A 461,373-nucleotide genomic window follows, 5' to 3' on the forward strand; every position below is an offset into this window, starting at 1 on the left:
CGACTGTCCACACCAGATATTGCTTCACCGTTGAGGAAGACGCCGATGGTGCGCCCGAAGCCATTGTCCCAGTCCTCCTCAGTCATCGGAGTGCCGTCGGTGTCTAGCCAAACAATGTCTGCCAATCGGGCACCACTTTTGAGGTCTTCGCGTTTGGGCGGCTTGCCATCGAAGAACCGCGAGCGCCGGAAGGTCGGATGATCGCGACGCAAAGCGCTCAAAGCGGCGGTAAATTCGATCAACGGCGCATCGGCAACATCCCAGTGCAGCCAGGTGAGTTCCTAATCTTGGCAGTACGCATTGTTATTGCCCTGTTGCGTCCGACCCAGTTCGTCGCCGTGCACCAAGATGGGCACGCCTTGCGAGAGCATCGCGGTGGCGATGAAATTGCGTTGTTGCCGGGCGCGCAAGGCTCGAATACCGGCGTCGTCGGTGGCGCCTTCTACGCCGCAGTTCCAGGAGCGGTTGTGAGATTCACCGTCTCGGTTTCCTTCACCGTTGGCCTCATTGTGTTTGTAGTTGTAGGAAACTAAGTCCGCAAGCGTGAAGCCATCATGGGCAGTGATGAAATTGATCGAGGCGACTGGCCTGCGTCCGGAGTGTTCGTAGAGATCTGAGGAACCAGTGAGCCGCGAGGCGAATTCACCCAGTGTGGATGGTTCGCCGCGCCAGAAATCTCGGACGGTGTCTCGGTATTTGCCGTTCCATTCGGTCCACTGCGGCGGAAAATTGCCTACTTGATACCCGCCTGGGCCAACGTCCCAGGGCTCAGCGATCAGTTTCACCTGCGAAACCACCGGATCTTGTTGGATCAATTCAAAGAAAGTAGAAAGCTTATCGACGTCGTAAAACTCGCGTGCCAGCGTGGAGGCCAAGTCAAAACGGAAGCCATCCACATGCATCTCCGTCACCCAGTAACGCAGCGAATCCATGAGCAGCTGTAGCGAATGCGGGTTACGGACGTTGAGTGAATTGCCGGTCCCGGTGTAGTCCATGTAGTACTGCTCGTCGTCGTCGACCAAGCGGTAGTACGCGGCATTGTCGATACCGCGGAAGCTCAGGGTTGGGCCCAGCTGGTTGCCTTCAGCGGTGTGGTTGTAAACGACGTCAAGAATTACCTCGATACCGGCCCGATGTAGCGCACGCACCATGGCTTTGAATTCCTGGATCTGCTGACCTTGGTCTCCTGTGGAGGAGTATTCGTTGTGTGGTGCAAAGAAGCCAATGGTGTTGTAGCCCCAATAATTGCGCAAGCCTTTGTCGAGCAAAGTGTTGTCTTGCACAAATTGATGCACTGGCATGAGCTCGATCGCCCTGACGCCGAGCTTTTTCAAATGTGCAATCACTGCGGGATACCCGACGCCGGCGTAGTTGCCTTTCTGCTCGTCTGGCACCTCGGGGTGCAGCTGCGTGAGGCCTTTGACGTGCGCCTCGTAGATGAAAGAGCGATGATATGGCGTGCGTGGCGGACGGTCGCCGTCCCAGTCGAAGAACGGATTGATGACGACACCCAGCATCATGTGCGGCAGCGAGTCTTCATCGTTGCGCTGATTAGGGTCCGCATGGTCGTAGGAGAACAAAGCGTTATCCCAATCAACCTGACCCGAAACAGCTTTGGCGTAGGGGTCAAGGAGTAACTTATTCGGATTACAGCGCTGACCATTTGCCGGGTCGTAAGGACCTTCGACTCGGTAACCGTACTTTTGCCCAGGCCGGATTTGCGGCAAATAGCAGTGCCAAACGTAGCCGTCGACTTCGGTGAGTGGGATTCGAGTCTCGACGCCGCCGTCGTCAATCAAGCAGAGGTGTACTGCGGTTGCCACTTCGCTGAAGATCGCAAAGTTGGTACCATTTCCGTCGAAACTGGCACCAAGCGGATAAGCCGAACCGGGCCATACTTCCATGCTGCGCTCCTTGGTGAACGACGTCAGAGAAATCGAGCTGCTGGCTCAAGGCTACCGGCTCGTTGATCTCCTCTGAGATGGGCAGCGTTATGCAGTGAAGGCGTCGCGATGCGCGGAGACAAACTCGGCAAACGACCGGGCGGGGCGTCCGGTGATGTCCAAGACCGTGGAGGTAACGCGGTTCTCCGCGCCGCGCCGGATGTCTTCGTCGAGACCGGCGAGCACGGCGGCGAACTCCTTGGGAATACCGGCGGTGATGAATCGATCGGCCATCTCCGTAGTGGTGACGGGTCGGTGCCGGACGGTCCGAGTGGTGGCCTCCGTGATGACAGCGGCGGCATCCGCGTAGCTGAGTGCCTCGGGGCCAGTAATAACGTGGTCGGTGTTGTGCGGCACGGTGTCCAACAGTACCTGCGTGGCCACCGCAGCGATGTAGGCAGCGTCGACGAACGCGACTCGACCCGTTCCGGTCGCGGTGACGATCTCGTTGCGGAGTCGGATGCCGTCGGCGACGGGGTGTTCGCGGAGAAAGTTCTGCATGAACCAGGATGGTCGCAGGACGGTCCATTCCGGCATTCGCACACGCACCAGTTGGTGCAGGGCACCCAGCCCGGGGTCGCCGTCGCCGATCGCGGATGAACTGAGCAGCACGACCCGTCGCACCCCGACGTGCAGTGCCTTGGTCAGGAACGGTTCGACCATCGGCATCGGGTCGGCCACACCGATCGGGGCAACCAGGTAGATTCGGTCCACCCCAGCCAATGCCGGTCCGTGTGTGGCCGGATCAACCCAGTCGAACCGCACCTGTTCAGGATTCCCGTCGATGGGCGTCCTGGTGGCGACTCGCACTGCGGCTGCCCGCTCACGCAACATGGCAGCAACCTTGCTGCCGGTGGTACCGGTCCCGCCGGTGACCAACACAGTTGCGTGCGCGTTCATGCGTTCGACTCCCCGCTGATCAAGGCAGCGCTGAATTCTTCGAGCCCGCCGAATGCCTCCGCCGCGGCCTGCGGGCTCCAATAGTCGCGGTAGCGAGTGATCTCGCTGTCACGTGCGGTGACGACCGCGATGTAGCGCATTTGGTAGGGCCGGCCAGTGCGCACCACCACGCCCGCTACCTCGAACTCGACGACTACCACGTCGGGGTCGGTCGTGTTATGTACAGTCTGGTCGTTGATCGTCTGCACGTCCGCAAGGTCGGGATAGTCACACAGGTAGTTCTCGATAGCATCACGTCCCTCCACCCGTTGTGGGTAGTTGGCCGTGGCGAACGGGAACTCGATGATCCCATCGCGAGACCACAGCCCGGCGAAGCCGACCATAGTTCTTGGCGAGCAGTAGACGCAGTGCCTCAGTAACGAGGTCGTGGACGGTACGGCGTGGTTCGGACATGAAGCAACTCCCAGAATGTTAAACGGACGATACGGACCCGTCCCGTCCATTAGTATAGGCAGAACGGTACCGTATCGTCCATACGTATACTGAAGACATGATCGAGCACACTCGCCGCCGCCCGACCGGCGCCGCCGTTCTCCAACGACAGATCACCTCAGCTATTACCAAGGCCGCGCTGGACGAACTGGCCAAGCACGGCTACGGTCGGCTGTCGATGGAGGCGGTAGCCAAACGCGCCGGAGTCGGCAAGAGCGCCCTGTACCGACGTTGGCCATCCAAACAAGACATGGTGATCGCCGCGCTGTCGGAGTTCAGCATCCCACTCGCCGAGATCACCGACACCGGATCATTCCACGGGGACCTCGTCGCTACCCTACGAGCGCTCCACGAATGGCTTACTCATCCCCGAATCGCCACGATCCTGCCCGATTTGACCGCCGAAGCCGGTCGCAACCCGGTGCTGGCAGAGGCAATCGCGACAACCATCGGCCAGCCCCGACGAGCGCTCGGTGCCGACACCCTGCGTCGCGCGATCGAGCGCGGGGAGCTATCCGACAAAGTGAATCTCGAACTCGCTCTCGATCTGATCGCCGCCCCGGTCTACTGGCGGCTGAGTGTCCGCCATGCAGTCGTCGAGCCTGGCTACCTCGAAGACCTCGCAGAGCACATCCTGCGCGCGCTTGACGCCAGGTCTGCGTCAAGCACCGCTCGCAAGCCATGCTCACCGGCAGTCTGATCGGCGGCCGGTGAGACCGCACGCTGCGCATTCAGTTTAAAACCTTTGTCGACGCCGAACACTGCCTAACCATTTCCCAGCACAAAAACGCCCGCCCAAAGTCGAAAGTGCATCCCAGGTGTGGAGCGGACAATTTATCGATTCGTAGATTTGTCCCGCGTCACCCTACCGTGTGAGAATGGTCACCAGATAATTAAACAGCCGATGATCCGCAGCGGGAGAGTCCTTCCGCCACCAACCAGGCAGAAAGCGCCGTAGGAGCAAACCCTCCCCGGGAATCTCTCAGGCACATGTACCGCTGCGGCAAGGCAACTCTGGAAAGTAGTGTCACCCCATCCGGGTAACACTCACCGACGGTGCAAGCGGAGACGTCTCCGCGGAAACTCTCAGGTCCAATACAGAGCGGGGAGGAACCCACCCGGTACATCCGTACCCTAATACTGGAGTTCCTCATGAGCCAAAATCTTTTTTCGGAAACAATCTTCGCAGACCGGCATATCGGTGCCCGCCGCGAACTCGACATCGCGCACATGCTCAAAACCATCGGCTACGACTCTGTCGATGGCCTGGTTGATACTGCTGTGTCGGAGAGCATTCGTCAACAAACCCCCTTGGTCCTACAGCCCGCGTTGAGCGAAGTCGATGCCCTCAAAAAGCTTCGCGAGCTTGCTTCCAAGAACAAGACCGCAGTCCAGCTCATCGGCCAGGGCTACTACGACACCGTGACTCCCCCGGTGATTCGCCGCAACATCCTCGAAGACCCGGCCTGGTACACCGCGTACACGCCCTACCAACCGGAAATCTCGCAAGGCCGCCTCGAAGCTCTGCTTAACTTCCAAACCATGGTTGAGGATCTCACCGCGTTGCCTATTGCTAACGCTTCGCTTCTGGACGAAGCCACCGCCGTCGCCGAAGCCGTTCTGCTGATGCGCCGCTCCAACAAGAAACTTGAATCCGGCGTCATTGTGCTCGACGCCGATGTGCTGCCGCAGACCATTTCGGTGGTCAAGGGTCGCGCTGAAGCGCTCGGCTTCGACGTCGTCGTCATTGATCTCAGCAAAGACGGCCTGCCCGACGGCGAAATCTGCGGCGTAGTGCTGCAGCAGCCCGGCGTCTCCGGCACCGTGCACGACCACGCTGCTTTGATCACAGAAGCCAAAGAACGCGGCGCGATGATCACGGTTGCCGCAGATTTGTTGGCGCTCACCTTGATCGTGCCGCCGGGCGAGCAGGGTGCAGACATCGCTGTCGGCTCCGCCCAGCGCTTTGGCGTTCCGCTGTTCTTCGGCGGCCCGCACGCCGCTTACATGGCAGTGCGCAACGGTCTTGAACGCTCGCTGCCGGGCCGTTTGGTTGGTGTGTCCAAGGACGACGCCGGCTCCCCCGCCTACCGCTTGGCGCTACAGACTCGTGAGCAGCACATTCGCCGGGAAAAGGCGACCTCGAATATCTGTACCGCACAGGCCCTGCTCGCCATTGTGGCCAGCATGTACGCCGTTTACCACGGCCCTGAGGGCTTGAAGTGGATTGCCCAACGCACCCAGCGTCACGCGGCAAGCTTGGCCGCCTCGCTCAAAGCGGCGGGCATCGAGGTGCCAACGCAGAACCACTTCGACACCATCACGGTTTCGGTTCCCGGACGTGCAGTTGAACTGCTCGCGGCTGCTGAAGCTAAGGGCCTCAACTTCCGCCCGGTAGACGCGGAAACTCTGGGCATCTCGTTCGATGAGACGACTACCAGCGAAACCGTTGCACTCGTCGCCAGCGTCTTTGGCGCAAACGTTATCGCCGGCGAAAACGCGCTGGCAGAAAACCTGCTGCGTAGCTCGGAATACCTGACACACCCGGTTTTCCACGCGCACCGCTCAGAAACTCAGATGCTGCGTTACCTACGCCGACTTTCTGATCGCGACCTGGCTTTGGACCGCACCATGATCCCGTTGGGCTCCTGTACCATGAAGCTCAATGCCACGGTGGAAATGGAATCCATTTCCTGGCCTGAGTTCGCTGGCATCCACCCCTTCGCGCCGGATTCGCAAACCGCCGGTTGGCGCGAGCTGATCGAAGACCTGGAAACCGAGCTGGCGACCATTACCGGTTACGACCAAGTCTCCATCCAGCCCAACGCCGGTTCGCAGGGTGAGCTTGCTGGATTGCTTGCTATTCGGGGTTACCACCTCTCCCGCGGCGATGTGCAGCGCACTGTCTGCCTGATTCCGGCCTCAGCCCATGGCACCAATGCGGCATCCGCTGTGCTGGCTGGTATGAAGGTCGTCGTGGTAGCCACCGCACCGGATGGCACCATTGATCACGCTGATCTGAACGCAAAGATCGAAGCTAACGCGGAGAATCTTGCCGCAATCATGATCACCTACCCATCCACGCACGGTGTGTTTGACGCCGACGTTCGCCAGGTCTGCGATGCGATCCACGCCGCCGGCGGCCAGGTCTACATCGACGGCGCAAACCTCAACGCACTGGTTGGTTTGGCTCAGCCTGGCCAATTCGGCGGCGATGTTTCACACCTGAACTTGCACAAGACCTTCTGCATCCCGCACGGCGGTGGCGGCCCCGGCGTCGGCCCAGTTGCAGCGAAGGCGCACCTGGCGCCGTTTATGCCCGGAAATGCCAACGCTGCTGATCACGAAGGTGCTGGCGTGCCGATCTCGGCTTCCAAGTACGGCTCTGCTGGCGTGCTGCCGATTTCCTGGGCCTATGTGAAGCTGATGGGCGGCGACGGTCTGACCGAAGCAACCCGTAGCGCACTGCTTGCCGCAAACTACGTCGCAGCAAGCCTCAACGAGTTCTTCCCGATCTTGTACACCGGTAACGGCGGCCTGGTTGCGCACGAGTGCATCTTGGATCTGCGCGAGCTGACCGCAAAGACCGGCGTCACCGCAGAAGACGTAGCGAAGCGTTTGATTGATTACGGGTTCCACGCCCCAACACTCGCGTTCCCCGTTGCCGGCACCTTGATGGTCGAGCCGACCGAGTCTGAAGATCTGGGTGAAATCGATCGCTTCATTGCCGCGATGATCTCGATCAAGGGCGAAATCGATGAGATTGCCGAAGGTAAGCTTGCCGTCGAAGATTCTGCCTTGCGGCTCTCGCCGCACACCGCAAACGCGGTAGTGAACGATTCCTGGGACCGCAAATACGGCCGCGAACAAGCAGCATTCCCGTTGCCCACGCTGCGGGTAGACAAGTACTTCCCACCGGTTGGTCGGATCGACGGAGCTAATGGTGACCGCAATTTGATCTGTTCCTGCCCGCCGCCCAGTGCATTCGAACACAGCGCCTTCGAGAACTAAGAAACAGGAGTCACCGATGACTTTGAAAGAAACTGCCCTGCAGGCTGAGCATGCCAAACTTGGCGCTAGCTTCACTGACTTCGGCGGCTGGGATATGCCGCTGAAGTACCAGAGTGAACTTGCCGAGCACCACGCTGTTCGGCAAGGTGCTGGCCTGTTTGACCTGTCCCATATGGGCGAGATCTGGGTTCGCGGCGCACAAGCTGCCGCATTCTTGGACTACGCTCTGGTAGGCAACCTCTCCGCGATCCAGGTCGGTAAAGCCAAATACTCGCTGATCTGCACGCCCGACGGCGGCATCATCGACGATCTGATTAGCTACCGCCGCGCTGAGGACGTCTACCTGGTGGTGCCGAACGCGGGCAATGCCGATGCAGTGTACGCCGAGTTCGTCAAGCGGGCTGAAGGCTTCGACGTTGAGCTGGATAACGTCTCGGCACAGACCTCACTGATTGCACTGCAGGGCCCGGAAGCTGAGCGGATTTTGCTCGGACTGGTTCCAGCTGAACAAGCGGAAGCCGTTCGGGAGCTGAAGTACTACGCAGCGACTGAGGTCACTGTTTCCGGACTGCCAATTTTGCTTGCCCGCACCGGATACACCGGTGAAGACGGCTTCGAGTTGTACATCGACAACTCGGAAGCAGCACAGCTGTGGAACTCGCTCCTGACCGCCGACGAAGTTGTCACCCCGTGTGGCTTAGCTAGCCGCGATTCGTTGCGTTTGGAAGCCGCGATGCCGTTGTACGGTAATGAGCTTGGTCTTGACGGTAACCCTTTCGAGGCAGGCCTCGGTCCGGTTGTTTCGCTCGCACCAGCAAAGACCGCCAAAGAGGGCGATTTTGTGGGCAAGGAAGCCTTGGCAAAGATCAAGGCCGAGCGGGCCCAAACACCAGAGGGCCAGTCCGTCACTGGCAAGCGTATTTTGGTCGGTTTACAAGGTCAAGGACGTCGTGCCGCACGCGGTCACTACCCGGTAGTTCTCAATGGTGAAACCGTTGGTGAAGTTACCTCCGGTCTGCCCAGCCCCACCCTCGGCTACCCGGTAGCCCTGGCCTACGTCAACGCGGAGCACTCCGAGGTTGGCACTGAGCTCCAGGTCGATCTACGCGGCAAAACCGAGCCGTTCACCGTCGTCGCCCTTCCCTTTTACAAACGAACCAAGTAAAGGCCATATCTCATGAGCAAAGTTGTTCCCGAACTGCGTTACTCCGCCGAACACGAATGGGTTGCCAATGACGGCGCCCTCAATAACGGTCCGGTGACTATCGGCGTAAGCGCCGTCGCTGCTGAGGCATTGGGCGATATCGTCTACCTGGATCTGCCGGAGGTTGGCAGCACGATCACCGCGGGCGAGAGCTGCGGCGAAATTGAGTCGACTAAGTCTGTCTCTGATTTGTACGCGCCCGTTAGCGGCGAAATCACTGAAATCAACGCTGATGCCGTTGCTGATCCGGCCGTAGTCAACCAGGACCCATATGGTGCTGGCTGGCTTTTCAAGGTTGCCGTCAGCGAAGAAGGCCCTTTGCTCAGTGCTGCTGAATACGCAGAGAAGAACGGAGCCGAGCTGTGAGCCAGACTCTGAATCACCTCAACGGAACCCTGGCTCAGATTGATCCAGAGATTGCGGCCAAGCTCGACGACGAACTCACTCGGCAGCGGAACGGCCTGGAAATGATCGCCTCGGAAAACCACACCTCGGTGGCGGTTATGCAGGCGCAAGGTTCAGTTCTGACCAATAAGTACGCCGAAGGCTACCCGGGCCGGCGTTACTACGGCGGCTGTGAGCACGTCGACGTCGTCGAGCAGCTCGCCATTGATCGGGTCAAGGTACTCTTTGGCGCTGACTTTGCCAATGTTCAGCCGCACTCCGGTGCTCAGGCAAACGCTTCGGTCATGCATGCACTGCTGACTCCTGGTGACACCATCATGGGCTTGAACTTGGCTCATGGCGGTCACTTGACGCACGGTATGCGGATCAACTTCTCCGGCAAGTTGTACAACGTGGTTCCGTACCAAGTCCGCGAAAGCGACCACCTGATCGACATGGCTGAAGTAGAGCGCTTGGCGCAGGAACACCAGCCAAAAATGATTGTGGCTGGTTGGTCTGCTTACGCTCGGCAGTTAGATTTTGCTGAGTTCCGAAGGATCGCTGATTCGGTCGGCGCATATTTGATGGTTGATATGGCGCACTTCGCTGGTCTGGTTGCTGCTGGCTTGCATCCGAGCCCGGCGCCGCACGCACACGTCACCACCTCAACCACGCACAAGACGCTTGCTGGCCCGCGCGGTGGCATCATTTTGACCAATGATGCGGACATCGCCAAGAAGATCAACTCCGCCGTTTTCCCTGGACAGCAAGGCGGGCCGCTGGAGCACGTCATCGCAGGCAAGGCAGTTGCGTTCAAGATCGCCGCCTCTGAGGAATTCAAAGAACGCCAACAACGCGTGTTGGAAGGCGCTCGAATTCTTGCCGAGCGTCTAGTCCAGGACGATGTTAAGGCGAAGGGCATTTCGGTAGTAACCGGTGGCACGGACGTGCACCTGGTGCTCGTTGACTTGCGTGATTCCGAGTTGGACGGCCAACAGGCCGAAGACCGTTTGGCCCAGATCGATGTCACCGTCAATCGCAACGCGGTTCCGTTCGATCCGAGGCCGCCAATGGTGACTTCGGGTCTGCGCATCGGCACCTCTGCGCTGGCTTCTCGTGGTTTCGAGACCGCTGGTTTTGTTGAGATCGCCGATATTATCGCGACGGCGCTTATCGCTGAAGCGGATGCCGATCTCACGCCGTTAGCGCAACGCGTTCAGGCTCTGGCCGAAGCGCACCCGCTTTACCCGGACGTAGCGCCGCTCGCCTAAAGCAACTCTCCGGATGCATTTTCGGCATAGGGATGCCGCTACGACCCTTCGGTTCGGCATCCTCAAGCCGAAAATGCATCCGAGAAACTTCCCCACCTCAACAAGACTAGGATCACACTGTGGCTATTGGTGTATTCGACCTATTCAAGGTCGGCATTGGACCGTCAAGCTCGCATACGGTCGGTCCGATGCGCGCTGCAGCGGTTTTCGTCGAAGAACTGCGCGCCCAAAACTGCCTCGACCAGGTGACAGAGATTCGGGTTGACCTTTATGGTTCGCTCGCGGCCACCGGGCGTGGGCACGGCACCATGACCGCGGTACTGCTCGGTTTAGAAGGCCATTACCCGGATCTGATCCTGCCGAACGAGGTTGAAGAGCGACTGGCTTCAATGGAGTCAACGGAGAAAATTCTGCTCGGAGGATCGTTCAGCCTGCCCTACGCGGCCAACGATATAATTTTGCACCCGTTGACGATCTTGGATCGACACACCAACGGGATGAAGTTTGAAGTGTCCAACGCGCAAGGCCAAGTACTGCATCAAGCGACGTTCTACTCAGTAGGCGGTGGCTTTATTGTCCGTGAAGGCGAAGAAGACGCTGCGCTAGCCGAGCTGGACGAAACCCATAAGGGCCTGCCCTTGCCTTTCCGAACCGCTGCTGAGCTGCTGGAACACTGTGGCAAACAAGGGCTTAAGATCTCCGACGTGATGCTGGTCAATGAAAAGGACAGCCGCAGCGAGGAAGAAATTCGTGACGGCCTGAAGCATATTTGGGAAGTCATGGAGGGCTGCGTCGAAGCCAGCCTGGTTCGTGAGGGCTTGCTGCCTGGCGGGCTCAAGGTTCGACGCCGAGCCCCAGACTGGTATGAGCGGTTGCTCAAAGAAGATAAAGACCGCGACCCGAAGTACTGGCAAGAATGGGTCAATCTGATTGCACTAGCGGTCAACGAAGAGAATGCCTCTGGCGGACGTGTGGTCACTGCGCCGACTAATGGCGCGGCCGGGATCATCCCAGCGGTGCTGTATTACGCACTCAATTACGCGCCCGGCATGGAAGACGCGACGCAAGAAGACAAAGACGACGTCGTAGTAAAGTTCCTGCTCGCCGCCGGTGCTGTGGGCGTGCTGTACAAAGAACAGGCTTCGATCTCCGGCGCTGAGGTTGGCTGCCAGGGTGAGGTTGGCTCGGCGTCGTCGATGGCAGCAGCGGGACTGGCTGAGGTGATGGGTGGCTCGCCCGCTCAGGTCGAAAACGCTGCCGAGATCGCGATGGAGCACAACCTGGGCCTGACCTGCGATCCTATCGGTGGGCTGGTGCAAGTTCCGTGCATCGAACGGAATGCCATTGCTGCTGCGAAAGCAATCAACGCGACAAAGATGGCGCTCTGGGGCGACGGCGAACACCGCGTCTCGCTGGACGAAGTCATCATCACGATGCGTGAAACTGGCAAAGATATGAGCACCAAATACAAGGAAACTGCGATGGGCGGCCTAGCCGTAAACGTCGTGGAGTGCTAACCCCTCCCTACCTCTACTTACAGACGCTGCACAACTTTTCGGCCTTAAAACCTATGTTTAAGGCCGAAAAGTGGTGCAGCGTTTTGCGTTGCGTGGAGTGTTAGCTGGGACTCACTTCGTTCAGACGACCCGTCGCGACGTCGAAGACGAAGCCGCGGATGGAGTCCTTCTTCGGAATGAACTGGCTGGCTTTGATTCGCGAAATCGATTGTTTGACGTCCAGCTCCACATCGGGAAACGCTTCAGCTGCCCAAGCCGGGCGAAGTCCAGTTTCAGTCTCAATCGACTTCTTGAAATCATCATCGGTGAAGGTGAGCATGCCGCAATTCGTGTGATGGATCAGAATGATTTCTCCGGCGCCAAGTAGCCGCTGACTAATAGCCAAGGAGCGGATTTCATCCTCGGTGACTACCCCGCCCGCATTCCGGATGACATGCGATTCGCCTTCGTTCAAACCGAGGACACGATAGACATCTAGGCGTGCATCCATGCAAGCGAGTACAGCAACATGTTTGCTGGGCGGCAACGGCAATGGACCGCTAAATTCAGCAGCATAGGCTTTGTTATTGCGGAGTAGTTCATCGGTAACGCTCATGGGTTTTCCTCACGATCCGCTGGAGGACTCAGAGAAGAGTCCGGTCTCAGTGTGCGCAGCCCCGAACAGATCCCCAAGCAGCATTACCGGAGAAAACTACTGATGACTCCGTTCGACCAAAAGCGTCCTCAGGTTGCGTCAAGTCAGCAGCTCAGCGAGCACTTTCGGCACTGCTTCGGCAACACGGCTTGCTGTCACCGGACCGCTGCTGGATGCCAACACGCCAGCTCTACCGTGCACGCTCGCGGCGAGCGCAGCAGCTAACGCTGGCCGCACACCACTCGCTAACAATGCACCGAGAATGCCAGCCAGAGTGTCCCCACTGCCCGCGGTCGCCAGCCAAGCCGTGCCATCTGATTGGCTGTACACCGGTTCGTCGGCCGAAACCACCAAAGTGGTAGATCCTTTGAGTAGCACGGTTGCCCCGGTGAGTTCAGCGGCAAGGCGCGCGTGCCGCAAAGGTTCGCGTTCGACGTCGGCCCGAACAGTCCCCTGGCCCCGCCGGCTGAGCAGCGCGGCAAGTTCGCCAGCGTGCGGGGTTACTACTAGTTGCGGCCCAATCTGGCCGGGCAATAGGGCTAGAGCTCCGGCGTCCACTACTGCTGGCAAGCCTGAAGATATCGCCTCGAAGCTGCGTTGTTCTTGGACCGGATCATCGGCAACTCCAGGTCCAACAAGCCAGGCCTGCACTCGATTCGCCGCAACCGTTGGGGCACCAGTAACAACTTCGGCCGGCATCTGGGCTGGGCCCAAATAGCGGAGCATGCCGACGCCGGCGGCAAGCGCACCGCCGACGGCAAGTTGGGCGGCACCGGGATATTTTGCCGACCCAGCGACCACACCTAGCACGCCACGGGAGTACTTGTGATCAGTGGCGCCAGGCTGTGGCCAGTAGGCTGCTAGGTCCGACTCCTCAAGCTGCAGTAATTCAGGCGCAGCCAGTTTCAAACCCAAATCTATACAGCTAATCTTGCCCACATAGTCGCTGCTGGGCGGCAGCAAGAGACCGGCCTTGATTCGGCCGAAGGTGACTGTCTCTTCCGCACGGAGTACTCGCCCATCGCTTTCTCCAGTATCCGCGTTGACTCCACTCGGTAAATCGCAGGCAACAATCCCTGGCCGACCGTTGAGAGAATGGGCAAGCCGCAGCACCTCGCCACGTAGCCCGCCTCGCGCCCCGGTGCCAAGAATCGCATCCACCAAGATATCGGCGTCAAGTCCAAAACTGCGCGCGTGGTCAAATTCCTTGGCCAAACTCATCGTCCGACCACCAGCGGCTTGAAATGCACTTAGCCCCGCTAAGTGTGCTTTCTCCGCACACAGAACTGCAGTTACGGCAGCGCCACGCCGGGCCAAAAATGCGCCCGCATACAAAGCGTCGCCGCCATTGTTCCCAGATCCAACTAAAAGCGTCACGGTGCTGCCGTAAACCCCGCTAAGTCGCTGCGCAACGACGTTTGCCAATCCGTAGGCAGCGCGCGCCATCAGATCTCCGCCAGCCCCGACGTCGAACAGCGCCTGTTCCGCTGCCCGGACGGCAGTTCCGGTGTATGCGGTAATCATGACTAGCTTTCGGCGATTACAAAGGCCGTAGAAATTCCGCCATCATGACTCATCGAAAGGTGCCAGCGCTTCACACCTTGAGCTTCAGCTACTGCGGCAACAGTGTTCTTTGTTTGAACTGTTGGGCCGTTCACATCGAGGCCAATCCAGCAGTCTTGCCAGTTCATGCCAGCCGGGGCACCTAACGCTTTAGCCACGGCTTCTTTGGCTGCGAAACGTGCCGCAAGCGAGCGCGTATTAAGGCTTCGTTCTGCGGGGACGAAAAGACGGTCTAAAAGGCCGGGGGTTCGTTCCAGCTGGCGCCTGAAACGCTCTACATCCACTACGTCGATTCCGATGCCGATAATCATGAAGCAAGTCTATCGAGACCATAAGACAAACTCGGCTTCGACATTATTCGCCCACGACCTGTGTGCAGTTAAGCCGAGTTCATCTCGGGCTAACCCTGCTTATCTGCACACCGGTCGTCGGTCAAGAACCCTCGTTAGCCTGGAGCGCCTCATTAGGACGAGATTTACGGGCAGTCGGTTCATCGTTGGATTGCGGACTTAGTACATAAGCCTTGCCGAGACTACCCCGGCAATAACTTGAAGATGCAGTTGATCAGGATCAACTTGAATCAACATTTGCGGAGCTGGGCCGTTCCGAAGGCATGTTCCGGTGAGCACATCAGCAGTCGAGATCTCAAATTGCCAAGCCTCGTTCAACAGAACGATCGTATAGTCGGGTACGTCCGGACCAGGAATAGTCCGAAGAATCCCCGGGCTTTCTAGCGAAGCCGCCATCAAACCTGCCAGAGCGAGTTCAAATTCGTCAAAGGTAGCATTCGGTCATCGACCCATCAGTTACCCCTCGGCGTCGTGCCAGCTCTGTAAAGTCTCCGCATGATTCGGCACAAAAATATCTTCGCTGACCGAACGGGTGACACAAAAATTCTCCAGGTCGCCGTGCGGGTAAAGAGTTTCGTTGGTATGCGCAATGATCTGATCCGCACTCAATACCGGTGAATCGACCGTAGTGTGCGCATCCTGTAGCAAGGTGACATCAAGGTCCCGCCCCACGGCAGCTCGCACAGCTGTATCTACGCAATACTCGCTCTGCATGCCGCAGATCGCCACGTGCGGCATTCCCCGCTCAACCAGGAATGGGCCCAAAACAGTGCGCGTAAACGCACTGTTGTTCGACTTGTCGATAGTCACTGAGCCAGCTGGCTGCCGCAGCGATTCGTGCACTTCGAAGCCTGGGCCCTCGCCACCAGCTACATCGCGATCTCGCACAAAGACGATCAACGCTCCGGCTTCAACCGCCTTGCTGATCGCCGTCGACCAGATCCTGCTGCGCATCGATAACTAAAAGTGCCTGCGACATTTACTCCACCGTCACAGACTTAGCCAGATTGCGTGGCTGGTCGACGTCGTAACCCTTAGCCTCTGCCAACTCGCAAGCGAAAATCTGCAATGGGACTGTGGCAAGCAGTGGCGCGAGCAAGGTCGGCGTCTTCGGAATGTAGAAGACGTGCTCGGCGTAAGCCTTGACCGCTTCATCGCCTTCTTCCGCGATCACGATGGTCTTAGCTCCGCGAGCGCGCACTTCCTGAATGTTCGAAACGATCTTGTCGTGCAGCGAATCTCGTCCCTCGGGCGAAGGTACCACCACAAAGACCGGCTGCCCTTCTTCGATCAGCGCAATCGGCCCATGTTTGAGTTCGCCAGCGGCAAACCCCTCGGCATGGATATAGGCCAATTCCTTGAGTTTCAAGGCGCCTTCCATCGCTACCGGGAAACCAACATGACGACCGAGGAACAAGATCGATTTGGCATCTTTCATGGAGACTGCAAGATCCTTGATCTGCTGCTCATGATCAAGGACGGTTTGGATCTTCTCTGGCGTAGCCGCCAATTCGTCTAAAATCACTTTGATTTCGTCACGGAATTTGTTGCCTCGCAATTGGGCAAGATACAAACCCAGCAAATACGAAGCTGTGATTTGGGCTAAGAATGCCTTAGTTGAGGCAACGGCAATCTCTGGTCCGGCGTGAGTGTATAAAACGGCATCTGATTCACGCGGAATGGTGGACCCATTGGTGTTACAGATCGCCAGTACCTTGGCGCCTTGTTCGCGAGCATGTCGCACCGCCATCAAGGTGTCCATGGTTTCGCCGGACTGCGAGATGGCCACTACCAGTGTCTTTTCGTTCACAATCGGGTCCCGGTAGCGGAACTCGTGTGAGAGCTCAACTTCGGTGGGGATTCGGCACCAGTGTTCAATTGCGTACTTGGCAACTTGACCAACATAGGCAGAAGTACCGCAGGCAATGACAATGATTTTGTCTACCGAGCGCAAAATGGTTTCGCTGATTCGCAGCTCATCCGGAATGAGTTTTCCACTGGGGTCAGTACGGCCCAGCAACGTGTCAGCAACAGCGCGTGGTTGTTCATGGATCTCTTTCGCCATGAACGATGGGTAGCCATCCTTTTCCGCAGCAGCGGCGTCCCAATCGACGTGGTATTCCTTACCGGAAGCTGGGTTGCCAAAGAAGTCAGTGATCACGACTTCATCCGGAGTGATCGTGACAATCTGATCCTGACCGAGTTCAACAGCGCGTCTTGTGTAATCGATGAACCCCGAGACATCTGAACCGAGAAAGTTCTCGCCCTCGCCAAGGCCGACGACGAGCGGTGAGTTCCGGCGTGCGGCGACCACAACGCCAGGCAACTCGGCGTGAACTGCTAATAACGTAAACGCACCCTCAAGCTTTTGGCAGGCTCGTTGCATAGCAACGGTGAGACGGATGGATTGCTCGACGTCTGAGGCAGCCTGGTATTCATCGGCCAGCAGCGCGGCGGCGACTTCGGTGTCGGTTTCCGAGAGGAAATTGACTCCCTTCGCCAGCAAATCTGCTTTCAACTCGGCAAAGTTTTCGATAATTCCGTTGTGGATCAATGCGAGCTTGCCATTATCCGCCAGATGCGGATGGGCATTGATATCGGTAGGGCCGCCGTGAGTAGCCCAACGGGTATGACCAATTCCGGTCAAAGAGTCCGGCAAAGGCTCGGCCTCAAGCTCAGCTAATAAATTGGCAAGTTTGCCTGCCTTTTTGGCCGAAGCAATTCCGCCGTCAGTCAATACCGCAACTCCAGCTGAGTCATATCCTCGGTATTCGAGACGACGAAGGCCTTCTAACACCACATCGAGAGCGCTATACTCTAGACCTCGATCAGCACGTCCGACGTATCCTACGATTCCACACATAGGCTCAATCTTACCGGGCTGTCTCGCTCTAGTCAGACAGCTGGCTATGCAATTGGACACCTTCGCCCTTCCCACCTTTTCACTTCAGTTCGCTCATTTCGAGCGCACAGGGCAGAATCACTTAGGTGAGTTCACAACGCACTGACGCCAATGAAGGCGCTTCACCATTCGTCGAGCTAGATCGGCACACCTGGTCAAGGCTTTCAGCGGAAATTGAGCAACCCCTCAATGAAGAGGACATTGTTCGCCTGCGGGGTTTGGAAGACCCACTCAATATGAATGAAGTGCGGGAGGTTTATCTACCCGTTTCCAGGTTGTTGAACCTTTATGTAGCCGCGGCCGGACAACTCCACTCCGCGACCACCACCTTTCTCGGTGAAAAGACTCAGCGCACCCCGTTTGTTATTGGCGTGGCTGGATCTGTCGCGGTAGGCAAATCGACAACTGCTCGTATTTTGCGTGAAATGCTACGGCGCTGGCCAGATACCCCGAACGTCGAGTTAATCACCACTGACGGCTTTTTGTACCCAAATGCCGAGCTAGAACGTCGTGGCATTATGCATCGAAAGGGATTCCCCGAATCCTATGACCGACGTGCGCTATTGCGCTTTGTCAGTGAGATAAAAGGCGGCGCAGAAGAAGTGCGCGCGCCCTGGTATTCACACCTGACATATGACATCGTGCCTGGAAAAGAAGTTGTGGTTCGCCGCCCGGACGTTTTGATCGTCGAAGGCTTGAATGTGTTGGCCCCTGCCCGTCCGCGCCAAGATGGCCGTTCGGGATTGGCAGTGAGCGATTTCTTCGACTTCTCCATTTATGTAGATGCGAAAACGCCATATATCGAACAGTGGTACATTGATCGATTCCTCTCCTTGCGTAGTTCAGCATTCGCCCAGCCGGAGTCATACTTTCGTCGCTACGCATCGCTTTCAGATGCCGAAGCGGTGGAAACGGCGCGTGGAATTTGGAAACGAATCAACGAGCCGAACCTCGAAGAAAACGTCTTGCCGACCAGAGGACGAGCACGGCTAGTGTTGACCAAAGATTCAGACCATTCGATTCGACGAATGCTCTTGCGGAAAACCTAAGATTAGCAAGGAAACCAGCCGTCGGGGCTTGCTCAACGCAGCGCTAGGTACCGCAGGCTTGCTAACGCTTGGGGCATGTTCAGTAGATGCTGACACTCAGCTTGAGCCAATGCAGGTTAAACCCGTCACGATCGAGACCGTGCCGACGCCCGAACAGAGGTCGCCTGCGATTATCTCGGCAACATCCCTAGATGATCCACATTCCTTGACCGTGATCGTCAACAAACAACGTCCGCTCAATCCGCAAAACTACCGACCAGATGATTTAGTAGTGCCCGCAGTGTGTTCTAGCGCTCCGGGTCAAGAATTGCTGCGAGCGTGTGCTGCTGAAGGGTTGGCAAAACTGGCCGCTGCTGCCGCAGCAAACGGAACGCCTCTCATCTTGCTCAGTCGGTTTCGTTCGTACGACACGCAAATTGCTACCTATAACTCCTGGGTTTCCACTTTAGGTAAAAGCAATGCGGACTCGGCATCAGCGCGGCCGGGATTCTCTGAACATCAAACCGGTTTGGCCGCAGATATTGGTGATTCCGCTGGTTGCAATTTGCAAAGCTGTTTTGCTGCCCAACCACTTGCACTATGGGTAAAAGACCATTGTCACGAGTTCGGATTCGTGGTGCGTTACCAGCCAGATCTACAGGGAACCACCGGTTTCTACGAAGAGCCGTGGCATTTACGCTACTTAGGCACCGAGCTTGCTACCGCGGTGGTCCGTTCCGGAGTAAGGACACTTGAGGAACATTTCGGTCTGCCAGCCGCGCCCGACTATCTATAAATTTCGCTGGTAATAGACATCAAATTTGCCTTGTGGTTTGTGGTTTTCGCGTGTCGAGCCTTCTAAATAGCGCTAATCAGGTCTAACTTTAGTGCCATGATAAAGGGATTCAGAGATTTTATATTGAAGGGTAACGTCGTCGACCTAGCCGTCGCTGTCGTCATTGGTGCAGCCTTCGGCACCGTCGTCACGACGCTTGTGAACAACATCATCATGCCTTTGATTGCAGGAATCGTAGGCAAGCCCAGCTTTAACGATGTTTGGGCATTCCAAATTGGCTCGGACCCAGCGAACAAGCTGCTTCTTGGCGCGTTCATTACCGTACTGTTGAACTTCGTCATCATCGCAGCAGCCATCTACTTCATGGTGGTAGTTCCGATGAACCACGTCATCGCTCGCCGTAATGCCAAGCTCGGCATCAAGGCAGGCGAAGAGACTCCTGACCCGCAGATCGTGCTACTTACCGAAATTCGCGACGCACTCAAATCGCGTAGCTAACTACAAAAATAAGCCTCAGAAAAAGCGGCTGGTATTCGTTTAAACGGCGAGTGCCAGCCGCTTTTCTATAACCTCAGCTAAATCCTCACAAATCCGAGTTGCCGTTGCCATATCGCCGGCCTCGACCATAACTCGCACCAATGCTTCGGTACCTGAGGGACGCAACAAAACTCGACCTGTTTGCCCCAGTTCTTGTTCGGCTCTGGCCACGGCCTCGCGGACGCCTTCATCTGTTTGAGCCCGAGTCTTATCTACGCCCTTGACGTTGATCATTAGCTGCGGAAGCTTTGTCATTGCGGTAGCCAGTTGCTGCAAGCTGCGTCTGGTTCGTGCCACCTGAGCCGCAAGCTGCAAGCCCGTTAGCACGCCATCGCCGGTAGTAGCATGATCAGCAAATATCACGTGACCGGACTGCTCTCCGCCAAGGTTAAACCCACCCTGGCGCATCGCTTCAAGGACGTAGCGATCCCCCACCGCAGTCTCTCGGATCGAAATACCGGCCTCGCGCAAGGCAATTTTCAAGCCAAGATTGCTCATCACGGTTGCGACCAGTACGTTGTCTTTCAGCTTGCCATCGGCCTTCAAAGCGAGCGCCAAAATCGCCATGATTTGATCGCCATCGATGACGTTGCCCTCATGGTCCACCGCCAGGCACCGATCGGCATCGCCGTCGTGCGCAATGCCAAGGTCAGCACCGTTGGCGACGACGGCCTCTTGCAAAGGTCCCAAATGAGTCGAGCCTACGCCGTCATTAATGTTCAAGCCATCCGGCTCAGCGCCGATCACGATGACCTTTGCACCGGCATCTTTGAACACCTGAGGTGAACAGCCGCTTGCTGCCCCGTGCGCGCAGTCGAGCACCACCGTCAGGCCGTCCAAGCGGTGCGGCAGCGTGGTGAGTAGATGCAGAATGTATCGGTCTTCCGCATCAGAGAAGCGCTGAATACGTCCGACGCCGACGCCGGTCGGGCGGTGGGGCTTAACTTTGAGCTGCGCTTCGATGGCATCTTCGGCATCGTCTGCAAGCTTTTGGCCACCGCGGGCAAAGAACTTAATCCCGTTATCAGCAGCCGGATTGTGTGAGGCAGAAATCATCACACCGAAATCCGCATCGAGCGAGGCGATCAAATAAGCGGCTGCCGGCGTCGGCAAGACTCCGGCGTCGTAAACGTCAACGCCGGCACTTGCCAACCCCGCTTCAACAGCAGCACCAATAAACTCGCCACTGGCACGCGGATCTCGAGCGATCACCGCTCGTGGGCGTTTACCTTCAGCAAGTTGGTCGTGACCAAGCACCACAGCGGCCGCTTGGGCCAGCGATAGAGCCAGCTCTGCAGTGAGCAAGCCATTGGCCAAGCCCCGGACACCGTCGGTTCCAAACAATCTAGACATCGCAGATAATTCTACCCGCTCCCGAGCAATTCTCTTGCTTCAAAGTGAGTTTTGCCAGGTGATGGATTATCAAGAGATTCCGCTTCGGATAGCAAGACGTCTTTGTGATAGCAAGAGACACCTACTTCTTGCTATCGCAAAGACGTCTTGCTATCCGAAGCGCTGAAGGGTACCTGAGGGCACGCGAAAGGCCCGCCAGCCGAAGTCGACGGGCCTTTGCAGGGCGCGATTTAGCGCTTCGAGTACTGCGGAGCCTTGCGAGCCTTCTTGAGACCAGCCTTCTTACGCTCGATGACGCGAGCGTCACGAGTCAGGAAGCCTGCCTTTTTCAGCGTGGCGCGGTTGTTGTCGACGTCGATCTCGTTGAGCGAGCGGGCAACACCCAAACGCAACGCGCCGGCCTGGCCGGAGGGGCCACCACCGGAGATACGAGCGGCAACGTCATAAGCACCATCAAGATCAAGAATCTTGAAGGGCTCGTTGACTTCTTGCTGGTGAAGCTTGTTCGGGAAGTAATCAGCCAATTCGCGGCCGTTGACAATCCATTTGCCGGTACCCGGGGTAACCCGGACGCGCGCAATAGCTTCTTTACGGCGGCCAACAGCTGCACCGGAAACGGTGAGTGCCGGGCGCTCTTTTTTCGGAGCGTCGTCCGCAGAAGCGGAGCTCTCCGAGGTGTAACTAGTTAGTACTTCTTCCTCGGCTACGTCGGGAGCGACGGCCTCGGTGTTCAGCTCTTCAGTATTCTGAGCCACAATTCTCCTTGAAAATAAGTTGGTTTGCGTAGGCGCAGAACTACTGGGCGACCTGGGTGATTTCAAACGTCTTCGGCTGCTGAGCGGCATGCGGGTGCTCAGCACCGCGGTATACCTTCAGCTTGGACAGCTGCTGAGCAGCAAGCGAAGTCTTGGGCAGCATGCCCTTGATTGCTTTCTCTACAGCGCGAACCGGGTTCTTTTCCAAGAGCTCGGCGTAGTTGACGCTGGAGAGGCCGCCCGGGTAACCCGAGTGGCGGTAAGCGCGCTTTTGCTCGAGCTTGGCGCCGGTCAAGGCAACCTTCTCGGCGTTGATGATGATGACGAAGTCGCCCATATCCATATGGGGAGCAAAGGTCGGCTTGTGCTTTCCGCGCAGCAGTGTTGCGGTCTGGCTGGCAAGACGACCCAGGACAACGTCGGTGGCGTCAATGACGTGCCACTGGCGATTGATATCGCCGGGCTTCGGGGTGTACGTACGCACAGTTTTTGCCTTCGTTTCGTGTTCATGGGTTATATCGTCCGCACTGGGCGCGGGCCGACATCACGTCTTCATGCGCTACCGGAAAAGAGGTGAGGGCTCCATACAACCAGTCATCCAAAGCGCCCGATCACACCCCGCGCATAGTGACTCTAGCAACTGAGCCTGCACATGAGCGCGTACTATCGAGCAAGGACACGCATAACGACTATCCATATTACCTTGCTTGTTGAACAGAACAAAACGAGACCTACACCCCGGTCATAAAGGGCTGAAAAAGACTTTTTCGAATCGATAGTCAATAAACCATTGCATTCCGGAAGCGTAAGGAGAATGATGCCAAAGATAGCTTCATTCACGCGGCGGAGGAAACAGTTGACGTTCGGCAGCCTGTTGTTCCGACGAGCACGTAACCGCCTCGGTCTTTTTCCCTTCTGGCCGCGATCGTGACGATGATTACCGCAGTATTGTGCGGCCAAATCGCGTACACGCAGGTTGCCGCGACGCGTAGTCTGCGTGACCTTGCCGGCTCAGCCGAGCAACCTCTGGGATATGCCAGGATCAGCACTTCTCTGATTAGCGACGGCGCTGACCAAAGCGCAAAGGCAAGCGCGCTTTTCAGCGGTAGCCAGTTGGTTGCCGGCACGGAAATTTACCGAACAATGCAGAGCTATCCGATCGCGGCACGACTCGCTGGCGAGACCAAAACGCCACTCAGTTTGATCTTTGATGCCTGGCCCGCAGCCCGTGATGGGGAGTCCGAGCCGACCGGGATCAGCCTTCTTGAAGGTCACCTCCCGCAGTCCAGCCAAGAAATTGCGATCTCTCGTGCGAAAGCTTCGCTCTTCAGGCTTGCGGTCGGTTCCGAAATTTCGCTAGCGCCGGATGCCAGGCAAAATGATGATGCAGCGCCGAGCAATCCCGAGAATTTCACCGTTGCAGGGATATTCAGCACCGATATGAAGGCGAGGCTCGCGCTTGCTACACTGCCGACGTCGTCCAACCAGAATCAGAGTGGCGAGACCCTGCTGGCACTGAGTACCCCAGACGCAGCCCAAAAGAACTCTGGGGGCTCGCCGCTCCGAGTGAGCTGGCTGATTCTGCCAAGTGCGGAAAGGATTGATTCGGCGGCACTCCAGGTGATCCCGTCCGTAATTTCTCGAGCCAAACAAGAATTTCTCGACGATCAGAGCCTAAGTAGTGGTGGCGCCACCCTGAGCGACACGTTGAGCTTGAATATACATAACGCTGCCAAGGCAACTGGATCAATACAAGGCATCACCCCCCCAGTGCTTTCATTCTGCTCTTCCTTTTAGGGTCAGTGACCCTAATCCAGGTCAGCCGGCTGCTGGTCTCGGCTAGGAACCGCGAAGAAGCACTGCTTCAAGCGCGTGGGTTGTCATTACGAAGCGCCGCCTCGCTCGTGCTGACTGAGGCTGCCGCAATATCACTGGTTGCCAGCGCAGTGGGCTTCGCTTTCGCCTTGCTACTTTGGCCCTTGTTAGGACATTGGTTGAGCGGCTCCGCCCAGGACTGGTTGCCAACGGTAATCCAAACCGCGCTTAGTGCTTGGCCTGTGCCGGTCTGGGTGGCTCTTGGCGTCTGCTTGATCCTGAGCAGCATCGGCATCCGTGCACTCAGGTCCAGTACTGAGTCCCAACGCAAATCGCTGTCCGGTCGGAAGCGGAAACTGGCCTCTTTCGGCGTTGTGGCGGCGATTTGCGCGGTGGCTGCGGTGAGCGGATGGCAATTCTTTTTGTACGGTTCTCCGCTGAGTGCTGATGGTCAGGTAAATCTTTTGGCGGTACCCGCGCCCGCAATTCTGATTATTGTTGGCGCCGCCTTGTTGGTGCTGCTGATTGCCTTGCTGGCACAGTGGCGCGAGAACCGACTCGCTGGTTCGGGGAGCGCTTTGGCAACCCTCGCGGCTCGGCAGACTGCCCGCAGAATCGGCGCACTTGCCGTACCGGTGATGTTGCTTTCGATCACAGCGGCAGCTACGACTCTTGCCGCTGGCTATTCACAGAGTTTTCAGCAGAGTCAGATCGTTGGTTCTCGGTTGACCAATGGAGCTGCCGTGCGAGTGGAATTGCCGCAAATTTCGGTCGTCGAACGCGCAGCCGATGTTCAGGATCTATCATCGGTGAATTTGCTTCCAGGGGTGACCGCGAGCAGCCGAGTCTATTCGGCTCTGCTCGATTCCAAGGATGAGAATGTCACCTTCACCGCGGTAGAAGGCGCTACGCTCACGAAGCTCCTGGACCCGAGTTACCCCGACACCGAAAAACTGCGCGCTGCGTTACAGCCAGAAAATCTTGATGAAGACTCGCCATTGATCCCTGCCGGTTCGAGGTCGCTTTCCGCAAGTTTCGCAGTGAGCAACGGCAATTCATCGTCGGACCGCAATTTCAGCGCAACGATTTGGTTGGAAGGCCACGATGGAATCGTTCCGTTCGCGGTGGAGTCACAACCATTGCCCCCAGGTCAGATGAACGTTGGACCGCTCAATATCTCCCTGACTTCGAGCTCAGAGCCTCGCCGCCTCATCGGCATCGACATCTCGATGGGGCTCGGATTCGGTTATCAAGCTGGCGAAATTGGCGCGGCGGTGACGTTACATTCCCTCTCTTTAAACGGCGATGCCTCAAAACCACTCTCCGTTGACAAGCTCCGCGGCATAACGGAGAAGTCGCCCAAATACACGATCGGTAATGATGGGCCATCAGTTCAAGCTTCGCCAACAGCCACTGGCAACATCTCAGTTCGTTTCACAACGGCAGCAGCGGCAAAGCAGACGCCGCTGGCGCTGGTAGCAAGTCAGGCATTCGCCAACAGCATCAATGCGAAGAGCGGAGACTCCTTGACGCTCAACCTACCTGGCGTCAGAATCGAATCCCGGATCGAGACAATTGTTCAGGCTTTGCCGGGTAGCTCAACGGCATTGGCTGTTATGAGCGATCTGCAACGTTTTCAACGGGCGGAGTGGCAGCGCTGGCAACCGGTACTCAACTCGAATCAATGGTGGATATCCAGTGCGCAACCGGAGCTTACGGCGCAGCAGGTGAAATCCCTCGCTCCTTCTGATTCAAAAATCAGCCTTCCCGGAAACAGCATCTCGGATCAATTTGCCGGGCCCGGTGTCGTGTCACTTTGGCTTGGCGCCGTCTGCGCACTGCTGCTATTCGCAGCCGCTTTGTTTGCCAACATCCTTGCAACCGCGAGAGTTCGAGATGGCGAGATAGCGGTCTTGCGCGCGTTAGGCGTTTCAGCCGCCGATCAAGCAAAGGGACGTCGTCAAGAGATAAGCCCCGCAGCTGTGCTAGCAATCGCACTGGGCACAGGCATAGGATTCGCGGTGTCCTTTGCGGTGCTGCCCGCACTGGTCAGAGCCACGCTCACCGGGACCAATGGCAACACGCCTTTGTTGCTGGAGTTCGCCTGGGTTCCGCTGGCAATAACGCTCGCCGTCGAACTAGCACTCGCCTTGCTCGTCAACTCCATATACAGCCTGATGATCATCAAACGCGCTAAGGCCTCGCCCACTGTGCAGGACCAACTATGAGCGGCTCAACTCGGCTCAGGTCGCTTTTGCAGACTGGGTTCAAAGCATCTCCCGGAGTTGCAACACTGACTGCCTGCGTAGTTTTGCTAGCAGTCTTCATGCTGACGTTGTGGCCACGAGCAGTCAGTAATCTCATTTCAGCTGACATCCAGCAACAAATCAAAAATAGCCCGGCGGCTTTGTTTTACCCCACTGCAGTGATCCCCGGGGTTCCTCTTCCCACTCGATTTCCTTCCGCACCAATCCCTGCATCTTCGTCGACTGATTTGAGCGCCGACGACGCTAAGAATTTTGCAGAAACCGACGCCCAGCTGGCTGCCTTCCGCGACAAACAACCGGAGCCGCTGCGTTCAGTGCTTGGACAGCCCCAGTACACCTTCACTCTGGGTAGCAGACCGCTTTCGTTACAAAAAGATGCGCAACCAACGACTCAAGAACTTCCCCGGCGCGTGACCGGCCTAAGTGCCACTCTTGCCTTCGATCCCCGGCTGAGTCCCAGAATCAAGATCATCGAGGGCCGCAGCCCAAATGCCCACACCACATCAACTCCAATCGAAGTCATGGCTTCCCAAGCCACCGCGGCGAGTATCGGTTGGAAAATTGATCGAGAAATTTCAACGCCGGCCGCCAATTCACCAGCACAACTGCGCTTCAAGCTTGTCGGTATATTTCAACCCACAGATTCGGAAGATCCCTACTGGGCGGTCAATCACGATGCAAAGTATCCCCTCGTCGATGATCGCCCCGACACCGGCATTAAGATCGGGATGCAGCTTTACCCAGCAACCTCCTTGATTTCAACGCTTTTCGACGCAACGTTGCCTGATGGAAGCAAGGCACGACCCTACTTCAAAGCACTACTGTGGTATCCGTTCCAGCCAGGAATTCTCAACGACGGCAATACAGCCCAAACCGTGCAACAACTCAGATCGTTTCTCAATCAGCAGTTGACACTTGGCGACTCACCCCCGCCTGAAACCTCCCAGCAATCTGGCGGCACTCGGTTCGTTTCGAACGCAATTGGCGTCCTTAACGACTCGTTACAAAGTGGGTCCTCAACTAATGCAATCCTCGCACTCTTAGCTTCGGCACCGCTTGGGCTTTGCCTCAGCGCGCTGGCGCTTTGCCTAGCTCTGATTGTCAGACGGGCCGAATCAACACTGCGGATCAGCTCCGCCCGGGGAGCCTCCACCTGGCAACTGCGAAAAGTTCTCGCTACCGAGGGCGCACTGATGGCGTTGCCTGCCGGTGCACTCGGGGCTGTCGGAGCGATCATCCTCTTTCCGGCACCAACTCGCTGGACTGATCTTGTGCTGCCACTAATTTTCAGCTGCGCTCCCGCAATGATCCTGGCCGCGCTTGTACCCGATAACCAGGTATCGCTCCGCGGTGAGACCAGACGTAGATCCGCAAGAAAATGGCGGCTTGCCGCCGAAGCCCTAGTCATCATCCTCGCCGGCGTTCTGACTGCACTTTTAGTCGGACGAGGGTACTCGGTGACCAGTAGTAGCGGCACAAGCAGTGATGGCGCAACGTCCGTGGCGAAACTTGATCCACTCATTGCGGCAACACCTTTGTTTATGTCGATTGCCGTTGCGATAATCCTGCTCAGATTGCTACCAATTCCCTTACGCGCACTGCATCACATGAGTGTGCGCCGGACGGGATTTGGAAACTGAATCGCCCCGGTGTGTCCGGAGACTTTCTTGTTTGAGAGGATCAGGACATGGCAGGGAAAACTACGACACGGTATCCGCAGGAGTTGAAGGATCGTGCGGTGCGCATGGTGGCGGAGATGGAGGGTGCGTCTTCGGCGTGGGCGGCGATGCAAAAAGTTGCCCAGCTTTTGGGTGTGGGTGTGCCGGAAACGGTGCGTAAATGGGTCCGGCAAGCCGAGATCGATGTTGGTACTAGAACTGGAACAACGAGCACGGAATCGGCCGAGCTGAAACGGTTACGGCGTGAGAACGCTGAGCTGAAACGGGCGAACGCGATCCTTCGGAGTGCTTCAGCTTTTTTCGCGGTCGAACTCGACCGCCACAACACTGATCGTGAAATACATCAAGGACCATGCCGGTCACCGCGAGAATAATGGATTGCGGTGGGGTGTCGAGTCGATCTGCCAGGTGCTTACTGGGACGGGGTGAAGACCACCCCGTCCCACGTACTACGAATGGGTGGATAAAACACGATCTCACCGAGAACAACGTGATGAGGTGCTCAAGCCCGTGATCCAGAAGGTGTATGCCGCTAATTACGGGGTTTACGGCACCAGGACAGTCTGGTTGGCGATGAACCGTGAAGGTGTGCCGGTGGCCAGGTGCACGGTAGAACGGCTCATGGGGTTACTTGGCATACAGGGTGCGGTCCGTGGCAAGGTCAAACGCACCACGATCAAAGACTCGAAGGCGGCCCGAGCGAAGGACTTGGTCCGCCGTGATTTCACACCAACGGCACCGGATCGGCTATGGGTAGCTGATTTCACCTATGTTTCGACCTGGTCCGGGTGGGTCTATGTTGCCTTCGTGATCGATGCTTACTCTCGGAGGATCCTGGGCTGGTCAGCGAGTGCTTCTATGAACACCGTGCTAGTGCTCAACGCAGTTAATCAGGCAATCTGGAGTCGTGAACGGGCCGGGGCTGAGATTTCCGGGGTGATTCATCATCACGATGCCGGGGCTCAATACGCCTCCTTGGCCTTCACCGAACGCCTGGCCCAGGCCGGTATCCGCCCCTCGATCGGTTCTGTGGGTGATAGTTACGACAACGTCTTGGCGGAAACCATCAACGGGCTTTATAAGACCGAGCTGATCAAACCCGGCAAGCCCTGGCGGACTCTAGAAGAAGTCGAAATCGGCACCGCTGAATGGGCCGATTGGTACAACCACCGAAGGCTCTACCAGTACTGCGGAGACATCCCACCAGTAGAGCTAGAAAACCACTACTACAATCACTACCAGAGCACGGCAGCCGCCGACAGGCTCATCGTCTGAGAAACCCTCCGGACACGCCGGGGCGATTCAGACTGTAGCTCTTCCTCTGCATGTTCGGCGATTCCTACTCTTTCGCTGACGGCCCGACGAGTCCCCCAAAGCCTCCCTCGGTGGGGGGGGGAGCATTCACGCTCCCCGGGTTACCCGCCAAGTCCCAAGCAGAAACTTAGCCGAACCTCATCGTCTGTGACTTAGGCCCCGCCCACTTCCCCGCGGCGCCAGCGAGACGACGGGGCGCTCAGAGCGGCTGGTGATCCGGTCATCTCGCCATCGTATCGGCTGCAGGGCAGGGCCGAGAAGGAGCCCTCCGTGCGCAACACGAACTTGCGACAAACGAGGCGTCGACAGAGGTGAGACAGAGAAGCAGAGCCGTGAAGTCGGTCTGAGCACCCAATCGTGACATGGCGAACGGTTCGGGCGAGTAGGCCCGCGATCGACTCGTTGATCAAGGGCCTTGAAATGACGCCGGGATTAATGGAGTCGACCCGGATGCGATCCCGACTTAGCTCCACAGTGCGGCGGTCCTAGTCAGCTCACGTAGCATCAATTTGCTGGCGACGTAGGGCGCGTAGAACTACGTGCCGATGTGATCTGTTGACGATCGCTCCCCCTCCGTTGCACCGCAGTGACGGGTTCACAGCATTGATGCCGAGGAACGTACCGGTGAGGTCAACCTCGAGAGTGCGGTCTCAGCACCGCGATCGACCCAAAATGGCGCTCGGTCTCGGTGACCGCTGCAGCCTAGGCCTCCTCATCAGTAACATCCAGCCGGGCGAACAAAGCTCGCTCGCCGAGTTCGGTGGCAAGTTCTTTGCCTGGCCCTTCGGACGTGCCTGCGATAAGGACATTCGCCCCTTCTTGGTAGTAAGCCCGGACGCGGCTGGCGCCTGGTCCGCCGGTGCAACCAGCAACCAGCAACCAGCAACCAGCAACCAGCAACCAGCAACCAAAATAGTCTGCTTGTCGAAGCGCCTCATAATGTGACCCTCTCGATGAAACATTGGTGAGTCGGGTGAATCGCCGTAGGTCTCATGGCGTGCACGCCGACGGAGTCTTCGACCTACCACCAGTGCGTTGCCGAGCAGAAGCGGGCTGCCATCAACGAAGTGGTCAACAGATTGTTTCTTGATGCCGGGTATGCCGGCACCTCACTCGCCAAGGTCTCCGAGGCGGCAGGGTATCGAAGGCGAACCTGTTCAAGCAGTTCTCCACCAAGGCGGCCCTGTTCGATGCGATCGTGACGGGGTCCTGGAAAGTCGAGGACGACGGTAAACTCCGGCCGCCGGCAGGAGATCTTCGGTCGGGACTCACGGTGATCGGTCGCAGGTGTGCGGCATTGCTTACCCGTCCCGGCATGGCAGCGCTCTTCCGTATTGTTATCGCTGAGCTGTCGTGCTTTTCGGAGTTGGGCGAGTATAACTTCGAGCATGGCAAGATGTATTATTTAGACTCAGTACGCCGCTATCTTGAACCCAAGAACGCTTTAGGAGCCGCCAAGCTCGACGACACGGAGGCGGCAGCGACCCACTTCCCTGCGATGATTTCCAACTACGTCTTCTGGCCCCGGATGCTGCTCATGAACTGGTCTCCCTTCGACGCATCGATGGCACACGCGGTCGACGATGACGTACTGATAAAGGAAGCCAGATATTGCATCGCAAGCAGCACCAACTGAAGTCGGAGACGTTGCGGATCCTACTGTGTGGCTTTTGCCCAAGCACTTGCCTCTGAAACCATTAGAAAGTGGAGCATAGGAGATTCGAACTCCTGACCTCTTCGATGCGAACGAAGCGCGCTACCAACTGCGCCAATGCCCCGCATGGACCCAAAGAATCCAAGCTAAGCCAGCCTACGCCACTGTCAGCATCCGGCCAAAATTGCGGGTTACACTGACCGCATGGGGTAACGCTTGACCTTTATTACCCTCGCCGTGGCGGACATCCCAGCGGCGAAAACGTTCTATCTCAACCGGCTGGGCTGGCAGGCCAGCTATCAAGATGAAACGGTTCTGATGATTCGCATCGCCTCTAGTGTGGTGCTTTCGTTTTGGGCCATCGAAGAATTCGTCGAAGAAGTTGGCCCGTCTCCACCGGCAATGCGCCCATTACCTTGGCCTATAACTGCCGCACGCCCGGCGACGTCGACATGGTGCTGCGCCAAGCCATGGCCTCCGGCGGCACTAGACTCCAGCCCGGCACCAAACGCGGTTGGGGTGGCTACTCTGGCTACTTCTTGGACCCAAATGGCTACCGCTGGGAAGTAGCCTGAAACCCTTCGGAAATGGGCGAAGATCTGCTCGATCAGGCCGGCGCTTAAGAGCGCGCCACGAGCCACTGCGCAAAGGTCTGCCCAGGCTCGGCAGCATCAAGGGCAAGATTTTTGCCCGAGCGAAGGAACCTGCCAAATTCGCCCGGCAACGGCATCCGGAGCCGCAGGCCTCGATTGCCTGCAGCCTTCCATTGGGCAGCCAGCTCGTCCATGCTCAGCAACTCCGGACCAGCAACTCGCGTCACCTTCGCAGCTGATCCGCCGGAGTCTGATTCAACTGAGCCTGCTTCAACGGCATCGAGAATCTTCACCGCGACGCTCTCAACAGAAACGGGCTGAAAAGAAGCGCCAGCGATGACCGGTATCACACCCGGAATCGAGGCAAATATACTGCCGACTAACTGATGAAATTGAGTCGCATAAACCACAGCACCAACATCGTCGGCCAAGTACAGCGAAGCCCGCTCAGCCTGCGTCTGGTAATAGGAATATGACGACTGATCCGAGCCAATAATAGACAAAAGCACCGCTCTTGGCACTGCTGCGGATCGGGCAGCTTCCAGCAACCGCGCCGATGCGCCGGGTAGTGATTTTTGCGCCTTGCCAAACTTTCCATCGAGCGTGTCTACTAGGGCGGCTGCACCAGATAGCGAGTCCGCCAGACCCTCACCTGAGAAGGCATCAACCACTGAATGTTCGACGCAGCTGGCAAGTTCCAGAGGACGGTGCCGTGAAAGTATCCGAACCTGGTGGCCACGTGCCAGTGCCTCTGCGACAACCGCTCGGCCCGCAGTGCCAGTTCCGCCAGCGACAGCTATTAGCACGATTTAGGCTCGTCGGCGCTGCAAAACATCGTCGAGGTTATTGAGCGCTGCCGAGTTCTTTGCAGCAGGCGCTACCGGCTGGTTGATACCGGCTTCAGACTTCTTGATCGACGTGCGAGCTGCCGCCTTTGGCTGCTCGGGCAGATCCAGTGGCGCAGGTGCTGGACGCCCCACTTTGGCCGCTTCTACGTAGCTCGGCTTAGGCACCGCTACTGGTTCCCACGTGCCGTCACTGTTCACCTTGGCGCCTTCAGCAACCGCTAAGGCCGCACGACGCAATTCGGTCGCCGTCAGCGGGGCCGGCTTCTCCGGAGCCTTACTTTGCTGCGCATCGAAGACCACAGCAGGTTTTGCCGGAGCAGCCACAGAGCTAGTCTGCGGCTTCTTCACCGAAGTGGCAGTACTAGACATAGCCGCCTGGAAGGCTGCTTCAACGCGTTGTTTGCTGTCACGAATTACCAAACCTCGCAGGGCAGCTAAGCAACCTGCGAAGACCAAAACGCCAACTACTGGAATCCAGATTGTCGCGACGCCAGCAATCCGAAGCACACCACCGATTAGTACAGCGAGCGCCGCAACCACACCAAGCAACGCAATTGCTGTGCGGTCATATTTGATCGCGAAGGGAAGCGATTCCTGTACCTTTTCAGCCACTTTTGCGGGGCCGGTTTTGTCAGTCATAACAGCCTCCTGCGGCCGGGGTGTTGCAGCGTCCATCAGCATCGTGGTCGACTCACGTTCCGGAATCGATTCATCCATTTCTGCAACTGCCACCGTTGAACTTTTGACGGTGCGCAGACGCAAAAAATATGGCACTACCCAAATCAGCCAGAGGGCCACAATAACGACCAAAGCGACTGAAGTATTGAGTGGTGCATTCACACTTCAACTTTAATTCGCTCTTGCGCCGCGGCCCGCATTAGCCGCGGTGTGTCGAGCCGAATCTACGGCCCGTTTCAACTCAGCGCTGCAGCCGCAACCTTGCGAGCAAACCAGCCGGGACTTCTTCCGCGGTCAGCGCGAAAGTCCGATGGTCTGCCCAGGCCCCGTTGATGTGCAAATACCGGGGTCGCAACCCTTCATCGCGGAAGCCTAGCTTTTCCACGACTCGAAGGCTCGGTGCATTTTCTGGCCTGATGTTGATTTCCATCCGATGCAAGCCAAGATTCTGAAAACAATGGTCTGTGGCCAGCGCAAGCGCAGCTGGCACCAAACCACGTCCGGCTCGAGCTTGATCGACCCAATATCCAGCGGTTGCCATCATCGCTGATCCCCAAATGATGCTGCTGACGGTGAGTTGCCCGGCAAATCGGGGCACGCCGTCGTCGTTATTTTCGGTGATCGCAAAAGGCAAGGCACTGCCAACCCGTGCTTGATTAGCTAACGACCGCACCATTTCAGAGAAGCTGGGCAATCGACCACTAGGGTCAGGATTGCTTGCCTCCCAAGGCGCCAACCATTGCTGATTACGCAGCCGGACTTCTTGCCAAGCCTTTTTATCCCGATTTCGCAGCGGACGTAAGGTCAGCGATCCGCAACTTAACGTGGTCGGCCAAGTCGCCGAACCCCACATGGTTCAGCGACCCAATCTCAACGGTCCAACGTGGTACTAAAGTCCTTCAACCAGGCACGCAGATCCGGTCCGAGCTCGGCATTCTCACAACCTAGAGTGACTACGGCCTGCAAGTAGCTCAGCTTGTCACCGGTGTCATATCGCCGGCCGGAAAAGACCACACCGTAAACTCCAGAGCCTTCACCTTCGGAAGTAGCTAGGGTCTGCAGCGCATCGGTGAGTTGAATTTCGCCGCCGCGGCCTGGCAGCGTATTTTCTAGCACCTCAAAAACTCGCGGATGCAGCACGTATCGGCCAATCACAGCCAAGTTCGACGGCGCATCCTCCACCGCGGGCTTCTCCACCAATTCATTGACACGGACGTAGTCCTTGCCGTCAATCGGAGTCATATCGACGCAGCCATAGGCGCTAATCCTTGCCGGTTCAACTTCGATCAAGGCGATAACCGATCCGCCGGTGCTCTCTTGAACTTCCAACATGGTTGAAAGGAGCTCATCGCGCTCATCAATCAAATCATCACCAAGCAGTACCGCAAATGGTTCATCGCCCACGTGGGTTTTAGCGCGAAGCACGGCATGGCCAAGACCCTTGGGGTCGCCCTGGCGAACGTAATGGATCTCGCCAAGATCAGTAGCGTGCTGGACGGCTTCTAGGCGCTCCGCGTCTCCCTTAGCCTCCAGGAGACGTTCGATGTTCGGCACCCGATCAAAATGATCTTCCAGTGCTCGTTTATTACGCCCAGTGATCATCAATACATCTTCAAGGCCCGCGTCAACGGCTTCTTGAACCACGTATTGGATGGCAGGTTTATCTACTACGGGGAGCATCTCTTTTGGCATAGCTTTTGTCGCTGGCAAAAATCGAGTGCCCAAACCTGCAGCTGGAATGACTGCTTTACGGATGCGTTGCGCTTTGGTCATTACCCTAGGCTAACCGACAATGATGACAGGAGGCATTTATGGTCGATACAAGCAAAGCTGCACAACGGGACGAGTTCCGATTGCGACGAGCTAATTTGGACAGCTCAGCTGTGCTGGACGCCGGCAGTGGATTACGAAATGTTGGCTTTCAGCTAATAGCCGAGCTCAGCTTGCCGTACGGACAGCAAAGCATCGCGGGATACTTACCAGTGCAAAATGAACCTTCAGTTCTCGAATTATTGACCGGGCTCCACAAAGCTGGCCACTCGGTAATCGTGCCAATCTGCGAAGCGGACTATCAACTCTCCTGGACGCACTGGCAGCCGGGGATCGCATTACAGCGCAGTACCAGGGCCTGGGTCAAGGAGCCAATTGGCGAACGCCTTGGCATCTCCGCACTGTCCGACGTCGGTTTGATTTTGGTACCAGCATTGGCCTTGGACGCTAGCGGCGCGCGGCTAGGCCAAGGCGGCGGCTATTACGATCGTTTCCTTGCCCAGTTGAGCGAAACTTCCTTTGTGCCAGTGCGCGCGGGCGTCGTTTATGCTGAAGAATTTCGCCAAGCAGGAGCTTTCGTTACCGAGGAATTCGACCAGCCAGTAGATTACGCGCTAACCCCGGAATTCTTCCGACAGCTGGAATGTTAGAATTATTAGTCGGGTAGAGGAGGTATTTGAACCGCAAGCCCGTGATTCAACCGGAGGATTCACCGTGCCAACCTATGCTTATGCCTGCAAGGACTGTGGGCACAATTTTGATATCCAGCAGTCGTTCAGCGACAGCTCGTTGACGGTCTGCCCCGAATGCGGCGGTAATCTCCGCAAGAAATTTAATTCTGTGGGGATCTCCTTCAAAGGATCTGGCTTCTACTCCACCGATTCCCGGTCCTCGAGTTCAGCCACTGCTCCGGCAGCTCCGTCGACTCCGTCAAGTTCGACGCCGGCCGCTTCGACCTCATCGGAAAGCAAAGCTGCCAGCCCAGCGGCTAAGTGACTGCTCCGCAACATCTAGGCTGACGCCAAACTTTCCACACATTTTTTCGCGATCGGCCTAGTTGAAGAACACAGCCGTCAGCAAAAACCTAGTCTTTTGGTATGCGCTCGCGATCAAAGGCACCCCAAGTCAAGCTCCTTCTCCGCTGGATATTCCGGCTGGTCAAACGTCGGCGACGATTGATCGCGGCGCTGCTTTTATGTTCGGCTGCTGCGATCGCGGTCAATCAGCTCACACCAGCCAACCAACCGGTGGAAACCGCACTAGCCGCAAGCAAGGATCTGCCCGCTGGTAGCACCATTTCGGCCAGCGATATGGTGCTATTGAAGGTACCGCTGGCTGCAATTCCTCAGGCGGCGTTGGCTCGGCCTTCGCAAGCAATTGGCCAGCAACTCGCGGGCGCTCTGCGTAAGGGACAGATTTTAACTGACACCTCATTGCTAGGGCAGAGCCTACTGACCGGAACACCAGCTGGAAGCGTCGCCGTTCCGCTCCGATTATCAGACGCCGGAACCGCAAAACTCGTAGCACCTGGTCAACTGGTTACCGTAGTGCTGACCAACGAAGACAGCACCGGGAGAGCCGAAAATGGCACGGTCCTGGCCGCTTCGATCCCCGTGCTTTGGAGCCAAACTGGCGCTCAAACTGCAAATGGGAACAGTTGGCTTCCCGGCAAAGAGGCAGACGGCTTAGTTGTGGTCGCGGCCTCAGCCGAGCAGTCTAAGACGCTGGCCGGAGCGAGTACGCGAGGCAAAATATCGCTGGTGTTAGTCAGCCGAAGCTGATGTTATTGCTGGCAATATGATCCCCAAATTATCCCCAATGCGGCGGCCTTTGCTCCCGCAGCCATTCATCGTGATCTTGATTTTCACGTTCTCCCCAAGATCGCGGTTCATCCTCGGCTGCGCGTTGCGGCAGCACCGGAGCGCCTTCCTTGCTTGGCTCGGACGGCTTAGGCAAGTTCATCGAAACATCCTGGTCAAGATTTGTTGGGGCAATTTTTGGTAGCGGTTGATCACCGAGCAGTGCGGCAAGATCTGCTGTGTTCAGTGCGCGATCCAAACCGAGATACCCACCAATTCGATCAGCGCACGCCGACGGATCGGTAAAGACCTCAATAGTCCATAACGGCATGTACCGCCAACCACGCTGCTCTAACAGTTGCGGCCGTAATCTGCTGCGTTCCCGTACGCTCATTGTTCGGTAACGTCGAGAGCCATCTGATTCAACTGCAACCGGAGTAGGAACTTCGGCATCAGAGACGCCCAGATATCTGACTGGATCTGCTGCCGCAACAATATCGATCAAGCCGTCATAGTTGTACCAAACTCTGGCATCCCGGGCACGCAGACGATCAGCCAGATCGGCAACAAGTGGGTCGTCTTCTAAAGCTCGATCAGACGGAGCAATCCGTGATGCATTGGTGGCAGAAATTTGTGTGCCGCCCAATTCGCGGGCCAATAACTGGTAAAAGTCACGAGCGCCGTAATTGAGTCGAGAAGTATCAAGATCTTCAGGCTTGAAGCAGCTCAGTACGCTCAAATGCTCCCGAGCCCTGGTCATAGCTAACGCAAACTTACCTCGACCGTCAGGGGCCGAAAGCGGGCCAAAGTTATGTAGTGCCCTACCATGCGGTGTTCTACCAAACCCGAGCGAGAAAATAATCCGGTCACGTACCAAGCCGGGAGCCCGGTCTAGGTGAACAATCCGGAACGGTTCATCGCCACCGGCGAAAAACTCTTGAAGGTCCGGGTGATTTGCCACGTTCAACCTGACAGCCTCTGCAACGCGAGCCGCATGCCTGGCGCTAGCGGTGATGACGGCAAGCGATGACCTTGGATGAACTCGAGCGCTTTCAAAAACAAGGTCTACAACCCGATTTACCTCAGCAGCAACAGATTCGACGCCTTCACCATCGCTACTGGGCAGCCCGGTGCCGTCTGCCAAATATTCCACCTGAACGGCCTGGTCCAACTCAGTAACGGCCTTGCCGTATGGCAAAAGCTGTAACCCATTGCCATAGAAATCCTGGCTCAACTGATTGCTGAGATTCTCGTCAAGACTGCGGTAGCTCCGACGAAGCTGAATTTTGGGCCGGACCCTGCTCAACGCGTCAAAAACGCTGATCAAAGGCCTACTCGCGCGCTTCGGCGCACCGGCAGTCACCGCAATGCTGAACGGCGCGGGGCTAAGCAGCTGATTGTCGCCAAAAGCAATCACTTGGCGGGCTCGCGACAGGCTCGGCAACGCCGACTGCACTGACATCGACTCTGCGTCTAGAAGCACCACCGCATCGAAACGCTTGCCCTGCGGCAAAACTGTTGGCGCAATGAACGGGCTAGCAGTCCACACCGGTACCAACTGGTCAATCAAAGCGCCAGCGTGTGCTTCAAGCAAGTCCAAATTGACTCGCCCGTCTTTGAGCACATTGCGCAAAAATTCAGTTTCTCGACCTCGCCCGGCCACAAGTTCTCGCCATTTGGCCGCTAAGCTCCAGCGCAATCTTGCCGGTCCGGAGACAATATGTGCTTGGTCAGCCAACCGATATTCGGCTTCCAAACGACGCAGGCTCTCGCCGTCGGACATTGCTAAGTAGTCATCGCCGCTGATCATCGCTTCAAGCGCAGACTGCCACCAAGCTAGCTCAAGCTCGGCTCGAGTCTGAGCGGGCTGAACCTCTCTAGCGGCAAGGTCGTCCAGCAACTCACCCAGGCCATGTTCGCGCATACTCTCTTCGAGCAATGTCCGCTCAGGCAAGTTTTCTAGGGTCGCTTTGTCATCTGCCAAAGCCTTCAACCGGCGCACCAGGGACTTGTGCTCGACTAATTCCAGGCTTCCGCCGGCGGCCGTTCGTTCCAGCGCAGCACCGAGCTTGAGTAGCTCCCCCGCAAGTTCGTGATAGCGGTTTCGCAATTCGACCAGCCCAGATGGCACCGCCGGATGACGCTGGCTAGTCGCGAAATCTGACCATTCTTGACGCTGGTCCTGGACCAACAGCAACGATTCGTGTAAATCGTCAATGTGCACACCCGGGCGAACGTATTCCCTGGCTACCCGGCGCAAACGGGATCGTTGCATCGACGGCATATCCAGATTTCGGTCGCGACGCCAGGTAACACTGGCAGTAGCGGAAATCAGATCCGTCACCGGACGATCAAAGATGTCCGGCATGAACTTATCTAAGCTTTCACGAACCGCAACCAAAAGCTCTAGCTGCTCACCCCAGCGAGCGAAGCTGTCGCCGTGGCGAATTTGCGCGTAATCAGCAACTTCGTCCATTTTTGCCGCGAATGCTGGCAGCTTTTCCAGCAACTCAACTGCCAAAGCATGGGCTTCTTCGGTTTCCTTGCGCGTGACCAATCGCGAGCCATACCAAGCACTACGGGTTGCGGAACGGCTAAAGCTGCCCAGCTCTGCCGCTCGGCGCAATCTTCCTCCGAGCTCCGCGCGGTCTTTAATTGCGTCTAAGACGCTACGTTTGAGTCTGACCGTGGTCGCTGGCGCCGGCTGAATGGACGTGAGCTCGGCTAAAGACTGCATCGCTTGATAGGGCGAGCCTCCCCACCGTGGCCGAACTCCGTGCAGGGAAGCCACATGATCAATCAATTGATGACGATGCGAGGCCAAGGTCGAATGCAAAGTGCCCAGCCGCGGCTCCGCAGCCTTTTCATTGCGAACAATCGCTCGAACCAGTTGCGATTTAAGCTGTTGCGGGCTGCTGTGCTCGCTTAATTGCAGAACTACGCTGTCCAAAGAAAGTGCCGCGAATCGCTGAGCCAGCTCATTAAGCGTGGAGCGCCGCTCGCCCAAAACCAGGACGTTTTTGCCATCAAATGCCAACGCCGCAATGGCGTTCAAAGCGGTTTGAGTTTGGCCAGTACCCGGTGGCGCCGAGATAACAAGCGACTCACCGGCTCGGATCGCATCAAGGGCAAGTTGCTGCTCTTGATCAGCATCCAAGATATGGAATTCGTCCGCTGGCGCTCGCTCATCCAGCGGGGTGAACCGCTTCGCCTCTATCGCTGCTGGCGCTTCCTGGAAGCCATCTTCTGCGGAGATCGCTTGCAATAATTCTGGCACCAATCCTTCGCCAGAGCGCAGCGCTGGATCGGCCAAATTGTCTTTCAAATCCGCGAAGCTACCAACCAAAAGATGGTGCTCGACGTTTACGCCTGGAATTGTTGCCGTCAAAATCCGCAAGTGTTCCAACACCGGACCCGGCTCAAATCGGGCGGTGTTGTAGGCAAGACGGGCAACCGCCTGTGGGTCGAAGCTGATGCCGTAGTGCTTTTGAAGTAACCGAACCAAAGCCGGATTGATCGTGGCTTGTGCAGTCAGCTGAAGTTCGTAGTCGTCCTGCCCTGCGCGGGCGCTGAGCGAAATCGAGATCAACATCACCGGCGCACTGACTTGGTGATGAACCCCGGTGCTCGAGGTGCCCCAACCAACCGTCCCAGCTGCCAAGTAGCCAACGTCCACACCGCGGTCAGAACCGAGTTCATGGATTTTTCCGCGCAATGCCCTGGCCGCGTGCAAAGCCGCGTTCAGCTGGCCAGGATCCCTAATCAGCGTGGAAAGCCTAGTTTTTCGACTTGCTAACAACTGCGCCAAACCCGATGGGTGCGCATGCGTCAGGTCAATACAACCGACACCTTTGGGGTCAAAGTCGAGCAAAGTGTCAGGGCCCTGGAACGGCTCCAGAGCATCGAGCCAGACGCGCAGCTGCTCAGAGCCTTCCGGCTGGCTGACAATATCTGACACGTGACCCTTCTTCTCCACCTTGTTGTTCTCTAACTTCTTCTCCGCTACCCGTTTGACGGACTTTGCCGCCTTTTTAGCTAGCCTGGCCTCTGTGACGGCGGGATCAACGGTTTGTTCACCTTCCGACGGCGCATCCAGTTCAGCCCCATCGACTACTTTCGACGAAGACTCCCCTCGCGCGGCGCGCTGCAACCTTGACCATACCGGCATGTTTCCGAGGCTAACCGGTTAGTTCACGATATCGGGTACGGCACACTGAAACGAGCGTAAATCGTTGGCTGTGATCTTGCTGAGGCACTTCACGTTCAGGGTTACTCCCACTCAATGGTTCCCGGCGGCTTGCTGGTGACATCCAACACTACGCGATTGACGCCGTCGACCTCGTTAGTAATTCGGTTGGAAATCCGGGCCAGCAAATCGTACGGAAGCCTGGACCAATCGGCCGTCATAGCGTCCTCACTGGAGACCGGTCGCAAGACAATCGGGTGGCCATAAGTCCGGCCATCACCCTGGACACCAACGCTGCGGACGTCGGCCAGCAGCACAACCGGCATTTGCCACACTTCGTTATCGAGACCTGCCGCCGTGAGCTCGGCGCGCGCAATTGCGTCCGCTTTACGGAGCAGTTCGAGCCGTTCCAAGGTAATCTCGCCAACGATCCGGATGCCTAAGCCAGGTCCGGGGAATGGCTGACGGCCAACGATTTCGGCAGGCAAGCCCAATTGGGCGCCAACCGAACGGACTTCATCTTTGAAAAGCGCACGAAGCGGTTCAACTAAATCGAACTGCAAGTCATCAGGCAGTCCACCCACATTGTGGTGGCTCTTGATGTTCGCAGCACCCTCGCCACCGCCGGACTCGACGACGTCGGGGTACAGCGTGCCTTGGACCAAGAACTTGATCTGCTCGCCGTCTTGACCAGCCTGGGCGACCAGCGCCCGCTCGGCTTCTTCGAAGGAACGAATGAATTCGCGACCAATAATCTTACGTTTTGTCTCCGGATCGCTCACACCAGCGAGCGCGTCCAGGAATCGATCGGCTTCACGAGCCACGTAGAGGTTGACTCCGGTTACTGCCACGAAATCACGTTCGACCTGCTCGGCCTCACCTTCACGAAGTAGGCCATGGTCAACGAAAACGCAGGTCAATTGATCTCCGACGGCGCGCTGCACCAAGGCTGCGGCAACCGCCGAATCCACGCCGCCAGAAAGCCCGCAGATAACTTTTCCGCTGCCGACCTGGGCGCGAATTCGCTCAACTTGCTCTTCAATAACGTTGCCGGTGGTCCAGTTAGGCTCAAGCTTCGCTTCGTTGAAGAGGAAGTTCTCCAAAACTTTCTGACCAAAATTAGAATGCTTCACTTCAGGGTGCCACTGCACACCGTAAAGGCATTTCTCTGGGTTTGAAAAAGCGGCTACCGGAGCACCAGAGGTACTGGCCAGAACTTCAAATCCAGCGGGCGCTTCCTGCACGGAGTCGCCGTGACTCATCCAAACATTTTGTTGATCCGGCGTTCCGGCCAAAATGGAGCGCGATGCACCAGCAGAAGTCACATCAGTGGCACCATATTCGCGCAACCCAGTCTGCGCAACTGTTCCGCCAAGCGCCAGGGCCATTGCTTGAAAGCCATAGCAAATACCGAAAACCGGCACGCCTGCTTCGAAAAGATCTGCTCCAACCGAAGGGGCTCCCTCGGCGTACACACTCGAGGGGCCTCCGGAAAGGATGATCGCGGCCGGATTCTTAGCCAACAACTGCTCGGTGCTGAAGGTATGCGGCACAATCACGGAATAGACGTTGGCCTCACGGACCCGACGTGCAATCAGCTGCGCGTACTGGGCGCCGTAGTCGACAACCAGAATCGGGCGATGGGAAGTCTGCGCTTGGGCGGGGATAGTCACCCTGCAATTCTAACGAAGAATCAGTAGCGTTTTGACGCCTGTGGGTTAGCACTGATTTCCGCGACGGTTTGAGCATGAATACGGCGCTCAACAAAGAAGGAAAGCAACGGTACTACGCCGCCTAAAGCGATCAAGATGAACTTGCTGAACTTCCAACGCATAAGCGACCAGATTCGGAAGTCAGCGATCAAATAAATCACGTACATCCAGCCGTGCACAATCAAAATCGTCGACGAAAGATTGAAGCCGCCTGTTACTGGCAACGCGTTATCTTCGCCAGCTGTGACGAAGCCAAAGCCGTGTGCCGCGCCGGTGACAGAATCCGTGCCGCCAGCAAGCAACACCAAGTTGAAGACATAACGCAGCACAACTTCAGCGGTCAGGAGCAATAGCATCGACCCGGTGAGATAGGCCAAGACCTTGTAAAAACCCAAGGCAGAGCGAATCTGCGCCGTGGTTCCGCCAAAACGACGCTTTGTGGGCCGTTGAGTACTCACTATTGCACTTCCTTGACTTGTTGCTCTGGCTTGACTTGTTCTTCAGGATCAATCGGTTCATCATCGTCGTCGAATTCAGGCTCGTTTTCACGGCGGTAGTCGTCGGCGACTAGCCGCCACCATAAGAACACCGAGAAGCCGGCAAAAACAATCCACTCAACCGCGTAGAAAACGTTGAGCCAGTTGAATTTTTGCTCAACGGGCTGCGGGCCCACCGAAATGCCTTTGAGATCGCTAGAAACGGCGTGCGCACTCACGTCGCCCGCTGCGCTTTGCTCCTTGAAGGAGACCACAAAACCTTGATAGCTGCTTACTTGCCAGACGTTAATCAGTTCCGCAGTGGAGAGCACCGCGAGCTGGCCTTGTGGCAGATTCTTGGCTACTACAGGCGCTTCGCTCGGCAGCAAGCGCCCGGTTAGCGTCAAAGTTCCCGACGGCGGCGGCCCCGCTTTGGCCGGATCCGCGATCCAACCCCTGGCGACCGGAATCACGGTATAGCTAGTCGCGCCTGCGCCCTTGAGCGTCGGAGCACCGTCCACTACGAACGCATCAACTACCCAATAGCCACTTTCGCCGTCGAGGAGTCGATCCTTGATCACCACTTGCTTATTTGCTTCGAAATGACCGCTCATACTCACCACATGATCGGCCACTGTGCCGAGCATCGACTCCCCCGGTTGGAAGACTGAAGTCAGCGGTTTGACCTCTTCAGTAGTCACCGAAGGCTGCTCTGCGGTCTGGGTGGATCGAGAGAATTGCCACTGACTAAGCAGCACAAAAACCGTCGACACCGCGAGCGCTAGAAGTAAGGCAGCGATCCAGCGGGGCTTAAGGGCGGTTTTCAACACCCCTTAAAGGTACTTCGTACCGCTGTAGAAAACCGAACTGCGGCACTTTTTCAGCACAGAATGTAGAAATTCCCCGCCAAACCGTGCCATTGTCGGCCCCCGAGACTAGGCTAGTTTCTTGTGCGTACCTACCCCTACCCCATCAAAGGAAAAGCGGATACCCGTACTCCAGTGCGTTATTTGCTTTGGCTAGGCAGTCTTCAGCTGCCGAGCTTAGCCGGTGGGGTGCTGTGCGGTTCCTTGTGGTTGCTTGCCCAAGCAATGATGCCTTTGGTCTTGGGGCAGTCGATTGATCATGGAATTTTGGCCAAGGATTGGGGCGCACTCTTAGTCGGTGCCCTGGCGATGCTTTTGCAGGGCATCCTCCAAGCGATCTTTGCGGTGTTGCGGCATCGAATTGCGGTTTCTAACTGGCTGCAGGCCGCATTCCGCTCGGTGCAATTGATTGGGCACAAGATTTCGCGCACTGGTGATGCCTTGCCCGCAGCAATCTCGACGGGTGAACTTGTCAACACGGCTGCCTCGGATGCAGTACGAATTGGCCAGATTTACGATCTGACGGCCAGACTTTCCGGCGCGATCTTGTCCTACCTACTGGTTTCATTTTTGATCTGGAACATCTCCTGGCAGCTTGGCCTGATTGTGCTGGTTGGCGTACCGGTATGTTGCGGCATGCTTATGTTCATCATCAGACCGTTGCAAGTTCGCCAACGCGAGCAGCGAGAAATGGCTGGGAAGATGACCGCGGTTGGCGCGGATACCGTCGCGGGTTTACGGGTTTACGGGTATTGCGTGGCATCGGCGGCGAGCACATTTTCGTGGCACGCTACCGTAGTCGCTCGCAAGAAACTCGATTTAGCGGCAATGACGTCGCTAAATCGGTAGCGACTCTCGACGGGACGCAGCTCTTAGTGACCGGTGCTTTTGCCGTGGTTTTCACTTGGTTGGGCGCTGCGATGGCGGTTCGGGGTGAAATCTCGGTGGGCGAACTCATTTCGCTCTATGGATTCTCGGTCTTCCTAGTCACTCCGGTCCGGATTCTCGCCGAAGGAGTCTCTGCGGCAATCCGCGGCTATGTCGGCGCACGGAAACTCAAAGCGGTTTGGGATACCCCGGCTGCGTATTCCGACGACGGCGTGGATGCCGCTCCGCCGGCTCATTCCCCGTTGCGGGACACGGCTTCTGGCGCGGTGCTCCAACCTGGGAGGCTCACCGCGGTAGTGAGTTCAGACCCAGCGGCTTCAACCGAGCTCGCTGAACGGCTAGGCAGGTTCAACGACGCAGTTTTGACGGAGCATCCGTTTTTTTGGGGCGAAACTGATTTGCGCTCAATTCCGATGTTGGACATCCGGGAACGGATAGTTTTCAGCGAAGCAGACCCACAGTTTTTCTCCGGAACGCTACGCGAACTGCTAGACCCGCAAGGCAGCAAAAGCGACGAGTCGATCATGTTGGCGCTGGAGGATACGAGTGCGTTGGACGTCCTTGATGGCCTAGAAAATGGCCTGGATCATCTTGTTACCGAACGCGGTCGCGGTTTTTCTGGTGGACAACGTCAACGCCTTGCCCTGTGCCGGGCGCTGCTCAACGATGCCGAGGTGCTTTTGCTAGCGGAGCCAACAAGTGCTGTTGACGCCCAGACGGAGGCCCGAATTGCTGCGCGCCTACCAGCTGCACGCTCTGGCAAAACAACCTTGATCGCTACGGCTAGTCCGCTCATGCTCGGGATGATGGACGAGGTGCTGTTCTTGATCGAAGGTCGAGTTTCTGCTCGGGGTACGCACCGAGAATTGCTCAATGTCCCGGAATGTCGCGCGGTGGTGATCAGAGGTGAGTGAAATCCCGGTGGGTGAAAATTTCGTTGACGAGTTAGCTGCAGAAACTGCACCTACTCAAGACTCGGCTACTTTGAATGATGGCAAGCTGCCTATTTCCAGCCAGGAACACGTCAAAAAAGAGGCTACGCGGCTGGTCAAGCAGCATCGTGGTGCGCTGACCAAGGTTGTTGGCTTGTTCGTTCTGGCAGCAATAGCTGGCCTCGCGGGCCCGGCGCTGCTGCGTATATTGATTGACGACATTAGCGCTGGCACCACCGTGGAGCACGTCTCTTTCTTCGGCATCTTGCTCATTCTGTTTGTGCTGCTGCAAGCAGTCTTGCAACGTTTTGCCGTGGCCTCCAGCATGATCCAAGGTGAAAAAGTCTTTGCTCAGCTACGCGAAGAGTTCATGGAAAAAGTCGCTTCGCTCCCGCTGTCAACGGTCGAGAAGGCCGGCACGGGAGACTTAGTCTCGCGGACCACGAACGACGTCGAAGCAGTATCCTATGCGGTCCGATTTGCCGTGCCACAAATTTTGGTAAGCGCCGTTACGCTGCTGCTCACCGTGGTTGCGGCCGTGATCGTTTCGCCAATTGTTACGGTGGCTTTGTTGGCTGGAGTTCCGTTGTTGATCCCGGCGACTCATTGGTATTTGAACCGCTCCTCGGCAGGCTACGCTGCCGAGCGCGAGGCTTATGCTGTGATCAATGGTGCGATCTCCGAAACAATTGAGGGCGCTCGCACCGTGGACGCCCTGAGTTTAGGAGCCCTGCGCCGGAAGAAAATCGACGCGGGCTTGGCACAAGCGTTTGGTGCGGAGCGCTACACGCTGTGGCTGCGAAGCTGGCTTTTCCCCTTGACCGAGTTTGCCTTCTGGCTCCCGGTAGCTGTTGTGCTGCTCTGGGGCGGCTGGCTCGCCGGGCAGAACATCGTCAGTGCAGGAGTAGTGGCCGCCGTCGCTCTTTATGCCGTCCAGCTGGTCGATCCGGTAAATACCTTGATCATGTGGCTCGACGAGCTGCAAGTTGGTGCTGCTTCGCTGGTCCGAATTACCGGCATCAAAGAGGTTCCGGCCGATCGTACCGCCGCCGATGCAGTGCCACAGAATGACGACATCGTGGTTTCGGGTGCCCGCTACGCCTACCGCGAGGGACACAATGTCTTGCACGGCATCGACCTGGTACTTCGTCGCGGTGAGCGATTGGCAGTCGTTGGACCATCCGGTGCTGGGAAGTCGACTTTAGGTAGATTGATTGCTGGCATTCATCCGCCGACTGAAGGCACCGTCACGGTGGGCGGCGTCCCGCTAGTTGATCGGCCGCTCGATGAACTACGTCGTGAGGTGGCGCTGGTCACCCAGGAGCACCACGTATTCGTTGGTTCAGTGGTGGACAATGTTCGGCTGGGTCGTGACGACGCTTCGGCTCTGGAAGTAGAAAAGGCGCTGGCCGACGTCGGCGCGTTGGCCTGGGCACAAGAGTTACCCGAGGGACTGGAAACCGAGGTTGGTTCTGGAGCTTTCGCGCTCACCCCCGCCCAGGCTCAAGAGATTGCGCTAGCCAGATTGGTCTTGGCAGATCCGCATACTTTAGTGCTGGATGAAGCTACCTCGCTGATTGATCCGCAGGCAGCTCGAGACTTGGAACGCTCGCTCAATGCCGTACTGGCTGGCAGAACAGTCGTCGCGATTGCGCACCGACTACACACTGCGCACGACGCTGATCGAGTGGCGGTTGTGGAGGGTGGATTGATCACCGAATTGGGTTCGCATGACGAACTCTTGGCGCTTGGCGGTTCCTACGCCGCACTTTGGAATTCTTGGCGGACGGAATAGGCCCTGCCCACCGGGCTTAGTGGTCGAAAAATACTAGAGATGAGTTGATCAGCTCGGCAATGACTTCCGCATCGTGGGCTCGGCGCAGCGACTCTCTAAAGTTCTCCTTGAACAGGGAACGCGCCAAGGTGGCCAGCACTTCGAGGTGCTGAGAGAACGAGCTAGCTGGCGTGCCGATCAACAGAATAACGTTCGCTGGCCCGTCCATTGCGCCGAAATCCAGGGCGTGACCAAACTTAGTGATGCCCACTGCGATGGTCGTTTCCGTCACGTAATCACTACGCGCATGCGGCAAGCCAATCCCGCCTGGTAGACCAGTAGCGAGTTGGTGCTCGCGCGAATTGACCTGCGCCAAGAAGCCGGCCAGATCAGAAATTCGACCGGCTTTAAACATTCGGCCAGCCAACTGAGCCGCCGCGTCTTCTCTGGAATCCGCGACCATTTCCAGAATCACTAACTCCGGAGTGGTTAGCTGGGCGTCATAACGTTCGAATGAATCTTCACTCATGGGGTGCGTAACTCAACTTCCACATTCAAGGTGCTTTAGGCGCATTATCTAAGCCCAAGCGGACGGCATCCGCCGAGGCATCGTCGGGTTGTTCTTGGCTCAACCGTTCTGCCTCTACCCGAGCCAGATACTGTTTTGCTTCGGCGTCTTGTTCGGCTTTTGACCAACCCAGGATCGGCGCCATCAGCTCAGCAACCACGGGCGCCGCAGCAACACCACGATCCCATGATTCAATCGAGATTCGAGTGCTTCGGGTCAATACATCATTGACGTGTAATGCGCCCTCGTGCGTTGTGGCATAAACAACCTCTGCCCGCAGATAATCATCAGCACCAGGCAGCGGCTCGGCCATCGTCGAATCGGCCTTGATGATCGCCAGAAGTTCCGAGGTCATCGAACCGTAACGACCTAAAAGATGTTCAATTCGAGCAACGTGCACCCCGGTCTCTTCGGCCGTTCTTTGACGACGATTCCACGCAGCCTTTTAGCCAACAGCGCCAAGCAGCGGAATGGTCTCGGTGAACTTTCCGGCACTCGCTCGTCAAGCGTTCGAGTTGCCTAATCGATGGCGTCCTTCGCCATTACGCGGTACGTGGTGTATTTGCCGCCAGCAACCACAACAAGTCCCGGTACCGGGTGCGCCACCACATGCTCTCGGGAAAGTTTCGCGGTGGAATCGTTCTCCCCCGCCAACAACGGCCGTAACCCAGCGTAAACACCTTCAACGTCCTCCCGGGTCAGGGGCCGCTTCAGTACTTTTTTTACGTGCTCCAGCACGTAATCAATATCCGCTGCCGACGCCGCTGGATGTGCCTTGTCTAATTTCCAATCAGTGTCGGTGGTGCCAATAATCCAATGTCTGCCCCACGGAATCACGAACAGAACCGACTTCTCCGTGCGCAGAATCAGACCGACCGTGGATTGGAAACGATCCCGAGGCACCACCAGGTGGATGCCTTTCGACGCACGAACTTTGAGTTGGCCGCGATCGGTCACCATGGCCTGAGTTTCGTCGGTCCAAACACCGGTGGCGTTGACCACTTGTTTAGCTCGAATATCGAATTCAGTGCCGTCGAGCTCATTGCGCACTCGTGCGCCCACTACCCGCTCACCTTCGCGCAAGAAGTTCACCACTCGCACGCCATTGGCGGCGTAAGCACCTTAAGAAACTGCCGTGCGCACAAGATCGTTGACCTAGTCGCGCATCATCAACTTGAGCGTCGTAGTAACGAATAGAGCCAATCATGGCATCGTCTTTAAGGCTCGGGGCGGCGCGCAAGGTGCCGCGCTTAGTCAAATGCTTGTGAAACGGTACCCCGCGCGAATTTCCGCTGGTTAGGCCCAAAGTGTCGTAGAGCAAAATTCCGACACCAACATAAGGGCGCTCAACAAATCGCTTGGTCAGCGGGTAGAGAAACGGCACCGGTCGGACCAAGTGTGGCGCAATGCGTTGAATCAAGAGACCACGTTCTTGCAATGCTTCCTGGACCAGGGCGAAGTCAAACATTTCCAAATAACGCAAGCCACCGTGGATTAGCTTCGAGGAACGGCTTGAGGTGCCGGAGGCCCAATCGTTCATCTCCACAATGCCTACATTGAGGCCACGCGTCACCGCATCCAGAGCTGAGCCAGCACCCACCACACCGCCGCCAACAATCAAAACATCCAGCTCTTGACCGGGATTGCTCGTGGCAGTCAAAGCCGCCAAGGAAGCCTGCCTAAATTCCGGGCTAAATTGACCGCCGGTGTTGCTCCCTGGCGTAGAAGTCTCGGGAGCCGTTGTTTTAGCGGTGGTGCTTCGATTACGTGGCGTTGGCACGGTTGCCTCCTCAGCTGTGGCGGATGAATCCAGACTAGTTCCCCCAACAGACAAAAGGCAGCCTACGGCGTCGTCAACTTACTCACGACACCGCTCAGTATGGCGAAACGACCACTTCAACCCGTTGGAATTCTTTGAGATCTGAGTAGCCAGTAGTGGCCATTGAACGACGTAATGCACCCATCAGGTTCGAGGTGCCATCAGCGTGATGCGCCGGTCCAAAAAGCACCTCCTGCAGCGGCCCAACGGTGTCCAGCTTGACCCGATCCCCGCGCGGCATTTCTGGGTGGTGCGATTCAGAACCCCAATGCCAACCTTGACCCGGAGCTTCTTCGGGCCGCGCGAGTGCGGTACCCAGCATTACGGCGTCGGCGCCCATCGCGATCGCCTTGACGATGTCACCCGAGGTGCCCATGCCGCCGTCGGCAATCACGTGAACATAACGACCGCCCGACTCGTCCATGTAGTCGCGACGTGCTGCCGCGACGTCCGAAATTGCGCTTGCCATTGGCGAGTGGATACCCAGCGCTCGTCGTGTGGTGGTACTTGCGCCGCCGCCAAAGCCAACCAAAACCCCGGCCGCTCCAGTGCGCATCAGGTGCAAGGCCGGCGTGTATCCGGCCGCGCCGCCGACGATCACTGGAACATCGAGTTCGTAGATGAACTGCTTCAAGTTCAGCGGCTCTTGGCTCTTGGACACGTGCTCGGCAGACACCGTGGTGCCACGGATCACGAAGATTTCCACCCCAGCGGCAAGCACCGTCTTGTAAAACTCTTGGGTCCGTTGCGGCGTCAGCGCGCCAGCGACAGTTACCCCAGCGGCGCGGATTTCAGCGAGCCTAGACGTGATGAGGTCCGCCTGAACCGGCGCCTGGTAGAGCGCTTGCAGCCGCCGCGTGGCAGCCGGGCTATTGGCCGTTCCTTCAAGTTCAGCAATCTCCGCAAGCACTGCTTCGGGATCTTCGTACCGGGTCCACAGGCCTTCCAAGTCCAAAACGCCAAGACCACCCAAGCCGCCCAAAGCAATTGCGGTAGCCGGTGACATCACCGAGTCCATCGGCGCAGCAATGACCGGAGTTTCAAACTGATAAGCGTCGATTTGCCAAGCAATCGAAACATCTTGAGGGTCCCGGGTTCGTCGCGAAGGCACAATCGCGATTTCGTCGAGGGAATAAGCCCTGCGTCCCCGTTTGCTGCGGCCAATCTCAATCTCGTAAGTCACCGGTCCAGCCTACCGCGCCGGGCACAAACCGGCCCAACGCACAAAATGCCACCGATTCTGGACCGAGCCGGATAAATTTCAGCGGCTCGTTCCAGAATCGGTGGCATCGTAATACGACTTATCGAGTGCCGTAGTTTGGCGCCTCAACCGTCATCTGAATATCGTGCGGATGCGATTCCTTCAAACCAGCTGCCGTGATTCTGACGAATTTACCCTTCGCCTTGAGCTCTGGAATAGTCCGCGCACCGGTGTAGAACATCGTCTGCCGCAGTCCGCCACTGAGCTGGTATGCCACCGAGGACAACGGCCCGCGGTAAGCCACCCGACCTTCGATGCCTTCTGGAATGAGCTTGTCGTCGCCAGAAACATCGGCCTGGAAATAGCGATCTTTGGAGTACGAGGTGTTCTTGCCACGGGTCTGCATCGCACCGAGCGAACCCATGCCGCGATAGGACTTGAACTGCTTGCCATTCACGAAAATCAGCTCACCGGGAGCTTCTTCAGTTCCAGCCAACAATGAACCGAGCATTACAGTGTCTGCACCGGCAACCAAGGCTTTGCCAATATCACCGGAATACTGCAGGCCGCCGTCGGCAATCAAGGGCACGCCAGCAGGACCAGCGGCCTTCGCGGATTCGTAGATCGCCGTGATTTGCGGGACGCCGACGCCGGCAACCACACGAGTGGTACAAATTGAGCCCGGGCCAACGCCAACTTTAATGCCATCCGCACCCGCGTCAATCAGTGCCTGCGCGCCCTCACGAGTCGCTGCCTGACCGCCAATAACATCTACGTGCGCAGCAACCGGATCAGATTTGAGCCGCCGAATCATTTCCAGCACACCCTGCGAGTGCCCGTTTGCCGTGTCAACGAACAGTGCGTCAACGCCAGCATCGATCAGGCGCATCGCGCGCTCCCAGCCATCACCAAAGAAGCCGATGGCCGCGCCAACACGCAGCCGCCCTTCGTCATCTTTGGTGGCCAAAGGATACTGCTCAGCCTTGGTGAAGTCCTTGACCGTGATCAAGCCACGAAGATGACCGGCGTCGTCAACCAAAGGAAGTTTTTCGATCTTGTTTTTTGCCAGCAGATCAGAGGCGTCTTCGCGGCTAATGCCGACCTTGCCGGTGATCAAAGGCATCTTGGTCATCACTTCGTGCACCAAGCGGGTGGGGAAATCAGGCTCCAGCACAAAGCGCGTATCGCGGTTAGTCACAATGCCGAGTAGCTTGCCAGCAGTGTCCACCACCGGAAGGCCAGAAACGCGGTATCGAGCGCACAGCTCATCAAGCTCGGCAAGTGTTGCTTCAGGGCCAATGGTCACCGGGTTGGTGATCATGCCGGACTCGCTGCGCTTGACGCGGTCGACTTGCTCGGCCTGATCGTCAATAGAAAGGTTCCGGTGCACTACGCCGAGCCCACCTTGGCGGGCCATCGCGATTGCCATCCGGGATTCGGTCACCGTATCCATCGCGGCTGAAAGCAACGGGGTCTCTACTGTGATTCGCTTAGATAGTCGCGAAGAGGTGTCTGCTTCGGAAGGAATGACGTCGGTGTGCCCAGGCAGCAACAGGACGTCGTCGTAGGTGAGCCCGATCAGGGCGAAGGGATCGTTAGGCAATTCGTTCTGGGTCACAAGGTCTCCTCAGGCGGGGGTACCGGGTGGGATTTGCAACCGATGGCCGACGCGTGATTACGAGTCTGACCTGTGCGCTTTTCCGGGGTTGGATACATCCTAAAACGAAACTTGGGACGTTCCTATTCCAGATGCTGCTCTGGCCTCTTCAGTGTGAGTGAATTCACCGATTCCCAGCTCAAGACAGTTAGAGTCGGTGGCATGACGCTTCAAGTGCGCATGGTCAGCCCAGCCGAACTAACCGAGCAAGTGATCACATTGGCGACGGCATAGCTGGGCATAGTAGAAGTGGCCACCTTTCCGGGCGCTTCAGTTATGCCCGCTGGCGATGTGGTGGTGTTGCAAGTGGTTCGCGAAGCCGCGGGCGAACTCATCGAAAACCTCGACCGGCTGGGTTTAGCGGAATCCGGATCCATCACGGTAGACACGCCGAAACTAGTACTTTCCGCGCGCGCCGAGGCCGCGGCTGAAGCTGCGCCCGGCGAAGGCGCAGACGCGGTGATCTTGGACGAGGTCGAGAAGAACACCAACGAGGACGCGAAACTCTCCTGGAGTTTTCTAGCCTTCCTCATCATTGCGACGCAATTGGCGGGCATCGGCATTGTCACGAATTCCACCATTGCGATTGTCGGTGCCATGGTGGTGGGGCCCGAGTTTGGTCCGCTGGCTGGCTTAGCACTGGCTATCGTGGACCGCCGTTGGGGTCTTGCCCGCCGGGCCGCGGCAGCCCTGTTAGTCGGATTCCCGATCGCAATGGCGATCTGTGCACTCGCGGTATGGGTGTCGCTACCGCTGGGCCTGATCGATCGAAATTCGATCAACCAGGGCGATTCGGCGGTGGAGTTCATTTACCACCCCGGACCTTTTTCATTCATCGTCGCCGTGCTAGCTGGGGCCGCGGGCATGATCTCGCTGATCGGGCGAAAATCAGCTGTCCTAGTAGGCGTCTTCATTTCGGTGACCACGGTGCCAGCCGCCGGTTTTGTCGCCGTCGCCTTGGTACTTGGTGAGCCGGAGAAGGCCGCAGGATCAGCGATTCAGCTAGTTCTCAACCTGTTGGGAATCGTGGTTTCCGCCGTCGCTGTTTTGATCTTTTACCGGATGGTCCTGGCGCATAGACCGCACCCAGAAGTGCTCAGCCACAACCCGTACCGTAGCTATAAACCACACGGATAACTATGGTGCCGGAGCCCAATCTGTAGCGGCAAAAAGGCGCTGGGTAAAGACCGGGCCCATCGTGGCCGAATAGTCTTTGGTCAGGTGGTTGTCGTCAATATAGACGAACATATTGCCCACTACGCCAGAGCATTTTTGCTCGCCGCAAATGTAGTCGGTCATATCCAACATGAACAATCCCGCGGGCGGATCCTGGAGAGCATCGAACGGGTTGGTGTCCGCTAGCAATGTATCCAAGGCCGGATTACATTGCGGCGCCTTGCTGCCGTTGCTGATCACGCACTCCGCCATGTTGAAGGAGAATCGCGGATTATCGCGGATTGCGATCACTTGGATGCCTTGAGCGATCAGGTTTCCGGTAGCTTGCGCAAATCCAGGTTGCAACACCTCATCTGGCGATGATGGCTTAGCTACAGTGCCGACCATTAGCACTGCATCTGGTTTGCGTTCAGTGACATACTCCGTGGCCTCTTGGTTGAAGTTGTTGCAATCGGCCGTGGCTTGCGCCACCGAGATGCTGTAGGGACATGCTGCCTTGATGATGGAAATAATTTCCCAGTTGTTTTCATCTGCTGCGTATTGCAAGGCTGGCATCCATTGCTCAGAATGCGAATCCCCCATACTCACAATCGATTTGCTCGGATTTTGCGTGGCAGAATGTGCCCGGCAAACCGTCTTGATATCCGGTACAGAACTGGACCACTCGCCAAGGCAAGAAGAATCAAGCACGGCAAACTGCTCAGAAATCTGAGCAGGCACTGGCTGGATGGGTGCTTGCGGATTCCCTTGCAGCTCGAAGCCAGGCGTCAAAGCCGCGGCACCCGGGTTGTCCGCTGAAGAGTTCTGCGATGCCTCGGTGACTTGGGCTTTGACAAAGCCTTGCCAGCTGAGCAGCGGCACTGCGGCAATCACTACGCAGACTAAAACCACCGGAACTGATCGATACCACGCCGCCTCAACCCATTTGATGCGTCGAGCTGGGCGTTCGATGAAACGAGTGCAAATAATAGCCAACAGCACCGAAACGATGATGATTGCCGATCCGACAATCCAGCCCACTGATTCACGCTCTTGCCAGCTGAGAAAAATCACCAGAATCGGCCAGTGCCAAAGATAGAGACCGTAGGAATTTCCGCCCATAAAGGTCAGTGGTTTGGAGCTGAGAAGCCGGTCCGCGCCCCAACGCGATTTGGTAGCACCGGCAACAATGACGGCGGCCGCAGCAAGCGTTGGCCAGAGCGCCATATAGCCGGGGAACTGCTGATCAACCTGCAAAACCAATCCGCAGGCAATCATTGCCGCGATGCCAAGCCAGCCCATGGCAATGCGCACCACTCTGGGTAGGTTCAGATAGGGCAGGGCCAAGGCAAGCAAAGATCCCAGCGCAAATTCCCAGAGTCTGGTGCGCAAGTTGAAATAAGCGAACGCTTGGTTTGTCTGAGTTTCCACTATCGAAAAAGTCAGAGATGCGATGAAGATCAAGCTAAAGACGATCAGCATGAGCTTCTTATGATTCCAGCCAAACTTTTTGCGCACGACGGCGATTGCCAAGAAAATCAGCGGCCAAAGAAGAAACACTTGGCCCTGGATCGAAAGCGACCAGAAATCTTGTAGCGGGCTGGCGGCCTCATGGTTGGCGTAGTAGTCAACGGCATTCGCAGCTAGCGACCAGTTCTCAAAGTAGAAAAGCGAAGCCCAACCCTCGGAGATAATCGAGGGCCAGCGATTGCCCGGTAGCAGCAGCCAGCTCATCACTACGGTGGCAGTGATAACCACCACGGCGATTGGCAACAGTCGTTTGAGCAGGTGTAGCCAATGCTTACCCAGGTTGATCCGCTCGCCGCGTTCGATCTTTCGGGTGAACTGCGATGTCATCAAAAACGAGGAGATCAGTAGAAAAACATCAACGCCGCCGGAGACCCGGCCTAGCCAGATGTGGTAGATGACGATCAGGAAAACCGCGAAGAAGCGCAATCCTTCGATCTCAGGTCGAAAGGTCCGTACGGGAGTTTTTGATGACTCAGCAAGGTCCCCATTCGCCTGCGCTTGATTCGCTAGCTTCACCTGCAGTACTTCCTTTACTCGCTCCTGGCCGCGTTAAACGCGGCCAGGAGTCGGCAGGCTCAGCTGGAAGCCAACTCAGTATCGGCTGTGAAGCACATCCACGCCCCAAGTACTCTTTTCATCCGCCGAGTGTCGACTTATGGCTGGAATTTGGTGCTTTTTCCGACCATAAGTCGACACTCGGCGGATGAAGAAGGGCCCGACTCCGGAAATGAGTCGGGCCCTTCTTTGTGGAGCTTGATCGAGCTTGGTCGAGCTAGTTAGTGCTGGTGACCTGCGTGTGAGTCTGACTCGTCTTCTTCTGGCTTCTCCACTACGAGTGCTTCGGTGGTCAACACCAGAGCAGCGATCGAAGCGGCGTTACGCAGTGCGGAACGAGTGACCTTTACCGGGTCAATAACACCCTGGGCAATCAGATCGCCATACTCGCCGGTCGCGGCATTGAAACCGTGACCATCGGGCAGTTCGGCAACCTTGCTGATGACCAAGTAGCCATCGTGCCCGGCGTTTTCAGCGATCCAGCGCAAAGGCTGAGCTACTGCGCGGCGAACCAAGTTGACTGCAGTTACTGCATCGCCTTCGAGCGCCTTGACTTCAGCATTCTCATCAAGTGCTTTAGCGGCCTGAACCAGCGCAGAACCGCCGCCGGCAACAATGCCCTCTTCGAGTGCTGCGCGGGTGGAAGAAACTGCATCTTCGATGCGGTGTTTCTTTTCCTTCAGCTCGACCTCGGTGGCTGCGCCAACCTTGATCACGCCAATGCCGCCAGCCAACTTGGCCAACCGCTCCTGCAGCTTCTCTTTGTCCCAATCCGAATCGGTGCGCTCTAGTTCAGCGCGCAACTGCGAAACGCGATCAGCGACGTCGGCATCAGTTCCAGCACCATCGACAATCGTGGTGTTGTCTTTGGTGACGGTGATCCGGCGCGCGGTACCCAAAACCTCAAGACCAACCTGATCAAGTGACAGACCAATCTCCGGAGAGACAACCTGTGCACCGGTCAGAATGGCAATGTCTTGCAGCATCGCCTTGCGACGATCGCCAAAGCCAGGAGCTTTCACTGCCACGACGTTGAGGTTTCCACGCAATCTATTCACGATCAACGTGGAAAGCGCTTCACCATCTACGTCTTCAGCGATGATGAACAGCGGCTTAGAAGCCTTGAGGGTCTTTTCCAAAAGCGGCAAGAATTCCTGAATCGAAGAGATCTTACCCTGGTTGATCAGGATAAGAGCATCTTCGAGCACGGCTTCTTGACGCTCGTGGTCGGTGACGAAATGCGGCGACAAGTAGCCCTTGTCAAACTGCATTCCCTCGGTGAGTACCAGCTCAGTCACCATCGAGGAGGATTCCTCAATGGTGATAACGCCGTCTTTGCCGACCTTGTCGAATGCCTCAGCCAGCAGTTCGCCAATTTCCGGGCTCTGCGCGGAAATTGCGGCTACCGAAGCAACCTGTCCGCCAGCAACTTCGCGAGTATTTTCCAGCAACCGGCCGGCGATAGCTTCTACTGAAACCTCGATGCCGTGCTTGAGCGCGCTCGGTGCAGCACCGGCAGCAACGTTGCGCAAGCCCTCTTTGACCAGAGCCTGTGCCAGCACAGTCGCCGTCGTGGTGCCGTCGCCGGCCACGTCGTTCGTCTTAGTGGCAACTTCCTTGGCCAACTGCGCGCCAAGGTTCTCATACGGATCATCAAGCTCGATCTCGCGCGCAATGGTTACGCCGTCATTAGTGATTGTGGGGGCGCCCCACTTTTTGTCCAAAACAACGTTGCGTCCGCGCGGGCCAAGGGTAACCTTGACCGCGTTAGCCAGACGGTCAACGCCGGCTTCAAGAGACTTGCGAGCCGCGTCGTTGAATTCAATCTGCTTAGCCATGAGTCATGTCCTTTCAGACCAAAACCCCGCTGATCACCCTTGTGGGGCGGTCGCGGGGCAAAGGTTGTTACTTGACGACGATGGCCAGAACGTCACGGGCCGAAAGAACCAGCAGCTCTTCGCCGCCAGTCTTGACCTCGGTGCCGCCGTACTTGGAGTAGAGCACGACGTCGCCCACGGCTACGTCGACAGGAACCCGGTTGCCGTTGTCATCAACGCGGCCTGGGCCGACGGCGACAACTTCGCCTTCCTGTGGCTTTTCTTTAGCGGAGTCCGGGATAACCAGACCGGAAGCGGTGGTCTGCTCAGCGTCAAGCTGGCGGACGACAATACGATCCTCAAGAGGCTTAATAGAGACCGACACTCGGACCTCTCCTTCTCAAAATTTGCGGTAATTGGATGACCGCGCCACAGGCGCCAACCGTCGTCGCGGTGCCGGTAAGTGCACCGTGGATGCAGTCAGATGATTAGCACCCTCAGTACGAGAGTGCTAACAAAGACTCTATTGACTCGGTTAGCACTCGGTCAAGGTGAGTGCCAATTTTGTTGCCGGTTTAGCTCTCAGAGTAGTCAGCGCAACAAGGCGTCACTCTCCCAAAGCCGCAAAGACATACACGCAAAGGAACCCCACGAAGAACAAAGCGGTCAGCACGGTGGTCTCTTTGTGCTCGTGTGCTTCAACTAATAACTCTTCCACCACTAAGTACAACAATGCCGCGGCACCGAAAGCCAGCACGGCTGCGAGTACCGCTTCTGGGGCACCGGCCAAAAGGAACAACGCGATCAACGCGCCGACGAAAGTAAAGAGTGAAAGCGCAAAAGTTACCAACGCTGCTTTGACCGGCGCAATGAATCGCCCCGGTGTGTCCGGAGGGTTTCTCAGACGATGAGCCTGTCGGCGGCTGCCGTGCTCTGGTAGTGATTGTAGTAGTGGTTTTCTAGCTCTACTGGTGGGATGTCTCCGCAGTACTGGTAGAGCCTTCGGTGGTTGTACCAATCGACCCATTCAGCGGTGCCGATTTCGACTTCTTCTAGAGTCCGCCAGGGCTTGCCGGGTTTGATCAGCTCGGTCTTATAAAGCCCGTTGATGGTTTCCGCCAAGGCGTTGTCGTAACTATCACCCACAGAACCGATCGAGGGGCGGATACCGGCCTGGGCCAGGCGTTCGGTGAAGGCCAAGGAGGCGTATTGAGCCCCGGCATCGTGATGATGAATCACCCCGGAAATCTCAGCCCCGGCCCGTTCACGACTCCAGATTGCCTGATTAACTGCGTTGAGCACTAGCACGGTGTTCATAGAAGCACTCGCTGACCAGCCCAGGATCCTCCGAGAGTAAGCATCGATCACGAAGGCAACATAGACCCACCCGGACCAGGTCGAAACATAGGTGAAATCATCTACCCATAGCCGATCCGGTGCCGTTGGTGTGAAATCACGGCGGACCAAGTCCTTCGCTCGGGCCGCCTTCGAGTCTTTGATCGTGGTGCGTTTGACCTTGCCACGGACCGCACCCTGTATGCCAAGTAACCCCATGAGCCGTTCTACCGTGCACCTGGCCACCGGCACACCTTCACGGTTCATCGCCAACCAGACTTTCCTGGTGCCGTAAACCCCGTAATTAGCGGCATACACCTTCTGGATCACGGGCTTGAGCACCTCATCACGTTGTTCTCGGTGAGATCGTGTTTTATCCACCCATTCGTAGTACGTGGACGGGGCGGTCTTCACCCCGTCCCAGTAAGCACCTGGCAGATCGACTCGACACCCCACCGCAATCCATTATTCTCGCGGTGACCGGCATGGTCCTTGATGTATTTCACGATCAGTGTTGTGGCGGTCGAGTTCGACCGCGAAAAAAGCTGAAGCACTCCGAAGGATCGCGTTCGCCCGTTTCAGCTCAGCGTTCTCACGCCGTAACCGTTTCAGCTCGGCCGATTCCGTGCTCGTTGTTCCAGTTCTAGTACCAACATCGATCTCGGCTTGCCGGACCCATTTACGCACCGTTTCCGGCACACCCACACCCAAAAGCTGGGCAACTTTTTGCATCGCCGCCCACTCCGAAGATGCACCCTCCATCTCCGCCACCATGCGCACCGTACGATCCTTCAACTCCTGCGGATACCGTGTCGTAGTTTTCCCTGCCATGTCCTGATCCTCTCAAACAAGAAAGTCTCCGGACACACCGGGGCGATTCAGTCCAGCCACAAAAGATCCGGTCAACAGAAAAAGCTAGGCGTCTACGGTCAACCGTTGACTGATCACAGTAGAAACACCGTCGCCGCGCATAGTGACGCCGTAAAGTGCGTCTGCAACTTCCATCGTGCGTTTCTGGTGCGTAATCACAATGAGCTGGCTGGATGCGCGCAGTTCTTCAAAGATCGTAATCAACCGGCCCAGATTGGTGTCATCCAAGGCAGCTTCCACCTCGTCCATGACGTAGAACGGTGACGGCCGTGCTTTGAAGATCGCTACGAGCAGTGCGACGGCGGTCAGTGAACGCTCACCGCCGGAAAGCAAGGAAAGGCGTTTGATCTTCTTGCCAGCCGGTCTCGCCTCAACTTCGATGCCGGTGGTCAACATATCTTCCGGATTGGTCAACACCAATCGACCTTCACCGCCAGGAAACAACCGGCCAAAGACCCGCTCAAATTGGGCCGCAGTATCAGCAAATGCCGCAGTAAACACTTGCTCAACCCGCTCATCGACTTCACGGATGATGTCTAACAGGTCCTTACGACTGGCTTTGAGATCCTCCAGCTGACTGGCCAAGAATTGATGCCGCTCTTCCAACGCCGCAAACTCCTCCAGTGCCAACGGATTCACCTTGCCCAAAGCACTAAGGTCTCGCTCAGCACGCTTGAGCCGCTTTTCTTGTTCCTCCCGCACAAAAGGAATGCCTTCGCGGATAGCTTGGCCGTCGTCGTCCACCTGCACTCGGAGCGCTGCCCACTTATCAGTGATTTCGCCTGGACCATGCGGAACCAAAGTGTCTGGCCCGTATTCAGTAATCAAATGCTCTGCCGTCAGTCCAAGCTCTTCAATAGCCCGATTCTCCAAAGCTTCAATGCGCAGGCGTTGTTGCGTCCGTGCCAGTTCGTCCTGATGCACTGAATCAGTCAGCTCCGCTAATTCGGTACTGTGCACCTCGTTACGAGCTCTGATTGATGCCAGCTCAGCATCCCGAACGGCGCGCAGCTCTTCGGCGGCGTCTCGCTCACGTGCGGCCAAATCGACCGAGACATCTGCATATTGCAAGACCAAACTAACGCCCTGCGCCACCGCCGCAGCCTTGCGCGCCTGAAATTGGCGAACCTTTGCCCGCGCCGCAGCTTGTTTCCGAGCCTGCCGCTCCGTCGCGGCAGCTCGCTCTAATGAAGCCGCTCGATTCGAAATGCTGGTGAGTTGCTCCTCACCACTGCGCAGGGCTAGTCGAGTTTCCATTTCGGTCGCCCGTGCAGCCACCGCGGCGGCGGCAAGTTCATCGCGTAATTCGGTGGAGGGCTCTTCGTCTAACGGCGCTTCCTGGGCAGCGTGCAGTCGCTCAGATATCTCACCGAGCGCGCCCTGTTCACGCTCAATACTGGCTTGTGCGGTCTCAATCGCTAGCGCGATGCGGTCGCTCTCCCCCACAGCGGAACGCAAAGTAGTCCCCAAATGTCCCAGGCGCTCGGCCACTGAAGCCATCCGAGCATCAGATTCGTGCAGCTTTTCCAATGCGGCATCGACCGCGACCTGCGCTTCCAGGCGCCGCGAGTTTGCACCGGAAAGTTCAAAAGTGCTGCGTTCCAGTTCCGCACTCAGCACAGTGATCCGCTGTGCGGCCTCCTCGACGGCGGCCAAAAGTTCCAATTGCGACGGCGCAGAAGCAGAGCCGCCGCGCGCACTAAAGGCAGTAAAAACCTCCCCCGCTTCGGTTACCGCGGTCAGGCTGGCATTTTTCTCAATGACTTCACGCGCCTGGCGCATATCGGGAACTACCACCACGTGCGCAAGGGCGTTGCCAATTGCTGCCGAAATTTGCGGCTCGGCCTTCACCAAATCCAAAGCAGCTTTGGCGCCTTCGACTTCTGCCGCTGCTGCTCTGGCCTCTTTCGCTCTGGCCGCTGCCACCAATTTCGGATCAGTGGAGGACTTTCCAGCGAGCAATAATTCTAGCCGACCGGCGTCGTCCGTTTTGGCCCATTGCAACGAATCCACCGCAACAGCAAGATCAGACACTGCTACGGCTTCGGCAAGTGCGCCTAACGCTGAGGCAATCGCGTTTTCGCTGCCTGGCGAAACGTCAAGTAGCGCCGAGACCGTACCAAGTACGCCTTTGCGGGCGGAGGCTAGAAGTTGCGCAGAACCATCTTTGCGCTCCAGCCCCACCTGCAACGCATCTCGGCGAGCAGTCAAGGATTCCCGTTCACGCTCAGCCTTTTGCCGGCGATCACTGAGCTGCGCAATGCTTTCAGTCAAAGCGTCCAACGCCTCGCTAGCGTCCTCGTAATCAGAATCGAGTGACTCTTCGCCTTCTTCAACGCCGGCAATCTGCGACTCTAATGCCGTGAATTCTTGCTGCGCAGACTGTCTACGCTGCTCCCCTGAAGTTTGGCTCGCACGTAACCTGCCCAGCTCAGCTTCAGCCGCCTCAACCCGCGATCGGGCGGCACCAACTTGACCCGCCAACCGGGCCAAACCTTCACGGCGGTCTGCCGTTGCGCGCAAGATCGCGGTAAGTCGCTGCTCTTCGGCTTTTGCGGCCTCTTCGGCTTGACCTCGACTGGAAATTGCCACCTCCAGCGCGCTACGCCGATCGGCCAATCCGCGCTCCAGCTCCGCTTGTTCCGCCCGGACCGAGGCAGCTTGCTGTTCTAAGCGTTCTGGATCGCGACCGGTATCGGCGATTGCGTCGGTGCTACCCAGCAGGCGACGCCGCTCCGAGGCAAGATTTCCTAGCGAACGCAGCCGTTCGCGATGTGCAGAAAGTTGATACCAGGTGTCTCTTGCCGCGTTCAGAAGCGGGGTTGCCTGGGCAGCCAACTGTTCCAGCTCCGCTTGGCGCAGCCGCCCAATTTCAAGCGCCGCCTCCACCTCAGCGCGCCGAGCTTTCAAAGCAGTCTCATCGGCAACTTCTTGTTCCAACGAACCTCGAAGCTCAACCAAATCATCAGCCAACAATCGGGCCCGGGCATCCCGAACCTCAAATTGCACGCTTTGTGCCCGTCGCGCTACCTCAGCTTGTTTACCCAGCGGCGTTAGTTGGCGCCGGATCTCGCTGGTCAAGTCACCAAGCCGGGTCAGATTCGCTTGCATCGCTTCAAGCTTGCGTAAAGTCTTCTCTTTGCGACGGCGATGTTTCAGAATTCCAGCCGCTTCTTCGATGAAGCCGCGCCGATCTTCCGGCGTCGCATGCAGTACTTTATCCAGCTGGCCCTGACCGACAATAACGTGCATCTCCCGGCCCAGTCCGGAATCCGAAAGCAACTCTTGAATATCCAGCAGTCGAGCACTCTCACCGTTGATTGCATATTCGCTGCCGCCGGTGCGAAAGAGCGTGCGTGAGATGGTGACTTCGCTGTAGTCAATGGGCAAAACGCCGTCGGCATTATCAATGGTCAGCGAGACCTGCGCCCTGCCCAGCGGCGGACGCCCCGAGGTACCCGCAAAGATGACATCTTCCATTTTGCCACCGCGCAGAGTTTTCGCGCCCTGTTCACCCATCACCCAAGCTAGCGCGTCAACAACGTTCGACTTACCTGAACCATTAGGCCCGACGACGGCGGTCACCCCGGGTTCAAAGTCGAACGTCGTCGCTGAAGCAAACGACTTGAAGCCCCGGAGCGTGAGGCTTTTCAGGTGCACAGGGCGGCTCTTTCTGGAGGGGTCGGTACCGACCGGGGGTATTACCTTGAGCCAAATCTACGCGCTCAGCGGCAGAATCTGCGGGATTTCACGGTTTGGGCTGGCACACCGGGCACAGATAAGAGGAGCGATTCATGAACGGTGCACGCCGGATCAAAGTCAAAAGACCATTATCTTGGCAGCGATAGCAGGGCTTATTCTCCCGGCCATAGACATTCAATGACCGTTCGAAGTAACCGGAAGCGCCATTGACGTTCACATAGAGCGAGTCAAAAGTTGTACCGCCCACGGCCAACGAAGCTTCCATGACCTTGCGTACATTGCGGATTAGCTCGTCAAGCTGCGTGAAGCTCAGCTGCCCAGCTGGCGTGGCATAGTGCAAAGAGCTTGCCCAGAGCGATTCATCCGCGTAGATATTTCCAACCCCGGAAATCCGGGCCTGATCGAGCAGCACCCGCTTGATGCCGATCTTGCTACCCTTGAGCAGATTTGCAAAGTCCGAAAGTGAAAAATTCGGGTCAAGCGGATCCTTCGCAATATGCGCAGCCTCCGCGGCGATCCAGGGCTGGTCATCACCTAAGCCGCCCGGCAACCCGTCAGCCGTCGGCACTAGTTCGGAGACAAACATGCCACCGAAGATCCGCTGATCCACAAAACGCAGTTCTTTAGCCAGATCGTCATCAGGGCCAAAATCTATCCGCACCTTGAGATGTTTTTCATCGGCATGCTCTGGGTCTTGCATGAGCATTTGCCCGCTCATGCCCAGATGGGTCACCAGCGCAGTCCCAGTAGCGTGCCCGTCTGCCGGATAAAAGAGCGACAGCCACAGGAACTTCCCGCGTCGGGAAACCGAACCGATGCGATTTCCAGCCAATTGGGCACGGAAGTCCTCGACCCCTAGCAGATGGCGGCGAATCGAGCGCGGATCGAGAACTTGAACGTTCTCGATAGTGCGGCCAACAACCAATTTCTGCAGCCCGCGACGAACAACCTCAACCTCGGGCAGTTCAGGCATCTGCGGATTTACGTTGCGGGGCCGCGTTTTTCGCAGAGTTTTGCGCGGTGCCTTGCGCTGAGTTCTGGGCGGTACCTTGTACCGGAGGACGGATTTCCCGCCAGCTATTGGCGGCAGCATCCTGTTCGGCTTCTTTTTTAGAGTGACCGCGTCCGCTTTGGTACGACGTGCCACCGATCCAAAGCAACGCCTGGTAGGTGCGCGCGTGGTCGGGGCCTTGCCCGGTAACCTCGTAACGCACCGGGCCTAGCTGCCTATTAGCAGCATGTTCTTGGATATTGGTTTTCCAGTCGGTTGCCGCACCAAAATTTCCGGCGTCGGCTAATAGCGGACCGACCAATCGCATCACCATTTGCCGTGCGGTCTCAATATCGTTGCAGATATACGCCGCACCAAAAAGCGCTTCCATGGTATCTGCCAAAATGGAGGCCTTGTTCTTGCCGTCCGTCAGCAACTCACCTTGGCCAAGCAAGATAAATTCGCCCACGCCTAATTCACGCGCGACTCCGGCCAACGCCCGGGTACTCACGACGGCGGATCGACGCTTGGCCAACTCCCCCTCGGCAAGGCCCGGATTATCCCGGTAAAGGGCATCGGTGACTGAAAGCCCCAAAACGGAGTCGCCAAGAAACTCCAGGCGCTCGTTGGTGGGAATGCCGCCGTTTTCATAAGCGAAGGACCGATGAGTCAGGGCAAGACGAAGCGTCCCGGCATCGATATCGACACCGAGACGCTTCAAAAGCTCTGCGCTATTAGGCACCATCTGACCCTTGCCTTGCAACGCTATATGGCAACATGTCTTTCGCGGACGCACTCATCTGAGGCGTGCCAGCTTAGACGTCTGCTACCTTGCGGCCCTTGTATTCCAGGAACAGCGCGGTGCCGGCGGAGTCAGTGACAACCTTGGCCTGGTGCGGCAAGGAGTAGGTGACCCGACCGTTTTCGACGGTCTTGGCCAAGTGGGGAGCAGTTGCTTTCCACTTGGCCCGGCGGGCACGGGTATTAGAACGGGACATCTTCCGCTTGGGAACAGCCACGGCTAACTCTTTTCTCTCTTCGCAACGCCCGGCAGAGCCAAACGCTGCAGTCTGTCGTTCTTAGGTCTCTTGCTGATCTTGGTCTTGTGTCAGTCCGCTCAATGCGGCCCAACGCGGGTCCAAAACCTCGTGGTGGTGGCCAGGCTCATCCAAAAGCCGCACTCCACATTCGGAGCACAAACCTTCGCAATTTTCCTGGCATACCGGCTGGAACGGCAATGCAGTTACTATCGCGTCCCGCAGCACCGGTTCGAGATCGAGATGATCGTGCTCGATAAGGCGCTGTTCGTCGTCGTCCTCAACGTCATCTTTGGAGCCCCGTTCCACAACGGGCTCTTCAAAAAAGAACATCTCTTGGATCTCCACATCGAGGCCGTACGCAAGGGGATCCAGGCATCGGCTGCATTCGCCCACAAGCTGGACGCGGGCAGTTCCCGATACAAAGATTCCTTCGTGTACGGCCTCCAAGCTCAAATCCAGATCGATATCCGATCCGTCCTGAACCCCGATCATCGGCGTGCCAAGTTGCCCCGGCGACGCCACTACATTTTGCCAAGAGTGCATACTGCCTGGGTTGCGACCAAAATCCTTGATCGCAATAAGCAATGGTGAACCCGGATGAGTCCGGTGGTTCGTGTTAATGACAACTCCTGGTGAAAACATATGACCGACGTACCATCTTAGCCTGAAACACCGCTCCGCCTCAAACTGCGCCACGCCAACTCTTTTAGTTAGTTTCTTTACCTTCGTGGAATCGGCGCAAAACCGCGCGCGGCACGTAGTCTGAGACGTCGCCGCCAAGGCCCTCAACTTCTTTGATCATTGTCGAGGAAAGATGAAGATAACGCGCCTCAGCCGGCAAGAAAACCGTCTCTACGCCAGTGAGCTGCCGGTTCATCGTCGCCATTGGAACTTCATAGTCGAAGTCTGACGAGGAACGAATTCCTTTGACAATCGCACTCGCCCCCCGTTGCCGACAATATTCAGCTAGTAATCCAGCGCCCATTGGTTCAATCACAATTCCACGCAGCGAGGCAAGCGTCTCGCTCGCCATTTCCAGGCGTTCCTCAAGGCTAAAGCGGTACTTTTTGGCGTAATTGGTTGACACCGCAACGATCACTTCATCAAAAAGCCCCGCGGCGCGCGCGATCACCTCTAAGTGTCCATTGTGAATCGGGTCCAATGATCCTGGGCATACCGCTCGGCGCATAGGCCAAACTTATCGCATTTGCTCCGCCATTTCGCGTCGAAGACTCAGCATGAATACGAGCGTGTCTTAGGGTGGTCCTATGACTTCTCCCTGGCAGCGCGCCGCCCAAGGCGCCAATTTGCTCGCCGATTACGGCAGCCTTGGCGTCACGATATTCGAGGAGATCAACTCACTCGCCGTTCGCACTGGAGCCTTGAATTTAGGCCAGGGATTCCCCGATCAAGACGGTCCCACAGAAATTAAGGAATTGGCCAGATCCGCGATCGAACTTGGCGCTAATCAATACGCGCCGGGCAAAGGCATCTTGGATCTTCGAAACGCAATTGCCGAACACCAGCAGCGCTTTTACGGACTAACCCTTGACTCCGAAAGCGAAGTACTCGTCACTACCGGTGCAACCGAAGCGATTGCTGCGAGCTTACTAGCTCTGGTCAGCCCGGGCGACGAGGTGCTGACGCTGGAACCGTTCTATGACTCCTATGGGGCGATGATTGCCTTGGCAGGCGGCAAGCATGTGACGGTGCCGCTGATCGCACCAGACTTCGAACTGGATGAGCAAGCGCTACGAACCGCATTTTCAGACCTGACCAAGATCGTACTGCTTAATTCACCGCATAACCCTTCAGGAGCAGTGCTGCCACGGGCGGCCCTCGAACTGATTGTAGAGCTGGCTCATAAATTTGATGCCATCATCATTGCCGATGAAGTGTACGAACATCTCACTTACGACGTAGCGCATATTCCCATCTCCACCCTGCCGGGTGCGGCTGAGCGCACCATCACCATTTCCTCCGGCGGTAAAACTTTTTCCTTCACTGGCTGGAAAATCGGCTGGGCTACCGGACCGGCTCAGCTGATCGCTGCGGTCCGTACGGTCAAGCAGTTTTTGAGCTATTCCTCTGGTACGCCATTCCAAGCCGCCATTGCTTGGGGTCTGCGTCAGCCCCAGAGCTACTTTACTGAGCTAGCAGCCGATCTAGCGGCCAAACGCGATCTGCTCGCCGCCGGGCTGCAGGCGGCTGGTCTTACCGTGCACTTGCCAAACGGCGGTTACTTCATCAACGCAGATGTGGCGCCGTTAGGCTTCACGGACGCCGTGGCGCTATCCCGTGAGCTTCCGGAGTTGATCGGAGTCGCTGCCATTCAGGTTGCGGTGTTCTGCCATCCTGACGGTGCCGAACGAAATAAGTCGTTGCTTCGATTCGCCTTTTGCAAACAACTCAGTGTGCTCGAAGCAGCCTCGGCGCGTCTGCTAACCCTCAAGGACAAGCTCTGAGTCCGCAACCAGATTCAGGATTCAACGGAGCGCCAGTAGCCAATCCACAACGGATGCTTAGCGGATTGGGTGCACATGCTGAGATTGTTGCAGACGATTTAGTCCCCGGTGCCTTTATTCTTGAGATCGCTGGCACAGCACAATCACATGTCAACCTCAGCGAGCCGGCTGAAGTTTTCTATGAGTACTTGCGCCGGATGGCCAACGTTCTCGATCTCTGCGCACCGGCCGATGAACCGAGCAAGGTATTACATCTTGGCGCTGGCGCACTGACCTTGGCTAGGTATCTAAGCGTGCGCAGACCCGGTTCTGAACAGATCGCCGTCGAGCTGGAGCGCGAGTTACTTGACTTCGTTCTGGAGCATTTGCCACTCCCCCAGAACACGGTGCTGAAAACGCTCATTGGCGATGCTCGGTGGGTATTGCCAGAGTTGGCGGAACTCGGGCCATTCACCGCAATTGTGCTGGACATTTTTTCGGGCCCACAGGCGCCTGAACATATTGCTAGCGCAGAATTCTACGCCGCGGCTGCGGCTCAGCTGGCGCCGAACGGCGTACTTCTAGTCAACGTTGGCGATGAGCCTGGGCTCAGCTTAGTCCGCAGCCAGACAGCCGCTTTACGCTCGATACTTCCCGAGACCGCGCTTTATGCCGAGTCGGGCATGTTCAGCGGTAGATATCCGGGCAATATGATTTTGATTGGCTATCGCGGCGAACAATGGCCAGAAGATTGGACCAGGCAGCTTTTGGCCGCTGGACCGCACCCGTGCGAGCTGCGCAGCGGCGTTGAGCTCGACGAATTTAGTCGCTGACTAAATGATCTTGCTCGCTAGGCTCAGCAAACCACAGCCGAGTTTCGCCATAGCTGCGCTCGGAGAAAAGTTCCATGGTTGCTGGCCAGAGTGGTTCCGGACTACGGGTAGCGCGTTCCACCACGACGACGGCGCCTTCAGAAAGTGCCGAGCCCAAAGCAAGCAACACTTCCGCCAGTTCGTCTTCGGTGAGCGGGTACGGCGGGTCTAAAAATACTAGATCCCAAGGCCCTTTGGCGCGTTGCAGGAATTGCTCTACCTTGGCCCGGTTGACCCGTACGGTGCCCGCAGCGGTGACTGAGTTGACTAGATCGGCATTTCGTTGGCAAACCGCAGCGGCGCGAGCATCAAGTTCTACCAAATCCACCTTGGCTGCCCCTCGACTCGCAGACTCAAGACCGAGCGCGCCGGAGCCCGCGTAGAGATCTAAAACTTTCGACTCTTTAAGTACTCCCATGGCTTCCAAGCGAGAGAAAAGTGCCTCTTTGACCCGATCTGTGGTGGGTCGGGTACCGGTCCCCGGGACCGATACCAAAGTCTGGCCACCGGCCGCCCCGGCAATGATCCGGCTCACTGGCCAAATACCAATCTGCGGGATGATTTAGCCACGTTCAAGGAACGCCTCTCTTTCCGGGTTGAGTGACGCTTCAATGGCGGCTTCAAGAGCACTGTGTTTACTCAACTCGGGGTCATCAGCAATGATCTTATTGGCGTCACTACGTGCCAGCTCGATCACTGACTCATGCTCCAAGACTCGCAAAAGTCGCAAAGTTGACCGACCGCCGGATTGGCTGGCACCCAGGATGTCGCCCTCACGACGCAACTTGAGGTCCTCTTGCGAAAGCGCAAAGCCATCTGTCGTCGCAGCAACTGCGTCAAGCCGACGTCTGCTCGGATGCTCCGGTGCCAGCTCCGTCACTAAGAGCGCCGTCCCGGGCAAGCCGCCACGTCCAACTCGCCCACGGAGCTGATGCAACTGTGAAATGCCAAAGCGATCCGCGTCCAAAATAATCATCAACGTCGCGTTATGCACATCAACGCCAACTTCGACTACCGTGGTGGAAACCAAAACCTGAACGCCACCGGCAGCAAAATCGGCCATAACCTGACTCTTTTGTGTTGGATCGAGGCGACCGTGCAAAGCTTCGATCCGGCATCCGGCGAGGGAGGGCTCTGATCGAAGCTCCTCGACAACTTCGAGAACCGAAGCCATTGCTTTAGCGTCGTCCTCCGACGGGAGCCGATCAGGCTCATCGCCGCTCGGCGGTTCTGCCCCCTCGGCTTCACCAATTCGAGGGCAGACCACGTACACCTGGTGGCCCGCATCAATTTCCTCCCGGCTGCGTTGCCATAGACGGCTGAACCAGGCCGGATTCTCCGCAAGTCCAACCACGAATGTGGAGATTGGCGCTCGGCCTGCAGGCAATTCGCGCAGTACGGAGGTTTCCAAATCACCGAATACCGTCATTGCGACAGTTCGAGGAATCGGCGTCGCCGTCATCACCAAAAGGTGCGGTGGATGGATCGCTTTGAGTCGTAACGCATCCCGCTGTTCAACGCCAAAGCGATGCTGTTCATCAACCACAATCAAACCCAAATCAAAAAACTGCACTTGATCTGAAAGTAATGCGTGCGTGCCAATAACTATCCCGGCCTGACCAGAGGCCGCGTCCAAGAGCGCCTTTTTCTTCACCGCCGCTGGCATGGTTCCGGTCAGCAGCGCCGCTTGAGTTCCACCATCGAATCCGCCCAGCATGCCGCCTTCTGCGAGCGGGCCGAGCGTGGCCCTAATCGACTGAAAATGCTGAGCCGCCAGAACTTCGGTGGGTGCCAGCAGCGCCGCTTGGCCGCCAGAATCGATGACTTGGAGCATTGCGCGCAAAGCCACCAAGGTCTTACCCGAACCGACTTCACCTTGCAATAACCGATGCATTGGGCTGTTTCCAGCCAACTCCGCCGAAAGTTCTTCGCCAATCTCGCGTTGACCATTTGTCAAAGTAAAAGGTAGGGAGGCGTCGAAGGAGGCTAACAATCCAGTGCTCGAGCCCGGACGAGATTGTGTCTGCTGCGCAGCAGACTGTGCTCGTCTGCGCGCTAAGGCAGTCTGTAAGACCAGCGCTTCTTGATATCTGAACCGGTCCCTAGCAAGTTTCCATTGAGTTGGCTCAGTTGGCCGGTGAATCATCCGATAAGCCTCAGGCAACGGCAGGAATTCTTCACGCTGTGCGGTCTCTTCGGGAACAGGGTCGTCAAAAGATGACAAATCGATCGCGTCCAAAAGCGCCGATATTGCATTAGCAATCTTCCAACTCGGCAATTTTGCTGTGGCCGGATATATCGGGATGGGCTGCCGGGCAAGCTCTTCGTCCGCACCATCTGCGTCGATCAAGACATAATCCGGATTCGTCAGCGTCAGGGCTCGGTTGAAGAAGCCCACCTTGCCGGAAAACATTGCTCTTGCACCGGGAAGCAGCTCGCGCTCAGCGCGCCAACCGTTGAAGAAACTGATTTTGAGCGATCCCGCACCAGTCGAAGTGTCGCCAGTGACTACGACGTCGGTAATGGTGCCCTTTCGTTGCCGCATTCGACGAGAGTTAGTGCTGACTACTCGAGCGATCAGCGTCACTTCTTCGTCAAAGGGCAGACTACTGATTTGAGTCAGCTCCCCCCGGTTCAGGTAGCGCCGTGGAAAGTAGTTGAGTAGATCTCCCACGGTCTGGAGCGAGAGGTTCTTCTCAATCGCGCCCGCGGAAGCCTTTCCTAGCAACCGATCCAGGGGCAGCTGGTCCTCAGCCGTCCGCATGATCGTGGGTTGCTGCACGCAAGTCAGAGACACTGATGTTTTCAGGAACCCCAACTAACTGAATGGCTTCCAGCGCCTTTTCAGATTCAGTGGTGTGAACATGCACGCGCCAACGGTAAGAATCAGGTTCGCCTTCTTGGACCATGGGGCTCATGACGACTGAGTCGCCCAACTCGTCCAACCGCATTCGGAGTGTGGCGGCATCCAGAGGAGAAAGCGTAATAGTACACATCACCTCAACGCCTTCTACCACGGCGATGCTCTGATGAATATGGTTATCATGCACGTCGTAGCCGGCTAGACCGTCAAGCAGATTTTCTTGTAGGTCTTGATGCAGAATCTCTGCCCGCAGACAATCGAGCACTAGGAGTAAGCCCACACCGCCTGCATCAACCACTTGAGCAGCTTGTAGCTCGCTCAGCTGTTCTTCAGTACGGATGACGGCGGCCAACGCGGCCTCCACCGCTGCGTCCAGAGCGAGCGAAAGCGCATGGTTGCTGTCATCGCCGTTCAACGAAGAGTCTGCCATCGCGGCGGCTTCAGCAGCTGACTCAAGGACGGAGAGCATGGTGCCCTGTAACGGATCGCTCAAAGCCGACCAGGACCGGATTTGGGCCCGTCGTAATGCCGAGGCAAGTAGCGGCGCGCTCAGTCGCGTGGCTCCGCGCATTGGCTCGGACATTGCCGCAAGCAGCACTGCCAGCAAAGTTCCAGAATTTCCGAGAGCATTCTCCATCGCTGCCTCAGCGGCCAAGTTGAGAACCTCGCCAAGGTCTGAACCCTCAGAACTTTGAATGGCCTGGTTTGCAGACCGCAGCGTCAAGTAGAGATTGGTTCCAGTATCCCCATCCGCTACCGGAAAAATATTGATCGCGTTCAGCCGGTCACTATGGTTGCCCAAAGTTTCCTCGCACCTACTCAGCCAGCGCCGTAATGCTGAAGCGTTGGCAGCAATCTTAGTCTGCAAAATGATCCCATCCCGCGGCACCGATAGGCTGGCCAGCCACTGTTACGCAGCTTTCCGAGCCCGGCCCGTCTTCCTTCGACAGTACCGAGCCTATCGCAGTGAACCCCTCAGGAAGCTGTGCGTCTGGGCCAAATGTGGATAACAATCCGTGGTCTTCGCCGCCGCTCAGCACCCAATTCAGCGCAGAAACGCCCAGTGCCTCGGCAGCGGGCAACAGCGCTGCGCAAAATTCGTTTAGTGCTTGCGGGTTAAGATCAAGCACCACGTCGCTGGCAGTTGCCAACCGAGCTGCATCTCGGAGCAATCCATCTGAAATATCTAACATCGCGGAGGCGCCAGCCAATGCAGCAACGGGGCCAGCGGCCAGTGGCGGCCGCGGGCAACGGAAGGCGTCGATAAGACCAAGTTGGGCGGCGTCCAAGTCCGAAAATGGTATTTGGCTTTCCAATAATGCCCAGCCAGCCCCGGCACGGCCAAGCACGCCAGCTACCGCCAGCACATCACCACGTTGCGCACCAGAACGCAGTATCGGCTGCCGATTCTGTAAGTCGCCAAGCACGGTAACCGTCACCGAGATCTCCCGCCCCGCAGACAAATCACCGCCAACAATCCCGCATTGGCTCGCGCCAAGCGACTCTATCGCTGCGCTCAACCCGTTGGCGAGTCCCTCCGCCCATGAAACCGGCGTCGACGGCGGCAATGTCAAACTCACCACCATGGCGGTGCCTACCGCGCCCATTGCGTTGATATCACTGAGGTTTTGCGCCGCAGCCTTCCAACCGACGTCGTACCCTGTGGAGGAATAGCCGTTGTTCCATGCCAAGCGGAAGTCTTGGTCTTGAACCTGGGTGTCCACCGAAATCACCGTGCGGCCATCCGGCGAACTGACTAATGCCGCGTCATCTCCAGGGCCCAAAAGTACCGAGGTAGAGCTTCGGAGCAACGGAAAAATGCGCGCCAAGAGTTGGCCTTCACTCAACTGGCTCACATTCAATTCATCCACCTCTCTACGGTAGCGGCAGCTACCGACAATCTGGTCGAGGCGACCCGGCGCGCACCGGAATACCACTACGCTTGAGGTATGCACCACGGTACATCTTCTAAGTTTTTACTCGTCTTTGCCGCTTTGGGCGCGGCTTTGACCTCGTGTACGCCAGCCGTTGATCTGGCACCAGCTCAGGATTCCGCAAACCCTGCTTGCGCTGCGATGATGATTGCCTTGCCAGACAAACTGGCAGACCAGCAATTGCGCGCAACCAGCTCGCAAGGAACCGCAGCCTGGGGCAATCCGTCCAAAGTGGTTTTGCGGTGCGGCGTAAATGCACCGCCGCCAACAAAAGATCCTTGCGTCGGCGTCAACGGCGTTGATTGGGTCAGTATACAAGACCCCGCAAAGCCGGATAATTGGACTTTCACAACTTACGGTCGTGAGCCTGCCACCGCCATCTTGTTCAATCAGAATGACGTCGCTTCCAGCACCGTATTGGCGCAGTTGGCAGCTGCCGCCGCTAAGATCCCGCAGACTCACAAATGTTTGGGTCCCGAAGACGCTCAGTTATTTCCAGCACAGCCCAGCAGCACTCCATAACGCTAATTAGCTCAGTTAACCCTCGGATTTCAGATCTCTAGCCAAAAGCCGCGGGCCGAGTTCGTCAACAGTAAGTTTTCCAGCGAGCACGGCAACGACGGCAGAGGTAATGGGCATGTCCACGCCCAGCTTTCCGGCTAAATCGTAAACTGCGCGACCAGACTTAATGCCCTCCGCGGTTTGTGTCATTGTGGCATTGACTTGATCCAAGCTGAGTCCTTGACCAAGCAACCGCCCGGCAGTGTGATTGCGGCTTAAGGGCGAGGAGCAAGTGGCTACTAGGTCCCCCAGCCCTGCAAGACCAGCCATCGTTTCCGCCTCGCCACCAAGTGCCAAAGCCAATCTGGTTGTCTCGGCCAATCCCCTGGTGATCACGGAGGCTTTAGTGTTGTCGCCCATTTCTTTGCCTTCGCAAATTCCGACGGCGAGCGCTATGACATTTTTTACGATGCCGCCGATTTCGACGCCGACGACGTCTGAATTCGTATAGGGCCGAAAATATGATGCCGTGCAAAGCGAGGCAACCCAGGCGGCTACGTCAACGTCCGTGCAAGCGATAACCGAGGCGGTGGGTTCCTGTCGAGCAATTTCCATCGCCAAATTCGGGCCGGAAACCACCGCGATCCGCTCTGTAGGCACGCCAAGCTCGGCGGCGATGACTTGGCTCATTTGAGCATCAGTGCCCAGCTCGAGCCCTTTCATGAGCGACACCACTACGACGTCGGATGCCAAGGCATCCCGCCAGGCCGGCAGTTGCGCCCGCAACGACTGAGCCGGTACAGCTAGCACGACAAGTGCCGAGCCGTTAAGGACCTTGGTGACATCAGTACTGGCGACTAGGTTGTGCGGAAAATCGATATTCGGTAGGTAAGTCTCGTTGCGATGCGTGGAGTTAATCTCTTCGACTACCGCTGTGCGCCTGCCCCAGAGCCGTATCTCAATACCAGGATTCGCATCGGCAAGTACCTTAGCGAATGTTGTGCCCCAGCTACCAGCGCCTAGAACAGCAATGCTTGTTGGCTCTGGTCTCATACCGATTCCTCCGGCCGCGCATCCTGTTCAAACTTACGTCCAGTTTTGGTTTGGTTGTGCTCGGAGGGATCCCAACGTTCTACCGGCGCTGGCTCGCCCCGCAAGCCGACTAATAATGCGGTGATATCGTCCAGAATTGCTTCAGTGGCCGCATGCAATACGTCTTTGTCCAAGGGCTTGCCATGAAAGGCGCTCAGGTCAACCGGATCGCCAATAATCATGGTAACTCGCTTGCGTGGGAAGGGATGCACCATCTTGGCATAACGAGGGAAGACTTCCTGCGCGCCCCAGTGTGCCACGGGGGTTACCGGCGCCCCGGTCTGCAACGCCAATCGAGCTGCCCCAGTATGCCCTTTCATCGGCCAAAGGTTTGGATCACGGGTCAAGGTGCCCTCTGGATAGATGATGATGGCACCGCCCTCATCAAGTACTTCTTGAGCCACGATGAGCGATCGACCGGCACTCGGACCGCTGCGGTCTACCGGGATTTGCTTCGAACCAGCTAAGATTTTTCCGGCGATTGGCAGTTTGAAAAGCGAGCCTTTGGCTAAGAAGTGCGGTGGGAATCCTTTGTTGTAAAGCATGTGTCCCACTAGCACCGGATCAATTTCCGAATAGTGGTTAGGGCAGACGATGAAACCAGAATTCTGCGGAAGTTTATCGGTCTGCAACCAAGTTTTAGCCAGTAGCAGATTCATCAGCGGGCGCAACGTATTGGCCAGAATCGAGAACATGGTCTTCATCGTTCTGGATTGCGGCTGGGACATTAGCGCTGCCCCAGCGAAACGTCTGCGCCTAGTCCGGTGAGCTTGTCTAGGAAGTGCTCATAGCCACGGTTAATAACATCAATTCCCGTGACTCTCGATGAACCGGTGGCTGCTAGCGCCGCGATCAGATGGCTGAAGCCACCGCGCAGGTCAGGAACGTGGATATCCGCGCCGCGTAATTGTGTGGATCCAGAGATAACGGCCGAGTGTAAGAAATTACGCTGGCCAAAGCGGCACGGTACACTGCCCAAGCATTCGCGGTGAACCTGAATGTTGGCGCCCATCCGAATAAGTGCGTCGGTAAAGCCAAACCGGTTCTCGTAAACCGTCTCGTGCACAATCGAAACGCCTTCGGCCTGGCTCAAGGCCACTACCAGCGGCTGCTGCCAATCGGTCATGAAACCAGGGTGCACGTCGGTTTCTAGGACAAGCGGATTGAGCTTGCCACCTGGGTGATAAAAACGGATGCCGCCGTCTTCAATATCCATGCCGCCGCCAACCTTGCGGAAGGTATTGATAAAGGTCATCATGTCTCGCTGCGAGGCGCCGTCGACATAAATATCGCCCTTAGTCACCAGCGCAGCTGAAGCCCAAGAAGCCGCTTCATTTCGGTCGGTCAGCGCGCGATGATCAAACCCGCCTAGATTCTTGACGCCTTCAACCCGAATGGTTCGATCGGCTTGGACGCTGATCAGCGCGCCCATTTTTTGCAGCACCGCGATCAGGTCAATAATCTCTGGCTCGGTGGCCGCCCCGATCAGTTCGGTGATGCCCTCAGCTCTCGTTGCAGAGAGTAAGACTTGTTCGGTGGCACCAACAGAGGGGTAGGGCAGCGAGATTTTCGCTCCGTGTAACCCCTTTGGCGCGGTGATTTTGATGCCGGTATCTAGCTTTTCCACCACAGCACCGAATTGGCGCAACACATTCAGGTGGTAATCAATGGGGCGATCGCCAATTTTGCAGCCTCCCAGATCTGGGATGAAGGCTTCACCGATCGAGTGAATTAGTGGCCCACAAAGCAGAATCGGAATGCGAGAATCACCGGCATGCGTTTCAATCAGCGAGGTGGCGGCAGTGGTTGCGGCAGTTGTTGCGGCAGCCGGGTCCAGGGTTAAATCACCTGTTACTGGGTCCTTGATAACGCTGACGCCGTGGATCTGCAAAAGTGAGGTAACCACTTCCACGTCTTTGATTTCTGGCACATTTCGCAGAATCGAAGGGGCCCCGCCCAAAAGTGCGGCGACCATCGCTTTGGGCACAAGGTTCTTCGCCCCGCGCACCTTCACTCGGCCGGACAATGGCACTCCGCCGTTTACCGTCAAGACGCTATTCATTACACCTGCTCAATCGTTCATGGGACTGCCCTCAGTCAACCCGCAACCTTTGGACAAGCATAGTTTCTCTGCCCGGCAGACTGAAATATCCAGCGGATGTAGTGATTCGAGCCCTGTTTGACTGGCCTAGAGCGAATTTTCCACTCGTGTGGGCAGCGTGCGCGGTTTGTAGCTTGGCCGGGTTGCTTCGAAGGCAGAAATATCCTCTTCGTGCTGCAAGGTGAGCGAAATATCATCAAGGCCCTCAAGTAGCCGCCAGCGAATGTAGTCGTCCACTTCAAATCGCGCCACAATGCTGCCGCAAGTGACCAGTTTGCTTTCGAGATCTACCGTAACTTCAGTTCCCGGCGCATTCTCTAACTCTTTCCAAATGAGTTCGACGTCGGCTTGATCCAGTTGCGCAGTCAGCAAGCCTTGCTTTCCCGAGTTGCCCCGAAAAATATCGCCAAATCGAGAGGCAAGGACCGCTTTGAATCCGTAATCTTTAAGCGCCCAAACCGCGTGTTCCCGTGAGGAGCCGGTGCCAAAGTCAGGTCCGGCGACCAAAACACTGCCCCGGTTAAAAGGCTCCTGGTTGAGAATGAAACCTTCTTTTTTCGCCAAGAAGCAAAGAGCGCATCATCGAATCCTGTTTTGGAGATTCGCTTAAGGTAAACCGCCGGAATGATCTGATCAGTATCCACATCGGACTGCCGTAAGGGAACGCCAATACCGGTGTGCTTGCTAAATTTTTCCACGTTATCTCTGCCTTTCAGGCCGCGTGTGCATCGGCCGGGGCGCTAGCATGCGCCGTCGCACGCACTGGCTCTAAGTCCGACGGCGAGCTCAGCTTGCCGCGCACCGCGGTAGCCGCCGCGACCACTGGTGACACTAAGTGCGTGCGGCCACCTTTGCCCTGCCGTCCTTCGAAGTTGCGGTTTGAGGTGGAGGCGCATCGCTCGCCGACTTGAAGCTGATCCGGATTCATACCAAGACACATTGAGCAGCCAGCAAAACGCCACTCGGCACCGAAATCTTTGAACACTTGGTCTAGGCCTTCGGCTTCAGCTTCCAAGCGAACTCGAGCTGAACCAGGAACTACCAGCATCCTGATTTCTGGATCTTTTTCCCGGCCCCGAATAACGTCCGCAGCCGCACGTAAATCTTCGATTCGCGAGTTGGTGCAAGAGCCCAGAAACACGGTATCTACCCGAATTTTTTTCATCGGCGTACCGGCTTCAAGGCCCATGTAGGTCAAGGCCCGTTCGCAGGCAGCTTTGGCATTCTCATCGGCAAAGTCCCCCGGCGAGGGCACCGCATCATTCAAAGACACGCCTTGCCCTGGGTTGGTCCTCCAGGTTACAAAGGGTTCTAAGGTGTTCGCCTCCAGATTCACTTCCGCATCGAAGACGGCGTCATCTTCGGTGGGCAGCGACTTCCAGTAGTCAACCGCTGCGTCCCAGTCTGCTCCTTGTGGCGTGTGCGGGCGATCCTGGAGGAAATCGAAAGTGGTTTGGTCCGGCGCGATCATGCCGGCGCGGGCGCCCGCTTCAATAGACATATTGCAAATGGTCATCCGAGCGTCCATGGACAGTGCGCGGATTGCCGAGCCACGGTACTCCAGCACATAGCCTTGGCCACCACCGGTGCCAATTTTCGCGATCACCGCCAAAATGATGTCTTTCGAGCTAACGCCAGGTCGCAGGACGCCTTCTACATTGATGGCCATGGTCTTGAACGGTTTTAACGGCAAGGTCTGCGTGGCCATAACGTGCTCCACCTCGGAGGTACCAATACCAAAAGCAAGCGCGCCAACGGCACCGTGTGTCGAAGTATGCGAATCACCACAAACCACGGTCATACCGGGCTGAGTCAGCCCAAGTTGTGGGCCGACGATGTGCACAATGCCCTGTTCAGCATCGCCGAGCGAGTGCAGGCGGACGCCGAATTCTGCGCAGTTCTTGCGTAACGTTTCGATTTGGATTCGACTGGTTGGATCAGCGATCGGTTTGTCGATGTCCAGGGTTGGCGTGTTGTGGTCTTCGGTCGCAATCGTGAGATCGACACGGCGTAGTGGCCGGCCAGCGAGTCGGAGACCTTCAAAAGCCTGCGGAGATGTCACTTCATGCACGAGGTGAAGATCGATGAAAAGCAAGTCTGGCTCGTTGCCTTGCCCCTTGCGAACAATATGGTCCGCCCAGACCTTGCCGGCCAAAGTTTTTGGTTTCGTTGTGCTGGTCGTCTGCTGTGTCGTCATGACCGTCTCCCATCGTGTCTATTCTACTGTGACAGCGCAGGTTAAGCGACGCCAGCAGTTGAACGTGCATCTCATATTCTGAGACGCTAGTATCAACCTATGGACAAGGAAATTGGCGAACACGGTTCAAGTGGCGTTGGTGTTATCGATAAGGCAGCCCAGGTACTCGACGCGCTTGAGGCTGGGCCAACGACACTCGCGCAATTGGTGGCCGCAACCGGGTTAGCACGTCCAACAGTGCACCGGCTGGCGCAAGCATTAGCGCACCACCGATTAGTTAGCCGGGACATTCATGGCCGCTTTGTACTTGGCGGCAGGTTAGTTGAACTAGCCTCGGCGGCTGGCGAAGATCGCCTCATTGCCGCAGCCGGGCCAGTACTCATTGGTCTCCGTGACGCCACCGGCGAGTCAGCCCAGATTTTCCGCCGCCAGGGCGAATGGCGTGTTTGCGTGGCATCAGCGGAACGGCCCATCGGTTTGCGCGATACCATCCCTGTGGGCACCAAGTTGTCCATGAAGGCCGGTTCCGCCGCGCAAGTCCTCTTGGCCTGGGAAGATCACGAGCGACTTTTCGACGGCCTGCAAAATGCGCGCTTCACCCCTACCGTGCTGGCCGGCGTCCGACGTCGTGGCTGGGCGCAGTCTCTCGGCGAACGCGAGATGGGTGTTGCTTCGGTTTCGGCACCGATTCGCGGGCCCTCCGGTCGGATCATTGCGGCAGTATCGATCTCTGGACCCATTGAACGATTGACTCGGCAGCCTGGCCGAATGCATGCTGAAGTAGTTTGTAATGCTGCACGTGTTTTGACGGAAGCACTAAAAAACGGCGAGGGTTAGCAGATGTCATTCTTCGAAGCTATTGCCAGCGGGTTTCGCAAATATGCCGAGTTCAGCGGGCGGGCAACTCGTCCCGAGTTTTGGTGGTTCATCCTCTTTTATTGCCCTAGGCGCTGGAATTCTCTCGTCGCTGAGTATTGCCTCCGGAGATGGCACACTGTTCCGCGGCTCGGCTTTGGAAACTGTATGGTCGTTGGCCACGTTGCTGCCGACGCTGGGCGTGTTGGTACGTCGCTTGCGAGACACCGGCAGAACCTGGCCACACGTCTTTTGGCTTTTAGTACCAATTGGCGGTTTAGTGGTGCTAGCAATTTTCTTGTCAGAACCCGGCACGCCCGCCGAACCAAGTCAAACGGGCGAGTCCGGTCAATCGGCAGGAGCCGCTTAGCTCCGCAGCACCTTGTAGCTCAGGTGCGTAACCAAAGAGTTTCCGTCAACCAAAATCGGCTCAAACTCAACTCCAGCTAGGCCGTCGAGTAGGCGCTCCCCCTGGCCAAGAATTGCTGGAGTGAGGTGTAACCTGAGCTCATCAATGAGGCCAGCGGCGAGGTACTGCCGAATGGTTGCCGCACCCCCAGCGATAGCGATGCTGCCATCACCAGCTGCTTCTTTGGCCTGGTCAAAGGCGCTTTTAAGGCCGTCTGTGACGAAGTAGAAGGTAGTCCCACTCATTTCCAGCGGTTCGCGCTCATCATGCGTGAGCACAAAAACTGGTGCGTGGTACAGCGGCTCGTCACCCCACCAACCGTGCCACTCTGGCGCAGAGTCCCAACCATCACCGACCGGGCCAAACATATTCCGCCCCATGATGTACGCGCTGTGTTGGCTCATTTTATCCAGCGCAGCTGCGTTCTTCTCAGGTTCTTCAAACATCCAACGGTGCAACCTGCCATCAACACCTTCACCCATCGGATTTTCTAAGGTTTGGTTCGGCCCAGCAGTTAAGCCATCGAGTGAGATAGCCATGTCAGCAGTACCGAGTCCCATTTCAGCCTCCGGGTTGATTGAATCCTTCTCAGTGCAGCTTAGCTACAGATAGGCTCTGGGCATGGAAAATTTCGCGGTCTTTCTCCGTGGCGTCAACGTTGGTGGCGTGACGATCAAATCTGCTGATTTGAAGGCGTGCTTAGCGGCACTTCCGGTAAGCGGGGTCAAGAAGCTTTTGGCCAGCGGGAATGTGGTCTTGCAAGCCTCGCTAACTGCCGGCGAGTTGAAGTATGCGGTTGAGACTGCGCTGCGTGAACGGTTCGGTTATGAGGCCTGGGTTGTGGTGCTTACTGGGAGCAGGATTGGCGAATTGATCCCGGCTTGCCCTTACCCTGCGGATTCCGCGGAGCTTCATACCTACCTGACTCTTTTTACCGACCATGCCGCTGCGGAGCGTCTCAGTAGCGAGCTTGCTGAGTTAGAGAATATTGAGTGGAAGTCATTAGGGCCAGAGGCGACGGCTTGGACGGTGGAAGTTGGCAGCACGTTAGATTCGCCGATTAGTAAGTTAACTGCCAAAGCTGTTTACAAGGCGTCGACGACTACCCGGAATCTGCGCACCATGATTAAGGTTCGGGATGCATTAGCCGGTTAAATAAATGTGCTCCTGGCCAGCGTTTCCGCAGTTCAGGAGCACATTTTGTGACCCCAGCGGGATTCGAACCCGCGTTACCGCCGTGAGAGGGCAGCGTACTAGGCCGCTATACGATGGGGCCAGTACTTACTGATTTGCAGCTTTCAAAGCACAAAACAAGCTCATCAAGTAAAACATGAATGATAGGCTGCGCGCCAATCTGCCGCTTTTCAGCGCTGGGATACCAGGACTCGAACCTAGAATGTCGGTACCAGAAACCGATGTGTTGCCAATTACACCATATCCCAATGGGCTTGTTTGGCCTTCGTAGATAGTCTGCAAGCCGCTCGAGCGCCGGGATATAACTTTACCTGAAAAGCGCGTTCCAGCCAAAACGGTGCCAATTATGGTTTTCCAAGCTGAGAATCCGGCGAAACACTCTGTGAATGCTTGACAGGAAGACCTTTACTTGCGGTAAGTTACCCCATAGTAACTTGATGCAACCCAGGTCACATCAAAATCAGTTTGTCCGAGGAAGTACTCCTTGAATCGCCCCGGTGTGTCCTGAGGGTTTCTCAGACGATGAGCCTGTCGGCGGCTGCCGTGCTCTGGTAGTGATTGTAGTAGTGGTTTTCTAGCTCTACTGGTGGGATGTCTCCGCAGTACTGGTAGAGCCTTCGGTGGTTGTACCAATCGGCCCATTCAGCGGTGCCGATTTCGACTTCTTCTAGAGTCCGCCAGGGCTTGCCGGGTTTGATCAGCTCGGTCTTATAAAGCCCGTTGATGGTTTCCGCCAAGACGTTGTCGTAACTATCACCCACAGAACCGATCGAGGGGCGGATACCGGTCTGGGCCAGGCGTTCGGTGAAGGCCAAGGAGGCGTATTGAGCCCCGGCATCGTGATGATGAATCACCCCGGAAATCTCAGCCCCGGCCCGTTCACGACTCCAGATTGCCTGATTAACTGCGTTGAGCACTAGCACGGTGTTCATAGAAGCACTCGCTGACCAGCCCAGGATCCTCCGAGAGTAGGCATCGATCACGAAGGCAACATAGACCCACCCGGACCAGGTCGAAACATAGGTGAAATCAGCTACCCATAGCCGATCCGGTGCCGTTGGTGTGAAATCACGGCGGACCAAGTCCTTCGCTCGGGCTGCCTTCGAGTCTTTGATCGTGGTGCGTTTGACCTTGCCACGGACCGCACCCTGTATGCCAAGTAACCCCATGAGCCGTTCTACCGTGCACCTGGCCACCGGCACACCTTCACGGTTCATCGCCAACCAGACTTTCCTGGTGCCGTGCACCCCGTAATTAGCGGCATACACCTTCTGGATCACGGGCTTGAGCACCTCATCACGTTGTTCTCGGTGAGATCGTGTTTTATCCACCCATTCGTAGTACGTGGACGGGGTGGTCTTCACCCCGTCCCAGTAAGCACCTGGCAGATCGACTCGACACCCCACCGCAATCCATTATTCTCGCGGTGACCGGCATGGTCCTTGATGTATTTCACGATCAGTGTTGTGGCGGTCGAGTTCGGCCGCGAAAAAAGCTGAAGCACTCCGAAGGATCGCGTTCGCCCGTTTCAGCTCAGCGTTCTCACGCCGTAACCGTTTCAGCTCGGCCGATTCCGTGCTCGTTGTTCCAGTTCTAGTACCAACATCGATCTCGGCTTGCCGGACCCATTTACGCACCGTTTCCGGCACACCCACACCCAAAAGCTGGGCAACTTTTTGCATCGCCGCCCACGCCGAAGACGCACCCTCCATCTCCGCAACCATGCGCACCGTACGATCCTTCAACTCCTGCGGATACCGTGTCGTAGTTTTCCCTGCCATGTCCTGATCCTCTCAAACAAGAAAGTCTCCGGACACACCGGGGCGATTCAGACAGACAGTTCAATCCGCCATCCAACGTGCTGGCCTATTGGATGCTAGATTTCGGTTCAGCTGGTCCAAGCGCAAAAAACACCGTCTATTTGGCCGCACATTCCTGGAATAACGGCTACGCCGCTTTCAATCGATTAATGGACCAGAAGTCTGGAACATCCACCGCAAAACCGGGGCAAAAAGTACTCGTGAGCACCCCTGAGGGTGCTTTCAGCTACTCGGTGACCGCCGTCGCCGATTATGCCAAATCGTCGATTTCCGCCGAGCCGGAGCTTTGGCAAGCGATTCCAGGACGATTGGTGTTGCTGACTTGCTTTCAGCTCAACGACGCCGGGGCCAATCGCAACCTGGTCATCTACGCTCAGATCGATTCCAACTCAGCTAGCCCAGCCAAATGACTGCCAGCGAAATGAGCACTGTCTACCGGACGCCTCCTACACAGCTAGTGGGCATGCTACTCAACGGACGTTATGAACTCACCGAGTTCATCCGCTACGAGGGCACAATTCAGGTTTACCGCGGTTGGGACAGCTCGCTGTTCCGCGTAGTGCAGCTGCGTGTTTTGCCACCCACAAATAGCACTGAGGTGGCCAGTTTTAGGTCCGCAATCAAAGCGGCCGCCGAGTTGATGTTCCAGCACACCGTGATGGTGTACGACGCCGGTGCCCAGAGCACCGCTGAAGGTCGATTCTGGTGGGCAGCCAGTGAATACTTCGAGGCCGATTTGCCGGCGAAACTTGGTGCTTCAGACGTACTGAATCTCGCCAGACAGCTGGCCAGCACAATGGCGCAAGCCCACGCTGCGAAGATCGTACACGGCAAGCTGAGCCCACATAATGTGCTGGTTGCCGCCGATTTGCAGCTCCGAATTGCCGGATTCGGCGAGGCTGAGTCCAAGTCATCAACGGCGGCAGACGTTCTGGGTTTCCAAACAGTACTGCGCCATTGGCTAGCTCGCTGCCCGGCACCCTCGCCATTACGACGTCGGTTGAGCCAAATTGCGGATCGCTGCGGTACCGGACTATTAGACTTCGAAGCAATTGTGCGCAGTCTTGACGTGCCGTTGCGTCGGCCACCACGCACCGCGCCGTTACCCGTGATTGCGGCACCGGCTGCTGGCACAAGAGCAACTGGCACGCTGCCGGCCTTGGCCAACGCACCAAAGAAGCGAGCGCAGCAACGCAATAGCGCGATTGCAGTGCCAGGATTCGCCATCGTGATTCTGCTCGGACTGATTGCCGCAGTCTGGGGTCTGAGCACCCTCAATAGTGAACCCGCCGCAGCGCTAAGGATTCCCAGCGTCTACGGCCTAAGTCCTGACGAAACAAAAACCAAGCTGAGCACCGCTGGTTTTGAATTAGGTGGCCAACGCAGTGAGCCGTCGATGAGCGTGCCAGCTGGTCAAATTTTGAGCACTGATCCGGCATCCGGCCAACATGCAGACAGCGGCAGCTTCGTGGTTCTGGTGCTTTCGGCAGGTAAGCCAAAAGTTACCGTGCCACCCGCCGTCGGCAACAGCGCCCAAAAATTCAGCGCAAAGTTGGTGGCACTTGGCCTGCGCGTCAACGTCGTCGAGAAGGACGGGGCTGGCACTGCTGGAACGGTGCTCGGCGTCTCCCCCGCCGCGGGAAGCAGCGTGGAGGCGGAGTCGATTATTCAGGTCAGTGCGGCGTCGGGCTACCAAGCCGCGCCATCTGGGCTGGTGGGCAAAGCAAGCAAAGATGCGGTGGCTGCGCTACACGCTGCCGGTTTCACCGCCCAGATCGCTAAAGCCCCGGGCTTTGGCGCCACACCAGGAACCGTTCTAGCAATAGCCCCGAGCACGCGCGCCGCGGTCAATCGTCACGATGAGTGTTGCCGGGGATCAATAAATACCAGGCACCGGCGGTGCGAATTATTTTAGCGCGTGCCCCAGTTGTAGAGCTGTTTGTGCAACTTGAGATACATGAACGTCTCGGTTGAAACCACTTGCGGGGCCGAACGAAACCGCGTGAGCACGTCAAGCAGATGATCGTCGTCCTCGCACACCACTTCAACCAACAAATCAAAATTGCCGGCCGTGATCACGATGTAGTCGACCTCTGGAAACTCTTCAAATCGTTCCGCGACAGTTTGTAGGTCCCCGGACACTCGAACGCCGATCATCGCTTGCCGAGCAAAGCCAACTTTGACCGGATCAGTGACCGCAACGATCTGTAAGAGCTTTGAATCGATGAGCCGCTTAACGCGTTGCCGAACCGCTGCCTCTGACAATCCCACCGAATCAGCAATCGCCGCATAAGGTTTGCGACCATCTGTTTGTAATTCTTCGATGATCCTTTTGGACACATTGTCCAAAATTAGTGCCGGCTCAGGAGTGTTCATGCTCCCTATTGTTCCTCGGCAGGCTCCGCATAGGAATCAGCAACCAATAAAGCTTCATCAATAATCGCTAGTCCACGTCGCAAATCTTCTTCAGAAATGATCAATGGCGGCGCTACATGCACCCGGTTAAAGTGCGTGAAGGGCCACAGCCCGGCGGCTTTGCAGGCGGCTGCGATCGCATTCATCGGAGCTGCTGCCTCGCCGGACGCGTTGAACGGGACCAAAGGCTCGCCAGAACTGCGATCACGAACCAACTCGATCGCCCAGAATAGTCCCAGTCCGCGAACCTCGCCAACACTCGGATGGACCTGGGCCCATCGCTCCAACTCCGGCCTGACTACCCGCTCACCCAGATCACGTACCCGCTCCGGAATCTGGTCACCAGCAAAAATATGCATGGTTTCGACGCCGACGGCACACGCTAGAGGATGCCCTGAGTAGGTCAGCCCGCCAGGGTAAGCGCGCTCGGCAAACGTCTCAGCGATGGCATCGGATATCAGCACCCCACCCAGCGGAACATAACCAGAGTTAATACCTTTGGCAAAGGTCAGCAAATCCGGCACGACGTCGAACGCGTCCACCGCGAACCACTCACCGATCCGGCCGAAGCCGACCATCACCTCATCGGCAATGTAAACCATCCCGTAGCGATCACAGATTTCGCGCACCCCTTGTAGGTACCCTGGCGGCGGGATAAATACGCCGTTAGTACCCACAACAGTTTCCAAAATGATGCCCGCAACCGTGCCGGGGCCCTCAAGTTGAATCACGGATTCCAAGTGTTCGAGCGCCCGTTGGGTCTCTTCTTCTAGTGAAGACGAGTGGAAGGCAGAGCGATACGGGTAGGGGCCAAAGAAGTGCACCACTGAAGCATCACCGGGATCATTCGCCCAACGCCGCGGCTCGCCCGTCAAGCTCATCGCCGTCGTCGTGCCGCCGTGATAGCTGCGGTAGGCCGCAAGGATCTTGCGCTTTCCGGTATGTTGCCGCGCCATTCGCACGGCATGCTCGTTGGCATCAGCGCCACCGTTAGTGAAAAATACCTGGTTCAGCGACCCGGGCGCCCGTTCGGCTAAAAGCCGGGCCAGTTCCCCGCGCACATCATTGGCGAAAGCCGGTTGAATTGTGACGAGTTTATCTGCCTGACGTTTGATCGCCTCGATCAGCCGTGGGTGCTGATGGCCAAGGTTGAGATTAACAAGTTGCGAGGAAAAATCTAGGTAATGCTTCCCGTCGTAATCCCAGAATGTTGCGCCAGAACCGCCGGCCACCGGCAGCGGATCAATCTTGGCTTGGGCAGACCAGGAGTGGAAGACGTGGTTGCGGTCGTCGGCCTTGACTTGAGCTTTTGCTAGCTGCTGATCTTCGGGCTTTTGCGTTGATGTGCTCACAGTTCGATCCTCTCAGTCATTGCTCGGAAAGCCTAGGTCAACACTCGAAGTGGCCGGATCTGGCCACCTGGTGGTAACCACTTTGGATCGAGTGTAAAAATGAATGCTCTCCGGCCCGTAAATATGAGAATCACCGAAGAGCGAGTCCTTCCAACCACCAAAGGAAAAGCTTCCAATCGGCACTGGAATCGGTACGTTGATCCCGACCATACCGGCTTCAATTTCGAACTCAAACTGCCGCGCGGCACCACCATCGCGGGTGAAAATCGCCACGCCGTTTCCATACTGATTCGCATTAACTAACTGCACCGCGTCTTCGAAGCTCTCCACCCGGACAACCGAAAGTACCGGCCCGAAAATCTCGTCCCGATAAGCCTTCATCTTGGGTGTCACGTGATCGAGCAAGCTAACTCCGAGGAAGAAGCCAGGTCCACTCGCCACTGGATCGGCCGTACCATCGACGACGACTACGGCGCCTTCAGCTGGTGCCCCGTGAACATAACTAGCCACTTTGTCCCGATGCTCGGCTGTGATGAGCGGGCCCATTTCCGAGCTAGTCTCGGTGCCCGGGCCAATAGTCAGCTTCGCGATTCGGTCCTGAATCGCAAGCACTAACGAGTCACCCACGCCACCGACTGCCACCAGAACACTCACGGCCATGCAGCGCTCGCCGGCTGATCCATAAGCGGCAGATACCGCAGCATCTGCCGCAGCAGCGATATCAGCATCCGGCAGCACCACCATGTGGTTCTTCGCACCGCCCAAAGCTTGCACTCGTTTGCCCTGCGCACTGGCGCGCTCATAAATCGACCGCGCGATCGGCGTCGATCCAACAAAGCTCACAGATCGCACCACCGGGCTAGCCAAAATGGCGTCCACTGCTTCTTTGTCGCCATTGACCACATTGAGTACGCCCGCTGGCAACCCCGCTTCAGTGAATAGCTCAGCCAGCAATAATGCCGCAGAAGGGTCCTTTTCGCTAGGTTTGAGCAGCACCGTATTTCCACAAGCAATCGCGTTGGAGACCATCCAGAGCGGAACCATGACCGGGAAGTTGAACGGCGTAACGCAGGCAACGACGCCCACCGGTTGTTTAACCGAGTGCACATCCACCCCGGTAGCTACTTGCTCGCTGTAGTCACCCTTGAGATGTTGAATGAGCCCGGCTGCAAACTCAATATTTTCTAACCCTCGGGCTACTTCCCCAGCCGCGTCCGAAAGCACTTTGCCATGTTCCGCTGTCACAAGAGCGGCAAGCTCATCCCGGCGCTGCGTCACCAAGTGCCGGAGTTTGAAGAACACATCTGCCCGTTTAGTCAGCGAGGTAGCCCGCCAACCCGGCAATGCCTGCACGGCAGATTCGATGGCTTGATTCACACGTGCCGCGGAAGCAAAGCTCAGCTCATGTTGCGCCGCGCCGGTGGCTGGGTTGAATACCACTCCGGTTCGTTGCTCCGGCTCTTGCTTGTCAACTCGGAGTCCGTTGATGTAGTGACCAATCAGCGCCATGTTTCTCCTTATTCGGCATCATTTTCAACCCAGAACAAATCTGGCAAGACATTTTGTATGATTCGGTGTTTACTATTTTCCCAGGGACATTTGTTCGTAAATAAGCAACATCTGTCGCTTTAGCGCCTGTTTTAGGACATTTTGTCTGCCTTTGAGGAAGGACCTTTATGTTGCCCAGCGTGCGCAACATCTTGGCATCGACCGAACTACAACGCGGTGCCCCGGAAGTATTAGCCGGTCGCGCCGCACTCGACCGGGAAGTTCGCTGGACCCACATTGTGGAAACCACCAATGTTGAACCGCTACTGCGTGGACACGAACTCGTACTGAGCGCCGGTGCAGCCTGGCCCACACAACCGCAAGCGCTCGAAGCACTCGCCTCAGCGTTGGCAAAAGTTGGCATCGCGGCGCTGGTCCTTGAACTCAGCGATCGGCTCCCGCATGCCCCGAGCGCCTTGGCTGACGCCTTTCGGCGACACGGGCTGCCGCTCATCGTTCTGCACTCAACCGTGCAATTCATTGCGGTGACTGAAAGCGTGCACAGCGCGATAGTTGCACAACAAATGGCCACCCTCCGTGCCCGAGAAGACCTCAACAGTCGTTTCGCTCAAATGATCGCGCGGGGAGCCTCTAGCACTTTCATCTTGCAGCAAAGTAGTGAATTACTGAGGCAACCAGTGCTGCTCGTTGATGCGGCGGCCCGGATTGTCGCGCTCAACACGGCTGGATTGGCAACGACCGACGTCGTCGCGTCCTGGCGGAAAAACCCGGCGAACTGGCTCAGCGCCGAAGTAACCGCACCTGGGCAGCACTGGGGCACAGTGTGGACCCAATCAGCAACTTCGCAGACAGCCCCGCATGCCGCAGGCAATGACTACTTACTCAGCCAAGCCGCGCTCGCGCTTGCCGTTGCTCGACTTGCCGACGGAAGCGAAAATTCGTGGCGAACGGCACGCGACGCGCAATTGATTTCTGCAATTCGCAGCGGAGACTACGCAACGGAGGCAGAGATTCTGGCTCAAGCAACGGCGGTGGGCTTCCCTCTCGACCAGAAGCTAATTATCGCGCTCGGGCTCTTGCTACCAACCGATGCCACCGACGTTCCGGCAGGTCGACTTGCCGAACTACTTGATGCTGCAGACTTGCGAGTTTGCCTCATGAAGGAAGCGCCAATGAGAAACAGACAACAATTCTCACTGCTCCTTTCTGGCGCTGAAACCGGCTCCTTAGCAGCCGCACTTCAGGCAGAATGGCCGGCGGCCCAAATCTCACTCGGTCAACAAACCCAGGCACCAGGTGAGCTCAAAGCCTCGCTACAGGAAGCCTCGGATCTCTTGGCCATGCCACCTAGTGCGCCACGGCAAACTAGCCAAGATTCGCTACTGCGGGCCGAGGCCCATCAACTGCGGCTACTCATTCACGGTCTCCGCTCGCAGTCCAGCTTGCCAACCTTTGTCCGCGCCACACTGGGGCCGATCCTCGATTGGGATGCAAAGCACGCCGGAGACCTTCTCGACGTGCTAAGAGCCTATTTACGTTATCCTGGAAATCGAACTGCCGCAGCTGCCGCGAGTCATCTTTCTCGATCGGTCTTTTGCCAACGGCTGGCGCTTCTTGAAGAGGTGCTCGCGGCGGACCTGAGTTCTGGGGAGACGATTTCAGCTCTCTTTTCCGCCGTATTAGCTCACGATTCGTTGAGCGAAGGAACTCGGTAGCCACCGCTCAATTAACAGGTTGCTATGAGCTCGCCGCGAAGCTGTACATCGTGCCGCCCACAATCGCATTTAAGATACTGCAACACGCCCTGGCTAGTACGGTGTTCTGAAGCCACCATCCACACATGCGGGCCGCCATCTACAATCCAGAAACAGTTCATGAATCTAAGCATCCTGTAATGGTCTTATACCGGTAAACCATTACATCTGATCTAATTGATTCCATGTTGATCAATCCCTACGGTGCGGATCCGCTCCGGCTGGCCATCCAATTGGTCAATGATCCGCCGAAGGCCCCAACAGAATTGGCGCAGATCTGTTTAGCCGCCGGCGTGGTCATTGAGCAGACTGTCAGCGAGGAAGACCTGGCGCAGACCGCCAAAATGCTTGGCGCCTGGCAACAGGTAGTTGATCAACCAGAGCCGGGGCTTCGGGCAACAATTCTGAACGCGCTGCTGGCAGAATCCGCAACTTTTCCGAGTCTGACCAACCACAATGGACAAGGTTGGCATCTGCACTATCGCGAGGCCAACCTGGCTTTATGGCAGATTCTGCGCACCATGGTCTATGTGGGCACGGCCCTACATTTTGCCACCCGAGGAATCAGTCGCTTGGGCCGATGCGCCGCCAGCGACTGCCTTCGCATTTATGCCGACTTCTCTCGGCCTGGCACGCAACGTTACTGCTCGCCGTCGTGCGCGAACCGAGACGCCGTCCGCCGTCACCGCCTCAGTAAAACCTGAGCTTCAGCGCTGCCGCACCGCGTGCTGCCAATTACCCCTAACTCTTCCGATTTCCGCAACCGCGCGGCCAGGATTTGCCATGGCACCCCGGTACGACGCAGGACGGTGGTTCAATTCTTAACGTCCTTTCTGCGCTTTCCAGGATTGGCTTGCCTCCCATAAGGCCGTACTCTGCAGCTAAATCGGACCCACGGCAAGTCGCCAAGCTGGCGCCGGACGGCATCAACACCGGCAGCTATGAGATCCTGGCGGACGAGCTTAGCCATCAAGTACAAGCTCAGCTCAGCGGCGGTATCAACAGTCTTCACGCACAGCTGCCTTAGTTGAGCTGCGCGAGGCCGCGCCAGGCTCTGGACTAGGCTGAGCAAAGAATCAGCCAATTTGAGGAGTACTTTGTGGAAATCCCCCAGCGGCTTGACGGAAAAGTAGCATTGGTCACTGGCGCAAGCCGCGGTATTGGCTTGGGAATTGCACATCGGCTGGTCGCCGAAGGCGCAAAGGTGGCGATCACCGCGCGCAAACCCGGGGGGTTGGCGCAAGCAGTGAAGACATTCCCCCGGGTTCGGTGCTAACTTTCGCTGGGAAGTCCGACGACGGCGCGCACCGAGCCGAGGTGCTTGAGGGGATTGCGAATCAGCTTGGCGGCTTGGACATCCTCGTCAACAATGCCGGCATCAACCCGGGGTTTGGCCCGCTGGCAGAAGTGGACTTGACTTCGGCCCGCAAGATCCTGGAAGTCAACGTGATCGGGACGCTGAGCTGGGTTCAAAAAGTCTTGGCCCATCCAGAACTAAAGTTTCGCGCGCGGGGTGGCAACATTGTCAACATCTCGTCTGTAGCTGGCCGCGTACCAAGTGCTGGCCTAGGAATCTATGGCGTTTCCAAAGCCGCTAACTCACATCTGGCCGCCACACTCGCCGTCGAACTAGGTCCAGAGATTCGAGTCAACGCCGTGGCGCCGGCGGTGGTGAAGACCGATTTTGCCAAGCCACTTTATCAAGGACGCGAAGCCCAGGTAGCAGCCCAACATCCGCTCAAAAGGTTGGGCACGCCCGAAGACGTTGCCGCGGCAGTCGCCTTTTTAGTCTCTGCTGACGCGTCGTGGCTGACCGGTCAGCTGCTCACGCTCGACGGCGGTCTGCTGACCGCGGGCGGCAAAGTCTAGCTAAGCCTTACTCGAGTCATCGCTTGAGCACCGCAAGCAGCTTGTTATTGGCGCCGGCCAGTTCTGCGAGCTTGGTGCAAATCTCGGTAACTTCACTTTCCATTGCGTCCATTCGCTGGCTCAAGAAGCGGTAAGAGCCAAATTCAGACTGCCCCTCCGCACACCATGACTCCGAAGCGGTCGTAACGTCTCCCCAACCACTCACATCAGGAAACAGCCGCATAGGCTGATGTAAATGCTCTACCGTGACGAGTGGCGAATGCGCAGACCGAAAGGAAAGCAGCAATGCCCCGGAGCGGACTAAAACACCCTCCTGAGCCTGGTGTGGCACTTCTCGACTCATTTCGACGCGCGCAAAACCCTCTTGCGGGATCCGGGTTAAGCCAACGCCGACGTGCAGCGATCGAAGTTTGTCTACCTGGGCCAGCTTCTCTAGCCAGAATAGTGACGACTCGCTTGGGTGCTGAATTGGGCCAAAGTATCCGCGCCGGTAGGGCTGAAATCCCTCTAGTAGCTGCAAAAAAGCGCCATCTACCAGATGGCTTTGGACCAATGGACTGGCGGCAAAATGTGCCTGTGACAGCGTTATCGGAAAGCCAATCCGAATCGGTTCAGTACGCGTTGGCTCCGGAAATTTCAGCGCAAGAAATGCATGTACTGCGCTGTTGAGCCCGTGCCGATGCTGTTGAAGCCAAATACCAAGATGAACTGCGAGATCCAGCGGCACCGGGCGTCGTTGCCGACCAATCAGCGCATAACTTTGCGGATCAGATCGTTTCAGGTCGAACCGCCACGGCTCCGATTGCACGTGCTCTAGCCATTTAGGCCGAAAGACTGCGCGCTGGTTTCGAGCTTCACGCAGCTTGAGAACTGCCGGCGTGAACTGCAATAACAAGTCAGCGTTCACGGCTTCCTTCTGGACTAGGCGATTGTGGCTTGAACCTATACTCCACCAGCTCGACTAGCCTGAACGTTGACTGATTGACCAGAAAATCTGTTGCTCAATAGAGATGACTCATGCTTTAGCCACGCACTTTGTTCACTATCAACGCTCAAATCCCGTAATAATGTGTCAGATTGATGCGAAAAGCTCTAGATCGGAAACGTTTCGCCCTGCGCCGCTAGCTATTGATCGCTTGGGCCATCCAAGCCTCTACACCCTTGGCCTCAATTGGCAGCGCCGCAGACAAAACTTCCGATCCAGTTTCAGTCAGCAAAACGTTGTCCTCAAGCCGCATGCCCATACCGCGAAGCTCTGGCGGCAACAGCAGGTCATGCTCATGAAAGTAGAGTCCTGGCTCTACCGCAATCACCATGCCTGCTTCCAGCTGGGCGCCTTGATATGCCTCATCGCTGGAGTGCGAGCAATCATGCACGTCTAGCCCCAGATGATGCCCCACGCCGCACGGCAGGAATCGGCGGTGGTGTTGGCCCTGCTCAGACAAAGCCTCATCAACTGATACTGGCAAAATACCCCAGTCAAAGAGTCCTTATGCGATGACCTGCATTGCGGCATGGTGGAAATCGCTGAAAAAATTCCCGGGCCGAACCTGGGCGAGGCCAGCTCGATGCGCTTTTTCGACTAGATCATGGACGCGCAGCTGAACTTCACTAAATGTGCCGGAAGCGGGCAAGGTTCTGGTCACATCGGCGGTGTAGAAGCTGTTTCCTTCCACGCCCATGTCCAAAAGCAATAGCTCTCGTTCTAGCACCGGACCGTCACAGCGAGTCCAGTGCAAGGTGGGCGCATGCTTACCGCTGCCCACAATCGTTCGGTACCCTGGCCCGTTGCCATAGCTGCGCGCGAAGCGATCAAAGGTGCCCTGCAACCATCGTTCACCCAGCTCGTTGATCGCCGTCGGGATCTCTTTTGCCACCGCAGTCAAGCCATCAACGGTGTGTGCCACGGCCGATCTCATTTGGCCAAGCTCCCAAGTGTCCTTGACCAGTCGCAGTTCAGAAAGCGTGCGCTGCAATTGCGCAGATATTGCCAAGCCACGGTTCCATTGCCGCTCCGGCCCCATGGTTCCGGCAACCAAGGTATTGGTACCGGCGTTTAGCTCAAGCTCAGCCACGTCTTTTACCGGGATGTCCAGGGCTTGAGTCCAATCCAAGAATCCGGGCGCGGCCCCAACCCAGAGCTCGCCGTGCGCTGAGTCTGAAAAGAACTTGGGGTGTCCTGGGTAGTACGGCTTAGGTACGTAAAGGATTGCTTCGTGACCACCCGGATACGGCGTGAGAACAATCACGGCATCTTCCACAGCGGCACCGGTCAACCAGTAAAAGTCCGAATTGGGCCGGAATTCGTAGTCATTGCGTACTGGGGCCACACCAGAGGCGATCACCAACAACTTGCCAGGAAATTGCGCACTGAGCCGATTTCGATGTGCCGCGGCAGCCTCTGCGGCGCCGGGGACAACCGGTGGCGTCCTCTATCCGGGGTGCCCCAACCAGTTGCCATATAAGCGTTGAAGGACTCAAGGTTCGCCAGCTTAGGTAGCCGCGGATCGACTGTCGTGTGTGGGCTGTTCTGCGACTGTGCGCTGGGGGTATTCACAGGTCTATTCCTCCGGTGTTGTTGATCATCTCGTTCAATCGTTCGAAGACGCCGTCGGCAGCTATGCCGTCGTGCTCAAACTCGTTCGTCACCCAGGTTTGGGAATTTGCTACCTTCGCGGCCGTTTCCAGCTGCAAGCCAGAGTCAACGTACATATCGTCAAAATAGACGACGGCGGCAAGCGGCACCTCGTTGCTCGCAAGCCGCTGCACATCATAGATCTCCGGATGCTGCGCACGATTGGCCAAAGCTTCAACCGCTGGCTGGAAGGGCACAAGCGCAGCAATCTCTTGGAACATCCAAGGAAATATCATTTCGCCGGTGAACAGGAGCGGCCGTTGATCTTCGGCGAAGTCCGGGTGCAATTCATGCTCGGTCTGAGCCGCCCAGCTACTGGGACCGTTAAGCCCATGCCCGTAAATGTTTTCCTGCAGTACAGCGAACAATGGATTGGACCGAAAGCTCGTTCGCACCTGCACTGCCTCAAGAAAGCTTTCCGACAGCTGCTTCCGGCTAGAGCCAAACGCATCATCCAATAACCAATGCAATCGCTCAAAGCCCGGTTTCATGCCAAAATCCAGACCCAAGCTCTGAAACCTACGCACGGTGAGCTGGTCGCCGTCCGGCAATCGGACTTCCTTGTCTTCTAAAAGATTCGCGATTTCAGCGATCAGCTCAAGGTCCTGCGGGTACCGCTGCTGGAATTGTGCATTTTTCGTCCGAGTCCGCGGATAGGTGCGCCGATACACTTCGGCGGCAGACGGTGTAAGTGAGGGTAGGCCGCCAGCAACAAGGCAAGCTTGCAGTGCCTCGGGCGCAAAACTCAAGTAGCTAAGCGTTAAAAAGCCGCCGTAGCTTTGACCTAACGTTGACCACTTACGGCCGTCAAAACATTGTTGGCGAAGATATTCAGCATCCCGAATAATCGAATCCGCGCCAAATTTACTGAGAAAATCCGCTGCCAATTCGCCGTCGCTAAACGCGGCCATTCTTACGCCATCAATCCGGTGGCTGCGTCCGGTGCCACGCTGATCTAAGCAGACGACGCGGTGCGTTTTCAGCGCCGACTGAAGCCAACCGGAAATCGTCGCCGGTCTAGGGCCTTGACCGCTCGGGCCGCCCTGCAGATAAAGCAGAATCGGTAAATCTAGCTTTGCTTGCGGTACTGAACAGAATTCGCTGGCAAATATTTCAATGGTTTCCGACTGCTGCGGAGCCGCCCAGTCTAACGGGACTGACACGCTGTGCTCGGTCACATAAGCCCCGTTCACGCGGTATGTCGACGCCAGCCTAAGCCTCCTTGTCGGCGAGCCAGTGGCTCTTACATTGTTATTGCTATGTGAAATGGTACATTGACGAAAATTTGAGAATCTACGGAAAATTACCAGGCAGCGCTTAGATTTTTCCAGTCTGATCCAGAGAACGAGTGTGCCGAATATGATGCTCCACCAGCTCCATCATGCCGGCTTTGTCTTGTGCCAAGGCAAGCTGAATCATTTGATCATGCTCGCCACTGGAACTAGCTAGCCTGCCTTCAGCCGCCAACCGTTCCAAACCGTACAGCCGGCTCATCGATCGCAGACTACGCACCACATCGACAAGTTTAGAATTCCCGCCCAAAGACAAGAACTTCACGTGGAATTCGGTGTCCGCTCGAAGATATCCGATCAAAGCGCCGCTTTCTGCGCATTCACGCAGCCGATCAGCCAATGGCTGTAATGCCTTGACTTCGTGAACCATTCTGCCCTGGCAGGCTTCGGCGACGGCGCCCATCGTCGGAACTTCGATCAGTAACCGAAGCTCAACCAGATTATCTAGTTCATGGTCAGAAACTTCAGTGACTTTGAATCCCGTATTTGGCATTACTTCAACCATGCCTTCACGGACCAAATCCAACATGGCTTCGCGCACTGGCGTCGCCGAGACACCAAATCGCTCGGCCAGAGCCGGCGCCGAATAAACCGAGCCTGGTTTCAGCTCTCCTGCGATCAGAGCAGCACGCAACGCCTCAGCAACTTTGGTCCGAATGTTGATCCGAGGACCCAAATCGCCGAGTGAGGTGCTGCTAGAGGCTAAGCTCATCTGTTTCTTCCTGCCTGGTATCCGACTATATTGCCAGCCGAACTCTTTTGGTTCATCCTACCCAGATCAGCTTTAAAGCTGCCGTTAATCCTTTGTGGAATTGCCGGTTGCACTTCATCGCGCAATTCTTCGGGCAATAATTGCGCCGGAAAGCCCTGGTAAGCGATGGGGCGCATAAAGCGCGCGATCGCTGCCGTGCCTACCGAGGTGCTCCCCACTGAGGTGGTCGCCGGGTATGGCCCACCGTGCTGTTGCGCATAGCTGACCGAAACTCCGGTTGGCCATTGATTCCATAAGACTCGACCAGCTTTGCGACTCAGCACGCTTAGCAACGGCGGGACGACTGAATCTGCCGGCTCCCCCATGATTGTTGCGGTCAGCTGACCTTCTAGGAGCTCCGCAAGCTAAATCAACTGCTCCTCGTGCTGATACCGAACCACTAATGCTGCCGGTCCAAAGACTTCAGCGGTGAGATCTTTGACGTTTGACAGCACCGTTTCTACCGAGGTGATGAGCAAACTGGGCGCTGGTGGCTCGGCATGCCGTTCAGTCGAGGCGTTCAGCCACTCGGCCGCTGAACTGACGTCCGCAAGCGAAGCCAAATAGCCCGTGTGAATTCGATCGTTAAGCAATCGGGCAGCTGGCGGCAACGTGCTTTGAGCCAATAATTCCGGGATGTCAGAAGAATCCGGTACCAAGAGAATTCCGGGTTTGGTGCAAAACTGCCCGGCCCCCAAAGTGAACGAAGCAATAAACTCAGCGACGATTTGTTCGGATCGGTTCTCAACTGCTGCCTGCGTGACAAATACCGGGTTTGAGCTACCAAGCTCGCCGTAAAACGGAATTGGCTCTGGCCTGGACTGCGCTAGATTAAAAAGTGCTCGCCCACCCTGAATCGAACCAGTGAACGAACCCGCCTTGATTCGCGAATCTGTGAGCACTGCGCGGCCCGATTCGGTACCAAAGATCGTTTGGAAGATTCCGCTCGGAGCACCGGCCCGGGCCAAAGCGTCCTGAACTAGACCGGATACTTTTGCTGACAGCGCTGGATGCCCAGAATGGGCTTTCACAATCACCGAACAACCGGCCGCGAGCGCCGAAGCAGTATCGCCACCGGCAACGGAGAAAGCAGAGGGGAAATTACTCGCGGCGAATACCAAGACCGGGCCAAGCGGTTGCAGAATTCGGCGCAAATCGGGTCGGGGTGCACCCATCGGCCAGTCCGAATCGGCATGATCAATTCGAACGTCAAGATACGAACCTTCGTGGAGCACCTCGGCAAACAGCCGCAGCTGAAAGCTAGTCCGCTTGAGCTCGGACCGGAGTCGAGCTTCCGTCAAGTTTGTCTCTTGCCCGGCAACCAAGACGAGCGCATCAGCATCGGCGTCGAGCGCATTTGCGATTGCCTCGAGCGCTGCTGCCCGGGTGTGCCGGTCGGTAGCTGCCCAAATTCTGCTCGCAGACTCGGACGATGAAGTAATTCGATCTAATTCAGATTCGTTAGTGGTCTCGATGGATTGGTTGCTGTTCATCCTGCTGAACTCTCCTTGACTGTTTCCTGGGCAAAATTAGTGCTGATTGGCTGGAGTTCGGCCAATTCCAGCCAGGCTCAGGGCAGCGGCGATGGGTCGCTTTTGAATCGGCGCTAGCTCGGCAATGCCGATCGGGCATCCGTGTGCCGTTGACGTCAATGCGGCAGTCGCAAATCCGCAGATCCGGCCCTGACACCAACCCATCCCGGCTCTTGTGCTGAGCTTGGCGGCACGTGGATCGGAAACTTCTTACCAAGAAAGCGCCCTAGCAACTTCCGCAAATTCAGTTTCTTCGCACCGACAGATAACCGTTTCTGGTTCAAGCCAGTTAGCCCAGCTCTGCGGCACCGGATATGCCTGATGCATCGCCTGTGCAAATTGTCCGGCTCGTTGGATCTGACGGCGCAGCCGCTTATCGATGCGCTTTGGCTCACTGAGCCCGGCAGAATCTCGTGCCACGGTGTTACCGGCGAGTTCACCCTCACGCAAGGCTTGGATTGACCCGCCGACGCCGGTCGCCTCGCCGGCGAGGTAAACACCCGGAACGCTGGAGCGCTGCCAAGGATCGACGACGGCGACCAGCGAACCATCAACGTTTACTTTAGTTTCGGCCCCCAAAGCAATAACGAGTTCAAGCGACGGGGTAAAGCCCCAACCGAGGGCAACCAGATCCGCGGCTACGCGACGATCTGTACCGGCAATTATTCGACCTTCAGCATCGACTCGGGCGAATGTCACCGCGGTCACTCGATCTTCACCATGAATCTTGCGGACTACGGTACGAATTCGATAGGGAATCCGATAGCGAGCCAGTGCGCTGGCGTATTCAATCGCTTCAAGCCCCTTTGACGTCTCTCGAAGCGCCGGGGCAATATGCGGTAACCATCGCATCGGACTATTCGCCTCGCAGATCGCCACCACCCGCGCGCCGGCCTGAGCCAGGCCGACTGCAACCGGCAACAGGAATGGTCCAGTACCCGCCACGAGCACTGATTTTCCCGGCACAAATTGGTTGGCTTTAATCATTGCTTGCACTCCGCCAGCGGCCATCACGCCCGGTAGATCCCAGCCGGGTACTGGTAGCTGCCGGTCAGCAGCACCCGGCACAAGAACTATCCGGTGGGCCAGTACCAAACTGCTCCGAGCTGGATCGATGCGGCTTGACGCTGGCGAGGCGTAACTTTCGGTGGTCCGCAAAGCAAATAAGGTGCCAGAAGTGAGCCGGGCTGCTGCCGACCCATTTTCGTCCGGTACATTTTCGTCTGGCACGCTTTCAATGGTCCAGACCTGTCGCTCAGTTTTGAATTCCAACTGACCGGTTCGGGCAAACGCCTGCATTTCAGCGCGGAGTCTGGCAAATTCGCGCCAATGGTGATGACCGGTAGATTCCTTCGCCGGGAAGGCGGAAGGTTTGTTCTCATCAGGATGCCGCCAAAACTGCCCACCGGCTTGTTTTCCGGCGTCAATCAAAGCGACAGAGAGCCCAGCCTGCGCGGCGGCAACGGCTGCGGAAAGCCCGGCCGGACCGGCGCCCACAACGGCAAGATCGAACACCTGAGGCGCGGTCATTTCATCAGTCCTGGGTCAGTGCTACTCAGCTCGGAATCTTCGCTAGCAGGCACCAGACAGGAGCGCTGATTGCGCTGATTGTCTACCGTCAGTAAGCAGTCATAGCAAGCGCAGATTCCGCAGAATACCCCGCGCGGCCGGCCAGACTTACGGGTGGTTCGCCACGAAATTATGCCCGCTCGCAGCAGAGCGGCCGCAACTGTCTCGCCGTCTTGAAATTCAATCTTCTGGCCATCGAAAGTGAAGTTCACGCTGCTACCCCAAAGCGCTCGGGCGCAAAAGGTGTTAGATCCAGATCCGGACGAGCGCCAGAGATCGCTTGCACCATCAGCTTGGCCGTGCCAACTGACAATCCAATTCCGGCCCCTTCGTGCCCGCAGGCATGCCACAGACCGGGCGCCCTGGAATCGTACCCAATCACCGGTACGTGGTCTGGGCAATACGGCCGGTAGCCCCAGTCGGTTCGAAGCGCCTTGGCTTGGGCAAGCACGGGAAACAAAGCAATCGCATCTCGCGCCAGAGCGGCCAAACCCGGCGTCGAAAGTTGATTGTCAAAGCCAGCCCGTTCCCGGCTCGCGCCAATCAGAATGGTGCCAGCCGGCGTGCCTTCCACTACCGGGGAGGTTTGCAAGCCAGCATCAGAACTAGCTACATCACCAACATATTCGGCGGCATAAACCTTGTGCCGCACCGTGAGGGGCAAAGGTTCAGTCACCAAGACAAATCCACGTCGGGGCAGCACTGGCACGTGCACGCCAGCAAGACTTGCGATTTCGCCACCCCACGTTCCGGCTGCATTGATGACATGCTCCGCGGCAATAGCGCCTCGATCAGTTTGCGCGCCGCACACTCGTGCACCTGAGCGCAAGAATCCGGTAACTTTTGTTCCGGCGCAGACTTTTGCACCAGCCTGGCGCGCTAGTCGGAGCAAATGAGTGGTGACTAAAATTGGCTGAACTTGCGCATCTTGAGCGTAAAACGCGGCACCGGCAATCTCTCGGCTCAGATATGGCTCTCGCTCGAAGGCTTCGCTGGGGCTGAGAATTTGAACCTCAACGCCGTGTTGTCGTTGCTGCTTCGCTAACGTCTTGAGCGAGGCAAAGCCACTCTCGCTGCGTGCCACTACCAAGCCGCCCTTAGGCTCAAACTCCCACAGCTCGGCATACTCAGCGAGTTCGTTTCGCCAAATGTCTTGCGAGTACTTGGCTAAGTCGAGTTCATGGCCAACCTCTTTGTCTGAAACAAGGAGATTACCTTCGCCTCTGCTTGAGGTACCAGAGGCAATTGCGCCCTGCTCCACTACCGTCACTGACAGCCCCGCCCGAGCAGCAAAATATGCGCAAGCAGCACCGACGATGCCGCCGCCGATCACCGATACTTCGCTGCGCATAAACTCACTGGGCATGTTGCTCCTTCCCCCACAGCATCAGAGCAAGAACCCGTGCGGAAACGGATCTTCGGGGTCTAGCCGGAACTCGGTGGTGCCGGTGAGCCAAGCTCTGCCAGTGATCGTTGGCACTACAGCCGGGAAATCTCCCACGGTAGTTTCTTCGACAAGACGGCCAATGAATCGGGTGCCCAAAAATGACTCATTGATAAATTCTTCGTTAAGGCCTAGCTCGCCTTTGGCATGCAACTGCGCCATTCGAGCACTAGTTCCCGTGCCACACGGCGATCGATCAAACCAGCCGGGGTGGATCGCCATCGCGTGCCGCGAAAGCTGCGCCGTTGATCCGGGGGCTTGAAGGTAAACGTGGTGACAGCCAGTGATATCCGAACGCAGCTGGTGCACTGGTTTGTGTTGTTCGTTAATCGCATCCATAATCGCCAAACCGGCCTGAAGCAATTCAGCTTTTGCCGAGCGCTCAAAAGGCAAGCCAATTTTCTCTAGCTCGACGACGGCGTAAAAGTTACCACCAAAAGCTAAGTCGTACCCCACCTGGCCCAGTCCCGGAACCGCAACTTGCTGATCGAGTGCCAGCGCAAAAGAGGGCACGTTCCGAATGGTCACGGAGCTGGCTTTGCCGTTCCGCACCGCAACTTCGGCAACCACCAGGCCGGCAGGAGTGTCCAGCCGAATGGTCGTCAACGGCTCCTGCACCTGGACCATACCGGTCTCTACGAGCACCGTAGCCACACCGATCGTGCCGTGGCCGCACATTGGCAAACAGCCAGACGCTTCGATGAACAGCACGCAAAAATCTGCATCTGGACGAGTGGGCGGCTGCAAAATCGCACCGCTCATTGCCGCGTGGCCCCTGGGTTTGTACATCAAGAAGGTACGCAAATCGTCGTGGTTTGCCAGGAACCATTCACGACGCTGAGCCATTGTCTGCCCTGGGAACGTACCCACGCCGTCGACCACGACTCGCGTGGGCATGCCTTCAGTGTGCGACTCGACGGTTTTGATCACCGCCGGATAGTTGGTCACTTATAACCCTTAGCAAGAACTGCTTCGGTGTCTGCGGTGATTTGCGCCCGGGTGGCTTCCGGTAAGGCAAGCCGTGGCGGCCGGGTGATACCACCTTTACGCCCAGCGATGTCTTGCGAGAGCTTGATAGCCTGCACGAATTCGGTTTTCGAATCCCAGCGCAGTAGCGGGTGCAAGTCGCGGTAAATGTCTAAGGCCTTTTTCCAGTCTTCAGCATTGCCTGAGGTTGCCAAGCGGTACAGCTCAATCGTGGATTCCGGGATCGCGTTGGTATAGCCAGCGATCCAGCCCACCGCACCGGCAATTCCCAGCTCAAGAACGACGTCGTCCGAGCCGATCAGCAGCTCCAGATCGGGGGCTTTCTCTTGGGCTTCGTAGGCACGACGCACATCGCCGGAGAATTCCTTGACCGAAGCGATAAGTCCCTCGCCGTGCAACCGAGCGAGCAATGCTGGGGTGAGATCGACCTTGGTATCAATGGGGTTGTTATAAGCCAGAATCGGCAGGCCCACTTTGGCAACGCGACGGTAATGATCGACGACGGAATCCGCATCGGCACGGTAGGAGTTAGGTGGTAACAACATCACGGCCGCCGCAGCATGTTCAGCAAACCGCACACTTTCCAAGGCACCATATGCAGCTACACCTGGGATGACGTTGAATCCCTCAGGCGCCGCAGCAACGGCAACCTCAACAACTCGACGCCGCTCGTCATCGGTCAACGTTTGGTATTCGCCCAAGGAACCGTTTGCCGCTACACCATCGGCACCGGCCTGCGCCAAAAACTTTACGTGCTCCGCGTAACCGTCAAAGTCCACCGAGAGGTCGTCGTTAAAGGCAAGGGTGGTGGCGACATTGACGCCGCGCCACGGGGTAAGTCCAGTCATCTGCATCTCTTTCAGATTGTGAAGGCTCTTACTAATAGCGCCAGAGCCGGTGGGTATCTGCTGCCCTGCACAAGCGATCCTAGATCGTTTCGACTCTCAGTGCGATTGTAATTGCATGAAAATTCAATGCCGAGTCGCAGCAACAATCCAAAAGATACAAAAATTTGTGAGAGTATCACCCAAAGAGTTCAAGGACTTTAGGTTTGGGAGCAATGGCGTGAACCCATCTGAAAACACCGCAAGATTCGCATCCTCGGGCGAAGAGTTCGACTTTGTTATTGTCGGAGCCGGTTCAGCTGGTGCCACGCTAGCAACTCGGCTAAGTGAAGACCCCGCCGTCTCGGGGCTGTTATTAGAAGCTGGCAAGGCCGGCCGAAAGCCCGAAGTCCATATTCCAGCAGCCTTTTCAGCGCTATTTCGCTCCGAACTCGATTGGGATTACAACACCGTTGCCCAGCCCAGTCTGGAGAACCGCTCCATCTACTGGCCTCGGGGCAAGATGCTTGGTGGGTCATCTTCGATCAACGCCATGATGTGGGTTCGTGGCTTTGCGTCCGATTACCAATCTTGGGGAGCGGCCGCGGGTTCAGCATGGTCCTGGCAAAGCCTCTTACCCTACTTCCGTCGGATCGAAAATATTGAGGACAGCACCAACCCTGACCACGGCTCAAGTGGGCCAATGATTGTGGAAGCACAACGCAGCCCGCGTTCGCATACCGAAACCTTTCTGGAAGCCGCACAAGAAATCGGCTTTAGCTTGGCACCACACAACACCGATGCCCCCGAAGGTTTCAATAAGACCATGGTAAACCAACACCACGGTTCCCGATTTAGCGTTGCAGATGCGTATCTCAAGCCCGCCAAAAATCGAGCCAACCTGAGTATCCGCACCCAATGCCACGCGACTAAAGTCATCATCGAAGGGCAGCGAGCGACCGGCGTGGAGTATTACGACGGCGGACTAAAGACCGTTAGAGCGCGTCGAGAAGTAATTCTCAGCGGCGGAACCATCAATGCCCCGCAGCTACTTATGCTCTCTGGTATTGGTCCAGCAGCAGAGCTCAAAACACACGGCATCGAATCGATTGTCGATGCCCCGGAAGTCGGCAAGAACCTTTACGACCACTTGCTATCTTGACTCATTAGCAGAGCAAAGAGTGACACGCTATATTCGGCAAAGACGCCGAAAAACATTGCGAACTACTTGTTTCGAAAAAGGGGCATGCTGACGTCAAATGTTGCCGAAGGATACGGTTTTATTAAAACAAACCCTGAATTAGAATTTGCAGATATTGAAATTATCTTTACCCCGGTGGCATTTATTGGTGAGGGACTACTGCAACCCCCAGAACATGGCCTAACAGTTGGCGCAATTCTGCTGCAACCACAGAGCTCTGGCACTATTTCTTTATCGTCAAAGGACCCGCTGAGCAAGGCTATGGTTGACCCACAATATTTAACCGACCCAGCGGGAAAAGACCGGGAAACCCTTATTGCCGGACTTACAGTCTGTGAGAAGTTATTCCGCACCGAAGCCTTCGCCCCACACCTAGCTGCGGGATATCTCATGCCAGAAAATGCGGATCACCTGGGCGTGGCTGAACTTATTGATCTAGCCATTAACCGTCACGCGCAAACCCTCTACCATCCCGTGGGAACCGCCAGGATGGGGCTAGATCAGCACTCAGTGGTCGATCCCGAACTGCGAGTACGTGGCGTAGCTGGCTTGCGGGTTGCCGACGCTTCAATTATGCCGAACATCATTCGCGGGCACACCAACGCAGCAAGCATTGTGATCGGCGAAAAGGCTGCAGAGTTATTACGAGCAGGCTGAGCCCGCTCTTCCGTAAAGTGTCCCAAGCCCAAATTCAAGATGTATTTGTAGCTAATTTACGGACTAATAAAATAAGAGAAAGTTTTTTACTTTTAGCTAAAAGCAATGGAAATGCCGCCTTGTGATGAAGATCTCATACGCGAATAATTTGCATTAAGTGAAATAGTCAATTATCCTAGATTTTTGTAGCACATAAGCTCACCTATATTATTCAACAAACTCCATAAATAGAATTCTGCGCGCGCAAAAACTTATGAAAATTTTACACCTGTTCATTTTACCTTTTACAAAGATTCATGTATCTGGGAGATTCAACTAATGCACGTATCAGTCGCCATCATCGGAGCTGGTCCGCGAGGACTCAGCGTTTTGGAAAGAATTTGCAGCTCGTTGGGTAACCCCTGGGACACCATGACCGTCCATCTTGTTGATCCAAATCCGCCAGGTGCGGGGACTCATCGCTTGGACCAGCCCAACTATCTGCTGATGAACACCATTTCCGGCCAAGTTTCGATGTTTCGAGCCGGTGATTCCGCCGCAGCTGGCGCCCCGATTAGCGGCCCCAGCTTGGCAGAATGGGCAGGTGTTAACGACCATGAATACCTGTCACGGAGCGTTCTTGGCCACTATCTCTCCTATTGCTATCGGAGATTCCTGAGCGAGGCACCCGAAACCATCACCATTCAGGAGCATCAAAGCACTGCCGAAGGAATCCAACGGCACGCAGATGAATCGTGGACCCTCCAGCTGGCAAATGGCGCAACCCTGGATGCAGATTTCGTCTTCCTCACCACCGGCCACAGCACCAATCAACCCACGGCCGACGACGATGCTCTAGAACAGTTCGCAATCGATAATTTCCGGGCGAACCGACGACTAAATTACTTCCGTAGCTGCTACCCATTGGAGCAGTTCGACGTCATCGCACCCGAGACCAGGGTTGCGGTGCGCGGCATGGGCCTTTCCGCAATTGACGCAGTAGCCAGTCTGACTATTGGTCGCGGTGGTCGGTTCGTAGCCAAGGCCGGCGGCGGACTCACTTATCGACCCAGTGGTGGTGAACCACAGATTTTTGTCTACTCGCGGAGCAATCGAATTTTCTGGGCCAGAGCGGTCAACCAGAAAGCACATGCTGAGTCCTATCAAGCTAATTTCCTGACTGGTGCGCAGATCCAGGCGCTACGTCAGCGCGATGGGCAGCTGGACTTTGAAGAGCAAGTACTCCCACTGCTGGTTGCAGATATGCAAGTTGCCGCGGGAGCCATCGGGGCAACTCCGAATGCCAACGACGTCGAAGCAATTTTGCAATTACCGGCGGACGCCAACCACCCCACTTTGACGCAGACGTCCTTGTCTGAGCACCAATCAGTGATGTCTCAGTTCCTCACGATGGATGCCGACCGGGCAGCCGAAGGGAATCAAACAAACCCGATCAAAACTGCCACCGACGCGGTTCGCGACTTACGCAACGAGCTGCGAATCGCCGTCGAACATCGCGGACTGACCCCGGCCTCACATCAGCGCTTCAACCAGCTTTACGCGCCAATGTTTAATGCCATTGCGGCAGGACCACCAGCCTCACGCTCACTTCAATGGCGAGCGCTGTTTGACAGCGGTGTGTTGCAACTTGCTGCCGGTCCCGGCGCTAAGGTCCGCTTGGACTCTGACTCCGCGCAGTTCGTGATTGAAAGCGAGCAGCAGTCCGAATCAGCCACAAGTTGCGATGTAGTCATCGGCGCAAGCTTGGATACCTTCATGCCGGAACGAGACACTTCAGCTTTGACTCAATCTCTGCTCAAGTCTGGCCTTGCCCGACCCTTCCAAAATGGCTGGTTCCGTCCTGGCGGCTTTGACATTGACAAGGTTGGTCGACTTATCGGCATTGACGGCGATTACACCGCCAACATTTGTGCCTTGGGGCACCTCACTGAGGGGCCAAACTATTTCACCAATATGCTGCCATCACCGGGGGTAGATTCCCGAGTGACCGCAGATGCTGCCGCAGCCGTCGCCGCGATGACAGAATATCTAGGCAAGGTTGGCACCCGACTCGTTTCCCTAGGAGGAGCCCTCTCATGAGTCATATCGCCCAGACGAAAAATTGGATTACGCCGTTTAGTAGCGCTGGCACTTCGGTGACGCTGGTTCCGCTACAAAGCGAGCACGAAGCTGCGCTCATCGATGCCGTGCGCGACGGCGAAGTGTGGAACAACTGGTTTGCTGCGGTGCCGCGCCCTGAGGGAATGGCCGAGGAAATCCAATGGCGGCTTTCGCTCGCGAATGAAGGGCGAATGGTGCCGTTCACGGTGATCAACGCCGAGGGCAAAATTGTGGGAATGACCAGTTACATGAACGTCGATTCGGCCAACTGTCGGCTGGAAATAGGCCACACCTGGTACGCCAAAAGCGTGCAACGTACCTCGCTCAACACCGAGGCGAAGCTGCTCTTGTTAACCACGGCTTTCGAAGAATATGACTGCATCTCCGTGGGATTCCGCACCGCATTTTTCAATCAAGCCAGCCGCCGGGCAATTGAACGGTTAGGCGCTAAATTAGAAGGAATTTGGCGCAATCACCTGATTCTTGCCGACGGTACGCTTCGAGACACCTGTTATTACAGCGTCATCAACGGCGAATGGCCCGCCGTTCGCCGGCACCTCAACTGGCTACTTGAGCGAGCATAGTGCGATTCACAGCTAAGGTTGTGGTCTTTTTATTGGGACTATGCGCACTACTAAATATTTACTCAACCCAGCCGTTGTTACCTGCGCTGGCACGGGATCTGAACGTTCCGCTCAATCTCACCACCTGGACGATTAGCGCCACGACTTTAGGTGTTGCTGTGATGGCACCTTTTGCTGGCTCCGTCTCTGATTATCTGGGCCGGAAACGGGTTATGGTTGCCGCCATTGTGGCAACTTCCGTGGTGACCTTAGCCTGCGCCGCGGCCTGGAACTTTGAAGCGCTTATGGTCTTCAGATTTGCGCAAGGCTTGCTGATTCCGTTTGTTTTCGCAGTTGCGGTTACCTATTTGGCTGAAGAGTATTCCGGGTCGACGGTGATCGCGGCCAACGCGCTGTACATCTCAGGTACCGCGTTTGGCGGCTTTTGTGGGCGATTCCTTTCCGGCGCGGTAACCACCGCATTTGGTTGGCGGTCTTCCTTCATCTTGCTTGGCCTTGTGCTCTTGCTCGTCTTGATCAGCACAGTCGCTTGGTTACCGCGCGAGTCCAACTTTCAACGGTCCACTTCGCTACTGGCGAGTTTGCGCGGCATCGGGCAGCACTTCCGCAATTGGCGGCTCTTGGCAACGTGCCTGATTGGCGCGTCCATTCTGTTCCTCCAGGTTGGTGCCTTTACCTACTCCGGACTGTATTTAGAGACCTTCGGATTAGGTGTCTTTGAAATTGGCGCAGTTTTTGCCGTGTTCTTGGTCGCGGTAGTGGTCACGCCAATTACTAGCCGCTTGATCAGCCGAATCGGTCGGCTAAAAACCTTCGCGGCGGCCAATGTGGTCTCACTCGCTGGCCTGGCCGTCACGATGATTCCGGCGGTCCCCGCAGTGATTACCGGCCTGGCAGGCTCATCAACTGGCGTCTTTTCCGCGCAGTCTTGCGCTACCGGATACGCCGCGGAGTCCGGCAAAGCGGCCCGGTCCAGCGCCGTCGGCCTGTATTTGACCTCCTACTATGCCGGCGGCAGCATCGGCGCAATCGTGCCGGCACCGTTTTATGCCGCTGGGGGTTGGCCGGCTTGCGCAGGACTACTGGCTGGCGTGACCGTTGTCAGTATGGTGATTGCGGTATTGGCCTGGTCAAAAAAATCTAAGGAATCCCATGCCTAATACCTTCGCACTTGAAAAGCGGGATATCTTTTTCTGGCTTTGCCAGTTGGATAAAGCGTCAACCGTGATGACCGTCGAGGAAGGCATCGCGCCGGAAAATATCGGCGCACAAACTGCGTCGGCGCTCCGAAAGATCATCGCTGAGGCCGATCTTCCCGGCGCGGAGCGGCCGACCGACTATTTACAGGTGGGCCCGCTGCTTCGGGCGATTGTTGGGCCAGATAGCTCACGAATTCACGCTGGGCGTAGTCGGCAGGACATTTTGGCAACTGTGCACCGACTCCTGCTACGGGATCGCCTCCTTCTGGTCCTGCACGGACTCTCTGAGCTACGTGCGGGCCTGCTTCGGTTGGCAGCGCAATACCGCACGGCGGTGCTGCCGGCTTATACGAACGGAGTTCAGGCACAACCGGTGAGCTTTGGACACCTGGCGTTGGGCTACGAGGCGACTCTACAACGTGCATCGCAGCGCCTCACGGAGGCCTTTCCGCGCGTAAACAGCTCGCCATTGGGCGGCGCTGCCTTGGCTACCTCTAGTTTCCCGGTGAATCGGACGCGGCTAGCCGAGCTGCTGGGCTTTGATCAGCCGGTGCAGAACTCCTTCGATGCAGTGCAGTTATCGCCAATTGATGTGGGCTTTGAAGTCGCGGCCGGTGCGATGGGACTTGCCCTCTCCGTGGGCACTTTTGTGCAAGATGTGCACGCCCAGTTCCACCACGCGAAGCCTTGGCTACTGCTCGATGACGACGCGTTGCTGGCTCCCAGCACATTGATGCCACAAAAGCGCAATCCGGTGGCGCTGAATCGAGCGCGACTGTTAGCTAGCGAAGTGGTGGGCGACGGCGTATCAACAGCATTTGCCGCACATAATGTGAGTTCTGGGCTCACCGATTACAAACGCGGCGAAGCAGCCCGCACGCTTGAAAGAACGGTAGCCATGTTGGCCGAAGTCAACGCAATCGTTGCCGCTTTGCGGGTAGATTCGGCGGCTGCGCTGGCCGAGGTTCGGGCCGATTATTCGACGACCTCAGAGCTAGCCAACATCTTGCAACGCGATGCCGATGTGCCCTTTCATACTGGGCACCAGTTCGCTTCAGAGTTGGTAACCTTTGGCCGGGGTGCTGGATTACTCGCTGATGAGATTCCGTTCAGCGAGGCACAACGCATTTATCGTGCGACCGCAGGGCAAGAGATCCCGCTTGATGAAACCCAGTTCCGTAGCGCACTAGATCCAGTGGCGATGGTGGCCGGGTTCCGGGGTCTTGGCGGGCCACAAGCTGCAGAGTTCGAGCGGATGCACGGTGACTCGGCAGCTATTCTGGCGAGCGATAACGATTGGCTGCTCGACGTCGAAAGTCGACTTAGCCTGACCGAAGCCAGGCTCGATACGCAACTGGACGCATTGGCCCAATCCGCGAATTAGTGCGCGGCGAGCATATTGCCTTTGAAGAACTCGGCGAGCTCACTCGTCGCGGTCAGCGGCAGCACCTGGGCTACATACTGGTCCGGCCGAACAACGACGACGCAGCCTGCCGAGCGATCAATCCCGCGCAAGGCGAAAATGTCATTTTCCGGATCTGCCGCATAGATCTTTTCGTAGTCGATGAGATCAAATGGTCCGGTGCGCGGCAAGAAAATCTGCGGCACTGCGGTGATATCCACGTCGATGTGTTGCTGTGGGAAGATCACTTTCACGTCGAAAACGCTGTCGATGCCAGCATCGCTTGGCGTGTACGCCGCTACGGGTGATTCCGGAGCGCTCTGCAACCATTGCGCCCATTCGGTTAGCGCGGCGCTGCCTTCTGCACCGTTCGCGCCAAAGGCATAGATCCGCCAGCGTCCGTCGGCACGGTGATGATGGCCTAGCTGCACCGGGTTGCCATCCGCCACTCTGGCTACCGGCGCAGATTTGAATCGCTTCCCGACCGGAAAGCCGGTTGCCAGTTCCTGATGCCGTGCTTCACCAATCAGCATCGAGGGCTGGTACTCCGTCATAAAGCCAGCCGGGAACTCGGCAGTACGAACGTAGAACTCGCCTAGCGCCTTGGGGTCTTCGAACTCTTCGGGCTTCTTCGCCATCAGGGTAGACCATTCTTTGTCAAAGTCGATCAGATTCTTGGCAATCACCTGACGCTCTGCGGAATAGGTATCCAGCAAGCTTTCCGGGCTTAGTCCGGTCAACACCTGCGCAAGTTTCCAACCGAGGTTAAACCCGTCCCGCATCGAAACATTCATACCTTGCCCAGCTTTTGCACTGTGCGTATGGCAAGCATCGCCGGTGATGAAAACTCGCGGTGATCGGCCGCTCTGGTCTGAGGCGTCGTCGAAATGGTCAGTGAGCCGATGCGCGACCTCGTAAACGCTGTACCAGGCAACGTCCTTCACCTCGAGCGTATAGGGATGCAAGATTTAATTTGCCTTGGCGATCGCTGTTTCGACCGTCGTCTTACGGACCGCGCCGTCATCGTCCGCGGCAACTTCACCCAGGTCAACATACATCCGGAAGAGGTAGCCGCCTTCCCGGGGAATGTGCAAAATGCTGCCAGCTTGAGATTGGATGGCGTACTTAGTCCGGATATCAGGGAAGTCGGTGACGGCGAGCGTGTCCATGACCGCCCAGGCATGAAATGCTTGATCGCCTAACAGCGTTCGGCCGATTGACTCCCGCACCGGGCTGCGAGCGCCGTCGCAACCGACAACATATTTTGCGCGCACCTGGCGCTGTTGACCGATTCGATCGCCAGCGGTATCGCGCAGCGTCACGGTTACCGGGAACTCACCATGCTCAGCTACTTCGAGATCAAGAAATTCCAAGCCAAAGTCTGGCGTCATCCGAGTTGGTGAGTTCTTCATGACCTCGGCAAAATAGTCCAATACGCGAGCTTGGTTGACGATCAGGTGCGGGAATTCGCTGATTCCCATCGCATCGTCAACAGCCCGATCCGTCCGAGTAATTTTGCTAGGGTCGCTTGCGTCGGGGCCCCAGAAACTCATCTCGGTGATTCGGTAAGCCTCGCTAATGATCCGTTCGGCAAAGCCAAAGGCTTGGAAAGTTTCCACGCTACGAGCCTGAATACCGTCAGCTTGGCCAATTGCGAGTCGGCCAGGTCGCCGCTCCACAATCCGCGTGTTAATACCGGGGAACTGCGATAACTGCGCGGCGAGGATCATGCCAGCTGGGCCGGCGCCAACAATCAGCACATCGACTTCGTCCGGAAGCTCTTCGGAACGGTTCAATCCCGTTCCGGCCGCTGGGCTTATTCGCGGGTCACCGGATACATAGCCATGGTGGTGAAACTGCATGGATTCCTCACAAGTCATCATCGAGTTGCTGTTGACGTCAGCGTCAAAGTAGATATTCTATTATCGAACAATGAATTCTACTATTGGAATAGATCGTAACCGAGCTGGTTTCGGTCCGCAATGAAAATGGTCTCGATGGCGAAAAATTCAAGCGGCGTGGGCAATGCGTCGGCGGCTTCGCAAACGCTCAGCCGAGGTATTCAGGTCTTAGAGATCTTGGCAGCAGCGCCACAGCCGTTATCTATTGACGAGCTCACCGATCAACTGTCGGTGCACCGATCCATTGCCTATCGCTTGATTCGCACCCTGGAGATGCATAACTTACTCACCCGCGACGTGGCAGGTCGAATCCAACTCGGCTCCGGCCTAGCCGCGCTAGCCGCCGGCGTCGCCCGGGACCTGCAAGCCGAGGCGATGCCGGAACTCACCACGGCAGCGAATGAACTGGGCATAACCTGTTTCCTCACCGTGCTGGAACGGGACGAATGCGTAACGCTGCTGAGCGTGGAACCACGGCACGCGATGGGCACTGTTGCACAACGACCCGGAACCCGCCATCCCATTACCTTGGGCGCGCCCGGCAAAGCGATACTCAGCCAGCTGCCAGCGGAAGCTTGGCCGCCAGGGGTCGGGGCAGCGTTAGTCCAGCAAATCCACCAAGCTGCCGAGCGTCAATGGGCTGAAAGCCAGGATGAAGTGATCCCCAGTTTGCACGCCGTCGCTGTGCCGTTGCCGTTACGTGGCAGGGCTCCGGCAGCAATCGCCGCCGTGTATCTACCCAGCGGTACAGTCAGTTGCTCACCGACTAGGACAATCTGCAGCGAACATCCGCGCTGCTCTGGGTGGTTGATCAGCTAGTCGCTGGCCGAGGTTAGTTAGCAGCTGATGCCACTAACGTGCCGAGTAGCGTCAACGCGTCAGCGCTGGCCGAGCCCGGTGCAGCGCGATACACGATCAGTTCCTGTCCCGGGACGGCTTTCACCGCGAAAGCGTTCATCTGCAGCGTCAGCTCGCCAACCGCTCGGTGCCGAAATCGTTTGCTTTCAAGGAGCTTGCCCTGCGCATCATGCCGAGCCCAGAGTTCGACGAAATCAGGACTCGAAGTCAGCAGGGTCTGAAGAACTTCAGCAATTCTGGGGTCCTCAGGGAACTCACCGTGCAAAACTCGGAAGCCAGCGACGCTGTTTGCTGCGACCTTGTGCCAATCGGAGTAGAAGGAACGACCCTCTGGCGCCAAGAAGATCTGCATCAACAGGTTGGGCCCAAAGCTAAACTCTTCGAATAGCGCGTAAGCGAGTTGATTGCCAGCAAGCACATCGTAGGCGCGGCCCAAGACCAGGGCCGGATTATTGGGCCACATATGCAATAGCGAGAGCAACTCCGGGCTAACACGTTCCACGCTGCCAGCAGGTTGAAACGTAGGAACTATCCGGGCCAAGCGAAAAAGATGTTGCTGCGCGTCAGATTCAAGGCGCAGCACCGAACTAAGTGCCGCGAGGACTTGCACGGAAGGATGCCGCTCGCGCCCCTGCTCCAGCCGAATGTAGTAATCAACGCTGACGCCAGCCAGGGTTGCGACCTCTTCGCGGCGCAGGCCAGGTACCCGTCGGCGACCGTGCGAGGGTAGACCGAGCGTTTCGGAACTGACCTGAGCGCGCCGTGCGCGCAGATACTCGCCCAATAGATTCTCAGCCATGGCTATCATTTTAGGGCGGCTACCCGGACCAAACCAGGGTGCGGCACTCCTAGGCAGAACCCAGCGAATCCCAGTCCAAATTTTCCGCGCAGGGCGTTGTCAGGGAAGGACGCGAGACAGTGCCTTGACGTCGCCCTGAACTTCAACGCCACGCGCTTCGGCAGCAGCGAGATCCAGGATCCCTTGAAAAAGTGCCACAAGGCTTGGTCCGGGGCCAGACACAATTGCTCGGATCTCTGCCTCGCGTGAACAAGGCGCCGTGCTGACCATACCGTCGGCGGCAGTAAGGTCAAATCCGTCCTCTATAGTGCCAAACCGGATGGTGCTTCCGGGTGCCTGCGGCCTATGATCCTGAAGCAAGTACTGAGCCGGCTGACTGAGCCAATGCATCTGGAAGGCGGCCTCCGGGGAAGCAGCCGGGACCATCGGGGCACCCCACTTGAGAAGTTCGCGGATGACGCCGTCGAGTGCTTCCCCGCGCTCCGTCAGTCGATAGACGGCCAAGCCCATAACTCCCGCCGTCTGCTCGCGCGCAACGACGTCGTGATCCTCCAGATAGCGCAACCGCTGCGTCAGCAGATTTGTTGCAATGCCAGCCAACCCACGCTGCAGCTCGCCAAACCGGAGTGAGCCTTGAATTAGCAACTCCCGCACCACCAGGAGCGTCCATCGATCACCAATAAGGTCGAGCGATTGCGCAACAGCGCACAGCTGGCCATAAGACTTCATGTGCAAAACCCCTTGACTTTATCAAGCTCTTACTTGAGATAATAAAGCACTATTGTCGATTCGGGAGGATTGCCATGCTCAATAAATTGTCATCCAACGCACCGGAGACGTTGAACAGCTACTACCGTATTCTGCAAGGCGGAGCCACCGATTACCAGGGCGGTTCGCGGATGCGCGAGCTCCTGACTGAGCAGCTGGACTTCACGGGTGCACTTGCCGGACACCTGCAAAATACCACCGAAGGATTTCTGCGCGGCGTCGCGGGATTCATCAGCACTGTGCAGCAACTGGAGATTATTCAGGACGTGCACGACGACGCCGGCTCAGCCGTACTCTATACCGCCACCATGCCAGGCGGGCCGATGATGTTCGCCGAGTTCTTCACCTTTGAGAACGAGCGCATTGCCACATTGCGCTTACATTACAACGGCCCGGAATACCTTGAGAAAGGCGGTCGATGAAAGCGCGGTAAGGCTTGCTCGAACAGGGTGCAGTACTCCTAGGCACAAGACGGCCTTCACCCGGCGTCGAGCGAACAGCAGAATCTTTGTCATGAACAATAAATTCAACGAAAAAGTCATGCTGGTCACCGGTGCGAGTAGCGGAATCGGCGAGGCGATCGCGCGCCGACTTGCCGCTGAAGGCCATCACATAGTGCTCACCGGCCGACGCCTGGATCGACTGAACACATATCGTCGCCGAACTCGTGAATGACGGACATTCTGCCGAAGCCTACCTGCTCGACGTCGCCGACCGAGCAGCATTCGCCACACTCATCACCGACGTCGTCGCAAGGCACGGACGCCTTGACGTTCTGGTGGGCAACGCCGGCCAGATGTTGCTCTCCCGGCGCGATTCGCTCTTAGGCGATGAATGGGACCGGATGTTCGAGGTCAATGTACGCGGGTTATACAACGGCATTGCTGCTGTGCTGCCGCATTTCCAGGAGGCTAAGTCCGGCCATTTCATCACCATTGCTTCGGTTGGTGCCCGCGAAGTCTCCCCCACGTCAGCGATCTACTCCGTCACGAAATTCGCGGCGTGGGCGCTGACCGAGGGGCTTCGCCAAGAGTCCGATCCGTCAATCCGGGTCACCACCGTCTCGCCCGGCGTGACCGAATCCGAACTTGCCCGGCACATCACCGATCCGCATGCTGCTGATTTGATGGTTGGCTACCGAGCTGCGCAGATCCCGGCGGACGCTATTGCCCGGGCGGTCAGTTTCGCCATTTCCCAGCCAGCCGACGTCGATGTCAACGAGCTCATTATTCGGCCCACTGGCCAACGTTAGCGAGTATCTGCGGCGCCAACTGCCCAAGCGGCCTCGATCATCCGAAAGATCTCAGCCACAGCAGGCTCGGGGCTATCCGCCTCACGAGCTAGTGAAATCGCATCGACGGCGAACCTTGCGATCATCCGGCAAGCCGTTGACACCTCGGCTAATCCCAAATGCGCGGCGAGAGCGTTGGCAAGAGCCACGGCATGCCGGGACCGCATTGACTCTTCATACCGGCGAAGGGCCGGAGTTTCGTCAATGAGCCGCCAAACTGGCGTGGCGTTTTCCGCCGCGCAGTGCTGTACGAGCGCCAGAACCTCACTGCGTAAGGCAGGCATGAACGGCTCTTGCGCTGTTCGTTCAGTTACCGCACCAACAAGACGTTGTTCAAAATCTTCATCCAGTTCAAACACCAAAGCTTCTTTCGAGGCGAAATGGGCGAAGAGCGTGGTGACTGCTACATCCGCTTCCGCGGCAACATCACGAATACCGACCTCGTCATAACCGCGCTCTAGAAAGAGCCGCAGCGCGGTATCAGCGATGTTCTGCCGAGTCGCAGCTTTTTTACGCTCACGTCGTCCAGGCGGCATAGTCATGAATTAAAGCTATCAGATTCGATACACTAACTGTTCTAAAACCATAACTGTTAGTGTTATGCTGCATCGTATGAAAATGATGAGTTTCGCCGAGTTCGGCGGTCCAGAAGTTCTGCAAATTATTGACGCTGAAGCGCCCGATGCCGGTCCTGGCCAAGTACGCATCGCGGTGCGTTCGGCGGGAGTAAACCCGGTCGATTGGCGGATACGCGAGGGGCAGTTCCTCGAAGCGCATCCGATTGAGCTGCCTTCAGGTGTTGGCATCGACGCAGCCGGCGTGGTTGACCAGATTGGTGAGGGCGTCGAGGGTTACAAAGTGGGCGACCACGTCTTTGGCGAAGGAACAAACACGTACGCCGAGTTCGCTGTGCTATCCGCTTGGGCTCCGATGCCGGAGGGCCTAGCTTTCGAGGAGGCTGCTGGCTACGCCTCGGTAGTGGAAACGGCGCTGCGAATTATCCGAGAAGTTGGTGTGCAAGCCGGGCAAACACTGCTGGTTAGTGGCGCGTCTGGCGGTGTGGGATCAGCGGTGCTACAGATTGCCCGCGATCGTGGCATCAAGGTAATCGGTACTGCTGGGGCGGCAAATCAAGATTATTTGCGTAGCTTAGGCGCTCTTGGCGCAACTTACGGTGCTGGTTGGGTTGAACGTGTACAGCAGCTTGGTCGAGTGGACGCCGCTCTCGACCTTGCCGGCTCGGGAGTTTTGCCGGAACTTGTCGAGCTAACCGGTGATCCTGCGCGGGTGGTATCGATTGCAGACCTCAGCGCGGCGGAATTCGGGGTTCGATTCTCTGGCGTGGCTGGAAGTGTGCCAGATGCGCTTATCGAAGCCAGCAACCTCATCTCACAAGGAAAGCTTCACATTCCGGTCGAGAAGATTTACCCGCTCGAATCCGCCGCGGAAGCGCAGCGAGACAGCCAGGCTGGGCACAGCCGCGGTCGGCGAGTGGTGGTGCCCTCAGCACCGGCGCAGCTTACGCAGTGAATCAGCTTACTCGGCGAATCAATTTACTTAGCGGCGACGTCGGCCCAACCATAAGCCGCGCAGTAGCGGCAACGCGGAGGCGATCATCAGCACGTTGCCCAGTACAGCGTCGTTTGCGCGAACCAGGGCGCCGGCGATCAGCAACGCAGCGAAGACCAAGGCAGAAGCAGCACGTTGCGCAATCCGGTTGAGCAAGACAACTTGGCGCTCAAGGCGTGGCGTGGACACCGAAAGCGAGCCATCTTCAATCTGGCCTAGGACGCCGTCCAGACGTTTTGGCAATGCTAACGCTATTCCGGCAATTTCCAGCCCTTGCTTGGCAAGGTCTTGAACTACGTTGACGCGCTCGTCGCGCAAAAACTGGGCAGCATAAGGCTCCACGGAGTCCCATAGATTGAACTTCGCATTCAACGAGCTACAGACCCCTGAGGTAAAGGACATCGCTCGGATGATCAGCAGAAAATTTTCCGGCAGCTGAAAGGGTAAGGAGCGAACTACGTCGCCAAATTCGGTGGCAAAATCCCGGAATTCACGCGGGTCAACCTCTCGAAGCTCAGCGAACCCCATACCCCCAAATCGGGCGAAGAGTTGTGTCATCGCCCGCTCCAGATCGACGGTGTTGGCTGATGGCACCAGCACGCCCAGATCGCTGATAGCGCCGACTAAGCCCTTACCGTCACGAGATGCTGCCGCAATGAGCAACTTTCGCAAACCGCTGCGCGTGCTAGTGCCAATCTCCCCCATCATGCCAAAGTCAATAAACGTCAGCTTCCATTGCTGCTCTGCTGATGAATCGTTAGTCGGCGTGACGAAGATATTTCCTGGAGGCGGATCCGCGTGGAAAAAACCGTTAGTGAACATCTGATCAAACATGATCGAGGCGAAAACTGGTGCAACTTCAGCGGGGTCAATACCCGCAGCGAGGAGGGCTTTTGCGTCGGTGATTTTGATTGCCGTGACATCTTCGAGCGTGAGCACCCGTCGGCTGGTTCGCTCCCAGACCACCTCGGGCACGGCAACGCGCGGATCTTCGGCAAAGTCCGCGGCAAAACTCGCTGAATTAGCGGCTTCCTGAAGATAGCCAGTCTCTTGGCGGCTCGTCTTCGCGAACTCTTCAACCAATGCCGGTATGTTGGCCCGATTGGATATGAATCGAACATGGCTAAGCCATCCGCATACTTTTCGCAGCGCTGCCAAATCAACGTCAACAATCGCCTCGATACCAGGTCTTTGCACTTTCAACACGACAGAACTGAGCCCGGTATCGGCGGCATCTGCTGGCAGAAGTTGCGCGCGGTGCGCTTGGCCAAGGGAAGCTGCAGCAATCGGAGTTTCCTCGACTGAGGCGAAGATTTTCGCCAGTGGCGCGCCCAGCTCAGACTCGGCCAGGGCACGAATCGCGTCGAAGGGAACGGGCGGCACCTCATCTTGCAGACCCTCAAGCTCCGCGGTAATTTCGGGCTGAAGGACATCAAGTCGTGAAGACAAGAACTGACCAACCTTGATCATGAGACCACTCAGGTCTACTGCGAGCAAATGGAACCGTTGCGCAAAGCGACGCATTCGTTTCGCGCGATTCCGCTCGGCGATCTTGGCTAGGCCCAAGCACGGCGACAACCTGAATCGCCCCGGTGTGTCCGGAGACTTTCTTGTTTGAGAGGATCAGGACATGGCAGGGAAAACTACGACACGGTATCCGCAGGAGTTGAAGGATCATACGGTGCGCATGGTTGCGGAGATGGAGGGTGCGTCTTCGGCGTGGGCGGCGATGCAAAAAGTTGCCCAGCTTTTGGGTGTGGGTGTGCCGGAAACGGTGCGTAAATGGGTCCGGCAAGCCGAGATCGATGTTGGTACTAGAACTGGAACAACGAGCACGGAATCGGCCGAGCTGAAACGGTTACGGCGTGAGAACGCTGAGCTGAAACGGGCGAACGCGATCCTTCGGAGTGCTTCAGCTTTTTTCGCGGCCGAACTCGACCGCCACAACACTGATCGTGAAATACATCAAGGACCATGCCGGTCACCGCGAGAATAATGGATTGCGGTGGGGTGTCGAGTCGATCTGCCAGGTGCTTACTGGGACGGGGTGAAGACCGCCCCGTCCACGTACTACGAATGGGTGGATAAAACACGATCTCACCGAGAACAACGTGATGAGGTGCTCAAGCCCGTGATCCAGAAGGTGTATGCCGCTAATTACGGGGTTTACGGCACCAGGAAAGTCTGGTTGGCGATGAACCGTGAAGGTGTGCCGGTGGCCAGGTGCACGGTAGAACGGCTCATGGGGTTACTTGGCATACAGGGTGCGGTCCGTGGCAAGGTCAAACGCACCACGATCAAAGACTCGAAGGCAGCCCGAGCGAAGGACTTGGTCCGCCGTGATTTCACACCAACGGCACCGGATCGGCTATGGGTAGCTGATTTCACCTATGTTTCGACCTGGTCCGGGTGGGTCTATGTTGCCTTCGTGATCGATGCTTACTCTCGGAGGATCCTGGGCTGGTCAGCGAGTGCTTCTATGAACACCGTGCTAGTGCTCAACGCAGTTAATCAGGCAATCTGGAGTCGTGAACGGGCCGGGGCTGAGATTTCCGGGGTGATTCATCATCACGATGCCGGGGCTCAATACGCCTCCTTGGCCTTCACCGAACGCCTGGCCCAGGCCGGTATCCGCCCCTCGATCGGTTCTGTGGGTGATAGTTACGACAACGCCTTGGCGGAAACCATCAACGGGCTTTATAAGACCGAGCTGATCAAACCCGGCAAGCCCTGGCGGACTCTAGAAGAAGTCGAAATCGGCACCGCTGAATGGGCCGATTGGTACAACCACCGAAGGCTCTACCAGTACTGCGGAGACATCCCACCAGTAGAGCTAGAAAACCACTACTACAATCACTACCAGAGCACGGCAGCCGCCGACAGGCTCATCGTCTGAGAAACCCTCCGGACACACCGGGGCGATTCACCGGGGCGCAGCAAACCCAGCACCTCAGACTTACTCGTCGCGCCACCTTCAAAGAAGCGGTAAGTTTTGCGCGCAAAAGTCAGTCGCCGCTGGGCCTCAGTTGCTTCAGCGCCCAGGAGCCGAACAATCGGATTGCCCGCCAGCTCGCCGTCTTGCCTTAGCCCTTGATTCGATAGCTGCGCCCGCACCTGGACCCGACCTTTTTTGGAAAGGTGATGCGAGCCATGATTGCCCTGGTCCATCAACGCGGCCTCACGAGGGTTGAGTTCCAGGCACGCGACCAAACTCTGGTGGCCAGTATCTGAATCTTCGCGAACTAGCACCGCAGCACTTTTGACCCAGTCGTGATTTTCAATAGCAAGCCGAACTTCGTCCAGCTCCACACGATAACCACGAAGTTTCACTTGGTTATCCATCCGACCCACAAACTGCACTGAGCCGTCTTCATTCCATTGAGCTAAATCTCCGGTACGGTATAGCCGGTCCGGCTGGCCATTGGAGCACACCGTAGCAGTAATGAACTTTTCCGCAGTCTGTTCCGGACGGTGCAAATATCCGCGTGCCAGCTGACGTCCGCCAATGAAAAGCTCGCCGGGAGTGCCAATCGGTACCGGTTGTAGTTGATGATCGAGCACGTAGAGACTCGTGTGCGCAACTGGTCGGCCAATCGGGATGACGTTTGGTCCATCCTTGACGGTATCTGGGTCAACAACGTAAGCCGTCGCATTGATGGTGCATTCGGTCGGACCATAAAGGTTGACCAACTTGGCACCGGGCTTTACCTCAAGGCATCTGATGGCAAGTTTCTTGGAGAGCGCTTCACCACCGCTGAAAATCTGCACCAGCGAATCAAAACGGGCAAAATCTTCGTTGTCCACGAGTGCTTGTAAGAGCGTCGGCACGCCCTGCAAAGTGGTGACGCCAAATTCCTGAATCGTCTCAATCAGACCGGCGGGGTCTCGGTAGATATCCGGCTTGCCCATAACTACACGCGAGCCGTAGGCAACGGCAAGAAGCTCCCATTGCGCGGCGTCGAAACTCATCGGAGTCTTTCGCAGGACTACCCGACGCTCGTCGAGGTCAAAGGCGCTTTTGAGCCACACCATTTGGTTGACGATGCTGCCGTGTTCAATGGCCACGCCTTTTGGCTTGCCCGTTGTACCCGAAGTGTAAATAACATAAGCCAGCGTCTCCGCAGCAAAATCCTCCTCCGCAGCCGGTGCTGCCAGGGCATCGGCTCGTTCAGCAAAAACCGTCGCCTCTTCCAGCGTGACAATTTTGACTCCCGGGACGGCAAGCTCAAGTGCTTTCGCCCGAAGATGCGCCTGCGTGAAGATTACGTTTAGTCCTGAATCCTCGATCATGTACCGCAAGCGTTCTTCGGGGTACTCCGGAGCCAACGGCACATATCCGCAACCGGCAAAGAGCACGCCCCACGTGCCCACCATAAGATCCAACGAAGATTCAACGAAAAGGCCGATCCGGTCATCAGTCGCCACCGGCAAACTACGCAAGTAGCGCTCCAGTTGGCTTGACCGCCTCACCAGTTCGCGGTAGCTCATCGTGCTCTGGCTACCGACCACAGCAACGCTGTCTGGCCTGCTGTCCGCCTGCTGGCGGAGCATCTGCGGCAGGTTTTGGTATTTAGTCGCCGTCTCGCTGTTCGTGGTTGCGGTGCTGTTGCTCTCTGGATAATTGCGGTTTTGGACTCTAGTGAGTCCGTTTTCGGCTGTCATTATGGGTCCTCAAATCTAAAAAGTCTGGTGAAAGATTCGGCTGTTTACGGTTCAGGTTCTCGCCGGTTCAGGGCATCCCAAGGCGAATTTTGGGTAGCAAGAACCGCACCAGCCCGGATAAGAACTGATTGGAGGTGCGCCGTTTGTTGCTGTTCGGTTGTGAGGTTCGCTCAGTGTTCGGAAAGCAGCGAGCCGAACCCGGCTACTCGATCATTGATGCCGTTGCTCCGGAGTGCGTGCCAGTACAGCACCGCGTTGTTCGAAATCACTGGCTTGCCAATCCGCTGCTCCGCAACCGGCGCGAATCCGGCCAACGCTACGTTGGTGCCTACCTGCACGATTGCTTCAACATCCGGGCTATCAACTTCGCGGATTGCCTCACGTAACTGCTCGCGAGAAACATGCGAGATTTTCGCTGGACTATGGCTGCCCAGCCCCAGGATGCGAACCACGTCGTAACCACTGTCGGTGAAAAATCGGCTTACTGAATCGTCACCAACAGGCAGGTATGGCGTGATAACGGCAATTTTCTTCAGATCGCCAAGTGCCAGCAATGCTTCCCGGATGGCATCCGGGCTTGTGGTGATCGGTAGTCCGCCGGCCTCGTCCTGAAGAGACTTCACAAAGCCCGCATGGCTGTCTGGGCCTTCCCAGTAGCTTTCCGGCGAAACACCGATGATCAGACAGTCCGGTTTGCAGCTGACGACGCTGCCAATTGCCGGAACAGTCGAATTCCGGATCATATGCATGACCTTGTTAAACCCGGGTTGTTCCACCATGGAATCGTCCTGGATGATCATTCGACCAATATGGTTAGTCACGCCCGCAGGACGAAGGTCGTCCATTTCCGGCTGAGCTGAAGTATTTGTTGAAGGTACCAGTACGCCTACTTTGAGGCGGTATCCGAGTGAATCTGTCATGGCTGTGCTCCTTTGGTGCGGCGAGTGAAGGTTTGGTATGGTCAGCTTTTGGCGACCAGCCACTCGATGATTGAGTTAGCTGGCGAAGTAGGAGGCAGCCATATCTTTGTCACCGTGACCGGCCTGCGAAGCTCGCTCGAAACGCGCTAAACCTGCGGCAACGGCATCGACCTTAACTCCAGTTTTTCGGCCGCTTCAAGCACCAACTTTGAGTCTTTAACCGCATTATCAACGGTAAAACTTGGGCTGAAGTCATCAGCCAAGATGGCTGCTGACTTCAGCTGGAAATAGACATTGTTCCTGGGCCCGCCGGAGACTACGTCAACCACCAACGCGGGGTACACGCCCAGGCCCTTAGCCAAGGCCCGGCTCTCGGCGACGCCGTGCGTTAGGGCGAAAACCCAGCTATTCAGAGCGAGTTTGAGCTTGCTGCTTGCACCCGGTTCTTCAGCAACCCACACAGTGCGCTTGCCGATGGAGCTAAACACCGTCTGAGCCTGTTCCCGATGGCTTAGCGGTCCAGAGGCAATGATCACCAATTGGCCATTTTCCGCTGGCTGCTTGGTGCCCTGCACTGGCGAATCAAAAAAGACAAATCCTTTTGCCTTTGCGAACTCAGCCAGTTCATCAATGGCGTCTAGGCCAACCGTGCTCAGCTGGATCCAGAGTGCTCCGGCAGGAAGCTCTGCCTCAGCGCTTCCAGTACCGCCGGGCCATCTTTGAGCACGGTCACGATGATGTCGGCGCCTTGAACTGCTTCCGCCACCGTGTCAAAAGCGGCAATACCCGAGCCAGCTGTCAACGCAGACGCTTTTGCTGCGCTGCGGTTCCATACCCGGACGGTGAAGCCATGTTTGTCGAGATTCTTCGCGACGGGGGCACCAATAGTTCCAGTACCAATAACGGCTACGGTACCAATCGACGAGTTGTTCGTTGGTTCAGTAGTCATGAGGGTTTTCTCCAGATTTTCGAAGTTTGTTAGCAAAACGCACTTTCACGGACCAGCGGCGCCCCCCATACGGACGCTGCTCCATGGCTATATTTTTTATGGAACGATTGTTACATAACAAGTCAAAGATATCCCCGGCCACTGAACGTCGCATTTAACGGAACAGTCGGTCGGGGAAATTTCAGAGAACGCTCATTGCGGTGTCTACAACACCGAGCAATCGTGCCCTCCGATCCGATTCCGCGCTACCTTTACCCAGAACCCGAATTCCCTGGATAGTGTTGACAATAAATTTAGCCAGGATCTTTGGGTCCTTGTCTGGCGCAACTTCGCCATCACGCTGAGCCCTACAGAGCGCGCCATCAAAAGCCCGCTCCATTCGGTCAAAATTCTCCGCGACCAAGGCGGCCACGATTGGATCGTGCCCAGCTAGCTCAAGCGAAGCATTCGCAACCATGCAACCGTTATGACTCTCGGAATCAAGCTCATCATCAACAATGCTCATCAGAATTCTCCGGATGAGCTCCTTGACTGGGTCAGCCTCGTTAAGCACATCTAGCGTGGCGCCGGACCAATCGTGATACCGGCGCAATGCAGATTCGTACAGCTCGTGCTTACTTCCGAAGAAGTTATAAATACTGCTCCGGCCAAGTCCCGTGCCGTCAACCAAATCTTGCACCGACGTCGAGGCATACCCGCGCTGCCAAAAAACGTTCATCGCGGCATCAGCGATGGCGTCGGGCTCGAACTCCTTCGGCCTCATCAGGTCCCCCTTTTGGAACAATCGGTTTTTAACGGCTACAGAGACGATTCAATACGAGTCTCCGGCCAAGGGCAACAGCTGCCGACATAGATCGACAATATTCGTAGTGTGAAGTTACTCACTTCATTTTCCGTCTTATTCGATTTCAGCACAATTATCGGTCAAAGTTCTGCAACCCAGGCCAGATCCCACGGATCCGTGGGTGAAACCACCGTCCGGTGCCCTGACTGTGCAACATAGAATTCAGCGCCACCCGGATCGGCGATGAGCGCGATTCGGCCGAAAAGGTGTCAACGGGCTTGCAAAGCACCTGCCCGCCCGCCTTGCGCGCCTCAGCAACGGTGGCGTCGACGTCGTCCGGGCCGAAACTTATCCACCAGCGCGAAGGCCTAGTCATCCCAGCTGCAGTCGCGTCCAAGATCGCCGCTCGAATAGTATTTCCGGTTTGAAAAGTTCCATACCGGATCGAGGTACTCATCAGCGGAAGTCGCGGCGTCCATTCCATCGCGGTGCAGTAGAACTCAAAAACTGCGTCAAACCGATAGGTATTTAGGGTGTGCCAAATGGGATACCCCGGTGCATCTGGGCAGTGAAATCCAGGAACGCTCTTCCGCTGCCAAGGCCCAAGAACGGCCTCACCTGGCCCCATCGCGACCGCCGTCTTGCCAAACTCGCCATGGTCCATCGTTGGCATTAGTACCGTGCCACCATGTCGAGACACCGAAGCCTGAGCGGCTTTAAGATCGTCTACGGAAAGGTACGTAGTCCAGGAATCGGAAAAAATTGAAGAGTTCATCCCTAGACCGCCGACTGGCGCGCCGTCTTTCGAGAAGATCGAGTAATCACCAAACCCGTCGTATTCAAGCTGAGTGCATTCCCAACCAAAAAGTTCCCCGTAGAAGTCTTTCGCCGCAGCCGGATCCGAACTCATCACATCCACCCAGCACGGGCCCTGTACCGAAAACGCGCTCACCATTCCCCTAAAAGTGCGCTTAAACGAAAGCGCCCACCCCGGTAACCGCCCTACCTACGATGAGTGAATTGATCTCGTAAGTACCTTCATAGCTATACAGAATCTCTGCGTCGCCAAACAATTTGGCCATTTCATAGTCGCTAGTAACTCCGTTGCCGCCCAGTAATGCACGCCCTTTAGCCACCGACTCGCGGGACAACCGCGTCGTAGTGGCCTTAACCATTGCCGCTTGCGGCATTTGCGCACTACCCTCTTCTTGCATCCGGGCGAATTGCAGCATCAAAGCCAAGGACGACGTCGCGTTGCCTAGAATTTCCGACAGGCTTAGTTGGATAAGCTGAAACTTAGCCAACGGCCTACCAAATTGGATTCTCGCTAGGGCGTAGTCACGACCGATATCAAAGGCGCCAAACTGGATCCCGGCGGCTTGCCAGCCCACCCAGGCTCGCGAGTCCCGCAACAGCTCGTTGGCCGCGGCGAAGTTCGTGGCCTCTGGCAGCAAGTTGGCTTCGGGAATTCGCACATTGTCCAAAACGATGTGCGCATTCTGCATGATCCGCAGGCCCATCTTGTGCTCAATTTTGCTGGCTTGGTATCCCGGACGGTCTGTCTCGACGATGAAACCTTTGATCTGCTGATCAGCCACATCACGCGCCCAGACCAAGGCAAAATCCGCAATCGTGCCGGATCCGATCCAACGTTTTGCGCCATTGATAACCCATTCGCCGTCGAGAAGTTCCGCGGTTGTTTCAAGGCCCCCGGCAATATCCGAACCGTGGTCCGGCTCGGTCAAGGCAAAGGCACCCAACTCGCGGAAATTACGAAGTCCAGGCAGCCAACGTTCTCGTTGCGCTTCGGAGCCTAAGCGATCAATCATGCCAACGATGAGTTCATTATGGATGCCCACCAGGGCAGAAAGTGAGACGTCAGCACGTGCCACTTCGAAGTACATCAGTCCCTTGAAGAGTTGGCTACTGCCGTCGAGCTGCAGTTCGCCCAGACCGTGTTCGGCCAATTCTGCCAGCAGGTCGAAGGGAAACTCTTCGCGGTTCCAATAACCGATGCTTTCGGGGCGAATTCTTCGCTGCAGAAACTCTCGAACTGCAGCGTACCTCAGCCGTTCAGCAGCCGGCAGCAAATCGATCATGCCCATCAAATCTGCATCCGGCAACGGCAAATCTACCGGATTTACCGTGCTCAAACGATCCTGCACGCTGGCTCTCTTTCTGCGCCGTTCCGGGCTCAAGTGCGTCGTAGACTCTTTCAAACCCTTGGAAGTCCTAGTATATTGCACAGTGAGAGAGATCACTAGACGTGCAAGGAACTGGCTGTGAACGCAACCCAGGAATTCCGAGCGGTTCGGGACCGGCTAATCGAGCTCCGCGAAGATTATGCCGCAGCCCGGTCCGAGTTCCGTTGGCCGCATTTTGACGAGTTCAACTTCGCCCTCGACTGGTTCGATTCGATCGCCGCTGATCCGAAAAAGGCTAATAATCCGGCTTTGGTGATCCTGGAACGAGACGGCGCGGCAACGCGACGAAGCTATGCCGAGCTTTCCCGCCGCTCCAATCAAGTGGCCAATTAGCTCCGAGCACAAGGTGTGCAGCGCGGCGAGCGAATGATCGTGATGCTGGGCAATCAGGTGGAGTTCTGGGAAGTCATGCTGGCTGGCATGAAGCTAGGCATTGTTCTTATCCCCACCACAACACAAATGGGGCCAGCAGATCTGCAAGATCGAGTCGAGCGGGGCGAGGCGCGCTGGGCGCTGGCGGACAGGGCCGACGTAGGTAAGTTCGACGGCGTGCAGGGTTACTACCAGCTGATCGAAGTGGGCAGCCTGATCGAAGTGGGCAGCGAGGCCGCATCGCCAGCTTTGAAATATGCAGACTCCGCTAGCGCGGCCGAAGACTTCATCGCAGATGCGCCAACTCGCGGCGACGAAACGCTGTTGCTCTACTTCACTTCCGGCACGACGTCGAAAGCTAAGTTGGTTGAACACACGCATACGTCATATCCAATCGGTCACCTATCGACCATGTACTGGATAGGTTTGGAACCAGGAGACGTGCACCTCAACGTAGCTTCACCCGGCTGGGCAAAACACGCTTGGTCCAATATCTTCACCCCATGGATTGCCGAGGCGTGCGTCTTCATCTATAACTACGAGCGCTTCGACGCTAAGGCTCTGATGGCGCAAATGGATGCCGAAGGCGTTACTAGTTTCTGCGCCCCACCCACGGTATGGCGATTGCTCATCCAGGCAGATCTCAGCGCGCTGAAGACCCCGCCACGCAAAGTAGTCTCGGCAGGTGAGCCACTCAATGCCGAGGTCATTGAACAGGTCAAACGCGCTTGGGGGCAGACCATTCGGGACGGTTTCGGCCAAACCGAATCGACGGTGCAAATTGCCAATACCCCTGGACAAGAAGTCAAGATCGGTGCAATGGGACGTCCATTGCCCGGTTACGACGCCGTACTGGTTGATCCTGCGACCGGGCTAGAGGGCGACGAGGGTGAGCTCTGCCTGCGGCTCGATGCCGTTTATGGCCGTCCCGTTGGACTCATGAAGGGCTATTACGGGGACGAAGAGAAGACTGACTTTGCCTTCCGCGATGGCTATTACCATACCGGCGATATGGTCGAGCGAGATGCCGACGGCGTGATCACCTATGTTGGCCGTGGCGACGACGTCTTCAAATCAAGCGACTACAAGCTCAGCCCCTTTGAGTTAGAGAGCGTGCTGATCGAACACCCTACTGTTGCGGAAGCCGCCGTCGTACCTTCGCCAGATCCGCTGAAACTTGCGGTGCCCAAAGCATTTGTTGTGCTGACACCAGGTTTTGAACCAACGGCGCAAACTGCCGAAGATATTTTGCGTTATTGTCGTAACCATTTAGCGCCGTTCAAACGGATTCGGCGGCTTGAATTCGCCGAGTTGCCCAAGACGATCTCCGGCAAGATTCGGCGAGTGGAGCTGCGGCGTAGTTGAAGAGCTGCGACATGAAGATTCAGCTCCGGTAGCTGGATTTGGTGTTGAATACTCAGATAGCGACTTTCCGGGACTCAAAGGATGAACCAGCCATTATCCAGAGACCCGATCGCTGAGGCACAGTGCAACTGGGAACGGCAAGGTTGGGACCAAGTTGCGGCGCCGATTGCTGCGATTACCGCGATCATGCGCACGCAACAAATCTTGTTACTTCGGATTGAAAACGTACTCAAACCATTCGGGCTCAAGTTCGCCCGCTACGAACTGCTCGCTTTACTCGGCTTTCCCCGGCTTGGGAAGCTGCCCATGAACAAAGCCAGCGCACTCCTCCAAGTGCATCCGACGTCGGTCACCAACGCCGTCGACCGCTTGGAAGTCTCCGGGTTAGTGAGGCGATCGGCTCATCCCACCGACGGACGCGCAACTCTGATTGAGCTGACTCCAGAGGGTCGATCCGTGGTGAAACAAGCTACTGCGGCACTCAACGAGAAAATTTTCGGCCAATCGGGATTCGCCCCGGACGACGTCCAGACGCTCATTGACGTCCTTGGCCGCTTCCGCTCCCACTCCGGCGATTTCTAAACCACAACTTCCACCCGTCGAGTGTCGAGTTGTGGTTGGTTTAAGGCGCTCAAACCGACCAGAACTAGACACTCGACGGAGGGTTAGCGGTTTTTGAATTCAGGGCTGCGCTTGTCCACAAACGCCGCCATGCCTTCTTTTTGATCCTCGGTTGCGAAAACCGAATGGAACAGTCTGCGTTCAAACAGCACACCCTGCGCTAAGCCAGTTTCGAAAGCCGCGTTAACCGCTTCCTTAGCGATCATCGCCACCGGCTTCGACTTCCCAGCAATGACTTCTGCTGCCTTCAAAGCTTCCGCAACAACATCTGCCGCGGGCACAATCCGCGAAACTAGCCCTGAACGCTCGGCTTCTTCGGCGTTCATCATTCGGCCGGTCAGAATCATATCCATTGCCTTGGCCCTGCCCACTGCACGGGTCAGCCGCTGCGAACCACCCATGCCGGGCAAAACGCCGAGGTTGATCTCCGGTTGGCCGAACTTGGCATTATCGCCAGCGATGATGAAGTCGCACATCATCGCCAATTCGCAACCGCCACCCAAAGCAAAACCGGAGACCGCGGCAATCATCGGGATCCGCAGCCGAGTCAGATTCTCCCAATTCCGGAACCAATCCGAGGAATACATCTCCATGTAATCCTTGGCTGCCATCTCTTTGATGTCTGCCCCAGCGGCGAAGGCCTTTGCCGAACCGGTAATCACGACGGCGCCCACGTTCGGGTCAGCGTCCGCTGCAGTTGCCTCCACCACCAGTTCGTTCATGGTTGCTTCGTTAAGCGCGTTGAGCGCCTGCGGCCGATTGAGCGTCAGCAGGCTCACTCGCCCACGCTGTTCAATAAGAATGTTCTCGGTCATAGCGTCCCTCGCCTCCTGAAAGTTATTTAGTGTGAATTCTCGCGAATGTCCGTGATGATGCCAGAAAAATCACGTCCGGCACCGTCACCAGCGGCAAAACGCTGGTAGATCGCCGCCGCCAGCGGACCTAGCTCCGCTGCTACTCCGGTGCTCTGCAGTGCATTCAACGCGAGGCCCAGGTCCTTAGACATCAGCGCGCCGGCAAATCCCGGCTGATAGTCGCGGTTCACCGGGCTCGCTGGCACCGGGCCGGGTACCGGGCAATTGGTGGTCACCGACCAACACTGACCCGACGCCGTCGAAATCACGTCGTACAAAGCCTGGTGTTCCAGGCCCAGCTTTTCGCCCAAAACAAACGCTTCGGCAGCACCGATCATCGAGATGCCCAGCAGCATGTTATTGCAAATCTTCGCAGCCTGGCCAGCGCCATTGGCCCCGCAGTGCACCGCGCGTTTGCCCATCACATTGAGGACCGGCTGCACAAAAGCGAACTCCTCTGCCGAGGCGCCAACCATAAAGGTCAAGCTGCCGGCCTCTGCGCCAACCACACCGCCAGAAACAGGCGCGTCCGCCGCACGGTGTCCCGCAGCAACAGCAAGTTCCGCGGCCGCACGGGCTTCGTCAACATTGATCGTAGAACAGTCCAAGAACAGCGGGCCTGCCGGAGCAGCCGCGAGCAGCCCCCCGTTATAGGCGTCAAGTAGATGCTTTCCACTGGGAAACATCGTGAGCACCACTTCAGCGTCGGGTACTGCTTCGACGGCGGACGCTGCCGTCGGCACGCCCTTCTCCACCGCAGCAGCCAACGCCGCTGGGAAAACGTCGAATCCCACTACGCTATGACCTGCCTTGACCAGGTTTACCGCCATCGGCAATCCCATATGTCCTAAACCAAGAAAAGCTATCTTCATGATGCGTCCTCCCTCTGCAAATCCAAACTCTGCAAACCCAGTTCTCGCTTACTCTCCGGCAGCGTGTTCAACGGCTCAAAATACTTCTCAACATCGGCCACGCTCACCTCGGCAAGTGTGGCCGGATTCCACTGCGGGTTGCGATCCTTGTCAATCACCTGCGCACGCACGCCTTCACGCATTTCGGTGCCGGTGACGAACCGGAGGCCCACTCGATATTCCTGGCTAAGCACCTCTTCCAAGGTCGCTAATTTTGCGGCGCGACGTAGCGATGCCAGCGTCACTTTGACCGCCGTCGGCGATTTCGCTTCGATCGTTACCACAAACTCGGAACCGATTTCGCGCAAATTGCGTACTATCTGTTCCGCATCATCCGATGCGTAAGCCGCATCGATCCAGTCTTGTTGCGCTGCCAGTTCTGAAGCCTGCGCCGGTTCCGAAAAACGACCGACGGCCTCTGCTGCAGCTTCGTTTTCCAGCGCGGCGGCGAGCGCGGGCAGATTTTCTGAGCGAACAAAATGATCGGCCAACCCTAAGAACAACGCGTCCGAGCCAGTCAGATGCGCACCGGTCAGCGCGGCGTGCGTACCAGTCTCGCCGGGCGCACGCGAGAGCAATAAGGTACCGCCGACGTCGGGCACGAAACCAATGGTGGTCTCCGGCATTCCGCAGCGAGTCCGTTCAGTGACCACTCGGACGTTCCCGTGCGCGGAAATACCAACGCCACCACCCAATACGAGACCGTCCATAAAGGGCACATACGGCTTGGGGTAATGCGAAATCAAGGCGTTCAGCTGATATTCGATTTGCCAGAAGTTAGCGGTTTCCGCACCACCGGCCGGAATGTCGTTGTAGATCGCAGTGATGTCACCACCAGCACAGAGTCCCCGGTCGCCGTTGCCGTAAACCAGCACTGTCTGCACGGCGTCGTCAACCGCCCATAGCTGCAATTGACCCAACATTGCCTCAGTCATTGCCACATTGAGCGCGTTGCCCGCTTTAGGCCGATTCAAAATCACGACGCCAAGATGACCTCGTCGTTCAAAAAGAATCTCGGCTTGCGGCTCAGCCACCGAATCTGACATTTAGCTGCCTTCCGGCATGATGAAACTTGAACCTTGCCTAATTCCGGACGGCCAGCGGGTGGTGACTGTTTTGGTCTTGGTGTAGAACCGGAACGCATCCGCGCCGTGTTGATTCAGATCGCCAAAGCCAGAAGCCTTCCAGCCGCCAAAGGTGTAATAAGCGATCGGAACCGGGATGGGCACGTTGATGCCCACCATGCCCACTTGGACTCGGCTGGCGAAGTCGCGGGCGGCGTCGCCGTCGCGCGTAAAGATTGCCACACCGTTGCCAAATTCGTGTTCGCTGGGCAACCGCAATGCTTCTTCGTAGTTATCCGCGCGAATAACACACAGCACCGGTCCGAAGATTTCTTCTTTATAGATCCGCATTGAGGTGGTCACATTGTCGAAAAGTGTTGGACCGACCCAGAAGCCGCCTTCATGACCTGCCACGGTCCAGCCGCGACCATCGGCCAATAGCGATGCACCTTCGTCAACGCCAACCTGGATGTAGTCTTCAATCCGGTCCTTTGCGGACTGCGCTACTACCGGGCCAAAGTCGGAGGACGGGTCCATGCTCGGACCGACCTTGAGGTCCTTGATTCGCTCTTGGAGTTTTGCCACCAGTGCATCGGCGTTCTCTTGGCCCACCGGAACCGCAACCGAAATGGCCATACAACGCTCACCAGCGGAGCCAAATGCTGATCCGATCAGGGCATCAACAACCATGTCCAGGTCTGCATCGGGCATGATCACCATGTGGTTCTTCGCGCCACCAAAGCACTGAGCGCGCTTGCCGTGTGCGGCAGCAGAGGCGTAGATGCTCTGCGCGATGGGTGTAGAACCTACGACGCCGACGGCGCGCACGCGATCGTCTTCAAGCAAGCCGTCTACTGCCTCTTTGTCGCCGTTGAGCACATTGAACACGCCGTCCGGCATTCCGGCCTCCGTGAAAAGTTCAGCCAAGCGAAGTGGTACAGAGGGGTCGCGCTCGGAGGGCTTCAAGATGAAGGCATTTCCCGCGGCAAGTGCTGGGCCAGCTTTCCAGAGCGGAATCATTGCCGGAAAGTTGAACGGGGTAATCCCAGCAACTACGCCAAGTGGTTGTCGCAGCGAGTGCACATCGATCCCGGTGCCAACACTGTCTGAGAACTCACCTTTGAGTAAGTGCGGGGCCGCTGCGCAGAACTCTACAACCTCAATACCACGCTGAATATCGCCCTTGGCGTCGGGGAAAGTCTTACCATGTTCGCTGGAAAGCAGCTCGGCGAGCTCGTCCATGTTTTGGTTGACTAGGTCGACGAATTTGAGCAAGATTCGCGCGCGGCGCTGCGGGTTGGTAGCCGCCCAACCGAGTTGAGCTTGCGCAGCGTTGTCGATGACCGACGTCGTCTCTGCTTTGCTCGCGAGCGGCAGTCGCGCCTGGACCTCACCAGTGCAGGGATTGAAAACATCGCTAAAACGGCCTGAAGTACCTGCGACGTGCTGGCCGCCGACGTAGTGTGAAAGTTCGCGCACCATGGCGTTGAGTCTCCTTGCGAATTGGCATCGTTGCCGGCATAGCTTGTGATCTAGCTCATGCCCTACCGCAAAATATACTCGGACTTCCTACTAAATCGCTACCCCTGCAAGCGAGTCACTACGCCTTAGCTCGAGGCTTCTTCACAAACAAAGTTTCGGCTTCCTCCAAAGACATGCCATTGGTCTCTGGAATCTTGAAGAACACAAAGACGAAGGACAGTGCCGCGAACGCCGCATAGAGCCCGTAAGTTACCGGCAGCGACATCGCAGCTAGCCCAGGGAAACTCACCGTGATCACGAAATTGGAGATCCACTGTGCCATCGCGGCCACACCAAGCGCTTTGGCTCGAATCCGGTTCGGGAAAATCTCACCCAACAAGACCCACACCAACGGGCCCCAGGACACGCCAAAAGCAATCACAAAGACGTTGGCAGCGACCAAAGCCACCGGACCCCACGCACCACTGAGTGCAACCTCACCGTTGACCGGCGACGACGTCGAAAAGGCCAGTGCCATGGTGCCCAGGCTGACCGCCATACCGATTGAACCCGCGAGTAAAATCGGCCGGCGGCCCAAGCGGTCCAAGCGGTCCACCAGCAGGATCGCGACCACCGTGACGACCACGTTAGTAATTGAGGTAACCACCGAGATGAACAAGGAGTCTGATTCTTGGAACCCAACCAATTTCCACAAAGTGGTCGAGTAGTAAAAGATCACGTTGATGCCCACGAACTGCTGGAACATCGACAACGCAATACCGATCCAGACAATGGGTAGCAAGCCGAACTTACCGCCGAAGAGCGTTGCTTTCTTCGCCTTGGCGTCTTCCGCTATTGCACTGTGAATGTCTCGCACGGCCTTTTCGACGTCGTCGGCCGGCCAGAGTGAAGAGAAGACTTTGTGCGCTTCGGCATCACGACCTTTTTGCATCAGGTAGCGCGGAGACTCTGGCAATCGAAGTGCCAAAATGCCATAAACCACTGCCGGAATCGCACCCGCGAGGAACATCCAGCGCCAGGCTTCCCAGCCGAACCAAAATGGCGTTGAGGCATTGCCTGCCGCATTGGCAAACACTGCGTAAGAAAGGAGCGCGGCAAAGATACCTAGCATGATTGCTAGTTGTTGCAATGATGCCAGCCGGCCGCGGATGAGCTTCGGTGAAATTTCCGCAATATAGGCCGGTGCAACCACCGAGGCGATGCCAATGCCCAAGCCACCGATAATCCGCAAAAGCAGCAGATCCAACACTGAGAACGCTCAGCCAGCTCCCAAGGCGGAGACTAGAAATAGTGCTGCACCAAGCAACATCGTCACGCGACGACCAAAACGATCCGCAATGTTGCCCGCCAAATATGCACCCGCCGCGGACCCCAACAAAGCAGAGGCAACGGCGAATCCGGTAACAAATTCGCTCAGGCCAAATTGGCCACGTACGGCGTCGACGGCGCCGTTGACCACCGAAGAGTCGAAGCCGAACAAGAACCCGCCTACCGCGGCAGAAATCGCTAGTCCGATGACCTTCAGCTGGAGTTTTGTATTAGTCGCTGGCATCGCTTTCATAACCTCTCTTTGCAACCCACCATGGAAAACCGGGCCTTTGCCACTATAGCCATGCGCGGCTGATCCGCGGCTGATGGTGACAGCCGGCAGAACCTAGGCAGAACCGTCCAAATCAAGCCCAGCGCCAGTAAATTGCGAAAAGTACGAGCCGGGAGTTTGCCCGGTGACTTTTCTGAACGCGGCAATAAAAGCGCTCGTCGAGGAGTAACCAACTCGCGCGGACGCCTGGCTTACCGAGCTGCCTTCAGCTAAGTGCGCCAAGGCTGCTCGGAGCCGCAAGGCGGTGCGCCATTGGCCAAAGCCCATTCCGGTCTCGAGGTGGAAAACTCGCGAAAGCGTGCGACTACTCGAGCCAACCGAACGCCCCCAAGTGGCCAGATCACGCTGATCCGAAGGATCCGCCAGCAGCGCCTTCGCCAGGTTTTGGCGCGCTGATCTGCCGGCATTGGCAAGTCAATCGAGAGGGTTTTCACCGGTTGTAGTAAATCCGGTATCAGAGCTTCAGCACGACGGCGCTGCCCCACGTTCAGATCAGAACACAAGTGGTCAATCAGCTCGCGCAGCAGGGTGGAGACGCTCACCACAGTTGGTTCATGCCAATCTCCCAAACCACCCCGCGCCTCTAGATAGATTCCTTGCATAGTGCCAGTTCGAATCGACGTCGTGGTGTGCCAGACTCCCGCAGGAATCCACAGAGCCAGGCTCGGCGGCAGCATCCAGTGCTTGTCGGCGACAGAAACCATCAAGACGCCCTCGCGCACCCAAGCAAGCTGTGCAACCTCGTGCACATGCTCGTCGAACCGATCCCCCGCGGCTAAGTCGAAAGCTTCGAGCGCAATAGCCGTTTGGCTGTTACTCAACTTGTTACCCGGCATCAGGCCCGGCGTCGTCGTGCGAATGCTCTGGCTTTTTCGCTTGATAGTGCCAAGACCAGCAGAATCTGCAGCGCGATGGTAAGCAAATTGGTGTTGAGTAGATCCGCACTCAGGGTAAGTTTTGATCCTTCTTGCGCGGCGGTTGCTACCGCGACGATAGTGCTCAGCGCAGTAACAGACATCAGCATGATCCGCGCCCAGTTCTGGCCAGACCAGACAAAATAGGCCAGCACTAATTGCAAGGCTGCGATGACCCCGAGGACAACTATCACCACGGTGGAAATGCTCTGGACAATCTGCGCCAGTTCCACCGGGTCGCCAATTTCGGTTTTCAGAATCTCAGTCGTGAGATCAACCTGTTTGAAAAGTACCGCCCAAATGATGGTGGTGACCGCGGAAAAGAGTCCAAAGAACGCGCCGAATATTGTGGGAAGCGGCCGTTCCAACGTTGGCACCGCTACTTCCGTGCCCGGAATCTCGGCTACTTCCAGGCCTGGACCAGCTGAACGTTTTTCCGCAGTGGGCACGGAACTCAAGTCAATAATCGGCAGATCGCCGTCGGTCTGAATCGCATCACCGCCACCATTACGGGAGTGGTATCCGGTGGAGAAATCTTTGATGACTTCAACCCGGATGCCCGGCGTCGTTTGCGCAAGTGAGTCGATGATGTGATCACGTTCTTGATCAATGTGTTCATCGATTTTGTGCGTGATTTGAAAGGTGAAAAGCGAAAGGCCAACGCTGCGGTCGAAGGTGCCAGCTGCCATCCAATCCGCGTGGTGCCCGCCGGGAAGTAGCCAGCCCTCTGGACAACGCCAGAATCGCACGTGATGCCGCTTTGCTGGGCTGTCTTCAACCTCCTGTTGATAGGCAAAGTCCTGTTGCCTGCCAAACAAGGTCAGAGTACTCACCGGAGCTTCGTGATAGCTCCGCCGGGTCAAAGTTGAGAGGATAATTCGCCAACTGCTGAGCAGCGTAATTTCGTCTGCTTTGGTCCAGCCAGCTGCGAGCATCGCTGATTCAAGCTGCGTTTGCGATCCACAAATTGCCAAGTTGATGGGGTCACCAAGCAGACCATCCGCGGTTCGAGAACGCCCCATAAAGTAATCCGGCACGTAAATGTTAGTAAGAATTCGGTGCAGTCGTGGAAGTGCAACATAGGCGAGCACTATCCAAAACGGCAGCACAAACCAAAGCCGGCTCCAACCGCCAAAGCTCTCACCCAGCACCAGTACCGCAAGCCACACCGCGGCGGCCCCACTGAAGACGAAGAACAGGTTGTCCACCAGCTGGTTAACCGACCAGCGCCTGTTTTTCAGCGCATCCATTTTCCCAGCCTAGCCTGCAGCCCCGAATACGCTGCGCACCCGTTTCAGATAGCCAGACGCATCTGCGTTAGCCAGAACGACAGTCTTCTTGCTAACGCGATGCTGTCTGGCTATCTGAAACGGCTAGAAAGTTTCGCCGGTGAGCTTCTCGTACGCCTCGACGTAGCGTGCGCGGGTGCGTTCGACGACGTCGGCCGGCAAAGCTGGCGGCGGCGCGTTAGTCGTGCGGTCCCAGCCCGACGCCGGTGAGGTCAACCAGTCGCGAACGTATTGTTTGTCGAAACTCGCCTGCGCCTGGCCCGGCGTCCAGAGTGCGGCATCCCAGAACCGGGAGGAATCAGGCGTCAACACCTCGTCGCCCAAAGTCACTACCCCGGCTTCGTCCAGGCCAAACTCGACTTTGGTATCTGCCAAGATAATTCCGCGTTCGCGAGCAATTTCTTCCGCACGACGATAAACGTCTAGGGTCAGCGAGCGCAAGGTTTCGGCGTGTTCCGCACCGACTGATTCAACGACCGCGGCGAAATCGATATTTTCGTCGTGCTTACCGACTTCTGCCTTAGCCGACGGGGTGAAGATGGCTTCTTCGAGCCGGGAGCCATCAAGCAGACCCGCGGGCAGCGGCAGCCCAGCCACGCTCTGCAGTTGACGGTACTCCGCTAGCACCGAGCCAGTGAGATATCCCCTGGCAATGCATTCCACCGGAAACATTTCCAGCCGACGGCAAATCATCGCTCGGCCGGCCACCAACTCAGGGACACCGTCCGCCACGGTGCTGGCCAAAACGTGGTTTGGCACCTCCAGCTGGTCAAACCACCACAAACTCAACCGGGTTAAGATTGCGCCCTTATCCGGAATTTCGGTGTCCAGAACGTAGTCGTAGGCGCTTATCCGGTCGCTAGCTACCACCAGCACTCGATCTTGAGCACCGTCCGCTGGCTCATATAGATCCCGCACTTTGCCGGAATACACGTGCTTCCAGCCGGGCAAGGCTACGACCGGAGCCAAGAAGCCGCTCATCGGGGAACCTGCGTAGCGCTTGCAGCAGCAGGAGCTAAGACTTGGCCGCGAGCTGCTTTTGCGGCGATGTCTCGTCGAAACTGCCCGCCGGGTAACTGAATGAGGTCAATTCCGTCGTAGGCCCGCTCCCGGGCTTCAACCAGGTCTTCGCCCAAAGCGACCACGGCCAAAACGCGGCCGCCAGAGCTAATGACTTTTCCGGCATCGTCGGTTGCGGTGCCTGCGTGCAGCACGTGCACCCCATCAAGAGCATTGGCTTTCTTCAGCCCACGAATCCGTTCCCCCGTGCGTGGCGTTCCAGGATAGTTTTCCGCAGCCAGCACTACGGCGACTGCGCTCTCCTCTGCCCAGCGCAGCGGTTCGACGTCGGCAAGCTGGCCTTTAGCGGCCGCTAATAGCAGCCCGCCCAAGGGTGTGCGCAGCCGCGCCAGCACAGCTTGCGTTTCCGGATCACCAAATCGAGCGTTGAATTCAATCACTCGAGTGCCCCGACTTGTCAGGGCCAAGCCGCAGTACAAAACACCAACAAACGGGGTACCTCGGTGCGCCATTTCGTCGATCGTTGGCTGCGCAACTCGTGCGATAACTTCGTCTACGAAGCCTTCCGGTACCCAATCCAAAGGCGTGTAGGCGCCCATGCCGCCCGTGTTTGGACCTTCGTCTTGATCGAAGATCCGCTTGAAATCCTGTGCGGGTGCCAACGGGACGACGTCCGCACCATCTGAAAGCACGAAAAGTGAGACTTCTGGGCCATCCAAAAATTCTTCAATCACCACGGTGCCACCGGCGTCGAAACAGGTTTGCGCGTGTGCCAGCGCTTCGTCTCGGTCACTAGTCACCACAACACCCTTGCCCGCGGCCAGACCATCGTCCTTGACCACATACGGGGCACCAAAGGTATCCAACGCTTCGAGGGCCTCAGCAGAGTCAGTAGCAACTCGCGCCATCGCCGTCGGCACAGAAGCGCTAGCCATCACCTGCTTGGCAAAGGCCTTGGAACCCTCAAGCTCTGCAGCGGCTTGGCTGGGCCCGAAGACCGGAATGCCCGCTTCGCGAAGAGCATCCGAGACTCCCGCCACGAGTGGCGCTTCCGGACCAATCACTACCAAATCGGCCTCTAGCTTTTGCGCCAGAGAGGTCACCGCAGCTGGATCGTTGCCGTCAATCGCGTGGGTGGGCACTAGCGCCGCAATCCCTGCGTTACCGGGAGCTACGTGCACCTCGTGCACATAAGGGTCAGAGAGTAACGAACGGACAATGGCGTGTTCGCGGCCGCCGGAGCCGATAACAAGAACTTTCACGGACCCAGCCTACCTAGCCGAAGGGAGCGGTACTATTCGGGGCGGGCCAGATTATTCTTTGAAAATCCGGGATACTTGTCTTCGTGGTCAATACCTTCCTGGCGCAAGACGCCGTAGAACTTGCCGTAGTCGAACGCAGCGGCTTTATCGAATCCCGGCACATCGGCTCGGTTGTCGTTACTGCCGCTGACGGTTCGGTGGTGACGAGCTTGGGAAATCCCACCGCTCCGATCTATCCCCGATCGACGTTGAAACCATTTCAAGCGCTGGCATCGATGCAGGCTGGCGCGCCATTACGCGGTGCTCAGGCTTCCATGGCGAGTGCGAGCCATGTGGGTTCGTTGGAACACATGGATCTGGTGAAGTCGATGTTGGACAAAGCCGAGCTCAGCGAAGAAGACCTGCAATGCCCTCCGGCCTGGCCGCAAGATTCCGAGGCTTACCAGTGGCTGCTCCGCACAGACCGAGGCAAATCACGGCTCGCGATGAATTGCTCCGGAAAACATTCCGCGTTCTTGTGGGCTTGCAAAGAAAACGGCTGGGATTTGCGTAGCTATTTGCAGCTAAACCACCCCTTACAACAACTAGTGATGACTTTGATCGAAGAATACTGCGGTGAAACTCCGGTGCACGTTGGAATCGATGGTTGTGGCGCTCCGGTAGCGGCAATCTCCTTACTTGGCCTTGCCCGCGGTTACGGCAAACTTGGCGGCTCCCCCTCAGACAAGCACGCAAACGCGCGAGCGGCGACCATCGCTACCGCGATGCTTGACTACCCGTGGACGGTGGAAGGCCGAGGTAAGCCCAACACCATCGTGATGGAAGACGTGGGCATTTTGGCCAAACTGGGTGCTGAGGGTGTGCTGGCGTTGGGCACTGAGACCGGCGTCGGCGTCGCGGTCAAAATGTTGGATGGCAATGGCCGAGCTGCGACCCTGGTGGGGCTAACCGCTTTAGCCGCAACCGGGGCGGTGGATGCATCTTCAGTGGCCGCGGTGCTGGGTAAGGTCGTCGAACCGATTCTTGGCGGTAGTGACGTGGTGGGCCAGCTCCGGTTGGGTGCAGCCGTTTCGGCATTGCTGGATTAATAATGACCGCCAAACGTCGAATTTCTGCAGCCGACGGTCAGGCGGCACTGGCCGCCTGGCGCGGTGGCGCTAAGGAACGCACGACGACGGCGACCTCCGTGCGGTTCAGCCTCGAAGAGCTCACCGCCCGTGCACCAGGGAATTCGGTGGAAGTTCGAGTGCCGCCATTTGGGGTGACCCAGTGCATTGAAGGCCCTCGGCATACCCGAGGTACGCCGCCAAATGTGGTGGAAACCGACGCCGTTACCTGGCTTGAATTGGCGCAGGGCTCCCTTGATTGGTCCACGGCATTAGCCTCCTCTCGGGTGCAGGCTTACGGGCTCCGAGCCGATTTATCCGCAGTGCTGCCGCTTTGGCATGGCACACAGAGCAGTGGCGACGAAAGTATCCTGGATAAATGACAGAACCGATTTCCTCCGACGCACCAGACGCCGCCAGCGGGCATGAAACCCGCCAGGTCACGGTTCGCCGAGCACCAAAATACGTTCCGTTCCTCATTGCTGGCGCAATACTTGGCGTTATCGCCGCGGGAATCGTTGCCGTAGTGCCACAAGACAATCAATACGATAAGAGCACGGTTTTTGGCTTTTTTGTGGTCTTGCTGATTATCGCTGGAACCGGATTTGGTGGCCTAGTCGCCCTGGTTATTGACTGGAGCGGGCGCCGAAAAGCTTCTGCCGCATTGGTTGAGGAAACTGACGAGGACGTCCAGGAGTAATAACCAGCCAAAGATGCCTTAGAATAGGTTAGTGGCACGCGGCGATGGCAAACTTTCCCACGATCTTCTCCCCGGCGAAAAAGGCCCCCAAGATGCATGTGGCGTCTTTGGCGTCTGGGCCCCTGGTGAAGAGGTAGCGAAACTGACCTACTACGGTCTGTACGCACTTCAGCACCGAGGCCAAGAATCGGCAGGCATAGCGACCTCCGATGGCGAGCGGATCAACGTTTATAAAGACATGGGCTTAGTCTCCCAAGTCTTCGATGAAACGACCCTCAATACGCTCAAAGGGCATATCGCCGTCGGGCATTGTCGGTACTCAACCACCGGATCCTCGACTTGGGCAAATGCCCAGCCCACCCTTGGTGCCACCAGAACCGGGACTGTCGCGCTGGCGCACAACGGAAATCTGACCAATACCGCCGAGTTGTTCGAGTTGGTCTTGGACCGGCACGGCCGGCCCAAGGTTGGTGAAATGGCGCAGGGCAACACCTCGGATACTGCGCTGGTGACCACGCTGCTGCAAGGCAGCGGCACGGACAGCCTGGAAACCACCGCGATGGACCTGCTGCCTCGAATCAACGGCGCATTTTGCTTTGTCTTCATGGACGAGGGAACCCTCTACGCAGCCCGTGACCCATATGGGGTACGACCGCTAGTTCTTGGTCGACTGGAACGTGGTTGGGTCGTCGCCTCTGAATCTGCCGCTTTAGCTACGGTTGGCGCTAGCTTTATCCGAGAAATCGAGCCGGGCGAATTCATCGCGATTGATCAGGACGGCGTGCGAAGCCAACGCTTTGCCGAAACCAAAGCGGCCGGTTGCGTTTTCGAATACGTCTACCTTGCCCGCCCTGACGCCACAATTTCCGGTCGCTCAGTCTACGAATCCCGCGTGGAAATGGGCCGTCAGCTGGCCCGCGAAAACCATTTCGACGCTGACATTGTCATCCCGGTTCCGGAGTCTGGTACCCCGGCAGCGGTGGGCTACGCTGAGGGATCCGGCATTCCCTTCGCCCATGGATTCGTCAAGAATGCTTACGTTGGCCGCACCTTTATTCAACCGTCGGAGACATTGCGGCAGTTGGGTATTCGGCTCAAACTCAACGCCTTAGAGTCAGTCATCCGTGGCAAGCGCCTCGTTGTGGTGGACGATTCAATTGTCCGCGGCAATACGCAACGCGCCGTGGTTCGGATGCTCCGAGAGGCTGGCGCTGCCGAGGTTCACGTCAAGATCTCCTCACCACCGGTGCGTTGGCCATGTTTCTACGGCATTGATTTTGCCTCGCGAGCAGAATTGATTGCCAATGGCGCGGCAATCGAAGAAATCTGCAAGTCGATCGGTGCAGATTCATTGGCTTACATCTCTGAAGATGGCATGATCGCGGCCACCGAACAGCCCCGCGAACGGCTTTGCACGGCTTGCTTCACCGGTAAATACCCGATTGAGTTGCCTACCGCGGACCGTTTGGGCAAGAACTTACTCGAACGCACTACCCCGCAAGCTGATGGTTCCCACGCCGGAGCCAATGGATGCGACCCCGGCCCGGGTTCCGAGCTGGAAAATCTGCTGCACGAATCTGACCCTCGGTTGGAAAAGCATAGGAAAGAAAAGGTATGAGCGAAGCGATCACCTACGCGAGCGCCGGAGTCGACGTCGAAGCTGGCGACAAGGCCGTAGAACTCATGAAGGAAGCAGTCAAAGCTACCCACGGACCCCAGGTCTTAGGCGGCGTCGGTGGATTTGCTGGCCTTTACGATGTCAGCAAGCTTCTGCAGTATCGGAAACCGCTTTTGGCCACCTCCACTGATGGCGTTGGCACCAAAGTGGCTATTGCGCAGGCCATGGATATCCACGACACGATTGGCTTTGACCTGGTGGGCATGGTCGTGGACGACATTGTCGTTGTCGGTGCCGAGCCGCTGTACGTGACTGACTACATCGCCTGCGGCAAGGTGGTGCCAGAACGCATTGCAGATATCGTTCGTGGCATCGCGGCAGCTTGCCAGCAAGCCGGCACGGCGTTGGTCGGTGGCGAAACCGCCGAGCATCCTGGGCTGCTCAGCCCGGACGAATACGACGTAGCGGGTGCCGCTACCGGCGTCGTCGAAGCTGATAAATTGCTCGGCCCAGAGCGAGTACGCGATGGCGATGTAGTGATCGCCATCGCCTCCTCGGGTCTGCACTCCAACGGCTATTCGTTGGTGCGCCGCGTAATTAACCGCGCAGGTTGGGCTTTAGACCGGCAAGTGAGTGAGCTTGGCCGGACCCTGGGCGAAGAACTCTTGGTACCCACTCGGGTTTATGCTGCAGATTGCTTAGATCTGGCCCGAACCTTTGATGTAGATGCTGAGCGCGCAGTGCATGGCTTCAGCCACGTCACCGGCGGCGGCTTAGCTGCCAACCTAGCGCGCGTATTGCCGCAGGGACTGACCGCAACGGTCGATCGCTCAACGTGGGAATTGCCAGCAATCTTCAAGTTAGTGTCCGAACTGGGTAATGTTCCGCTGCCCGATCTGGAACGTACTTTGAACTTGGGAGTCGGCATGGTCGCAATCGTCAGCGCGCAAGCCGCGGACGCCGCCGTCGCGCATTTGAACGAGCGCGGGTTGCCCTCGTGGGTCATGGGTGCCGTAGGCTCTTCGGATTCCGGCCCTCAAGATGGTCCAGACTATGTCCAAGGTGCCAAAGGCGTCGACGGCGGTGCCGTGCGAATGGCCGGCAGCTACGCCTAATTTTTTTCGCGAGTATGTCCCGTTGAATTGATCAATTCAACGGGACATACTTGTTCCTTCCCACTGAAATGCTCGACTCAGTGGGAAGAAATTTCGACGCCGCAGCACCGCACTACTCCTCCCCAGCCACGCCAAACGGCGGTTAGCCCCACAAGAGCTGCTTCGGGACAGTTATTGCCGGAATTTTCTTGCACGGTTGGGAGATGGCAGATCCAGTAAACGTGCTCAAAACAATGGGCGGCAGTAGCCGCTGGAAGACTCTTATGCGGGTTGGCGTATCTCAGAGCACCTTACGTAACGCGGTGAAATCTGGGGCTGTGGTCCGATACGGCTTCGGCATTTACGGACTTCCAGGCCTGCCGAAACTTAGAATTGCCATGCACCAAGCCGACGGCGTACCGGCTTGCCTCAGTGCGGCAGAAGAGTTGGGTTGGTGGGTGCTACACCAGCCCAAGATCCCGCACATTGCGGTCGATCACGGCCGTCAGGTGCCCTACTTCATCAAACATCGGGCCAGATTGCCGTTGTCCGCACTAGACGTCATCGTCCAGGTCTTAGACTGTGCGCCGGAGCTTGATGCGCTTGTGGTGTTGTGCTCAGCAATCCGGAAAAACAAGTCACTATCGAGGAAATTGCTGGCCGCCTTCGTGGCAGCAGGTCCCACAACGCCCGAAAAGTGCTCCTTAGACTTGATCCACACGCCGAGTCTGCGCTTGAAGTCGTCTCCCGATTTCACTGCGAAAATTCCGGACTCATTGTCAGCTCACAGGTCTTTTTAGCTGGAATGGGCCGAATGGATCAGCTCATTAATGGCGTGCTCGCCTTGGAGTTGATGGGCAAAGAGTCCCATCTTTCGGCCAAAGCCTTCGAAGAGGACCTTCGCCGTTTTAATCAATACACCACGGCTGGTGTGCCCGTGATGAGGGTTGGATATGCGTTGGTTGTCCATCGACCGGTCGAGTTTTTGGCATTAGTTCGGCGAGCTCTGGCAAAAATTTCCGCAGGTTCTTCCCACTGAATAGAGCCAGGCAGTGGGAAGAACCTAGTCTGTCCCAGCGGACTTGCAAATTGACTGGGACAAAATTCTTTCCGAATGCTGTCGATTGGTGCATAGTCGAATCGTCATGATGCTGAACCGGTCAAACGATTGGCGAACAGTCTCAACGATCGAACTCAGTAGATATTAAGACGAGGAGAAAAATCATGCGATACACACTTCTTTTGCACTATCCGGAAATGTCGCCGGAAGAACTTGGGCCCGAAGCCCTCAAAGCAGGCATGGACGGATTCCATGCTTATGCGTCGGCCCTTGAGGCAGCCGGGGTCCTGCTTTCAGCGGAGGTACTCCAACCGTCCACCGTGACTACAACGCTGCGATCGAGCGACGGCGAGCTACGTATCCAGGATGGGCCCTACGTAGAAACAAAAGAGCAAATAGGAGGCACTTTTGTGATCGAGGCGCCGAATCTCGATGTTGCGCTTAACTGGGCCAAACAGGCACCGTCAATTCAATGGGGCGACGTCGAAGTCCATCCCACTGCGACTCGCTGGTCCAGCGGACGATGGGTTGGCGGCCAAGAATCTAGCCAAAATTGACCAATGCTGCTGAGGCACGGGCCGCCGTCGAACGGGTTGCCCGTGCCTCTTACGGCAGGCTGCTAGCACTAGTCGCCTCGCGCACCGGAGACATTGCCCAGGCAGAGGACGCGCTGGCCGACGCCTTTGAGCGAGCCCTCAGCAGCTGGCCGCTAACCGGTCAGCCAACAAACCCGGAAGGCTGGTTACTTACCGTGGCGCGGAACAGACAACGTGATGATCTACGCAGCGCCGCTTATCGACTGGCATCGCCGCTAGACGAAGCATTGCTACCTGTACTGGATGCGCTCCCGGACGACTTGGCACTCAACAGTTTTCCCGACGAGCGACTCGCGCTGCTTTTCGCTTGCGCACACCCAGCAATTGATCCAGCTGTTCGTACTCCGCTGATTCTACAAACCGTCCTGGGTTTCCAGGCGAACCAGCTAGCACCGGCTTTTGCGATCCCCACCGCGACTTTGGCACAGCGACTAGTAAGAGCAAAGCGTCGAATCCGAGACGCCGTGATTCCGCTGACCGTTCCTGAACCCAACTTATTGCATGAGCGCTTGCCTGCGGTCCTTGAGGCTATCTACGGCTGCTACTCAATCTCCTGGCAAGGCTCTCAACAGGCTTCCGTGAAATCGGCATCTTCCGAAGCCCAGTACTTAGCTATCAGCGCTGCTGCTTTACTTAAAAACGAACCAGAGGCGTGGGCGATCGCCGCTCTCATCACACTTTCGATGGCCCGATCCTTAAGTAGAGATCAAGGACGTTACCTGCCGGTTGCCGATCAAGACCCTAGGCTGTGGAATGCTCGGCTAGTCGCCGAGGGCAATCAGTATTTGCGGCGGTCCGCAGTTACTCGGGCAGAGCATGCACACTTGCTTCCCATTGCGCGCTTTGAGCTAGAAGCAGCAATACAATCGATCCACTGCACCCGAATCGATGGTCTAGAGCCCAATGCCAATGACCTACTAACGCTGTACTCCGCGCTGATGCGCGCCGCGCCAACTTTAGGCGTGCTTATAGCCTTAGCCTTGGCCACGGCAAAAGTATCTGGCCCGATTACTGGCCTGCAAATACTCGACAATACCAACGACGCTCGGCTGACAAATTTCCAGCCGGCTTGGGCCGCACTCTTGAGTGAAGCTGGCGATGACGACGCTGCTAACAAAGCCTACTTACGAGCCGTGGAATTCGCTGACAGCGCAGAAACAGGAAGCTGGTTGCTTGCACGGATTACTTTTGACCAGCTCGCCGCCGAAGGCTTCACCGGGCATACAAAAGGCTAAGCTGTTGCTGAATTGCTCTTCAGCGCAGCACAAAGCATCACCGGATGCTTAAGCGGAAATTGATGTTCGAATCTAACCGATACGTCGGCTGTCTACATCGTCCTCATCGTCGTCAGACTAATCAGCGTATTTGTCTTCATACGCTGAATAGTCAGGCTCCGGAATCTCTTCCGTAAAGCGATTTGAGGCAGGGCTGGATGGATGCGATAGCTCGCGTTCCAGCGCATTGTAGTCAGTGCTCGGAGAGTAGTACTTCATATCCCGAGCCTGCTTGGTAGCTTTTGCCTTTTGACGGCCGCGCCCCATGGCGTGACCCCCTTTTGTACTTGTACCGGAGGTGGTCACCCTGGAATACAGAGGAGGCCCCGGAGTTTTCGGTCAATTTGTCGTATCTATAGATTACATGCTTTCAGCGTGCTCTGTGCGAACTTGAACGTCATCATCCAGATTTAGTCGCAACATGCGTAGCAAATAACCCTGCCAACAGGGTGAGAACTTCGGTAGAGTCACATGTCAAGGATGGATTTTGTGGTCTCATGAATGATTTAGGCTAAAAAATTGAATAAATCTGCTGACGCCAAGGTAGACCAGGAAGGTGCTAGGTTCCCATGAGCGAACAGGACAACAACACAAAAGGAGCCGGGCCCGAGCCGACTCCGAATCTGCCAGAACCGACCTTGGGCGAAGCCCAAATCAGTCCAGACGCGGCAAAAGAAGCGTCGCTAGACGAAGCCGCAGCTGAAGCAGCAAAAGTCGAAGCTGAGGCTGACGAGAACACCTCATCGCGAACTGAGCCCTCCTGGCTGGATAAAAGCGCTGCATCTAATGATTGGGATCACGCCTTCGTCTCATCTTCCAGTACTCCTGCTGCTGGCATTACTCCCACTGGCGCATCCGCTGCCCCCGAGGCAGAGAATCCGTCCTCCGCCGGCAAACCGGTTCCCGAAACAGCTCAACCAGACGTACCGTCGGCAGAAAATGACTGGGGCGCAGACGAATCGACAGTTCTGCGAACCAATTTCAATGAACCGCCTGTAGTCAGTAATCCCTGGAGTAAGGCCGACGAGCCCGCGAGCGAATCGCCAAAAACAGCAGAAGGTACTCAGCCTCCTGTTCCCAGCGAGCAAGCCGCTCAACCAGCTCCGGCAGAACCGGCCGCGCCTGCTGCTCCGGCCGAGCCTGCTTCCCAAGCCACGCAAGCGGCCCAGCCCACCCAATCGTGGTCTCGACCTGACGAAGCCCAACCATCCGCACCGCAATCTGCAACATTGGGCAGATCAGTCGAATCAACCCGGGCGAGCTCCCGCGCAACAAACGGGCCAACAATATGGCCAGCCGCTCGCCCCGCCATATGGTCAACCAGCGCAGGGCGCTCAGCCGACTGGCCAGGGAGCCCAAAGCGCTGGACCTAGCCAACCCAGCCAACGTTGGCAGAATGCGGCGAACACCGCCCCAACCAACCTGCCCGCGCCTTATAGCCAGCCAGCGGCATCCCCTTACGGAAACCCCGGTCAGAATGCACAACCGGGAGTGCCCGGAAATCCACCGTCAGCATGGAACCAACAACCTGGCGGACCACAAGGGCCCTACGGTCCCGGAGGTCCGCAAGGTCCCGGTGGCCCATTCGGGTCCGGCCAACCTCAGAAGAGCAATACCAAGCTCTGGATCTTTGTTGGAGCTGGCGTCGTGCTAATTGCCTTGATTGTTTTGGTAATTTGGCTGGTCAGCACGCTCATCGGCGCAAACAAGACCGCCGACTCTGATCGGTCACCAGCCGCATCAGCCTCATCCCAAACGTCCAAGAGCCCGACGTCGTCAAGCGCTCGTCCCAGCAGCTCGGATGGGTCGGCTTTGGTGCCGAACGCCTCGCCGTCGACCTGGCTTGTTGGCGACTGCATCCGGACTTATGTGGATATCAACACTAAAGCTGACGTCGTCAGTTGCAGCACCGGCCACTCGGGCCAGCTGATTGGCACTTTCTACTACAAGGACTCAGATGCCTTCCCGGGCGCTGACGCGCTAAAGGCCAAAGGTGATGCATACTGTGCTGTCATCTCGCTCACCTCGGATGCAAGTAATTACGACATCCGCCAACAATATGGATATCCAACTGAATCAACCTGGGCGAAGGGCGACGGCCGAATTGATTGCATCGCCTATACCAAGGGCGGGGACATCATCAAGGAAGACCTCATCAAAAAGTAGTCCGTAGGAACCTTAACAAAAAGGTGAGGGCCCGACGTCACAGCTAACTGCGACGCCGGGCCCTCACCTTTAAAAACGACTTTAACCCTTCCGCACCGTCAATCCAGATCCAGGAATTCCAGTCGATAATTCATCAACGTCGGCTGCTACATCAACCAAAACCGTATCGCCGTCTTCGATCTCGCCGGAAAGCAAGCCCTTAGCTAAGCGATCGCCAATTTCTCGCTGCAGCAACCTTCGTAGCGGCCTGGCCCCGTAGGCCGGGTCATAACCAGTCATGGCGAGCCAAGCCCTTGCCCCATCAGCAACCTCAAGCACCAAGCGTCGCTCTTGTAACCGGGCGGCAAGCAACTGCACCTGGAGGTCGACGATTACCGAAAGCTCTTCCACGCTCAACGCGTCGAACATGACGACCTCATCGAGCCGATTCAAGAACTCCGGCTTGAACGCGGAATTGACGATTGCCATCACCGAATCGCGCTTTTGCTTCTCGTCCAGCATTGGGTCAACCAGAAATTGCGAGCCGAGGTTCGACGTCAACACCAAGATCACATTTCGGAAGTCAACGGTGCGGCCTTGTCCGTCGGTTAGCCGACCGTCGTCGAGCACCTGCAAAAGGATGTCGAAGACCTCTGGGTGCGCCTTTTCCACCTCATCGAGCAAGATCACCGAATAAGGCCGACGGCGCACCGCCTCAGTGAGCTGACCGCCCTCTTCGTATCCGACATATCCGGGAGGCGCGCCGACCAAGCGAGATACCGAGTGCTTTTCCGAATATTCACTCATATCGATCCGCACCAAGGCGCGTTCGTCGTCGAACAAGAAATCAGCGAGCGCCTTGGCGAGCTCGGTTTTTCCCACACCAGTGGGTCCCAGGAAAAGAAACGAACCCGTCGGCCGATCCGGGTCCGAGATACCAGCCCGGGATCGTCGCACCGCATCAGAAACCACCGAAACTGCCTTAGTCTGCCCAATCAATCGTGCGCCAAGCGCACTTTCCATACTGAGAAGCTTTTGGCTTTCGCCTTGCAGCATCCGGCCGGCGGGAATTCCGGTCCAGGCAGAAATAACCTCGGCAATGTCATCAGCAGTTACTTCCTCGGCCACCATCAATTCGGGCTTTTCGCCCAGCGACTCTTCAGCTTGCTGCGCTTCGACTAAGGTCTGCTCTAGCCCCGGAATCTCGCCGTAGAGAATCCGTGACGCCTGCTCTAAATCGCCTTCACGTTGGGCCTTTTCAGCGATGGAACGCAGCTCGTCCAGCTTTGCCTTGAGCTCGCCGACCCGGTTAAGCCCCGCCTTTTCAGCTTCCCAACGTGCATTGAGTCCGGCCAGCTCTTCTTTCCGGTCAGCCATATCGGCTCGTAGCGCAGCCAATCGTTCAATTGAGGCAGCATCACTTTCGCCATCCAGGGCTAGCTCTTCCATAGTCAACCGATCGACGGCGCGGCGAAGTTGATCGATTTCCTCGGGTGCGGAATCAATCTCCATCCTGAGCCGTGAAGCTGCTTCATCGACGAGGTCGATCGCTTTATCCGGAAGCTGACGACCGCTGATATACCGATTAGACAACGACGCCGCCGCGACCAGGGCCGAATCAGCAATCGAGACCTTGTGGTGCGCCTCGTAGCGCTGTTTCAAGCCGCGCAGGATTCCGATGGTGTCGTCCACGCTTGGCTCGCCAACATAGACCTGCTGAAACCTTCGCTCAAGCGCTGGATCCTTCTCTACGTGTTCGCGATATTCATCCAACGTCGTGGCACCAATGAGGCTCAATTCGCCGCGCGCGAGCATTGGCTTTAGCATATTGCCAGCATCCATAGCACCTTCCGAAGCACCAGCGCCAACCACTGTGTGGATCTCGTCTATGAAGGTCACAATCTGGCCGTCCGAGTTCTTGATTTCCTCAAGAACCGCTTTGAGTCGCTCTTCAAACTCGCCGCGATACTTCGCGCCAGCAACCATCGCACCAAGGTCTAAGCTGATCAACGATTTTCCGCGCAGACTCTCCGGAACATCGCCGGCGACCATGCGTTGGGCCAAGCCTTCAACGACGGCAGTCTTGCCAACGCCTGGCTCACCAATAAGTACCGGATTATTTTTAGTCCGCCTGGAGAGTACTTGTACTACGCGCCGAATCTCGGAATCGCGGCCAATAACCGGGTCGAGCTTGCCGGAACGAGCAATTTCAGTGAGATCGGTACCGTACTTTTCGAGTGCCTGAAAAGTGTTTTCTGGATCGGCAGAGTTGACCTTGCGATCACCTCTAATTCCAGGCAAAGCCGCACGAAAAGCCTCTACTGAGGCTCCGGCGTCTTTGAGGATCTGCGCCGCTGGGTCGGAGCCGGCGGCAATACCAACAAGCAGGTGCTCGGTGGAAACGAAGCTGTCTCCCATTGACTCGGCTTCTTGCTGCGCCGCTTGGACTACCTGAAGCCCGGCTCGAGAAAATTGCGCTTGCGCCACGGTGCTACCCGAGCTGGTGGGCAACTCCTTGATGGCGGCTGAGGCTTTGACACTCACCGCATCAGGGGCGACGCCGGTGGCTTTCAAGAGCGCTACCGCGACTCCTTCGCGTTGATCCATCAACGCTTTGAGCATGTGCGCCGGTTCAACTTGCGGATTTCCAGCAGTTGAAGCGTTCATCGCTGCTGCCGAAAGAGCCTCCTGGCTCTTAGTGGTAAATTTTGCGTCCAATTGATCACCCTTTCATAGCTAGAAATTGACTACTGAAAATATAGGCACGATGTTGCGCACCTGTCTTCACTTGATAAAACCATCATTAATTAACTTGAGCCTACTACGCTCAAGTTCAAAAGAAAAGTTATCCACAAGCTACGACAACTCTGGATGACTATCCGAGAACAAGCTGATGAATCGCAGCTGGCAACTTACCGGGAATGATGAATTCGCTCTTGTGCCGCGACACGCTGTTGCGTAAATTCCAAAGCGGCCTGAAGGCCTACCTACCACTTAAGGAATCGGTACATGATGCGAAAACTCTGTCAGACCCTCCTCGTGCTCTGCGTTGCTGCAGTTACAATGTTCAGCGTCGCCAGCCCCGCCTCGGCAGCCACGAAACTCAGTCAATCCGAGGCAGCTTCACAGCTCAGTGCGGTTGGCGTTACCTGGTCCTCAAGCGGCAACTGCACCACACGGTCAAACTCAACCTGCACCTCCTTCGACCAGATCAATCAGTCCACCGTGACCGGCGTCGTCACTTTGAAAAAGGCCAGCGGCTGCGCATTGAACATCACCGGCGGCACCGAAGTTGGCCACGCATCCGGCACACAAAGCCACTACAACGGCTACAAAGTTGACATTGCCAAGGCCACTTGCATCAATGACTACGTGAAAAACAGCTTTACTAAGATCGCAGATCGTGGCGACGGCTACCCGCAGTGGCGTTCCTCCGCTGGCAACACTTACTGCGATGAAGGCAACCACTGGGGCATCACCTACATCTGAGTCATTGCGGACTAGCGGTGCTGAGCTACGAACGCCAAATACTGTTGGCGATTCAGCGGATTACCGTCGGTCCTAGGTCGGGCGGCGGCACTTTTACTACCGGTCGGTACCCAGCCGGGTGCGACGTCGAGGTGCCGTCGCCAGCGGTCAAATCTGCCAAGCCTTGCGTAACGCAAATAGCCGACGCTGCCGGAAGCACTGCCGTGATCTGGCATCGCTCGGCCGCAATCTCTGTCGAGGTTGTTTTAGCGCCCGCTCGGCCCAACATGCCAATTACCGCGCTGAAAGCACTCAGCGGAATCTCGAGCGAGATTTCGCTGAGCGGCTCACAGACCTCGGTTCCAGCGCGAGCCAAGGCTCGCATGAGCACCAGGGGCAACAACCGCCGGAAATCTCCCGCCGCACTCATCACTGAGTCGTAGGCGGTATGAGTAATAGTGACTAAGCAATCGGTGACCTGCCAGCCAGCCAATCCTTGGCTCAAGCAATCTCGTACGGCTTCTGCCAATGCCACGTGAAATGACAGCGGCAGGGCACCTAATTCGACTTCCAGAGCCACTCTTATTCCAGCGGATGAATCTTCAGGCTCAACCCGAAGACCTATCCCGGCATAAAATGGATTACTCGGACCAAAGTCTTCTATCGCAGCTCCCACTCCGCGAACTTTCTCGATATACACCACGCGCGGAAGACTAAAATTCGCCTCAATGCCGCACTCGCTCAGCAGTCTTTCTTAAATGACCTCCTGCTGTATTTGGCCATAAAGATTGACTACCGATTCACCTTCACCCGGATCTAGTCGCGCCCCAACCAGCGGATCTTCATCGGTCAGTTGCAAGAGCGCCTCATGTAGTCGCCGCTTTTGCGTCGCTAGGCCCGGTCGCACCACGGCCTCAAGGCCAGGCCGTTCAATCTGCGGCATCGTGATCTCTTCTGATCGGCTACCGAGCTGATCGCCAATCAACAAACCTGTTCGACTAGAAACTAAGGCAATTCGACCGGCGGCTGCTTTGCCATCTAAAAGTTCGGTGCCATGGTCAATAACCTGCACTCGCGAAAGCCGCTCTCGAAATGGTTCGCAATCTGCGGCATCAACCCGGCGAAATACCTCAACCGTGTCCTGTGCCTGGACGCTGCCAGCGTCCAGGCACAGGTAGGCGCTACGACGACCTGATTGATCACGGGCCACCTTGAATACCGTGCCATGCAGCGGCGCCGCTTGATTCGGCTCAGCAGCAGGTAGCAACCAAGTCAGCGCATCCATAAACTCGCCGACGCCGACTCCGGCCAGCGCTGAACCAAAAAAGACCGGATGGGCTAACCCACTTCGGCTGGCGCTACCTAGCCAAGTTTCCATCCGGTCAGTAGAACTCCGCTCAACGTTCTTCGGCCCGGCAAGATAGGCCTCCAGTGCCTGTTCGTCCGTCTCGGCAAGCTCAGCCAAGAGGTTTTCCGGCCCTTCTGAGTGCGCAGACCACGAGCAGATGCTCGCCCCTTTGGCAGACAACCCGCTCACGTAGTTCATCACCGGCAACACACCATCAACGCGGGCGCGCAGTTCCTCGATCAACTGAGCATCCCGAGCCCCTGACCGATCAATTTTGTTGATAAAAATCAAACAAGGGATTCGTCGCTCAGTCAGCACTGAGAGCAACACCCGGCTCTGAGCTTGTAGCCCCTCCACTGCCGAGAGAACTAAGACAGCAGCATCGAGTACCGAAACAGCTCGTTCAACTTCAGCCACGAAGTCGGCATGTCCGGGCGTATCTATCACATTTATACGAACGCCACGATGGATGAATGAGGCGATCGCGGAGCGAATCGTGATCCCCCGACGGCGCTCAATGTCGTCGTCATCAGTATGGGTGTCGCCGTTATCTACTCGGCCAAGATGGTCAGAGACACCGGCTTTGAAAAGCAGTTGCTCCGTCAGTGTGGTTTTACCAGCGTCTACGTGAGCGAGAATTCCTAAATTGAGGGTGGGCATGCACAAAGTCCTTTGCGGGAAGGTTCGGATGAATGCTCAAAACTCCGAACGCTTGGCGCATGTGCTTGCCCTCTCTTGCGCTGGTAATTCGGCGGCCAACGACCACCATCAGATTCAGCGTAACCCGTTGATTAGCGTTTTGTCGCCACGCTGGACTAACCGTCCTTGTCTTGCCCGACCTTTGGCAGTTTGTACTTTAGATACTGCCTCAAACCGAAGCCGGCTAAGGACAAAGCCAGAAAACCAAAACTCACCGTTCCCATGATCACCAAAACCGTTGGTACCCAGGGCAGATCGCCGGTAAAAGAACGGAGGAACATTGACGCAAGGTACAGCAACACAAAGCCCACCAACCCGATAGCGATCATGCGCTTTCCGGTCTTCAAATGTTTCTGCGGCACTTCATTTTCCATAAGCTTCAAATCGCTTGCTGTTGCTGATTGCGACGGATTACCTTTCGTAGAATGGGCGCTTTCCAGAAGGCAACCGTCCACCAAATCATGGCGGCGACGCCCCAGAAGACACCGATGCTTGAAGCCATAAGCCACAAGGTAGGAATTTGTTTGTCCAAGTTTTGTGAGCCGAAAAGCACCCCGATGGTTTTCGGTGAATAGAGGAAGATCGGGATCGAGGCCAACAAAAGCACCATTCCGGAAACACGCAGAGCTTTGCGCTCAATTGACAGGTCAAAAATGTTGCGAGCCAGCACCGGAATCAGCAAAGCAACCCAAACCCAGTGGTGCGACCAGCTAATCGGCGAAACCAAGAGCATGAGCAACGCGGTTACCGCGATCCCGGTCATCCGCTCGCCCCGCCGCTCAGCCTCGCGCACCACAAGAAATGCCGCCGCAGTAAGCAAGATTCCCAGCAAAAGCCACGGCGCGTTGACGGCGAAGTCAGGACCAAGGAAGTGCAGAATCGCGCCCTTGATCGAAAGATTATCGACGTATCCGGCACCACCAATACGTGAGGTATCCGGCAGCAGCTGAAACCAGTACGCAACTGACTCCTTTGGCAAAATAGCGAACCCAAGCGCGATTGTGCCGACGAAGCCCAGAACCATGTTCCGCAGGCCCCGCCAGTTGCGTGTTGCCACAAAATATAGACCGAAAACCAAAGGCGTGAGCTTGATACCAGCCGCGATACCGATCAGGAGCCCGGTAGGCCAGCGCTTCTTATTGATCAGAAAATCAGCCATGACCAGACCGAACAGCAAGATATTGATCTGACCAAAAGCCATCGTCTCGCGCCACGGGCCGAAGGCCATCACTAAGCCAATGCACACCAAAGCCGCCGGCCGCAGCCAAGGGTGCCTCAGCACGTCCTTGATGCTCTTCTGTCGGGCTAAGTAGCGGACGGCGAGCAAGCCAGTGAATACTGCAATCACTACAGAAATTGCGATGAATATTGCCAAGCCCACACCCTGACCGCACAAGGCAAGCACCGCAAAGAATAGGGCCGAAAACGGTGAATAAGTGAAAAGCAGGTTGTTATAAACCGCGCTGTAGAGCTCACCCTTACCTGCCAGCACGCTTTGGCCACCCGAAATGTAAACACCAAAATCGAGACCAAAAACCGGGGCTGCGGTAAATGCGCCAAAGATGAGCAGCCCGGCAATGAGCAGAGCGGCCAACGTTACAAGCGTCTTGGAAAGTGTGGTGCGAAGAGTCACGAAGATCTATTCTCCCTTATTCTGTGACAAAAAGTCTCCCTGACGTCCATCAAACAGCGAATCCTCAGCTCACCCCCTGAATTGCCAGCAGTCGGCGGCAGCCGGATTACACTGCCGTTATGCCCGTGTTTATTGACCCACCGATGTGGCCCGCGCACGGGACATTCTTCTCCCATCTGATTTCGAATACCTCGTTAGCTGAATTACACGAGTTTGCCGCTAGCGCCGGGATCCCGGTGAAAGCCTTCGACCGGGATCACTATGATGTGCCCCAGCGCAGATACCAAGATTTGATCGATCAGGGCGCACAAGCAGTCGACGGCGGTCGGCTAACCCGGGTGCTGCTGGCCAGTGGTCTTCGAGTACCGGCCAGAGCGCGGAATGAATCATTGGAAACTGCGTTGGGAGGCGACTGTTCCGGGGCACGCCAGCATTGGTCGCGAGCTGCTTACCCGATGGGCAGAACCGCAGCGGCACTATCATTCGCGTACGCATCTATTGGCGGTTTTGGAAGCAATCTCAGTCTTGGAGGCCACGCCGCCCCGCGCCGTCGTGCTTGCCGTCTGGTTTCACGACGCGGTGTATCAAGGGCTGCCTGGTCGTGACGAGGAGGATTCAGCTCGACTGGCTGAAACTGTGCTCGCTGGGGTGGTCCCCGTCGAAGAGATCCGGGAAACCGCCCGGTTAGTGCGGCTGACCATTGAGCACAACCCAGGTCCCAATGATTACAACGGCGCGCTACTCTGCGACAGCGACCTGTCCATCCTGGGCTCATCGGAGCCCGAATACGCCCACTATTTAGCGGCTGTTCGCCAGGATTACGCACACGTCTCAGATCACGATTTTGCCAAGGGTCGAGCCGCAGTAGTCCTTGAATTATTGGCGCTCGATCCGCTATTTAGATTGCCTCAGGCTCAGCAACTTTGGCTTGAGAAGGCGCAGCAGAATCTGCGGTCTGAACTACATTGAGTGTGGACTGCAGGCTTGCCACCTGTTGAAGCAGTTCGGTAATTTTCTGCTCACCAAGCGATGCCTTAATCTGGGCCGCCCACTGAGTTCGCCGCACCTCAACGACTTCCAGCGCCTGCCGGGCGGCCGATGTCAGTTCCAGCACCGGAGCTCGTCGATCAAGGGGATTCAGTGCCCGAAGCAGTAACCCTTTATTGGCTAGGCGATTGACGGTCTCCTGCACGCTTTGTCGACGCAGTCCACGCGCCCTAGCCAACTCGGCCGCCGTCGTGCGCTGGCCCGACCCCTCATTGTCGCTTGAGGTAACCCAGCACTTGCCACTGTGCCGCCGAAATTCCAGCGGGCTGGGCCAGCTGATCGCCGGCTTGGATGAGTGAGCCGTTGAGCCGGAAGACAGCGTCTACAAGCAGGGAAACCGAGTCGGAAGTGGAGTCAGGCATGCTCCATTCACGCTTTTGCGGCAGGCCCCTGTCAACTTCACCATATAGCTTGGACAGAGTGTCTTTGCCTGAGATCAAACGATAGCGCGCGTTGGGCGTGGCTGAAAGGCGCGCCAATTTCAGGGTTTTCCCGGATGTGGTTACTGCTGAGATCAGGCAGAATCGAAGTGTGAAAACGATTCTAAATGTCATTTGGCTGCTCTTCGGTGGAATCTGGTTGGCGCTGGGCTATGCACTAGCCGGCGTCATTTGCTGCGTCCTCATCATCACCATCCCTTGGGGCATCGCTTCGTTCCGGATTGCTGGTTACGCACTATGGCCGTTCGGCCGGATGGTGGTTGATAAGCCCGGCGGCAATGGAATCGCCGCAACTCTAGGTAACGTCATCTGGCTTTTGGTCGCCGGGATCTGGATCACCATTGGCCATGTATTGACCGCATTCGCAATGGCCATCACGATTATTGGGATTCCGCTAGCCATTGCGAATCTGAAGCTCATCCCGGTTTCTTTGATGCCATTGGGTAAGCAAATTGTGCCTACGAGCCAACCGTTCATCGCGGGCTATCGCTGATTCGAGGTTTCGGATAGCCAGGCGACTTTGCGTTAGCTAGAAAGAGGCCCTTCTGATTAACGCAAAGTCGCCTGGCTATCCGAAAAGAAATTCCGACGCAGGGGTTGTGCTGGAGCGCACTCCAGGTCATAGCCTGAGGGCATGTTTCCGCGGATCGCCCGTGGCGGTGATCGACGCCGAAAGTACACCGAGGGTGATATCGGCCGAATTATGCTCTTGGTCAAGCTCCGGCGAACCGGTATGTCCGTACACGATATGCAACGCTTCGTGACCCTCCTAGCGGGTGCGGAAGAAACGCATCAAGATCGAATGACGCTGCTCTTGGAGCACCGAATTAAGGTGCTGTCGCAACTAGATCAAGTTCAAGCAGACCTGGCCGCCCTGGATCACAAGATTGCGTACTACGAAGCCTCTCTTTCCACTGAAGACAACCCCAGCGAAGCCGGAGAAAAATGATTCACCTTGGCGATAATCTGCAAGTAAGCTCGCTTGGCTTTGGCGGGATGGCACTCACACCCGTTTACGGTCCGGCTGATCCGACAGAGTCGCTAGCCACGCTGCACCATGCGGTCGACGCCGGAGTGAGCTTTCTCGACACGGCAAATGTTTACGGAAATGGCGCCAACGAAGAGCTCATCGCCAATCTGTTGCGCAGCCGTCGCGACGAGGTGCACTTGGCAACCAAGTTCGGAATTTTGGGCAATCCAGCCGACGGCGGTGTCAGCACTCGTGGCGATGCCAGCTATGTGGCCCAAGCCGCAGAAGAGAGCCTGCACCGGCTGGGCATCGAAACGATCGACCTCTATTACATGCACCGCCGAGACACCTCGGCACCAATCGAGGAGACGGTCGGTGCGATGGCCAAGCTCGTGGCCGAAGGAAAAGTCCGCCACCTGGGCCTTTCTGAAGTTACCGCTGAGGAGCTTGACGCAGCACACAAAATCCATCCGATAGTCGCGGTGCAGAGCGAGTGGTCTATCTGGAGCCGCGATGTGGAAACCAACATCGTGCCCACCGCGGCCCGGCTTGGCGTGGGGTTTGTGCCCTATTCACCCTTGGGGCGAGGATTTTTGACCGGAACCGTGAACAATTCAGATTTGGCAGAAAATGATTTCCGCCGCAAAATTCCGCGATTCGCCAACGGTTCATTCGACGCCAACCATTCCGTGGTCACGGTGGTTCGCTCAATCGCTGCCCAACTCTCGAGCGACGAATCCCAGGTTAGCCCCGCCCAAGTTGCCTTAGCCTGGCTGTTCGCCCAAGGCCAGAAGCTTAGCTTGCCGGTAGTACCAATCCCCGGAACTCGCCGAGCGGCGCGAATCGACGAGAATCTTGGTTCGCTCGTTTTGAAACTCAGTGAGCAGCAACTTGCCGCGCTCGACCAGGCGGCGGGCGTTCTGCCGATCCCAACTGGGTTTCCCAAGGACGCGAGAACAGCTAAAGCTAGCGGCCTGAGGCCCTCCACTGCGCCTCTGCCCCGAACTTATTCGGGCAGAGGCGTTAGGCTATTGCCACCGGACGACGGCGAGCGCAAGACCTGCGGAGTGGAGAACCTATGACCATCGAGAGAATGCACCGACGGACCCTCCTTCGCGGCGGCATTGCGGTGCTTGGCGCAGCGGGCCTTGGCACGATGGGAATTGGCTCAGCTTTTGCCGGATCTGCTCGTCCGCAAGCGGCCACCGTACCGGGTTGGCTTCCAATGCCAGAGAAACCACAGAACCTCATCGCGAGTTTAACCGGACAAGATGTTGCCCCGGGCAGCGCGGTGGCAATAAGTAATTCCGGCGGCCGGTTTCTTTCACTCAACGGTTACTCGGATTTAGAAGCTCAAAAACCTTTGCAGATCAGTGATCGATTCGGCTTTCGTAGTGTGACCAAGAGCTTCGTTGGCACGGTAATACTTCAGCTCGTTGCTGAGGGTCGGCTCCGTTTAGATGAAGCAAGTTTCAACCACCTTCGTTTGGAACGACGAGTTGCTGCTCAAAGACTCGTTCGACGAACCCACTGTTTCAGAGCCTGGCACAACCTTTCAGTACATCAATACCAACCCGGTGGTACTGGGTGCAATCATCAAAAAGATCACCGGCAACCCCTGGGATGTTGAGGTTCACCGCCGGATTAGCATTCCCCTGGGCCTGGGATCGGTCACCAATCCTGCCGATGCAAATCATGTGGCGCCCGCTGCTAAGCCTTACGATCGCTGGGGACCGATCTCGGCCAGCGACATCTACAGCAATACGCTCTACAGTGCGGCAGGCGCATTGTTCGGCAACATTGCGGATCTGCACACCTGGGGTTGCGCATTGGGTTCAGGCCTACTCTTACCTCCGTACCTAAACGCTCAGCGCAGAGTCTTCGCGTCCAGCGGATTGGGTAGCGGAAGTATCGGTTACGCCTACAATTCCGACGGACTGGCCATCGGCAAGAACAACGGCTGGGTTGGCCATGTTGGCTTCGGCTTGGGCTATGAAGGCTCACCATGCACAACCCAAAAAATGCCGCCACAATTTCAATTCTGCTCAACAGTTACGGTTCAGGGCTTTTGCGAACTGTGTAACTTTTCCGGGAACTCATCAAAATCTGATTCCGTCCGGGCGGCTTACGGACTACTATTGCTCAGTTAGTAGACCAGAAGACACCCCGTCATCACCGTCGACGCTCCGGAGGCAGACCCATGGCACGCGTAGCCAACCCGTACTCGATTTGGCGGCGCAAGCCGATCGATGACATGGACGACGAGTCGCACCAAAGTGGACTTTTCAAGACCCTTGGCCTGTGGCAGCTCACCGCCATTGGCGTTGGCGGTATCGTGGGCGTTGGCATCTTCTCGCTGGCTGGCCTGGTAGCGGCTGGTGATCCGAAGAATCCAGCTGCTGGTCCAGCGGTCTTGATTTCGTTTTTGATCGCGGGGTTAGCCTCAGCCGCCGCCGCGCTTTCTTACGCCGAATTCGCCGGCATGGTGCCCCGGGCTGGCTCTGCCTACACTTACGGATACGTGGCACTTGGTGAGGTCACCGGCTGGTTCATTGGCTGGGATTTGCTACTGGAATACATCGCGATTGTGGCCGTTGTTGCCATCGGTATTTCCGGCTACTTTGATGCGTTCCTTTCCGGATTTGGCATTCATCTGCCCACTTGGATGACGCAGACTGCGGACTCACCGGGTGGTTTTATCAACCTGCCAGCAATTCTGATCTGTTTGCTGGTCACCTTCATTCTGAGCCGCGGCACCAAAGCGCTAGGTCGCTTTGAACTCGTCGCGGTAGCCGTGAAGATTTTGTTGATTCTCTTCATCGTGGGTCTGGGCTTGTTCTACATCAATACCAATAACTACTCGCCCTTCACCCCGTTCGGATTTGGCCCGGTTATTGCCGGTGCAGCCACGGTGTTCTTCGCGGTCTTTGGTTACGACGCCATGAGTACCGCGGCAGAAGAATCGGTTGACGGCAAAAAACACATGCCTAAGGCGATCATTTTGTCTCTGATCATCGCGATGGTGCTCTATGTCGCGGCAACCTTGGTACTCACCGGAATGCAAAACTTCAAAGATATTGATCCGAAGGCCGGCTTCGCTTTCGCGTTCCAAGGAGTTGGCCTACCGGTTATTGCGACCATCATTTCGGTCTTCGCGGTGGTTTCCATTCTCACCGTTATGCTGACCTTCTTGTTGGGCGTCACCCGCGTCTGGTTCTCGATGAGCCGCGATGGCTTGCTCCCGAAGTGGTTCTCCAAAGTGGACCGACGCGGTGTACCGCAACGGGTGACCTGGATTGCCGGCGTCGGCTCTGCGGTCTTGGCGGGAATCTTCCCGATCCGTGAGGTTGCTGATCTGACCAACATCGGCATTTTGGCCGCTTTTGTGGTGGTTTGCATCGCGGTTATTGTCTTCCGCTACACTAAGCCGAAAGCGGACCGCACTTTCCGGTTGCCATTTATGCCGGTCGTTCCCGCAATCGGTGTGTTGTTCTCGCTCTTCTTGATTCTGCAATTGCACTGGGAAACGTGGCTACGCTTTGTGGTCTGGCTAGTTATCGGCTTGGTTATTTACTTCTTCTATGGTCGGCGGAATTCATTGATGAACCCGGACAGCCCTCGGCACACGGTCATCAAGGACTAGTGCAGCACGGCTAGGCTAGGAGTATGCGCTCACGGATTGATTGGCTTGAGGTTGGCTTGCAAATTGCCGGCTTTGTGCTGATCTATCTGATTTTGGGCTTGGTGAGCTGGCCATTTTTGCTCAAACTGGTTTTAGCTTTGGTTTTAGCCTGGCTGTTGGGATTCGTCATGAGCCGAATTCGCAAGATCATTCGCCGCAGACGCGAAGGACCGAAACGAGTGCGCGTTATCAGCGTAGAAACGGTAGATGACTGATGCGAATTATTCGATACGCAGATCTCAAGTCCCAGCAGTGGCTCAATGGCGGCGGTGCGACTCGAGTGCTCGACGCGGATGTGCCCGGCGCAGATTTCGGCTGGCGAATCAGTATCGCTTCAGTAGATAAGGCCGGTCCCTTCTCGGCCCTCCCCGGCGTTGACAGGGTGATCACGCTGATCGACGGCGAATTCCTGTTACTGAATGTTGACGGCGCTGAACATGGCTTAGAGAAGCATCGCCCTTTCCGGTTCTCCGGCGACTCGCTGGTTTCTAGCGAACCAGTTGGCGTCAGCATGGATCTGAACGTGATGACTCGCCGCGGGGCTTTTCAAGGTTTTACCACCGTGCTTGAGTTGTCCAAGAAGCGCCCGCACCCAGTGTTTCCCGGTCAATGGGCAGTTCTGTTGCAGGGTGATGCCACAGTTTCCAGTACCGGAGATGACGGCGAAGCGCCAGTCACGCTGGGACGGTACGACGCCGTCGTCGGCCAAGGCGAAGCAGATGGCACAGGCACGCCAGAGCTCAGCGGCCGAGGATTCGTCGCAATTATTTCCATCGACGCGGACTAAGACCGATCCTTATTCAGCCCAACTGTATTAGTACCTGTTCTAGTACCGAGCTGAATGGTGCACTGGTATCAATTTCCAAGTCGCAGCCAACACGCAGTAGCGGCTCAACCTCGTCAATGTCGCGCAGAATTTTGACTCGCTCTTCGAGGCTCTTACCGAACTGATTATTGGTTCGAAGTGTCAGTCGATTCAAAATCACATCGACCGGCGCGCTCAACAAAATGACCAGATCGAAGCGGTCGTAAAAATCACCTTGATTCGGTATACAAGCGCTCACCGCAAGCGGCCCAGGCTCAGATAGTAAAACCGTCATCGGTTTCGTGCGCCAGCGCATTTCGCCGTCCTGAAGTTCTTCCCAGGCCGGATCGGAGTCAGTATCCACGGCTCGGATGCCGCGCTGCACTAACGCTTGAATCAGTGAAGACTTCCCATTCCCAGACATGCCAGTAAGCAAAATCCGGTTCATGCTTTGGCCCGTTTGGCCCATGGGTAATAAACCCCGGCCGCGACCACCAGTCCTACAAGCCAAGAAATATCAGTTCCGCCCAGCGCGGTGGCAATCGGCCCGGTATACAGAGATTGTGCCAAAAACGGGATCTGTACCAGCACTCCGATGGCGTAGCCGCACAGCGCGACAGTATTCCATTTCCAGTACCGGCCATCCGGCTTGTACAGCTCTGGGACATCAACCCGTTCTTTGGAAATCAGATAGTAATCCACCAAGTTAATGGCGCTCCACGGGATAAAGACCATGAGCAAAAGCAACACCAAGGATTTGAAATTACCCAAGAAATCAGCCGAAGCAAAAATCGCGATCAAGACGGAAGCCAAGAGAAAACCACAGATATAGAACACCCGTAGCCGTTGGCTGATCTTGGTTCGACCGGTAAAAGCAGAGACAGTGGTCAGCAAGGACATGAATCCGCCATAGGCATTAAGCGTGTTTACCGTCAGCTTGCCCATCAATACCACCAAGGCGATAAAGATGGCGAAGACTCCGGGGCCACCCAGCTGGCCGAGGAATCCCACCTGGTTGCCTAAAAACCCGTTCTTCGCAGCGATCGGCAATGCAGCCAACAAAGCACCCAGGCTCATCGACCACTGCGAGCCAATCACGCTAACGGCAAAAGTTGCCCAGAAGGTTTTCGCTGCTGGCGTTTTCGTCGGCAAATATCGCGAATAGTCCGCAACATAGGGGCCGTAGGTCAGCTGCCAACCCGCCGCAAGCGCCACTGCGGTCAGGAATGAGGCAGCAGTGAAGGGCTTCGCGCCGAGGAGGGTACCGACGTCGTACTTGGCAAAAAGCTGAATGGTCAGATACGTAAAGCCGAGCAAGCCGGCTACCGTCGCGATTCTGCCTAAGACGTGGATATAGCGGTAACCCAGGGTTGCCACCACCGCGGTGATCACGCCGAAGATGACGATGCCCAGGGCCGGATTGCTGATGCCAGTCACGACATTGACAGCTTGCCCAGCAAGCACGGCTCCGGTTGAAGCAAACCCTAGGTACATCAGTACCGCAAGCACTAGTGGAATGACCGCGCCGTAAACGCCAAACTGCGCTCGACTAGAAATCATCTGCGGCAGACCCAGCTTGGGTCCTTGGGCCGGATGCAGGGCCATTACGACGCCGCCAGCAATGTTGCCGATGAGCAATCCGAGAATTGCCCAGAGGGCGTCTGCACCAAAGACTACCGCGAGCGCGCCGTCGACGACTGCGGTGATCTGCATATTCGCGCCAAACCAGAGCGTGAATTGATTGAGCGGGTGACCATGCCGTTCAGACTCGGGCGCTACATCGATACTGTGCTTTTCCAACACACCTTTGCCACTCGCCGTGCCAGCCATGCCGCCGCCTCTCTCGCAAAACGCGTTGAGGGGTCGCATTCTGCCGCTTTGAATGCATCATAACGGCAGAATGCGACCCCTCAACGGAGACTTTCAGGAATTTTCAGTTAGCCTCGACGAGCGTTCGACGCCGGAGCGCCAGCGCGGCGCGGACCCGACGGGCGGCTGCGGCGTTGCGCGGGCGCGTGCTCGCTAGCGCCACCTTGGCTCGGTTTGCCGTGGCCAGAAGCGCTCCGGCCCGCACTGCCCCGCTGGGAACCATTGCTGGTTCCGGCTGCACGGGGCGAACTGGTGCGGGCCGAATCGGTCCGGCCATTGGAACGGGCGCCTGCACTCCCCGAGCGGGAGGCGTCCGATCCGAATCTAGGTGCCTGCGGTTGATCCCGACGGCGATCTTCGCGGTTCCCAGCAGCGGCAGGCCGTTGGCCACCACCCTGTGGGCCACCGCCACGTTGTTCTCCAGAACGCCTGCCTTGCGAACGTCCGCCGCGCTGAGGCCCGTCGGAGGAAGCACGCTGCGCACGTTCGCGCTCGGCGTTGGCGCCGGTTGAGCGTCCGCCACCTTGCTGAGGCACTTTGGCTGCGAGCAACGCGGCCCGAGTACGAGGATCAATCTTGTCCGCAACATCGCCAACCAGCTTTGCGACCAACGGAGAGTTGGCCGTTACTTTCTCGAAAGCGACGTCTACGCCGGCAGCGCGCATCAATTTCTTGACGTCTGATTGCTGCTCGGGCAATGAAATCGTGACTACGGTGCCATCAGAGCCTGCGCGGGCGGTACGGCCCGAACGGTGCAAATAAGCCTTGTGCGCTGTTGGCGGATCTACGTGGATGACCAGCTCGACGTCGTCAACGTGCACACCGCGGGCAGCAACGTCAGTCGCCACTAGCACTCGGACATCGCCGGAGGAGAACTCGGCAAGGTTCCGATCGCGCGCATTCTGGGAAAGGTTTCCGTGCAAATCGACAGCCGGGATACCCGCATCGGTCAGGGTCTTAGCCAGTTTGCGAGCGTGGTGCTTGGTGCGCATGAAGAGCACCCGACGACCAGTCCCAGCAGCCAACTCAACGATCAGCTGCTTTTTGACGTTCTGATCAGCAACTGCCAAAACGTGGTGTTCCATGGTGGAAACCGCTGCTTTGGGCTCGTCGACCGAGTGCGTGACCGGCTGGCTCAAGTAACGCTGCACAATCTTGTCCACTCCGTTGTCCAGCGTTGCGGAGAACAGCAACCGCTGGCCTTGAGTGGGCGTGGTGTCCAGCAATCGCTTCACAACCGGTAGGAAGCCAAGGTCTGCCATGTGGTCAGCTTCGTCCAAAACGGTGATCTCCACCGATTCGAGCGAAACGAGCTTCTGCCGCATGAGGTCTTCAAGGCGACCAGGGCAAGCAATCACGATGTCGACACCGGCCTTGAGCGCGCGCTCTTGGCGCTGCTGGGAGACGCCGCCATATATAACGGTGGTGTTCAGACCCATGGCCTTGGCAAGCGGCTCGATCGTTGCATTGATCTGAGTGGCAAGTTCACGGGTTGGCGCTAGTACCAGGCCCAGTGGGCGATTGGGCTTGCGCATATAAGCGGCTTCGCGCTCTGCAAGCCGAGCCACCAACGGCAAGCCGAAAGCGAGCGTTTTACCGGATCCGGTGCGGCCACGACCCAATACGTCACGGCCACCGAGTGAGTCCGGCAAGGTCTTTGCCTGGATCGGGAAAGGTGCATCAATGCCTTGGGCATCAAGCACGGAAACAAGTGCCTTGGGCACACCCAAGGAGGAAAAAGTCTGCATTTTGAGAAAAATCTTTCGGGCTGAGTCTTCCCAAGGAGAGCGTTGATTACACGCTAAAGGAAAGGCGTCGTCCCCCGCGGCCGGTTGGCACAGGGGTTCGCCGAAGAAAAGCTTGAGAGACATTACAGTCAACCGCAATCCATCGAGGGATTTCACACAGCAGGACCGAACGATCGCGTTCATCGACGCAGGATGAGAGCGCAAGGCGCACATCAAGTACCTTCATCTTAGCATTGAAACCACCTTCCTACCGATCTGGTGTTCGAGGTCACACCTACGGCGGTTCGCTGGCTTCAAGATAAACTAAGCGGCGATGGATGAAAACACGTACCGCAAACAACCCGTTTCCTTCGTTCGCCGAGGAAGCCGCCTTCAAGGACGCCGTCAGCAGGCTTTGGAAGAGCACAGCGAAAACTACCTCATCGAGGTGCCCCGGCTAGTCGCTGATACCTCAGTTGACCCCGAATATCGATTCGACGCTGCAGCGGTCTTCGGCCGCGAAGCTGAATTGGTAGTAGAAATTGGCGCCGGTCTGGGTGAAGCAATTGTGCATGCTGCCGCGGAGAATCCAGACCGAGACTTCCTCGCCGTAGAGGTTTATTTGCCGGGCCTAGCCCAAACCATTCAACGCGCCGCAGCCCGAGATTTGCGCAACGTCCGTGTGGTCCAAGCCAATGCACCAGAGGTGCTCTCCACGATGATCCCCTCGGGCACAGTTTCTGAGGTCTGGACGTTTTTCCCCGACCCCTGGCCCAAAGCCAAACACGAAAAAAGACGCTTAGTCACGCCAGACTTCGCAGAATTGGTCGCTGGCGCGCTCAAACCCCAGGGCATTTGGCGGCTAGCTACTGACTGGGAGCACTACGCAGAACAGATGTTAGAAATTGGCAATGCCTCATCTTTACGGAACCAAAATTCTGCTTGTGCCGAACGCTTCGAGGGCCGAACGCTCACCAGCTTTGAAAATAAAGCCCATCTGGCTGGCCGAGAAATCCATGACCTGACTTATCGCAAAGAGCTCTGAGATGCCCCAGGTGGTAGCCGAACGAATTATTGCGCTAGACCCGGAAACGGTCTTTGCTTTGTCGCAAACCACCGGAGAATTCAGATTGCGCTGGGACCCGTTCATCTACTCGCAACGCTTCGAAGCTGGTGCACGCACTGCGGCCAAAGGCGTGCGCACCCGAACGCGTTCCAGGCTCGGATTTCTGATGATCAGCGAATATGTTTCCTATTCACCACCAAAAAATGTTGGCATGACAATGGTCAAGGGCCCGTGGTTCTTCGAGAACTTCGGCGGCGGTTGGCGGTTTACCGAGCACGGTGACGCTGCCACAACGAAAGCAGTCTGGAAATATACCTTGATAGTTGCCGGCCAAGATTTTTACGGGCGATCGCAGAACCGATCGGACAATGGCTCCTAGGACGCGAAATCCAACGGCGCATTCAAGCATTTGCGCAAGCCTGCAAAAATCCCGAACTAGTGGCTAGTTATCGCCAGCTGCCGACGGAGACAACGTAATTCCGTCCACAATGCGTTTGACCAACGCCACATCAGGCTCCTGCGCCGGATCTGTCACTGGCCAAACTAGCGTCAGTCCAAAGAACGCGCCGGCGCTGAACCGAATCCCGACTAAAGCTGCGATTCGCAACACGCCAATTTCATCGCTGAATTTTACGGCCACGGCATAACTTTCTTTACCTTCGCCGTCGAGTCTGCCTTCGGTGCGAATCTCGCCGTTGAAATGGTCCGCGTAAAAACTGGCCAGTTTCTGCGTCCACTCAACGGTCTGCGCATAATCACGAACCGTGTCGTCATCGCGCACCATGGAAAATAAAATGTCCCCTGGCAGACTGATTTGTTCAGACCCAGTGCCCGCACTGGATTCGGGTACCACGAAGGAGCCTTCCGGCACGCTCGCGCTGAAACCCAGGAAAGAATCTATTTCTCTTGCCACGTTGCTACTACGTCCTCTCGAAGTTCAAGTCCATCTTCAGTCTGCGCTAGAGCGCAGCTGAATGCTACTGCGGAATGCCGGGTCAGGCGTTCGGGCGGACCAGCTGAATTTGAGTGTCATTTGCGGCTTTAAACCCGGTGGCGACGTTCGTGGTGTACTCCGAGGTGCCGCCAATCTTCAACGAGCCAATTCCTGCGTCTAGATCGACCAAATTGGATTCGCTCTTTGACACCGAATCAGCCTGCAAAGTCACCTTGCTTGCCACGTAGATTTTCTGCAGATCCGAAGCCATCCCAGAATTATCGCCAGTTGCCGCATGTGAAAGATAACTAGTGATGAGCGATTGATTTTCCGGAGTATTTCGAATGTCCATCTGCACGCTGCCCTGGCCGCCACCAGAGATCGTAGTACCGAAGTCCGCTTTCTGGCCCTCAGGCATGGGTCCGTGACTGCCTGTGACACCCATCGAGCCTTGGAAAGCTCCTTTGGCGTTAAGCGTCAACATTGTGATGTTGTGGTCTTTATCCATCGACACCTTCATGCCCAACTCGCCATTTTCGCTGAGCTTGAGCCCATCGCCGAGGTCAAGTTTCGCATCCGCTTTCAACGCCGCTGATGCGGTCGATTCGCCATTGCTCATGTTTTGCTCGTAAGCCATGTCGAGCTTGACCGAGGCTTTTACATCATCGTTGAGCTGGCCCGAAGCTCCGATCGAAACAGTACCTTTGAGCTTGTCGTCATGACCGGTGGTGTGATTGGCGTCCATCGCGCCGTTCATCTTGTCCAAGATGTAGTTACCGGGTTTGGTCAGTAAATCTTTAGCGTCACCAAATCCGTCCGGCGGCAGATCGTGCATCATTTGGTTCAAGCCCTTTTGCGCATCTTCTAGGCTATTGAACTTATAGGTCCGACTAGCCTACCCGGTCAGGCTCGCTTCGATTCCGGTCTTGCCAGAGCCACCTTTGGCACCTACGCCAATGTCGCCGGAAAGTTTAAGCGTCGCGCTGCCATCTGCGTTCTGCGTGATCTCCGAGGCTAGGTGTGCCCCACCGGTAACCCAGGCAACCTTGCCTTCAATACCGATGGATTCTTTGTCTTTATAGATCGGGATCGTTTTTTTGCCCTGTTCTAGCAGTTCATTTCGAATCCGAGCTAGATCGCCCTCTGGCAATTTATCGCGCAGCTTCATGAGCTGCTCAGCAAGCGGCATTGAATCGTCACCTTTGCCCTGCAACAGGTACTTTTTGTCTTCGTCGGAGAGGCTATTCCACCACTTCTCCACCTCTGCTTTGGAAGCATTCTGCATCGAATTCAGCTGCTTCTGCAGATCTGTCTGATGTTGTTTGATCTGTTCCGGAGTCAACGGGTGGGGGGATTACTCCGCCGCCCGGACCTCCATCGTTCGCCGATGAGGTTTTGTCCTGCTCATCAGCCTGTTTGATCAGATTTTTCGACGAATCGGATAAGAAGCTACCGGCGCCAGAAAGCTGCGGGCGCATTCTGCCGTTCCAGTCAGATCGGAACCGTGCAGCGTCACCACCGAACCATCGGCTGCCTTGCACGACAGGTTGAAGCTGGGTGACAGCGCGCTGAATTTGCTCCGAGGAATTGAGGAAAAGTTTGGCCAGCTCGCGCAATTGCGCGGTATTGGCGCCCAGCATCTGGTCGTTCATCGGTTTCCTCATGGTCGACGACGGCGGCCGACTCAAGATTGGCTGCTGATCGTAGTGTGCGAAATGGTCTCAGAACTACGCTACACAGCATCGACACAGCTTGCCATGGGGGGAACTCCCCGTCGGGAACAGTTAGTGATTCGCAGCGTCCCGCCAAACAATCCGACTGGATCGTTCAGCGGGACGCCAGAGCACTAGAACGAAGCGTTTTCAAGCTCCTCATCGTCAACGTCTTCGAACTCGACCGCAGCCAGGACCTTGCCTGTTTCGGGCTCCAGCATGAACGCTTCAGTCTCTTCTTCAACCATGACGAACGCACCGTGGTCCGTGCTGAAATGCCAGCCGAAAGTGGTGCCGCCGTCGTATTCGAAATCTGGCTGACCCATGGTGATGTCTTGCAGTTCATAACCAACGACGTCGCAAAGCTCCCTGATGATGAGTTCAAAATCAGGCATCTGAGCTTGTGCCTCAGCGGCAGCGGCAGCCTCGCGTTCGTCCCGATCCGGCAGCGCCGAACTGAGCTCGTCTACCCTGATCCCAATGCCGTCCGCGGGCAAAACCTCAACATCGAGCCCACGCAACCAGGTTCCGTTGAGTTCGGTCAGGTCTGCGTGCTCGTTCTGCGCCGCGATCTCTTCGTCAATATCGTCGAAGGGACCCTCTTCATCATCTTCGTCGTCATCATCTTCTTGGTCATCAACCGTGACGCCTTCCGGCTCAAGATCGTCGTCATAGTCGTCGTCTTCATCGTCGTCGTCGAAATCATCCAAGTCACCGTTGAGGTAGAACTGTTGCTCGTCTTCGCTCAATTCTGCGAAGACAGCCAGTGCCTTTTCCAACAGCGCTAGATGTTCGTTTGCCCCCATGGCATCAAGGCCTTCGCGGATGTATCCGAGCAAATCCTCGTCGAGATCCGAGGTAAAGATGAATTGCTCAAATCCTCCGTCGAATACCTGAGTTAGATAAAAGTCGACGTAGTAACTGCGCAACGCGTCCTTTGTGATTTCCGTATCGGTCAGATAACCGTCGAAGAGCGCGTTGACGGTAGAAACGTTAGAGTCGACGACGTCGTCGTTCTCTGCGGCAAGGCTCTCCTGGGACAAGATGGGCTTAATCTGGATGCTGGTCATGCTGAAACCTCACTCGGGTAGAAAATGCTGGCCTGGCTGACACTGTCGAAGCTACTCAGCGATCGGCTCTTCGGCCATGATTTGCGAGTGAGCGTTGGGCGAATCTCCGGAACACTTTCGGTGTTTTCCCGATATTTCATAAGATCCGACCTAGGTATGAGAGCGCCGCCAATTGGCGCTAAAACGGGTGTTAAAAGCGTGGTCGTGCGCACTGGTTACATTCTGTACAGTACCGGCACAGCTCACTCAGTCATCGTGAATTGATGGACACAGTAACCTTGCCCCGCCTCTACTTGGACGAGGACAACCACCCCCGGCCGAGCCAAACGTCGCAACGGCGGCGGTCGATTCGTCCAGTAAGCGCAGTACTCACGATCATTACTAGCTTGCCGCTGGCCGCATTCTTGTTTTGGCACCGGCAACTACCTGACGCGGGCGGCCTCACCATGGCGCTTGAAAGCTTCCTGCCTTGGCTTGGTCTGCTCAGCCTGCCGCTCCTGATTTCGGCGGTCCGATCACGCTCTGGCCTAGCCTGGCTGGCTTGGCTGACTCCAGTGGTCATTTGGTGTGTGCTGTTTATACCGGCTATGCTGCCCCGCACCCAAGCAGCACCCGCTACTGGGCAAAGCTTCACACTCTCCGTTGCCACCCAAAATGTGCAGGCGAGCACCGTCCCAATGGCATCTGGGAGTGCGTTGATGGCGCAAAGTGCCGACCTGGTTGCGCTCCAAGAGCTCTCCCCGGGCAAGATTCCTCAGAACGCTGAACAGATATACCCCTGCCAGGACGCCGGCGGAACAGTTGCGCTGCTGAGTAAATATCCGGTGCTCGAATCCAGCAGGTTAGAACTTGGTGGCGTGGCCTGGAGCCGGGCGTTGCACGCCACAGTGCAAACCCCCGGCGGCGAGCTGAGCATTTACGTTGTGCATGCCGCGTCAGTTCGACTCGGCGAACACGCTGACCGGGATGTAATGCTCAGCAATCTGGACCGAATCATTAGCCAAGACAAAAGCAGCAGAATCATGGTGCTCGGTGATTTCAATGCAGCTAGTACGGATCGTGCGTTGGCGGGATTCCAGGACAAATTCATTGAATCTTTGCCAGATAGCGGCGGGCTCGGTTTCACTTGGCCGTCAAGTTTCCCCGTCACCCGACCGGACCACATCTTCAGCAAGGGCCTAGAAACCAAAAGCTCAAAAGTCTTGGAACAGGCTGGTAGCGACCACCGGGGTTTGCAAAGCACTTTGACCTGGTGAGGCCCAATCGGCACGGTGCAAAACATATAGTTACCATTTTGTTCTTTACCGCGGGCGATCACTGAGTTGCCGGGGGGCAGAACGGGGTCGCTGATGCGTATTCTGGCAAATTGCGCCCAGATTTCGGCGCCTTGGCTGGCCGCGACGGCTTGCTTTAGCTAGGGTTGGCGGCAGACTACGAGCGAATATACGAGACCGAACTGCACCGACCGATACGTTGAGGAACTGAGAACCATGTGGGATTTCATTGCGAGCAGATTTCCCAAAATCGCCTTTTCCTCTTGGCAACATTTCAGTTTGGTCGTGCAGTCCGTGCTCATCGCAAGCATCATCGCTGTATTCCTGGCGGCCTTGGTTTACCAGAGCAAAATTTTCAGTTCGATGGCTAATTCGGCTTCCGCAATTGGCCTAACGATCCCCTCTTTTGCGCTCTTAGGCATCTTGATTGCACCGCTGGGCTTCGGCGTCCCACCTGCCGTAGCCGTGGTGATCTTTTTCGCGCTTCTGCCGGTGCTTCGCAACGCCGTAGTCGGCCTGAACTCGGTGGATCCCGCACTGGTCGAAGCGGCTCGAGGTATTGGCATGAGCCGAATCCGCACCCTATTGACCGTCGAGCTGCCTTTAGCCTGGCCGGTAATTCTGGCCGGGATCAGAGTATCCGCGCAGATGAGCATGGGCATCGCGGCAGTTTCTGCCTACGCCTTGGGCCCCGGCCTTGGCGGCTTTATTTTTTCTGGCCTCTCCCGGCTTGGTGGGGCAAACGCTTTAGAATCCGTCGTCGTTGGCGTGGTGGGTGTCATTATTTTGGCCCTCATTCTTGACCTGATCTTGGTAGGTCTTGGCCGACTCACAACCTCGCGAGGTATCCGTGTCTGAGAACTCATCCTCTTTGTCGACCGCCGATGAAAACCAGATCAGCGGCAAAAGCATTCTGATCGAGGCCGTCACTAAACGATTTCCCGGTCAAAAAGCGCCAGCAGTCGACGGCGTGACCTTGGAAATACCAGCAGGCAAAATCGTGATGTTGGTGGGGCCTTCAGGCTGCGGAAAAACCACCACGCTGAAGATGATCAACCGACTCATTGAGCCCTCCGAGGGACGAATCATGCTTGGCGACGAGGACGTCACCAAAATGGATGGCAATGAGCTTCGCCGTAGAATTGGTTACGTCATTCAAGCAGGTGGGCTATTCCCGCATATGACCGTAGCGCAAAACATCGCTCTGGTGCCAAAGATGCTTGGCTGGAAAAAGGATCGAATTCAGGCCAGAGTCCAAGAACTATTAGAACTGGTTTCTTTGGATCCCGAATTATACCTGAATCGGTATCCGCGTGAGCTTTCCGGCGGCCAACAACAACGCGTCGGGGTAGCTCGTGCACTTGCCGCAGACCCGCCAGTGCTGCTTATGGACGAGCCCTTCGGCGCCGTCGACCCAATCACTCGTCAACGGCTACAAGACGAACTACTGAAAATCCAAGACGAGCTACAAAAGACAATCATCTGCGTTACACACGATTTCGATGAAGCCGTAAAACTTGGCGATTGGATAGTGGTCTTTTCGGAAGGCGCACACATCGTCCAATACGACACTCCAGAGCGAATTCTGGCTGCGCCAGCTAATGAATTTGTTGAGGGTTTCATCGGCTCAGGTGCGGGTCTCAAACAGCTTTCGCTGGCGAAGGTAAATCAAGTCCAGCTAACCGAAGCAGCGACAGTAAGCATCGGTAGCGATGCAGCGGCTGCGCGGGCCGCACTGCGAAACGCCGGTCATGAGCACGCCGTGGTGCTAGATGATCGCAATCGTCCAGTGCAATGGCTTTCACTTAAACAGCTTGATCGGCTGAGCGTTATTGGCAAAAAGATCGACCCGCGGCTGCCCGTCGTCGGCAGCGGCGCCACGCTCAACGACGCGCTAGATACGATGCTCGTTTCCAGCGCGGGTGCCGCGATTGTCACCGGTCGACGCGGAGCGTTCTTGGGTGTGATCGACGTCGAAACGGTGATGGAAGCGATCGCCCAGGCCCGGGCGGATGCCACGAAAGAACACGATGACACTCCGGTCGGCACAAACACCGATTCGCTACCGCAGATCAGAACTGAGCACTCGTGAGTACCGCCGCTTCAGTCAACACCGATACCGCTGGTGGTGCCAGTACCTGGCGCGGCCTGCTAATCCAGCCAATCGCCATTGCTGTGGTGCTAATAGCCTTCATTATTTGGCTGACCACCGCCCAACTGAGCCCGGTCGAAGCAGCCACTCTGCCGCCGGGCCCGTTGTCTGTTTTGGTCATCGAGCACTTGAAACTGACTTTCGTCGCTGCCGCGATCGTCTTAGTTATTGCGATCCCGTTAGGGGTGCTGCTGACTCGCGGACCATTCCGAAGGTTTTCTGGCCCCGTAATCGCCGTGGCAAACATCGGCCAAGCGGCTCCGGCAATTGGTTTAGTAGTGCTGCTAGCTTTTTGGCTGGGGTTCGGCTTCTGGGCGGCGATTGTTGCACTTGTGCTTTATTCGGTGCTGCCGGTTTTGCGAAACACCATGATCGGCCTCGGCCAAGTCGACGGCCGACTGATTGAGGCTGCCCGCGGCATGGGGATGACGCCATTGTCGGTGCTATTGCGCATTGAACTACCGCTCGCTGTGCCGGTGATGTTGGCCGGTATCAGAACGGCTTTGGTGCTGCTTGTTGGCACGGCAACGCTTGCTGCTTTTGTCAACGGTGGCGGTCTAGGTTTGCTGATCACCACTGGCGTCAATTTGTACTTGCAGCGCGTGCTAATTTCTGGCGCATTGCTGGTCGCGTTATTGGCGTTAACTATCGACTGGCTTGCTCGCGTCGTCGAACAAGCAGTTACCCCGAAAGGACTTCGCTGATGTTCTCAGTTCAGGGGAAAAGGGTCTTTCGTTCGATTACCAGCGCCGCTTTGCTGCTCGGAGCATTCGCGCTCTCCGGCTGCGGCCTACAACCTGCGACCTCGTATGTACCCGAGGTGAAAGCAGGTTCAATCAAGAAATTAGATCTGCCTGCCGGGGCCGCTTTGACCGTCACCTCAAAAAATTTCACTGAGCAGATTGTGCTGGGCAAAATCGCGGTTTTGGCAACCAAGGCCGCCGGATTCGACGTTACTGATTTGACCAATGTTCCTGGCAGTGTGCCGTCCCGGCAGCTGATGCTCAATAAGGGCGCCGATATGGCGTGGGAATACACCGGCACCGCCTGGCTCACCTATCTTGGTAACACGAAGGGAATCCCGGACCAGCAACAACAATGGCAAGCAGTGCACGATGCGGACTTAGCCAATGGACTGACCTGGCTGGCCCCGGCGCCGCTAAATAACACCTACGCATTTGCCAAAGTTTCTGGAAACCCTCGGTTTTCCAACGTCACCAAGCTTTCTGATCTGGCCAATGTGCCGGTTGCGGATCGAACTTTCTGCGTAGAGTCGGAATTCAATTCCCGAGTTGACGGGTTCAATCCGATGTTGGCCCACTATGGGCTCAAGCGCGGTGCCGCTGATGGGGTTCCCGATAGCAATATTCGCATTTTGGATACCGGCGCGGTCTATACCGGCGTTGCCAACGGCAGCTGTAATTTTGGTGAGGTATTCACCACGGATGGCCGCATTCCGGCGCTAAATCTACAAGTTCTTGACGACGATAAAGGTTTCTTTCCGGGCTATAACGCCGCACCGGAATTCGCCACTAAGACATTAGAAAAATATCCGGAATTGAAAGAGCTCTTCAATTCAATCTCCGCAAAGCTAGATAATCCGACCATGCAAAGGCTCAATGCCGAGGTTGACGTAGCCGGAAAGGAACCAGTCGACGTCGCCTTTCAATGGTTGCTCGATCAAGGCTTCGTCAAGGCGTAACAACAGCCTTCATTCCACTCAACTGAAATCTAAATTTATTCCAAATTTCGGAGCTTTAACGGCGTTCTCCCAGGTTGCACTCAGCCCGCGCATAAAGGGTTATTGCAACCCTACACCGCATCGGAAAAAGTCGATCGAGGAGTAGGGCGACTAATCCCTATCGACACGAAGGAAGACAATGCGAAAGAGCGTCAAAGCAGCACTCTTTCGAATGGTTGCATTTGGACTGGTATTCACCGGTACCAGCGCAGCAACCGCCTCCGTAAGCACCCCTCCGAGCCCGCGGATTGTTGGCGGAACCACCGCCAGCATCAATGATTTCCCGTCCATCGTCGCCGTCAACCAGTCCAATGGATCGAACTGGTGCGGCGGCACTCTTATTGCCATCAACGCAGTGCTAACCGCCGCGCACTGCGTTGATGGCAAGTCAGCTAGTTTCTTCAAGGTCAACGGTGGCAGCGCAAATCGCACCGGTGGCCCGAACTCTTCAACGGTCAAAAGCGTTTGGATGAACCCGAGCTATGACGGTTCCACCTATGAGAACGACTTCGCGGTCCCGACGCTCAACACGAGCTTCTCCGGCCCAGTCGCCACCTTGGAAACGGACCCGTCCGTTTACGCCGCCGGCACCAACGCAACCGTTCTTGGTTGGGGAGATACCAGCAGCGGCGCGGGTAACTACCAGAGCAAACTGCGTAAGGTCACGGTGCCGATCGTCAGCGATTCTGCTTGCGCATCGTCCTACCCTCAGGGCAGCTCCAAAGGAACCTACTTCGAAGATTCCATGGTCTGCGCTGGACTGCCGCAAGGTGGCAAAGATTCCTGTCAGGCTGACTCCGGCGGCCCCTTGGTCATCGGCGGCAAGCTCGTCGACGCAATCAAGGGTCAGATCGCCAAGTAGTCGTTTCTCTAAACCACTGGAGGCTCCGTCGATTCATTCGACGGGGCCTCCAGCTTTATTCGGAAGAATGATGCCTACTTCAGGGCGTTTGGCGGATATTTTCAGACACAGCCCAGTCTTCCAGTGGAAGTTTGGAGCCTCCGCGTGATTAGCGCAGAGCTCTGGTCTTTGCCAAAAGACCCCAAACCTCAACATGAAGGATGACAATGCAAAAGAGCGTCAAAGCCGCCCTCTTGGGTATGGTCGAACTCGGTCTAGTATTCGCCGGCACCAGCACCGCGACCGCCTCAGCAAGCGCACCGCCAAGCCCTAGAATCGTCGGCGGAACTAGTGCAAGCATCAATGACTTCCTGTCCATCGTTGCCGTCAATAAGGCAAACAACGGCGGCCACTGCGGTGGCACCCTGATTGCGCCCAACAAAGTGCTCACCGCCGCGCACTGCGTTACTGCTGACGATGGATCACTGAATTCCACGAGCTTTTTCTCCATCAGTGGCGGCAGCGCCAACCGGACTACATCAGCGTGGAGAACGGTAACGACATTGCCATCTTGACCCTGGACACCAATTTTTCCGGCCCAGTAGCCACGCTAGAAACTGATCCATCTGCCTACGTAACTGGCGCCGACGTCACCACGTTGGGCTGGGCTAACACCCAAGTCGGCCCCAACCCGGATCCGGAGCAATTACGTAAAGTTACCGTGCCGCTAGTCAGCGACTCGGCCTGTTCCGGCAGCTATGGCAGCGATTACAAAAAGGGCACGATGGTCTGCGCCGGATTCGAAGATGGCGCTAAAGATTCCTGCGATTGCGACTCTGGCAGCCCGCTAGTAAAGAATGGCCGACTTGTTGGCGTTATTTCTTGGGGGCACGGTTGCGCCAAGCCAAAGGAATACGGCATCTACGCTCGCGTAACCAGCTTCATCGACCAGATCAACGCACAGCTTGGTAAGTAGACCTTCGCCGCACTCGTAGCGAAGCTCTCCCCGTCGGATGCATTTCCGGCTTAGGGATAGTCAATGCACCCTAGCAACGACTATCGCTATGTCGGAAATGCATCCGACACGGCTTTAAAGCGTTGCGAGCAGCGCATCTACGCCAGCGATGTAGCTGTCGGCATCCTTGTCTTGAGACATTGACCTTCGCACAACATAACCCTGACAAAGGCCGACGACGGCGGGAGCCAGTAGTTGCGCTTTTGCCTTAGCGTCGGCATCTTCGCAACCCTTTTTGCGGAGAAACCAGCGGTAAAGATACTCCGCCATCTGCCCGGTGAGCTCTCTAACCGCAGCTGCCGCGACCGCACGAATTGATTCCGTCTGCACCGCTTCGCCCCAGACTTGAAGGGCAAGCCCGGTCTTAGCGTGCTCTGGCATGCTGTGCAAAAACCTTACAATCGCCTCGCTGGGCGGCAGGATGTTATCGCCCTCAGCGAGCTCCAGCACCGCACCGATTCGCTCTTGAAGCATCCCGCGCGCTGCGTCCGCGGTTAGATCTTCCTTACCCCGGTAATAGACATAAATTGCGCCAGCAGAAAGCCCCGACTCGGTCAGAATATCCGCCATCGAGGTGGCAGAGAATCCGTTTCGCGCAAAACAGGCTAGTGCGGCGTCTTGAATCCGTTGGCGCATCTGTTCTCGGTGCGCATCAGTCACTTTGGGCATGGCTTCAGACTACCAAAACGAATGATCCTTTTTGACAAATTGTCGAATGAGTCAATAATAGTGAACGAACATTCGTTTTTAAACTGTGCGAAGCGCCCTCCGCAACTAAGGATACTCCATATGTCCGCCATCAACCCACACACCCCTTGGCCCGTCGTGGCCCGTACTGCACTGCTCGCGGCAGTGGCAGTCTGCGTCGTACTACTCGCCTTCGCCTGGCCCAGCGTCACCGCAAAAGTGCAGCAATTGCCGGTAGCTGTCATTGGCAGCACGGAACAGGTGGCTCAGCTGAGCCAAAAAGCACCCGAGGGCGCCTTGGATATCAAGACCGCACCTGACCGGGCGGATGCTGCGCACAAAATTGAACAACGCGAGATCTACGGCGCGATCATTCTGGGCAACCAACCAGAAATCCTCGTTTCCAGTGCCGCCAGTCCGCTTGCCGCCCAAATGCTGACTCAAATCGGCGGGCAGCTGCAATCGCAGATTCAACAACAAGCCATCGCTGGGTTGCAAAAAGCACTCACCCAAGGCCTCCCTGCGGGAGCAGCGGCTGGTGCTCCTGCCACCATCCCCACGGTCAAGATCACCGACGTCGTGCCGCTTTCTCCCGACGACGCACGCGGAACCGGGCTGGCAGTTGCTGGACTCCCGCTAGCCATGGGTGGAATTGTTGGCGGCGTCTTGATTTCGTTGCTGGTTACCGGGACCTGGCGACGGCTTGCCGCAGTGGGTGGGTACGCGGTTCTAGGCGGTCTAGGCCTGACGTCGATCATGCAGGGTTGGCTGCATATTCTGCAAGGAGATTTCTTACTGAATGCCTTGGCAATCTTCCTCGCGGTTGGCGCCACCGCGGCCGCGATCGTTGGCTTCAACGCGTTCATCGGCCGAGCTGGCATTGCCGTCGGATCGGTTCTGACAATGTTCATCGGGAACCCGCTCTCTTCGCTAACTCAGCCGAAGGAGTTCTTGCCGGGTCCGTGGGGCGAGATCGGTCAATGGTTTGTGCCGGGCTCCTCCGGCACGCTTCTTCGGGACCTTTCTTACTTCCCCGAGACGAACACCACGTTCCCCTGGCTGGTTCTGGCCGGCTGGTTGGTTGCTGGCGTGGTTTTGACCATGGTGGGTCACTTCAGGGATCAGTCTGGAATTCCGCAACACGAGAACGTCGTTGAAGAGCAAGTTGCCGAGCATCGCGGCGCACATATGGCGTCGGTATAACCAATCATTTTTACTGCACAAAAAAGTGGGGCCCTGGGAGTTCCAGAGCCCCACTTTTGAGATGTTTTTACGTTTTCTAGGTGTCTTTGTGATGCCGGTGCGGTCGCCACACAACTACCGCCTGGCTTCTGGCCTGTGGGCGTTGCCCCCGACTCAAACTCACCACATCGCCGGCCACGCCAGCCGCGAAAACTCTGGCGGCGTCCCCGCGAAGAGCAAGCTGTTCAGCGAGCTCTTTTACTTTGGACTGCAAAGCGGCAACTTGGTTTTCCAACTGCATAATCCGCTTGATGCCTTCCAAAGAGACTCCCGCTTGGGAGAGCCGCTGGATTTCGCGCAACATATCGACGTCGTGCTGTGAGTATCGGCGCGATCGCCCCGGTGCCCGGCTCGGCGAAACCAAGCCAAAACGGTCATACTGCCTCAGCGTCTGAGGGTGCATTTCTGCCAACTCGGCAGCAACTGAGATGACGTAAACCGGGGCGTAGTTTTCCACGGCCATGATTTACAACTTTGCCTTGGCAGCCAGCTCAGCACGCGGATCGCCGTCCGCGGTAGCCGCAGCGAAATCCTTTACCGCCTGCTCAGTTTCCTTACTCAGTTTCTGCGGCACCGCGACGTCGATCGTGACCAGCAGATCGCCGGTAGCTTTCGACGTCGTAATGCCTTTGCCTTTGACCCGCAAAGTTCGGCCGGAGGGCGTGCCTGCGGCCACCCGGACCTTGACTGTTTCGCCATCGAGCGTCGGCACCGAAATGTCCGCGCCCAAAGCTGCCTCAGGGAAGCTCACTGGGACGTGGATTCGAATGTTGTCACCGTCCCGGACGAAGAAGTCATGTGGTTTTACGTGTACCGCGACCATAAGATCGCCCGGACCCGCCGCGCCCGGCTGCCCCTTGCCGCGGACCCTGACTTTCTGGCCGTCCTTAATGCCAGCAGGGATGCGAACGTCAATCACATCCCCATCTGGTTCACGGAGGCCAATCGTGGTTCCGTTAATGGACCCGGCGAAGGAAATAGTGGTCTGCGCATTGCGATCCGCACCCTTGGTTGGGCGCGGTTGTTGGTAGCCCTGGTATGCGCCGCCGAAAATATCGGCAAATTCCGGTGGCAGGCCAGAACTGTCATACCCACGGGTCCTTGCACCGCCGCGCGAACCATTGAACAAGCCGCCGAACATGTCGTCAAAGCCTGCTCCGCTTTGCCCGCCGGCGCCACCAGCGCTAAACCTTGCGCCGGAGCCCATTGCCCGAATCGCGTCGTATTGCTCACGATCTTCAGCGTTGGATAGCACTGAATAGGCTTCAGAGATGTCTTTGAATTTCTTCTCTGCAGCAGCATCGCCTTGGTTCTGATCCGGGTGGAACTTCCGGGCCATCTTGCGATACGTCTTCTTAATGTCCGCGTCGCTGGCGTCCTTGGAGACACCGAGGATCGCGTAAAAGTCCTTATCGACCCAGTCTTGACTAGCCAAGGTATCTCCTTTCGTCACTCTCTATTCGTCGAGTGTCGAGATATGGCGGCTTTGATCGCCTAATAACGACCATATCTCGACACTCGGCGGGGTGGTTACTCCGGAACTGCAACGATCACGTGGGCGGCGCGCAGGACTCGATCGCCCTTGCGGTAGCCCGCGCGAAGGACCTGGCTGACTGAGTCAGCTTGGACCTCGGCGCTTGGCTGCTGGATGAGCGCCTCGTGCACGTTCGGATCAAATTCGACGCCGATCTGGTCAATGCGCTCCAGACCATAGGTCTTCAGTGCAGTTTCGAGCTTCGCGGCAATCGCGGCAAACGGTCCGTCGGTAAGGTCACCGTGCGTACGGGCCGCGTCGACGTCGTCGAGCACCGGAAGCAGCGAGTTCAATACACCGATGACGGCGCTCTCCCCCGCGACTGCCCGGTCCCGCTCAACGCGTTTGCGGTAGTTCACGTACTCAGCCTGCAGGCGCAGCAGATCGTTCTTGAGCTCTGCCGCATCTAGCTCGCTGTCGTCCGCCATTCCGGTGCCTTGGGCAACCGACTCATCGGCCGGAACCTCAGCGTTATTCAGGATGTCTTCAACCTGCGCCAACGGATCCTGGTCTTCGGCCGAGGAACCAGTCTGATTGGCCGGCTCCCCTGCCTCGCCCTTTTCGGGGTTCATGTCCTGATCAGACATGGCTACTTCTTCTCGTTCTTCGGTTCTTCGTCCACGATTTCTGCGTCAACGATGTCCTCCTCAGGCTTTGCCTCACCCGCCGGAGCACCAGCAGCGTCGCCAGCCGGAGCAGCACCTTCAGCCTGAGTGGAAGCGTAGATCGCTTCGCCAAGCTTGGTCTGCGAAGCCTGCAACTTCTCCGAAGCAGCCTTGACGGCGTACTCGTCGGTGCCGGCGAGCGCGGCCTTGAGGCTTTCGACGTCGGCCTTGACCTCAGTCTTGACCTCTTCCGGCAACTTGTCGTCGTTCTCGGAGAGAATCTTGTCTACCGAGTAGGCGAGCTGCTCAGCGCTGTTGCGCACATCGGCCTGTTCGCGACGAGTCTTGTCCTCGGCAGCGTGCGCCTCGGCGTCAGCAACCATCCGCTCGATGTCTTCCTTGGAAAGCGAGGAACCACCGGTGATGGTCATCGATTGTTCCTTGCCAGTGCCCTTGTCTTTAGCGGACACGTGCACAATGCCGTTGGCATCGATGTCGAAGGTGACCTCGACCTGCGGCACACCACGCTGAGCTGGCGCGATGCCGGTCAGCTCAAAGGTACCCAGCGGCTTGTTGTCGCGAGTGAATTCGCGCTCGCCCTGGAAAACCTGGATAGCAACCGAAGGCTGGTTGTCATCAGCGGTGGTGAAGGTTTCAGACCGCTTGGTCGGGATCGCGGTGTTGCGCTCGATCAGCTTGGTCATCACCCCACCCTTGGTTTCAATGCCCAGCGAAAGCGGAGTGACGTCAATGAGCAGCACGTCTTTACGCTCACCCTTGAGTACACCAGCCTGCAGGGCAGCGCCGACGGCGACTACCTCGTCCGGGTTGACGCCCTTGTTCGGGTCCTTGCCGCCAGCGAGCTGCTTGACCAGTTCGGTCACGGCAGGCATACGGGTGGAACCACCAACGAGCACAATGTGATCAATGTCAGAAACCTTGATGCCGGCTTCAGCGATAACGTCGTTGAACGGCTTCTTGGTGCGCTCGAGCAGATCCGAGGTCAGTTCCTGGAACTTGGCGCGGGTCAGCTGCTCATCCAAGTGCACCGGGCCATCAGGGGTGACGGAGAGGTACTGAAGTGAGATGTTGGTACTGGTTGCCGAGGAGAGTTCCTTCTTGGCTTGCTCAGCAGCTTCACGCAGACGCTGTAGCGCGATTTTGTCCTTGGACAGGTCGATGCCTTTGACCTTGAGCTGGTTCAGCAAGTAGTCAACGACGCGCTGATCCCAGTCGTCGCCGCCCAGGCGGTTGTCGCCGGAGGTAGCGCGAACCTGGATGGTGGAGAAGCCGTCGTCGTCCTTGCCAACTTCGAGCAACGAGACGTCGAAGGTGCCGCCGCCGAGGTCGAAGACCAAGATGAGTTCGTCTTCTTTACCCTTGTCCAAGCCGTATGCCAAAGCAGCCGCGGTGGGCTCGTTGACAATACGCAACACGTTCAAGCCAGCGATTTCACCGGCTTCTTTGGTGGCCTGACGCTCGGCGTCGTTGAAGTAGGCCGGCACGGTGATGACGGCGTCGGTGACCTTTTCGCCCAGGTAGGACTCGGCATCGTTCTTAAGCTTCATCAGAGTACGCGCGGAGATTTCCTGCGCGGTGTACTTCTTGTCATCGATGTCAATAGTCCAGTCAGTGCCCATGTGGCGCTTGACCGAAGCAATGGTGCGATCGATGTTGTTAACTGCCTGGCGCTTGGCGATTTCGCCGACCAGGACCTCGCCGCTCTTCGAAAAAGCGACAACAGAGGGAGTGGTGCGGCCGCCTTCAGCGTTCGCAATGACGGTGGGCTCGCCGCCTTCGAGGACTGAAACCACCGAGTTAGTGGTTCCGAGGTCGATGCCTACTGCGCGTGACATATTTTACCTTTCAGGGTTTCTTTCGAGATTGAGTGTTCTGAGCTCAAGTCTACAGTTGAGCGAAGTGTTGTCAAGTTAGAGTTGAGTCGATGACGCTCAACTCTCGGGTTGACCACGAAACGCCCCACGCGGACAACTCACGAAGAGCTGCGCAGCTCCTGCCTCAGCGCTTCAGTGATTCGCCCGAGCGAAGGACCGAACTGGCACTGAGCGGCCGGGCTCAGTAAATCCAGCACCAGTCGGCGAACCTGCGCAAGATGAGCGGGTGCACTAGCAGCAAGCTTTGCCTGACCAGCTTCAGTAAGTACCGCAAGCGTGTAGCGGCCATCTACTTCGTCCGGCTCCCGCGTCGCCCACCCCTCGCGCTCGCATCTAGTGACGGCCTGTGGAATGGGCGGGGATCTCTTATGACCAACGTCATTGCACGTGCGATGGATCGCGGTGAAATTGGACCCGGTTCAGTGGATGAGCGAGTCCTTCGGCTGCCGATTGACCTTTTTCGTTACGAGGTGCTGTGGACTATGCACGCCGTGCCGGAACAGACTATCGAGGAAATTCTCGATCTGGTCTTCCTGCCGTTAGTGACCCGGCAGGAAGACCAGATTTTACGGGTTCGCTGAACGGCGACCCTTGACCTTCGGAATGGCCCCGGTAGTCCAATCTTGCGAGGTATAGCCTTCGGGTAACTGGGTGGCCTCTGGGACGACCTGTAAGTCTTTGAGCAGCCGGCGACGTTCGCGACCACCTTCTACCAAGCGGTAAAGCGCCGGTACCAAGATCAGAGTCAGCACGGTGGAAGAAATGAGGCCACCAACCACCACGATCGCCAAGGGTTGCGAAATGAATCCTCCGCCGCCAGTCACACCAAGCGCCATCGGCGTCAACGCGAAGACAGTAGCTAGCGCAGTCATCAGAATAGGACGTAGACGGTGTCGAGCACCGTACTCGATGGCCTCGGCAACGTTCTTGCCGGCCTGACCGGGCGAAGATTTTCGGGACTGGTTAATCAAGTCGATGAGGACAATGGCGTTGGTCACCACAATGCCCACTAACATCAACATGCCGATCAAGGACGGCAAACCCACGGGGACCCGAGTAATCAAAAGCAAGCCAATTGCACCGGTTGCAGCAAACGGGATCGATACCAGCAAAATAAGCGGCTGGACCAGAGACTTAAAGGTCGCCACCATAATCACGTAGACAATGGCGATTGCGGCCAAAAGCGCCAGGCCCAATTGGCCAAATGACTCACGTTGCTGGGTTGTTGCACCACCGATCGTGGCGGTGGCTCCGGCCGGCAATTTAGCCTCGTCAAGCTTCTTCTGTACCACTGTGTTGAGCGAGCCAAGATCATTTCCGGTCGGCGTCAAAGAGATTTTGGCGCTACGTTGACCGTTACTCGAGGTGATGCTGCTCGGTACGTCGACCTGCTTGACGCTGGCAAGCGAAGACAAAGGCACCGGACCGGCTCCGGTTTGGATCGGAGCGTTTCCTAAAGCATCAATTGAGGTGAATTGCGTTCCCTTGCCGATCTGAACTTTATAGTCGGTAGTGTCGATGCGAACTGTCCCGGCGGGAATCGGGCTCACCGTCGCGGCAAGTACCGCAGCGACTTGTTGCTCGTTCAAACCGGCTGCAACCACTTTGGCCCGGTCCACACTGATCTGGACTACCGGGTTTGCCACCGAGAGGTTGCTGGTGATGTCCCGAGTGTCCGGAACGTCCTTGACCGCAGCTAGTACGGCGTCATTCGCTTTTTGCAGATCGGCGCTGTTGCTGGACTTGATGTTGATATCCACGGTGCTTGAGGTGCCCAAGCCTCCGCCAGATGAACCAAGTTTGATCGTACCGGCGTCTTTTATGCCATCTAGCGAGGAACGAACTGAGTTTCGCAGCTTCGCTTGGTCAACCTTTTCGTCGGTAACTACCTGGAAGCTAGCGGTTGTTGTTCCGGCGGCAAAGAACGACGATAGCCCGCCGGAGGAATTGCCAATTGTTACCTGGACATCTTCGACGCCACCAATGCCATGCAACGCATCTTCGACCTTCTTTGCGGCCTCGCTAGTGGCGTCAAGGCTAGTACCTGCGGGCAGCGTCTGAGTAATAGAAATCGAATTCTGCCCAGAGTCGCCTAGCAGATTTTGCGGTAGCAGCGGAGTCATCGCGAACGTGGCTGCGAGGATGACCACTCCGGCGGTCACCGTCCAAATCGGATGTTTCTGGGTGCCGCGAAGGATTGGCAAGTAACCGCGCTGCAGCCAGCCTTTGCGTTCTTTCTCCTCGATAGCAGCAATAGCTGTCGCTTTTTCTTCGGGAGTCTGCTGGGCAAGCCCCGCAGCAGTTTTCGGTGCTCGCAAGAACCAGTAAGCCAATACCGGCACAATAGTGAGCGAGACCAAGAGCGAAGCGATGAGCGCGATCGTCACGGTCAGGGCGAATGGCCGGAAGAGTTCGCCAGCAATGTTGCCAACAAAGGCAATCGGCGCAAACACCGCGACGGTAGTTAGTGTTGACGCGGTGACGGCGCCAGCTACCTCTTTGATAGCAGCGGTGATCGCAGTGAGTTTATCTTCGCCATAACTTTGATGACGTTTGATGTTTTCAATCACCACAATGGAATCGTCAACAACGCGTCCGATAGCGATAGTCAACGCGCCCAAGGTCAAGATGTTGAGCGAGTACTTGCTGGCCCAAAGTCCAATGAGGGTGATGAGCAGGGACAGCGGAATTGAAATTGCCGTAACGATCGTGGAGCGGATCGAAAGCAAGAAGATCAAGATGATAGCGACGGCGAAGCCCAAACCAAGAAGACCTTCGATGCCAAGATCTTTGATGGACTTTTCGATAAACGGCGCTTGGTCGAACACCATGGTGAAACTGACATTCGAGCCGAGATCTGATTTGAGTTCCGGCAGTAGGGCGTTGATTGCGTGCGAAACGGTGACGGTATCTGCTTCAGGCTTTTTAGTCACCGAAAGCGCAAGCGTCGGTTTGCCGTTCGTCCGGGTGATTGAAGTGGTCGGGTTGTCCTGCAGCGAAACGTCCGCGATCGAACCGATGGTCGACGGCGCAGCTCCAGCTTTTGCGCCACCGAGCGGCAAAGCCTTGACGGCGTCGAGCGAATCTACTGGGCTGCCAATTTGCATGGAGAGCGATTTGCCTTGGTCGGTGATGCTACCGGCCGGAATGAGTGCACCGTTATTTTTCAACGCATCGCTGATGGAGGTAATGGGAAGACCGGCGGCGGCCAGTTTAGCGACGTCTGGCATGATCTCAATGTGCTGACGATTTGCGCCGGTTACATCTGCGCCACGGACACCGTCTACCTTCAAGACCTTTGGCACGGCGATCCGTTGCAGGTCGCTGTTGAGCTCAGCGAGTGACTTATCTGAGGAGACCGCCATGTAAAGGATCGGGAAGTCACTGACGCTGCCGGCTATGGCCTGCGGCTGCACATCGGTTGGGAGTTGTTGCCGGGCATTGGCAATCGCACGATCAATCTGATTCCGGGCTCGGTCCAGATTGGTGCCGTAGGAGAAAGTCAGGCTGATCGTCGAAACTCCGCTGCGCGAAGTAGAACTTGACGAGTCTAAATTCTCGACGGCGTTGAGCGCGGTTTCTAGCGGCCGGCTGATCTGGGCATCCACAACCTCGGGCGAAGCGCCCGGCATCGCGGAGATGACGCTGATTTGGGGAAACTCAATGGACGGGATGAGCTCCTGTTTGAGCGAGCCGGCAGAAATCACCCCGAAGACCGCGGCAAAAATGGTGATAAGCGCTATTAGTGCGCGATTGCCCAAGGACAAAGTGGCCAAACGGAACATCGATTGTCTCCCAGAGGTTGCCCGGTGGTCTTAAGTTGTTTAGTCCAACTGCAAGGTGGCTGCAGTCCTGGCCATCGTGGCTGCGGCCAGTTCCGCATTGTCGTTGAGCTTGGTCCCCAATGTAGGAATCATATCTTTGAGTTGATCTTGCCACTGTAATTTGAATTCGCGGGGGAAGCATCGTTGCAAAAGCTCTAGCATGATGGGCACCGCGGTCGAGGCGCCCGGTGATGCTCCTAGTAAAGCGCCGATTGATCCGTCAGATGAGGTGATCACTTCAGTGCCGAACTGAAGAATACCGCCCTGTTTGCGGTCCTTCTTCATAATTTGTACACGCTGACCGGCAGTAATCAGTTCCCAATCGTTCCCGTCAGCTTGCGGGAAGTACTCCTGCATCGCGGTGACCTTAGACGAGCGAGTCTTAAGCACTTCCGAAACGAGGTACTTAGTCAAGCCAAGATTGTGCAATCCAGCGGCGGCCATCGGGTAAATATTCGATGGTCGAATCGAAAGCGGCAAGTCCCACAATGAGCCGGATTTGAGGAAGTTTGTCGAGAAGCCAGCGTAGGGGCCAAAGAGCAGCGATTTCTTGCCGCCGACGTATCGAGTGTCCAAGTGCGGAACCGACATTGGCGGCGCTCCCACCGAAGCCTGGCCATAAACTTTCGCGCTGTGCTGCGCGGCGATTTCCTCATTGGTGCAGCGGAAGAACTGTCCCGAGACCGGGAAACCACCATAGCCTTTACCCTGGGGAATTCCGCTGCGTTGCAACAGGTGTAAAGCGCCACCGCCACTACCGATGAAAACGAATCGCGCTTTGATCGCACCGTGCTCACCAGAGGCTTTGTGCTTGAGTTTCAGATGCCAGCGCTTATCCGTGCCGCGTTGAATGTCGGTGACGGTCGTTCCGTAATTGATCTCGGCGTCGTTATTGCCCAAATACCCCACGAGTTCCTTGGTAAGTTGACCAAAGTCGACGTCGGTCCCTTCAGCAGCTCGGGTGGCCGCCACCGGGCCGTTACCGGAACGGCCTTTCATTACTAGCGGAGCCCATTTTTCAATCTGACTCGGATCAGAACTGAATTCCATCGAGGAAAACAACGGGTTAGGCTTCAAGGCCTCGTAGCGGGTGCGAAGAAAATCGGTGTGGTCCTTGCCCATAACGAAGGACATATGCGGAACCGTGTTGATGAAGTTTTTTGGTGAACCGATGAATTGCTTATCAACCATATGGGACCAGAACTGGCGCGAAAGCTGGAATTGCTCATTGATGGCCAAGGCTTTGGATGCCTCGACGCTGCCGTCTTTCGCTGCGGGCGTGTAGTTCAGCTCGCAGAGTGCGGAGTGCCCGGTTCCAGCGTTATTCCAAGGTCCAGAAGACTCTTGGCCCAGCTCATTGAGCTGCTCGAATACGACTACTGACCAATCGGGCTGAATCTGGCGAATCATCGCGCCCAGGGTCGCGCTCATGATGCCGCCGCCGATAAAGACGACGTCGGCTTCTTTGGTCTGCGAAATGAAGGTCACGGTCCGTCTCCAAAAGCTACTGTGCTGGTTGAGAATCTAGTGCTTGACACGCGCGAATCCTTGTGTACTGCGTGCTTTAGAAGCGTATCGCGCGGCCAACGACTTCCCTAAATCGCGAGGCGTAGATAACTTTTTCCCAGGCGGTAACGCCGCTAGGAAGCAAGTTTGATTTTATTGAACACTTCGTTCAACACCGGGCTAACCGGGTAGCTGGTGACTTTTGCGGACAGGGCAAGCGCAGAAATGGGAAAGACAATGGGTAGCGCAGGCACGGACTGTGCAATGTCAGAGTTGATCGCTTGATAGGCGTCAATTCGATCGGAGCCGTCTGGAAGGGTTCGAGCACGGGCGATTTTGCTAGCCAGTTGAGAGTCGGCTGGCCCGAGCTCACCATTGGAAGCACCAAAAAGCGGGCCGACGAAATTATCCGGATCCGAGTAGGATCCTTGGCTACCGAGCAAGTCAAAAGCGTGGGTTCCGGCGGAACTGACCTTCGCTAAGTAGTTATCTGACCACTCGATCGGCACCGGCTTGATATTGAAGCCAACGGCGGTGAGCTGAGCTGAGATCTCGGCGTAGATTTTCTCAGGGCTCGGTAAGTAGGGCCTAGTGACATTCAGCGGGTAGTAAAACTCAAGCGGTTCATTCTTATAGCTCGACTCAGAAAGGGTCTTGCGCGCTTTGTCCGGGTCATAGCCGATGCCGGAAACTTGTTTGTTGAATCCGCTCAATTTCGGCGGAATGAATTGATTCGTGGGTGCGGAACCATCGATGAAGAAGCTCTTGACAATGGCATCTTTGTTGATCGCCATCGCAACAGCCTGCCTGGCCTTGAGGTCTGCCATCACCGGAAGCTGTTGATTCATCCCGATGTACATCACCGAAAATGGATCGCGTTGCAATACTTGCAGACCATGTTTGACTAGCGGATCGTAATTGTCCGTGGTGACTGAATCGTAGCCATCGATTTTTCCGGTGAGTAGCGCCTGAAGCCGTTCTTGGGACTGCCGGTAGGTCACAAAATTTACGGTTTGAATTTGCCCTTTATCGCCCCAATAATTTGGGTTTTGACTCAACGTGACGGTGTCGTCTTTCCAGGCCGAAAACTTAAATGGTCCGGTTCCTACCGGATTAAGTCCGAATTTGGATACTTTCGCGGAACCGACCTGCTGGTCTAGGACATCTGCCGTGCTGCTAGTGAGCGCAGCTGGCGAGGCGATGCCAAAAGCCGGTTGGCTCAACGCCTCAACAAAGTTTGTCACCGCAGAGTTCAACGCGATCTTGACCTTGGCGTCGCCTTCGGCTGTGCAGGATTTGAACACAGAGTTCACCGGGTCATTGCTAAAAGCTTTGAACATCTCGCGGAAAACGGCAGGAACTATCGTTGGGTTGTTTTGTGCCGGGTAGTTGAACCAGCGATTAAAATTGGTGCAGACTGCGGTGGCATTAAACGGCTGGCCGTCTTGGAATTTAACGTCGTCTCGAAGGTCAAATTCATAGCTGAAACCGTTGTCTGGGGTTTTCCAACTTGACGCCAAAGCTGGAACAGGCTTGCCGGTCGTTGCGTCGAGAGTGACCAAGCCCTCAAATATCTGCCGCGAAATTCGTTGTGAATCTACATCAGTCACCAAGGCAGGATCAAGACTGGCCGGGTCCGAGGATGCACCAAAGGTGAAAGTTACCGGCGTCGTAGTTGCTGAGCTGCTTGGAGTCGGGGCCGGTTCGGCGGTGCATGCTGCCAAACTGAGCGCCAGAACCGCGGCAGCAGTAACGGGCAGGATGGATCTTCGTCGCACTCGATTTCCGACTTTCTTCTGACTTCAAAAGGCGTGGGGTTCACACCAGTGTAATTCAGCATCCTTGCCAACTGCTGTGACGACCTGCCTAAAGCCAAAGATTCGGCTGCACAATGAACGGGTGAATCGCTCCGGTGTGTCCGGAGGGTTTCTCAGACGATGAGCCTGTCGGCGGCTGCCGTGCTCTGGTAGTGATTGTAGTAGTGGTTTTCTAGCTCTACTGGTGGGATGTCTCCGCAGTACTGGTAGAGCCTTCGGTGGTTGTACCAATCGGCCCATTCAGCGGTGCCGATTTCGACTTCTTCTAGAGTCCGCCAGGGCTTGCCGGGTTTGATCAGCTCGGTCTTATAAAGCCCGTTGATGGTTTCCGCCAAGGCGTTGTCGTAACTATCACCCACAGAACCGATCGAGGGGCGGATACCGGTCTGGGCCAGGCGTTCGGTGAAGGCCAAGGAGGCGTATTGAGCCCCGGCATCGTGATGATGAATCACCCCGGAAATCTCAGCCCCGGCCCGTTCACGACTCCAGATTGCCTGATTAACTGCGTTGAGCACTAGCACGGTGTTCATAGAAGCACTCGCTGACCAGCCCAGGATCCTCCGAGAGTAAGCATCGATCACGAAGGCAACATAGACCCACCCGGACCAGGTCGAAACATAGGTGAAATCAGCTACCCATAGCCGATCCGGTGCCGTTGGTGTGAAATCACGGCGGACCAAGTCCTTCGCTCGGGCTGCCTTCGAGTCTTTGATCGTGGTGCGTTTGACCTTGCCACGGACCGCACCCTGTATGCCAAGTAACCCCATGAGCCGTTCTACCGTGCACCTGGCCACCGGCACACCTTCACGGTTCATCGCCAACCAGACTTTCCTGGTGCCGTAAACCCCGTAATTAGCGGCATACACCTTCTGGATCACGGGCTTGAGCACCTCATCACGTTGTTCTCGGTGAGATCGTGTTTTATCCACCCATTCGTAGTACGTGGACGGGGTGGTCTTCACCCCGTCCCAGTAAGCACCTGGCAGATCGACTCGACACCCCACCGCAATCCATTATTCTCGCGGTGACCGGCATGGTCCTTGATGTATTTCACGATCAGTGTTGTGGCGGTCGAGTTCGACCGCGACAAAAGCTGAAGCACTCCGAAGGATCGCGTTCGCCCGTTTCAGCTCAGCGTTCTCACGCCGTAACCGTTTCAGCTCGGCCGATTCCGTGCTCGTTGTTCCAGTTCTAGTACCAACATCGATCTCGGCTTGCCGGACCCATTTACGCACCGTTTCCGGCACACCCACACCCAAAAGCTGGGCAACTTTTTGCATCGCCGCCCACTCCGAAGATGCACCCTCCATCTCCGCCACCATGCGCACCGTATGATCCTTCAACTCCTGCGGATACCGTGTCGTAGTTTTCCCTGCCATGTCCTGATCCTCTCAAACAAGAAAGTCTCCGGACACACCGGGGCGATTCAGGTTGTCGCCGCTGTAGTCCGACAGCACTGCCTTCAGGCCAGCGACACGCTCTTGAAGTTGACGCGTGGTTACGGTGCGCGGATCGAATCGTTCATGCGTCGGCGCGAGCACCACAAACCCGGCATCGACAAAGCCCTTGAGCAATCCTATGTACCGCCTTGGCTCGCCTCCCGCACCCGGTCCGAAGAGCACGATGCCACATGGTGCTTCTGGAGGCTCAAGGATAAACATACCCAGAAGCATATAGGCAGCCGAAGTCGCAGCGGTGTGCGCGGCACCCGAGCAGACGATGCCCGTAAGCCGGTCTCTCACCGGAGCGTGTGCAGAGGACTTCTGAAATTTTCACAACTGCGTCTTTCCGCAGGGATCAGGTTCCTGTATACCCTGCCGAGAAAAAGCCCGGTGATGGGGTGCTAACCGGGACACACTGCGGCTGGACGCAGCATGTCGACAAACAGTCATTTGTCGACATCCCGAACCTATCGGCGAAACGCTGCGGAAACCATGTCGGAAACACGTGCCGGAAATCAGCGTCGTAAAACCATGCAGCACCGGTATTATCGACACATGTTGATTGGATACGCGCGGGTCTCCACCGCCGACCAAAACCCTGACCACCAAACGGATGCCCTGGCCCGCGCCGGTGTCGACCCGGCAAACATCTACCTCGACCATGCCAGCGGTGCCAAGGCCAGCAGGCCCGAGCTCGACAAGGCCCTCGCCTCGGCCAACCGCGCCGGCGACCAGCTGGTCATCACCCGCCTGGACAGGCTCGGACGCTCGTTGCTCCACCTGGTTACCCTCGGTGCAGCCCTCCGGGAGCGTGGTGTGGGACTACGTGTCCTCGAGCAGGGCATCGACACCACGACCGCGGAAGTGACGTGCGATGTTTGGAATGCTCTCCGTCCTGGCCGAACTCCAACGAGAACTCATCGTCGCCAACACCCGCGACGGGCTCGCCGCCGCCCGCGCCCGCGGGCGAACAGGAGGAAGACGCCCGAAGCTCACCGCCGACCAGGCCCAACACGCCCAGCAGCTCTACGACGCGGGAACCCATACGGTCCAACGCATCGCCGACCTCCTCCAAGTCCCGCGCTCCACCATCTACGGGCACCTCAACAAGGCAAGCATCGGACGGCGCCCCGTCGCCAAAGCGACCCTGGAGGCTTAGCGCTCATTCCGTCCCCATTACTACCAAGACCCCGACTAGGCACGCTAGTGCCGATGGGAAGGGGCGCTGCGGCGCAGAAGTGACCTCGATCAGCGTGGTAAGTCATTGACTTGCTGGCAAACCGTTGGTTGTTGCGCTGTTTGAATCGGCACATCGGTGGGTAGCGGGGTATTGCCAAAGGTTAGGCCCGAACTAAAGTCCTGACCAATGACTATTTGCACGCCACCTAACGCCGGAGCAGAGACTAGATTGCTCGCCGGAATGCCGTACTTTGCCGCGATGTCTTGTGCTACGTCAGCGAAGTTAGAACCGTAAAGTATCTGCGTTGCGGGCTGTACAGCTACTGAGTTACTAATCAGGGACTTGGTATAACCGTCAGAAACTAAACTTTGCAGGATTTCTTGCGACCGTGTCACTAATCCGCTGGCATTACTCACGGTTATGGGCTGGTACGCCTTGTTATAGTTTGGCGTCACCGGGGCTACCGGCGGAGCGCTAGTAACCGGAGCAGACGGTGTTGGTGTTGCGGTCAGATCAGCATCGGAGCGAAGCGCAGAAAAGAGTTGGCTTGCTTCAGGTTGCTTGAGCGCCACTCGACCCGGATCCGGAATATAGCTTGCGGTAGGAACCGTGACGAAGGCAATTTTCGAAAGGTCTACGTCCTTCAACCTTCCAGCCATCGTCAGCAAGGAGGCTGGGCTGGCGAGCCCCGGATCGACGGTCAAATTGCTCGTGACAATGTCTGCGATCTGATAGAGCTTGGGTAGATTGGTCAGCGTGCCTTCGGCTTTGATTTTCCGTGACATTGAAGCCAAGAATGCCTGTTGCGCCTTAATCCGGGCTAAGTCACTGGCGTCACCAAACGCATGCCGAGTCCGCAAGAATGCTAGAGCTTGATCGCCGGCAATGCTCGAAGTTCCGGCCGGCAAGTTCAGGCCAGAGGCTGGATCAACCACTGGCAAGCTCACGCACACGTCCACTCCGCCAAGCGCGGTGGTGAGTTCTTTTACCGCGTTGAAGTCCGCCATCATGAAGTGATCGATAGTCAGGCGAGTAAATTTATTTATGGTCTCCACCGTGCAACCTGGCCCGGCCATGCTTAGCGCGGAATTGAGCTGAATCACCGGCTCCGCAGCAAAAACTTTACCGGTCTTCGGATCCTTGCAACCAGGAAATGGCACCATCAGATCGCGCGGGAAACTCACCATAGAAACGCGCTGGCGATCAGCTGAGATATTCATCAGCATCATGACATCTGAATTGCCGTACCCTGCGGAATCTTGCTCGCTGCCGTAGCTTGCATCCTTGCCGGAGCGGGTATCGGTGCCCATGATGAGCACCTGAATTGCGTCATGATTATCATCGGCAATCGGCGCCGTGGTTCCATCAAGGCCAGCATTAAGGTCTTGGACCTTCACATTGCCTTGCAGTTTGAGAAACAACACCGCACCAATGCCAATACCTGCCACCAAAACTACGCTCACGAGGGCCGCCGACAGCTTTAGCCAGAGCGGTGCTGACCGCCGAGAACGCAAGTGCCGAGGATTCAGATCTGGGTCTTCTCTGGCACGATCAGAGGGGCGCTTTATCGAGGGGCCATTGCCTCCGTCAGCTCGGCGACGACTCATACAGAACTCTATTCGTGGGGTACATGACCTAACTATTATACCCGAATCCAGCTAAATCAATAGCAAAATCCTGCTAATTCGCACTGAGAAATCGCTGTGCAAATGAGAGCAGTTATCACCGACACTGTGAACTTTCGTAGAGCTTAGAAACCCAGCTTGACCAACTGTTTGGGATCTCGCTGCCAATCTTTAGCTACTTTGACATGTAGGTCTAAGTAAACTCTGGTGCCCAGAAGCGCTTCGATGCCTAATCGGGCCTTAGTGCCCACGTCACGCAACCTAGCTCCCCCTTTGCCAATGATGATCGCCTTCTGAGAAGGACGTTCTACATAAAGATTTACCCGAACATCCAGCAGCGGGTTTTCTGCACTGCGTCCCTCTCGCGGAATGATTTCGTCAACCACGACGGCTAATGAGTGAGGCATCTCATCGCGGACACCTTCCAGGGCCGCTTCGCGGACCAGCTCGGCGACCATGATCGCCTCGGGCTCATCGGTAAGCTCACCATCGGGGTAAAGCGCCGGCGATACTGGTAAATGCGAAGCCAAAACTTTGGCCACAACATCAACTTGGTGATCTTTGACTGCTGAGACTGGTACGACGTCGGCAAAGCCCTTTTCGCCCAAAACCTGCTGACCCAGCTCGCTGACGGCCAGCAGTTGGTGCGCCAGCTGCTCCTTGCTGACCGTGTCAGTTTTGGTCACCAACGCGATAATCGGTTTACCGCGCAGATCGGCCAATTGCGCGGCGATGAATCGGTCCCCAGGCCCGATCTTTTCGTTGGCGGGAAGACAGAATCCGATGACATCGACCTCGGATAACGTGCCCGCTACCAAATCATTCAGGCGTTGCCCCAATAAGGTTCTGGGCCGGTGCAATCCTGGCGTATCAACCAGGATGAGCTGATACTCGTCGCGGTGCACGATGCCTCGAATAGTGTGCCGAGTCGTCTGTGGCTTCGCGGAGGTAATCGCGACCTTCTGGCCAACGAGGGCGTTAGTTAAAGTTGACTTGCCTGCGTTTGGGCGCCCGGCTAGAACCGCGAATCCTGCCCGGTAGTCTTGGTTGGCGTCCATAATTTTGCTCCCTGTTAATTTCATCTCATGGCAATCTTGGTGCTGCATGTCATTCATTCTCAGTCTGAACCGGTTCAGCCCGGCTGACAATCACATGGCTAACCCGATTTCTGCGGCCTTCAAGCCGATCAGCCAATAAATCAAGCCCATCAATCTCAATCCGGCTTCCCACAATAGGTACCCGACCGAGTCGTTTGGCCAGCAGACCGCCGACCGTATCTACCTCATCGTCATCAAGATCAATGCCGAACAATTCACCCAAATCTTCAATATTCATTTGGGCACTCACTCGATAGCTGTTCGGACCGATCTCTTCGACTTCAGAATCCTCAGCATCGTACTCGTCAACAATTTCGCCGACAATCTCTTCAATGAGATCTTCCAAAGTCACTAAGCCCGCGGTTCCACCATATTCATCGATCACAATTGCGACGTGCGTGGACTCTTTTTGTAGCTCCTTTAGTAGTTCGCCTACCTGTTTGGATTCAGGCACATACCGGACCTCACGGCTCAGCGATTCAACCCTGGGGCCTTGCTCGCCGTCAGCCAAACGCTGCTGAGTGGCAACAACATCTTTGAGGTACAGAACTCCCAGCACCTGGTCTGCATCATCGCCAATTACCGGCACCCGTGAATACCCAGACCTAATGAAGAGGGCTAGCGCTTGTTTGAGGCTGGACCCGCGCTCAATGCTGACAATATCGGTGCGCGGAACCATAACAGCACGAACCAAAGTTTCATCGAGATCGAAAACGCCCTGAATGAAATCGACTTCATCGTCTTCGATCATGTCTGATTCGCTAGCGCGGTCGACGAATTCGCGAAATTCCTCTTCACTGACGAAAGCATTTTCCTGGCGCGGTGCACCAGGAGCCACCGCACTGCCCAACGCGACAAGCCACCGCGGAATTAGGCCAAGGATCCAGCAAAGAAATCGCACCATCCAGGCTGTTGCCCGCAAAACCTCAACAGGATGAAGGCGACCAATTTGTCGCGGCGAGACGCCCACCAAGACTAATCCAATGCCAGCCATCACCACGGTAGCCAAAAGTCCGGCTAACCAGAGATTGTCGATCAAGTTCAAGAAAAGCATCGCAACCGCCACCGCTGCGGCAGTTTCAAACCAGATGCGCCAAAATCGAAGCGCATTTTGGTGATCTATCAACTTATCCAGAACCGAACGCAAGGCAGTCTGCCGTTGCCGTACCCCTGGATCTCTTTCGTCCTGAATCGAATCAGCAACGTTCCTTGGCAAGAAGCTCAAGGCAGCTTCCGCCATCGTAATAAAGCCAGCAATTGCAACAAAAACCAGCGCCATGACTAGCAGTACAGCTGTGATCACGCGGTAGTCTCCGCTGGGGCGTCACGCCCAAGGAATGACGTCAGCAATTCACGTTGCAGTCCGAACATTTCAGCTTTTTCTTCTGGATCTTCATGATCGTAACCAAGCAGGTGTAGTAAGCCGTGCGTCGTCAACAACAAAAGCTCGTCTTCTACGCTATGACCACCTGCCTGAGCTTGCTCCTGCGCAACTTGCGGGCAAATAACAATGTCTCCCAATAACCCAGCCGGAGCTGGTCGTGAGACCGTACCGGGCCTTAGCTCGTCCATAGGGAAGGATAAAACGTCGGTCGCGCCAGGTTCGTACATCCACTCAACATGCAGTTTTTCCATTGCTTCCCGGTCCGCAAGAATAATGGACAATTCCGTTTGCGGGTGCAGGTACAGCTTTTCGAAGACGAATCTCGACAGCCTTACTAGCTCAGCCTCGGGCAATTCGACGCCGGATTCGTTGTTGACTTCAACGCTCATGTTGTCCGCTCGCTTTCATATTGCCCGCATTTTTGGCGGCAGAACTGCTCTCTTGAGCATCAGTCCACGTCGCATAGGCCGAAACAATATCGGCCACCAAACGATGTCGAACCACGTCAGCTGCTTCTAGTCGAGAAAAGTGAATCCCGTCGATTCCCTCTAGAATTCCAGCGACAATTCGCAATCCGGACCGCACACCACCAGGCAGATCTACCTGGGTGATATCTCCGGTAACGACCATCTTGGAACCGAAGCCCAAACGAGTAAGAAACATCTTCATTTGCTCAGCGGTAGTGTTTTGCGCTTCATCCAAGATGATGAATGCATCGTTGAGCGTCCGTCCGCGCATATAGGCCAGCGGAGCCACTTCAATAGTTCCTGCAGCCATCAGCTTGGGGATGGTTTCAGGGTCAATCATGTCGTGCAGCGCATCGTAGAGCGGGCGCAGATAGGGATCAATTTTGTCGCTTAATGTACCGGGTAATGAAACCTAGACGTTCGCCAGCTTCTACCGCTGGGCGGGTCAGAATAATCCGGCTTACTTCCTTCTGCTGCAAGGCCTGAACTGCCTTAGCCATCGCAAGATAAGTCTTGCCGGTACCCGCCGGACCAATGCCAAAGACAATCGTGTTCGCGTCAATCGCGTCCACATAGCTTTTCTGATTCAAGGTTTTCGGTCGAATAGTGCGGCCGCGGCTGGTCAGAATGTTTTGCGTCAGCACATCAACAGGACTTGCCACCGACTGCGAATGCAGCATCGAAACTAGCTGCTCAATGACAGCCGGGGTAATCAATGATTGCCGGTTAACTAATGCCCTGATCTCATCGAAAAGTCGAACGATTCGGGGCACGTCCGCTTCGGGCCCTGAAATGGTCAGTTCGTTTCCACGGGCATGAAAATCAAATCCCGGGAAGGTTGATTCGATAGCACGCAAAGCCTGGTCCTGGCTGCCCAGGGAGGCAACCATTTGTCCAGGCGAATCAAAGGTAATAGTTTCCGTACGCACTCCCGCTATGGTGCGCGGGAAGGAATTAGCTTCACTCATGGTCTAGGCCAGCAGGCCTTCAATCTCGCTTCCAAATTGACAGTACCAACATCGATACACTTAGCGCGGTACCACAATCGATGCCAAACCAAGTATCTCTTATCTTAGGCTGTGAACCGGGTAACAACTTCCTTGAAGCTGTATCTCGGTCTGGTCTCAGCTTTATTTCGATCCGGTTGCAGTTGGCCTTAGCCCGAAAATTTTGTCGAAGCGCACTATGTGACTGTGCCAAGCTGTCATAAGTGCCTTCATCCAGGAGCAATCTCCGGCAGCTACATTGCCGAAGCAGGAGGGGCATTTTCTATTGGTTGAGGTGAGGAAGAAAGATTAGCAACGCTAGCCGGAACGTCGCGAAACATCGCGCTCGATGGGGGTGGCTTATTGCCATCGCTATTGTGCTGGGTGTCAGCGCTTGCTCAGGCGGTACGCAAACCACCCCGGCCAGTAATTTGCCGCTCAATTCCAATACCGATAACAGTGCCGTAGCAGCCGCGCCACTTGAAGCGTCGCAGTCGAGCGCTAAGGTGCCGGTCTACTGGCTCGGAAAAAATGCGGACAAGTCTTATCTTTACCGAGAGTTTCTGCCGCTCGACACCGGTGACGACCCCATCGAAACCGCCCTCGAACTGATGACCAAGTCCGCTCCGCTGGATTCGGACTATTCAACACCCTGGTCTAAGGCAAGCAAAATAAGCGCTTCGTTGTCAGGCGGAAAGACCATTACGGTGGATATTTCGGCTGATGCCTTCGCGAAAAAATTGGAAAACGCCACAGCGCAATTGGCTCTTCAACAGTTGGTTTATACCGCGACTGCTGCGGCAGCGAACTCGGGTTTGGTAGATTCGGGCCAGAGTATCCAAGTCACCGTGTTGGTGGACGGACATACTGATTTCAGCGCATTTGACCAGGTCAAGCTAGACCGTCCGCTCAGCAGGGACGCCAGTGTTCAAGCGCCAATTTGGATCATTGACCCGCAACAAAACACCGCTTTTAACGCGAGCCCAGTCAATGTAACCGGGCGCGGCCTCACCTCTGAAGGCACCTTGCGCTGGACATTAGCAACGATCGATGCAGATAAGCGTGAGACTCCTTATCAAAACGGGAGTACCCCTTTGACGGCAAACAGCCAGGCCGGAAATTTTGCCTTCACCTTGAATCCTCCGCCAGGGAACTACCGGCTAACCATCTTCTCAATCGATCCGAGTAAGCCTGATAAGCAACAATATTCGGACAGCAAGATTTTTACAGTCAAATAAATAGCCCGGGCGAAAGTTGCCTTAGCTTAGCGTCACTCGCCAGCGACCCAAGGCTTCGCTTAGCAGCACGACGGCGGCCGGACCTGCGGTAGATGATCGAAGCACATGTGGGCCTAGCCGTAGTTTTTCAGAGCCTGCTGAGCTGAAAAGTTCCAACTCTCGGTCGCTCATTCCGCCCTCGGGCCCAACGACAAGCAAGAGCTCCTCAACGTCCTTGTACTGATCAACTAGCTGCAATAAATCAGTTGTTGCCTCTTCATGCAAAACCAGCATTCTACTTTTTGGCAGCAAGGCAATGCGCTTTACCAGCCCCGGACTGTCCACTGGGTCTAAGAGCAGCGGAGTTCTTGCCCGGCGCGCTTGTTTTGTTGCGGCCTGGATTGTCTTGGCCCATTTAGCCATCGATTTCTCGACTCGCTCAGGCCGCCAACGAACGATAGAACGATCTGCCTGCCAAGGAATAACAGCATCCACGCCCAGCTCTGTAGCGGTTTCGATCGCAAGTTCGTCTCGTCCGTCTTTCGCTAGCGCTTGCACAAGCACCAACCGCGGTTGCGGAGCAGGCTCTGCTAAACGGGACTGGACACGGACCGTCAATGTGCCCGGCGCAGTTTGCAAAACGATGCAGTTCAAACGCAAACCAACACCATCCACGATGTCGAGGTGTTCATCGACCGCAATTCGCTTCACCGTTGCGGCATGATGACCTTCATCTCCCGCCAACTCAAAATCGTCACCGGGCTCTAAATCTGCGATTGAAGCCGCATCGGCAAAGAAGACCGGATTAGTCATTGCTGATCAGAGGTGGCCTAGTTTGTCGCGTAACTTCGCGAACATTCCGCCTGAGGACACCAGTTTCCCTTCGGTGAATTCCTCACCCCGAAGCGCAGCAAGCTGTTTAAGCAATTCTTCTTGAGCCGGATCAACTTTGGTAGGTGTTTCAACATTGAGTTGAATGCGCAGATCTCCACGACCTTGACCACGTAAATGCGTGACGCCCAGGCCTCGAAGGGTAAGGACCTCGCCCGATTGTGTTCCCGGCTTCACGTTCAACGGCTGAACGCCATCAAAGGTATCGACGCTCAGGTCAGTGCCCAACGCGGCCGCGGTCATCGGAACTGACACGATCGCGTGCAAATCGTCACCTTCGCGATCAAACTTAGCGTCGCGGTTGACTCGCATTTCGACGAATAAGTCGCCTGAGGGTCCACCAGCAGGGCCAGCTTCACCTTGTCCGCCTAATTGGATCCTGGTTCCGGTGTCCACACCGGCGGGTACTTTAATCGTCAGCGAGCGACGTGAGCGGACCCGACCCTCCCCCATACATTCATTGCACGGATCTGGAATGACGGTTCCATGACCCTGGCAGTTGCTACAGGTGGCCACGGTCATCACCTGGCCAAGGATCGAGCGAACTGGGCGCTGGACCTGTCCGTGTCCGGCACAGATATCGCACGTCTGCACAGAGGTGCCTTCGCGGCAACAGGAACCATTACAAGTGGGACAAATAACTGCGGTCTCAACTTCGATCTTCTTGTTGACGCCAAATACTGCATCACGCAGATCAATACGAACCGAAATCAATGCGTCTTGGCCGCGCCGGGTACGTGGAATCGGCCCTTGACCGCCACCTTGACCGCCAAAGAATGTTTCAAAAATGTCTTGAAAGGCGAACCCTGGTCCGGAAAAGCCTGAGCCGCCGCTTTGGGTACCATTTTCGTTTCCGGTGGTGTCATAAACTTGACGCTTTTGTGGGTCTGAGAGCACCTCATAAGCGTGCGAGACGTTTTTGAATTTCTCTTCAGCGTCATCACCGTCGTAAACGTCCGGGTGATATTGGCGGGCGAGTTTCCGGTAGGCCTTTTTGATCTCCTCGCCAGTCGCGTCGCGGGAGACTCCCAAAACCTCGTAATGGTTGCTCAACGTTGCTCTTTCTCTTTCGGTAATCTTTGGTCAGCTAGCCAAGGCGAAATACTTAGCCAGCAAGAATTCGTGATAAATAACGTGCGACGGCGTGCACCGACGACATAGTGTTCGGGTAGTCCATTCGGATTGGTCCGAGCACACCCAACTTCGCGGTGGCGTCAGGACCATAGCTAGTTGCCACCACAGAGGCTTCTGCCAACGAATCGTGCGGATTCTCTCGCCCAATGCTTACCGCCACGCCGCGAGCGTCTTGCGCCATTTCTGATAACAACCGGAGCATGACAACTTGTTCCTCCAGAGCATCAAGCACCGGGCCGATACTCAGCGGGAAGTCGACATTTGACCGGGAAAGATTCGCCGTGCCGGCCACCATAAAACGTTCCTCTTTCGCCGCAGCCGCCAAGGCCTTGAGTCCTCGCGATAAGGTTTGGCCGGAGCTCTCGAGCCCAAGAGGAACTTGATTCAAAGCGGCCTCGAGGGCTATGGGTAACTTGCTGACGGACGTACCAACTGCTGCTGGTAGGAACTGATTGCGCAAGGTGATCAGCTCTTCTGCACCAATCTGTTGCCCGACGTCGAAAACGCTCTGCTCTACTTTTCCATTGTCCAGAATTAGCACCACAAGCACCTGGTACGGCGCCAAGGCGACAAACTCCACATGACGGACCGTTGCACCCGAGGACGTCGGGTATTGAACGACGGCGACTTGGTTAGTCAGCTGCGCTAACGTCCGAACCGTGCGCTCTAAGACATCGTCAAGGTCGGTGGAACCTGTCAACACATTTTGAATAGCTCGCTCCTCAGCGGCGGAAAGCGGCTTGACCTCAGTAATCAGGTCGACAAATATCCGATAACCCTTATCAGTCGGAATCCGGCCAGCGGAGGTGTGCGGGGCCGTAATCAAACCCTCTTCTTCTAAAGCGGCCATGTCATTACGAATGGTGCACTAGAAACGCCAAGGTGGTGGCGGTCAACTAACGCCTTCGAACCGGCTGGTTCACGAGAGTGAACGTAATCTTCAACGATGGCCCGAAGCACTTCGAGCTTTCGAACATCGCTCATCGGACCCACCCGCCTTCCTTACGTCGCCTACTCTGGCTCATCCCGAGTGTCTGAAGAATCTAAGCCCCAGACTTAGCACTCGGCTTGCCCAAGTGCTAAGTCTAATACTTTCCTTCGGAGCCTGCGTCCAGGCGTGTCAGTCCGTACGCTCTCCGCGCAATAGGGCAAACTTGGCCAGTGACTTCTTCCTTCGATTATGCCCAATGGGGACCGCAAGACATGGCAGCAGGCGGCCGAAATCAGCGCCGAGAACTGCCTAAGGTTCAAGCGCAGCTGGGTTCGGTGTTCGAGGATGTCAGCTCCGGCTGGGTCGGCGCCGTGATTCGAGTAGAGAAGTCCGGCGGCATGCACATTATGGTGCTGGAGGATCGACGCGGTAAGTCAAAATCATTTCAGCTGGGTTCCGGTTTCCTCTTCGACGGCGCTCCGGTGGAAGCGATTGCTCCGGTCAAAGCTGAAGTAGTAGCCCCGCAGCGCACTGCTTCTGGTTCGGTAAAACTCACTGGCACTAAGGCTCGGGTGGCTCGTGCGAGCCGCATTTGGGTCGAAGGAAAACACGACGCCGAACTTGTTGAGAAGGTTTGGGGAGACGATCTACGGGTCGAAGGCATCGTCGTCGAACCGCTCGGTGGCATCGACGATCTAGCCGCAGCAGTTTCGGACTTTCAACCTGGCCCAGAGCGACGTTTAGGCGTTTTGGTGGACCATCTGGTTCCGCACTCCAAAGAATCCCGGATTGCCGCCCAGACACTCCAACTACCGGGGGCGCAGGGCAATGTTTTGATCGTTGGGCATCCCTATGTTGATGTTTGGCAAGCGATAAAGCCCCAGACTTTGGGCATTGAGGCTTGGCCAGTGATCTCCCGCTCGGTTGAATGGAAAGTGGGGATTTTGACTGCTTTTGGTTGGCCGCATGCTGACCACGTCGATATTGCCCGCGGTTGGCAAAAACTATTGGCGCAAGTCCATAGCTACGCCGATTTGGAGCCGACTTTATTAGCGCGAGTCGAAGAAGTCATAGATTTCCTGACAGCTGACGTATCCTGAGAGCAAGAGTAAATCGTTCTGGCTAATCCAGAACCAATCAGCGAACGAGGATAGGAACTGTGACTTTTCCGGGCGGGGACGACCAAAACTTTCCAAGACAGCCAGAGCGTCGGACTCAGCAGTTCCAGGCTGTTTCGCCTGATGCATTGCCCTTGACCGCAAGCGAGGAACGGCAGTTTGCCTTTCTGGCGCATTGCGGTGGAATTCTTGGGTTCATCCCGTCTCTTGTTATTTATTTGATTTTCCGAGACCGCGGTCCGTTCACTGCTCAAGAGTCAAAAGAGGCGCTTAACTTCACTTTGCCACCAACGATCTTGGCGGCTTTGGCCAATGTACTTGCGCTTATGCTTCCGGTAGCCGGGAGCGTATTCACGATCCTTGCCGTTCTAATCTGGGTCTTTTTAACGGTGTTCTCAGTTATCGCAGCCATTCACGTCAACCGGGAAAATCCTTATCGCTACCCGGTAAATTTACGGCTGATTCACTAGAAAACCGCTTCACTAGAAGACAGCACCATCACTGCTTAGTCAGGCAGAATCTCCCGCACCACGGCATCTGCCATAAACCGGCCCTGCAAGGTAAGTCTCAGCACACCGGCAAAGGCCGCCGCGGGTTCCACCCGCTCTCGCGCAATCAACCCCGCAACAGCTCGCCGTCCTGATTCAGCTAGTGACGATACTGAAACACCATCGGCCAGTCTGGTTGCCAACATAATGCGCTCTAGTTCTCGCGTGGAGCTATCCAAGATTTCGCGGCCGGCGGCCGGGGATACTTCGGTTTGCAGACGTTGTGCATAAGCAATCGGATGTTTCACATTCCACCAACGGACGCCGCCGATATGTGAATGTGCCCCTGGACCGATGCCCCACCAATCGTCGCCACGCCAATAAGCAAGATTATGTTGGCAGGCGTCTTCAGGAGTGCGGGCCCAGTTGCTGACTTCATACCAGTGCAGTCCTGCCGCAACCAGAAGCTCGTCAGCAAGCGCGTATTTGTCCGCGTGATCGTCATCATCAATCATTGGCACTTCACCGCGACGAATCTGGGCCGCCAGCTTGGTGCCGTCTTCAATAATGAGCGCATAAGCCGAAATGTGGTCGGGCTGATAACTCAGCGCGGCCTCCACGGAGCTGCGCCAATCTTCAAGCGACTCTCCCGGTGTGCCATAAATCAGATCGATGCTTACTTTCAAGCCGGCTTCGCGTGCCCAAGCAACAGCTTGCGAAACCCGCTCCGGACGATGCGTGCGATCCAGGACTTTCAGAACCTTCGGAACTGCCGACTGCATGCCAAAGGACACCCTAGTGAATCCTGCCTGGGCTAACTCCTGTAACGACTCCCGCGTGACCGAATCCGGATTAGCTTCTGTGGTTACTTCAGCTCCTGGCATCAGCCCCCAGCGCCCGACGGCGGCGCGAAGCATCGCGGCCAAATCAGCGGCCGGCAGTAGCGTTGGGGTACCGCCACCGAAAAAGACCGTGCTCAGTTTGCGTGCTGGCAACCCAGATTTATCCATTGCCCGAGCAGCAAACTCAATTTCACTAATTGCCGTGCCGGAATAGGCCGCTTGAGAGGCGCCGCCGCCAAGCTCGATCGCGGTGTAAGTATTGAAATCGCAATACCCGCAACGCACAGCGCAGAACGGTATGTGCGCATAGAGGCCAAAGCCCCGCTCCGCTACCCCGGCTAACACCTGCTCCGGGAGTAAACCGTCTTCCGGAGCAGGCTCGCCATCAGGAAGAGTGCTTGGCATGGCTCAGTTCGTCATTTCTTTGCTTTGTCTTTACTGGACTCGTCAGAAGATAACGCCGCAATGAAAGCTTCTTGCGGAACCTCAACCCGGCCCACCATCTTCATGCGCTTCTTGCCCTCTTTTTGCTTCTCCAGCAACTTCCGCTTACGGGTAATATCGCCGCCGTAACACTTTGCCAGCACGTCCTTGCGGATTGCCCGAATACTTTCGCGGGCAATGATCCGAGCACCGATCGCAGCTTGAATCGGTACCTCAAATTGTTGCCGAGGAATGAGCTCACGCAATTTCCCCGTCATCATCACACCGTAGGCATAAGCCTTATCTCGGTGTGTGATCGCGCTGAACGCATCCACTTGTTCGCCCTGGAGCAAAATATCGACCTTGACCAGATCCGAGACCTGATCGCCGTCGGCCTTCCAGTCCAGCGAGCCGTAGCCGCGAGTTTTGGATTTTAGAATGTCAAAGAAGTCGAAAACAATTTCGGCCAGTGGCAGCCGGTAACGGATTTCAACCCGATCTTCAGATAAGTAATCCATTCCGCCCATCACGCCCCGGCGGCTTTGGCAGAGTTCCATAATGGCGCCCACGAACTCATTCGGCGCCAAGATGGTGGCCGAAACCATCGGTTCATGCACCTCAGCGATCTTGCCAACCGGATACTCGCTCGGGTTGGTCACCTTTACCGTCTTCTTATCCTCGAGCGTCACTTCGTATTCAACGTTAGGCGCAGTGGAGATCAGATCAAGGTTGTATTCGCGCTCTAGACGCTCCCTGGTGATTTCTAGGTGCAGTAACCCCAGGAAGCCAACCCGGAATCCGAATCCCAGAGCAGCAGACGTCTCAGGCTCATAAACCAATGCTGCGTCGTTGAGCGTGAACTTGTCCAACGCGTCACGTAGCACCGGATAGTCAGCGCCATCCATCGGATACAAACCCGAAAAGACCATCGGTTTCGGATCCTCATAACCGCCTAATGACTCCGCGGCCGGCTTGGCCAGGTTGGTGACAGTGTCGCCAACCTTAGATTGACGAACGTCCTTCACCCCGGTGATGAGATAGCCGACCTCGCCAACGCCAAGCCCCTTCGACGGAGTTGGTTCGGGCGAGCTGACGCCGATCTCTAAGAGCTCGTGGCTCGCTCTAGTTGACATCATCTGGATCCGCTCGCGTGGGCTCAGAGTCCCGTCCACAACGCGAACATAGGTAACCACACCGCGGTAAGTGTCATAGACAGAATCAAAGATCATTGCACGGGCCGGCGCATTCGGATCGCCGACGGGTGGCGGAAGATCGCGAACGATCTTGTCCAGCAAAGCGTCAACGCCTGCGCCAGTTTTGCCCGAAACCAAGAGTACGTCTTTCGGGTCGCAGCCAATCAAACCTGCGAGCTCCGCGGCATACTTTTCCGGTTGCGCAGCGGGCAAATCAATTTTGTTGAGCACCGGGATGATGGTGAGGTTGTTTTCCATCGCCAGGTAGAGATTCGCCAATGTCTGGGCTTCAATGCCTTGTGCGGCATCTACCAGCAGAATCGCGCCCTCACAGGCGGCCAATGACCGGGAAACTTCATAAGTGAAGTCGACGTGGCCTGGGGTGTCGATCATGTTCAGGCAAAATGCCTCGCCATCAACTTCCCAGGGAATGCGCACGGCTTGCGACTTGATGGTGATGCCTCGTTCGCGCTCAATGTCCATCCGGTCCAGGTACTGGGCCTTCATATCGCGCTGTTCGACGACGCCGGTCAGCTGCAGCATCCGGTCCGCAAGAGTGGACTTCCCGTGGTCGATGTGAGCGATGATGCAGAAGTTCCTGATGATCGCCGGATCGGTCGCGGCGGGCACCGGGGCGGTGCGGGCCATGGGTGACACTGGATGGTTCCTCACTGTTGACGGGCATACCCGCGCGCGTGCTCTGCGCGGGAGGCAAATTCAATTCTCCCATGCCGAAGCCTTCCCGCGCGCATTGGCTGTTCAATGGTTCGGTCTCGGCCTAATCTGGTGGCATGGAAGACTACCGGGGTGACGGAGTTGTTGACTACGCACCAAAGCCCGATGGCAAACCAGACACCGGCGAAATCGTCTGGACCTGGGTCGCTTTTGAAGACGAGCCAGGCCAAGGCAAAGACCGGCCGGTGCTCTTGATCGGCCACGATGGACCTTGGCTGCTTGGGCTCATGCTGACCAGCAAGGACCATGTTCAGGGCAGTGCTGTTGAACCAGACTCCGGACGCGACTACGTAGACGTTGGCTCCGGAACGTGGGATGCCAAGCAACGACCCAGCGAGGCTAGAGTTGATCGCATCTTGCGAATTGATCCGGAAAAAATCAGACGTGAAGGCTCGGTTCTTTCGGCCCAGGAGTTTCAAGGCGTCGCCGAGGCATTACGACGTCGACACGGCTGGCGATGACTTTAGCGGCTAGCTGCGTACGGAAACCGGAAGTTCTGCTAAACTTGTTTGCTGTGTGTCCGCGCAGGTCGGCGGGCACGACGGACCAGCCTGACGTTCACCGAAATCGAGTTTCCCCACTCTGTCAACGGTTGGTCCAACGCCCTCTAGACCAATTCCGCTTTATACAGAGAGTTCACACGTGGCTAATATTAAGTCCCAAAAGAAGCGCATTCTTACCAACGAGAAGGCTCGCCTGCGTAACAACGCAGTCAAGTCCGAGTTGAAGACGGCCGTTCGCGCCGTCAACCAGGCTGTTGAAGCCGGGAACAAAGAGACTGCCGGCGAAGCTTTGGTCCACGCCAGCCGCAAGCTGGATAAGGCTGTCAGCAAGGGTGTCATCCACTCGAACCAGGCAGCAAACCGCAAGTCCGCGATTTCTAAGAAAGTCAGTGCGCTGAAAGGCTAATTGAATTTTTTTGCTGTGGCCGGTCCTTCGGGGCCGGCCACAGTTGTTTAACAATTGCTAACCCCTAGGTCACAAAGCTATTGCTGCGGTGGCCCTTCAGCTGAAATGTCTGATCTGTACACCAGGGTTCGCCGCATACTTCGGCCAATAAGGTAGACCGCCCCCTTGAGGAGCGCCGGATGAGACGAACGCGGCAAGCGCACCGGCAAACGACTGCCAGAGTTTCTCTGTGCGCCCATTTTGTTGCCCAAGCATCGGACTGCTTTGATAGCTAGAGAACGTTCCGAAGAGGAACGGAAGCTCACCACAATGTGTGGCACCAAGGTTGGCAACATCCGGTTCCGGAACAAAATCCCACTGGTAGATGAAGGTCTTTCTGCGGCTCTTTGAGGGGTGATCAGCAAGCGCCATCATGCCGTTTCGAAAATACAGCCCAGTTCCAACTTCGGCGAGAATCTGCAAAGGTGTTGCCGTTGCATGCTGCGCTTCGTAGCTTCGATAGGAATCTTGTGCACTCTCGCCAGCTCTGGTCGCCAACAGATTCAACACCATCTCTCGGTCGAGGGACTGAAGACGCTCATCGAAATTGAGAAAGGCGGTCATTTCATCCCGAGTGCAACCAATCAGTAACTCTTTGCCATCTAACAGACCTTCTTGCAGCGCTTTGTCCCGAGCCAAGGGCATACCCGGGCCACCAAACACTGGGTACATGGGCGGCGCAATTTGACCGGGCACGGCCCGATCCATTGCCAGCTTCGAATATGCGGACAACAACCTTTCAGCCGGAAGTTCGCGCAGCTCTTTGCCGAGGTTAGCGCCTCGCTCAACACCCAGAATTCTCAAGTAAGCGCTGGTGGTTTCAGCAGCGAGTATCGGATCTAGTGCATCTAGCCACCCAAGGATTACTCTGCGCGATTACCCGGCGGATCATGTGCGCGCTTTCCGGATTGAGCGCTAGCTGAAAGGCAGCGAACGCGCCAGCAGATTGTCCGCCAACGGTCACAGCTTGGCTATCGCCACCGAAAGCGGCGATATTTTCGCGCACCCAACGAAGCACAGCTATTTGGTCTTGCGTGCCAAGGTTCTCCGCACAAATCTCGGGGCACCAAAGGTTTCCTAGTGCACCGAGTCGGTAGTTTGCCGTGACCACGACAATATTTCCCAGTTCGGCCAGCCGAGCGCCGTCGTACCAGTCCCAGCCGCCGGAGCCGCTGCTGAATCCGCCGCCATGGAACCAAACGAGCACTGGTAGTGCTGATCGCTCGCCCGCGAAATCGCTGGGCGACCAGACATTTACCGTGAGTGATTCATCCTCATCCCAGCGCGCCGTGCGCGAGCCCATGACTAATTCTAGCCGTGAGGGCCCTTGAGGCACCGAGGGTCCGGCATGCACCGCTTCTCTTAGCTGGTTCCAACTGGTATGCGGTTGCGGTGGCGCAAACCGAAGGTCTCCCACCGGAGAGGCAGCATAAGGAATTCCACGAAAAGCGGCAACCGCACCTTGCACAACGCCTCGGACCGGACCGCTTGTGGTTGCAGCTATGGGTTGTTCCAAGGTCATTTTTCCGCTTTCGTCAAGCTCACACTTGAGGTTGGATTAGCGTCCTCTTGCTGCCGTCGCGATAATTGTGACGGCACGTTCGACTGCATAGATGGGATCTCGCGCGGCACCTTTGACTTGTGCGTCGGCCATCGCCAATGCTCGCACTGCTTCCGCTAAGCCTTCCGAACTCCAGCGTTCTGATTCACGTCTGGCCTGGTCTACCTGCCAAGGTGCCATGCCTAATTCCTTGGCCAGCCCAGCCGAGCTGCCTCGGAGTCCATGAACTTTTGCCACTGCCCGGACTTTCATCGCCAACGCCGCGACAAGTGGAACTGGATCGACACCGGTGCTCAACGCATGTCGCAAGCTTGACAAAGCGACGGCTCCGTTGCCGGCCACCGCAGCATCTGCAACTTTGAAAGCAGTAGCTTCGACCCGCCGACCGTAGTACTTATCAACTAGCTCAGCACTAATAGGACCATCGACATCGGAAAGTAGTTGCGAGCAAGCAGCCGCCAATTCAGAGAGCTGGGAACCAAGAGCACTCACCAGAGCCCGGACAGCTTCGGTAGCTATTCGTCGGCCCGCTGTCCGAAATTCAGCGTTGACGAAATCTGCCTTTTCAGCATCTTTCTTCAAGGGTTGGCATTCAACGACTGGCACACCCGCAGCTTTGAGTGCATCAAGCAGCTTTTTGCCTCGGGCTCCCCCACCATGATGCAAAACCAAAACACAGTCAGGTTCCGGAGCCGTCAGATAATCAAGCATGTCTGCCAAAAAATCATCATTCATCGAAGCTAGACCGCTGATCTCAAGCAGCTTCCACTCGCTAAACAACGATGGGCTCGTGGCCAACAACAATTCGCCCGGGGCATAATTGGCCGCGTCTAAGCGAGTCAGTTCCAAATCCGGGTGCACCTGACGCATATTTGTCCGAACCGCTTCGATAGCGCGGTGGGCGATGTATGCTTCCGGACCTTGGACCAGAATTATTGGCGCGGCGGGAATCTCTCGCCAACTGACAAGATTGGCTGCCTTCTTCGGAGCGCTACTTTTAGTTGCTGGCACAGCACAAGCTTGCCATGATGCACCGACAATACGAATTCAATCTCAAAGCGAAATTAGGCAGGCATACCAAATGCTGTCCTGAGCATCAGCCTTCCGATCACAAAGCCCAAAAATCCACCTGATCCAACACAGATTGGCCAAACGAATTGATGCCGCAGTCGAAGAAACCAATTGAGCGTCCGAAGATGAGCAATATTCTGGCCATCGGGATCGGGCAACTTCTCTCTTATTGAGCCGAGAAATAATAAGAACACGACACTGAGTGAAAAGGCAGCCATGGCAACCACGCCTCCCCATCCCGGTGGCCAAGGCAAAGCCGCTCCCGGAAGTTCCGAAAAAAATCTGGCGACAGTGGAAACCCAACCCGCCGTCAACCCGGCGACGATAAGCAGCACGCTGGCCAACCAGGGAACAAATATCACGGAGCAGAGCGCTAGCATGCCGAAAATCGTGCCTGCAGCAACCACTGGCGCGGCAAGGATATTCGCTGGCAACGTATAGCTAGCGAGTTGAGGCTGGAGCAGCACGATCGCTGGCGAGCAAAACAATTGCGCTGAAAGCGGCACCGAAATTGCAGAAGCTAACGAACCGGGCAAGATCGCCGCTAACCATCGCTGCGATGGCACACCAAGTGAGATTAGGCCTACCGTGGCTAAGACTGAAAGCAGAAAACTAAAGCTTCCGGCAAGCCAAGGATCTAACAACAGCAGCGCGATAACTGTCAGACTGAGCAATGGGCCGATGCTTTTCGGTCGACCGCTCAGTAGCGCAACGGCGCCAAGACCCCCCCCATCAGCGCCGCGCGCAAGACACTTGGATCTGGGCCGACCAATGCTACGAACGTCAGGAGCGCCAGCCCCGAGGCTGTGGCAGCAAGCCATCGCGGTGCGCGAAAGTTTCTGACGAGCAAAATAACTCTGACAAGAACTAATGGTGCAATTGGTCCCGCTCACTGCAGTGAGGTGAGTTAGCCCAGACGTCCTCATCGACTGCGCCAACTCCGGCGTGAGACCAGATCGATCGCCAAGCACCATACCGGGTAGCAGGGCACCGGCGTCGGGCCAGAAATCCTTCCATGGCGCGGCCGCAGAACTGTTGAATTGGAACCGAAGCCTAGTTAGCCAGGAAGTTACAGCTTGTTCATCGGGAAGGATTCGCGGCAAGGTCTTAGGGGTAAATCTCGCAATTACCGGTTCACCGGGATCAACCTTTCTGAGGTTTCCGGCCGCCACTACTGTTTGCCCGGGTCGAAGCTGAGCCCAAGCTCCAGCTGCTATTGCCGTCAGGTCAGCGTGGCTATCAAACTCCAGGCCATTAATTTTTACGTGCTTAAGCTTCAGCTTTATTGAGACACGGTCCGATTTCGTCAGCGGCTGCGGCGAATCAGATACCTCCAGTGTGGCAATGATTGAAGATCCCTGGTCAATCGGGTCAATGAGCGGTCCCGGTACGCGCTGCCAGCTAAGGAGCGCCGAAAACAGCAGAGCAGCAGCGCCGATACCGAGAGTCAAGAGCAACTGATGGCATACTTTCCTCAACCTCTGCGCCCTCCTCCTCCGCTGCGCAGAGATCAGCTGACTGCCGACAAGGACAATGCCCGCAGCCAAAAGAAAACTACCGAGCAAAGTTATAGCGGCAACCCAGATTTCTAGCCGAACACCAAGCAACGCCGCAAGCCAACTGACTAAGCTGGCCGGTACTAGGCGCAAATCATGCCAGTTAGATTCGGACCGATTCAGTCCGGGACTGCTCTCTCGACCCTGCCAACGACTTCTGACTGATGAGATTGCTTCTCTTGTAAACGCTAGAAAAATTGGTCTTTTGCTCGGCATTTAGTCCGCTACCAAACCTAGATCGTCACCAAAGCGCGAAGTGAGTCAAGCAGCTTGGGTCCAATGCCATCAATCGCGTCTAAGTCATCGATTGCGGAAAACTTGCCATGCTGCGCTCGCCACTGAACAATTTTCTGAGCCATCTTCGGCCCCACTTTAGGAAGTTCAGCGAGTTGGTCAACGCTGGCCGCATTAATGTTGACTTTGGCAGCTGGAAATTTACTACTGTTGCTTGCGTTTGGTGAAGCGGCGCCTGTTGTGGTTGCAGGAACTTGACCGGCCTCGATCTGAGCCTGAGTTGGCAGAAATATTTGTTCGCCATCCGCAAGTTGCGCGGCAAGATTGACCGCGCTGAGCACGGCTAAATCTGTGGCACCGCCGGCAGCGTCAATTGCCTGGAACAGCCTACTCCCGGAGGCAAGCCTAATAACTCCCGGCCGGGCGACCGCACCAATGACATGCACTACAAGCGCTGAGTCCGTAGTGCTGGCTGCCGTCCCTGATTGACCGGGAGCCGGTACGGAGATTCTGCTCGAGGCGATTGTTTGTAGCGCGGAAGGCGCATCGCTGCTTGTCCGAATGGCTGTTAGCCACCAAACTGTGCCGCCAATTAGCACCGCCAGAACGATTGAAACGACCACGGCCATGGTGCCAATATTTCGGGGCCAACGCCGTTTCGTTCTCGGTGTTGGAACGTCTTCGGACCGCCCGCCCGAAGGCTCAACAGCAGGACACTCCTGCTCTGAGTCTGCTACCAGCTGTTCTGTTGGGAAGAGCTGAGCGATTCGCTCCGCCATCGCAAGCTGCTTACTCCGTCTGGCCATAAAACAGAGGCTAATTCACGGCGATTGCCGCCACCCCAGAATTTCGGGCGACTACCGAAATCTGTACAGAAATCTCATCATTGCCTGTCTTGGGGAGGAAGGTTGCTGATCTCGGTTGCAGAACCCAGATCGGCAATGACCACGGCGAGTACCCCAAGCCCAACATGCGCTGCGAGCACCGCGGGTAGATCAGAGATAAAAATCTCTTCCGGTGGCTCGTTGATTTCAGCCAACTTTTCTAACATCAGCTTGCCTTGGGCCGGATTGCCAAAGTCGTGAATGGCGATGCTACTCAGATTTGTCCTACGTGCGAGTTCCGCTTTAGCAAGTTCCTCAACACGCGAAATAGCTTTACTCGCTGAACGCACTCGTTCCAGCGGAACCACTTGCCCGTCACAGACGCTCAAAATTGGCTTAATCGCTAGGACGGTGCCAAGCCAAGAAGCTGCCGCACCAATGCGACCGCCGCGACGTAACTGCTCCAATGACGGAACATAGAAAAAGACGGTACTTGATTCAAATGCCTTCTGAGCGGCCGCTGCCACCACTGGCAAATCTCCCCCGGCAGCGGCAGCCAGTAACGCAGCGCGAACGCCAAAGCCTTGCGCCATCGCAACCGTGCGCGAATCTACCACCTGTACTGGAATTGCCACTCGACTTGCCGCCAGCCGGGCCGCCTCCACGGTGCCAGAGAGTTCAGCTGAAATATGCACGGAGAATATTCCATCGAATCCCTGATCCGCCAGCGCCTGATACACCCGTTCAAACTGGCCTGGCGAGGGCCGCGAGGTTTTGATGGCTTTGCCTGCGGCCAACGCCAGGCTAAGCACCTCAATCAGCTCGGCGTCGCCCTCACTATAGATTTCGCCGTCAACCATCACCGGCATTGGCACCACACTCAGTTGGCCATTGCCAAACTCAGCGATCAAATCTGCGGGTAACGCTGCAGCAGAATCGGTAACCACCGCAATTCGTGGTTTCAGCTCAGTTTCAGAAACGGTTTTAACGCTACGAAGCTCGGATAGTCGCTTCCGCAGCCATCCGAGTCCGTTAGTAGCCGCACTCATGGTTTGGTCCCGGGTGCTGCTTCGATGCCTTAGGCAGGAACAATATTGACCAGCTTCGGTGCTCTAACAATCACGGTACGAATTCCCCGGCCGTCCAAAGTTTTTTGCACAATTTCTGAGGCTAAAGCCAATTCCCGCAACTGGTCTTCTGTGATGTCGGTGGGCACTTCCAATCTGTCCCGCACCTTTCCTTGGACCTGCACCACTGCGGTAATTGTTGATTGCACCAAAAGCGAATCATCTACTGTTGGCCAGGATGCCCGGGCTACGAAATCCTGATGACCCAATTCTGCCCAAATATCCTCGGCCGTATAGGGCGCAAACAAGCTTAAAATCACCGCTACTGCTTCGACGGCTTCACGTACCGCAGGATCTGCTGGACCGCAGCCAGAATCAATCGATTTCCGAGTGATGTTGACCAATTCCATGGTCTTTGCCACCACCACATTGAATTTGTGCGCGTCGATCAAGTCCGCTGCTTCTGACAACGTCCGATGAGTAACCGAACGCAAAGCCCGGTCCCCAGTAGCTGGATCCACACCGATTTCGGACGTGACATCTTGGGCCAACCGCCAAGCACGTGCCAGGAACTTGGCCGAACCCGATGGCGAAACGTCCGCCCAGTCGACGTCGTCCTCAGGCGGCGAGGCAAAGACCATGGTCAGGCGAACAGCGTCGACGCCAAATCGATCAAGCTGCTGCGAAAGGTCTACGCCATTACCTAATGACTTACTCATGGCTTTACCGCCGTTGAGAACCTGCCCTTGGTTGAGCAGAGCCTTGAACGGCTCCTTGGCCTCTAAAAGGCCCAGATCGTTAAGCACCTTGACAAAGAATCTGCTGTAAAGCAGATGCAAAATTGCGTGCTCAACGCCGCCCACATACTGATCGACGCCCATCCAGCGGGTTGCCGCCGCCGGATCAAATGGACCATCAGTGTATTCGGGCGAGGTGTAACGCAAGTAGTACCAAGAGGAGTCGACAAAGGTGTCTATCGTGTCGGTATCCCGAGTCGCCGCGCCGCCACATTTCGGGCAGTCTACATTGACCCAATCGGCAACCGAAGCCAACGGAGAGGTGCCCTTGGGCGCTAGTTGCTCGCCACGCAAATTTTCTGGCAGTCGAACCGGTAACTGGTCATCAGGCACCGGCACTTCGCCACATTCTGCGCAATGGATGATCGGAACGGGTGCACCCCAGAAACGTTGCCGACTCAGTAGCCAGTCACGTAGCCGGTAATTTGTTGTTGCCTCGCCGGTACCAATCTTGCTCAGCAGCGAGATTGCGGCCGGAATAGCCTCGGCTTTGGCCAAACCGTCCAATTCACCGGAGTTGACCAAAACGCCGTCGCCAATTGCCGCGGTGCCAGTTTCAGCAGGATTTTCCGCGCCGGTATCCAGTACTTGACGCACCGGCAAATCAAAGGCGCGAGCAAAATCTAGATCTCGCTGGTCGTGCGCGGGCACCGCCATAATTGCGCCGGTGCCATAGTCAGCCAGCACGTAATCTGCCGCCCAGATAGGCAACATCTCGCCATCGATCGGGTTGATGGCATACCGGCCAAGGAAAACTCCGGTCTTCTCGCGATCGCTTTCCTGCCGCTCAATATCCGAAAGATGCTTCACGCGCTCTTGATAAGCGCTCAGTTCTGCCCGTTGTTCCTCGGTTACCAGTTCGTCTGCCAAGGCAGCATCGACCGCAACAGCGAAGAACGTCGCGCCGTAGAGCGTGTCTGGTCTGGTGGTGAATACCGTGACCTTCTTGGCTTCGCCAGTTTCGGCATCGGACATGCCGTCAATGACAAAATCAACGTGCGCACCCTGTGACCGGCCAATCCAATTGCGCTGCATTGCCAGCACTCGCTCCGGCCAATGCCCTTCCAACTGCGCCATGTCATCGAGCAGCCGGTCCGCATAATCAGTGATCTTGAAATACCACTGGTTGAGGTTCTTTTTGGTTACCGGAGTACCACAGCGCTCACAGGCGCCATTAATGACCTGTTCATTGGCCAACACTGTCAAGTCTTTGGGACACCAATTAACCGGCGAGTTCTTCCGATAGGCCAAACCGCGCTCGTAAAAGCGCAGGAACAGCCACTGGGTCCAGCGATAGTACTCCGGATCTGAAGTCTGCAAACGGCGGGACCAGTCAACGCCAATTGCGTAACGCTTGAACGAGGCGGCTTGCGTTTCAATGTTCGCGTAAGTCCACTCGGCAGGATGCGCGTTGCGCTTGATCGCAGCGTTTTCCGCCGGCAGCCCGAAGGAGTCCCAGCCCACTGGGTGCAGCACGTCGAACCCTTTGAGCTTCCAATAACGGCCGACGACGTCGCCCATCACAAAAGCTTCAGCGTGCCCCATGTGCAGATCGCCAGAAGGGTAAGGGAACATATCGCAGACATAGCGCCGTTCCTTACTGCCATCGTCTAGCGGCGCAAAGATGTTCGCTTCTTCCCAACGCGGCAGCCATTTGGCTTCGATTGCCGCGATGTCATAGCGATTTTCGTCTGCGACGTCGACCGGAACATCAGCCGCTGGTTGGCTGGTGTGCTGACTCATGGTGTTGCCTTCCGTTCCATTCCTGACTGATGACAAAGAAAAACCCCTCGACTGAACCATGGCGCGGTGCCGAAGGCTAGAACAAGGGGAATGCCGTACGGGAGTCGCCGCGGGTGGGGCGCCGTCCGCACGGCTAACTAAGCAGCAGGAACATATGCATAATGACACTTTAGCTCATCGCTTTCGCGCGCACACGCACACGGGGTTATTCTGTACCTGGACGCCATCGTGCGTCCATGCCGAGGAGGAGTGCTCCCACGGCTGATCGGCCACCCGCCTCCCTTTGATTTCGGTCGTGGCCCGTCATTGATAGGTCAACGTAGACATGACTCAAACGTTTGCCCCCGCAAATCCCCGCCCGACCCAATTGGCCGACGATTCCGTCGCTTTGGTCCGAAAATGGTTAGCAACACCGCCATCAGAGGGTGCCAAAAAGGGTTCACAATCAGCAGCGCTGCTGGCTGAAGTTCTCAAGGACCAACGTGGCCTGGACTTCACCATTGGCTTCGTGGACCGCGTTGTGCGGCCCGAAAACTTGGGCGTCGCAGCCCGTAATTTGGCTTTGTTGGCTAAACAAGCTCCTACCTTCTTGCCTTGGTATATGAAGGCTGGCGTGCGTTTGGGTGGCATCTTCGCCCCGGTGCTGCCCGCCGTCGTGGTACCCATCGCCCGGGCGATTCTCCGTCAAATGGTCGCGCACCTGATCGTGGACGCTCGTCCGGCCCAGCTGGGAACTTCGATAGCGAAGCTCAAGCACGATCACACGCGGCTGAACATCAACTTGCTCGGCGAAGCAGTGCTGGGCGATAAAGAAGCTGATGCCCGGTTGGCTGGCACCAAAGAGCTGCTGGAACGTCCTGATGTTGACTACGTATCGATCAAAGTCTCATCGGTTGTTTCACAGCTGAACATGTGGGCCTTTGAGGAATCAGTGCAAAAGATCACTGAGCGCCTGGTGCCGCTGTACCTCAGTGCGGCTTCTGGAACCTCGGCCAAGTTCATTAACTTGGATATGGAGGAGCACCACGATCTAGACCTCACCGTGGCAGTCTTCAAGCGGATCTTAGACCGCCCTGAGTTAAAAGACTTCGAGGCCGGCATCGTGCTGCAGGCCTATCTGCCGGATGCACTGGGGGCGCTGCAAGACCTCACCGCGTGGACGCAAAAGCGCCAAGCCGACGGCGGTGCAAGCATCAAGGTCCGACTGGTCAAGGGCGCCAACCTCGCGATGGAACGCGTCGATGCTGCCCTGCACGGCTGGGCATTGGCAACCGTTGAGTCAAAGGAGGCCGCGGACACCAATTACAAGCGCTGCCTGGATTGGGCGCTGCAGCCTGAGAATGCTGCCGCTGTGCGGTTGGGCGTAGCTGGGCACAACCTTTTCGACATTGCCTTTGCGCACCTTTTGGCGCAGGCTCGTGGCGTCTCGGATCGTATCGAGTTCGAAATGCTGCTCGGCATGGCCGAGGATCAGGCCGAAGCGGTGCGTGCCGATGTCGGTTCGTTGCTGCTGTACACGCCGGTAGTGAAGCCGCAGCAGTTCGACGTCGCAATCAGCTATTTGATTCGCCGTCTGGAAGAAAACGCCAGCCCGGAAAACTTCATGTCGGCAGTGTTTGAGCTCACGGCTAATCCGGTGCTCTTCGATCGGGAGAAGCAGCGCTTCTTAGATTCGGTTGCTGCGCTCGACGCCGTGGTCCCACAGCCAAACCGTCGGCAGCTCACCGATCGGGCGCCACAGTCCGAGCCCGGTCTATTCACAAACGCTGATGACTCTGATTCTTCCTTGCCTAATATTCGTGCTTGGGGCCGCGAAGTATTAGCGCGCGTGCCAGCTTCAGAGTTGGGCTCAGCGTTGGTCGCGCAATCTGCGCACACGACGCCGGAAGCAGTCGAGGGTCTGATCTCCACGGCGCTGGCCGCTCAGACGGACTGGGCCGCTTTGGGTGGAGCTGGTCGTGCTCAGTTGCTACGGAAAGCCGCCATCGAGCTTGCCAAGAACCGCGGCGCGCTGATTGAAGTTGCCGCTAGCGAAACCGGAAAGACCTTAGCTGAAGGCGACGTCGAAATCAGCGAAGCCGTGGATTTCGCAAACTTCTACGCACTGGGCGCCGAACAGCTCGAAGCAGTTCAGGGCGCTCGATTCGTGCCATCGAAACTGACCGTCGTGACGCCGCCGTGGAACTTCCCGATTGCGATCACTGCGGGCTCAATTTTGGCTCCGCTCGCCGCGGGCAGCGCCGTCGTCGTCAAGCCTGCACCGCAGGCGAAGCGCTGCGCCGCCAGGGTGGTTGAGTCGCTGTGGAATGCGGGGATTCCGAAAGATATTTTGATCTTTGCTGATCTTGAAGAGGGCCCGATCGGCCAGAGTCTGATTGCGCACGCATCCGTTGACCGAGTGATTCTGACTGGCGCTTATGAGACGGCTAAATTGTTCCGGTCTTGGCGCAACGACCTGCCGTTGTTGGCCGAGACCAGCGGCAAAAACGCAATTATCGTGACGCCGAGTGCGGATCCGGATATTGCTGCTAAAGACGTCGTTCGTTCGGCCTTTGGCCACGCCGGGCAGAAGTGTTCAGCGGCTTCGTTGGTCATGCTGGTAGGTTCGGTCGCTGAATCTGATCGCTTCCGCAATCAACTCATTGATGCTGCGTCCTCGCTCAAGGTGGGCTTCCCTGACGATGCCGAGACCGAAATGGGGCCGATCATTGAACCGGCAGCCGGCAAGCTCAAAAGCGCGCTCACGACGCTTGGTGAAGGTGAGTCTTGGCTCGTTGAACCTCGGCAGTTAGATGCTGAGGGACGGCTGTTCTCCCCCGGCGTGCGTACCGGAGTTCGCCCCGGAAGCTACTACCACTTGACCGAGTTCTTTGGGCCTGTCTTAGGCATCATGACCGCCAAAACCCTGGACGAGGCCATCGAACTGCAGAACGCCTCGGCGTACGGTTTGACCGCCGGACTGCACACGATGGACGCCGCCGAGCTTTCGCTCTGGCTAGAGAAGGTGCAAGCGGGCAATCTCTACGTCAACCGCGGCATTACCGGTGCAATCGTGCAACGGCAGCCGTTTGGTGGCTGGAAACGCTCCTCGGTGGGGGCTGGTGCCAAAGCGGGCGGCCCGAACTACTTGATGCACCTTGGCTCCTGGGAACCGGCAACCTTGCCGGCAGATCTGGCCGAGGCAGAGGCTCGCCCGGCCATCGTGCAAGCAATCAATGCGGCATCAGCCGAGTTATCCGAAACTGACCTAGCGTCGCTTCGGCGTGCAGTGGCCGACGACCAGCGTCAGTGGCAAGCCGAATTTGGTATTGCCAAGGATGTTTCCGGTTTGGGTGTGGAGCGCAATGTTTTCCGTTACTTGCCGGTTCCGGTAGAAATCCGCCTTGCGGGAGACAACTCGGCCGATCTGATCCGTACGGCAGCCGCTGGTAATCGTGCTGGTGCCAAAGTGACTGTCTCGCTGGCTGAGGCACCGGCGTCCGCGGTCCGGAACGCGCTGATCCAGTTAGGCGTCACCGTCAAAATTGAAGCTGAAGCCGATTGGGCGCTTCGGCTGCATGGCACCGGTTCGATTCGGGTCCGCCTCATTGGCGACGCCGATCGCAAGGCAGAACGTGCCATTTTGGCGGCTACCGAAGGAAGCCCGGATGTAGCCATCTACGCTGGTCCGGTGACCGAGGCTGGCCGCGTTGAGTTGCTGCCGTTCTTGCATGAGCAAGCGATCGCCATCACGGCGCACCGCTTTGGCAACCCGGATCACATCTCGCACACCGTGTTCTAAAGCTCCGTGTTCTAAAGCTCCGCTCGCGAAACGCTGCACCACTTTTGGTCGTTATGGGACCCCTATAACGACCAAAAGTGGTGCAGCGTTTCGGGTTAACTGGAAAGTTTTTCCTGGTTGCTCACTTGCGCAGAGTCTGCAAAGATCGGTTTACTCCAACATCTAGCTAAAGAGAGCTGCATGAGTTCGCCGGAACTGCCAGAAAATTCGCATCAATCGTCGGCTCCACCGCCATGGAACCCTGAGCAACCGGAGTTGCGCCCCGAACTTGCCCAGCCGGAATCGGCTACCGCAACGCCTGCGGCGAAGCCAGACCAACGACGACGTCGGCAGCGAAGGACCGTCGTCGTCGGGCTGAGCATTACCGCTTTGGTGGCTGGATCAATCATTGCCATTGTGGCTAGCCGACAAGATGACCCCGAATATGCTCAAGTCTGTTTTGACGATCGGGGAAACCGGGTGGACGACGTCAAATGCGGCAGCGGACAAGGACGCGGCTCCGGAATTTACGCCTGGTACTTCTTCGCTCGCGGCGCAAGCATTCCTGCCGTCGGGCAGAATCGAAGCAATTTTCCGACCGGTACCACGTCTCGGCCCAGCAATGGCAAACCTAGCACTGGCTTCAGCGACAAAGGCGGCACCGTGAGCCGGGGCGGCTTCGGTGGCGGCGGTAGTGGAAGCTCGGGAGGCTGAACTCGGATGAAACGACATGAAGTAGCTCCGCGGCCGGATTGGAAACAAAAGATTGAAGAACAAGTTTTAGTGTTCTCAACCAGCTTCACCGCGGACGGACAACCGGTCGAATACTGGAATGAGCGCGCATATTACGAATTTGAATTAGCCGAGGTCGAACGGCTTGAAGAGACTGCCGAAGAACTTCACCGGATGTGCTTAGAGGCGGCAAAATTCCTGGCAACTGGTGCGTTGGGCGAAATCGGCATTGGTGCCGAGGCACTCGCCTTAGCCGCTAAATCCTTTGAACACCGAGACGCCGATATCTATGGACGTTTCGATGTCATTTACGACGGCCAGGGCGGCCCGGCAAAACTGCTTGAATATAACGCGGACACTCCTACCGGTCTGATTGAAGCATCAGTGTCCCAATGGTTTTGGCTTCAAGATGTCTTTCCGGAAAAGGATCAGTGGAATGGCATCCACGAGGCATTGATCAAACAGTGGAAAAAGCTGCAGTACCGCACCGGCATGAGCATGTTGCACGTGAGCCACTCTGAGCTGGAGGAGTCCGGCGAAGATTGGATGACTGCGGCCTACATGCGCGACGTCGCCTCGTCAGCGGGCTGGAACACGGTGGGAATCAACATGTCCGATATTGGCTGGAACCCGGATCTACGGCGATTCGTCGACTTGGATAATTTCGTGATCAACACGATCTTCAAGCTGTATCCCTGGGAAGTGATGCTCAAAGAACCGTTTGGTCAATACTTGCTCAACCGAGTACAAAGCCCGCGCTGGGTTGAGCCAGCCTGGAAAATGTTGCTCTCCACCAAAGCACTCCTACCCGCGCGGTGGCACCTCTACCCCGGCCACCCCAATTTGCTACCTGCCTATTTGGACGAGCCCCGAGATCTCGAGGCGTGGGCGGCTAAGCCTTTACACGGCCGCGAGGGTGACAATATTCGGATTCATGCACCCGGGATTGAGATTAACCAACCCGGAGAGTACGGCAAAGAAGGCTGGTGTTACCAGCAGTATCACCCCTTGCCGAGCTACGAAGGCAATCATCCGGTCCTGGGTCTGTGGGTGGTTGATGGTGAATCAGTTGGCTGCGGTATTCGGGAATCTGATGGACCGGTTACCGACTACTACTGCAGATTTGTGCCAAACACGATTAATGCACCGGCACCTTTGAATCCGCCTCCGGCAGCTAACCAAGGAATCCAGCTGTGACCACCACCTCGCAGGTAGCAAGCAAGGGCTTGCGCTCCGGAATTCTCGACTTAGGCGACTCGGTAATGCTGGGGTTAGCTTCTACCGCACCGGTATATTCGCTTGCCGCCACATTAGGTCTCATCGTCGCGGTCAATGGCAATTACACGCCGCTCATCTTGATCCTAGGCTTCATCCCCGTGCTCTTTATCGCCTTTGCCTTTCGTGAGCTCAATCGGGCGATGCCGGACTGTGGCACTACGTTCACTTGGGTGGGCCGAGCATTCGGTCCATGGGCGGGCTGGGTGGGTGGGCGCTCGCTTTGGCGGGCATCGTCGTACTGGCGAATTTAGCCCAAATCGCGGGCCAATATCTCTGGCTTTTGATTGGCGACGGTTCGCTAGCCACAAATCAATGGCTGGTTCGTGGCACAGCAGTGCTCTTTATTGGCCTTATGACCTACATCAATCACCGCGGCATCAGATTGGGCGAGCATGTTAAACGAGTGCTGACCTATGTGCAGTACCTCGCCTTAGGTGGTTTTGCCTTAGGTCTGATCATCCACATCGTGGCCAACAACTCCCCGCATGGGCAAAGCTTCAGTTTCGAATGGTTCAACCCCGTTGGTGCTTTTGCCGACTCTGGAGCCGTGGTTCATGGCGTATTGTTGGCGCTGTTTCTGTACTGGGGCTGGGACACATGTTTGGCGCTCAACGAAGAGACCGAGAACCCGTCCAAGACGCCCGGCCGCGGGGCAATAATCTCAACCACGCTGTTGGTCGCGATATATCTGTGCGTTGCCCTGTTGGTCATGATGTATGCCTCCGCTGGTAGCGAAGGCATTGGCCTTGCCAACGGAGCCAATTCCGCTGACGTATTCCTCGCCATGAAAGACGCCGTGCTGGGACCTTGGGGCTGGCTGATCGTGGTGGCTGTGCTGGCTTCGGTGCTGTCATCAACCCAGACAACTATTCTGCCCACCGCACGAGGCACCCTCTCCATGGGAATTGCCAAAGCGATTCCGGCCAAATTCGGCTCCGTCAACGCACGATGCCAAACACCTGGGTTTTCAACGGTTGTGATGGGCCTGGTAGCAATTGCCTACTACCTCTTGATGAGCCTTTTTAGCCAGAACCTGTTGAGCGATTCGATCAGTGCCATCAGCCTATTTATCGCTTTTATTACGCACTCACTGGATATGCCTGTGTTTGGTTTTTCCGCGGCAGTCTTCGTGAATCGAGTCGAAATCTCTGGCTACGAGGCATTCTTCCGTTACTCGGGGCACTGGTCCTTAGCGCAGCGTTCGTTATCTCGGCCGTCAAGATGTGGCAGCCCAGCTACGGAAACACACAAATCTTTGGTATCGGCGGGGCTTTTGTTGCCGGTATCTTTCTGCTGCTGCTCGGGGTGGTGCTCGCTGTCGTCTGTCGCTTCTCCCCTGAGACTAAGAGCTACTTCACCCGAACCTTGGCAAGGACTCCGGACTAAGAGTCTGCTGAACTCACAGCCGATCAGGTGAATCCTCTCATAGTAAATTGACGCAGCGTCCGTAAAATTCGACACAGTGTAGACTTTTCCCAAAGGGCGGAACTGCTCTTTCGGCAGCTATCTGGAGGACTCATGCAGAATTGGCTTATCACCGGCGTCAGCACTGGACTTGGCCGAGCTTTCGCCCAAGCAGCCTTAGACGCCGGGCACACCGTCGTCGGAACTGTTCGCTCGGCACAAGATATCCGCGCTTTTGAAGACCTCAAGCCTGGATGCGCACATGCTCGCATCCTCGATGTGACCGACGATGATGCCGTCTTCAAGGTCATGGCAGAAATCAAAGAAACCGCTGGTCCGCTCGATGTCGTGATCGCGAACGCCGGCTATGGCCTAGAAGGAACTTTTGAGGAAACCCCGTTGTCCCAGATGCGGCGACAGTTCGAAGTTAACGTCTTCGGTGCCGCCGCTACCTTACAAGCGGCGCTGCCGTTCATGCGCCAGCGTCGCCGGGGACACCTCATGGCGGTAACTTCTATGGGCGGGCTTATGGCCGTGCCAGGATTGTCTGCCTACTGTGGCAGAAAATTTGCGCTTGAAGGCATGCTTGAAGCCTTGGGCAAGGAAGTTTCTCAGTTCGGCATCCACGTTACGGCCATCGAGCCCGGCTCCTTCCGAACCGATTGGGCGGGGCGATCCATGGTGCGCACGGAGCAATCCATCGATGACTATGAGCAGCTTTTCGCGCCAATTCGGCAGAAACGCCAATCAGCCAGCGGCAACCAACTGGGCAATCCCGCGAAAGCTGGCGACGCCGTCGTGCACATCGCGTCGATAGCTCAGCCGCCAGCTCACCTCGTGCTGGGTTCGGATACACTGCGCCTTATCTCGGACGCTCGTGCTGCCGTGGACAATGAGATTGAACACTGGGATGCACTTTCCCGCACGACGGACTTTGGCGAGGGCGCACAACTCTGATGGCCGGCCAACGTCAGGTATCGAGCCGTCGCCCGGCTGAGCGCAAGGGTGATATCCGGGAGCGGACTATCTTGGACACCTGCGAGGCATTGCTTGCTGAAAAGGGCTACGAGGCGATGACAGTGGGAGATATTGCCCAAGGTGCAGAACTTAGCCGCGCCGCAATGTACTTCTACTTTGGTTCAAAGCAGGAAACCGTCACAGCCCTAGTAGCTCGGACGGTCGAGCAGCTCTGGGAACGGTCCAGGGTCACCAGTGAGACGGAGAATTCGGCCGAGGCAATCGCGATGGCCATGCAGCGCACGGTTGAGCTGTGGAGCAAGCATGGCTTAGTAATGCGCACGGCCATTGACCTTTCGCACACCGTGCCAGAAATTGGCGAGCTCTGGAATCGAACCGCAGATCTTTTCATTGCGGCGATTACCTCAGTGTTGGAAAGGGCTGGCGTCCCAGCTGGCGGTAAAACAACGCAAGCGACAGCCATGGCACAGGCTCTGTGTTGGATGATTGAGCGGACATTATATCACGCATCGCAAGGAACCCTCGCAGAATTGCAGTCGGCTTCCTCAACCTGTGCACACATCTGGCGCATCAGCGCCGGCCTCAAGCCTTAATCCCAAATGCTGCACCACTTTTCGGCCTTAAAGCATGGTTTAAGGCCGAAAAGTGGTGCAGCGTTTGTAGGTGGGTTAGTTAGCGGACGTCTTCGTCGACCCAGTCCATTGACTTGGTGACTGCCTTTTTCCAAAGGCGGAGCTGCCGAGCACGCTCGTCCTCTTCCATCGCGGGCTCCCAGCGCTTGTCCTCAGCCCAGTTTGAGGACAACTCGCCCAGATCGTTCCAGAAGCCGACGGCGAGCCCGGCCGCGTAAGCCGCGCCCAGCGCCGTCGTCTCGGTGACCTTTGGCCGGATGACCGGGACACCGAGAATATCGGCTTGGAACTGCATCAGTGCATCGTTGGCGACCATGCCGCCGTCGACCTTGAGTTCAGTCAGCGGAACGCCGGAGTCTGCGTTGACCGCATCGAGAACCTCGCGCGTTTGGAAAGCAGTAGCTTCCAGCGCGGCGCGGGCAATGTGGTTGCGATTCACGTAGCGGGTCATGCCGACAATCGCACCGCGCGCATCTGAACGCCAGTACGGTGCAAACAGACCGGAGAACGCCGGCACAATGTAGACACCGCCGTTGTCTTCGACCGAAGCAGCGAGCTCTTCAACCTCGGGCGCTGAGGAAATCATGCCCAAGGTATCGCGTAGCCACTGAATGAGCGAGCCGGCGACGGCGATTGAGCCTTCCAACGCATAGTGCGTCGGCGCATCCCCAAGTTTGTAACCAACGGTGGTCAGCAATCCGTTCTTCGAATGAACAATCTCTTCGCCCGTGTTGAAAATCAGGAAGCAACCGGTGCCATAAGTGTTCTTTGCTTCGCCGGTATTGAAGGCGGCTTGACCGAAGGTCGCGGCCTGCTGATCGCCCAGAATGCCCGCAACCGGAACCTCGCGCAACAGCTGCGAAGTGTGCACGGTGCCATAGACCTCGGAGGAAGACTTGATGGTTGGCAGCATCGAAGCCGGTACGCCAAATGCGTCCAGGATCTCTTGGTCCCAGCTCAAGGTCGCTAGGTCCATAAACATGGTGCGCGAGGCGTTGGTCACATCGGTAATGTGGACGCCGCCGTCAACGCCGCCAGTGAGGTTCCAGGTCACCCAGGAGTCGGTGTTGCCAAAGAGTAAATCTCCAGCCGCTGCCCGTTCGCGCGCGCCGTCAACGTTGTCTAGAATCCACTTGATTTTTGTACCCGAGAAATAGGTAGCAAGCGGCAAGCCGACCTTGTCTTTGAACCGCTCCACGCCGCCACCTACCGCCAATTCATCAACAATTGATTGCGTGCGCGTGTCTTGCCAAACAATCGCGTTGTAAACCGGCTCACCCGTGGTCTTATCCCAGACAACAGCGGTTTCGCGCTGATTCGTAATACCCACTGCGGCGATGTCGTGCCGTGTGAGGTTGGCCTTGGACAACGCGGTACCAATAACCTCGCGCGTGTTGTTCCAGATTTCGGTGGCGTTGTGTTCCACCCAACCAGCCTTAGGGAAAATTTGCTCGTGCTCAAGCTGTCCAGTGGAGACAATGTTTCCGTCGTGGTCGAAAATAATCGCCCGCGAGCTGGTGGTCCCCTGGTCTATCGCGATGACATACTGCGACATGGTCTAACTCCTTTGTCATTGCCAGTGATCGCTAATAGTTCTGCTGCAAATCGAGCGGTGCTACTTAACCCAGACTGCCACGATTGGTGCGATCACGGCGGCGAGAACGCCACCAATGATTGGCCCAACCACCGGAATCCACGAGTAGGACCAGTCGCTGGAACCTTTGCCCTTAATCGGCAAGAAGGCGTGCGCAATACGCGGGCCAAGGTCACGAGCTGGGTTGATTGCATAGCCGGTGGGGCCACCCAATGACGCACCAATGCCGACGACGAGTAAAGCCACCGCGAGCGGGCCAAGTTGAGATGGTTTACTGCCGAATAACACGACCACAAACACCAGCACAAAGGTGGCAATGATCTCGGTAACCAAGTTCCAAGCGTTGTTACGAATCGCTGGACCAGTAGAGAAGACGCCGAGCTTATTAGCAGCAACCGGCTCCGCATCGAAATGTTGCTTATAAGCCAACCAGCAAAGTACCGCGCCAATAATGGCACCAATGAGTTGCGCAACAATGTAGAGCGCGATCGTGCCAGCGTTGATGTCGACGCCTTTGACGAACTCGTGGTTGCCATTGATCGAATTGTTAATGGCTACGCCAATAGTTACTGCCGGGTTCAGGTGTGCGCCAGATTTAAAGGCGACGTAGACGCCAGCAAAGACGCCAAGGCCCCAACCGAAGTTCACCATGAGCGTGCCGCCGGCATTGCCCTTGGTACCCTTCAGCACCACATTGGCGACGACGCCGGTGCCGAGCAGGATCAAAATGGCAGTACCGAACAGCTCGGAGAGAAAAATCTCCATAAGATTCATCGTCATTGACTCCTCAATGTGTAGTTATTACCGGCCTCGAGTGATGGCCAGCTCTTGTTGCCCGGGTTCCCCAACCCGTTTAGGCGATCAAGTTTTGCACCTGCACCCGGTGAAACCGGTCCAGGATTTGCTCCGCATGGGAAATTTCTGATTGCACCCGCTCGGGGTCCCAACCGAGTGGTTCGCTGAGCGCTTGGGCAAGCTCAGCAAGTAGCTCGGCGCTCACCAGACCACGGAACGCCAGCGAAGTTCGGCGAATAATGACGTCCACCAAGTGCCCCACTTGTTCGTGCTCGGCAATGTAGGCCACCTCACGCGTGCTGAGTTCATGTGTTGAATGTAATACCGAGTCGGTGCCAGCCTCAAGGAATTCAATCACCTGAGCGGCGCGAGTTCCATAACGGGTCAGCAGAACGCTAGCCCGCTCGGCGTCGATCGTGGCCGTGATATGCGCTTGAATCCACTCTTCAACGGCGCTGCCAGTACTCGGGAAGTCCACCCCGCCACCGATGGCGAGCTTCGCGGTCGAAATCTTGCGCTCCTTGCCGAGCAGCGTCAACACTTCGTTAGACATGTGTTCACTCAAGACACGGAAGGTAGTCCATTTGCCGCCAACCAGGGACAAAACCGGAGTTGGCCGACCGGCAATGTTCTGCTGCGCTTGCTCGATTCGGTAATCCCGCGAGACAAACCCTGGCTGAGTTGCGTCGTGCTTAGGCAGCGGCCGAACACCAGAAAAGCTGTAAACGATCTGATCCCGGCTGATAGGGATCGTGGGAAAGACGTGGCTAACAAGGTCAAAGAAATAATCTATTTCCTCGTCAGTGCACAGGGCGTCTTCGCGCATATCGGCATCTAAGTCTGTAGTGCCGACCAAGACCCGATCCCCCATCGGGTAAATCAGCACAATTCGGCCATCAGTGTGCTCAAAAAAGATCTCGCGACCGGCGCAAGCAGCGAGGAGTTCCGGGTGGTCCAGCACAATGTGTGAGCCTTTTGTGCCGCCCATAAACGAAGTTGCGGCACCGATAGCTTGGTTAGTTTCATCCACCCAAGCGCCGGTGGTGTTAACCACGACGTCGGCGCTGAAGATAAAGCGCTCCCCCGTGAGCTGATCGGAAAGTTCAACGCCGGCCTCCGTCACTGCAGTGACGGCAAGATAGTTACTGGCGCGCGCGGTGTCCGTCTTGCCGCTACCCGCGGCGGCTTTTCCGGTAAGTTCGCCATCTCGGAGCACATCCAAGGTAAGCCGCTCCGGATTGTACACTGAAGCGTCAAAATAGGTGGCCGCATATTTGATGCCCGGGTTCAGTTTCGGCAGCGTTTGCAGCGCCTTTTTGCGTCCGGAAAATTCGTGTTTGGGCACGTTGCCACCATCACGAGAAAAAGAGTCATAAAGGCTGAGGCCCAGTTTGATCAGGAAAGCGCCACGTTCTTTGGGCTTGCCTTGCTGCTTGTGGGTGAGGAAGCGCAGTGGCGCGCTCAGCACGCCGGAAACGGTCGAAAAGATCGGAATCGTTGTTTGCAATGGTTTAACGTAATGCGGCGCGATTTTAAGCAACCCGTTGCGCTCCTCAACGGATTCCTTAACCAGTCGAAATTCGCCATTTTCTAAGTAACGAATTCCGCCGTGAATCATGTGCGAAGAAGCTCCGGAAGCTCCTTGGCAATAGTCGCCACGTTCCACCAAGACCACGTCGACGCCCTGAAGTGCCAAGTCCCGGAAGGTACCAACTCCGTTGATGCCGCCCCCGATGATCAGCACCTGCGAATGAGGTCGCTCGCGCAAGGCTAGAACGGCATTGCGCTGCTCTGCGTTGTTGGCTGCTTGGAATTGCGGGCTACTGCCGGACATGGTGAGCGACCTTTCAGTGCTGTGCGCAACTTTTTGACGAACTCTCAGCTGCTTTTAGCGACCTTATCCCCTATTCTTTGGGCGTAATGAAAATATAGTCAAGTTAGCTGCACAAACGTGCAGAAAGGTCAGTAGGGATGTCTCGTCAGCAGTCTTTCAACGATTCGGATGGAATCCGAGCTGCACAAATGTACTATTTGCAAGACCAAACTATGGACGCGATTGCGCGCGAGTTGCGCACCTCTCGATCAACTGTTTCCCGATTGCTTTCGGCGGCGAGACAAAGCGGATTGGTGCAAATCCAAATTCGCTCACCACAAGAACGCACCCCCGAGCTGGAGCGCGCGATTCGAAAGCGCTACGGCGTTGACGTCCACGTAGTTCCGGTACCGGACACGCTCAACGAAGGTGAAGTCTTAGAGCGCGTAGCTATGCAGGCGGCGCGCACGATTGGCCCGCTAGTTGATTCAAATGCGGTAATTGGCGTCGCTTGGGGCTCAACTCTCAGCGCGGTGAGCCGTCATCTGCAGCCGAAGCCAACGCACGATTGCACCATTGTCCAACTCAACGGAGCCGGAAATACGCGTACCAGCGGTATCGCCTACGCCTCCGAGATCTTACGACGTTTTGGCCAGGCTTATGGTGCGCGAGTGGTTCAGTTTCCCGTACCAGCTTTCTTTGATCGAGCGTCAACCAAGAAGGCCATGTGGGAGGAACGCAGCGTGCGACGGATCTTGGAGCTACAGCAAAAGATGACCATGGCAATTTTCAGCGTTGGTTCTATCGACGCCGACGTACCCAGCCATGTTTATACCGGCGGCTATCTTGATGAAGCAGAATTGGACCATCTGGAGGCTAGTCGAGTTGTTGGTGATGTTGCCACGGTGTTTTTTCGAGCAGACGGCAATGCTGACGGGATAGCGCTAAATCAACGTAGCTCGGGCCCGCCGCTGAGCCTGCTGGCAGGGGTTCGGCGCCGGATCTGCGTCGTTTCAGGCGCTTCCAAGATCGATGGACTCCGCGGTGCGCTCGAAGCGGGACTGGCGACCGAGCTCATCCTCGATGAGGCAACTGCTCGACGACTCGTCGACGTCGACCGCAGCTGGCCTGCTCAAGACCGGTAAAGTCAAGGTATGCCCCACCAAATTCCCACGACAGTCTCACTCAACTCTTCAGCAACCATGCCCTTACAAGGATTCGGTCTCTACAAAGTTCCAGCTGAGGAAGCCGAGCGCCTCACTAGGTTGGCTATTAAGGCTGGCTATCGACTTATTGATACCGCGGCCTTTTATGGCAACGAAGAAGCTGTGGGCGCGGGAATTCGAGCCGCCATTGCTGACGGTCTAGTCAGCCGAGAAGAGCTTTTCGTTACCTCAAAACTGTGGAACGATCAGCACGGCTACGACTCCGCATTACAAGGCTTTAGCGAGTCACTGCAGCGGCTGGGACTGGACTACCTGGACTTGTTTTTAATCCATTGGCCGAGCCCAGCACAGAACCGGTATCTCGAAACCTGGCGTGCATTTGAAACGATGGCACGCAATGGTCAGGCACGTTCCATCGGCGTCAGCAACTTTCTGCCAGAGCACCTGGAACGCCTCCTCGACTCAGCAGAGACCATCCCGGCCGTGAACCAAGTTGAACTGCACCCTTGGATGCAGCAAGGCCCGCTGCGAGCCTTTCATGCGCAACATGGCATTGTTACTCAGGCTTGGAGCCCGCTTGCGCGTGGTAAAGCTCTCAATGACGTTGCCCTGCTCAGCTTGGCCGAATCAGCGGGACTTACAGTAGCGCAGCTGATCCTCAGCTGGCTGCGTGATCTGAATATTAGCGCTATTCCGAAGGCCTCAAGCGCGGAACGAATCGCAGCCAACTTTGACCTTCCAGAACCACGCCTTAGCCCACAACTGCTGGCCAAAATGGCTCAATTAGATCGCTTTGAGCGCGTTGGCCCTGATCCCCGGACGGTCTCATGACACCGCCAGGTCAAAGTAACCGGTACTTGCCGCGACTGGCAGATCGCGTGGTTGAACGAACATTAACTCTCGATGGCATCGACGGGCACTACTGGGACTATGCACCGTTGACGAACGAGGCGCCGGAGGACCAGCGCACAATGTTGGTGGTACACGGATTTCGCGGCGATCATCACGGCTTAGAACGGGTTGTGGAGCAACTGCCGAATCTTCGAATCGTCATGCCAGACTTACCGGGATTCGGCGTCAGTAACGCTTTCATTGATCGTGAACACAGCGTAGATTCCTACGCCCGATTCGTCTCGACCTTCCTGGACGCCTTAGCTCTGGATGAACAGACCGTTTTACTGGGTCATTCGTTCGGATCGATCGTTGCAAGCCACTTTGCGGCTTCGCATCCCAACCGGGTGGCGCAATTGATCTTGATCAACCCGATTGCGGCACCAGCACTAGAGGGTCCCAAAGGCGTGCTGTCGAAGCTAGCTCAGTTTTACTATTGGGCTGCGGCTAAGCTGCCCGAAAAATTGGGGCAGGCAATCTTACGGAGCAAAGCAATTGTGCAGGTCATGAGCGTCACCATGGCCAAAGCTAAAGAGCCCGAACTCCTGAGCTTCATCCACAGTCAGCATCAGGCCTACTTCAGCGTATTTTCCGATCGCAGCATGCTTTTACAGGCCTTCAAAGCCTCCATTAGTGGCAATGTTCGGCAAGTGGCTTCTGCCTTGACGCTGCCAACGCTTTTAGTTGCCGGGGAAAAAGATGAAATTGCCACTTTGCCGGCCCAGCGAGTACTCCTAGGGCTGTTGCCAGATGGCAAGCTGTCGGTGATCGACGGGGTTGGGCATTTGATCCATTATGAGACCCCGGAACTCGCGGCAACAGCCATCGATTCTTTTCTTGCCGAACACCCCAAAGCGCAGCCGGAGACCAAATGAAAATTGTGATGGATGCTCGATTAACCCGGACCGACTACCATGACGGAATTAGCCGCTACGGCGCATCGCTCATTGCGGCAACCGCCAAAATTGCCGATGTCACCATGCTGATAAATGACGAACGTCAGTTAGCGCTCTTGCCTGATGTTCCTTGGATCAAGGTGAATAGCCCGCTGTCGCCGATGGAGTTGTTTGTTTCCCGCAAGGTCAACCCGCTCAAACCGGATGCAGTCTTCACGCCGTTGCAGACCATGGGATCTTGGCGAAGGCGCTACGGACTGATTTTGACCTTACAAGATCTGATTTACTACCAGCACCCAGAGCCACCGGGATTCTTACCGTTGCCGGTTCGAATTCTCTGGCGGCTTTATCACAAGGCGTATTGGCCACAACGGCTGCTACTCAATCGCGCAGATTTAGTGGCGACAATATCGCACACCTCGCAGGCGCTCATTGAACAATTCCGCTTGACGAGTCGTCCGATCAGAATCATCGGAAATGCCCCACAGCCGAGCAAAGCGCCACGTTCCGGAAGCGAAGATCCGGATAAGTCACTGGTCTACATGGGTTCGTTTATGCCCTATAAGAACGTGCAATCGTTAATTGTCGGGATGGAATTCCTGCCAGATTTTAGTTTGCATCTCTTGAGTAGAATCGCGCCGGAGCGCCGTACCGAGCTGGAGGCTATCACTCCGGCCGGTGCGAAAATCATCTACCACAATGGCGTTACCGACGATGAATATGATGCTCTGGTTTTACGTGCCACCGCCCTGGTGACATTATCGAAAGCCGAAGGTTATGGGCTGCCGCTTGTTGAATCGATGACATTGGGCACCCCCGTAGTGGTCGCTGATACGCCGATCTTCCGAGAAGTAGGCGGTGATGCCGCGCTTTATGCCGACGCCGATGATCCGCGAGAATTCGCGAAGCAAGTTCTTACCTTGGCAGAGCCGCAAGAATGGCAGCGACGTTCTGCTGCTTCCTTGCTGCAAGCAGGCCGCTATAGTTGGGAGTCATCGGCAGAGGCTCTGGTAACGATGGCCAAGGAAGCAGCGTCGATTCGGGCCAAGAGGTCTTAATCTCAACGTTGCAGCCCTTGGATCACAACAAGTCCAAGCCGTCGCAACGAATCTGAACCGGATCGGGTTGCCGTGCGGCAGACAACCTGGCCTTGACCGCTCGGACCTGATTGAGCACTGAACTAGCCAAGGCATAAGGTACAAAAATCAAGGTGCGGTACTGTTCATCAAATGCCGTCAATAATGCTGGGCCAACCAAACGAACGTCTGCCGGTAGATCTAGCCGGTTGCTAAACGCCTTCACCGAAGCAATTGCACCAGTAATCGCGATGAGTCTGACGGCTGGCGGCAAGCCAAGCTCTTGGCGCAAGGCAAGCTCACGCTCCGCGAAGCCCGCCGGGTCCCAGCGGACTAGTGCGGCAGCAGCTTCGCTCTGACTCGCGGTGATTACCACAATGCCGCCTTCCTTAGCCGGACGGACCAGCGCGGCCGCGCTGAACCAGCGGCGAGCTGATTCCTCCGCTGCACGCAGATTTTCTCTGCGCATCAAGGTATCCCCGTCAAGTAACAACGCTGCGGCATAACCGGCTTCGGCAACGGGCTCTGCTCCGATGGTGACCACCACTAGTGCGGGCTTATCTGGCACGGTTGCCTTGACATGATCGCCAGCGGAGGAAATTACCGATGCCTGTGGGAACGCCCGGCCCAGTTCCTCGGCCGTCCGACCCACCCCAGCGACAGATCGCCGCAGTCGCCGTCCGGCGCAGTTTGGGCAATGAAAGTCATTTTCCGGCGTGCCGCACCAATTGCAACGCACCGGACCATTGGCGGTAGCTTGCGCCAGCGGTCCAGCACAATGCTGACATCGAGCCGACTCTCGGCAGCGTTCGCAAGCCAATGCTGGCGAATAACCGCCCCGGGTAACCTGAACTAATACCGGTCCACGTTGTAATGCTTCCTGAGCGGTCAACCAGGCGCGATGCGGCAGTCTAGCCAGCGAAGCTAAGGGATCACGTTCCTGCTCAAAGCTGTCGCTGGTACTCAGCACACGCGGCGTGAGTAATCTAGCGATCTGCCGCTGCGGCGAAATTGATTGTGCCCAGCCGCTCGCCACCAATCGTTGCGCTTCAACACTTCGGCTATAGCCTCCGAGTAAAAGCGCGGTGCCCTGCTGCTCAGCTCGTAACAACAACACTTCCCGAGCGTGCTGATAGGGCGCCCTGCGCTCGATCAACAAGTCGTCGCCGTCGTCCCACAGGCAGAGCAAGCCGAGGTCTTGCACTGGCGCGAACGCTGCTGATCGGGTGCCCAGCGCGATTCTACGTTCGCCGGAAAGCAACTGTAAGAAGCCGCGGTAGCGCGGCGTCGGGCCTTCCTCAGCAGTGAGCCTGACAAAACTTTCCGAGCCCAATAGCGCTGAAACGGCGGCACACAACCGGTCAAGATCGCGTTGGTCAGGAACGACGGCGATCGTTCCCCTACCGCTCTGAGCCGCGACCGCGATCGCCTGCGCAAATTGGTGATGCCAAGAGTTGTTTGAATATCCTCGGAGCGCACTCAAAACTGCGCGAGGTGAACCTCCGGCCGCAAGATGCTCCAAAAAGGCACCAGCATGGTCGTAACCGGCAAAAATGGTTGGATCGACCGTGAAACTCACTGGCTCGGGCTCGCGGTTGGCTTCGAAGTCTTGCTCCATTTTCGCCATCCGCGCTGGCACCGCAACTCTTAGCACGTCAGAGACTGTTCCGGCATACCGGGCTGCAACGGTTCGAGTAAGTTCCAGAACGGTGTCGGTCAGTACCGGAACTGAGCTGACAATCTTCGTCAGAGCAGTCAGCTTGTGCTCAGAATGCGCCTGCGCCGTTCTTGCCGCGATGAACCCAGCAAGTTCTTGACCAGCAAACCGCACTTTGACGCGAACTCCCGGCTGCGCGGCAAGATCAAGATCATGTGGAACTCGGTAATCAAACAAGCGATCAAGATGCGGAAGGTTAGAATCGACGATCACTTGAGCAATCGGTAACTCCGGTTGCTCAGGGTCGATCGGCAGCGGCAACAACGCCTCGGTGCTCACCGTTGCCTCCTGACTATTGCATGGCGATTGACCTCAATAGTCAATCACGACAGACCGACAAGTTCGTTAGCGCGACAGCTCGCCCGGTCTTAAGCGCCAAAGTACGAACGCAATGCGTCCACGCGATTGGTCAGTTCCCAAGTAAATTCAGGCTCTTCGCGACCAAAATGGCCATGAGCAGCAGTCTTAGCGTAAATCGGACGCTTCAGGTCCAAATCATTAATGATCGCCTGCGGCCGCAAATCGAAAATTTCCAAAATAGCGTCGCTGATCTTCTGCGGATCGACAGTCTCGGTTCCAAACGTCTCAACGTAGGTACCAACCGGACGAGCCTGCCCAATAGCATAGGCAACCTGAATCTCAGCCCGGCGAGCTAATCCTGCAGCCACCACGTTCTTAGCCACCCAACGCATTGCGTAAGCGGCCGAACGATCAACTTTCGACGGGTCTTTGCCCGAAAAGGCGCCGCCGCCGTGTCTAGCCATGCCACCATAGGTATCGACGATGATCTTGCGACCGGTCAAACCCGCGTCGCCAACGGGGCCGCCAATCACAAATGCGCCTGCGGGATTCAAGATGTTCTTGGTCCGCTCAATATCCAATCCCGACGCGGACAGAACCGGATCGATGACCAGCTCGGCCAAATCCAAACGCAACTGATCTAACGAGGCGTTTTCAGCATGTTGGCTGGAGATGACCACAGTCTCCACGCTGACTGGACGGTCGCCATCGTAACCAATGGTTACCTGGGTCTTGCCGTCGGGCCTGAGATACGGCAACTGGCCGTTCTTACGGACCTCTGAAAGTCGCTCAGAAAGTCGATGAGCCAAAAAGATCGGCGTTGGCATGAAGGTCGCTGTCTCATCAGAGGCATAACCGAACATGATTCCTTGGTCGCCCGCACCTTGTAAATCGTAGGCATCCACGTTCGTGCCCTCGCGGGCTTCGAGTGAGTTGAACACGCCGTCGAAAATATCAGGTGATTGCTGGCCGATTGACACCGACACCCCACAACGAGCACCGTCGAAACCGTTCGCCGAGGAATCGTAGCCAATATTCAGAATCGTCTCACGGACAATCTGCGGGATTTCTACATAAGCATCGGTAGTCACCTCACCAGCGACATGCACCAAGCCCGTGGTAGCCAGTGTTTCCACCGCAACTCGCGAATTCGGATCTGCGGCCAAAAGCGCGTCCAAAATCGAATCACTGATTTGGTCACAAATCTTGTCAGGATGGCCTTCGGTCACCGATTCAGAGGTGAAAAGGCGAAGATTCTCGCGCTGGCCGTTAGCTGAAATCGCAGATGAAGTCACAGTTCACTCTACTTCCCAAACACCGGGCGACCTTGATTGCAAGCCGCACGTTGTCATAGATAGTCATGCAGAATCCGAGCAGTACGCGGACCCCGGGTTATTCGGACTCGGTCAGTTCTCCAGGCCGAGCTTGGCAGCGATTCGATCGATAACCGCATTGGCTACCTTTTGTTTCGAACCGTTCGCTGCTAGAGGTTCGGAGCCATCCCGATCGAGGATGAGTACCTGGTTGGAATCTTGACCAAAGGTGCGTTCATGACCGTCAGCATCTGCGCCCACTTGATTGACCACAAGAAAGTCGCACCCTTTGCGCGCAAGCTTCGCTTTGGCATAGTGCAAAACATCGCCTTGCTCGTCACCAGTCTCAGCGGCAAATCCAATAATCAATTGCGTTCGTGCTTCCGCATCTCGGCTAGCTACCAGGCCCGCCAAAATATCGGGATTCCGAACTAGATGAATCACCGGATCCGCGGCGTCATCGCGCTTTTTTATTTTGGCGCCTTCGGTGTGATCGGGTCGGAAATCCGCAACCGCCGCAGCCATAATGATCAAATCAGCATCGCTCGCAGCGTTCTCAGCGGAGGCTTGGAGTTCTAGCGCGGTATCAACTTGAATTACTCTGACGCCATCTGGCACCGCAACTTCAAGATGACCGACAATAAGAGTCACGTCTGCGCCGGCGTTTCTAGCTGCAATAGCCAGCGCCACACCTTGTTTTCCGGACGAACGATTGCCTAAGAAGCGCACCGGATCCAACGGTTCACGAGTGCCACCGGCAGTAATTACTGCTTTGAGACCTTGCAATTGGCCAACTGGAATAGTCAGCGTCGATTCGGATAGCAAAGCCATCGCAGCACTGAAAATAGCCTCTGGCTCCGGCAGTCGGCCCGGCCCCGAATCTGAACCGGTTAGCCTCCCCGTTGCCGGCTCCAGCACCTGAATTCCGCGCTCACGCAAAGTTTTCACATTCGCCCGGGTAGCCGGATTAGCCCACATCTCGGAATGCATCGCCGGTGCGAATAACACCGGACCGCGCGCCATCAGCAAAGTATTGGTCAGCAGATCATCTGCGTGTCCGCCAGCCGCTCTGGCCAACAGATCCGCAGTTGCAGGTGCAACGACGATCAGATCAGCCTCGTGGCCCAGCCTGACATGGTTGACCTTCTCCACCTGGTCAAAGACCGAGTTGCTCACGGTCTGCCCAGATAGCGCCTCCCACGTAGCAGCACCGACGAACTTGAGCGCTGACTCTGTTGGAATGACAGTGACGTGATGGCCAGACTCAGTGAACAACCGAAGTAACGATGCTGCCTTGTAAGCGGCGATTCCGCCGCCTACTCCGAGGATGATGCGCATTTATCCCCGACTTTTACTCGGCGCCGTCAACAACTGCAACGGGCTTGGCGACCAACATGCCCTCGTTGATTTCACGCAAGGCGATCGAAAGAGACTTCTCGTTCAGTTTGGTATCTACCAGCGGGCCAACATACTCAAACAACCCCTCGTGGAGTTGTGCATAGTAGGCGTTAATCTGGCGGGCGCGCTTGGCGCCGAAGATGACCAGACCGTACTTCGAATCGGCGGCTTCAAGCAGCGAATCGATCGGTGGGTTAATAATGCCTTCGGCAGGATTAGACACAAATACTCCAAAAATTACGTGTTCTGAGAATGACCGGTCGCGGGTGCGGCGGTAATGCCCATTAAGGAAACTAGCTCATCTGCCGCCCTCTGCACACTGTCATTAACGATGGTGTGATCGAACTCAGATTCGGCGGCGAGTTCTATTTTAGCGGTTTCTAGCCGACGTTGCTGCTCCTGCTCAGTTTCGGTGCCGCGTCCAATCAATCTGCGCACCAATTCGTCCCAACTTGGTGGCGCAAAAAAGACGAAACGAGCCTCAGGAACTGCTGCTTTAACTTGTCGAGCGCCTTGCAAATCGATCTCTAATAACACCGACCTTCCGGCTGCTACCGCGTCTTCAACGGTTGAACGTAGCGTTCCGTAGCGATTGCGACCGTGCACAACCGCCCATTCCAAGAAGGCACCGTCAGCTACTAACTGATCAAACTCATCGGCCGTTTTGAAAAAATAGTGCACGCCGTCAATTTCGCCCGGGCGCGGCGCACGAGTAGTTGCCGAGACTGAAAGCCAGACTTGCGGGAAATTGTCCCGGATGAAGGTGGAAACGGTTCCCTTGCCGACGGCGGTCGGCCCAGCCAGGACGGTAAGTCCTGCTGCATATGGTGATACTGACACAGGCTACTTTCCACTCTGGCTGGTGCTGGCACCGAGAAACTCAATAAGCGCTTTGCGTTGGTGCACACCCAAGCCCCGAACACGTCGTGTCCTGGCGATTTTGATTCGTTCCATAATTGCTCCCGCTCTCACTTGGCCCACGCCGGGAAGCGCCTCCAGCAATTCCGAAACTTTCAACCTACCCAATGCCTCTTCCTTATCGGCGGCCAGCAGAACCTGTTCCACGCTGGTAGCGCCAGTTTTAATTTTTTGCTTTACCTCAGCCCGGATCGTCCGAGCTCTGGCCGCTTTATCAAGGGCTGCAGCGCGCTCTTGCGCTGTCAAAGGACGCAAACTCACGGATACCCTCGCTCGGCCTCGCCCTCAGGCGTGATCATTGGACAAAAGACTTTCACTGAACTTATCCGTTTGAAGCAGGCAAAATCAATCTATCCGGCACAGTGGTCTTAGTTTGAGATTTCTGACCAGGAATAACTCAAGGAACATAATTGCCCGCGAGGAACCCTTCTAGATGAGAGACGGGCCCGGTAACCGACGCTTGACTCGCAAGCGCATGTCTACCCCAGATGCCTAAAAATAGCGTCCGCGGATCAGTTTCGACCACAGTTTCCGCTGCGCCCTCGCCAATCGACCAACTTGCTTCGCCCGCGACGAACCGCAATGGTGCCGGTTGCTCCACAAGTCCAGCGCGGATTCGCTGAGGAATGAGCACACTAAGAACTTCATCTACCCCGTCAAGCGCAAACCGGTCGGAAATTTTTGGCGCTGCCAAGCCCAAAGTTTGAGCTAGATCTTCAGCATGGATGAGGTGTTCGTGGTTTTGTCGTCGAAACCAAAAGGATGCGGTTCGTGGTGGAGGTCCAAAAGTCCACGCAGGGGTCTCTGGATCAATGCCCGCCAAGGCGGCCAGCATCTTCGGCGCACTGGCCGTAAAGAACTCAAAGGCGTCGCTATCCTGCTGCCACTCCTGCCGCGGCGCGAATCGCTCTGATGTTCCGGCGACGAGCAACGCGGAGGTAATCCAACGATGGACTGAACCAAGATGTCCATAAAGCTCAGGCAGGCCCCAGCCAGGACAGGCTGGCACCTGTCGAGCTGGTTGCGCCTGCGCCGCGGAGAGCGAGTCGGCGAAGAAGCGTATTGAGCTAGTCAACGATTCGAGGTGCGTTCGAGCTGACACAGTCTGCATCCAATGAGCCTATCCGGCACTGCATCTATAAATCCGAGCAGCTTGAACCAGATGTGTTGCTCGACTTTTTATAGCAATGTCCATTAGAGTTTGAGCATGGTCTCTTAACTTTTTCCTTCGACGCGCCATTTAGGTTTGACGTCGCAGCTGCGGATTCCGCTCTCTGAGCGATGTACCGCAAGAAAAATTATCCATTTTTCCATTGCTCACTTTTGTGGCAATTTTGTCGGATCTCAGGAATAGAGTCTGGCTAAAGACACTTGATATCGATACATTCGTAAGGGGAAATCCATGACTGAAACCATCCACAATCACCCGCCCAGTAGTAACCCTGCACGTAACAACGCCAAAAACATGCAGGTTATTTACTTGCTACTTACCGCAACTTTTGTCGTCTTCCTGAATGAGACGATCATGAATCTCGCCTTAGTTCCCCTGATGAATGATCTCCACATCGATGAGGCAACCGTCCAGTGGCTTTCCACTGCCTTTATGCTGACAATGGCTGTTGTCATTCCAACAACTGGTTATCTACTACAGCGACTCAGCACCAGACAAGTCTTCATTATCGCCATGACGTTGTTCAGCTTGGGAACCGCGCTAGCCATTGTCGCGCCGGGATTTGGTGTACTACTTATCGCCAGAATCATTCAAGCCTCCGGCACCGCGATCATGATGCCGCTCCTGATGACGACAATCTTGCAATTGGTACCTGCCAATTCTCGCGGCCGAACTATGGGCAACATCAGCATCGTTATTTCCGTTGCGCCCGCAATCGGCCCGACAATTGCTGGCATCATTTTGAGCTTGGGATCCTGGCGTTGGATGTTCGGGGTGGTACTGCCGATAGCGCTAGCCATGCTCGCAATCGGAGTGCGTTGGGTTCGTAATGTCAACGAACCAACTAGCGCGCCATTGGATATTCCGTCGGTCGTGCTTTCCGCGCTTGGCTTTAGCGGATTGGTCTATGGACTAAGCCAGTTGGGCCATACCGGCAGCAGCACGGGCCCCGCTGTACTCATCGGTTCCTTACTGATCGGTGCGGTTACCTTGTTGATCTTCGTTTTGCGGCAGTTGCGCTTGCAACGTCAAGACGATGCGCTCTTGGACCTTCGAACATTCCGCAGCCGTTCATTTACCGCGACCGTGATCATGATGGTCATTGCGATGATGGCCTTGTTCGGCACCATCATCTTGTTGCCGATATATCTACAGAGCGTGCTTCATATTGAGAACCTTTGGGTTGGCCTCATGCTGCTACCGGGTGGCCTGATCATGGGCCTATCCGCGCCAATCGTCGGCAGATTATTCGACAAATATGGGCCTCGGCCACTCATCGTGCCCGGCACGATCGTAGTAACCGCCTCGCTCTGGCTGCTCTCGATGGTCACCGCCAGCACGTCGCCTTATTACGTACTAGCGATGCATATGCTGCTCAGCCTTGGTTTGGGTTTTACTTTTACGCCGCTCTTTACCGCCGGCTTGGCCTCGCTCAAACCGAAGCTTTACTCACACGGCTCAGCCATGGTGGGAACGGTTCAGCAGGTCGCCGGTGCCGCCGGTACAGTGCTGTTTATTGCCGTGTTGAGTTCACAAAAGACCAGCCTGCTTGCTGGCGGTTCAACCCTCGAGGTTGCCACAGCTGGCGGAATCCGGCTCGCATTTATGATCGGCGCGATTCTGTTCACGTTAAATATTGTGATCGGATTCTTCATCACGAAACCTCCAGCTGAAGAGCCCGAACCAAGCGAACAGGAACCAGTTCACGCAAGCACGCCGTAATGCGCTCTGGCTTGATTTTGCCGGCTGGCTTGGGCTGGCAAGCCAAATCCAACTAAGCCCTTCAACGTGAGCAAGCCACTTATTCCTATTGCGCCGTGAGCTCTTCAAGGGTTGCGCGAGTAGCTGCCGCAATAGCATTTCGATCCGGTCCGGCCTCAGCGATCCCCCGGCTTGAGGTTGCCAAGACCTGCGGATAGGCACTATCAAACACCACTCGTAGGTCCGCGCCAGTAGCGCCTTGCGCACCAAGCCCCGGGGCCAGTATCGGTCCAGAAACACCGGCTAGGTCAAGACCTAGCTTGCGAACCGACTCCCCCACCGTCGCACCAATAACCAATCCGGTGCTGCCCAAAGTTTGCCCGTTCGTTTCGCCAGCTAAAGTTCTACCAGCTAACTCGCGATGGTTTTCTTCGCTAGCCGCACGAACAATCCGAGCTGCTACTGCGCCGTCGTTTTCTGAAGCGCCTACGTGCTGGACACTGGGACCTTCTGGATTTGACGTGAGGGCCAGCACAAAGACACCGCGTCCCTGATCTGTGGCCAGATCAAGTGCCGGGCGCAAAGATTCAAACCCTAGGTAGGGGCTGAGCGTCACAGCATCCGCTGCCAGTGTTGACTCGGAATCCAACCAAGCCAGCGCATAAGCAGCCATGGTGGAACCAATATCGCCACGTTTGGCATCGGCGATGCTCAGCACACCAGCATCCCGGCTAGCAGCCAGCAGCTCCTCGAGAACCAAGAATCCCGCCGAACCAAAACGCTCAAAGAGGGCAACTTGCGGCTTGATTGCAGGCACAAGACCCGCCACTGAGTCGAGTATCCGCAGCGCAAATTCCCGGGCGCCACTGGCTGTGTCTGGCAAGCCCCAATTACTCAAGAGCGCCGGGTGCGGATCGATTCCGACGCACAGCTGACCCCGCTCAGTCATCAGCTTTTGCAACCTTGCACCAAAGCGATGCGCACCGTCCAGCGGCAACTCAGACATTTGCCGCCGCTTCCAAGAGAGCCTCAGCGTGCTCTTGCAGGCTGGTGACGTTCCACTCGAAGCTGCGCATCGCTTCGATTGCCAGCACCGCAACGTTGAATTCAGCCACCGTGGTGATGCACGGGATGCCGATTGAGATAGCTGCGGCCCGGATCTCATAGCCGTCGCCGCGCGCTTCGCCACCAGAGGGAGTATTGAAGACCATATCGATCTCCCCCGCGATAATGAGATCAGTAATGGTTCCTTCGCCTTCGGCGCTGGTGCCTTCAGCGACTTTCCGGACCGTGCTGGACTGGATTCCGTTACGCCGAAGAACATCCGCCGTGCCACCCGTCGAAACGATTTCAAAGCCCAAATCTGCCAGCAACTTCACCGCCATAATGACCGCACGCTTATCCCGGTTGGCCACCGAAACGAATACTTTCCCTTCGGTCGGCAATGCGTTGTTCGCCGCTGCTTGGCTTTTCGCAAAAGCGGTATCAAAGTGCTTATCGATGCCCATTACTTCGCCAGTTGAGCGCATTTCAGGGCCAAGAAGCGAGTCGACTACAGCACCTTCTGGAGTGCGGAAGCGACTAAACGGAAGCACTGCTTCTTTGACGGCTACCGGCGCACCGACGGGCAGCGAACCGCCGTCGAACCCGCCAGGAGTACCCGGTAAGCTCGGGATCATCTTGTACGCAGTGCGCAACTGATTGATAGTCACCCCGGTACCTATCAGCGCCGCTGCCTTGGCTAGTTGAACACCAGTCGCTTTAGAGACGAACGGCACGGTGCGCGACGCCCGGGGGTTCGCCTCTAGTACGTAAAGCACGTCCGAGGCCAAAGCGAACTGGATATTGATCAGACCGCGTACCCCGACGCCTTCAGCAATCGCTTGCGTCGCATCACGCACACGGTCCACCACGCCCTGGCCAAGCGTTATTGGCGGCAAAACACAGGCTGAGTCGCCAGAGTGAATACCAGCCTCCTCAATGTGCTCCATCACGCCGCCTAGGTAGAGCTCTTTGCCGTCGTAAAGCGCATCCACGTCAATCTCGATGGCGTCTTCCAAAAATCGGTCGATGAGCACCGGATGGTCAGGAGTAATTTCGGTGGCATTCGTGATGTACCGCAACAGGTTCGGCTCATCATAGACAATCTCCATGCCACGACCGCCCAAGACATAAGACGGTCGAACCAAAACTGGGTAACCAATTTCATCCGCCACCCGTTTGGCGTCCTCGAAGGAGACTGCGGCGCCATTCTTGGGTGCAATAAGCCCGGCAATATCCAGCACACGCGCGAATTGGCCCCGGTGCTCCGCCAAATCGATAGCCTCCGGCGGCGTACCCAAAATTGGCACGCCCGCATCGGCCAGATCTTGTGCGAGCTTCAAGGGGGTTTGACCACCAAGCTGGACAAAGACACCCATCACACCACCGGTGCGCTCCTCCGCAGCAATCACTTCAAGCACGTCTTCAAGGGTCAGTGGCTCGAAGTACAACCTAGTGGAAACGTCGTAGTCAGTGGAAACAGTCTCGGGGTTGCAGTTGACCATCACCGTCTCGTAGCCGGCCTTGCGCAACGCCATTGACGCGTGCACGCAGGAATAGTCAAACTCAATTCCTTGACCGATTCGATTTGGTCCCGAGCCCAGAATGATCACTGAGGGCTTTTCGTGCAAAGCGATCTCGTCTTCCTGATCGTAGGAAGAATAGTGATACGGCGTATAGGCTGCGAATTCTGCAGCACACGTATCGACCGTCTTATAGACCGGCCGAATACCCAACGCTTGCCGAACGCCGCGGACGACGGCTTCTGCATTGTTGGTTAAGCCAGCAATCTGTTCATCGGAGAAACCGTGCCGTTTCGCCTTCCGCAACAAACTTTCATGAAGTTGAGGCGCTTGTTTCAGCTCAACGGCCACTTCATTGAGTAGCTGAAGTTGCTCAAGGAACCAGGGATCGATTCCGGTCGCAGCGTAGAGGTCCTCAACCGAAGCACCACCGGCAAGTGCGCGCTGCACCTGGCCCAGCCGATCCGTCGTCGGACGTTTTGCAGCTTCGATCAGCTCTGGCACGTCCAAGGCGTTGACGCTGCCAAAATCCAGCTGACTGCCTTTTTGCTCCAGCGAACGAAGTGCCTTCTGCAAGGCTTCAGTAAAGTTTCGGCCGATTGCCATCGCTTCGCCGACGCTCTTCATCGTCGTGGTCAGCGTGGGGTCAGCTGCCGGGAATTTTTCGAAGGCGAAGCGAGGTACTTTGACGACGACGTAGTCGAGCGTCGGCTCAAAGCTGGCCGGCGTCTTCTGCGTGATGTCGTTCGGAATTTCGTCGAGCGTGTAGCCCAACGAAAGCTTGGTAGCGATTTTTGCGATAGCGAACCCAGTGGCTTTGGAAGCTAGAGCCGAAGAACGCGAGACTCGAGGGTTCATTTCGATCACCACGACGCGACCGGTGTCTGGTTCGATGGCAAACTGAATATTGCAACCACCGGTGTCCACGCCAACTTCGCGGATGACCGCGATCGAAATATCGCGCAGATTTTGGTACTCGCGGTCAGTCAACGTCATCGCGGGCGCTACCGTGATTGAGTCGCCAGTATGCACACCAACTGGGTCAAAATTCTCGATTGAACACACGACCACGACGTTGTCGTTTTTGTCGCGCATCATTTCGAGCTCGTACTCTTTCCAGCCCAGAATGCTTTCCTCAAGCAGAACTTCGCTCGTCGGGCTGTATTGCAAACCTGCACCGGCAATTCGGTGCAGGTCCTTCTCGTTATAGGCAAGGCCGGAGCCAAGTCCACCCATAGTGAACGAAGGTCGGACTACCAACGGGTAACCTAGGTCTGCCGCTGCGACGAGTGCTTCATCCATGGCGTGCACAATGTGCGATCGTGCAGATTCCGCACCACAGCGTTCGACGACGCCTTTGAACTTCTCGCGATCCTCACCGAGCTCAATCGCGGCAATATTCGCGCCGATCAATTCGACGTTGTATTTGGCAAGCACTCCGTTTTTATCCAGAGCGATGGCTGTGTTGAGCGCGGTCTGACCACCAAGAGTTGGCAGTAAGGCATCCGGTCGCTCTTTGGCAATGATCTTTTCTACTACCTCGGGAGTGATTGGCTCCACATAGGTCGCATCAGCAAATTCCGGGTCAGTCATGATGGTCGCCGGGTTGGAGTTGACCAGGATGACGCGAAGCCCTTCCTCCTTCAACACACGCAACGCTTGTGTTCCAGAGTAGTCAAACTCAGCAGCCTGGCCGATCACAATCGGACCAGAGCCAATAACCAGCACGGATTTTAGATCTTCTCTCTTTGGCATTACTTTGCATCCTCGTTTGTGCTGAAATTGTTTGTGCTGGCGATCAAATCGATGAAGCGATCAAAAAGATACGCCGAATCATGTGGACCGGCTGCTGCTTCTGGGTGATATTGAACCGAGAAAGCGGGCAGATCCAAACAGCGCAGCCCTTCGACCACGTCGTCATTGAGACTCACATGGCTTACCTCGACTCGGCCGAAGCGAGACTCCGGCGCATCGCTGATCCGTTCCTTCGGCGCATCGACGGCAAAACCGTGGTTTTGCGAGGTGATTTCGACCTTGCCAGTGGCTCGGTCAAGCACAGGCTGGTTAATCCCCCGGTGCCCATAACGCAGCTTGTAGGTGCCGAATCCCAGCGCACGGCCAAGGATTTGGTTACCAAAGCAAATTCCAAAGAACGGCAATTTCGCTTCGAGTACTTTTCGGAGCAGCGCTACTTGGTCATCCGCGGTTGCCGGGTCACCGGGCCCGTTGGACATGAATACGCCGTCTGGTTTGAGCGCGACTACTTCTTCAAAGCTAGCGGTCGCGGGCAGCACGTGTACTCGAACGCCGCGCTCGGCGAAGCGCTGCGGCGTCATCGCTTTAATGCCCAGGTCCAAAGCGGCAATGGCAAACCGCGGCTCGCCTTGCCAACCGTGTTCGGACGGTTCGACGACGTAAGCCGCACTGACGCTTACCTCTTCGGCAAGTTTGGCTCCTTCCATCGGTGCGCTGGATCTCACTTGCGCGAGCAGTTCTTGGGCAGGTGCGGCAGCAGCCACGCCCGAAAAAATACCCGCGCGCATTGCGCCACGCTCGCGAAGGTGCCGGGTGATTGCCCGCGTATCAACGCCTTGGATCCCGACGATTCCTTGCGCTTCCAACTCTTGATCGAGGCTGCGCTGTGAGCGCCAATTCGATGGACGCCGCGCCGCATCCCGGACGATGTAACCGGCTACCCAAATCTTTCGCGACTCGGCGTCGTCGTCGTTTACTCCGGTGTTACCGATGTGTGGCGCAGTTTGAACTACCAGTTGCCGAGCATAAGAAGGGTCAGTGATCGTTTCCTGGTAACCGGTCATCCCAGTAGCAAAGACTGCCTCGCCGAGGGCTATGCCCTGAGAACCGTAGGAGGTGCCGTGGAAGGCTGTGCCATCTTCCAAGACCAGCACCGCGATCTCGGAAACTTCCGTGCGATGCCCAGATGTGTCAGAAGTCATCATTATCAGCCGTTCTTTTCGGTGTTTTCGGGTGTTGTCTGGGTGAATTTCTGCAAAGCTGCCAGAAGTGGCGTTCGATCTTCGGCACGACGAGTTCGGAATCCAGAATCCAGAAGAATCTCGCCCCATTGCCAAGTAAGCACGACCAAGCCGTCCTTTTCAACGAACTTTCCGGCCATGCCGCTTTCGGTGCGAACTTCCTGAATTTGTTCGCGGGCGAGGAAGAGATCGCCGGCGCCAGAACGGCTAATTAAGACCCCTTCCGGAAAGATCTCAATTTGCGCGGCTGACCGCACGCCCAGACCATGAACTGCTATCCGGTCAAGCCAATCACCAGCGCGCGTTGTGGAAACGTATTGGCCAGCTACGGCAAAATTTGGCTCAGAAAGTGTTGGAATCTCGGGCAAATCGGGGAAGCCTGCTTGATTTCGCTTGCGGTTTCGCCAGCCGATTGCCATCAACACGAAGATTGCCAGCACCAAGGCAACGGCAAAAAGTACGGGACCCAATTTATCCATTTGGCACCAACCCGGAAACCGCGCTGGCACCGACCGGCCTGGCCGAGTTCAATGCGCCGTTCAGTACCGTTGGATGGCCGGCAAAGAAGGTCGCCACCACCGAACCTGGCAGCTCAAGGCCAGCAAAGGGCGAATTCCGGCCCTTGGTAGCCATCACCGTTGGATCGACCGTCCAACGAGCAGCCGGATCGACCAGAACCACATTTGCCACCTCACCAACCCGCAAGCTGCCGCCTTGCCAGGGAAGCTGGCCAATTCGTGCCGGCGTCTGCGCGGTGATTCGGGCCACGTCCTGCCAACAAATCAAGCCAGTTTCTACCATGGTGTGTTGTACCACCGAGAGAGCAGTTTCCAAGCCGGTCATACCCATCGCGGCCTGCGCCCACTCGCATTCTTTTGCTTCCGAAGGGTGCGGAGCATGGTCAGTTCCGACGACGTCGATCGTGCCGTCCGCAAGCGCCTCGCGTAGCGCCTGCACATCTTCGCTGGTACGCAGCGGCGGGTTGACTTTGAAAACCGGATCATAGCTGCGCACCAGTTCATCAGTGAGGAGCAAATGATGCGGGGTCACCTCCGCAGTGACTTTGATTCCGCGCGCTTTCGCCCACCTAATAATTTCCACGCTACCCGCAGTAGATACATGGCAGACGTGCAGCCGGGAGTCAACATGCTGAGCAAGCAGCACATCGCGGGCAATAATGCTTTCTTCCGCTACCGCGGGCCAGCCTTGCAAACCAAGTACCGAGGAAACTGCGCCCTCGTTCATCTGAGCGCCCTCCGTGAGCCTAGGCTCCTGCGCGTGTTGAGCGATCACGCCGTCAAACGCTTTGACGTACTCGAGCGCTCTCCGCATCAAAACCGGGTCCCACACGCACAAGCCATCGTCAGAAAATACCCGGACTCTAGCATTGGAATCCGCCATGGCACCCAGCTCTGCAAGGCGCTGGCCGGCCAACCCCACCGTGACTGCACCCACTGGCCGAACTTCGGTCCAACCAGCTTCAACGCCCAAGCTAAAGACCTGTTCCACGACGCCCGCGGTGTCCGCGACCGGCGTCGAATTAGCCATTGCGTGCACTGCGGTAAAGCCGCCCTTGGCCGCTGCTTGAGAGCCAGTCAGGACGGTCTCTGCGTCTTCCCTGCCCGGTTCACGCAAATGGGTATGTAAATCGACCAGACCGGGAAGAGCTACCAAGCCGGAAGCGTCAATCTCAGTAGCCGTGCCCGCGGTCAACGAACCCGCCTCGACTATTACGCCGTCGCGCAGAAGTAGATCGGCCCGGTCTCCTCCGAGCAAACTTGCACCTTTGATCAAAAAAGTTTCGCTCATCGTTTGGTCTCCTGCCAGTTGCTGGTGTTCGTGACATTGCGCTGCGGATTGCTTTGATCGGGCTGTTGAAGGCCGCCACTCAGAAGCAAGTACAGTGCCGCCATTCGGACAGAAACGCCGTTGCGAACTTGGTCTAATACCGTAGAACGGGATGAATCGGCAGCTGCCGACGATATTTCTAAGCCACGGTTCATCGGCCCCGGGTGCATGATGATGGTTTCGTCCAAGCCAAGGGCATCTAATCTGGCCAGTCGTGCATCGTCAAAACCCCAGCGCCGGGAGTACTCACGCTCTGAGGGGAAGAAGGCTGCGTGCATACGCTCGCCCTGCACACGCAACATCATCACCGCATCCACCCCCGCGTCTAAGGTCTGATCCAAATCAAAGCTGACCGCACAAGGCCAGGTCTGCACACCTATCGGCAGCAAGGTGGGGGGTGCCACTAGTGTGACTTGGGCGCCCAGTGTATGCAGCAACCAAACATTGGATCTAGCTACCCGGGAATGCAGCACATCGCCGACAATTGCTACTCGCATGCCAGCTACATCGCTACCCACCGAGCTAACACCGAAAATTTTCGCCCAGTGTCTGCGCATTGTGAAGGCATCGAGCAGCGCCTGCGTCGGGTGTTCGTGAGTGCCATCACCAGCATTGATCACGGCAGCGTCAATCCAGCCAGAATCAGCAAGTCGTTGCGGCGCGCCAGAAGCACCGTGTCGAATAACGACGGCGTCTGCGCTCATCGCTTCAAGGGTCTGTGCCGTGTCTTTGAGCGACTCGCCCTTCGAAACTGAGGACCCCTTAGCCGCGAAATTGATCACATCAGCACTAAGACGCTTTGCCGCTGCTTCAAAAGAGATTCTCGTTCGAGTGGAATCCTCAAAAAACAAGTTCACCACGGTTCGCCCACGCAATGCGGGTAGCTTTTTGACTTCCCGCTCGGTCACTGAAGCCATTTCTTCGGCGGTATCTAGGATCTGGATTGCCGCCCCGCGGTGCAGGTCATGGGTTGAAAGCAGGTGCTTCATACTCCGGCCTCGCGCTCAGCCGCACCGACGATCCGGACCTGCTCCTCGCCGTCGTCGGTCTCAGCAAGCCGGACCCAAACGCGTTCGGTAGAAGAAGTCGGCAGATTCTTACCCACGTGATCTGCTCTGATCGGCAACTCACGGTGGCCGCGATCCACTAAAACTGCCAGCCGAACTGTCCGTGGGCGACCCAAGTCCACCAAAGCGTCCAGCGCAGCTCGAATGGTCCGACCAGAGAAGAGCACATCGTCGACTAAAACAACGACTTTGTCATCGATGCCCGACGCCGGCAGTTGAGTAGGTTGCGGTGCTCTAGTTGGCTGCCGCGAAAGATCGTCACGAAACATGGTGACGTCGAGTTGACCAAGGATATTTTTCACTTGAATCGAGGGTTCTGCGCTGGCGATCTTCTCAGCCAGCCTGCTTGCCAGTGGGAATCCGCGGCGTGGAATACCTAAAAGAACTAAATTCGCCGAACCTTTATTGGATTCCAAGATTTCATGCGCAATGCGCGTCAAAGCCCGGTCTATGTCAGCACTACCCAAAACTATTCGGCCAGATTCGTTGGCCGCAGTCTGCGTAAAGTTGTCCATTCCGATGCCCCCTTCCCCGCCTCACAGGACGGAATTAAAGTGGTTCGTTATGTGCACTAAAGTACCACGAATATTTTATCTGGCGATTAGGACAACATTGGTTTAGACCCCGGGCCAACGTAAAGTTAGCGCTATGACCACCCCGAACTGGCAGGACGCCAACGATCCCCGGTATCCCCAGCAACCGGGAGCCCAACCCGGCCAGCAACCCTATTACCCGCAGCAAGGGTATCTGCAGCAAGAATTTGCCCAGCAGCCGTACCCACAGCAGCCAAATTCGGCAGATCAGCAGGCCTACCAGCAGGCCTACGCGGAGCAGCCCTATCTGAAACCGGTAAATCCGGTTTGGCAGGGTCAAGTCGATCAAGCAAGCTATCAACCAGCGCCCAACTATGGCTATGGACAGCAGCCAATCCAGCCCGTTTGGACCATGCAGCAGGCCCGGCGCACCACGGCGTCGCTGAACATCATTTTGCTGCTCAGCATCACTTGCGCAGTGGCCGGTCTGCTGGGCGTGTTCTTGATCCTGCCAAATCTGTTTTACGCCGGCGGGCTTGCCGGTATGACCATCGGCTTCATTTTGTCGCTCTTCCCGCTCACTGCGGTATTGCTGACTGCCTATTTCATTGATCGCTGGGAACCCGAGCCCAAATGGATGCTGGGCTTTGCGCTACTTTGGGGCGCGCTTGGTTCAATTGGCACCACGTTGTTGATCCAGCCAGTGTGGGTAGCGGTGTTCCGGCCGCCGAATATGGGCAAAGAACAAGCGATGCAATGGCTGGCAACCTTTGAGGCTCCCCCGGTGGAAGAATTTTTCAAGGGACTGGGCATCCTTCTGATCGCGCTGTTCGCGCGGAAATATTTCGACGGCCCTCTCGATGGCGTTGTGTACGCCACCGTCATCGCAGCCGGTTTCGCCTTTACCGAGAACATCCAATATTTTGGTCAGGCTTTTAACGAATCCGGCGAAACCGGCGGCCTCAGTATTGGACTGAGCTTCTTGGCTCGGGGCGTATTCAGCCCCTTCGGCCACGCGCTCTATACCGCCTGTACCGCCTGTACCGGTCTGATCATCGGGTTCGCCGCCCGAAAAGGCAAAACCGGCCCAATCATAGGCGCGTTCTTCCTAGGATTAGTGCCGGCCATGTACCTGCATCTGGTCTGGAACAGTGCCCCACTGCTTGGTGATGCAAACGACGTCGCAAGCTATCTCAGCGCGATCTTCCTGCAAGCGATGGTCTATGAGTTCCCCTTGATTGTGCTTTGGGTGGTCGGTCTAGTTTTCCTGATGCGCAGTGAAGCGAAACTGACGCATCGCCGCCTGGCTGAATACGCTCAACAAGGCTGGTTCACTGCCGATGGAGTCCATATGGTTGCTACGCCAGTTGGCCGACGTACCGCTATGAGTTGGGCAAAAACCGCCGGGCGGACCGCCGTTATGAAGCGATTCATCCGCCGCGCAACTACCTTGGCGTACACCCGCCAACGGATTCTTACCGGCAAGAACCTGAAGCAAAACCAGAACGATGAGCAGCAATTGCTCAATGAGTTAACCGCCCTCCGACCAAGCGTGCTCGGCTAGCGCCGCATCGCCCTGCAAATTTATCCCCCGGAACCACCCCGCGGGCTGGGATAAAAAATTATGTCCCGCTGAATGTTGCTCCTCAGCGGGACATAATTTGGTTAAACCTAGTCTTAGGCGAGCAACGTTGGCTTAAGTTGCTGCAAACGACCTAACAATCCATTGATGAACTGTGGCGACTCATCCGTGGACAGTTGCTTTGCAAGTTCCACGGCTTCGCTCACCGCGACCGCATCCGGCACATCGTCATTGTAAAGAAGCTCCCATGCGCCGATTCGCAGAGCGATCAAATCGACGGCTGGCATCCGCTCCAGCGTCCAACCCTGAGCGTAGGTTTGCAAGAATTCATCAATTTCTTCCTGCTTTTGCCCCACCCCATCGATGATGTCCACCGAGTAGGGATTGATAATCTGATCGGTCCGCTCACGACGAAGTTTCAAGACCTCTGCGGCCGAAACGTCACGTTGTCCCGCTTCAAAAAGTATGTCGAGGGCACGGCGTCGAGCTTTACTCCGCGCACTAGTGCCTGCTGATTTTTCCGTCATAGTTAGTCGTTAACCCGGCCAAGATAGGAGCCGTCACGAGTATCAACTTTGACCTTGGTACCCTGCTCGACGAATAGCGGAACCTGGATCTCGTAGCCGGTTTCCAAGGTGGCCGGCTTTGTGCCTGCCGAGGAGCGGTCGCCCTGTAGGCCCGGCTCAGTGTAGGTAATAACCAGCATCACCGAGGCGGGCAGCTCCATGTACAGCGGGGTGCCCTCATGCAACGCAATGTTGACGTTGAGATTCTCCAGCATGAAGTTCACTGCGTTACCGACGACGGCGGCCGAGACGGTGATCTGATCAAAATCTTGGGTATCCATGAAAACGAAATCTTCGCCATCCTGGTACAAGTACTGGTAATCGCGGCGATCAACCGTAGCGGTTTCGATCTTCAGGCCAGCGTTGAACGTCTTGTCAACAACTTTGCCAGAAAGCACGTTACGGATCTTGGTGCGCACGAATGCGCCGCCCTTGCCCGGCTTGACGTGCTGGAATTCGATAACATTCCAGAGCTGGCCATCGAGGTTCAAGACCGTTCCGTTTTTGATGTCATTAGTTGTTACCATGGTGTGTCTCCTGCCTCGGCGATGCCCATTTGGCGCCTCAGCGCAGCCATGGTTCATCGTGCATGTTCAAAACGTCAAAAATCCAGCATTAATTCTATCGCGTTTTACGGACTACGGCATGATCAAGCCACAGAAGCCGATCTTTCTGACAGATCTCTAGCCCGCTGAAGGGCAACTGTTGACGAATATATCAACGATGCTGAATCACCAGCAGCGACGCGAAGATCTAAAGCAACGGCAAAACTGGCGGCGGCACGATATCTACCAGCCCGGAAAGTGGCTTTGACTAAATGCTGGAGCACCGCTGCCTCATCCGGCGTACCGCGATACTCTCTGGCCAGATGCTGCAAAAGCTTAATCGCTCGATCTAAATCGTGCGCTGCACCAGCGGCGTCTGCTTCAAGAATCTGCAATGACAATGAGTCGTGCTCTGCCATCCGCGCTTCGACGAGCAAATCAGCTGCCTCATTATGCCGGCGTCGTGCGAGCAGCACCAGAATCCGATCATTAACTTCGGTGCTAAGGGCCAAGGCCCGCTCGCAAAGCTCCTCATCGACCACCTCAGCCAGCAACGTCTCGGGATTGATCGCAAGTCCGGGGAAACCAGCGCGCGGCCAATCTCCATGTGCCCAATCAGAGTGATGCATTACCTCTCGTGTGGCATTCATCGGATTCCTCTCCTGCCGCCTACTCGGCAATTTCTTGATACGCGGCAAAAAGCAGCGAAGTGTCCGGAACATCGAGAATTCCGGGTTTACCGATGCTGTCCAAGACAACAAACCGCAAGAGGTCACCACGAGATTTCTTGTCTCGGCGCATTCCATCAAGCAATCCTTGCCACCGGTCTCGGCGATAGCTAGTGGGCAGTCCCAGACCTTCCAGGACGCTCCGATGCCGGTCGGCAGCTTCATCTGAGAGCCTGCCGACGCTGCGTGCAAGTTCAGCGGCAAACATCATCCCCACCGAAACCGCGGCACCGTGCCGCCAAGAATAGCGTTCAACCAATTCAATGGCATGACCGAGCGTATGCCCGTAATTCAAAAATTCGCGCTGACCAGATTCTTTGAGATCAGCAGAAACGACCACTGCTTTAACGGCAATAGCGCGCTCAATCAATTCGCGTAGCGCAGCGGAGTTCGGGTCTTTAACCGCATCTGGCTGATTTTCAATGATGTCTAGAATCACTGGATCAGCGATGAAACCGCATTTCACCACTTCGGCCATCCCCGAGATCAGTTCATTGACCGGCAACGTCGCTAGTGCATCCAGATCTGCAAGCACGGCAGCCGGCGGATGGAATGAACCGACTAAGTTTTTACCTTCTGCGGTGTTGATACCAGTCTTGCCGCCCACGGCAGCATCGACCATGCCCAAGAGGCTGGTGGGCAAATGGACAACCTTTACGCCACGAAGCCAGGTAGCCGCCACAAAACCGGCTAGGTCGCTGACCGCGCCACCACCAACCGACACAATGGCATCCGAGCGAGTGAAGTCATTTTGACCCAGAACTTGCCAGCAGAAAGCCGCCACCTGGATGTGTTTACCCTCTTCAGCATCCGGGATTTCTGCGGTTACCGCGGTTAAACCCGCGGCAGCCAGATCGCCACGAACCGAGTCTCCCGTCATTCGAAGCGCTCGAGGATGAACCACTAAGACCCGGCGTACCCGTTCGCCCAAGATCTCAGGTAGTTTTCCAAGCAGCCCACGACCGACAACGACGTCGTAGTTTTCGGCGGGCTGGGCACCGGTCACTTTGATAACGGTGTGCGTATCACTCACAGGGATTCCTCTGCTATCTGATCTTTTTGGTGAGGTTTTGCAACCGGCCAAATAAGTTCTTTCAACGTGCTCGCAAGCTCCTGCGGCGTGCCGTGACGAACATCGAGGGTCAAATCCGCGAGCTTGCGGTAGACAAGTTCTCGATCCGAAAATAGTTGCAACCATTTTTTCAAAGGATCGACGCCGGTGGCGTTCAGTAGCGGGCGGCTTGAACTACGGACAATTCGTTCGCGTACCGTCTCAAGGTCCGCTTCCAGAAACACCACGGTGGCCTTCGCCAACAGTTGTTGGGTCCCCGAGTCAAGAACCGCACCGCCACCTACCGAGAGCACCAAAGGTTTATCCCCGCCGATGAGTTCGGCAATAATGCGAGCTTCTTGCTGCCTAAACCACTGTTCGCCACGCGAGGCAAATACCTGCGAGATTTTGCCACTCTTAGCTTCGAACACTTGATCGGAATCAGCAAAGTCACGCCCAGTAAGCGCGGCAAGTTCAGTACCTATGGTCGTCTTTCCTACCGCCATCGGACCAATCAGCACAATCGTGCGCTCGGAGCTCGGTTCAATCACAGCGGCTGCGACCGCAGTGATTCCGGGATGGCGGCCAAATAGCTATTCAGGTTTCGATGCGTTTCTGCCAGCGAATCTCCGCCGAATTTTTCCGTGACAGCTTCCGCCAGCACCAGGGCTACCATCGCTTCCGCCACAACGCCCGCTGCGGGCACTGCACAGACATCCGAGCGTTGATGATGGGCCTTTGCTGCTTCACCGGTAGCTACGTCCACCGTTTTGAGCGCACGGGGAACTGTAGCGATCGGCTTCATAGCTGCGCGCACGCGTACCGGGTCTCCGATACTCATGCCGCCTTCAAGGCCGCCCGCACGGTTACTAGTGCGACGAATGCGTCCTGCGGCGTCTTTGACAATTTCGTCATGCGCTACCGAGCCACGTCGTTGCGCAGTGCGGAAGCCATCGCCAATTTCAACCACCTTGATGGCTTGAATACCCATCAACGCCCCGGCCAACCGGGAATCGAGTCGACGATCCCAATGCACATAACTGCCCAGTCCCGGCGGCAAACCATAAGCAATCACTTCAACAACGCCGCCCAGAGTCTCGCCCTCTTTATGCGCCAGGTCAACCTCTGCGACCATGGCCGCTGACGTTTCGGCGTCGAAACAGCGCAAAGGATCGCTATCTAGATTCGGTACGTCCGCAGCAGTGGGTAATCCAGCGTCATCAGGGCCGGTTACCGTGCCCACGGCAACGGTATGACTCACCAAAGTGATACCAAGCTGCGCTAGGAATTTGGCCGCGACTGCGCCAAGGGCAACTCGCATTGCTGTCTCCCGCGCACTGGCGCGTTCCAAGACCGGACGAGCTTCGTCAAAGCCATACTTCTGCATACCGGTGAAATCCGCGTGCCCAGGTCTGGGCCGGGTCAAAGGCGCGTTTCGCGCTTGCCCTTCGAGCTCAGCGGCGTCGACAGCATCCGCGGACATGATCTGTTCCCATTTGGACCACTCGGTGTTTCCTACCGTGATGGCCACCGGTCCGCCTTGAGTTCGTCCATGCCGGACCCCACCCAAGAGGTTTACCTCGTCCTGTTCGAATTTCATTCGAGCACCACGGCCGTAGCCTAAGCGACGACGCGCCAAAGCTAACCGCACTTCTTCAGTGCTAATTTCGATACCGGCCGGAAGTCCTTCGATGATCCCGGTCAGTGCCGGGCCATGGGATTCACCCGCGGTGAGCCAACGCAACATAGAGTCCATCCTGCCATTAACACAGCCCGCACTCAGCGTTGGTTACCTTCTCGGGAGGCCAATTGAGTCACACATCACATTGATGACATCGACTCGCCCGCGAAGATCTTGCCTGGTAAAAGCTGCAACCTGTTGCACAGCTTGATACATCAGCATCTCCAAGCCAGAAACAACCACGCCACCACGTTGCGTAAAGGCCTGGGCAAGTGAACTGGGCCATGGGTCATAAGCCACATCAAGAAGCATCGGCGCCGCATCAACGAGTAACGGGACCAATGAATCGGCAGCTTTCGGCGGCAAGGTACTGATCAAAAGTTCAGCTGGCTCAAAGCCATCTACTAACTCGTCAAAACTTCGAACCGCCAAGATAAGCCCCGCGGAGGCCGCGAATGCGTTCAGCTCAGTACTCTTAATTTTATCGCGCAGATAGACCGTGGCTGCCAAAGCCCCTATTTGCTTCAGAGCCGCCAGCGCTGCCAAGGCAGTTCCGCCACCGCCAAGTACGCTGCCGCGATGGAGCTGACTCAGTCCCGCCTGAGCCAAGGCATGGACGATGCCCGCAACATCGGTATTCATGGCGCGTAATTTGCCGCTCGGTTGGTCCACCACCACAGTATTGAGCACCCCGAGCGAGCGAACATTTTGATCGATCTCATCGACCAGCGCCAGCATTGCGGCCTTATGCGGCATCGTGACTGACACCCCAGCCCAGTCGCCTTCGGCGCGCACACGGTTTACGAATTCAGCTAATTTTCCCGGTGCTAGATCAACGAGCTGATAGCTAATATTCGCGCCTAGGAGCTCATAGGCTGCGCGATGTAACGCTGGTGATTTCGAGTGCGCGATCGGATGCCCGATCACGGCAGCTTTTAACTGCATTTGCCTTCATTCGCTTGACACCAGGCTTGATACTTTGCAACATTCAGATTGTGCTCGGCCAGCGTCGCAGCATAAAGCGTCTCCCCGGTGTCCAAATTGACGGTTACCCAGAAATAGTACGGATTTGACTGCGGATGGGCTGCGGCTTCAATTGCTTTGACCTTAGGCGAGCCAATTGGACCGACTGGAAGCCCTGCTTTGGCAAAGGTGTTATAGGGATTGCTCTTATCAAGTTTCTGTGCCGAAGTGATGTTGTAGGTCTTCACCCCAAGTCCGTAAGCGACAGTTGCATCCGATTCGAGCCGGCCACCAGTTTCTGCGCCAAGGTTCTTCAAGCGATTTTCAATTGCCCCAGAAATCATCGGATAGTTTTGCTCATTGCCTTCGGCCTCAATGATGCTGGCAATCGTCAATACTCTGAACTGATCAGCCGGATCGGTGATACCGGTTGCCTTTAGCTCATCTTTGGTGGTCTGGATCATCTTGGTCAATATCTGCAGCGCCGTGGCGTCAGTGGGGAACTTATATTCGCCAGGGGCCAAATAGCCCTCTAACGACGGCGCCTGGCTGGGTAGGCCGAACGCGACCGGGGTCTTAGCCAACTCGCTAAATTGAGTTACCGGGAGTTTGGTGGCCTTCGCCAGAGCAGCAAAGACTTGATCTTGGCGCAAGTTCTGCGCGATCGGCGCGTAATGCACTTTTTCTTGGCTTGGTGTGAGCAATACCTTGACTACATCGGTAGCCTTCATCTGTTTCTTGAACGGATAGCTTCCGGGCTGCAAGCTCGCCGCGCCGTTTGCCGCACTTAGCGCATCCAGGAAAGCGCCCTCGCTGCCTACAACATCCTGGCCCAACAGATCGCTCGCAACGGTTCGCGCCGTAGCACCTTCGGGCAAAGTGTAGATGACTTCACCTTGGCCTGGCCCTGGATAGTCCTTGGCTGGATCGAAATTCAGCGCCGGCTTGAGCGCTTGGAAGGCAACGATTCCGGCAACCGCGAAAACAGCAATGACCAAGATCATCACTACCGTGCGACGGCGGCGTCGAACTTTCCGAGAAGTTCTACGTTGCCGCCGAGAAGGCAAATATTCAGCCGTCTTTACCTTGTGTGCGGAGTCCTCAAGGTGCGACTGTTCACCGTGCTCGTCCGGAAATATCGGGTTCATCACCCAATTCCGGCCGCGTCGATGCAAATATCGATGATGCTTTCCTCACTGTCCATTGCAGCCAAACTGCGCTAAATTGCGCTGTTCGGCCCAGCTGCGACAGTCTCCCCCGCTGCGCAACCTCTGGACTTTTCCATCTCCAAAGCGTGCTGCAAGATGCCAGCAGCTGCTACTTGATCTATTACCTTACGTTGCTCACGGCCTGCCATGCCAGCCGACCGGAGCTGTTGGTGGGCACTCACCGAACTCAGACGTTCATCAATCAAACGGACTTCCGCCGCTGAATCGGATTGCACCAATAAATCGGCTAATTGCCCAGCAATTGCTCTAGCTAGCTCCGCTGAACCGCTCTCGGTGCCTCGCAAGGTTTGCGGCAGGCCCACATAAATCGTGATTGCATCACGTTCTAGCGCCTCTTTGACAATGATTCGCAGATCTGAATTCCGCTTGGCGTCGCGCTGCACCGCCCGTAACGGCGTTGCCAAAATTCCGTCTGGATCGCAGACCGCGACGCCGACGCGGACTGTGCCCACGTCGACGCCGAGTCGCACACCCCGTCGGAGTTGCGGCTGCTCGGTCAAAGTGCCGCCACAGCCTGGTTGATCGCAGCCAACGCCGCAGGAATCTGGCCGACATTGCTGCCGCCGCCTTGCGCGACGTCATCCTTGCCCCCACCGCCGCCGCCAAGAACACCCGCGGCCAGTTTCACTAAAGCGCCAGCCTTGACTCCCGCTGCACGAGCGGCCTCATTAGTGGCCACCAAGACCATGGGGCGATCGTTGGATTCACCGGTCAGGGCCACAACAGCGGCCTCAGAACCAAGGCGCTCACGAAGGTCAAGCGCAAGCGAACGCAATTCGTCCGCGCCGCCAATCTGACCGACGTCGTGGGTAAGCAAACGGGTTTTGCCAACTTGCTGCGCCTTGGTCGTCAATTCGCCAGCCGCCGCTGTGAGCTGAGCCTTACGTAACCGATCTAGCTCTTTCTCGGTAGCGCGCAATTTTGCCAAGGTGGCACCGATTCGGTCCGCTAATTGTGTTGACGGTACTTTCATGATCTCGGTGAGTTCAGAAACCAGCGCACGTTCAGCTGCCAAGTGTCGGAAGGCATCCATACCAACAAACGCTTCAACGCGTCGATTTCCATAACCGACTGATTGTTCGCCGAGTAACGTCAAGCTACCAATGCGCGAGGTGGTGTCGACGTGCGTACCACCGCACAGCTCCCGCGACCAGGCACCATCAATCTCCACAACCCGGACTCGACTGCCGTAGTTCTCGCCAAACAATGCCATTGCGCCCAGCGCTTTGGCCTCATCGATCGGCATCTCAGTGGTCTGCACCGAATAATTATTACGAATCGCAATATTGGCGACTTCTTCAATCTCCGAGCGGGTCGCAGTGCTGAGCCCCTCGCCCCAAGCAAAGTCGAAGCGCAAGTAGCCGGCTTTATTGAAGGAACCACGCTGCAAGGCCTCTGGGCCCAGGATTTGGTGCAAAGCGGCGTGCACGATGTGCGTACCGGTATGCGCCTGTTCGGCAGCGTGCCGGCGTTCCCGATCAACAGCAGCACGCACGGAGGCTCCGATTGCCACTTCGCCTTCACGCACGATGGCCTTATGCACGCTAAGGTCCTTGACCGGCCGCTGAACGTCCAAAACTTCAATCACGAAGCCGTCACCGCTAATCAGACCGGTATCAGCCGCCTGGCCACCAGCCTCGGCATAGAACGGGGTCTCAGCCAACACAAGTTCGATCTCTTGCCCTTGACTTGCTTTGGCAATCGGCTGGCCACCAGACAGTAAACCACGAATTGCAGACTCGCCGTCAAGCTCCGAGTAGCCGGTGAAAACGGTCTGACCTTGTGCCAAAAGTTCATTGAATGCACTCAGATCGGCGTGTCCACTCTTCTTCTCGCGTGAATCAGCCTGCGCGCGCTGACGCTGTTCCAGCATCAGCGCTCGGAATCCGGTCTCGTCAACGGCAAGGCCGGCCTCAGCAGCCATTTCTAGGGTCAGGTCAATGGGAAATCCATAAGTGTCGTGCAAAGCAAAAGCTTCTGCGCCAGAAAGCGGCTGGTTTTTTGCTTTCGACTCCGTTACGGCCTCGTCCAGACGCGCCGTGCCGGACGCAATGGTGCGCAAGAATGACTTCTCTTCGGCATACGCGATGCGACTGATGCGCTCGAAGTCTTCTTCAACCGCAGGATAAAAGCCCTTCATCGCCTCACGAGAGACGGGCAAGAGCGCTGGCAGACACGGCTTCTCAACGCCCATTAGCCGCATTGCCCGAACGGCACGTCGAATCAGTCGCCGAAGGACATATCCGCGACCTTCATTTGATGGCGCGACGCCATCAGCGATCAGCATCAAGGCTGAACGGATATGGTCGGCAACCACGCGCAACCGAACGTCGTCGGCATGATGTGGGTCCGCTGGATCAACCGTTGAAGTGTAGTCTTTCCCGGCGAGTTCCGCTGCGGCGTCGAGAACTGGACGAACCTGATCCGTTTCGTAGAGATTCTCTACGCCCTGCAGGATCATCGCTAGGCGCTCCAGGCCCAAGCCGGTATCAATATTTCGGTTTGGCAAATCACCGGCAATGTCAAAATCAGTTTTGCTGCGTACGGCAGAGAGCTGGTACTGCATGAAGACAAGATTCCAGATTTCGATGTACCGAGTCTCATCGACAATCGGGCCACCTTCTTGGCCATACTTGGCGCCCAGGTCGTAATAGATCTCTGAACAGGGCCCACCCGGCCCAGGCTGCCCGGTGCTCCAAAAGTTGTCAGCCTTACCAGTGCCCTGAATACGTTCTTCAGGGATGCCGATCTTGTCGCGCCAAATTGCGCGAGCTTCCTCATCTTTTTCTGTACCATCCACATAGACAGTGGCCCATAGACGGGATGGATCCAGGCCGTATCCACCGTCAGCAATCGAGCTCGTTAAAAGCTCCCAGGCGAAGGTGATCGCGCCTTCTTTGAAGTAGTCGCCGAAGGAGAAATTGCCACACATTTGGAAAAAGGTGCCGTGCCGGACGGTCTTGCCGACCTCATCGATATCAGCGGTTCGAATGCACTTTTGCACGCTAGTCGCACGGTCGTAGGGTGCCTTTTCCCGGCCGCTGAGGTACGGAACGAAGGGCACCATTCCGGCAATGTTGAAAAGGATCGACGGATCCGCTGAAATTAGGGACGCCGAGGGCACAACGGTATGTCCTTTGGCGGCGAAGAAGTCGAGCCAGCGCTGGGCGATGTCCTGCGTTTTCATATTGTGCTTAAATGCCCTTCTAGATTTCTTAGTTTTTCTCGTCCAAGCCCAATGCGGTGCGAAGTTCGCCCTCACGCTGGACCATGCCAAATCTGACCGTGTCTGCAAAATCATGCACGCTATCGCTCAACCGGCCTACCGCCCGATTCAAGCCTGCTGGCCCAATCGATTGTTGCGCTTGGCTTAGCTTCCGTACCGCAATGACACCAATAGTGACGCCAAGGCCAAGCCAGAAGATTTTTTTGATCATGGTTCCCGCTTCCTTGCCGAACGCCGCCCTAGCGGCGTCAGATCCGTCGGTTCAACGACTACGTTTGCCGTGGCTAGCGCCTCGAGTGCTGGAACTTTTACGCTCCGCGAACGCTTGCCTCACACCATAGGAAAAGGCTGCAACTTTGATCAGCGGCGAACCCACGGTAGCGGCGATTAGCGACGACAAAGCCGAGATGTTGGCTGTCGCATCGGAGACGTTTGAGGTCATTCCATCGACCTTTTTTAACTGCTCGTTCGTGGTGCTCACGGTAGCCGTGACCTCATCGATCAACGGCGTCGTACCTTCGCTGATCGATCGAATCGTGCCGGATAACTCGTCAAATACCTTGCCGAGCTTAAACACCGGAACAGCGATGATCGCTACCAGAATTGCGAACACTCCCGCCGCAATGAGTCCGGCGATGTCGCCACCTGACATGGTGCCTCCTCGAATTGTTGTACAAGTTTCCTGAGAAGTACCTTACCGACATATACCGGGCAAAGGTGAACCGGAGCTCACCCTGATCCACGCTGGAGTCGGGGTTATTGGACGGAGCCGCTGAAATTTTGGCGGCTCCGTCCAATAACCCCGACTCCAGCTGTTCAGCAACAAGAAACACAGAAGCCCGCGACAACTGTCGCGGGCTTCTGTGTTGAAACTGAAAGTATTACTTAGCGTGCGTAGAATTCCACCACGAGCTGCTCTTCGCAGGTCACGGGAACTTCAGTACGCTTCGGACGGCGAACCAAGCGAGCCTGGAGGCCTTCCAACTTCACGTCCAGGTAACCCGGAACAGCAGGCAGCACGTCCCGGTGCGCGCCAGCAGCGGCAACCTGAAGCGGAGCCATAACTTCGCTGCGCGGGTGCACGTGGATGAGCTGGCCCTCGCCAACTCGGAATGACGGACGATCGACGCGGGCGCCATCAACCATGATGTGACGGTGCACAACAAGCTGGCGAGCCTGGGCGATGGTACGAGCGAAGCCCGCACGCAAAACCAAAGCGTCCAAACGCATTTCCAACAGCTCAACCAAGTTCTCACCGGTCAGGCCCTTGGTGCGACGAGCTTCTTCGAAGACGCGAGTCATCTGAGCTTCGCGGATGCCATACTGAGCGCGCAAACGCTGCTTTTCGCGCAGACGAACGGCGTAGTCGGAGTCCTGCTTCTTACGGGCACGACCATGCTCGCCCGGGCCGTACGGACGGCGCTCGAGGTACTTGGCGGCCTTAGGAGTCAAAGCAATGCCGAGGGCGCGCGAGATGCGAACCGTCCGGCGGGCACGTGTGTTGTTAGCCACGGTGTCCTTCCAATTTTCAGCAGCAGAATAAGTTCTGGCCTCCATCGCGGAGAGTTTGGGCTGCTACGACCCACTGCTACAGCCACCGGGCATACTCGCATCGCCAAAATGATTTGGGAAATATTGCGAGGCTGGAGCCGGGGCTTGCCAGTTGCGCAACCGTCAGCAAACGAATCTGCAAACAGCGCAGCAACCATCTTAGCATTCGGCAGTAGCTAGCGAATAACTGGCGCTTTGGTTAACCGGACCCCGAATATTCGCGCCGCGAAATAACCTTCGAATAAGCAAAACATTAAAGATCTTGCCGTCCAGCGTATAAAACTCATAAATCTGCTTCCACGGAGCTCGAACCGGGTCCCTAATGAAGATATGACCCTTCAAATACCGGCCGGCATCTATCAATCCGCAGATCGGTCAGGTGAGCTGGAGACAGAATTAACCGCCAAGTGACTTCCTTGACTATGTCTCCTTGAGCGATGCCGGTTAGTTTACCTACCACGCTAATACTGAAACGCTATTGGCTTATTATGAATATCCTGCTGAGGCTGTCATCATCGTTGATCGCGGTGGTATGGCCCATAGCTTGGCCCTGGATGCTGATCGGGTCCTGGTTTTCGGTCGGCCACACGGACGCGTGGATTTCCCCTCGCTGCGTCAAGCTTGGCTTCGCGCGCAAAAACTACGGCCGCAATCCTACCCACTACATCGCTTGCCACCGGCAAGCACGCTTTCCTTACTCAACGGATTATTCGAAGCTCTGCAACTCGAGGCTAAACCAGCACGGTTTTCCTTGCCTTGGACCGTTCAATCAGTAGGCTCCGTGGCGCATCCTTTGAGTCTGGGCGCCGTCGATCGCTACCTCGCCGAGTTGGAAACCCTCGAACATGTTCTCGTCCAAGACCCTTTCGGGCATCGTTACAGCCCGGTGAGGCATCAAACCCATCGCTTCTTGGCTCCTGCCGCAGGATTCATTATGTTATGTAGAAGTGCCTAGTTGCCACGAATGATTGCCCGCAACCGCTCAAGCCGGACCGAGATGTCGCGCTCCATACCGTTGGCCGAGGGCTCATAATAATTCCGGCCCACCAAATCGTCCGGTGGATACTGTTGCGTCGCCACGCCGTGCGGCTCATCGTGCGAATAGATGTATCCCTTGCCATGGCCAAGCTGCTGAGAACCGGGGTAATGAGCATCGCGCAATGCCGGTGGAATGATGGTGCCTTTGCCAGCACGAATATCTGCAATTGCCGAGTTGATTCCCCTGTACGAAGCATTTGATTTTGGCGCGGTTGCCAAATGGACTACCGCTTCAGCCAAGATAATTCTTCCTTCTGGCATCCCGATCAATTGCACGGCTTGAGCGGCAGCTACCGCCGTTTGCAATGCAGTGGGATCTGCCATTCCCACATCCTCACTGGCTGAAATAATCAACCGACGCGAAATGAAACGCGGATCTTCACCTGCCTCAAGCATTCTGGCCAGATAGTGCAACGAGGCATCGACGTCCGAGCCCCTAATCGACTTTATGAACGCGCTAATCACGTCATAATGCTGATCCCCTGCCCGGTCATATCGCACTGCCGCAGCGTCAATGGCTCGTTCCGCATCGACTAGTTCCAACGTCGGCGTGCTCTGCTCGCCAGCGCCAGCTTTTTCCATCCGCTCAAGAGCAACGCCAGCGGCCGCCTCCAAAGTTGTCAGCGCCCGCCGTGCATCCCCTGAAGCCAACCGGACCAAATGGTCTAAAGCATCATCACTAAGTTCCAAAGAACCATCTAGACCGCGCGGATCAATGACCGCCCGCACAATCAGCGCGCGAATATCAGCGTCGGTCAGCGGTTGCAAAGTCAACAGCAGAGACCGCGAAAGCAACGGCGCAACTACGGAGAATGACGGATTTTCAGTAGTCGCTGCGACCAGAACCACCCAACGGTTCTCCACGCCAGGCAGCAGTGCATCTTGCTGTGCTTTGGTAAACCGATGAATTTCGTCAAGGAAAAGTACCGTCGTTCGGCCATGGAGGTCACTAGCTGTCAGCGCGTCGTCCATCACCTTTCGTACGTCCTTGACGCCGGCGGTGATTGCTGAAAGCTCAACAAATGACCGACCTGGGCCGCGCGCAATGACATGCGCCAACGTGGTCTTTCCAGTGCCTGGCGGGCCCCAAAGAATCAAAGATGTCGGACCAGCCGCCGAATCATTAGCCGCCGCGGAGAGCCGGCGCAGCGGCGACCCTTCACCAAGTAGATGCTGCTGGCCAAGAACCTCGTCAAGGTTGCGCGGGCGCATTCGCACCGCCAAAGGTGCCCTAGCTCGGGCTCGACCAGCTGGCTGCGCCCCAGCATCGTCGTCGTCAAAATCGAACAGATCACTCACCACACCAACCTACCCGGTAGCGTGGACAATATGAGCCCGACGAAATCGCCCGCTATCCGCACCGCTTGGGTGCCGGCCACTAGGTTGGTTGGCTGGGTGGAGAGATTTGGCCTTTCGCACGGCACGCCAGTTCTTACGGAGACTGATCCACTATCCGCGCTGCATATCACCACTCCGGACGGTACAAGCGCGCTGTTGACGCCGCCGTGGCCCGTTGACGGCAGACCTGGCCGCGGCGATGACGCCCTTTCAAGATTGACGTCGTTGGCCAGCCAGTCGCGAACCGTTGCGGTCTTGCTCATTCGTCGGGGCGGCTACGCCGTCGGCATTTGCCGCGATGGCAAAGTAATAGCGTCCAAAGTGGGCAGCCGTTATGTGCAATCACGAACCGCTGCTGGCGGCTGGTCCCAACAACGATTTGCTCGACGGCGTGCCAATCAAGCGGACGCCATGATCGAGGCGGTCGCCGGGCACGCCGCATTATTGCCCGCGGACGGCGTGGAATATGTACTGCTCGGCGGTGACCGGACCATGGCATCGCTATTGATCGACGAACCCGTTCTGCACCGATTAGCCAAACTCAATCAACTTGAGTTCATGGACGTGCCCGATCCCAAAGCCAAAACCCTCGCTGAAGTTGCCGAGCGCGTCCGTAGCATCCGAATTACCGTGACCGACTCAGTCACCTAGGTGCAGCTATCCGTATTGGATAGATAGGCTTGCGCCATGCTCAGTATCGAGATAGTAAGCGCTACCGACCTCGACGTCGACGACGTCCTCGCGCTCTATCATTCGGTTGACTGACACGCCTTTGACCACGCTCCCAACAAACTTGGTGAAGCTTTGGAAAATTCGACGCCCATCGTCCGGGCAATGGACGACGGCGAGTTAGTTGGCTTGGCCCGTGTCATTTCGGACAAAGTATCGATATGTTTCCTGCAAAGTCTTGCCGTGAATCCAGCCCATCAACGGCGCGGCATTGGCAAAGCGCTTGTCGAGGCAGTCTTTGAACCATTTCCGCTCATGGTTCGAGCGCTCATTACCGGCGTTTCTGCGAGTCAGCGGGCCTTTTATGAGTCGATGGGATTCATCGAACCCGCTAATACCTTGCCCGAGGCGTCGCAAGTCTTTCTCCGCTACTACTGAGTGCTGTCGCGGCTACACATTGCATCGAGACGCATATTGCCGCCTTTGACTCAAAACTTCACTGTCAAGGGCGGCAATATCTACGACCAAAAGTTAGATTCCGGGACCTAGGATTCCGCTGAGGCCGAATCGGCAGCTGGAGCCGTCACTTTAGCAACCGCGTCGATACCTGCTTCTTTGCGCTGCTGCGGGGTAATGGGCGCGGGCGCACCGGTCAGCGGGTCGAAGCCGCCGCCGGACTTCGGAAACGCAATTACGTCGCGGATCGATTCGACGCCGGCCAATAGCGCCACCGTACGGTCCCAGCCTAAGGCGATTCCTCCGTGTGGAGGCGCACCGTATTTGAAGCCCTCCAGCAGGAACCCGAAGGTCTCCTGCTGTTGTGTTTCATCCAGCCCCATCAAGGCAAAGACGCGTTCCTGAATGTCCTTGCGGTGAATACGAATGGATCCGCCACCAATTTCATTGCCGTTACACACAATGTCGTAAGCGTAGGCTAACGCGGCGGCCGGATCCTGATCGAAGTTCTCCATGAATTCGGCTTTGGGCGAGGTGAACGCGTGATGCAAAGCAGTCCAGTCACCAGCGCCCACCGTAGTGTCGCCAGATGCCTTAGCAGCGGCGGCCGATTCGAACATCGGTGCATCCACGATCCAGACGAAGGCAAATGCCTTCGGATCAATGAGTCCCGTTCGATGCCCGATCTCCACGCGGGTAGCACCAAGAATCGACCAGGCATCGTCGCGTTCGCCGGCACCAAAGAACACACAGTCGCCCGGTTTCGCACCGACTTTCTCAGCTAGACCAGCTTTTTCCGCCTCAGAGAGGTTTTTCGCTACCGGTCCGGTCAGCTCACCGTCCTCCTGAATAAGCACATAGGCCAGGCCCTTAGCGCCACGTTGTTTGGCCCACTCTTGCCAACCGTCCAAGGTGCGACGCGGTTGCGAGGCACCGCAGGGCATTACCACCGCGCCCACGTAGGCAGCCTGGAAGACGCGGAAGGTCGTGTCCTTGAAGTACTCGGTAAGGTCCGTTAGCTCCTGGCCAAAGCGCAGGTCCGGCTTATCTGAGCCAAAGCGCGCCATCGCCTCCCAATAGGGCATCCGTTGGATGGGCAACGGGATCTCAAAGTCAATCAGTTTCCAAAGTGCAGAAACAATTCGCTCGCCCAAGGCCAGAATGTCTTCTTCCTCGACAAAGCTAGCTTCAATATCGAGTTGGGTGAATTCTGGTTGCCGGTCAGCACGGAAGTCTTCATCGCGGTAGCAACGGGCAATCTGATAATACTTTTCGAAGCCACCTACTTGCAGCAGCTGCTTGAAGAGTTGAGGCGACTGCGCAAGGCCATACCCATTCCCCGGTGCCAATCGCGCTGGTACGACGAAGTCACGTGCGCCACCGGGCGTGGACAGCGTCATCGTTGGGGTTTCAATTTCCACGAAACCCTCATCGTGTAGCAAATTGCGAGCAACCCGGTTTACTTCAGAGCGAAGTTTCAAGTTGTGTGCCATTGGCGCGCGGCGCAGATCGAGATAGCGGTGCCGCAGGCGGGCTTCTTCACCAACATCGCCGTGCTCATCAATTTGGAATGGCAATGGTGCAGATTCGTTCAGCACCACGACTGTCTCAGCCACAACTTCAATTTCGCCAGTAGCCAGGGCGGGATTCTCGTTGCCTTCAGGACGGCGTTCCACGGACCCCGTCATTTGCAGCACAAATTCATTGCGAAGTGAGCCGAAGTCCTTTTCGTCACGCACCACGATCTGAGCGACGCCGGAAGCATCGCGCAAGTCTAGGAATGCCACTCCTCCGTGATCTCGACGGCGAGCAACCCAACCGGTTAAAGTCACGGTTTGGCCAATCAACTCGGCGTTCAAGCTGCCAAGGTCATGAGTGCGCAGCACATCGGTCCTTTCAATGGTTGAATGAAGAAATGCACGTCCGCCGCTGGCGTTCCGCATTACTCCCCGAGTTTACCGGTAGCTCATGCCCGCCGCGACCACCGGAAGATCCCGCTGGCTAGGCGTCCCGCGTGAGCTGTTCCGCTCGTTGGATTTGAACAGTCAAATCGGCGGACGGCGGCGACCAACTCAGCGGGTCAGCGGCTACTTGCTCACCGCTGCGAATGTCCTTGACCTCGTGGCTGCCGTCTTCACCGATAAACCAGACGAACGGAATCCCCCGACGGTCCGCAAACTTGATTTGCTTACCAAATTTCTCAGCGGCGACTGCAACCTCCGTGGCGATCCCCCGTGCGCGCAAACCTGCAGCCACTTCCTGCGCTGCCGACCAATCGTGATCCGAGTTCAACGCAATGTAGACCGCCGTCGGAACTGAGCGCGATGCGGTGACGAACTCTTGGCTGAGCAAGCGAGCGACTAAGCGGCTGACACCAATTGAAAGCCCGACGCCGGGGAAAGTGCGATTTCCTTTTCGGGCCAGCGCATCGTACCGACCGCCGGAACAAATTGAGCCCAAAGCCTCGTGCCCAACTAAAACAGTTTCGATCACGGTACCGGTGTAATAGTCCAGCCCGCGAGCAATAGACAGATCGGCAACCACGGTGCCCGGAGCCTGTTTCATCGCGGCAGTTAGCACTTCGGTGAGCTCTGTCAGCCCTTCTTCAAGAAGGTCATCTTGCACGCCAAGCGCACGCACTTTGTCCACAAAGCTCAAGTCCTCAGTGCGGATCTGGGCCAATTCCAGCGCAGCGCGAGCCTGTTCTTCAGTTGCACCAAGCTCGTCGCGGAGCAAAGTAGCCACCGCTTCGGCACCAATTTTTTCCAACTTATCAATGCTTCGTAGGACGCCAGTGGTGTCAGCCAGACCCAGGCCTCGATAAAAGCCTTCGGCGAGTTTGCGATTGTTGACTCGAAGTTTGAATTCCAGAATCGGCAAAGCAGATAGGGCTGCGGCCGCCACCAAAACAATTTCGACGTCGTAGCGGGAGGAGAGTTCGCCGTCGCCCACGACATCAAAGTCTGCCTGCAAAAATTCTCGCTGCCGACCCTCTTGAGGACGCTCGCCACGCCAGGCTTTTTGGATCTGATACCGGCGGAAAGGGAAGGCTAAATAGCCCGCGTTTTCTACCACGTAACGGGAAAACGGCACCGTCAGATCGAAGTGCAATGCCAAGCCAGAATCTTGCGCTCCATCCTCGGCCTGAAGTCTAGAGACCGCGTAAACCTCTTTGTCGATCTCACCCTTCCGCAAGAGCTGCGCCACGGTCTCGACAGCCCGTGTTTCAATCGAAGCGAAGCCGTGCAGCTCGAAAACTTTTCGTAAAGTGTCGCTCACGTGCTGCTCAATCATCCGCTCCTGAGGAAGTAGCTCAGGAAAACCGGATAAAGACGCTTTACGGGCCATCGGACTCTTACTCCTTCGCGACGCTTTTGTGCGCCACTGAATCGTTACGACATGCAGATTCATGGATATGAACCGGGAATCTACTAAGGTTCTCACAAGACAGCATGAACAAATGGTGAGATGAGTAAACTGTCTGCGGCTATCAGTTTATCCAGCTGGCGCTGACCGCAGAACCCAGGTTTGCCCAGTTCATCCCCCACAACGGCGAGGAGCAGCAGTTGGTTGCGAGCAAGAGGGACGCGCGCGAAAGTAAAAAGCGCGTCGCCCAGATGGAAGCCAAGCGCGTCTTGCGCGAAGCACAAGGCAAGCGCCGTTTGCGCGATAACGTGATCGGCGCCGTAGTTGCTGTGCTGTTGATTGCCTTGGCTGTAGTGCTGCAATTGACCGTTTTTTCGACTAACCCGACGCCAGCTCAATACGACGCTGCACAGGCTGGCCTGAAAGAGACGCCCAGTGCTAGCCCTTCGGCGAGTTCATCGCCCAGCGTTTCGCTTCCGCCGGCGCCAAACCCTTCGGTCGCGGCTGGCAAAACCTTTACCGGGACGCTAGATCTGAACAAGCAACCGTTGAGCGTCGAGCTTGATGGTACTAAGGCACCACAGGCAGCCGCAGTATTCAAGACTCTGGCTGATTCCGGCTTCTTTGCCAACAAGACCTGCCATCGTCTCACTACTGAGGGAATTTTTGTTCTGCAGTGCGGCTCGGCTGATGGAAAAGGCGGCGGCGTACCCACTTTCACCTGGGGACCAGTCGAAAATGCGCCGGCTGACAACATTTACCCCGCAGGCACCATCGCAGTGGCCCGCGCGGGAGATAACGCGAACAGCAACGGGACCCAATTCTTCATCACTTATAAAGATTCGACCATCCCTTCCGACAGTGCTGGCGGCTACGCCGTCGTCGGTAAGGTGACAAATGGGATCGATGTTGTGAACCAAATTGCTGCTGCCGGAGTGAGTGGCGGTAAGACCGACGGCCCACCAACGACGCCGGTCACGATAGACTCATTTACGCTCAACTGATGCCCGTCTGATGGAAAGAGTTCTAGCGGTGACCGAACGTCAAGAATCCGACGAAACAGCAAACCTCAATGAGACCAGCGAGGAAGTAGTAGAAAAGCCGGTAACGGCTACACCTACGCCCTCTCCGGCTCCGACACCAGCTGCCTTCGCCTCACGTCCCAAACCAGCACTGCCGGTAACCAACCCCGCAGCGCTGTCCCAGCCAACGCCGGTAGCGCCCCTGGTGCCCAGCACTCCGTTGAGTGAAGCTGTGAAATACGGCCAGGCAGAAGAAGACGGGCACGTCTTCTTGATCATTGGCGAGGAAGAAATTCCCGTTGGCCAATACCCTGGCGCGAGCAAAGACGAAGCGCTGTCCTACTTTGTGCGCAAGTTTGACGATATCCTGGCGCAGATCACGCTGCTGGAGCAGCGCGTTGAGGCCAAGGCCCCCAGCGCAGACATGAACAAGACCATTGGTCATGTGCGCGAACAGCTGGCCGAACGCAATGCGGTAGGCGATGTACTCACTGCACAGAGTCGCTTGGATGCGTTGGAGAAGGCGATCAAAGCCTTGCAGCAGTCCGAACGCGCCGAGCACGACGCCGCTCGAGCCGTCGAGCTTGCTGCACGCGAAGCGATAGTTGCAGAGGCTGAAGAGATCTCAGCCCAGGATCCAGCCACGATGCAGTGGAAGACTGGCAGCACGCGCATGAACGAGCTCTTTGAGAGCTGGAAAACCGCACAAAAAGACGGAATGCGTCTGGGTCGAGCCACGGAAGAAGCGCTCTGGAAGCGATTCCGTTCAGCTCGTACCGTCTTTGATCGGCACCGTCGCGCCTTCTTCTCGCAGTTGGACAGCACCAATGCGGCAGCTAAAGCAAGCAAAGAGAAGTTGATCGCGCAAGCTGAGGCGCTCGCGACCTCCACCGACTGGGGCATCACCGCTGGCGAATACCGGCACCTGATGGACGAGTGGAAAGCTGCCCCCCGCGCAAGCAAAAAGGAAGATGACGCTCTCTGGACGCGATTCCGTGCGGCACAAGACGCCTTCTTCTCTGCTCGACAAAAGGCCAATGAGGCAATCGATGAAGAGTACGGCGCTAATTTGGTGGTCAAGGAACAACTGATGATCGAAGCTAAGGCATTGCTTCCCATCTCTGATTTGGCTGCAGCCAAGAAGACTTTGCAGACAATTCGCGATCGCTGGGAAGACGCTGGCAAGGTGCCGCGGGCAGATATGCAACGCACCGAAGCGGCACTGCGTAGCGTCGAAGAGGCAATCCGTAAAGCAGAAGACGATCATTGGAAGCGCTCTGACCCTGAGGCCAAGGCTCGTACCAATAGCGCGCTGAGCCAGCTTGAAGCCTCCATTGCTGGCTTGCAACAAGATCTTGATGCTGCTCACACCAAGGGCGATGCTAAGGAGATCAAGTCCACGGAAGAGGCATTGGCTGCTCGCCAGGCTTGGCTCGATCAGATCAAGAAATCTGCTGATGACTTGAACTAGCACCAGCTGAGGCAGAAAGTCTCGAAATCCGAAGAAGGCCCGCTCGTCCGGTTATCCACATTCTGGCGGCGGGCCTTTTCGTTGCCCAAAACGCGCGGCAAGATGGAAGCATGACGCCGCCTGCTCTCTCCCCCTGGCCCCGGCGAGCACCTGAGGCGGTCGGTAGCCGAAATCAGGTTTCTTCGGTAGCTGGTCCAGCGGATCTGCTCGCGCCAGGCCAAATGTTTAGCAACGTTGAACTGCGCGCAATGGAAATCGACGGCGTCTTAGATCGAGTTTTCGGATCTGGCTACCTCCCGAAGGGCGCGAGGCAGCACGCCGAACACCGGGCAATTGCCATGTCATTAGAGATTCCAGCTAACTTGGTGCATAGGGTCATCCTGGGCCGTTTCAGCGCGGCCTGGGTCTATGGCTGCGGCGAACGTCCGTCACGAGTAACCGCACTGATCGATCACAAACGTCGCGCGGGTGCTCTACCGCCGTTTAGCTCCTTACAAGTACACGAAGTGACCTTGGGAAGATTTGATGTTGCGCAACTGGCCGGAATCCGAATTACCACGGTGTTACGGACCGCAGTTGACTTGGCTTTTCAACAGGCCTATACGGCACCAGGCTGGCCAGATCCAGTCGCCATTCTCTGGTTGATGACGCAGAAAGCTGAACTAGGCTGCCCACTCTCCCTGGTGCATCAAGCAATTGAAACGCTGCCGCGCGTACCGCATAAGCAACGTGCCTTGGCCCGTGTTAATAACCTGATTCAAAATGGCCACCCGGTCCAAAACCTAGCCAGTTGACCAACGTGCAGCTGGCTTAGCGTCGCTGGCTGCCGGTACTTCGGTAGACGTCAAAGACGCCGTCAATGCGCCGCACAGCGCTAAAAATGTGGTTGAGATACTTAGGATCTCCCATTTCGAACGCAAATTTGGAGATCGCCAATCGATCGCTTGAAGTATGTACCGATGCCGCGAGGATGTTCACGTGATTCTCAGAAAGTACTCTGGTCACATCTGAAAGCAGACTCTTGCGGTCTAAAGCTTCAACTTGAATCTCCACCAAGAAGACACTGGATTGAGTCGGCGCCCATTCCACTTCAACCATGCGATCCGGCTGGTCACGGAGTTGCTCAACATTCTGGCAATCAGCGCGGTGCACAGAAACCCCAGAACCTCGGGTGACAAATCCGACGATTGAGTCAGGCGGCACCGGTGTGCAACATCGGGCCAGCTTAACCAAAACATCGCCCAGGCCATGGACCATGACCCCAGAGTTCGAAAACCGAGGTCGTGCTTGATGTGCGGCTGGTAGCGCTGGTGCACCGATCTCGTCTTCAGTCGAGTCGTGCCCGCCCAACGAATCGACCAGTTTCTCCACTACGCTGGCTGCCGAAACGTGGCTGTCCCCCACGGCAGCATATAGTGCCGAGATATCTGGATAGCGAAGGTCCTCAGCAACGCCGAGTAATGCCTCGTGAGTCATCATGCGTTGCAGCGGAAGATTTTGCTTCCGCATAGCACGAGTTAGCAGGTCTTTACCTTTATCGATGGCTTCTTCGCGACGCTCTTTGCTAAACCATTGCCGAATTTTGTTGCGTGCCCGGGCGCTCTTGACGAAATTTTGCCAATCTTGGCTTGGCCCGGCGCCTTCAGCCTTCGAGGTAAATACTTCGACCCAATCACCGTGGTTGAGCTCACTGTTCAACGGAACGAGCTTGCCGTTGACTCTGGCCCCGATGGTGCGGTGCCCTACTTCGGTGTGTACCGCATAGGCGAAGTCCACCGGCGTAGAACCCGCAGGCAAAGCCATCACATCGCCCTTGGGGGTAAAAACAAAGACTTCTCGGGCGTTTATTTCAAAGCGAAGCGAATCGAGAAATTCGCTGGGGTCCTTAGTCTCTTGCTGCCAATCGACTAAGGTGCGTAACCAACCTAAATCACTGTCTTTATTGACCACTGGGCTGGCCCCGACAGCCGATTTTCCAGCTTGATTCTTATATTTCCAGTGCGCCGCAACACCGTACTCTGCACGTTGATGCATCTCGTGGGTACGAATCTGAATCTCGACCGGTTTGCCACCAGGTCCAATGACTGTGGTGTGCAATGACTGGTACATATTGAACTTCGGCATCGCAATATAGTCTTTAAATCGGCCCGGCAGCGGCGACCAACGTGCATGCATTGAACCTAGCGCCGCATAGCAATCTCGAACCGTATCAACTAAGACCCTAACGCCAATGAGGTCATTGATATCGTCAAAATCTTTGTCTCGCACGATCATCTTTTGGTAGATCGAGTAATAGTGCTTCGGACGGCCAGTAATTGCCGCCTTGATCTTCGCTGCGCGCAGATCATCGTTAATTTGCGAACGAACTACTGCGAGGCTCTTTTCGCGCTCCGGGGTGCGGTCTTCAACCATCCGCACGATCTCTTCATAGACCTTGGGATAAAGCGCGGCGAAGGAGAGATCTTCCAACTCCCATTTGATGGTATTCATACCAAGTCGGTGTGCCAAGGGAGCGAAAATCTCAAGCGTCTCGCGCGCCTTACGTGCTGAAGACTCAGGAGATACATAACGCCAGGTCCGCGCATTGTGAAGGCGGTCTGCCAGCTTGATAACCAGAACCCGAATGTCCTTGGCCATCGCCACAACCATTTTACGGACGGTTTCGGACTGCGCGGCGTCACCGAAGGTGACCTTGTCGAGCTTAGTGACGCCATCCACCAGCATGGCAACCTCTGGGCCGAAGTCCTTGGTCAGCGCTTCTAGTGTGTATGAGGTGTCCTCTACTGTGTCATGAAGCAACGCAGCAGCCAGCGTGGTTCCAGCCATGCCCAGTTCGGCCAAAATCGTGGCTACTGCCACCGGGTGGGTTATATAAGGATCGCCACTTTTGCGCTTCTGCCCTTCATGGCTGCGTTCCGCAGTGGCATAAGCGCGCTGAATCAGCTCAAAATCTTCGCGTGGGTTATTTGCTCTAACGGCGCGAAGAAGCGGTTCCAGGATCGGCGAATGGCTATTCTGGCCGCGTCCGGTAAGTCGTGCAAGCCGAGAACGAGTCCGCTCCCGCCGGCCGGGAAGTACCTGGCCTTGAACGGTGCTCTGATCTGGGCCCGCCACCTCGGCGCTTGGCCCCGCTGCTACTTGTCCGTTGCCGGAGGCGTGATCGGTCGAAGTCAGATGATCTTCCATTGACGCCTCCTCCCCGGCAGAAACTATATATGCGGTCCTACGATGAAAACCGATTGGCGCAACAGTCCAACATTGCGTCCGTCTAGTCTATGCCTGCCGCTGTCAGTGCAAAAACCGGCAGGAAGGCAAAAACTGAGTAGGGCTCGGGTCCGGCAGCTGCCGGACCCGAGCCCTACTCAGTTAGAGACAATAAATCAGTGCGAAATTCAGCAAGAATGCTCTGAAATCCGCTAGACGCTCGCGGTTGCGGCGCTTTCCTTGGTTGTTTCAGCGGCGATCCGAGCCTTGACTCGTTCAGCCTGCTTAGCCAACGCAGGTTCGTTTTGGCGAAGCATTGCGTACAACGGCGAAGCGATAAAGACCGTGGTCAATCCGCCCATGATGATGCCGATGAACAGTGACAGCGACAAATCACGAAGCGTTCCGGCGCCAAGCAAGAATGACCCGATGAAGAGAATCGAGGCAACCGGAAGAAGCGCAACCATCGAGGTGTTGATTGACCGGACCAACGTCTGGTTCACCGCAAGGTTCACTTCCGAGCTAAAGGTTCGACGCGTTGACGTACCAATATCCGATGTGTTTTCTCGAATCTTGTCGAAGACCACCACGATGTCATAGAGCGAATAGCTCAGAATCGTTAAGAAGCCGATGATCGCGGACGGCGTTACTTCGACGTTGGTAATCGAGTAAATTCCGGCCGTCGTCACCTGGACGAAGAGCATGCCGAATACAGCCGCCAGCGACATCTTCCATGTTCTGAAGTACAGCGCCATCAAGATGGTGGCTAAAACAACAAAGACGATCAAACCGATCAAAGCTTGTTTCGTCACGTCCGCGCCCCAAGTTGGGCCGACGAAACTTGAGGCAACGTCACTACTAGTCACGCCATAAGCCTTGACCAGTGAATCTTTGACCTTGATGGTCTCGTCATCGGAAAGTTTGTCCGTTTGGACTTGAATCCCATTTCCGGAGAGCACCGAGACCCGGGGTGACTGACCAGGAACCACGTCGGTAACAGCTTTGGTGCCGGTATCGACAGACAAATTTGTCACTTTCAAAACGGTGAATTCGCTACCACCGCGGAAGTCGATGCCCAGGTTGAAGCCACCCCGAAGGATCGGCGACAAAATCGAGATCAAGACCATTACCGCGGCAATGGTGAACCAGATCTTGCGCTTACCAACAATGTCGTACGAGCGTTTTCCGGTGTAAAGCTCGTTGCCGAAAGTTGAGAAATTCGTGAACTTGGCCATTAGTCCTGGTCCTTTGCTGCCTTCACGGAAACTTTGGCATCTGCCGCGGTTCCTTCCGTGGCTTGGTCCTGAGAAGCTTCAGTCGAGCCAGCCCGTTCGGCAAGCTTGCGCTCAGCGATTGTTTGACGTCGCTCAGCTTCGCCAACTGAGCCAATGTTCTTCTTTGCTACCGAAGGACGATCTTCCGGGCTACGGAAACGTCCAGCGCCGCGATATAGCGGCACCGCTCCCAGTCGATCTGGCGAAAGGCCAGAGAACCGGTGTCCTTCACTAAAGAACTTCCGTGTCGCCAAAAGCTGCAGCGTCGGGTGGGTGAACATAAAGACCACGATCAAGTCAGCAATTGCCGTTAGCCCGAGGGTGAACGCAAAGCCACGGACGTTACCAACCGCAACAAAGTAGAGCACGACTGCGGCCAACAAGTTGACGGCCTTCGAGGCCAACACGGTCCGTTTAGCGCGCTTCCAGCCATTTTCAACCGCCGCGACCAGACCTCTGCCTTCGCGAAGCTCATCACGTATTCGCTCGAAGTACACGATGAAGGAGTCCGCCGTTTGACCGATTGCCACAATCAGACCAGCCACACCCGCGAGCGACAGACGATAGTTTTGCGACCAGCCCAACACCGCGATCGCAAGGTAGGTCAAAACACCAGCAACCACCAGTGACGCGACTGTCACGAAGCCCAAAGCTCGGTATTGGAACAGCGAGTAGACAACAACCAGAGCCAGCCCGATGAGACCAGCAAGCAGACCCATTTCGAGCTGCTGGGTGCCGAGGGTGGCCGAAATCTGCTCTTCGCTTTGAATGTCAAAGCTAATCGGTAGTGCACCGAACTTAAGCTTGTCCGAAAGCGATTTTGCGCTAGTTTCCGTGAAGTTACCGGTGATCTGCGACTTTCCATCGGTGATGACCGCTTGTGAGCTGGGCGCCGATACGATCTTGCCGTCCAAAACAATCGCGAACTGCGCCTTGGGATCCTGTTGGTTAGCCAAGTAGAAGCCGTTCAAACGAGTAGTAACCTCTTTGAACTTGGTAGCGCCATCTTGGTTGAATGCTAGGTTGACGGCCCACTTGTTCGTTGTGGTGCCTTGTGCGCCCTGCTGCAATCCGTAGCTGGCATCAGTAATTTCTTTTCCGGCAACTTCTACCGGGCCCAGAATGTATTTGTAGCCAGTTCCAGGATCACAGGCCACCGAAGGCTTTGCTGGATCCTGCTGCGGATCCGGTTCGGTGATCGGCGTGACGCAGGAATAGCTTTCGAATTCCTTGTACAGCGCGGCATCAACCCAGTTCTGATCGCTACCGTTGGTCGGCGCGGCCGTCGGCTTAGGCAGCTGGTCCTCTGGAGTCAGCTTGTCCGGCGCCGTCGGCGTTCCTGGCGCAGCGGCAATAACTGAACGGAAGTTCATATTCGCCGAAGCTTTGATCAGATCCCGAGTTTCCGGTTTGACCTCACCCGGAAGCGCAACCACAACGTTTGAACCGCTAGTACTGATCTGCGCTTCGGAGACGCCGGTGTTGTCTACGCGCTGGCGAATAATCGAAATCGCCTGGTTGAGCTGATCGTCATTGATCGAAGCCCCACCGTCAACCTTGGGGGCCAGAATCATCTGGGTTCCACCTTCAAGGTCCAAAGCTAATTTGGGTGCCCAGCTGGCACCCCACCACAACGAACCGCCGGTAAGCAGCAACGCCATGACTACAGTCAATGCACCTAGCCACAAGATGACCTTGCGGGCTTCAGATGCGGGGCCTTTTCGTGCCATATGAGTTTCTCGGTTCCTTCTCTTGCTTGCTTCGGGCTCAGCCGAAGCTGACATAGTTGCTCCGCCCAGGCTTAGGCATGGGCGGCTGCACTAGTGAGGATATTACTGCTCCTTGCTGTTTTCTTTATTCAGCCGAGCGAGTGTCTCTTCCGCGGTTTCAGGCGAAGGGATGCTTTCGCTCTCCTTGACCTGCTCCTTCACCGGGCCGGTGATCGAAGAAGCATCGTCGGGTACGACGGGTGATTCTTCGTCAACGGCGGTGATGATCTTTGTCACTGCCTGGCGGTGCACGGTAGCAGTGTTCCCTTGTGAAAGCTCCAGAGTTACTTTGTTATCAGCCTCATCGACTGACAACACGGTGCCGAAGAGGCCGAAGCTGGTCATGACCTGAACACCCGGAGCCATCTTCGCTTGCTGTTCGCGCTGCGTCTTTTGCTGAGCACGGCTACGGCGGAACATGAAGAAGATAACCACGGCGAAAAGAGCCAGCAGAATCAACATTGACCAGTTGAAACCGCCGTCCGCGGCAGGCTGATTGTCGGCGGCCAGAATGCTTGAAAACACAGCGAGGATCCATTCTTAGAGCGATCAAGGGCACTTTCGGCACCGTAAATTGTGCCGAGCGTCATACCAGTCTAAGCCAGATTTGCTCGGAATTGGGTTGAATCCGGCTAATCAGCGATCAGTGAACCATTCATCAGTGGACTCAGGCAGGCTTCCGCCCAACTCAGCGGAATCAAACAGCGCCTCTTCAGCGAGCTACACCATCTCCGGTGGCCTGGGCACGCCAAGATGATCCCAAGCGGCAGGCATTGCAATTCGGCCACGCGGCGTTCGGCCAAGTAGACCTTCACGGACTAAGAACGGCTCGGCGACCGTCTCGACCGTTTCCATTTCTTCGCCCACGGCAATCGCCAGCGTTGAAAGGCCCACCGGACCACCATTGAATTTGCCAATAAGGGCCTGCAAAACTGCCCGGTCCAACCGGTCCAGGCCACGCGCGTCAACTTCATACATCTCTAATGCTGCCGAGGCCGTCCGTGCATCTATCTGCTGAACACCGTTGACCAAGGCCCAGTCGCGAACTCGACGGAGCAGCCGATTGGCTATCCGAGGTGTGCCGCGCGAACGGCCAGCGATTTCAGAAAAACCGGCGCTAGAAAGCTTCAAGTCCAAGAGTCCGGCCGAGCGCCTCAGTACTAGCTCGAGCTCAGGAACCGAGTAAAACTCCAAATGTCCGGTAAAGCCGAACCTATCGCGAAGCGGGCCAGGCAGTAAGCCGGCTCTAGTCGTGGCGCCTACCAAGGTGAACGGTGGAATCTCCAACGGAATTGCGGTTGCGCCAGCGCCTTTGCCAACGACAATGTCCACTCGGAAGTCTTCCATGGCCATATACAGCATCTCTTCAGCCGGCCTGGACATCCGATGGATCTCGTCTAAGAACAGCACTTCACCTTCGGTCAGCGAAGAAAGAATTGCGGCCAGATCCCCCGCGTGCTGGATGGCTGGTCCAGAACTTATCCGCAAGGGCGCGTTCATCTCTGCCGCAATAATCATCGCCAACGTTGTCTTACCTAGGCCAGGAGGGCCAGAAAGCAACACGTGATCAGCGCTACGACCGCGTATCCGAGATGCTTCCAGCACCAAGGACAGCTGGCCCCGCACACGCTTCTGCCCAACAAAGTCATCGAGATTTTTGGGCCGGAGCGCGGCTTCAATCATTCGCTCCTCTGGCTCGCCGTCGGAGGACACCAAAGCCCGTGAATCATCAGAGGTGTCAGCCACGTGCGGTCACCTGTCGACCAGCGCTTGTCCGGGCACCATCTTGGCCCAACCATCGCAAGGTGGTCCGCAAGATCTCCGCCACGTTGCCATCGGAAATCAACTCCGGCGAATCCGCCGTGGCCTTTTCAACGCTTGCCAACGCGTCCTTTTCGCTCCAACCTAAGCTGGTCATCGCTGCGACCACTTGAGGCTTCCACTGAGCAGACGGAGACGCCGGCGCACCGTTGACCGTGCCATGCGGTACTAATTTTCCGGCCAGCTCAAGCACTATTCGACCAGCTACCTTCGGCCCAATTCCAGGAACTTTAGTGAAGGTCTTGCCATCACCGGTGGAGGTTGCAACTCGAATAGTTTCTGGCTCAAGCACCGCCAGCACGGCTAACCCTAAACGCGGTCCAATGCCGCTGACGGTTAGCAGAATCTCAAACACCTCGCGCTCATCCGGATCAGCAAAACCGTAGAGCGTCATCGAGTCTTCGCGGACAATCATCGCCGTCGTCAAGGTGCTCTCTTGACCCAAGCGCAAGGTGCCGAGTGTTTTCGGCGTTGCCTGTACCAACATGCCGACGCCGCCAACGTCAATCACAGCGGCAGAAAGGCCGATGTGTGCCACCGGGCCGCGGAGAAAACTGATCATGCGCCTACCTCAATGCGATACGACTTTCGCCGTCAAACTATCCGAACATATCTACGAATAGCGTATCCGGTGAGTCTGACGATTCAAGAACGCCACGCAGAGCTACTCGCACACTAGCGCCGCTGCTTGGACGATTTCTCCACGTTTTTGCGTGCTTTAGCCTCGGCTTCTAACCAAAGCTTTCGGGCCGGCGTCAGCTCGCCCGCCGCGGCCGTTGAACCTGGACCACTGCGCCAAGCATGTGTGATTGCCAGCGCCAACGCATCAGCGGCATCAGCGGGCGTCGGCGCAACCTTGAGTTTGAGGATCCTCGTCACCATGGCAGTAACGGCAATCTTGTCCGCCCGGCCATTTCCCGTGACCGCAGCCTTCACCTCGCTGGGCGTGTGTAATGCCACGGCAATCCCCCGCTTAGCCGCGGCGGCAATCACAATCCCCGAGGCTTGGGCAACGCCCATCACGGTGGACAGGTTGGTCTGCGAGAAGACGCGTTCCACAGCCAGTACATCGGGTGAATGCGTATCAAGCCATTGATCGATCGACTCCGAGATCACCAATAGTCTTTGGGAAAGCGGCAGTTCAGAACTGCTACCGATCACGCCGACGGCGACCAGGCTAGCGCTGCGATTCGCCGCGACATCGACGACGCCGAAGCCGCATCGGGTCAGGCCTGGGTCAACTCCAAAGACACGCACAAAGGAACTGCTCAGTCTTCGTCGAGCTGCGCCATAACTTCGGCGCTCACGTCGGCATTCGAGTAGACGTTCTGCACATCGTCAAGATCTTCCAACGCATCGTAAAGCCGCATGAATTTCTTCGCGTTCTCGACGTCTAGTTCCACCTGCATCGACGGAACAAACCCCGCGTCGTCCGTATCGTATTCGATGCCGGCTTCCGTCAACGCAGACCGAATAGCAGGCAAATCTTGCGGCTCGGAAATTACTTCGAAGTTTTCACCTTCGGACTTGACCTCTTCGGCGCCGGCATCCAGCACGGCCATCAAAAGGTCGTCTTCGCTGAGCTCGTTTTGCGGTAGCGAGACAATGCCTTTCCGGGCAAAGAGGTAGGAGACCGAACCAGGGTCTGCCATATTCCCGCCGTTACGGCTAACTGCCAAACGAACTTCTGAAGCTGCGCGATTTTTGTTATCGGTCAAACACTCGATCAAGATTGCAGTACCTTGCGGGCCATAGCCTTCGTACATGATCGTTTGATAATCGATGGCTTCGCCGAGCTGACCGGAGCCACGCTTAATAGCGCGATCGATATTGTCATTGGGCACCGAGGTCTTTTTAGCCTTGGTCACCGCGAGTTCAAGCGCCGGGTTACCGGCCATATCCGGTCCGCCCACCCGAGCGGCAACTTCGATGTTTTTGATCAGCTTGGCAAACGATTTTGCTCGTCGACCGTCGATGACGGCCTTTTTATGCTTTGTCGTTGCCCATTTGGAGTGACCGGACATGCTTGATCTCTTCTTTCCTTGCCTATTTCCGTGATTCAGCTTGGTTAGCGTCTTGACTAAGTCGCGACGCCATCATGCTGACTAACAATTCGTGCACTCGAAGCTCCGAGGTTTCGCTTTCTTGAACTAACACTTCCGGATGAAACGAAGTAGCAAGCAAATTCCCAGAGCGGACTGCGACCGCACGGTCGATTCCTTCGATTCTAACCACGGCGAGCACTTCCACCTCGGAACCGGCCTGTTCGATCCATGGCGCGCGGATGAAAACCGCGTGTACCGGTCGTTCAGAATCCGATAACGAGTCGAACTTCAACTCAGTTTCAAACGAGTCGCGTTGCCGACCAAAAGCATTTCGGCGCACCGTGACGTCTAGGCCGCCCAGCGTGCGTTGTGGCGCCCCGTCCCGGTCAAGTGCTGGATCCGCGATTCGGTCGGCCAACAAAATCATGCCTGAACACGAGCCGTAAACCGGTTTGCCAGAGGCAATGAACGCTTTTAACGGCTCTGAAAGCTCAAAAGCGCGAATCAACCGATCAATCGCCGTTGACTCGCCGCCAGGCAGCACTAAGCCATCTAGATCGGCTAGTTCGCTTGCGCGCCGAATAGGCACAGCCTCAGCCCCGCAAGCTTCTAAGGCCGCTAGGTGCTCGCGGACATCACCTTGTAACGCAAGCACTCCTGCACGCAGCGTACGGCCGATTGTCATTGCGGAGTCCTTGAAATCACCACGTCATCATACCCGTGCTGATACCGAAGAGCATCCTGGCAGAGTGTCAGAACTGACACGGCCTCTCGGCACGTCAGGCGAGTACGACGGCGTCGAGCCAGTACGATTGAATCTGGACTTTCTCTGAGGTGAGGTAAACGCATGTGCGGTATTGCCGGGTATTACGGCTATGGCGAAGACGAGGCGATGCTCAAAGCGATGAGCGCGACTATTGCTCATCGCGGGCCTGATGGTGAGGGTTTTTACACCCAGGATTCGGTGGGCTTTGCGCACCGCCGACTCGCGATCATCGATGTAGCCCACGGCCAAGAGCCGATGATCAGCCAGGACGGCAAAACGGTGCTGGTCTACAACGGCGCGGTCTATAACTACCTAGATCTGCGTGCCGAGCTAGAAGCACTGGGTCGCACTTTTGTGACTAATTCAGATACTGAAGTTATCTTGCAGGCTTACGAAGAGTGGGGCGAAGAGTCTTTCGACCGGTTCAATGGCATGTTCGGCTTTGCCATCCATGATCAGGCGAAGCAGAAACTCATCTTGGCTCGCGATCACTTCGGTATCAAGCCGCTTTATTTTGCTAATACTGGCACTCCAGATGCCCCCGCACTGGTCTTTGGATCAGAAATCAAACCGCTGCTCGCTACCGGCAAGGTCGCCAAAAAGGTCGACGAGCGAATTCTTTACCGGTACTTGCAATTCCGAATTCACGATGAAGAACCAGCTACCTTCTTCGATGGCATTCTGAAACTGATGCCTGGCGAAAAGCTGGTTCTGGATACCAGCACCGGCGAGCACGCCATCAGCATGTTTACGCGGCTGCCTGAAGAGCTCAAAGAGCTCGCCAAAATCGACACTCCTTACTCGAAAGCCGTCATCGATGAGTACCGTGAGCGGTTCACCGAAAGCGTGCGACTGCGTTTGCGGTCTGAAGTCCCGGTGGGCACAGCACTATCCGGCGGACTGGACTCTTCCGCCGTCGTCGTGACGATCAATAAACTCATGCAGGAAAAAGCTGCCGCTACGGATTCGCTCGGCAGCACCCAGCAGACTTTCTCGGCGGTTTTCCCCAACTCGATCAACGACGAAGAAAAATATGCTGATGCGGTAATTGCGCGTTGCGAGGGAAACGTCACTAGTCACAAGATCAAGCCGAAATCTGCCGAGTTCGCTGAGGATCTAGAAGACTTCGTGCGGACGCAGGAAGAGCCGATCATTTCCTCTGGCCCTTATGCGCAGTACCAGGTGATGCGCAAGGCATCCCAACACGTTACGGTGCTTCTGGACGGCCAGGGTGCTGATGAAATGATGGCCGGTTACATTCCTTACTACTTTGCTTACCTTCGTCAGCTGAAGAAAAAGGGCCAGTACGCCAAACTAGCTAAAGAAATGCTCTCCAGCTCAGACATTTTGTTCCGGCTGGGTCGTTTCCGCCTGCAAGACGCAGTTACTGTGCGGAAACAGATCACTATTGGTCCGTTGCTGGCTAAATCCTTCACGGCGCAACATAAGAGTGAGCGTTTTAGCAATATTCCAGACAATATGAAGCTGCGTCTGATCGACGATCTTTTCCACAAATCGCTGCCCTCGGTGCTGCGCTATGAGGATAAGAACACGATGCGCTTCTCGATCGAGGGTCGCGTGCCGTTCCTGGACAAGGAAGTCGTCAAATTTCTCTTCAGCTTGAGTGATGAATCGATCATCAAGGGCGGCTGGAACAAACGGATTTTGCGCGATGCGACCCGTGGCTTGCTGCCGGAAATGATTAGCAACCGCCGGAACAAGATTGGCTTCACCACCCCTGAAGCCGAGTGGTTTGTGAACATGAAGGAAAAGCTCTACGAGATTTTCCTCTCTTCCTCCTTCGAGGCCCGTCCTTATTGGAATAGCGATGCCGTGCTCTATGCCTTTGAGGAATACCTCAGCGGCAAGTCCTCCGGCTCAACCATGGTGTTCTGGCGCCTACTCAACACCGAGCTCTGGTTGCGCGAATTCTTTGATGAGCCTGAGGTCAAAGTCGGCATCGAGGGCAAGAGCGACTACATTCCTAATGCGGATAAGCAGCTCGAGATCACGGTGCCAGCCGACGGTAAGACGTATCGTCGGTACCCCTTGCGGACCGAAATTTTCTACAAGGAGACCGACCTGGACCCGGCGACTCTGAGCTACGTGCAACGCTTTGTTGATGGCTTGCCAGCGGCCGGTGCCGAGCATAACGCAGCCACTGCTGATGCGCCGTGGTACCTCTTTGTCAGTGAAAAAATCGTCGCGATGACGCAAGGCCGATCAATTCCGGTCTGGGACATCAAAGTCAGCGCCGCAGCGCGGACCTTGAGCAAGTTTGTGGTGCGCAACCCCGGTGGTATTGGGTTAGCTAGCCCGTGGTCAATGCAATTGGCCATCGAAGAGGTTGGGCTCCCCCGAATTCTTTGGGCATCTTTCCGATCGGTGATCGGTAAGTTCCAGGGCAAGAAGGGCGTCTTTTACGACGTCGTCGGGCACAATATTAACGCCATTGATGGGGCCGCTGGTTACCAGGTGGGCACCTCGACGCACTCCGTAAAGTACGCTCCGATCGATCCCGACGGCGTGGCACGCAGGTTGAGCGGCAAAATCCGAGATCTGCTGCCTGCCGAGTTCGCGAAGAACTTTGCCGGAACCGCAATCATGGACGCAAACGATCTGGGTGTGGTGGCCTTGGGCCACGACACAGCGTTGTCGAAGGATGTTTTGGAAGGAATCTTCAAAGATAATCCGCAAGGTCAAAGCACCGAAACGACGCCCATGTCGATAGTTTTTCTGCAGAAGTAACAAAATAAGGCCGTGAACCACTACCTCGTGGTTCACGGCCTTATTTCTTGCTCGCTATTCGTCTTTCGGAACTTCGACGACCTGCGAATCGGCATTGCGACGGACTGAGTCGATACCGTTCAACGCGCTTTAATCTTTGTTTTATATCCCTGTGAAGTTGCAATGACCTCGCCATTGCCAGCCTTCAATCGGAAACGGAAACCGCCGGACTTATCTTCATAGAGCTCAAACTTGTCTGCCATGCCTGAACCTCTCGTTGTGCGGAGACCTTTCGGCAACCGCGAAATGGAATCCAACAGTCCCAGTGTAGGTGCGCATTCTTAAAATGAAAGGATATTTTTCCTCGCATTTCACTTAGATGCAGATTGCCCAAGGCAGCTGTGCGTGAAAGAGTCGACTCATGCCTATTTCTTCTGCGGATTCGCTGACGAATCCCCTGCTCCAATCCAGCACGTTGGCTTACGGCCTGCCCGATTTTGGCGTAATAGCGCCGGAGCACTTTTTGCCGGCGTTTACTGCTGGCTTTGAAGAACACCTTCTTGAGGTTGCCGCAATTCGAGACAATCCAGAACCAGCAGATTTTCAAAACACTGCCGTAGCAATGGAACGCTCGGGTACCTTACTGGGCCGCGTTGCGCGAGTCTTCTTTAATTTATCCTCCGCTGAAGCGAACGATCAGATCAAAAATATTGAAAAGACGATTGCACCGAAACTCAGCGAACACTCGGATGCAATCCAATTGGATTCAGCGCTTTATCAACGATTTGCCGCGATTGACGTTAGTGCGCTTTCGGGCGAAGATCTCCGGCTGGTCCAGGACTATCTCGACGACTTTCGACGGCGCGGCGCAGCACTAGCGGAATCGGCCAAAACCCGACTCCGCGAGCTGAATACCGAGCTTGCTAAGTTGAGCACGCAGTTTGGCCAGGACAGTGTGGCCAACCTGAACAGCGCAGCGGTTCTGGTTTCAGAACGAGCAGCACTTGATGGTTTGTCCGACGTCGAAATTGCAGCTGCTGCCGAAGCCGCCGAACAGGCCGGGCACCCGGGCGAGTTTCTTTTGACTTTGATCCTGCCAAGTGGCCAACCAGCTTTGGCTTCGCTGAACAATCGACAGCTTCGACAGAAGCTGCACACGGCTTCGGTTGGCCGCGGCTCGGATAGCAAGGGAATTGATACCCTTCAGACTGCGAAAAAGATGGCTATGTTACGCGCGGAGCGAGCCAAGGTAGTTGGCTTTGCCAACCACGCCGAGTACGAGACGTCTAATCAAACCGCGCCAACGCTTGCCGCTATTGCGGAAATGCTCGCAAAACTGGCGCCAGCTGCGGTCCGCAATGCTGAAACCGAGGCGACGGCTCTCGCAGAACAAGCTGGCCACGCGATCGAGGCCTGGGACTGGACGTATTACTCGGAAAAGGTTCGCACCGCCCGCTACGACATTGATATGTCTGGCCTCAAGCCGTATTTCGAACTTGATCGGGTGCTCCATGACGGCGTATTTTTCGCCGCGAACCGCTTGTACGGACTAGCCTTTGAGCTCCGCGAGGATCTCAAAGGCTACCACCCCGATGTTCGAGTCTGGGAAGTAAAAAATCGAGATGGCAGCGGCCTTGGCCTGTTCCTTGGTGACTATTTCACCAGAGACACCAAGAACGGTGGTGCCTGGATGAATCCGCTCGTCGAACAGTCTGAACTCTTCAACGAGCAGTCAGTGGTGGTAAACAATCTCAACATCTCCAAGCCGCCTGCGGGCGAACCCGTACTACTTAGCTTTGATGAAGTGGTTACCTGCTTCCACGAATTCGGTCACGCGCTACACGGGTTGTTTTCTCAGGTGAAGTACCCGCGATTCTCCGGCACAAGCGTGCCACGGGATTTCGTTGAATATCCCTCCCAAGTCAATGAGATGTGGATCCTCTGGCCCGAGGTCGTGGCCAATTACGCCCGGCATCATGTCAGCAATGAGGCACTACCCACCGAGGTTATCGACAAACTGCGTGCAGCCAGTCTGTGGGGCGAAGGTTTCGCGACTACTGAGTACTTAGGCTCCGCGCTTCTTGATCAAGCTTGGCATAATATTGCCGAGGGTACCGATCCCGGCGATCCGTTGGAATTTGAGCGCGCGGCCTTGCAGGCAGCTGGCGTCAACTTGCCTCAGCTGCCGCCAAGATACCGAACAGGCTATTTCAGCCACATCTTCGCCGGCGGCTATTCCGCTGGGTACTACGCCTACATTTGGTCCGAAGTTTTGGATGCTGACACGGTCGAGTGGTTCAAGGAAAATGGTGGTTTGACGGCGGAAAATGGCGATCATTTCCGGCGCGAGCTGCTTTCAAGTGGCAACAAAATCGACCCGCTACAAGCCTTCCGGAACTTCCGAGGCCAGGATGCAAACATTCAGCCGCTACTCACTCGGCGTGGGCTGAACTAAAAGTGACCGGGGTGCGAGTCCGCATCCGCGACTGCGAGCTGGTGCAAGCCGAATGGCTGCGTCAGTCCGCAGTCGCGGCGGGTGGAAAAATCTTTAGTACCCACAACATCAATTGGGCTTGGAACCCCAATGAACAAAGTCTCTACGGCTTGTTCCCGGCATCGGCTGAGGGCAGCGGACTGCGGCCAGCGCTTACCGAAGCCGTCCGTTTAGGCGTAAAAACGGTCGGTATCTGGGCGAATGCTGCAGTGCGCCTACCGCAAGCTTTGCAGCTTGGTTTTGAGGCCGGTTGGCAACCTTGGTGGATGGCGGCCTCAGTAGCCGAGATCCCGCTGGACGAAAGTCCCCTGACGACCCATCATGGTCTAGACCTTGCAAAGGGAGCGTGGCAAGCCCAAATAGATTTCGACGGCGAGTGGGCTGCCAGCGGGACACTGTTTGCTCCCCAGCTCGGTTTTAGCTCAGACGTGGTTCGCACCGGGCTTGGTGGCATCTTCGACATGTACGTCGCCCAGGAACACCAACGGCAAGGTCTTGGAACGCGAGTTTTGCGGGCATTGGCTGCCCGGGCAAAGCAGGAGGGCTTGGATGCCTTGGTCTTAAACTCAACGCCAGCTGGCGAGCGGTTATATCGATCAAACGGCTTCGAGCTAATTGGTCGCGGCCAGACGTACTGGCTACATTTGGGTTAACCGAACGTTGCAGCAGTCCAGACCGCAACCGAACAGGCGATCGACTTGCTGTGGTTCTACTTTGGCAATTCTAGATACCTCTCGCTCACAGAGGACGACGGACCTCAATCAGCCCGTCGATAATGCAGCGCGACCGCGCCGTTGCTGAGAGGTATTGCCGAGATCAGCTTGAGGCGTCGGGTACTGGGCAGGCCACTCTGGTAAAAGGTGGGGCCGTGGCCAGCAATCATAGGTTGGAGGAGCAACTTATACTCGTCGATCAGACCCAGTCGGTCCAGCTCGGTCGCAAGTTTGCCGCTGCCGACGAGGATTCCATGGGGAATCTGATCCTTGAGTTCCTGCACAGACGTGCGCAGATCTCCGGCGATATGGCGGCTGTTGGTCCATCGAAAGTCGTTGCGCGTCGACGATACAACGTACTTCGGCTTAGCTTCCAGTTTGAGGGCCAACTCACGCATCGCTGCCGGCGCATCGACGTCGCCGCAGGCTACCGCCGGCCAGTAGCTCTCCATCAGCTCATAGGTGATGCGCCCCCAGAGCATTGCGCCGCTCTCGTCCATCAGAAGAGTGAAGTGAGCGTGCGTCTCATCATCGGCGATGCCTTCCTGGTGGTCAACGCAGCCATCTAGGGTGACGTTGATGCCAAAGGTTAAAACTCCCATACGACGATTCCTCCTCTGCCGTCGGCTTTCGCCACGAAAACAATGGATTCTGCTGTATACATCAACAGTAAAGTCGTCATCAGTCAGACGTCAACGAGGTCATGAGGTGGAGACTGGGCTGGAGCTATGGCGTGCTGGCAAGGCCACACGCTGCGGTGCACTGTCAGATCCGGGCTGTTGGGGGCCAGGCGCTCTAAGCCCTCTGGACCCCGACCGGTGCGAACGTCTGTTGAGACTAAGCCAGCATGCAGCAGGAGTTTTGACCATCGCACTGACGAAGCCCCCAAGGCTTTAGCTTTGGGGGCTTCGGTACAAACAGCTTTCGAAGGAGGGCTGCCTATTCGATGTCCTGGAGGCCTTCCGATCATGCAGCCAGCCGGGGGGCGCAACGGAGCCAGAAAACCCTCGGCTATCTGGTTTACCAGCCGCGCTCGGCCAAACGGTGTGGTTCTGGAATTTCTTCGACATTGATGCCGACCATGGCTTCACCCAAGCCACGCGAAACCTGAGCAATCACGTCAGGGTCATCGTGGAAGGTCGTCGCTTTGACGATCGCAGCAGCCCGCTGGGCCGGGTTTCCGGACTTGAAGATGCCCGAGCCAACAAATACGCCGTCGGCGCCAAGCTGCATCATCATCGCAGCGTCAGACGGCGTAGCGATTCCGCCCGCGGTGAAAAGCACAACCGGTAGCGAGCCGCGCTCAGCTACTTCTTTCACCAAGTCATAAGGCGCTTGCAGTTCTTTGGCGGCAACATAAAGCTCGTCTTCAGCCATCGAGCTTAGGCGGCTGATCTGAGCACGAATCTGTCGCATGTGCGTTGTCGCATTGGAGACGTCGCCAGTACCAGCTTCACCCTTGGAGCGGATCATCGCCGCGCCTTCATTGATCCGGCGCAAAGCCTCACCAAGATTGGTCGCACCACAGACGAACGGCACCGTGAACTGCCACTTATCAATGTGGTTGGTGTAATCCGCGGGGGTCAAAACCTCTGACTCGTCAATGTAGTCAACGCCAAGCGACTGCAGCACCCGAGCCTCAACAAAATGGCCAATTCGAGCCTTTGCCATGACCGGGATTGACACCGAGGCGATGATCGAATCGATCATGTCCGGATCGCTCATTCGCGACACGCCACCTTGGGCGCGAATATCCGCAGGGACTCGTTCCAAAGCCATTACCGCAACTGCACCGGCGTCTTCGGCGATTCTCGCCTGCTCAGCGGTGACCACATCCATGATCACACCGCCCTTGAGCATTTCCGCCATACCGCGCTTGACCCGATTGCTGCCGGTAACCGACGTCGTCAACTCGCTCACGCTTTTCCTCTTTTTCGCTCAGATGAATTGGCCTGCCCGATCTGCAGGGCGTGCCTAGCGTCGATACTAGTCGGATCAAGGGAGCAAGAGGGCCAATTTTTGAGGAACTGCACGCTTTAAGGGCCACACGATTTTCCGTGGCCTGATTGGCAGTATTAGCTCGCTGTCCAAGCTTTTGCTTGCTCACGGACCGTCAATACACGTTGGAAAATGGTCACCACGCTGGCAATTGCGAGCACAATGAGCACCACCAGCAGCACCCAGGACGGTATGCCAAGGCCAACCAGTCCGGTCGCTACCAGCACAACCACAAGCCGCTCTGAGCGCTCAGCAATCCCGACATTGGCCGTCAGCCCTAGGCCCTCAGCTCGCGCCTTGCTGTAGGAGACTAATGAACTTAGCACCAAGCAGATCAGGGCCAGAATCGCGATCGTTGGATTGGCGCCGCCGAGAAAAAACCAGATTACGATGCCGGTAAAGACGCTGCTATCCCCCACCCGGTCCAGATACGAATCGAGAAAGGCGCCCCAAGGACCGGGTCTATCCAGTTGGCGAGCCATCAGCCCGTCAATAATGTCTGAAAAAACGAACACGGTGATGACCACGGTGCCCCAGAACAACTGGCCCATCGGATAGAAGATCAAGGCACCAGCCATCACACCAAGCGTGCCCACAACGGTGACGGCGTCAGGAGAAACTCCCCACCTAACCAACAGCCGGGCAATCGGCATGAAGATTGCGGCAAACAGACCTCGCGCGTATTTATTTAGCATCCGGAGTCAGGCCCCCGGCCAAGCAGCAGCAACTTACTCACGGACTTCGCTGAGTGTTTGGGTGATCGCCTTAGTCTGCGCGATGATCGGAAGAAAATTCCCATCCCCGTCCCAACGCGGCACCACATGTTGGTGCAGGTGTGCGGCCACACCAGCTCCACCGGTGACACCTTGGTTCATGCCCAGATTGAACCCAGACGGTTTTGCAACCTCACGAAGTACGCGCATGGCGGTCTGCGACAAGTCCGCGAACTCGGCCGTTTCCGGGACAGAGAGGTCCGTGTAATCGGGAACATGCTTATAGGGACAAACCAGTAAATGACCAGGGTTATACGGAAAAAGGTTCAGCACGACAAAGCAGGATTCGCCGCGGTGCACAATCAGTGAGTCTTCGTCCGACCGAGTGGGCGCAAGGCAAAAAGGACAATCATGCTCATCTTTGCTGAACTGATCTTGACCCCCTTTGATGTACGCCAACCGGTGCGGAGTCCATAACCTTTGGAAGGCATCCGGAACTCCGGCCAGCTCGAAATCATCTGTCCGCTCAACCATCCGCATACCTTCCACTTAGGGAAAATCTTCCCGGCTTGCCTTGGCTTCGCACCGTGTCTTCGGTTCCTGCTCCGAAGGCTATTCGGTGCTGATGCTCTCCTGGACGATCAGTTCGCTATCTTTGACCCGATCCTGAACCGCCCGGACAATTCGCTGCACAGCCTCGGCTACTGGTACGCCATTGTCTTGGCTCCCGTCGCGGAATCGGAATGAGACCGCGCCAGCCTCCACATCGTCACCGCCAGCAATCAGCACAAACGGAATCTTCTCTTTACTAGCGGTCCTGATTTTCTTCGGGAATCGATCGCTTGAGATATCAAGCTCCGCCAGCACGCCGGCCGAACGTAACTGCCCGACGACGTCGGCCATGTAGTCGTTGAAGGTCTCGGCCACCGGAATGCCGACCACCTGCACCGGCGCCAACCAAGCGGGGAAGGCACCTGCGTAGTGTTCGGTCAGCACAGCCATAAACCGCTCCACCGAACCGAAAAGTGCGCGGTGAATCATTACCGGGCGTTGCCGAGAACCATCTGCAGCTTGATACTCCAGTTCAAAGCGTTCAGGCAAATTGAAATCAAGCTGGATCGTGGACATCTGCCAGGTGCGGCCAATGGCATCGCGAGCTTGAACTGAAATCTTCGGACCGTAGAACGCTGCACCACCCGGATCTGGCACCAAGTCCAAACCTGATTCAGCGGCGACCTCGGCCAGAGTTCGAGTGGCTTCCTCCCAAACATCATCAGAGCCAACGTACTTTTCTGGATCTTTAGTGGACAGCTCCAAGTAGAAGTCTTCCAAGCCGTAATCCTTGAGCAAGCCCAGCACGAAGTTCAACGTGGAAGTGAGCTCGTCTTTCATTTGATCGCGCGTGCAATAGATGTGCGCATCGTCCTGGGTCATGCCCCGGACGCGGGTAAGGCCGTGGATAACACCCGATTTCTCGTACCGGTAAACGGAACCAAATTCGAACAACCGCAGCGGCAACTCGCGGTAAGAGCGGCCCCGCGAGCGGAAAATCAGGTTGTGCATTGGGCAGTTCATCGGTTTCAGGTAGTAATCCTGGCCAGGCTTACGAACTGTGCCGTCTTCGTTGAGCTCTTCGTCAACGTGCATCGGCGGGAACATGCCATCTCGGTACCAGTCCAGATGACCGGAGACCTCGTACAGGTTGGCCTTCGTAATGTGCGGGGTGTAAACAAACTCATAGCCAGCGGCAATATGCCGGGCGCGAGAGTAATCTTCCATCTCTTTGCGGATGATTCCGCCTTTAGGGTGGAAGACCGGCAATCCTGAACCGAGCTCATCAGGGAAAGAGAACAGATCTAGTTCGGTGCCCAGCTTGCGGTGATCACGGCGTTCCGCTTCCGCGATGCGTTCCTGGTACGCCTTGAGCGCGTCTTTGGTGGGCCAGGCGGTGCCGTAGATGCGTTGCAGCTGCTTATTGGCTTGATCTCCACGCCAGTAGGCCGCCGAGCTTCGAGTCAGCGCATAGGCATTGGAAATCAATTTGGTATTCGGCAGGTGTGGTCCGCGACAAAGATCTTGCCACACCACGTTTTCGTCCCGATCCAGGTTTGCATAGATGGTCAGCTCACCAGCGCCAACTTCTTGCGAAGCGCCCTCCGCAGCTTCCGCGCTGCCACCCTTGAGACCAATGAGCTCGAGCTTATACGGCTCATCCTTCATCGCTTCGATGGCTTCAGTTTCCGAAACCACGCGTCGTTGGAAGCGCTGGTTGGCGTTGACAATCTTAAGCATCATCTTTTCGAGTTGCTTGAGATCTTCTGGGGTAAACGGCTCGTCAACATCAAAATCAAAGTAGAAACCATCGGTGATGTAAGGCCCAATGCCCAGCTTGGCATCCTGACTCAATTGCTGAACAGCTTGAGCCATCACATGCGCTGCCGAGTGCCGCAGCACGTCAAGGCCATCTGCTGAATCGATGGTCACTGCATCAACCTGCGCGTTGGCGGGCAGCGGCTGGTCAAGATCTTTTAACTCACCATTAACGCGGACGACGACGACCTCACGGCGTTCGCGATAAACTTCCGCGCCAGTAGTCCCCTCCGTCAGATCTGTGGGGTTTCCATCAAGAGTAATGCTGATGGTCGAAGCTGACGGATCGGACAAAGCTGCCTCCTGGGCTGATTCAGGCTTTTGGCCGAAGCATACGGGGACCACGGCCAGCCTCCATGATGCTATCCGTTCGATGCATCTGCGGCCAACACCGCGTCGTTCTCCGCGGTCAGAGTTATCCGCATTTCCTCCGCAGCCAAAAGCACGATATTGCGCATCAGCTCTTCGGCTTCAGTGCCAGCGCCGCGCTGAATGGCATCGGCCACGCCAAGGTGCCAATGTCGCGCCTTTGATTGCGGACGTTCCGGCATCAAACCGTGCGCTGTCCTGCCACTGAGCACTTCGCCAACTGCTTCGTGCAAATGGGCGAACATTTCATTGCAAGAAGCACGCAAAATCAGGGCGTGAAACTCGATATCTGCTGCGAGAAATGTTTCCAGATCCCCCGCATTGCCTGCGGCGAGTAATTCACCGGCAAGAACCATGAGGCGTTGGCCCTCCAGCAATGAAATTCGCTCGGCCGCAAACTTTGCTGCTAGCGGTTCGATACCTAATCTGAGCTCGGTAATCGAAAGTAGCTGCTGTCCACGATCAGCTCCGGCCAGCCGCCAATGGATCACCCGGCGGTCGAAAACATTCCACGCTTGAGAAGGCTCAATCACCACGCCGACGTTTCTACGCGATGAGACCATGCCAAGCGCCTGCAGAACACGGGTGCCCTCACGGGCGACCGATCGGGTACACCCGTAGCGTGTTTGCAAGTCCTCCGTTCGAAGAACCTGCCCCGCGGAAAGCTTTCGGTCAACTACGTCTTGGCCGAACTCATCAACAAAGTCGAGATGCCCGCGTCGAAGTTTGGTCATAGTCCCAGCTTAGATCAGTCTTTCTTAGGTCAAAGATTGAATAAAGCATACTTTCTAGATAACCTGGCAGCCGAATATCCAACCAGCCAGGACAACGAGGTTCCATGCTTCCCCTGAATGCATCGGCAGCACTTCCTGCTGCCGTCACCCAACCATGGAATGACCACGACACGCTCTTGGTCGTCGTCGCAGTTATCGCAATTGCCTTAATCGTGGTGTTGATCGCCAAATTCAAAATGCATCCGTTCCTGGCCTTAACACTCGGTGCTGCCGCAGCCGGGCTTGGCTCAGGGGTGGAATTGGGCAAGGTCATCACCAATTACGAGGCCGGGGTAGGTTCCGTGCTTCAAGAAGTAGGTTTGCTGATTAGCCTGGGCGCCATGCTAGGCAAATTGATGGCCGACTCCGGCGGCGCTAACAAGGTAGTCGACACCCTATTAGCCAAGGTCTCTGGAGCTAAGGTTCCCTGGATGATGGCGCTTGTCGCTGTCATCATCGGATTGCCGATGTTCTTTGAAATTGGGCTTGTTTTGCTCCTGCCGGTAATCGTCTTGGTAGCACAACGCTCCGGCAGCAAGCTGATGCGAATTGCGATTCCAGCGCTTGCTGGCCTGTCCGTCTTGCATGGTTTAGTCCCACCGCATCCCAGACCGCTGATCGCGATTCAAGCAGTCGGTGCACCGTTAGGGCTGACCTTAATCTTCGGAATCATCGTCGCCATTCCAACCGTGATTCTTTGCGGGCCCTTGTTCTCGCAGCTAGCCGCTCGTTGGGTTCCAGCGAGCGCGCCGGCAAAAGCCGGCGGGATTGACACTAGCGCCCGAGCCGGCGTTGATCCTGAGGTGAAACGGTCGCCAAGCTTCGCCGTCACCGTGTTGACGATAGTTTTCCCCGTGGTCTTAATGCTGCTCAAAGCGATAGTGGATATTCTCAGCCCGGATGCCGGGAATCCCAGTACTATTCGAACTGTCTTTGACTTCATCGGCGAGCCGTTAGTGGCAATGACGCTCGCTGTCCTGCTGGCTATGGTGACCTTTGGCTACGCCGTCGGACTTTCTGGTGCGGCACTCGGAAAGAAAATCGGCCAAAGTTTGGCACCAATAGCTGCTGTGATTTTAATCGTGGGTGCGGGCGGCGGCTTCAAGCAGCCGCTGATCGGTGCCGGCGTTGGTGATTCAGTGGCCAAATGCGCTCAATCAGCAAAGCTTTCAGTCCTCGTCTTAGGCTTCCTCATCGCAGTGGCCCTGCGATTAGCCACCGGTTCAGCGACGGTGGCCACGATTACCTCGGCTGGGATTGTCGCCCCACTTGCTACGGCGCTCTCGCCCGGTCAGGCGGCTCTGCTCGCGCTAGCTATCGGTGCCGGATCGCTGTTCTTGTCCCATGTGAACGACGCCGGCTTCTGGCTAGTCAAGGAGCTTTTCGGCTTAACAGTGGGACAAACTTTCAAGACTTTGTCAGTCATGGAGACGCTGATTTCCGTAGTGGGATTCGGCTTCGTGATGTTAACTTCTACGGTGGTGACATGAGCGCGCAGCCAATTGTTGTGGTGATGGGGGTATCTGGCTCCGGTAAATCAACGGTTGCCGCGTTGTTAGCTGGCCGACTGGGCTGGGACTACTTGGAAGGCGACGATCTTCATCCAGCGGAGAACGTCGCCAAGATGTCAGCTGGCATTGCGCTCCAAGATGAAGATCGCTTGCCCTGGCTAGAGAAAATAGCGCTTTGGATCGCCGAGCATGAGGCCTCGGGCCGGCCTGCGGTGGTCACCTGCTCCGCGCTGAAGAAGTCTTACCGGCAAAGACTCATCTCGCAAAGCACGAAGCCGTCAGCCACGATCTTTGTCAATCTCAGCGGCAGTCGAGAAGAAATCTCAAAGCGACTCTCCGCCAGGCACGGACATTTCATGCCAACTGCGTTACTCGATTCACAATTTTCTGCATTAGAAATCCCGAGCGATGACGAAAATTCGATCACGGTCAATATCAGTCACTCACCAGCTGATGAAGCGGCGGAGATTGTTCAACGGCTGCGGCTCAAGGCAGATTGAGCTGTTTAGCTAGAGACATCCCACGGTTCGACCACGCCGCCATTCCAGGCCAAAACAAGGAAGCCGTTGCAAGCATCTTGCAAGGCTCCTTGAAGTTCCATCATGGTGTTGATCTCATCAAGCGCAGCTGGCAAATCAGCCACTTCAACTAAGAACCTCGTGTCACAAGCAGCCAAAGCAGCAATGCCAGAGTCCTCGGCCGCAATTCTTGCCTGATCTGCGGCTTGCGCGGATTCATCCAGCCAAACTTGAAAGCTCAGCCCCTCCGCGACGACGGAAAACGATTCATCGCCGACTTCGGCCGTACTGAGGTCGTGAATCGCAAGCGCCTCCCGCGCGTCGACAATACCGGCAGCCCCGCGCCGAAAATATACGAAAAATCGATTGTCTGAGATCTTCACCACAGCCTCAGCATAATGCGACTCCCCCGGTTCAAAACAAGTCCGACATCAACTGTCGCTTCTGGCCACCTAGACTGGATGGATGCCTGATGCTTCCCAGCACGATGTGCGAGCCCAAATCCTGACCATGTTGGAGCAAGCGGCAAATGGTTCGCTGCCGGAAATTGTCCAAGCGGGTCACCCTACGCTTCGAGCGCCCGCACAGCCTTGGAATGGTCAACTTGGCGCGTCAGAGCTCGAACAATTTGTGGAGCTGATGCGCCGCTGTATGCACGCTGCACCCGGATTTGGCTTGGCCGCGCCGCAACTAGGCGTCTCGCTCCAGCTCGCCGTGCTTGAAGATGGGCACCAGGTAGATTCTGAAATCGCCAGCATCAGAGAACGCAGCAATTTGCCATTTTTTGCCATGCTCAATCCCCGTTACCAGCCCTTGAACAGCATACTGGTGGGATTTTACGAAGGCTGCCTCTCGATGTCTGGCTGGCAGGCCGTCGTGTATCGACATCATGCGATTCAGCTGACGTACACAACGGTCGACGGCGAATTGGTCCAACGTGAGTTGGCTGGTTGGCCTGCCCGGATCGTCCAGCATGAGACCGATCATTTGGCTGGAATGCTGTATCTAGACAAGGCGAAGACCCGTTCTCTGACCAACAATGCCGAATACAGCTCGCGCTGGGCGCAACCCGGAATCGAGTTGGCCCAGCGCGAATTGAACTTCTAACGAATTACGCCCTTATGAGTTTTTCGCGGTCGGCAAATATTTAGCCCACCAACGCAGGATGTGCTCAAAGCGTTGTTTCCGGTGATGCGGAAGCCCCGAGCGAGACAGCTCATGGCTTTCACCCGAGAAAATCAATAATTCGGTCTCAATGCCACGTCGTTTTAATTCCACGAAGTAGCGTTGTCCCTGCTCAATGGGGCAACGCCAGTCTTCTTCGGAATGAATGACCAACGCTGGCGTGCGTACTTTATCGATCTGCGCCATGGGCGATTGGGCCGCGATCTTTTCTGGATCGATTCCGTTGTATTCATCTGGAAACATCCAGCCAATGTCTGAGGAACCAACAAAGCTCACTGGGTCGAGGAAGCCTCGCTCAACAATAGCGGCCTTGAAACGGTGATCTTGGCTAATGGTCCACGCCGTCAAATAGCCGCCGTATGATCCGCCCATGACGCCAAGGCGCTCCGCATCTAATTGCGAATAAGTTGCCAAGCTGCCTTCCAGGAAACCAAGCACGTCATCTAAGTCAACGGTGCCGAAAGCCTCTTTGACGGCCCGGCCATGCTCGTAGCCATAGCTACCGGAGCCACGCGGATTACACATCACCACCGCGTAGCCAGCGTCTGCATAAACCTGAACTTCGTCAAAGATGCCCCAACCATACTGAGCGAAGGGCCCACCATGGATGTTCAAAAGCACCGGATGCGGGCCGTCACCTTCGGGTAGCAATACCCAACCGTGTACTGGGTAACCGTCTTTAGACTCGAAAACGTGTTCTTGGGCGGCAATGACGCCTGCTTCCTTTCGGAACTCGGCGGAGAAATCGCTCAGGCTGCGCACTACGCCATCAGTTTCTATGACCGCGAGATCGCCGAAGCTCTGCCCGTTGGTAAAGCTCACTACGGTGCTGCCATTTTGTTGAGCGGCAGCGGACACCACGGACTGGTTATCCAGCAATAGTGCCGCAGTGCCATCAGCTTTGATTTGCCAGAGTCGCTCGGCACCTCGATGCCGTTCAATCGCCAGCACGCTGTCGGCTCCGGAACGCGTTAGTGGAGCTGAATCGCCAAAATCTTGCTCACGATCATCAGTGAGCCGCGTCCAATCCGAGCTGCCGTCGAGCGCACGAACATAGACCCCACCCTGAACACCAACAAAGTCTTTACCTTCGCTACCGGTCTCCGATCCCAGGGCAAATAGCCAACGCCCATCCGCTGACTCGATTGAACCGTAAAAGGATAGACCCGGCTGGGATACGCGTTCCAGCTGCTTCGGCTGATCGCCCCCAACGGGCAGCTGCCAAAGCTCAGTAAGCAAGTCGACTGAATCCAGCGGTTCTGCGAGGTAATAGATACTCAGGCCGTCCGCGCTGAATCTCGGATTGCTGTGTTCAGCAGCGTCTTTCGTGAGCTGGACAGCTTCCGGAACTGCTTTGAACGATTTGCCCCCTTCGGCTTGCTTCTTTGCCCGCCCCTGCGGTTCTACGAGCGGTTCAGCATCCACCGAAGGAACGTCTACGGTGAAAATCTGGCTCAATTGGTCCTGGGTGAATCCAGCGCCATTCATCCGGTATTTATATGAGGTAATCAAACGCGGGTCCTCAGCGCTGGCACCGACGCCGTCAATAGTGCCATATCGACCCTCTTCGGGCACTGCCGCGGCGAAAACAATTTGATTGCCACCCGGAGACCAGCTGAACTCATTAACACTGAGTTTGCGGTCTGTAATCGTTTGCGGTTCGCCACCACGTGCGTCCACTATATGAATTTGTCCAGCCTTTCCGGGCGCTGAACGCATAAATGCCAGAACTGCGCCGTCCGGCGAGTACTGCGGTGCCGAGTCACGGAATCCGCGAGTGAAACGACGTGGGCTGCTGGAGTCATCGGTACTGAATTGCCAGAGTTGGCCAACATAGCTGTCGGCATCAAAATCAGCCCGAGAAACGGCGACGATGGCGGTGACGCCTTCGGGGTGCAAGGTAGGAGCGGAAACAGTGCGAATGAGTGGAAGATGAGATGGTTTCACGCTATGTGAGCCTAGTCTCATTCACACAGTGCGTCGAGCGGAATCCCTGCGGATGCTTCCGGCCTAGGATTGACAGATGACCCAGCGAGAGATTTCTTCGGCAGCATTTCAGATGTTGTTATGTCCGGTGTGTGCAGAATCATTTGAACTCAGCACCGATGGCACCCTGGGCGTGCTCTGTTCGTCCGGACACCGTTATGACTTTGCCCGGTACGGCTACCTGAATATGCTGACTGGCACTCGCTCCAAGGCAACGCCAGACACTTCAGCGATGGCAAACGCTCGAAGCAATTTTCTTGATGCCGGGCATTTTGCTGCGCTAACTCAGCAGATTTCGGCGTCATTCGCTGACTACGCACCGGCACTACGTACCGACTCGGTGATTGTCGACGCCGGCTGTGGTACCGGACACTATCTTGCTAGCCTGCTCAGCGGGCCAGCTCGCGACCGAGCCGCAATTGGGCTTGACCTCTCGGTCGAGGCGCTGCGCACCGCGGTCAAGGCCAATCCCCAGATGCTGGCTCTAGTCTGGGACCTATGGCGCCCACTGCCGTTGGCCGCTCGAAGCGCAGATGTGGTCCTTGTTGTTTTTGCGCCGAGAAACTTTGCTGAATTTCAACGGATTTTGCGCACCGACGGCGTATTAATTGTCGCTACTCCGCTGCCAGATCACCTAGCAGGGTTGCCACAAATTGTCGGCAAAATTGGTCAACAGCCAGATAAGCATGAGGCGTTACTTTCCGCCACCGCAGAATATTTTGATCTAGTCACCGAGCACGAGATTCACGCTAAGGCAAATTTGAGCCAATCAGAGCTGCATCAGCTACTTTTGATGGGACCAAATGGTCATCACCTCACCGAAGAAGCCCTAGCCTCCCTGACCGAGGATAGCTACCAAGTGCAGTTTGGGTTCCGCGTTTCAGTTTTTAAACCGATTCGCAGTTCACCGACGACGTCGGCGGTAGCTTTTCATCGCTAACCGACTTAGCTTTCCGCCAGGCTGGCTGCGGCGCGTGCAAGTCAACTTTGAGCAGTCTCAGTGCACATTGTGTGATTGGACCAATACCCAAGGCAAACGCCAAGGTGCCAAAACCAACGACGCCACCCAAGAAGAATCCGATCACCACCACTACAACCTCGATCCCGGTGCGAATCATCCAGACCGGGCGCCCAGTGCGACGGACCAAACCAGTCATCAGCCCGTCACGTGGTCCCGGCCCTAACCGCGCACCAACATAAAGCGCTGTTGCGAAAGCCAGCAATACCAATCCAGCCAAAAACATCAAGCACTGCTGCCAGAGTTCGCTCGGTTGATGAAGAATCGACAAGCTCGCATCAGCGAAAATGCCGATGCATAAGGCGTTTGCTAGCGTGCCAAATCCTGGCGGCTGCCGCAGCGGGATCCAGAGCAGCAGCACTGCTGCCGAAATGATGATTGTGCAGAGCCCGAAGGACAAGCCAGTCGTTCTGGAAAGCCCCTGACCAAATACATCCCACGGTGAAGCGCCAAGATTTGCCCGGATCATCAGTCCGATCGCAAAACCGTAGGCCAGAAGACCGAGAAAAATCCGAAGTAACCGGACCGGCACATTGACTGTAGTGAGAAAATTATTCATTCAGGCTTCGTTTCATCTGATCTTGCACATTGTCGCGTTGTGTCATGGAAGTGGACGGCATTTAATAACCACTCAACCTTCCATAACCAAGCTTCCGCATAATTGGACTGTGGCAAAAGAGCCAATTTTCGCTATTTGGGCTGATAAATTGCAGTCCAGACCACCTAAAGTTGACTTATGAACCAGATTGTTTCCGCTCGAAGGTTGGCACGCGAGCTTGGTGAATGGCGTTCGCATCGGGCCGCTTACCTTTCGTTAGCAGACCGGATTCGGGTCATGCTCATCGACGGGCGTCTAACTAGCGGATCTCGACTACCGGCAGAACGCGAGCTCAGCGCTGCCTTACAGATCTCCCGAACCACCGTGGCAGCGGCCTATGCACAACTGCGCGAAGATAGTTATTTGCGCAGCATTCGCGGATCTGGCTCCACTTTGGCTTTGCCCGGTGGCATGCGTGGCACCCCCTCTGGCCCGCAGGAAATGGCCCTCGACTTCAGTAAAGCCGCCGCGGCCACTTATCCGGGGCTTCCTGCCGCCTATCAATTCGCCGTGGAGCAGCTGCCAAATTACTTGGGCCACCACGGATTCGACATGCAGGGCTTACCCGAACTCCGGGCCGCCGTCGCCGATCACTACGGACAACGTGGCTTGCCCACCACTCCCGATCAAATCTTGATCACGCTAGGCGCTCAGCACGCCCTGAGCCTGCTCACGCATACTATCTATTCACCCGGTGAGCGAATCTTGATCGAGCATCCTACCTACCCGCACGCCATCGACACCTTTGCCGGAGCTGGCGCCCGGTTGCTCGCAATGCCAGTCAGTTCCAGCGAAGGTTGGGATATTGCCGAGGGCCAAATGCTGATTCGGCGGGCTGCGCCCAGCATGGCCTTTTTAATGCCAGATTTTCAGAATCCAACGGGCGCAAGCATGAGCGCCGAAGATCGTGAGCGACTTGCTCGACTCGCGCAGCGCGAGGGCACGGTGCTTATTGCCGACGAGACCACAGCACTTCTCGATATTGACCGTGGCGAATTACCACCATTGGCGGCGTTCTCCGGCAGTGTGGTGACCATTGGCTCGTTAGGAAAGCTCGCGTGGGGCGGGATGCGCATTGGCTGGATAAGAGGACCCCGAGATCTGCTAGCCAAAGTGCACAGAGCAAGACCCGCCTTCGACCTAGGCACACCAATGTTGGAACAGCTGGCCTCAATCGCGCTCCTGCGAGAAGCCGATTTGATGATTGCAAACCGTTCTAGAAACCTCAGATCCGGACGCGATTTCCTGGTCGAGGAGCTAGCCAGTCATTTCCCGCAGTGGAAGGTAGAACTACCCAACGGGGGTATGTCGCTTTGGATCAACACTGGAGAAATGTCTTCTTCGGCGCTTGCCCTTGCCTCTAGGTCCGAAGGGCTAGCTTTGGTGCCCGGTCCAAGATTCGGTCTGGAAGGTGCTTTTGAGCGCTATTTGCGACTACCTTTCACTTATCCACAAGACGATATGCGTGATGGCATTCGCGCTTTGCTGAAAGCTTCACGCAGTGTTGGTGCAGCGCCGGCCAGAATGCCATTACAAGCAGTGATCTAGTGGATTGTTTCAATAACATCTCAGCTTGGAGATAATCAGCGAATGCCCTGTGCGCTGGATTAGCCTCGTAGTAGGCTGAACTGATAGTCCTACCGGGCACCAGTACCCAAAACAGGGGGATCAGATGTTTGAATGGTTGTTTGAAAATGGCTGGGCGCTTTGGCTCATCATCTTCTTGGCTCTCGCCGTGATTGAGATGCTCACGCTAGACCTATTCTTCATTTTGATGTCCGTTGGCGCGCTGGCTGCCGTTGTTGCAGACCTATTAGGTGCTCCGCTTTGGCTGCAAGTAATTATCTTCTGCATCGTCGCTCTGGCGATGATCCTCTTCGTTCGACCGATCGCATTGCGTCATCTGCATAAGGGTCCCAACGATCTGCGGACAAATGTCGATCGGCTCATTGGTCACGCTGCAGTTGTCATCGAGCCGGTAACGTCCGACGGCGGACGGGTCAAGATTGGCGGCGACATTTGGAGCGCTCGCAGCACCAACGGAGCCGCGCTAGCAATAGGAAATAATGTTGAAGTCACCGCAATTGAAGGCGCAACCGCAATCGTTGTTGCCGCGGCTATCACGCCGCAATCGCCGCACGCCGAATATCCAGGCACTCCAGCCGGCGCTTAGTAGCGACCGCGTACCAGACCAAGCACAATCTCTTAACAACAAAGGGAATAGAGGGCAACATGGGTAGCAACGCCGGAGCTGTAGCACTGACAGTGGTGCTGATAGTTCTGATTCTTTTCGTCGTCATCGTCCTGATTCGGGCGGTACGAATCATCCCGCAGGCTCGGGCTGGTGTGGTGGAACGGCTTGGAAAGTATCAGCGCACACTCAATCCCGGTTTGACGATTCTGATCCCCTTCGTTGACCGGTTGCTGCCACTCTTGGATTTGCGCGAGCAGGTCGTTTCCTTCCCGCCGCAGCCCGTTATTACTGAAGATAACCTTGTGGTTTCGATCGACACCGTGGTCTATTTTCAAGTTACTGATCCGCGCGCCGCAACGTACGAAATTGCGAACTACATTCAGGCCGTTGAGCAGCTAACCACCACTACTTTGCGTAACGTGGTGGGTGGCTTGAATCTTGAAGAAGCGCTGACCAGCCGCGACCAAATCAACGGCCAATTGCGCGGCGTCCTCGACGAGGCAACCGGACGATGGGGTATCCGCGTTTCGCGCGTCGAGCTTAAGGCCATTGACCCGCCTCTTTCGATTCAAGACTCGATGGAAAAGCAAATGCGCGCCGAACGAGACCGTCGTGCCGCAATTTTGACCGCTGAGGGTACCAAGCAGTCACAGATTCTGACCGCTGAAGGTGAGCGTCAATCGGCAATTCTTAAAGCAGAAGGTGACGCGAAGGCCGCGATCTTGCGTGCTGACGGTGAATCGCAAGCAATTCAAAAGGTCTTCGACGCAATTCACAAGGGAAACCCCACCCAGAAACTTTTGGCTTACCAGTATCTGCAGACCTTGCCTAAGCTGGCCGCAGGCTCATCGAATAAGTTGTGGATCATTCCTTCTGAAGTTGGCGAAGCGCTCAAGGGAATCGGTAGCGTCCTCGGCAAAGTCAGCCCCGAAGGCTCTTCCGACTCTGACGATGTAGACCCGTTCGGCGCGGCGCCGTCGACCGGACCAACCAATTCGGGCCAGGGCAATCACAGCGCTTGAGGTTTATCGCATTCATATCTAGAGGTAAGAAACGGTGCATGTACTGCCAGCTGGCGGAGCATGCGCCGTTTCTTCGCTTAGTTCGGTCTCAGCCAGGTATAATAAAAATCTTGCCTACATCGTTCCTGATAGACCGCATCAGGGAACACAACTCGCTTTCAAAGCGTTGAAGACGAGGCAAGGATTGTGAAGCATGAGGGAGATAAAATGAGTGATCGCAGTTTGCGTGGTATGCGACTAGGCGCACAAAGCATGGAGACGGAGTCTGGCGTTGAGCCGGCACCGCGCCAACGCGTCGAGTACCGTTGCGAAGACGGCAAACAGGTTTTCGTCACCTTTGCTGCCGAAGCCGAAATTCCACCGGTCTGGGTTTCAAAGACCGGGAAAGAAGCGATTTTAGTTAACGGCGAAAAGCCTGTTGGCTCCAACGAGAAGGCAGTTCGTACGCACTGGGATATGCTCCTTGAGCGTCGCACGGTGCCCGAACTGGAACAGATCCTCAACGACCGTTTGAAGAATCTGCGTGCCAAGCGTGGCGAGAAAGTTAGCTAGCAGCAGCACATAGCTAGCAAGAAAGGGGCGGGAACCATGAGGTTCCCGCCCCTTTCTTGGCATTTGCTGAGTTGTTGAGAGCCGCAGCAGGTGCTTGCCGCGACTACGCTTTTTTGCCGAAAAGCTTGCGCCAAAGCGCGCTCAGGCCCCATCTGGTGACGTTCACAACTGCCTCAGAGAAAATGTTTCCGCTCATCTTCGAAGCGCCGAATTCACGCTCAACGAAAGTGATCGGAACTTCAACAATTTTCAAACCAAGCTGCGCCGAGCGCCAGAGCATATCAACCTGAAATCCGTAGCCGACGGAGTCAACTTTATTGAGGTCGATTGCTTCCAAAGTGCTTTTTCGGAATGCGCGGTACCCGCCGGTGATGTCGCGGTACCTCACCCCGAGCAAAATCCGCGAATAGAGGCTGCCACCGCGAGAAATTAGCTTCCGGTGCAATGGCCAATTGACCACCTCGCCACCCGGTATCCAACGCGAGCCGAGCACCAGATCGGCACCCTGCTCGATCGCGTCCAGGAGCAACGGCAGCTGTTCCGGCTGATGTGAGCCATCGGCGTCCATTTCAACGAGGACGTCATAGCCAGCGGCCATCCCCCAATTGAATCCGGCGATGTAAGCTGCGCCCAGCCCTTCCTTGCCTTTGCGATGCAGAACTTTGACCTGAGCATCTTCCGCCGCGAATTTGTCCGCCAGCGCACCGGTTCCGTCCGGACTATTGTCATCGGCAATCAGCACATCCACTGTGGGGGCAGCTTTGCGAAGCCTCGTCAGGGTTTTCGGCAGAGATTCCAACTCGTTGTAAGTCGGGATAATAGTCAGGACGCGCACGCAATGGCCTTTCGTAGCTCAGTTGGCACCGAGAATCCATTATACGGGCATAGAAATGGGTAGGCTCACGCGCCTTCGGGCCAATTTCGATGCCGCCGTCGTGGTGCATCCAAACTGTTTTCTACTGACGCGTGAACCTACCCGTTACAAGAGCTATTGGGACGCAGTACCCCACGGAGATCGATTGGAACTGAATCCAAAACCACCCACGTGCTCGTCTCGCAATAGCCAGGTCTTTCCCAACTGATTTGCAAAGAAACCCGTTGAGCTAAAATCCTACGTCTTGAGCGCCAGCTGTCAATATCCGTTTGACCTGCGCCGATGCTTGTTTGCCCAGGTGAGAACGGGGAAAATTTATGCCAAACTTCTGAATGTTTTTTCGTATTTTTGCGTGTCCCGGCGTGTCGAACCAACCAAGCACGCAACAACACTCAATTTTCAGAGTCCGGCGTAATATCCATGACCGTGTGTAAGGTGTTCCCTCGATGCACGGTTGCCAGGCAGTGAGGCGCGTTTTCAGTATCTAACGCTGGCAAAAGTGGAGTTCGAGAACGCGGATCTGTACTCCAAGATTGCACTCGTTCATCTGCTACTTGCACCATCAATTCATCAACTTCCCAAATAGCGAAGCTCGCGGCCGCGCCAGGAACCAATTGGCCCATCATGGGGTCAGCATCCCGAGCCGCCCGCCAACCAGCTCGGCTATGCGCCAAAAACGCTGCCCGCGCAGAAATTCGTTGTGCCGGTTGATGATGCGCCAGACATGCTCGCACCGAAGCCCAAGGATCCATAGCGGTAACTGGGGCGTCTGAGCCGAGGCAAACTGGAACGCCGGCAGAAAACATTGACGCGACGGCGTTCATAACATCGGCCCGGTCCGTGCCCAGTCTGCGCTGATACAAACCGTCTGGGCCGCCCCAGAGCGCATCGAACGAAGCCTGCATACTCACAGTCACCGAATACTCAGCTAACGCTGCAATGGCCTCTGCATCGGCCATCTCCGCATGTTCTAGGCGATGGCCGGCGGCTCGGACAGCCGGTGCACCAACTAGTTCGGCGGCTTTTCGCAGCCCGGCGACGGCAAGATCCATTCCGGCGTCACCAATCACGTGGAATCCGCCTTGAATACCAAGCTCGCTGCAAGCTGCCAAATGGTTCGCAATCTGATCCACGCTCAGGTACCCGCTGCCGCGGTGCCCTGATTGATCTGTGTAAGGCTCGCGCAGCAAAGCTGTCCTGGAGCCAATTGAACCGTCAATATTGAGATCACCGGCGAACCCTCGAGGATCAATTCCGACGTCGGCCAGCTGGGCCAAAAGCGCCCGGCTTTCTGCTACCGAGCCAATGAGCTGAGCCCAGTACGGCAAGACTTCGGCGAAGCTAGTGTCAGTTCTCGATCGCTGCATCAAGGTAGATAGGTCTAGCAGGGCATGGGAGTCCGGAATGGCCATCTCTGCCACCGCGACGTGTCCAGTAGCGGCAGCGGCGCGTAGCGCAGCTTCTTGATACTGTTTCCGAGCGCGCTCGTCTACGTTGCGCGCAGCATCGCCAGCTAAACGATGGGCTGCCCGGACCACCACGCCTTGGCCTTGCCAGCCGTCCAATTCGGGCAGACGCAGCCGAGCCGCGAGGGATGTGGAAACCACCGCTGAATGGACGTCCACTCTGGCTAGATAGACCTCTCTGTTCCCGCTCGCCTGATCCAACTCGGTAGCAAGTGGGGCACGGCGTTCTGGCCAACGGCTCTCGTCCCAGCCAAAGCCGAGCAAGATACCTGATGTTCCGCTTTGCGCAGCGTGAGAAACCGCATCGAGGACTTCCACCAGCGATCGAGCCGCACTCAAATCTATTGAAGCCAGCGCGAGTCCGGTCTCAGTCAGGTGAACGTGTGAATCCACAAAACCGGGAGTGATGAGCGCGCCCTGCAAGTCAATAACGCGCATCTTGGCGTCTTGAATCGAGGTCGCGGCATGTTCGCCGCCAACCCAGGCCACGGTGTCACCGTCCACAAGCATCGCCGTAGCTAGCGGATCCGCCGAGCTGTACACCGAGCCGTTGCGGTACAAGGTCCAAGACATGCGTTTATCTCCAAAAACTAATTTCTGATAGTTCGCGGTTCGAATTGAGAGCCCTAGGCGAGCGAGGAATACGCCACAACGCCGCGTCGAACCCGTTCAATTGCCGCTACACAATTAGACCGAATTTCGATTGGCAGTCCCGGTACCGAAGCGAGCTGATCAAGGAGATCAATTACTTGCTTCGTCCAGCGAAAAAAGTCACCGGCAGCCAGATCTGTACCCTCAAGAACTGCCTCCAGGTGCCGCCCTCGAGCCCACTTGAACATCGGCCAAACTAAACCGAGCTCTGGCTCAGAAGTAAGCGGAAGTTTGCTCTGAGATTCCTGATCTTCCAAAGCAGACCATTGCTGAACCACAATGTCGATCGCGGCATCAATACTCGGACTGGGCATCCGCGGCCGCAGGCCTCGTTCTTCGCGTTTTGCTTGATAAACCAAGGCGGAGGCGAAAGCAGCCAGTTCGACGGCGTCCAGATCGGCTAAGGCGCCCTCCCGGATGCACAAGGCGATCAGCAAGTCTTTCTCACCGTAAATACGACGTAACCGCTGCCCGTCTTGGCTTGGACGCAATTCGCCACCAGGCTTCGACTCCAGAAATCCGTAACCTTCCAAGACCGCACAGACCCGGTCGAAGGTTTTCGCGATGGTGCCGGTTCGGCCTTGAATTTTCCTCACTAAGACATCCGTCTCACTGCGCAGTTTCCACCAACGCTCAGACCAGCGGGCGTGCGCTTCACGATCGCTGCAGCTATGGCAGGGATGCCCGCGCAGTTTCCGCCGGAGCAGAGCTATTTTCGCTTCCTGCTCCGCTTGGCGAGTATCGCCAAATACTGGCGGTGCTGTCATGGGGCTCGCGGAAGCTATTGCATGTCTTAGCGCCGCCACAAGATCTTTCCGGTCCTTCGGCTGGCGAACGTCGAACTGCTTCGGAATTCGCAGCGTTTTAATCGGGGTTACTGGTCCGTCTAGATCATGCCTGTTGATCCTTCTGGTCTCTTTTCCTTCGGTCAAAACGGTTGGCCTAGGCTCATGGACCTGAGTGTCGTTGTTCAGCACTACGGCGAACCCTGGCATTCGTCCGGCGCTGATTTCAATCACATCACCCGCGCGTAGCCTGGCTAAGGACTCATCGACGATGCCTCTCCGAGCTCGATTTTGCTGTTTGGAGGCGGCAGTTTCCACATCAGAGAGTTCCCGACGCAGACGAGAATACTCTGCGAAGTCGCCTAGATGGCAGGTCATCGAGTCCTGGTAACCAGCTAGGGCCTCTTCACGGCTACTAACTTGTCGGGCTAATCCAACTACTGAACGGTCTGCTTGGAACTGCGCAAAGGAAGACTCCAAAATCTCGTGCGCTCGACTCCGGCCAAATTGAGCGATTAAGTTGATGCTCATGTTGTAAGTAGGCCGGAAGCTGGAATTCAGCGGATAGGTTCTGCGTAACGCCAAGCCCGCCACAGCGCCGGGGTCGGTACCTGGTTGCCACAAAACGACCGCATGGCCCTCGATGTCAATACCGCGCCGTCCCGCTCGACCGGTCAACTGGGTGTACTCCCCCGCCGAAACGTTGACATGCGCTTCACCGTTGAACTTCTCAAGTTTTTCCAGCACCACCGAACGCGCGGGCATGTTGACCCCAAGCGCTAGTGTTTCCGTGGCGAATACCGCACGGACTAGCCCGTCCGCAAAAAGCGATTCAACTACTTCTTTGAAGGTCGGTAACATTCCCGCGTGGTGGGCCGCTACACCACGGAGCATGCCATCGCGCCAAGACCAGAACCCTAAGACGTCCAGATCATCGCTCGGGATATCTTCGCTAGCCATACCGATCCGGGCAGTGATCTCTTGTCGCTCCGCTTCAGTGGTCAGCATTAAGCCTGCATCTACACATTGGCGAACTGCGGCGTCGCAAACGGCTCGAGAGAAGATGAAGTAGATTGCGGGCAAAAGATCTGCTCGGTCCAATGCCAAAATCACCTGGGCTCGGCTAGCAGCTTTTCCCGGCGACTGTGGCGCATCTTGACGAGCGCTGTTTTTTCGGTTGTTCCATTGTTTTCCGCCGCTTTGCTTTCTCCCTCGCCCATGCGAGAACCTGCCGCGCAACCGATTCTCCGATTCCGTGCGCGCAAGTTGCAGCAATTCAGTGTTGACGGCCGGGACTTCGTTTTTGTCCACTACGGCGAGCTGATCGAAGGAAGTGTCTCCGGCGAAAAGGTCAACGATGTCTTTACCAACCATCACGTGCTGCCACAACGGCACCGGGCGATGCTCGGAGACAATAATGTCGGTTGATCCCCGCACAGTATCTAGCCAAGCCCCGAATTCCTCGGCATTAGATACCGTGGCACTCAGTGAGACGACCTGCACCTCGGAGGGCAGGTGGATAATTACTTCTTCCCAGACTGCCCCGCGGAATCGATCGGCCAAATAGTGGACTTCATCCATGATGACAAAGGCCAGATCATCCAAGGCCTCGGATCCGGCGTACAACATATTGCGCAGCACCTCGGTTGTCATCACGACAATCGAAGCCTCCGGATTTATCGAAGAATCACCGGTGAGCAGCCCGACGTCGGCAGTGCCGTATTTGGCGGAAAGCTCAGAATATTTTTGATTGCTCAGTGCCTTGATCGGCGTGGTATAAAAAGCTTTCAGACCTCTGGATAGCGCAAGGTAGACAGCGAATTCGCCAACGATCGTTTTTCCGGCCCCGGTCGGGGCAGCCACCAATACGCCGCGACCCGACTCTAGAGCGGTGCAGGCATCGGTCTGAAATTGATCTAAGGGGAAGTCGAAAGTCTCCCGAAACGCCGCGAAATCGGTACGAGATTCAGCTTGTCGCTGCCGAGCAGCTTGAAATCGCTCGGCCGGTGATTGGGTACCCGAATCATCGGACCGGGCCGGAGACTGTGAGCGCATGCTTCAAGCCTATGCCCAGTGGGGCGATGCCTCGCTCTAGATGCTGTCTAAGTCGGTCAACGGCGTGGCGGAATCTGCGGTGTCTTCAGTCTCTTGAGCGCGTTTCTCAGCGCGCTTATCGCGTCGTCTGTCTAACAAAACGCAAAGACTCATGGCGCCAAAATAGAGCACCAACAATGGTCCTGCAAGCAAGAACATCGTAAAGGCATCGTTGCCGGGCGCCGCCATCGCGGAAACGATCGTGACGGCCAACACGGTAATTCGCCAGCTTTTGAACATCGTCTTGCCGCGAAGCACGCCAGCCATATTGACGCCAACCAGCACCACCGGGACCAAAAAGGCAATGCCCATGAAGAGCACCAGCTGCATGATGAAGGTGATGTAATCATTGGCCTGTATGAAGTTTGTGCCACCTTCAGGCGTAAAACAGGTTAACGCATAGACGATGTTCGGCATGACGAGCCAACCGCAATACGCCCCCGCCAAAAACAGCGGCACCGCGGCTAACATGTAACCAAAGGTGAAACGCCGCTCTCTGGCGCTCAGCCCAGGCGTAACAAAAGCCCAGATCTGATAGATCCAGATCGGCGAGGAAATTATTGTGCCAAGGAAAAAAGCTGCTTGAACTCGAAGATCAAAGGCGGTAGCGACGCCGGCAAAGTTCACGCCGGCGTCGAAATGCCGTTCCTTAGCCAACCGGACTAGCGGCTCAGAAATTGCCGCGAACAGAGGATCATAAAAGAACCAACCAGCAATAGCGCCAAGTACCAAGCCGAGAGCGGCTTTAATGAGCCGGTTCCGCAGCTCAATGAGGTGTTGTTTGAGGGACATCCGCCCCTCAGGGTTGGATTTATATCCCTTGAAAAGTGCCACGACCTGCCAGATATCTAGGCGGGCGTGTTGCCAGGCGGCGTTGCCGTCCCGGAGGTGGTGCCATTGCCGCTATTCGGATTCACCGGATTCACAACAGTTCCCTCAACCGGAGGCTCAGCAGTTGCAGCGTTCTGGTCTTTGCCATCGTTCTTGGACTCGCGCACCTCAGACTTGATTATGCGGAAGGACTGCCCCAGGCTACGCGCCATTCCGGGAAGCTTCGGAGCGAAGAAGAGCAAGACAATAACTAGCACGATGATGCCGATAACCCACGGCTCTCTTAAAAACCCCACGAAGATTCCTTTCGATAATACTGACTTATCCTACAGCTTCAAATCAGGATCGATGAGCTGTAGGTCACGTAACGATTGTGCTTGCCCTCGCACCGAGCGCCTTTCTACCCTGCGCGCTGTGCGATCAAGCTTTCGGTTGAGCTTTCCCGAGCGGTATTCGGCATGTACTTCCGCAGGATCTGCGTCGACTGCCCAACCGGGTTCTCGAACCACTTTCAATGGATCTGCAGAATTTCCGGCCAGATCTTGGCTAAACTGCACAGATGGCTTGCCCAATCGGGCAGTTGCCTCGCTACATTCTCTGCCAAGCGCTACGACATGCCGCCATAACTTGATTCCGAGCAGCAAAACGTATAATAAGGAGAGGGCGAGCAACGAGACCCATATCACTATCCATGTCCACCAAGGCATGGAACTAGTCTAAAGACACTCAGAAGGACTCATGCCCACATTACCGACAAAGCCGTCGGGCGCCGGTTCGGCTGCCCCTATGCTTCACGACGACAAAGGCCAGAATCTCAGCCGTGGGCTAAGCAACCGTCACATTCAACTCATCGCCATTGGCGGGGCAATCGGCACCGGCTTGTTCCTGGGTTCTGGTAAGACCATCGCGGTTGCCGGACCGAGCGTGATCTTCGTCTACATGATCATTGGCTTCATGCTATTTTTCGTGATGCGAGCCATGGGTGAAGTGCTTTTGTCCAATTCTGGCTACCGTACGTTCGCAGATTTTGCCGGCGACTTGATTGGGCCCTGGGCCGGATTCATGGTCGGTTGGACTTATTGGTTCTGCTGGATCATCATCGGCATTGCAGACATCATTGCGATCTCTGGCTATGTGAAAGTCTGGGCACCGGACTTACCGCTTTGGATACCCGCGCTACTAACCATCGTGCTCTTTTTGGTCTTGAACCTGGTCGCGGTCCGGTTGTTCGGTGAGTTGGAATTCTGGTTCGCTTTGCTCAAAGTGGTCGCAATCATCGCGCTCGTGGTCGTCGGCATCGTACTGATCGCGATGGCCTTCCGCTCCCCCAATGGCGACACCGCGTCCTTAGCGAATCTTTGGAACGATGGCGGGATGTTCCCCAAGGGATTCATGGGCTTCATCGGCGGCTTCCAAATCGCAATTTTCGCCTTCCAGGGCATTGAGCTCGCTGGCACGGCTGCCGCAGAAACCAAAGACCCGGAAAAGACCCTGCCTAAGGCGATTAATTCGATTCCGCTTAGGGTTTTGCTTTTCTATGTAGGTTCGCTCATTGTCATCATGGCGGTCACCCCGTGGCACTACGCCAACGCAGATACCAGCCCCTTTGTGGCGATGTTCTCGCTAGCTGGCTTGGTCGGCGCCGCCGGCGTAGTCAACTTTGTTGTGTTGACTTCAGCCGCATCGAGCGCCAACTCTGGCATCTTCTCCACGTCGCGCATTATGTACGGCATGGCGGGAGACAACGAGGCACCTAAGACATTCGGCGTGCTCTCCGGGAACAAGGTGCCCGCGCGGGCCTTGTTGCTTTCCTGCGTTTGTTTGTTGCCCGGCGTCGCCCTGCTTTATGCAGGTGACTCAGTCGGTTCTGCCTTCACCCTGGTCACCTCGATCTCTGCGATCTTATTCATCACGGTCTGGGAATTCATCGTGATTTCCTATCTTGCTTACCGCAAGAAGCGCCCGGAGCTTTACGACACCTCAAAGTTCCGGATGCCTGGCGGCAAGATCATGGCTTGGGTGGTACTGGTATTTTTTGGTTTGGTCATCATCGCGCTTGGCTTTGCGGAAGACACCAGAATTGCCCTGTATACGGCACCAGTTTGGTACTTGATTTTGATCGCAGCCTACTTTGGGCTGGTTCGGCCAGCTAAGCGTCGCGCCGACAGGCTAGAGACGGCTAGCAAGTAGTCTGCAGGCTTAGCTAGTAGTTGGCTAAGCCTTGCTCAGCCCAGTGGAGTGCGGCTTCGGCCGCCTCCACTGGTGCTACCAAGCGAACTGAGCCTCCATTTTGTGCAATAAGCTGCGGTAACCATTGTGTGTTGCCAACCCGAATGGTCACGGCAGAAATCCACGGCGAGCTTTGCTCGGTGGCCGCATCCGCATTGCTACTCAGGCCAACCGAAGACTCTGCATCATAATAATCAGCTACCCATTGAGCCGATGAATCCAGCAACAAAATTACTTCAACATCATCAGCGCTCGGCGTGAAAAGACTCTCCGGAAAAGCTGACTCTGCCCACGGATCTGCCGAAGCAATCTGCTCGCCAATCTCGGCGTGCTGAATTCGGTCCAATCGAAAAATTCGCTGCGCCTCAGCGCTATGGCACCAAGCTTGCAAGTACCAGGACTCATCATCGGAAAAAACACGTTGCGGATCCACTGTGCGTTCAGTGACCTCATCTCGGTGCGGGACCAAATAATTCAGACGTAGTTGGCGTTGCTCACGAATAGCACTTTGTAAAAGCGCCAGTGTCCCGGACTGCGCTGGCGAAGCCAGTCGCACACCGACGGTGCCGCTAATCGCTCCGGCAGCCTCGCCAGTGGCTGCGCTGATTTTCGCCATCGCGCTTCGCACGGCAGAATCCCCCGAAACTCCAGGTAAAGCGCTCAAGGTTTCCAAACCCACTAACAGCGCAGAGGCCTCTGCCAAGCTAAAGCGGACCGGCTCTGAAAGCTCTTCAGCATCCGCGATGAAGACGTGCCCGTCGTCCCAGCTAACGTCCATTAGGTCACCGTGCAGACCTCCGGGCAAGCCACTCACCATCATCAAATTCAGATCGGCTTCGAGTTGCTTACGCGAGATGCCGAATTCAACCGCGATTTCGTTTAAATGCATTCCCTGATGGTGGACTAGGAACGGTACCAAATCGACGAGCCTGCGCAGATGATCTTGAGCAGTTGTTTTGCCTCTGCTTGGCGGTTTTGTCACTGCTTGTAGCGGAATATCCGGTACGGAGCTTCGCATTGAAGCCACGGTGGCGCGCAAGCGGTTTTGTACAGCGTCCCGCAGCTCAAGGGGTTCCTGAACGACTAGATGTGGTCCCCAGCCCGCTAGTTCGCTAGCCAAAGCTCCAACTGAACCAAAAGAAATTCGTAGCTTATCCCACTGCCCCTCGGCGTGCGGCTCGTTATTTATCTGCTCAGCGCGAGCTCGCACGGTCTGCGCTTTACCCGGCCGGACTGAGATAATCGCCTCGTATCGGGCGGACAGTTCCATCCCGTCCAATACTTCGGCCACCGAAAACCCAGATGGCCGGGCAAAGGCACCCTGGGTATTGGCTTCAATCCCGGAACTAATTCGTGACAACCTGAAAACGCGACGATCTTGCCGATCGACATCAAATCCAATCAGGTACCAATTGCCAAACTTTTGACCCAGACCCCAGGGCTGAACTCGTCGTCGAGTCGCCTTGCCATCCGTTTTGCCTTGATAATCAAATCGCACTTCGAATCGGGAAGTAGCTGCCTCCAAAAGATCTTCGAAGGCCGGCTCGCGCGTGCTAATTCGAGGCTCCAGAAGCGGTTCTGCGGTCATTTCGACTGGCAGACCGCCTCTGGTTTCGATCTTACGCACCGCCCTGGCAGCAGCGCTACCCAAGGCAGCCCGGCCCCATAATCTAGCCGATAGCGAGAGCACCGCGGCTTCTTCTACGCTGAATCGGACCTCGGGTAGTCGGTACTTTTCTTTCGGAATCCGATAACTGGTAGTTGCTGGGTCCTCGTCAAACGCGCCATTTTCGGTATGTGCTTCCAGCGGCACACCCATAGCGCGCAAATCAGTTTTGTCCCGCTCAAACATCCGCTCAAAGGCCTCTTCTGAGGGCGATGCTCTATAAGCTTGGATATTTTGGCGTAGAAATTCCTTGCTTCGACCGTAGCGGGTTTCTAAAAGGGCAATCAAGAGATTGAGCAAACGTTCAGTACGAGAAGCGGACACCATTCCAGCTTAGGCGAAAATTTTCCGAACCCAGCTGAAGCGATGCCCGCCTCTAGTAAATCAATCAAACAATATTAATTTTTTGTCAGCCAGAACTGATCGGGCCAGAGGTTAGCTAACGCCGACCAGATCTACGACGAAAATGAGCGCTTCATTCGGGCCAATTGCGCCACCAGCACCACGTTCGCCGTAAGCGAGCTCCGCCGGGATCTCCAAACGACGACGCCCGCCGACCTCCATACCAAGCAAGCCCTGGTCCCAGCCTTGGATGACTTGCCCAACGCCTACGGTGAAGTCCAATGGAGCCCCCCGGCCCCAGGAGGAATCGAATTCTTCGCCAGTAGAGAGTGCCACGCCGACGTAATGCGCTGAGACGGTGGTGCCACGAACGACCTCGGCTCCACCTCCTGGAATCAAATCCTGGATGACCAGCTCAGCAGGTACTTCGTGCTCCGGAAAATCGATTTCAGGTTTTGTACGATCGTAATCGCGTTGTCCAAAAGACATGATGCTCCTCTAAAAGTTGCGGTGATTAGGATTTAGGCCTTGGCAGCGATATTGATCACAAATACCAAGGTTCCAGCGGGCTGTCCAGCGCTAGGATTATCGCCATAAGCCAAGCTTGCCGGGATAACAAGCATTACGGTGGAACCAACCTTTTGGTTGACCAGGCCCTGCAACCAACCCTTGATGACGCCACCAGAAAGTGTCACTTTGAAGGGTGAGCCCTTACCGTAGTTCGAGTCGAATTGCTTACTATCGGCCCAGCTCCAACCGGTGTACTCAACATTGGCGGAGTCTTTGCTGGTCAGTACGTCGCCGGTACCTTCCTTGAGAACCTTTGCTACCAGGTTTGCCGGCGGATCGACTGCCGGAATCTGCACGCTGGGGAGGCCCTTGTCATCAAAAGTTACAGCGGGCAGCTTGCCAGCGGAATCAAGTTGCTTAACTTCATCTGGAGTTGCCAGCGTTGGAGCTGGCGGAGCCGCCTGGACAGATTCAATGTGATAGACAACCACGGCTGCTGGTACTGCTTGCGCGCCCTGCGATGCAGCTTGGGCTGGAATGCCATAAGCAATATCTGCGCCTACTTTGGCACCGACAAAGATGCTGTATGGCAATGGTGCTGAGCTCTTGAATTCGTCATCAAGGACGAATGGGATGCCTTTGGGCTTGGAATAATTCTCACCCAGCGAACTGCCATCCTGCGCGCTCAGAGCAACAGAACGCAAAGTGACCTGCTGTCCGGCGGCAACGGCGTCACCGGTACCTTGAGTAACCAGCTTAATCGCTACCTTTGGCAGACTGAGCGGTTTGGCAAATTCGACGGTCGGAGCTTTGCCAGCTTCGCCTGCCGCAACTTTGACGCTATCGAGCAACTGTGAATTCGCTGAGACAGCTTCGCTGCTGGAAGCAGAGCTACTGCTGGCAGCTTGGTCGTTATTACCTCCGCAGGCGGAGAGCAATAGCGTCAGAGGGATGATGGCGGCCGCTACGGCCAAAGATCGGCGCACAAACACTCAATTCGTTGAAAGATATCCAGACCAGTTCAGGCCCCGGCCAGTCTATCCGTTCAGTCTGAAAAGTCACTTTCAGTTCCCAATGAAGCAATCAAAGCATCCACTCGCTCGTCCGTATTGCGGAAGGGGTCCTTGCAGAGCACCGTTTGGTGGGCCTGATCATTGAGCTTCAGATGGACCCAATCCACGGTGTAATCTCGGCCGGCCGACTGCGCCGCTTTCACAAACTTGCCCCGTAAAGCGGCCCTGGTCGTCGCTGGCGGCGCCTCAATGGCAGCCATAGCTTGACCATCCTCGTTGACTCTGGCCACGGCACCGCGCTTTTGTAATAGGTAATAAAGCCCACGATCGGTAGCGATGTCGTGATACGCCAAGTCAATTTGAGCTAACCTCGGCGAATTTAGCGTCAAAGAATTTTTCGCTTGATATGCGTCAAGTAACTTCTTCTTGATTGCCCAATCGATTTCGGTCTCAATGCTACTGAAATCCTGTTGTTCAATCGCGTTGAGCGTCCGCTGCCAAAGATCCATGATTCTTGGCACGAGGGCATGATGAGCACCAGCAGTGAGTAAATATTCGCTGACCTTTTCGAAATATTCGCGCTGAATTTCCAGCGCATTTGTCACTCGTCCATTTGCGAGTTTCACCGGTGCCATTCCGGTAAGGTCTTGCGAAATTTCTCGGATCGAGCGGATCGGATTTTCCATTCGCAAATCGCGCATGATGACGCCGTCTTCGACCATTCGGAGAATGAGATCTATCGTGCCGACTTTGAGCATCGTCGTCGTCTCTGACATATTCGAATCGCCCACAATGACGTGCAACCGCCGATACAATTCTGCGTCGGCATGCGGCTCATCCCGAGTATTAATAATCGGTCGTGATCGCGTCGTCGCCGAAGAGATACCTTCCCAAATATGTTCAGCTCGCTGGGAGAACGAATAGTTGGCCTGACCCGCATTTTGATGAACTTTTCCAGCGCCCGCAATAAGTTGGCGAGTAACCAGGAACGGAATGAGGATCTCAGCCAATCGAGCAAATTCACCGCGTCGACCGATGAGATAGTTCTCATGACTACCGTATGAATTGCCCGCAGAGTCGGTGTTATTTTTGAAGAGGTAGACGCTGCCGGCAAACCCTTCCAAGTTCAGACGCTTCTCGGCTTCAGCCACCAACTCGTTAAGAATTAGCTCACCTGCGCGGTCGTGCGCAATGAGTTGCCCAATCTCATCGCACTCCGCCGTGGCATATTCGGGGTGCGAGCCTACATCGAGGTAGAGCCGGGATCCGTTTGCCAAAAACACATTTGAGCTGCGTCCCCAACTCACTACGCGCCGAAAAAGATACCGAGCAACTTCTTCCGGCGAAAGCGGCCGAGAATCCTTGCTTGAAAAGGTGATGCCAAACTCGGTTTCGATGCCAAAGATCCTGCGATCCATCCCGCTCCTCTTGTTCGCTAGCCTTTGTTTCGAACTGCTGCGTTATTCTGCAGGCGACCCTGAACCTCGCGGGCTCAGTAAATCGTTGACCTCGTTGGCATTTAGCCGTCGAAAAGCCCTCGCCACGCCCCGGCTGGTCTCTGAATCTCGGTCCAATACCGCAATTTCCAAATTAGCGGCGTCGAGTTCCACTACTGGCTCACGACCGGCGCCCAAAGCGCCAACAGCCAAGCCGACCACGTCGGCCAGGCTGCTGCCCGACGCCCAGCCAGCCGCAACTACTTGGTGGACGGAATCAACTTGGCCACCCATGGCAATGAAACCGGTCTCATCAGCGATAGATCCATCAAAAGTGAGTCGGTAGAGGTGATCTTGATCCTGGTTTTCCCCGACTTCAGCAACAGCCAATTCCACCTCAAAGGGTTTCTGCTCTGCCGTGAATACTGCGCCGAGGCTCTGCGCATAGACGCTGGCTAACCCGCGAGCGGTCACATCGTCGCGATCATAGGAGTAGCCCCGAACATCTGCATAGCGAACGCCAGCTTGGCGTAATGATTCGAACTCGTTGTATTTACCGACCGCAGCAAACGCGATCTTGTCGTAAATTTCGCCAATCTTATGCAGCGACGGTGAAGGGTTTTCCGCTACCAAAGCAATGCCCTCAAGGCTTGAAACCACTACCACAGAGCGGCCCCGAGCAATGCCTTTTCGGGCAAAATCGGCACGGTCCTTCATCACCTGTTCAGGGGATACATAGAACTGTTGAGTCATGATTCCCGCCCTAACTCGGCGCGACGCACCAAAACTTGTTCCACCACGGTGCCCAGTTCATGCTGTGGGATTTTTCGACTGCCACCGCGAGTGACTGTGTAGATGATGGGCCAAAGTTTTCGGATCACATCCGGTCCACCGGTAGCTGAATCGTCGTCAGCTGCATCAAAAAGGGACTCCACTGCCACCTGAACCGCATCTGATTCGCTCAGCCCTGGCTTCCACAGCTTTTTCATAGCGCCCCGCGCAAACACCGATCCAGAGCCAACGCTATGGTGTTCTAGTTCTTCGTATCGCCCACCAGTGACATCGTAGGAAAACAGGCGACCTTGCGAAAGAGCGGGGTCAAAGCCGGCAAAAAGCGGCACCACCGCTAAGCCTTGCAAGGCCATTGGCAGGTTTCCGCGCACCATTGCGCCTAGTCGGTTGGCTTTGCCTTCCAACGACAGCGGCGTGCCTTCAATCTTTTCGTAATGCTCAAGCTCAACTTGGAACAGCTTGGTAATATCGATCGCCAAGCCAGCAGTACCTGCTATGCCCAGCACCGAATATCCATCCGCGGGAAAAACTTTTTCAATATGCCGGCTAGCGATCATCGTGCCCATAGTTGCCCGGCGGTCCCCCGCCATGAGCACGCCGCCAGCAAACGTCATCGCGACAATGGTGGTGGCATGTGGCGTTTGAGGCAATACGCCAGCAGGAAGCGCCTGGCCGAACGGCAAAAGATCCGGCCGAGATTGTGAAAGATGCTCAACAAAGGAAGAGGTCGAGGCAGCCGCAAGATCACGGACTACCCGTTCACCTTCACCACGCCAGGACATCGCTTGCGAAGCCATGCCGGTCTACTGTCCGCCCTTTTGCACAAAGCCCCGCACAAACTCTTCTGCGTTCGACTCCAATACGCCGTCGATCTCGTCAAGCAGATCGTCTACGCCGTCAGTATGCGCGCTGGCTTGTGGCGAGCTTGGCACCGGTACCGGGGCGTCCGCTACCTCATGCTCTTCTTCGCGGGGGCTGCTGCTCTGCTGCTCTTGGCCTGCCATTTCACGCTCCTGATCGGACTATTGCGCAACGGTTTGTGCTCTCTTCATCCTGCCACGGCTAGCGGCCATTGTCTGGCCAAAAGTCACCGACAAGAAATCTTGACTTTAATTTGCGCCCAAAAGAGCTTGCACAAAGTCTTCCACTGCCAAGTTGGCATCAAAGAGCTCCCCCGTAAGTGCCTTGGTCCCGCGCAAAGGCTCTCTGGTCGGAATCTTCTGCAGTCGGCGCTGCTGAGGCAATTCGAAGATCACCGAATCCCAGGACGCACCCACAACATTCGCGCCAAATCGGCGGATGCACTCACCGCGGAAGTAAGCCCTGGTGTCTTCGGGCGGCTGCGAAACTGCCGACTCAATCCGCGAAGTCGCAACTAGGGTTTCCAGACGTCCTCTGGCTTGAAGTCGATTTGCGAGTCCTTTATCGAGTCGAATATCGGCCCACTGTAAGTCAATCAACGCCAATCTTGGGTCGTCCCAGGCCAAGCCATCCCGGTCTCGATATTGGTTGAGCAGTGCGAGCTTGGCCGCCCATTCTAAATGTCCGCTCACCGCTTCATAGCCCACACCTAAACCAGAGAGCGTAGCTTCCCAGCGGTCCAAAACCGTTCGAGTGTACCGATCCGGATCCGTTCCCGCAGCTTGCGAGGCGGCCTCAAAGTACATCCACTGGACCTCAAGGGCGCTGACTCGTCGTCCGTCAATAAGCCGATAAGTTTTTTGCAGGCCGACGTCGTGGCTGACCGATTGCAGCGCTTCAACCGGTTCCCAAATCTCCAGGCGCGGAGCCAATCCGCGCTCAATGAGGTCCAGTACCAGCGCCGTAGTGCCGAATTTTAGATAGTGCGAGACCTGAGACAAGTTCGCATCACCAATAATCACGTGCAATCGACGGTACTTATCCGCTACCGCGTGCGGCTCGTCCCGAGTATTAATAATCGGTCGACGGATAGTGGTTTCCAAACCAACTTCGGCTTCAAAAAAATCTGATCGCTGACTGAGCTGGAAACCTGGCCGGGAACCATCTTGGCCAATACCCACTCGGCCAGCGCCGCAGATCAATTGCCGAGTGACAAAAAAGGGCGTCAGTCCGCTGACAATCTGTTGAAAAGGCACCTGCCGGGGCATCAAGTAGTTTTCATGACTGCCGTAAGAAGCGGATTTCGAATCAGTGTTGTTTTTGTACAGCTGGATTTCCGGAAGTTCCCGATCTGCCGCGGTCAATCCAGCCGCGCGACGCGCGCTGAGGCTCGCCAAGACCTGGCGAGCAACGGCTTCACCAGCAAAGTCCCAAATTAGCGCGTCTTCCGGATTGGTCACTTCCGGCGAGGAGTACTCCGGATGTGCGTGGTCAACATAGAATCTGGCCCCGTTGCCCAGCACCATATTCATCACCATGGCCGGCGCATCCACCGGGTCAGCGGTATCCAGTGCGCCAGTTGCACTGCCCCAATCTGAAAGCGCAATTCTAGCCGCCGTCAAGATATCTGGCTGCTGGAGTCGTCCCGGTTCATCAGTGAGTTGCGATGGGTGTGCTTGCCCGCGTGGCACTGTCCACCCTCTAGCATCCGCTAACGGATCTTCATCGCTGTAGTCCCACCTGGTTTCCGCGCCATCGGTGGCATGCTGCGCGGCTAAAAGCGAATAGCCGTGCACAACCTGGCTCGAAAGCCAGGTCGCATTGTGTCCCGGCGCTCCTGGCGTATGGATGCCATACTCGGTCTCCGCGCCCATTACTCGCACAGCCGTCATCTCGGTAACCTTTGCGGTCCTGGTTCAAAACTCACAAATATTGACCGGTATTGAGCGAAGTTTCCAGAGTCTTACCCGGTTCTTGACCGGCTTTACCTTGGATGATGGTCCGAATGTAAGTAATCCGTTCACCCTTTTTATCGGAGATACGTGCCCAATCATCAGGATTTGTGGTGTTTGGCATATCTTCGTGCTCGCGGAATTCGTCCGCTACGGCGCGAAGCATGTGATCGACGCGAATGCCTTTGTCTCCGGTCGTCAGCAAGTCCTTGATCGCGTACTTCTTCGCCCGATCTACCACGTTTTGAATTACCGCACCTGAGTTGAAGTCTTTGAAATAGAGCATCTCCGAATCGCCATTAGCGTAGGTCACTTCAAGATACTCATTAGATTTATCTGTCGAGTACATGGCTTCAACGGTGCGTTGAATCATCGCGTCTACCGTTGCCTGCGCACTATTGCCGTGCGCGAGCAAATCGTCCTGATGGAGGGGCAAGTCCACGGTGACATATTTTGCGAAAATGTCTGCCGCAGCTTCAGCATCAGGCCGCTGAATTTTGACTTTCACATCGAGTCGGCCCGGGCGCAAGATTGCCGGATCAATCATGTCTTCGCGGTTCGATGCACCGATCACGATGACGTTATCTAGGCGTTCAACGCCGTCGATCTCGCTGAGCAATTGCGGCACAATCGTCGTTTCAACATCGGAGGAAACTCCGGTGCCTCTGGTTCTGAACAGCGAATCCATCTCATCAAAAAAGACCACCACTGCGCTGCCATCCGAGGCTTTTTCCCGGGCCCGAGCAAAAATCAGTCGAATCTTTCGCTCGGTCTCACCCACGTACTTGTCTAGGAGCTCCGGGCCTTTGATATTCAAGAAAAAGCTCTTTGTCTCTTTGAGCCCATTGCGTTCGGCCGCTCTGGCAGCGAGTGAATTTGCCACGGCTTTGGCGATCAACGTCTTGCCACAGCCGGGCGGGCCGTAGAGCAAAATGCCTTTTGGCGCTTTAAGCCCGTGTTCGCGATAGAGATCAGGGTGCAAGAACGGAAGTTCGACGGCGTCGCGAATCTGCTCGATCTGCGGGCCGAGACCACCGATATCGTGATACGAGATATCCGGAACTTCTTCAAGGATCAGGTTTTCGACCTCAGAGCGCGGAACCTTCTCTAAGGCATAGCCAGAACGGGAATCGGCGGAAAGCGCGTCACCTACTCGTATTTTCTGGCTCATCAGGGCCCCGGAAAGCTTGACCACTCGCTCTTCATCCGCCCGGCCGGTGACCAAGGCCCGGTCAGTACCAATCAATTCCTTAACCGAAACGATTTCGCCGGTTCTTTCGAAACCCAGCCCCGCAATAACTGTCAATGATTCGTTCAGCAGTACCTCTTGACCTGGACTAAGCGAGGCGATGTTGACCAAAGGACTGAGTCCAACACGCATTTTTCGACCTTGGTAAGCAATATCAACGGATTCCTCCGTGACGGCTAACCCGGTCGCCGAACTCGCCTGGTCGGCAGCAGAAAGCGTTGAAACTGCCTGGCCCGGGGTTCGGCGGGGGTTAATCTGCACCAAGGTGGCAAAGCTATAGGGCGCTTGGCCGTCCTTTTCCAAAGCCGATTTGAGCCGCAGAATTTCTGCCTTAGCCGATTGCAGGGTTGTGGTCATCTTGGTGTTGTTCTGCGTAGCAGCGGCAAGCTGCCGATCCACGTTGCGGAGCTTATCACGGAGCACATTGAATTGACGCTCAAGAACCGAATAATCACGTCCCTCATGAGCCTGGGTATTCTCTGGCTTATTTGCAGAGGTTTCAGTCATTGTGATCAGCTCCTTCGCGGCGGCCTCGAAAAACGGCCATCCACTAACAATCTAGAACACAATGGCAATGCTTTTTGTGCCCTAGTCCGTTTCCTGGACAGATTAGCGGACCGTGTCTTGGCTATCGCCGTCCTCGGAATCGGTACTGTCATCGCCATGATGTGCCGGTGCAACATGGCCTCTAGTCTGCGTCGTTGCCGAGGCATCACGAGCGGCGCGACGGAGCTTCTTATCCGACACCGATCGTTCACCAACTGAACCTGGCGTCCAGGCTTCTAGGTCCTCGTCGCTGAATTCGGTCTTTGAAGGGCGCCGTTTGAGCGCTAGCGAGGTTACGCCGTCGGCAAGCTTTCGAGTGACCAAAAGGAATCCGGTGTGCGCCACCATCCGGTGATTGGGCCGCACTGCCAGACCCTCCAAATGCCAGCCACGAACCATAGATTCCCAGGCATCTGGCTCGGTGAAACGTCCGTCAGCCCGAATTGCCTCTGCGGTGCGAGAAAGTTGCGTAACGGTAGCGACATAGCTGATCCAAACGCCGCCCGGGGCCAAAACCGTTGCCACCGCGTCGAGGCATTCCCACGGCGCGAGCATATCTAAGACCACTCGGTCTACGCTGCCGGGTGCCTCCGCTTTGACAACCTCGTCTTGGAAATCACCCAAAGAAATCTGCCAGGCCGGGTGCAGGCCAGCAAAAATTGTCTCGACGTTGCCACGGGCGATCGCGGCAAACTCTTCACGACGCTCAAAGGAGTGCAGGTAGCCCTTGTCCCCCACTGCACGCAGCAGCGAAATCGACAGCGCACCGGACCCTACCCCGGCCTCGACCACTCGGGCTCCAGGGAAAATATCCGCCATAGTCACGATCTGGCCAGCATCTTTGGGGTAGACAACGGCCGCGCCGCGCGGCATCGACAGCACAAAATCACTGAGCAACGGACGCAATGCTTGATAGATCTGGCCAGTGGTGTTGGCCACGATCGAACCTTCGGATTTGCCGATCAGCTCTTCATGGTTAAGGAAACCTTTATGCGTGTGAAAAGCGGCGCCTTCGGTCAAGGTAATGGTATTCATCCGACCGCGTTCGTCCGTTAACTGGACTCGTTCACCGGCACGGAATGGGCCTCGGCGCGCCTGTGCGCCGTGCGGGCCATCCTGCTGGGTTTCGCTTTGCTCCGGAAGGTTCTGATTGCTCACGTGCCGTGGTCCATCCTGTTGCTGGGAGTAAATCTAAGTCTTGACGCTCAGGCGTCGGGCAAGGCTTTGCCAGTAATCGCTGCTACCACTACGCGCTGTCGGAGCAAGCCAGTCACTCGGCCAGCTGAATCGACCACCGCGTATTCACTTCCGGAAAGCTGCGCCAAGTATTGCACCAGTTCTTGCCCAGAAGCAGATTCGCCAACGTAGCCGCCTTCGGGCAAGGCGTGTGCTGCTGCGGTCGCCGGCGTTGAGGCCGCGACCGTTATTGGCACCGTAGAGAGTACTAGCGGGTCCACCAAATAAGCTGGCTTGCCGTCCCGGTGGCAGAGAATGACCGAAGCCGTCGGGTTATTGGACATCGTTGCGATGACCTCTGCAACACTGACGTCTTCAGAAAGTCCAATTGCTGGGCCGCTGAGCTTTCCAGCGCTGATTTCTGGCAGCCTCAGACGCATTCGAGCTGTCGTAATGGCTTGGCTTGCACCCACCCACAAGAAGGCGGCAATGAAAAGACTGAATAACGCGGTCTGGATGTTTAACGGTTGGCGCACCAGTAGCGGCACCCCCAACACGGTAAACACCAGCAGCACTACCACCACTCGTCCTGCCCAGCCCGCGGCGACGGTGCCCTTTTCCTGGCTGCCAGTAATCCGCCAGACGATCGACTCAACTAGCCGTCCGCCGTCGAGCGGGAGCCCCGGTAAGACGTTGAACGCGCCAATCAGCAAGTTCGCCCAAACAAAGATATTCAGGAGCAAATTGAGAACTCGATCCGGCGTGCCTACGCCGTCGGGCAGGCTCAAGTACACCAAATAGCCAACCGCGGCTAGCACAAAGTTTGCTAACGGTCCGCTAAATGCGACGACGAGCGAGCGCCAAGGAGTCGCCGTAAAGTTCTCAAACTGTGTGTGCCCGCCCCAAAGATTGAGCACGATCTTTTGCGTCGGCCAGTGATAGGCGCGAGCCGCAAGGGCATGCGCTAATTCGTGCACCAAAACCGAAAAAAGTAGCAACAAAGCGTAGACAAAAGCCACCAGGTACGCGCCCACGCCCAGTGTGGGATAGTTCTCACTCAGCTGCGGACCAAACACCAGCATGGTAAAACCGGCAATGATGAACCAGGAGTAAGCAAGAATGATGGGAACTCCACCAATCCTGCCCAGTGGAATGCCTTCTCGACGTGCCTTGACCTCAGGCTGCGGTTCAGCAGCGCTCACGCTCGTGCCGTCGCGTTCAGGGCCAAAAGATCCTCGGTGTTCCGTCCCGCTAAAGTGTGCCACGTGACCCGCTTCGAGTCTTCCGGCAACGGCACGGTATGCGGGATGCCAATAGTTAGCAGGCCGGCGGCCAGGGCCGAAGTAACACCAGGCAACGAGTCCTCTAGCGCAATACAGTTGGCAACTTCAAGCGTGGGGTCAGTTTCCTGTAGTTGCCGCACCGCGCGCAGATACGGCTCCGGATGCGGTTTGCCGTTTTCCACTTGGTCGCCGGTAACCATGAATTCGAAGCTTTCCGCCGGTAGCGCGTCAAGAATTTCTTTGGCCAGCGGGCCCTCGCTCATAGTAACTAGTGCGCATCGGATTCCGGACTGGCGCAGCTCCGCCAACAATTCGCGGGCTCCAGGTCGCCACGGCAGCTCCACCCGGATTCTTTCAATCACTCGACGCGTGAGCTCGTCAATAATTGCGCGTTTTTCCATTTTTACGCCGGCATCTTGCAAGACGCCAGCTGAGAACCACAACGATTGACCAACCAGGGTATGCGCCTGCTCTTCTGACCAGTGCCCGTAAAATTCTTCGACCATAAGGTGCTCAGAAGCGATCCAGCACGGCTCCGTGTCGACCAGAGTTCCGTCCATGTCCCATAAGACCGCTTTGAGCCAAGGGGCTGACTGTGCGTCTCCAGCTGCGGTGCCAGACGAGGCCGGGATTGAGCCGGGGCCGGGCCGGGTGGAATCGCTCAGTGAAGATTGCATGGCTACATTTTACCGGCACGCGCGACAACTCGTGTTCAGGTGCTCCTGGCTAAGCTCTCGGCGAAGCGGACTGTGTCGAAGCTGTGCAGAGCAGCTTTGTCGTCTTTCGGCGACGTAGGCTGGAACGGTGAACAGATTTGACGATGCCGCCAGTGAGGGCAAATTGCTGCCCAGCGCAGTAGAAGGCCAGCGAATCACCGTGATGGTTGCGGCCTTTGAAGGCTGGAATGATGCCGGGGACGCAGCCAGCGATGCCCTGAAGTATCTCAATAAACTCTGGGGTGCGGTAAAAGTTGGCCGTATCGAAGCAGATGAGTATTACGATTTTCAATTCACTCGACCGGTGATCAAGCGAACCGCTTCGGGCGCTCGCAAGGTCAAATGGCCAACAACTAAACTCAGCAAAGTCTCGCTGCCGGGAAGCGCCGTCGACGTCGTCTTTGTGTACGGAATTGAGCCATCCTATAAATGGTGCGCCTACACTGACGAACTACTGGAGCATGCCGAAGACCTCAATGTAGACTGCTTGATTTTGGTCGGAGCACTGCTCGCTGATGTGCCACACAGCCGGCCAATTCCCGTCACTTCGTCAAGCGACGACGACCGGTTCCGCGAGCGTCTCAATTTAGAAGCCCCCCAGTACGAAGGACCAATTGGGATTGTTGGCGTGCTGGCCGAAGCCGCCGCGGGCGTCGGCTTGCCAGTGCTGTCGCTCTGGGCAGCGGTTCCGCACTATGTGGCCCAGTCCCCCTCGCCGAAGGCGCAGTTGGCTTTACTGCATCAGCTAGAAGAATTGCTTCAGACTCCGCTTGAAACCGCTGAAGTGGTCGAAGAGGCCGATGCTTGGGAACGCGGCGTTAACGAATTAGCCGTGGAAGATCCGGAAATCGCCGTGTATGTTCGCCAGCTTGAAGAAGCTAAGGACACCGCGGAATTGCCAGAAGCCACGGGTGAGTCGATTGCGCGCGAGTTTGAGCGCTACTTACGTCGTCGTGGCAAAGAAAAGCCCTAGCCCGCAATAACTTAAGCTAGCAATTTCAGAGCACAACTCCGAGTAGGGCTTCAATTGCATCCGAAGCCAGCGCCGCATCCAAGGCACTGTGCTCAGTGGTGGCTTTTTGCCCAACCCAATTGTCGACGGCGTTCAATGCGGTTGGCGCATCAAGATCAGCCGCAAGCGCCGTCCGAATCTCTGAAACTAGCTGCGCAGCGCTGCCTACCGAAGTATGTTCCATCGCTGCGCGCCATTGAGCCAAACGTAGCTTTGAGCGCTCCAACAATTCGGCTGTCCAGGACCAGTCGCTCCGGTAGTGATTGGCCAAAATCGACAACCTGACTGCCATGGGATCGACGCCTTCGGCTCGCAAGGCGGATACCAATACTAGGTTCCCTCGCGACTTGCTCATTTTTTCGCCGTCGAGACCGACCATTCCGGCATGCGCGTAATGTTTCGCCAACGGCGTGTGGTCCAGCGCCCAGGCATGACCGTCACCCATTTCATGATGTGGGAATAGTAAGTCAGAACCGCCGCCCTGAACGCTGAAAGGGGCCGGTAGGAACTTTCTGGCGATCACTGTGCACTCAATGTGCCAGCCCGGCCGTCCGTCGCCCAGTGAAGCGCCCGGCCACGCCGGTTCACCCGCACGTTCAACTCGCCACAGCAAAGGGTCCAAAGGATTGCGTTTGCCGTCTCGCTCTGGGTCACCGCCGCGCTCAGCAAAGACTGGCAGCATCTCCTCAGGCGAAAGTCCGCTGATCTGACCGAGCCACCACGCGCCAAGTTCACCTGCATTGCTTGAATCGGGCGTTTTAACCGAGGCAGCGACAGTATCGAAGTAGACGTCGCCGCTGTCCATCCGGTAGGCGAATCCCTCGGCAATGAGCTCTTCTACGGCCGGCACAATCCATTGAATCGCTTCAATAGCGCCAATGTACTGCTGAGGGGCGATCACATTGAGCGCGGTCATATCTGCGCGGAACAACTCGATTTGGCTTTCGGCCAGCTCTCGCCAGTCCACGCCGTCGCGATCTGCTCTTTCCAGCAGCGGATCGTCAATATCAGTGACGTTTTGTACGTAATTGACACTCGCGCCAGAATCCCGCCACACCCTGCCCAGCAGGTCGAAAGCCAGATAGGTTGCCGCGTGCCCCATATGGGTGGCGTCGTAGGGGGTAATTCCGCAAACATAGAGACTCGCATCTGCGGCAACCGGCAAGGCTCGTAAGGTCTTACTGGCGGAATCAAACAACTGGGGAGCTTCAATATTTCCGGGCAGCTGAGGAAGCGGCCGGGTGGACCAAGATTTCACGTAGCCAACTCTATTCGGTTCTCAGGTGGGTCAGGACAACGTCGCCGGGATCACTCCAAAGCCCAGCAGAACGAAGACAACTAAGCCCAGCGCAATTCGATACCAAACGAAGCCTCGGTAGCTGTTGTGCGAAATGAACTTCAAGAACCAACCAATAATCAAATATCCGACGACGAAGGCGATTACGGTGGCTAAGGCAGTTTGGCCCAGGTTGAAAGTGTCACCGGCGTTTTCGTGTTTAGCAACAATCTTGAACAGTTCATAGAACCCACTGCCGAGTACGGCAGGGATCGCAAGCAGGAAAGAGTATCTGGCCGCAGCTTCACGGGTATAGCCCATGAGCAGACCGGCGGTAATCGTGCCGCCTGATCGGGACACACCCGGGATCAGGGCCAGGCATTGAGCTAAACCATAAAGAATGCCGTGTTTGACGGTGAGTTCTTCGAGCTTGCGTTCGTGCTTCCCTACCGCATCGGCCACGGCCAAAATAACGCCAAAAACAATCAACGTCGTCGCGACAATCCAGAGGTTGCGGAAGGTAACCTCGATCGCATTTTGGAAGAACAGGCCAACCACAATAATCGGAATCGAGCCGGCAACGACAAGCCAACCCATCCGAGCATCCGGATCATTGCGCGGAATCTTGCCGGCAATTGACAGGCCCCAGTGCTTGATAATCCGCACGATGTCTCGCCAAAAAAAGACGATGACCGCGGCTTCGGTACCCAATTGGCTCACCGCGGTGAAGGCGGCGCCAGGATCGCCTAGGCCCATCAGTTTCCCGACGATGAAAATATGGGCGCTTGAGGAGATCGGAAGGAACTCCGTTAGACCTTGGACGATTCCCAAAATTGCTGCTTGTATCCATTCCACGTACCTGACCTTATGTCATTCACCCGTAAACTTCTTTCATGCAACAGCGATTCCTTGGCCATAGCGGCCTGCGTGTTTCTACCTTGAGCCTGGGCACCATGACGTGGGGAACCACTACCGACGAAGATCAGTGCCGAGAATTGGCCAAGGACTATTTCGACGCCGGTGGCACTGTGCTGGATACGGCGGCCAGCTACGGGGAAGGTCGTAGCGAAGCGATTATTGGCGAGCTCCTGGGTGACTTAGTGCCGCGCGCCGACGTCGTGTTGATCTCTAAGGCCGGGATTGAACGCAGAGACGGAAAGCGGATGGTCGATTGCTCCCGCCGCGGCTTGCTTGCAGCTCTTGATGCCACCTTGGCTAGATTGGGCACCGATCACCTCGATGTTTGGCTAGCGCATACTTGGGATCCCAATGTGCCGCTCGCAGAAACGCTGAGCGCTTTGGATCACGCGGTGAGCTCTGGACGCGTTCGCTATGCAGGAGTTTCAAACTATGCGGGCTGGCAGTTAGCTAAGGCAGCATTAGGAGTTCAGCAGAGCCTCGTGGCGCACCAGGCAGAATATTCGCTGCTCAACCGAAAGGTCGAAGCTGAGACCATGCCAGCGGCAGAAGACGCTGGCGTCGGCCTCATGTCCGGGGGGCCGCTGGGCCGCGGCGTACTGACTGGAAAATATCGGGGCCAAATACCCTCGGACTCGCGCGGAGCTAGTGCACGGGCGGTGGAAATTGAAGCCTATTTATCTGGTCGTTCCAGCCGAATCACCGAGGCCTTGGTTACCGCGGCCAAAGGCTTAGACCGGGATCCACTTGATGTGGCGCTGAGCTGGCTTCTCGACCGACCTATGCTGGCAACCGCCGTGGTGGGCCCGCGTACGCCAGCCCAATTGAAATCGATACTCAGTGCCTCGTTGCTGCCATTGCCGGAGCAAATCGTGAATGTTCTTGACGAGGTCTCTGCTTAGTCGGCCTCAGATTCAAGCAGTCATCAGCTTTATTTGTCGAGCGGTTCGAGTTCTTCTTGATCCAAATTGCGATCATCATCGCTATCGTCGTCGTCTGAGTCGTCCTCGTAGATGACCAGTGGAGTCACTTCACCATAAGAGTCGTAAAGTACTTCTTCATATACTTCGAACGCATCCGCAATGGCGAGATACGCTGCTTCTACAGCAGGATCATCGTCACCGCGACGCGCCACTGAGGCAGCCAAATGCTCCTCAAGCGCGGAGGTCAGGGACTGCAACGCGACACGCGGATCTATGCTCATAAATACGACGTTAGCCCTAATGGGATGAAAATGGGGAGTCATGAGAGAAGAATTTGGACGACGAATTCTCCGGGGCAGCCAAGAAAGCTCTGTTCGGCTGGAGCGCGACTACGCCCGGCAATACGAATATTTGGTGCTCACGGTCAGCCCACAGGAGCCGGCAAATGAGGCTCGACAACGCCTCACAGAGCATGCCGAGTACGGCAAATAGGAGCTCCAACGCAGCAGACTCTACGTTGGCGGCGGCAGACAATACTGGCTTCGCCGGAAAGTCCTGCGCGTCGAGCGAACTGTCTAAAGCGCCTCGGTAATCGGACCTAACCAGGCCGTGGCAACAGTGCCTAAAGCCGAGTCTTCGCTTGAGGGATGGAACTGCCCAGCAAGCACATCTCGGTAGAGCCTGCCCAATTCATTACCGGTGAAATAACTTGCGCCACCGTTGACCTGAACGGCCAAGCTCACCACTTAGCGCGCCGCCGTCGTACTGCGAATCTTCAAGCCAACTAGCTGCGCAAACCATTGCGAGCCATGCGCTACCTGCTGATCAACATCCGCCGCCAAGCTATTGATTTGCGGATAGATTCCGTCCATGATCATGGCGGCTTTAGCTACTCTGGCCCTGATCAAGGGATCGTTGGACGCCGGTGCCGCATTCTCTAATGAACGACGGCGCAAGGCAGCTTCTGCGGCTAGAGCCACCGCCCGCTCGCCGATGCCCGCGTAAACCGCAGCGAGCAAGGTTTCAAAGCAAGCAAAAATTGCAAAAATCTAACGGATCCGCATTGGGACCTACCGGCAGTTTCCGGAAGATTCGCTCACTCGGGACCTCAACGCCGTCGAGCACGGTGCTGTTTGATTGGCTCGCACGCATCCCCAGCGTGTCCCAATCGGCAGCGATTGAATAGCCAGCTTGGTCTCGATCAATAAATCCGTGCACAAGTTTTGGCTCTGCACCTGATGAGTCTTTGCCAAAGACGCCTAACTTGGTCCAGGCCGGCGAGAGCGAAGTTAAAATCTTGCGCCCGTAGAACCGGTAACCGTCTGCTGTCGGTTCAGCGCGTGTGTTGGAGTCGAAAAGCACTGAATCATTACCGGCTTCGGAATTACCGAAAGCAAAGATCTCCCCCGCGGTGGCCTCATCAAGCACAAACTGTAAGGAGTCGTCCCCTCGATCTTTGAGCAGCTTGGCGACGCCGGTCCAGACCAAATGCATATTGACCGCTAAGGCGGTCGCGGGCGCCGCCGTGGCCAATTTCCGTTGTGCTGCGGCTGCTGCTTGCAAGGAGGCGTTCGGCGCAGTGAAGATCTTTAGGTAGCCCAGCTCAACGAGCTCTTCGAGATCTTCGCTGAAAAAAGAGTTCTGCGCATCATAGTCAGCGGCACGTTGCCTAAATCGCACTAGTAGCGCTTCGTCGAGCAGTTGTGCTGGTGCTACCGTCTCTGGCATCAGTAGGTGCTCAGCAACCGGTCGAGCACCCGCACACCAAACCGTAGCGAGTCCGCGGGAACCCACTCATCAACCCCGTGGAACATTGCCGGGAAATCCAAGTCAAGCGGCAACTGCAATGGCGCAAAGCCGTAGCCAGTAATTCCCAGTTTACTCAGGGCTTTGTTGTCGGTGCCGCCGGAAAGCGTATAGGGAAGTACTTTTGCGCCCGGATCTTCAGCCTGCAAGGCATCGATCATCGAATCAACGAGGTTGCCAGAGAACGGCACTTCTAGATCCACATCTTGGTGCGAACAACTGACTTCCACGCCGGTACCAGCAAGTTCGCGAACAATTTCGAGCACCTTTTCCTGCTGTCCCGGCAGCGTCCGAGCGTCAATGAGTGCCTCTGCGGTGCCCGGAATGACATTGTGCTTGTAGCCGCTACGCAGCACCGTGGGGTTTGTCGTATTTTGCAGCGTTGCGCCCACGAATCGGGCAACTGTGCCGAGTTCCTTGAGAATTTCCTCTGGATTATCTGGATCAAATTCCACGCCGGTTAGTTCGGTGACGCCTTCGAGGAACTGTTGGGTGGTCTTGGTCAATTCAATCGGCCATTCGTATTGACCGATTCGGGTTACCGCGGCGGCCAGACGGGTGACGGCATTATCGGTGTTTATTTGCGAGCCGTGGCCCGCTCGTCCGTGCGCAACTAACCGCAGCCACGATAGGCCCTTTTCTGCTGTCTGCAGCAGATAAGTCCGCCGACCACCGATTTCCGTTGGATAGCCACCGACTTCGGAAATCGCCTCGGTGGCGCCCTCAAAGAGCTCGGGTCGGTTCTCTACCGCCCAGTGTGAACCAAATTTTCCGCCAGCTTCCTCATCAGCGAAGAAAGCAAAAATCAAATCTCGCTCTGGTTGGTGCCCCTCACGAGCTAATGAACGCATGACCGAAAGGATCATCGCATCCATTTCCTTCATATCAACCGCACCGCGGCCCCAAATCAGGCCATCTTTTTCTTCAGCGCCAAACGGATCTACCGACCAGTCTTCTTTTTGCGCAGGAACTACATCGAGGTGCCCGTGCACAATGAGCGCACCCTTGGATGAATCTTTGCCTTTCATCCGGGTCAAAACCGAGGTGCGGTCGGGCGCAGATTCGAAGATCGTGGTCTCCAGACCTACTTCCTCGATCAGACCGGCGGTGTATTCGGCAGCCGCTCGCTCGCCTGGTCCGGTGCCATCACCATAGTTGGACGTGTCGATCCGAATGAGGTCCCGACAAATCCGGATGACCTCTTCTGAGGCGTTCTGATTACTGCTGAGCTCTGCCACGCGTGACTCTCCGATCGACTTGCTCCATTGGGTGTAACTCCAGCCTACCGCTGCCCCGATTCAGCGATTCACACAGAGTCGTGTTATGGTTTTTCTCGCTGCTTTTATGAGTTTTGAGCCGGTTTTTGATCGGTAAAGAAGTCACAAAAGTCCACCTGCGCGGGTGGCGGAATGGTAGACGCGTTAGCTTGAGGTGCTAGTCCTGGAAACGGGGTGGGGGTTCAAGTCCCCCTCCGCGCACAATGCCAGTAAGGCCCAGATCAATTGATCCGGGCCTTACTGCCTTTCAGCGCCTTCTAGCCAACACTCCACTTCTGATTAGCCGTGCCCGCACATTCCCAGAGCTGCAGCTGCGTGCCGCTGGCACTGTTGTTTCCGGTCACATCTACGCATTTATTGGCCAGGATTGACACCAGGTCGCCGGCTCCGCTGAGCGTGAACTGCTGCGCTTTGTTTCCACTGCAGTTGGCCAACTGTACCGGCGTCCCGTTCGAGGTACCGGCGCCCGGCGCATCCATACACTTACCATCAGCGCGCAGAGTGCCGTCACCAGCGAAGTCCCACTTTTGCGCGCTACTGCCGTTGCAGTCCCAAAGCTGTAGGCGCTTGCCATCGGAGAAATCCGAGTTTGGTACGTCGATGCACTTATTAGCCAAGCCAATGATTGACTTGCCTCCGCAACCGCCGCCTTGCAACTTCAATCGCAAATTGTATTTCTGCAAGATCGGTTGCAGCGGCTGGAAGATCGAATCGCCACCGGCGGAGCAATTTCCGGAACCACCCGAAGTGACACCCTGGGCCTGGTTGCCTGAGATGAAAGATCCGCCGGAATCTCCGCCTTCAACACAGGCACTGGTTGTGGTCATTCCGTAGACCGGTCCATCGGAGTAATTGACCGTGACATTTTTCGCTTTGATATTGCCACAACGCCAGCCCGTGGTGCGCCCGGAACGGCAAATTGAGGCACCAACAGCTGCTTCGTTTGAGCCGTTCACTGCTACGGCGCCACCACTGTAATTGTTGATGTTTGCTTGAACATCCCAATCGCCGTTGGTCTGGACCCAGGCGTAGTCGTTACCGGGGAAGGTCGAGCCACGGTAGGTTCCTAGTTCTTTGCCGTTGAAGCCCTGCGCATTTTGGCCGTTGGCCCCGCAGTGCCCGGCGGTCACAAATCCGCCATCGACCGCGAAGCCGATCGAACACAAAATATATCCACCCTGAACATTGCGGTGAAATTCATCGCCACCACGCGTGACGTCCTTCGGCTCGTAGCCGGAAGACACGGTGACCGTTCGAACCTGATCGTTGGCAACACCCGCGGTACTCACCAATGCCTGGGCAGCTTGTGCATCCTGAGCTTCGACCACGACGGTATTAGTCACGGGATCGACGTACCAGGAACGCACCTTCGCGCTGGCGGTAGCCATCTTTGCATCCAACTTGGCTTTGACGGCGTCCAGCGTGCTCAAACTGCGTGCTACGACGACGGGTTGACCGCCTGCCGCAACAACTTTCGCTGCCAGCTTTGGATCCAAAATACCCACTGAAGGCACGTTGGAGCCCTGGACCAGCCAGGTACCCGCATAGGCGCTACCGAGCGAATTACTCACGCTGCTCTCGACGTCGAATGCTTTGGCATCCACGGCAAGCTGCAGCGGAACTTGGCTTGCAGACAGCTTCAGGTCTCGCTGCATTGCCGACGATTGCGCGGCCGATATTGCGCCATTGTCGTTGCTGGGTGTAGACGGATTGGTACTCGGCTGCGGGGCGGCGTCGGCCAGGCCAGTGCCGGTGGCCGCTAACAAAAGCGCCACGGTGATGACCGAGGTGCTTCGTCGCACCGCGGAAAGGGAAATTTTGGACATAGTGGTTCTCCTTTGAACGATGGATCGATTAGTTGAAAGACACGATCAGTTGAACGGGCCGATTTCGATACCCGCGGAGCGTGGATTTGAGTCGGCGACGAGCGGCTCTTGGTTGGCCACGTTGTCGAACGGAAAGGCATAGGCTTTTTTATCAGCCATATCCGCGTGAATGACGCGCGCATAGTGGTTTGTGCGATCTCCGCGGTAAAACTGCGAAGGATCTGTTGTGGGCTGATTGGAAAAGTCAACCAGGGTCGAACGATTCAAAGCGGCACCGAGCGTCCGAGCGATCGGCCCCACCGTTTGATCATTGGGAGCGAAGAGATTTCCATCGCAATTCCAGACATTTGCGGTGCTTGGCTTGTTGAAACTCGCCACCTGGTTGCCTGCCGTGTCAGTAAACCGCACGGCATTTCCAACTTCACATTTGGCCGGTCGCCAAACGGCACGATGGTGAGGTTTTTCGAGGTGTAGGCATTCCACGCCCGAGTGATTTCACCATCGAGGTAGTCGGTCGACATCAACCCTGCCACCGCAGCCTTGGCTGGTGCCAAGATCCGCAGCACTGTGCCGTCGCTGCGCTCAATAACGCTTCGCTGCCAATCAGCCAGGCCCTTGATCTGTTGGATCACGTTGTTACGACCCCGCGGAACCAAGGTGCCGGCCACCCGAGTCGAGCCGTCCTGGGCAACCAGGCTGACCGTGTGCGGCACCGCAAACATGTCGACCTGCGAGGAGTTCAGATACAGGCCGCCGTCGTTGTAGGTGAATTCGCTGAAGTCAAAAAGCACATTTCGGCTCGGATCCGAAGGGTTCGCCACATCTGGTTGCACTAATCCGTCCGGAGTGAGCCGGAAGTCAAGCTTGTCCCCTGATCTCCAAGTAAATCCGGCCAGAGACTCCTTTGGGCACCTGGAGGGTAGCTGTTCCGCCGTTATTAGGCCCGGCGATTGAGGCATCCGGAGCAGGCGACGGCGGATTTGCCCCTTTTGGCCAGGCGAGGAAAGTTCCGTCTTGCCGGACATAGCCAAGACGCCCGCTGGCTAAGTCTGTGCCAAGCACGTAAAGGTACAAAGGTTTGTTGATTCCGGACTTATTGCCGATGGAAAAGGTCAATTTGGCGGCGACTTGGTTAGCGGCCATAGCGGCGGTCGAGCCCGCGCCGGTAAAGGCGATTGCTGCTGCGGTGGCCGGAAAAGCTAAAAGCATGGTTCGTCGCGAAAAGGGTTCCATTCTGGGTCTCCTGTATTGAGTAGAAGTTCTTCGAAATTGGCCGTGACTAAAATCCGGAGCGGCATAATTTCATGCTCACACCCGGTAATACGCCATCCGAACTTCAACTAAAGCCAGTACCGTCCAGCAATCTTTGCCTGGCGAGACTTCACAAAAAGCAGCAGATTCCCCTGAATCAGCGAACACCGACAAACGTTCTCTCATGATTGATTTGCAAGCTATCTAACAACGCCTTCAGATAACTAATCGCTGCAAGCAAAGAAAGAACACCGCAATAAAGCTTCCGGATGCCGCTAGAAAACGGCAAGAAACCCATCAAGAACCTGAGTGAAATCTGAGTAAGAGCTATGAACTAACTTCCACTGCGAACAAGTGATGAAAAGGTTTCCACTTCACGCACCGTGGCGTCACAAACAATCAAGATTCACGACCATTTCGACGACGTGTAGAATCGAGCCGGGCTGTCAAGACGACTGTGGGAGGGGTGCTAAGTGATGAATACTCTCAACTTACGCCTGCTTCGCGGATGGAGTGCCGCCTCCTTCGCGACTCTCACGGCGGCCTGCTCGCATACGGTGGGTGGCGGAAGCTTCCCTTTCGGCATCGCATTCCTGTTGGCGCTGACTTTATCCGCACTGGTTTGCACGGTGCTGGCCGGAAAGAAAATTTCGCTTCCTCGGCTGATTTTGGCAGTCGTCGGCTCGCAGCTGATTTTTCATAGACTTTTTGCCCTTCTGGGTGACGCAAGCTTCGGCTCTGCCGCATCCACGCCGTCGGGACATCACCATCGACCCTTTGCCCTACCAGGCTTGTCTACTGCAGATCTCAGCTCCGCAACGAGTGGCGCTGAACAACTTATGCTTTTCGCGCACTTGGCAGCCGGAATTTTGACCGTTGCAGCCTTTCGTCGTGGTGAGTCTGCCATTTTGCAGCTCATCAATGCGATAAAGCTCATGTTGCGCCCATTGCTGATAATCGCAATGGCTTTACTGCCAGCACACCAAGAACGACCACGATTGGCACCGCATACGCGACTAGCCGCGTTTAGTTCGCGAGAGGTCTTTCTCCGACAGCACCATCGCGGGCCGCCAGCGGCAACAGCGTACGTTTTCTGATCGCTTAGATCCGGGAGGACCTGTTCTCCTAGCCGGCTGGCTGATTCTGCCGCTTCCGTGCTGCCACAAACGTACGCATTCATGAGCCAAATCAAGCCCTCACCGTTGCGGCTTGAGTCATTCTCTTCACCATTTTTATGGAGAATTCATGAACCCCCTTACCCGCTCGGCATCCGCCGTCGGTGCCGTTGCTGTGCTTGCTCTCGCGCTTAGCGCATGCGGAGCTGGCGCTTCAAATAGTCCCTCAGCTGCCGCGCAAAATAGCTCCGTGACCCCGGCAGCAACTACGGAATACCCGCTGACCGTGGACAACTGTGGCCTTAGCCAGAGTTTCGACAAAGCTCCGAGCCGCGTAGCCATTCTGAACGGCAACTCCATCGCAGAAGTGCAGAGCGTCTTAGCGTTGGGCCTGGCCAAGTCGGTCGTCGCCAATGCGCAAAAGTACGGCGTCTATGACGATCCCTCGATGGCGCAACAAATTTCTGCTTTGCCTACTGTCAGCTCCGCTGGCTCGACGCAACGCGATATTCCGGCCGAGACTCTATTGAATTTGAAGCCAGATCTGGTCATTGCTAACTCCTCTGGCGCCTTCGACACCGGAAAAGGCATGGCCACTCGTGAGCAACTTGCCGCGATTGGCGCGAAGACGCTTATTAACCCCGACCAGTGTGCCCTAGGCAAAGCCAGCCCCAGCGCGGAAGAGAAAACTGCTCTTGCTAACGCTTCCTGGGCATCAGCCAAGACGTTCTATACCTTGTTAGGCAAGGTGTTCAACGTCCAGGCGAAAGCCCAGGAGCTGAATCAGTCCATTGATCAGCGTGTGAAGTCCGTCGCGGATAAAATTGGCGCTTCCGGCAGCGCCAAGAAAAAGCCGACAGTTTTGGTCGCATTTCCGGGCATGTCCATGATGAATTCGAACGGCTTGCCCGCTGTGATGACCGGTTCTCAATACGACTCCTTGTTGGGCGCGGCTGGTGCGCGAAACGCCTTTACTGGTCAAGATCGGATGTTCACCCGCAGTCTGAGTGCCGAACAGCTGGCCGCAGCCAAGGTTGACGTCTTGGTCTTAGGACGTTTTACCGCGGCTGAAGATGCCCAGACTGAGGCGGAAAAGCTGTTTGCGGCGTATCCGCAATGGGACGCAGCCAAAAACAAGCGCTTCGTCTCGCTAGCGGATAGCGCCTACCTCGGGCCGCACAATGCGCTCGCGATCGAAAAAATCGCTCAAGTTACCCATCCTGATGCGTTTAGCTGATTCAGCGCAGATGATTCGCCAGCCCCGTTCCGCTCGTCAAAAGGGCGGAACGGGGTTGGCGGTCACGGTATTGCTACTGGTTCTGGTGCTGAGCATCCTGGCGGCAACCGCGCTTGGCCAGGTCTACGTAGCACCTTGGGACATTATCAAGGTGATCGGCAGAAACATTTTTGGCCAAGGGCTATTTGGCGCGAGCTCCTCAGTAGATCCGCAATCTCTGCTTGATCAACAGATCATCTGGCAATTGCGGTTACCTCGAGTCATATTAACGGCTTTGGTCGGCGCAGCTTTAGCGCTGGCCGGTGCGGTACTTCAAGGTGTGGTGGGCAATCCCCTGGCCGACCCTTTCGTGATCGGCGTTTCATCGGGATCGTCGTTGGGGGCAATCTCGGTGATGGCGCTAGGCGTCGGTTCGGTCGCTGGGTTTGGGGTTAGCGGGGCAGCCTTTGCCGGTGCGCTGATCACTTTGCTGCTACTCGTCTTGCTCGCCCAGCGAGCGGGAAAGCTGTCTGGCAACCGAATCGTGCTAGCCGGTGTTGCGCTGGGCCAAGCCGCGATGGCTGGCACCACACTGATCCAACTACACGTTGATCCCGCTCAGGTTCGGGGCATCCTTTTCTGGATGCTCGGCAGCACCGCCGGCGCGCAATGGCAGCAATTGCCGATACTCGCGCTTGCTATTGCCACTTCAGCCGTTTTGGTACTGAGTCGGGCTAGGCAACTTAACGCCTTGGCATTAGGCGAGGACGACGCCATTGCGCTCGGGATCGGGATCAACGCCTTGCGTTGGCAACTTCTTATCGCGAGCGCAGTTCTGACGGCGGTAGCGGTAACTGTTGCCGGTGCGGTCGGATTTGTTGGTTTGATCATTCCGCACGCGCTACGAATGCTCGGCTTCACTGATTACCGGAAGCTCTTACCCATGGCTTTGCTTGCCGGTGCGAGTTTCTTGGTGCTGATTGATCTGGCTTCTCGACTCATTGATCCGCCCAACGAATACCCGTTGACAATTTTCACGGCGGCGCTAGGCACGCCCTTCTTCCTTTGGTTGTTGCGCACCCGAAATCACGAGAGGGCATCATGAGTTTGCAACTAGAAAACGTTAGCGTCACGCTAGAGCATCGCGAGGTGCTGCATCAAGCCAATCTGACGCTCGCTGCCGGGTCCATCACTGCCGTGGTCGGCCCGAATGGTTCAGGCAAAAGCACTCTCCTGCGTGCCGCTTATCGGGCAATAAAGCCCGCGTCCGGACAAGTGCGGATGGCCGGTGACGACATTTGGCGGCTCAGCGCAAAAGAAGCAGCGCGACGTCGCGCCGTGCTGCCGCAACAGCAGAGTGCTGGACTGGGCTTCAGTTCCGAAGAAATTGTGACGATGGGACGCACACCGCACGCTCGCCCCCTCCAGGGTTTACAACGTCATGACTACGACCTCATCAATGCTGCTTTTGCAGAGGCTCAGTGCACTGATCTGCGTCATCGAGCGTTTAGCTCGCTCTCTGGCGGGGAAAAACAACGGGTACTTCTTGCTCGGGCGATTTGCCAAGACACGCAACTGCTAATTCTTGACGAGCCGACCAACCATCTGGATATTGCCGCCCAGCTGAGCATGTTGGAACTCTTGCAAAGCATTATCGCCCGTCGGCCAGAACGCGCCGCGTTACTGGCTTTACACGATCTCAATCACGCGCTGGCTTACGCGGATCAGTTATTGCTGCTGGATCAAGGTCGAATCGTCGCCTCAGGTACCCCGGAAATGGTTTTGAACGAAGAAAACATGAAGTCGGTTTTTGGCGTGCAGTCGAAGCTAGCCCAGAACCCTTTAACCGGCTCAATGTGCCTCAGTTTCGCGCCGCTCACTTCACCGTCACGCGGCTCAAGGCAAAAGCCAGTGATGGCGCCGTGAATATCAGGAAAAAAATGCGACCGTCTCGAATTCTGCCCGCGGTTCTCGCGCTGCTGTTGCTACTACTCGCCGTGGCTATTCCAGTTATTCAAGGAGATACGCTCTACGCCGCGCTGACCCGCAGTAACCCTGGACCGGTCACCGCAATTGGCACTTCTGTATTGCGTTCCCTCGCTTGGCTCAGCGCTATTGCAGCACTCGGAAAGATCTCAGTTGGGCTATTCCTGAATCCGGCCCGCCGAGGCCAGGATTCCCAGAGCCAGCAAGCGAAATCTGCCAATCTCAGCCAGGGGGCTACCGGATTCACTGTGCTTTGGGGTGTTTGTTGCCTTTTATTGGTGCCATTCGTCGCAGCAGACAACAACGGCGTCTCAGTCAAACTCGTCATTTCCGGTGGGGTATATGACTTTGTGAATGGCACCCAGAGCGCGCAGGTCTGGATTGTGGCCGTGATTTGCGCAGTATTGGCCGTGCCGCTGCTACTCAAAGGCAAGAGCTGGCCCAGTAAGTTCTTCAGCTTCATGTTGATCATTTCCGCAATGTTGTTAGTGGTCTTTGCCGGCCAAGTTTCCGTGGGTGCCGATCATGACTTCTCCTCCGACGCGGCCAGTTTTGCCGTAGTCGCGGTGCTGGTCTGGCTCAGCGCCCTGTGCGGAACTTATCTGCACCTCGCCAACGGCCATCGCCTGGATCTTCAGGCTTTCCGGCGCTTCCATGCGATGGCTTTTGTGGGTTCGCTGCTCGGTTTTGTTGGCTACTTGGTTATTGTGTTGATCAGTTTGGCCGGCAAAGCACCCTTTGATTCTGCTTGCGGCAGGCTGGCCATTGGGCTACTCACAGCCATCGCGCTAGCCGTCGGGCTGTCCGCCTGGGCTTGGCAGAATTTCAACCGGGCCATCGAAAATTCTGGTCAACCGCCCCGAGGTTACCGGCTGCAGCTCATGGCGGGCGCGATCATTGCGGCAATTTTTCTTGCTTGTCTGCTGGCGCTGCAAGCTACCGTGCCACCTCGCTATTTGCTACCGCAGTCAACGCAGCAAAATTTCCTAGGTTTTGATATTGACGGCACCCGTACCGCAATTCAGTGGCTGCTCTTTGAACGACCCAATGTGTTGTTCCTGGTCCTGGCGGTCCTAGCGGTCCTAAGCTATCTTCTCGGCGTACGACGACTGCGCAGACGCGGCGACAGCTGGCCAGTTGGCCGAACGATCAGTTGGATACTGGGCTGGCTTGCCGTCTACTACTTCACCTCATCGGTATGGGCTGAACGCTCGCCCGGTTCCTTCGGACTGCACATGATCAGCCATATGGGCTTGAATATGTTGGCCCCGGTACTCATGGTGCTGGGCGGACCTATGACTTTAGCGTTACGGGCATTGAAACCTGCCGCAGCCGGGGCATTGTCCGGCCCGCGCGAGTGGATCAACGCGATGATGCACTCAAAAGTGACCTTATTTCTGACTAACCCGCTTCTGGTCTTTTCGATCTTTGTCGGTTCGTATTACGCACTCTATTTCTCACCGCTTTTTGAACTCGGCATGCGTTACCACTGGGCACATCAAGCGATGAACATCCATTTCATCATCTCGGGCTATCTCTTTTACTGGATCGTGATTGGAATTGACCGGGCACCCCGGCAAATGCCATATATCGGCAAATTGGGGTTCACCTTGGCGGCCATGCCGTTCCATGCCTTTTTCGCAGTCGCCGTCATGTCCTCAACCACGGTTATTGGCGAGAATTTCTACCGCTCGCTGCTGCCCGGTTGGAACACCGATCTACGCGCCGACCAATACCTGGGCGGCGGTGTTGCTTGGGCGGCGGGTGAATTGCCCCTCGTCGTGGTGGTGATCGCGTTACTGACTCAGTGGTCGCGTTCTGACCGGCGCGAGGAGCGTCGAAACGATCGACGAAAAGACCAGGGGCTCGATGACAGCCTCGATAACTACAACGACATGCTAGCTGCCTTAGCTCATCGCGCTGGCCAGACCAATGTTGCCAAGGAAACTCAAAGTGAAAACAACCATCGCTGAACCAGTCGAATTGCAATTGAGCGGGATGACTTGCTCCGCTTGTGCAGTTCGAATCCAAAAAAAGCTCGGCAAGCTCGACGGCGTCGAGGCCACAGTAAACTTCGCGACCGAACGCGCAGTATTGAATGGCCTGGCTGCTGACCGCATTGATCAAGCAATCGAGGCGGTAGCTGCAGCCGGTTACTCCGCCGAACTAGTAACCCGCGGCGCTTCCAGCATGCCGGAAACAAATGCGCCGCAGCGGAGCGCCATGTTGCTTCGCCGGCTGATTATTGCGGCAATATTGACGCTGCCCTTAGGCAATTTTGCGATTGTGCTCGCACTGATTCCAGAGTTCCGGTTTCCGGGTTGGGACTGGCTCTGCGTGCTCATCGCAACGCCGGTGGTCTTCTGGTGCGCCTGGCCGTTTCACCGGGCCGCAGCCAGGAACCTTCGGCACGGTGGATTCAGCATGGACACCCTGGTCTCGCTTGGTGTCTTAGCCTCGTATTTCTGGTCGGTGGGGGCGATCATCTTCTCTGATAAGAGCACACCAGGGTTCTGGGTGGGATTCGGGCAGACTCCACCGGGCGCCGATTCGATTTACCTCGAAGTGGCTGCTGGCGTCACGACATTTTTACTGGCTGGTCGATATTTTGAAGCTAAATCTAGGCTTGCCGCATCAAATGTCCTCGGTGCGCTAGCAAAGTTGGCAGTAGGCGAAGTCCGGCTAGTTCGCGACGGAGTTGAGTCGGTGGTCCCGGTCGCCCAACTTCGAGTTGGCGACCTCTTCGTGGTGAAGCCAGGTGAGCGCATTGCGTGCGACGCTGAAGTAGAAGATGGCCTCGCCGCAGTTGACACCTCCGCGATGACTGGCGAGTTAGAACCTAGACCCTGCTCCCCCGGCAGCACGGTAGTTGGCGGCACCGTTGTCCTCGATGGCCGGCTACGTCTTCGGGCGGTCAAAGTAGGCCAAAGCACCCAGTTGGCACAATTGGCTGCGCTCGCTGAGCATGCCCAGACTCGTAAGGCCAGCGTTCAAGCCCTGGTGGAAAAGATCGTCTCAGTATTTGTGCCAGTAGTGCTGGGCTTAGCGGTGCTAGTCTTCGCCCTTGGGCTCATCAGCGGAAACCCGGTTGACCGAGCATTTGGCGCTGCAGTTTCCTTACTGATCATTGCCTGCCCGTGTGCGTTGGGACTAGCTACGCCAATGGCGTTGATGGTCGGCGTCGGCCGCGGCAGCCAACTGGGCATCTTGATCAAAAGCCAACAGGCACTAGAGTCCTCCGGCCAAATCGACACCGTGGTGTTAGATAAAACCGGCACACTGACCACGGGACAAATGACCGTTCGCTTGGTCCAGATTCTTAAGCAAAGCAACACCATAGACGGCACTGGAATTAGCCCAGAACGGCTCACCTCGATGGCGGCCGCAGCTGAGGCACATTCTGAGCACCCCACCGCACAGGCGATTACCCAGTTTGCCCAAGAAAACGGCATCCAGATTCCGTCAACGCAAGAATTTCGTGCGATTCCGGGACTTGGGGTCAGAGCAACGGTTGAGGGCGTCGAAGTCCTGGTTGGCAGCGCGGCATTATTAGCCGCCGAAGGTTTAGACCTCGTCGAAGAACTAGATTTGGAAAAGCGTTCGACGATTATTTATGTCGCGTTTGACGGCGAAGCTGTGGGACGGTTCTCACTTCAAGATTCCTTACGTAAAGGAGCGGTCGAAGCGGTGCAAAAGCTGCACGCCTTGGGACTACGGACCGTCCTGTTGAGCGGCGACCGACAAGAAGTTGCCGATGAAGTTGCCCGGCAGAGTGGAATTAGCGAGGCAATCGGCGGCGTTTTACCAGCGGACAAAGCGCAAACTATTGCTCAGCTGCAATCTGCTGGACGGAAAGTTGCCATGGTGGGCGATGGCATCAATGATGCGGCCGCTTTGGCCACCGCTAATCTCGGCTTGGCAATGGTCAGCGGAACCGACGTTGCGATGAAATCCGCCGACATCATTTTGCTCCGGAGCGATCTTCGCGTTGTTGCTGATGCCATCGTGCTCTCAAAACGAACCTTACGCACCATCAGAGGCAACCTGATCTGGGCCTTTGTCTACAACATCGCGGCCATTCCGTTAGCAGCGTTGGGCATGCTCAATCCCCTGATTGCAGGTGCGGCGATGTCGCTTTCCAGCCTTTTCGTGGTCACCAACAGTCTGAGACTGAGGAACTTTGTCGCTTCTGGCGATCAGACCGAAGCGGAGTCCGATTCATGAGCTGCCCTTTTACCGACCATCAGTCCACGCTAAATCCCTCGCCGGAACCTTTTACGCGCGATGGTAGCGGCGCCGTCGAACTCTTTGGCCCGAACTACCTACAAGACCCCTATCAGGTGTTCAAACGACTCAACGAAGTTGGTGCGATTCATCGTGTGCGATTCCCTAGTGGGGTCCATGCGTGGTTAGTCACCGGGGCAGCTGCCGCCGAAGACTTGCTGCACCATCCTGATATTCGAAAGAATCACGAATTTGGCAACGCCAAGTGGCGGGCAAAAGCGTCGATCATGCCAGAACCGCAACACACTCGGTTGCAGTCGCACTTACTTCATCAAGATGCCGCAGTGCATGCCGGTATGCGTCGGCTGATTGTCCCGGCGTTTTCAGCGAAGGCTGCCAACGCGATGACCTCGCGGATTCAAGCAATTGCCGACCAGTTGATTGATTCACTGCCCGCTCGCGGCAGCGTAGATCTGATCACGGACTTTATGGCAGCGTTTCCCTTCCGCGTACTTGCTGACGCCATTGGCCTTCCACCGATCTTGGCCGAGAAATTTGATCACTCGTGGGGGAAAGTCGTCCGGCCAGTGGGACCAGATGATCCGTGGCGGCCCGAGTACGAACGGCTGCTTCGGGAGCTAGAGAACTACATCGCGCTCATCATTGAGGAATGCGGCAAGCCGGCGCAAACCGGCTTACTCAGCGAGTTAGTGCTAGCCAATAAAAAAGCAGCAGGTTTGAGTGATGCTCAGCTTTCCTCACTGATCTTTCAGGTGTTGGTCGCGGGGCAAGAGCCCGTCACCCACCAACTCTCGACGTCGTTACTTGCGCTCTTGGCCAATCCGGAAGCAATGGCTGCCTTTTGTGCCGAACCGGATCGCCGTGAAGACTTCATCGACGCGCTGATCAAATACGACGGCGCCTTTGCCCTTGCTACCTGGCGGTTCTTCGCCGTTGACACGAAGTTCTATGGGCAACTTGTCCCCGCCGGCGATTCGGTCATCGTGGCACTAAATGCCGCCAATCGAGACGAAATTTACGGCGACCAGCTGGACCTTTCCGGCAACGCACGAAACCATTTCGGCTTTGGCGGCGGCCCACATTACTGTCCAGGATCGATGCTGGCTCGGCGTGAACTCGCCATTGGTTTAGGCACTCTTATTGATCGTCTGGCCGGGTTAGAACTCGACCACGCGGCGCTCGACGACGGCGGGCTCAGCTGGGTTGCTGCGGTGCTCAATCGTGGTCTGGTATCGCTTCCCGTGCGTTACCAGGAGGTGCTGGCATGAGCGCAGCAGAGACTTCAGTACAGATCTTGAGCCTGCTGCTGCCATTTCGACGAGTGTCTCGGGCGGAAACCGAGGACTCATCAGGTGCGGTGGCGTCCGCCAAAGACTTCGTCCAGACGCTGGCATCCATCGAATCGCAGGTGGCAACTGGTCAACCGTTAACCTTTGTGTTGCCAGGCTTCCCGTGCAAGTCCCCTAACCCTGCCAAAGTCCTCGGTGCCCTCCCGGACGACGGCGAACGTGCCTCGTTGCGATTCTTGAATCAGCTCTGTACCAAGATCTCAGCGCTGTACTCCCCCGGCGCGGTACTGGTGGTGTGTAGCGATGGTCATATTTTTGCAGACGCTATTGGCGTGGATCAAGACACCATCGATGCCTATTTCGAACAGCTGCAGCTGATAGCTACGGCTGAACAATTCCAAAATCTGCGATTCTTTTCCCTTCGCGACCGGTACCCAGGCCAGATGGACGAACAAGAGAGGCAATCGATCATTGACAAGTTTGGCCCGCAGCTCGAACAACTCCGCGAGCAAGTACGAGCAGACGCCACGTTAACTTCGTTGTATCGCGGCATCATAAGATTCCTCGTGGAAGATTCGGTTGACCACACGGGAACCCGGTCGGCGTTACAACGTGAGTGCCGCAATCGCGCCTATCACGTATTACAACGAAGCATCGCCTGGGGCGAGATTGTCAGTGAGCGATTCCCCACCGCGATCCGGCTTTCGATTCATCCGCAACCGGCAAAATCAACAAAGTTTGGTCTGAAGTTGCTCGAATCAACGTCAACTTGGACGACGCCCTGGCATGCCGCCCCGGTCCGAAAGGGGGACGGATCTGTGCACTTGATTCGCCGGGACACCGTGCCGGTGGGTGCTCGGCTGTTGTACCGAAACGGCCGCCCGGATCACTTTGCGCTCTAGCGCTACTCCGCGGACGTCAGGGCCGCACGAATAGCGTCCACCCCGAGCCAAATTTCTGCGAAGCTAGTCGATAGCGGGGACAAGCCCAGTCGGATTCCGTTCGGATTTCGGATTTCGGAAATCCGGAATGATGCCCTGCTGCCATAACTGGGCAGTGACCTCTTTGAACGCCGGATGATCGCTGGTGATATGCCCACCACGCTGCGCGGCGTCACGCGGTGAAGCCAGTTCCACGCCAAAAGGTACCAGCATTCCAGCCCAAAGCTCGACGGCGTAATTGGTCAGCGCGATTGATTTGGTGCGAACCGCTTCCATGCCCACAGAGTCAATGAGCGCGACCATATCTTGCATCGCCGTCATGCCGAGAATTGGCGGCGTGCCTGAGGTGAAACCACGAATTCCTGCGGCCGCCTGATAATTCGGACCCATCTGGAACGGATCAGCGCTACCCAACCAGCCTTGGATGGGTTGGCTGAGCGATGCTTGGTGTTCGGTGCGCACATAACAAAAAGCCGGCGCACCCGGGCCACCATTGAGGTATTTATAGCTGCAGCCCACCGCCAAATCTGCGCCACTGAGATCAAGCTCAACTGGTACCGCACCGGCCGAATGACATAGGTCCCAAAGGATTAGTGCACCGTGCCGGTGAGCTATCTCGGTCACGGCGGTCATATCGGCAAGGTAGCCGGAACGGTAAGCAACGTGGCTGAGTACCACCAAAGCTGTCTGCTCGCCGACGACGGCGCTGAGATCTTCCGCGGTCACACCGCCGTCGTAAGCCGGTTGAATCCAGCGCAAGCTCAGGCCGCACTCGGCAGCAATGCCTTGCACGATGTAACGGTCCGTCGGGAAGTTTTCGGTATCAATCACGATCTCGGTTCGCCCTGGCCGTGCAGCGACTGCCGCCCGGCAGAGCTTGTACAGCAGCACCGTCGTTGAGTCGCCTATTGTGCATTGACCAGCTGCTGCGCCAAGTAAAACCCTGCCCAGGTCATCGCCAATTTTTCCGGGTAATTCGAGCCAGGCCTCATCCCAACCTCGGATCAGCCGCGCAGCCCATTGATCGGTGATGAGTGCACCCACTCGGTCGGCACTGGCCCGCAGCGGCCGACCGGTGAGTTGCCGTCAAGATAGGCAACAAGCTGGGGATCATCGCTGCCAATAAACGAGTCCCGATGCTCCCGCAGCGGATCGGACAAATCTCGTTGTTGTGCGGCTTCAAAGCTCAACGCAATACTCATCCGATTAGCATATGCGTCAGCCGCTCAAGATGTCAGAGCGGACTAACCGACCCGCTGAAGTGCTTTTTGCCATTGCGTGAGTTCCAGCCAACATACTTGGTTCGCTGCCAAGGTTCGCCAATGTCCTGAATGCTGACTGCGACGGTACCTGGGATGAAAGTCGGGGTAGCAAAAGCAGCTTCCCAGCGGAAAGCATCCACACCAGCGGGCAGCGCGGAGGTCAAAGCCCGCGAGGCCAGGTACATCCCATGTGCGATTGAGCTCTTCATACCTAAGGCCTTGGCACCAATCGAACTGGTATGAATGGGGTTAACGTCACCAGAAACTGCGCCGTACCGGCGTCCAATGTCAGCGCCCAGCGGCCAGATCGCATTTGGCTCTGGTGCTTCGAAGCTATCCCGCTCGTCCGCAACCTCCGGGAAGCCAAGTTTTACCCCCCGCGCCAAATAGGTCGACAGACCTTGCCACAACAACTCCTTAGTCCCAGCGGCTCGGACCTCAGCTTCAATCTCAAACTGAGTACCGGCCCGATGTGTGTCTGGATTCTGTACCCGCACCCGGAAGTCCAACGGTTCAGCCGGGTTGATCTGCCGAAACTGATCAATGCTGTTCGTCAAGTGCACCAGACCCATCAACGGGACCGGAAAATCTTCGGCACCCATCAAGCCCAACGCAATCGGGAAGCTCATGATGTGCACAAAACCAGCCGGGACACTATCTCTACCCGCTCCGTGCAACAGCCGGTTGAAGCCTTCAAGCTTTGCCGGATCCGGGATAAGTCCTGAAACCCGATACTCAGTGTCAGGAAAAGTTCTGGCACGTTTCGACAGACCGATGGCACCGAGGGCTGTTGCCTTCAAGGCATTCGCATACAAGCCGCCTAGCGAAGGCGACTCCGGGAGCTGAACAACTTTTTTTGGCCCTGGACTACTCATCACTGGCCGACCATGTTCTGACCACAGACTCGAAGCACATTGCCGGTGATGCCGCCAGCCGGGCTGCTCACCAAAAACGCAATCGTCTCCGCAACATCCTCAGGCAAGCCGCCCTGTAGCAGTGAGTTCAACCGACGCGCTACCTCACGAGTGGCGAACGGGATCTTAGCGGTCATTTCGGTAACGATAAACCCTGGTGCTACCGCATTGATTGTGCCGTTCACGGAGTCCATCAACGGCGCAGTGGCCTTGACCATACCGATCACGCCAGCTTTGGATGCCGCGTAGTTTGTCTGACCTCGGTTACCCGCAATGCCACTCGTTGATGCGACCGAAACAATATGCGGCGCATCCTGGAAAAGCTCCGATGCCAGCAATACTTTGTTCATGCGTAACTGCGAGGCAATATTGACCGCAATTACCGAATCCCAGCGCGCGGCATCCATGTTGGCCAGCAACTTATCTCGGGTGATACCCGCGTTATGCACCACGATGTCCAGCCGACCATAACGCTCGGTGGCGTGCGCAACTAGCCGCTCGCCGGCGTCGTCTTTTGTGATGTCCAGCTGAAGCGCTGTGCCACCGATTTTATTGGCGACGGCGGCCAAATGATCGCCGGCGGCCGGTACGTCAACTGCAATTACCTCGGCACCATCTCGGGCCAGAGTCTTGGCAATTGCTGCGCCAATGCCACGCGCCGCGCCGGTCACGATCGCAACCTTGCCGGCCAACGGCCGTGCCCAATCTGCGGGCAACGCGCCCTTCTCGGACCCGACAGTGAGGAACTGACCATCAACAAACGCTGAACGGCCAGAAAGGAAGAACCGCAATGCCCCCAGCGAACTCGGCGCAGTCGTCGGTACCCCGTCGGCCAGCACGATTCCATTGCCCGTGCCACCAGCACGAAGTTCCTTGGCTAACGAGCGCAAGATGCCATCGACGCCGTTGCGGGCCGCAGCCTGCGCCGGAGCGATATCGGCAGCGGCCGGACGTGAAATCGTGACGACACGAGCATTCGGCGCCAGATCTCGAAGTGCTGCTCCCACGGTACGAATTGGCTCAGAGAGCTCAGTCGGGTCTGCCAATTCATCAAGAACCACAATGATGCCGCCAAGTTTTTGTTTTGGCGTAGCGTGCCGACGAACGTCTAGTTTCCAGTCCAGCAATGCCGTGGCCAATGCATCGGCACCGGCTGAGGAACCGACCAACAGAATCGGCCCAGAAATCAGCGGAGCTGCCGGGTCAAAACGCCGCAATATTACCGGCTGCGGCAGCCCCAGCTTCTTGGCAAGATCCTTACCGAAGCCTGCCGAAACGAATTGGGTGTATTTATCAGCTTGAACTTTTGCCATCGTTATTTAGCCTCCGGCACATATGCTTCGAAGATTGCCACTACGCCAAGCCCACCAGCAGCACAGACCGATACCAGTCCACGCGCCGGTCGGCCGTCAACCAAACCTTTTTCGTGCAGCATTTTGGACAGCGAAGCAACAATGCGACCACCAGTGGCAGCAAAGGGGTGGCCTGCGGCCAACGAGGAGCCATTCACATTGAGCTTGCTGCGGTCGATGCTGCCAAAAGCGCCATCCAAGCCAAGCCGTTCACGGCCAAACTTCTCGTCCGCCCAAGCCGCAAGCGTGCTCAACACGGTGCCAGCAAATGCTTCGTGGATCTCGTAAAAATCAAAATCGCCCAGCCTCAGTCCGTTACGGGCCAACAGACGCGGCACTGCGAACGCCGGCGCCATCAAGAGTCCGTCTTTGCCGTGCACAAAATCGACCGCACCGGCTTCGCCATCAATAACGCGAGCCAAAATCGGTAGGTCTTTAGACTTGGCCCACTCTTCACTGCCCAATAGCACTGTGGAAGCACCATCGGTCAGCGGCGTCGAGTTGCCCGCAGTCATGGTTGCGGGCGTGCCCAAGCGTTTACCGAATACTGGCGAAAGTTTGGCCAGCTTTTCCATCGAAGAATCCGCGCGCAGGTTGGAGTCTTTGACCAGACCTTTGTACGGCGTCATTAGATCATCAAAGAAACCGCGACCATACGCAGTGGCAAGATTCTTATGGCTAGCCATCGCCAATTCATCTTGAGCCTCGCGAGTGACCTTCCATTGCGCAGTGGTGATTGCCTGGTGCTCGCCCATGGACAATCCGGTCCGAGGCTCGCCCGTGCCGGGTGCATTCGGAGCCAAGTCTTTAGGCCGAATCTTGCTGAGCAGCTTCAGCTTCTGGCCCGTGGTCTTTGCTCGATTAAGGTCCAACAAAATGGTGCGTAAATGCTCGCTGACCGCGATCGGCGCGTCTGATGCGGAGTCAACGCCGCCAGCAATGGCCGAGTCGATCTGACCGAGCTTGATCTTATTAGCCAAGCCCAGCACAGCTTCCAAGCCAGTTGCGCAGGCCTGCTGCAAGTCATAGGCGGGCGTTTCTGCTGACAGGGCCGAGCCGAGTACTGATTCACGCGCCAAATTGAAATCGCGAGAGTGTTTGAGCACCGCACCCGCTGCAACTTCACCGATTCGCTCATTTTGCAGACCAAATCGAGCTACCAGCCCATCAAGGGCAGCGGTGAGCATGCTCTGATTCGAGGCATAGGTATAAGCGCCGCCAGTGCGTGCGAAAGGAATACGGTTGCCACCAATGACCACCGCATCGCGAGCCGTGTGGTGTTTGGCCGCGAGCGAATGCTCTTGTTGCGGCGCTTCGTTCCCGGCTGGCTTGCTAGTGCCCTGGTTGCCTGAGCTCTGGGCATTCGTGCTTTGAGTGTTACTGCGGTTCCGTGGGGTGTTGCTTGTTGCGCCGGCCATGAGCTGCTCCTGATTCACGTTCCTCGTCCACTCGCTGCGATTCCGCAGACAAAGTAGGTTACCGATACCTAGCGTACCTGATACGCTGAGTATCGTGAACACCGCAGACGCACTTATTGACGCTTCCGAGACCGAGCCAGTCGACGGACGCAACGCGCGTTGGGCCACACACCGTGAGCAACGTCGCCGGACTTTGATGAAATCCGCACGGCACGCGGTGCACAAGCTTGGCGCCGATGCTTCAATGGAGGACATTGCCGCTGCTGCGGGAACGTCAAAATCAGTGTTTTACCGGTATTTTGGCGATAAAGCTGGATTGCAACAAGCAATGGGCGAGATGGTCATTCACCGTATGCAAGAAAAGGTTTTGGCGGCCGCACAAACTGCGACCACACCGGAACAAGGTCTAAACAATATGGTTTCCGCCTATTTGCAGATGGCCCAGACCTCCCCCAATGTTTATGTCTTTGCCACGCAAAGCCTCAAAGGCGAATCAATGTTCACTCAGGACATCACGCATGCAACGGGCGCACTTGGTAACTTTTTTGATGCGATCATCGGCATGGTTTCTTCGCCACTAGGTGAGCATTTAGGCGGCGCAGATTCCGCTTTGGGCACCTATTGGCCCACAGCAGCTATTGGCATGGTTCGCACCGCAGGCGAATTGTGGCTCACTAGCGACCCAAAGACTCGACCAGATGCCGAATCAATGGCAGACAACATCACTAGATGGCTTTTTACCGGAATAAGTTCAGAACTAATCTCACCCGAAAAAAGAGGATCACGATGACCGAAACAACCACTCGCGACGACCTCGCAGGTTCAACTGAGAGTTCAGAGGCTCGTATTGATACCGCCGAACTTGGCGAGCTATTGCTCGGTAAATGGGCGCATATCCGCAAGATCGCTCGTGAAGCGGCCAAAGATTCACGAGCATTCAAGGTCGAAGGGCTCACCCACTTTGAACACCGCGCACGCGCCTTCAACCAGCTGAAACTATTGGTTGACCTCAAAGCCGTGCACCGGGCCTTCCCCAAGCGTTTGGGCGGCGATGAGGACCACGGCGGCAATGTTGCTGGCTTCGAAGAGATGGTCACGGCAGACCCGTCATTGCAGATCAAGGCCGGCGTGCAGTGGGGGCTATTCGGCTCAGCGGTGATGCATTTGGGCAACACAGAACACCAGGATAAATGGCTGCCTGGCATCATGAGTTTAGAAGTTCCCGGCTGCTTTGCGATGACCGAAACCGGCCACGGCTCCGATGTCGCTTCCATCGCCACCACAGCAACCTACGATGAAGCTACTGATGAGTTTGTCATTCACACCCCGTTCCGAGCCGCGTGGAAAGACTACATCGGCAACGCCGCAGTTGACGGGCTGGCTGCAGTGGTCTTTGCTCAGCTGATCACCAAGAGCGTTAGCCATGGCGTGCACGCGTTTTACGTCCAACTTCGCGATCCGGTAACGCATCAGTTCATGCCCGGGGTTTGCGGCGAGGACGACGGTATCAAAGGCGGGCTCAATGGCATCGACAATGGCCGTTTGCACTTCGACCAGGTGCGAGTCCCCCGTACTAACTTGCTGAACCGCTACGGAAACGTTGACGAAGACGGCGAGTACACTTCGTCGATTGCCAGCCCTGGACGCCGGTTCTTCACCATGATCGGCACGCTAGTTCAAGGTCGAGTTTCACTCGACGGTGCCTCCGTCGCGGCGTCCAAAGTGGCGCTGCAAATCGCTATCACCTACGCGGCGCAACGCCGCCAATTCAACGCCACTTCTGACATTGAAGAAGAAGTGCTGCTGGACTATCAACGGCACCAGCGTCGGCTTTTCAGCCGATTGGCCACCACTTATGCCGCCAGCTTTGCGCACGAAGAGCTATTGCAAAAGTTCGACGACGTCTTCTCTGGTGCACACGATACCGATGAAGATCGCCAAGACCTGGAAACGCTCGCTGCAGGGCTAAAGTCCTTGTCTACCTGGCATGCGCTAGATACCTTGCAAGAATGCCGCGAAGCCTGCGGTGGTGCCGGATTCCTGGTCGAAAACCGCTTCACTTCGCTCCGCGCAGACTTGGATATTTACGCAACGTTTGAGGGCGACAATACGATTCTTTTGCAATTGGTTGCCAAGCGCTTACTAACCGACTACGCCAAAGAATTCCGCAATGTGGATTTTGGCGTGATGGCACGTTACGCCTTTGGTCAAGCCGCCGACGTCGCAATCAACAAAACTGGGCTACGCCAGGTTGCCCAGTTTGTTGCCGATACCGGTTCAGTGCAGCGTTCTGCCACGGCGCTCAAGGACGAAGAAAGTCAACGCGCTCTGCTCAACGAGCGAGTTCAAGGCATGGTTGCCGAAGTAGGCGGCGTGCTCAAAGACGCGGCTAGGCTACCAAAAGCTAAAGCAGCGGCGGTCTTCAATCAACACCAAGATGAACTCGTCGAAGCTGCTCGTGCGCATGCCGAACTCCTGCAATGGGAAGCCTTCACCGCAGGCATCAAGAAAATTGAAGGTCCGAAGACCAAAGAAGTACTCACCTGGTTGCGTGACCTGTTCGGCTTGGGCCTGATTGAGAAGCACCTCTCCTGGTACCTCATGAACGGTCGAATTTCGATGCAGCGTGGGCGGACCGTCGGCGAGTACATCAATAGATTGCTCGCAAAAATTCGTCCGCACGCCTTGGACTTGGTTGAATCCTTTGGCTATACGCAAGAACACTTGCGCGCACCAATTTCTTCGGGGCAGGAAAAGGTCCGCCAAGATGAAGCTGCCGAGTATTTCCGCGTGCAGCGGGCTAGTGGTGGATCACCGATTGATGAAAAGGTGCTGCTACTCAAGGAACGTCAGGCCGCAAAAGCCGCTAAAAAGTAGTTTCTGGCGAAGTTTTTGAAACGGCAGCAGGAATGGTTCCTGCTGCCGTTTCGCATGCCAACACCTTGTGTGCACCAATCGGACTAATCTGCGTTGAAAAGAGAACGGTTCGCTAGCAGGCTGCCAGCTGGGCCAGCCGGGGTCACCTTGCTTAATGAATTTCAGCCAAGCATTGTGCATTTGTTCGGCTAGCTCTTGCGGCGGGTTGGGCCCGGTCAAGGCACTCGATTCCGAAGAATTCAAGGTATTGAACACAAAACCCAGTTCCATCGCGTGGGCGGCACCTAATCTTCGGACCGGTGACTTCCACTTGAACTCGTAAAGCCAACCGGGTGCAGCGCCCTGCTGGAATCGTCCAGTCATCATTTTTCCGCCGGCGACGCCAGGATCTCCCGCCCGGTCAGTTGCACTACTAAGTCGCCAGCGGTCATTTTTGGATTCTTACGGTGCTCGCGCCAAAATCGCCACGGCGGAGTCTTCGCACCGGTCGCCGCAAGAACTGCCGCTTTGAGCCAAGACATCGCCTCCAGATCTTCTGCTTTGAACCACAACCTGAGCTCATCAGCTGTCCAACCGGCAAGCACCGGAATCCGCGCTGAGGCTCGAGCCGAACTGGTTTCAGCCAGTGGGTCCCCCGCTATCAGAACGCCATCAGCCACTGCGCTAACGGTTGCTCGTTGCAGTCTTGGCGCGATGGCTAAGGCAGCGGCTTTCGCTAAGCGCAGTGGTGAGACCTTTGCGAAGCTCGCGCGATCTGCCGGGATGCCAAGGTTCTTTGCGGCATATTTGGTAAGTCTTTCTGCTTCAGCGCGCGGCGCAAACGCGATGGGGCCGCTTTGGATGATCACTTATGAAAACAGCCCTTCAGCCTGCGCGCAAGCCAATAACGCAGCCACCATAGCGCCACCAGCCGATTGGCCAGCTATGGTGATCCGTCGTGGATCTCCGCCAAAGTTGGCAATGTTCTGCGAGACCCAGCGCAGCGCCGCGAGCAAATCTGCCACGCCCAGGTTTGGTGGCACCTCGGGCAGCAAGGAAAAACCTTCCAAGCCCAGACGATAATTCACTGACACGGCAACAACGTCGTGTTGCGCAAAGGACGTACCTTCATAGAGACCCAGCGAGTTCGACCCTCTAGTCAAGGCACCGCCCGCCATGAATCCAAAACAGCACTGGTTTGAGTTGATCCGGCTCCGAATTGGGGGTCCAAACGTTCAAGTTCAATACTTCTGCGCCCCGAATCGAGCTGGGCGGCAACAATTCACCGAGCTGCCCCGGATACGGCAACTGCGGGACGGTGGCTCCATAAGCGGTAGCCGCGCGGACCTCAGTCCATTGCACCGGCTGTGGTGCTTTGAAACGCAGCTCATCCCACGGTGCTGCTGCGTACGGAATGCCAAGAAATCGCAGCACGCCGTCGGTCATTTCACCCCGAACCGGTCCCGATTCAGTCTGTACCAGCGTGCGATCGTGGGGCATCGATCTGCCTTTCTGCAATCCAGCATTCCGGCCCTGTCAGGGGATCTTGGCGAAAGTCTATCTCTGGTAGTGCGTGCTCGAGCTGCGCATTCTGGGCAAACCATCAGCTGACGGAGCTGGCGCAATTTGATCAACCAGCTAGCCTGAGAAAAACGAAGAGAGGAAGCGCAGATGCGCAGCACCGGATCAAGGCCCGACCGGGACGACCAGCAACCGATCGATTTGAACCCCCTTTTTACTCGACCGGGTGAACGCACCGAATTTCCCAAGTTCACGCTTCGGAAAGAAGGTTCCCTCCCGGAGACCGCCTATCAAATAGTCCATGATGACGCGATGTTAGATGGCAATGCGCGGCAAAACCTGGCCACATTTGTTGGCACCTGGATGGACGAGCACGCTAACCAGCTCTACCTTGAATCTGCCGACAAAAACATGATCGACAAGGATGAATATCCGCATACCGCAGCGATTGAAACCCGCTGTTGGCGAATATTAGCGACGTTATGGAATGCACCCAATGCGGAAAAGGCAATCGGCACCTCCACCATTGGCTCCTCCGAAGCCTGCATGCTTGGCGGATTGGCACTAAAACGCCGCTGGCAACACGCGCGGCGCGCCGCAGGACTTGCAACCGACAAACCGAACCTGGTGCTTAGCTCGGCGGTGCAAGTCTGTTGGGAAAAGTTTTGCAACTACTGGGATGTCGAGCCGAGATACGTACCAATCTCTGAAGAGCACCGAGTCCTCGACGGCCATGATCTTGACAAATACGTTGACGAAAATACCATTGGCGTTGTAGCCATCCTGGGCGTGACTTACACCGGAATGTACGAGCCAGTTCAGCAGATCGCCGCGGCTCTGGACCAGATTCAAGCCAATACTGGACTGGATGTGCGCATCCATGTTGATGGCGCGTCCGGCGCGATGATCGCGCCTTTTTTGCAACCCGATCTTGAATGGGACTTCCATGTACCGCGTGTTTCCTCGATTAATATTTCCGGCCACAAATATGGCTTGGTGTACCCCGGCGTAGGTTGGATCGTCTGGCGCGATGCCAGCCTGCTACCAGAGGACCTGGTTTTCCGAGTCAGCTATCTCGGTGGTGATATGCCAACGTTCGCACTGAATTTCTCCCGGCCGGGAGCCCAAGTGTTACTGCAGTACTACCAATTCCTGCGCTTAGGTTTTGACGGCTTCGAAGCTGTCCAGAACGCTTGCCGCGAAGTGGCGCTCTACCTTTCCGGCGAAATTGCCGGCATGGAGCCCTTCGAGCTGTGGAACGACGGCTCTGATATTCCGGTCTTTGCCTGGCGGCTCAAACCAGATCCAGAACGTCACTGGGACTTACATCAGCTCTCAGATCGATTGCGAATGAGCGGCTGGCAAGTGCCGTCCTATCCGATGCCAGCAGACCTTGAAAATATTACGGTGCAACGCATAGTGGTCCGCAGCGGTTTCAGCAAGAATCTGGCCGCTGATTTCCTGGGCGATTTCCGCGAACAGGTCGCCTATCTGGAGTCACTACCGGCCCCGGTTTCAACAAACCGCGAATCCACCGGTTTCCGGCACTAAGCCCTCAATACCAAGTACCCATCGGCGCGAGGCTAAGTCAGAGCACCGATCGATAAACTTCAAGAGTTTGCTCAGCAATCGAGTCCCAAGAGAAGTTCGGCTCCGCTCGACGACGACCGGCCGCACCCATTTCCCGGGCACTGTTTGCATCACTCAATACCGCGTTAAGTGCCGCCGCAAATTCAGCAACAAATGCTTCGGGATCAAGCGGCGTGCCGCTGCCATCGGTCACCTGCGCCAGCGGCACCAAAAGGCCGGTCACGCCGTCGTCAACTACTTCGGGGATGCCGCCGGTGGCACTGGCGACTACGGCAGCTCCGCAGGCCATAGCTTCCAAATTCACAATGCCCAGCGGCTCGTAAATTGACGGGCAGGCGAAGACGGTGGCCTGCGAAAGCAAATGGATAAGCTCGGTGCGCGGCAACATCCGTTCAATAAGCACCACGCTGTCTTCGCCCCGCGTCGCTTTGAGCTGATCAATCAACCCAGCCACTTCGGCGGCTAGCTCAGCCGTATCCGCTGCGCCGGCACACAAGACAAGTTGTGCTTCCGGCGGCAAGAGAGCAGCAGCCCGCAACAGATAGGGCAGACCTTTCTGCCGGGTAACTCGGCCCGCCCAGAGAACGCTTGGGCGTTCGGGGTCAACGCCCAATACGCGCACTGCCTCGTGATCTTCATTTCGCTGCCAAACCTGGGTGTCCACGCCGTTGTGCACCACTTTGACCTTTGCCGGGTCCACCTTCGGGTAACAACGCAAAATATCATCGCGCATTCCGGCCGAGACCGCGATAATCGCTGCTGCAGACTCATAAGCGGTTCTTTCCGCCCAGGAGGACACCGCGTATCCCCCGCCGAGTTGCTCCGCTTTCCACGGCCTCAGTGGTTCAAGCGAATGCGCACTCAAAACATGCGGAATTCCATGCAGAAGCGAGGCCAGATGACCAGCCATATTGGCGTACCAAGTGTGTGAATGCACTACATCGGCACCGGCAATATTCGGCACGATCTCCAGGTCCACACCGAGCGTCTGTAGCGCGGGGTTCGCGTTCGCTAGCCCTGCTGGCTGCCCATACGAGCTCACCGAAGCACCATGGAATTCGGCGGGTCGTGGTGCGCCAAAGGCGTGGACGTGCAAATCTACCGACGCCGCAAGCACTCGGGACAGCTCCGCTACGTGTACTCCTGCCCCGCCGTAGATCTCAGGCGGGAATTCTTTAGTCACAATGTCAATGCGCACGCTCAAACGGTAGTGCATCTAAGCTCAGTGTCCTAGTGTGAAGATGTTCAGCGTTGATCCGGCACAGCAAAGCGGCAGGCTGAAAAACTCCATAGACGGCAGAGGGGATCTGAAATGGCGGTCACAAAGGTTTTGGCCATTGTGCTAGCTGGTGGCGAGGGCAATCGGCTGATGCCCTTGACGGCAGATCGAGCAAAACCGGCAGTACCATTCGCCGGCGGCTACCGGTTGATCGACTTTGCGTTATCCAACTTGGTCAATTCTGGTTACCGGCAAATTGTGGTCCTAACCCAGTACAAATCGCATTCACTTGACCGGCGCATCTCCGAGACCTGGCGAATGTCCACGCAGCTGGGCAACTACATTGCCTCGGTACCTGCGCAGCAGCGATTTGGTAAGAGCTGGTTCCTAGGCAGTGCGAACGCTATCTATCAGTCGCTCAATCTGATTCACGATGCGCAGCCGGACATCGTCGTCGTGGGCGCAGACCATGTGTATCGGATGGACTTCTCGCAAATGGTTGAGCAGCATATTGCTTCCGGCAAGGCAGTCACGGTGGCTGGAGTGCGGCAGCCGCTGGAACTCGCGCCGTCATTTGGCGTGATCGAAACTGATCCGGAAGATCCAACAAAGATCGCGGCATTTGTTGAGAAGCCGGCGCAAACGCAGGGGCTAGCAGAAGACCCGGAACAATTTCTCGCCTCCATGGGCAACTACGTCTTTGACACCGACGCTTTACTTGATGCGCTCCGTCACGACGCTGAGCAGCTCGACACCAAACACGATATGGGCGGCGACATCATCCCGTATCTGGTGGAACGTGGCGAAGCCGGAGTCTACGACTTCAACCACAATGACATTCCGGGCGCAACGGAGCGAGATCGATACTATTGGCGCGACGTAGGCACGATTGATTCCTACTACGACGCTCAAATGGACCTCTATCTCGCCGCTGCCGGTTTTCAATCTGTACAACTTGGAATGGCCCATCTACACCAGGCAATCAATTTCGCCGCCGGCAAAGTTGGTCCGCGGAAGCACGACGGCGGGCGTCGCCGAGGATTCGATCGTGGCCAATGGCGTGGTGATATCCGGTGGCAACGTCTCCGGCAGCGTGCTGGGGCACGATGTCTACGTGGCCGACGGCGCGATTGTCACCGATTCGGTGCTGATGGACAAGGTCTCTATTGGTCCTGGTGCTGTGGTACACAAAGCGATTCTGGACAAAAATGTCCGCATTCCGGCTGGTGCTAAAATCGGCGTCGATCCGGTTCTCGATGCTGCCCACGGCTTCAAGGTGACTGAGTCTGGAATTACCGTGCTAGCCAAGGGCCAAGAAGTACCGGACTGAGGAGTCCGGCTGAGCCGGTAAAATTGGCGGGTGAGTAATCCAGAGCAAGATTATGTACCCGTGAGCGAAGAAACTGCCGAAGCGGAATTAGCAGCAGAACAGCTAACCGCTGCGCAGATTGATACCGCCGTCGAGGTGCTCGGCGCGGTTCATCTTTTGGATGAAGAAGACCCCCGCTATGTCGCAGTGCGCCGGGCTACCGGCAAAATGTTCAAAGCGGTCAAGCGCTACCGTCGCACCAGCAAGCGCGATGCCGTCAATGCCGCAGATCAAGCAGTAATTGCGCTCACTGCTACCGCCGCGCCCGATCGGATCGATGACGAAACCCGCGGCAATAAACTTCAGTCGTCAGCAACCGGCGAAGTTGCTGGCACTTTGATTCGTCCGCGGCCTTGCTACATCTGCAAGCAGCCGTACACCCAGGTGGACTATTTCTACCACCAGCTCTGCCCAGAATGTGCGGCCTTCAACCACAGCAAACGTGATGCCCGCACGGACCTTTCCGGACGGCGTGCTCTTCTGACCGGTGGCCGAGCCAAAATTGGCATGTATATTGCGCTGAGGCTGCTGCGCGATGGTGCGCACACCACCATCACTACGCGGTTCCCGCAAGATGCAGCGCGTCGGTTCGCGGCTATGGAGGATTCTGCCGATTGGCTAGATCGGTTGGAAATTGTGGGCATTGACCTCCGCGATCCCGCCCAAGTGATGGCGCTAACTGACTCGCTCAACGAGGCCGGTCCCCTGGACATCCTGATCAATAATGCGGCACAAACAGTGCGGCGCAGCTCTGGTGCATATCAGCCGCTGATCGATGCAGAAATCGAGCCGATTAGTTCAGATCTGGCCGCCCGAATGCCTAAAATCCTGACCTTCGGCCACGCACACGATATATATCCTTTGGCTTTGGCGAGTTCGGTCAATGAACATCCAGTGCTGGCAGCCGATGCGATCACCTCGCTGGCCCTGTCTACCGGTTCTGCATCCTTGGAGCGGATCGAAGCTGGCACCGCGATCGACGCCGGCGGGTTAGTCCCTGATCAAGCTCGGATCAACTCGTGGACCCAGGTGGTCGACGAAGTCGATCCGCTGGAGATGCTTGAGGTTCAGTTATGCAACGTCACGGCGCCATTCTTGTTGGTGTCCAGGCTTCGGCCCGCAATGCGACGCTCTGCTGCGCACCGAAAGTACATTGTGAATGTCTCCGCAATGGAGGGCCAGTTCTCCCGCGCTTATAAAGGCCCAGGGCACCCGCATACCAATATGGCGAAAGCCGCGTTGAACATGATGACTCGAACCAGCTCTCAAGAGATGCTGGACACGGATGGGATTCTGATGTCCGCCGTCGACACTGGCTGGATTACCGACGAAAGACCGAACTTCACGAAAGTCCGGCTTGCCGATGAAGGCTTCCACGCCCCGCTAGATCTAGTCGATGGCGCCGCTCGCGTTTATGATCTGATCGTGATGGGCGAGGCAGGAGTGGACTTACACGGCAGCTTCTTGAAGGACTTCAAACCGAGTCCCTGGTAACGCACAATTCAAAACGCTGCACCACTTTTGGTCGCTATAAGTGCTTCATAACGACCAAAAGTGGTGCAGCGTTTGGGGTTATTGCAAGTTCCTGGTTGCGAATTAGACGAGCTGAGTGATCTGTACCCGGACGTCGAGCGCGGAGCCGCCGCCGCCCGAGAGCACGCCTTTGAGCGGAGGCACGTCTCGATAAGTCTCGACCACGCGCAACCGAAACATGTAAATCCCCAGCCGGCTTGTGATTGGTCGGGTCCCATGAACGCCATTCCCCGTCCCACCATTCCAGCCAGGCATGCGATTGTCCCGAAACAACTTGACCCATCTCAGCATCAGCTTTGGGATGGATGTACCCAGAGACGTATCGAGTAGGAATACCCAGCGAGCGCAGCGCGCCAATGCCAACATGTGCCAGGTCCTGAAAAACGCCCTTGCGCTCCAGCCAGGCCTCCTCTGCGCTGGTGTGCACCCCCGTGACGCCCTTGACGTATTCCATCTCGCCGCGCATCCACTCGAAGACCGCCATGGCGGCCCGATGCGGATCCAGTCCGACGACGGCGTCCGCGACCAAAGCCTCGACCTCGCCTCCCGTGCTACTCAAGCGAGTCTGTGGCAACCAATCGCTGAAGGCGTCCGCGGTCTTAGCCGATCGGAGTTCTGCCCAGTCCAGCACGTCGTCGTCGTTTGCCACGCGACCTGAGCGGTAGACCTCCACGGTGCTGGAAGCCGTAACCTCCAAATAGTCGTGTGGCAGCTGCATATCAAAGGCCGTGACTCGGCTGCCCCAGTAATCTCGGTAGGAGCTCACCGAGGCATGGTTTGGCGTCACTTTCAGTACCGATTCGAGAACCACCTGCTGAGGATCAGTCACCGGTGTCATTCGGGCTTCGTTATAGGACAAAGTAACCCGTTTGTTGTACTGGTAGCGAGTACTGTGTTCAATCCGCAATCGGCTCATGAGAGCTCTCCGATCCAGGCCAAATCAGCCGCTTGGTTGAAATATTTCCGGGAAATGGCATCCGATGCTTGCGAGACTGCTTTTTGCACGCGCTCCATATGTTCCGGTAGTTCGCTCATCAGATCATCTGTCCGGTGGAACTCTAAGAAGGTTCGAGCCTGGCCGACTATTCGCCGAGCGTCGTTGATAAAACCAACGCGCTGCGCTGAAGGGTCCAGTCGTGCCAGACAGTCATCGGCGTCTCGCAATGCGTAAACAATTGACCGCGGAAACAACCGGTCCAGGAGCAAGAACTCGGCGGCATGCTCATCGCTAAAGGCGGCACGCCGCGTGCACAGAAATGACTCATAGGCACCCGCGCAGCGCAACATGTTCACCCAGGACATACCAGCGGAAAGCACATCTCTGGTGGAGAGCATCCGAGCCGTCATATCTGCCCGCTCTAACGATCTACCGAGCACTAGAAACTGCCAGGATTCATCGTGGCTCACCGTGGTGTCAGCCAGCCCGCGCACCATGGCAGTGCGTTCCAGTACCCAGTTGCAGAAGCGGTACGTGCCCACCACGTCTTTTCGGTGTTGGTTCAGACCGTAATAGGTCGTGTTGAGGCTTTCCCACAAACTCGATGACACCGTCTCGCGAGCGCGGCGCGCGTTCTCGCGAGCGGCACCAAGGGATCCAGAAATTGAGGTGGCGCTGTGCCGATCGTAGGCAAGGGCGTGCAGCAATTCGTTGAGTCCGGATTCTTCTTCTTGAGCGCGTACACCCATCACGGCCAGTAACTCTTGGGCAACGCTGCGTTGCTCATCAGCCGGCATATGGTTTAGCCGCTCCAAGTGGACGTCCAAAATTCGTGCCGTACCGTCGGCTCGCTCGACATAGCGTCCGATCCAAAAGAGTGACTCGGCAATTCGACTAAGCATTCCGGCCTCCTCGGGCAACTCTCCGCGTGTTAGTAGCTATTTGTTGGGCACCGGGCTTGGTCATTGGTCCGCCTGCCGATCTTGCCAGTTTGATTCAATGGGCCATACTGAAACTCGCTCACGAACAGCGGTAGCCCGTGGTACCCGCTCGAAGGGTTCTACCGGCGAATCCGAAAGCACCCAGGTATCTTTTGAACCGCCGCCTTGCGATGAGTTGACGATCAAGGATCCCTCCTTGAGCGCCACTCTGGTCAGACCACCGGGCAATACCCAGATGTCCTCGCCGTCGTTGATGGCAAATGGCCGCAAGTCAACGTGTCTTGGGCCAAAGCGGTCGCCGGAAAGTGTTGGCACAGTGGACAGTTGCAAAACTGGTTGCGCAATCCAGCCGCGCGGGTCAGCCAAAATTCGTTTCCGCAAAGCAGCCAGTTCAGCAGCCGAAGCGTCCGGACCAATAACTAGCCCTTTACCTCCGGACCCGTCCACTGGTTTGACGACAAGCTCATCTAGCCTGTCCAGCACCTGCTCGCGAGCTTCCGGCTCCTCAAGTCGGAAGGTGTCTACATTGGCAATAACCGGTTCCTCGCCAAGGTAGTACCGAATGAGATTAGGCAGGTAGGAATAGACCAACTTGTCATCCGCCACACCGTTACCCACCGCATTGGCAATCGTGACCCCGCCAGCACGCGCAGCATTGACCAGCCCTGGACAACCCAGCATTGAGTCCGAGCGAAATTGCAATGGATCCAAAAACTCGTCATCGATTCGCTTATAAATCACATCTACTCGTTGTTCACCAGCAGTAGTTCGCATGTAGACCCGGTTACCACGGCAAATGAGGTCCCGCCCTTCGACCAGCTCCACGCCCATCAAGCCGGCCAACAAGGTGTGCTCAAAATAGGCGCTGTTTAACACTCCAGGAGTCAGGACGACGACGGTTGGGTCGTCAACGCCTTGCGGTGCGGTTTTACGCAAAGCTGAAAGCAAGCGGCGCGGGTACTCTTCAACCGGGCGGATCTTCTGCTGACCAAACGCTTCCGGAAGGCCTTTGGCCATTGCTCGACGATTTTCTAGCACGTAAGAGACCCCGCTGGGCACCCGAACGTTATCTTCGAGTACTCGAAAGGTGCCGGCCTGATCTCGGATCACATCGATGCCGGAGACATGCACCCGCACTCCCCCTGCCGGAGTGAATCCGGCAACTTGCCGATGAAAATGTGCGCTCGTAGTAATCAAGGATCGCGGCACCACGCCGTCCGAAACCATGTTCATTTTGTCGTACACATCGTTCAAAAAAGCTTCAAATGTGCGAACCCGTTGAGCGACGCCCTTTTCCAGTACGGACCATTCCTCCGCGCCGATGACTCTGGGCACAATGTCGAGCGGAAACGGCCGCTCCTAGCCGGCGTAATCAAAGGTGACTCCACGGTCCAAGAAGGTTCTTGCCATCGAATCTGCCCGGGCACTGACGTCGGCGAGCGTCAGTTCATTGAGCGCATGCCCAATTTGACGATACGAATCTCGCGGACGCACCTCGGGTGTGAACATCTCGTCGAATGCGCCACTTCGGGCAATGGCGGCTTCATAATCTTGGAACAACTCGGCTGACATGGGATTACCTTGCCACCTTTTGCCGCCGAAATCAGCATCGGCACGTCGGCGACAGCTCATGTGCCCAATATGACTAGAGTGGAACAGTGCCTCGCTCCGCCCAAGCTTTTGCCGACTCTGCCCGTGCGCTCGCCCCTGGAATCCTCGCGAGCTTTGCCGTCGTCGTTCTAGCGTTGGCCGTGCATTGGCTTATTCCAGCGCTTCCAGCCATGACCGTTGCCGTGGTGCTCGGTATCTTGGCGGCGAATTTACCCGGCTTATCAGTACCGTTTTTTGGCATTCTTCGCCCCGGCCTCAACGCCGCTGGCAAACATCTCATGCGCGCTGGCATTGTTTTCTTGGGCCTGAAACTAGTTCTCAGCGATCTTTTGGGCCTGGGTTGGCGGACCGTTGCGATTATCGTCGGGCTGGTGGTGATTTGTTTTGCCGGTACTTGGGCTTTGGGCAAGCTTTGCCGGCTGCCCGGCGATGCACCGTTGTTGATCGCCACCGGATTTTCGATCTGTGGTGCCTCGGCTATCGGTGCCATGGCGGCAGTCCGTGGCACTAAACAACGCGATACCGTGCTTCCGATCGCCCTAGTGACCCTCTGCGGCACGCTAGCTATTGGCGCACTTCCGTTGCTTATAGGCCCGTTGGGTCTGACGCCGCTGCAATTTGGCCAATGGACCGGAGCCTCAGTTCACGACGTCGGCCAGGTAGTGGCTGCCGCGCAAACAGCGGGTGCTGGTGCACTTGCGGCCGCGATCGTTATCAAGCTGACCAGGGTAATTTTGCTGGCACCGATGATTGCCGCTGCATCATTGCTTGAACGACGGCGTCAACCAGGGACGGATACCGCGCGAACGGGGAAATTTCCGCCGATTGTCCCGTTGTTCGTCGTCGGATTTTTGGCGATGATCGTGCTAGGCAGCACCGGCTGGCTCAGCCCGTCAATGTTGGAAATTGGCTCCGTATTACAAGACATCGTCTTAGGTGCAGCGCTCTTTGGTCTCGGATCGGCCGTGCGAGTACGGGAACTGCTCGCGGCCGGAGTCCGAGCAGCGGCAATGGCTCTGGTCTCTTGGCTGCTTATTGCCGGGCTGGGCTTGGCCGCAGTGCATCTGATGGCGAGCTGAACATTCCGACTATTTCGGTTTAGCGACCGCGCGGATTGTCGCTGTGACCGGGGTCTCGTGATTAGATGTCCTGGTGCCTGAATTCACCTCCCAAGCCCTTGAATCTGAGCCGAGCCGAAGCCGCTGACCGCGCTAGGACCGTGCAAGGACCGTGCAAGGACCGTGCAAGGACCGTGCAAGCCCACGACTACCACGTCACCGTGGATCTGCGGAACGCTATCGATGCTCCGCAACTTGGCTTCACCGCCCAGTCCATCATCACCTTCAGCGCTCAGCCGGAGACTTCGACCTTCCTAGACTTTGTTGGTCAGTCGGTGCAGCGAGTGAATTTGAATGGTCGAGACCTGCCGGTCTCCTATCAAGGGGCTCGGATCGAATTGCCCAGCCTGCAGGCTGAAAATCAGGTTATTGTCACCGCTACCGCTGACTACTCGCGCAGCGGTGAAGGCTTGCACCGCTATCAGGACCCAGAAGATGGCAAGCTCTATCTCTACACCCAGTATGAACCTGCTGATGCACGCCGAGTCTTTGCGAATTTCGAGCAACCTGATCTTAAGGCGAGATACCGCTTCGAAGTGATCGCACCGTCATCTTGGCTCGTTGCTTCTAACGGAGCCGAAGAATCAGTTGTTGCTCTGGAGAGCGCTGCTGAGCTAAGCCGTTGGACCTTCGCGCAAACTGAGCCAATTTCCATCTACATCACCTGCATCTTGGCCGGCGAATACACCCGGTTAGAATCGCATTGGTCCGGCGCCGTCGAGGTTCCGCTCGCTGCCTATTGCCGGACGTCGATGGCAAGCAGTTTCGACGCGGATGCCGTTTTTGATTTGACCCGAAAAGGACTGGATTACTTTCACACCCAGTTCGAGTACCCGTACCCGTTTGGCAAATACGATCAGGCTTTTGTCCCGGAGTACAACCTGGGCGCGATGGAAAACCCCGGCCTAGTCACCTTCACCGACGCCTATGTCTTTACTTCGCGAGCAACCGATATTCAGTACCAGCAACGAGCCAACACCTTGATGCACGAGATGGCAAACATGTGGTTTGGTGATTTGGTCACCATGCGCTGGTGGGACGATCTGTGGTTGAAAGAGTCCTTTGCCGATTACATGGGCACGCTAGCGGTAGCTGAGGCCACTGATTGGGGCGAAGCCTCCTGGGTCAGCTTCGCCAATCGCCGCAAAGCCTGGGCTTATGTCCAGGATCAATTGCCCAGCACGCATCCGATTGTTGCCGACATCGTCGATTTGGAGGCCGCAAAGCAAAACTTTGACGGCATCACCTATGCCAAAGGCGCCTCGGTGCTCAAACAGCTGGTGGCCTGTGTTGGCCCAGAAGCGTTCTTCGCAGCGGCACGGCAATACTTCAAAAAACGCCTTTGGTAACACCACCCTGGATGACTTCCTCCGCGTTTTGAGCTCGGCCTCCGGACGAGACATGGATGCTTGGGCAGCGGCCTGGCTGCAAACATCGGGTATCTCCACGCTTAGCGCCTCGGTGCAGACCGCCGACGGGCACTACAGCGCGGTCACGTTGCATCAGGATGCGGCCGACCCGGTAAGTGGCAAAGTCTCACTGAGACCACATTTATTGCGTCTAGGCCTTTACGCCACAACAGCCTCCGGTGCGCTAGAGCGGACCGGCTCAGTTGACGTCGATCTCTCCGGCGAATCGGTTGAGGTATCTGCGCTCGTTGGTGTCCAGCAGCCTGAACTATTGCTGCCGAATGATGAAGATCTCAGCTACGTCAGAGTTCGTTTCGATGAGCACTCTTTACGCACCGTGTTGACTTCGCTTGACCGAATAACGGACCCGCTAGCTAGGGCCCTGTGCTGGTCATCGCTTTGGAATATGACCCGGGACGCCGTGCTCTCCGCCGATGACTACGTCACGGCAATCTGCCGCTTCACGCCGGGCGAAACCGAAGACGGCGTGCTGGCGACACTCCTAGAAACCGCGCGCACCGCGGTGAATTCGTATACGCCAGTGGCTCAGCGCGATGAACTGCGCAAAAAGCTCCTCGAAACGGTCTCGGAACAACTGCAGACTGCCTCAGCCGGATCGGACGTGAAACTTGCCTGGGCTCGAAGCTTCGCAGTTCTGAGCCGAGCAACGTCCGAGCGCAATGAACTGTTGCGAGCAACGCTGCAAGGATCAGGTCCGGCGGGCCTGAGCATCGACTCAGACTTGCGGTGGCGGATCCTGCAAGCACTGGCCGCGAACGGCTCCGCTGATTTGGCTGAGCTCGACGCAGAGCTAGCGAAAGACCAGAGTTCGACGGCGGCCATTGGCCACCGATGCGCGGTAGCGGCCCAGCCCGAGGCCGGTGTGAAAGCGGCTGCTTGGCAACAAGTTGTGGACGCTGATGATCTTTCGAACGCGCAGATTACCGCGACAATCGAAGGATTCCGAGCTGGCTCCGATGCGCTGCTCGCCACGTACCAGGCGAAGTATTTCTCGGTGCTGGAGTCAGTCTGGGCAAGCCGGAGTATTGATATCCAGCCGAATCGTGCGCGGACTCTTCCCCAGTCAAGACGCGGAACCAGGATTAGCGCTCGAAAAGCACCACGTCGTAGTGCTAGCTACTGACTGACTGACCGCCCATCCTGAGGCTCCGGCTGCACTGCGCCGGATCCTGATCGAGTCACTTGACGGGCTTCAGCGAGCACTGCGGGCCCAACTCGCCTGAGCAGAAATACCTGAGCAGAAAAGTTAAGCGCTGATATTCTCGCGGTATGACGGTCAGATTGCATCGCAGTACCAAACTGTCCGAAGTCGCGGAGTACGCCTATGCGGCATCGACCGAAAGCTCTCGACTGGTGTTCACCGCTGGAGCTTGTCCGCTAGATCCTGACGGCACCGTGCCCGAATTTGATGTCAGCGAACAAGCTGCCTTGTGCATGAAAAATCTGTCGCTTGCGTTGGCCGCTGCTGGCTCGGACTTAGCGTCAGTACTCAAAACGACGGTTTTCGTGGCCAGCAACAACCTGGCAGATTTAGTCGCGGCCTGGACCGAAGTTCGCTCCGCTATGGGCTCGTACGATGCGCCAAGCACGTTGCTTGGTGTGACAATCTTGGGCTACCAAAACCAGCTCGTCGAGGTAGAAGCTGTGGCGCTTGGACAGCGAGTTGAATCGGCTTAGCTAAGCCCGCGTAGTGCTTCGTCTTCGGTGCTGCCGCCATTGCGAATACTGCTCGGTTCGGATGCCCTTGGCGGAGCACGCGCACGGCTAGAACGGATGCACGGCGAAATTGAATCGAACGCGGCACTGAGTACCAGCGTCGATCATGACTTGCTGTCGATCATGGCTGGCCTAGGGAACGCGATACATCCAGCGGTCAGTGTAGAACTTTGCGGTAACTAAATCATTTGCCGCATCGATATCTGCTGCGGAAAGGGATACTCGCTTAGCGGTATGGAGCTCCTCGAAAGTGGTCATCATAGTGTCGATGATGGCCTCTCGAGCCAATCCAGTTTGCCGTCTCAGCGGGTCTACCCGCTTTTTCGCCGAAGCGATGCCCTTGTCAGAGAGCTTTTCTCTGCCAATCCGCAGCACCTGAGTCATTTTGTCCGCATCGATGTCATAGGACATCGATGCGTGGTGCAACATGCCACCATTGCTAAACCGCTTTTGCGCTGCGCCGCCGATTTTTCCTTGATCCGTAGCAATATCGTTAAGCGGCACATAGTGTGCAGAAATACCGAGTTTGGCCAAACTTGCCATCACCCAGCTGTCCAAAAACGGGTAAGAATCAGCAAAGCTCAGGCCGTCAACCAGGCTTTGCGGCACATAAAGCGAGTAGGTAATCGCGTTGCCGGGTTCCATAAACATCGCGCCGCCACCGCTAATTCGACGCACCACGGTGACACCGAAGCGTTCCGCACCTTCGGCGTCGACCTCGTTGCGCACCGACTGGAAGCTGCCAATAACCACCGACGGCGCCTGCCACTCCCAGAACCGCAGCGTAGGTTTGCGCAGGCCCGCACCGACTTGTCTGGTGAGGACCTCGTCCATCGCCACATGCTGATAGGTGTCCAGCGGGGTTGGCGGAATGATCTCGAATTCGTGATCTGCCCAGGTGGTGGCCTTCTTCAGTGCGCGACGTACCGCCACGGCAACTGCCTCGGCCGAAAAGCCGAACAACACGGCATCTGGACGCAAACCACCGCCTACGGCAGCTGCCAATTCTCGGGCAGAAGTTTCCACTGATAGTCCGGTCAAGGCGGCATTGATTTCATCAAGCGCCTCATCTGGCTCCAAGAAGAAATCACCATTGATCGACACTCCCTGCAGAACCCCGTCGGAGACCTCTAAATCAGCAACGACAAGTTTTCCGCCCGGTACCTTGTCCTCACCATGGAAGGTCGCCATTTCAGCCAATCAAGACTCCTTCTGAGCCGCAATACGCCGTTCAAATCTCAAATCTAGCTTAGTGCGTTCAAGCACCTAACTCGCACCCGCGGAGACCCTCTCAAGCCAATCGAAAGGGCCGGAACACCATCTGGTGTTCCGGCCCTTTCGATTGGCTTGAGAAGAATTACTTCTTGCCGAAGCCTTTGAAGCGTGCGTTGAAGCGCTCGACGCGGCCAGCGCTGTCCATGATGCGCTGCTTGCCGGTGTAGAACGGGTGGCTCTCGGAGGAGATTTCGACGTCGATGACCGGGTAAGTCTTGCCGTCTTCCCATTCGATGGTCTTGTCAGAGGAGACCGTCGAGCGAGTGAGGAACTTGGCGCCAGAGGCCAAATCGTTGAAGACAACTGCTTCGTACTTCGGGTGGATATCGCTTTTCACGTTTATGCCTTATTCTAGGGTGGGCCTGGATTTTGCCAGCCCCGGTGCTACACGGATAGGAGTTGCTGCCAGATTCTGAGGTGTTCACGACACGTCAAAACCGCACAGACCAACAATCAAGCTTACCGTGCTTGACGCCAAATGGTGAATTCGCTGTCGAACAGCTTGTTAGGCGCGCGCCTTCAGCGCCGCGAGTGCCTGATCCGCGTGCCCGTTCATATCCGTTTCACTGGAAATCACATCCAGCACTCGAAAATCGCTATCAATCACAAAGGTGGCCCGTTTGACCGGCAAGGCCTTGGCAAGTAGGTAACGCTTGACACCGAAAGCCTCCGCCACTTCACCTTCGGCATCCGAGAGTAGCAGATACTCAGTGTTAGTTTTCTGCGCAAATTCGGCTTGGCGCTCCACGCTATCCCGGCTAATACCAACCTGTTGCGCACCCTGGGCTTTGAACTCCGCGTCGATATCCCGGAAGTGACAAACCTCTTTGGTGCAGCCGCCACTCATTGCGACCGGATAAAAGAAAAGCACCACCGGTCCGTTGGCCAGCAATGAGCTCAATTTTCGCAGTTCACCGGTTTGATCGGGCAGTTCAAAGTCTTGGACTAGATCACCTTTGCGCATGGGCACAGACTACCGCGAGGCGCTGTGCACGCGCTGAGCTTCAGATCTAACCGCCCAGAACGCTACCGCCGAGGCCGCCGCCACGTTCAGCGAATCCACACCGCCGCTCATCGGGATCATCACCGTTTGGTCGACTTCGGCGAGTACCGGCGCGCTCGGCCCCTCCCCCTCAGTACCCAAAATCAGCGCTAATCGCTCAGGCAGCTTAGTTGCGAGCTCATCCAGGGTCATCGAATCTTGTTCCAAAGCCAGTGCAACTGTGCTGAAACCCGCACTCTTCAGCTTTGACAAGTCTTCGGGCCATTGCGTCAACCGCGCCCACGGGACTTGAAAGACAGCCCCCATGCTGACTCTGATACTTCGTCGGTACAACGGGTCGGCGCAACGCGGCGAAATCAGTACCGCATCAATTTCCAAAGCCGCTGCCGAGCGAAAAATCGCGCCCAGGTTAGTGTGATCAACAATGTCTTCCAGCACTGCCACTCTGCGTGCACCGGACAATAGGCTGACAAAGTCAATTGGCTCGGGTCGGTTCATCGCGGCTAAGGCGCCACGGTGCAAATGAAATCCGGTGATCTCTTCTAGCACCGCATCTGAACCGCAATAGACCGGAATATCCGGATACGCCTCGAAGACATCGGCCAAACTTTCCAGCCATTTTTCTGCCATAAAAAACGACCGCGGCTGGTGCCCGGTAGCTAGCGCACGCCGAAGAACTTTCGAGCTCTCTGCGATGTATAAGCCCTGCTCAGCTTCTACACTGCGACGCAGCTGAGTGTCGGTGAGCTTGCTGTAATCTTTGACCCGCTCATCAGCAGCACTCGATAGCTGAATGATCATGCTCAACCCCTTAGGCCCAGCCCAGCAGCTTGCCGACCATAAAGTAGAGCGCCACTACACCAAGCAGCACGATGAAAGCACGCAGCACAATCGGTTTGAGTTTCCGGCCAACCTTGGAACCGATGTAGCCACCGATCAACGAAGAAACCGCGATCACGGCAACTACCGGCCAGGCGATTCGATCAAAAGCAAAAATTCAGATAAGACAGCGCTGCGACGACATTCACGCCGAGGACTAAGACGTTCTTCATCGCGTTGGCTGCTTGCATGGTGCCGCTGAGCAAGATGCCGAAAATGGCCACCAGTAAGATGCCTTGCGCGGCGACGAAATAACCGCCGTAAATGCCAACCAGAAAAACCAGCACGGTCAAGAGTACTGAGTGGCTCTTAGCTTTACTCTCGGGGGGGGTCTTCGCGGCCTCTCGGCGGGCGGCCATCCAACGCTGTAGCTTTGGCTGGAAAATCACCATGATCAGCGCCACAACAATCAGAATCGGTGCTACAACGGCGAAAACGCTCGCCGGTAAATGTAGCAACAGCCAGGCGCCAATAATGCCGCCCAGCATCGAAGCCGGAAGCAGCTTCAGTACCTGGCCGCCAAGTCCTTTGAGTTCTTTTCGGTAACCCCAGGCCCCAGAAGCGTTGCCCGCCACTAGCCCAGTGGCATTGGAGATCGAAGCCGTCACCGGTAGGTAGCCTAGGGCGACCAAAACCGGAAACGTCACCAAGGTGCCCGAACCGACAACGGTATTGATCGTGCCAGCCCACAACCCGGCCAGCGCGATGATCGCGCCATGCCAAAATTCCACTGCGAGGTCAGCTCTGTCGAGCGACGGCGCTATACCGACCGTCTTGGCGGCTAATCGTCAAAGGTAGCCCAAAGGTTGCAGATAAGTGTTCTTCAGTCAGTACCTCTGCCACCGGTCCCTGCGCAACCACGCCGCCGTCGCGCATCAACATCGCATGGGTGAAGCCCGGCGGTACCTCTTCGAGGTGATGGGTAACCAAAACCATTGCCGGAGCGTCTTCATCATGCGCAAGCAGGCTAAGCCGGCGTAACAAATCCTCCCGGCCAGCAAGATCCAGTCCGGCGGCCGGTTCATCCAAAAGTAATAATTCCGGGTCCGTCATGAGCGCCCGGGCGATCTGTACCCGTTTGCGCTCACCTTCGCTCAAGGAAGAAAACGGTCGGTTGAGGAAAGTGGACATCCCCCAGGCATTCAAAAGCCCAAAGGCCCGTCGTTCGTCATCGCGCTCATAGTTCTCGCGCCAGCGACCCGTCACGCCATATGCCGCGGTGACCACCACGTTGAGCACCTTCTCGTGTTCTGGAATCTGCTTGGCCAAAGCAGCGGAGGCTAGGCCGATCCGGGGACGCAATTCAAAGACGTCAACGGTCCCAAGCACTTCATCGAGGATGCCTGCAACGCCGGACGTCGGGTGGATCCTGGCGCCCGCTATCTGCAAAAGCGTCGTTTTGCCGGCGCCGTTGGGGCCCAAAACCACCCATCGTTCGCCTTCTTTGATGCGCCAAGAAACATCATCCAATAAGGTCGTTTTGCCGCGTACAACCCGCACGGAAGCCAATTCGAGAACATCACCCATAACCATGACATTAGGCCACTTCATACATCGAACGCGAACCGTACTGCTCAGTAGACTAGAAGCCATGCCAGCACTATTTACTGCATTCTGTTACACCTCAGCAACCAATTACTTACTGCCGGAGCCCTTTCTCGACGAAATTCGCCATTTTGGTGCAATCGTCGGAGCCGCCCGGAAGTTTAGTAGCCCTGATTATTCGGGCTATGCCATCGATGTCAAGACTGCGGATCGGCAGGGACTACGCCTAGCGCTCTCGGCAACGATTGCCGAGGCAACGCCAGCTGAGCAGCTTGAAATTTCGCTAGTTCCGGCAACTTTGCGCAGCAGTCAGCCGAAGCTCTTTGTGTTGGACGTTGATTCGACGCTTATCCAGCAAGAAGTCATTGAACTCTTGGCTTCATACGCCGGTCGTGAGACCGAGGTGCGTCATGTTACCGAGGCGGCAATGCGCGGAGAGCTAGATTTTGCGCAGAGCTTGCATGCGAGAGTGGCTATGCTTGCGGGCTTACCGGAGACCGTACTTGACGAGGTGCAAGCTGCAATACGTTTTTCGCCCGGTGCTGAGCGGTTAGTCAGTGCTGCGGTTGCCAACGGGCACAAGGTAGCTGCTGTTTCTGGCGGCTTTACCCAAATTCTCGATCCGCTCGCCGCGCAATTGGGCCTGCATCACGCTGCGGCCAATGAGCTTGAAATAGTTTCCGGCCAACTAACCGGCCGAGTTCTTGGTGACGTGATTGATCGAGCGGCCAAAGAAAAAGCCCTCCGTCTCTGGGGTGAGACGGAAGGCATTCCCTTAGCGGCAACGATCGCCATCGGCGACGGCGCAAATGACCTCGACATGATGGCAGCAGCAGGGTTGAGCTTGGCTTACAACGCAAAACCGGCAGTCCGAGAAGCTGCCGATGCAGCTATCTGGCGATTAGATTTGGCTCTAGAGCTCGCTGGCATTCACTAGTTCCAGCGAACTGGTTAGAGCGATTAACCAGCTGCGTTATTTCAAGAACGAAGCAGCTCCGCCGACATATTCGGTATGGCCAGTTGGCACGTCGGAAGTGACTGCCTTTGCCACTTCAGCTGCGAACTCGGCCACAGTGAACAACTTGCCCGCCTCGGCACGGCGCGCTTCAACTGCCCCTGGCTGCGCACGGTCCAAAAGCGTCGCGGTAATTGTGCCTTCGATCATGTCGCCGGATACCACCACGAAACTAATACCTTTGGCTTCCAGACCGAGGATCAGCTCACGCAATGCGTCCTCACCGGCACGCTTGCTTCGCGCAACTGGCTCGTAAGCGTCCATGAAACTAATTTGGTTGACGAAGTGCGCCTGGTGGCTAGTGATGAAAACCACGCGTGATCCAGACGGCATAACAGCTGTAGCAGCTTTGAGCATTGCTACTTGGGCATCTCGGTTGAGCTTGAGCGCGTAATCTTCGCCCATGTTGGTTTCCATGCCACCAGAGGCGTTGAGCACCAAAACGTCAAGCCCACCGAAGTTATCCAATGCAGCGTCTACCAAAGACTGCACGTCCTCGGCTGAGGTTAAATCTGCGCCAACGGCAACTGCTTTGCCACCGGCAGCCTCGATTTCGGCTACTACCTTGTTCGCACGCGGCGCTTTTTGCCGATAATTCACCACGACGGCTGCCCCATCAGCTGCCAAGAACTTAGCCACATCAGCGCCGATTCCGCGCGAGGATCCAGTGACTAGCGCGGTCTTTCCATTCAAATCTGCCATCTTAGAACTTCCTTCAGTAGCCTTTTTCTTCAATGATTTCGGGAGCCTAGTGGCCCATGCCAAGGCCACCATCGACCGGGATGACGGCACCGGAAATATAGGCGGCCTCATCGCTGGAAAGCCAGCGAACGACGTCGGCCACTTCGGAGGCGTCGGCGAAACGGCCAGCGGGGATGGAGGCTAAATAATTCTTCTTCATCTCGTCCGAAAGTTCATCGGTCATATCAGTGCGGATCATGCCGGGCGCCACCACATTCGCGGTGATGTTTCGCGAGCCAAGCTCACGAGTGAGCGAACGCGCGATTCCGATCATGCCTGCTTTTGACGCTGAATAGTTGATCTGCCCCGGAGCGCCAAGCAGTCCGCTCGCTGAGGAAATCAGCACTACTCGACCTTTGCGCAGTTTGATCATCCCTCGTGAAGCGCGCTTGATAACCCGGAAAGCGCCAGTCAGGTTGGTGTCGAGAACTGAGGTGAAGTCATCTTCGCTCATCCGGAGCAACAGCGTGTCCTTGGTAATGCCGGCATTGGCCACGAGAACTTCAACTGGGCCGTGCGCGGCTTCAACCGCTAGAAATGCTGCGTCGACACTGGCCTCATCGGTGACGTCGGCCTGTACGCCCAAGATGCCTTCTGGCAGCTCGCCGGCGCTTCGGTAGGTCACCGCGACCTTATCGCCATTAGCCAGGAAGGACTTAGCAATAGCCAAACCGATCCCCCGGTTGCCACCAGTCACTAATACGCTACGTCCGCTTATCGGCTCGGCCACCTGTGCCCTCGTCTCTGTTCAGAAAATCTATGATGAAAAATCGCGTGTCCGCCTAGAATCTTATCGGCTTATGAGCACAACGGCGTCCGTACACGCCAAGCTTTGTTGGCCACAGTACTTCGATGTTTGGTGCCTTCAGCTCGCGGTGCGAGAATGGACTTGGAGGTTTTCTACAACGCTGAGAATTTCAGCTGTCGGGAAAAACAGGTCAAACAGACGCATGAACAAACATCAGACTTTGGGTCAAGACTGTGATGTGGCAAACATCACCACAGCGCATACCTCGCATAGCGATGACATGCGTTCGAGGATGATCAAATACGCGATCGCTATGGGCATTCGCATGGTCTGCTTGGTTTTGGTTTTCTTCCTCGATGGCTGGTGGAAAATTGTGCCGATCATTGGCGCAGTATTCTTGCCCTGGATCGCAGTAGTCATTGCCAATGGTGGCGGGGACACGTCAGACCCCAACGAAAACGCGCTGCTTGACCACGCGCCCCAGGCTGAGCTTTCCGAGCCTAATCTTGCACCAGCTGAAGGATCCGTCATCTTGCAAGGCAAGGTCATTCCCGACGACGACGGCCCGGTGAGCGGCACCAGTCAAGCCAAGGGCAGCGCTCAATGAGCTTTTTGGACAGCCTGGGCAACCCCGAAACTCCGGGAACAACGCAATGCGCCCGTAAAGGATGCCGGCAGGCAGCACAGTGGAGTATTCGCTGGAATAATCCCAAAGTTCACACGGCAGACCGACTCAAAGTGTGGCTAGCCTGCGATGAACATCGAGCCTGGCTTGAGGACTATCTCAGTGTTCGGGGATTCTTCCGAGACACTGTCCGTTTCCAGCCGGAGGTAGCTAGCTGATGTATCGCTTTCTCTTTAGCCGGCAGTGGCTCGGTTACTTGGCGCTGGCCGCCTTTTTTGCTGCAGTTTGCGCCGGGCTGGGAATTTGGCAGTTGGATCGGCGTGCCGAAGTGGTGCAGAACATTACCCGCATCAATACGAATTACTCGGCGACGCCGATGAGCTTTGCGGCGGCAAGACCGCTATTTAGCCAATTCGACAAGGCCAAAGAATGGAGCCAAGTCAGTCTGACCGGAAGTTACGACCTGAGCGGCCAACGCGTAGTTCGTAACCGACCGTTCAACGGACAACCGGGATATGAAGTTGCCGTGCCGTTCAAACTGCTGAGAGGCGAGTCGGTGATTATTGACCGCGGCTGGTTGCCAATTGGCGATCAAGAAGCTGGCCGACCAGATTCTGTGCCGGCCCCAGCCACCGGTACCGTCACCGTCGTCGGCCGGTTGAAGCCTGGCGAGCCGCAAGTGGCTCGTGGCGCACCCGAAGGCCAAATCGCGTCAATCTATTTACCCGGCTATGCCCAGCAACTGAACTATCCAATACTCACCGGCGCCTACTTGCAAATGGCCTCAGAATCTCCCACTGCGACGCAGAACCCGGTTGGATTTGTGATGCCCAGCATTGACGAGGGTCCGAACCTTTCGTATGCCATGCAGTGGTGTGCTTTTGGTGTGCTTTTCTTCGTTGGCTACGGCTACGTCGCGAGGCAACAATCACGTCTCAATCGTTTAGAAGCCGAGGGGCGTTTGCAGGAGGAAGAGGAGAGTTTGGGCCGCAGTTCAGCTTTCCAAACGTCATTGCAAAGCACCCTGCGCGCGGCAAAAAAGAACCAGTCTCGCCGTCGGCCCAGTGCCGGGGAAGAGGAAGATTCGATTCTGGACGCCCAAGGCTTTGAAGGCGGACGTACACCGATGAAAGAATCGCTTCGTGAGCGATAACGAGTCAAGCCCGGTCGATACGGTACGCGCTGCTCTGCTCGCAGCTGGCGTCCCCGACAGCATTGTCACGCTAGACGACGGCGTCCCCACTGCTGAAGCGGCGGCCAAAGCGCTTGGCTGCCCCGTTGGCGCGATTGCGAACAGCTTGATCTTCGACCTCGAAGGCGGTCAACTGTTGATTTTGGCCAGTGGCGCCGCTCGGGTCAATACCGCCTTAGTCGCGGCGCTTTTGGGTACCGAAAAGATTCGGCGAGCCAGCCCGGCCTTTGTTTTCGAACATACTGGCCAGCACGTGGGCGGCGTGGCCCCAGTGGGACATCCAACACCCATTCGGACCATTATTGACGTAGCGCTGGCCGAGCATCCGCTGCTTTGGGCGGGCGCTGGCGACCATTTGTCGATGTTCTCCATCAGTTATGAGGAGCTGGTTCGAATCAGCACAGCGCAGCCATTGCAGGTGCGCTAGGGCCGATTCTGGCTGAGATAAATTAAGCCAGCGTAATGAGATCCAGGTAGTCTTCACTCCAGTGATCTTCAACGCCATCTGGTAGCAATACGACTCGGTCCGGATTGAGCGCTTCAACCGCACCCTCATCGTGACTAACCAACACCACGGAACCAGTGTAATTTCGCAGCGCACCGAGGATTTCCTGACGGCTAGCGGGGTCCAGGTTGTTAGTCGGCTCATCGAGCAGCAAAACGTTCGCACTCGAAGCCACAATGGTGGCCAAGGCTAACCGAGTCTTTTCACCGCCGGAGAGCACGCCAGCTGGCTTCTCAACGTCGTCACCAGAGAATAAGAATGAACCCAAGATGCCCCGAACTTCGGCATCGCGGAGTTCTGGTGCGGAAGACCGCATGTTCTCCAGCACGCTGCGATTGGTGTCCAGAGTTTCGTGTTCCTGTGCGTAGTAGCCGATTTTCAAGCCGTGGCCCGGCACGACTTTGCCGGTATCTGGCTTATCTACACCGGCAAGCATCCGCAGCAGCGTCGTCTTACCAGCACCGTTGAGGCCCAGCACAACCACTTTGGTGCCCCGGTCGATTGCGAGGTCTACATCGGTAAAAATTTCCAGTGAGCCGTAAGACTTGCTCAGTCCTTCTGCCGTCAGCGGTGTCTTGCCACAGGGCGCGGGATCTGGGAAACGAAGTGCCGCTACCCGATCAGAAGTGCGTTCCTCGGCCAAGCCAGCCAGCATCCGCTCGGCTCGCCGGGCCATGTTCTGCGCGGCAACAGCCTTCGTGGCCTTAGCGCGCATCTTATTCGCTTGGTCGATCAGCACGGAGGCTTTTTTCTCTACGTTGACGCGCTCGCGCTTGCGGGCTCGCTCATCGGTTTCGCGCTGCTCCAGGTATTTCTTCCAACCCAGGTTGTATTGGTCGATCGTGGCCCGGTTGGCGTCTAAATGAAAGACCTTGTTGACGGTCGCTTCCAGCAGTTCGACGTCGTGGCTAATCACGATTAGTCCGCCCTGGTGGCCTTTGAGAAAGTCACGCAACCAGGTGATCGAGTCTGCATCCAAGTGGTTTGTCGGTTCGTCGAGAAGCATGGTTTCGGCACCGGAGAACAAAATTCGGGCGAGCTCGACGCGTCGGCGCTGACCACCGGAAAGCGTGCGTAGCGGTTGATTAAGGATTCGCTCTGGCAGCGCAAGGTTCGAGGAGATCGCGGCAGCTTCGGACTCAGCCGCATAGCCGCCGTTCGCCAGGAATTCCTGTTCAAGCCGGTCGTAGCGAGCCATCGCCTTATCGCGGATTTTAGTGTCTTCAGAAGCCATATCCGCTTCTGCGGTGCGCAGCTTGGTGACCACTTTGTCGAGGTCCCTGGCCGCCAAGATACGGTCCCGCGCTGGTTGTTCCATATCTGGCGTGCGCGGATCTTGCGGCAAGTAGCCAATCTCGCCGCTTCTAGTGACTTTCCCGGCAGCAGGAAGGCCCTCCCCCGCCAACACACGAGTCAGCGTGGTCTTTCCGGCGCCGTTACGGCCAACCAGACCGATCTTGTCGCCTTTGTCGATTCGGAAGGACACTTCGTCCATGAGCAGACGAGCGCCAGCGCGCAGCTCTAGGTCTTGGACGGTGATCACAGCATTGAATCCTTAAGTTCAGGGAAAGGTCATTGTTCTGGTTTGCCTTTCGCCAGTGAAGCTCCGGCCCGCGGATAAATCGCATTCGCAATCCGAGGCAAGCAGAAGCTCATCCAGTCTACGCTGTCTTGGCCGCGCTGCAGGCAAGCTAGGTAAAACACAAGTGGAGACCCCCTGCGAGATCAGGGAGTCTCCACTTGGTGAACCCGATGAATGTCAGCTCACTGCCGTAATCACCGGTTGGATCTTGCTAGCTTTCCGAAGGCGCCACGTTCCGACGACGTCGAACGGTCAGCAGTACCACGGCGCCAAGAAGCAACACGCCAGCACCAATTCCGCCAAAGGTCAGCAGACCGTTGGCTCCGGTATTTGCCAAGTCGCCATTAGTCGCTGCGGCGTCAACGCCCCCGGCTGCTGGATTGTTTCCGGCGGCAACGCCACCATTGCCTGTCGGCACGATGACTGGTTCTACGGATTTAGCCGTGACCTGGAAGGCCGCTTCGAAAGCGGTGCCGTCTGCGGCAGTAACAAGCACCTTGTGTGCGCCAGCTTCAAAATCTGCCGGAACGGTGAAGGTCTTGCTGAACGCCCCCTTGGCATCTGTCGTGACGCCGCCAAGGTCAACCGGCGTCGAGTGCAGCACCAAGGCGAGCTTGGCATTAGCTTCGAAGCCGGTGCCGGTGATCGTCTGATCGGCACCCGCCACGAGCGTGCTCTTTGCTACCTTCAAATCGACCGGCGCCTTCGTCAACGTCAAGGTACCCGGCGCAACCGCAATTTTAGCGTTGACATCCTCAGTTCCGCCCAGCTTGAGCGAGTACTGCCCGGCAGTTGCCGATGCAGGCAGAGTCAAGGGGATAGAAAGGTCGCCATTCGCATCCGCTTGGTACTGCTTGCTCGCCGCATCGGTGCCGACCTCAGTACCGTCGGCTTTCGCGAGATCAAACTTGTAGGCTGCGCCCCGAACCAGTCCGCTAACCGTGATCTGCACCGGTTCGGTAGCTCCAACAAGTGCATTAGCTGCGGCAATTGCCGGAACGGATCGGTTGCCCGGGTCTACCCGGCACTCATCGCCAACGATGTTCGTGTTGGTGGTTGGGTCGATCGGTCGTTGACTGAGGTCGAGAACCTGCATTCCGGTTTTGCCCGGAATATTGGTCGGCACGGTGAGCGTCTTCAAATACGCGTCCGCAATAGCATCAGCGCAATCGATTCCTTGACCCAAGGCAATGTGCTGCGGGTTCTCCACGGTTAGCAATGTAGCGCCAAGACCTTTAGCCATCACGACGCCACCAACGTACGGGGTTGCTGGATCATGTGAAGATGCCACGACAAGAATGTTCGGCAGGGCTTTGACCGATTGAGCCTTAGCTTTCTGATTCTTAGTGTGGTAGAAATCGCACCAGCCAAATTTGCTGTCTAAGCCATCACGTTGAACGCCTGATACTGGATCATTTCCCGGATTTTTGAACGGCGCCGCTGCATATTCGCCTTTTGCGGTGATGTCGGTCGCGTCGGCGGTGAAGTTCTGGCAGGCAATAGTCGGGAAGGTAGCCACAACGAAGAACGGATAATTACTCTTGCCGTCCCAGCTGTAGTAGCTGTCACTGAGGCCCAATAGGTCTTTGACGTCCTTGCCGTCTTTTGCGGCCGCCAGGCCAGCATTCAGTTTCGCCCAGTTCCGAGACCCGTACAAGGCGCCCGTGGTGGCTTGCGTAAAGTCTTTGAAACTCAGTGGACGATTCAGCGAATCACTGAAGTAAGTGGTCGCACCGAAGGCTTTTTGTGAAATTGCTTGGTAGGCAGCAATCAACTTCGTGCGATCTGCGTCCGTTCCAAGTGCACAAGGCACCTTCGCGCCGGCATAATCGAAGCCATTATCCGTGGCACATTTGGCCGCGAACTGGTAAAAGGTGTCTTGAAAACCCTTACTCTGCGAGTACGGATCTGCCTTAGGCGTGCCGGTAATATCTTGGAATTTAGCGGCTTCAGCAGGATTGTTTTCGAAGGGATTCTCAGGAGAGTCCAAGATCATCGCCCGCGTGCTTTCGGGGAATTCCTGCGCATAGGTGTATCCTACCCCGGTTCCATCAGAACCACCCTGGTAGCTGAGTTTCTCGTTGCCGAGGATTGACCGGATAACATCCATATCCCGAGCTTCGTCATCAACGCTCACCTTGGGCAGGTAGCTTTCAGAGCTGAAAGCAGTGCCGTCCGGGTTGAGGAAGCCCAAGCCGGTGTTGGTATAGCAAGCTTCGGTATTAGCCTTGTTAATCTGATCGAGCTTTGCCAATCCTTCTGGAGTGCTGGCAAGGCCATCGACGCCTTCAGACTGCGCCTGTAAGAATTTGTTAGTTGCACAACGGATCTGCGGCAGCGACGCACCTGCACCGCGAGTATCAGGCGCAATGATGTCGTAGTCAGTCAAAGAGCTTCGGTATTGGGCAGCCCACTGCACGCTGAAGGGCAAAGATGGCTGACCTGGCCCACCTGCGTTACCAAAGAGCGCGTGCTTCGGCTTTCCATTCGAACCGAGACCGGTTGACGCTTTAGCCACTGCGATCGCCGCAGTCGGACCATTCGGCTTGGTGTAGTCAACGGGAACTGCGACGTAGGCGCAGCTAAAATTCATCCCGGCCCAGTCTTTTGCCAAACCTGGTGCACCGTAGGCAGTTTCAATTCGTGCCAGCCCAGCCGGCCCAGAATCAATGATGCCCTGGATGATGTCCATAGTCTGGCTCGTCGAGAACCCAGCGCATGAACCCCAATTGACTTTTTGCGCATAGAAATCGCTGAGCCCGGCAGGAACCGCTCCGGTGCTTTGTCCGCCCGGTGCCGGAGCCGTGAACTTAAACGAACCGGCGACTTCTGGCACTGCGAACTGCTTGGCGCTCGGCAACAATCCTTGGTCTGCCGGCATCTTTTCATTTTGAATGACCGGATCAGTTGGATCGAGAGGAAGTCGCTTTGCACCTGCATCCTGAGTCGCGGCCGGGGTGGGCGCTTCTGGTGCGAATTCGGGCACGATCAACTGGGATCGGTAACCGAAAAGCGTATCTTTTGCCGAAGTGGCCTGAATCGCAGGCGGAATGGTCGCGGACGGTGTCTCCTGGGCGGCAGCTGCACCGGTGGCTCCGGAGAGCATGCTCACCGACGCTAAGACAAGGCCGACAAGGCCGGCAGGCACTATTTTCTTCAAGAACTCTCCCAATGGTTCGCGTGGTTCACGTCCGCCTTGTGGGCGGAGCGATTTGATCGATGGAGCCGACTGCGGATGATCACAGATGAAGGTGGAATCGATTCCAACATCACAAATACATAAAGTGAAGACCCCGAAGCAAGATCATTCCGTGTTATGGATCAGAGGTCAATGCTTGTAACAAGTCACTAACAAGAATGCGTCGCAATTAGCTCGATTCACAGAATCTAAGTATCTGGCGGCTACAATTGAACCCTGTTCAATTGTAGCCGCCAGGCGCGGAAGCTAGGCAATCCCCTCTGCTTATACCGGCACGGAAACCGTGCTTGATTTAATAGTGAAAGACCACAGGAGACCTTTATGAGCAAAAGTGCAGTCAGCGGCACTGTGACCACGCCGCAACTGAAAACTCGTCAGCGCTGGGGCGGCCAAGACCTTTCGCTGATCGCGGTTTTTGCTGCCCTTTTAGTAGTGAGCGCGGTCGTACCGCCAATTCAGATCGGCAACGTCCTGAGTGTTCCACTAACTTTGCAAACCCTAGTCGTCACACTAACCGGCTTACTGCTGGGTGCCAGCAGAGCCTTTGCGGCCGTGGGGTTGTACACCCTGCTGGGTTTACTAGGCCTGCCCATCTTCTCGGGCTTTCGCGGCGGTCTAGCAGTTCTGGTTGGACCAGGCGCCGGCTATCTGCTGAGCTTCCCCTTTGCCTCGGCATTGGTCGGCGCGATTGCGGCATTGATCCTCCGGCGCGGCCTGCGCCAACGTGCGCTTTGGTTTAGCGTCGCAGGCTTGGCTGGGATGGTCTTGAATCATTTGCTTGGCATCATCGGTATGGCGATTAACGGAAAATTGGCTTTCGACGTCGCAGTGCTCACTGATCTGCGCTTCGTCCCAGGAGACATCCTTAAGATTGTGCTGGCCGTGATCATTGCACTCAGCTTGCATCGGGCATTCCCGAACCTGATACGCCGTCGCTAATGACCATCGAACTAACCGGCGTCAGCGTCCGTGTCCCAGCCGTCGAAAGTCAACGCGGCCCAGGTGGCAGCGCGAATGAAATTGAGTTGCTCGCTGAAATTTCCTTGAGTTTGCCGCAGCAACGAGTATCAGTCATCGGCGCCAATGGATCTGGAAAATCAACGCTTCTTCGACTGTTCAACGGTTTGATTCATCCCACATCTGGCACGGTAAGCGTCAATGGTTTAGATACTGTCCGCGAAGGTCCAGCGGTGCGGCGGCGGGTTGGCTTCATGTTCACCGACCCACTCTCCCAGCTGGTGATGCCGACCGCTCTGGAAGACATTGAACTTTCGCTTCGACGTAAACATCCCGGTAAGGCTGACCGCCGCGCCGCCGCGGAGGCTTGGCTGGATCGGTTTGGTCTCAGCGCACTCGGCGATCAAAGCGTGTACTCGCTTTCTGGCGGTGAGCGCCAACTCGTTGCGCTCGCCAGCGTGCTCGCCGTCGAGCCGGAAATTCTGGTCTTAGACGAACCGACGACGCTGTTAGACCTGGCAAATACTTATCGGTTACGTCAGCTTTTGGCAGCTTTAGATCTCCAAATCGTCATGGCCACCCATGATCTAGAACTCGCGGCCGAAGCAGACCGGCTGCTCTGGGTTGCTAACGGTCACATCGCTTACGACGGCGAGCCCACAGCAGGAATAGAGAAGTACCGTCAACGGACGGCCGCCGAGGCAAACGCGCCGCGCAAAGGGCCGGTGAGCTAGATGCGCGGCCACAATTTTTTGATCGGTCAGTATCTCCCCCGGAATTCCTGGTTGCATCGCACACCGTATTTGCTCAAACTTCTCGCTATGGCTGCGATCGGCGCCTTCAGTTATTTGCTACCGGTATTTTGGCCACCAGGTTGGTTACCCCTGCTGATCTTGCTCGCCCTGATTTTGCTGTGTTATCCCAGCGCCAAGCTTCCACTACGCACGCTGTTGAGCCCGCTGAAATTGCTCTGGCTAATCTTGCTGTTCCTGGTCGGCTACCAGTTCTGGGTAAAAGGATTCGGCGAAGGTTTGCCAGTGGCGGCAAACCTTGCGCTGGTGCTGCTCAGTTGCGTCTATGCTGCCGCGCTACTCAGCCTCACCACGCCGGTCCAAGCAGTGCTGGACGGGCTCTCAACGCTGGTACAGCCATTCCGCAGACTCGGTGTAGATCAAGAAAAATTCGCGCTCACCGTCAGCATTATGTTCCGCAGCATTCCCTACTTAATTGGCGCCTATGCTGACGTACACGAAGCTGCAAAAGCTCGTGGATTGGATCGCTCAATTCGAGCGCATGCGCTTCCCACCGTTGTTGCCACCGTTGCGCTAGCGCAAAGCACCGGGGAGGCCTTGGCCGCGCGAGGCTTGGGCGACTAAAATTCTTGCCAGCGCCACCGCGAGGCAAGTCCCATACCGCCAGCAATACTCATGGCAGCAAGACCTTCCGTCCCCGCACGCAACTTTTGCAACTGCTTAAAGATTCTGATCACCTGCAATACGCCGGAGGCGCCATAGGGGTGTCCTAAGGCTAAAGCACCGCCATCGAGATTGATGTCCTGCTCGGCAACGCCCATCAGATCCGCACAGGCGAGCGCTTGGGCAGCAAAGGCCTCGGTAATCTCAACCCGCGCTGCGTGCTGAACTCCGCCGAGGGCTTGGATTGCCGCGGCTGCGCCAATTCCTGGCAAGTTTGGATCAACGCCAGCTGCTGCTGCAGACAAAAACTCCAGCCCGGCATTGAACCCCAGCTCAATGGCACGCTGTTTCGAGACCATCAAGACGGCAGCAGCGCCGTCGGCGTCCTGACAAGAATTTCCGGCCGTCACAGTACCGCCGGGCACGAAAACGGCCGGAAACCTTGCTAAGAGCGATGCCTTGAGGCCTCTGCGCGGGCATTCATCCTGATAATCGCCAATAATCTCGTCAGTAAACTTGCCTGCCGCCTGACTCGCCAATGTGCGTAAATGACTTCGTTCGGTGAAGGCATCTTGGCGTTCCCGAGCGATCTGAAAGTGAGTAGCCACGTTTTCTGCCCCCACCCCCATATCCGGATCGCCAAGTTCCTCGGGTGAAAATCTGGCCCGGGTGAAAAACTCCCACGAGCCGTCAGCCATCCGGTTTGCCCTGCCTGGTGCGGTACTGATGCTTTCCACGCCGCCAGCCAAATAAGCCGACCCGGCGCCAGCCTGGATTAGCCGACAAGTCTGGATTATCGCTTCCAGCCCGGAGCCGCACTGTCTATCCACCGTGACGCCAGGAACTTCATTGCCTAACCCTGCGCGCAACGCCGCCAACCGAGCCAAGTTTCCACCCGCGCCAATTGCGTTTCCGATGATGACATCGTCGGGAACCACGCCGACGGCTAGCTCTTTGAGCACGGGAGCCAATAGTTCGTCAGCTCGTAACGACCGATGAATGCCGGTGACTTTACCAAACGCCGTCCGGCGCACGGCAACGACTACCGGGGTGCGATCAGCTGATCCTTCGGACACGTGCATCTCCAGCAGCAATCCACTGTTCAAACAAGCCACGATTAATTTTGCCGCTCGAACCCACTGGCATTTCGGTGAGCTGAAAATACAGTCCCGGAAGCTTATACTCGGCCAAAACGTCTGCCACCGCTTGGCGAAGAGCACGGCTAGTCAATGCGGATTCCGCGAAGCGATTGGCCGGCAAGACACCAGCAACAATGCGCTTGCCCCGAATCCCATCCGGAATTCCGGCAACCACCGCCGCTTCGATGCCTGGCAGATTCAATAATGCATGCTCAATTTCGTGCGGATAAACGTTATGTCCGGAGCTCACCAACATGTCCGATCGACGGCCAAGGAAATGCAAGACGCCAGCGTCGCTAAGATAGCCCTGGTCCCCCACCGTGCACCATTGCCAAGTTTTTTCAAACCCCTCGCCGTCGCCGCCCCAAAGATAACCATTGCTCACCAAAGCGCTTCTGACGTGGATGGTGCCCGGTACCCAGGCCGGCAATTCGGCGTCTGCTTCATCACGAATTGCTAGTTCGACGCAGGGAAAGGCCTGGCCAACTATCGTGCTTTCAGGGTCGGCAGCTCCATCTAGGCAACGCGAAGCAACGAATCCCAGTTCTGATGCCCCGTAATACTCAAAAATTTTCGCCTCAGGTAACCAGTTTTGGGCCGCTTGCACAGCAGCCGGTTCCAGCTTTGAGCCGGCGCAAATAACCGTCTGCACCGCGTCTTGCCGCCCAGTAGAAGCGGCGCGCCGGGCCAGCATGCCCAGAATAGTCGGCACCAGCACCAGCCGCTGCACCGGATACTGATCTAGCACTTCGAAGACTTTTGCGACGTCGAACTCTTCAATGCTGTGAAAAGTAGCGCCCGCGTAGAGGCATTCGGCGAGCGTGTAAAGATTCAGACTCATCGCCAGCTGTCCAGGTACCAACACATGCTCTGCTTCGCGTAAACCGAATACTTCAATTCCAGGCTCAAAGGAACGCTGCCAAGAGCCACGATCACGGGAAAAACCTTTAGGCGTCGACGAGGTTCCCGAGGTGAGCCCAATCAGGAAGTCACTGTTGGCTGGTCCGTCAATGAGTTCAGTAGCTAGATCTTCGGCCGGGAACTGATCCAGAACGTCGGACAAATGCTGCTGGACTGACTCTGTCACCGTTGGCGGCCAGCTGGGATCTAGAACAGAGATTCGTCCGTGCCCAGCAACTCCCGCAACAATCTTAAAGACCGCCTGCACGGAATTACGCTGTTGCACCGTCGTGAGCAAGGACTCTGCAGGAAGCAAGGTCTGCGCTTGCGTAACAAGTTCTGCGTAACTGATTGAAGAATCGCCGATGACGACGGCTAGCCGGGCGGGCGCAATAGCAGCCCAGTGCTGGAGCCGACTTAAGAAAGGCATCGGAGACTATCCTAAGGCTCAGTATGCCGAATACGGTGGGGAAAACACCTGCTGTGCATTAGCTGTGGCTATTCTTATTTCATGAGTTTCAATGAAGGTGCCCAACTTGACCCGTCGCAAGTCGAAGATCGCCGCGGCTCCAGCGGCGGCGGTATGGGCCGTGGCGGAAAAGCCGGAATCGGCATCGGCGGCGCCTTGATCCTCTTGATCGGCGGCTATTTTGGCATCAACTCAGGGCTGCTCAATGGCATTGTCGGCGCGCTCGACGGCGGGCAGACCCAACAGGAACAGCTTCCAGCAAGCAACGGTGCGGCTAATCAATGCAAGACCGGAGCCGACGCCAATAAGAAGCTCGATTGCCGGATCACCGCGACCGCTAATAGCCTCAATGCCTTCTGGCCCAGTTACCTCAAGCAGGTCGGCGCAACTTATACGCCAATCAAAACCGTCATCTTTAGCGGCAGCACCAACACCGCCTGCGGACCAGCCAGCACCGAAGTTGGGCCGTTCTACTGCCCAGGCGATAAAAAAGCCTACTTCGATCCGGCCTTCTTCCAAGAACTTGTCGACCGGTTTGGTTCCTCTGGCGGTCAGCTCGCGCAGGAATACGTCGTCGCGCACGAATTTGGCCACCACATTCAAGACATTCTGGGTAGTATCGGCAATGCCCAAAACGATCCGCAAGGCCCCGCTTCCGGTTCAGTTCGAGTCGAGCTACAGGCTGATTGCTACGCCGGTATCTGGATGCGTGATGCCTCCACCACCAAGGACCCGCAAAGCGGGCAGCCGTTCTTGGCCCAATCGACGCAAAAGGACTTGGCCGACGCGCTATCAGCAGCTTCATCGGTGGGCGACGATCGGATTCAGAAAGCGGCAACGGGACGAACTAATCCAGAATCTTGGACGCACGGTTCCAGCGCACAACGGCAAAAATGGCTCACCGCTGGCTACCAAAGCGGCGATATTAACAAATACCTTTGCACCGGCACAGCCTTAACTAGGCCGCATCCCTACAAGCGGATCTTGGCACACCACTCAGCGCTCAGCTCAGGCATAGCCTGTTGCCGGAGAATATTCGGATGAGTTCAGTTTCTTCGCAGCACAGCGCCTTTGTCATTTGGATTCGGCGCGGGCTGCACAACCCCGCCGATACTGGGCCGCTGCATCGCAGAGGTATCAAAATCTTAGGAATTTCAGCGATCAGTCTTGGCCTGCTGGCCTTCGCCGCGATCGCTATACTTGTATTTTCCGGAATCTCCATGACCGCTGACGGTGCCGACCACGGCTTGTTTGTTGCCAATCGCTCAGCGTTCGCTACCGCGATATTTACCGTCATTACTGAGGTTTCAGCACCCACTGTGCTCCCACTGATAGTGATTGCCTTAGCCGTCTTCTGGGCGGTCTGGCGTAAACAACTTTGGCGACCGTTGCTGTTAGCCGGGGCCATGGTGGTCACCGTGCTGCTGACCTTTGTGATCAAAAGCGTCATCACACACAATCGCCCGCCAGTCGCCGAGATGCTGCTCGGGCCAGACGACAACCATTCCTTCCCGTCTGGACATACTTTGGTCGCAACGGTGTTCTTCCTGGTCTTGGCCTATTTGTTGCTTTCACGGGGCAGCTCGCGGCTGCGCACGTCGATAGGAATCGCGCTGGCCGCACTTGGCATCTTTGCTGTAGCTATCAGCCGGTTGTATCTGGGATATCACGGTGAATCGCCCCGGTGTGTCCGGAGACTTTCTTGTTTGAGAGGATCAGGACATGGCAGGGAAAACTACGACACGGTATCCGCAGGAGTTGAAGGATCGTACGGTGCGCATGGTGGCGGAGATGGAGGGTGCGTCTTCGGCGTGGGCGGCGATGCAAAAAGTTGCCCAGCTTTTGGGTGTGGGTGTGCCGGAAACGGTGCGTAAATGGGTCCGGCAAGCCGAGATCGATGTTGGTACTAGAACTGGAACAACGAGCACGGAATCGGCCGAGCTGAAACGGTTACGGCGTGAGAACGCTGAGCTGAAACGGGCGAACGCGATCCTTCGGAGTGCTTCAGCTTTTTTCGCGGTCGAACTCGATCGCCACAACACTGATCGTGAAATACATCAAGGACCATGCCGGTCACCGCGAGAATAATGGATTGCGGTGGGGTGTCGAGTCGATCTGCCAGGTGCTTACTGGGACGGGGTGAAGACCACCCCGTCCACGTACTACGAATGGGTGGATAAAACACGATCTCACCGAGAACAACGTGATGAGGTGCTCAAGCCCGTGATCCAGAAGGTGTATGCCGCTAATTACGGGGTTTACGGCACCAGGAAAGTCTGGTTGGCGATGAACCGTGAAGGTGTGCCGGTGGCCAGGTGCACGGTAGAACGGCTCATGGGGTTACTTGGCATACAGGGTGCGGTCCGTGGCAAGGTCAAACGCACCACGATCAAAGACTCGAAGGCGGCCCGAGCGAAGGACTTGGTCCGCCGTGATTTCACACCAACGGCACCGGATCGGCTATGGGTAGATGATTTCACCTATGTTTCGACCTGGTCCGGGTGGGTCTATGTTGCCTTCGTGATCGATGCTTACTCTCGGAGGATCCTGGGCTGGTCAGCGAGTGCTTCTATGAACACCGTGCTAGTGCTCAACGCAGTTAATCAGGCAATCTGGAGTCGTGAACGGGCCGGGGCTGAGATTTCCGGGGTGATTCATCATCACGATGCCGGGGCTCAATACGCCTCCTTGGCCTTCACCGAACGCCTGGCCCAGGCCGGTATCCGCCCCTCGATCGGTTCTGTGGGTGATAGTTACGACAACGCCTTGGCGGAAACCATCAACGGGCTTTATAAGACCGAGCTGATCAAACCCGGCAAGCCCTGGCGGACTCTAGAAGAAGTCGAAATCGGCACCGCTGAATGGGCCGATTGGTACAACCACCGAAGGCTCTACCAGTACTGCGGAGACATCCCACCAGTAGAGCTAGAAAACCACTACTACAATCACTACCAGAGCACGGCAGCCGCCGACAGGCTCATCGTCTGAGAAACCCTCCGGACACACCGGGGCGATTCATATCTTGTACTCAGCTTCGGGTGGCCGGTTACGGCCCAGGAGCGGCAAACGTTGTTGGTTTGACCGATCAGACAGACATGTTCTTCACCGTGACCGACGCCCTCAAGTTAGATCGCACACTGACACCTCCTGGCGATCCGAAACCCGGCGTTGAACCGACGAAACCGGTCACTACCCCTGGCGACTCAGGTTCAACTCCGAGTGGTGCCGCCGTCGTCGGTAACGGGGCCAATAACTCGGGTTCGGGCAACGAAAACTCCTTGGCCACCACCGGCTCGCAGATCGCGCTCTTTCTGGTGATCGCGGCTGCATTTATCGGCACCGGAGCCTTCGTCATTCGCGGCATCCGTAAGCCTCGAAATCATGCACTGCCCGGCACACGCTAAATTAGCGCCAACGACCTTGGGGCGCGGACGGGATCTTATGGTTCCCGCCGCGCCCTAGTCATGTCCGCTCGAATCAGCAGATCCGCACCCTTCGGATAATGTACTTCTTCCAAAACTAAGGGATGGGGTGGCGCCAGCCCAGATTTTGCGTCGCGAACTTTGATCGCCAGACGTTCGGCTAGCCAGTCTGGGCTCTGTTCGCCGCTGCCAACCTGCACCGCTGAACCGATGAGCGCCCGGACCATATTGTGGCAAAACGCGTCAGCCTGGACGGCGACCTTGATCGTCCCGTCAGGCTGTCTGCTGAATTCCAGCCGCTGTAGCTCTCGGACCGTTGTCGCGCCGGGACGCGGCTTACAGAAAGCTCTGAAGTCTTGCAAGCCCAATAGCGGCTGTACCGCCAAATTCAAGAGTTCGACGTCGAGCTCAGTTTTGTGCCACCAGGTCATCTGACGCTGTACCGGGTCCCACTGCGCAGGCCGATCCGCAATGTGATAACTGTAACGCCGCCAGAGGGCGGAGAATCTGGCATCGAATCCAGGTTCCGCAGGACGAACAGAATGCACCACCACGGCACCGGTCTGCTCACCAAGAACCCGGGACAACGCGCCGCGCAATCGGCGTAACACTGCCTCCTCGGGGCTGGCAGTGCTCCTGCGCGCTATTTGCTCCCACTCATGCGGGTAGAATTCTGCATGGACCACCTGACCGCGCGCATGCACGCCAGCGTCTGTGCGCCCGGCAACAGTGACTCGTACCAATCGACGCAATATCATCGCCAACGAATCTTCCAGAACGCCCTGAACTGTCAAACGCTCAGGCTGTAAGGCCCAGCCGGAAAACGGCGCACCGTCATAAGCTAGATCAAGCCTTAAACGAAGGAACCCACCGCCCCCTTTACGGGGTTCGGTGGGTTCCTGATCGAGCATAAGCTCAATTCTACGAGTAATTACTCGCTTGCTGCGCCAGCCTGTGCTTCTTCGCCACCAGCCGGCACGAAGCCAGCAGCTTTGGCGTCTTCGGCAGTGGCGAACCACACCTCAGCAACAGTGTTGTCGTACCAGCGTGAGCCGGGTACGTGGTACTTCATGGAGTCTTCGTTGCCCTTGATGTCGAAGCCCTCAGGAGCTTCGTTCGGGTCTTCCAGGGTTGCGTGCGAGCCCGCATACTTCGAGGTCTCTTCAGCAGCTTCGGTCTCTACGACCTCAGCCGGAGCTTCCTCAGCAACTTCAGTCTCAACCAGCTTTGCAGCCTTAGCCGGTGCAGCCTTAGCTGACTCAGCTTCAGCAACAACTGCTTGCTTAGCGCTGACCGGCTCCAAAACAAGTTCGATAACAGCCATCGGCGCGTTATCGCCCTTACGCGGGCCAATCTTGGTGATGCGAGTGTAGCCACCGTCGCGCTTCTCAACTGCGGAAGCGATGTCGGTGAACAGCTCGTGCACAACACCCTTGTTGCTGATCAAAGCCAGCACCCGGCGACGCGAAGCTAGATCTCCGCGCTTTGCGAAGGTGATCAGGCGCTCTGCGTAGGGACGCAGACGCTTGGCCTTGGTCTCCGTGGTAGTGATGCGCTTGTGCTCAAACAGGGCAGCTGCCAAGTTGGCGAGCATCAGACGCTGGTGCGCCGGGCCACCGCCCAGGCGCGGACCCTTTGTGGGGGTAGGCATAATGTTTTCTCCTCAAGTGGAATCCGGCACGTTGGCGACTGTATCAACAGTCGCCAACGTGTCCGGGAAGTGGTCTTTAGAGCTCGTCGTCGCCGAAGGCGTCGTCGCTCTCGTCGATGGCAGCTGCACGAGCGGCAAGGTCAAATCCTGGAGGGGAATCCTTCAGGGAAAGACCCAGTTCCACAAGCTTTGCCTTGACTTCGTCAATGGACTTCGCACCGAAGTTACGGATGTCCATCAAGTCAGCTTCCGAGCGAGCAACAAGCTCGCCCACGGTGTGGATGCCTTCGCGCTTGAGGCAATTGTAGGAACGGACAGTCAAGTCCAAATCCTCAATCGGTAAGGCCATATCCGCAGCCAAAGCAGCATCGGTCGGCGAGGGGCCGATTTCGATGCCTTCAGCAGCAGTGTTCAGCTCACGAGCCAAACCGAACAGTTCAACCAAGGTCGTACCGGCAGAGGCAACGGCGTCGCGCGGGGCGATGGCCTGCTTGGTCTCTACGTCTACGATCAAACGGTCGAAGTCGGTGCGCTGCTCAACACGGGTCGCTTCCACGCGGAAAGTTACCTTGAGCACCGGCGAGTAGATCGAGTCAACCGGAATACGGCCGATCTCGGCATCGCCGGACTTGTTTTGAGCTGCCGATACATAGCCACGGCCACGCTCGATGGTCAGTTCAAGTTCGAACTTACCCTTCGAGTTCAGCGTTGCGATATGTAGATCCGGGTTGTGGAATTCCACGCCGGCCGGCGGCGCGATGTCCGCAGCGGTCACGACGCCGGGTCCCTGCTTGCGCAGGTAAGCGACCACTGGCTCATCGTGTTCGGAGGAGACCGAGAGGTTTTTGATGTTCAGGATAATCTCCGTGACATCTTCTTTCACACCAGGCACGGTGGTGAATTCGTGCAGCACGCCGTCAATACGGATGCTAGTCACGGCAGCGCCGGGAATGGAGGACAGAAGAGTACGACGGAGCGAGTTTCCCAGGGTGTAACCGAAACCTGGCTCCAGCGGTTCAATGATGAACCGTGAACGGTTGTCGGAAACTACTTCTTCAGAGAGGGTTGGGCGCTGTGCAATGAGCACTTGGTTTTCCTTTCAGCGAGCATCCGCTATATGACGCAACACAGGTGGTGGAAAGTATGGTCGTCAGTCGCCAACCGGCAAGCTTGCCGATATGAGCTACGGGTCTACATTAGACGCGGCGGCGCTTGGGCGGCCGGCATCCGTTGTGAGCGCTCGGGGTAACGTCTTGGATCGATCCAACCTCAAGCCCTGCGGCTGTCAGCGAACGAATCGCAGTCTCGCGACCGGATCCCGGTCCCTTGACGAATACGTCAACCTTACGAACGCCATGTTCCTGCGCACGCTTTGCAGCCTGCTCGGCAGCGAGCTGCGCAGCGAACGGGGTCGACTTACGTGAACCCTTGAATCCAACCTCACCTGAGGAAGCCCAGGCGATAACAGCACCAGCGGGGTCCGTGATGGTCACGATGGTGTTGTTGAACGTGCTCTTGATGTGCGCCTGGCCAAGCGCGATATTCTTTTTGTCCTTCTTACGCGGCTTGCGAACCGCGCCACGAGTCTTCGGGGGCATTATTTCTCCTAAGTTCTGATCAGCGGGACGTTATTAGCGTCCGGCCTTCTTCTTGCCGGCGACGGTCCGCTTCGGGCCCTTACGGGTACGAGCGTTGGTCTTTGTACGCTGACCGCGTACTGGCAAGCCGCGACGGTGGCGGATGCCTTCGTAGCTGCCGATTTCAACCTTGCGGCGAATGTCAGCGGCTACTTCGCGGCGGAGATCGCCTTCAACTTTGTAGTTGACCTCGATGTAGTCGCGGAGCTGGACCAGTTCGGCGTCGGAGAGGTCCTTGACACGGACGTCCGGAGAAATGCCGGTTTCAGCCAGGGTTTTGTGTGCACGGGTCTTGCCCACGCCGTAGATGTAGGTAAGCGCAACTTCCAACCGCTTTTCGCGGGGAAGATCAACGCCAGCGAGACGAGCCATTGTGGCGGTACTCCTTGGTTATATCCGGAGGTCGTAGGCAGTATACCCACACATTTTTCCTGCGCGGCCCCGGCCTCCGACCGGGGGTAAGTTGCGGCTCCCTGCTGGGAATCACAGCTTGTGCTGCCTTCTATCTATGTACTTGCGTGGGCAGAACTAGGGTTGCTCTCCAAAAAGGAGAGATTAGCCCTGGCGCTGCTTGTGGCGCGGGTTTTCGCAGATCACCATGACCCGACCATTACGGCGGATCACCTTGCACTTGTCGCAGATCTGCTTGACGCTCGGCTTGACCTTCATGGCGTTCCTTTGCGTGTGAGCAGTGTTGAATGTGAATAAAAACTATTTGTAGCGGTAAACAATACGGCCGCGAGTGAGGTCGTACGGGCTTAGCTCCACCACGACTCGATCCTCAGGGAGGATTCGAATGTAATGTTGGCGCATCTTTCCAGAAATATGAGCAAGAACAATGTGCTTATTCGTCAACTCAACACGAAACATCGCGTTGGGTAGCGCTTCAGTCACCACGCCCTCAATCTCAATGACCCCGTCTTTCTTGGCCATATCCTCCACTAACTCTTGTTTTTGACTAACCGGTGTATTCCCCGTGAAATCACGGAAAATACTGGCTTTACTCGTTGACTGTCCACACTGTCCCGCGCTGAATCTGGCTTCCAGATCTTGATCACTTCAGAACAAGCCCGTAGGATCACCGACGGGATCTGAAAGATCGGAAGAAAAAGAGCTGCGTGGGCGCGCCAAAGCGCAGACAACCAACAAACAACTTTACGCCATCGGGGCTAAGAAGTTAAATCAACCATTACTGCCGAAGAATTTATCAGGACAATTTCCCCAATTCACGCGGGCCAACGTGGAAGCCCTCCCGCGGGAGTCTGTACCGATTCGGCTGCTTGGATGCCGTCTTCAATCGCCGCCTGAACTACCAACGCTGCCATTGACTGCAATTCAATCAGCGCTATAGTGCCGGATGAGTCCGCCCCGCTGAGCTCCTGTGCACAGCTGGCCAAGGTAAAAACCGTGTCTCCATCGGCCAAAGTATGCACCGGGGACAATGCCCGAGCCAGGCCGTCGTGCGCGGCGGTCGACGTTCGCTTGACCTCCGCCACCGTCAGCTTCGCGTTGGTCGCTACAACCGCCAACGTCGTATTGAGTCCAGCAGGTTTCAACCCACCGTGCTCCATCGCTACTGAAGGATTCTGCACACCCAGCGGAAGCCCTGCTGCATTGACCACGGCTAGCGCCGCAATCACGATGTGTGAGTTGACCCCTGACATTCGCATGGAAGCAGAGCCCACGCCACATTTAAAGGATCCACGGCCTAATGCGGCACCGATACCAGCGCCAACATTCCCGCGTCTGAATTCGTCGGCATGAGCGGCTAACGCAGCTTGATAACCCATTTCTTCATCAGGACGTAAGGAGAAGTCACCGCCGCGGGCACAATCGGCACCACACCGCCGTCGACGCCGAAGCCGCGCCCTTGCTCTTCGAACCATCGCTGCGCTCCGGAGGCAGCAACCAATCCGTAAGCACTGCCACCAGTAAGCACGACGGCGTCCACGGTGGCGACCAGCGTCGTGGGGTCTAAAGCATCCGTTTCGTGCGTACCTGGTCCGCCACCACGAACATCGACCGCGCCAATGCTGCCAGTCGGCGGAATGACAACGCTCACGCCGGTAAGCCAACCATCACCAACCCGCTCGACCTGACCGACTAGGAAACCAGGTACATCGGTCAACTGTCCTGTATTTGGGCGATCTCGATACTGATCTTGTTCTGCCATCTTTCTATTGTCCGCCCGATTCGGACGGCGCACCAGGACACTTGTGCTGACAACTCAGCTGGGCGCCTGCCCTAGTAACGCCGTAGTAATAGAGTGAACAGCCAGTGAAGGCTGAGGGAACATTGACGCGGGCAGTACGATTTTGGCAAGACAACGTCGTCGCTTGTGCTGAAGTAGTGAAAGTTGCACGCGGGGGTGTTGCAACTGGAACCTATGCAGCAAAGTGAGATAACTATGACGCGGGTCGATTCGTCGAAAACCCCGGTGCTTGCACCGAATCCGCCATCCGCACCTGGCGGGGATCAATCCGGCGGCCAGAAAATCAAACGAAGATACTGGACCGCCCGAACCAAACGTGACGCTTGGATCTTTTTGGCGTTTGCGCTGCCCAATATTGTCTTGATTGCGGTATTTACTTATCGTCCGCTGATTGCCAACATTCAGTACTCGATGCTGGACTGGACGCTTGGCTCAGACTTTGCCACCGCCATTGGATTGCAGAACTACATTACGTTTTTCAGCTCAGCGGATGCAGCCAACGTTTTAGGGACTACTGCCATCTTCACCGTCTTTACGGTAGGCGGCTCGATGGTGCTGGGGCTTTTGATCGCCTTAGCTCTCAGCCAGAAGCTACCTGGCAGAACATTTGCACGATCTGCCATATTTGCGCCGTACGTGCTCTCCGGGGTGGGCGTCGGTTTAGTGTGGTTGTTCATCTTTGATCCGGTTTACGGCGTACTCTCTTGGGTTCTACGCAGCCTGGGCCAGAACAGCCCGCAGTGGATCAATGACCCCAAGCTATCTCTTGTGATGGTGATCATCGTCTATGTCTGGAAGAATCTCGGCTACTGTGCCGTGGTTTATCTGGCTGGCTTACAGTCGATGCCCAAAGACGTAATGGAAGCCGCTTCGCTTGATGGAGCTAGCGCATGCCGTCGGTTTATCTCGATCAGTTTGCCGCTGCTCTCCCCCACAACCTTCTTCCTGCTCATCACCTCGTTGCTCTCCTCGCTGCAAGCTTTCGACATCCTCAAGATCATGACGCCAACCGGCCAAGGTACAAACACCTTGATGTTTGAGACCTATTTGCAAGCCTTCGGCTCGTATAACAAGGCCGGCTACTCAGCTGCCATATCGGTAGTGCTCTTCGTCTTGTTGTTGATCATGACCGTAGTGCAGATGCGCTTCGTGGAGAGAAAGGTGCATTACGCATGAGCACCATAGAAGCTCCGTACACCGACCTAGTACCCAAGCGCCCCCGCCCGCTTTCTTGGAAGAACGTCAGCCGGACATTGGTTACTGGCTACCTGCCACTCATCATCGCAACTTTGTTGGTCTTCCTTCCGTTGTTTTGGATGATTCTGTCTTCCTTCAAGGCACCGGGTGAAATTATCACCACGGACCTGAAGATCATTCCGCAAGCACCAAATTTTGATAACTACGCTGAGGCTGCGACCAGAGTCCCCTTTGCCCAGTTCTTCCTCAATAGCGTGATCGTGACGGCGATCGGCTCAGTAATCAAGTGCGTGCTAGCAATCTTGACCGCCTATGCGCTGGTCTTCGTTCGTTTCCCTTTCAAACGACTAATTTTCATCCTGATATTGGTCGCGCTTATGGTGCCACCCCAGGTAGCCGTTTTGCCCAATTACATCTTGATCTCAAGTCTCAACGGTCAAAATACCTATTGGGGCATTATTTTGCCAGGACTCGGCACTGCCTTCGGGACTTTTTTGCTTCGTCAACATTTCCTCACCTTGCCGGGCTCAATTTTGGAATCCGCTGAGATCGATGGTGCCGGGCATTGGCAGCGTCTCTGGAAGATTGTGGTGCCGATCTCGGTGCCATCAATTGCCACAGTTGCGCTGGTCACCATCGTGACGGAATGGAACGAATACATCTGGCCCCTGATCATCACAACTAAAGCCGAGATGATGACGCTTCCAGTAGGTCTGACTTTGCTGACCAATTCAGATTCAAGTTCGCAGGCCTGGGGCGTCCTGATGGCCGGTGCTGTCATTGTCATCTTGCCGATTCTGATCATCTTTGCAGCTCTTCAGCGCTACATCGTCGCGGGGCTGACGCAAGGCTCCGTTACCGGCTAATCCTCGAACACCGCATCCACCGCATCACATCGAAAGGTACTCAATGAACATCAATCGTAAACATTTCCTGGCTCTGGGGGGACTCGGGTTGGGCACCGCAGCTCTTGCTGCATGTGGCGGTCCAAACACTTCAGGAGCGGCCAGCAGCTCAGCTGCCAGCACTGACTGGTCCAAAGTCAAACCCGCAGCACAGATCAGCTTCATGTCCAGTCACCCTGGCTCATCACAGCCGATCGAGCAGAAGCTCATTGACGACTTTCAGAAAGCAAATCCGGATATCAAGGTCAACTTGATCACCGGCGGTCAGAACTACGAAGAAGTTGCACAGAAGTTCCAGACCGCTCAGACCGGCAACGATGTGCCTGACGTCGTCGTCGCTTCTGACGTTTGGTGGTTCCGCTACACCCTCTCCGGCGCAATCATCCCGATTGACGACCTGCTCAAGGAAGCCGGAGACAAGACCGACGATTTCAATAAGACCTTGTTCGGCGATTACAGCTACAACAACCAGCACTGGGCCGCACCTTATGCCCGTTCCACCCCGCTGTTCTACTACAACAAAGATCACTTCAAAGCGGCTGGTTTGCCTGATCGAGCACCGACCACCTGGGCAGAGTTTGCCGAATGGGCACCCAAGCTCAAAACCGCCGATGCTGCACAAAGTGGTTACCAAAATGCTTATCAATACCCCGCGCTGGCCGGCTACGCAGGCTGGACTTTACAGAACGTCTTGTGGGGCCAAGGCGGCAGCTGGTCTAAAGAGGTGGGACATTACCGCTGATTCAGAGGCTTCCGTCAAAGCAATGCATATGGGTGCAAGACAGCATTGTTAAAGACGCGTGGGCTGGAGTTTCCTCGAAAGACGCCGTCAGCGACATGACCGCTGGTGCGGTAAGCGCCACTGTTTCCTCAACGGGCGACCTGGTTGGAACTTTGAAAGCTGCCAGCGCCAAAGGCATGAACATCGGAGTTGGATTCCTACCCGGCGGACCGGTATCTACCTCACCAGTTTGCCCGACCGGCGGTGCTGGCTTGGTCATTGCGCAGAAGACTTCGCCGGAACGGCAACTTGCAGCAGCAAAGTTTGTCAGCTTTGTGACCAACGCCCAGAATACTGCCCAGTTCTCGCAAGCCACCGGCTACATGCCAACCCGGACAACCGCTGACATGTCCGCTGTGCTTGCTCAGACTCCGCAGATTCAAGTTGCTCTTGATCAGCTCAAGGTCACCAAGAGCCAGGACTACGCACGGGTTTTCTTGGCTGGAGCCGATCAGGAAATGGCTAAATCTGCCGCCAAGATTATGAATGAGAAGGCCGACGTCAAGACGACTCTGACCGCGTTGAAGGCAACGCTGCAGGGAATCTACGAAAAGGACGTTAAGCCGAAGCTGAAATCCTAAGGTTTTGTTTTGACCAAGACACCCCTGGTGGCTGTTCATACCGAACAGCCACCAGGGGTGTCTTTTTAGTCTTTGCTCATGAATTGATTACGGCAACGGCGCGGGCGTAACGCCAAGCGCTGCGAGTTTACTTGCGCCACCATCAGGTGCGGTAAGAACCCAAATGCCGCCGTCGTGCACCGCCACTGAATGTTCCCAGTGTGCGGCTCGCTTGCCGTCGTCGGTCACTACGGTCCAGTCGTCGTCCAAGGTATGGCTGGCAATATCGCCACGGACCAGAACCGGCTCAATCGCCAAAGCCATGCCGGGGCGCAGCTTCGGGCCACGGTGCTTGGAGCGGTAATTGAGCACATCCGGGTCCATGTGCATCGCCGAGCCGATGCCGTGCCCGGTGTAGTCCTCAACAATGCCGAACTTAATGCCGTATTTTTCGGTGACAAAGTCATCAATCGCATCGCCAATCTCACCCACGCGAGATGCGGTGGCCATCGCTGAAATGCCGCGCCACATGGCTGCCTCGGTCGCCTTGGAAAGTTCGACGTCGGCCGGATCCGCAGTGCCAACAATCACAGTACGTGCCGAGTCAGCATGCCAGCCGCCGATGATCGCGCCGCCGTCAATCGAAACCAGGTCGCCGTCTTCAAGCTTGCACTCGTTCGGAATGCCGTGCACTACTTGCGCATTCACCGAAGTGCAGATGGTAGCCGGGTAGCCGTAGTAGCCCAGGAAATTGGACTTTGCGTTGGCCTGAGCCAGTTCGGCCGCAAACATCGCATCCAACTCGGCGGTGCTGATGCCAACCTCGGCAGCGGCAACAGCAACATCGAGGGCAGCGGACAACACCAGCCCAGCCTCGTTCATGAGGCGGAACTGCTCCGCAGTTTTGAGCTCGATTTTCGAGTTTTTGCCAATGGCCACGTTGGTCACCTGTTCCGGGAAGTGAAGTATGCCCTTCGAGACTACCCGAAATGCATCCGCTGCTACCGAGCGTAGTCACGCAGCGGTGGCTCAGCATTGACCCAGGACCGGAGGTTGAATATGGTCCAAAGCCCGTCAAGGACGATCTTTACCAGCTTGACACTACCCCGTCGCCCCATCGAACTAAGATTTCCCGCAGACCGAGGTTGGAATTCTGCTAGCACTCGCCGATCCGGGATGGTTCAAAGCGTCCAGTACTGCAGCGTGAACAACGTTATCTGTCAGTACGCCAAGATGCAGTGCAACTCGGCCTGGACAGATATTCTGCACGATGATGTTGCTGGCACCAACCAAGTTGGTCTAGCTAGGCGAAGGAAAAACGAACTCATCATTGTTGGAGGAGATCGTCGTGTATGAAAGTCCCCAGGCAGACGTCTGGCCGCTAAAGCTGTCGTCCAGTCTGATCCCCTGCTTACCTGAAAACCTACCGGCGGACACGATGAGTACCATTCATTAGGCTTACAGGTCGGAATAATGCCGGTAAAGGAAGTCCCATTGATTGGCGATGCGATATTAATAACGTCATCTAAACGCGTAGCAAGATCGGGCCAGAATTTCACCGCCCAGGTTAAGAGCATGCCACCTTCGCTGTGACCGATGGCCGAGATCTTTTCGCCGCTTTTCTCATTCATCGATCGGATAGCCGACACGACGTATTCAACTGTGACTTGCATATCTCCAAAGCCACGGCCCGGTATCGTGAGCAAACATAACGGGCGCCCTTGGTCACGGAAGTACTTTTCATAACCGCCGCTGTAAGCATCATTTACTGACTCGCCAAAGCCGGGCACCAAAAGAACCGGTGTCTTATTTGGAGGGGCAAGGTCTGCCGAACATTTTAATGCCGAAAAGAGCTGCGCCGTCGGCGTCTGCAGGACTGGGCCTGGCTCAGGCGTTGCGGCGGCAAAGCTCGCGGGAAGGCCAGTCAGCAGCAGTCCTCCAGCGACGAACGACACCACTACTGCTCGGGCAAATACTTTGATCTTTGTCATCGATACTTCCAATCCACTCCATTGTGTTTTGACCGTTCATGATGCAAATCAGAGACCAACACTTCTTTGGACCAGTCCCGGTTTCTTCTCTTTCTCCTCTTAAATTGCCGTTTAGACCAGGGCCGAATGGCCGGTGATAGCTCGTCCCACAATCAGTGAATTCACCTCATAGGTGCCCTCAAAGGTGAGTATCGGCTGCGCATCCGCAAAGATCTTGGCCATACCAAAATCGGTGACGATCCCGTTCCCGCCTAATAGCGAACGCCCTTTTGCTACGGTGTCCAAACATAGTTTGCTGGTGAACCCTTTTACCAGAGCGGCCTGCTCCATCCGCAGCTCTGGGCCCACTCCGCGATCATGCGCATCTTGGACCTGGGCCAGTCTCGCTGACATCGCTAATGATGCGGTGGCGTTGCCGAGCATCTCCACAAGTTGTTGCTGTACCAGTTGGAACTTGGCTAGCGGCTTGCCAAATTGCAGGCGTTCGAGCGCATATTTGCGCGCGATCTCGAAGGCAGCGCATTGCACTCCCGCGGCCATCCAGCCGGCCATCATCCGGGTCCCCATCAGCAGCACATTGGTATCTGCAAAGGAACTCACGGTCGATAGCCGATCAGACTCGGCCAGCCGAACGTCTTTCATCACAAGGTCCGCGTTTTTGATTCCGCGCATCGAGATCTTATTCTCGATTTTGGTCCGGCTGATGCCCGGTAGGCTCAAATCGAGAATAAAACCGCGGATCTGCCCGTCATCGGAATCACGGGCCCAAAGGAAGACGTAATCGCCGTCGGCTGCATTGCCGATCCAGCGCTTCGCTCCGTTCAAGACCCAACCGTCACCATCTCGACGGACCATGGTGGTCAGCCCACCGGCCACATCAGAGCCGTGCTCCGGTTCGGTCAAGGCAAACCCGCCAAGAATCTGACCGTCGCTAGACCGCTGTAGGAACCGCTGCTTCTGCTCCTCGGTGCCGAAAATTCGAATTCCTTCAACGAACAACTCGTGGTGAATGCCGAAGATCGCGCCGGTGGACAGATCCGCCTTGCACAGCTCCAAAGTGGCCAGACCGGAATACAACCGGGAGTAGCCAGCCCGGAAAGGCGCGCCCACGCCCATCGCCGATAATTTTTGAAACACGGACCGGGGAACATCTTCTTCGTGCCACCACTTCTGCGCAAAGGGTGTAACTTCCCGGGCGCAAAACTCACGCAGTTCAAAGAGCTTGGCCCGTTCTACTGGCGACAATAGTGATTCGAATTCAAAGAAGTCAGCCGTTGGCAACTCCTTGAATGGTTGCCGCGGCTTGGCTTTTTGGACAGATAAAGTCTTGGTGACCATGACTTAACCGTTGAATCCGCCGCCGCAAATTACCGTTTGCGCACTGACATAGTCAGATTCGGGGATGCAGAACAGGTAAACGTCATTGGCAGCTTCTTGCGGGGTCCCCGGTCGTCCTAACGGAATCATCTGTTCGGCTGCGGTGAGCAACGCTTGGCTGACGCCAACTTTGATTTCCCGGCCGGCGACGTCGATGGTTCCGTTGCTATCTGCCGGCGTCTCGGTGAGCCGAGTCTTGATGAAGCCAAAGGCAACGGTGTTGACCGTGACGTTGTACCGGCCCCATTCTTTGGCCAAGGTCTTCGTCAATCCGGTCACCCCCGCCTTTGCCGCGCTGTAATTAGCTTGCCCTGCATTGCCGGTGAGGCCAGCCACCGAGGAAATATTGACCACCTTGCGGCAGGGTACCGGCTCGCCGGCAGCAATTGCGGCCTTTGCTGCGGCGGAGATCACTGGCTGTGCAGCACGCAGAATCCGGGATGGTGCTTTGAGATGAACATCAAGAATTGCGTCCCACTGCTCATCAGTCATTTTCTGAATCACGGTATCCCAGGTGTAGCCAGCGTTGTTCACGATGATGTCCACGCCACCGAAGTTCTCTACCGCGGCCGCCACAAAACGATCGCCGAAATCGACATCAGTAACACTGCCGTTGCAGGCAACGGCCTCACCGTCTGCCGCTTGAATCGCAGCGACTGTTTCATCGGCTGGGGCCGGATCAAGATCGTTGACGACGACCTTGGCACCTTCGGATGCTAGCTTGAGCGCAATTTCACGGCCGATTCCGCGACCCGATCCGGAGACCAACGCGACTTTTCCAGCGAGTTTTCCTGCATTAGACATGGTGTTTCCTTAAAAGTTGAAAAACGTGGGAGTCAGAGTGCGACGACGGCGGTGCCCGCGAGCGTCACCGTGCCATCGGCGAGGGTCACTGCCACCTCGAGCGTGGCCAGACGTTCGCCGTCGTGCTCGGTTATTTCGGTAACTTGGCCCTGCGCCGTAGGCTGAGCCAACACCGGCGTGATCGCGGCAAAGCGAACGTTGAAGGTGCGGATTCGGTCCTGCGGAACCCAGTTGGTGAGCAGTCGGCCAAGATAGGCCATCGAGAGCATGCCTTGGGCGAAAGCATCGTCCAAGCCCGCGGATTTGGCCATATCAATGTCGAGGTGGATGGGGTTATGGTCGCCAGAGGCACCGCCAAAAAGGGCCAGTGTGGTCCGCGAGATGGGGGGGGGTAAGACAAGAATCGGCAAAATTGTGTCGATCTCGACAGACGCGTACTCTTCACTAACACTCATTTGGCAGCCTCCGGATTGGTCACAACGAGAACGGTTTTAGCGGTTGCCACAGCGGAACCGTCGTGTACCCGTGTGATGACTGTTTCTTTGACGACGAACTCTAGGGCGCCACCCTTTTTGCTATACACATCGGTGATCTTTGGCTCCAGCCGCAATACTTCGCCAGCATGGGCCACAGAATGATAGGTGAATTCTTGCTCGCCGTGCAGCACCCGCCGGAAATCTATGCCCAACTCGGAAATCCAGGCGACCCCGCCAGGCGCTTCGAGCTCTAAGCCGAAAAGAATCGTTGGTGGCAGCGGAAGCCCCTTGTGTCCAGCCGCTTTGGCCGCGTCAAGATCGGTATAAATGGGGTTCTTCTCTCCGATCGCATCAGCGAAAAATCTGAGTCTTTCGATAGGAACCGCTGTTTCGGTGCTGGGAAGTACCCGGCCCACAGCATCTGGGGCAATAGCCATCTTAGGAAACCTTTTCGTAGAGGGTCACTACGGCAGCGCCGCCAAGACCGATGTTGTGTTGCAGGGCATGCCTGGCGCCTTCGACTTGACGTGGACCTGCTGTGCCACGCAATTGCCAGACCAGCTCGGTACATTGCGCCAAACCAGTGGCCCCTAGCGGGTGACCTTTAGACATGAGGCCACCGGAAGGGTTGACAACTACTTGCCCGCCATAGGTATTGTCACCGTTCATCACAAACTTCTCTCCGGTGCCCTCAGGGGTGAAACCAAGCGCTTCATAGCTGAGCAACTCATTCGCGGTGAAGCAATCGTGCAGCTCGACGACTGGAATATCGGTGGGCCCAACGCCGGCCTGCGCATATACAATCTCAGCTGCTGCTTTACTCATGTCATATCCGACAAGTGAAATCAGATCATCGCCTTCGAACGTGCCAGCAAAATCGGTAGTCATCGCTTGCGCCGCAATCACAACTGAGGTGTTCAGGCCGTGTTTGCGCGCGAATTCCTCGGTGCACAAAACCGCTGCGGCAGCACCACAGGTTGGCGGGCAACACATCAGCCGAGTCAAGGGGCCGTAAATCTGCGGTGATTCCATGACCTGCTCTACAGTGAGCGGATCGCGAAAGACCGAGTACGGATTGTTGGCTGCGTGGCTGCGTGATTTCACTGCGATCCTGGCTAACACCTCTGGCGACGCCTGGTATTTTTCCAAGTACTGTGCTCCAGATCCACCGAACAATCTTGCCGCCATCGGCGCATCGGAGTCCCCCTGGACCGTGCTCAATTTGTCAAGGAACGGACCCAGAACGTTCGGGCGGTCTTCCCACATTGCCCGCAAAGCGCCGCGCTGCATCTGTTCGAAACCCAGAGCTAATACGCACTCCGCAGCCCCACTGGCAATTGCTTGCCGCGCTAAGTACAACGCGGTGGATCCAGTAGAGCAGTTGTTATTGACGTTGATGACCGAAATTCCCGTCAGACCGACGTTGTACAAGGCGGCCTGGCCGCTCGTGGAATCGCCATAGACGTAACCGACATATGCTTGCTAAATTTGGCTGTAGGCAATACCCGCATCTTTCAAGGCGGCCATTGTCGCGTTCGATCCCATCAGATCGTAAGTTTCAGTCTTGCTCGGAGTCATAACAGGAATCATCCCGACGCCGGCTACGAATACTCGTTCACTCATTTCTGCCTCCTTTGGCCGATGAAAACTAACCTATTCTGAATTCACTTATCCTGTCAAGGCTAAGCCTGCACCGAAAAATATTTCTTGGACTAAACGTGCGTAGAACGTCGCAAGGTCAGAGTTCGAGCAGCCGCTGACAGATCAACTCCAAAGCGGAGCGTTCTGCAGCATCGAGATCACCATGGCTACGCGCCGCACAGTCATTGATCACCATCAAAACTGCGTGCACTCGAATCCGTGCGGCATCACGCAGCATTGTCGGGTCGATCTGCAACATTAGATCAACCCATTGGTTGAGATATGCCCGTTGCTGAGCAACCGCTAACCTCCGCTTTTCCTCATCCAAATTGCCTAGCTCAGTAACAATCAAAGTGATCAACGCGGGGTCCGCGGCCACGGTGTCCAGATAAGAATCGAGAAGGCAGCCCAGCGCTTTCTTCGGATTACTTGGCACCGCGAGCGCTAAAGCTCGTCCTTTTTGCAGGAGGTCATTTCCGTACTGCAAAACTTCGAAGAGCAAGTCGACTTTGCTCGGGAAGTGGTGGTAAATACTCGGCTCAGCAATACCCACTTTTGCTGCGATCTCATCTAATCCGGTTTGGGCAAATCCCCTCCGCGCAAACAATTCCGAGGCAGCCGCAACTAATTTCTCTTGGGTTCCAGTTGGCGACCTGCGCGGTTCCGAAACTCTTCGATCGACGAGATTGACGCTTTCTTCAACGACCCAATTTATGTTGAGCACGCTGAACATCATTTGTTTCATGAGCGCTACAAAATCGGCCCTAGGCAAGCTCACGTGGTGGTAAGACAAACTGAGACAAATCGATAGCACGGCTCTTGTGAGCAATCTGCTCCAGGTTGCGGCTTCTGGGTGATGCGTTTGAATAGCCTGCCGCAGCTCGTGCCGGATTTGCCGCACTTCAGCGGCTAGTCTTTCTTGGTCTTGCTCCGGCAGCTGGCGGGCTTCACGTTGCCACAAAACTCCGGCCAGCCGTATGTCCAATGCCATCGCGACGAAGGCATCATTCCAATCGGACAGACTTTCCGCCGTGGCATCATCGCGCGCATCAGCCAACGCAGCATGCGCCTCGGCAACTGACGCTTCAATGACCGAGACCAACAACTCTTGTTTACTTGAAAAGTGCCGGTAGAGGGCCGAGGGCCCAATCGAGACTGCCCGCGCGATCTGGTTCATAGAGACACTGGCAAATCCATATTCGTAGAACAATTCGGCGCCAGCGCGCCGGATCAGATCCTTACGGTTGGCCGGACGAGTGCCCTTTGGCGGCACATACGGCATTGCTTGGCCCACGGAACGCATTTGTTCAGATGTATCGATTCGCTCCATTGACATCACCATCTCTCGCCTCAATTGCCACTTTATGATTCTAGTAGCGTCGGCTAATCAATCGCTCAGGCCTGAATCAGTTCGTTTCGAATGGCGCGCTTGAGCAATTTTCCTGATGGGTTACGTGGCAATTCGGCTCTGATAATCAGCCGGTGCGGGAGCTTATACCGTGCTATTCGAGCTGCACAGAAGTCGCGGAGTGAATCGCCCCGGTGTGTCCGGAGGGTTTCTCAGACGATGAGCCTGTCGGCGGCTGCCGTGCTCTGGTAGTGATTGTAGTAGTGGTTTTCTAGCTCTACTGGTGGGATGTCTCCGCAGTACTGGTAGAGCCTTCGGTGGTTGTACCAATCGACCCATTCAGCAGTGCCGATTTCGACTTCTTCTAGAGTCCGCCAGGGCTTGCCGGGTTTGATCAGCTCGGTCTTATAAAGCCCGTTGATGGTTTCCGCCAAGACGTTGTCGTAACTATCACCCACAGAACCGATCGAGGGGCGGATACCGGCCTGGGCCAGGCGTTCGGTGAAGGCCAAGGAGGCGTATTGAGCCCCGGCATCGTGATGATGAATCACCCCGGAAATCTCAGCCCCGGCCCGTTCACGACTCCAGATTGCCTGATTAACTGCGTTGAGCACTAGCACGGTGTTCATAGAAGCACTCGCTGACCAGCCCAGGATCCTCCGAGAGTAAGCATCGATCACGAAGGCAACATAGACCCACCCGGACCAGGTCGAAACATAGGTGAAATCATCTACCCATAGCCGATCCGGTGCCGTTGGTGTGAAATCACGGCGGACCAAGTCCTTCGCTCGGGCCGCCTTCGAGTCTTTGATCGTGGTGCGTTTGACCTTGCCACGGACCGCACCCTGTATGCCAAGTAACCCCATGAGCCGTTCTACCGTGCACCTGGCCACCGGCACACCTTCACGGTTCATCGCCAACCAGACTTTCCTGGTGCCGTAAACCCCGTAATTAGCGGCATACACCTTCTGGATCACGGGCTTGAGCACCTCATCACGTTGTTCTCGGTGAGATCGTGTTTTATCCACCCATTCGTAGTACGTGGACGGGGTGGTCTTCACCCCGTCCCAGTAAGCACCTGGCAGATCGACTCGACACCCCACCGCAATCCATTATTCTCGCGGTGACCGGCATGGTCCTTGATGTATTTCACGATCAGTGTTGTGGCGGTCGAGTTCGACCGCGAAAAAAGCTGAAGCACTCCGAAGGATCGCGTTCGCCCGTTTCAGCTCAGCGTTCTCACGCCGTAACCGTTTCAGCTCGGCCGATTCCGTGCTCGTTGTTCCAGTTCTAGTACCAACATCGATCTCGGCTTGCCGGACCCATTTACGCACCGTTTCCGGCACACCCACACCCAAAAGCTGGGCAACTTTTTGCATCGCCGCCCACGCCGAAGATGCACCCTCCATCTCCGCCACCATGCGCACCGCACGATCCTTCAACTCCTGCGGATACCGTGTCGTAGTTTTCCCTGCCATGTCCTGATCCTCTCAAACAAGAAAGTCTCCGGACACACCGGGGCGATTCACCAAGAGCGCATCGGTGGCTTGGTGCTTGTCGATGAGTTTCACAATTGCATTCGGTTCAAAAACTGGCACGAAAAGCAGACTGCAGTCCTTCACTAAACTCATAGTCCAATGCGCGATGGCTGCCATGTGGAACATCGGTGCTACAAAAATTGACATTCCGCCATCACTCACCGCGTCAGTGCTGGCGAGCGACCCCATTGCCGAGACCATGACACTAAAGTGGCTAAGCATCACGCCTTGGGTTCGCCGGTGGTACCTCCGGTATAAAAAATCCCGAACAGTTCGTTCCCGCCGCGTCGGGCATCTTCAATGGGCTTAGCGTCAAGAAGCAATTGCTCGAAATTCAACGATTCGGCTGGAGCCTCTCCTCCCCCGCAAAAGATCACTGTTCTGAGTTCCGGATAACCCGCACGCAAGACTGGAATCATCGGCGCAAAGGCATCATCAACGATAAAAACATTGATCTGCGCATCACGGAGCGAATAAATAATCTCGGCCGGACTCCATCGAGTGTTAACCGGAGCCACCACGGCATCCGCCCAGGGCACCGCGAATAGATACTCGTGGTACACGTCGGAATTCAAAGCAAGCATGCCCACTCGGTCACCGGGAGCGACCCCCCAAAGATCGAAGCGCACCAGCGAACCTAGATACTCGATCCACCACTTCGCGCACAGTACGCTCTCGGCCCGCGCACATCGTCATTGTCGAATCTGGACGTTGCTGGAGCTGGCGGTGCAAAAGCTGAGTCAGATTCATTGTGACCTCCATCATGTCATTGAGATGCTTAGATGGAAGCCTATTACGTATTCACTTAGTTTACAAGAGTGCGCTAAGGTTTCAGGCATATAGGCTTGGATGTAGCGCTCCCCCCCAGTTCCGCCCTGCTCACGTTGCCGCTCGATCCGGTACCGCATATGCGGGTGATTTTCGGATTCCTCGAGGCTCCAGACAGCCGAAAGGCAAGCGCCGGCCTCATGCCCGATTCTGGCCCAGTCCAACCGGCTCTTCGCCCGAAACGCAGCGGCCAACTTCTCCGCCAACTCAGGCCAGCTTGCCGGATCATCTCTGCTCCCGTCGTCCGGGAAGTCGATTCCGGTAGCCACTAGCAGCTGACTGAAGAACTGCGGCTCCATTGCGCCTACCGCAACATATTCGCCGTCGTCCGCCGTCTCGTAAACGTCATAGAAGGGGGTATTCGCCAATGGATCCGAAACACCAGGCCCAAGCACCTCAGCAAAGTTCTTATGCATAGTCAGCAAAGCAGCTGAACCGTCCACCATCGCAATATCCAACACTTGCTCAACGGGATTCCCTGATCGCTTCCCCACAGCGCGGCCAGAATACTGATCACGCCATGCATCGAGCCGCCGGCAAAGTCTCCAGCAACATTGATTGGCGGCATCGGCTTACCACTGCCACGACGGAATGCATTCAACGCCCCCGACTGGGCAATGTAGTTAATGTCATGTCCCGGATCCTGTGCTAGGGGTCCGCCCTGGCCGTAGCCAGTCACTCGCGCAAAGATCAGCTCAGAATTTGCCTCAAGCGCCTGCTCCGGGCCAAGACTAAGCCGTTCCATAACACCCGGCCGCATCCCCTCTACCAAAACGTCTGCGTTTCGCATCAGCTCCAAGACCTTCGCTTGCCCGGTGGGATCTTTGAGGTCCACGGCAACATGCTCTTTGCCTTGAGCGTAAAAACTGTGCAGAAAATCGTAGGGCCCCGACTCTAGCCTAGTGATCACTGTGACCTGAGCGCCCATATTCAGCAAGATCGTGCCAAGGTGCGGCACTGGACCAATCGCAGCCATCTCCAGTACTCGCAATCCCGCCAGCGGTTTTGAGCCATGTTCTTGAGTCATAGTGCAGAGCCTCACTCCATCGTGAATTTTCGCGGCACGAACATTAATGTCATGGTACGCGTGCTAACCATGTACACATCCAGTATCCTAATAGACGCAAGCCTATTTTCGATTCACTTATATGGTCAATCATTTGTAGCTATACCGAGAGTAAAGTACAGATAGGCGCACGTCGTATGGAGCGGTGAGAGTAGTCTCGCCATTGAATGCCCCACCCGCCTAGCGGACTACGGATACTCAACGAGGAGTTTTTATGAGCTTGCACCGCCCTAGCTGGATGAACGAGGATCTTGACGCCTTGGCAGATCTGGCCAGAGAGTTTTACACCAAAGAGGCCGCTCCCAACGAAGAACGCTGGAATGAGCAACAGCACGTGGACCGCGAGCTGTGGACAAAAGCCGGCGAGCTCGGCATGCACTGCCTGAGTATCCCGGAAGAATACGGTGGCGGCGGTGGTGACTACCGACACGAGGCAGTGGTGGTTACCGAGCAGATGCGTGCACTCGCACCGTCCTTCGGTGCGTCCTTGCACAATGTGATCGTGGCGCACTACCTCAACGCCTATGGCACCGAAGCGCAGAAACAGAACTGGTTGCCAAAAATGGCCACGGCCGAATACATCGGCGCGATTGCGATGACTGAGCCGGGCACTGGCTCCGATCTGCAGTCGGTGCGCACCAGCGCCAAATTGGACGGCAAAGAGTACGTCATCAATGGCGCCAAAACCTTCATCACCAATGGCTTCCTGAGTAACTTCATTGTCGTCGTTGCCAAAACGACCGAAGAAGGCGGATCCGGTGGCATCTCCTTGATCGCCGTCGAAACCGATAAGGTTGAGGGCTTCCGGCGTGGACGGAATCTGCGCAAGATTGGCCAACACGGTCAGGATACTTGTGAGCTGTTCTTCGACGACGTCCGGGTGCCGGCCGAGAATTTGCTGGGCGGTGAGCCGAATAAGGGCTTCATTCAACTGATGCAGCAGCTAGGGCAGGAGCGTTTGCTGATCGGAACCATGGCAGCAGCGAACATCGAGAAATCGGGGCAGCTCGCGGTGCAGTACGCCAAAGAGCGTCAAGCCTTCGGTAAACCGATTTTGAGTTTCCAGAACACCAAGTTCGTACTAGCCGAGTGCGACACTATCGCCTCGATCGCCTGGGCCTTCCACGACGAATGCGTTGCCAAACACATCGTGGGTGAACTGGACGTACCGACGGCGTCGAAGGCTAAATGGTGGCTCACCGAGCAGCAAAACATCGTGGCTGATAGGTGCCTGCAGATCTTCGGTGGCTATGGCTACATGGAGGAATACCCGATCGGCAGAATCTTCGCCGACGCTCGGGTGCAGAAGATCTATGGTGGCACGAACGAGATCATGAAAGAACTCATTTCGCGCAGCCTCTAAGCTTCAGAGCGGATGTTCCAGCCCACGGCTGAGCCAGAAAAGTGGGGAGGGCTGCCTGCTGCCCATGGATGTTCAGCCAGAGTGGGCAAGAGCGAGCCAACAATTTCGAAAACCAGATAACGACGGCGGGCCCAGCACTTGAATGCCGGGCCCGCCGTCGTTATCTATTGGAACAGTAAAGCTATTTTGCTGCGCGCACGCCGTCTATTGCTGCCATGATTCGGTCAGTGACCTCATCGATGGCGCCGATGCCGTCTACCTTAGCTAGCAGCCCTAGCTTCTGGTAACGAACAACAACCGCTTCGGTCTGCGTGTGGTACAAATTCAAACGGTGCCGGATGACCTTCTCATCGTCATCACTACGACCGGATTCTTTTGCTCGGCCCAAAAGCCTACGCACCAGTTCCTCGTCATCAGCGGTGAGCTGCAAGACGACGTCGAGCTTTTCGCCACCGGCACTCAAGATGTCATCAAGCTCATTAACCTGAGCCGAGGTCCGCGGATAACCATCTAGCAAGAAGCCATGCTGTACGTCTTCTTGCTGTAACCGGTCGCGAACCATCTTGTTGGTTACCGAATCCGGGACATAGTCCCCAGCATCCATGTACTTCTTAGCTTCTAGGCCCAGCGGAGTTTCGCCTTTGACATTCGCCCGGAAAATATCACCAGTCGAAATGGCAACAATGCCCAAACGATCCGAAATCCACTCAGCTTGCGTGCCCTTGCCAGATCCAGGAGGCCCTACAATCAGCATTCTGGTCATCGCAAAAGCCCTTCGTAGTGCCGTTGTTGCAACTGTGCGTCAATCTGCTTCACCGTCTCCAAGCCGACGCCAACCATAATCAGCAGCGATGTGCCGCCGAAAGGGAAGTTCTGGTTGGCCTGGATAAGCACTAGAGCAATCAACGGGATGAGCGCGACCAAGCCCAGATAAATTGCACCGGGAAGCGTAATCCGCGAAAGCACATACTGCAGGTAATCGGCCGTAGGCTTGCCCGCCCTGATACCGGGAATGAAGCCGCCGTACTTCTTCATGTTGTCCGATACTTCTTCAGGGTTGAAGGTGATCGCCACGTAGAAGTAGGTGAAGAACAGAATCATCAAGAAGTACAAGACCATGTAGATCGGGTGGTCACCCTTGGTCAGGTTGTCCGTGATCCAGGTAGCCCAGGCCGGCACATTGGCCGGGTCACTGCCACGAGCAAACTGCGCAATCAAAGCTGGCAGGTAAAGCAACGACGAAGCAAAGATCACGGGCACAACGCCAGCCATATTGACCTTGATCGGAATGTACGTCGTAGTACCTCCGACGGTGCGTCTACCGATCATCCGTTTCGCGTATTGAACAGGAATGCGTCTTTGCGACTGTTCGACGAAAATAACCAGTGCCATCACCACTATGCCCAGCACAATCACAATGAAGAACTGACCAACGCTCTTGGTCCAGATTTCACCGAGCGAAATCGGGAAGCGCGCCACGATCGAGGTAAAGATCAACAGCGACATGCCGTTGCCTACACCCTTTTCGGTGACAAGCTCGCCCATCCACATGATGAGGCCGGTACCCGCGGTCAAAGTAATGATGAGCAAGATAGTGGTCACAATCGAGGTGTCCGGAATGATCGCCGAAGGCGTACCATCCTGACCACAGCCGCCAAGCAGCTGTCCGGAACGTGCCAACGAGACCAAAGTCGTCGCGTTGAGCAGGCCTAAAGCAATAGTGAGGTAGCGGGTGTACTGGGTGAGCTTAGTCTGGCCCTGCCCGCCCTCGAGGTGTAGCTCCTGGAAACGTGGGATGACCACGCGCAGTAGCTGAATAATGATGCTTGCCGTGATGTACGGCATGATGCCCAACGCGAAGATGGACACCTGCAAGAGTGCGCCGCCGCTAAAGAGGTTGACTAGCTGGTAAATACCACCGCTAGTGTCACCTCCACCGGGAGCAAGACACTGTTGAACGTTGTTATAGTTCACACCCGGCGAGGGTACAAATGCGCCGAGTCGGAAGATGACGATGATGCCCAGCGTGAACAACAACTTGCGTCGCAGATCAGGCGTGCGAAAGGCGCGGCCAAAGGCGGAAAGCAAGCGTCCTCCTGAAGTTATTGGTTCCGAAGAAGTTGGGCCGCCGTGGCCCACCAACCGAGTCTAGTGGGTAGACCCTATAGATAACGAAAAACTCTTGGTGAGCGAGCTGAATGCCCGCCCACCAAGAGCTCATTTCTTGCTACACAACAAAGCTCTAGAGCTCCGTGGCGGTACCGCCGGCAGCAACAATCTTTTCAATCGCACTAGCAGAGTACGCGTTGACGGTGACCTGGACCTTGACGGTCAGTTCTCCGGTTCCGAGCACCTTGACCGGCTGATTCTTGCTAACCGCGCCGTTGGCGATCAGATTTTCAACGGTTATCTCGCCACCATTCGGGTATAGCTCGGAGAGCTTGTCCAGGTTAACAACCTGGAACTCCACCCGGAAGGGGTTCTTGAAGCCGCGAAGCTTCGGCAAACGCATGTGCAACGGCAGCTGGCCACCGGCAAAGCCGGCCTTGATCTGGTAGCGTGCCTTGGTTCCTTTGGTACCACGACCAGCAGTCTTACCCTTGGAGCCTTCGCCACGACCAACGCGGGTCTTAGCGGTCTTGGCGCCGGGGGCCGGACGCAGGTGGTGAACCTTCAGCGCATTCTGCTTTTCAACGGTTTCTGCCTTAGCGGCGTCTTCCTTAGCAGCTTTCGACTTAGTCTTAGTAGCTTCAGCCATGATTACTTCGCCTCCTCTACCTTCACCAAGTGCGGAATCGTGTTGATCATGCCAACGGTCACCGCATCAGCCTTGCGCACAACGGTATGACCGATGCGCTTGAGGCCCAGTGAACGCAGCGTGTCACGCTGATTCTGCTTTCCACCAATGGTGGACTTGATCTGAGTGATTTCCAGCGTCTTTTCAGACACCTGAACATTCTTCGGGGTGGTCATTATGCACCTGCCTTTTCCTGAATCGCACGCAATAGCGGACCCGGGACAACCTCATCCATCGGCAAACCGCGGCGAGCTGCAACAGCAGCCGGCTCTTCGAGCTGACGCAATGCGGCAACCGTGGCGTGCACGATGTTGATCTGGTTGGAGGAGCCGAGCGACTTCGACAAGATGTCGTGAACGCCAGCGCATTCCAAGATGGCGCGCACTGGACCACCGGCGATAACGCCAGTACCCGGAGCTGCCGGACGCAACAGTACGACGCCGGCAGCGGCCTCGCCCTGTACGCGGTGCGGAATGGTCTTGCCCACGCGTGGAACGCGGAAGAAGGACTTCTTAGCTTCTTCGACGCCCTTGGCGATAGCCGCGGGAACTTCCTTGGCCTTGCCGTAGCCGACGCCGACCAAACCATTGCCGTCGCCGACAATCATCAGAGCGGTGAAGCTAAAGCGACGGCCACCCTTGACGACCTTGGCTACGCGGTTGATGGTTACCAGTTTTTCAATGTACTGGTTCTTTTCAGCATCGCGGCCACCGTCGCGGCCACCGTCACGGCCGCCACGGCCACCACGATCGTTGCGCTCGCCACGACGTCCACCACCACGGCGGTCTTCGTTGGAGCCCGCAGAGGTTTCGGTAGCAGCAGTTGCTTCAGTGTTCTCAGACACAGTGCTTCCTGCACTTTCTGTGCTTGCTTGATTCGTGTTCTCGCTCACAGTGACAACCCACCTTCGCGCGCACCGTCGGCAACTGCCGCGATTCGGCCGTGGTACTTGTTACCGCCACGGTCGAATACGACGGTTTCAACGCCGGCTTTTTTGGCACGGTCGGCTACGAGCTCGCCGACGCGCTTGGCTTTTGCAGTCTTATCGCCTTCGAACGTCCGCAGATCGGCTTCCAAAGTAGAAGCAGACGCTACAGTGACGCCCTTGCTGTCATCGACAACCTGAACGAAAATGTGACGAGCAGAGCGGGTAACTACCAGACGAGGACGTGCCTCGGTACCGGTAATCCGCTTGCGTACACGCAGGTGACGACGACCGCGAGCAGCCGAACGGGACTTGCCCTTGCTGTTCTTGTTGATGGTCAAAACCATGATTACTTACCAGCCTTTCCGACCTTGCGGCGGATAACTTCGTCCGCGTAGCGGATTCCCTTGCCCTTATAGGGGTCAGGTTTACGCAGCTTGCGGATGTTGGCAGCAACCTCGCCCACCTGCTGCTTGTCGATTCCTGCGACTGAGAGCTTTGTGGGGCCCTCAACCGTCAGGGTGATGCCTTCCGGCGCCTTTACGGCAACCGGGTGGCTGTAGCCCAGAGCGAATTCAAGATCTGAGCCTTTAGCAAGCACGCGGTAACCGGTGCCAACAATTTCGAGCTTCTTCTCGTAGCCTTCGGTGACGCCGGTGATCAGGTTAGCGATCAGGGTCCGGGTCAAACCGTGCAGCGAACGGGATGCACGCTCATCGTTCGGTCGTGAAACCGTCAGAGTGCTCTCCTCCAGTGCAACCTCGATCGGGTTGGAGACCGTGAGAGTCAGCTGACCCTTAGGGCCTTTGACCGACACAAGTGCGCCGTCGACTTTGACCTCGACGCCGGCAGGCACGGAGATCGGGAGACGTCCAATACGTGACATGTCTTCTTTCCCTTTCTCTTACCAGACGTAGGCGAGGACTTCCCCACCCACGCCCTTCTTTGCAGCCTGGCGGTCGGTCAGCAGGCCGGAGGACGTCGACAAAATTGCGACGCCCAAGCCGCCCAGCACCTTCGGCAGGTTGGTGGACTTTGCGTAAACGCGCAGTCCGGGCTTGGAAATCCGGCGGATGCCGGCGATGGAACGCTCACGGTTCGGACCGAACTTGAGGTCGATGGTCAGGCTCTTGCCGACCTCTGCATCCTCAACCTTCCAGCTGGCGATGTAGCCCTCAGCCTTCAGGATGTCGGCCACGTGGCCTTTGAGCTTGCTAAACGGCATCTTCACGGAATCGTGGTGTGCCGAGTTTGCGTTGCGCAGACGCGTAAGCATATCTGCGACAGGATCTGTCATAGTCATGTGGGCTCTTGCCCTTCCTCGAAGCGGTTTCCGCGTAGTCCAGATCCGGTTGACAATTCAACCGGACAAAGCACGGGACCTACCAAGTAGTTGATTAGTCTTCGGATTTGAACGGGAAGCCAAGCGCCTTAAGCAGCGCGCGACCTTCGTCGTCGGTCTTAGCAGTGGTCACCACAGTGATGTCCATACCGCGAATCTTGTCGATAGCGTCCTGGTCGATTTCGTGGAACATAACCTGCTCGGTCAGACCGAAGGTGTAGTTGCCATTGCCATCGAACTGCTTGCCTGAAAGTCCGCGGAAGTCGCGGATACGGGGCAGTGCCAGGGTGACCAAACGGTCAACGAATTCCCACATGCGATCGCCGCGCAACGTGGTGTGCGCACCAATCGGCATGCCTTCACGCAGTTTGAACTGCGCGATCGACTTGCGGGCCTTTGTCACCATCGGCTTTTGGCCGGTGATCAGGGTCAAATCGCGAACAGCGCCGTCGATGACCTTGGAGTCGCGAGCAGCCTCGCCAACACCCATGTTCACAACGACCTTGACCAGGCGTGGAACCTGGTTCACGTTGACGTAGCTGAAATCGTCCTGCAACGTCTTCTTGATTTCATCCGCATAACGGGTCTTCAGACGCGGTGCGATCTTAACAGTTGCTTCAGAAGTTTCGATGCTCATGCCAGATCCTTTCCGGAGCTCTTGGCGAAGCGCACGCGGGTGACGCGTTCGCGGCCATCGCGCTCAACGGTTTCGAGGCGGTAACCGACGCGAGTCGTCTTCTTAGTGGACGGATCCACCAAGGCCACGTTGGAAATGTGAATCGGGGCTTCGACGATCTCAATGCCACCAGTCTTGGAGCCGCGCTGCGACTGTCCGACTTTGGTGTGCTTGGTCACACGGTTGATGCCCTCGACGAGCACACGGTTGCTTTCCGTGAAAACCCGCAGGACTTTGCCCTGCTTGCCACGGTCGCCACCACGTTCTGCCTTAGCGCCGGTGATGACCTGAACCAGATCACCCTTTTTGATGTTGATCTTGCCCATGTTTACAAGACCTCCGGTGCGAGCGAGATGATCTTCATGAACTTCTTATCGCGAAGTTCACGGCCAACAGGTCCGAAGATACGGGTACCGCGGGGGTCACCGTCATTCTTCAAGATCACTGCGGCGTTCTCATCGAACTTGATGTAGGAACCATCCGCACGGCGGCGTTCCTTCTTGGTACGGACGATGACGGCCTTAACCACATCGCCCTTCTTGACGTTGCCGCCAGGGATAGCATCCTTGACGGTGGCGACGATGACGTCACCAATGCCTGCGTAGCGACGGCCAGATCCACCGAGAACACGGATGGCAAGGATTTCCTTAGCACCAGTGTTGTCGGCGACCTTGAGTCGCGACTCCTGCTGAATCACTAGTTACTCCTGTCGTCTCGCTGGTTCTCATGCTGAAATCACGCTTACAGAATGAGCCTTGCGGAACAGTTGATCGGGGGTGTCTCTGAACCTGCCTGGATTTTGCCAGAGCAGGACTAAACAGCCATGCCAGGAACATTTGAACCGCTTCTCACCAAAGGCGATGGGCGGCAGTATGCACTGGCACGATTGTTTACGAGGTTTTGCGCGGGTCTGGATAGACCACACAAACTCAATATCTTAGCACGACTTGAGACTAAACTTCTGCCCGGGTTCAGTTGACGAGCACGGCAATATTGTGAAATCCAGTGGCTCCGTCGGGCAGCGGGTAGTGGTTCATCGACTCCTGGATCCGGCCCTCGGCGTCAGTAGCTCGCACATAGATATAGTGATTGCCGGCGTCTTGAGCCTGCCAACTGTATTTCCATTGCCGCCAAGTGTCTTTCGATGGCGCCTCGCCAAGCTCTGCCATATCCCAGGGGCCATCATCCACTTTCACCTCGACGCTGGCGACGCCGGTATGTTGCGCCCAGGCGGTGCCGGCAACTGCTGCCTGGCCCTTATCGAGTTTGGCGAATGGTCCTGGCACTTCGATTCGTGAAGCCAGTTTAATTGGCGCCTTCTCAGCATAACCACGCGGCGTCCAATAGGCCTGCTTCCGATCGAATCGAGTGACTTCAAGGCTAACCAGCCATTTAGTAGCGGAGACGTATCCGTAAAGCCCCGGCACTACCATCCGTACCGGATAGCCATGCTCGGCTGGAAGCGGTGTGCCGTTCATGCCCACCGCCAATAGGGCGTCACGGGCTTGGTCAGTGAGCGCGTCGAGCGGCGTGCTCGCCGTGTAACCATCTTGCGAGGTGGAAAGCACCATATCGGCATCCGAGAATACTCCCGCCCGAGCCAGCAAATCTCGAATTGGTGACCCAATCCAGACCGCATTGCCCGCTAACTTACCACCCACCTGATTTGATACGCAGGTCAAAGACAAGACTCGCTCGATCATGGGCTCCTTGAGTAACTCGTCGAAGCTCATCGTCACTTCGCGATCCACCATGCCAAAGATCCGTAGCTGCCAGTTAGAAGTATCGATTTGCGGCACCTGAAGGGCATTATCAATCCGATAAAAATTAGAGTTCGGAGTGACAAAGGGGGGAAAGTCCCGGAATCTTCAAGTCTGCACCCTCAGGAATGATCTCCCTGTTCTTAGGTGTCGGGAGCACAAAATCGATGACCGACGGGCTGGCTTGCTTAGCGATCCGACCCAGCGCACCAGCGGCTACCGCAATTACAGCAGAAGCCGTGACCAACTGAAGAAAACTGCGACGATCCAACAACCCAATTGACAACTTGGTGCCGCTAACTTTTCGGCTCAGCATTTGCAGCACCAGGATGCCAACTAACGCCCCGAGTAAACTCGGCAACACCGCCAGCCAGGAAGAATTTGCCCTAGCCGCCGCTGCTATAGCACCGGCCAGTCCGAAGACGGTGATTTTGATTGATCCCAGGGGTCGCCTCGGGCGTTCAAGCAGCCCGGCTAAAGCGGCAACAAGTAAAACGACGACGCCTAGGCCAACCATCAGGGCTAGTTTGTCGTTGGTACCAAAGGTTTCGATAGCAAAATCTTTGGCCCAGGGTGGCACGATGTCGACCACGAAAGCACCAACAACTGTCAGCGGTGAACTTATACCTGGCACGGCCAAGGCGACCAGCTCCCCTACGCCCAATGCGGCTAGTGCCGAGGTGACGCCTGATAAAGCACGTTTTATCCAGCTTTTCCTCATACAGACGATTCGTAGCCTGGCACCATCCAGATGGGTAGCGGCCAAGCCCGAACACGCCACAACATTTAAGCCAAAAAAGCTCATCAGCTGAGGCCGCATTGGTCACTTCAACCACACCAGCCCCGGTGTCCGTTGTGAAGTGTTCGAAAAATGCTGACAAACGAAGAATCCCCGACTCGTTGAACGAATCGGGGCTTCTTGTAAATATTGCTTATTTGGCCTTTTCGAGAACCTCGACCAGGCGCCAGCGCTTGGTAGCTGACAGCGGACGAGTCTCGCTGATCAGAACCAAGTCACCGATACCGGCTGAGTTTTCTTCGTCATGAGCCTTGACCTTGGAGGTCCGACGCAGAACCTTGCCGTAGAGCGCGTGCTTAACACGGTCTTCGACCTGAACCACGATGGTTTTCTGCATCTTGTCAGAAACCACGTAGCCACGACGGGTTTTGCGGTAACCACGGGCCGAGGTTGCAGCCTCAGTCTCAACAGTTTCAGCGGTCACGGTTGCCTCTTTGTTCTCTTCACTCACTTGGCAGCCTCCTCAGTAGCTTCAGCTTCAGCCTCAACGGCTTTTTCTTCGGCCTTCTTGGCAGGCTTCTTCTTGGACTTGGCCTCAGCCTTGTCCTCCGCCACAGCAGCGACGAAGTCTGGGCGAATACCCAGCTCGCGCTCACGCAGCACGGTGTAGATCCGCGCGATATCGCGCTTCACTGCACGCAGCCGGCCATGGTTCTCCAGCTGCCCAGTGGCGGACTGGAAACGCAAGTTGAACAGTTCTTCCTTGGCTTTGCGCAGTTCGTCGGTGAGACGTTCTTTGTCGAAGCCGTCAAGCTTCTGCGCTGCCAGATCTTTAGTTCCAACTGCCATTTCTATTCACCACCTTCACGACGCACAATGCGTGCCTTGAGCGGCAGCTTGTGGATTGCCAGGCGCAGGGCCTCGCGAGCGACTTCTTCATTGACACCGGAGAGTTCGAAAAGAACTCGGCCCGGCTTGACGTTGGCGATCCACCACTCGGGCGAACCCTTACCGGAACCCATGCGGGTTTCAGCCGGCTTCTTGGTCAACGGACGGTCCGGGTAGATGTTGATCCAAACCTTGCCACCACGCTTGATGTGACGGGTCATCGCGATACGAGCAGACTCGATCTGACGGTTGGTCACATAAGCGGGAGTCAGAGCCTGGATACCGTACTCGCCGAAGCTGACCTTGGTACCACCAGTTGCCTGGCCGGAACGGCCGGGGTGGTGCTGCTTACGGTGCTTGACACGACGTGGGATCAGCATTTAAGCGTCACTCCCCTCAGTAGCTACCGCGGCGGCTGCCGGAGCAGCTTCCACAGCAGCGTTCTCGTTACGGTCATTGCGCTGGCTGCGAAGGTTTCCACCATCGCGACGCGGGCCGGAGTTTTCCCTGCGGGGTCCACGGTCATCGCCATCGCGACGAGGTGCACGGCCACGAGAAGGTGCTGATGCAGCCTGCTGCGCCAGTTCCTTCGCGGTAACGTCACCCTTATAGATCCAAACCTTCACACCGATACGGCCGAAGGTGGTCTTGGCTTCGAAAAAGCCGTAGTCGATCTGCGCACGGAGGGTGTGCAACGGCACACGACCTTCGCGGTAGAACTCCGAACGGCTCATTTCTGCGCCACCGAGACGACCCGAACACTGCACACGGATGCCCTTGGCACCTGCACGCTGTGCGGACTGCATTGCCTTCTTCATTGCGCGACGGAAAGCCACACGCGAAGAAAGCTGCTCTGCGATGCCCTGTGCTACCAACTGAGCTTCCATTTCGGGGTTCTTGACCTCGAGGATGTTCAGCTGAACCTGCTTGCCCGTGAGCTTCTCAAGCTCGCCGCGGATGCGGTCTGCTTCAGCGCCACGACGGCCAATCACAATACCCGGGCGGGCAGTGTGGATATCGACGCGAACCCGGTCACGGGTACGTTCGATTTCAACCTTGGCAATGCCAGCGCGCTCCATGCCCGTAGACATGAGTTGACGGATTTTGATGTCCTCGCGAACGAAATCCTTGTAACGCTGGCCGGCCTTGTTGCTGTCCGCGAACCAGTGCGAAACGTGGTTCGTGGTGATGCCGAGTCGGAACCCGTGCGGGTTTACTTTCTGTCCCACTTAGCGGTCCTCCTCGCTCGCAGGTGTAGCGACAACCACGGTGATGTGGCTGGTGCGCTTTCTGATGCGGTATGCGCGCCCTTGAGCACGCGGCTGGAACCGCTTCATGGTCGGGCCTTCATCAACGAATGCTTCGCTGATGAAGAGGTCGCCTTCGTCGAAGGCCACGCTGTCCCGGTCGGCCAGAACGCGGGCGTTAGCCACTGCGGACTGGAGTACTTTGAATACCGGCTCCGAAGCTGCCTGTGGGGCAAACTTCAGAATCGCCAGGGCCTCATTCGCTTGCTTGCCACGAATCAGGTTGACGACGCGCCGGGCCTTCATAGGCGTTACGCGGATGTGCCGCGCAATGGCCTTGGCTTCCATTGCTTTCCTTCTCTCGTCTTAGCCGTAAGGGCAGGCGCCTAGCGGCGCTTGCCCTTACGGTCGTCCTTCACATGGCCGCGGAAAGTCCGCGTCAGAGCGAATTCGCCCAATTTGTGCCCGACCATCGACTCGGTCACGAACACCGGGATGTGCTTGCGGCCGTCGTGCACGGCGATCGTGTGCCCGAGCATGTCGGGGATGATCATCGACCGGCGGGACCAAGTTTTAATAACGTTCTTGGTACCCTTTTCGTTTTCGTTTGCTACCTTCACAAAGAGGTGCTGGTCAACGAAGGGACCTTTTTTCAGGCTGCGTGGCATCTGTCCAGGCTCCTATCGCTTGTTCTTGCCAGTACGACGACGACGCACAATAAGTTTGTCGCTCTCTTTGTTCGGGCGGCGGGTGCGGCCTTCACGCTTACCATTCGGGTTGACGGGGTGACGGCCACCAGAGGTTTTGCCTTCACCACCACCGTGCGGGTGATCGACCGGGTTCATGGAAACGCCACGAACAGTCGGACGAACGCCTTTCCAGCGCATACGGCCAGCCTTACCCCAGTTGATGTTCGACTGCTCGGCGTTACCAACCTCGCCGACGGTTGCGCGGCAGCGCACGTCAACGTTGCGGATTTCGCCGGAGGGCAGACGCAACTGAGCGAAGCGGCCTTCCTTGGCAACCAGCTGCACCGAAGCGCCAGCCGAACGTGCCATTTTGGCACCGCCACCCGGACGCAACTCCACCGCGTGGATAGTGGTACCCACGGGGATGTTGCGCAGCGGCAGGTTGTTGCCGGGCTTGATATCCGCGGACGGACCAGCCTCAACAAAGTCACCCTGCTTGAGCTTGTTCGGGGCGATGATGTAACGCTTGGTGCCATCAACGTAGTGCAGCAGTGCAATGCGAGCGGTACGGTTCGGATCGTATTCGATCTCCGCAACCTTGGCATTAACGCCGTCCTTGTCGTGACGACGGAAGTCGATCAGACGGTACTGGCGCTTGTGTCCACCACCCTTGTGACGGGTAGTGATCTTGCCGGAGTTGTTACGGCCGCCCGATTTGGGCAACGGACGAACCAGAGACTTCTCCGGCGTCGACCGCGTGATTTCTGCGAAGTCGGCAACGCTCGAGCCACGACGGCCCGGGGTTGTCGGCTTGTATTTACGGATTCCCATGATTTTTCCTCGTTAAAGTGGTCTCCGCTTATGAAAGCGGACCGCCGAAGATGTCGATTGTGCCTTCTTTGAGGGTGACAATTGCACGCTTGGTGTTCTTGCGCTGTCCCCATCCGAATTTGGTCCGCTTACGCTTACCGGCACGGTTGATGGTGTTGATCGAATCCACCTTGACGGAGAAAATCTTCTCCACGGCGAACTTGATCTCGGTCTTGTTCGAGCGCGGGTCAACCAAGAAGGTGTATTTACCTTCGTCGATTAGGCCGTAGCTCTTTTCCGAAACGACGGGTGCAAGCACAACGTCGCGAGGGTCTTTGTTGTAAATCGCCGAGTTAGCAACTGCGTTGGTCACTTGCCGGCCTCCTCAGTCTCAACTGCATCAGCTTCGAAGATTTCTTCAACCGGAGCACCCGCACCGAAAGCATCGCTCGCGGCAGTGCCGGAAACGAAAGCCTCGTAGGCAGTCTTGGTGAAGACGACGTCGTCGGAGATCAGCACGTCATAGGTGTTGAGCTGATCCACGTACAGGACGTGGATGTCAGCCAGGTTGCGTACGGACAACGCAGCAACGTCGTTCGCACGCTCGATGACAACCAAGAGGTTCTTACGCTCGGAAACGCCGCGCAAAGTTGCGAGGGCCTCTTTAGCGGAAGGCTTGGTGCCGGCAACTAGTTCAGCGACAACATGGATACGTTCGTTGCGAGCCCGGTCAGACAGAGCGCCGCGCAAAGCAGCTGCCTTCATCTTCTTGGGGGTCCGCTGCGAGTAGTCACGCGGGGTCGGGCCGTGGACAACGCCACCACCGGTCATGTGCGGAGCACGGATGGAGCCCTGACGAGCCCGGCCGGTGCCCTTCTGCTTGAACGGCTTGCGGCCTGCACCGGAAACTTCAGCGCGGGTCTTGGTTTTCTGCGTGCCCTGACGGGCTGCAGCGAGCTGTGCGACGACGACCTGGTGCAACAACGGCACGTTGGTCTGAACATCGAAGATCTCTGCGGGCAGTTCGACTTTTACAGTCTTAGTAGCCATGGTCTTATGCTCCCTTCACTGTGGTCTTGACCGCAGTGCGGACGAGGACGACCCGGCCACGAGCGCCGGGGATGGCACCCTTGATGAGCAGCAGGGACTTCTCAGCGTCAATCGCGTGAACCGTGAGGTTCAACGTGGTGTGACGTTCTCCACCCATGCGGCCTGCCATCTTGAGGCCTTTGAAAACACGGCTGGGGGTCGAGGCGCCACCAATTGAACCAGGCTTACGGTGGTTCTTGTGGGCACCGTGCGAGGCACCAACGCCGTGGAAGCCGTGACGCTTCATGACACCGGCGAAGCCCTTGCCTTTAGAGGTACCAACGACGTCGACCTTCTGGCCGGCTTCGAAGATCTCCACGGAGAGCTCCTGGCCCAGCGAGTAAGCGTCTGAGTCATTGGTGCGCAGCTCGACGACGTGACGACGCGGGGTAACCCCGGCCTTCTCGAAGTGGCCAGCAAGCGGCTTGGTGACTTTACGCGGATCGATCTGGCCGTAGCCGATCTGAACGGCGGTGTAGCCATCTTTGGCGGCGTCACGCAGTTGGGTGACGACATTGGAATCAGCCTGAACGACGGTAACCGGCACGAGCTTGTTGTTCTCGTCCCAGACCTGAGTCATGCCGAGCTTCGTGCCCAGGATTCCTTTTACATTACGGATCGCGGTCATAGTTTTCTCAGCACCTCCCTCAGAGCTTGATTTCGATGTTCACGTCAGCCGGCAGGTCGAGGCGCATAAGCGAGTCAACAGCCTTCGGCGTGGGGTCAATGATGTCGATAAGACGCTTGTGCGTGCGCATTTCAAAGTGCTCGCGGCTGTCTTTGTATTTGTGCGGCGAACGGATAACGCAGTACACGTTCTTCTCCGTTGGCAGCGGCACAGGGCCGACTACAGTTGCGCCTGCACGCGTGACCGTCTCAACGATCTTCCGGGCTGAAACGTCAATGACCTCGTGGTCATACGACTTCAGCCGGATGCGGATTTTTTGTCCCGCCATGGCTTTGGCTCTCTTCTCTTGTGGAACTTCAGCTTGCTCTTGCTGCTCTAGTTGACTTACTGGCACTTCTAGTTAGCGCCACCCGCAGACACTGAATCCGGATAATTCCGGGTTCCTCAATGCCTCAGGCTCCGACCCCCGCGGTCTGGCGTGTCGCGATTTTCACGCAGACGACGCCGATCAAAAAGGGTTGGCAGGTTATGTATGGGCTTCAGCTTGGACCCTCACACCCGGCATTATCCGGACGGGTACGCGAAGAAGCGCTTGAACAACTCATCTAGTATGCCGGATTTACTGGAGAAATACCAATCGTGCTGGTATGGACGCTGATTTTCAAGAAAGTGGGTCGGTTGACCAAGGAAGTTCGTCAAAGTACTACCCGTGAGTAACATCACATGTCATGCTGTTCTCCATGACAAGCATCTTGGCACCTTCGGCATTGGCTGAGCCAACCCGAAAGGTCACCGGTCGGTGGATTACGCTCTTCGCTGTCGCCTGGTTCGGTATTTGGATGGCACAGCTCGCGCCAGTTCAGCTTCTGCTGCCGGCACAGATTCAAGACATTTTGCAGACCTCGGAATGGGTCACCAATGTCGTTACCTTTGGCATCATCTCGGGCATTGCCGGCGTCTGCGCCTTGATCGCTTACCCGCTCACCGGGGCACTCTCGGATCGGACCACGTCCCGGTTCGGCCGGCGTCGGCCCTGGATCGCCGTCGGAACATTGGTATTTGCCATCGGATTGCTGCTGCTGTCTTTCCAACAATCGATGGTCGGCGTTGGAATCTTTTGGAGCATTTCGCTCATAGGTTTCTGCATCTTGACTGCCGCGTTGACTGCTTGCATCTCGGATCAAGTTCCAGTGAACCAACGCGGTTTCGTTTCCGGCTGGATGTCCGCGCCGCAAGCCGTTGGCGTGATTGTTGGCTTGGTCTTGGTCACCGCACTTTTTGTCGACACGATCGCTGGCTATGCCGCAATGGCCGTACTACTAGTTATTTTCGTTGCCCCGTTCCTTATCTTGATGCCGGACGCAAGATTAGACAAAGGAATTTTGCCCCCGCTGACCATGCGAACTCTTATTGAAGGGTTCTGGATCAGTCCACGCGTCTATGCGGATTTCGGCTGGACATTATTGAGCCGAATCTTAGTCAATGTAGGCAATGCACTGGGTACCAGTCTGCTGCTGTTCTTTCTGGAATTCGGCCTCAAAATGGACGATGCCCAGGATTAACTCATCATTTTGACCTTGGTTTACAAGGTCTTTGTCATCATTGCCTCGCTACTCTTGGGACGGTTGTCAGACAAATCTGGGCGCCGGAAGCCATATGTGTTTGCCTCAGCGTTGATTCAGGCGGTGGCGGCGCTCTTGCTTGCTTTCGTGCCAGTTTTCGGCGTCGCTCTCGTCGCAGCCGCGCTGCTTGGCTTCGGTTACGGCTGCTTCCTCTCCGTCGATCAAGCCTTGGCCACCCAAGTGCTACCCGATCCAGCTACTAGAGGAAAGGACCTTGGCATCATGAACATTGCAACGTCAGTGCCACAAGCACTGGGTCCCTTGATTGGCGCTGGTGCAGTTGCCGCATTCAACGGATTTACTGGGCTATTTGTGCTAGCCGGCCTCTGCACCTTATTAGGCGCCATAGCGGTCAGCCGGGTTAAATCCGTAGCTTAAGCTTTAGTCTTGGCCCTTGGAGCGACGGATCCGCTTATAACGCTCAATCTCTTTGCCGAATGTCTTTCGGACCACAAAGCATCCGCCGACCAGAACAACGACGACGATGAGAAAAATCAAGAACCCCATGTGATGATCCCCTTTCTTGGTGGCCTTTCTACCAGCCCTGGGTGGAGCTCGGTGACGCCCCAGACTCGCCAGTCACGATAGCTAGACGTATTCGGGATAGCAAGGAAACAGGCCTTCTTGCTATCCCGAATACGTCTAGCTATCGCGGTCTGATTTTGAGCATGAAAAAGCCCCGGCTCGCTAGGCGAACCGGGGCTTTTCAGAACGTCAGATCAAAAATTACTTGATGATCTTGGTAACGCGGCCCGAACCAACGGTGCGGCCGCCTTCGCGGATAGCGAAGCCGAGGCCATCTTCCATTGCGATTGGCTGTATGAGCGCAACGGTCATCTCAGTGTTATCGCCAGGCATGACCATTTCAGTACCCTCAGGAAGGGTGATGACGCCGGTCACGTCAGTGGTACGGAAGTAGAACTGCGGGCGGTAGTTCGAGTAGAACGGGTTGTGACGTCCGCCTTCATCCTTGGACAGGATGTAGACGTTAGCCTCGAAGTCGGTGTGCGGGGTAATGGAACCCGGCTTGACGACAACCTGGCCACGCTCTACGTCTTCACGCTTGATACCGCGCAACAGCAGACCACAGTTCTCGCCTGCCCATGCTTCGTCAAGCTGCTTGTGGAACATCTCGATACCAGTAACCGTGGTCTTCTGGATCGGGCGGATGCCAACGATCTCAACCTCGGAGTTGATAGCAAGGGTGCCACGCTCAGCGCGACCGGTAACAACGGTTCCACGACCAGTGATCGTGAAAACATCTTCGATCGGCATCAAGAACGGCTTGTCCTTGTCGCGGATCGGGTCCGGCACGCTCTCGTCAACAGCTTCCATCAGGTCTTCAACAGACTTGACCCACTGCGGGTCGCCTTCCAGAGCCTTCAGGCCTGAAACGCGAACAACAGGAGCGTTGTCGCCATCGAATTCCTGCGAGCTGAGCAGCTCACGAACTTCCATTTCGACCAAGTCGAGAAGTTCTTCGTCCTCAACCATGTCTGACTTGTTCAGCGCAACCAACAGGTAGGGAACGCCAACCTGGCGGGCGAGCAGAACGTGCTCACGAGTCTGAGCCATCGGGCCGTCAGTAGCGGCAACCACGAGGATTGCGCCGTCCATCTGAGCAGCACCGGTGATCATGTTCTTGATGTAGTCAGCGTGGCCGGGGGCGTCAACGTGTGCATAGTGACGCTTCTCGGTCTGGTACTCAACGTGCGAGATATTGATGGTGATACCGCGCTGCTTTTCCTCGGGAGCCGAGTCGATGGAAGCGAAGTCACGCTGCTCATTGAGTGTCGGGTACTTGTCATAAAGCACCTTGGAAATGGCAGCCGTCAACGTGGTCTTTCCATGGTCAACGTGACCGATGGTTCCGATGTTAACGTGCGGCTTAGTCCGCTCGAACTTTGCCTTTGCCACAAGTTCCTCCTAGAACGTATATCAGAAGACTTTCTCTTCAGGACGCTTTTCGTCACTGAAATCTTAGCAAGTCTACTGGTGGTCAATTGATTTTTTGAAATTGCGGTGGAGCGGGCTAAAAAAGCCTACTCGCCACGGGCTTTCTGGATGATCTCGTCGGAAACTGCCTTCGGGACCTCGGCGTAGCTGTCGAACTGCATCGAGTACACGGCACGACCCTGGGTCTTAGACCGCAGATCGCCGATGTAACCGAACATTCCGGACAACGGAACCAAGGACCGGATGACCTTGACGCCACTGGCATCTTCCATGGACTGCATCTGGCCACGACGAGAGTTGAGGTCACCGATAACATCGCCCATGTATTCCTCAGGCGTACGGACTTCAACTTCCATCAGTGGTTCGAGCAGAACCGGATCAGCCTTCCGAGCAGCTTCCTTGAACGCCATACGACCGGCGATCTTGAAGGCCATTTCGGAGGAGTCAACGTCATGGTAAGCGCCGTCGAGCAGCGTCGCCTTGATGCCGACAACCGGGTAACCAGCGAGCACACCATCGGTGAGGGCACTTTGGATACCCTGATCAACGCTGGGGATGTATTCACGAGGAACACGGCCACCGGTGACCTTGTTTTCGAACTCGTACAAGACGCCTTCTTCCGAAGTGAAAGGCTCGATCGCAATCTGAATCTTTGCGAACTGGCCGGACCCACCGGTCTGCTTCTTGTGCGTGTAATCGTGCTTCTCCACCTTGCGGCGAATGGTTTCACGGTAGGCAACCTGCGGCTTACCAACGTTGGCCTCAACCCGGAACTCGCGACGCATGCGATCCACCAGGATGTCCAGGTGAAGCTCGCCCATGCCGGCGATGATGGTCTGGCCAGTATCTTCGTCCAAGTTAACCCGGAAAGTCGGATCCTCAGCGGAGAGTTTCTGGATAGCCGTAGAAAGCTTTTCCTGATCGCCCTTGGTCTTCGGCTCAATAGCAACCGAGATAACCGGCTCCGGGAAGCTCATGGACTCAAGCACAATCGGGTTGGTGATATCCGCGAGGGTGTCACCGGTAGTGGTGTCCTTCAAGCCGATGGCCGCGTAGATGTGACCTGCCAGGGCCTCTTCTACCGGGTTCTCCTTGTTGGCGTGCATCTGGAAAAGCTTTCCGATGCGCTCCTTCTTACCCTTGGTCGAGTTGATGACCTGGGTGCCGGAAGCGATCTGACCCGAGTAAACCCGGATGAAGACCAGCTGGCCGAAGAACGGGTGGGTAGCAACCTTGAACGCGAGAGCCGAGAACGGCTCGTCGGTGCTCGGCTTGCGAGTCATCTCGGTCTCTTCGTTGCGAGGATCGTGACCGATCATCGGCGGAACGTCAAGCGGAGACGGCAAGAAGTCGACGACGGCGTCCAGCATCGGCTGCACACCACGGTTCTTGAACGCGGAGCCACAAAGGACTGGGTAGATCTCAGAAGCGATGGTCAGCTTACGGATGCCAGCTTTGAGCTCAGCAACGGTCAGCTCTTCGCCTTCGAGGTACTTCTCCATGAGTTCTTCGGAAGCTTCGGCAGCGGCCTCAACGAGGGCTGCACGGTATTCCTGTGCCTTCTCCAGCAAATCCGCGGGGATCTCCTGAACTTCGTACTTAGCACCCATGGTGACATCACCCTTGGAGTCGCCAGGCCAAACCAGTGCGCGCATTTCGAGCAAGTCAACAACACCAACGAAATCGTTCTCAGCGCCGATAGGCAGCTGGATAACCAGCGGTTTGGCACCAAGGCGGTTGATGATGGTGTCTACGGTGAAGTAGAAATCAGCACCCAGCTTGTCCATCTTGTTCACGAAGCAAATACGAGGTACCTCGTATTTATCAGCCTGGCGCCAAACAGTCTCAGACTGCGGCTCCACACCTTCTTTGCCGTCGAAAACAGCAACGGCGCCGTCGAGTACACGCAATGAACGCTCCACCTCAACGGTGAAGTCAACGTGTCCCGGGGTGTCGATGATGTTGATCTGGTTACCGTTCCAGAAAGAAGTCACCGCGGCGGAGGTGATGGTGATGCCGCGTTCCTTCTCCTGCTCCATCCAGTCGGTCGTCGAAGCGCCGTCGTGGGTTTCGCCGATCTTGTGGTTCACACCCGTGTAGAAAAGGATGCGCTCGGTAGTAGTGGTCTTACCGGCATCAATGTGCGCCATGATGCCGATATTGCGGACCTTGTTGAGGTCGGTAAGCACGTCCTGTGCCACGGTGTCTCCCTAATTCAAGGTGTTGAGCTTGCATCGGCCCTGAAGGGCCATTGTTACGGGCGACGGCGACTTCCACCGAGGTGGGATGGCCGCCGTCGTCCTTTCCTGACGGAAGCAGGGACTACCAGCGGTAGTGTGCGAACGCCCGGTTGGCTTCAGCCATCTTGTGCGTATCTTCGCGACGCTTGACTGCTGCACCAAGACCGTTGCAGGCATCCAAGATCTCGTTGCGCAAGCGCTCAGTCATGGTTTTCTCGCGGCGAGCCTTGGAGTAACCAACCAACCAACGCAGTGCAAGTGCAGTTGCGCGGCCCGGCTTAACCTCAACCGGAACCTGGTAGGTGGCGCCACCGACACGGCGAGACTTGACCTCAAGGCTGGGCTTGATGTTCTCCATTGCCTTCTTCAAAGCTGCGACGGGATCGCCACCGCTCTTCTCGCGGGCGCCTTCCAGCGCGCCGTAGACAATGCGCTCAGCAGTGGACTTCTTGCCATCCACCAGGATTTTGTTGATGAGCTGGGTAACCAGCGGGGATCCGTAAACCGGATCTAGGACGAGAGGCCGCTTAGGGGCCGGACCCTTGCGAGGCATATTACTTCTTCTCCATCTTCGCGCCGTACTTGCTACGGGCCTGCTTGCGGTTCTTCACGCCCTGGGTATCGAGCGAGCCACGGACGATCTTGTAACGAACGCCAGGCAGATCCTTAACACGACCACCGCGCACCAACACAATGGAGTGTTCCTGCAGGTTGTGGCCAACGCCGGGGATGTAGGCTGTCACTTCGATACCACCGGCAAGGCGCACGCGGGCAACCTTACGCAGGGCCGAGTTCGGCTTCTTAGGGGTCGTGGTGTAAACACGGGTGCAGACGCCGCGGCGCATCGGGTTGTTCTTCAGCGCGGGAGCCTTGGTCTTGGCGACCTTCGGTGAGCGGCCCTTGCGGACCAGCTGGTTGATCGTAGGCACTTATAGTTCTCCGTTGTAGTTCTGTCGAGGCTGTTCATCACGGACTCGACTGTTTTGCCCCACACCTCTACCCCGTAGTTATCCGGGGAAGTGCGAGGCGATAAGCACTGTTACTCGTCGTGCAGCCTCAGGGAATACTTTCTTCAACAGCTACAGCGTGTAACCTACGAGAAATATTCCACATACCCTAGGCATGCAAAAAGGTGGCATTTGTTGCACAAGCTGCGTGCAACGCGGAACGGGATCCTCTGCCATCACTAACAATTACGTCTACTTTATCACGAATTACCCTGCTAATTCACGCCCACGATTGGCCCAACCAAGCTGATCCAGTGCTACCCGCCTAAGCGCGGCAGCAAGTTGAGCAACAACACCATCAGCAAGCCAACCACTGAGACAATAGATTGAATCACCGATATGGTCTTGGTCGCCTCAGCCATGTTCATACCGAAGGGCTCCTTTACCAGCCAAAAAGCTGCATGGTTCGCATAATTGAAAAGAGTGAACCGGAGCCAATTGCAAGAGCTAGTAACGGCAAGTTCAAGCTTGGGTCAGCCAAAGCAAGCGGGGCCAAAAGACCCGAGGCACCAACGATGCCCGCGGTGGAAGAGTCGGTAGCTACCGAAAGCAGCATCGCGATGAGCCAACCTAAGACCAAAGCCGAAAGCTCAAAATGCTCCGTCAAGCTCACAATGGCATCACCGACTTTTGCGTCAACCAAGACTTGCTTAAACGCGCCACCGCCAGCAATGATCAGCAAAATTCCGGCGATCGGTTTGAGGCTGGCTCCCAGCGAATCACGCAGTTTTGCGCTGTCGACGCCGCGTGCGTACCCCAGAACAACAGCAGCGAATAGCACGCCAACGAACATCGCAATAATCGGCTCGCCAATAAATTCAGTGATCTTGGCTGCCGCTGAGCCCGCCGGAAAAACCGTCTCACCCACGGTGCGAAAGACCATCAACAAAGCCGGAAGCAGCACTGCGAGGAGACCGATGCCAAGATTGGGGCCAGGCTTAGTAGAAATCTGGCTGCCGGTGTATTGTTCCAAGAGCGCCGCATCGGGTCGAACTGTCATCCGTGGCGCAAGAAACCGCGCATACAAAGGCCCAGCAAGCACAATGGCCGGCACTGCGGCAATAATGCCGTAAAGCATCGTTGGGCCGACGTCGGTCTTGAGGGTTGCGATTGCGGTCAGCGGTCCAGGGTGCGGCGGAACCATGCCGTGCATAGCCGCTAACGCTGCGATGGCCGGGACGCCCCCCAATATGTACGGTGAGCCCTTGAACGCGCCCTTGTCTTCGAGCTTCTTAGCAATGCTGAAAATCAACGGCAACAACATCACGAGGCCAACTTCGAAAAACATCGGAATGCCGATGACGAAGGCGGCGCCAGCCATTGCCCAAGGCAGCATCCGGTCCGAGGAACGCCGCAGAATCGCGTCCGCGAGCTTTTCCGTTGTGCCGGAATCCGCCAAGATCTTGCCGAGCATGGCGCCTAGGGCCACCACAATGCCAACATCACCCAGGGTGCCTCCGGCACCCTTCTCCACTGCGGTGGCAATTTTTTCCAAGTCCATTCCGGAAACTACACCGACCAGAATTGATACGCCCATGAGCGCCAACAGCGGGTGCAACCGAATGCGACTAACAATTAAGCGCCACCGATATCACGACGCCGCCCAGAGCAGTAAGCAGCAGCTGGACATCATCACCGGACAATTTGGTCCCCCTCTACATGACCGTCCGGCGAGCGTCACTGCGCGCTGGATCCGCGCCGACATTACCCGAAGCTGATGTGAATCAGCCGCTCAGAGCGGCAATGTGACGCACTTGGTCCGGAGGAAATTATCCGGCTGACTAGAGGATCTCTGCGAGAACTTTCTGCGCCAAGCCGAAGGAAATTATCATACCAATGCCACTCGTGACGGTTACCGCCGTCGCCCTTGAACTCAGCGGTGCGATCAAGAATGGCTGCTGTGAGCTTGCCGCGTACACGCCTTGCCAACGCTCCAAGACCTTGAACGGACCCTGGCCGAGAAGCTCCGCTGCGCGATCAAGCAACGTTTGGCCAACCGCTTCGTCCTGGAATGGTGCCTGGGTTGGGTTCAGATAATGTGAATCGCCAACCAAAAAAGTGCCGTCTGGACGCTGGGTAAACATCACGTTGGCGTCGATCTCCATGTAAACGTGGATCTGCCTCAGCAAGTTCAGCTCTGAGCGTCGCGGCAGCAGGCATCGCAACAAATGCCGGATATCGAAGCATGGACGTGGTGGTGAGCACTGCTGGGTCAATCCGAATTCCGCCAGCTACTTCGACCCGAGTCATCTGCAATGCGCATCTGAGCACGCCTCGCTCGGCCGCAAGTTGTGGGAACACATAATCGAGATCATGGCCAACACAAATGACCGTAGGCTCGGCCTTTATTAGTCCGCGGCTCGTGTGGGCTCCAGAGTCGTGCAGGCTCGAAAATGCAGTGTTCCAAAAGAATTTGACGCCTTGTTCGGCAAGCCAGGCAGCAAGTGAACTCACCGCTTCGCGCGGATCTACGCCTAAATCATCGCGCAACCACGCGCCACCCAGAATCTCCGCTTGACCGCCGTTAAGTGCCGCACGTACCTCCTGCGCAGTACGCAATTGAATCTGACCCAGCGGACGACTCTGAGCAAGTTGCTCCAGCAGATCCATTTCGGTCTGCGAGCGCGCAACAGCAAGTGCTCCCGATTCCGTGGAGAAAAAGCCAGCATTTTCGCTGGCCGCCAACCAGCGTGGCCGACCAGATTGCGCTAGCTCGAGCAGCTCGCCCGTTTGAGCAGTGATGCAGCAGTGGCCAAAGTTGCGAATCGAAGCACCAACAGCTCGGTGGTCACGATCAATTACGACGACGCGCAATCCTCGCTGATGCGCTTCGAAGGCGTGAGCCAAGCCAATGATGCCCGCTCCAACGACGAGCAGATCGGCCTCGGCAAGAAAAGTATCCATACTTCCACTGTGCCGTCAGCACTTCAACCACTCAAGTCAAAAACAAACTTGTATAGACATGTTTTCCCAATGTTCACTTTTCTCGTCCATATTGTCGACAAAAGCCACGCATCAAGTGGATATGCTGAGAATATGACCACTCCCCTGCACCTGAAGCTCAGCGCGGAATTCAGGCAGCGAATCCACTCTGGCGCCTGGCCGCAAGGTTCACTTGTACCTTCTGAAGCTCAGTTGTGCGCTGAATTCGACGTGTCCAGAGGACCCGTTCGGCAAGCCTTGGCCGCGCTCCGACAAGAAGGCAGCATCACCGGTGGACGGGGCCGCTCCCCTATGGTCCGCGGTGATGTTCCCTCACAGTCATTTGACACGTTCATGTCCTTTACCCAGTGGGCAGAGAACATCAATCGGGTACCCGGTCAGAAAACTTTGGAAATTGCCCGTCGTCCAGCTGGCGAGTACGTTGCCGAACAACTAGAAATTGATGCCGAAGACCCCGTGGTGACCGTACTCCGAGTGCGCTACCTCGACGGAATCCCGACGATGCTGGAACGCTCGCACTATCTCGTCGAGGCGGGAAACCAGCTGTTCAACTTTGACACTGATAGTGGTTCAACCTTCCGCTACTTGCGCGATAACGGCGTCGAGCTCAATTCAGCACGGCACTTTATTGACGCGGTGGCCGCCAATGACGAGGATGCTTTACATCTTGAAATCAGCCTTGGCGCGCCGCTTTTACGAGAACGTCGAATCAGTTTTAGCGATGACGGAACTCGATTGGAATACGGCGAAGACCGCTATCGTCCGGAAATGACCAGTTTCATGATCGATAACACGCTGGCAAACCGCACCCCACTATCCAGAGTAGATAATCACGATCATGCTGGCGCAGCGGATGCGGCGGCCGATACAGGAACATCAGGAGATTCATGATCGAGCTTGCAGTTTTCGATATGGCCGGAACCACCATTGAAGATCACGGGCTGGTCTATCAAGCCCTACGGGGCAGTGTCGAGGAAACTGGCGCCACCGTCAGCGCCGCGGATCTTCAGCTGTGGATGGGCACGGACAAGGTATCTGCAATCAATGCGCTCATGCGACTTGGTGGCGTCGAGCCGGTTGGTGAATCTGTACACCGTGCTTTTGGCCGCTTCCGGGAGCTGCTTGCCGCGTTCTATGCCGAGCAGCCCCCAATTGCACTTCCTGGCATAGAAACCGCTTTGCAAAACCTGCGTACTCGCGGGATCAAAATTGCATTGACTACCGGCTTTTACGACGACGTTGCCTACCCATTGCTTGAAACTTTGGGTTGGTCGGTTGGCCCAGCTGGCTTGCTAGACGCCGTCGTCACTACGACGGACGTTCGAGCCGGCCGACCAGCTCCCTATATGATCTAGCGGGCAATGGAACGCACTAGCACTCTTGATACCCGCAAAGTCCTTTCCGCCGGCGATACCTTGGTGGATGTTCAGGCCGCGCAGAACGCTGGCGTGCTGAGCATTGGCGTACTCACCGGATCACTGACGGCCGAAGACTTTGCCTCAGTTGCCCCGGACTATGTGTTGCCAAGCGTGGCCCAAGTTCCTGACTTGGCTGAGCTTCAGCAGTCCGCAGCCTAGGCCATCAGGCCGTTACAGGACGAGTTTCGTGCGCAATCCCGGCGTGCTCTTTGCCCAAGCCAAATCGCAGAAGTCGTAGCGCATTAAAGACCACCAGCAGCGACGAGCCTTCGTGAATGAAGACCACAGGTCCCATTTCCATGCCCAATAAGCTGGCTGGAATCAGGAACGCCACGATCACCAGTGAAGCAATCAGATTTTGTCTGATGATGTTGCTACTGGCGCGGCTCAGTCGAATTAAGAACGGTACCTTGCCTAGATCATCGCTCATCAGGGCGACGTCGGCAGTTTCCAAAGCGACTGCCGAGCCAGCAGCACCCATGGCGATTCCGACGGTGGCATTCGCCATTGCCGGGGCATCGTTGACGCCATCGCCCACCATCGCGGTGAATCGTCCCTGGCCGCCGAGCTTTGCAATCGCCGCGACTTTGTCTTCCGGCATCAATTCCCCGTGCGCAGTATCAACGCCTACCTGGTTCCCAACGGCGTCTGCTACCCGTTGGTTGTCGCCGGAGATCATCACCAGTTGCTGCACGCCGCTTTGCCGCAATGCGTCGAGCACATCCTTTGCTTCTTGACGCGGCGCGTCCATCACACCGAGTACACCCAGGAATCGCTCACCGGATCGGACCACCATGGTGGTGCGCCCGGCAGCTTGCAACGTGTCAACCGAGAGCAAAAGCTCCCCATCATTTTTTACTCCTGCTTCTTCGAACAAACGTAGGCTGCCAATCTGCACCAGCTCGCCGTCGACAAAAGCTTTAACACCGCGGCCAGTAATTGCTTGCAGATCCTCAGCGACTGGACGCTCGCTAGCTGGCACCTCGGATTCGAGGCCGCGAGTAATCGCACCAGCGAGCGGGTGATCACTCACTGATTCCAGCGCCAAAGCTAGCCGGGACAATTCAGCACGATTGACTCCCGCGAGCTCGACGACGTCGGTGAGTTTTGGCTGGCCCCAGGTGAGCGTCCCGGTCTTGTCGAACGCCATCGCGTTGACTCGGCCCAGGTTCTCCAGAGCCGCGCCGCCTTTGACTAGCAAACCCGCTTTAGCAGCTCGGGCGACTCCGGCGAGCACTGCCGCCGGGGTAGCGATTGCTAAGGCACACGGGCTAGCCGCCACCAAAACCAGCATTGCCCGGAAGAAGCTATCAACCAGAGATTCGTTGATGAAAAGCCAGCCGAAGAGGAACACCACAATAACCAAGCCGATTACTGCAGGTACGTAGAAACGCTGGAACTTATCAATGAACCGTTGGGTATTCGACTTCGTTGAATCAGCGTCTCTCACCATGGCGACGACTCGGGACAGCGTGTTGTCCTTCGAAGCGACACTGACGACCACTTCCAAGGGACCCGAACCATTGACAGTGCCGGCGAAGACTTTACCGGAATCGTCGATGGTCGAAGGATTTTCGACGGCGGCAGCGGGTACCGCGCGTTTTTCCACCGGGATGCTTTCGCCAGTAATGGACGATTGATCAACTGCTGAGTTGCCTAGAACCACAAACCCGTCGGCTGGAATCCGGGAATTCGGCTTGATCAAGACAATATCCCCAGGCACCAGCTCCTCGGTGGGCCGCTCGATAGTTTGCCCAGAAGCAGCTCGCACCAACGCCGTTGCTGGCGCCAATTCAGCCAATGCTTCGATCGAGCGCTTGGCACGACCCATTGCGTACTCTTCCAGGGCGTGACCCAGGCTGAAGAGGAACAGCAGTACGGCACCTTCGGCGAACTTACCCACCGAGGCAGCACCAATCGCGGCGACCAGCATCAAGAAGTCAACCTCAAAGCGCCCGTGCCTAATCGAGCGCCAGGCCGAGCTGAAAGTAAAGAATCCGCCAAAGAAATAGGTGGCGATGAAGAAGGTCAATGCCAGGCCGGAGGGCGCTGGTATCCAGTACTCAAAGGCAAGCCCTAAGAGATAGGTTGCGCCGGAGGCAATGGCGAAACCCATTTCAAGTTTTGGGTTGTCGCCGTGATAGTGGGGTTGATTCGGTTTGACCTGCGGTTTGGTCTCTGTCATCGTCATGACATCAGTATATATTTATCTATAGACATATGTAAATATCTAAAATAGATGCTAACGATTATCAGATTCAGCAGACACTACGTGAAGATGAAACAGTGAAACTCAGCAACGAGCATGCCGAAGACTTGGCACAAGTAATGCAAGCTCTCTCCTCCCCCGGTCGTTTGCTGATTTTGGCGCGGTTGGATGACAGCCCCTGCTCGGTGAGCACTTTGGTTGAAGATTGCGGTATGGCACAAGCCACCATTTCTAATCATCTGCGAATCTTGCGGCACCTTGATCTGGTCACCGGTCAGCGCGAAGGACGTCAGGTAATCTATTCGCTCTACGATGCCCACGTACAAGAGTTCTTCCGGCAAGCTCTAGGACATATCGGGCACAGCTAGCCGATCAAGCCGTGGGTGTCTCCGGGCGACTAAATTGTGCCACCCCGCCCTTGAAACTGAGCACCTGCCCGGTGAGCGTAAACGATGATGCGTCGATGGTCGCCTTACCAACCCGTGCGCCATCGGAAATATCAGCAGTGAAGCTTGCCGAGCCCGGCGCGGAGCTAATGACTGCCCAACCAAGAACCGGCGACCATTCCAGAATCTTGAGCGTCGGTCGACTGAGAATCGTCCAGTGCGCGTTAGTTACCGTGTATTGCGTAACAATCGGATCGTCCGCACGCCCAGAAAATGGACAACCAGTCAACACCACGGATTGCTGAGCCGTACAGGAATCTAGATACTTATTCGCCGCGTCGGTAATTGACGCTTGCCCTTCTGCGGTAAGCGTGGCGGTAACTACCGCATCTTGAGTTTTGATGGTGCCGAATCCGTTGACTTTGAGATTCGATTTATCGGTTGTTACCGTGGGGTCCTGTTTAGCCGCAGCCACCGGGTAGGTGCCGGGCAGCGCTTTGAGATTGAGCTTTTTCAGCTGTTCCGGCAGATTCTGCCCCGCCGGAGCAACTACCGGATGAAGTTCGACGCCGGCAACGGTAAGCCCCAGCGAAGCCGGGCCAAGTAGTTGAATATTGGCGCTCTGTAATGTGACCGGATTGAGCTTCCACTTGTCGACGAAAAAATCTTTCCCATCCGTCACTAGGCTGAAATCTTGCGGGTAGCTATCTGCCCCTTGCGAGATTGTCGTTTGGACCGTCGCGGTGCCATTTTCAATGGTTGTCTTATCAATGCTGAAGCTACTGATCCGATCCGTAGCTTTGGCGTACACAGCATCGTTGATCAGAGTTTTGTCTGCGGTCGCTAGCTCGTTGCCGCTAAGCCGCATCGCCGCTTCGGCCTGACCTTGGACAAGGGCGGTCAAAAAAGCGTCAACCTGTTTAGCTGGCGCGTTCCGATCATTCGCGCCGATAATCCAGATCGCGGCACTGATCAGAACCAAGACCACCACCAGCCCAGCTCCGAGCAGACTAAATAACAGCGCCTTTCGAGGCTTTTTCGGCTCTACCTGGGACATTGGATATCCCATCGAGAACTGAGTTTGGGATCCCTGTGGCGGCAGATAGATCTCCGCACCTGGTGCAATCGGCGGATTCGCGGCGCTCGATGAGCTCGGTGGCGTAAATTGTTGCCCTGGTGACTGCCGGCCAGGTCCCGGCGTCGAAGGCTGTTGTGCTGGCGGAACAGACTCATCGTTCATTAGTACCTCTGGCTGCATTTGGGCTTTTTAGCCATCATACGGATCAAGAGCCGATCCTGTCGCCGACCTAGAAGCCGCAGCGAGGTGAAACCTGGCAAGCAATCCCCACTGGACAGCGTGTTCCTTTGGGCAGAAAAAGTATGCCCCACTAAGCACGATGACTTAGTGGGGCATACTCTCTAGCTATTTGGACTCGCTAGTTACTTCCTAGCGGTATTCCGAACCCAGATCGTAATCGTCGAGCGGGATCGCTTGGAACTCGGGGGCGAGGTCGCCACCAACTCCTGCGTAATCAAAATCGCTGAACGCACTCGGCGCGGTGAACAAGTTCGCCTTCGCCTCTTCCGTCGGCTCCACCGTGATGTCGGTGTAGCGCGGCAGACCGGTACCAGCCGGGATCAACTTACCGATGATGACGTTCTCCTTCAGGCCGAGCAACGGATCGCTCTTGCCTTCCATAGCCGCTTGCGTCAAGACGCGAGTGGTCTCCTGGAAGGATGCCGCGGAGAGCCAGGACTCGGTAGCCAAGGAAGCCTTGGTGATACCCATGAGCTCGTTACGTCCCGAAGCAGGCTTCTGCCCCTCGGACACCACGCGACGGTTTTCCGTCTCGAAGCGACCGCGCTCAGCAAGCTCGCCCGGTAGCAAGTTCGAGTCGCCGGACTCGATGACCGTAACGCGACGGAGCATCTGCCGAACAATAACCTCAACGTGCTTATCGTGGATGCCCACACCCTGGCTGCGGTAAACGCGCTGGACTTCCTCCACGAGGTGCTTCTGCGCGGCACGCGGGCCGAGCACACGAAGCACCTGCTTTGGATCCACAGCTCCAACAACCAACTTCTGGCCAACCTCAACGCGGTCACCATCAGCGACCAGCAAACGAGCACGACGCAGAATCGGGTAAGCGATTTCCTCGGTGCCATCGTCCGGAGTAAGCACCAGACGCATCTGGCGCTCGGTCTCTTCGATGTTGACCCGTCCGGCTGCTTCCGCAATGGGAGCAACACCCTTCGGGGTACGAGCTTCGAAGAGCTCCTGGATACGGGGCAGACCCTGGGTGATGTCCTCACCACGGCTAGCAGAAACAGCACCACCAGTGTGGAAAGTACGCATGGTCAGCTGGGTTCCGGGCTCACCAATGGACTGTGCAGCGATGATGCCAACGGCCTCACCAATGTCCACGAGCTTGCCAGTAGCCAAGGAACGGCCATAGCACTGAGCACAGGTTCCGACGGCGGACTCACAGGTGAGCACGGAGCGAACCTTGACCTCGGTCACGCCAGCTGCGAACAGCTCGGCGATCAGTACGTCGCCAACGTCAGCGCCAGCAGCAGCAAGCACCTTGCCCTTGGCATCGGTTACCTCGGTGGCCAATGTACGAGCGTAGACCGAGTTCTCGACCTCTTCGTGCATGACCAGCTCGCCATTTGAGTCAGCAACCGCAATCGGCAGCGTCAAGCCGTACTCAGTGCCACAGTCGTCCTCGCGAACGATGACATCCTGTGAAACGTCCACCAGACGACGGGTCAAGTAACCCGAGTTAGCGGTACGAAGCGCGGTATCGGCCAGACCCTTACGGGCACCGTGCGTAGCGATGAAGTATTCCAAAACCGACAGTCCTTCGCGGTACGAAGACTTGATCGGACGTGGGATAATTTCACCCTTAGGGTTAGCCACCAAGCCACGGATACCGGCAATCTGGCGAACCTGCATCCAGTTACCACGAGCACCGGAGGAAACCATCCGGTTGATGGTGTTGGATGCAGACAAGCTCTTGCGCATCGCATCAGCAACATCGTTGGTCGCCTGGTTCCAGATGTCAATGAGCTCCTGGCGACGCTCGTCGTCAGCAATCAAGCCCTTTTCAAACTGGGACTGAACCTTGGCAGCCTTGACCTCGTAACCTGCAAGGATGGCCGGCTTCTCAGCAGGCACCTCGATGTCAGAGATCGCAACGGTCACACCGGAGCGAGTTGCCCAGTAGAAGCCAGCGTCCTTCAAGTTATCAAGCGTCGCCGCTACGACAACCTTCGGGTAGCGCTCAGCCAAATCGTTGACGATCTCGGAAAGCTGGCCCTTATCGGCAACTTTCTCAACCCAGGGGTAATCTGCAGGCAAGGTGTCGTTGAAGAGCACCTGACCGAGCGAAGTTTCCACGATAGCGGGCTGGCCGGCTTCCCAACCTGCAGGAGCCTCCCAGTCTTCACCGGGTACAAAGTTGTCCAGACGAATCTTGACGGTGGAGTTCAAGTGCAGAACACCGGCGTCGTGCGCCATGATCGCTTCGGAAGGCGAGGTGAAAATCCGTCCTTCACCAGCTGAACCGACCCGCTTGGTAGTCAAGTGGTAAAGACCAATGATCATATCCTGCGAAGGCAGGGTGACCGGGCGGCCATCGGAAGGCTTCAAGATGTTGTTCGAGGAGAGCATCAGCACGCGAGCTTCTGCCTGAGCCTCAGGGCTCAAGGGCAAGTGCACAGCCATCTGATCGCCGTCGAAGTCAGCGTTGAAGGCGCCACAAACCAGCGGGTGAAGCTGGATTGCCTTACCTTCGACCAACATCGGCTCGAACGCCTGGATGCCCAAACGGTGCAGGGTTGGTGCACGGTTAAGCAAAACCGGGTGCTCAGTGATGATCTCTTCGAGAACGTCCCAAACCTGCGGGCGGTAACGCTCAACCATCCGCTTAGCGCTCTTGATGTTCTGTGCGTGGTTGAGATCAACCAAGCGCTTCATCACGAACGGCTTGAAGAGTTCCAGAGCCATCTGCTTAGGCAGACCACACTGGTGCAGCTTCAACTGTGGGCCAACAACGATGACCGAACGGCCAGAGTAATCGACGCGCTTGCCGAGGAGGTTCTGACGGAAACGACCCTGCTTGCCCTTGAGCATGTCGCTCAGAGACTTCAACGGGCGGTTACCCGGTCCGGTGACCGGACGGCCACGACGACCGTTGTCGAACAAGGAGTCAACGGCTTCCTGGAGCATCCGCTTTTCGTTGTTGACGATGATCTCCGGCGCACCCAGATCAAGCAAGCGCTTGAGGCGGTTGTTCCGGTTGATCACACGACGGTAGAGGTCGTTCAAGTCGGAGGTAGCGAAACGGCCACCGTCGAGCTGAACCATTGGACGCAATTCCGGCGGGATCACCGGAACGGCGTCAAGAACCATGCCGAGCGGGCTGTTCTTGGTGGTCAAGAATGCGTTGACAACCTTGAGACGCTTCAGGGCGCGGGTCTTACGCTGGCCCTTACCGTTCTGGATGGTGTCGCGCAGCGACTCCGACTCGGCTGCCATGTCAAAGTTCTCAAGGCGCTTCTTGATTGCCTCAGCACCCATCGAGCCTTCGAAGTACAGACCGTAACGGTCACGCAGCTCGCGGTAGAGACCTTCGTCGCCTTCAAGGTCGGTGACTTTAAGACCCTTGAAGCGATCCCAAACCTGGTCAAGACGATCGATATCAGCATCGGCACGCTTGCGGATGTTCGCCATCTGGCGATCAGCCGAATCGCGAGCCTTCTTCTTGTCAGCAGCCTTCGCGCCTTCGCCTTCGAGCTTTGTCAGCTCGCCTTCGAGGTCGCGGGCAATGCCAGCAATATCCGAGTCGCGGGTATCAACAAGCTGCTTCTTCTCCAGGTCGTGCTCGGCCTGCAGGTTCGGCAAATCGGCGTGACGCATTTCGTCGTCAACGCTGGTGATCATGTAGGCCGCGAAGTAGATGACCTTTTCGAGGTCTTTCGGAGCCAAATCGAGCAGGTAGCCCAAGCGCGACGGAACGCCCTTGAAGTACCAGATGTGCGTTACGGGAGCGGCAAGCTCAATGTGGCCCATCCGCTCGCGGCGGACCTTGGCACGGGTTACCTCGACGCCGCAGCGCTCACAGATGATGCCCTTGAAGCGCACGCGCTTGTATTTGCCGCAGTAGCACTCCCAGTCGCGGGACGGGCCGAAGATCTTCTCACAGAAGAGTCCGTCCTTTTCCGGCTTGAGCGTGCGGTAGTTGATAGTTTCCGGCTTCTTGACCTCGCCGAAAGACCAATCGCGAATATCACTCGCGGTGGCTAGGCCGATCTGCATGCTGCCGAAGGTAGCTTCGCTGGACATAGGGTCCTATCTTTCTCATCTTGAATCTGAAGTCTTACGAAAAGTGTTGGGGGTGAGGTTTCTCATCGGATTGTCCGGAGAGCGCCGTCAAGCGAAGCAGGCGCCGGAGGACATCCGATGGGAAACCTCCGGATTACACTTCTTCGACGGAGTTCGGCTCGGCCCTTGAGAGGTCGATGCCGAGTTCCTCCGCGGCCCGGAAGACTTCTTCATCCGAGTCACGCATTTCGATTGTGCTGCCTTCAGTGGAGAGAACCTCCACGTTCAAGCACAACGACCGCATTTCCTTGATTAGAACCTTGAAGGATTCGGGGATACCCGGCTCCGGAATGTTCTCACCCTTGACGATCGCTTCGTAGACCTTCACACGACCGTGAATGTCATCCGACTTGATGGTCAGCAGTTCCTGCAGGGTGTACGCGGCGCCATAAGCTTCCAGCGCCCAAACTTCCATTTCGCCAAAGCGCTGTCCACCGAACTGCGCTTTACCGCCCAAGGGCTGCTGAGTGATCATGGAATACGGGCCCGTGGAACGGGCGTGAATCTTGTCGTCCACCAAGTGGTGAAGCTTCAAGATATACATGTAGCCCACCGAGATCGGGTCCGGGAACGGCTCGCCGGAGCGGCCGTCGAACAAACGCGTCTTACCGGAACGGTTGATCAGAAGATCTCCGTCACGAGTCACGTTGGTCGAATCGAGCAGGCCCGAGATCTCTTCCTCACGTGCGCCGTCGAACACCGGGGTGGCCAAGATCTGGTCACGTCCAGTTTCACGCGGCAAGTTCGGCAGGTTCTTAACCCAGTCTGGCTCGCCGTCGATCTTCCAACCAGTCTTCGCGATCCAACCGAGGTGCAATTCCAGCACCTGGCCGACGTTCATACGACCCGGAACACCCAAGGGGTTCAGCACGATGTCCACCGGAGTGCCATCGGCAAGGAACGGCATATCTTCGATCGGCAAGATCTTGGAGATGACACCCTTGTTACCGTGGCGGCCAGCGAGCTTATCGCCGTTGGTGATCTTGCGCTTGGCAGCAACATAGATGCGAACCAATTGGTTCACGCCAGGGGCCAGATCGTCGTCGTTTTCGCGATCAAAAAAGCGAACGCCAATGACGGTACCGGACTCACCGTGCGGAACCTTGAGTGAGGTGTCACGTACTTCGCCCGACTTATCACCGAAGATCGCACGGAGCAAGCGCTCCTCAGGAGTTAGCTCGGTCTCGCCCTTCGGGGTGACTTTACCAACCAAGATATCGCCAGCATCAACTTCAGCACCGATGTGGATGATGCCGCGCTCGTCGAGTCCAGCAAGGATCTCCTCAGAGACGTTCGGGATGTCCCGCGTGATCTCTTCAGCACCAAGCTTGGTGTCGCGAGCATCGATTTCATGCTCTTCAATGTGAATAGAGGACAGCACATCTTCGGAGACGAGGCGCTGCGACAAGATGATCGCATCCTCGAAGTTGTGGCCTTCCCAAGACATGAACGCAACCAACAAGTTCTTACCCAGCGCCAATTCGCCCTGATCCGTTGCCGGACCGTCAGCGATGATGCCGCCAACTTCAAGACGAGCGCCTTCAGAAACCAACACGCGCTGGTTGTAAGCGGTGCCTTGGTTGGAGCGGTTGTACTTGGCAATCCGGTAGTTGGTCTCGGTGCCATCGTCGTTGAGCATGATGACCAGGTCTGCCGAAACTTCGGTGACTACACCGGCCTTCTTAGCAATGACGACGTCGCCCGCGTCAACAGCGGCGGCGCGCTCCATACCGGTGCCCACAACAGGAGCCTCGGAACGAACCAACGGCACAGCCTGACGCTGCATGTTGGCACCCATGAGTGCACGGTTAGCATCGTCATGCTCCAAGAACGGGATCAGCGCAGTAGCGACCGACACCATCTGGCGCGGGGAGACGTCCATGTACTCGACGTCGTCAGCAGCAACCAAAACAGGCTCGCCGCCACCACCACGTTGACGAACCAAAACCTGGTCTTCAACGAAGCTGGACTTGCTATCCAAGGGAGCGTTTGCCTGCGCGATGATGTAGTTGAGCTCGTCATCTGCGGTGAGGTAATCAACTTCGTCAGAAACGTGACCCTTGGAAACCTTGCGGTACGGGGTCTCGATGAAGCCGAGCGGGTTGATGCGTCCGTAGGAAGCCAATGAACCAATCAGACCAATGTTCGGGCCTTCAGGAGTTTCGATGGGGCACATACGGCCGTAGTGCGAGGGGTGCACGTCACGAACTTCGTAGCCTGCACGGTCACGGGACAGACCACCCGGGCCTAGCGCGGAGAGACGACGCTTGTGCGTCAAACCGGCCAGCGGGTTGTTCTGGTCCATGAACTGTGAGAGCTGCGACGTTCCGAAGAACTCCTTGATCGCAGCAACAACCGGACGGATGTTGATCAGGGTCTGCGGCGTAATCGCTTCGACGTCCTGGGTGGTCATCCGCTCGCGGACAACGCGCTCCATCCGAGAAAGGCCGGTGCGGACCTGGTTCTCAATGAGCTCACCAACGGCGCGGATACGACGGTTACCGAAGTGGTCGATATCATCAACGTCAACGCGCAGTTCGAAATCTTTGCCATCGCGCTTGGCCGTCAGCGACTTACCGCCAGCGTGCAAGGTGACCAGGAACTTGATAATCGCGACAATGTCGTTGATGTCCAAGACCGAGGCATCCGGCGAAGCCAATGACTTATCGATGCCGAGCTTACGGTTGATCTTGTAACGACCAACCTTGGCCAGATCGTAACGCTTCGGGTTGAAGTAGAGGTTGTCAAGCAACGTCTGCGCTGCTTCAACTGTCGGCGGCTCGCCCGGGCGCAGCTTGCGGTAGATATCAAGCAAAGCGTCTTCGCGGGTTGAGGTGCCGTCCTTCTCCAAGGTGGCGCGGATTGAATCGAACTCGCCGAATTCTTCGAGGATCTGGCTCTCAGTCCAGCCCAGGGCCTTCAGTAGAACCGTTACCGACTGCTTACGCTTACGGTCAAGGCGAACGCCGACCTGATCGCGCTTGTCGATTTCGAGTTCAAACCAAGCACCACGCGAGGGGATGATCTTCGCCGTAAAGATGTCCTTGTCACTGGTCTTGTCAGCAGTGCGCTCAAAATACGCGCCCGGTGAACGAACCAACTGAGACACCACAACACGCTCGGTGCCGTTGATAACAAAGGTGCCTTTTTCGGTCATCAGCGGGAAATCGCCCATGAACACGGTTTGCTGCTTGATTTCACCAGTGTTGTTGTTCATGAACTCGGCTTTGACATACAAAGGAGCCGAGAACGTAGCGTCCCGGTCCTTGCATTCAGCCATCGTGTACTTCGGATCAGCGAACTCCGGCTCCGAGAAGCTCAAGGACATAGTGCCCTGGAAATCCTCGATCGGGGAGATCTCTTCGAAGATGTCCGACAGACCGGAGGTAGTAGCTACGCTCTCGTCTCCGGCGTCGACGGCCTTCTGCATCCGGTCCTGCCAGCGCCCGTTACCGACGAGCCAATCAAAGCTCTCGGTCTGAAGGGCAAGCAGATTCGGAACATCAAGCGGTTCGTGAATCTTTGCGAATGAGATACGGCGGGTTGCACCATCGGTGCTTTCGACGTTGTTAGCGGTTTCGTTATTAGAGGCGCTTGAGGCGACCAAGAGGGATCCTTCCACAGACCTTCAGGCTTTGCTGCGTCTCTCTGCGGCCGGTAAACCGGCGCTACACCACTTGCACATGCCGTCAAGGAGACAACATGGCGAGCCCACCGCTATATGAAGGCTGAGGGTAAACAGGGAAGACGCGAATATTCAGAATAGCTGATGCATCCAAATATGTCCAGCCCACCAGAATACGCCCCGAAAACCTGGAGCACAAGAGTATCGAAGCAGCGAGTTACCTGCCTATTGGCTGACAGTTCACTCCCCCGGTAAAGGCTGCACCACTTTTCGGGCTTATCAGCGCCCTTTAAGCCCGAAAAGTGGTGCAGCGTTTGAAGATGGTTGAGCTTAGAATCCCGTTTGGGCTCTTACCACAGCGGCTTCATCGCGCTGGCCACTGTTTTCGAGCAGCTCGGCAAACTCCATACTGACGCCGCTGTGTTCCGGGGTACCGGTGTCCAGCCGTTCAAGGCAAGCCCTAAAAGCGGTGAATGCTTCGTCCGCTCTGGCTACCTGTGACAAGGCTCGCGCCGCACCAAGCTCGGCCATTGCTGCGGCCATGTGGTCGCCCGTTTCCGCGAACTCATCCGCGGCTGAAAGCAGCTCGGCAACGCTCTCATCAATACGATCCAACGCCAGTAACCCGCGCCCTTTTGAATCACGAATATTAGCGGCTTGCCACAGTGCACCATGTTCGACGGCGAGCGCACGGGCCTCGTCGAAATCGGCCAGTCCAGTGCCGTCCCCGGCTTCGCAACGGGCCTGTCCTTGCAGTTCAAGACTCTGCACAATCAGTTGCGGGAAACCAGAAGCACGCGCCGCCTCAACCGCGATCTCGGCGACTTGAACCGCGCCGGGGCCAGAGGCTCTCAAGAGTAATGAGACATCATCGATTGCCGCCGCCGCGATAACTTCGGGCTTATCGGTTCCTGTGGCCAGTTCGATTGCCTCGGTCCAAGCCTGGTGTGCAACTCCCAAGCTTTCAGCGGCTTTGGCCGCTCGGCCAAACCACAAAAGCGTTTCAGCGATTGAGGCTGGCTCAACCTCGGCCGCTTCTTCTTGCTGCCGAACGGCGTCGAAATTCTCCATCGCCAGGCCTGCTTCACCGGACCAGAACTGGTACTGACCCAATTTGAAGCGCAAGCCGGCTAAGTGCAACGGTTCCAGCCCGGCCATTTCACCGTGCCGGATTGTTTGCTGCGCGCGGATGGCCGCCTGCTCATCTTGGCCCGCGTCGCTATAGAGCGCTGCAGCAAGTCCCAATGAATCAATGAGTTGTTTCCGGGCTCCGGCGGCAAGGCAGAGGTCCGCACGGCGGTCTGCGAGCGCTGCCCCCTCGAGGAATTCGCCTTGCCGACCATGCAATTGAGCACGCGCTCGTAGCACCGAAGTCAGATAAGAGGCGGGCACCGTGTCGACGGCTAGTGTTGCGTCGAGCAATCGGCTAGCTTCTGGGATGAGCGAGTCATCTCCGGCCACGGCGAAGAGGCTGCCGAAGAGCCCACCAATGACAGCGGCCTGTTCTTTGTCCACTAAGTCCGGCGCTGCGGCGACGGCAATCCGGGCCGTGGCTACGGCGTCGTCTAAGTCCGGCGCTGCGGCGACGGCAATCCGGGCCGTGGCTACGGCGTCGTCAATTCGCCCGGCGCCCCACTGCAAAATGGCCAAGCTATTCGCGATTGAAACTATTGCCTCAGTACTTTCGTTTTGCTGGGCAGAGCTGAGTTCTTCCCGCAGCAGTTCTTCATGCTCAGTGGTTGCCCGACCATAGAGCACTACGCCTAACCGGCCTTCCAGCGCGGCCTCGTAGTCGAATCCCTGGGCAAGCAGGGCTTGGCTGCGAATCTTTAGTGCCTCAAACGCGGCTACATCCTTGTTTGCGTCCACGAGGGAGCTGGCCAGAATCGCCGCCGCTCTAGACTTGATGCGCTCGTCTTGCGCTAAGGCGATAGCGCGTTCTGCGGCGTCGATCGCTTGGTCAGCATCTTCCAGTAGTCCGGAGGCAACAAAAGCCCGCTCTAACCATTCGGCGGCGGTTGTTGGCGTGCTCAGCGTGGGCAGCTCTGCATTGACAAAGCCTTGGGTTTCCACCGGAAGGTCGTAATGCTCTGACTCCAGCGTTTGAAAGGCCTCAATGCGTCCGGAGTAATAGTCGTTGCCGTTGCGAAGGTCGAATTCAGCTGCCAATGTTTTTGCCGCAGACCAACTTGCAGCGGCCAACGTTTCAACGGTAAATCCGCCGTTTGACTCGCCAAGTAAGGGCGCCAGTTCTGCTGAGTCAGCAGCGCGTACCGGTAGGGATCCATGCCCAGCTCTGCTTACCGCATCCAACAGCACACCGTATCCGAGCAGCGCGTTAAAGCGTCGCCGCACATCAAGCGGATCTTCGGGCAGCTGATGAATGGAACGTTCTAAAATGTCCAAACCGCGAGCTTCATTCCCGGTTAGCGCGCAGAACACTAGATGGTGCCAGAACATCGGGAAGCCATCTGAATTGGCTCGCGCCATTCGGTAGGAGCGCAGATGCGCGGCTTTCGCGTCCTCTAGCCGATTGGCCCTCAGCAGCCGCAGTAACGAACTGGATTCGCAGGATTCCGGTTCATCTCCGCAGCTCAGGTTTTTGTCCATGATCTCGTCGTAAAGTCGCAGCGCTTTACTGTCCTTGCCGATGGCGGCAAAGTAGTCGACGTCTTCGGCACGCACGCAGGCCTCGCAGTGGCTGTAGTCGTCCCGGGGCACCTCATCGCGTCGAGTTCGAAATTCGCCAGCTTCAGCGAACCGTCCGGTTGCGTAGGCGGCGGCAAAGCGCGCTTGCCACAGGCCAGAAAGTCCGACGCCGGCCTCCCGGTAACGGGTCTCCATGTCCTGAAGCATTTGATCAAGTTGAGCGATGCTGAAGACCGGGTTTGCGCTGAAATGCCAAGCCATGTGTTTGAAATACCACAGCAAATCACGGTCATCGACTTCATAGGGAAACTTAGCTGGATCCGAATCGTGTTTCCCCAGGCACCAGGTGAACGCGGTCAGAGCAGCTTCGGTGTCTTCTGTCTGGGTGCCGGAAGAAATTAGACGCATCCGAGTTGAGTAGGACAAATCATCCGCGCCAATTTCATCCGCTGCTGCGATGGCTTTACGTACCAGCGAGGTCTCTTCTGGCCCATAGGGAAGTTGATCGGCCTGATCTTGAAGGGCCTGCACGTCTTCTCGAGTAGTCATTCTGGTTCCCTTCAGAGTGCTTCGGGGCCGGCGGTCGTGCCGAAATCTGCAGTGACGGAAAGATGAATCAAATCAGTGAGCGAACCGGTGAGCATGGCCCGATCGGCTGTGGTCAACGGTCGGTGCCCCTCAAGCATCGCCTGGACGTAAAGCAAGCGCACAGTGCGGTCGAAGACGACTTCGTCGCGCACGGTTGCCAATTCTCTCATCAACGGGGTAGCCCAATTCAAGCAGAGCCTGCTAGTTGGCGCCTCTCCGGAATCGCCCGCGGTTGCGTTGAGCTGAGCATCCACTTTGTTCATAATGCCCGCCCAGAAGCCTGGTGCCAGCTCAGCGGATTTTTCCCGCTCAATTCGACGCAACACCTCCGGGTCAGCAACATAGAGCGCCGGCAATTGCTCCGGAGCAAAAAGCCGCACGGAGACTTTACAGTGCGATTCGGCGAGCGCGGCTTCAGCCCGTTGTTCTAAGCCCGCAGTAACTTCTCGGTGCTCCAAGGACGGCGCGGAAAGCTCATCAAGGACTTCCGCAACCCTAATTCGCTCCACGGACAGCGCCGGGTTGAGCCGCACCAGGCCACGGATGAACTCGGATTCGTAGGTGTAACCGCCGTTTACTACCACGGTTCCGGCCGGTACTACGGCGGCAATTTGCCGGAATTCATCAACGGTTTCGGTGTAGCGGATGCTGCCACCGGCCTCGATCAGTTCGCGGCAACTGACCCGCCCGGAGGCCGTCTCCACACTGAGCCAGGGCACGATGACTTGGGCAAGCTCGTCGTCGTAAAGTGCTAATGAGCGCAGGGCGAGTTGATGGACTGCCAAGAATTGGTCGAACCGGCTTGGCTGAGTCGTGGCCAACTGCACAATCCAGCGTTTGAGGATCTTGCCAAGTTCTTCCCGGGTAAATTCCAGAGCGGAGTCTTCGACAAGTTGTTCTCGCGAGGCGGTTGGTTGTAATCCGGTGGTGTCCACCACGCAGCGCACGAAGAAAGCCCAGTCTGGGAGGAGGTCGTCCACCCGGTCGCTGAGTAGCATTCGGCCTAAGTAGGCCCGGTTAGCTTGATGGGCGGACGGCGGTGGCGCGCTGGGCAGCACGAAGGCCACTCCGCGTGTGCCGGTGCCCGGAATATCAATCCGAATCGCGTCCAGGGGTTGGGCACCAAGAAGCTCTTTGCCCAGTTCACGTAGCTCTTGGAGTTCGCTGCCAGAAGCGGTGCCCTTACCGAGGAACGCTGTGTCTAGAAGGTCAGCATTGAGGAAGGGCGGGGTGCGGTTGATCGCTTGGCCATTAACGTCAATGCTGACCGGGAGGTATTGGCCGTAATGCAGGGCTAGCCGCTGCACAGTCTCCCGGCTCAGCAGGGCCGCATCGTCTGGCCGAGGGTCAAGGACGATCGTGGTGCCTACCGGAATATCGTCTTCGTCCAGCGAACGCAAGGTAAAGGTGCCCTCAGCGGAGCCAACCCATTCAATGGCTTGACTGCCGGTAGCGCTGCGGGACCGAACCCGAATGTTGTCGGTGACTAGAAAGCAGCTGAGCAGCCCGATGCCGAATTGGCCCAGGAAATCTTCGCGGCGCAGGTTGAGCACGCTGTCGCGTTTGGAGCTGCGCCCCACGGTGGCGAGTAGCTGGGCGGCTTCGTCTAGGGTGAGGCCGACGCCGTTGTCACTGACGGTGAGGCGGGCGCCGTTGTGCTCGATCCGGATCCGGCCGGGTTCCGCGT

The 461,373-nt window shown here is 56.5% G+C and carries 409 protein-coding genes, 4 tRNA genes, 40 pseudogenes and 2 riboswitches (2 of these 455 only partly in view); of the genes and pseudogenes, 162 read left to right on the plus strand and 291 right to left on the minus strand.

Annotation, left to right across the window (positions count from 1 at the left end):
* From glgX to RSAL33209_RS07495, 3 genes and pseudogenes are all read right to left on the minus strand, one after another.
* Positions 1–1,904, minus strand: a pseudogene (gene glgX, locus RSAL33209_RS07485) (glycogen debranching protein GlgX); it reaches 268 nt to the left of the window's first position.
* Positions 1,905–1,991: 87 nt separating this feature from the next.
* Complete coding sequence (locus RSAL33209_RS07490) at positions 1,992–2,843, minus strand: NAD(P)H-binding protein (protein ID WP_012245126.1); 852 nt, start codon at positions 2,841–2,843, stop codon at positions 1,992–1,994.
* Positions 2,840–3,226 (minus strand): nuclear transport factor 2 family protein, encoded by a 387-nt coding sequence (locus RSAL33209_RS07495; RefSeq protein ID WP_012245127.1) that lies wholly within the window; start codon positions 3,224–3,226, stop codon positions 2,840–2,842. Before RSAL33209_RS07495 ends, RSAL33209_RS07490 begins: the two co-directional genes overlap by 4 nt.
* 167 nt (positions 3,227–3,393) lie before the next feature.
* Here RSAL33209_RS07495 and RSAL33209_RS07500 point away from each other — a divergent pair, with 167 nt between their 5' ends.
* From RSAL33209_RS07500 to RSAL33209_RS07525, 6 genes are all read left to right on the plus strand, one after another.
* A complete protein-coding gene (locus RSAL33209_RS07500; RefSeq protein WP_012245128.1) occupies positions 3,394–4,035 on the plus strand; it encodes a TetR/AcrR family transcriptional regulator in 642 nt (213 codons plus the stop codon).
* 205 nt (positions 4,036–4,240) lie between these two features.
* A riboswitch (glycine riboswitch) is annotated at positions 4,241–4,343 on the plus strand.
* A 1-nt stretch (position 4,344) separates the two neighbouring features.
* Positions 4,345–4,446: riboswitch (glycine riboswitch) on the plus strand.
* 41 nt (positions 4,447–4,487) lie between these two features.
* On the plus strand, positions 4,488–7,346 hold the full coding sequence (gcvP, locus tag RSAL33209_RS07505) for an aminomethyl-transferring glycine dehydrogenase (protein WP_041684583.1): 2,859 nt from the start codon (positions 4,488–4,490) through the stop codon (positions 7,344–7,346).
* 16 nt (positions 7,347–7,362) lie between these two features.
* Positions 7,363–8,511, plus strand: coding sequence for a glycine cleavage system aminomethyltransferase GcvT (gene gcvT / locus RSAL33209_RS07510; RefSeq protein ID WP_012245130.1), 1,149 nt, complete (start codon positions 7,363–7,365; stop codon positions 8,509–8,511).
* Between the two features lie 12 nt (positions 8,512–8,523).
* Positions 8,524–8,916: a glycine cleavage system protein GcvH gene (gene gcvH / locus RSAL33209_RS07515; RefSeq protein WP_012245131.1), complete on the plus strand. Its 393-nt coding sequence runs from the start codon at positions 8,524–8,526 to the stop codon at positions 8,914–8,916.
* Positions 8,913–10,205, plus strand: coding sequence for a serine hydroxymethyltransferase (gene glyA / locus RSAL33209_RS07520; protein WP_012245132.1), 1,293 nt, complete (start codon positions 8,913–8,915; stop codon positions 10,203–10,205). The genes gcvH and glyA overlap by 4 nt, the downstream gene beginning before the upstream one ends.
* A 119-nt stretch (positions 10,206–10,324) precedes the next feature.
* Positions 10,325–11,722 (plus strand): L-serine ammonia-lyase, encoded by a 1,398-nt coding sequence (locus RSAL33209_RS07525; protein WP_012245133.1) that lies wholly within the window; start codon positions 10,325–10,327, stop codon positions 11,720–11,722.
* A gap of 100 nt (positions 11,723–11,822) precedes the next feature.
* Here the strand turns inward: RSAL33209_RS07525 and RSAL33209_RS07530 are convergent, their stop codons facing one another.
* The 5 genes from RSAL33209_RS07530 to glmS all read right to left on the minus strand — a co-directional run bounded on the left by RSAL33209_RS07530 (position 11,823) and on the right by glmS (position 17,132).
* The gene (locus RSAL33209_RS07530) at positions 11,823–12,317 is read right to left on the minus strand and encodes a beta-class carbonic anhydrase (protein WP_012245134.1); all 495 of its coding nucleotides are present in this window, start codon (positions 12,315–12,317) and stop codon (positions 11,823–11,825) included.
* A 138-nt stretch (positions 12,318–12,455) separates the two neighbouring features.
* The gene (locus tag RSAL33209_RS07535) at positions 12,456–13,880 is read right to left on the minus strand and encodes an NAD(P)H-hydrate epimerase (protein ID WP_012245135.1); all 1,425 of its coding nucleotides are present in this window, start codon (positions 13,878–13,880) and stop codon (positions 12,456–12,458) included.
* 2 nt (positions 13,881–13,882) lie between these two features.
* The gene (locus tag RSAL33209_RS07540) at positions 13,883–14,230 is read right to left on the minus strand and encodes a holo-ACP synthase (RefSeq protein ID WP_012245136.1); all 348 of its coding nucleotides are present in this window, start codon (positions 14,228–14,230) and stop codon (positions 13,883–13,885) included.
* Positions 14,231–14,725: 495 nt separating this feature from the next.
* Complete coding sequence (locus RSAL33209_RS07550) at positions 14,726–15,223, minus strand: isochorismatase family protein (RefSeq protein ID WP_012245138.1); 498 nt, start codon at positions 15,221–15,223, stop codon at positions 14,726–14,728.
* Between the two features lie 25 nt (positions 15,224–15,248).
* Entirely contained in the window at positions 15,249–17,132 is a 1,884-nt protein-coding gene (glmS, locus tag RSAL33209_RS07555; RefSeq protein ID WP_041684585.1) for a glutamine--fructose-6-phosphate transaminase (isomerizing), read from the minus strand.
* Positions 17,133–17,257: 125 nt separating this feature from the next.
* Here glmS and coaA point away from each other — a divergent pair, with 125 nt between their 5' ends.
* The 3 genes from coaA (at position 17,258) to mscL (ending at position 19,493) form a co-directional block, all read left to right on the plus strand.
* Positions 17,258–18,220 carry a type I pantothenate kinase gene (gene coaA / locus RSAL33209_RS07560; protein WP_012245140.1) on the plus strand — a complete coding sequence of 321 codons (963 nt, stop codon included), beginning with the start codon at positions 17,258–17,260 and terminating at the stop codon, positions 18,218–18,220.
* Between the two features lie 28 nt (positions 18,221–18,248).
* The gene (locus tag RSAL33209_RS07565; RefSeq protein WP_012245141.1) at positions 18,249–18,995 is read left to right on the plus strand and encodes a M15 family metallopeptidase; all 747 of its coding nucleotides are present in this window, start codon (positions 18,249–18,251) and stop codon (positions 18,993–18,995) included.
* Positions 18,996–19,091: 96 nt separating this feature from the next.
* On the plus strand, positions 19,092–19,493 hold the full coding sequence (gene mscL / locus RSAL33209_RS07570; protein WP_012245142.1) for a large conductance mechanosensitive channel protein MscL: 402 nt from the start codon (positions 19,092–19,094) through the stop codon (positions 19,491–19,493).
* A 39-nt stretch (positions 19,494–19,532) separates the two neighbouring features.
* Here the strand turns inward: mscL and glmM are convergent, their stop codons facing one another.
* The 3 genes from glmM to rplM all read right to left on the minus strand — a co-directional run bounded on the left by glmM (position 19,533) and on the right by rplM (position 22,124).
* Entirely contained in the window at positions 19,533–20,885 is a 1,353-nt protein-coding gene (gene glmM, locus RSAL33209_RS07575; RefSeq protein WP_012245143.1) for a phosphoglucosamine mutase, read from the minus strand.
* Between the two features lie 230 nt (positions 20,886–21,115).
* Entirely contained in the window at positions 21,116–21,640 is a 525-nt protein-coding gene (rpsI, locus tag RSAL33209_RS07580; protein ID WP_041684586.1) for a 30S ribosomal protein S9, read from the minus strand.
* 40 nt (positions 21,641–21,680) lie between these two features.
* Positions 21,681–22,124 carry a 50S ribosomal protein L13 gene (gene rplM / locus RSAL33209_RS07585; RefSeq protein WP_012245145.1) on the minus strand — a complete coding sequence of 148 codons (444 nt, stop codon included), beginning with the start codon at positions 22,122–22,124 and terminating at the stop codon, positions 21,681–21,683.
* A gap of 449 nt (positions 22,125–22,573) precedes the next feature.
* On the opposite strand from rplM, the gene RSAL33209_RS07590 reads away from it, so the two are divergent.
* From RSAL33209_RS07590 to RSAL33209_RS17025, 4 genes and pseudogenes are all read left to right on the plus strand, one after another.
* Entirely contained in the window at positions 22,574–23,437 is an 864-nt protein-coding gene (locus tag RSAL33209_RS07590) for a hypothetical protein (RefSeq protein ID WP_041684587.1), read from the plus strand.
* A 5-nt stretch (positions 23,438–23,442) separates the two neighbouring features.
* Positions 23,443–25,683, plus strand: coding sequence for an ABC transporter permease (locus RSAL33209_RS07595; RefSeq protein ID WP_012245147.1), 2,241 nt, complete (start codon positions 23,443–23,445; stop codon positions 25,681–25,683).
* The gene (locus RSAL33209_RS07600; protein ID WP_012245148.1) at positions 25,680–27,362 is read left to right on the plus strand and encodes a hypothetical protein; all 1,683 of its coding nucleotides are present in this window, start codon (positions 25,680–25,682) and stop codon (positions 27,360–27,362) included. Before RSAL33209_RS07595 ends, RSAL33209_RS07600 begins: the two co-directional genes overlap by 4 nt.
* Before the next feature lie 47 nt (positions 27,363–27,409).
* Positions 27,410–28,676, plus strand: a pseudogene (locus RSAL33209_RS17025) (IS3 family transposase).
* 741 nt (positions 28,677–29,417) lie between these two features.
* On the opposite strand, the gene RSAL33209_RS20020 reads toward RSAL33209_RS17025, so the two are convergent.
* Entirely contained in the window at positions 29,418–29,615 is a 198-nt protein-coding gene (locus RSAL33209_RS20020; RefSeq protein WP_199533210.1) for an SDR family NAD(P)-dependent oxidoreductase, read from the minus strand.
* Positions 29,616–30,030: 415 nt separating this feature from the next.
* Between RSAL33209_RS20020 and RSAL33209_RS07620 the strand changes: the two genes are divergently transcribed.
* The gene (locus RSAL33209_RS07620) at positions 30,031–30,351 is read left to right on the plus strand and encodes a TetR/AcrR family transcriptional regulator C-terminal domain-containing protein (RefSeq protein ID WP_233494293.1); all 321 of its coding nucleotides are present in this window, start codon (positions 30,031–30,033) and stop codon (positions 30,349–30,351) included.
* A gap of 69 nt (positions 30,352–30,420) precedes the next feature.
* Here RSAL33209_RS07620 and RSAL33209_RS07625 read toward each other — a convergent pair.
* Positions 30,421–30,493: transfer RNA gene (locus RSAL33209_RS07625), tRNA-Ala, on the minus strand.
* A gap of 92 nt (positions 30,494–30,585) precedes the next feature.
* Here RSAL33209_RS07625 and RSAL33209_RS20025 point away from each other — a divergent pair.
* Both RSAL33209_RS20025 and RSAL33209_RS17530 read left to right on the plus strand, forming a co-directional pair.
* Positions 30,586–30,666 (plus strand): annotated as a pseudogene (locus RSAL33209_RS20025) (hypothetical protein); the annotation flags it as partial.
* A gap of 56 nt (positions 30,667–30,722) precedes the next feature.
* Positions 30,723–30,944 carry a VOC family protein gene (locus RSAL33209_RS17530; RefSeq protein WP_012245153.1) on the plus strand — a complete coding sequence of 74 codons (222 nt, stop codon included), beginning with the start codon at positions 30,723–30,725 and terminating at the stop codon, positions 30,942–30,944.
* A 44-nt stretch (positions 30,945–30,988) separates the two neighbouring features.
* Here the strand turns inward: RSAL33209_RS17530 and RSAL33209_RS07635 are convergent, their stop codons facing one another.
* The 4 genes from RSAL33209_RS07635 to galU all read right to left on the minus strand — a co-directional run bounded on the left by RSAL33209_RS07635 (position 30,989) and on the right by galU (position 34,261).
* Positions 30,989–31,768 (minus strand): SDR family oxidoreductase, encoded by a 780-nt coding sequence (locus RSAL33209_RS07635; RefSeq protein WP_012245154.1) that lies wholly within the window; start codon positions 31,766–31,768, stop codon positions 30,989–30,991.
* Between the two features lie 3 nt (positions 31,769–31,771).
* On the minus strand, positions 31,772–32,650 hold the full coding sequence (locus tag RSAL33209_RS07640; RefSeq protein ID WP_012245155.1) for a hypothetical protein: 879 nt from the start codon (positions 32,648–32,650) through the stop codon (positions 31,772–31,774).
* A gap of 79 nt (positions 32,651–32,729) precedes the next feature.
* Positions 32,730–33,341 carry a GNAT family N-acetyltransferase gene (locus RSAL33209_RS07645; RefSeq protein WP_012245156.1) on the minus strand — a complete coding sequence of 204 codons (612 nt, stop codon included), beginning with the start codon at positions 33,339–33,341 and terminating at the stop codon, positions 32,730–32,732.
* A gap of 17 nt (positions 33,342–33,358) precedes the next feature.
* Positions 33,359–34,261, minus strand: a complete 903-nt coding sequence (gene galU, locus RSAL33209_RS07650) for a UTP--glucose-1-phosphate uridylyltransferase GalU (RefSeq protein WP_012245157.1) — start codon at positions 34,259–34,261, stop codon at positions 33,359–33,361.
* A gap of 38 nt (positions 34,262–34,299) precedes the next feature.
* Here galU and RSAL33209_RS07655 point away from each other — a divergent pair, with 38 nt between their 5' ends.
* The 3 genes from RSAL33209_RS07655 to RSAL33209_RS07665 all read left to right on the plus strand — a co-directional run bounded on the left by RSAL33209_RS07655 (position 34,300) and on the right by RSAL33209_RS07665 (position 36,039).
* Positions 34,300–34,908, plus strand: coding sequence for a 5-formyltetrahydrofolate cyclo-ligase (locus RSAL33209_RS07655; RefSeq protein ID WP_012245158.1), 609 nt, complete (start codon positions 34,300–34,302; stop codon positions 34,906–34,908).
* A gap of 64 nt (positions 34,909–34,972) precedes the next feature.
* Entirely contained in the window at positions 34,973–35,254 is a 282-nt protein-coding gene (locus RSAL33209_RS17035) for an FmdB family zinc ribbon protein (protein ID WP_012245159.1), read from the plus strand.
* A 101-nt stretch (positions 35,255–35,355) separates the two neighbouring features.
* Positions 35,356–36,039, plus strand: coding sequence for an RcpC/CpaB family pilus assembly protein (locus tag RSAL33209_RS07665; protein WP_012245160.1), 684 nt, complete (start codon positions 35,356–35,358; stop codon positions 36,037–36,039).
* Positions 36,040–36,067: 28 nt separating this feature from the next.
* Here the strand turns inward: RSAL33209_RS07665 and RSAL33209_RS07670 are convergent, their stop codons facing one another.
* The 4 genes from RSAL33209_RS07670 to RSAL33209_RS07685 form a co-directional block, all read right to left on the minus strand.
* Positions 36,068–40,225 carry a DUF4011 domain-containing protein gene (locus RSAL33209_RS07670; protein ID WP_012245161.1) on the minus strand — a complete coding sequence of 1,386 codons (4,158 nt, stop codon included), beginning with the start codon at positions 40,223–40,225 and terminating at the stop codon, positions 36,068–36,070.
* Between the two features lie 101 nt (positions 40,226–40,326).
* The gene (gene guaA, locus RSAL33209_RS07675; RefSeq protein ID WP_411740996.1) at positions 40,327–41,877 is read right to left on the minus strand and encodes a glutamine-hydrolyzing GMP synthase; all 1,551 of its coding nucleotides are present in this window, start codon (positions 41,875–41,877) and stop codon (positions 40,327–40,329) included.
* A gap of 59 nt (positions 41,878–41,936) precedes the next feature.
* Positions 41,937–42,413 carry a DUF3817 domain-containing protein gene (locus tag RSAL33209_RS07680; protein WP_012245163.1) on the minus strand — a complete coding sequence of 159 codons (477 nt, stop codon included), beginning with the start codon at positions 42,411–42,413 and terminating at the stop codon, positions 41,937–41,939.
* Positions 42,413–43,261, minus strand: a complete 849-nt coding sequence (locus RSAL33209_RS07685; protein WP_012245164.1) for an SURF1 family protein — start codon at positions 43,259–43,261, stop codon at positions 42,413–42,415. Before RSAL33209_RS07685 ends, RSAL33209_RS07680 begins: the two co-directional genes overlap by 1 nt.
* Before the next feature lie 120 nt (positions 43,262–43,381).
* Between RSAL33209_RS07685 and RSAL33209_RS18695 the strand changes: the two genes are divergently transcribed.
* From RSAL33209_RS18695 to RSAL33209_RS07695, 3 genes are read left to right on the plus strand one after another with little or no spacing between them, the layout of a single operon-like run.
* The gene (locus RSAL33209_RS18695; RefSeq protein ID WP_267895934.1) at positions 43,382–44,146 is read left to right on the plus strand and encodes an ABC transporter transmembrane domain-containing protein; all 765 of its coding nucleotides are present in this window, start codon (positions 43,382–43,384) and stop codon (positions 44,144–44,146) included.
* Positions 44,080–45,099, plus strand: coding sequence for an ATP-binding cassette domain-containing protein (locus RSAL33209_RS19225; RefSeq protein ID WP_267895935.1), 1,020 nt, complete (start codon positions 44,080–44,082; stop codon positions 45,097–45,099). Before RSAL33209_RS18695 ends, RSAL33209_RS19225 begins: the two co-directional genes overlap by 67 nt.
* On the plus strand, positions 45,092–46,912 hold the full coding sequence (locus tag RSAL33209_RS07695; RefSeq protein ID WP_012245166.1) for an ABC transporter ATP-binding protein: 1,821 nt from the start codon (positions 45,092–45,094) through the stop codon (positions 46,910–46,912). Before RSAL33209_RS19225 ends, RSAL33209_RS07695 begins: the two co-directional genes overlap by 8 nt.
* A 16-nt stretch (positions 46,913–46,928) precedes the next feature.
* Here RSAL33209_RS07695 and RSAL33209_RS07700 read toward each other — a convergent pair whose 3' ends face one another.
* The 4 genes and pseudogenes from RSAL33209_RS07700 to guaB form a co-directional block, all read right to left on the minus strand.
* The gene (locus tag RSAL33209_RS07700) at positions 46,929–47,420 is read right to left on the minus strand and encodes a PTS sugar transporter subunit IIA (RefSeq protein WP_012245167.1); all 492 of its coding nucleotides are present in this window, start codon (positions 47,418–47,420) and stop codon (positions 46,929–46,931) included.
* A gap of 25 nt (positions 47,421–47,445) precedes the next feature.
* Positions 47,446–49,128 (minus strand): annotated as a pseudogene (locus RSAL33209_RS07705) (glycerol-3-phosphate dehydrogenase/oxidase).
* A gap of 205 nt (positions 49,129–49,333) precedes the next feature.
* Positions 49,334–50,461 carry a GuaB3 family IMP dehydrogenase-related protein gene (locus tag RSAL33209_RS07710; RefSeq protein ID WP_012245171.1) on the minus strand — a complete coding sequence of 376 codons (1,128 nt, stop codon included), beginning with the start codon at positions 50,459–50,461 and terminating at the stop codon, positions 49,334–49,336.
* A 118-nt stretch (positions 50,462–50,579) separates the two neighbouring features.
* Positions 50,580–52,097: an IMP dehydrogenase gene (gene guaB / locus RSAL33209_RS07715; protein WP_012245172.1), complete on the minus strand. Its 1,518-nt coding sequence runs from the start codon at positions 52,095–52,097 to the stop codon at positions 50,580–50,582.
* Between the two features lie 288 nt (positions 52,098–52,385).
* Here guaB and RSAL33209_RS07720 point away from each other — a divergent pair, with 288 nt between their 5' ends.
* Positions 52,386–53,273, plus strand: coding sequence for a DUF389 domain-containing protein (locus RSAL33209_RS07720; RefSeq protein ID WP_012245173.1), 888 nt, complete (start codon positions 52,386–52,388; stop codon positions 53,271–53,273).
* Here the strand turns inward: RSAL33209_RS07720 and RSAL33209_RS07725 are convergent, their stop codons facing one another.
* From RSAL33209_RS07725 to coaD, 11 genes and pseudogenes are all read right to left on the minus strand, one after another.
* On the minus strand, positions 53,274–55,337 hold the full coding sequence (locus RSAL33209_RS07725; RefSeq protein ID WP_012245174.1) for an acyltransferase family protein: 2,064 nt from the start codon (positions 55,335–55,337) through the stop codon (positions 53,274–53,276).
* A 260-nt stretch (positions 55,338–55,597) separates the two neighbouring features.
* Positions 55,598–57,214, minus strand: a complete 1,617-nt coding sequence (gene groL, locus RSAL33209_RS07730) for a chaperonin GroEL (protein WP_012245175.1) — start codon at positions 57,212–57,214, stop codon at positions 55,598–55,600.
* Between the two features lie 67 nt (positions 57,215–57,281).
* The gene (gene groES, locus RSAL33209_RS07735) at positions 57,282–57,578 is read right to left on the minus strand and encodes a co-chaperone GroES (protein ID WP_012245176.1); all 297 of its coding nucleotides are present in this window, start codon (positions 57,576–57,578) and stop codon (positions 57,282–57,284) included.
* A 222-nt stretch (positions 57,579–57,800) separates the two neighbouring features.
* A complete protein-coding gene (locus RSAL33209_RS07740; RefSeq protein ID WP_049758920.1) occupies positions 57,801–58,043 on the minus strand; it encodes a hypothetical protein in 243 nt (80 codons plus the stop codon).
* Between the two features lie 50 nt (positions 58,044–58,093).
* A pseudogene (locus tag RSAL33209_RS17040) lies at positions 58,094–59,359 on the minus strand (IS3 family transposase).
* Between the two features lie 84 nt (positions 59,360–59,443).
* A complete protein-coding gene (gene smc / locus RSAL33209_RS07755) occupies positions 59,444–63,058 on the minus strand; it encodes a chromosome segregation protein SMC (RefSeq protein ID WP_012245179.1) in 3,615 nt (1,204 codons plus the stop codon).
* Positions 63,059–63,146: 88 nt separating this feature from the next.
* A complete protein-coding gene (mutM, locus tag RSAL33209_RS07760; RefSeq protein ID WP_012245180.1) occupies positions 63,147–64,073 on the minus strand; it encodes a bifunctional DNA-formamidopyrimidine glycosylase/DNA-(apurinic or apyrimidinic site) lyase in 927 nt (308 codons plus the stop codon).
* Positions 64,066–64,836, minus strand: coding sequence for a ribonuclease III (gene rnc / locus RSAL33209_RS07765; protein ID WP_411740988.1), 771 nt, complete (start codon positions 64,834–64,836; stop codon positions 64,066–64,068). The genes mutM and rnc overlap by 8 nt, the downstream gene beginning before the upstream one ends.
* 70 nt (positions 64,837–64,906) lie before the next feature.
* The gene (gene rpmF, locus RSAL33209_RS07770; RefSeq protein ID WP_012245182.1) at positions 64,907–65,110 is read right to left on the minus strand and encodes a 50S ribosomal protein L32; all 204 of its coding nucleotides are present in this window, start codon (positions 65,108–65,110) and stop codon (positions 64,907–64,909) included.
* A 60-nt stretch (positions 65,111–65,170) separates the two neighbouring features.
* Positions 65,171–65,773, minus strand: coding sequence for a YceD family protein (locus RSAL33209_RS07775; RefSeq protein WP_080503793.1), 603 nt, complete (start codon positions 65,771–65,773; stop codon positions 65,171–65,173).
* 64 nt (positions 65,774–65,837) lie between these two features.
* The gene (gene coaD, locus RSAL33209_RS07780; RefSeq protein WP_012245184.1) at positions 65,838–66,320 is read right to left on the minus strand and encodes a pantetheine-phosphate adenylyltransferase; all 483 of its coding nucleotides are present in this window, start codon (positions 66,318–66,320) and stop codon (positions 65,838–65,840) included.
* 79 nt (positions 66,321–66,399) lie between these two features.
* Here coaD and RSAL33209_RS07785 point away from each other — a divergent pair, with 79 nt between their 5' ends.
* On the plus strand, positions 66,400–67,596 hold the full coding sequence (locus RSAL33209_RS07785; protein WP_012245185.1) for an aminotransferase class I/II-fold pyridoxal phosphate-dependent enzyme: 1,197 nt from the start codon (positions 66,400–66,402) through the stop codon (positions 67,594–67,596).
* A 53-nt stretch (positions 67,597–67,649) separates the two neighbouring features.
* Positions 67,650–68,408, plus strand: a complete 759-nt coding sequence (locus tag RSAL33209_RS07790; RefSeq protein ID WP_012245186.1) for a spermidine synthase — start codon at positions 67,650–67,652, stop codon at positions 68,406–68,408.
* Here RSAL33209_RS07790 and rsmD read toward each other — a convergent pair.
* The 4 genes from rsmD to RSAL33209_RS07810 are packed head-to-tail and all read right to left on the minus strand — an operon-like array spanning position 68,398 to position 73,172.
* Positions 68,398–68,982, minus strand: a complete 585-nt coding sequence (gene rsmD / locus RSAL33209_RS07795; RefSeq protein WP_012245187.1) for a 16S rRNA (guanine(966)-N(2))-methyltransferase RsmD — start codon at positions 68,980–68,982, stop codon at positions 68,398–68,400. The two genes, RSAL33209_RS07790 and rsmD, sit on opposite strands and share 11 nt — an antisense overlap.
* A 27-nt stretch (positions 68,983–69,009) precedes the next feature.
* Positions 69,010–71,211, minus strand: a complete 2,202-nt coding sequence (locus RSAL33209_RS07800; protein ID WP_012245188.1) for an ATP-dependent DNA helicase RecG — start codon at positions 71,209–71,211, stop codon at positions 69,010–69,012.
* Complete coding sequence (locus tag RSAL33209_RS07805) at positions 71,198–72,178, minus strand: DAK2 domain-containing protein (RefSeq protein ID WP_012245189.1); 981 nt, start codon at positions 72,176–72,178, stop codon at positions 71,198–71,200. Before RSAL33209_RS07805 ends, RSAL33209_RS07800 begins: the two co-directional genes overlap by 14 nt.
* Positions 72,168–73,172 (minus strand): thiamine-phosphate kinase, encoded by a 1,005-nt coding sequence (locus RSAL33209_RS07810; RefSeq protein WP_114597717.1) that lies wholly within the window; start codon positions 73,170–73,172, stop codon positions 72,168–72,170. Before RSAL33209_RS07810 ends, RSAL33209_RS07805 begins: the two co-directional genes overlap by 11 nt.
* A gap of 87 nt (positions 73,173–73,259) precedes the next feature.
* Here RSAL33209_RS07810 and RSAL33209_RS07815 point away from each other — a divergent pair, with 87 nt between their 5' ends.
* A complete protein-coding gene (locus RSAL33209_RS07815; protein WP_012245190.1) occupies positions 73,260–73,766 on the plus strand; it encodes a DUF3515 domain-containing protein in 507 nt (168 codons plus the stop codon).
* A 15-nt stretch (positions 73,767–73,781) separates the two neighbouring features.
* Here the strand turns inward: RSAL33209_RS07815 and RSAL33209_RS07820 are convergent, their stop codons facing one another.
* The 5 genes and pseudogenes from RSAL33209_RS07820 to leuC form a co-directional block, all read right to left on the minus strand.
* Positions 73,782–74,798: an NAD(P)H-dependent glycerol-3-phosphate dehydrogenase gene (locus RSAL33209_RS07820; RefSeq protein WP_012245192.1), complete on the minus strand. Its 1,017-nt coding sequence runs from the start codon at positions 74,796–74,798 to the stop codon at positions 73,782–73,784.
* Positions 74,795–75,532, minus strand: coding sequence for a lysophospholipid acyltransferase family protein (locus RSAL33209_RS07825; protein WP_041685410.1), 738 nt, complete (start codon positions 75,530–75,532; stop codon positions 74,795–74,797). The genes RSAL33209_RS07820 and RSAL33209_RS07825 overlap by 4 nt, the downstream gene beginning before the upstream one ends.
* Positions 75,533–75,564: 32 nt before the next feature.
* Entirely contained in the window at positions 75,565–76,899 is a 1,335-nt protein-coding gene (gene murA / locus RSAL33209_RS07830; protein ID WP_012245194.1) for a UDP-N-acetylglucosamine 1-carboxyvinyltransferase, read from the minus strand.
* A 126-nt stretch (positions 76,900–77,025) separates the two neighbouring features.
* Positions 77,026–77,636, minus strand: a pseudogene (leuD, locus tag RSAL33209_RS07835) (3-isopropylmalate dehydratase small subunit).
* 14 nt (positions 77,637–77,650) lie between these two features.
* Complete coding sequence (leuC, locus tag RSAL33209_RS07840) at positions 77,651–79,135, minus strand: 3-isopropylmalate dehydratase large subunit (protein ID WP_012245196.1); 1,485 nt, start codon at positions 79,133–79,135, stop codon at positions 77,651–77,653.
* A 99-nt stretch (positions 79,136–79,234) separates the two neighbouring features.
* Between leuC and RSAL33209_RS07845 the strand changes: the two genes are divergently transcribed.
* Both RSAL33209_RS07845 and RSAL33209_RS07850 read left to right on the plus strand, forming a co-directional pair.
* Positions 79,235–79,972 (plus strand): IclR family transcriptional regulator, encoded by a 738-nt coding sequence (locus RSAL33209_RS07845; protein ID WP_012245197.1) that lies wholly within the window; start codon positions 79,235–79,237, stop codon positions 79,970–79,972.
* A 43-nt stretch (positions 79,973–80,015) separates the two neighbouring features.
* Positions 80,016–80,360, plus strand: coding sequence for a DUF805 domain-containing protein (locus RSAL33209_RS07850; RefSeq protein WP_233494294.1), 345 nt, complete (start codon positions 80,016–80,018; stop codon positions 80,358–80,360).
* Here RSAL33209_RS07850 and RSAL33209_RS07855 read toward each other — a convergent pair.
* Complete coding sequence (locus RSAL33209_RS07855; RefSeq protein WP_012245199.1) at positions 80,357–80,959, minus strand: dihydrofolate reductase family protein; 603 nt, start codon at positions 80,957–80,959, stop codon at positions 80,357–80,359. The two genes, RSAL33209_RS07850 and RSAL33209_RS07855, sit on opposite strands and share 4 nt — an antisense overlap.
* Positions 80,960–81,020: 61 nt before the next feature.
* Here RSAL33209_RS07855 and RSAL33209_RS07860 point away from each other — a divergent pair, with 61 nt between their 5' ends.
* Positions 81,021–81,554, plus strand: a complete 534-nt coding sequence (locus RSAL33209_RS07860; RefSeq protein WP_012245200.1) for a DUF1697 domain-containing protein — start codon at positions 81,021–81,023, stop codon at positions 81,552–81,554.
* A gap of 48 nt (positions 81,555–81,602) precedes the next feature.
* On the opposite strand, the gene RSAL33209_RS07865 is transcribed toward RSAL33209_RS07860, so the two are convergent.
* From RSAL33209_RS07865 to RSAL33209_RS17045, 3 genes and pseudogenes are all read right to left on the minus strand, one after another.
* A tRNA-Glu gene (locus tag RSAL33209_RS07865) sits at positions 81,603–81,675 on the minus strand.
* A gap of 94 nt (positions 81,676–81,769) precedes the next feature.
* Positions 81,770–81,841 (minus strand) — tRNA-Gln (locus RSAL33209_RS07870).
* 267 nt (positions 81,842–82,108) lie between these two features.
* A pseudogene (locus RSAL33209_RS17045) lies at positions 82,109–83,374 on the minus strand (IS3 family transposase).
* 92 nt (positions 83,375–83,466) lie between these two features.
* On the opposite strand from RSAL33209_RS17045, the gene RSAL33209_RS07885 reads away from it, so the two are divergent.
* Both RSAL33209_RS07885 and RSAL33209_RS07890 read left to right on the plus strand, forming a co-directional pair.
* A complete protein-coding gene (locus tag RSAL33209_RS07885; RefSeq protein WP_145962057.1) occupies positions 83,467–83,823 on the plus strand; it encodes a class F sortase in 357 nt (118 codons plus the stop codon).
* A complete protein-coding gene (locus RSAL33209_RS07890) occupies positions 83,820–85,328 on the plus strand; it encodes a PASTA domain-containing protein (RefSeq protein WP_012245204.1) in 1,509 nt (502 codons plus the stop codon). The genes RSAL33209_RS07885 and RSAL33209_RS07890 overlap by 4 nt, the downstream gene beginning before the upstream one ends.
* Here the strand turns inward: RSAL33209_RS07890 and RSAL33209_RS07895 are convergent.
* The 3 genes from RSAL33209_RS07895 to RSAL33209_RS07905 are packed head-to-tail and all read right to left on the minus strand — an operon-like array spanning position 85,325 to position 88,689.
* On the minus strand, positions 85,325–85,789 hold the full coding sequence (locus RSAL33209_RS07895; RefSeq protein WP_012245205.1) for an Lrp/AsnC family transcriptional regulator: 465 nt from the start codon (positions 85,787–85,789) through the stop codon (positions 85,325–85,327). The genes RSAL33209_RS07890 and RSAL33209_RS07895 overlap by 4 nt on opposite strands.
* A 5-nt stretch (positions 85,790–85,794) precedes the next feature.
* Positions 85,795–87,180, minus strand: coding sequence for an aspartate aminotransferase family protein (locus RSAL33209_RS07900; RefSeq protein ID WP_012245206.1), 1,386 nt, complete (start codon positions 87,178–87,180; stop codon positions 85,795–85,797).
* Positions 87,181–87,192: 12 nt separating this feature from the next.
* A complete protein-coding gene (locus RSAL33209_RS07905) occupies positions 87,193–88,689 on the minus strand; it encodes a CoA-acylating methylmalonate-semialdehyde dehydrogenase (RefSeq protein ID WP_012245207.1) in 1,497 nt (498 codons plus the stop codon).
* Positions 88,690–88,856: 167 nt separating this feature from the next.
* Between RSAL33209_RS07905 and RSAL33209_RS07910 the strand changes: the two genes are divergently transcribed.
* Together RSAL33209_RS07910 and RSAL33209_RS07915 are read left to right on the plus strand one after the other, a co-directional pair.
* On the plus strand, positions 88,857–90,404 hold the full coding sequence (locus RSAL33209_RS07910; protein ID WP_012245208.1) for a PucR family transcriptional regulator: 1,548 nt from the start codon (positions 88,857–88,859) through the stop codon (positions 90,402–90,404).
* Positions 90,405–90,628: 224 nt separating this feature from the next.
* Positions 90,629–91,147 carry a CGNR zinc finger domain-containing protein gene (locus RSAL33209_RS07915; protein ID WP_012245209.1) on the plus strand — a complete coding sequence of 173 codons (519 nt, stop codon included), beginning with the start codon at positions 90,629–90,631 and terminating at the stop codon, positions 91,145–91,147.
* 110 nt (positions 91,148–91,257) lie between these two features.
* Here the strand turns inward: RSAL33209_RS07915 and RSAL33209_RS17535 are convergent, their stop codons facing one another.
* A complete protein-coding gene (locus tag RSAL33209_RS17535) occupies positions 91,258–91,455 on the minus strand; it encodes a hypothetical protein (RefSeq protein WP_145962058.1) in 198 nt (65 codons plus the stop codon).
* A gap of 87 nt (positions 91,456–91,542) precedes the next feature.
* Here RSAL33209_RS17535 and RSAL33209_RS19620 point away from each other — a divergent pair, with 87 nt between their 5' ends.
* Both RSAL33209_RS19620 and RSAL33209_RS07925 read left to right on the plus strand, forming a co-directional pair.
* The gene (locus tag RSAL33209_RS19620; RefSeq protein WP_012245210.1) at positions 91,543–91,719 is read left to right on the plus strand and encodes an SDR family NAD(P)-dependent oxidoreductase; all 177 of its coding nucleotides are present in this window, start codon (positions 91,543–91,545) and stop codon (positions 91,717–91,719) included.
* Positions 91,713–92,312 (plus strand): SDR family oxidoreductase, encoded by a 600-nt coding sequence (locus tag RSAL33209_RS07925; RefSeq protein ID WP_012245211.1) that lies wholly within the window; start codon positions 91,713–91,715, stop codon positions 92,310–92,312. Before RSAL33209_RS19620 ends, RSAL33209_RS07925 begins: the two co-directional genes overlap by 7 nt.
* Positions 92,313–92,328: 16 nt before the next feature.
* Here the strand turns inward: RSAL33209_RS07925 and RSAL33209_RS07930 are convergent, their stop codons facing one another.
* From RSAL33209_RS07930 to RSAL33209_RS07975, 12 genes and pseudogenes are all read right to left on the minus strand, one after another.
* A complete protein-coding gene (locus RSAL33209_RS07930; protein ID WP_012245212.1) occupies positions 92,329–93,219 on the minus strand; it encodes a hypothetical protein in 891 nt (296 codons plus the stop codon).
* A gap of 214 nt (positions 93,220–93,433) precedes the next feature.
* Positions 93,434–94,657 (minus strand): annotated as a pseudogene (locus RSAL33209_RS07935) (aminopeptidase P family protein).
* Between the two features lie 208 nt (positions 94,658–94,865).
* Positions 94,866–96,125 (minus strand): alpha/beta fold hydrolase, encoded by a 1,260-nt coding sequence (locus RSAL33209_RS07940; RefSeq protein WP_233494295.1) that lies wholly within the window; start codon positions 96,123–96,125, stop codon positions 94,866–94,868.
* A gap of 139 nt (positions 96,126–96,264) precedes the next feature.
* A complete protein-coding gene (locus tag RSAL33209_RS07945; protein WP_012245216.1) occupies positions 96,265–96,951 on the minus strand; it encodes a GntR family transcriptional regulator in 687 nt (228 codons plus the stop codon).
* Positions 96,948–97,316: an oxoglutarate semialdehyde dehydrogenase gene (locus RSAL33209_RS19630; protein WP_012245217.1), complete on the minus strand. Its 369-nt coding sequence runs from the start codon at positions 97,314–97,316 to the stop codon at positions 96,948–96,950. Before RSAL33209_RS19630 ends, RSAL33209_RS07945 begins: the two co-directional genes overlap by 4 nt.
* Before the next feature lie 39 nt (positions 97,317–97,355).
* Positions 97,356–98,483, minus strand: coding sequence for an aldehyde dehydrogenase family protein (locus RSAL33209_RS07950; RefSeq protein ID WP_012245218.1), 1,128 nt, complete (start codon positions 98,481–98,483; stop codon positions 97,356–97,358).
* A gap of 36 nt (positions 98,484–98,519) precedes the next feature.
* On the minus strand, positions 98,520–98,687 hold the full coding sequence (locus RSAL33209_RS18705) for a hypothetical protein (RefSeq protein WP_012245219.1): 168 nt from the start codon (positions 98,685–98,687) through the stop codon (positions 98,520–98,522).
* 45 nt (positions 98,688–98,732) lie between these two features.
* Positions 98,733–100,052 carry an NAD(P)/FAD-dependent oxidoreductase gene (locus tag RSAL33209_RS07955; RefSeq protein WP_012245220.1) on the minus strand — a complete coding sequence of 440 codons (1,320 nt, stop codon included), beginning with the start codon at positions 100,050–100,052 and terminating at the stop codon, positions 98,733–98,735.
* Positions 100,049–100,303: a (2Fe-2S)-binding protein gene (locus RSAL33209_RS07960; protein ID WP_041684596.1), complete on the minus strand. Its 255-nt coding sequence runs from the start codon at positions 100,301–100,303 to the stop codon at positions 100,049–100,051. The genes RSAL33209_RS07955 and RSAL33209_RS07960 overlap by 4 nt, the downstream gene beginning before the upstream one ends.
* Complete coding sequence (locus tag RSAL33209_RS07965; RefSeq protein ID WP_012245221.1) at positions 100,300–101,457, minus strand: NAD(P)/FAD-dependent oxidoreductase; 1,158 nt, start codon at positions 101,455–101,457, stop codon at positions 100,300–100,302. The genes RSAL33209_RS07960 and RSAL33209_RS07965 overlap by 4 nt, the downstream gene beginning before the upstream one ends.
* Positions 101,458–101,478: 21 nt before the next feature.
* Positions 101,479–102,483, minus strand: coding sequence for a proline racemase family protein (locus tag RSAL33209_RS07970; RefSeq protein ID WP_012245222.1), 1,005 nt, complete (start codon positions 102,481–102,483; stop codon positions 101,479–101,481).
* Entirely contained in the window at positions 102,480–103,376 is an 897-nt protein-coding gene (locus RSAL33209_RS07975; RefSeq protein ID WP_012245223.1) for a dihydrodipicolinate synthase family protein, read from the minus strand. The genes RSAL33209_RS07970 and RSAL33209_RS07975 overlap by 4 nt, the downstream gene beginning before the upstream one ends.
* A gap of 211 nt (positions 103,377–103,587) precedes the next feature.
* Between RSAL33209_RS07975 and RSAL33209_RS18710 the strand changes: the two genes are divergently transcribed.
* The 6 genes from RSAL33209_RS18710 to RSAL33209_RS08000 all read left to right on the plus strand — a co-directional run bounded on the left by RSAL33209_RS18710 (position 103,588) and on the right by RSAL33209_RS08000 (position 110,471).
* Complete coding sequence (locus tag RSAL33209_RS18710; protein WP_233494151.1) at positions 103,588–104,508, plus strand: GMC family oxidoreductase; 921 nt, start codon at positions 103,588–103,590, stop codon at positions 104,506–104,508.
* 84 nt (positions 104,509–104,592) lie between these two features.
* On the plus strand, positions 104,593–105,204 hold the full coding sequence (locus tag RSAL33209_RS18715; RefSeq protein WP_233494152.1) for a GMC oxidoreductase: 612 nt from the start codon (positions 104,593–104,595) through the stop codon (positions 105,202–105,204).
* A gap of 318 nt (positions 105,205–105,522) precedes the next feature.
* A complete protein-coding gene (locus RSAL33209_RS07985) occupies positions 105,523–107,283 on the plus strand; it encodes an FAD/NAD(P)-binding protein (protein WP_012245226.1) in 1,761 nt (586 codons plus the stop codon).
* The gene (locus RSAL33209_RS07990) at positions 107,280–107,888 is read left to right on the plus strand and encodes a GNAT family N-acetyltransferase (protein WP_012245227.1); all 609 of its coding nucleotides are present in this window, start codon (positions 107,280–107,282) and stop codon (positions 107,886–107,888) included. The genes RSAL33209_RS07985 and RSAL33209_RS07990 overlap by 4 nt, the downstream gene beginning before the upstream one ends.
* The gene (locus RSAL33209_RS07995) at positions 107,888–109,048 is read left to right on the plus strand and encodes an MFS transporter (protein ID WP_012245228.1); all 1,161 of its coding nucleotides are present in this window, start codon (positions 107,888–107,890) and stop codon (positions 109,046–109,048) included. The genes RSAL33209_RS07990 and RSAL33209_RS07995 overlap by 1 nt, the downstream gene beginning before the upstream one ends.
* Positions 109,041–110,471, plus strand: coding sequence for a lyase family protein (locus tag RSAL33209_RS08000; protein WP_012245229.1), 1,431 nt, complete (start codon positions 109,041–109,043; stop codon positions 110,469–110,471). The genes RSAL33209_RS07995 and RSAL33209_RS08000 overlap by 8 nt, the downstream gene beginning before the upstream one ends.
* Here RSAL33209_RS08000 and RSAL33209_RS08005 read toward each other — a convergent pair.
* Positions 110,468–112,351, minus strand: a pseudogene (locus tag RSAL33209_RS08005) (FAD-binding monooxygenase). The gene RSAL33209_RS08000 and the pseudogene RSAL33209_RS08005 sit on opposite strands and share 4 nt — an antisense overlap.
* 135 nt (positions 112,352–112,486) lie before the next feature.
* Here RSAL33209_RS08005 and RSAL33209_RS08010 point away from each other — a divergent pair.
* The gene (locus RSAL33209_RS08010; RefSeq protein WP_233494153.1) at positions 112,487–113,209 is read left to right on the plus strand and encodes an IclR family transcriptional regulator; all 723 of its coding nucleotides are present in this window, start codon (positions 112,487–112,489) and stop codon (positions 113,207–113,209) included.
* A 13-nt stretch (positions 113,210–113,222) separates the two neighbouring features.
* On the opposite strand, the gene RSAL33209_RS08015 is transcribed toward RSAL33209_RS08010, so the two are convergent.
* Positions 113,223–114,047, minus strand: a complete 825-nt coding sequence (locus tag RSAL33209_RS08015; RefSeq protein ID WP_041684597.1) for a helix-turn-helix domain-containing protein — start codon at positions 114,045–114,047, stop codon at positions 113,223–113,225.
* A 99-nt stretch (positions 114,048–114,146) separates the two neighbouring features.
* On the minus strand, positions 114,147–114,776 hold the full coding sequence (locus tag RSAL33209_RS08020; protein WP_114597604.1) for a winged helix-turn-helix transcriptional regulator: 630 nt from the start codon (positions 114,774–114,776) through the stop codon (positions 114,147–114,149).
* Between the two features lie 74 nt (positions 114,777–114,850).
* On the opposite strand from RSAL33209_RS08020, the gene RSAL33209_RS08025 reads away from it, so the two are divergent.
* The 3 genes from RSAL33209_RS08025 to RSAL33209_RS08030 all read left to right on the plus strand — a co-directional run bounded on the left by RSAL33209_RS08025 (position 114,851) and on the right by RSAL33209_RS08030 (position 116,067).
* On the plus strand, positions 114,851–115,237 hold the full coding sequence (locus RSAL33209_RS08025; RefSeq protein ID WP_012245235.1) for a nuclear transport factor 2-like protein: 387 nt from the start codon (positions 114,851–114,853) through the stop codon (positions 115,235–115,237).
* Between the two features lie 91 nt (positions 115,238–115,328).
* The gene (locus tag RSAL33209_RS19230) at positions 115,329–115,490 is read left to right on the plus strand and encodes an SDR family NAD(P)-dependent oxidoreductase (RefSeq protein WP_169305779.1); all 162 of its coding nucleotides are present in this window, start codon (positions 115,329–115,331) and stop codon (positions 115,488–115,490) included.
* Positions 115,483–116,067, plus strand: a complete 585-nt coding sequence (locus RSAL33209_RS08030; RefSeq protein ID WP_012245236.1) for an SDR family oxidoreductase — start codon at positions 115,483–115,485, stop codon at positions 116,065–116,067. Before RSAL33209_RS19230 ends, RSAL33209_RS08030 begins: the two co-directional genes overlap by 8 nt.
* Here RSAL33209_RS08030 and RSAL33209_RS08035 read toward each other — a convergent pair.
* Entirely contained in the window at positions 116,064–116,648 is a 585-nt protein-coding gene (locus RSAL33209_RS08035; RefSeq protein WP_012245237.1) for a TetR/AcrR family transcriptional regulator, read from the minus strand. The two genes, RSAL33209_RS08030 and RSAL33209_RS08035, sit on opposite strands and share 4 nt — an antisense overlap.
* A gap of 70 nt (positions 116,649–116,718) precedes the next feature.
* On the opposite strand from RSAL33209_RS08035, the gene RSAL33209_RS08040 reads away from it, so the two are divergent.
* A complete protein-coding gene (locus tag RSAL33209_RS08040; protein WP_041684598.1) occupies positions 116,719–117,636 on the plus strand; it encodes an NADP-dependent oxidoreductase in 918 nt (305 codons plus the stop codon).
* Positions 117,637–117,663: 27 nt separating this feature from the next.
* Here RSAL33209_RS08040 and RSAL33209_RS08045 read toward each other — a convergent pair whose 3' ends face one another.
* On the minus strand, positions 117,664–119,199 hold the full coding sequence (locus RSAL33209_RS08045) for an ABC1 kinase family protein (protein ID WP_049759078.1): 1,536 nt from the start codon (positions 119,197–119,199) through the stop codon (positions 117,664–117,666).
* Positions 119,200–119,305: 106 nt separating this feature from the next.
* On the opposite strand from RSAL33209_RS08045, the pseudogene RSAL33209_RS17050 reads away from it, so the two are divergent.
* Positions 119,306–120,571, plus strand: a pseudogene (locus RSAL33209_RS17050) (IS3 family transposase).
* Here RSAL33209_RS17050 and RSAL33209_RS08060 read toward each other — a convergent pair.
* The 7 genes and pseudogenes from RSAL33209_RS08060 to RSAL33209_RS08085 all read right to left on the minus strand — a co-directional run bounded on the left by RSAL33209_RS08060 (position 120,532) and on the right by RSAL33209_RS08085 (position 127,095).
* The gene (locus tag RSAL33209_RS08060) at positions 120,532–122,337 is read right to left on the minus strand and encodes a non-ribosomal peptide synthetase (RefSeq protein ID WP_012245241.1); all 1,806 of its coding nucleotides are present in this window, start codon (positions 122,335–122,337) and stop codon (positions 120,532–120,534) included. The pseudogene RSAL33209_RS17050 and the gene RSAL33209_RS08060 sit on opposite strands and share 40 nt — an antisense overlap.
* 170 nt (positions 122,338–122,507) lie before the next feature.
* A complete protein-coding gene (locus RSAL33209_RS08065; RefSeq protein WP_012245242.1) occupies positions 122,508–123,257 on the minus strand; it encodes a maleate cis-trans isomerase family protein in 750 nt (249 codons plus the stop codon).
* A gap of 146 nt (positions 123,258–123,403) precedes the next feature.
* A complete protein-coding gene (locus tag RSAL33209_RS18130; RefSeq protein ID WP_325050141.1) occupies positions 123,404–123,793 on the minus strand; it encodes an NAD-binding protein in 390 nt (129 codons plus the stop codon).
* Positions 123,773–124,206, minus strand: a pseudogene (locus tag RSAL33209_RS18135) (NAD(P)-dependent oxidoreductase); the annotation flags it as partial. The pseudogene RSAL33209_RS18135 and the gene RSAL33209_RS18130, both read right to left, overlap by 21 nt.
* A 181-nt stretch (positions 124,207–124,387) precedes the next feature.
* The gene (locus RSAL33209_RS08075) at positions 124,388–124,969 is read right to left on the minus strand and encodes a TetR/AcrR family transcriptional regulator (RefSeq protein ID WP_041684599.1); all 582 of its coding nucleotides are present in this window, start codon (positions 124,967–124,969) and stop codon (positions 124,388–124,390) included.
* Positions 124,970–125,123: 154 nt separating this feature from the next.
* Positions 125,124–125,942, minus strand: a complete 819-nt coding sequence (locus tag RSAL33209_RS08080; protein WP_145962163.1) for a VOC family protein — start codon at positions 125,940–125,942, stop codon at positions 125,124–125,126.
* 19 nt (positions 125,943–125,961) lie between these two features.
* Positions 125,962–127,095, minus strand: coding sequence for an acyl-CoA dehydrogenase family protein (locus RSAL33209_RS08085; RefSeq protein ID WP_114597719.1), 1,134 nt, complete (start codon positions 127,093–127,095; stop codon positions 125,962–125,964).
* Between the two features lie 177 nt (positions 127,096–127,272).
* On the opposite strand from RSAL33209_RS08085, the pseudogene RSAL33209_RS08090 reads away from it, so the two are divergent.
* Together RSAL33209_RS08090 and RSAL33209_RS08095 are read left to right on the plus strand one after the other, a co-directional pair.
* A pseudogene (locus RSAL33209_RS08090) lies at positions 127,273–129,016 on the plus strand (AMP-binding protein).
* Positions 129,013–129,513, plus strand: coding sequence for a MarR family winged helix-turn-helix transcriptional regulator (locus RSAL33209_RS08095; protein ID WP_012245251.1), 501 nt, complete (start codon positions 129,013–129,015; stop codon positions 129,511–129,513). The pseudogene RSAL33209_RS08090 and the gene RSAL33209_RS08095 overlap by 4 nt, the downstream one beginning before the upstream one ends.
* An 83-nt stretch (positions 129,514–129,596) precedes the next feature.
* Here the strand turns inward: RSAL33209_RS08095 and RSAL33209_RS08100 are convergent, their stop codons facing one another.
* From RSAL33209_RS08100 to purD, 10 genes and pseudogenes are all read right to left on the minus strand, one after another.
* Positions 129,597–130,367 carry an enoyl-CoA hydratase gene (locus RSAL33209_RS08100; RefSeq protein WP_012245252.1) on the minus strand — a complete coding sequence of 257 codons (771 nt, stop codon included), beginning with the start codon at positions 130,365–130,367 and terminating at the stop codon, positions 129,597–129,599.
* A gap of 26 nt (positions 130,368–130,393) precedes the next feature.
* A complete protein-coding gene (gene mmsB, locus RSAL33209_RS08105) occupies positions 130,394–131,278 on the minus strand; it encodes a 3-hydroxyisobutyrate dehydrogenase (protein WP_012245253.1) in 885 nt (294 codons plus the stop codon).
* On the minus strand, positions 131,275–132,363 hold the full coding sequence (locus RSAL33209_RS08110) for an enoyl-CoA hydratase/isomerase family protein (protein WP_012245254.1): 1,089 nt from the start codon (positions 132,361–132,363) through the stop codon (positions 131,275–131,277). Before RSAL33209_RS08110 ends, mmsB begins: the two co-directional genes overlap by 4 nt.
* Positions 132,364–133,863: a CoA-acylating methylmalonate-semialdehyde dehydrogenase gene (locus RSAL33209_RS08115; protein ID WP_012245255.1), complete on the minus strand. Its 1,500-nt coding sequence runs from the start codon at positions 133,861–133,863 to the stop codon at positions 132,364–132,366.
* 118 nt (positions 133,864–133,981) lie between these two features.
* A pseudogene (locus RSAL33209_RS08120) lies at positions 133,982–135,424 on the minus strand (sugar porter family MFS transporter).
* Positions 135,425–135,517: 93 nt separating this feature from the next.
* Positions 135,518–135,730, minus strand: coding sequence for a helix-turn-helix domain-containing protein (locus RSAL33209_RS18140; protein WP_233494154.1), 213 nt, complete (start codon positions 135,728–135,730; stop codon positions 135,518–135,520).
* Positions 135,673–136,284 carry an AraC family ligand binding domain-containing protein gene (locus RSAL33209_RS08125; protein WP_199533166.1) on the minus strand — a complete coding sequence of 204 codons (612 nt, stop codon included), beginning with the start codon at positions 136,282–136,284 and terminating at the stop codon, positions 135,673–135,675. The genes RSAL33209_RS18140 and RSAL33209_RS08125 overlap by 58 nt, the downstream gene beginning before the upstream one ends.
* 14 nt (positions 136,285–136,298) lie before the next feature.
* Positions 136,299–137,627: an LssY C-terminal domain-containing protein gene (locus RSAL33209_RS08130; protein ID WP_012245260.1), complete on the minus strand. Its 1,329-nt coding sequence runs from the start codon at positions 137,625–137,627 to the stop codon at positions 136,299–136,301.
* Positions 137,628–137,750: 123 nt separating this feature from the next.
* On the minus strand, positions 137,751–138,647 hold the full coding sequence (locus tag RSAL33209_RS08135) for a phosphoribosylaminoimidazolesuccinocarboxamide synthase (RefSeq protein WP_012245261.1): 897 nt from the start codon (positions 138,645–138,647) through the stop codon (positions 137,751–137,753).
* A complete protein-coding gene (purD, locus tag RSAL33209_RS08140; protein WP_012245262.1) occupies positions 138,644–139,948 on the minus strand; it encodes a phosphoribosylamine--glycine ligase in 1,305 nt (434 codons plus the stop codon). The genes RSAL33209_RS08135 and purD overlap by 4 nt, the downstream gene beginning before the upstream one ends.
* 83 nt (positions 139,949–140,031) lie before the next feature.
* Between purD and RSAL33209_RS08145 the strand changes: the two genes are divergently transcribed.
* From RSAL33209_RS08145 to RSAL33209_RS08185, 9 genes are all read left to right on the plus strand, one after another.
* The gene (locus tag RSAL33209_RS08145; protein ID WP_012245263.1) at positions 140,032–141,036 is read left to right on the plus strand and encodes an asparaginase; all 1,005 of its coding nucleotides are present in this window, start codon (positions 140,032–140,034) and stop codon (positions 141,034–141,036) included.
* Positions 141,036–141,437 carry a sterol carrier family protein gene (locus tag RSAL33209_RS08150; protein WP_049758925.1) on the plus strand — a complete coding sequence of 134 codons (402 nt, stop codon included), beginning with the start codon at positions 141,036–141,038 and terminating at the stop codon, positions 141,435–141,437. Before RSAL33209_RS08145 ends, RSAL33209_RS08150 begins: the two co-directional genes overlap by 1 nt.
* Positions 141,434–141,754, plus strand: coding sequence for a hypothetical protein (locus RSAL33209_RS08155; protein ID WP_012245265.1), 321 nt, complete (start codon positions 141,434–141,436; stop codon positions 141,752–141,754). The genes RSAL33209_RS08150 and RSAL33209_RS08155 overlap by 4 nt, the downstream gene beginning before the upstream one ends.
* 31 nt (positions 141,755–141,785) lie before the next feature.
* The gene (purF, locus tag RSAL33209_RS08160) at positions 141,786–143,372 is read left to right on the plus strand and encodes an amidophosphoribosyltransferase (protein ID WP_012245266.1); all 1,587 of its coding nucleotides are present in this window, start codon (positions 141,786–141,788) and stop codon (positions 143,370–143,372) included.
* Positions 143,369–144,487, plus strand: coding sequence for a phosphoribosylformylglycinamidine cyclo-ligase (gene purM / locus RSAL33209_RS08165; protein ID WP_012245267.1), 1,119 nt, complete (start codon positions 143,369–143,371; stop codon positions 144,485–144,487). Before purF ends, purM begins: the two co-directional genes overlap by 4 nt.
* A 203-nt stretch (positions 144,488–144,690) precedes the next feature.
* Positions 144,691–145,266, plus strand: coding sequence for a type IV toxin-antitoxin system AbiEi family antitoxin domain-containing protein (locus RSAL33209_RS08170; protein ID WP_041684601.1), 576 nt, complete (start codon positions 144,691–144,693; stop codon positions 145,264–145,266).
* A 14-nt stretch (positions 145,267–145,280) separates the two neighbouring features.
* Complete coding sequence (locus RSAL33209_RS08175; protein ID WP_145962061.1) at positions 145,281–145,505, plus strand: hypothetical protein; 225 nt, start codon at positions 145,281–145,283, stop codon at positions 145,503–145,505.
* Positions 145,506–145,690: 185 nt separating this feature from the next.
* Positions 145,691–146,083, plus strand: coding sequence for a YciI family protein (locus RSAL33209_RS08180; protein WP_012245270.1), 393 nt, complete (start codon positions 145,691–145,693; stop codon positions 146,081–146,083).
* Complete coding sequence (locus RSAL33209_RS08185; protein ID WP_012245271.1) at positions 146,080–147,357, plus strand: RNA polymerase sigma factor; 1,278 nt, start codon at positions 146,080–146,082, stop codon at positions 147,355–147,357. The genes RSAL33209_RS08180 and RSAL33209_RS08185 overlap by 4 nt, the downstream gene beginning before the upstream one ends.
* 117 nt (positions 147,358–147,474) lie before the next feature.
* Here RSAL33209_RS08185 and RSAL33209_RS08190 read toward each other — a convergent pair whose 3' ends face one another.
* Entirely contained in the window at positions 147,475–147,663 is a 189-nt protein-coding gene (locus RSAL33209_RS08190) for a DUF3073 domain-containing protein (RefSeq protein ID WP_041685427.1), read from the minus strand.
* A 302-nt stretch (positions 147,664–147,965) separates the two neighbouring features.
* Between RSAL33209_RS08190 and RSAL33209_RS08195 the strand changes: the two genes are divergently transcribed.
* On the plus strand, positions 147,966–148,769 hold the full coding sequence (locus RSAL33209_RS08195) for a hypothetical protein (RefSeq protein ID WP_012245273.1): 804 nt from the start codon (positions 147,966–147,968) through the stop codon (positions 148,767–148,769).
* A 228-nt stretch (positions 148,770–148,997) separates the two neighbouring features.
* On the opposite strand, the gene RSAL33209_RS08205 is transcribed toward RSAL33209_RS08195, so the two are convergent.
* The gene (locus RSAL33209_RS08205) at positions 148,998–149,255 is read right to left on the minus strand and encodes a hypothetical protein (RefSeq protein WP_041684604.1); all 258 of its coding nucleotides are present in this window, start codon (positions 149,253–149,255) and stop codon (positions 148,998–149,000) included.
* Between the two features lie 10 nt (positions 149,256–149,265).
* Between RSAL33209_RS08205 and RSAL33209_RS08210 the strand changes: the two genes are divergently transcribed.
* Entirely contained in the window at positions 149,266–149,562 is a 297-nt protein-coding gene (locus RSAL33209_RS08210; RefSeq protein WP_049758926.1) for a hypothetical protein, read from the plus strand.
* Between the two features lie 81 nt (positions 149,563–149,643).
* On the opposite strand, the gene clpB is transcribed toward RSAL33209_RS08210, so the two are convergent.
* Positions 149,644–152,259: an ATP-dependent chaperone ClpB gene (clpB, locus tag RSAL33209_RS08215; protein WP_012245275.1), complete on the minus strand. Its 2,616-nt coding sequence runs from the start codon at positions 152,257–152,259 to the stop codon at positions 149,644–149,646.
* Between the two features lie 345 nt (positions 152,260–152,604).
* Between clpB and RSAL33209_RS08220 the strand changes: the two genes are divergently transcribed.
* A complete protein-coding gene (locus tag RSAL33209_RS08220; protein WP_199533216.1) occupies positions 152,605–153,030 on the plus strand; it encodes a hypothetical protein in 426 nt (141 codons plus the stop codon).
* Between the two features lie 52 nt (positions 153,031–153,082).
* Here RSAL33209_RS08220 and RSAL33209_RS16240 read toward each other — a convergent pair whose 3' ends face one another.
* From RSAL33209_RS16240 to RSAL33209_RS08235, 4 genes are all read right to left on the minus strand, one after another.
* Positions 153,083–153,712 carry a tetracycline resistance protein gene (locus tag RSAL33209_RS16240; RefSeq protein ID WP_012245277.1) on the minus strand — a complete coding sequence of 210 codons (630 nt, stop codon included), beginning with the start codon at positions 153,710–153,712 and terminating at the stop codon, positions 153,083–153,085.
* A gap of 51 nt (positions 153,713–153,763) precedes the next feature.
* Positions 153,764–155,017: a GTP-binding protein gene (locus tag RSAL33209_RS16245; protein ID WP_049758928.1), complete on the minus strand. Its 1,254-nt coding sequence runs from the start codon at positions 155,015–155,017 to the stop codon at positions 153,764–153,766.
* A gap of 155 nt (positions 155,018–155,172) precedes the next feature.
* Positions 155,173–155,430: a hypothetical protein gene (locus RSAL33209_RS08230; RefSeq protein WP_041684605.1), complete on the minus strand. Its 258-nt coding sequence runs from the start codon at positions 155,428–155,430 to the stop codon at positions 155,173–155,175.
* Positions 155,431–155,435: 5 nt separating this feature from the next.
* A complete protein-coding gene (locus tag RSAL33209_RS08235) occupies positions 155,436–156,689 on the minus strand; it encodes a glycosyltransferase 87 family protein (protein ID WP_012245280.1) in 1,254 nt (417 codons plus the stop codon).
* A 119-nt stretch (positions 156,690–156,808) separates the two neighbouring features.
* On the opposite strand from RSAL33209_RS08235, the pseudogene RSAL33209_RS08240 reads away from it, so the two are divergent.
* Positions 156,809–157,658 (plus strand): annotated as a pseudogene (locus tag RSAL33209_RS08240) (DUF4031 domain-containing protein).
* Here RSAL33209_RS08240 and RSAL33209_RS17055 read toward each other — a convergent pair.
* A complete protein-coding gene (locus RSAL33209_RS17055) occupies positions 157,588–158,016 on the minus strand; it encodes a MarR family winged helix-turn-helix transcriptional regulator (protein WP_325050142.1) in 429 nt (142 codons plus the stop codon). The pseudogene RSAL33209_RS08240 and the gene RSAL33209_RS17055 sit on opposite strands and share 71 nt — an antisense overlap.
* Positions 157,946–158,098: a hypothetical protein gene (locus RSAL33209_RS17775; RefSeq protein ID WP_012245282.1), complete on the minus strand. Its 153-nt coding sequence runs from the start codon at positions 158,096–158,098 to the stop codon at positions 157,946–157,948. Before RSAL33209_RS17775 ends, RSAL33209_RS17055 begins: the two co-directional genes overlap by 71 nt.
* 169 nt (positions 158,099–158,267) lie before the next feature.
* Between RSAL33209_RS17775 and RSAL33209_RS08250 the strand changes: the two genes are divergently transcribed.
* The 8 genes and pseudogenes from RSAL33209_RS08250 to RSAL33209_RS08280 all read left to right on the plus strand — a co-directional run bounded on the left by RSAL33209_RS08250 (position 158,268) and on the right by RSAL33209_RS08280 (position 163,615).
* Complete coding sequence (locus tag RSAL33209_RS08250) at positions 158,268–158,669, plus strand: YccF domain-containing protein (protein WP_041685434.1); 402 nt, start codon at positions 158,268–158,270, stop codon at positions 158,667–158,669.
* A gap of 141 nt (positions 158,670–158,810) precedes the next feature.
* The gene (locus RSAL33209_RS08255) at positions 158,811–159,125 is read left to right on the plus strand and encodes a MerR family transcriptional regulator (protein WP_012245284.1); all 315 of its coding nucleotides are present in this window, start codon (positions 158,811–158,813) and stop codon (positions 159,123–159,125) included.
* Positions 159,122–160,228: an aldo/keto reductase gene (locus RSAL33209_RS08260; RefSeq protein WP_012245285.1), complete on the plus strand. Its 1,107-nt coding sequence runs from the start codon at positions 159,122–159,124 to the stop codon at positions 160,226–160,228. Before RSAL33209_RS08255 ends, RSAL33209_RS08260 begins: the two co-directional genes overlap by 4 nt.
* Positions 160,229–160,371: 143 nt before the next feature.
* Positions 160,372–160,554, plus strand: a pseudogene (locus RSAL33209_RS20030) (hypothetical protein); the annotation flags it as partial.
* Positions 160,555–160,606: 52 nt separating this feature from the next.
* Complete coding sequence (locus RSAL33209_RS08265) at positions 160,607–161,296, plus strand: serine hydrolase domain-containing protein (RefSeq protein ID WP_012245286.1); 690 nt, start codon at positions 160,607–160,609, stop codon at positions 161,294–161,296.
* A 50-nt stretch (positions 161,297–161,346) separates the two neighbouring features.
* A complete protein-coding gene (locus RSAL33209_RS08270; protein ID WP_012245287.1) occupies positions 161,347–162,789 on the plus strand; it encodes an amino acid permease in 1,443 nt (480 codons plus the stop codon).
* A 23-nt stretch (positions 162,790–162,812) separates the two neighbouring features.
* Positions 162,813–163,043 carry a hypothetical protein gene (locus RSAL33209_RS08275; protein WP_012245288.1) on the plus strand — a complete coding sequence of 77 codons (231 nt, stop codon included), beginning with the start codon at positions 162,813–162,815 and terminating at the stop codon, positions 163,041–163,043.
* The gene (locus RSAL33209_RS08280; protein WP_012245289.1) at positions 163,043–163,615 is read left to right on the plus strand and encodes a HutD/Ves family protein; all 573 of its coding nucleotides are present in this window, start codon (positions 163,043–163,045) and stop codon (positions 163,613–163,615) included. Before RSAL33209_RS08275 ends, RSAL33209_RS08280 begins: the two co-directional genes overlap by 1 nt.
* A gap of 13 nt (positions 163,616–163,628) precedes the next feature.
* Here RSAL33209_RS08280 and RSAL33209_RS08285 read toward each other — a convergent pair whose 3' ends face one another.
* From RSAL33209_RS08285 to RSAL33209_RS08295, 3 genes are all read right to left on the minus strand, one after another.
* Positions 163,629–164,081, minus strand: a complete 453-nt coding sequence (locus RSAL33209_RS08285) for a P-loop NTPase family protein (RefSeq protein WP_012245290.1) — start codon at positions 164,079–164,081, stop codon at positions 163,629–163,631.
* Positions 164,078–165,463, minus strand: a complete 1,386-nt coding sequence (locus RSAL33209_RS08290; RefSeq protein ID WP_049758930.1) for a purine-cytosine permease family protein — start codon at positions 165,461–165,463, stop codon at positions 164,078–164,080. Before RSAL33209_RS08290 ends, RSAL33209_RS08285 begins: the two co-directional genes overlap by 4 nt.
* A 107-nt stretch (positions 165,464–165,570) precedes the next feature.
* Positions 165,571–167,250 carry a DEAD/DEAH box helicase gene (locus tag RSAL33209_RS08295; protein WP_049759079.1) on the minus strand — a complete coding sequence of 560 codons (1,680 nt, stop codon included), beginning with the start codon at positions 167,248–167,250 and terminating at the stop codon, positions 165,571–165,573.
* A gap of 313 nt (positions 167,251–167,563) precedes the next feature.
* Here RSAL33209_RS08295 and trmB point away from each other — a divergent pair, with 313 nt between their 5' ends.
* Together trmB and RSAL33209_RS08305 are read left to right on the plus strand one after the other, a co-directional pair.
* A complete protein-coding gene (gene trmB / locus RSAL33209_RS08300) occupies positions 167,564–168,274 on the plus strand; it encodes a tRNA (guanosine(46)-N7)-methyltransferase TrmB (protein WP_012245293.1) in 711 nt (236 codons plus the stop codon).
* Between the two features lies 1 nt (position 168,275).
* Positions 168,276–168,772 (plus strand): annotated as a pseudogene (locus tag RSAL33209_RS08305) (SRPBCC family protein).
* Here RSAL33209_RS08305 and RSAL33209_RS08310 read toward each other — a convergent pair.
* From RSAL33209_RS08310 to RSAL33209_RS08330, 4 genes are all read right to left on the minus strand, one after another.
* Positions 168,738–169,208, minus strand: coding sequence for a hypothetical protein (locus RSAL33209_RS08310; protein WP_012245295.1), 471 nt, complete (start codon positions 169,206–169,208; stop codon positions 168,738–168,740). The pseudogene RSAL33209_RS08305 and the gene RSAL33209_RS08310 overlap by 35 nt on opposite strands.
* 82 nt (positions 169,209–169,290) lie before the next feature.
* Entirely contained in the window at positions 169,291–170,076 is a 786-nt protein-coding gene (locus RSAL33209_RS08315) for a hypothetical protein (RefSeq protein WP_012245296.1), read from the minus strand.
* Positions 170,077–170,124: 48 nt separating this feature from the next.
* Positions 170,125–170,514: a hypothetical protein gene (locus tag RSAL33209_RS08320; RefSeq protein ID WP_145962062.1), complete on the minus strand. Its 390-nt coding sequence runs from the start codon at positions 170,512–170,514 to the stop codon at positions 170,125–170,127.
* A 561-nt stretch (positions 170,515–171,075) separates the two neighbouring features.
* Positions 171,076–172,011, minus strand: a complete 936-nt coding sequence (locus RSAL33209_RS08330; protein WP_012245299.1) for a DMP19 family protein — start codon at positions 172,009–172,011, stop codon at positions 171,076–171,078.
* A gap of 263 nt (positions 172,012–172,274) precedes the next feature.
* On the opposite strand from RSAL33209_RS08330, the gene RSAL33209_RS08340 reads away from it, so the two are divergent.
* The 8 genes from RSAL33209_RS08340 to RSAL33209_RS19240 all read left to right on the plus strand — a co-directional run bounded on the left by RSAL33209_RS08340 (position 172,275) and on the right by RSAL33209_RS19240 (position 178,995).
* Complete coding sequence (locus tag RSAL33209_RS08340; protein WP_049758931.1) at positions 172,275–173,267, plus strand: endonuclease/exonuclease/phosphatase family protein; 993 nt, start codon at positions 172,275–172,277, stop codon at positions 173,265–173,267.
* Positions 173,268–173,501: 234 nt separating this feature from the next.
* Entirely contained in the window at positions 173,502–174,143 is a 642-nt protein-coding gene (locus tag RSAL33209_RS08345; protein ID WP_012245301.1) for an ABC transporter permease, read from the plus strand.
* Positions 174,136–175,377 (plus strand): betaine/proline/choline family ABC transporter ATP-binding protein, encoded by a 1,242-nt coding sequence (locus RSAL33209_RS08350; protein ID WP_049758933.1) that lies wholly within the window; start codon positions 174,136–174,138, stop codon positions 175,375–175,377. Before RSAL33209_RS08345 ends, RSAL33209_RS08350 begins: the two co-directional genes overlap by 8 nt.
* On the plus strand, positions 175,374–176,141 hold the full coding sequence (locus RSAL33209_RS08355; protein ID WP_012245303.1) for an ABC transporter permease: 768 nt from the start codon (positions 175,374–175,376) through the stop codon (positions 176,139–176,141). The genes RSAL33209_RS08350 and RSAL33209_RS08355 overlap by 4 nt, the downstream gene beginning before the upstream one ends.
* Positions 176,141–177,139, plus strand: a complete 999-nt coding sequence (locus tag RSAL33209_RS08360; protein WP_012245304.1) for a glycine betaine ABC transporter substrate-binding protein — start codon at positions 176,141–176,143, stop codon at positions 177,137–177,139. The genes RSAL33209_RS08355 and RSAL33209_RS08360 overlap by 1 nt, the downstream gene beginning before the upstream one ends.
* Before the next feature lie 178 nt (positions 177,140–177,317).
* Entirely contained in the window at positions 177,318–178,040 is a 723-nt protein-coding gene (locus tag RSAL33209_RS08365; RefSeq protein ID WP_012245305.1) for a S1 family peptidase, read from the plus strand.
* Positions 178,041–178,279: 239 nt separating this feature from the next.
* Positions 178,280–178,594 (plus strand): trypsin-like serine protease, encoded by a 315-nt coding sequence (locus RSAL33209_RS19235; protein WP_280513518.1) that lies wholly within the window; start codon positions 178,280–178,282, stop codon positions 178,592–178,594.
* Positions 178,564–178,995, plus strand: coding sequence for a S1 family serine peptidase (locus RSAL33209_RS19240; protein WP_012245307.1), 432 nt, complete (start codon positions 178,564–178,566; stop codon positions 178,993–178,995). The genes RSAL33209_RS19235 and RSAL33209_RS19240 overlap by 31 nt, the downstream gene beginning before the upstream one ends.
* A gap of 114 nt (positions 178,996–179,109) precedes the next feature.
* Here RSAL33209_RS19240 and RSAL33209_RS08375 read toward each other — a convergent pair whose 3' ends face one another.
* Positions 179,110–179,703, minus strand: a complete 594-nt coding sequence (locus RSAL33209_RS08375; protein ID WP_012245308.1) for a TetR/AcrR family transcriptional regulator — start codon at positions 179,701–179,703, stop codon at positions 179,110–179,112.
* A gap of 120 nt (positions 179,704–179,823) precedes the next feature.
* Between RSAL33209_RS08375 and RSAL33209_RS08380 the strand changes: the two genes are divergently transcribed.
* The gene (locus RSAL33209_RS08380; RefSeq protein WP_174258544.1) at positions 179,824–180,924 is read left to right on the plus strand and encodes an ABC transporter permease; all 1,101 of its coding nucleotides are present in this window, start codon (positions 179,824–179,826) and stop codon (positions 180,922–180,924) included.
* A gap of 76 nt (positions 180,925–181,000) precedes the next feature.
* On the opposite strand, the gene RSAL33209_RS08385 is transcribed toward RSAL33209_RS08380, so the two are convergent.
* From RSAL33209_RS08385 to dnaK, 4 genes are all read right to left on the minus strand, one after another.
* Positions 181,001–181,426 (minus strand): heat shock protein transcriptional repressor HspR, encoded by a 426-nt coding sequence (locus RSAL33209_RS08385; protein WP_012245310.1) that lies wholly within the window; start codon positions 181,424–181,426, stop codon positions 181,001–181,003.
* 3 nt (positions 181,427–181,429) lie between these two features.
* Positions 181,430–182,398, minus strand: a complete 969-nt coding sequence (locus RSAL33209_RS08390; protein ID WP_041685450.1) for a DnaJ C-terminal domain-containing protein — start codon at positions 182,396–182,398, stop codon at positions 181,430–181,432.
* 95 nt (positions 182,399–182,493) lie between these two features.
* The gene (locus RSAL33209_RS08395) at positions 182,494–183,084 is read right to left on the minus strand and encodes a nucleotide exchange factor GrpE (RefSeq protein ID WP_012245312.1); all 591 of its coding nucleotides are present in this window, start codon (positions 183,082–183,084) and stop codon (positions 182,494–182,496) included.
* A 2-nt stretch (positions 183,085–183,086) separates the two neighbouring features.
* Positions 183,087–184,958: a molecular chaperone DnaK gene (gene dnaK, locus RSAL33209_RS08400; RefSeq protein WP_012245313.1), complete on the minus strand. Its 1,872-nt coding sequence runs from the start codon at positions 184,956–184,958 to the stop codon at positions 183,087–183,089.
* A 257-nt stretch (positions 184,959–185,215) separates the two neighbouring features.
* Here dnaK and RSAL33209_RS17065 point away from each other — a divergent pair, with 257 nt between their 5' ends.
* A complete protein-coding gene (locus RSAL33209_RS17065) occupies positions 185,216–185,578 on the plus strand; it encodes a TetR-like C-terminal domain-containing protein (RefSeq protein WP_012245314.1) in 363 nt (120 codons plus the stop codon).
* On the opposite strand, the gene RSAL33209_RS08410 is transcribed toward RSAL33209_RS17065, so the two are convergent.
* The 5 genes and pseudogenes from RSAL33209_RS08410 to RSAL33209_RS08435 form a co-directional block, all read right to left on the minus strand.
* Positions 185,564–188,782 (minus strand): efflux RND transporter permease subunit, encoded by a 3,219-nt coding sequence (locus RSAL33209_RS08410; RefSeq protein ID WP_012245315.1) that lies wholly within the window; start codon positions 188,780–188,782, stop codon positions 185,564–185,566. The genes RSAL33209_RS17065 and RSAL33209_RS08410 overlap by 15 nt on opposite strands.
* A 39-nt stretch (positions 188,783–188,821) precedes the next feature.
* Positions 188,822–190,309 (minus strand): malate:quinone oxidoreductase, encoded by a 1,488-nt coding sequence (locus RSAL33209_RS08415; RefSeq protein WP_012245316.1) that lies wholly within the window; start codon positions 190,307–190,309, stop codon positions 188,822–188,824.
* 152 nt (positions 190,310–190,461) lie between these two features.
* The gene (locus RSAL33209_RS08420) at positions 190,462–192,105 is read right to left on the minus strand and encodes an ABC transporter substrate-binding protein (RefSeq protein ID WP_012245317.1); all 1,644 of its coding nucleotides are present in this window, start codon (positions 192,103–192,105) and stop codon (positions 190,462–190,464) included.
* 152 nt (positions 192,106–192,257) lie between these two features.
* Positions 192,258–193,523, minus strand: a pseudogene (locus RSAL33209_RS17070) (IS3 family transposase).
* 12 nt (positions 193,524–193,535) lie between these two features.
* Positions 193,536–193,886 (minus strand): alpha/beta hydrolase, encoded by a 351-nt coding sequence (locus tag RSAL33209_RS08435; RefSeq protein ID WP_012245319.1) that lies wholly within the window; start codon positions 193,884–193,886, stop codon positions 193,536–193,538.
* Positions 193,887–194,141: 255 nt separating this feature from the next.
* Between RSAL33209_RS08435 and RSAL33209_RS18720 the strand changes: the two are divergent.
* Positions 194,142–194,390 (plus strand): annotated as a pseudogene (locus RSAL33209_RS18720) (recombinase family protein); the annotation flags it as partial.
* A gap of 70 nt (positions 194,391–194,460) precedes the next feature.
* Positions 194,461–194,745 carry a helix-turn-helix domain-containing protein gene (locus RSAL33209_RS18725; RefSeq protein WP_267895891.1) on the plus strand — a complete coding sequence of 95 codons (285 nt, stop codon included), beginning with the start codon at positions 194,461–194,463 and terminating at the stop codon, positions 194,743–194,745.
* Positions 194,746–194,834: 89 nt separating this feature from the next.
* Here RSAL33209_RS18725 and RSAL33209_RS08445 read toward each other — a convergent pair whose 3' ends face one another.
* From RSAL33209_RS08445 to RSAL33209_RS08465, 5 genes and pseudogenes are all read right to left on the minus strand, one after another.
* A complete protein-coding gene (locus RSAL33209_RS08445) occupies positions 194,835–196,229 on the minus strand; it encodes an LCP family protein (RefSeq protein WP_233494158.1) in 1,395 nt (464 codons plus the stop codon).
* Between the two features lie 287 nt (positions 196,230–196,516).
* Entirely contained in the window at positions 196,517–197,473 is a 957-nt protein-coding gene (gene era, locus RSAL33209_RS08450; protein ID WP_049759081.1) for a GTPase Era, read from the minus strand.
* A gap of 25 nt (positions 197,474–197,498) precedes the next feature.
* Complete coding sequence (locus RSAL33209_RS08455; RefSeq protein ID WP_041685458.1) at positions 197,499–198,788, minus strand: hemolysin family protein; 1,290 nt, start codon at positions 198,786–198,788, stop codon at positions 197,499–197,501.
* A complete protein-coding gene (ybeY, locus tag RSAL33209_RS08460; protein WP_012245324.1) occupies positions 198,788–199,261 on the minus strand; it encodes an rRNA maturation RNase YbeY in 474 nt (157 codons plus the stop codon). The genes RSAL33209_RS08455 and ybeY overlap by 1 nt, the downstream gene beginning before the upstream one ends.
* Positions 199,251–200,307, minus strand: a pseudogene (locus tag RSAL33209_RS08465) (PhoH family protein). Before RSAL33209_RS08465 ends, ybeY begins: the two are co-directional and overlap by 11 nt.
* Before the next feature lie 524 nt (positions 200,308–200,831).
* Between RSAL33209_RS08465 and RSAL33209_RS08470 the strand changes: the two are divergent.
* Entirely contained in the window at positions 200,832–201,563 is a 732-nt protein-coding gene (locus RSAL33209_RS08470; RefSeq protein ID WP_158539305.1) for a GerMN domain-containing protein, read from the plus strand.
* Between the two features lie 21 nt (positions 201,564–201,584).
* On the opposite strand, the gene RSAL33209_RS08475 is transcribed toward RSAL33209_RS08470, so the two are convergent.
* The 3 genes and pseudogenes from RSAL33209_RS08475 to hrcA all read right to left on the minus strand — a co-directional run bounded on the left by RSAL33209_RS08475 (position 201,585) and on the right by hrcA (position 204,551).
* Positions 201,585–202,355: a 16S rRNA (uracil(1498)-N(3))-methyltransferase gene (locus RSAL33209_RS08475; RefSeq protein ID WP_012245328.1), complete on the minus strand. Its 771-nt coding sequence runs from the start codon at positions 202,353–202,355 to the stop codon at positions 201,585–201,587.
* A 6-nt stretch (positions 202,356–202,361) separates the two neighbouring features.
* Positions 202,362–203,486: a molecular chaperone DnaJ gene (gene dnaJ, locus RSAL33209_RS08480; RefSeq protein WP_012245329.1), complete on the minus strand. Its 1,125-nt coding sequence runs from the start codon at positions 203,484–203,486 to the stop codon at positions 202,362–202,364.
* A gap of 52 nt (positions 203,487–203,538) precedes the next feature.
* A pseudogene (gene hrcA, locus RSAL33209_RS08485) lies at positions 203,539–204,551 on the minus strand (heat-inducible transcriptional repressor HrcA).
* Positions 204,552–204,770: 219 nt separating this feature from the next.
* Here hrcA and RSAL33209_RS08490 point away from each other — a divergent pair.
* Together RSAL33209_RS08490 and RSAL33209_RS08495 are read left to right on the plus strand one after the other, a co-directional pair.
* Positions 204,771–205,598, plus strand: coding sequence for a DUF3097 domain-containing protein (locus RSAL33209_RS08490; protein WP_041685460.1), 828 nt, complete (start codon positions 204,771–204,773; stop codon positions 205,596–205,598).
* A gap of 59 nt (positions 205,599–205,657) precedes the next feature.
* A complete protein-coding gene (locus RSAL33209_RS08495) occupies positions 205,658–206,086 on the plus strand; it encodes a DUF4870 domain-containing protein (protein WP_012245332.1) in 429 nt (142 codons plus the stop codon).
* Between the two features lie 35 nt (positions 206,087–206,121).
* Here RSAL33209_RS08495 and hemW read toward each other — a convergent pair whose 3' ends face one another.
* Entirely contained in the window at positions 206,122–207,351 is a 1,230-nt protein-coding gene (gene hemW, locus RSAL33209_RS08500) for a radical SAM family heme chaperone HemW (RefSeq protein WP_012245333.1), read from the minus strand.
* A gap of 11 nt (positions 207,352–207,362) precedes the next feature.
* Positions 207,363–209,219, minus strand: a complete 1,857-nt coding sequence (gene lepA / locus RSAL33209_RS08505; protein ID WP_174258546.1) for a translation elongation factor 4 — start codon at positions 209,217–209,219, stop codon at positions 207,363–207,365.
* Between the two features lie 134 nt (positions 209,220–209,353).
* Here lepA and RSAL33209_RS08510 point away from each other — a divergent pair, with 134 nt between their 5' ends.
* Complete coding sequence (locus RSAL33209_RS08510; RefSeq protein ID WP_012245335.1) at positions 209,354–209,758, plus strand: type II toxin-antitoxin system PemK/MazF family toxin; 405 nt, start codon at positions 209,354–209,356, stop codon at positions 209,756–209,758.
* A gap of 181 nt (positions 209,759–209,939) precedes the next feature.
* Positions 209,940–210,206 (plus strand): 30S ribosomal protein S20, encoded by a 267-nt coding sequence (gene rpsT / locus RSAL33209_RS08515; RefSeq protein WP_012245336.1) that lies wholly within the window; start codon positions 209,940–209,942, stop codon positions 210,204–210,206.
* Positions 210,207–210,302: 96 nt separating this feature from the next.
* Here rpsT and RSAL33209_RS19245 read toward each other — a convergent pair whose 3' ends face one another.
* The 7 genes and pseudogenes from RSAL33209_RS19245 to leuS form a co-directional block, all read right to left on the minus strand.
* Entirely contained in the window at positions 210,303–211,049 is a 747-nt protein-coding gene (locus RSAL33209_RS19245) for a carboxylesterase family protein (protein WP_012245337.1), read from the minus strand.
* A gap of 16 nt (positions 211,050–211,065) precedes the next feature.
* Positions 211,066–211,767, minus strand: a complete 702-nt coding sequence (locus tag RSAL33209_RS19250) for a carboxylesterase family protein (protein WP_012245338.1) — start codon at positions 211,765–211,767, stop codon at positions 211,066–211,068.
* A gap of 36 nt (positions 211,768–211,803) precedes the next feature.
* Positions 211,804–212,817: a DNA polymerase III subunit delta gene (gene holA / locus RSAL33209_RS08530; RefSeq protein ID WP_012245339.1), complete on the minus strand. Its 1,014-nt coding sequence runs from the start codon at positions 212,815–212,817 to the stop codon at positions 211,804–211,806.
* Between the two features lie 53 nt (positions 212,818–212,870).
* A complete protein-coding gene (locus tag RSAL33209_RS08535; RefSeq protein WP_049758938.1) occupies positions 212,871–214,526 on the minus strand; it encodes a ComEC/Rec2 family competence protein in 1,656 nt (551 codons plus the stop codon).
* Positions 214,527–214,666: 140 nt separating this feature from the next.
* Complete coding sequence (locus RSAL33209_RS08540) at positions 214,667–215,296, minus strand: ComEA family DNA-binding protein (protein WP_080503873.1); 630 nt, start codon at positions 215,294–215,296, stop codon at positions 214,667–214,669.
* A 254-nt stretch (positions 215,297–215,550) separates the two neighbouring features.
* Positions 215,551–216,540 carry a DegV family protein gene (locus tag RSAL33209_RS08545; protein WP_012245342.1) on the minus strand — a complete coding sequence of 330 codons (990 nt, stop codon included), beginning with the start codon at positions 216,538–216,540 and terminating at the stop codon, positions 215,551–215,553.
* Positions 216,541–216,569: 29 nt separating this feature from the next.
* A pseudogene (gene leuS / locus RSAL33209_RS08550) lies at positions 216,570–219,035 on the minus strand (leucine--tRNA ligase); the annotation flags it as partial.
* Between the two features lie 388 nt (positions 219,036–219,423).
* Between leuS and RSAL33209_RS08555 the strand changes: the two are divergent.
* The 6 genes and pseudogenes from RSAL33209_RS08555 (at position 219,424) to RSAL33209_RS08580 (ending at position 227,843) form a co-directional block, all read left to right on the plus strand.
* Positions 219,424–222,879, plus strand: a complete 3,456-nt coding sequence (locus tag RSAL33209_RS08555) for a bifunctional proline dehydrogenase/L-glutamate gamma-semialdehyde dehydrogenase (RefSeq protein WP_012245344.1) — start codon at positions 219,424–219,426, stop codon at positions 222,877–222,879.
* A 180-nt stretch (positions 222,880–223,059) separates the two neighbouring features.
* Positions 223,060–223,572: a Tat pathway signal protein gene (locus tag RSAL33209_RS08560; protein ID WP_114597609.1), complete on the plus strand. Its 513-nt coding sequence runs from the start codon at positions 223,060–223,062 to the stop codon at positions 223,570–223,572.
* 6 nt (positions 223,573–223,578) lie between these two features.
* A complete protein-coding gene (locus RSAL33209_RS08565) occupies positions 223,579–224,787 on the plus strand; it encodes a glutathionylspermidine synthase family protein (protein ID WP_012245346.1) in 1,209 nt (402 codons plus the stop codon).
* Positions 224,784–226,254, plus strand: a pseudogene (locus tag RSAL33209_RS08570) (APC family permease). Before RSAL33209_RS08565 ends, RSAL33209_RS08570 begins: the two are co-directional and overlap by 4 nt.
* Before the next feature lie 132 nt (positions 226,255–226,386).
* Positions 226,387–227,229 carry an oxidoreductase gene (locus tag RSAL33209_RS08575; RefSeq protein WP_012245349.1) on the plus strand — a complete coding sequence of 281 codons (843 nt, stop codon included), beginning with the start codon at positions 226,387–226,389 and terminating at the stop codon, positions 227,227–227,229.
* Positions 227,229–227,843: a TetR/AcrR family transcriptional regulator gene (locus RSAL33209_RS08580; RefSeq protein ID WP_012245350.1), complete on the plus strand. Its 615-nt coding sequence runs from the start codon at positions 227,229–227,231 to the stop codon at positions 227,841–227,843. The genes RSAL33209_RS08575 and RSAL33209_RS08580 overlap by 1 nt, the downstream gene beginning before the upstream one ends.
* Before the next feature lie 79 nt (positions 227,844–227,922).
* On the opposite strand, the gene glpK is transcribed toward RSAL33209_RS08580, so the two are convergent.
* The 3 genes from glpK to RSAL33209_RS08595 form a co-directional block, all read right to left on the minus strand.
* The gene (glpK, locus tag RSAL33209_RS08585; RefSeq protein ID WP_012245351.1) at positions 227,923–229,437 is read right to left on the minus strand and encodes a glycerol kinase GlpK; all 1,515 of its coding nucleotides are present in this window, start codon (positions 229,435–229,437) and stop codon (positions 227,923–227,925) included.
* A 60-nt stretch (positions 229,438–229,497) separates the two neighbouring features.
* Positions 229,498–230,250 (minus strand): MIP/aquaporin family protein, encoded by a 753-nt coding sequence (locus RSAL33209_RS08590; RefSeq protein ID WP_041684615.1) that lies wholly within the window; start codon positions 230,248–230,250, stop codon positions 229,498–229,500.
* Positions 230,251–230,329: 79 nt separating this feature from the next.
* Positions 230,330–232,105 carry a glycerol-3-phosphate dehydrogenase/oxidase gene (locus RSAL33209_RS08595; RefSeq protein ID WP_012245353.1) on the minus strand — a complete coding sequence of 592 codons (1,776 nt, stop codon included), beginning with the start codon at positions 232,103–232,105 and terminating at the stop codon, positions 230,330–230,332.
* A gap of 137 nt (positions 232,106–232,242) precedes the next feature.
* On the opposite strand from RSAL33209_RS08595, the gene RSAL33209_RS08600 reads away from it, so the two are divergent.
* From RSAL33209_RS08600 to RSAL33209_RS08615, 4 genes are read left to right on the plus strand one after another with little or no spacing between them, the layout of a single operon-like run.
* Positions 232,243–233,229, plus strand: a complete 987-nt coding sequence (locus RSAL33209_RS08600) for a sugar-binding transcriptional regulator (protein WP_012245354.1) — start codon at positions 232,243–232,245, stop codon at positions 233,227–233,229.
* 9 nt (positions 233,230–233,238) lie between these two features.
* Complete coding sequence (locus tag RSAL33209_RS08605) at positions 233,239–234,081, plus strand: aldo/keto reductase (RefSeq protein WP_012245355.1); 843 nt, start codon at positions 233,239–233,241, stop codon at positions 234,079–234,081.
* Positions 234,078–235,016: an alpha/beta fold hydrolase gene (locus tag RSAL33209_RS08610; RefSeq protein ID WP_012245356.1), complete on the plus strand. Its 939-nt coding sequence runs from the start codon at positions 234,078–234,080 to the stop codon at positions 235,014–235,016. The genes RSAL33209_RS08605 and RSAL33209_RS08610 overlap by 4 nt, the downstream gene beginning before the upstream one ends.
* Positions 235,013–236,095, plus strand: coding sequence for a glycosyltransferase (locus tag RSAL33209_RS08615; protein ID WP_012245357.1), 1,083 nt, complete (start codon positions 235,013–235,015; stop codon positions 236,093–236,095). Before RSAL33209_RS08610 ends, RSAL33209_RS08615 begins: the two co-directional genes overlap by 4 nt.
* Before the next feature lie 22 nt (positions 236,096–236,117).
* Here the strand turns inward: RSAL33209_RS08615 and RSAL33209_RS08620 are convergent, their stop codons facing one another.
* From RSAL33209_RS08620 to RSAL33209_RS08650, 7 genes are all read right to left on the minus strand, one after another.
* Positions 236,118–238,109 carry a primosomal protein N' gene (locus RSAL33209_RS08620; protein WP_012245358.1) on the minus strand — a complete coding sequence of 664 codons (1,992 nt, stop codon included), beginning with the start codon at positions 238,107–238,109 and terminating at the stop codon, positions 236,118–236,120.
* Between the two features lie 89 nt (positions 238,110–238,198).
* Positions 238,199–239,425, minus strand: coding sequence for a methionine adenosyltransferase (gene metK, locus RSAL33209_RS08625; RefSeq protein WP_012245359.1), 1,227 nt, complete (start codon positions 239,423–239,425; stop codon positions 238,199–238,201).
* Positions 239,426–239,536: 111 nt separating this feature from the next.
* On the minus strand, positions 239,537–240,781 hold the full coding sequence (coaBC, locus tag RSAL33209_RS08630; protein ID WP_012245360.1) for a bifunctional phosphopantothenoylcysteine decarboxylase/phosphopantothenate--cysteine ligase CoaBC: 1,245 nt from the start codon (positions 240,779–240,781) through the stop codon (positions 239,537–239,539).
* A 13-nt stretch (positions 240,782–240,794) separates the two neighbouring features.
* Positions 240,795–241,064, minus strand: coding sequence for a DNA-directed RNA polymerase subunit omega (gene rpoZ / locus RSAL33209_RS08635; protein WP_012245361.1), 270 nt, complete (start codon positions 241,062–241,064; stop codon positions 240,795–240,797).
* A 14-nt stretch (positions 241,065–241,078) separates the two neighbouring features.
* A complete protein-coding gene (gmk, locus tag RSAL33209_RS08640; protein ID WP_012245362.1) occupies positions 241,079–241,681 on the minus strand; it encodes a guanylate kinase in 603 nt (200 codons plus the stop codon).
* Positions 241,682–241,684: 3 nt separating this feature from the next.
* The gene (gene mihF, locus RSAL33209_RS08645) at positions 241,685–242,020 is read right to left on the minus strand and encodes an integration host factor, actinobacterial type (protein ID WP_012245363.1); all 336 of its coding nucleotides are present in this window, start codon (positions 242,018–242,020) and stop codon (positions 241,685–241,687) included.
* A 136-nt stretch (positions 242,021–242,156) separates the two neighbouring features.
* A complete protein-coding gene (locus RSAL33209_RS08650) occupies positions 242,157–242,870 on the minus strand; it encodes a maleylpyruvate isomerase family mycothiol-dependent enzyme (RefSeq protein WP_012245364.1) in 714 nt (237 codons plus the stop codon).
* A 291-nt stretch (positions 242,871–243,161) separates the two neighbouring features.
* Between RSAL33209_RS08650 and RSAL33209_RS08655 the strand changes: the two genes are divergently transcribed.
* Entirely contained in the window at positions 243,162–244,652 is a 1,491-nt protein-coding gene (locus RSAL33209_RS08655; RefSeq protein WP_012245365.1) for an MDR family MFS transporter, read from the plus strand.
* Between the two features lie 85 nt (positions 244,653–244,737).
* Here the strand turns inward: RSAL33209_RS08655 and pyrF are convergent, their stop codons facing one another.
* From pyrF to pyrR, 7 genes are read right to left on the minus strand one after another with little or no spacing between them, the layout of a single operon-like run.
* A complete protein-coding gene (pyrF, locus tag RSAL33209_RS08660; RefSeq protein ID WP_041684616.1) occupies positions 244,738–245,637 on the minus strand; it encodes an orotidine-5'-phosphate decarboxylase in 900 nt (299 codons plus the stop codon).
* Positions 245,630–248,950 (minus strand): carbamoyl-phosphate synthase large subunit, encoded by a 3,321-nt coding sequence (carB, locus tag RSAL33209_RS08665; RefSeq protein WP_012245366.1) that lies wholly within the window; start codon positions 248,948–248,950, stop codon positions 245,630–245,632. The genes pyrF and carB overlap by 8 nt, the downstream gene beginning before the upstream one ends.
* The gene (gene carA, locus RSAL33209_RS08670; protein ID WP_012245367.1) at positions 248,950–250,155 is read right to left on the minus strand and encodes a glutamine-hydrolyzing carbamoyl-phosphate synthase small subunit; all 1,206 of its coding nucleotides are present in this window, start codon (positions 250,153–250,155) and stop codon (positions 248,950–248,952) included. The genes carB and carA overlap by 1 nt, the downstream gene beginning before the upstream one ends.
* 2 nt (positions 250,156–250,157) lie before the next feature.
* Positions 250,158–250,670, minus strand: a complete 513-nt coding sequence (locus RSAL33209_RS08675) for a PH-like domain-containing protein (RefSeq protein ID WP_041684617.1) — start codon at positions 250,668–250,670, stop codon at positions 250,158–250,160.
* Positions 250,663–252,000 (minus strand): dihydroorotase, encoded by a 1,338-nt coding sequence (locus RSAL33209_RS08680; protein WP_012245369.1) that lies wholly within the window; start codon positions 251,998–252,000, stop codon positions 250,663–250,665. Before RSAL33209_RS08680 ends, RSAL33209_RS08675 begins: the two co-directional genes overlap by 8 nt.
* A complete protein-coding gene (locus tag RSAL33209_RS08685) occupies positions 251,997–253,028 on the minus strand; it encodes an aspartate carbamoyltransferase catalytic subunit (protein WP_012245370.1) in 1,032 nt (343 codons plus the stop codon). Before RSAL33209_RS08685 ends, RSAL33209_RS08680 begins: the two co-directional genes overlap by 4 nt.
* Complete coding sequence (pyrR, locus tag RSAL33209_RS08690) at positions 253,025–253,621, minus strand: bifunctional pyr operon transcriptional regulator/uracil phosphoribosyltransferase PyrR (protein WP_012245371.1); 597 nt, start codon at positions 253,619–253,621, stop codon at positions 253,025–253,027. The genes RSAL33209_RS08685 and pyrR overlap by 4 nt, the downstream gene beginning before the upstream one ends.
* A gap of 133 nt (positions 253,622–253,754) precedes the next feature.
* Here pyrR and RSAL33209_RS08695 point away from each other — a divergent pair, with 133 nt between their 5' ends.
* Positions 253,755–255,203, plus strand: coding sequence for a PrsW family intramembrane metalloprotease (locus tag RSAL33209_RS08695; protein ID WP_012245372.1), 1,449 nt, complete (start codon positions 253,755–253,757; stop codon positions 255,201–255,203).
* Positions 255,204–255,316: 113 nt separating this feature from the next.
* Here RSAL33209_RS08695 and nusB read toward each other — a convergent pair whose 3' ends face one another.
* The 13 genes from nusB to rpsD all read right to left on the minus strand — a co-directional run bounded on the left by nusB (position 255,317) and on the right by rpsD (position 266,722).
* Positions 255,317–255,748 (minus strand): transcription antitermination factor NusB, encoded by a 432-nt coding sequence (nusB, locus tag RSAL33209_RS08700; protein WP_012245373.1) that lies wholly within the window; start codon positions 255,746–255,748, stop codon positions 255,317–255,319.
* Positions 255,749–255,750: 2 nt separating this feature from the next.
* A complete protein-coding gene (efp, locus tag RSAL33209_RS08705; protein ID WP_041685476.1) occupies positions 255,751–256,314 on the minus strand; it encodes an elongation factor P in 564 nt (187 codons plus the stop codon).
* 122 nt (positions 256,315–256,436) lie between these two features.
* Positions 256,437–256,982 (minus strand): hypothetical protein, encoded by a 546-nt coding sequence (locus RSAL33209_RS08710; protein WP_012245375.1) that lies wholly within the window; start codon positions 256,980–256,982, stop codon positions 256,437–256,439.
* A 19-nt stretch (positions 256,983–257,001) separates the two neighbouring features.
* Positions 257,002–258,093: a 3-dehydroquinate synthase gene (gene aroB / locus RSAL33209_RS08715; protein ID WP_041684618.1), complete on the minus strand. Its 1,092-nt coding sequence runs from the start codon at positions 258,091–258,093 to the stop codon at positions 257,002–257,004.
* On the minus strand, positions 258,090–258,662 hold the full coding sequence (locus RSAL33209_RS08720; RefSeq protein WP_012245377.1) for a shikimate kinase: 573 nt from the start codon (positions 258,660–258,662) through the stop codon (positions 258,090–258,092). The genes aroB and RSAL33209_RS08720 overlap by 4 nt, the downstream gene beginning before the upstream one ends.
* The gene (gene aroC / locus RSAL33209_RS08725) at positions 258,659–259,858 is read right to left on the minus strand and encodes a chorismate synthase (protein ID WP_041684619.1); all 1,200 of its coding nucleotides are present in this window, start codon (positions 259,856–259,858) and stop codon (positions 258,659–258,661) included. The genes RSAL33209_RS08720 and aroC overlap by 4 nt, the downstream gene beginning before the upstream one ends.
* Positions 259,859–259,900: 42 nt before the next feature.
* Positions 259,901–260,737: a shikimate dehydrogenase gene (locus RSAL33209_RS08730; protein WP_012245379.1), complete on the minus strand. Its 837-nt coding sequence runs from the start codon at positions 260,735–260,737 to the stop codon at positions 259,901–259,903.
* Positions 260,728–261,903 carry an endolytic transglycosylase MltG gene (gene mltG / locus RSAL33209_RS08735; RefSeq protein ID WP_080503797.1) on the minus strand — a complete coding sequence of 392 codons (1,176 nt, stop codon included), beginning with the start codon at positions 261,901–261,903 and terminating at the stop codon, positions 260,728–260,730. Before mltG ends, RSAL33209_RS08730 begins: the two co-directional genes overlap by 10 nt.
* A gap of 71 nt (positions 261,904–261,974) precedes the next feature.
* The gene (ruvX, locus tag RSAL33209_RS08740; protein WP_012245381.1) at positions 261,975–262,484 is read right to left on the minus strand and encodes a Holliday junction resolvase RuvX; all 510 of its coding nucleotides are present in this window, start codon (positions 262,482–262,484) and stop codon (positions 261,975–261,977) included.
* Positions 262,481–265,171: an alanine--tRNA ligase gene (alaS, locus tag RSAL33209_RS08745; RefSeq protein ID WP_012245382.1), complete on the minus strand. Its 2,691-nt coding sequence runs from the start codon at positions 265,169–265,171 to the stop codon at positions 262,481–262,483. Before alaS ends, ruvX begins: the two co-directional genes overlap by 4 nt.
* 28 nt (positions 265,172–265,199) lie before the next feature.
* Positions 265,200–265,421, minus strand: a complete 222-nt coding sequence (locus tag RSAL33209_RS08750) for a hypothetical protein (protein ID WP_012245383.1) — start codon at positions 265,419–265,421, stop codon at positions 265,200–265,202.
* 51 nt (positions 265,422–265,472) lie between these two features.
* The gene (locus RSAL33209_RS08755) at positions 265,473–265,862 is read right to left on the minus strand and encodes a DUF948 domain-containing protein (protein WP_012245384.1); all 390 of its coding nucleotides are present in this window, start codon (positions 265,860–265,862) and stop codon (positions 265,473–265,475) included.
* 233 nt (positions 265,863–266,095) lie between these two features.
* Positions 266,096–266,722, minus strand: a complete 627-nt coding sequence (rpsD, locus tag RSAL33209_RS08760) for a 30S ribosomal protein S4 (RefSeq protein WP_041685480.1) — start codon at positions 266,720–266,722, stop codon at positions 266,096–266,098.
* A gap of 517 nt (positions 266,723–267,239) precedes the next feature.
* Between rpsD and RSAL33209_RS08765 the strand changes: the two genes are divergently transcribed.
* Entirely contained in the window at positions 267,240–267,716 is a 477-nt protein-coding gene (locus RSAL33209_RS08765; protein WP_012245387.1) for a hypothetical protein, read from the plus strand.
* On the opposite strand, the gene RSAL33209_RS08770 is transcribed toward RSAL33209_RS08765, so the two are convergent.
* A complete protein-coding gene (locus RSAL33209_RS08770; protein ID WP_041684620.1) occupies positions 267,713–269,098 on the minus strand; it encodes a replication-associated recombination protein A in 1,386 nt (461 codons plus the stop codon). The two genes, RSAL33209_RS08765 and RSAL33209_RS08770, sit on opposite strands and share 4 nt — an antisense overlap.
* Positions 269,099–269,128: 30 nt before the next feature.
* On the opposite strand from RSAL33209_RS08770, the gene RSAL33209_RS08775 reads away from it, so the two are divergent.
* Both RSAL33209_RS08775 and RSAL33209_RS08780 read left to right on the plus strand, forming a co-directional pair.
* Entirely contained in the window at positions 269,129–269,788 is a 660-nt protein-coding gene (locus RSAL33209_RS08775) for an acVLRF1 family peptidyl-tRNA hydrolase (RefSeq protein ID WP_012245389.1), read from the plus strand.
* A 144-nt stretch (positions 269,789–269,932) separates the two neighbouring features.
* Positions 269,933–270,244: pseudogene (locus tag RSAL33209_RS08780) on the plus strand (GNAT family N-acetyltransferase); the annotation flags it as partial.
* Positions 270,245–270,351: 107 nt separating this feature from the next.
* Here RSAL33209_RS08780 and aspS read toward each other — a convergent pair.
* Both aspS and hisS read right to left on the minus strand, forming a co-directional pair.
* A complete protein-coding gene (gene aspS, locus RSAL33209_RS08785; RefSeq protein ID WP_041685482.1) occupies positions 270,352–272,148 on the minus strand; it encodes an aspartate--tRNA ligase in 1,797 nt (598 codons plus the stop codon).
* Between the two features lie 115 nt (positions 272,149–272,263).
* Positions 272,264–273,610, minus strand: a complete 1,347-nt coding sequence (gene hisS, locus RSAL33209_RS08790) for a histidine--tRNA ligase (protein ID WP_041684621.1) — start codon at positions 273,608–273,610, stop codon at positions 272,264–272,266.
* Positions 273,611–273,828: 218 nt separating this feature from the next.
* Here hisS and RSAL33209_RS08795 point away from each other — a divergent pair, with 218 nt between their 5' ends.
* The 3 genes from RSAL33209_RS08795 to RSAL33209_RS08805 all read left to right on the plus strand — a co-directional run bounded on the left by RSAL33209_RS08795 (position 273,829) and on the right by RSAL33209_RS08805 (position 276,915).
* Positions 273,829–274,632, plus strand: a complete 804-nt coding sequence (locus RSAL33209_RS08795) for a peptidylprolyl isomerase (RefSeq protein WP_012245395.1) — start codon at positions 273,829–273,831, stop codon at positions 274,630–274,632.
* A 10-nt stretch (positions 274,633–274,642) separates the two neighbouring features.
* Positions 274,643–276,121 carry a DUF349 domain-containing protein gene (locus tag RSAL33209_RS08800; RefSeq protein ID WP_012245396.1) on the plus strand — a complete coding sequence of 493 codons (1,479 nt, stop codon included), beginning with the start codon at positions 274,643–274,645 and terminating at the stop codon, positions 276,119–276,121.
* A 110-nt stretch (positions 276,122–276,231) separates the two neighbouring features.
* Positions 276,232–276,915 (plus strand): hypothetical protein, encoded by a 684-nt coding sequence (locus RSAL33209_RS08805; RefSeq protein ID WP_012245397.1) that lies wholly within the window; start codon positions 276,232–276,234, stop codon positions 276,913–276,915.
* A 16-nt stretch (positions 276,916–276,931) separates the two neighbouring features.
* Here the strand turns inward: RSAL33209_RS08805 and RSAL33209_RS08810 are convergent, their stop codons facing one another.
* From RSAL33209_RS08810 to pdxT, 9 genes are all read right to left on the minus strand, one after another.
* Entirely contained in the window at positions 276,932–279,307 is a 2,376-nt protein-coding gene (locus RSAL33209_RS08810) for a RelA/SpoT family protein (protein ID WP_012245398.1), read from the minus strand.
* 230 nt (positions 279,308–279,537) lie between these two features.
* The gene (gene secF, locus RSAL33209_RS08815; RefSeq protein WP_012245399.1) at positions 279,538–280,560 is read right to left on the minus strand and encodes a protein translocase subunit SecF; all 1,023 of its coding nucleotides are present in this window, start codon (positions 280,558–280,560) and stop codon (positions 279,538–279,540) included.
* A complete protein-coding gene (gene secD / locus RSAL33209_RS08820) occupies positions 280,560–282,329 on the minus strand; it encodes a protein translocase subunit SecD (protein WP_049758941.1) in 1,770 nt (589 codons plus the stop codon). The genes secF and secD overlap by 1 nt, the downstream gene beginning before the upstream one ends.
* Positions 282,330–282,431: 102 nt before the next feature.
* Positions 282,432–282,893: a preprotein translocase subunit YajC gene (gene yajC, locus RSAL33209_RS08825; RefSeq protein WP_012245401.1), complete on the minus strand. Its 462-nt coding sequence runs from the start codon at positions 282,891–282,893 to the stop codon at positions 282,432–282,434.
* A gap of 195 nt (positions 282,894–283,088) precedes the next feature.
* Entirely contained in the window at positions 283,089–284,051 is a 963-nt protein-coding gene (gene ruvB, locus RSAL33209_RS08830) for a Holliday junction branch migration DNA helicase RuvB (RefSeq protein ID WP_411740997.1), read from the minus strand.
* Positions 284,052–284,106: 55 nt separating this feature from the next.
* Positions 284,107–284,751: a Holliday junction branch migration protein RuvA gene (ruvA, locus tag RSAL33209_RS08835; RefSeq protein ID WP_012245403.1), complete on the minus strand. Its 645-nt coding sequence runs from the start codon at positions 284,749–284,751 to the stop codon at positions 284,107–284,109.
* 113 nt (positions 284,752–284,864) lie between these two features.
* A complete protein-coding gene (gene ruvC, locus RSAL33209_RS08840) occupies positions 284,865–285,446 on the minus strand; it encodes a crossover junction endodeoxyribonuclease RuvC (RefSeq protein WP_012245404.1) in 582 nt (193 codons plus the stop codon).
* 11 nt (positions 285,447–285,457) lie between these two features.
* Complete coding sequence (locus RSAL33209_RS08845) at positions 285,458–286,213, minus strand: YebC/PmpR family DNA-binding transcriptional regulator (protein ID WP_012245405.1); 756 nt, start codon at positions 286,211–286,213, stop codon at positions 285,458–285,460.
* A 22-nt stretch (positions 286,214–286,235) separates the two neighbouring features.
* Positions 286,236–286,919 (minus strand): pyridoxal 5'-phosphate synthase glutaminase subunit PdxT, encoded by a 684-nt coding sequence (gene pdxT, locus RSAL33209_RS08850; protein WP_012245406.1) that lies wholly within the window; start codon positions 286,917–286,919, stop codon positions 286,236–286,238.
* Between the two features lie 162 nt (positions 286,920–287,081).
* Here pdxT and asnB point away from each other — a divergent pair, with 162 nt between their 5' ends.
* The gene (asnB, locus tag RSAL33209_RS08855; RefSeq protein ID WP_012245407.1) at positions 287,082–289,748 is read left to right on the plus strand and encodes an asparagine synthase (glutamine-hydrolyzing); all 2,667 of its coding nucleotides are present in this window, start codon (positions 287,082–287,084) and stop codon (positions 289,746–289,748) included.
* A 119-nt stretch (positions 289,749–289,867) separates the two neighbouring features.
* Here asnB and RSAL33209_RS08860 read toward each other — a convergent pair whose 3' ends face one another.
* Positions 289,868–289,990, minus strand: coding sequence for a YegP family protein (locus RSAL33209_RS08860; RefSeq protein WP_233494162.1), 123 nt, complete (start codon positions 289,988–289,990; stop codon positions 289,868–289,870).
* A 158-nt stretch (positions 289,991–290,148) separates the two neighbouring features.
* Between RSAL33209_RS08860 and RSAL33209_RS08865 the strand changes: the two genes are divergently transcribed.
* Together RSAL33209_RS08865 and RSAL33209_RS08870 are read left to right on the plus strand one after the other, a co-directional pair.
* The gene (locus RSAL33209_RS08865; RefSeq protein WP_012245409.1) at positions 290,149–292,182 is read left to right on the plus strand and encodes a M3 family metallopeptidase; all 2,034 of its coding nucleotides are present in this window, start codon (positions 290,149–290,151) and stop codon (positions 292,180–292,182) included.
* Between the two features lie 11 nt (positions 292,183–292,193).
* A complete protein-coding gene (locus tag RSAL33209_RS08870) occupies positions 292,194–292,874 on the plus strand; it encodes a GNAT family N-acetyltransferase (protein WP_145962063.1) in 681 nt (226 codons plus the stop codon).
* 104 nt (positions 292,875–292,978) lie between these two features.
* Here the strand turns inward: RSAL33209_RS08870 and RSAL33209_RS08875 are convergent, their stop codons facing one another.
* The 6 genes from RSAL33209_RS08875 to RSAL33209_RS08900 form a co-directional block, all read right to left on the minus strand.
* The gene (locus tag RSAL33209_RS08875) at positions 292,979–293,536 is read right to left on the minus strand and encodes a dihydrofolate reductase family protein (protein WP_012245411.1); all 558 of its coding nucleotides are present in this window, start codon (positions 293,534–293,536) and stop codon (positions 292,979–292,981) included.
* Positions 293,537–293,954: 418 nt separating this feature from the next.
* Positions 293,955–294,854 carry a pyridoxal 5'-phosphate synthase lyase subunit PdxS gene (gene pdxS / locus RSAL33209_RS08880; protein WP_012245412.1) on the minus strand — a complete coding sequence of 300 codons (900 nt, stop codon included), beginning with the start codon at positions 294,852–294,854 and terminating at the stop codon, positions 293,955–293,957.
* A gap of 155 nt (positions 294,855–295,009) precedes the next feature.
* Positions 295,010–295,627, minus strand: coding sequence for a phosphatidylinositol phosphate synthase (pgsA, locus tag RSAL33209_RS08885; protein ID WP_012245413.1), 618 nt, complete (start codon positions 295,625–295,627; stop codon positions 295,010–295,012).
* Positions 295,628–295,660: 33 nt separating this feature from the next.
* Entirely contained in the window at positions 295,661–296,179 is a 519-nt protein-coding gene (locus RSAL33209_RS08890) for an HIT family protein (RefSeq protein WP_233494163.1), read from the minus strand.
* Positions 296,180–296,257: 78 nt separating this feature from the next.
* Positions 296,258–298,309 carry a threonine--tRNA ligase gene (gene thrS / locus RSAL33209_RS08895; protein ID WP_041685488.1) on the minus strand — a complete coding sequence of 684 codons (2,052 nt, stop codon included), beginning with the start codon at positions 298,307–298,309 and terminating at the stop codon, positions 296,258–296,260.
* Between the two features lie 68 nt (positions 298,310–298,377).
* Positions 298,378–299,118: a FadR/GntR family transcriptional regulator gene (locus tag RSAL33209_RS08900; RefSeq protein WP_012245416.1), complete on the minus strand. Its 741-nt coding sequence runs from the start codon at positions 299,116–299,118 to the stop codon at positions 298,378–298,380.
* 104 nt (positions 299,119–299,222) lie between these two features.
* Here RSAL33209_RS08900 and RSAL33209_RS08905 point away from each other — a divergent pair, with 104 nt between their 5' ends.
* Together RSAL33209_RS08905 and RSAL33209_RS08910 are read left to right on the plus strand one after the other, a co-directional pair.
* The gene (locus RSAL33209_RS08905; protein WP_012245417.1) at positions 299,223–300,647 is read left to right on the plus strand and encodes a GntT/GntP/DsdX family permease; all 1,425 of its coding nucleotides are present in this window, start codon (positions 299,223–299,225) and stop codon (positions 300,645–300,647) included.
* Positions 300,644–301,168: a gluconokinase gene (locus tag RSAL33209_RS08910; protein WP_012245418.1), complete on the plus strand. Its 525-nt coding sequence runs from the start codon at positions 300,644–300,646 to the stop codon at positions 301,166–301,168. Before RSAL33209_RS08905 ends, RSAL33209_RS08910 begins: the two co-directional genes overlap by 4 nt.
* A gap of 5 nt (positions 301,169–301,173) precedes the next feature.
* Here the strand turns inward: RSAL33209_RS08910 and RSAL33209_RS08915 are convergent, their stop codons facing one another.
* Positions 301,174–301,569, minus strand: a complete 396-nt coding sequence (locus tag RSAL33209_RS08915) for a hypothetical protein (protein WP_145962064.1) — start codon at positions 301,567–301,569, stop codon at positions 301,174–301,176.
* Positions 301,570–301,651: 82 nt separating this feature from the next.
* On the opposite strand from RSAL33209_RS08915, the gene RSAL33209_RS08920 reads away from it, so the two are divergent.
* Entirely contained in the window at positions 301,652–302,293 is a 642-nt protein-coding gene (locus RSAL33209_RS08920; protein ID WP_012245420.1) for a peptide deformylase, read from the plus strand.
* A 12-nt stretch (positions 302,294–302,305) separates the two neighbouring features.
* Here RSAL33209_RS08920 and RSAL33209_RS08925 read toward each other — a convergent pair whose 3' ends face one another.
* Positions 302,306–304,339, minus strand: a complete 2,034-nt coding sequence (locus RSAL33209_RS08925) for a S9 family peptidase (protein ID WP_012245421.1) — start codon at positions 304,337–304,339, stop codon at positions 302,306–302,308.
* A 55-nt stretch (positions 304,340–304,394) separates the two neighbouring features.
* Between RSAL33209_RS08925 and RSAL33209_RS08930 the strand changes: the two genes are divergently transcribed.
* Positions 304,395–305,297, plus strand: coding sequence for a methyltransferase domain-containing protein (locus RSAL33209_RS08930; RefSeq protein WP_012245422.1), 903 nt, complete (start codon positions 304,395–304,397; stop codon positions 305,295–305,297).
* Here the strand turns inward: RSAL33209_RS08930 and yczE are convergent.
* Entirely contained in the window at positions 305,245–305,934 is a 690-nt protein-coding gene (yczE, locus tag RSAL33209_RS08935) for a membrane protein YczE (RefSeq protein WP_049758942.1), read from the minus strand. The two genes, RSAL33209_RS08930 and yczE, sit on opposite strands and share 53 nt — an antisense overlap.
* 177 nt (positions 305,935–306,111) lie before the next feature.
* Here yczE and yczR point away from each other — a divergent pair, with 177 nt between their 5' ends.
* The 4 genes from yczR to RSAL33209_RS08955 all read left to right on the plus strand — a co-directional run bounded on the left by yczR (position 306,112) and on the right by RSAL33209_RS08955 (position 309,741).
* A complete protein-coding gene (yczR, locus tag RSAL33209_RS08940) occupies positions 306,112–307,521 on the plus strand; it encodes a MocR-like transcription factor YczR (RefSeq protein ID WP_012245423.1) in 1,410 nt (469 codons plus the stop codon).
* Positions 307,522–307,645: 124 nt separating this feature from the next.
* The gene (locus RSAL33209_RS08945) at positions 307,646–308,146 is read left to right on the plus strand and encodes an NfeD family protein (RefSeq protein WP_012245424.1); all 501 of its coding nucleotides are present in this window, start codon (positions 307,646–307,648) and stop codon (positions 308,144–308,146) included.
* Between the two features lie 59 nt (positions 308,147–308,205).
* Positions 308,206–309,189, plus strand: coding sequence for an SPFH domain-containing protein (locus tag RSAL33209_RS08950; protein ID WP_012245425.1), 984 nt, complete (start codon positions 308,206–308,208; stop codon positions 309,187–309,189).
* Positions 309,190–309,396: 207 nt separating this feature from the next.
* A complete protein-coding gene (locus tag RSAL33209_RS08955) occupies positions 309,397–309,741 on the plus strand; it encodes an RNA polymerase-binding protein RbpA (protein ID WP_041684625.1) in 345 nt (114 codons plus the stop codon).
* A 103-nt stretch (positions 309,742–309,844) separates the two neighbouring features.
* Here the strand turns inward: RSAL33209_RS08955 and RSAL33209_RS08960 are convergent, their stop codons facing one another.
* The 6 genes from RSAL33209_RS08960 to RSAL33209_RS17780 all read right to left on the minus strand — a co-directional run bounded on the left by RSAL33209_RS08960 (position 309,845) and on the right by RSAL33209_RS17780 (position 317,149).
* Positions 309,845–310,576, minus strand: a complete 732-nt coding sequence (locus tag RSAL33209_RS08960) for a polyprenol monophosphomannose synthase (protein ID WP_012245427.1) — start codon at positions 310,574–310,576, stop codon at positions 309,845–309,847.
* Between the two features lie 431 nt (positions 310,577–311,007).
* Positions 311,008–312,654, minus strand: a complete 1,647-nt coding sequence (locus tag RSAL33209_RS08965) for an amidohydrolase (protein WP_012245428.1) — start codon at positions 312,652–312,654, stop codon at positions 311,008–311,010.
* A 53-nt stretch (positions 312,655–312,707) separates the two neighbouring features.
* Complete coding sequence (locus RSAL33209_RS08970; RefSeq protein ID WP_012245429.1) at positions 312,708–315,572, minus strand: DEAD/DEAH box helicase; 2,865 nt, start codon at positions 315,570–315,572, stop codon at positions 312,708–312,710.
* 36 nt (positions 315,573–315,608) lie between these two features.
* The gene (gene tatC, locus RSAL33209_RS08975; RefSeq protein WP_041684626.1) at positions 315,609–316,403 is read right to left on the minus strand and encodes a twin-arginine translocase subunit TatC; all 795 of its coding nucleotides are present in this window, start codon (positions 316,401–316,403) and stop codon (positions 315,609–315,611) included.
* A 56-nt stretch (positions 316,404–316,459) separates the two neighbouring features.
* Positions 316,460–316,738: a Sec-independent protein translocase subunit TatA gene (gene tatA, locus RSAL33209_RS08980; RefSeq protein WP_012245431.1), complete on the minus strand. Its 279-nt coding sequence runs from the start codon at positions 316,736–316,738 to the stop codon at positions 316,460–316,462.
* Positions 316,739–316,768: 30 nt separating this feature from the next.
* Entirely contained in the window at positions 316,769–317,149 is a 381-nt protein-coding gene (locus tag RSAL33209_RS17780) for a hypothetical protein (protein ID WP_012245432.1), read from the minus strand.
* 79 nt (positions 317,150–317,228) lie between these two features.
* Between RSAL33209_RS17780 and RSAL33209_RS08990 the strand changes: the two genes are divergently transcribed.
* Positions 317,229–318,632 carry an amino acid permease gene (locus RSAL33209_RS08990; RefSeq protein ID WP_041684627.1) on the plus strand — a complete coding sequence of 468 codons (1,404 nt, stop codon included), beginning with the start codon at positions 317,229–317,231 and terminating at the stop codon, positions 318,630–318,632.
* A 13-nt stretch (positions 318,633–318,645) separates the two neighbouring features.
* On the opposite strand, the gene RSAL33209_RS08995 is transcribed toward RSAL33209_RS08990, so the two are convergent.
* From RSAL33209_RS08995 to RSAL33209_RS09050, 12 genes are all read right to left on the minus strand, one after another.
* Complete coding sequence (locus RSAL33209_RS08995) at positions 318,646–320,664, minus strand: helix-turn-helix transcriptional regulator (RefSeq protein WP_012245434.1); 2,019 nt, start codon at positions 320,662–320,664, stop codon at positions 318,646–318,648.
* A 108-nt stretch (positions 320,665–320,772) separates the two neighbouring features.
* A complete protein-coding gene (locus RSAL33209_RS09000; RefSeq protein WP_012245435.1) occupies positions 320,773–321,168 on the minus strand; it encodes an FKBP-type peptidyl-prolyl cis-trans isomerase in 396 nt (131 codons plus the stop codon).
* Positions 321,169–321,200: 32 nt separating this feature from the next.
* The gene (locus tag RSAL33209_RS09005; protein WP_158539306.1) at positions 321,201–322,175 is read right to left on the minus strand and encodes an FKBP-type peptidyl-prolyl cis-trans isomerase; all 975 of its coding nucleotides are present in this window, start codon (positions 322,173–322,175) and stop codon (positions 321,201–321,203) included.
* 59 nt (positions 322,176–322,234) lie between these two features.
* Complete coding sequence (pafA, locus tag RSAL33209_RS09010) at positions 322,235–323,620, minus strand: Pup--protein ligase (RefSeq protein ID WP_012245437.1); 1,386 nt, start codon at positions 323,618–323,620, stop codon at positions 322,235–322,237.
* A 42-nt stretch (positions 323,621–323,662) separates the two neighbouring features.
* Positions 323,663–324,391: a proteasome subunit alpha gene (prcA, locus tag RSAL33209_RS09015; RefSeq protein ID WP_012245438.1), complete on the minus strand. Its 729-nt coding sequence runs from the start codon at positions 324,389–324,391 to the stop codon at positions 323,663–323,665.
* Positions 324,388–325,227, minus strand: coding sequence for a proteasome subunit beta (gene prcB / locus RSAL33209_RS09020; protein WP_012245439.1), 840 nt, complete (start codon positions 325,225–325,227; stop codon positions 324,388–324,390). The genes prcA and prcB overlap by 4 nt, the downstream gene beginning before the upstream one ends.
* 6 nt (positions 325,228–325,233) lie before the next feature.
* Entirely contained in the window at positions 325,234–325,434 is a 201-nt protein-coding gene (locus RSAL33209_RS09025; protein WP_012245440.1) for a ubiquitin-like protein Pup, read from the minus strand.
* 105 nt (positions 325,435–325,539) lie between these two features.
* The gene (dop, locus tag RSAL33209_RS09030) at positions 325,540–327,183 is read right to left on the minus strand and encodes a depupylase/deamidase Dop (protein ID WP_012245441.1); all 1,644 of its coding nucleotides are present in this window, start codon (positions 327,181–327,183) and stop codon (positions 325,540–325,542) included.
* Positions 327,184–327,214: 31 nt separating this feature from the next.
* Positions 327,215–328,999, minus strand: coding sequence for a proteasome ATPase (arc, locus tag RSAL33209_RS09035; RefSeq protein WP_012245442.1), 1,785 nt, complete (start codon positions 328,997–328,999; stop codon positions 327,215–327,217).
* 102 nt (positions 329,000–329,101) lie between these two features.
* Positions 329,102–330,196 carry a tRNA (adenine-N1)-methyltransferase gene (locus RSAL33209_RS09040; RefSeq protein ID WP_012245443.1) on the minus strand — a complete coding sequence of 365 codons (1,095 nt, stop codon included), beginning with the start codon at positions 330,194–330,196 and terminating at the stop codon, positions 329,102–329,104.
* Between the two features lie 47 nt (positions 330,197–330,243).
* Complete coding sequence (locus RSAL33209_RS09045) at positions 330,244–331,416, minus strand: site-2 protease family protein (protein ID WP_041684629.1); 1,173 nt, start codon at positions 331,414–331,416, stop codon at positions 330,244–330,246.
* Positions 331,413–332,174, minus strand: coding sequence for an HAD family hydrolase (locus tag RSAL33209_RS09050; RefSeq protein ID WP_012245445.1), 762 nt, complete (start codon positions 332,172–332,174; stop codon positions 331,413–331,415). The genes RSAL33209_RS09045 and RSAL33209_RS09050 overlap by 4 nt, the downstream gene beginning before the upstream one ends.
* 127 nt (positions 332,175–332,301) lie before the next feature.
* Here RSAL33209_RS09050 and RSAL33209_RS09055 point away from each other — a divergent pair, with 127 nt between their 5' ends.
* A complete protein-coding gene (locus tag RSAL33209_RS09055; RefSeq protein WP_012245446.1) occupies positions 332,302–333,186 on the plus strand; it encodes a PAC2 family protein in 885 nt (294 codons plus the stop codon).
* Between the two features lie 25 nt (positions 333,187–333,211).
* Here the strand turns inward: RSAL33209_RS09055 and mshC are convergent, their stop codons facing one another.
* Together mshC and RSAL33209_RS09065 are read right to left on the minus strand one after the other, a co-directional pair.
* Complete coding sequence (mshC, locus tag RSAL33209_RS09060; protein WP_012245447.1) at positions 333,212–334,483, minus strand: cysteine--1-D-myo-inosityl 2-amino-2-deoxy-alpha-D-glucopyranoside ligase; 1,272 nt, start codon at positions 334,481–334,483, stop codon at positions 333,212–333,214.
* Positions 334,484–334,513: 30 nt separating this feature from the next.
* Positions 334,514–335,356, minus strand: coding sequence for an undecaprenyl-diphosphate phosphatase (locus RSAL33209_RS09065; protein ID WP_012245448.1), 843 nt, complete (start codon positions 335,354–335,356; stop codon positions 334,514–334,516).
* Positions 335,357–335,394: 38 nt separating this feature from the next.
* Here RSAL33209_RS09065 and RSAL33209_RS09070 point away from each other — a divergent pair, with 38 nt between their 5' ends.
* A complete protein-coding gene (locus tag RSAL33209_RS09070; RefSeq protein ID WP_012245449.1) occupies positions 335,395–336,321 on the plus strand; it encodes an aldo/keto reductase in 927 nt (308 codons plus the stop codon).
* A 29-nt stretch (positions 336,322–336,350) separates the two neighbouring features.
* On the opposite strand, the gene RSAL33209_RS09075 is transcribed toward RSAL33209_RS09070, so the two are convergent.
* Positions 336,351–336,623, minus strand: coding sequence for a hypothetical protein (locus RSAL33209_RS09075; protein WP_041684630.1), 273 nt, complete (start codon positions 336,621–336,623; stop codon positions 336,351–336,353).
* A gap of 40 nt (positions 336,624–336,663) precedes the next feature.
* Here RSAL33209_RS09075 and RSAL33209_RS17075 point away from each other — a divergent pair.
* Positions 336,664–336,921, plus strand: a pseudogene (locus RSAL33209_RS17075) (DUF5703 family protein).
* Here RSAL33209_RS17075 and RSAL33209_RS09080 read toward each other — a convergent pair.
* Together RSAL33209_RS09080 and RSAL33209_RS09085 are read right to left on the minus strand one after the other, a co-directional pair.
* Positions 336,918–338,070: pseudogene (locus tag RSAL33209_RS09080) on the minus strand (acyl-CoA dehydrogenase family protein). The pseudogenes RSAL33209_RS17075 and RSAL33209_RS09080 sit on opposite strands and share 4 nt — an antisense overlap.
* Positions 338,070–339,386, minus strand: a complete 1,317-nt coding sequence (locus tag RSAL33209_RS09085) for a M20/M25/M40 family metallo-hydrolase (protein ID WP_012245454.1) — start codon at positions 339,384–339,386, stop codon at positions 338,070–338,072. The pseudogene RSAL33209_RS09080 and the gene RSAL33209_RS09085 overlap by 1 nt, the downstream one beginning before the upstream one ends.
* Positions 339,387–339,543: 157 nt before the next feature.
* Between RSAL33209_RS09085 and RSAL33209_RS09090 the strand changes: the two genes are divergently transcribed.
* A tRNA-Leu gene (locus RSAL33209_RS09090) sits at positions 339,544–339,626 on the plus strand.
* 56 nt (positions 339,627–339,682) lie between these two features.
* On the opposite strand, the gene RSAL33209_RS09095 is transcribed toward RSAL33209_RS09090, so the two are convergent.
* The 3 genes and pseudogenes from RSAL33209_RS09095 to RSAL33209_RS18165 all read right to left on the minus strand — a co-directional run bounded on the left by RSAL33209_RS09095 (position 339,683) and on the right by RSAL33209_RS18165 (position 342,484).
* Entirely contained in the window at positions 339,683–341,251 is a 1,569-nt protein-coding gene (locus tag RSAL33209_RS09095; RefSeq protein WP_012245455.1) for a ricin-type beta-trefoil lectin domain protein, read from the minus strand.
* Between the two features lie 45 nt (positions 341,252–341,296).
* Positions 341,297–342,210, minus strand: a pseudogene (locus RSAL33209_RS18160) (beta-1,3-glucanase family protein).
* Positions 342,110–342,484 carry a beta-1,3-glucanase family protein gene (locus tag RSAL33209_RS18165; protein WP_049758945.1) on the minus strand — a complete coding sequence of 125 codons (375 nt, stop codon included), beginning with the start codon at positions 342,482–342,484 and terminating at the stop codon, positions 342,110–342,112. Before RSAL33209_RS18165 ends, RSAL33209_RS18160 begins: the two are co-directional and overlap by 101 nt.
* A gap of 494 nt (positions 342,485–342,978) precedes the next feature.
* Here RSAL33209_RS18165 and RSAL33209_RS16270 point away from each other — a divergent pair, with 494 nt between their 5' ends.
* The 8 genes from RSAL33209_RS16270 (at position 342,979) to RSAL33209_RS09140 (ending at position 353,255) form a co-directional block, all read left to right on the plus strand.
* On the plus strand, positions 342,979–343,599 hold the full coding sequence (locus RSAL33209_RS16270; protein ID WP_145962066.1) for a hypothetical protein: 621 nt from the start codon (positions 342,979–342,981) through the stop codon (positions 343,597–343,599).
* Positions 343,600–343,747: 148 nt separating this feature from the next.
* Complete coding sequence (locus RSAL33209_RS09110; RefSeq protein WP_114597613.1) at positions 343,748–344,854, plus strand: ABC transporter substrate-binding protein; 1,107 nt, start codon at positions 343,748–343,750, stop codon at positions 344,852–344,854.
* Complete coding sequence (locus tag RSAL33209_RS09115) at positions 344,841–345,938, plus strand: FecCD family ABC transporter permease (RefSeq protein WP_233496552.1); 1,098 nt, start codon at positions 344,841–344,843, stop codon at positions 345,936–345,938. Before RSAL33209_RS09110 ends, RSAL33209_RS09115 begins: the two co-directional genes overlap by 14 nt.
* The gene (locus RSAL33209_RS09120) at positions 345,935–346,759 is read left to right on the plus strand and encodes an ABC transporter ATP-binding protein (RefSeq protein ID WP_012245465.1); all 825 of its coding nucleotides are present in this window, start codon (positions 345,935–345,937) and stop codon (positions 346,757–346,759) included. Before RSAL33209_RS09115 ends, RSAL33209_RS09120 begins: the two co-directional genes overlap by 4 nt.
* Before the next feature lie 14 nt (positions 346,760–346,773).
* Positions 346,774–348,792 carry a cytochrome c oxidase assembly protein gene (locus RSAL33209_RS09125; RefSeq protein ID WP_012245466.1) on the plus strand — a complete coding sequence of 673 codons (2,019 nt, stop codon included), beginning with the start codon at positions 346,774–346,776 and terminating at the stop codon, positions 348,790–348,792.
* The gene (locus tag RSAL33209_RS09130) at positions 348,773–351,043 is read left to right on the plus strand and encodes a heavy metal translocating P-type ATPase (RefSeq protein WP_041684631.1); all 2,271 of its coding nucleotides are present in this window, start codon (positions 348,773–348,775) and stop codon (positions 351,041–351,043) included. Before RSAL33209_RS09125 ends, RSAL33209_RS09130 begins: the two co-directional genes overlap by 20 nt.
* Complete coding sequence (locus RSAL33209_RS09135) at positions 351,040–352,332, plus strand: cytochrome P450 family protein (protein ID WP_012245468.1); 1,293 nt, start codon at positions 351,040–351,042, stop codon at positions 352,330–352,332. Before RSAL33209_RS09130 ends, RSAL33209_RS09135 begins: the two co-directional genes overlap by 4 nt.
* Positions 352,329–353,255, plus strand: coding sequence for an L-tyrosine/L-tryptophan isonitrile synthase family protein (locus RSAL33209_RS09140; RefSeq protein WP_012245469.1), 927 nt, complete (start codon positions 352,329–352,331; stop codon positions 353,253–353,255). The genes RSAL33209_RS09135 and RSAL33209_RS09140 overlap by 4 nt, the downstream gene beginning before the upstream one ends.
* Positions 353,256–353,257: 2 nt before the next feature.
* Here RSAL33209_RS09140 and RSAL33209_RS09145 read toward each other — a convergent pair.
* The 4 genes and pseudogenes from RSAL33209_RS09145 to RSAL33209_RS09160 form a co-directional block, all read right to left on the minus strand.
* Positions 353,258–354,496 (minus strand): annotated as a pseudogene (locus RSAL33209_RS09145) (kynureninase).
* A 32-nt stretch (positions 354,497–354,528) separates the two neighbouring features.
* Positions 354,529–355,431, minus strand: a complete 903-nt coding sequence (locus RSAL33209_RS09150; protein ID WP_041684632.1) for a MaoC/PaaZ C-terminal domain-containing protein — start codon at positions 355,429–355,431, stop codon at positions 354,529–354,531.
* Positions 355,431–356,783, minus strand: coding sequence for a 3-oxoacyl-ACP reductase (locus RSAL33209_RS09155; protein ID WP_012245473.1), 1,353 nt, complete (start codon positions 356,781–356,783; stop codon positions 355,431–355,433). Before RSAL33209_RS09155 ends, RSAL33209_RS09150 begins: the two co-directional genes overlap by 1 nt.
* A gap of 2 nt (positions 356,784–356,785) precedes the next feature.
* Complete coding sequence (locus tag RSAL33209_RS09160) at positions 356,786–358,240, minus strand: acetyl-CoA C-acetyltransferase (protein WP_012245474.1); 1,455 nt, start codon at positions 358,238–358,240, stop codon at positions 356,786–356,788.
* 94 nt (positions 358,241–358,334) lie between these two features.
* On the opposite strand from RSAL33209_RS09160, the gene RSAL33209_RS09165 reads away from it, so the two are divergent.
* Positions 358,335–359,030, plus strand: a complete 696-nt coding sequence (locus RSAL33209_RS09165; RefSeq protein WP_012245475.1) for a TetR/AcrR family transcriptional regulator — start codon at positions 358,335–358,337, stop codon at positions 359,028–359,030.
* On the plus strand, positions 359,027–361,117 hold the full coding sequence (locus RSAL33209_RS09170; RefSeq protein WP_012245476.1) for an acyl-CoA dehydrogenase family protein: 2,091 nt from the start codon (positions 359,027–359,029) through the stop codon (positions 361,115–361,117). The genes RSAL33209_RS09165 and RSAL33209_RS09170 overlap by 4 nt, the downstream gene beginning before the upstream one ends.
* A gap of 362 nt (positions 361,118–361,479) precedes the next feature.
* Here the strand turns inward: RSAL33209_RS09170 and RSAL33209_RS16275 are convergent, their stop codons facing one another.
* Genes RSAL33209_RS16275 through RSAL33209_RS16285 form a run of 3 tightly spaced genes read right to left on the minus strand, consistent with a single transcriptional unit; the run spans position 361,480 to position 362,596 of the window.
* Positions 361,480–361,965 carry an alpha/beta hydrolase family protein gene (locus RSAL33209_RS16275; protein ID WP_012245477.1) on the minus strand — a complete coding sequence of 162 codons (486 nt, stop codon included), beginning with the start codon at positions 361,963–361,965 and terminating at the stop codon, positions 361,480–361,482.
* Entirely contained in the window at positions 361,966–362,259 is a 294-nt protein-coding gene (locus RSAL33209_RS16280) for a carboxylesterase family protein (RefSeq protein WP_012245478.1), read from the minus strand.
* On the minus strand, positions 362,252–362,596 hold the full coding sequence (locus RSAL33209_RS16285) for a carboxylesterase family protein (protein WP_049758950.1): 345 nt from the start codon (positions 362,594–362,596) through the stop codon (positions 362,252–362,254). The genes RSAL33209_RS16280 and RSAL33209_RS16285 overlap by 8 nt, the downstream gene beginning before the upstream one ends.
* Before the next feature lie 171 nt (positions 362,597–362,767).
* Here RSAL33209_RS16285 and gad point away from each other — a divergent pair, with 171 nt between their 5' ends.
* Positions 362,768–364,168: a glutamate decarboxylase gene (gene gad, locus RSAL33209_RS09185; protein WP_012245480.1), complete on the plus strand. Its 1,401-nt coding sequence runs from the start codon at positions 362,768–362,770 to the stop codon at positions 364,166–364,168.
* 37 nt (positions 364,169–364,205) lie between these two features.
* Here gad and glgA read toward each other — a convergent pair whose 3' ends face one another.
* Positions 364,206–365,405 carry a glycogen synthase gene (gene glgA, locus RSAL33209_RS09190; RefSeq protein WP_041685514.1) on the minus strand — a complete coding sequence of 400 codons (1,200 nt, stop codon included), beginning with the start codon at positions 365,403–365,405 and terminating at the stop codon, positions 364,206–364,208.
* A 114-nt stretch (positions 365,406–365,519) separates the two neighbouring features.
* Between glgA and glgC the strand changes: the two are divergent.
* A pseudogene (gene glgC / locus RSAL33209_RS09195) lies at positions 365,520–366,756 on the plus strand (glucose-1-phosphate adenylyltransferase).
* Positions 366,757–366,873: 117 nt separating this feature from the next.
* Positions 366,874–368,289, plus strand: coding sequence for an SDR family NAD(P)-dependent oxidoreductase (locus RSAL33209_RS09200; protein ID WP_411740998.1), 1,416 nt, complete (start codon positions 366,874–366,876; stop codon positions 368,287–368,289).
* Between the two features lie 102 nt (positions 368,290–368,391).
* Here the strand turns inward: RSAL33209_RS09200 and RSAL33209_RS09205 are convergent.
* The 3 genes and pseudogenes from RSAL33209_RS09205 to RSAL33209_RS09215 form a co-directional block, all read right to left on the minus strand.
* A pseudogene (locus RSAL33209_RS09205) lies at positions 368,392–369,244 on the minus strand (transglutaminase family protein).
* A complete protein-coding gene (locus RSAL33209_RS09210; protein WP_041684635.1) occupies positions 369,241–370,167 on the minus strand; it encodes an alpha-E domain-containing protein in 927 nt (308 codons plus the stop codon). Before RSAL33209_RS09210 ends, RSAL33209_RS09205 begins: the two are co-directional and overlap by 4 nt.
* Positions 370,168–370,227: 60 nt before the next feature.
* Positions 370,228–371,778: pseudogene (locus tag RSAL33209_RS09215) on the minus strand (circularly permuted type 2 ATP-grasp protein).
* 86 nt (positions 371,779–371,864) lie between these two features.
* Here RSAL33209_RS09215 and RSAL33209_RS09220 point away from each other — a divergent pair.
* The 3 genes and pseudogenes from RSAL33209_RS09220 to RSAL33209_RS09230 all read left to right on the plus strand — a co-directional run bounded on the left by RSAL33209_RS09220 (position 371,865) and on the right by RSAL33209_RS09230 (position 376,042).
* Positions 371,865–372,896, plus strand: coding sequence for a YeiH family protein (locus RSAL33209_RS09220; RefSeq protein ID WP_012245488.1), 1,032 nt, complete (start codon positions 371,865–371,867; stop codon positions 372,894–372,896).
* A 65-nt stretch (positions 372,897–372,961) separates the two neighbouring features.
* A pseudogene (gene pepN, locus RSAL33209_RS20040) lies at positions 372,962–375,588 on the plus strand (aminopeptidase N).
* A gap of 46 nt (positions 375,589–375,634) precedes the next feature.
* Positions 375,635–376,042 carry a RidA family protein gene (locus RSAL33209_RS09230; RefSeq protein WP_012245491.1) on the plus strand — a complete coding sequence of 136 codons (408 nt, stop codon included), beginning with the start codon at positions 375,635–375,637 and terminating at the stop codon, positions 376,040–376,042.
* 171 nt (positions 376,043–376,213) lie between these two features.
* Here RSAL33209_RS09230 and lplAB read toward each other — a convergent pair whose 3' ends face one another.
* From lplAB to RSAL33209_RS09260, 6 genes and pseudogenes are all read right to left on the minus strand, one after another.
* Positions 376,214–377,272: a lipoate-protein ligase LplAB gene (lplAB, locus tag RSAL33209_RS09235; RefSeq protein ID WP_049759086.1), complete on the minus strand. Its 1,059-nt coding sequence runs from the start codon at positions 377,270–377,272 to the stop codon at positions 376,214–376,216.
* 166 nt (positions 377,273–377,438) lie between these two features.
* Positions 377,439–377,693 (minus strand): type B 50S ribosomal protein L31, encoded by a 255-nt coding sequence (locus tag RSAL33209_RS09240; protein WP_012245493.1) that lies wholly within the window; start codon positions 377,691–377,693, stop codon positions 377,439–377,441.
* Positions 377,694–377,861: 168 nt separating this feature from the next.
* Positions 377,862–378,320: a peroxiredoxin gene (locus tag RSAL33209_RS09245; RefSeq protein WP_041684636.1), complete on the minus strand. Its 459-nt coding sequence runs from the start codon at positions 378,318–378,320 to the stop codon at positions 377,862–377,864.
* A 9-nt stretch (positions 378,321–378,329) separates the two neighbouring features.
* Positions 378,330–379,160 carry a TrmH family RNA methyltransferase gene (locus tag RSAL33209_RS09250; RefSeq protein WP_041684637.1) on the minus strand — a complete coding sequence of 277 codons (831 nt, stop codon included), beginning with the start codon at positions 379,158–379,160 and terminating at the stop codon, positions 378,330–378,332.
* Positions 379,161–379,170: 10 nt separating this feature from the next.
* Positions 379,171–379,969 (minus strand): annotated as a pseudogene (locus tag RSAL33209_RS09255) (sulfite exporter TauE/SafE family protein).
* Positions 379,970–379,976: 7 nt separating this feature from the next.
* The gene (locus tag RSAL33209_RS09260; RefSeq protein ID WP_041684638.1) at positions 379,977–380,765 is read right to left on the minus strand and encodes an ABC transporter ATP-binding protein; all 789 of its coding nucleotides are present in this window, start codon (positions 380,763–380,765) and stop codon (positions 379,977–379,979) included.
* Between the two features lie 64 nt (positions 380,766–380,829).
* On the opposite strand from RSAL33209_RS09260, the gene serB reads away from it, so the two are divergent.
* Positions 380,830–381,720: a phosphoserine phosphatase SerB gene (serB, locus tag RSAL33209_RS09265; RefSeq protein ID WP_049758951.1), complete on the plus strand. Its 891-nt coding sequence runs from the start codon at positions 380,830–380,832 to the stop codon at positions 381,718–381,720.
* A gap of 36 nt (positions 381,721–381,756) precedes the next feature.
* Here the strand turns inward: serB and RSAL33209_RS09270 are convergent, their stop codons facing one another.
* Positions 381,757–382,500 carry an SDR family oxidoreductase gene (locus tag RSAL33209_RS09270; protein WP_012245499.1) on the minus strand — a complete coding sequence of 248 codons (744 nt, stop codon included), beginning with the start codon at positions 382,498–382,500 and terminating at the stop codon, positions 381,757–381,759.
* A 46-nt stretch (positions 382,501–382,546) separates the two neighbouring features.
* Positions 382,547–383,269, minus strand: a complete 723-nt coding sequence (gene fabG, locus RSAL33209_RS09275) for a 3-oxoacyl-ACP reductase FabG (protein ID WP_012245500.1) — start codon at positions 383,267–383,269, stop codon at positions 382,547–382,549.
* Between the two features lie 220 nt (positions 383,270–383,489).
* Between fabG and RSAL33209_RS09280 the strand changes: the two genes are divergently transcribed.
* The 4 genes from RSAL33209_RS09280 to RSAL33209_RS09290 are packed head-to-tail and all read left to right on the plus strand — an operon-like array spanning position 383,490 to position 385,531.
* The gene (locus RSAL33209_RS09280) at positions 383,490–383,894 is read left to right on the plus strand and encodes a DUF3099 domain-containing protein (protein ID WP_012245501.1); all 405 of its coding nucleotides are present in this window, start codon (positions 383,490–383,492) and stop codon (positions 383,892–383,894) included.
* Entirely contained in the window at positions 383,891–384,130 is a 240-nt protein-coding gene (locus tag RSAL33209_RS17085) for a hypothetical protein (protein WP_012245502.1), read from the plus strand. The genes RSAL33209_RS09280 and RSAL33209_RS17085 overlap by 4 nt, the downstream gene beginning before the upstream one ends.
* On the plus strand, positions 384,130–385,065 hold the full coding sequence (locus RSAL33209_RS09285) for an SURF1 family cytochrome oxidase biogenesis protein (RefSeq protein WP_012245503.1): 936 nt from the start codon (positions 384,130–384,132) through the stop codon (positions 385,063–385,065). The genes RSAL33209_RS17085 and RSAL33209_RS09285 overlap by 1 nt, the downstream gene beginning before the upstream one ends.
* Positions 385,055–385,531 carry a YbaK/EbsC family protein gene (locus RSAL33209_RS09290; RefSeq protein WP_012245504.1) on the plus strand — a complete coding sequence of 159 codons (477 nt, stop codon included), beginning with the start codon at positions 385,055–385,057 and terminating at the stop codon, positions 385,529–385,531. The genes RSAL33209_RS09285 and RSAL33209_RS09290 overlap by 11 nt, the downstream gene beginning before the upstream one ends.
* 22 nt (positions 385,532–385,553) lie before the next feature.
* Here the strand turns inward: RSAL33209_RS09290 and RSAL33209_RS09295 are convergent, their stop codons facing one another.
* Entirely contained in the window at positions 385,554–387,152 is a 1,599-nt protein-coding gene (locus RSAL33209_RS09295) for an ABC-F family ATP-binding cassette domain-containing protein (protein WP_012245505.1), read from the minus strand.
* A gap of 250 nt (positions 387,153–387,402) precedes the next feature.
* Positions 387,403–390,351 (minus strand): alpha/beta fold hydrolase, encoded by a 2,949-nt coding sequence (locus RSAL33209_RS09300; RefSeq protein ID WP_145962067.1) that lies wholly within the window; start codon positions 390,349–390,351, stop codon positions 387,403–387,405.
* A gap of 360 nt (positions 390,352–390,711) precedes the next feature.
* Between RSAL33209_RS09300 and RSAL33209_RS09305 the strand changes: the two genes are divergently transcribed.
* From RSAL33209_RS09305 to RSAL33209_RS09315, 3 genes are read left to right on the plus strand one after another with little or no spacing between them, the layout of a single operon-like run.
* Positions 390,712–391,329 (plus strand): biotin transporter BioY, encoded by a 618-nt coding sequence (locus RSAL33209_RS09305; RefSeq protein WP_012245508.1) that lies wholly within the window; start codon positions 390,712–390,714, stop codon positions 391,327–391,329.
* Positions 391,329–392,081 carry an energy-coupling factor ABC transporter ATP-binding protein gene (locus RSAL33209_RS09310; RefSeq protein WP_012245509.1) on the plus strand — a complete coding sequence of 251 codons (753 nt, stop codon included), beginning with the start codon at positions 391,329–391,331 and terminating at the stop codon, positions 392,079–392,081. Before RSAL33209_RS09305 ends, RSAL33209_RS09310 begins: the two co-directional genes overlap by 1 nt.
* Before the next feature lie 51 nt (positions 392,082–392,132).
* Positions 392,133–392,723 (plus strand): CbiQ family ECF transporter T component, encoded by a 591-nt coding sequence (locus RSAL33209_RS09315; RefSeq protein ID WP_244862345.1) that lies wholly within the window; start codon positions 392,133–392,135, stop codon positions 392,721–392,723.
* Here RSAL33209_RS09315 and RSAL33209_RS09320 read toward each other — a convergent pair.
* A complete protein-coding gene (locus tag RSAL33209_RS09320; protein ID WP_041685518.1) occupies positions 392,720–393,838 on the minus strand; it encodes a thiolase family protein in 1,119 nt (372 codons plus the stop codon). The two genes, RSAL33209_RS09315 and RSAL33209_RS09320, sit on opposite strands and share 4 nt — an antisense overlap.
* The gene (locus tag RSAL33209_RS09325; protein WP_012245512.1) at positions 393,819–395,231 is read right to left on the minus strand and encodes an AMP-binding protein; all 1,413 of its coding nucleotides are present in this window, start codon (positions 395,229–395,231) and stop codon (positions 393,819–393,821) included. Before RSAL33209_RS09325 ends, RSAL33209_RS09320 begins: the two co-directional genes overlap by 20 nt.
* An 81-nt stretch (positions 395,232–395,312) precedes the next feature.
* Between RSAL33209_RS09325 and ypfJ the strand changes: the two are divergent.
* The 4 genes and pseudogenes from ypfJ to RSAL33209_RS17545 all read left to right on the plus strand — a co-directional run.
* Positions 395,313–396,203 (plus strand): annotated as a pseudogene (ypfJ, locus tag RSAL33209_RS09330) (KPN_02809 family neutral zinc metallopeptidase); the annotation flags it as partial.
* Between the two features lie 287 nt (positions 396,204–396,490).
* A pseudogene (locus RSAL33209_RS20045) lies at positions 396,491–396,928 on the plus strand (phosphatase PAP2 family protein); the annotation flags it as partial.
* A gap of 64 nt (positions 396,929–396,992) precedes the next feature.
* A pseudogene (locus RSAL33209_RS09345) lies at positions 396,993–398,258 on the plus strand (IS3 family transposase).
* 50 nt (positions 398,259–398,308) lie between these two features.
* A complete protein-coding gene (locus tag RSAL33209_RS17545) occupies positions 398,309–398,674 on the plus strand; it encodes a hypothetical protein (protein ID WP_041684640.1) in 366 nt (121 codons plus the stop codon).
* A 35-nt stretch (positions 398,675–398,709) separates the two neighbouring features.
* Here the strand turns inward: RSAL33209_RS17545 and RSAL33209_RS09355 are convergent, their stop codons facing one another.
* The 8 genes and pseudogenes from RSAL33209_RS09355 to RSAL33209_RS09390 form a co-directional block, all read right to left on the minus strand.
* Positions 398,710–399,603, minus strand: a complete 894-nt coding sequence (locus RSAL33209_RS09355) for a tRNA pseudouridine synthase A (RefSeq protein WP_012245516.1) — start codon at positions 399,601–399,603, stop codon at positions 398,710–398,712.
* 20 nt (positions 399,604–399,623) lie between these two features.
* Positions 399,624–400,343, minus strand: coding sequence for a 50S ribosomal protein L17, sunset domain variant (gene rplQ / locus RSAL33209_RS09360; protein WP_012245517.1), 720 nt, complete (start codon positions 400,341–400,343; stop codon positions 399,624–399,626).
* Between the two features lie 76 nt (positions 400,344–400,419).
* Complete coding sequence (locus RSAL33209_RS09365) at positions 400,420–401,430, minus strand: DNA-directed RNA polymerase subunit alpha (protein ID WP_012245518.1); 1,011 nt, start codon at positions 401,428–401,430, stop codon at positions 400,420–400,422.
* A 109-nt stretch (positions 401,431–401,539) separates the two neighbouring features.
* The gene (gene rpsK / locus RSAL33209_RS09370) at positions 401,540–401,941 is read right to left on the minus strand and encodes a 30S ribosomal protein S11 (protein WP_012245519.1); all 402 of its coding nucleotides are present in this window, start codon (positions 401,939–401,941) and stop codon (positions 401,540–401,542) included.
* Positions 401,942–401,974: 33 nt separating this feature from the next.
* Positions 401,975–402,352 (minus strand): 30S ribosomal protein S13, encoded by a 378-nt coding sequence (gene rpsM, locus RSAL33209_RS09375; RefSeq protein WP_012245520.1) that lies wholly within the window; start codon positions 402,350–402,352, stop codon positions 401,975–401,977.
* 183 nt (positions 402,353–402,535) lie between these two features.
* A complete protein-coding gene (rpmJ, locus tag RSAL33209_RS17090) occupies positions 402,536–402,649 on the minus strand; it encodes a 50S ribosomal protein L36 (RefSeq protein WP_011775570.1) in 114 nt (37 codons plus the stop codon).
* Between the two features lie 42 nt (positions 402,650–402,691).
* Positions 402,692–402,913 (minus strand): translation initiation factor IF-1, encoded by a 222-nt coding sequence (infA, locus tag RSAL33209_RS09385; RefSeq protein WP_009358723.1) that lies wholly within the window; start codon positions 402,911–402,913, stop codon positions 402,692–402,694.
* A 293-nt stretch (positions 402,914–403,206) separates the two neighbouring features.
* Positions 403,207–404,153, minus strand: a pseudogene (locus tag RSAL33209_RS09390) (P1 family peptidase).
* 234 nt (positions 404,154–404,387) lie between these two features.
* Here RSAL33209_RS09390 and RSAL33209_RS09395 point away from each other — a divergent pair.
* The 3 genes and pseudogenes from RSAL33209_RS09395 to RSAL33209_RS20050 all read left to right on the plus strand — a co-directional run bounded on the left by RSAL33209_RS09395 (position 404,388) and on the right by RSAL33209_RS20050 (position 407,656).
* On the plus strand, positions 404,388–405,368 hold the full coding sequence (locus RSAL33209_RS09395) for a carbohydrate ABC transporter permease (protein WP_080503798.1): 981 nt from the start codon (positions 404,388–404,390) through the stop codon (positions 405,366–405,368).
* The gene (locus RSAL33209_RS09400) at positions 405,365–406,255 is read left to right on the plus strand and encodes a carbohydrate ABC transporter permease (protein ID WP_012245524.1); all 891 of its coding nucleotides are present in this window, start codon (positions 405,365–405,367) and stop codon (positions 406,253–406,255) included. The genes RSAL33209_RS09395 and RSAL33209_RS09400 overlap by 4 nt, the downstream gene beginning before the upstream one ends.
* 43 nt (positions 406,256–406,298) lie before the next feature.
* Positions 406,299–407,656, plus strand: a pseudogene (locus RSAL33209_RS20050) (ABC transporter substrate-binding protein).
* 87 nt (positions 407,657–407,743) lie between these two features.
* On the opposite strand, the gene map reads toward RSAL33209_RS20050, so the two are convergent.
* The 14 genes and pseudogenes from map to RSAL33209_RS19260 all read right to left on the minus strand — a co-directional run bounded on the left by map (position 407,744) and on the right by RSAL33209_RS19260 (position 418,665).
* Entirely contained in the window at positions 407,744–408,583 is an 840-nt protein-coding gene (gene map, locus RSAL33209_RS09410) for a type I methionyl aminopeptidase (protein ID WP_012245527.1), read from the minus strand.
* 272 nt (positions 408,584–408,855) lie between these two features.
* Entirely contained in the window at positions 408,856–409,626 is a 771-nt protein-coding gene (locus RSAL33209_RS09415; RefSeq protein ID WP_049758954.1) for an esterase/lipase family protein, read from the minus strand.
* 111 nt (positions 409,627–409,737) lie between these two features.
* Positions 409,738–410,964 (minus strand): acyl-CoA dehydrogenase family protein, encoded by a 1,227-nt coding sequence (locus tag RSAL33209_RS09420; RefSeq protein ID WP_012245529.1) that lies wholly within the window; start codon positions 410,962–410,964, stop codon positions 409,738–409,740.
* A gap of 3 nt (positions 410,965–410,967) precedes the next feature.
* On the minus strand, positions 410,968–411,807 hold the full coding sequence (locus RSAL33209_RS09425) for an SDR family NAD(P)-dependent oxidoreductase (RefSeq protein ID WP_012245530.1): 840 nt from the start codon (positions 411,805–411,807) through the stop codon (positions 410,968–410,970).
* 32 nt (positions 411,808–411,839) lie between these two features.
* Positions 411,840–412,262: a MaoC/PaaZ C-terminal domain-containing protein gene (locus RSAL33209_RS09430; protein WP_012245531.1), complete on the minus strand. Its 423-nt coding sequence runs from the start codon at positions 412,260–412,262 to the stop codon at positions 411,840–411,842.
* Entirely contained in the window at positions 412,259–412,720 is a 462-nt protein-coding gene (locus RSAL33209_RS09435; RefSeq protein ID WP_012245532.1) for a MaoC family dehydratase N-terminal domain-containing protein, read from the minus strand. The genes RSAL33209_RS09430 and RSAL33209_RS09435 overlap by 4 nt, the downstream gene beginning before the upstream one ends.
* 1 nt (position 412,721) lies before the next feature.
* A pseudogene (locus tag RSAL33209_RS09440) lies at positions 412,722–413,753 on the minus strand (lipid-transfer protein); the annotation flags it as partial.
* Positions 413,754–413,765: 12 nt separating this feature from the next.
* Positions 413,766–413,906 carry a hypothetical protein gene (locus RSAL33209_RS18170; protein WP_012245534.1) on the minus strand — a complete coding sequence of 47 codons (141 nt, stop codon included), beginning with the start codon at positions 413,904–413,906 and terminating at the stop codon, positions 413,766–413,768.
* Between the two features lie 115 nt (positions 413,907–414,021).
* Positions 414,022–415,227, minus strand: coding sequence for a TetR/AcrR family transcriptional regulator (locus tag RSAL33209_RS09445; protein ID WP_158541142.1), 1,206 nt, complete (start codon positions 415,225–415,227; stop codon positions 414,022–414,024).
* 257 nt (positions 415,228–415,484) lie between these two features.
* Positions 415,485–416,750, minus strand: a pseudogene (locus tag RSAL33209_RS09450) (IS3 family transposase).
* Between the two features lie 12 nt (positions 416,751–416,762).
* On the minus strand, positions 416,763–416,927 hold the full coding sequence (locus RSAL33209_RS17785; protein WP_169305780.1) for a hypothetical protein: 165 nt from the start codon (positions 416,925–416,927) through the stop codon (positions 416,763–416,765).
* Between the two features lie 104 nt (positions 416,928–417,031).
* Positions 417,032–417,439 (minus strand): AMP-binding protein, encoded by a 408-nt coding sequence (locus RSAL33209_RS16295; protein WP_012245537.1) that lies wholly within the window; start codon positions 417,437–417,439, stop codon positions 417,032–417,034.
* A gap of 132 nt (positions 417,440–417,571) precedes the next feature.
* Complete coding sequence (locus RSAL33209_RS19255; protein ID WP_080503800.1) at positions 417,572–418,084, minus strand: CoA transferase; 513 nt, start codon at positions 418,082–418,084, stop codon at positions 417,572–417,574.
* Positions 418,057–418,665 carry a CoA transferase gene (locus RSAL33209_RS19260; RefSeq protein ID WP_049758957.1) on the minus strand — a complete coding sequence of 203 codons (609 nt, stop codon included), beginning with the start codon at positions 418,663–418,665 and terminating at the stop codon, positions 418,057–418,059. Before RSAL33209_RS19260 ends, RSAL33209_RS19255 begins: the two co-directional genes overlap by 28 nt.
* A 253-nt stretch (positions 418,666–418,918) precedes the next feature.
* Here RSAL33209_RS19260 and RSAL33209_RS09470 point away from each other — a divergent pair, with 253 nt between their 5' ends.
* Complete coding sequence (locus RSAL33209_RS09470; protein WP_012245540.1) at positions 418,919–420,067, plus strand: acyl-CoA dehydrogenase family protein; 1,149 nt, start codon at positions 418,919–418,921, stop codon at positions 420,065–420,067.
* A gap of 181 nt (positions 420,068–420,248) precedes the next feature.
* Here RSAL33209_RS09470 and RSAL33209_RS09475 read toward each other — a convergent pair whose 3' ends face one another.
* The 24 genes from RSAL33209_RS09475 to rpsJ form a co-directional block, all read right to left on the minus strand.
* A complete protein-coding gene (locus RSAL33209_RS09475) occupies positions 420,249–420,830 on the minus strand; it encodes an adenylate kinase (protein ID WP_012245541.1) in 582 nt (193 codons plus the stop codon).
* Positions 420,827–422,155 carry a preprotein translocase subunit SecY gene (gene secY / locus RSAL33209_RS09480; protein WP_041685535.1) on the minus strand — a complete coding sequence of 443 codons (1,329 nt, stop codon included), beginning with the start codon at positions 422,153–422,155 and terminating at the stop codon, positions 420,827–420,829. The genes RSAL33209_RS09475 and secY overlap by 4 nt, the downstream gene beginning before the upstream one ends.
* 154 nt (positions 422,156–422,309) lie before the next feature.
* Complete coding sequence (gene rplO / locus RSAL33209_RS09485) at positions 422,310–422,825, minus strand: 50S ribosomal protein L15 (RefSeq protein WP_012245543.1); 516 nt, start codon at positions 422,823–422,825, stop codon at positions 422,310–422,312.
* A 2-nt stretch (positions 422,826–422,827) separates the two neighbouring features.
* Entirely contained in the window at positions 422,828–423,040 is a 213-nt protein-coding gene (rpmD, locus tag RSAL33209_RS09490) for a 50S ribosomal protein L30 (RefSeq protein ID WP_012245544.1), read from the minus strand.
* A complete protein-coding gene (rpsE, locus tag RSAL33209_RS09495) occupies positions 423,040–423,708 on the minus strand; it encodes a 30S ribosomal protein S5 (protein WP_041685537.1) in 669 nt (222 codons plus the stop codon). The genes rpmD and rpsE overlap by 1 nt, the downstream gene beginning before the upstream one ends.
* A gap of 44 nt (positions 423,709–423,752) precedes the next feature.
* Complete coding sequence (gene rplR, locus RSAL33209_RS09500) at positions 423,753–424,136, minus strand: 50S ribosomal protein L18 (RefSeq protein WP_012245546.1); 384 nt, start codon at positions 424,134–424,136, stop codon at positions 423,753–423,755.
* Between the two features lie 2 nt (positions 424,137–424,138).
* Entirely contained in the window at positions 424,139–424,675 is a 537-nt protein-coding gene (gene rplF / locus RSAL33209_RS09505) for a 50S ribosomal protein L6 (protein WP_012245547.1), read from the minus strand.
* 18 nt (positions 424,676–424,693) lie between these two features.
* Positions 424,694–425,092: a 30S ribosomal protein S8 gene (gene rpsH, locus RSAL33209_RS09510; RefSeq protein WP_012245548.1), complete on the minus strand. Its 399-nt coding sequence runs from the start codon at positions 425,090–425,092 to the stop codon at positions 424,694–424,696.
* Between the two features lie 94 nt (positions 425,093–425,186).
* Positions 425,187–425,768: a 50S ribosomal protein L5 gene (gene rplE / locus RSAL33209_RS09515; protein ID WP_012245549.1), complete on the minus strand. Its 582-nt coding sequence runs from the start codon at positions 425,766–425,768 to the stop codon at positions 425,187–425,189.
* Positions 425,765–426,133, minus strand: a complete 369-nt coding sequence (rplX, locus tag RSAL33209_RS09520) for a 50S ribosomal protein L24 (RefSeq protein ID WP_012245550.1) — start codon at positions 426,131–426,133, stop codon at positions 425,765–425,767. Before rplX ends, rplE begins: the two co-directional genes overlap by 4 nt.
* A 2-nt stretch (positions 426,134–426,135) precedes the next feature.
* Positions 426,136–426,504: a 50S ribosomal protein L14 gene (gene rplN / locus RSAL33209_RS09525; protein WP_012245551.1), complete on the minus strand. Its 369-nt coding sequence runs from the start codon at positions 426,502–426,504 to the stop codon at positions 426,136–426,138.
* A 274-nt stretch (positions 426,505–426,778) separates the two neighbouring features.
* Positions 426,779–427,606 (minus strand): molybdopterin-dependent oxidoreductase, encoded by an 828-nt coding sequence (locus tag RSAL33209_RS19655; protein WP_012245552.1) that lies wholly within the window; start codon positions 427,604–427,606, stop codon positions 426,779–426,781.
* Between the two features lie 28 nt (positions 427,607–427,634).
* Entirely contained in the window at positions 427,635–428,372 is a 738-nt protein-coding gene (locus RSAL33209_RS19660; protein WP_080503801.1) for a hypothetical protein, read from the minus strand.
* A gap of 127 nt (positions 428,373–428,499) precedes the next feature.
* Positions 428,500–428,790 (minus strand): 30S ribosomal protein S17, encoded by a 291-nt coding sequence (rpsQ, locus tag RSAL33209_RS09535; protein WP_114597724.1) that lies wholly within the window; start codon positions 428,788–428,790, stop codon positions 428,500–428,502.
* Between the two features lie 23 nt (positions 428,791–428,813).
* On the minus strand, positions 428,814–429,155 hold the full coding sequence (gene rpmC / locus RSAL33209_RS19265; protein ID WP_012245555.1) for a 50S ribosomal protein L29: 342 nt from the start codon (positions 429,153–429,155) through the stop codon (positions 428,814–428,816).
* A gap of 2 nt (positions 429,156–429,157) precedes the next feature.
* On the minus strand, positions 429,158–429,574 hold the full coding sequence (gene rplP, locus RSAL33209_RS09545) for a 50S ribosomal protein L16 (protein ID WP_012245556.1): 417 nt from the start codon (positions 429,572–429,574) through the stop codon (positions 429,158–429,160).
* The gene (gene rpsC, locus RSAL33209_RS09550; RefSeq protein WP_012245557.1) at positions 429,575–430,423 is read right to left on the minus strand and encodes a 30S ribosomal protein S3; all 849 of its coding nucleotides are present in this window, start codon (positions 430,421–430,423) and stop codon (positions 429,575–429,577) included. It lies immediately after the preceding gene.
* Positions 430,424–430,789 carry a 50S ribosomal protein L22 gene (gene rplV, locus RSAL33209_RS09555; RefSeq protein WP_012245558.1) on the minus strand — a complete coding sequence of 122 codons (366 nt, stop codon included), beginning with the start codon at positions 430,787–430,789 and terminating at the stop codon, positions 430,424–430,426.
* 38 nt (positions 430,790–430,827) lie between these two features.
* A complete protein-coding gene (gene rpsS, locus RSAL33209_RS09560) occupies positions 430,828–431,109 on the minus strand; it encodes a 30S ribosomal protein S19 (RefSeq protein ID WP_012245559.1) in 282 nt (93 codons plus the stop codon).
* 12 nt (positions 431,110–431,121) lie between these two features.
* Positions 431,122–431,961: a 50S ribosomal protein L2 gene (rplB, locus tag RSAL33209_RS09565; RefSeq protein WP_012245560.1), complete on the minus strand. Its 840-nt coding sequence runs from the start codon at positions 431,959–431,961 to the stop codon at positions 431,122–431,124.
* 28 nt (positions 431,962–431,989) lie between these two features.
* A complete protein-coding gene (rplW, locus tag RSAL33209_RS09570) occupies positions 431,990–432,286 on the minus strand; it encodes a 50S ribosomal protein L23 (RefSeq protein WP_041685539.1) in 297 nt (98 codons plus the stop codon).
* A 23-nt stretch (positions 432,287–432,309) separates the two neighbouring features.
* Positions 432,310–432,990: a 50S ribosomal protein L4 gene (rplD, locus tag RSAL33209_RS09575; RefSeq protein ID WP_012245562.1), complete on the minus strand. Its 681-nt coding sequence runs from the start codon at positions 432,988–432,990 to the stop codon at positions 432,310–432,312.
* 4 nt (positions 432,991–432,994) lie between these two features.
* Positions 432,995–433,657, minus strand: coding sequence for a 50S ribosomal protein L3 (rplC, locus tag RSAL33209_RS09580; RefSeq protein ID WP_012245563.1), 663 nt, complete (start codon positions 433,655–433,657; stop codon positions 432,995–432,997).
* A 19-nt stretch (positions 433,658–433,676) separates the two neighbouring features.
* Positions 433,677–433,985: a 30S ribosomal protein S10 gene (gene rpsJ / locus RSAL33209_RS09585; protein WP_003803825.1), complete on the minus strand. Its 309-nt coding sequence runs from the start codon at positions 433,983–433,985 to the stop codon at positions 433,677–433,679.
* A gap of 119 nt (positions 433,986–434,104) precedes the next feature.
* Between rpsJ and RSAL33209_RS17555 the strand changes: the two genes are divergently transcribed.
* From RSAL33209_RS17555 to RSAL33209_RS18745, 3 genes are all read left to right on the plus strand, one after another.
* Positions 434,105–434,266 carry a hypothetical protein gene (locus tag RSAL33209_RS17555; RefSeq protein WP_012245565.1) on the plus strand — a complete coding sequence of 54 codons (162 nt, stop codon included), beginning with the start codon at positions 434,105–434,107 and terminating at the stop codon, positions 434,264–434,266.
* Positions 434,267–434,397: 131 nt separating this feature from the next.
* Positions 434,398–435,219 carry an MFS transporter gene (locus tag RSAL33209_RS09590; RefSeq protein WP_233494167.1) on the plus strand — a complete coding sequence of 274 codons (822 nt, stop codon included), beginning with the start codon at positions 434,398–434,400 and terminating at the stop codon, positions 435,217–435,219.
* A 9-nt stretch (positions 435,220–435,228) separates the two neighbouring features.
* Entirely contained in the window at positions 435,229–435,657 is a 429-nt protein-coding gene (locus RSAL33209_RS18745; RefSeq protein WP_012245567.1) for an MFS transporter, read from the plus strand.
* Positions 435,658–435,660: 3 nt separating this feature from the next.
* Here RSAL33209_RS18745 and RSAL33209_RS19270 read toward each other — a convergent pair whose 3' ends face one another.
* The 8 genes and pseudogenes from RSAL33209_RS19270 to RSAL33209_RS09620 form a co-directional block, all read right to left on the minus strand.
* Positions 435,661–435,786, minus strand: coding sequence for a hypothetical protein (locus RSAL33209_RS19270; protein WP_012245568.1), 126 nt, complete (start codon positions 435,784–435,786; stop codon positions 435,661–435,663).
* Between the two features lie 219 nt (positions 435,787–436,005).
* Complete coding sequence (tuf, locus tag RSAL33209_RS09595) at positions 436,006–437,196, minus strand: elongation factor Tu (protein ID WP_012245569.1); 1,191 nt, start codon at positions 437,194–437,196, stop codon at positions 436,006–436,008.
* Between the two features lie 125 nt (positions 437,197–437,321).
* Positions 437,322–439,436 (minus strand): elongation factor G, encoded by a 2,115-nt coding sequence (gene fusA / locus RSAL33209_RS09600; protein ID WP_012245570.1) that lies wholly within the window; start codon positions 439,434–439,436, stop codon positions 437,322–437,324.
* 121 nt (positions 439,437–439,557) lie between these two features.
* Positions 439,558–440,028 (minus strand): 30S ribosomal protein S7, encoded by a 471-nt coding sequence (gene rpsG, locus RSAL33209_RS09605; RefSeq protein WP_012245571.1) that lies wholly within the window; start codon positions 440,026–440,028, stop codon positions 439,558–439,560.
* Position 440,029: 1 nt separating this feature from the next.
* The gene (gene rpsL / locus RSAL33209_RS09610; RefSeq protein WP_012245572.1) at positions 440,030–440,404 is read right to left on the minus strand and encodes a 30S ribosomal protein S12; all 375 of its coding nucleotides are present in this window, start codon (positions 440,402–440,404) and stop codon (positions 440,030–440,032) included.
* Between the two features lie 335 nt (positions 440,405–440,739).
* Positions 440,740–442,019, minus strand: a pseudogene (locus RSAL33209_RS09615) (GntP family permease).
* A gap of 244 nt (positions 442,020–442,263) precedes the next feature.
* Positions 442,264–442,467: a hypothetical protein gene (locus RSAL33209_RS18750; protein WP_012245575.1), complete on the minus strand. Its 204-nt coding sequence runs from the start codon at positions 442,465–442,467 to the stop codon at positions 442,264–442,266.
* On the minus strand, positions 442,460–443,386 hold the full coding sequence (locus RSAL33209_RS09620; RefSeq protein ID WP_012245576.1) for an FAD-dependent oxidoreductase: 927 nt from the start codon (positions 443,384–443,386) through the stop codon (positions 442,460–442,462). Before RSAL33209_RS09620 ends, RSAL33209_RS18750 begins: the two co-directional genes overlap by 8 nt.
* A gap of 132 nt (positions 443,387–443,518) precedes the next feature.
* Between RSAL33209_RS09620 and RSAL33209_RS09625 the strand changes: the two genes are divergently transcribed.
* From RSAL33209_RS09625 to RSAL33209_RS18755, 3 genes are read left to right on the plus strand one after another with little or no spacing between them, the layout of a single operon-like run.
* A complete protein-coding gene (locus RSAL33209_RS09625) occupies positions 443,519–444,316 on the plus strand; it encodes a GntR family transcriptional regulator (protein WP_080503802.1) in 798 nt (265 codons plus the stop codon).
* On the plus strand, positions 444,313–444,780 hold the full coding sequence (locus RSAL33209_RS09630) for an HAD family hydrolase (RefSeq protein WP_012245578.1): 468 nt from the start codon (positions 444,313–444,315) through the stop codon (positions 444,778–444,780). Before RSAL33209_RS09625 ends, RSAL33209_RS09630 begins: the two co-directional genes overlap by 4 nt.
* 6 nt (positions 444,781–444,786) lie before the next feature.
* Complete coding sequence (locus tag RSAL33209_RS18755) at positions 444,787–445,002, plus strand: HAD family hydrolase (RefSeq protein WP_012245579.1); 216 nt, start codon at positions 444,787–444,789, stop codon at positions 445,000–445,002.
* Positions 445,003–445,006: 4 nt separating this feature from the next.
* On the opposite strand, the gene RSAL33209_RS09635 is transcribed toward RSAL33209_RS18755, so the two are convergent.
* Positions 445,007–447,034 carry a heavy metal translocating P-type ATPase gene (locus RSAL33209_RS09635; protein ID WP_012245580.1) on the minus strand — a complete coding sequence of 676 codons (2,028 nt, stop codon included), beginning with the start codon at positions 447,032–447,034 and terminating at the stop codon, positions 445,007–445,009.
* Positions 447,035–447,129: 95 nt separating this feature from the next.
* Here RSAL33209_RS09635 and RSAL33209_RS09640 point away from each other — a divergent pair, with 95 nt between their 5' ends.
* Positions 447,130–447,420 (plus strand): ArsR/SmtB family transcription factor, encoded by a 291-nt coding sequence (locus tag RSAL33209_RS09640; RefSeq protein WP_012245581.1) that lies wholly within the window; start codon positions 447,130–447,132, stop codon positions 447,418–447,420.
* A gap of 4 nt (positions 447,421–447,424) precedes the next feature.
* Here the strand turns inward: RSAL33209_RS09640 and RSAL33209_RS09645 are convergent, their stop codons facing one another.
* From RSAL33209_RS09645 to RSAL33209_RS09665, 5 genes are all read right to left on the minus strand, one after another.
* The gene (locus RSAL33209_RS09645) at positions 447,425–448,678 is read right to left on the minus strand and encodes a hypothetical protein (RefSeq protein ID WP_012245582.1); all 1,254 of its coding nucleotides are present in this window, start codon (positions 448,676–448,678) and stop codon (positions 447,425–447,427) included.
* A gap of 207 nt (positions 448,679–448,885) precedes the next feature.
* On the minus strand, positions 448,886–452,785 hold the full coding sequence (locus tag RSAL33209_RS09650; RefSeq protein ID WP_012245583.1) for a DNA-directed RNA polymerase subunit beta': 3,900 nt from the start codon (positions 452,783–452,785) through the stop codon (positions 448,886–448,888).
* 133 nt (positions 452,786–452,918) lie between these two features.
* On the minus strand, positions 452,919–456,431 hold the full coding sequence (gene rpoB, locus RSAL33209_RS09655) for a DNA-directed RNA polymerase subunit beta (RefSeq protein ID WP_041685544.1): 3,513 nt from the start codon (positions 456,429–456,431) through the stop codon (positions 452,919–452,921).
* A 348-nt stretch (positions 456,432–456,779) separates the two neighbouring features.
* Positions 456,780–459,647, minus strand: a complete 2,868-nt coding sequence (locus tag RSAL33209_RS09660) for an ATP-binding protein (protein WP_012245585.1) — start codon at positions 459,645–459,647, stop codon at positions 456,780–456,782.
* An 11-nt stretch (positions 459,648–459,658) separates the two neighbouring features.
* A protein-coding gene (locus tag RSAL33209_RS09665; protein ID WP_012245586.1) for an HSP90 family protein crosses the window boundary here: on the minus strand, positions 459,659–461,373 show its 3' portion. 157 nt of this gene lie beyond the right edge of the window; only the last 1,715 of its 1,872 coding nucleotides appear in the window; its start codon lies beyond the right edge, outside the window; it ends in the stop codon at positions 459,659–459,661.

Origin of the sequence: Renibacterium salmoninarum ATCC 33209, from assembly GCF_000018885.1 — a bacterium.
GTDB classification, from domain to species: Bacteria; Actinomycetota; Actinomycetes; order Actinomycetales; family Micrococcaceae; genus Renibacterium; species Renibacterium salmoninarum.

Excerpts from the sequence above, each read along its gene's own strand:
- RSAL33209_RS07490 (WP_012245126.1), bottom strand. The coding sequence starts at position 2,843 with ATGAACGCGCACGCAACTGTGTTGGTCACCGGCGGGACCGGTACCACC.
- RSAL33209_RS07495 (WP_012245127.1), bottom strand. The coding sequence starts at position 3,226 with ATGGTCGGCTTCGCCGGGCTGTGGTCTCGCGATGGGATCATCGAGTTC.
- RSAL33209_RS07500 (WP_012245128.1), top strand. The coding sequence starts at position 3,394 with ATGATCGAGCACACTCGCCGCCGCCCGACCGGCGCCGCCGTTCTCCAA.
- gcvP (WP_041684583.1), top strand. The coding sequence starts at position 4,488 with ATGAGCCAAAATCTTTTTTCGGAAACAATCTTCGCAGACCGGCATATC.
- gcvT (WP_012245130.1), top strand. The coding sequence starts at position 7,363 with ATGACTTTGAAAGAAACTGCCCTGCAGGCTGAGCATGCCAAACTTGGC.
- gcvH (WP_012245131.1), top strand. The coding sequence starts at position 8,524 with ATGAGCAAAGTTGTTCCCGAACTGCGTTACTCCGCCGAACACGAATGG.
- RSAL33209_RS07530 (WP_012245134.1), bottom strand. The coding sequence starts at position 12,317 with ATGAGCGTTACCGATGAACTACTCCGCAATAACAAAGCCTATGCTGCT.
- RSAL33209_RS07535 (WP_012245135.1), bottom strand. The coding sequence starts at position 13,880 with ATGATTACCGCATACACCGGAACTGCCGTCCGGGCAGCGGAACAGGCG.
- RSAL33209_RS07540 (WP_012245136.1), bottom strand. The coding sequence starts at position 14,230 with ATGATTATCGGCATCGGAATCGACGTAGTGGATGTAGAGCGTTTCAGG.
- RSAL33209_RS07550 (WP_012245138.1), bottom strand. The coding sequence starts at position 15,223 with ATGCGCAGCAGGATCTGGTCGACGGCGATCAGCAAGGCGGTTGAAGCC.
- glmS (WP_041684585.1), bottom strand. The coding sequence starts at position 17,132 with ATGTGTGGAATCGTAGGATACGTCGGACGTGCTGATCGAGGTCTAGAG.
- mscL (WP_012245142.1), top strand. The coding sequence starts at position 19,092 with ATGATAAAGGGATTCAGAGATTTTATATTGAAGGGTAACGTCGTCGAC.
- glmM (WP_012245143.1), bottom strand. The coding sequence starts at position 20,885 with ATGTCTAGATTGTTTGGAACCGACGGTGTCCGGGGCTTGGCCAATGGC.
- RSAL33209_RS07590 (WP_041684587.1), top strand. The coding sequence starts at position 22,574 with ATGATTACCGCAGTATTGTGCGGCCAAATCGCGTACACGCAGGTTGCC.
- RSAL33209_RS07600 (WP_012245148.1), top strand. The coding sequence starts at position 25,680 with ATGAGCGGCTCAACTCGGCTCAGGTCGCTTTTGCAGACTGGGTTCAAA.
- RSAL33209_RS07620 (WP_233494293.1), top strand. The coding sequence starts at position 30,031 with ATGGCAGCGCTCTTCCGTATTGTTATCGCTGAGCTGTCGTGCTTTTCG.
- RSAL33209_RS07645 (WP_012245156.1), bottom strand. The coding sequence starts at position 33,341 with ATGTGGGGTTCGGCGACTTGGCCGACCACGTTAAGTTGCGGATCGCTG.
- galU (WP_012245157.1), bottom strand. The coding sequence starts at position 34,261 with ATGACCAAAGCGCAACGCATCCGTAAAGCAGTCATTCCAGCTGCAGGT.
- RSAL33209_RS07655 (WP_012245158.1), top strand. The coding sequence starts at position 34,300 with ATGGTCGATACAAGCAAAGCTGCACAACGGGACGAGTTCCGATTGCGA.
- RSAL33209_RS07665 (WP_012245160.1), top strand. The coding sequence starts at position 35,356 with ATGCGCTCGCGATCAAAGGCACCCCAAGTCAAGCTCCTTCTCCGCTGG.
- RSAL33209_RS07670 (WP_012245161.1), bottom strand. The coding sequence starts at position 40,225 with ATGCCGGTATGGTCAAGGTTGCAGCGCGCCGCGCGAGGGGAGTCTTCG.
- RSAL33209_RS07700 (WP_012245167.1), bottom strand. The coding sequence starts at position 47,420 with ATGAGTGAAGATTCATTCGAACGTTATGACGCCCAGCTAACCACTCCG.
- groL (WP_012245175.1), bottom strand. The coding sequence starts at position 57,214 with ATGGCTAAGCAGATTGAATTCAACGACGCGGCTCGCAAGTCTCTTGAA.
- mutM (WP_012245180.1), bottom strand. The coding sequence starts at position 64,073 with ATGCCTGAACTGCCCGAGGTTGAGGTTGTTCGTCGCGGGCTGCAGAAA.
- rnc (WP_411740988.1), bottom strand. The coding sequence starts at position 64,836 with ATGGTGCCTAATAGCGCAGAGCTTTTGAAGCGTCTCGGTGTCGATATC.
- RSAL33209_RS07775 (WP_080503793.1), bottom strand. The coding sequence starts at position 65,773 with ATGTTTTCACCAGGAGTTGTCATTAACACGAACCACCGGACTCATCCG.
- coaD (WP_012245184.1), bottom strand. The coding sequence starts at position 66,320 with ATGCGCCGAGCGGTATGCCCAGGATCATTGGACCCGATTCACAATGGA.
- RSAL33209_RS07785 (WP_012245185.1), top strand. The coding sequence starts at position 66,400 with ATGACTTCTCCCTGGCAGCGCGCCGCCCAAGGCGCCAATTTGCTCGCC.
- RSAL33209_RS07790 (WP_012245186.1), top strand. The coding sequence starts at position 67,650 with ATGCTTAGCGGATTGGGTGCACATGCTGAGATTGTTGCAGACGATTTA.
- RSAL33209_RS07800 (WP_012245188.1), bottom strand. The coding sequence starts at position 71,211 with ATGCGGACGGCTGAGGACCAGCTGCCCCTGGATCGGTTGCTAGGAAAG.
- RSAL33209_RS07815 (WP_012245190.1), top strand. The coding sequence starts at position 73,260 with ATGCACCACGGTACATCTTCTAAGTTTTTACTCGTCTTTGCCGCTTTG.
- RSAL33209_RS07820 (WP_012245192.1), bottom strand. The coding sequence starts at position 74,798 with ATGAGACCAGAGCCAACAAGCATTGCTGTTCTAGGCGCTGGTAGCTGG.
- RSAL33209_RS07825 (WP_041685410.1), bottom strand. The coding sequence starts at position 75,532 with ATGTTCTCGATTCTGGCCAATACGTTGCGCCCGCTGATGAATCTGCTA.
- murA (WP_012245194.1), bottom strand. The coding sequence starts at position 76,899 with ATGAATAGCGTCTTGACGGTAAACGGCGGAGTGCCATTGTCCGGCCGA.
- leuC (WP_012245196.1), bottom strand. The coding sequence starts at position 79,135 with ATGACGACACAGCAGACGACCAGCACAACGAAACCAAAAACTTTGGCC.
- RSAL33209_RS07845 (WP_012245197.1), top strand. The coding sequence starts at position 79,235 with ATGGACAAGGAAATTGGCGAACACGGTTCAAGTGGCGTTGGTGTTATC.
- RSAL33209_RS07850 (WP_233494294.1), top strand. The coding sequence starts at position 80,016 with ATGCCGAGTTCAGCGGGCGGGCAACTCGTCCCGAGTTTTGGTGGTTCA.
- RSAL33209_RS07855 (WP_012245199.1), bottom strand. The coding sequence starts at position 80,959 with ATGGGACTCGGTACTGCTGACATGGCTATCTCACTCGATGGCTTAACT.
- RSAL33209_RS07860 (WP_012245200.1), top strand. The coding sequence starts at position 81,021 with ATGGAAAATTTCGCGGTCTTTCTCCGTGGCGTCAACGTTGGTGGCGTG.
- RSAL33209_RS07885 (WP_145962057.1), top strand. The coding sequence starts at position 83,467 with ATGCTAGATTTCGGTTCAGCTGGTCCAAGCGCAAAAAACACCGTCTAT.
- RSAL33209_RS07890 (WP_012245204.1), top strand. The coding sequence starts at position 83,820 with ATGACTGCCAGCGAAATGAGCACTGTCTACCGGACGCCTCCTACACAG.
- RSAL33209_RS07895 (WP_012245205.1), bottom strand. The coding sequence starts at position 85,789 with ATGAACACTCCTGAGCCGGCACTAATTTTGGACAATGTGTCCAAAAGG.
- RSAL33209_RS07905 (WP_012245207.1), bottom strand. The coding sequence starts at position 88,689 with ATGGCGCTGATTGGTCACTACATCAACGGACTCCGAGTTGACAAGCAA.
- RSAL33209_RS07910 (WP_012245208.1), top strand. The coding sequence starts at position 88,857 with ATGTTGCCCAGCGTGCGCAACATCTTGGCATCGACCGAACTACAACGC.
- RSAL33209_RS07915 (WP_012245209.1), top strand. The coding sequence starts at position 90,629 with ATGTTGATCAATCCCTACGGTGCGGATCCGCTCCGGCTGGCCATCCAA.
- RSAL33209_RS07945 (WP_012245216.1), bottom strand. The coding sequence starts at position 96,951 with ATGAGCTTAGCCTCTAGCAGCACCTCACTCGGCGATTTGGGTCCTCGG.
- RSAL33209_RS19630 (WP_012245217.1), bottom strand. The coding sequence starts at position 97,316 with ATGGGGGAGCCGGCAGATTCAGTCGTCCCGCCGTTGCTAAGCGTGCTG.
- RSAL33209_RS07950 (WP_012245218.1), bottom strand. The coding sequence starts at position 98,483 with ATGAACAGCAACCAATCCATCGAGACCACTAACGAATCTGAATTAGAT.
- RSAL33209_RS18705 (WP_012245219.1), bottom strand. The coding sequence starts at position 98,687 with ATGGGTTGGTGTCAGGGCCGGATCTGCGGATTTGCGACTGCCGCATTG.
- RSAL33209_RS07955 (WP_012245220.1), bottom strand. The coding sequence starts at position 100,052 with ATGACCGCGCCTCAGGTGTTCGATCTTGCCGTTGTGGGCGCCGGTCCG.
- RSAL33209_RS07965 (WP_012245221.1), bottom strand. The coding sequence starts at position 101,457 with ATGCCCAGTGAGTTTATGCGCAGCGAAGTATCGGTGATCGGCGGCGGC.
- RSAL33209_RS07975 (WP_012245223.1), bottom strand. The coding sequence starts at position 103,376 with ATGCAGATGACTGGACTTACCCCGTGGCGCGGCGTCAATGTCGCCACC.
- RSAL33209_RS18715 (WP_233494152.1), top strand. The coding sequence starts at position 104,593 with ATGCTGACGTCAAATGTTGCCGAAGGATACGGTTTTATTAAAACAAAC.
- RSAL33209_RS07985 (WP_012245226.1), top strand. The coding sequence starts at position 105,523 with ATGCACGTATCAGTCGCCATCATCGGAGCTGGTCCGCGAGGACTCAGC.
- RSAL33209_RS07990 (WP_012245227.1), top strand. The coding sequence starts at position 107,280 with ATGAGTCATATCGCCCAGACGAAAAATTGGATTACGCCGTTTAGTAGC.
- RSAL33209_RS08000 (WP_012245229.1), top strand. The coding sequence starts at position 109,041 with ATGCCTAATACCTTCGCACTTGAAAAGCGGGATATCTTTTTCTGGCTT.
- RSAL33209_RS08010 (WP_233494153.1), top strand. The coding sequence starts at position 112,487 with ATGGCGAAAAATTCAAGCGGCGTGGGCAATGCGTCGGCGGCTTCGCAA.
- RSAL33209_RS08015 (WP_041684597.1), bottom strand. The coding sequence starts at position 114,047 with ATGGCTGAGAATCTATTGGGCGAGTATCTGCGCGCACGGCGCGCTCAG.
- RSAL33209_RS08020 (WP_114597604.1), bottom strand. The coding sequence starts at position 114,776 with ATGAAGTCTTATGGCCAGCTGTGCGCTGTTGCGCAATCGCTCGACCTT.
- RSAL33209_RS08025 (WP_012245235.1), top strand. The coding sequence starts at position 114,851 with ATGCTCAATAAATTGTCATCCAACGCACCGGAGACGTTGAACAGCTAC.
- RSAL33209_RS19230 (WP_169305779.1), top strand. The coding sequence starts at position 115,329 with ATGAACAATAAATTCAACGAAAAAGTCATGCTGGTCACCGGTGCGAGT.
- RSAL33209_RS08035 (WP_012245237.1), bottom strand. The coding sequence starts at position 116,648 with ATGACTATGCCGCCTGGACGACGTGAGCGTAAAAAAGCTGCGACTCGG.
- RSAL33209_RS08040 (WP_041684598.1), top strand. The coding sequence starts at position 116,719 with ATGAAAATGATGAGTTTCGCCGAGTTCGGCGGTCCAGAAGTTCTGCAA.
- RSAL33209_RS08045 (WP_049759078.1), bottom strand. The coding sequence starts at position 119,199 with ATGCGTCGCTTTGCGCAACGGTTCCATTTGCTCGCAGTAGACCTGAGT.
- RSAL33209_RS08060 (WP_012245241.1), bottom strand. The coding sequence starts at position 122,337 with ATGACAGCCGAAAACGGACTCACTAGAGTCCAAAACCGCAATTATCCA.
- RSAL33209_RS08065 (WP_012245242.1), bottom strand. The coding sequence starts at position 123,257 with ATGACAGATTCACTCGGATACCGCCTCAAAGTAGGCGTACTGGTACCT.
- RSAL33209_RS08075 (WP_041684599.1), bottom strand. The coding sequence starts at position 124,969 with ATGAGGCCGAAGGAGTTCGAGCCCGACGCCATCGCTGATGCCGCGATG.
- RSAL33209_RS08085 (WP_114597719.1), bottom strand. The coding sequence starts at position 127,095 with ATGGGCATGATCGATTTGCTGCCGGCTGCTGAACGGCTGAGGTACGCT.
- RSAL33209_RS08095 (WP_012245251.1), top strand. The coding sequence starts at position 129,013 with ATGAACCAGCCATTATCCAGAGACCCGATCGCTGAGGCACAGTGCAAC.
- RSAL33209_RS08100 (WP_012245252.1), bottom strand. The coding sequence starts at position 130,367 with ATGACCGAGAACATTCTTATTGAACAGCGTGGGCGAGTGAGCCTGCTG.
- mmsB (WP_012245253.1), bottom strand. The coding sequence starts at position 131,278 with ATGAAGATAGCTTTTCTTGGTTTAGGACATATGGGATTGCCGATGGCG.
- RSAL33209_RS08110 (WP_012245254.1), bottom strand. The coding sequence starts at position 132,363 with ATGTCAGATTCGGTGGCTGAGCCGCAAGCCGAGATTCTTTTTGAACGA.
- RSAL33209_RS08115 (WP_012245255.1), bottom strand. The coding sequence starts at position 133,863 with ATGGTGCGCGAACTTTCACACTACGTCGGCGGCCAGCACGTCGCAGGT.
- RSAL33209_RS18140 (WP_233494154.1), bottom strand. The coding sequence starts at position 135,730 with ATGGGCTTTGGCCAATGGCGCACCGCCTTGCGGCTCCGAGCAGCCTTG.
- RSAL33209_RS08130 (WP_012245260.1), bottom strand. The coding sequence starts at position 137,627 with ATGGATGCGCTGAAAAACAGGCGCTGGTCGGTTAACCAGCTGGTGGAC.
- RSAL33209_RS08135 (WP_012245261.1), bottom strand. The coding sequence starts at position 138,647 with ATGAGCGGCTTCTTGGCTCCGGTCGTAGCCTTGCCCGGCTGGAAGCAC.
- RSAL33209_RS08155 (WP_012245265.1), top strand. The coding sequence starts at position 141,434 with ATGACAGAACCGATTTCCTCCGACGCACCAGACGCCGCCAGCGGGCAT.
- purM (WP_012245267.1), top strand. The coding sequence starts at position 143,369 with ATGAGCGAAGCGATCACCTACGCGAGCGCCGGAGTCGACGTCGAAGCT.
- RSAL33209_RS08170 (WP_041684601.1), top strand. The coding sequence starts at position 144,691 with ATGGCAGATCCAGTAAACGTGCTCAAAACAATGGGCGGCAGTAGCCGC.
- RSAL33209_RS08175 (WP_145962061.1), top strand. The coding sequence starts at position 145,281 with ATGGATCAGCTCATTAATGGCGTGCTCGCCTTGGAGTTGATGGGCAAA.
- RSAL33209_RS08180 (WP_012245270.1), top strand. The coding sequence starts at position 145,691 with ATGCGATACACACTTCTTTTGCACTATCCGGAAATGTCGCCGGAAGAA.
- RSAL33209_RS08190 (WP_041685427.1), bottom strand. The coding sequence starts at position 147,663 with ATGGGGCGCGGCCGTCAAAAGGCAAAAGCTACCAAGCAGGCTCGGGAT.
- RSAL33209_RS08195 (WP_012245273.1), top strand. The coding sequence starts at position 147,966 with ATGAGCGAACAGGACAACAACACAAAAGGAGCCGGGCCCGAGCCGACT.
- RSAL33209_RS08205 (WP_041684604.1), bottom strand. The coding sequence starts at position 149,255 with ATGCAGTCGCCAACAAGCCAGGTCGACGGCGAGGCGTTCGGCACCAAA.
- RSAL33209_RS08220 (WP_199533216.1), top strand. The coding sequence starts at position 152,605 with ATGTTCAGCGTCGCCAGCCCCGCCTCGGCAGCCACGAAACTCAGTCAA.
- RSAL33209_RS16245 (WP_049758928.1), bottom strand. The coding sequence starts at position 155,017 with ATGCCCACCCTCAATTTAGGAATTCTCGCTCACGTAGACGCTGGTAAA.
- RSAL33209_RS08230 (WP_041684605.1), bottom strand. The coding sequence starts at position 155,430 with ATGGAAAATGAAGTGCCGCAGAAACATTTGAAGACCGGAAAGCGCATG.
- RSAL33209_RS17775 (WP_012245282.1), bottom strand. The coding sequence starts at position 158,098 with ATGCCTGACTCCACTTCCGACTCGGTTTCCCTGCTTGTAGACGCTGTC.
- RSAL33209_RS08255 (WP_012245284.1), top strand. The coding sequence starts at position 158,811 with ATGTTTCCGCGGATCGCCCGTGGCGGTGATCGACGCCGAAAGTACACC.
- RSAL33209_RS08260 (WP_012245285.1), top strand. The coding sequence starts at position 159,122 with ATGATTCACCTTGGCGATAATCTGCAAGTAAGCTCGCTTGGCTTTGGC.
- RSAL33209_RS08265 (WP_012245286.1), top strand. The coding sequence starts at position 160,607 with ATGAAGCAAGTTTCAACCACCTTCGTTTGGAACGACGAGTTGCTGCTC.
- RSAL33209_RS08270 (WP_012245287.1), top strand. The coding sequence starts at position 161,347 with ATGGCACGCGTAGCCAACCCGTACTCGATTTGGCGGCGCAAGCCGATC.
- RSAL33209_RS08275 (WP_012245288.1), top strand. The coding sequence starts at position 162,813 with ATGCGCTCACGGATTGATTGGCTTGAGGTTGGCTTGCAAATTGCCGGC.
- RSAL33209_RS08280 (WP_012245289.1), top strand. The coding sequence starts at position 163,043 with ATGCGAATTATTCGATACGCAGATCTCAAGTCCCAGCAGTGGCTCAAT.
- RSAL33209_RS08285 (WP_012245290.1), bottom strand. The coding sequence starts at position 164,081 with ATGAACCGGATTTTGCTTACTGGCATGTCTGGGAATGGGAAGTCTTCA.
- RSAL33209_RS08290 (WP_049758930.1), bottom strand. The coding sequence starts at position 165,463 with ATGGCTGGCACGGCGAGTGGCAAAGGTGTGTTGGAAAAGCACAGTATC.
- RSAL33209_RS08295 (WP_049759079.1), bottom strand. The coding sequence starts at position 167,250 with ATGCAGACTTTTTCCTCCTTGGGTGTGCCCAAGGCACTTGTTTCCGTG.
- trmB (WP_012245293.1), top strand. The coding sequence starts at position 167,564 with ATGGATGAAAACACGTACCGCAAACAACCCGTTTCCTTCGTTCGCCGA.
- RSAL33209_RS08320 (WP_145962062.1), bottom strand. The coding sequence starts at position 170,514 with ATGCAGAATGCTTCCAAAGCAGAGGTGGAGAAGTGGTGGAATAGCCTC.
- RSAL33209_RS08330 (WP_012245299.1), bottom strand. The coding sequence starts at position 172,011 with ATGACCAGCATCCAGATTAAGCCCATCTTGTCCCAGGAGAGCCTTGCC.
- RSAL33209_RS08340 (WP_049758931.1), top strand. The coding sequence starts at position 172,275 with ATGGACACAGTAACCTTGCCCCGCCTCTACTTGGACGAGGACAACCAC.
- RSAL33209_RS08345 (WP_012245301.1), top strand. The coding sequence starts at position 173,502 with ATGTGGGATTTCATTGCGAGCAGATTTCCCAAAATCGCCTTTTCCTCT.
- RSAL33209_RS08360 (WP_012245304.1), top strand. The coding sequence starts at position 176,141 with ATGTTCTCAGTTCAGGGGAAAAGGGTCTTTCGTTCGATTACCAGCGCC.
- RSAL33209_RS08365 (WP_012245305.1), top strand. The coding sequence starts at position 177,318 with ATGCGAAAGAGCGTCAAAGCAGCACTCTTTCGAATGGTTGCATTTGGA.
- RSAL33209_RS19235 (WP_280513518.1), top strand. The coding sequence starts at position 178,280 with ATGGTCGAACTCGGTCTAGTATTCGCCGGCACCAGCACCGCGACCGCC.
- RSAL33209_RS08375 (WP_012245308.1), bottom strand. The coding sequence starts at position 179,703 with ATGCCCAAAGTGACTGATGCGCACCGAGAACAGATGCGCCAACGGATT.
- RSAL33209_RS08380 (WP_174258544.1), top strand. The coding sequence starts at position 179,824 with ATGTCCGCCATCAACCCACACACCCCTTGGCCCGTCGTGGCCCGTACT.
- RSAL33209_RS08385 (WP_012245310.1), bottom strand. The coding sequence starts at position 181,426 with ATGGCCGTGGAAAACTACGCCCCGGTTTACGTCATCTCAGTTGCTGCC.
- RSAL33209_RS08395 (WP_012245312.1), bottom strand. The coding sequence starts at position 183,084 with ATGTCTGATCAGGACATGAACCCCGAAAAGGGCGAGGCAGGGGAGCCG.
- dnaK (WP_012245313.1), bottom strand. The coding sequence starts at position 184,958 with ATGTCACGCGCAGTAGGCATCGACCTCGGAACCACTAACTCGGTGGTT.
- RSAL33209_RS17065 (WP_012245314.1), top strand. The coding sequence starts at position 185,216 with ATGAGCGGGTGCACTAGCAGCAAGCTTTGCCTGACCAGCTTCAGTAAG.
- RSAL33209_RS08410 (WP_012245315.1), bottom strand. The coding sequence starts at position 188,782 with ATGTTCCGTTTGGCCACTTTGTCCTTGGGCAATCGCGCACTAATAGCG.
- RSAL33209_RS18725 (WP_267895891.1), top strand. The coding sequence starts at position 194,461 with ATGTTTGGAATGCTCTCCGTCCTGGCCGAACTCCAACGAGAACTCATC.
- era (WP_049759081.1), bottom strand. The coding sequence starts at position 197,473 with ATGAAATTAACAGGGAGCAAAATTATGGACGCCAACCAAGACTACCGG.
- ybeY (WP_012245324.1), bottom strand. The coding sequence starts at position 199,261 with ATGAGCGTTGAAGTCAACAACGAATCCGGCGTCGAATTGCCCGAGGCT.
- RSAL33209_RS08475 (WP_012245328.1), bottom strand. The coding sequence starts at position 202,355 with ATGACTAATCCGGTCTTCTTTGCCGATGCGGCTTCAATCGCAGATTTA.
- RSAL33209_RS08490 (WP_041685460.1), top strand. The coding sequence starts at position 204,771 with ATGGCAGCAGGCGGCCGAAATCAGCGCCGAGAACTGCCTAAGGTTCAA.
- hemW (WP_012245333.1), bottom strand. The coding sequence starts at position 207,351 with ATGCCAAGCACTCTTCCTGATGGCGAGCCTGCTCCGGAAGACGGTTTA.
- RSAL33209_RS08510 (WP_012245335.1), top strand. The coding sequence starts at position 209,354 with ATGGAAGACTACCGGGGTGACGGAGTTGTTGACTACGCACCAAAGCCC.
- RSAL33209_RS19250 (WP_012245338.1), bottom strand. The coding sequence starts at position 211,767 with ATGACCTTGGAACAACCCATAGCTGCAACCACAAGCGGTCCGGTCCGA.
- RSAL33209_RS08540 (WP_080503873.1), bottom strand. The coding sequence starts at position 215,296 with ATGGCCGTGGTCGTTTCAATCGTTCTGGCGGTGCTAATTGGCGGCACA.
- RSAL33209_RS08545 (WP_012245342.1), bottom strand. The coding sequence starts at position 216,540 with ATGAGTGCGGCTACTAACGGACTCGGATGGCTGCGGAAGCGACTATCC.
- RSAL33209_RS08555 (WP_012245344.1), top strand. The coding sequence starts at position 219,424 with ATGACTCAAACGTTTGCCCCCGCAAATCCCCGCCCGACCCAATTGGCC.
- RSAL33209_RS08560 (WP_114597609.1), top strand. The coding sequence starts at position 223,060 with ATGAGTTCGCCGGAACTGCCAGAAAATTCGCATCAATCGTCGGCTCCA.
- RSAL33209_RS08565 (WP_012245346.1), top strand. The coding sequence starts at position 223,579 with ATGAAACGACATGAAGTAGCTCCGCGGCCGGATTGGAAACAAAAGATT.
- RSAL33209_RS08575 (WP_012245349.1), top strand. The coding sequence starts at position 226,387 with ATGCAGAATTGGCTTATCACCGGCGTCAGCACTGGACTTGGCCGAGCT.
- RSAL33209_RS08580 (WP_012245350.1), top strand. The coding sequence starts at position 227,229 with ATGGCCGGCCAACGTCAGGTATCGAGCCGTCGCCCGGCTGAGCGCAAG.
- glpK (WP_012245351.1), bottom strand. The coding sequence starts at position 229,437 with ATGTCGCAGTATGTCATCGCGATAGACCAGGGGACCACCAGCTCGCGG.
- RSAL33209_RS08590 (WP_041684615.1), bottom strand. The coding sequence starts at position 230,250 with ATGAATCTTATGGAGATTTTTCTCTCCGAGCTGTTCGGTACTGCCATT.
- RSAL33209_RS08595 (WP_012245353.1), bottom strand. The coding sequence starts at position 232,105 with ATGTCCGGCAGTAGCCCGCAATTCCAAGCAGCCAACAACGCAGAGCAG.
- RSAL33209_RS08600 (WP_012245354.1), top strand. The coding sequence starts at position 232,243 with ATGTCTCGTCAGCAGTCTTTCAACGATTCGGATGGAATCCGAGCTGCA.
- RSAL33209_RS08605 (WP_012245355.1), top strand. The coding sequence starts at position 233,239 with ATGCCCCACCAAATTCCCACGACAGTCTCACTCAACTCTTCAGCAACC.
- RSAL33209_RS08610 (WP_012245356.1), top strand. The coding sequence starts at position 234,078 with ATGACACCGCCAGGTCAAAGTAACCGGTACTTGCCGCGACTGGCAGAT.
- RSAL33209_RS08615 (WP_012245357.1), top strand. The coding sequence starts at position 235,013 with ATGAAAATTGTGATGGATGCTCGATTAACCCGGACCGACTACCATGAC.
- coaBC (WP_012245360.1), bottom strand. The coding sequence starts at position 240,781 with ATGCGCATCATCCTCGGAGTAGGCGGCGGAATCGCCGCTTACAAGGCA.
- RSAL33209_RS08650 (WP_012245364.1), bottom strand. The coding sequence starts at position 242,870 with ATGCAGACTGTGTCAGCTCGAACGCACCTCGAATCGTTGACTAGCTCA.
- RSAL33209_RS08655 (WP_012245365.1), top strand. The coding sequence starts at position 243,162 with ATGACTGAAACCATCCACAATCACCCGCCCAGTAGTAACCCTGCACGT.
- pyrF (WP_041684616.1), bottom strand. The coding sequence starts at position 245,637 with ATGTCTGAGTTGCCGCTGGACGGTGCGCATCGCTTTGGTGCAAGGTTG.
- carB (WP_012245366.1), bottom strand. The coding sequence starts at position 248,950 with ATGCCAAAGAGAGAAGATCTAAAATCCGTGCTGGTTATTGGCTCTGGT.
- carA (WP_012245367.1), bottom strand. The coding sequence starts at position 250,155 with ATGATGACTTCTGACACATCTGGGCATCGCACGGAAGTTTCCGAGATC.
- RSAL33209_RS08675 (WP_041684617.1), bottom strand. The coding sequence starts at position 250,670 with ATGGATAAATTGGGTCCCGTACTTTTTGCCGTTGCCTTGGTGCTGGCA.
- RSAL33209_RS08680 (WP_012245369.1), bottom strand. The coding sequence starts at position 252,000 with ATGAGCGAAACTTTTTTGATCAAAGGTGCAAGTTTGCTCGGAGGAGAC.
- RSAL33209_RS08685 (WP_012245370.1), bottom strand. The coding sequence starts at position 253,028 with ATGAAGCACCTGCTTTCAACCCATGACCTGCACCGCGGGGCGGCAATC.
- pyrR (WP_012245371.1), bottom strand. The coding sequence starts at position 253,621 with ATGGACAACTTTACGCAGACTGCGGCCAACGAATCTGGCCGAATAGTT.
- RSAL33209_RS08695 (WP_012245372.1), top strand. The coding sequence starts at position 253,755 with ATGACCACCCCGAACTGGCAGGACGCCAACGATCCCCGGTATCCCCAG.
- nusB (WP_012245373.1), bottom strand. The coding sequence starts at position 255,748 with ATGACGGAAAAATCAGCAGGCACTAGTGCGCGGAGTAAAGCTCGACGC.
- efp (WP_041685476.1), bottom strand. The coding sequence starts at position 256,314 with ATGGTAACAACTAATGACATCAAAAACGGAACGGTCTTGAACCTCGAT.
- RSAL33209_RS08710 (WP_012245375.1), bottom strand. The coding sequence starts at position 256,982 with ATGAATGCCACACGAGAGGTAATGCATCACTCTGATTGGGCACATGGA.
- aroC (WP_041684619.1), bottom strand. The coding sequence starts at position 259,858 with ATGTTGCGTTGGCTCACCGCGGGTGAATCCCATGGCCCGGCACTGACC.
- RSAL33209_RS08730 (WP_012245379.1), bottom strand. The coding sequence starts at position 260,737 with ATGCAGTTAAAAGCTGCCGTGATCGGGCATCCGATCGCGCACTCGAAA.
- mltG (WP_080503797.1), bottom strand. The coding sequence starts at position 261,903 with ATGAACCCGATATTTCCGGACGAGCACGGTGAACAGTCGCACCTTGAG.
- alaS (WP_012245382.1), bottom strand. The coding sequence starts at position 265,171 with ATGAAAACGCAGGACATCGCCCAGCGCTGGCTCGACTTCTTCGCCGCC.
- RSAL33209_RS08750 (WP_012245383.1), bottom strand. The coding sequence starts at position 265,421 with ATGATCAAAAAAATCTTCTGGCTTGGCCTTGGCGTCACTATTGGTGTC.
- RSAL33209_RS08755 (WP_012245384.1), bottom strand. The coding sequence starts at position 265,862 with ATGTCAGGTGGCGACATCGCCGGACTCATTGCGGCGGGAGTGTTCGCA.
- RSAL33209_RS08775 (WP_012245389.1), top strand. The coding sequence starts at position 269,129 with ATGAGCCCGACGAAATCGCCCGCTATCCGCACCGCTTGGGTGCCGGCC.
- hisS (WP_041684621.1), bottom strand. The coding sequence starts at position 273,610 with ATGGCCCGTAAAGCGTCTTTATCCGGTTTTCCTGAGCTACTTCCTCAG.
- RSAL33209_RS08800 (WP_012245396.1), top strand. The coding sequence starts at position 274,643 with ATGGAAAGAGTTCTAGCGGTGACCGAACGTCAAGAATCCGACGAAACA.
- RSAL33209_RS08805 (WP_012245397.1), top strand. The coding sequence starts at position 276,232 with ATGACGCCGCCTGCTCTCTCCCCCTGGCCCCGGCGAGCACCTGAGGCG.
- RSAL33209_RS08810 (WP_012245398.1), bottom strand. The coding sequence starts at position 279,307 with ATGGAAGATCATCTGACTTCGACCGATCACGCCTCCGGCAACGGACAA.
- secF (WP_012245399.1), bottom strand. The coding sequence starts at position 280,560 with ATGGCCAAGTTCACGAATTTCTCAACTTTCGGCAACGAGCTTTACACC.
- secD (WP_049758941.1), bottom strand. The coding sequence starts at position 282,329 with ATGGCACGAAAAGGCCCCGCATCTGAAGCCCGCAAGGTCATCTTGTGG.
- ruvB (WP_411740997.1), bottom strand. The coding sequence starts at position 284,051 with ATGATTGAAGCCGCGCTCCGGCCCAAAAATCTCGATGACTTTGTTGGG.
- ruvA (WP_012245403.1), bottom strand. The coding sequence starts at position 284,751 with ATGATCAGTTTTCTCCGCGGCCCGGTGGCACACATCGGCCTTTCTGCC.
- RSAL33209_RS08845 (WP_012245405.1), bottom strand. The coding sequence starts at position 286,213 with ATGTCCGGTCACTCCAAATGGGCAACGACAAAGCATAAAAAGGCCGTC.
- pdxT (WP_012245406.1), bottom strand. The coding sequence starts at position 286,919 with ATGACAATCGGCCGTACGCTGCGTGCAGGAGTGCTTGCGTTACAAGGT.
- asnB (WP_012245407.1), top strand. The coding sequence starts at position 287,082 with ATGTGCGGTATTGCCGGGTATTACGGCTATGGCGAAGACGAGGCGATG.
- RSAL33209_RS08860 (WP_233494162.1), bottom strand. The coding sequence starts at position 289,990 with ATGGCAGACAAGTTTGAGCTCTATGAAGATAAGTCCGGCGGTTTCCGT.
- RSAL33209_RS08865 (WP_012245409.1), top strand. The coding sequence starts at position 290,149 with ATGCCTATTTCTTCTGCGGATTCGCTGACGAATCCCCTGCTCCAATCC.
- RSAL33209_RS08875 (WP_012245411.1), bottom strand. The coding sequence starts at position 293,536 with ATGGGAGTTTTAACCTTTGGCATCAACGTCACCCTAGATGGCTGCGTT.
- pgsA (WP_012245413.1), bottom strand. The coding sequence starts at position 295,627 with ATGCTAAATAAATACGCGCGAGGTCTGTTTGCCGCAATCTTCATGCCG.
- RSAL33209_RS08890 (WP_233494163.1), bottom strand. The coding sequence starts at position 296,179 with ATGGTTGAGCGGACAGATGATTTCGAGCTGGCCGGAGTTCCGGATGCC.
- RSAL33209_RS08900 (WP_012245416.1), bottom strand. The coding sequence starts at position 299,118 with ATGACCAAACTTCGACGCGGGCATCTCGACTTTGTTGATGAGTTCGGC.
- RSAL33209_RS08905 (WP_012245417.1), top strand. The coding sequence starts at position 299,223 with ATGCTTCCCCTGAATGCATCGGCAGCACTTCCTGCTGCCGTCACCCAA.
- RSAL33209_RS08910 (WP_012245418.1), top strand. The coding sequence starts at position 300,644 with ATGAGCGCGCAGCCAATTGTTGTGGTGATGGGGGTATCTGGCTCCGGT.
- RSAL33209_RS08920 (WP_012245420.1), top strand. The coding sequence starts at position 301,652 with ATGCCTGATGCTTCCCAGCACGATGTGCGAGCCCAAATCCTGACCATG.
- RSAL33209_RS08925 (WP_012245421.1), bottom strand. The coding sequence starts at position 304,339 with ATGAGACTAGGCTCACATAGCGTGAAACCATCTCATCTTCCACTCATT.
- RSAL33209_RS08930 (WP_012245422.1), top strand. The coding sequence starts at position 304,395 with ATGACCCAGCGAGAGATTTCTTCGGCAGCATTTCAGATGTTGTTATGT.
- yczE (WP_049758942.1), bottom strand. The coding sequence starts at position 305,934 with ATGAATAATTTTCTCACTACAGTCAATGTGCCGGTCCGGTTACTTCGG.
- yczR (WP_012245423.1), top strand. The coding sequence starts at position 306,112 with ATGAACCAGATTGTTTCCGCTCGAAGGTTGGCACGCGAGCTTGGTGAA.
- RSAL33209_RS08945 (WP_012245424.1), top strand. The coding sequence starts at position 307,646 with ATGTTTGAATGGTTGTTTGAAAATGGCTGGGCGCTTTGGCTCATCATC.
- RSAL33209_RS08950 (WP_012245425.1), top strand. The coding sequence starts at position 308,206 with ATGGGTAGCAACGCCGGAGCTGTAGCACTGACAGTGGTGCTGATAGTT.
- RSAL33209_RS08955 (WP_041684625.1), top strand. The coding sequence starts at position 309,397 with ATGAGTGATCGCAGTTTGCGTGGTATGCGACTAGGCGCACAAAGCATG.
- RSAL33209_RS08965 (WP_012245428.1), bottom strand. The coding sequence starts at position 312,654 with ATGTCTTGGACCTTGTACCGCAACGGCTCGGTGTACAGCTCGGCGGAT.
- RSAL33209_RS08970 (WP_012245429.1), bottom strand. The coding sequence starts at position 315,572 with ATGCGCTCACAGTCTCCGGCCCGGTCCGATGATTCGGGTACCCAATCA.
- tatC (WP_041684626.1), bottom strand. The coding sequence starts at position 316,403 with ATGTCCCTCAAACAACACCTCATTGAGCTGCGGAACCGGCTCATTAAA.
- RSAL33209_RS17780 (WP_012245432.1), bottom strand. The coding sequence starts at position 317,149 with ATGCCTTGGTGGACATGGATAGTGATATGGGTCTCGTTGCTCGCCCTC.
- RSAL33209_RS08990 (WP_041684627.1), top strand. The coding sequence starts at position 317,229 with ATGCTTCACGACGACAAAGGCCAGAATCTCAGCCGTGGGCTAAGCAAC.
- RSAL33209_RS08995 (WP_012245434.1), bottom strand. The coding sequence starts at position 320,664 with ATGGTGTCCGCTTCTCGTACTGAACGTTTGCTCAATCTCTTGATTGCC.
- RSAL33209_RS09000 (WP_012245435.1), bottom strand. The coding sequence starts at position 321,168 with ATGTCTTTTGGACAACGCGATTACGATCGTACAAAACCTGAAATCGAT.
- pafA (WP_012245437.1), bottom strand. The coding sequence starts at position 323,620 with ATGGATCGCAGGATCTTTGGCATCGAAACCGAGTTTGGCATCACCTTT.
- prcA (WP_012245438.1), bottom strand. The coding sequence starts at position 324,391 with ATGACTCAACAGTTCTATGTATCCCCTGAACAGGTGATGAAGGACCGT.
- prcB (WP_012245439.1), bottom strand. The coding sequence starts at position 325,227 with ATGGCTTCGCAAGCGATGTCCTGGCGTGGTGAAGGTGAACGGGTAGTC.
- RSAL33209_RS09025 (WP_012245440.1), bottom strand. The coding sequence starts at position 325,434 with ATGGCAGGCCAAGAGCAGCAGAGCAGCAGCCCCCGCGAAGAAGAGCAT.
- dop (WP_012245441.1), bottom strand. The coding sequence starts at position 327,183 with ATGACGGCTGTGCGAGTAATGGGCGCGGAGACCGAGTATGGCATCCAT.
- arc (WP_012245442.1), bottom strand. The coding sequence starts at position 328,999 with ATGACTGAAACCTCTGCAAATAAGCCAGAGAATACCCAGGCTCATGAG.
- RSAL33209_RS09050 (WP_012245445.1), bottom strand. The coding sequence starts at position 332,174 with ATGCAATCTTCACTGAGCGATTCCACCCGGCCCGGCCCCGGCTCAATC.
- RSAL33209_RS09070 (WP_012245449.1), top strand. The coding sequence starts at position 335,395 with ATGCAACAGCGATTCCTTGGCCATAGCGGCCTGCGTGTTTCTACCTTG.
- RSAL33209_RS09075 (WP_041684630.1), bottom strand. The coding sequence starts at position 336,623 with ATGAGCATAGATCCGCGTGTCGCGTTGCAGTCCCTGACCTCCGCGCTT.
- RSAL33209_RS09095 (WP_012245455.1), bottom strand. The coding sequence starts at position 341,251 with ATGTCCAAAATTTCCCTTTCCGCGGTGCGACGAAGCACCTCGGTCATC.
- RSAL33209_RS18165 (WP_049758945.1), bottom strand. The coding sequence starts at position 342,484 with ATGGAACCCTTTTCGCGACGAACCATGCTTTTAGCTTTTCCGGCCACC.
- RSAL33209_RS16270 (WP_145962066.1), top strand. The coding sequence starts at position 342,979 with ATGAATACTCTCAACTTACGCCTGCTTCGCGGATGGAGTGCCGCCTCC.
- RSAL33209_RS09110 (WP_114597613.1), top strand. The coding sequence starts at position 343,748 with ATGAACCCCCTTACCCGCTCGGCATCCGCCGTCGGTGCCGTTGCTGTG.
- RSAL33209_RS09115 (WP_233496552.1), top strand. The coding sequence starts at position 344,841 with ATGCGTTTAGCTGATTCAGCGCAGATGATTCGCCAGCCCCGTTCCGCT.
- RSAL33209_RS09120 (WP_012245465.1), top strand. The coding sequence starts at position 345,935 with ATGAGTTTGCAACTAGAAAACGTTAGCGTCACGCTAGAGCATCGCGAG.
- RSAL33209_RS09125 (WP_012245466.1), top strand. The coding sequence starts at position 346,774 with ATGCGACCGTCTCGAATTCTGCCCGCGGTTCTCGCGCTGCTGTTGCTA.
- RSAL33209_RS09135 (WP_012245468.1), top strand. The coding sequence starts at position 351,040 with ATGAGCTGCCCTTTTACCGACCATCAGTCCACGCTAAATCCCTCGCCG.
- RSAL33209_RS09140 (WP_012245469.1), top strand. The coding sequence starts at position 352,329 with ATGAGCGCAGCAGAGACTTCAGTACAGATCTTGAGCCTGCTGCTGCCA.
- RSAL33209_RS09150 (WP_041684632.1), bottom strand. The coding sequence starts at position 355,431 with ATGAGTAGTCCAGGGCCAAAAAAAGTTGTTCAGCTCCCGGAGTCGCCT.
- RSAL33209_RS09155 (WP_012245473.1), bottom strand. The coding sequence starts at position 356,783 with ATGGCAAAAGTTCAAGCTGATAAATACACCCAATTCGTTTCGGCAGGC.
- RSAL33209_RS09160 (WP_012245474.1), bottom strand. The coding sequence starts at position 358,240 with ATGGCCGGCGCAACAAGCAACACCCCACGGAACCGCAGTAACACTCAA.
- RSAL33209_RS09170 (WP_012245476.1), top strand. The coding sequence starts at position 359,027 with ATGACCGAAACAACCACTCGCGACGACCTCGCAGGTTCAACTGAGAGT.
- RSAL33209_RS16285 (WP_049758950.1), bottom strand. The coding sequence starts at position 362,596 with ATGCCCCACGATCGCACGCTGGTACAGACTGAATCGGGACCGGTTCGG.
- gad (WP_012245480.1), top strand. The coding sequence starts at position 362,768 with ATGCGCAGCACCGGATCAAGGCCCGACCGGGACGACCAGCAACCGATC.
- RSAL33209_RS09210 (WP_041684635.1), bottom strand. The coding sequence starts at position 370,167 with ATGCTTAGTCGAATTGCCGAGTCACTCTTTTGGATCGGACGCTATGTC.
- RSAL33209_RS09230 (WP_012245491.1), top strand. The coding sequence starts at position 375,635 with ATGACGGTCAGATTGCATCGCAGTACCAAACTGTCCGAAGTCGCGGAG.
- lplAB (WP_049759086.1), bottom strand. The coding sequence starts at position 377,272 with ATGGCGACCTTCCATGGTGAGGACAAGGTACCGGGCGGAAAACTTGTC.
- RSAL33209_RS09245 (WP_041684636.1), bottom strand. The coding sequence starts at position 378,320 with ATGCGCAAAGGTGATCTAGTCCAAGACTTTGAACTGCCCGATCAAACC.
- RSAL33209_RS09250 (WP_041684637.1), bottom strand. The coding sequence starts at position 379,160 with ATGATCATTCAGCTATCGAGTGCTGCTGATGAGCGGGTCAAAGATTAC.
- RSAL33209_RS09260 (WP_041684638.1), bottom strand. The coding sequence starts at position 380,765 with ATGGGTGATGTTCTCGAATTGGCTTCCGTGCGGGTTGTACGCGGCAAA.
- serB (WP_049758951.1), top strand. The coding sequence starts at position 380,830 with ATGCCAGCACTATTTACTGCATTCTGTTACACCTCAGCAACCAATTAC.
- RSAL33209_RS09270 (WP_012245499.1), bottom strand. The coding sequence starts at position 382,500 with ATGGCAGATTTGAATGGAAAGACCGCGCTAGTCACTGGATCCTCGCGC.
- RSAL33209_RS09280 (WP_012245501.1), top strand. The coding sequence starts at position 383,490 with ATGAACAAACATCAGACTTTGGGTCAAGACTGTGATGTGGCAAACATC.
- RSAL33209_RS17085 (WP_012245502.1), top strand. The coding sequence starts at position 383,891 with ATGAGCTTTTTGGACAGCCTGGGCAACCCCGAAACTCCGGGAACAACG.
- RSAL33209_RS09285 (WP_012245503.1), top strand. The coding sequence starts at position 384,130 with ATGTATCGCTTTCTCTTTAGCCGGCAGTGGCTCGGTTACTTGGCGCTG.
- RSAL33209_RS09305 (WP_012245508.1), top strand. The coding sequence starts at position 390,712 with ATGAGCAAAAGTGCAGTCAGCGGCACTGTGACCACGCCGCAACTGAAA.
- RSAL33209_RS09310 (WP_012245509.1), top strand. The coding sequence starts at position 391,329 with ATGACCATCGAACTAACCGGCGTCAGCGTCCGTGTCCCAGCCGTCGAA.
- RSAL33209_RS09325 (WP_012245512.1), bottom strand. The coding sequence starts at position 395,231 with ATGCCTTTCTTAAGTCGGCTCCAGCACTGGGCTGCTATTGCGCCCGCC.
- RSAL33209_RS09355 (WP_012245516.1), bottom strand. The coding sequence starts at position 399,603 with ATGCTCGATCAGGAACCCACCGAACCCCGTAAAGGGGGCGGTGGGTTC.
- rplQ (WP_012245517.1), bottom strand. The coding sequence starts at position 400,343 with ATGCCTACCCCCACAAAGGGTCCGCGCCTGGGCGGTGGCCCGGCGCAC.
- rpsK (WP_012245519.1), bottom strand. The coding sequence starts at position 401,941 with ATGCCCCCGAAGACTCGTGGCGCGGTTCGCAAGCCGCGTAAGAAGGAC.
- rpsM (WP_012245520.1), bottom strand. The coding sequence starts at position 402,352 with ATGGCTCGTCTCGCTGGCGTTGATCTTCCCCGCGAAAAGCGGTTGGAA.
- rpmJ (WP_011775570.1), bottom strand. The coding sequence starts at position 402,649 with ATGAAGGTCAAGCCGAGCGTCAAGCAGATCTGCGACAAGTGCAAGGTG.
- infA (WP_009358723.1), bottom strand. The coding sequence starts at position 402,913 with ATGGCCAAGAAAGACGGGGTCATTGAGATTGAGGGCGTGGTGACTGAA.
- RSAL33209_RS09395 (WP_080503798.1), top strand. The coding sequence starts at position 404,388 with ATGACGCGGGTCGATTCGTCGAAAACCCCGGTGCTTGCACCGAATCCG.
- RSAL33209_RS09400 (WP_012245524.1), top strand. The coding sequence starts at position 405,365 with ATGAGCACCATAGAAGCTCCGTACACCGACCTAGTACCCAAGCGCCCC.
- RSAL33209_RS09415 (WP_049758954.1), bottom strand. The coding sequence starts at position 409,626 with ATGACAAAGATCAAAGTATTTGCCCGAGCAGTAGTGGTGTCGTTCGTC.
- RSAL33209_RS09420 (WP_012245529.1), bottom strand. The coding sequence starts at position 410,964 with ATGGTCACCAAGACTTTATCTGTCCAAAAAGCCAAGCCGCGGCAACCA.
- RSAL33209_RS09425 (WP_012245530.1), bottom strand. The coding sequence starts at position 411,807 with ATGTCTAATGCAGGAAAACTCGCTGGAAAAGTCGCGTTGGTCTCCGGA.
- RSAL33209_RS09430 (WP_012245531.1), bottom strand. The coding sequence starts at position 412,262 with ATGAGTGTTAGTGAAGAGTACGCGTCTGTCGAGATCGACACAATTTTG.
- RSAL33209_RS09435 (WP_012245532.1), bottom strand. The coding sequence starts at position 412,720 with ATGGCTATTGCCCCAGATGCTGTGGGCCGGGTACTTCCCAGCACCGAA.
- RSAL33209_RS18170 (WP_012245534.1), bottom strand. The coding sequence starts at position 413,906 with ATGAGTGAACGAGTATTCGTAGCCGGCGTCGGGATGATTCCTGTTATG.
- RSAL33209_RS09445 (WP_158541142.1), bottom strand. The coding sequence starts at position 415,227 with ATGCGTTCCGTGGGCCAAGCAATGCCGTATGTGCCGCCAAAGGGCACT.
- RSAL33209_RS17785 (WP_169305780.1), bottom strand. The coding sequence starts at position 416,927 with ATGGCAGCCATCGCGCATTGGACTATGAGTTTAGTGAAGGACTGCAGT.
- RSAL33209_RS19255 (WP_080503800.1), bottom strand. The coding sequence starts at position 418,084 with ATGGTGGACGGTTCAGCTGCTTTGCTGACTATGCATAAGAACTTTGCT.
- RSAL33209_RS19260 (WP_049758957.1), bottom strand. The coding sequence starts at position 418,665 with ATGACTCAAGAACATGGCTCAAAACCGCTGGCGGGATTGCGAGTACTG.
- RSAL33209_RS09470 (WP_012245540.1), top strand. The coding sequence starts at position 418,919 with ATGAGCTTGCACCGCCCTAGCTGGATGAACGAGGATCTTGACGCCTTG.
- RSAL33209_RS09475 (WP_012245541.1), bottom strand. The coding sequence starts at position 420,830 with ATGACCAGAATGCTGATTGTAGGGCCTCCTGGATCTGGCAAGGGCACG.
- rplO (WP_012245543.1), bottom strand. The coding sequence starts at position 422,825 with ATGGCTGAAGCTACTAAGACTAAGTCGAAAGCTGCTAAGGAAGACGCC.
- rpmD (WP_012245544.1), bottom strand. The coding sequence starts at position 423,040 with ATGACCACCCCGAAGAATGTTCAGGTGTCTGAAAAGACGCTGGAAATC.
- rplR (WP_012245546.1), bottom strand. The coding sequence starts at position 424,136 with ATGGTTTTGACCATCAACAAGAACAGCAAGGGCAAGTCCCGTTCGGCT.
- rplF (WP_012245547.1), bottom strand. The coding sequence starts at position 424,675 with ATGTCACGTATTGGACGTCTCCCGATCTCCGTGCCTGCCGGCGTCGAG.
- rpsH (WP_012245548.1), bottom strand. The coding sequence starts at position 425,092 with ATGACTATGACAGATCCTGTCGCAGATATGCTTACGCGTCTGCGCAAC.
- rplE (WP_012245549.1), bottom strand. The coding sequence starts at position 425,768 with ATGAGCATCGAAACTTCTGAAGCAACTGTTAAGATCGCACCGCGTCTG.
- rplX (WP_012245550.1), bottom strand. The coding sequence starts at position 426,133 with ATGGGCAAGATCAACATCAAAAAGGGTGATCTGGTTCAGGTCATCACC.
- RSAL33209_RS19660 (WP_080503801.1), bottom strand. The coding sequence starts at position 428,372 with ATGAGCTTTTTTGGCTTAAATGTTGTGGCGTGTTCGGGCTTGGCCGCT.
- rpmC (WP_012245555.1), bottom strand. The coding sequence starts at position 429,155 with ATGGCAGTTGGAACTAAAGATCTGGCAGCGCAGAAGCTTGACGGCTTC.
- rplP (WP_012245556.1), bottom strand. The coding sequence starts at position 429,574 with ATGCTGATCCCACGTCGTGTCAAGCACCGTAAGCAGCACCACCCCGGC.
- rplV (WP_012245558.1), bottom strand. The coding sequence starts at position 430,789 with ATGGAAGCCAAGGCCATTGCGCGGCACATCCGCGTAACGCCTATGAAG.
- rpsS (WP_012245559.1), bottom strand. The coding sequence starts at position 431,109 with ATGCCACGCAGCCTGAAAAAAGGTCCCTTCGTTGACCAGCACCTCTTT.
- rplB (WP_012245560.1), bottom strand. The coding sequence starts at position 431,961 with ATGGGAATCCGTAAATACAAGCCGACAACCCCGGGCCGTCGTGGCTCG.
- rplD (WP_012245562.1), bottom strand. The coding sequence starts at position 432,990 with ATGGCTACTAAGACTGTAAAAGTCGAACTGCCCGCAGAGATCTTCGAT.
- rplC (WP_012245563.1), bottom strand. The coding sequence starts at position 433,657 with ATGACCGCGATCCGTAATGTAAAAGGAATCCTGGGCACGAAGCTCGGC.
- rpsJ (WP_003803825.1), bottom strand. The coding sequence starts at position 433,985 with ATGGCGGGACAAAAAATCCGCATCCGGCTGAAGTCGTATGACCACGAG.
- RSAL33209_RS17555 (WP_012245565.1), top strand. The coding sequence starts at position 434,105 with ATGCCTCAGGCTCCGACCCCCGCGGTCTGGCGTGTCGCGATTTTCACG.
- RSAL33209_RS09590 (WP_233494167.1), top strand. The coding sequence starts at position 434,398 with ATGACAAGCATCTTGGCACCTTCGGCATTGGCTGAGCCAACCCGAAAG.
- RSAL33209_RS19270 (WP_012245568.1), bottom strand. The coding sequence starts at position 435,786 with ATGGGGTTCTTGATTTTTCTCATCGTCGTCGTTGTTCTGGTCGGCGGA.
- rpsG (WP_012245571.1), bottom strand. The coding sequence starts at position 440,028 with ATGCCTCGCAAGGGTCCGGCCCCTAAGCGGCCTCTCGTCCTAGATCCG.
- RSAL33209_RS09620 (WP_012245576.1), bottom strand. The coding sequence starts at position 443,386 with ATGGATACTTTTCTTGCCGAGGCCGATCTGCTCGTCGTTGGAGCGGGC.
- RSAL33209_RS09625 (WP_080503802.1), top strand. The coding sequence starts at position 443,519 with ATGACCACTCCCCTGCACCTGAAGCTCAGCGCGGAATTCAGGCAGCGA.
- RSAL33209_RS09630 (WP_012245578.1), top strand. The coding sequence starts at position 444,313 with ATGATCGAGCTTGCAGTTTTCGATATGGCCGGAACCACCATTGAAGAT.
- RSAL33209_RS18755 (WP_012245579.1), top strand. The coding sequence starts at position 444,787 with ATGGAACGCACTAGCACTCTTGATACCCGCAAAGTCCTTTCCGCCGGC.
- RSAL33209_RS09635 (WP_012245580.1), bottom strand. The coding sequence starts at position 447,034 with ATGACGATGACAGAGACCAAACCGCAGGTCAAACCGAATCAACCCCAC.
- RSAL33209_RS09645 (WP_012245582.1), bottom strand. The coding sequence starts at position 448,678 with ATGAACGATGAGTCTGTTCCGCCAGCACAACAGCCTTCGACGCCGGGA.
- RSAL33209_RS09650 (WP_012245583.1), bottom strand. The coding sequence starts at position 452,785 with ATGTCCAGCGAAGCTACCTTCGGCAGCATGCAGATCGGCCTAGCCACC.
- RSAL33209_RS09660 (WP_012245585.1), bottom strand. The coding sequence starts at position 459,647 with ATGACTACTCGAGAAGACGTGCAGGCCCTTCAAGATCAGGCCGATCAA.